The sequence below is a fragment of the Persicobacter sp. CCB-QB2 genome (assembly GCF_001274635.1).
GTDB lineage: Bacteria > Bacteroidota > Bacteroidia > Cytophagales > Cyclobacteriaceae > Persicobacter > Persicobacter diffluens.
Map to the genome: position 1 here is coordinate 2,018,503 of NZ_LBGV01000001.1, position 461,373 is coordinate 2,479,875.

Genomic DNA, 461,373 nt, shown 5'->3' on the forward strand with positions numbered 1-461,373 from the left:
CCATAGGCTCCCCAGAAAATTTTTGATCCGATTACGGTAATTCCCGCAGGATAATCGACGAATGGGGCATCAGCCTCGTCAGCAATATTGAACAACACCTCTTTATCACCGTTCACCAAAGCATCATATTTAAAAATGATACCATCTTCATGCCCCACCACAAATACTGTCTCATTTTCCAAATCCGCTGAAATACCATAAGGCTTAAAGTGATCTCCTCCGAAAGATTGCACTACGGGTGTTTCTGCATCCTCATCCAATACCACCATATGAATCATACCCGTTGCTCTGTCGGTATAGTAAAGCGTTGGCAGACGACCACCTAGTGGATCTTTAATGATGATCTGCTCCGTTTTGGTATCCTCACGACCATCTTCAGAAATCGCGGTAAGACTTACCGTATACGTACCGAAATCCTCGTACAAGAAGGTAGGATTTTCCTCAGAGGAAGTCCCATCTTCCACACCGAAATCCCATTGGTAAGTAGTAGCCGCCAAAGACTCATTTGTAAAAGTCACTGTTGCTGGCGCGAAGCCCTCATTGTCTACCGTATAGGAAAAATTTGCTACGACAGAAGCCAATGGCGGTGCGGGCTCATCGCCTCCACAAGATGCCAAGATCATCCCGATCAAGGCAAAGAAGCCAATATTTTTCAACTGGCGAAAAAGGTTAATCATTTTCATGTAATTTGATTAAAGGTTAAGGTTATAAGTTTTTGGATTTCCCAGAAGGTAGCGCTCTTAGCCACCTCTGGAAAAATCACTGTAATTCAATGGGGTAATTAGTAACCAGGATTTTGATCTACTTCAGAGATCAGTTCATTGGTTTGAATTTCAGCTAGTGGAATCGGGAAATAACGTTCGTTTGGTAGCATGCCGGAGATCAAATCAAAGCTCTCCGTCCGACAAATATCCACCCAACGGTGTCCCTCAAAGCACAACTCTTTCCTTTTCAGTTCCAGTATGGTCCTCACCGGACGACTGCCCAAATTGCGTACCTCCATACCTGAGCGCTCTTCTACTATATTCAATAAGGCTAGGATTTGGCTTTCTGCCGACATCCCATCTAGTGCCCATAAGGCTTCTGCCATGATGTAATACATTTCGGAAAGACGGAATACAACCACAGGATCAGCCCCACCGGAAACATCCGAATATTTGGCCACCCCTGAGGTGACTTGCTGACCATCCAAAGTTGGAATATCTCTGAAGATGAAATCCTTACGGGCATCACCAGAGGAATAGGCATTGAACAAAGACTTGGTGTAAGCCACTTCTCCTCTTCCCCCTACGCTTGTTGGAGATAAATAATAACCCATACGGTTACGATCCTGAATGCTATAGTTCAATGCGAATAGAATCTCATCGTTTTCCGGGCTTTCAAATACGGTGCTGTACGCTCCCATCAAATCAAAGCCTGCTGAAGCTTCCAAAGTGGCGGCTTTATCAAAAGCGCGCTGATACATTGCCCCGCGGATTGCCCATTTTGCGCTAAAAAAGTGGCATAATACAGAGAGGCACGCGCATCCAGCGCCATGATGCCGGACAAGTTCATGAACGATCGTCCCTCTACCGTGGCACTAAATTCTGCCACCATTTCCAGATCGGCCAAGATATTTTCATATACTTCGGCTTCCGAAGTACGGGCAATGTCCAGTCCCTCCAAGCCCTGTACGGGCTGATCACGATAAGGAATGGCACCGAAAAGTTGCACCAAATTCAAATGCGCCAAAGCACGCAAGCCATAGGCTTGTAATAAAAATTGTTCTCTTTGTTCTTCCGTCAAATTACCCAGGCTGTTGGCTTTTGCAATCACCGCATTCGCCTGATTAATCGCCGTATAACTTTGGGCCCAAATCCCTTCGGTTACCGCATTATCCGCCAAAATATTGCGGTTACTGATTTGCTGATAATCCAGAGAAGTACCGGTTCTTTCCGCATCACCGGAGGACAAGGCCCCGACAATGTATAAATCCCGACCATACAAACTGTTGGACTGAAAGGCGTCATACACCCCTAACATTGCAGATTGCAAACCTGCGGCATCCGTTATGGCCTGATCGGCCGTTACCGCATCCACGGGCTGTACATCCAGCAATCCATCACAGGCCGAAAGACCAGCGCTAAAGAATAGAAAAAGATAGATTATTTTAAAGGATTTCATAGCGATTCATTAAAGGGTTAAATTGACACCAGCCACAAATACTCTGGGATTAGGATAGGTGAAAAAGTCCGTTCCCAATCGCACATCGTCATCTCCGGCATAATTCACCTCCGGATCCAAACCGGAATAATTCGTCAATGTCCATAGGTTCTGTCCACTGACATAGAAGCGACATTTTCTCAAATGAAGCTTTTCCAATACCGGCTGTGGCAAGCTGTAACCCACCGTTAGGTTTTTCAATCGCAAGAAGCTCCCATCTTCCACAAATCTGCTCGATGTCCGGTTGTTATTGTTCGGGTCGTTCGCCGTCGCCCGTGGGATATCGGTAATATCTCCTGGCTGTTGCCATCGATCCAGAATGGTTGTCATCTGATTATCGGCTCCCTTCATGGATTCCAGATAAACGCGGGTACCATTATAAATATCATTCCCATAAGAAAATTGGAAAAATAACTGCACATCAAATCCCTTCCAGCGCAGTTGGTTATTCCAACCTCCGAAAAGCTCGGGATGAGGGTTTCCAATGACCGTACGATCCTCAGTGGTGATTTCTCCATCCTGATTCAAATCGGCAAAGACCATATCACCGGTGGAAGCATCCACGCCAAGGGCCTCAAAGCCATAAAAAACACTGATCGGACTGCCTTCCTGAATGCGGTTGGATCCGCGACCAATATTATCGATCGGCTGACCGTTGTACAGTTTCAAGACCTCATTTTTATTGGAGGCCAGGTTCAGACTCGTATTCCAATACACTGATTTGGATTGCGCTAGCACATCGTAAGACAACTGCAACTCCCAACCCTTATTCTGCATCGACCCAACATTGGACATCACAGAAGAATAACCACTGGACAAGGGCAATGGACGGGAAAGCAACATATCCTCCGTAGTCTTGATATAATAATCGAAACTACCACTCAAGCGATCGTTCCACCAGCCCATATCCAAACCGACATTGGTTTGAATTACGGTCTCCCATTGCAAACTTTCATTCGGCAATTGTGAAGGGCGAATACCCGGCTGTCCGAAATAGTCAGATCCTGAAGAGAACAAGGCTTGATAGCGGAAGTCGCCGATGGCGTCATTTCCGGTCAGTCCATAGCCCACTCTTAATTTTAAGTTGGAAAGGTTTTTACGCCCCTGAAGAAAGGACTCTTCAATCGCGCGCCATGCAAAAGAGGCTGCTGGGAATAAACCATATCGGTTATCATTTCCGAATTTCGAGGAACCATCGCGACGTACACTGGCGGTAAACAGATATCGATCCGCATAGCCATAATTCACTTTGGAGAAATAAGAGTTGATTCCTCTGTCCAAACCATAGCTGTCCGCTGCTACAATCTCCGAGGCCGAAGTAATGTATTCAAATTCCGGACGGGAAAAGTTCTGCCCTCTCAGGAAGTTGGTTCTTCTTTGATATTGCTCCGCACTCCAGCCTAGCAACACATCCAATCGGTGCACATCCGCCCACTGTTTGTTGTATCTCAGGGTGGCATTAACAGTCGCATTCAAGCTTTGGCTATTGGCATTAAACCCTAATCCATTATAGGTCGCTCCCTGACGAGTGGTCACCGGATCATAGCTATGCTCACGAAGTTGATAATAATCGAAACCTCCTTTAAGCTGGAAATTCAAATTAGAAATAATCTCATAATCCAGATAAACATTCCCCAATCCTCTGTAACTGTAGGCCTTATTCACGGCATTCTCCGCAATAGCAACCGGATTGGCGTAAGGACCATCTTCATTGAAGCTACCATCCTCATTGCGCACCGGATAAATGGCTGGCAATGATAAGGCATTGGGCAAGGGAGCGTTCAACGATTGGTCTCCTTCAATACGATCGGTATCCGAATAGGTGAATTGTAAACTACTTCCCACTTTCAACTTTTCGGAAAGCATATGATCTAGATTCAGGCGCAAGGACATTCTTTCATAAGCACTCCCCTTCACAATACCATCCTGTCTGAAATAACTTCCTGAAAGGAAATAACTCGTTCTTTCATTCCCGCCCTGAGCAGATAGATCATAATTGGCTTGTGGCGCTACTTGGAAAATCTCCGATTGCCAATCCGTATCGTGTTCGTAATTCGCAATGTATTCCGGCGAGTATTTCTCAAAACCCAACTGATCGTTTTTATATTCAAACCATTGTTCCTTATTCAATAAATCCAATTGCTTCCAGGCTTGCTGAATACCATAATAAGCATTGAAATTGATCACATCCTTACCATTCTTTCCTCTCTTGGTGGTGATCAAAACCACCCCATTCGCTGCACGAGCCCCATAGATCGCGGCTCCCGCTCCATCCTTCAGCATGGTGATGCTTTCAATATCGGAAGGGTTAAGATCAGACAGTGCGCTGATCGTCTGACCACTGAAGCTCACCTGACTACCATTTTCAGACGTTACCGGAATTCCATCAATCACATACAAAGGCTGGTTACCGGCATTCACAGAACCTACCCCACGCACACGCACAGACAAAGCACTACCGGGCGTACCCGAGTTTTGCGTCACCTGCACCCCGGCCGCCTGACCGGAAAGCGCCGCATCCAAAGACCCCACAGCAAGGTCCTCCAGCTTATCACTTTTTACCACCTGCGTAGAGGTCGTCAGCATCCGCTTACTTTCAGCGGAATAACCCATCACCACGACTTCATCCAACTCCTGAGAATCCGACACGAGCTGAACATCCACGCGACTTTGAGTTCCGACCACCACTTCCTGGGTTTTCATCCCCAAAAAAGTAAAAATCAATTTTGCCTTTGGATACTCGTCCAGTTCCAACTGGTAAGCACCCGCAACATCGGTAATCGTCCCATAAGAGGTCCCTTTGACTTTAATGGCCACTCCGGGCAGGGCATCCCCGTTGCCGGCATCGGTCACTTTGCCCTGAATGGTTTGCCCCAGGGCCGGCATTGTTAAACATGGGAGGAGAAGCAAGGTCCAAAGCAGGAAATGCGCCCTCCCGGAAATAAGTAGTAAATTGGTCATGTCAGGTTAAGGATTTTTGCTGATATAAATTTTTCCCTCTAGGTATTGTCCGTTTACTTGTCCATTGACAATATATAGACCATCAGGAACCACGGGCTGGCGAAAGAAATGATCGGAAGAATGCCAGGCTTTCACCAGCCGGCCATCCTCATCATACAATTGCCAATATTTTTCTCCTGCACCCAGCGGGTCAGTGATTTTTGGAATACTATTTAATGGTGTTGGCGCTTCAGGCAATTCAGGTCGCGCCGGGTCATCAGCTTCCGATAGGCTGCCCAAGGGATAAAGCTCCCCATAGCGCATGCTCGCCTTCATTTTTGCAAAGGAAATAATCTGACGGTTACTATTGGCATCCGGTAGATAGCCACCGTCCACGGCTTCTACGACCCATAAAGATTGTACTCCTTCAGGTACCTCTAATACTAGTTGATCATCCACTATTGTGGTCTTTATAAAAGCCCGGGCATCGAGTGAGATGACACGAGACAAGGAGTGGGTCCATAAGCCATATTGATAGGTCGCCATTTCATTCTCGGCAAAATCTCCTTCCTCTAGAAAAGCATCCATCAACATCACGCCGGGTAATAAGCCTAGTCCCTGCTCAAATTTCAGGTTTCCTCTATAAGCATGGTCATCGCGACTGCGGAGGTTATTACAAAAAACATCCCCAACAAATTTGACACTCGCCCCACCAGCCAGGATCGCCACTGAAGAAGTTTTTAACAGCGCCTGTAAATACGGACCATAATTTTCATCCTCCAACAATGCGGCTACCGCGGCATAATCATCCGTGGCTAAAACAATTTTGGTAATTTCAGGCAGCCACTGTCTGGTACCTTCCGGCCATTCATGATCAAGGACATGAACCGCTTCTTTTAAACTACCTTCTGAAAAGAAATTATTTTGAGCAATAACTAACGTTTTACCTTCAATATTATTTAAAAATACTATAGATTTTTGCTTAACATTGGCATCATCCAAATCTCCAACCAAGGCCATCTCTCTATTGATAAAAGACTGATCAACTGACACATAAACTTTTTCGAATTGCGTCATAACCTCCTTAGTTTTTAAATCAAACTTTTGATTTTGCACTAACGAAACTATATCAAAACTTGCTGCCTTTAGGGGACTATTTGCTTCTGCCGACAATGCCCCGGAAATGCCAGCAAAGGTCACGGCTCCGGTACCACTGACGGTCGCCACCCCTGTGGCATCTACCATCAGGGCAGTACGATCATCAACCCCCACCCCCACAACTCCACTCCCTTGCGCAACTGCATATACCCTAGAATGGACAGCATCCGAGGTAATCGTCCACGCTCGGCAAAATGTGTATCAGTAATAAATCCCGGTAGACAGGGCAATAGCTCCTTTTGAAAACGAAAATAACGCGCATCCAGGTTTTCCATGCCATCTACAGGTAGCAAACTTCCATTTTCAGCAGTGAAATCCCATTCGCCAAGAATGGCCATTCCTGCAGAGGTTCCCCAATAGCTGCCCCCTGTTCAAAGCGAATACGAAGCCAATCGGCAAAGCGGGAAGCCTGATAATATCGATAATACTTCCATTGATCCCCTCCTTTAAAAAAGAAGGCATCAAAGGAGGATAGCTGCTCAATAAGGGAGGCCTCATTGGCATTTGAGGCATCAATTTGAAAATGCCGGGCTTCCGCAGCGCCTAATGACACAAAATACTGCGACAGCCAGGAATCCTCTTCCGGGGCATAGCTAATAATCGCCACCTTCTTATTTTCTGCTTGCTGCACGAACCATTGATAAGGCGCATCGCTCCAGCCCCCATGCTGCTCACTTCCTCCACCCACCAACAACAAGGCACCCTGAGCATTAGCACTAGAAATCGAAAATAAAAAGATCAGCCCCCACCAAAAAGGAAGGAGTTTCATAAGTAGTAATAAAGGTTATAATAAATAAGACAAACTATTCCTGAATCCGGGCGGATTCAAATAAGAGGCGACTAATTGTCGAAAATAGGTTGCAAGCCCTGAAGAGAAAGCGACTTACAAAGAGGAATAGTGAATACTTTCATATTTATTTATAATTTCAACTTAACCGAATATAATGAAATTCTCACAAATGAGTCAAGTTTAAGATAAATTTTTAAGCAGTTTTTTGAAATTTTTAGGGCAAATACAAAAAGCTGCGTATTTTTATTACTAAAATTGAAAAATCCAAACGTCTATTTAATGAATAAATCCTCCAATAATTTTAAAGTACCCGATACTTTAGTCATCGTATTTTTTATTCTCCTGTTTTTCATAGGATTTACTCATATAATACCGGCAGGAGAATACCTTCGTACCGAAGTCAATGAACGTACGGTATTAGTGGCCAACTCCTATCAGGAAGTAACCGCCAATCCACAGCCGCTGGTCAGCGTATTTACCGCTCCATTAAAAGGCTTTAGTGCTGCCGCAGAAATTATTGCCTTTATTTTATTCGTCGGGGGAGCTTTCGGGATTATTAACGCCACGGGAGCCATTTCCGCCGGACTGGCACAAGTGGTAAGCATTTGCCACAAAAAGCCAATTTTTCAATGGATTCTCCTACCGGTAATCATCATTCTTTTTTCCCTGGCCGGGGCCACTTTTGGGATGAGCGAGGAAGTGCTGGTCTTTATCTTGATTACGCTGCCACTGGCCAAAGCTTTAAAGCTAGATCCTATACTGGGCGTCGCCATTCCTTTTGTGGGTGCCGGTGCAGGCTTTGCCGGAGCTATCCTCAACCCTTTTACCATCGGCATTGCACAAAGTATAGCAGAAATTCCACTTTTCTCAGGATGGGAATACCGCACTTTGGTATGGCTGATTTTTACAGGCATTACCGTTGCCTACTTAATGATTTACGCCTACCGCATCACCAAAAATCCCGACAAAAAACTACTGCATTTTGAAGAAAATGAACAGGAGGATAAAACATTGGAAAACCTGACACTTTCCAGAATGATTGTCCTGATCATTTTCGGATTAGGTATCTGCCTTTTAATTTGGGGAGTATCAGTTGAGGGTTGGTATATGGTAGAGATTGGAGGGCTTTTCTTAGGAATGGGCATCATCTCGGGTGTCATTGGTCGCTTATCTGCGGCAGACATCAACAAAGCCTTTGTTGGGGGAGCCAAAGAAATGATGACGGCTGCACTAGTCGTGGCCATGTGTAAAGGAATTTTAGTCATTGCTACGGATGGAAAAATCATCGACACCATATTGTATGCACTTTCTGATAGTGTGCAGGGCTTGCCGCGTTCGGTTTCGGTAATGGCCATGCTGGCCTTTCAAAGCAGCCTGAACTTCCTACTTCCTTCCGGCTCCGGACAGGCCGCATTAACGATGCCCATTCTTTCCCCACTAAGTGACTTACTGGACATCTCGCGACAAACCACCGTTTTGGCATTTCAATTCGGAGATGGGCTGACCAACCTGATTATCCCTACCAGCGGGGTTACCATGGGTGTTTTATCGATTGCAAAGGTACCTTATCAAATATGGCTTAAATGGATGCTTCCGCTGATGCTGGTGTTATTCTTTGCCGCAGGCGCCTTACTTTTGATCCCGCTTTACTTTCAGGTATGGTAAAGCCACAAAAAAACCGCTAATCACTTAGCGGTTTTTTTATTATTCTTTAATATTCAACGAAGCCTAATGATGGCCGCTTAGATTTAATAAATCAATTCCAGCAACTTGCCCTCAACTCATTTGAGGCCTATTTCCGATGATTCAATCGCCTCCATTTGGGCAAGCTTACTTACTCCTCCTTTCTCTGCCTGCTTGGAAATAAATCGAAATAGAAAACTATTCCTTCATTTTCTCCAGCTTGCAACTCAAGGAGGGTTAAAGCCTGAATCACCCGGCTTAACCCCCTTAAGGATTATGGAAATTCAACTCCTCGGTATTGATTCACCAAAACCGGTGAAATGGAGGCGGCAAAATTATTATTAATCGCGCCTATAATTCCATTAGCAGCAACCGCATATCCCCTGGGTGTCAAATGAATTCCATCGGTTGAAAAGGCTCCCCCGGTAATATAATCCCCTGTAATCGTCACCCCGTCCACATAATACCCGCCTATCACCTGATCCAATAATGGCTGAATATCATAATAAGCTAAATTGGGGTTGGCATCTGCAATGGACTTGATGGCAGCATTGAATGCCGTGGTAGCCGTTTTTACACTTTCAATTTCATTGGGATAATTGTCACTTCCGCCATTATCCAACACATATTGGGTGGGGATGGGCGCCAATAATGCACGCGTTCCGACCTCAGCTTCCGCTGCCGGCACCAAAACATTTAAATCTACCTGTCCTCCGGTAGCCAAGGAAACCTGACCGGCAATACGATCCAGTGTGGCGGCATCTGCACCCGCATTTCGTGCCCCCACATACTGTAAGGTCAGACCTGCCAGGGTGGCATCATCTCCGGTAATCAAACCTAAAACAATAATGAGTGGCGTAGGTACCGATCCCCCGGCCTCTACTGTAGCAATATCGGTTAACAGGGTCGTTACATTAGTCGAGTTCAAATACCCCATTCCATTTACCAAAATTTCATTTTGCACTTCCGCAAAAGTCAACAATGCCAAATCTTCGGCTGGTAAAAAAGCACGCACATCATTGGATGTGCCGGGGCCTAACTGAATCATAGGCAAATTGATTCCTTCCACGAAATTAGCACCATTAAAGCCGCCTAATAAGTATAATAAATTCGCCTGATCCGCCGTTGCCTGATCAAAGGTCACCAAAGGCGCGACAGCAGGAGATTCTAAAAGCGGTAATAAGGTCGCATTCACGGTGGTAAAATAAGCGCTGTTCAAAGCATTCGGCACAGAAATCAGCAATCCCTTCTGATCACCTGCGGTCATCACAGCAGTTAAAGCTGCATATGCACCGGAAAAAATTGACGTAGGCGTAATTTGATCCATCCAACCTGTTGAGGGGTCCGATGGACTTCCAACGCCCTCTACTCCACCGGAAGCCGCAAAGCCTAAAATATCATTATTACCCATCCACATAGTGAAAAAGGTATGATCGGAAGACGCCAGGACATCCTGATAGGATACCGGTGCGGATTCTCCCGGAAACATTCTGGTAAAGAAAGGATTAAAATCAGCATAATTAGGCACTGCCGCATCTACCACACGAATACCCGGAACGCCCATATTGCCAAAATTTGGGCCATTTGATAAATTTTGCAAGAAAGAGGGATCTGCTTCTTCCACCTCTAAAACCGGCAATCCACTGGCGTCCAAACCCGCAAACCTCAAATAGCCGGAACCATTTCCCTGAACCTCCGGCTGAGAGAATGCTCCTCCTCCCACTTCACGCAATTGGTTGGCGATCATTAAGGGGTAAGACTGTTTTTGCACCTCTTCATACAAACCACCATCGGCATATCCGGCCGTCAGAGAATTTCCTACCGCGACATATTTGGAAAAATCAGCTGTTCCAGCCGAAGGCGAAGGCACATCCTGAATCTCCCGACAGCCTAATAATAAGGCTGCTCCGGCCAATAATTTAATATAGTTATTCATTAATTTCATGAGTCAAAATATTAGGCATTAAAACAAATAGGTCACCGTAACACCACCGATCAAAGCGGTAGACTTATATGTTCCCGGCATAACTTCCTGTACCGGACCATTCACATCCGTCACATTACCATCGGCATCGAAGCCGGCAATGGTACCTGCATTGGCCGCATCAGCAAAGGACTGTCTTCTCTCCTGTCCATTTACCCAAAGAAAAGAGGCATCCACCCTTAAATGCTCGGTGGGCATCCAGCCAAAGCCAAAGGTTAGATTGGTGCGATCCGCTCCAGGCGTTTCCGGCGTCATATAACCATCCTGAACAGGCGTTTGGTCATAGTAAATCCCCGCTCGTAATGCCCAGGCAGGAGTCAATAAATACTCCGCCCCTAATTTAAATTGTAGCGCATTTTCATAATCACGAGGGGAAGAGGTTCTGAGCTCGCCGTTGATAGGATCTACAAAATCAAAAGTCAGAGACTGGTAAGCCGACCAACCCACAATATTACCCTCAAAGCCGATGGTCACTTTTTCATCCGGTGTTACCGTTACCCCCACTGAGGCCACTGAAGGCAAAGGTAAGGTGGCATCAAACTGAGTACCTCCCTCCGGGAATAGGCCCGTGACATAAATGGATGCTGGAATATTTTTAAAAGTCACATCGCCTCCTTTCACTGCTGCATCTACTTTCGATCGATAGCTAAAAGCCAGATTCACCATTTCTGAAGCCTGGAAGTAAAGCCCCACATTATAACCGAAGGCAATATCAGCGGAACCATCCAGCTCAATACCCGCATCAGGACCCACCTGAGGAATGCCTCTTTGAAGGTTAACGGAACCCGTGGAAATCACCAATCCGGCCCCTACAGAAAATCTGTCTGAAATACGGTAAGACACCGTGGGTTGAAAAAAGATGGCCTGCAAATCAATGGATTGCAATAACGAATTCCCTTTCCAGGCCGGATCCCACTCCACAGAAGAACCATATGGCGTATAAACCCCCAGGCCAAAGGCCCAATTACTATATTCCCCCTCACTATTTTTGGGCTGAAACGCCCCATAAACATGAAATGGCGTACCAAGAGGGGAATCCGTAGTAGTGGTATAACTGCTTCCGGGAGTTTCTGAATCCCAATAATTGATCTTTGAATTAATGATATTCACCCCAAGGGCAACACCACTTTGGTGCGCCATAGCTAAGGCGCCGGGATTCCAAAAAATGCTGGAGGGATCAGGTTGCAAGCCCACCCCAAGGTTACCCATCGCCGTGTTGCGGTTACCCTGCAAAAGCACCTGGTAACCCGCGGCCATAGTTTCCATGCCTATCATTACAAGCATGCCGAGTAGTAATACTCCTTTTTTCATAAGTAGGAAAAAGTTTGTTTTAGGTTAAATCAAACGAAGGCATTGTCGATCAGGAAATTTTCACACCCTATCTTACCGAAAAGGAAAGCGAAAAAACTATTAACAACTTCACTATTCATATACCAAAAAAGGAAACTCATAGTGCGGCAATAGTTTAACTTGAAAGAAACCCGTAGTACAAGGGGTATGTTTCCCATCGCCAATACATTGCGCTTATTATAATTTATGCATAATTTTTTTGGGAAAAAATTCAATATTAAAAAAAATATCCTCCTTTTGCGAAAATAGTTTCCAACCCCGAAGATAAAATCCTTACAAAGCGAAATCGCTCAAAACGGAAACCCAATAACCCATAGTGGTTTTCAAACTTGAAAAAAGACATAAAAAAACTCCTGGATTGGAGGAGTTTTTTTTATACTGACCGTTTTTATAGGATCATGCCCTTAGCCCGGCTTTTGCCTTAATAAGCCGGATTATTCCAGCTGAAACCAAATTATGCATGCTTAAATACTCGTTTAGCTGCTAGGCAGAAAGATGACGGAATTTTTCCAAATTCAAGTTTTTCCAAGAAAACGGATGAAAGAGGAGAAAGAAAGCCTGCCCTGATTTGAGCAATTATTAATCAAATAAAAAACTTTTTTTGCTTCGAGAATAAAACCTTTGTGTGGACTGATGAATTTGTCTGCGCTATATTCTGTTTAAAAACACCCATAGCCCAATGTGGATACGCGAGTTTTGTCGACAGACCACATTTACCGATGCATAATTTGACTTATTCCAGTCCAATTTCCCAAGGCAACTCATTTTTATAATGGATACTTCCCTTCCTGATGGTCAAAGGAGAGCTAAAATTATTGTGATATAACTGCCCGGTCCCTAAACCCTGCGGCATTTTCACCTGTAGGAAAGAAGTCAATTGGGTTATGGCATTCAGCCCGATATTCGATTCCAACGCTGAAGTCATCCACCAACCCTGGCTATACTTATTTGCCAAAGAAATCCAATCCAGTGAATCCTGAATCCCCCGACCAAAGTGGGCTTTAAGATGATAAATTGCGGCAAAATAGTCTTCATTAACAATTCCCGTTCCGAAGCCGCCATCACTCCTATCAGCTCCTCATCTAAGGCGATAGGCGTAATTTCCTGCGCACAAAGTCTGGCCATGGCCTCCCATTGCCCTGCTTTTACCGGCTGTTCAATGGAATGAATCTCTAGCCGTTTTAAATCCCGTAATACCTCAGCCGCTTCATCCTCCGCAAAAGCCCCATTGGCATCTACCCGCAACACCAGCTGATTGGCGGTAAACTGCTTACGCAATCGGTGCAGTAAGTTCATCTCCCGATCATAATCAATCGCCCCGATTTTCATCTTGATGCAGGAAAAACCGGCTTTCAGTTTTTCTTCCATCTGCCCGGCCATGAAATCCTCTTCTCCCATCCACACCAGACCGTTAATCGGAATCGATTCGGCTCCGCTAAAAAATGGCGTATCAAATATTTTCCGTATCCCGCCCTGAAATAAATCCCGAAAGGCAGTCTCCATGGCAAAACGAAAAGCGGGCAAATGATCCGGCACCTGCTCTTTGGCCCATTGACTGATGGCATCCAAACGGTCAGGCACTTCCTGAAGGCTTTGCCAGCTCTGCAATTTTTTTTCGATTTCTTCCTGAAAAGTCGGCACATCATCTATGCTTAGCCCTTTCAATGGCCCTGCTTCTCCCCAGGCCACCTTGCCTCCCGACTCCAGTTTGATCAGCCAGGTATCTTTGGTTTTTAAGACTCCACGGGAAGTTCCCGCATCAAATTTAAAAGCCAATTGATAAGGATACACCTTAAAGTGGACCGGATGTGAAAGCGCTGTTGACATTACGAAATAATATTGCTTTTGGGAAAACTAGAATAATTTGTATTTTTAGTATACGACGCAGCATTTGCCGCTCAAAAATAGTCAATAATCTCCGCTCCTCAAGGAACACAATCTACTAAAATTATGAACCCCCACCGCAAAGAAGAACACATCAGAGTATTAGTAGAAACCAACAAAGGGAGCAAAAACCAATACGTTTGGGAGGAGGAAAGCAAAAGCATTCGTTTTATACGCACCCTTTTCCATAACCTTCGTTACCCGGCTGAATATGGCCTGGTGTTGAATACGCTAGACGAAGACCACAAGGCCCTGGATGCCCTGGTGCTGATTGATGAGCCTACCTTTCCCGGCTGTATAATTCATGCCCGCCCCATTGGATTGTTCAAAATGTTTGAAGAGGAAGGGCCGGATCACAAACTCATTTGCATTCCCGTGGAAGATCCTCGCTGGAATAAAATATTCAACCTGCATCAGGTAGACGCCGGTTTAATGAAAGAGATTGAACTATTCCTGACCGCTTATGCCCGCTTTGAGGATCATAAGATGGATCTGGAAGGCTGGGAAGATCAAAATTCCGCCCTCGACATTGTTCGTGAAGCGCAAGCCCGATATTGGGAATTGCATTCCGAAACTGTTAACCCGGATTATTCCTGCTTAAATCCTCGATAAGCCGAAAGCCGGGAAAAATGAAGGAATTTTTCCCGTTTCGGGTTATTGCCAACGAAGTAACGGTATGAGGAGAAAGCAAGCTTGCCCCAATTTGGGTTATTAACAAATCAGCAACCCTAATCTTATTGAATGGGAAGTAAGTCCTTTAATCTGAATCACTTTATTTACTGGCGAATAATTCTGGTTAATTTTTAAGCTGCTCCACCATATGCCGGGCAGCCACATAGCCCCCACTCCAGGCATTTTGGAAATTATAACCACCGGTAATCCCGTCCACATCCAATACTTCTCCGGCTAAATATAAACCGGCCAGTTTTCGGGACTGCATACTTTTAAAATCCACTTCACTGCATTTTACGCCTCCGGCCGTAACAAATTCCTCTTTGAAGGTGGTTTTTCCCGCCACTTCAAATGGCATCGATACCATCGCATTAATCAGCTTATTGGCGCTTTTCTTTGGCAAATCCGCCCAGCGCATCTCTTCCGGAATCCCGGCCAGTTCCATCAGGTTACTCCACAGGCGCTGGGTCAATGGGCGTAGCGGACAATTCACTATCTTTTTCTTCGCCTGACTATTCCGGTTTTCACTCACCCAGTTCCGGACTGCATCTTCATTCCACTCCTGATCCCATTTCACCAATACCTGAAATTGATAATCCTTTTCCGCTAAATGCCGGGCCGCAAAAGCGGAAAGTTTTAATACCGCAGGTCCGCTTAAACCCCAATGGGTAATTAATAAAGGACCTGTATAGCTAAATTTAGTGCCGGCAATTTTCAACTCTGCGGAAGGCACGGAAGTACCGGCCAAAGTCAGCAATGGACTATTCGGAATATTGAAAGTAAATAAAGAAGGCAAGGGCTTTTCAAGCTCAAGTCCCAAGGCGGACAACCAATCATATGCAGCAGATTTCGGATGACCACCCATGGCCACCATCACCAAATCCGCCTCCCATAGCTTTCCTCCACTAGTGGTCACGGTCCATCCTTCGGGCTTTTGTGATAAATCTACGACCTGTTCTCCATGCATGACCTTCACCCCCAAACGCTGCGCTTCTTCCCGAAGACAATCAATAATCGTTTGAGAGCTATCTGAAGTAGGAAAAACACGCCCGTCATCCTCGGTTTTCAGGGGAATCCCTCTTTCCTCAAACCATTGGCGCAACTCCACAGGTCCAAAGGCTTTAAATAAATTCCGGAGCGGCTTTTCACCACGGGGATATTGCTTCACTAACTGCCCGACCTGATCCACTGAAGTGGTGACATTACATCGACCTCCACCGGAAACCTTTACCTTGGAAAGGGTTTTATTCGATTTTTCTAAAATCACCACCTCCACATCATTAGGTAATTGCTGCAAATTCGCTGCGGCAAAAAAGCCGGCGGCACCTCCTCCGATGATCACTATCCTACGCCCCATTAAGCTGTAACCTCTTGTTTATTTTTGAAAAACTGCTGAAAAATCATGCTTAGACATATGACCAAAGCACAACCAATCAAATTGAACCACAAATATCCGACATTCGTGAATTTATACAAAATTACCACACACACTTCTGCGATCAGCGCTGCCACAAACACCGCATCTCCCTGAACTTTTTTCAGGTAAAAGGCGGTCAGGAAAATTCCCAAAATAGTGCCGTAGAATAAAGATCCGATAATATTGACCGCCTGAATCAGGTTTTCAAACATAGACGCATAAGAGGCAAAAATCAGCGCAATAACACCCCACATAAAAGTAAACCAGCGCGAAGCTTTCAGATAATGTTCATCGTCTCCGTCCTTTTTAATGTTTCTTTTATAAATATCCACCAAAGTGGTGGAACCCAAAGCATTTAATTCAGAAGCAGTAGAAGACATGGCCGCCGAAAATATGGCCGCCAACAGCAAGCCAATGATCCCATGCGGCAAATAGCGCATCACAAAGGTAATGAAGACGTAATCGGTATCTCTGGTTTCCGCTTCCGGCACACTGGCCTTAATCACCTCCACCGCCTGCGCCCGAAGCTCCTGTTCCTTTTCATTCAGCTCATTAATGGTGGTCATTAACTCCGGGGAATGGTCCTGATTCGCCCATGATGCGATCACCTGTTTTTTGGTTTCAAAAACTGCTTCATGCTCTTTTTCTAGGGCCTGAAAATCTTCCCTGCCTTCCGTTTGATATACCAGATTTACGACGGAAGTATTAAAAAACAGCGGCGACTTTTCGAACTGAAAGAACACAAACACCAGCACCCCAATAAAAAGTATAATCAACTGCATGGGGATTTTCAAAATGCCATTCAGCAACAACCCCAAACGACTCTCCGTCATTGACTTACCGGAAAGATAACGCTGTACCTGCGATTGGTCGGTTCCGAAATATGATAAGAAAAGAAAAAAACCTCCCAATATTCCGGACCAGATATTATAACGATCACTTAGATCAAATTTCCAGGAAATAAGCTCCATCTTATCCAGACCCGAAGCCAGGGCGACCCCATCAGAAAGCGTGAAGTCTTTGGGAAACAGATATACAATTAAAACACCGGCTAATATCATTCCCCCCATCATGATGGTCATCTGATGTTGCTGGGTCTGGCTTACAGCTTTCGTTCCACCGGACACGGTATAAAAGATGACCAGTACCCCGATAATCAGATTCGTTTGGAACAAGGGCCAACCCAATAAGGTGGACAAAATAATAGAGGGTGCATAAATGGTAATCCCTGCCGCCAACCCCCTCTGAAAAAGGAAAAGAAAGGCTGCCAGTGAACGGGTTTTCAAATCAAACCGACCTTCCAGATACTCATAAGCGGTAAAAACATTCAGCTTATAAAAGATGGGGATGGCCGTAACACAGAGCACCACCATGGCTAAAGGCATTCCAATATAAAACTGCATAAAGCGCATGCCATCGGCATAAGCCTGCCCCGGAGTAGACAAAAAGGTAATGGCAGAAGCCTGCGTCGCCATAATAGAGATCCCGATCGTCCACCACTTCAGTTCTTTATTCCCTAGCAGAAATCCCTTGATATCCTTCGCATTCCGGGTTTTAAAAATCCCATAGCCAACAATGGAAAGCAGCGTTCCGATTAAGACAATCCAGTCTAACCAATTCATGAAAATACCTGTGTTAAAATGGTGAATATGATAACATAAAAACAAAAAATACCAATGGTCCACAGATACAAATTGGTCCAGGTTCCTGCTATTGGAGGTTTCTCCTCTCCGGCTTTATCCCAAAAATCCATAATTTATGAGCCTCGATTGATGATTAAATTTCAAATTAATACAAGGATTCGTAGGCACAAAAAAAAACGTCTCCAATTGTTAATTAGAAACGTTTTTCATTTATCAAATAAAATTATAAATCTTAATTTCTTTAGAAAGGCGCCGGCCCGTCACTTTCCGGAGGCACTCCCATATTTGTTGGCGGCTCTCCTAAGCCCTCATTGGCTTTAGACTGGATAATCATGCCATTACTTTCAGGATCGAAAGAAGCAGAGCCATCAGGAATGCGGGAGAAGTTCTGGAATCCGCCCAAATCCAAATCTTCAAACTTGGTGTACTTACCGATGAATCGCAAGGGAACGGTGTCCAGTGCACCATTACGGTGCTTGGCAATAATCACCTCACCAGTACCTGCTGTCGGGTTACCGGCCTCATCCTGTGTAATTCCATAATACTCCGGACGGTAAAGGAACATTACCATATCGGCATCCTGCTCAATCGCACCAGATTCACGCAAATCGGAAAGCTGTGGACGCTTATCACCACCACGGGTTTCCACCGCACGAGACAACTGCGAAAGCGCAATTACCGGCACATTCAACTCCTTGGCCAAACCTTTCAGGGCTCGGGAGATGGAGGAGATTTCCTGTTCACGGTTACCGCCTGCCACGGACTTGGAATCTCCGGACATCAGCTGCAAATAGTCAATGATGATGATTTGAATATCATGCTGTGCCTTCAGTCGACGACACTTCGCTCTCAATTCCAGTATGGAAAGTGCCGGGGTGTCATCAATAAAAATCGGCGCATTCGTCAGTCTGTTGGTTCTTTCGACCAATTGCTCCCACTCGAAGTCCTGCAACATCCCTTTCTTCAACTTCTCGGACTCCAGTTCCGCCTCCGCTGAAATCAAACGATTCACCAGCTGTACGTTGGACATCTCCAAAGAGAATATCGCCGCAGGTTTGTCAAAATCTACCGCAGCATTACGAAGCACTGTCAATACGAATGCCGTCTTACCCATCGCAGGACGTGCCGCAATAATCACCAAATCGGAAGGCTGCCATCCGGCCGTCACGCGGTCCAGCTGGGTCAGTCCGGAAGGAACTCCGGTCAAACCATCCTTCATGGTCTTTTTGGCTTCCAGCTCTGCAATGGCTTGTCCCATTACCGAACGCATATCCGATACGGACTTACGAATATTGGAGTTGGTCACCTCAAAAAGCGAGCGCTCCGTATCATCCAACAGCTCAAATACATCACGGGTATCATCATAAGCCTCCGTCTGGATTTTAGAGGCCACCTGAATCAGTTCTCTTTTAATAGCCTGCTCAGAAATAATGCGGGCATGAAACTCAACATTAGCAGCATTGGAAGTTTTGGAGGTCAGCTTGGAAAGGTACAAGGGTCCTCCGGCTTTTTCCAGATCACCATTCTTACGCAAACGGTTGGTCACCGTCATCAAATCCACCGGCTCGGCGTCATTGAACAAATCACGAATGGCCTTATAGACTAATTTGTGCCCTTCTTTATAAAAACTTTCCGGACGCAGGATATCAATCACATTGGTCAGCGCATCTTTCTCCAACATTAACGCACCCAAAACCACCTCCTCCAATTCATTGGCCTGCGGAGGGATTTTCCCCGTAGCCAAGGTAGTCGGCAGTTTTGTTTTTGTTGGCAGTTTGGCTACCCCCTCTTTTCCTGTAACTGGCAAGCGAAAAGCTCCTGCACCCAATTCTTTTTCCTCAGACATCATATATTCGTGAAATGGCGAATGCCGTCAAAATTTAAGTCGAATCACACTAAAATCCTATTATGGGAAATTTTAGCAGTGAAACAAGTTCGCAAATATACGCTAACCAAACAAGGAAGCAAGACTTCTAAACCCTCTTTTCTTCCCAAAGTTCAATCTCCTTCCCATTCTCCCTTTCCATCTTAAAAAATCATAATCGCATGGCATCGAATAAGGCCGGCAAACTTTGGGCGCCTTTAATAAATTTCTATTTTTGTTTTCTATTCTAAATGAAATCCATGACGAATCATAATTCCCTAAAGATACATTTAATTGCGGTTGGCGGCGCCATTATGCACAATTTAGCCATCGCTTTAAAACGTGCCGGACATCAGGTCAGCGGATCTGACGATGAAATATTCGACCCTGCCAAATCAGCTTTGGAAACCGAAGGCCTGCTGCCGGAGCACAATGGCTGGAATCCGGAAAACATTCATGCTGAGCTGGATGCCATCATATTGGGAATGCACGCCCGCGAGGACAACCCGGAACTTGCCAAAGCACAGGAGCTGGGGCTGAAGATTTACTCCTTTCCGGAATTTATCTTTGAACAATCCAAAAATAAACAGCGAGTGGTCATCGCTGGCAGCCATGGCAAAACGAGTATAACCGCCATGGTGATGCACGTATTGAACTTTCAGCAAAAGGAATTTGATTATCTGGTCGGATCTAAGGTAAAAGGCTTTGACCTATCGGTGCAGCTTTCGGACGCTCCGGTCATCATCATTGAAGGAGACGAATATTTGAACTCCACCCTGGATCGTGTCCCGAAATTCCTGAAATACCATCATCACATCGCTTTGATTTCCGGTATTGCTTGGGATCATTTTAACGTATTCCCTACTTATGAAGGCTATGTGCAATTGTTCCATGACCTGGCTGACCAAAGCCCCAAGGCCGGCTCCCTGATTTACAATGAAAAGGATCCGGAAGTGAAGAAAATCGGGCAGACCAAAAGAACGGATGTCAACAGCATTCCTTATAAGACACACGCTTATACGGTGGAAAACGGACAAACTTTCCTGAAAACCGATAATGGCAAAGTGGCGGTCAATATCATTGGCGAACACAATATGGAAAACCTGGCGGGTGCCAAAGCCATTTGTAAGCAATTGGGCATTACCGATACCCAGTTTTACGAAGCCATGGCTACTTTCGAAAGCGCCAACAAACGCCTGACGCCTTTGAAAACCACCCCGGAGGCCATGGTCTATCAGGACTTTGCCCATTCGCCCAGTAAAGTCATGGCCACTACCAAAGCGGTTGCCGAGCAATTCAAAGACCGAAACACTCAGGTGCTTTTAGAATTACACACCTTTAGTTCTCTAAATAAAGATTTCCTTCCCCAATATGCCGGAGCATTGGATAGTGCGAAACAGCCTATCATACTGGTGAATGAACAGGTACTTCAGCACAAAGGCTTACCTGCAATTTCGGAGGAAGAAATAAAGGCTGCCTTTAAAAAGGATGATATTCAATATGTGCGCAATGCCGAAGAACTTAAAGCCGCTTTCAATGGTTTGGCCAAGGAAGGCAACTTACTGATCATGACTTCCGGAAATTTGGCAGGAGTACCAATTATGGAACTTGCCGACGACTGGACCAAATAAACAACACCGCGCAATCTGCGCTCAACGATAACGCAATCATGAATTTAAAATTAAACAAGCCACTGGTATTTTTCGATTTAGAAACTACCGGTGTCAATATAACAGCTGACCGTATCGTGGAATATGCCTTTGTAAAGCAAAATCCTGATGGCAGCACGGAAAAATTAGTTTCCAGAATTAATCCTGAAATTCCGATTCCGGTTGAAACTTCCCTGATCCACGGCATTTACAGCAAGGATGTAAAGGACGCCCCTACCTTTAAAGAAGTATCCAAAGATTTGGCGCGCTTTCTGGAAGGTTGTGATTTGGGGGGATTCAATATTGTGCGCTTTGATGTGCCACTATTAATGGAAGAATTTAACCGCGTGGGGATTGATTTCGACATCACCAAAAGGAACCTGATTGATGCGCAGAAAATTTTCCATATGATGGAAAAACGTAATCTTTCTGCTGCTTTCAAATTTTATTGTGGCAAAACACTGGAAGATGCCCACTCTGCTGAGGCGGATACAATTGCCACTCTAGAGGTTTTTAAGGCGCAGGTAGAAAAGTACGAGGGAGAAGAGGCCTTTGACATGAAAGGAAACTTGTTGGGCACTATTCAAAATGACATGAAAGTGATTGACCGCATCAGCTCCAGTAATCAGGTGGACCTGGCCGGAAGAATGGTGTACTCGGAGGAGGGCGTTCCATTGATTAATTTTGGAAAGCACAAAGGCAAGCCGGTAGAAGAAGTTCTGAAACGTGAGCCCGCCTATTATGACTGGGTAATGCGTGGTGATTTCCCACAGGATACTAAAAGAAGACTAACGCAAATCAAGCTGAATATGCTAAAAAGATAAGCCTTTAATTTTCGCAGTCGAAATTAACAAAACGGCATTATAAGAAATAAAAAGGACGATTTCATGCATTTGAGATCGTTTTTTTTTCGCCCGAAATTTTCTGATTTTTTTCCTTCAATTTTGTTTCAAAGGACGAAAAAAGCTGTTTTATTAAAGCCATAATTAACGATTTCGATATGATTAAAGATGTACTCGGCATTGGCTTGAAGGAATACTGGGCAGGCAACCGAGATGCTAACTTTTTTATCCATAACCAATTTGGTGAGGCGGATGAAATGCCCATCACTTACTTCTTTGAAGGAGAAGACGAAATGTCTGATCTGGAATATGTGGCATTGGAAACTTGCAAAGGACGTGTACTGGACGTTGGGGCCGGAGCGGGTCGTTTTGCGGTGGAATTACAAAACCGTGACTGTGAAGTGGTCGCATTGGATACCTCTCCGGGGGCGGTGGATGTGATGAAAAAGCGTGGCGTCAAAAATGCCCAGGTGGCCAACATCTTCGAATATGAAGATGAAAAGTTTGACACCATTCTCCTGATGATGAATGGCATTGGATTAGCCCAAACCCTGGAACAAGTTTCCACCCTGTTAGAAAAGTTAAAAACTTTGCTGGATGACAGCGGAGAAATCCTTTTTGACAGCTCGGATGTGACTTACCTTTATGATGATCAGCCCAAACCTAAAGATCATTACTATGGGGAAATTGACTTCCGCTACCAATTCCAGAGCCTGAAGGGCGAATGGTTTAAATGGGTGTATGTGGACTTCGCCACCATGCAGGAAATTGCGGACAAGGCAGGTTTTTATTGTGATTTATTAATGACTGACGAACAGGATCAATATCTGGCAAGTTTGACTCTTAAACCAGACGCTTAAAAATGCTATGATCCCACTGAAGGCTTCCCCAAAGACCCTGTTTTTTTGCATGGGTAAAAACTGCAAAAAGAAAAATAAGGGGTTGCTCAAATGGGCCAAAAAGCACAATGCCTTTAAGGACTATCAGTGCATCAAAATGAGCTGTAGCAATAACTGCGGCAACAAGCCTGTTATGTTTGATGCCAAGGAGCACCTTTGGGTGGGAAAGGTCACCAAAGAGAATATTAAAATGACCCTCAAAAAAAATAAGGATGAGTAACTCATCCTTATTTTTTTGTCTTTAGCCTGCCTACAAAGCCAGGGCCTTGAAATTATAAGAAAGATAAGCCAGCAAGTCGCCAAAGGCTTCCACATGTTTTTTATCCTCCTCCGATACCGGCTTCCCCGTCATCTTGCAAAGTAAATAGCCATACAAACCATTGATGCAAACCTGCATGGGATTCGATACTTTACCTTCGGACTTCTGCAGATAAAACTGAATGGAAGGCCTTACGGCATTGAAAAGCTTTTGATACTCTGCATCCTCCACTAAAAGCTTCATATGTAAATCAAATACTTTATCCACTTCCGCCTGAGTAGAAGCCAAATGCCCGGACTGCTCCACGCCTTCAGCTTTCATCTGCCGGATCAAAGCTGAAAACCATTTTCGCTGCGCCTCCTTTTCTTCCTCCTCTACCGGAAAATGTTTCACCACATATTCCTCCATCTGCTCCATATCAAAATTAAAAGCCCGCACCAGGTCCTCCATTTGATACAGAAACAGGATATATTCAGAGATATTTTCCGATCTCCTTTTTGCTGCAATTTCCTTCATAGTCAAATTTTTCGAAAAATAAGGGATTTTCCCAAAAGCCAAAAAAATATCGGGCTTAGCCCGGATTATTCCTGCTGAAATCCTCCTTTAGCCATAAGGCAGGAAATAGGAAGGAATTGTTTCCTATTTTGCGTTTTTTCCAACCAAGCAAAAGAATAAGGAGAAAGCATGTTGGCCCAAATTTGAGGTATTAATAAATCAGCACATTTACCCTTATTAAACTTCAAATAAATCACTTAAACCGATCCGATAAATCTGGCAGCCAATAATTAGGCTTCGGTCACGAACCAAAAAAAAGCCCCTCTCAGGGCTTTCAAATTTTATATAATTAAACAAAATTTTTATTCGGCAGGAATACTGCTTAATACAAACTTGTCCAGCAGCTTTCTCACTTCCTGATAATTTTCCACAAAATAACTCGCCTCAGTGGCCGCACGTCCCACTTTAATGGTTTCCCCCTGATCTCCTACCGCCTCAAAAGTATCCTCATCGGTCCAGTCATCACCAATGGCCATCAGGAAATCATGCTCAAACTTGCGAATGAAGCGGCGAGCCGCTTTTCCTTTGTTCACCTCATTTGACTTCACTTCAATCACCATATCTCCTTCCAAGACCTGAAGACTCATTCCGTGGGTGATATAACGTAAGTGATTCACCAATTCTCGCGCTCTCAACTCGCCAAAACCCTGCTCGGCCTTGCGGTAGTGCCATGCCAGCGAATAATCTTTCTCCTCCACGAAGGAACCCGGCGTTCTGTTCACAAAAGTATCCATCACCAGGCCTACCTGCTCTTTCCAGGCGCCACTCAGGGCACTTGGCATTTTCCATTCTTGTCCCTGATAACGGTACCAAACACCATGTTCGGCAATTAAATCCACCGGCAGATGCCCCAACCATTTATTCAGGGTCTCGCGATCACGTCCACTAATGATGACCACATGCCCTTTGGAGGTTCCCAAATGAGAAAGTAAATTCAATAAATGCTCGTCAGGGTTCGCCTTTTGCGGATCGTGATGAAAACCTGAAAGCGTCCCATCGTAATCCAAAAACAACAATGGCTTCTCAGAGGACTGGTATTGAGCCACCAATTCGCCCTGCAGATTGGCCACCAAATGCCTGGCGCCGGAAGCTTTCTGTTCGGATTTTATCGCTTCCAGTTGCTCCAAAAACAGGCTTACCCAATGGTGAATATTATATCGCTTGATGGTTTGTTTCATCACGGCCATGTGAATCTTCTGCTCCTCCACTTCCATTTCCAAAGCTTCAAAGATCGCATCAGCCAGGCTGTGGATATCATTTGGATTGATAAGGATGGAATCCGACAGCTCTTTGGAGGCACCTGCCATTTCCGAAAGGATGAGCACCCCTTTATTATCCAATTTAGAAGCCACATATTCCTTGGCGACCAAATTCATTCCGTCCCGCATAGGCGTAACCAAGGCCACATCTGCCATCCGGTAAAAAGCAGACAAATCGTGGATATTAAAGGATCTGTAAAAATAATGAATCGGCTTCCAGTTCACCGTACCAATCTTTGCATTAATCCTCCCTACTGCCAGGTCAATCTCCTCTTTTAACTCTTTATAACGGGGCACGGTATCTCTTGAAGGCACCACAATCATAAACAAGGAAACCTCGCCGATATATTGGGGATACAGCTCAAAAAATTGTTCAAAAGCTTTCAGCCTGTTCGGAATTCCCTTCGAATAATCCAGTCGGTCGATGGAGATGATCATCTTCGTTTTGCCAATACTGGTCCGAAATTCCACTTCCTTGCTTAAGGTGTCCGGATGACTCGCCATGCCTTCATATTTATCGAAGTCTATCCCCATCGGGAAGGCGTCCACGGTCACGGTGCGGTTGCCCATCACCACCTGTGCCTGATTCACTTTCATCCCGGCCAGACGAGATACAGAGCTTAAGAAGTGACGCATATCGTCATAAGTATGAAAACCTACCAGGTCAGCCCCTAAAAGGCCCATCAATAATTCTCTGCGCCATGGAATAGCCCGGAATGTTTCGAAAGAAGGAAAAGGAATATGCTGAAAGAAGCCAATGCTGATTTCCGAAAGTTGTTCGCGGATCATCTGCGGCACCAATAACAGCTGATAATCATGTACCCAGATGGTGTCATCGGGTTTCGCTACACTTAATATAATATCACAAAACTTCTGATTAACGCGCTGATAAGCCTTCCAATGATCCTCATCAAAATTAGCATAGGAAGAAAAATAGTGAAAAATCGGCCAAAGAGTCTCATTACTAAAACCCTCGTAAAACTCATGCACCTCTTCCTCGGTCAGGAAAACAGGTAACATATTGCCGGATTTCAATTTATCACAAACTATTTCTTTTTCCTCCTGATTATCCACCGCTAAGCCCGGCCAGCCTATCCATAAATTATCGCCTTGTTTATAAACAGATCCGAGACCAGTAGCTAATCCCCCCTCACTGGTGGCAAATTGCAGCTCATTGGCCTCATCTCTTAATACTTTAATGGGTAATCTGTTGGAAACGATGATCGTTCTACTCATGATATCATGGGTTGTGGTGAAAGGAGCAGTCAGCTAAAGGTTTTTTAATGGTAGATAACAGTGCGCGGACCGGCTCCCATTTGTTGACGGTTTGGCCAACGTTATTTCGAAAAATAATCAATTTGTGGCTTTAATTCAATGGATAAATGGATCGCTCCAATTTATTTCAATTTTAATAAAATAGCAGGGATTAAAATTTTTGAAAAAATGGATTAATTTTTACTGCGCAATTTAAGGTTTTTACGATATCGCCCATTGAATGCTACCGTAAAGCCAAATTTGCCCAGACCTATTCTCTTTTTAATTATTGAGATTATTTTTATCAATAGTAAAGTAAAATCACACTATTATCTATCATTTTTTTAGTTTTCAGCTGAATTATCCCTCCTTGAATCGAACTATCCGGGCTAAAATCCTCAGATCACTTAAGACAGGAAAAATGAAGGACTATTCCACCATTTCGAGTTTTCTCCATTAACCCGAAATATTCATGCTTAAATCCTCGTTTAGCTGTAAGGCGGAAAAAATGAAGGAATAGTTTCCTATTTCGAGTTTTTTCCAACGAAACAGATGAATGAGGAGAAAGCAAGCTTGCCCAAATTTGGGCTATTATAAATAAAAGAAAACATATTATAATAAACTGAAATAAAGTCATTTATGCTTAGTTGATTAATTTAGCGGTGAATAATTCGGGTTAAAGCAGAGGAAGGAAGAGCAAGTAAGCTTACCCATGCTGAAGTTATTAAGAATCATAAAAAAGTGGGCGCTATAAATAATGTGCGATTGATGATGACCTCAACAATCCAAGGGCGCATAATTCGGCTTACACATTTTGGCTTTTATACACACTCACAAAAGAAAACCCATCCGATTTAAAAGCGGATGGGCTAAACTGCAACCAATAAGCCGAATGCTGCATCCGTAAATCCTCGGAAAGCAGCAAGGCGGGAAAATGAAGGAATAGTTCCTTATTCCGAATTTTTTCTAAGAAAGCAGAGGAATAAGGAGAAAGCAAGCCTGCCCCAATTTGGGCGACTAACAAGCACAGAAAAATAGCGGTAATTAAAAGTATGCGCTTGTTTAAAAGCAGATTGGGCCGATCCCATAAATTCAGCAGTGAATAAATCGAGCTAAAGTTGGCGCTGCATCATTCGGAAAAAACGAAAAAGCGCGTGTTCAAAACACGCGCTAAAGCGGATCATTTATTATTTCACCAAAACGGGCTTCGTTTTTTCAGAAATACCATTCTCATTAAAAGATTCAATAGAGAAATAATAATCGGTTCCATTATCCAAAGATGGAATCTTAAGGGAGTTTTCATTATAAACCATCCAGGATTGGTATAGCTTATCCGGTGCAATACCCCAGCGAATGTTATAGCCTTGCGCTCCTTTAACGGCATCCCAACTCATCTCTACCTCTCTTGGGTCTTTGCTTCTGTCCAATTGGAAATTACGTACCTTAGCCGGTAATTTTCCGCTACCTTTTCCAAATACCCGAAATTCGGACATCGCGAAATTTGGTGTAGGCACCGCAATATTGTTATACCTTACATAGCGTGCCTTAACAGGGGATTTCAGTTGCACATATTCATTGGGCACATCTTTCCAATTATTAGATTTATCTACAATGGTTTTCCATTCCTTACCATCCAATGAAGTCTCCACGGTGTAACGGTGATGCATATTTTCCGGTCTACCAAAAAGCATGGACTCATGATCATGGAAATTAATTTGTAGGGCATAAATATCCCCGGCCTGCTCAAGGTCAAGCTCCACATATTGCGCCGCATCATTCGCTTCCGCTACCCAATATGATTTAGAGTTCTCATCCGTCAGCGTTGAAACATACAATGCTCCATTTTCCTGGCGAGTTTGTAAAGTATCAATGATATAGTCACCATCAGTTGCGGTGGATTTATTGATCTCAATCAAAGAAGAGGCTACTTTGGCAGGCTTATTATAGGACAGCAACATCCAGCCGCTAAATTCCCCTGCCTTGGGGTGATCCGCCCCATAGCGTGGATAATCACCATACTCCGTATTGGAATACATGAGCCCGTCCTGATCGAAATAGGTAGGGAACATGCACAGGCGGCGTTCCCAGTGGGAATTAGAAGCTAAAGCCATAGAAGCAAAATGCCAATATTGATCATGTTTGTCCTTCATGGTGGTACCATGCCCAGAACCATTAATAAAGCCTCCAGGCTTCATACACATCGGGTTATTCGGAGCGTATTCCCAAGGGCCAAGCGGACTGTCTGCCATATAATAACCATCCGCATAAACGTTAAATTGCGTTCCCGGAGCAGCATATTGCAGGTAGTATTTACCGTTGTGCTTGGTCATGGCCGGGCCTTCAATATAGCCTTCTTTCAGGGTCGGGTGGAAATTATTCTCCCCGAAGCGTTCCCAACCATGGTTTTCCTCATCGAGATTATACAACTCATGGATTTCTTCTCCAGGCACAAAGCGCTTTTGCTTATCTAATTCGCGCGCACGAATGGGGTAAATATTGGAAGAACCCCAATAGATATAAGCGGATTCATCATCGTCAATGAAAAATTCCGGATCCTGCAGGTTATTCAGGATGGTAACACCGGCATCCCACTTTCCTTTTTTTGGGTCATCAGTGGATAGTAAAACCATGTTTCCGGAAGGGTTACCGGTCACATACAATAAGGAATCTTTATAATTGAAGGCCGTGGGCGCATTTGAGCCCTGAAAATACCAGTTCTCAGGCTTAATGAAGTCCCAACTTACCAAATCCTTGGAATGCCAGTAGCCCATAGATCGGGTAACGAACAAATAGTATTCTCCGCGGAATTCTACCGCCGCAGGATCTGCCCCGGAACGGTAAGAGATGTCGCGAACGGAATTGTAAATCATATAGGTGTAATCCACATTCAGGGGATTACAATACGTTTGATCCTGAGCTTGTACCTCCGTGAGACTGCTCATGCCTAGCAGTACAGAGACCGAGAGGCTCATTCTTTTTAACCAATTTTTCAAAATCTATGCAATTGTATATGATATAAACTATTTTTTATATTTAAATAACCAGTCCATAAGCCCGGGCTCCTGAAACATGGTATCATTCCAGGGGCCATGTCCAAGCCCCGGATAGGTATCCAATTTCACACTTATTCCGGCAGCCTTTAGCGCCTCATACATTCTTAATGAGTAACTGTAGTCCACCACATTGTCCGCATCTCCATGCATCAATCTAAAGGCCATATGAGGAAGCTTTTCAGCGATATCCACCGGATTACCTCCACCGGACATAAAATAACCTGCTGCAAAAGTGTCCGGCATTCGATAGGCCAGCTCAAAGGCTGTCATCGCTCCCATAGATATACCCCCCACATAGCAACGACTTTGAGCTATATAGCCGCTTCTTTTGGTGAAATCGGCCACAAAATCCATCAGCAATTGTAAGTCTTTGTTGGCGGCTTTTTGATATTGCCAGTACCACCGCGTTTTGGCATGGCCATATTGTTCTTCTGCTGTTCCGGGCATCATCTTGGAGTCCCAACGCGTGCCCAGGGGACACTGTGGAAATACCACTATGGCAGGATGCGCTTTCCGGAAAGCGGAATCAAGAAAAAATGCACCACCATTGTTGAGTTGGCTGGCATTATTATTTCCACGCTCCCCCATTCCATGAATCATCAATACCAGAGGATAGGATTTCTGAGGATTAAAATTATCAGGAAACAAGATGCGGTATTGCAGGCTATCTTTTCCCTGAACAAATACTTTTCGCTGATAATGATCCAGCGGTTTGGTCACCACAGCAGGATAACTTTTATAGTCGGTTGAAGGCTGAATAATTTGCGCCTTTACCGGATGGGGCTTTCCAATGGTGAGCCAATAGCATAATGAAAACACGAAATAAAAAGGTAAAATTGATTTCATAGTGTTACCGTTTGGGTGAGTAAAAAGGCAGGCTGTCTTTACCTCCAGAGGCAGTGCGCCGCATTAATAGGCTCGACAACAATAAGTTTTAGGTGGCATTGCGAATTGTTTAATAGTCCAAAATTGGAGGAACTTGTATTCTACTCATTCGGCTACTTCTTAGGCAAAAACTCAAATTCGAAAACGCTTTCATTTTTTCGCCTTTCAGTAAAATAAGAAATGAAGCATGCCTAATTCCGGTTAAAAAACAAGAGAAGGAGGCAACCGATGGAAAACGGATTGCTTCCTTACAGCAAAGCTATACCCCTGAAAATTTACAACTAATCATTCGTCTGATCAATTTATTTCACCTCAATCGGCTGTCCAAATCGGGTAAAACCTAGCTTGTTTAAGCCCTTTAGAATATCCTCATTTTGCATAAAGTGCTTCCATAATAAACCGCTACGGTGGTTTTCAATCATGACCACCTGTGGTCCCTGGTCAATGGCAATATAATTTTTTCTTACCCAATCCTCTTCCCGCTTTTTATAGGTAGGATTCACTGCATCATAGAAACCATAAATTCCGAAAGCATCTTTTCCTTCCTCGCGATACAGATATTTCAAAACCTCCATGGACTCTTCCGGCGTGTATGGCATGGACGATATGGCCGCCGTTGGGGCAATAGTGCCTTTATCAAACTGGAAGCCCGGTGCGGAAGCTCCATAGCCGGCAGGAACAAGGTCTGAGGCCGTTAGTCCCCATAATTTTTCCCCGTAGCCTTCCCAGCCATAAGGGTTGTCAAGACAGTAGGCCCGGTTGATCAGGGTATGGCGACGATTTTGCTCCCAATAATTCGCAAAACGATCCGCCAGTCCACGAGGATCCAGTCCAAGGTAAGAATAATGCGCAAAGAATAACGGCCCGCCCATCTGAATGGTATTTCCCAGCGGCAGGGTCATGCCATAATAATTTTTATAAGTCCCGAATTCCGGATTATCCCATGCTCCCCAGCCTTCCCAATAGGCTTCCGGGGCAATGGAATGCGTAGGAGAACTTTCTGCTAAAATATAGGTAATCAGGCACTCATTATAACCTTTAATTTTATGGTTCATTTTAAACTCATGCTCTTTGGACCAATGCCAGATCAACCCATTGGTGCCATTGGTATAAAAATCCCATTCCATCCCTTCCCAAAGGTCGGTGATGCGTGCTCGCAAAGCTTCCTCTTTAGGAGTAGCACCACCGAAATAGCTACGAGCGGTTAATAGCGCCTGCGCCATAAAGGCGGATTCTACTATATCCCCACCATTGTCATACTCGGAAAAAGCTTTCAGTTCTCCACTATCATAATACCAATGGGACCACATGCCATGAAAACGCTCGATCTCCGATAAAAATTGGGTAGCTTTCAAAAAGCGATCTACCGCCTGCTCCCGGCTTATCCAACCTCTTTCTGCCCCAACGATCACCGCCATCAAACCAAAACCACCGCCACCAAGGGTAATTGCTGCTTTGGGGTCATGGGAGCGTTCCAGCGCCAGCCCAGAATTCGGGGCGGCAAAGTCCCAGAAATAGTCGAAGGTATAGCGCTGTACCATGTCCATGAGCTCCTCATCGGAAAAATCTTTAATCTGCGCTTCGACGATCGCAGAGGCTTGCTGGGGTTTCCCTTTTTTGAGGGGCACTACTTTGTATTCCAGGCTTAAGTTTCGCCCCAGGTCTGTGACGAAATCCAGATAGCGCGCCTCCGAAGTGGTGGCACGCAAGTCGAAGGATTCGGATCCTTTGGGTCGCGCATATATTTGGTAATTTACCTCTGCCTCTGATTGGTCCCATCGGAGGTCCACATGGCTGTCATAACCCTGTACCTGAAGGTTAATTTTGTCTTTGGCGATAGCATTCAGTGCCAAAAAAAAGGCACAGATGCAGATCAATCCTGATTGTTTCAATAAATCCATCCTAACTATTTCAAATATTTTGGGGGAACTTGATATTGCTTTCTTAATGAATCCAACTGCAGATGGAGTTGTTTCTGAATCTCCTGATATCCTGACGCTCCGTAGACATTTTTCATTTCCGAAGGGTCCTCCTGCAAATCAAATAATTCAAAATTACCATCTCTATAAAAGTCAATGAGCTTATAGCGATCGGTTTTCACGCCATCATGAGCGCGTACACTGTGGAAACCGGGAAATTCATAAAAGTGATAATACAGGGCATTTCGCCATGGAATTTCCTCTCCTTTCATCAAAGGCAGAAAGGATTCTCCCTGCATATCGGCTGGAATTTCCATATCGAGCATCTCCAGGAAGGTAGGCGCAAAATCAATATTCTGCGTCAGCTTGCTTACTTTAGCTTTGGGTTGATCAAGAAAAGGGTCGCGGATCAGCAATGGCATCCGGAAAGATTCCTCATACATCCACCGTTTATCAAACCAGCCATGTTCTCCGAGGAAAAAGCCCTGATCTGAAGTGTAGACGATAATGGTATTGTCCAACAGGTCATGTTCCTGAAGGTAGTCATAGATTTCCCCCACGCTGTTGTCCACCGATTTCACGGTGGCGAGGTAATCTTGCAGATAGCGCTGTAGCTTCCACTCCGCTTTTTCTTTCTCTGTGCGAGCTGTGGTGTAATAATCGTTATTTCTATCGCGGTAAGCCTCGAGGAATTCCATTCTTTCCTTAGGAGTCATGCGGCCAAAGAATACCTGAGGCCAGCGGTCATAAAGGAGAGAATCGGAATTTACGCCCGTCACCATTTTCAGATCATGCCCTTCATAGGCGTCCCGATAGATATTCATTTCCTGCGTGGCTGCGGCTTTTCGTCCCTGATAATCATCAAAGAAATTATCCGGCACCGGGAATTTCGTATTCTCAAAAAGCTTATAATACTGAGGTTCCGGCACCCAATTACGATGTGGGGCTTTGTGGTGCATCATCAGAAAAAAGGGTTTTTGAGGATCACGCTCCTGCAACCACTCCTTAGTAAAGCGGGTGATTAAATTCGTGACATACCCTTTCTCCTGCTGAATAGTGTCTTTGGTAATGAAGTCAGGGTTGAAATATTCCCCCTGATCATTTAATATCTTATAATAGTCAAAACCCACCGGATCAGAGACTAAATGCCATTTCCCGATAACGGCGGTTTGGTACCCCTGCTGCTGTAGCAAATTGGGGATCGTTTGCTGATGGCCATTGAATTTAGTGCCATCGTTTTTCATCAGACCATTGATGTGGGAATGCTTACCCGTGAGGATATTGGCGCGACTAGGGCCACACAGCGAGTTAGCGCAATAATTTTGTTCGAAAAGGGTACCTTCTTCCGCCAGGCGGTCAATATTTGGGGTGGGGGCTAATTTCCCGATGGGATGTTGGTAGGCACTGATGGCCTGAACGGCGTGATCATCAGACATGATGAACAGAATATTGGGGCGTTGGGACTTTTGGGAGGGCCGGGAAGTCGGCGACTGGCAAGCCATCTGGGCCAGGATCAGTAGTGTGCTAAGGAGAAAAGGTCGTAAACTCATTTTTCGATAGGATAAATTTTTGACTGAATATTCCGATAGATCCCAAGGCAATCATTTCCCCAAAATCCTCAAGATGCAAAACAACTTTTCCGGCTCTACAGTTAGCCCGAATTATACATCTTCACGATTAACCAACTCGCAAAAGGGCTCTTTACTAATGCATTACAGCTATTTTTCGGTTAAATAATGGGCCAAATCCAGGGGAGCTTGCCTTTTTCGCATTTTTTTGCCCTCCCGACAAAACCCTGAAGAATAAAGAGAAAGCAAGCCTGCCCAATTTTGGGCTAATAAATAAATCAAAGTAAATAAATTGTAATGGACTGAAATTAAGTTACTTGTGATTAGTTATTAAATATGGCGGTGAATAATTCGGCTTAGGCAGCAGACAAAAGGATTCTTTTTCTTGTAGAAACTTGTAGAAAAAAGGTTGCCTGAAGCCTTAGGCCTCAGGCAACGATTATTTATTGAAAGCTGAAAGTAGCATATTGACTTTGGTCATCAGAACTTTTGGAAATCCAAAGTTCAAATTCTCCTGCCTCCACTATTTTCTCTTTATCTAATCCAATGAAAGCGATCATTTCCTCATCAATGGTGAATTTCACCTGACGACGCTCCCCTTTTTTCAGGGCAATTTTTTCAAAAGCTTTCAATTCTTTTACCGGACGGGTAACGGAAGCCACCTTATCATGAATGTAAAGCTGGACAATTTCCTCTCCATCCATATCACCGGTGTTGGTAATATCAATGCTGGCTTCTATGCTTCCACCTTTGGAAAAAGTAGACTCACTCAATTGCAAATTGCTATACTCAAAATTGGTATAAGACAATCCATGGCCAAAGGCATATAATGGCGTATTGGCTACATCAATATAATTGGAACGATAATCCGCCGGAGCCTGATCATTGAAAGGACGACCGGTATTCTTTTGATTATAGAAAATTGGCACCTGTCCTACATTGCGAGGGAAAGTCATTACCAATTTTGCGGAAGGATTATAATCTCCGGAGATAATATCCGCCACAGCGTTTCCAGCCATCAGACCAGGATACCAGGCTTCCACAATCGCATCAACATTTTCGGCTTCCCAGGATAAATCCAATGGACGACCATTGAATAACACCAAAACAATCGGCTTTCCGGTTTTCTTCAACGCTTTCAATAAGGCACGCTGGTTACCTGGCAAAGTGATATCTGAGCGACTTGCCGCCTCTCCTGACCAGTGGTAGTTTTCCCCCATGGCTACCAATACCACATCACTTTTCTCTGCTGCTTCCACAGCAGCTGCAAAACCTTCTTCACTTGGCTCGGCTACCGCTACTTTTTGTGTCACCGGATCAATTAACGGAAGATCTGTTCCTTTGGCATAGGTGAATTTCACCTTAGATTTCTTGTATTTCGCATCCAGGCCTTCTTTTACCGTAACGGATTTACTACGATCACCCTTGATGGCCCACTCGCCGTTTAAGCTTTCACGCTCATTGATAAAAGGACCGATCAAAGCTACTTTTTTCGCCTCCTCTTTTTTCAAAGGCAAAACATTGTTGTCATTTTTCAACAACACCATGGACTCTTGCGCTGCCTCCAATGCCAAATCCACGAATTTATCATTCATCAACACCTCTTGCTCGCGCATGGCATCACAATAACGGTAAGGATCGTCGAACAAGCCTAGCAAAAATTTCATCTCCAAAATACGCGCTACGGCTACATCAATTTGGCCTTCAGAAATTTTACCTTCTTCCACCAAAGCTTTTAAGTGCGCCACAAAAGCCTCACTGATCATATCCATATCAATACCTGCTTCCAAAGCCAACTGTGCACCATGCTTCAGGTCCTGAGCATAGCCGTGCGCAATCAACTCCAAAATGGCCGTATAATCCGTTACCACCAAGCCATTGAAATTCCAGGAATCACGCAAGATGTCTTTGTATAAATACTTATTGGCCGTGGCCGGAACACCGTTCAGATCATTGAAGGAAGTCATGAAAGAACCTACGCCTTCCTCAATAGCAGCCTGGAATGGAGGGAAATATGTTTCGTGCAATTGCTGTTCTGAGATATCGGTCGAGTTATAATCGCGACCGGCCTGAGCAGCTCCGTATCCGACAAAGTGTTTCGCCGTGGCAATCAGGGTATTATTCTGGCTCAGGTCACTCGGATTTTCAATCCCCTGAAAACCTTTTACTCTGGCGCGCGCAACTTCTGTGCCCAGGAAAACATCCTCTCCGGCACCTTCCATTACCCGTCCCCAACGAGGGTCAAAAGACATATCAATCATCGGGGCGAAGTTCCAGGCTACACCGGAAGCTGTCGCCTCCTCGGCAGCAGCACGTGCTGTGCGCTCCATAAGGTCCAGGTTCCAGGAACAAGCTTCCGCCAATGGAATAGGAAATGTGGTTTCCAACCCATGAATAACATCCGCAGCGAAAAGCATTGGAATCTTCAATCGGGAATACTTCATATTTTGCTCTTGCAACATGCGTACGTTCTCTGCTCCAAAAGCATTAAAAGTACTACCGATCATCCCTTTTTTCAGGTAAAGCCCGGACTGATTATCCGCTACTTCTCCGGTAGGAGCAAAGTTGGCAGAATACTGATTCATCTGCCCAATCTTTTCATCCAGGGTCATCATGGACAAAAGGGAATCCACTTTGAACTCTACCTGCTCATCCCCACTATAGCTTTTCCAACCGGGAATTTTATCCGTATCAGCAGCCTGAACAAAAGAGGCGCTCACCACTGCACCGATTAGGATAGCTGATTTTTTCCAATTTATAAATTTCATTAGACTCATCTTTTCGTTCCTATTTTTTTCAAATAATATTTTGGGGGACCTGCCCCCAAAAAACGATTAAATCGCAGGTTGTAATAAATTAGGGTTCAAGTCCTCCTGGCGCAAAGGCACAGGCAGATACTCGGACTCTCCTGCTACATAACCCGGCAAGACGCTAGCTGCCTGTCCGGTGCGCACCAAATCATTAAAACGATCTCCCCATTCTACTGACAGCTCAGCACGGCGCTCTTCCAAAATTTGATCCACTGTAGGGCTGGCAATAGGCGCCAAACCAACACGCTCCCGCACTAAATTCAATGGCGTGGCCGCATCTCCTCCCAGTCGGGCTTTCACCTCTGCGTTCATTAACAACACATCCACATAGCGTAAAACGCGCACATTGTTATTCGTACCATAATCCGGACGTCCCTCGGTCATCTGATCTTTCGGCGTATAAGCTTTGCCATTATAGTGGGCTTTGCCTTCCATATAATCCGGATCAAATTCCGCTATCTCATCCCCGGAAGGAGTGGTTGTTCCGGATTCCAAGACTGCCAGATTCCAACGTTCCTCATCTCTTTCTCCATTATTGTGCTGGTTCAGGAAATCAAGGTATTCAGGTTGTAAAAGCATGAATCCCCAACCGGTAATAGGCACCGGGTTATTTCTAGGTCCCTGATGCTGAAACCATGCACCAGCATAAATCTGCGGACCATCTCCGGCGTCCAAATCCGAGAATTGGAACTCATAGATGGATTCTGAAGAAAGCTTACCGTGAATTTTAAATAAGTCGTAATAATCTTCCTGAGCCACTAAAGCATAAGTGCCACTATTGATGATTTCATCCGTCAGGCTTTTTACCAACTCGAAATCTCCCTCATTCAGTGCCAGTTTTGCTTTCAGTGTCATGGCCGTATATTTATTTACCGCACCCTGTAGTTCATTTTGTTCCGGCAGAACATCAATAGCATAGTCAAGCAACTCATGAAGGTGTACGCGCACATTTTCAACCCTGGATTTATACAAATAGGCGTTGGTTACATTTTCCGGATCCACCAATGGAATTTCTCCCCATAACTGATGAAGGTAGAAATACGCCAATGCACGGTGAAACACGATCTCCCCACGATAAGATGCTGCACGTGCCACATCCGCCTCGTCCGTTAAATTTTCCAAAAAGCGGTCCAACAGCTCTTCGTTGAAATAAGTCGTGTTCACCACTTTGAAAAAGGCTTCCCAGGCAGCGTTCATCGCCCAGAAATTTTTAGCCGCCGCATAATTGAAGTTTTCAATATTGCTGTAATCCATCTGCTCTGCGGCAGAGCCTCCCCCCTTGGTTACTTCATCCCCGCGGACATTCAAAATAGGCCAAATTTCCCACTGCGTCATTCTGGTACGCGCTTCGGCATATACACCGGAAACCGGACCATACATTTGACTAGGATCAGTGAAATCGATATCATCTGAAGGCACCACCCCTTCCGGATTGATATCCAACCAGTTGCTACAGGAACTTAAGGATACTACAGCCAAAAGCACTGCGATGAATTTATATCTGATATTCATTTTCGTTACTATTTAAGCGTTAGAAAGTAAGAGATGCCCCTAAGGAGAATACTGCTGGTATGGGGTAAGTTTGCTCATCAACCCCACCCGGTACTTCCGGCGTGAATCCGTTGGTATTGAACCAGGTGTACGGACGGTCTACATTCAAATACACCGAAGCGCCGGTCATCTTTAAATTCTCCATCACCGAGGATGGCAAATTATACGTCAGGCGAATATTCTGCAGGCGGAAGAAAGAAGCATCTTCCAGATAGAAGCTGTTCAATCGGCCGTTATTCCAGGTATTAAACATTCCCTCAGCAGAAGGATAGGCGTTGGTGCTTCCTTCTCCTGTCCAAAGATTGTTCGCTAAATTAGCATCAATGTTATTACCGGCATGTTTGTTAATATCCGCACGCTTTCTGTTCAGTATCGTACCTCCGTGTGAGCCCATGAAGTTGGCTGACAGGCTGATATTTTTATAGGCTACATTGAAGTTAAAGCCATAGTAAAAGTCCGGATTTGGATCTCCCAAAATGGTACGATCACTTTCATCAATCACGCCATCTCCATTACGGTCTACATAGCGGAAGTCGCCAGGCTTTAGGTTGTTGGCCTGTGCAATCGGGCAGTCGTCAATCTCTTGTTGGTTCTGGTAAACACCCGCTACTTCCCAGCCATAGAAGCTGTATGCGGCCTCACCAGGCATCAACATTTGAGGGAACTCTTCTGTGCCGGCCTGAATATAAGGCGCCCCACCTAAACTCGTCACCATATTGTTAATCTTGGTAAAATTACCTCCAAGGCTGTAGGAGAAATCTCCAATCTGATCAGACCAATTCAGGGCCAATTCCAGACCGGTATTTTTCATATCTCCGGCATTTTGCAAAGTAGGTTCAAGACCATTGGACAATGGCGGCATTATGATCATGTCTAATGTCTGACGATTGAAATAATCGGCCTCAAAGTTCAAACGGTAATCAAATAATTTGGACTCGAAACCAATATTGAATTCACGGGTACGCTCCCAGCTAAGGTGAGAGTAAGTCCCTTGCTGAATCATCCCGGGCATGATCAGGCTTCCGCCAAAAAGACCGGACTGTCCCAATCCTCCATTCAAAATAGCAGCAAAACCTGTATTGGCAACCCCTTGCGCATTCCCCAAATCACCATAAGACGCTCTCAGTTTAAAATGATCCAGGGTGCTTTGGTTCCAGCTCTTGAAAAATTCTTCTTCAGACACTACCCAACCCAATCCCAGGGAAGGGAAAGTACCCCATTTTTCCTGGTACTTGGAACTGGCATCACGACGAATCATACCGGTCACCAAATAGCGATCATCATAGTTGTAAGATACCCGGGTAAATAAACCTAGCATTCTGTATCGCTCACCACCATCAAAACCCGTTAAGGTAGATTCATCTCCGGTATGGATATAATTGGGATCCTTTACCCCCTGAGCAGTAAGGCTTAAAAAGCGGGTGTTTTCTTCAATAGTGGAAGAACCAACCATTACTTTCAAATTATGATTCCCGAATGCTTCTTCATAGGTAGCGAAATTATCCCAAACCATATTATAGGTCCAGTATTGGTTTTTCGTTAGGGAATTAATAGGCTGCACGGTATTTCCTATTTGGTAATCCGGCGTAAAATTACTTCCTCTGGAATTGATATAATCCATGCTTAAGCTGGAGCGGAAAGTCAATTTATCCGTTTTGAAAGGACGGAATTCTGCGTAAAGGTTTGGTAATACTCTGAAATTTTGTGTTCTGTTATTACTATGATAGTAGGCCACTCCCAATGGGTTGGTATAATAAGTATCAAATCCCAAATTGTGTGGATTGGCAAACTTCTTTGGATAAGCTTCCGAATCCGGTAAACTATAATCATAGGCCGGATACATCGGGCTACCGATATAGGCCTGGAAGAAGGCACGATCATCATCTGTCATACGATCCTCAGTGGTCATGGTCATGTTCAAACCAAAATTGAAGGCCTCTGATACGGTATGCGAAAAGTTGGTCTTCAATGAAAAACGCTCATAGTTCCCCTGACCTTCATTCATAATACCGCCCTGGCTAAAATACCCCAGACTCACATTATAGGTGGACTTTTCCGTTCCTCCCATGATGGAGATATTGTGGTTTTGAATCGGTGCCGATTTGATCAGCTCGTCATACCAGTCCGTGGAGATGGCAGGATTTCCATCCACACTTCCATATCTTTCCATGGCCGCATCTATGGGCTTAATCAAATCCGAATTATTGGAAGATCTGATAAAATCAGCATACTGCGCCGAGTTGGCCATCTCTAAACGTTGAGTCACTTTTTGCACTCCATAGTAACCGTCATAAGACACGCGCATCTTTTCATTCTTCGCACCGGTTTTGGTGGTAATGATCACTACCCCGCCAGCAGCCCGCATACCGTAGATCGCAGAAGCAGAAGCATCTTTTAGAATACTCATCGTTTCAATATCATTCGGATTCAACCAGGCGATATCGAACAACTGCATACCGTCCACCACATAAAGTACATCACTTTGATTTAAGGAACCGATGCCTCGAATCTGCATTTGAGGAGACTCTCCCGGAGCACCGCTGGAAACAATATTTACCCCGGCTACTTTACCCTGAATAGCCTCAGTCGCTGAAGAAACCGACATGGAATTCAGGTCCTTATTGTCCACATTCGCAATGGGGGCCGTCAAATCCTTTGATTTGGAGGTACCGTAACCGATCACTACCACTTCCTCCAAATTCTCCACATCTTGCTGTAAGTCTACCTCAAAAAATGTTTGATTGCCGACCACAAACTCCTGTGGCTTCATTCCTATAAAAGAAAATACCAGGGTATTTTCCGCGGAGACCCCCGAAAGCGTAAAGGCGCCATCGAAGTCGGTCGAAACCCCATGCGTGGTTCCTTTGATAATCACACTCACGCCGGGAAGACCTTCTCCATCGTCTCCCTTGACGACACCTGATACCTCAAAAGCATCTTGCGCAAAAGCGGAGAAACTTCCAAGCATCATAAAAAACAAGAATAGTTTTTTGGTCATGATAAATTAAATGTAAATCGTTAAAATAATTTTCGAAGTCAGCAATAACTTAAGCGGGTGGCCTTTTTGATTCCCATGAGGTATGCTCAATCGAGCCGTTACAAAAAGACCTGGCATTGAAAAAAAAGGAGATGTAAATATTCCGATTAGCTCCCTGCCTCAAACAAAGATGTGCTAAAGCAGGCGGTAAATACGCAAATCGGCACATCATCAAAGGCACATCATTCGTTTTAAAAAGGATTACATTTGCTGATTTACAGAGAGTTACGCTATTGAAAAAATCATACCTAAAACCCCTTATTTTTTTGGGTGATGTAATCTTAAGTCATCAACAAAAAAGCCTCAATTTTGAATTATTTTAGTTTGAGGTCGAATTTATTTCCATTAGTGAAAATTTCTCAAATGACTTTGGGTGATTTTAGTAATTTCTTAATTAATGAAGCCAAAGCTTAACTTTTCCCTCTATAGCGTGAAATACTGATGAATATTACACAAATTTGCATGCTTAAAACATGTACTATGCGGGGATTTTTTATTTCACTCTTTTTCATCTCTTCACTAGCTTATGCTCAGGAAGTTGCCGGTAAATTCACGGGTACCATTTCCCCTGATCTCATCGTTTTTGAAAAGCAGGATTATCATGCTGAAAACCAAAACTGGGATATTCATCAGTCGGAAGAAGGTAATCTGTATGTTGCCAACACCCTGGGATTATTAAAATATGACGGCGAAGAATGGGCACTGATGAAGCTACCGCATATTGCCCGGAGTGTCTATTGTTCAGGAGACACCATATTTGTCGGGGGGAATAAAACCCTGGGCTATTTTCTTGAACATGATCTTGCCTCAGGATTTCATTCATTAGCTAATATAAATGCCGATATCTGGAAGATTTATCCCTTTGAAGGCAAAACCATTTTCCAGTCTTTCGATCGTTTTTATTTCATTGATGAGGCCGGGCATATTGGTTATGAAAAGATTAATGCGGGAAACACTACCTACTCCTATCCGCACAATGGAAAAATCTATTATCATGTTGCTCCAAAGGGTATTTATACCACCAATCTGGCCCGCGACATTGTTCGCCTCCCGCTTAATCAACCCGCACAATTAAAGCCTTATCAGATCATCTACATCGCCCCTTTAGAGGATGGCAGTCTGCTTTTAGGAAGTCTGAAAAATGGCTTATTCTTATTAAAGAATGGCCAACTTGCCCCACTTAACAGCGCGATGAATGACCTATTGAAAAATTATCAGCTCAATAAAGTGGTGCGCCTCGATCAAGAACAATGGGCTTTTGGAACCATGAATGGAGGGCTGATCATTGGCGACCTGGAAGGACATATCACCCAACATGTTCATACGGATAATGGCTTACCGAATAACCGGATCCATGCCCTGCATTTGAAAGATCAATTACTATGGATAGGCACGGATAATGGTATTGCCCTCATTGACATGGCCTCCCCTATTGCTTTTCTTTCTACTCCTAATGACCAACTCGGGAGTGTATACGATGCGCACATTTTTCAGTCAAAATGCTATATCGCGACCAACCAGGGTTTATTTGTCAGTCAAAAACAAGGGCAGCCCTATGCACAAAAGATTAGCAAAATTTCTGCCTCTGAGGGGCAGATTTGGGACATCTCGGAGCTGAAAAACCAAATATTTGTAGGGCATAATGAAGGCACTTATCAACTTCAGGGCGAAAGGCTGCAATTAATATCACCGGTAGCAGGCGGCTATCATATGGTCCAAAGCAAACGACATCCTGATTTGGTATATCAGTCTTCTTATTATGGGCTATCGGTATATCAATGGGAAAACAGCCAATTAAAATACCAAAAAACACTCAATGAAATTTCGACGCAGACGCAAGACCTGATGGAACTCCCGAACGGGGATTTATTGGCTACTGACATTAATGACAAATGCTATCAAATAAAATTGCAGGAGGATGGCATGGGAATCGCGACCATTCAGTCTTTAAACGCGGCGCATATATTTGAACCCACCAATCGCATTCGTCTCTTTCCCTTTGAAGGCAAGGCGCTTATAGCCACCGATCACCAGACCATGATTTTTGAAGAGGAAAAATGGGTACCGGCAGCACCTGCATTGCAGGGCATAAATTATCTTTCTCCGGCTATCGACTCCTATTATTTAGCGCGCAAGGGACAGGAATTGATGCTCTACGATGCAGCCAGCAAAAAGGAAGTCTTTCTCCCTCCGCATATTGCGCAAATGGGAAATAAGATGATTTACGGCTACGAACAAATCAAAGTATTTCCTAAGCGGATCTTTGCTATCGCGCAATCTGAGGGCCTCCTGTTCTTTGATCTTAATAAATTTGAAGCGCGTCCCAAGCCAAAAGGAAAAACCCACATCACCAAAATATCCTTTAATAACGACCGAAGTGGGAAACCCCTCAACGGCTTTGAGGCCAATAAAATTCCATACAAATTTAATTCTGTCACCTTCCATTACAGTGACTTAAACTTTCAGGGAAATTCTCACTATTCTTATTATTTGTCCGGTTATCATGACCAATGGCAATCTGCCACCTCCAATCACAAGCTGAGCTTCCATAATCTCCCTACGGGGAAATATGTACTTCACCTAAAGTCTGATGCCCATCCGGAGGAAGTGAAGTATCAATTCTCAATCCAGCCTCCTTTTTATTTTTCTGCGACTGCCTTTGGCCTATACTTTTTGCTCATATTCGGGATCTTTTACCTGTTATTCCTTTGGTTCAATACTTTGTATAAAAAACAAAAGCTAAAAAATCTTCGAAAAGAGCGATTTAAACTAAACGAGATCCGGGTATATAATCACGAAAAATTGATGGAAGTGGAAGCCCGACAATTAAGGACTGAAATAGAAGATAAGACCAATGAGCTTTCCAAATTACTGATCCAAAATAATAAGAAAAAGGAAATCATTGAGGAGATTAAGGAGGAGCTTATTCACATCCGGGAGCAGAAACGATATGTACAGAAGCAGGATATAGAAAGTCTGAATAAAATCATCGAGCGCAATTTTGATGAAAAAAAAGACTGGCAAATTTTCGAATCCGCCTTCACCGAGACCCATGCGCATTTTTTCAATAAATTACAGAAAAAACACCAGGGACTCACCAATGAGGATCTCAGATTGTGTGCTTATCTGAAAGTGAACCTTACCTCTAAAGAAATTTCCCCTATTTTCAATATCACCGTTCGCAGCGTGGACCTAAAAAGGTACCGATTGAAAAAGAAAATGGCTTTACCTAAAGAAGTAAACCTTAAGGATTACATTCAGCAATTTTAAAAAAACGGAAAGCATTAATTACCGCCAAAAGGCTACCTGGGAAACCGCATTCAGTTTACTTACCCTATCTTTCTGCAGAATACCCTACATTCCTATTCTGTCCACTTCGAACCAATAGTTTCCGTATTGCTTAGGCCGTATTATTCCTTCTTTATTCTCCTTTAGCTGCATGGCGGGTAAAATGAAGGAATAATTTCCTGTTTCGAGTTTTTCCCAACAAAACAGAGGAGTGAGGAGAAAGCAAACTCGCCCATATTTGGGTTATGATACATCAAAGAAAATAAACCATAACGAGCTAAAATAAAGCTACTTGCGACTAGTTAATGAATTTAGTGGGATATAATTCGAATTAAAACCACTACCCTTCACTCCGCCTGCTGATCATTATTTCGTTACAGCACTCCATCATATTACCACCAGGTCGTATTTAATACTTTTTTTATGTATATCTCAATAAATTCTAAAACACATAGTCGTATTTCATCCTGCCCAATGGATTAGAATTTATTAATTTTGTTGCGGCAAAAGAGAGCATTATGAATATTCAAAAGCGACTATTTTTTTCTGAAGAGGCCATTATGCTGGTCATCCTTCTGAATGCAATTACTATTTTTTTACAAGGCTTCCACCTGGAGTCCAACTTGCTCCATCGCCTTAGTGACCTGGACAACATCTTCACGCTCTATTTTATTGCAGAAGCGGTGTATAAAGTTAAATTACTGGGCAGCCGCCAGTATTTCCGAGATGGCTGGAATCGTTTCGATTTCCTCCTGATCCTACTGGCCACCCCTTCCCTGCTGTTCTGGTTCAGCTCCAACGACAATGCCGGCCTGGACTTCCTGCTCATCTTCCGGACAGCCAGAGCCCTGAAGTTTATCCGCTTTTTCCGGTTCATTCCCGGCATTCAGGTGCTGACCTCCGGTATCAAGCGGGCCTTAAAAGCCTCCGTGCTGGTGATCATGGCCTTCTTTATTTACAATTTTATTGTGGCAGTACTCTCTTGCTATATGTTTGCCGAACTTTCGCCCGAACACTTCGGCAACCCACTCAGCTCTCTCTACTCTGTCTTTAAGGTCTTCACCATTGAAGGCTGGTATGAAATTCCGGAAAGCATGATGGAAGCGGCAACCCCCTGGCAGGAAGTTGGCATCAAATCCTTCTTCGTCATCATTCTACTCACCGGTGGTATCTTTGGCCTTTCCCTGGTCAACTCCATTTTCGTGGATGCCATGGTGATGGACAATAATGATGAGCTCGAAAAGAAAATTGATTCCCTGAACCTGAAAGTGGATCAGCTAATGGAACAGCTAAAAGAAAAAGAATCAGTTTAACGGGAGCATTCGGGGCCAATTCGCTCCGCTCATCCGGGCTTTCGGCGGTCGCTTTTTTCGCCGGGCAGTTTGAATAAAAACCAGGGCCTGCCCAACGAAAAAGAGCTCCACAACCGGCTGCGCCTCCGCCTCTATCCCTTGGCCAGGCCTCCGGAAGTTTATCCCAGACACAAAAAAAGCGCAAACCCGACAGTCTGCGCTTCCCATATTTTGAATATAAGCATATTCTTTTTATGCTCCTCCACCGGTCATGGTGAAGTAAAGGTTAATCAAGGATAATATGGTGATGAACCACATCGTTGGCGACAATTTCAATGCTCTGCCATTAGCAATGGCGATAACGGTATAAGCGATAAAACCAAAGCTTAAACCTGTAGAGATCGAATAAGTCAAAGGCATCAGGATGATGGTCAAAAAAGCAGGAATGGCTTCATTGAAATCTTTGAAATCAATCTGATTGATGTTTTTAAACATAAACACCCCTACGATCACCAAAGCTGGTGCTGTCGCAAAAGCAGGCACCACACCAATTAATGGACCGAAGAACATCGCGATAAAGAACAAACCAGCCGTTACTACAGAGGCCAAACCGGTACGTGCACCAGAAGAAATACCTGCCGCAGACTCTACATAAGTTGTAGTGGTCGAAGTACCTAATAAGGAACCGATCACGGTTGCCAATGCATCCGCTTCCAGTACTTTTCCAATCACAGGAATGTTACCATCTTTCTCGACCATCTTGGCTTCGTAAGAACACGCCACAATCGTGCCGATGGAATCAAATAAATCCACGAACATAAAGGAGAAGATCGCCCCGATCATAGACAATTTCAAAGCCCCTAAAACATCTAATTTTAATGCAATCGGAGCGATAGATTTCGGCATAGCGATAATCGCATCCGGCACCTGAACATCACCGGTCAACATGCCCCCCAATGTACAGCATACAATTCCGATCAGAATAGATCCTTTCACACGACGCACTTCCAGAATTCCGATCAATACCAAACCGGCCAAACCCCAGGCTGTAGCCGTATTAAAAGTTCCCAAGCCTACTAAAGTAGCCGGATTATCCACAATCAATCCTACTACTTTGCCTGCCTCAGGCACAAATGGCCCCATATTCTGGAAACCAATAAAACAGATGAACAAACCGATACCGGCGCCCACTGCCAATCTTAATGAAACCGGAATGCTGGAAACAATTTTCTCGCGCACTCCGATCACCGTCAGGATCAGAAAAACAATACCGGAAATAAATACCACCCCGAGGGCTTCTTCCCAGCTGGCTCCCTGTCCTTTAACTAAAGTAAAAGTGAAGAAAGCGTTAAGCCCCATACCCGGAGCCATTGCAAACGGTACCTTTGCCCAAAAAGCAGCCAATAAAGTACCGATGATGGACGCCAAACACGTTACCGTGATCAAGGCGCCCTGATCCATTCCTGCAATCCCCAACAAATTAGGGTTTACAAAAATGATGTAGGCCATGGTAAGAAAAGTTGTGATCCCACCAAAGACTTCCTGCCGCACGTTAGTACCACGTGCCTGCAGATTGAAAAACTTCTCCATGATTATTTAATGTCGTTAATGCCCGGAAATCAACCGAACGTTAGGAATAAAGCCTATTATTTTTGCCAAAGCGGAAGGTGAATCAGGAAAATATCCTCCCATTCCCTAATGGGAATTTTAGTAATAATAATAGGCTATTTAAAGGTTGATTGATGCAATAAATTAAAAAGTGTATTTGACCGCTACAGTAGGATTGACCATCCACTTGTTCATGCCATTGAAAGCAGGATTGTATTCTGCAAAGTTCATGGACACCTCCACTTCACCTCCTACGGCAAAATTATCGGTTACATTGTACCAGATCTGTGGCTCTGCCAAGAACACGGCCTGCTTCCCGATATCCTCACCATCTCCAACAAAGTTACGATCTTCTGACCAAAGATCTAAGAAACCATTGAACATCACTTTTCCTTTGAACAATGGCCAGAACCAAACGGCGGTAAACTGTCCATCGGCCTTGGTATAAGCGCGTGGGTGGTACTTGTACATCACAGTAGCATGAAGGAACAAATCGCCAATCACAAATGGGTGCCCAACCCCAATAGCGCTGCACGCTTGATCGGAAATTGCCCTGAACCATCAGCAAAGGTAGCAAAACCATCGTCATACTCGACATGCAAGTTCAACTTGTTCTCATTCAAATAAAACTTGTGCGAAATTTCCCAATAAAACAAACCAGCACCACCATCTTTGGTGTTACGGTAATCCACATCGGCAAACATAAAGGATTCACCTTTTTCTGTGGCTTTAAAATACTCAAAAGTAGAAGTAAAAACCGGCGCACCATAGTTTTGTGCCTGATCACTATTCAATGGACGACTGCGATTGAAATCGTAGTGCAACTGTACATTCTGTGCTTTTACTTCCTGAACAAAGAAGATCGCCATAAGAGCGAAAAGAACCATAAATGGGGTAAAACGTTTCTTCATTTTAAGTTTACTTTTACTAAAAACGCAGCAAAAGTAAACTGTAAAATTGCCAAAAACTATCCCCTAGATCAGGAAAGTGAGAATAAAATTAAAAATTCATAACAAGACATGATATATGTCAATTACTCTCTAACGTTTACTTCATTTTATTTAATATTATCCCAAAATTCTTCACGCCCTGTTCCATCCTGTCCAATTCAAAACTAGCCAGGTCTTCTAATAACTGATCTCCGGTAGCCTGAAAAATATCCAGTTTATACTCTTTGGCCACTGCCTGAAGCAAACCTCCTAAAGTCTCCACATCATCAGACATCAGGTCTTCATCCACTCGCTGCCAAAGTGGTTTCACCTCCTGATGGATGACTTTAAAAAACTCCTGCTTTTGTTCCTCAGATAAATGAGACAATGAAAATAGGGCGCCATTTTGAGAGGATGCTGAAGTCTCTTCCTCTTCTAATTCCTCTAACTGATGAGGAAGGTATTGCGCCATTTCCTGCATTAGCACATCCGCACTAATCGGTTTACGCAACAAGCCGTCACAGCCAGCCTCAAAAACTTTATTCTGGTCTTCCTGCATCACAGAGGCCGTCAGCGCCACCACCGGAATGTGCCCCACATCAGGATCGCCCTTTATTATGCGGGTGGCTTCATAGCCATCCATCTTAGGCATTCGGATGTCCATCAATACCAGATCAGGATGGTGTTGGCGGGTCATCTCTACGGCCTCTAATCCATTTCGGGCCTCCAACAATTTAATGGCGGTATTCTTCAGGCTCTCCAAAATGAGTACCCGGTTAATATCAATATCGTCAACCACCAATACCTTAGAGCTTTCGAAAATAATGCCACGTCCCAGCTCTTCAGGGATTCGATGATTCATTTTTTGTTCATCACCTATCTTCACCTCCGGAAGAAAGATGGTAAAGGTGGAGCCCTCTCCTTCCTTTGAGCTCAGGCGCATTTCTCCCCCCATCATATTGACCAATCGGCGGGAAATAGAAAGCCCAAGGCCTGTTCCCCCGTATTTCCTGGTACTCTGCCCCTGTTGCTGTCGGAAAGCCTTAAAGACCAAATCCTGCTGATCTTCGGGAATACCTATACCCGTATCCTGAACTGCTATTTCCATTCCCACGGTTCCCTCGGATTTCCCTGTCACCCGGCTCACCAATAATTTCACAAAACCCTGATCGGTAAATTTCACCGCATTTCCAATCAGGTTGAAAATCACCTGCCGCAACCGTACCTCATCCATCATCAGACTTGGAGGTAAATCTCCATCCACATCAATCAAAAAGTCCAATTGCTTTTGAGCAATGCGCACCTCAAATATTTGCTGGATCTCTTTAAAAAAGCCAAAAGGATTAACGGACTCATACTCGATTTCCATACGGCCGGCTTCAATCTTCGAAAGGTCCAGAATATCATTGATCAGTGTCATCAGGCTTTTCGAGCCCGCTTTGATCGATTGCAGATAGCCCTTATGGCGACTATCGGTAATCTGCCCCTCCAATAGTTCCGTAAAGCCGATAACAGCATTCATCGGCGTACGAATTTCATGAGACATATTGGCCAGGAACTCTGACTTGGCTTTATTGGCCTGTTCGGCAGCATCCTTGGCCGCCTTCAGATCGTACTCCTTTTGCTTCAGTTCCGTAATGTCCGTCACTGTACCAATCACCTTTATGGCTTTGCCCTCACTATCCCGCTCATAATCCACTGCCCGCATCAGGATTGGTTTGTAGGTATCCCAGGCAGTACGCATGCGCATCTCTACATCCAAACGGGAGCGTTGCCCAAACATAAATTGCTTGACTCTGGATTTAAAAAATTCCACATCATCCGGATGTACCAAATCTACCACCTCCCGCTGAAAGTTCTTAAACTCCCCGGGGTGATAACCCAGCATATTAAATACGTTCTCAGAATAGAAGAATTGCTCTTCATTATAATTGAGCTCAAAAACCCCGTTGTCCACTGAATCCAGAATCCGTTCCATCCGCTCCTGCGTTAATCGGATATCGGTGACATCACGGGCTGATAGGGTAAGCCCCTCATATTGTCCGTCTTCAGAAAATACGGGCAGCAACCGAACACTGAAAAATAGCCGGGAGCCATCATGGAGCACGAACCAATCTTGTATTTCGGTCTTTTCATAATCTCCCTGACGAAATTGTGTAAGAATCCGCATATGCTTATCCTCCAGGGATGGGATAACATCTCGGATATATCGCCCTTCAATCTCAAAGTATTCTTTGCCTACGGCTGAGCGGAAAGCCTTATTGGTTCGGACGACACAGCCGTTTTCATCCAATAGCGCCATGATCTCATGCGCCGTGGAGATAATCTTCCGGTACTGTCTCAGCCTGATATCCACTAACTTCTTGGCGGTCACATCCTGAAAGGTTCCCAATAGCACCTTTCTTCCATTTTTGAGAATACCCCGCTCATTCCCTAAAATAAACCTTTCTTCTCCATTTTTGGTGAGAATCTTAAAGGTACGCTCCTCAAAGTCGTATTGCTCCCACTCTTCCTCTGAGTACTTCGTTGCCAAATCTTCGCCCTGCGCCTGAGCAAACATATGATCATTTTCAACAAAGAATTTGGCTAAGGAAGCGGCCTGATGATCAAATTCCTCCGGAAGAAAATCAAATACCTCATAAAAATTCGGCGTGACGCTCAATTGTCCGGAAGCAATATCCCATTCCCAGGCACTGGTATTATTAATTTTCAAGGACAAGCGCAGGGTCTGATCATTTTCTCTCAGCTTATTCAGGGCGACTTTGGTATCTGTATTATCCACCAACATCCCCTCAATTATGTCATCCTGCAAGGTGGCATTTAGCATGAGATATCGGATTTCCCCAGCGCGGGTAAAGATCTCCACCTGAAAATTCTTGACTTCGCCCTCTGCTTTCAGTTCCTGCTGGAAGTCTACAGATCGCTCGCCTTTCACCCAAATACAATAAAAGCAGGGCTGCTCGTCCATTAATTCCTCCGTGGTGGCATAACCACACAGGGTCGCCACCGCATCATTAAGGAATTGAAAATCCCCTTCTTCATTGAGGCGAAATACCCCCACTAATGCGTTATCTACCAGAGTACGATAGCGCTTTTCACTGGTTCGCAATTCCTGCTGGGCATGCTCGCGCATCTTCATTTCTTGCTCCAGGTGCTCTTTATTCTCCTGCAGCTCATCATTTTTCTCTTCTAAATCATGAAGGATATCCTGTAAAGCCTGCGTCCTTTCCTCCACCCGCTTTTCCAGCTGATTATTTAAGGTTGTGACTTGTTGATTCGACTGTTCCAGGCTTTCAAAAGCGGTAATCAATTCTTCCTCCGCCACCAGCTTCTCCTGAACGGCATGCGCCAGCACACCAAAAGACTCCATCATATCCCCGACCTCATCACTGCGTTTTTTACTCCCCAGATCTAATTTATGGGCATCCGGCTCTTTTCCTGAGGCCATGTCCCGCATCATTTTGGAGATGATGATCATGGGGCTCACCATTTGATTGATCATCACTACCAAGCCAACGATTAGAAACACCACTCCTATCAAACACCAAAACAATATCCGGGCTGTAATTCTTTTTGACAAACCCAAGACCCTTTCCTCGGGCATCAACAATACGAATGACCAGGGATTTTCTCCGTAGCCCATTTTGATAGGAGTATAAAACTGATAGGTCTTTTGGCCATCCATCTCTACCAATCGGTCTAATTCCCCGCCCTGATAAACCACCATGGGATCAATCAGGCGTTCCTCATAGGACTGCAGGCGGATGCCAATTTGAGTGGGATCCGAGTCCGCCACGATGGTTCCGTCATTGCCCACCAGCATGGCACGTCCGGTGACAAACTCTCCCATCTCCTCAATCCTTTCCTGCAACCGCCTGAGTTCTACATCAATCCCGATTACTCCCTCAAATTCTCCCAGTTCATCTTTGATGGGAATTACGGCAGAAACCAATAAGGTTTGTTTTCCGGATACTTCGAACCAATACGGATTCAATACCATGGGCATCCCCACCAGCTTAGGCTGAAGGTACCACAAAGAAGTATCCGGATCTTCATTGGGCAATTCCATAATGATAGAATCCCCGGCTTCATGAAAATAAGGACAGAAACGCCCATTCGCATCGGAGCCAAAACTTTCGGTATGACGGGCGTCTTTACCATCCACGGCATTAGGCTCCCATATGGTCCAGGCACCAAAGACGGTTTCATCATCCCTAACGGACTTCTCCAATATGGTATTCATCAGTCTTCGGGGACGATCGGAATTGTTCTGAATTTCTTCAAAAACCTCCTGCAACAAGTCCGCTTTATGCAATGATAAGCTGAGCATCTCTTCTATGTTGAATGCATAACGCTTTGAGATCTGCGTCGCCAAAAACATGGAGGACTCGGCGGTATATTTTCGGGTCATGCTATTGATCCCCCAGGTCAGGGCGCTGATTCCCAAGATGACGATGGTGACCACCAATAGAATGATTTTCTGTTTAATGCCCATGTGTAAAAAGCTCTGTCAAATTAGCACAATTGCTATTTTTTGAAAGATATCATTTATGGGCCATTACTCAAAATTATCCTAAAAGAAGCTGAATCCCCGGGCCCATTAAGGCATGCTAAGCCGGATTATTTATGCTAAATATTAATGGTAGACTCATTTTAACCCGAATTATTCACCGCCAGATTATGACACCCTATTTAATCGACTAACTATCAGTATGTTACATTCGTGTCGGCTGATTTTTTAATAGCCCCAATTTGGGCAAGTTTGCTTTCTCCTCATTCCTCTGTTTCGTTGGAAAAAACTCTAAATAGAAAACTATTCCTTCATTTTTCCCGCCTTACAGCTAAACGAGGATTGTAGCATGGATAATCCGGCTTAAAACTCAAGAAGACTCCTGTCAAACCCTTGACAAATAGCATTTAGGTCCGAAGTGGCCTCATTTGGAAATAAGTTGTCGGAATAAAATTTTGCGATTTAAATGAAATCTGTAATAGTCTGACAGGCTCCTGAAGCAGCCTAGCCATCAAAATACTCCGGATCAAACACAGATTGGTACCCTCCAATCTCTTGCACATAAGCCAGCAATCCATCAAAGAAAGTATCGGAGGATAGCGTAGCACTGTCTCCGATCATCCATAAATGTTTCCGTGCACGGGTCATGGCGACGTTCATCCGACGCTGATCCTGCAGGAATCCTATTTTATAATCCCCATTGGAACGCACCATGCTCATCAACAAAATATCCCGTTCCTGTCCCTGAAAAGCATCCACGGTATTTACACTGATCTGTCGGTACCAGGGGTGTTCTTTCCATTCCCCATCAATCTCGGCACGCAACCATTCCACCTGCGCTTTATAAGGCGCGATAATACCCACCGAAGGCAATTCCTCATGCGGCATTTCTGCTAAACGTTTGAGATAGTCCAGCAATACCCTTCCCTCTTGTGGGTTAAAACTACTCCGGCTATCCGCCTTTTGCTGCTCGAAATAAGCTGCCCCGGCCGTATCCACCCAAAGCATTGGAGCTAAACCCTCCCACTGATGGTGGCGCACCGTTGGGTGTGCTTTCAATCGGCCCTTGTAAAATTGCTGATTGGAATAACCCATGATCTGCTCATGCATGCGGTATTGAATGGTCAGCATCTCGTCAGCCTCATTACTATTAATGGCCTTTTCAAATAAGGTGGTGGCCAATCCCTCACGTGCCGCCTCCAAAGATTTAATGGTTGGAGGCAATTGGAAATGATCACCTGCCAACACCACCCTGCGGGCTTTCAGGATCGGAATCCAGCTCGCCGGTTCCAAAGACTGCCCAGCCTCATCGATGAAGACCGTCTTAAAAGTTTTATCACGGAGCAACTGATGTGATGCCCCCACGAGCGTACAGGTAATCACCTCGGCACGGGCCATCAGATCATCCGTTATATAATTCTCCAGCATACGGGCCTCATCGCCCAGTCTGCTGGCTTCCTGATACAATCTTGTTCTTTGCGCCCGTTCTTCCGGCCCAAAGTTCCGCTTATATTTCCCTGCCAGTCGCAAATATTCTTCCCGTTGCTTCTTGACTTGCTTCAAATCCCCATAGGCATGATGCTCGACAATCTGCATATCCAGAGTATGATGCATAGAGGCCTCAGTCACCCGGGCGGGATGCCCCAGGCGTAACACCTGATGCCCCATTTCGTCCAGCTTATTGGTCAGCAAATCCACGGCCGCATTGGAAGGTGCACAAACCAGTACCTGCTTTTCTTTCTTACAAACCTGTCGGATCGCATATACTAAAGTAGTGGTCTTTCCGGTGCCCGGAGGGCCATGCACTATCGCTACTTCTTCTGCCGTCATGATCTTATGCAGCGCGTTATTCTGCGAAGGATTCAGCTGTGGCAATTGCTCAGGGTAAGCCTCCCGAAAACTGGCCAACTTCGGACCAATGAGTACTTCCCGCAATTCCGCGGCACGTCCGCTGGCATTCTCCACTATCTTGAGAGCACGCTCCATTTCCCGATAGGTAGTCTCCTCAAACATCAGCTGCAAACCCAAATGCCCATCATGAATCCAGTCCGGCAGTTCATCCTCCTGCACCACGATGCGCGCCACATCTTCCCGCACATATTGAATCACCCCCTGCAACCAATACTTCCCGGCCTGCCCATTCACATTCACAAAAATGCCTGCCGATTTCCCCGAAGAAAATTGATGGTTCAGTTCCAAGCCTTTCGTACGCTCCACTTCAATGACCAAGCGTTCCCCTGTCCCATAAAAATGCTTGTTTAGCTGGATTGGATACCAGCACACACCATCCTTGCGCTTCTTATCAATAGAGGTCTCCATCACCTGCTGCTTAAACAGGCGCAGATCTTCCTCCTTTTCTTTTTTCAACAATTCAGCAGTGTAGCGTATGGCTTTCTTTGTAGCGTCGGACATTTTATAGGAATTAATTTTCGGCGGACAAGATCGCTAATTTGTCGGCAGCACCGCAAGCAATTACATGAAAAAGCCCAAGCTACGGACAAACTATTAGCGTAAAAAGTTTAGATTGCCGACTCACCATTCCATACTACATGAATTACCTCGCTCATTTGCAGCTGTCCCACCATCAACCCGCCCTGCTCACGGGCAACTTCATGGGAGATTTTGTCAAAGGAAAAAACTACATGCAATATCCTGAAGAGATCAAAAATGGGGTGCTCCTGCATCGCTTCATCGATCACTTCACGGACACCCATCCCCTTGTACTGGAAGCCAAGCAACTGATCCGCCACCGGCATGGCCACTGGTCGGGCGTGGTGATGGATATGTTCTTTGACCACTTCCTGGCGGCCCACTTCGAACAGTGGGAAGGGGAATCTTTGGAATCCTACACTCAAAAAGCATATGCCTATATCGCCGATCATAAGGAACATTTGCCCGAACGGGCCAGCCATATCTATTATTATATGAGCCGGGACAATTGGCTACTCACCTATGCCACTGAGGTTGGAATCGCTCAAGCGCTTGCCGGTATTAGCAGCCGGGTACGTCATGAAAACCAAATGAATCGCGCATATGAAGACCTGAAAGCACATGGTGAACAACTCCATGGCCTCTTTAATGAGTTCTATCAGGAGCTCACGCAGGCCAGCGATGAAAAAAGACTGGCACAGGCGGAAGGCTAATGCTGATTGGGGTGTTCTTTCCCCTTGGAGTCAGGCCCTTGCCCTGCAAACCGGGGTGGAATAGTCACTTTCTTGGGCGGGCGGATTTATTATTCTCTTCCGAATGTCTGAATTACCTAAAAAGGCGCTATTTATACCACTACTTCTCTGCAAGTAAATAAATCAGCGCAACATTTACCCCTATTGTAAATTCCCCCCTCCCTTGTATCTTTGTTATATAAGCGCTCATAAACCAATGGATCCACTGAAATTACCCTTAGGCATACAGACGTTCTCTAAACTTCGCGACAGTAAAACCAATTTCCTGTATGTGGACAAAACGGAAGAAATTCATAATCTAATCTCTTCAGAGGGTTATTTCTTTCTTTCACGTCCCAGAAGGTTTGGTAAATCGATGTTACTTTCTACTATTGACGCCATTTTTTCTGGTAAGCAGGAATTGTTCAAGGGGCTTTGGATTTATGACCAATGGGACTGGAGTAAGCAGTTTCCGGTGATCCGCTTTGACCTGAGCGGTATTAATAACTCCAGCAGAGCGGCCCTGGAACAAGAATTACTCTTAATTATCCGGGCCAATGCTGAACGATTTGGCTTTGATTTTCGGGACATAGAGCGCCCGACCCTAAACGCCACGCTACGTCATTTCCTCATCAGCCTCGAAAAGAAATTCAAAGCCAAGGCCGTTTTGCTGATTGATGAATATGATAAACCCATTCAGAACACTTTGGACAAGGAGGAGCTTCCCATAATCATGCGGGATGCTTTAAGAGATTTTTACAGTGCCATTAAAAGCAGCGATGATCACCTCCAATTCTCCCTGATGACGGGCATCACCAAATTTGGGAAAATGGGCTTATTCTCCGGAGCGAATAATTATACGGACATATCACTGAACCCAAAGTATGCCACCATTGTGGGATTTACCCATGAAGAATTACTCCAACAGTTCGGGAATTTGTTTGACGGAGCAGATATGGAAAAAGTCCGGGAATGGTACAATGGCTATAACTTCCTGGGGAACTCCGTTTACAATCCATTTGATATCTTACCGTTTCTGGATGGGGGACATAAATTCAAAAACTATTGGTGGCAGACCGGGCAGACCAATTTCCTGATCAACCTGTTACAGACTGGAAGTTATGATCTCCCTCAGGTAGGCAAAAGTCGGATTACCGAAGAGCAATTGGGTGCATTTGATGTAGAAAACATAAAGCTCGAAGTGCTACTTTTTCAGGCGGGCTACCTTACCATTGAGCGGGAAGTGAATGTTGGGGCCCGGATTGTCTATCAAATGCGCATTCCTAATATGGAAATTGCAGACTCCCTGAACAGTTTATTCTTTCGGGTGCTCAGCCAACTGGATGATGAGCACCTTCATAAAAGAATTACTGCTGCTGAAGCGCTCCTTTTTCAGGATATGGAGCTACTGGAAACCTCCCTTCGGACCATGTTCAGTTCCATTGCCCATCAAAATTATACGGGCAACCAATTGCAAAAGCAGGAAGGGTATTATGCCGCTGTGGCTTACACCTATTTCCGGTCCATTGGTTTTCGAATTAATGCAGAAGAGGCTTCTGCTCAGGGGCGGGCGGATTTAGTTATTGACACAGGTCAATCCATTTATGTGATTGAATTTAAGGTGGATGCCAAAAACCCGGGAGAGGCGCTGAGGCAAATTAAAGACCGTGGCTATCATGAACCCTATTTAGGCCAGGGCCTTTCGGTTTATCTGATTGGGATTCACTTTAATAGCGAGCAAAAAAATGTAGATGTTTTTGATTGGGAATTGATCAAATAAAATTTACCAATTCCCGCTATCCTATCACTAAAAAGAAATTTAGGCCTGCAACGCTAACATCACCTTCTTTAACCCGAATTATTCACCTTTAGATATTGAAAATCAGCCTAACCCACTCACCACCAGAACAGCATTAATGTTTTTCTGATTTTTAAAATAGTCCAAATTGGGGTAAACTTGGTTGCTTTTCATTCATCTGCCTCCTCAGGGCTTTTTCATAAAAAGCTAAATCGGCCATTCAACCATTATATTTAATAATCAATCGTTTCTTTTTCTTTTTTTCTTGATAAAAAACGAAACAAAAAAATCAAGGCTGTGATCAATTCTGGCGAGCCACCGAACCTGCTGCCGGAATCCATCAAGGCGTTACTTGATAATTGGAGCGAATAGAAAAAAATATTGTAGAAATAACGCTGTGATGACTTCTCTTCGACAGCAGAACCCATGGCTACCGCCAATTGATCAAGGCCGAACTGTTGATGTGGAAGATATTGTACTATAAAATCAATATTGTCAAAGATAGTAACCTTTCTAATAAACCAGCGCTCAAATCAAATCGATCTTCATAGGGAACGGAATCTTTCCAATAATTTGTAGTTTTGTGAAAAAGGCATGTCTGCCTCCTTATCAAGGACTCCAAACAAGAAAAATTCTTTCATATTTCCCGCCTGCCGGCTAAATGAAGATTTAAGTTTGAATAATCCGGCTTAAACTATGCCCCTAATCCTACCCACATTCAGGACGAATGCTTAAATTTGCGGGATTCAAAGTATGAAGGGGAACGCTACTCCCCCGCCTCATTAAATAATATGATTAAAGTATATCCTAAATCGGGTTTGCGCTGGACCCTTTCTCTGCTGGTTTTGGTCAGCTACAGTGCATTTTTATATAATTTCTACCACGTCGCCAACAGCCCGGAAGTTTCCTTGTTATGGTTGATATCAACGGCTTTTGCCTTTGCATTATCCATAGTCAGTACAGTGCGCTTCCTGATGGAAATGAAAAGCTATACCTTCATCAAAAAAGAATTTGAGGAAACCCGTTTGTTCGGATTACAAAAGACCGTATTTCCTTCCACGGAAATGAAGCTTTGGCTGGAATCCGATATTGAAGTGAAAGGCAAGCCGTTTAAAGAGTTAATCATTGCTTTTCCAAATAAGATGATCCGCCTGAATCCTCAAAAACACACGCATTATAAAGAGTTGCTGCTCTTTTTAGGCAAACATTTCAAGGGCTATAAAAAATAAAGCATGAAGATCAATTTACCTTTTTCCCGTAATCTCAGACACCAACTTCGGCAACTGGCTAAATGGATTGCTATCATTACGCCCTTGGCGATCGTGGTCGGTTCATTGAATGCTTTTTTCCTTTGGCTATTGGGGAAGGCTACGGATTTCAGAATCTCCACCTATGAGCAACATGCCTGGATCATTTACCTCTTGCCCCTGGCAGGAGTGGCCATTGTATGGGTTTACCGCAAATTTGGTAAAAACGCTGAAGGGGGTAACAACCTGATCATGGATGAAATTCACAAACCGGGAGGTGGCGTACCGGGCCGAATGAGTCCATTTGTTTTATTTTCCACCGTCATCACCCACCTTTTCGGCGGCTCTGCAGGCCGAGAGGGTACTGCTGTTCAAATTGGCGGAGCTACTGCACAGCAATTAGGAAATTTATTGAAGCTGGATGAAGATGATACCCGATTAATTTTGACTGCGGGGGTGGCTGCCGGTTTTGGCTCCATCTTCGGGACCCCATTTACAGGAGCCATTTTCGCTTTAGAGGTGCTGACTATCGGAAAGATCAAATTCAATGCAATTATTCCGGCATTATTCGCCTCGGTGATTGGTAATTTTATCACTACCGCCTGGGGGACACATCACAGTCATAACAAGCTGATCAATATTACGGATAAAATTTCGGTGCAGTTCAATGAAAACCTGCACTACCTGGACATCAGCCTGATCATTGGGAAAATCATCATTGCCGGAATGGCCTTTGGTCTGGCAGGCTACCTTTTTGGTGAGCTTACTCATAAAGTGAAAGATACCCTGAAGGCAAAAGTAAAAAACCCTTACCTGATTCCGGTGATCGGAGGAGTAGTGGTGATCATCGCCATTAACCTTTTAGGAAATTACGATTACATCGGGATTGGAGTGAAAGCTTATCGGGAAGGTGGTGTTGGGATCAATACGGCCTTTCAGGAAGGCGGAGCCGAATGGTATTCCTGGATCACCAAGCTGGTGCTGACAGCCATTACGCTGGGCTCAGGTTTTAAGGGTGGAGAGGTAACACCGTTATTCTTTGTTGGGGCTACCCTGGGCAATACTATGGCAGGATTGTTAGATGCACCGGTAGCCTTATTTGCCGCCTTAGGATTCATAGGCGTATTTGCCGCAGCGACCAACACCCCATTAGCCTGTACGATCATGGGCGTTGAGCTTTTCGGATCGGAATACTTATTGTACTTCGCCATTGCCTGTTATACCGCCTATTATTTCTCCGGACATACCGGCATTTATGCTTCTCAAAAAGTGGCTGTACCTAAACACATTGGCAGTAAAGAACATATTCAGGAAAATCTTGGTGAGTTGCGAAAGCAGGGAAAACATTTGAAACCCCCAAAGGAAGATCGAATGGATTAAGCCGGATTATTCATGCGAAAACCTCAAATAGCTATAAGGCGGAAAAATGAAGGAATTTTTCCTATTTCGAGTTTTTTCCAACGAAACAGAAGAATGAGGAGAAAGCAAGCTTACCCAAATTTGGGCTATTATAAATCAGAGAAAATAAATAATAATGAACTGGAAATAAACTTCTTGAGCTTAGTTCATTAATTAACGGTGAATATTTCGGCTTAACCGGCCAACACCTTTAGTTAGATAAATGCAAAAGCGCCTTCGGAAACCGAAGGCGCTTTTGTTTTTCATCAAATGTGCAGCATGCTAGACACTATGACCTCTGATACTAGATTATTTCAAAAAGATCCGCTTTCGACTTCCTGACTTTAGGCGCTCCTGCGGTTGGATCTTCCTCCGAACGATAACCAATAGTGGCAATCACGGAAGCATAAAGCCCCGTTCCTGCAAGCCTAAAATCTCATTGAATTTCTCCGGCTCAAAACCTTCCATCGGGCAGGCATCTATACGAAGTGCTGCACAAGCATTCAACAAATAGCCCAAAGCAATATAAGTTTGCCGGGCAGTCCAAACCCCTTGGGCTTCGGGAGAAAATTCTCCCAGCTTGCTTTTCATAAAATCACCATAAGCTTTCAGATCCTCCAACTTCATCCCTTGTGTATCCGCTTTGAGCCGCAGGTATTCATCAATATGCTCCGCCTTCACTGAACTGTAATTACAAAAAACAATCAATTGGCTGGCATCCACAATCTGCGATTGGTTCCAGGCTGCCGGTTGCAATTTAGCCCGAAGCTCCGCATCCTCAATCACCAAAATTTTATACAACTGCAATCCATAAGAACTGGCCGACAGCCGGACCGCTTCCAATATGGTATCCAGATCCTGCGAACTGATTTTTTTGGTGGCATCAAATTTTTTGGTGGCGTATCGCCAGTTGAGATTTTCGATTAATTCCATGAAGTGAGGGGGTTAAGTTTAAAAAAGCTTTCAGCTTTCTCTACGAATAGTATAATCTTTAGGACAAGGAAAATCCCTCAAATTAGACATTATCTTCTACAGTATAATAAATTGCTACATCGTTCGCCTTAATGCTACTAGAAATTGGTAATACCTTAAAGACTAATCACCAATCCAACCTTCAAAGCCTGATCATTGGAGCCATAGGACATCTGCTGGTAAGACAAGCGGTGCCAATATTCCACAAAGAAAACCTTAAATATATTATGTACTCCTACCCCTGCGGCCATATAGGGATGCCTACCCAAGCTGTTCAGTGGCTGCCCCTCCGTTAAAAAGACTTCATTATATTGGGCATTTGCCCGGGAGAGCGTACCATAAGCCATTTCAAAATCCATCATGATGCCTGCACCAGTCTGTTCATGCAGCCAGGCCAATCCCGGCACTTTGGACATGAGGGCGCCCCCGAAAAAATGCTGCACAAATAATTCCACATACTGATCGGAAGTAAACTCGAAGCTATTCATCAACTGATGACTTCCAAAAGCATAGACGGGTCCGCCAATCCCCTGATGCATCTTCAGGTACGGAAAAGGAACATTTCCCAGCACTTTACCGGCATTCAAGCGGTAGGAAGTCTGCCCCCACTTCGGGAATAGCAGAGCAAACTGATGATCCAGCTGTAAATACAGTTGCTGAAAAACCTGTTCCTGTTGCTGATCATGGACAAATCCTGCTTTTACCCCCAACTTCACTTCCGGAAAGGGCTGTCCGCCTTTTCTTAGCAAGCGATAATTCTTATTGTAAGCGCTTCGGTCTTTGAAAGACCACCGCATTTCCATTTTTGCTGACCGGCTAGCGAAATGGCCTGCCGTCATGGCTTCCTTTCCTAGAAATTGATTGGCATTTCTTAAATCCATCCATTCTCCACCCACAGTAATCGTCCAGTCTCTTCGAAAGCCCTGAGACAGGCTCACCTCCGATTTATTTTGATAAAAAGGCCTTTTTTCACTAAGCGCTCCAATTTGTGCTAAGTGGTAATCGGCTTCCAACATTTCACTTTCGAAGCCGATGCTGGATACCGGAATCAAATCGTACTGCGTATTGATGGACAAAATCTGTCGCTGCTGAGGGTTAATTAACCATTTTCCAGCGACCTGATATTTCCACTTTTCATCTTCAAGACCAAAACCTATTCCACTTTTCACCCAAATATGATCCTCCCATAGCCGGTCTGAAAGCCCGCTGACGGAAAGTCGGTAGCCTTCCAGATCATTCAATATCAGATAATTCATCGCATGACCAACATCCCATTTTGGCGTTTCCCAATACCCGCTGGCAGCTATGTTAATGGAACGATTAAAATGAGCTGCCCGCGATTTTTGATTCATTTCTTCCAAAAGCTGAATGGAATTTCCCTGGGGAACCTCAGCCAACGGTGGGTTACTTAAAATTTCTTCCACATTTTTTCTCATGGCCCCTTCCTGAATCTTATAATATGCCTTTACCTGTCCATAAAGCGGCACATCTTCCAGCCTTTGATGATATTGGGTAATGGCAGGCCAGTTTTCTCCCTTTCCATCCGGTTGCCAATATTGAGTAAGTGCAAAATCCGACCAAAAATTTTGGGACGCTCTTTTAGCCATTTTCATGTTTACCTTGACCAAGGTGCTATCACTGGTATTAAAGTACAAATCTCCCTCAAAGCCCTGCTGACTTTTAGATCTTGGCTCAAAATGAATCATCCAAACATGCTGTCCGTCTTCTTCGATAGGGTTATCCTTCAAATCCCAATCAAAATATGCCGCAAATCGAAGAGAAAAAGGAGAAGGGAAATTCTTGTCGATCACCACCAGCTGGTTACACATCAAATCGTGGATCAGTAAATCCGGATTCACCAATAACTGTCCGAATATTCCCCGTGCATCGAAGCCCAGCGCCATCTGCTTAACATTTTGATAATGATTTTCCGTCATCCGGCCTTCAGCATAAACCTTTTCCACCTCATATTCCGCCGAAACCACCGGAATGGCCGGCCTTCCATCGGCCCCAACGACCCCATAGCGATCCAAATCTTTCTGCATCCATTGCTTCTCCGGACTGGCCCACCAACTCACCTCTACCCGGCTCTGCCTGGAGCCTTCCTGAGCGTTTTCTTGCTGTTGGTAGCTGGCCTGATGTTTTCGGATAAATTCAAAAGCGGGGTTCTCTCCAGCTTCAATCACTACCTCGGATAATACCTTTTGATGCTCTTTCAGGTAAAAAACTTCCTGAGCCGCTGCTTCCTCCACAGGCATACATAGCGTTCCATAACCCACAAATTGAATTACCAGAGATTCGGAAAGGTATTGCTCATCATATAGTAATTCAAATTTCCCTTCCAAATCGGTTTGACACCCCACACCATAGGCATCCCTAATAGAAATTGTGGCAAATGGCAATGGCTCCCCGGTATCAAGATCCAGCAATAAGCCTTTCAATTTAAGCATGGATTTTTCCGCATGGCTAGGAAGCGGTGAAAACAATACTAAAAGTAACAGCAGTCGTAAAATTTGGGCACAGCAGACCCCGTTCACCATCGCATGATGGGGATCAGATTTATCCTTCTTCATCTATTTATTGATTACCTCAGTTGGAAAACAATCGGCAAAGATCTTTTCAACTATAGGATGCCTGAGGAATGGAATCCCCCTATTACAGGAAAGAAAATAATAGAAAAAAACAGGAAGGACTAAACTGAAGCTTTTCAAAAAGAAGGTTTTAGCTCCAAAAAAAATACAAAAAATGAATAAAAAATATCGAAACCGCACATCAAGAAACAGTACCCTAGCTTCTCCATGTAGTTTGGCATTTTGTATTTTGAAGCTAAATTCAGGTATCCGAACCATATTACCGCGCTTAAACCCCTTATCTAGGTTAGTAAAAAATTAACTTTGAGTGAAAACTTACTTAAAGAGATCTTGCGTAATTTTTATAAAACAATATTTTTTATCAACTTTTCATGAACATATTTGATCAGTCATGGAGCTTAACGAAATTCAGCAAAACATTTTAGCAGAGTATTATTTCACCGATCTCGCGGGAGCTGCTTTAATTCAGAGCATTGAAACTCACCCCAACAATTCAAAAGCGGTGATCATTAATTTAAATACGCCATGGCGTAACACCTCCAATATCGTCGTCAATTTCATTAACGAGAGCATGGTGGCGCAATTGCCAGAAGGGGATTGTAGATGTTCTTTGGCTAAATATAAAGCCCGAATGGATCATGAATTATTACTCAGTTTTGCGGAAATGCAAAACTTGAATTAGTGGCTCCTATCAAGTTTAAACCCCATCCATCTGAAATAAATTCAAATTTAGCGATTTCAACAATCGCTAAATATCCAAACAGTTATTTGCCCTATAAAAAATGGCAGTAACACATTCCTGGAAATTAATAGGTGCATGACCGGAAAAATCAAGTTGTTTAAAACCTGCCTCGTGCAAATGATCAATGCCCTTCTGGTATTCCTCCCGCTCCGCATTATCCCAAATTATTACACCCCGCGCCGAAAGCGATTTCAATGCTTTTTCAGCACATTTGTTTCTATTGCGTCCATCGACCACAATTATATCGAAGTCTTCCTCCTGCCCGGATAGATAATTGGGATATCCTTCTCTCACATCCTCACGCAAAGCACACTTTACGTTGGGTAACTGTTCCAATTTTGGGGAGATGAAATTAAAATAGCCTTTATCATGATCTACCGCCACCACTTCTTTGGCGCGAGCGGCAAACCAACGAGTAGAATTCCCCATCCCAAATTCAAAAACACGATGTTCTTTGGTGATTCGATTGGATAAAAAATGAATCATGGGGTAAGTGAACCATGGAATTGGATCCCCTTCACCGTTAATCGACTGCCCTAAAAAACGGCTTTCCGTCCAGCCTTTAGGCTTTAAATAAAAACGGTTTAAAAAATATATATTCAATGCAGCGGCGCTGAATCGATTAGTTCTAAGGATTTTCTTAATGATCGACATAAAAATAAAATTCAATCCTTAAAAATAGGCAAGCCACGGTTAATTCCATGGCTAAACCCTCAAATAAATATCTTTTTGGCCTATTTCTGCCATTCCTCTTCAATCACTTCCAGTATTACCCGGCAAGCCTCGCGAATTTCTTCCTCTGTAATGACTAAAGGTGGAGCCAATCGAAAAGCTGTTGGCGTGGACAAAAACCAATAGGTGATCATCCCTCGCTCAATACATTTGGTCACTACCCGGTTCACCAAATCAAAGCTTTCCATATCAATGGCGAACATCAATCCTTTCCGGCGAATTTCTTTTATAGCTGGATGCAACTTTAACAAGTCTTCGATTAATTGCCCCTTTGCCTCGGAGGCTTCGATCAGATTTTCTTCCTTCAAAACATTCACGACGGCATTTGCGGCCGCACAGCAAACGGGTTGTCCTCCGAAAGTAGTGATATGCCCGAGAATGGGATCATGGGAAAGTACTTTCATTTTTTCCTGAGAGGAAACGAAGCAACCCATTGCCATCCCACCGGCCATTCCCTTTGCCATGGTCAGCACATCCGGCACAACGCCAAAGTGTTCGAAGGCGAAAAACTTCCCTGTACGACCAAAGCCCGTCTGGATTTCATCAAAAATCAGGATGGCGCCCACTTCATCACACCTTTTCCGCAAAGCCTGCATATATGCGATGGAAGGAATCCGGACACCTGCATCTCCCTGAATAGGCTCTACAATTACACCGGCAGTTTTGGTGGTAATCTTTTGCAGGTCTTCTTCCACATTGAAGTCGATGAAACGTACCTCAGGTAGCATGGGACGAAAAGCGTTTTTCTTCACCTCGTTACCCGAAACACTTAAAGAGCCATGGGTATTTCCATGGTAGGAACGATTAAAACTCACCAATTCCGTACGCCCCGTATAGCGTTTGGCCAATTTCAGAGCTGCCTCATTGGCCTCCGTTCCGGAATTTACGAAATAGGTACAGTTCAGCTGCTCCGGCAAAACCGATAACAAGCTTTTAGTCAGCTCCACCTGCGGTTTTTGCACCATTTCCCCATAAACCATCACGAACAGATACTTATCAATCTGATCCTTAATGGCCTGAATTACTTTAGGATGGCGATGCCCCAGATTATTGACTGATATAGCCGATATCAGATCCATATAGGACTTGCCTTCGGTATCATACATATAAACACCTTCCGCTCTTTCAATCTCAATTCCTAGAGGATAAGGGGAAGTTTGAGCCTGATGCTCAAAGAAAATATCTCGATTACTTTTGTTCATAAAACCTTAGGAATAAACCCTTGAGAGGCAAATTTACCAAGAAAAGCGATATAAGTGATGCGCTTTTAAAAAAAGAAATAACAGAAAATGAAGGAGAAAGGGATGAAGGGCAGGGAATGATTGGCAAAGGGATAGAAGGCTTGCATGAGCTCATTTTTGAGTCCCACCATTGAAGAATGCTCATTGAAATATGGCAGGCAAGTACCGTCTGCGTCTTCAGATTAAAAATCAGACAAAAATAGCGAGGCTGATAGCCCGGGCCGGAGTGTAGCGCAGGCTTGCCCCAAAATAAAAAAAGGAACTCCTGAAACAGAAGCTCCTTATTTTCAATAATATTTTGAATTATTTATTCTCTTCGATAGTTGCACACTTCAACATATTGGTACGGTGAACGCCGTCCATTGGGAATGAAGAAACGTGAACCACTGAATCTCCAACTTCCAATACGCCTTCGTTCAACAATGTCTTTTCTTCATGCTCGTGCAATCCGCGAAGGGTGCTGAAAGTCTTAGGCAACAAGAATGGCTGAACACCCCAGATCAGGTTCAACTGCGTAGATACGGATTTATCGTTAGTAAAGATGAAGATCTTCGCCTTTGGTCTGTAACGAGAGATATTCGTTGCAGTGAAACCAGAAGTGGTGTTACCAATGATGGCTTTTGCGCCGATCGAGCTCGCCAAAATAGTACCGGTGTGTACCACCTCTTTGGCCATGAAATGAGGAGAATCCTTCGCTACTTCATGGTCACGATCGTACTCATACTGAGCAGAAAGTTCTACTGTACGGCAGATGTCCGCCATCGTCTTCACAGCATCCAATGGGAACTGACCTGCTGCAGACTCCTCTGAAAGCATCACGCCATCTGCGCCGTCCATTACTGCATTCGCCACATCATTGGTCTCTGCACGTGTAGCGATCGGGCTTTTGACCATAGACTCCAACATCTGGGTCGCCACTACTACCGGACGTGCCATTTGATGACACTTCTTGATGATAGACTTCTGTACCAATGGTACCTCAGCAGCATTGGTTTCAATCGCCAAATCACCACGAGCTACCATGATTGCATCAGAAGATTTGATGATTTTGTCGATATGCACCAAAGCTTCCGGACGCTCGATTTTTGAAATAATACGACAAGTACGGCCAGCTTCCTGAATCTTAGTACGCAAGAATTCTACATCAGAAGCATTACGAACGAAAGACAAGGCAATGATGTCTACATTCTGCTCCAAACCAAATTCAAGGTCAATCAAATCTTTGTGAGTCAAAGCCGGCTCAGAGATATTTGTATCTGGCAAGTTGATTCCCTTACGAGACTTCAACAAACCACCTACCAATACTTCAGTCAATACTTCTTTACCATCAATCGCTTTTACCAACAATTGGATACGACCATCGTCCATCAAAACTTTTTCACCGACTTTTACATCTTTAGAAAAATTCTGATAAACGGTGGATACCTTCTCGCTGGTACCTTCACACTCTTCAGTGGTGATAATCAAATCTTGTCCGGTCTCGATAGGCTGACCGTTATCCTTCATCATACCAACACGGATTTTTGGGCCTTGTAAATCCTGGAGGATGGAAATGTTGAAGTTGAATTCTTTGTTGATTTCACGAATGTGGTTGATCACTTTCAGGTGATCCTCATGAGTACCATGAGAAAAATTCAAACGCATTACATTTACCCCTGCTACGGCAAATTGTAATAACATTTCTTTAGTGTTACTGGAAGGACCTACGGTCGCAACGATCTTCGTACGCTTAGTCGAAATGGACATCTTAGTCTTGTTGTTTTATTCTAAATAATGCATTCAAAGGTAGGCATTCCCCTAGCCCCTAATATGACTTAAATCATATCCCATTCAGGGCAAATGAACAATTACATTATTTACAAAAACCGCAGCGTATAGTTAGCAAAAAGCTAAAATATTATGGAAACTTTCCGACACAATGGTAGAATATCAAATTTCCCATCTTGAATTAATATAAGCTTATTTACTTCTAATATGACGCATGCCACCTTACGCTATTTGACAAGGGCCTACCGATGAAATTATGAATATTAAGAGTATCCTGAGTACTTTAGAGTGCATGGCATTTTTTAACAAACGATTGAGGAAATAAACTTAAATGCAACAGAAAGATGTCACGCTAGACGGCTAACTGCCCCGGCACAGCTATTCTTTATTAAAAACATGATCCCGGTTTAGAAGTAAATTGGAAACTAAAACCCTAAAGCATGTTTCGCCAACCGGAAATTGTAACAAAACTTTGAAAATGGCCGAATTTTTCTGAACTATTCACCGCCAGATTCACCAACCTCAATCAACATCCTTACTTTCAGTTGATTTCAGATATTTTCTTTGGTTTTTAATTAGGCTGTCGAATATTTCGGACTGGTAGCTGGTTTCTTCCTGATGAATGGTTCTGGCGTGATCAGAACAGGGGTTGATTACCTCCCATTAAAGGGTTTTTGACAGCCCTAGATTTTAATCGCCCAAATTTAAGTAGGCATGCTTTCTCCTCATTCATTTGTTTCCATGCAAAAAACTCGAAATAGAGAGCCATTCCGTCATTTTTTCCACCTTGCAGCTAAATGAGGAGAAAGCAAGCATAATTCGGATTAATCCTTCCTTCTTTTTTAAAATACCGGATTATACAGAAACCTCAGCTTTGATATGCGGATGCGGATTATAATCGGTCAACTCGAAATCCTCGAATTTAAAATCAAAAAGATCTTTTACTTCAGGGTTAATTTTCATCTTCGGTAATGCTCGTGGCTCACGAGACAATTGCAATTCTGCCTGCTCCAAATGATTCAAATACAAATGTGTATCACCGAAGGTATGAACAAATTCTCCCAGCTCCAGCCCTGTAACTTGCGCCATCATCATGGTCAACAACGCATAAGAGGCGATATTAAAAGGAACACCTAAGAAGAAATCTGCTGAACGCTGGTACAACTGGCAAGACAATTTATTGTCTGCTACATAAAATTGAAACATGGTATGGCATGGTGGCAGTGCCATTTTCTCAATCTCCCCTACATTCCAGGCATTTACAATCATACGGCGGGAATCCGGGTTGTTTTTCAACTGATCAAGCACCTGCACAATCTGATCAACAGTTCGACCGTCAGCGGTGGGCCAAGAGCGCCATTGCGCTCCATATACCGGTCCCAAATTCCCGTTTTCATCCGCCCATTCATCCCAAATACGTACTTTATTTTCTTTCAAATAAGCAATATTGGTTTCCCCTTTCAGGAACCATAATAATTCATGAATGATCGAACGAAGATGCAGTTTCTTGGTCGTACATAAAGGAAAGCCCTCTGCCAAATTAAAGCGCATTTGTCTTCCAAAAACACTGATGGTTCCCGTTCCGGTACGGTCTTCTTTCTTCACCCCATTGTCCAAGATGTCCTGCATCAAATCCAGATATTGCTTCATGCCTGTTAATCAATTTAAAAGGAGTGCCAGACGCCTCCGTTTTGAATAAAAATTCTATAAATTCTAAGCAATTTAGCCAAAATGCCAATGGCAAACAATGCGAGAATTCAACTTAAGCCGGTTTATTTCATGTTAATATCTTTCCTTAGCAGCATGGCGGGACTAAGGAAAGATTAGTTTACTTTTTCGAATTATTCCCAGGGAAGCACCCAAATGAGAGAGAGGCAAGCTTAGCCAAATTTGAGCATTTAAAAATCAAAGAAAAATTCCGGTAATGAATTGATGATAAAAACTTTGGGTTGCACCAATAAATTTAGCTGTCAATCATTCGGCTTAAAAATCAAAAACACACTCCATACCTATAGCATCTATCCTTCTTGATTGCACTCCATAAATCCAGCGATATTTAAATCGGCTAAAGCCGGATCATTCATGCTTAAAACCTTGTTTAGCTGGGCGGGAAATATGAAGTAATTTTTCCTTTTTCGTATTGATCTAACGAGATAGTTTAATGAGGAGAATACAAGCTTACACAAATTTGAGCTATAAGAAGTTAGTCCATTCAGCCCTATTGCATTGACCCTGAATATTTTTCAACAAACCACTAAATCTACCAGAGAATAATTCTGCTTAAGTCATAAAATACAAAAAAGAGCAAGTTGAAAAGCACAACATCCGGCTTTAAACTCAAATTACTGGAAGCCATATTGGATTATTTCTCAACAATCGCGATGCAATGCTCTCAAAATAATCGGATAGCCCTTCTGCAATACCTGGATTCAAATGCTCGCCGCGAATTTTGGCTATAAAACACGTCCTAAGGCATCATTCATTTATCTCCCCAGACCTGAGTAATTTCCTTAGTTACCGATGCGGTCTTTGGCGTCGAAGGCTCATCAATACATCTGATGATTTGGGTTCTTTCGATTGGGCTTTGCCCAGTCGCGTTTCCGTTGCTTTCCGGGCTGACGTCTCAATACTTTTGGTAAACCATCTCTTCTGGAAGTTCCAAAAAAGTAAGACAGCACCAACTGATAATTGTATTGCTTCAGGGTATATTCTTCCTGGTTATCTAAATCCCGAAAGCCTGTTTGATAATAGAAACCCAATCGCCAGGGGCCATAATCACCTCCGGCACCAAAATTAAAACCCATGTCCCAGGGTTGAAAGCTCTCCAATGTTCCTCCCCATTGCAGGGCATTGCCTTGTTCGTCCTTGCCATGCAAGTGAAATTGTCCATAAAAGCCCAAATGAAGAAAAACGGAAGTTCGCTGGCTGGTCTCTACCCGAAAACCAAAATTAACCGGGACATTCAATACGCCCATCTTCATCGTCAGCCGATCATCTTTTTGATAATAATGAAATCCCTGCTGCTGATAATCCACGCTGGCATTCCAAATAAAATACCGCCAGAATTGCTGCTCATAGCCCAATCCCGCAATAAAGCCAAAATTAGGATCGGTAAAAGTCCGTAGATTATCGGCATCCACGGCATAGGCATTACCCACCACGGCGCCTGCTTTAAGCCCAATTCGCTGACCATTAGCCCGCTGCAGTAAAAACACACAGCTTACAGTAAGAAGAATTGATAGGTAGATAGGGGATTTAATTCTCAGCATAACATTCATTTATGACTACAAAAATGAAAAATTCATCTTAAAAATAATATGCTCAGACAGTCTTTTTTAACCCTATTTAGAATAAAAAAAAAGAGTAAAATTATATTTATTAACCAATAGTCGCCATTCTGATCAATGGGACACACCAAAACTTCATCTATAAGTGAAATAATGAAGTATTGTCATCATGATGACGCCACGACTGAGAGATTAAAACTATTATGAATCCGAAAAGCTGTAATCAATCATTAACAATAATTATCAACATCAAAAAACCACATCATGAAAACCTTTGCTATAGCACTTCTATTAATTTTGTCTCCGCTTTTCATTTTTGCCCAGGGAGGCCTGAAGGTGGGTGATTCGGCTCCTTCATTTTCAGCAACGGATCAAAATGGTAAACTCATCCGTTCGGAGGATGTACTGGCTAAGGGCGATATGGTTTTGGTTTTTTATCGCGGCACCTGGTGCCCGCATTGTCGTCGTCATATTTCCAATTTACAGAAGGACCTTTTACAAATCACCGAAAAAGGAGCCAATGTCGTAGTGGTAACGCCTGAACAACCGGAATTTATAGAAAAGATGGTTAAAAAATCTGGTGCTACATTTTCTATTTTACATGATACCTCCTATAAAATCATGTTGGATTATAAGGTGGCCTTTAAACTTGGGAGAGAAATTGTCCCTGCCTCTTTCAAGCAGATGCAAAAAAATGCGAGAAAGCATAACGGTAATCTTGAGGATATGCTGCCAGTTCCTGCTACTTATATTATTTCCCGTGACGGTAATATTCGTTATATTCATTATAATCCGGACTTTACAGAACGTGCCGGTGTTGAGGAGATTGCGGCCCAATTGGTAAATCTATAGTCTACTTTTATAGCCCGAATAAAGCATGCTTTAATCCTCATTTTACTTCATGAGGGAGAATGCGAAGGAATAATTTCGAGTTTCCCCCAAGGATGCAGCAGAATGAGGAGAAGGCAAGCGTGCCCAAATTCGGGCTATAATAAACCCAATAAAATAACCATAACCCATTGAATATAGGTCAATTGATTTTGACCAAAAAATCAAGCGGTGATTATTTCGATTAACAAACTGAAATCAGGATCATTAGATCGAACGACTGCATTTACCGGTGAATAATTCCGGTTAAAAAAAATACCAGTGTTTATTCACTGGTATAAAAATGCTATTACGCGCTCAGGCCACTGGCAAAGCTTTTCCAGCGAAGCATATGGTCAGAAAAAACTTTCCTCCATTTCCACTAATCTTTCAAAGCCCACGGAGGAAATTTTTGGTTCCATCCAAAATCCTACCAGACTATTCCCCACTCTTTTATATAATACCCGACCGGAGTAAGTAGTGGCCTCTTCATCATATTGAAAATCCACATAAAGAAATTGCCCCAACACTTTTCCATTACCCCATTGCAGGGCCGCTTCCAGTCCAATCTGCCACTGCGCTTTCACTTGCAAGCCTATCTTTTCAATGGCAATGATACCGGCATAAAAATTCTGAACAAAGTCCGGATTGTGCCCCTGAACTGCATAGGCTGCTTGTAAGGGCAAGGCATTGTCCTCTTCATCCTCTAATTCCGTTGGGATTAATCCGTAATGCTGCACATAGCATTCCTGCAAATAGGTAAATAATTTTGCAGCCTCCTCCTCTGTCCCCAAATCGGCAAATCGCTTTTTATCTTGACTGTAATACCTGATTGAATCCCAAATTGCTCTCAAGCCCATACTTTTCTTATTCCTCAAATTTCCCGCAAGTTAAGTAAAATTTAAGGGATATTATTATTTCGAAAAGCGCAATGGGGCTTCCGTAGCAAATCCTTTTTTTTCCATGGGTAGCTACGACAGCCTGAAGCCGGAGCATCCCTGCTTAAATCTTCCTTTAGCTTCCAGGCGTGAAAATAAAGGAATTTGCTATATCGAGTTTTTTACAAGCACGCGGATGAGCGAGGAGCAAGCAAGCTTCGCCAAATTCGGGCTATTACAAAAGCACAAAAACAACCAGACCCCCGGACAACCATATGGATGAACCACTCAGACCCAGCTAATAAATCCTGTGATGAATAATTCGGGTAAAAAAACCTAAAAAAAAAGAGCCGCCCGCAGCTGCCCTTTTCTTGTTTTATGTCTTGTAAAAATCCTGTTGCCTAATTACAAAAAGCAGTCAATTTTTCCTTAGCTTCCTCTGATCCCAAATTGGCAGCTCGTCGCCAAAGTTGACAAGCCCGCTCCTGGTTCTCCGCCAAATATTCAATCATCCCCAAAAGAAAGTGAGCTTCCGCATGGCCCTGATCTTTCAAAATCACACGCTCCAAATCCTCCCGGGCAGCATCCTCCTGCCCCATTTTTAAAGCAACCTGCGCACGATTGTACAAAATCCCGGCATTGTCAGCATTCATTTCCAAAGCAAAATTATAGTCTTTCAGGGCTTGCTCATAATTTTTCAATTCCACCAGGACAAATGCCCGATTGTTATACAAATCCTCCACATTGGGCTTGAGTTTGATCGCCTCATTATAATCCTCCAGGGCTTTAGTCCAGTTTTGCTGTTCGCGGTAAGCATTTCCCCTGTTATAAAAAGCTTTATATTCCTGTGGCGCTAGTGCAATGGCTTTGGAACAATCCTCTACCGTACGTCCGTATTGCTCCTCCATAAAAAAGGCCACCGCGCGCATATTATAAGCAATGGCGTTTTCGGGATCTTTTTCAATTATACGGTCCAGCCATTTTTTCGCTTCCCCCGTATTTTCTTCATTCAAATACTTTCTGGCTTCTCCCATCATTTCATCGGTGGAAGGACTGCAGGAAGCCAGAAAAATAATGGCAAACAGATAAGATAATCCGGATAAAAATTGTCGATTCATATTGTGGTTAATTTCTGCCTGAAGGGTTCATTCCCCAAAAAAGGAACCACCGACAGGCTTTAGGTTAAATGGTTTGTCGTTGATCTCCCTCATGTAAAGGGAAAGTGAATTTTACGCTACAAATCTAACAGAATCATGGAAAAAGCAGGAAAATAAAGCCGATTATCGTATTTTCGGCCTACCTTTTTACACAAGCATTCGAGATGAAAAAGATCATTTATATTGCCCGCCATGGTCAGACCGATTACAATAAAGCCGATTTGGTTCAGGGGAGAGCCATTGACGCTTCGCTGAATGCCTTCGGACAGGCACAAGGTGATGCCATGGCACAGGCTTTAATGGAAGTTCCTTTTGATAAAATTTATACTTCTTCCTTACAACGCACCTGGCAAACCGCCCGACTTTTGTTGGAAAAAGGCATTCCGACCGAAAAAAAGGCTGGCCTGGATGAATTACATTATGGCGTTTATGAAAACACACCGATCTACCAGGAAGGTGATAATGTCTGGACGGTCATGAATGCCTGGAAAGAAGGTGATTACGAAGCCAAAGCGGAAGGTGGCGAAAGTCCTTTGGATGTTCAAAAGCGTCAAAAAGAAGCATTGGATGAAATCCTGTCGCAACAGGGGGAAGAAACGGTTTTACTCGTGATGCACAGCCGCGCCATCCGGATTTTAATGTGCACACTAACCAATAAGCCCCTGACTGAAATGCACACTTTTGTACCTCAGAATACAGGCATCACCCGCTTTGAGTGGGATTCGGAAAATGGCGATTTCAAATTATTGGAATTTAACAATGCGGATCACCTGGCAACGGTGAAAGCATAATAATTTATATTGTTGACATCCAGTAATTTCCGGATATGACAAGATGTTTTCTTCTGATTTTTAAATAGCCCTAATTAGGGAAAGCCTGCTTTCTTCTCGCCCAAAGCTTCCTTGGCAAAACGCTAATAGAGGAAAATTAGAGCACTTTTCCCGCCTTACAGCTAAAGAAGGAAGCATGCATTATTCAAGAAATAAGTAAGCATCCTATGAATTAAAAAGCCCTGCAACTCCAAGCAAGTTACAGGGCTTTTTGCTAATATTTTTTTCGTTGCTGGCCAATACTTTTTAACCCGGATTATTCATGCTTAAATCCTCGTTTAGCTGTAAGGCGGAAAAAATGAAGGAATAGTTTCCTATTTCGAGTTTTTTCCAACGAAACAGATGAATGAGGAGAAAGCAAGCTTGCCCAAATTTGGGCTATTATAATTCAAAAAAATAAACCATAAAACCTTGAATTCGAACTACTTGCGCTTGGTTGATAAATTTAGCGGTGAATAATTCGGGTTAAATATTAGCCTCCAATGCCTCATTTACCCGCCGCATTTCCTCCTGAGTGGCCATCATCTCTTCCATATTTTGACGCATCTCTTCTTCCTGAGCCCTCAACTGCTCCGCCTGTAATTGGGTTTCCTCTAATAATTTTCGGGTTTTCTCATTTCGCATGACTGATATTAAAGTCGCCGCAATTGCATCACATATTCTCAAGACCAATTCTTGCTTATAGGTTGCCAACACTTCAAAGCCAGCCAATTCCATTACCCCTATAACTTCATCGTTTTGTTTCAGGGGAACAATAAAAATGTTATTCGGGCGGGCATCTCCTAAACCAGAGGTAATTTGAATATATTCCTGTGGTACCTCAGTCAGAAAAATGGGGGCTGCCTCCATAAAACATTGCCCAACCAATCCTTCCCCGGATACACCTCCATATCCATATACTTTTTTCGGTCATATGCATAACAGGCTGAAAGTTTCAAAACTTCCTCCCCCGCTTTTTCCCTCAAAACAAATAAGGCACCCTGATTTAATCCCAAATATTTAATTATTCTACTCAACACCCGGTCCGTCAAAGCAGAGACTTCTAAATTTTGATCCCGCAGCAAGTCAGCAAATTGGGCCATCCCCTGATTTATCCATTGACGAGTGGTCTCTTGCTTTTTGTTCGAAGCTAAAGCGTTTTTCATTGCCAGGAGCGCACCTCCCAGGCGATCATCCCCATTTAACGATTCTTCATCGCTATCCGACAAATCTCCCTGCGCAATCCGATCTGCAAATCGGGTCGCCGCCGTAGTACTGTGAACAAACTGCTGAAAACTTTCCGCTAACAATACAATCTCCTCTATTCTGGATTCCATCAACAACTCAACATCCTCCTGCCCGCCTTTCACATTTTCTACGTAGGTAATCAATTGCTGAAAAGACAAATTTATCCGACGGATAAAATAACTTAGCGTACCAAAGATAACCAGCAATCCCATGATGCATAAAAATACAATCGTAAAGAGCTCCTCCTTCAATTCTGCCATTACTTCATCCTCATGCACCTGTGCCACCACCAGCCAGTCATATCCCGGTAATTTTTTCACATAAAACCAGTGATTCTCCCCCTCATACTCGCTTTCCAATAGCCCCTCCTGACCTGAACCTATAAAATCTGAAAGCGCCTGATACTCCTCCTGTTCAAAAATATTCCCCCCAACCATCTTTTCGTGGTCATAAATTTTTAACGCACCATCATGCCCAAGCAGGAAATTAGAACCTGAAGCCCCCATTTGCTCCTCCTTTATCATTTGCTCCACCAACGGAATCCCAACCGCAAGACCAACCAATGCAATAATTTCCCCAGAATCTGGATCTTTGATTTTTTGGTTAATAAAACATGCATACTGACCCAAATGCTTCAGATAGGAAATATTTAAAGTGAAGTCATTTTGATGCTCCAGTGTGGAAAAAATCCAGGCATCTCTGGCATTGTCCCGATCAGCTTCTTTATAAAAACCATCCTCATTTAACACCTGGTTTGTCGCCAGGCAATAAAAATTGAGATAAATCAAATCTAACCCCACCTGGGTTCGATGAATGATTCTTTTTATCTGTTCGATATCCTCTTCCGGATGCTGCAACAAATACAATAAATTATCATTGGCCGACAACGTTTGACCCACAAATTGAGGTTTATCAAAATTTGCCGTTACCTTCTCCACCAAACCCTGCACCATCAGGGGCATCTTATCCTCCTTGAACATCTGCTCCATCCTATTGGCGCGCTGATAATATCCAAAAATTGACACCACTAAAACCAATGTTGTCAAAATAATCCCAAGAGGCAAAATCAGTGCTTTTTGAAATGAAATCCCCTTTTTTTGATTAGTAGTCATATTGAAAAGCTTGGTAAAAAAAGATCGCTAAGATATTAAAATCAGCGAGTATTCCCCACCACCATTCATGATAATCTCATTAAAAATCTACTTTTCTTAATGTTCACTCTCATCTATCCTAAAAAAAACATTCACTCTTAAATAAACTAATGGTAAAATCTTAGCTTAATAGTCTTTACGCACACGGTTTTACAACCCCAAAAAGCCCTTTCAATTAATACTGAATTAATCACCACCAGATTTTTATAATTAAACTAAAACCCTTAAAACCGGTGCGCATCGAGTGATTTCACTAATTTTTAACCCCAATTAGTCTGAGTATTCTTTCTCCTCGCTCATCTACTACCTTTTAGCAAACGCTAACTACGGAAATACCACTACACTTTTCCACACTAGCACTATCGAAGGGTTACAGCATGAACAATCCGAACTAATCATGCTTTCATCGACTAAAGCCGTACTGATTCCATTGAGACCATATGCCCCAGAACCTCTCCCAACTTCCCCTGCACTAAGCCAAATTATTCACAGACGAATTTTCAAACCGCCGCATCCGATTACCCTCCATTAATTTCAATTGTATTCCTTGATTTTTAACAACCAAAATTTGGGAGCGGCCTTTCCCCTCACTCATCTGCGAGCCTGAAAAAAACAATAAGAACAGAAATATCCCTACACTTTTCCCGCCTTGCAAATAAACGAGGATTTATGCATGAATACCCTAGGGGTAGCGCGCATAATTCGGACTAATAAAAAAAAGCCTGTTATCCATCCAGAACAACAGGCTTTTTCCATTTCAAGCTAGCTCTTTTTTAATACGCCCACTTCAAATAAACACTCCCCCAGGTAAATCCTCCTCCAAAAGCGGCCAATACAATATCATCCCCTTTCTTAAACTTCTCTTCCCACTCCCAAAGACATAGCGGAATCGTTCCGGCCGTGGTATTTCCATAGCGTTCAATATTCACGGTCACTTTATCCATTCCCACCCCTAATCGGTTGGCAATGGCTTCAATGATACGCTTATTGGCCTGGTGTGGAATAAAATAAGCCAGTTGATCGCCACTTAGATCGTTACGCTCCATGATCTCCACGGAAACGTTACTCATATTGGTCACTGCATGCTTATACACCTGACGACCATCCTGAAAGAAATAATGCTCCTGATTCGCAATCGTATCCATAGTGGCCGGATAGGCAGAACCTCCCGCTTTCATGCGGATCATATCCTTGCCAATACCATCACTCTTCAAAATAAAATCCTGAATACCCAAACCTTCTTCATTCGGCTCCAAAAGTACCGCTCCGGCACCATCCCCAAACAAAATACAGGTGTTGCGGTCTTTATAGTTCATCACAGAAGACATCTTGTCCGCCCCGATGACCAATACCTTTTTATACTGCCCCGTACTAATGAAGCCAGCCCCGGTGGACAATGCATATACAAACCCACTACAAGCAGCCTGCATATCAAAGGAAAAAGCATTTTTTATTCCCAACTCATGGCACACAATATTGGCCGTTGAGGGGAACAACATGTCGGGAGTCATCGTGGCCACCAAAACGGCATCCACCTCCTGCAAGTCCAGACCTGACTTCGCCACCAGATCCTTCACTGCCTCCACCGCCAAAACCGAAGTTCCCTTTCCTGCTCCCTTCAAAATCCGACGTTCCTTAATTCCGGTACGGCTGACAATCCATTCGTCGTTGGTTTCCACCATGGTTTCCAATTCCGCATTGGTTAAAACATAGTCCGGAACATATCCTCCGACCGCAGTAATTGCTGCTTTACGCATGGTTATCATATTAACTATATGGGTTTTTTCTGTTGTCCTCTACCATTTTAGTTTTCAAACATAAGAAAATCCACTCTAATGCACCAAAGAAACCTTCACGAAAAAAACAATTTGAAACTTCCTAAGTTTCCACTCCCATTTCCATAGGCAGTTTCCTTCAGTTGAGAAAAATTCAAAAATTAACTGCTTTTTGATTGATAGTCTGAGGATTTGACAACCCGCCACCCCATTCTCTTAATAGAAAGACAACGTTCAATATACCCTCCCCGCGCTTTTCAATTCATAAATGCGTAAAAAAATATTTCTTCTTACATTTTACTTTTATCCCAAATTCGTATTTCTTTTTGCTAAAATCCTTCTGCGACTCCCCCTATTCAAAAAAGGTTTCATCCCAAAGCAAAAAACGTGCAGTTCCCCCCTGAAAATGACCTCAAATATTAGATATTTCGTCAGGATTATGTTATTTTTGACAAGTTGTGAAGGCTTCAAAATTGCCCTTACAGCCTTGCGTCACTGCATTTTTTGGAAGCTTTTCAGCAATTTTTAGGAAATGAGCGAGACGCAATTTTTGTTTAACAGTGAAGCATTGATTATCAAGGAGTAAGACCACCAAAAAAAGACACATAAAGTCTCAAAACTTTCCTTTTTGGGTGGTTGAATCGGATTAATTTAAAATATGAGCGAACAAACCAACAAACCAGCAGACTATTCAGCCGGTAATATTCAGGTTTTGGAAGGCTTAGAGGCAGTAAGAAAACGCCCTGCCATGTATATCGGAGATGTTGGCATCAAAGGCTTGCATCACTTGATTTGGGAAGTGGTGGACAACTCTATTGACGAAGCCCTTGCAGGTTTCTGTGACACCATTACCGTTAGCATCCAAGAGAACAATTCCATCACCGTTTCTGATAATGGACGTGGTATTCCGGTAGGTATGCACCCTACTCAGAATAAGTCAGCATTGGAAGTGGTAATGACTGTACTACACGCCGGAGGTAAATTCGACAAGGATACCTACAAAGTATCCGGAGGTTTGCACGGTGTGGGGGTTTCTTGTGTGAACGCCCTGTCAAAAGATATGACAGTAACCGTTCACTCTAAAGACGGCAAAATCTACGAGCAATCTTACAAAAAAGGTACACCACAGGCACCCGTAGCTCCGGTAGGAGAAACCGACAAAACGGGAACTACCGTTTGGTTCATGCCCGATGATGAGATTTTCACCCACCACGAATATGTTTGGGATCGCGTAGCGAATCGCTTACGTGAATTAGCCTTTTTGAATGCCGGCATCACCATTGTTCTGGAAGATTTACGGGATGTGGATGAGCAAGGCAATCCTTTATCGGAGACTTTCTATTCCGAAGGAGGAATCAAGGAGTTCGTGGAGTATTTGGATGATTCCAAAGAGAAATTAATTGACGAAGCCGTTTATATCGAAGGAGAGAAAGCCAATATTCCGGTGCAGGTAGCGATGAGCTACAACACATCCTTCTCCGAGAACGTGGTTTCTTATGTAAACAACATCAACACCCACGAGGGCGGTACTCACGTTTCCGGTTTCCGTCGTGCGTTGACCCGTACTTTGAAAAACTATGCCGACAAATCCGGCTTGTTGGACAAAGTAAAGGTAGACATCAGCGGGGATGACTTCCGCGAAGGATTGACTGCTGTAATCTCGGTAAAAGTGGCAGAGCCACAGTTCGAGGGACAGACCAAAACCAAATTGGGTAACTCCGATGCGGTAGGTGCGGTAGATTCAGCGGTATCCGATATGTTGAACACTTATTTGGAAGAAAATCCAAGAAGCGCGAAGCAAATCGTACAGAAAGTAATTCTTGCAGCCCAGGCGCGCCACGCGGCACGTAAAGCACGTGAGATGGTACAGCGCAAGAACGTGATGAGCTCCACTTCCCTTCCGGGTAAGTTGGCCGACTGTTCTTCCAAAGATGCAGCCCTTTCCGAACTATACCTGGTGGAGGGTGACTCTGCAGGTGGATCAGCCAAGCAGGGGCGTGAGCGCGAATACCAGGCGATTTTGCCATTGCGCGGAAAGATTCTGAACGTAGAAAAAGCCCAGGAGCACAAGATTTACGACAACGAAGAGATCAAAAATATGATCACCGCCATGGGCGTTCGTTTTGGTAAAGATGGCGACGAGAAAGCTTTGGACATGGAGAAGTTGCGTTACCACAAGATCGTAATCATGACGGATGCCGATGTGGATGGTTCCCACATTCGTACGTTGATTTTGACCTTCTTCTTCCGCTATATGCGCGACTTGATTGACAATGGCTATGTGTACATCGCTCAACCACCACTTTACCAAGTAAAGAAAGGCGCGAAACAAAAGTACTGCTGGACAGAGGAAGATCGTTTACTGGCCATTCAGGAAATGGGCGGCGACGAGAATAAAGTTTCCGTACAGCGATACAAAGGTTTGGGAGAGATGAACCCGGAGCAGCTTTGGGAAACCACCATGAACCCGGAGACCCGTACCATGAAATTGGTAACGGTAGAATCTGCGGCAGAGGCGGATCACTTATTCTCCATGCTAATGGGAGATGAAGTACCACCAAGACGTGAGTTCATCGAGAAGCACGCCAAATACGCGAATATCGATATCTAATGAAGATCAGAAATAATAAAAACGCCTTTCGATATCCGGAAGGCGTTTTTTTATATCCTGTTTTTTTAAGCCGGATTATTCATGCTTTGATCATCATTTAGCTGTAAGGCTATAAAAATGAAGGAATTTTTCCTATTTCGAGTTTTTTCCAACGAAACAGATGAATGAGGAGAAAGCAAGCTTGCCCAAATTTGGGCTATTATAATTCAAAGAAAATAAGTTTTAAAAAACTGAAAATACGTCACTTACGATTGGTTAATAAATATAGCGGTGAATAATTCGGGTTAAGGGGGGCTGCTGCCGCTTAGACGTCAGCACCAGGCTGGCGCGGCTCACCTCATCGGCCTTTTGGGCCGCTGTGGTTTAAACAAACCCGCTTCATCCTTGCCCCAAGCGGGCGATTGCCCGCGTGCATACTCGAGACTCACCGGCAGAGGGATAGAGGCTCTGTGGAGCTCCTTTTTGCAGCCTTAAAGCGTAGCGGCTCGCAAAAAGAGCGACTGCCGAAAGCCCGACCGACGTCAGGAGGGCTGCCCCAAAAAAAAAGATAAAACTATAAATAGTCGTAACGCTTCTGGTCTTAGGCTCCCGTCTAAGACCCAAAATCACGGGAGCGTCCGCTCCCCTTATTACCACGCCATTTCATTACAGTAGCAAGCACTCTTGTGATAAATGGTCGTAGAAAATCATACGACCAGCGATGGAAGGAATTTAAAATATAGCCACCTGCTCAATATGATGCGGGCGCACTCTGAAAAACTCTTTATGCACACCGCTTCTGGTCTTAGGCTCCCGTCTAAGACCCAAAAACCCGGGAGCATCCGCTCCCCTTTTTACCACCCCATTTCATTACAGCAGCAAACACTTTTGTAATAAATGGCCGTAGAAAACCCCACGACCAGCGATGGAAGGAATTTAAAATATAACCACCCGCCCAATATGATGCGGAGGCATTTTGAAAAACCCGCTTCTGGCCTTAGGCGCCCGTCTAAGACCCAAAAACCCGGGAGCATCCGCTCCCCTTTTTACCACCCCATTTCATTACAGCAGCAAACACTTTTGTGATAAATGGTCGTAGAAAACCCGACGACCAGAGCTGAGCAATAGCCCGTATTTAAAATATAGCCACCTGCTCAATATGATGCGGGCGCACTCTGAAAAACTCTTTATGCACACTAAAAGCATTTTCGCCCTCCGCAGGTTTTTTACGCGTAAAGGAACCATCCTCGTGCATTTCGTAGGCATTCACATTGTCTTTCATATTGAAATGCAAAAGGTTAATAACCTGACGCTTCAACAAATCATCCGTAATCAAATAGAGAGATTCCAGACGGCGATCGAAAGATCGCACCATCACATCGGCCGAACCACTGTACAATAAAGGATCGCCTTCATTATGGAAATAATAGACACGACTATGCTCCAGAAAATCTCCCACAATGGACATCACTTCAATATTTTCAGAAAGTCCCACACGCTTCGGACGCAGACAGCAAATTCCCCGAACAATCATTTTGATCGGCACACCGGCCTGCGAAGCTTCATAGAGCGCCGTGATAATTTTCTTATCCTGTAGGGAATTCATCTTAAAACAAATACCGGAAGGCTTGCCTTCCCGTGCATTTTTCCCTTCCTGCTCAATCATCTCTATCAGCTGATTACGCATATTATTCGGCGCCGTAATCAGGGATTTAAAACGATGCGGATTCGAATGACCAGTGATCACATTGAAGAATTCCGCCACATCCTTGGCGTACTCCCGCTTAGTGGTTAGCATCCCCAGGTCCGTGTACAATTTAGACGTAGACTCATTGTAATTCCCACTGGACATATGCACGTAAGAGGTAATCCCCTCTTCTCCCTTGCGGACAATCAAACACAATTTGGTATGTGTTTTCAGATTGGAAATTCCATAGATCACAAAGCAACCGGCGGCCTGCAACTGCTTGGCCGCTTCAATATTGTTTTCCTCATCGAAACGAGCCTTCACCTCAAACAATACAGAAACGTGCTTGCCATTTTCTGCCGCCTTCAATAAAGCTTCCACTATTCGGGACTCCTTAGACAGGCGATAAATCGTCATTTTAATGGACAATACCTTCGGATCTCTGGCCGCCTGATCCAGCAATTCCAATAAAGGCTCCATATTATTATAGGGGTGATGCAATAGAATGTCCCGTTGCTTCAGGACTTCAAGCATATTCTGCTCTCCTTTTTCCGGCAAACTGATTGGCCTTACCGTACTGGGCTGCTTCGGCAATTTAGACCTCAGCGCCGGATGTCCCACAATTCGCCAAAAACGGGTATAGTCCACCAAACTTCCCCTATGCATGCGGAAGATATTGTCTTCATCAATCCCGAAACGTTCTTTCAGGATGAGTAACAAATTTGGATCTGGATTATATTCGGTTTCTACCCGCACAACTCGTCCGGTACGACGGGTTTTCAACTTCAGACGCAACTCTTCCAAAAAGTTGGCTTCAATATCATCGGATTCCTCCAATGTAAAGTCGCCATTACGTGTTATGCGGAAAAGCGTCATAGACTCGATTACCACATTGCGGTACAGCTTTTCCATATGGTAGCGGATCACCTCCTCTATCGGAATAAAAACCAACTGATCGCCGCGGTCAATCTCATAGAATTTGGGCAAATTACTGGGTATCTGCACAAAAGACAGGCGATTCTGCCCGCTGCCGTCTTCTACCTGCGTCCAAACCCCGAAAATCAGCAGTTTATTCATCAGCAAGGGGAAGGTGTGGTAATTATCGTGCGCCATCGGCGTAAGCATGGAGAAGATCGTCCGATCGAAATACTCTTCCACTTCTGCCCGCTCATTCACCGTCAGGTTGGTCAGATTACGCTCAATAATAAAGCCTTCGGCTTCAAATTGGGAGGCGAGCAATCCGTACAACTGCTGCTGATCCTCCACAAACATCTGGGTCTCAGCAAACAATCGTTTCTTGAATTGATATTCTCTTAACTGCGAGTAATCCGTACGTTCTTTGCCGTAATCCAGATAGTTATACAAAGAACCTACCCGAATCATGAAAAATTCATCGAGATTACTGTCTGTAATAGCCAAAAACTTCAACTTCTCCAGTAACGTCCGGTCTTTCTTCGCCTGATCCAATACCCGTTCATTGAACTTCAACCAACTCAGATCCCGACTAATTAGATCACTACTGTTAATCAATTCCGTAATTCGATCCGTTTCCGCTCCAGCCATAAAATTTTTTATTGGGTTTTTCTAATAAAAATTTTGTTAATAGAAACTTAAGGTAAGGAATAATCTTCACTTTTGGAAGCCTCAGCAAGGAATTAACAGAAGCTTGATGTGGACAAAACACGTCCTTCCATTTTATTGAAATTGTATAATTAAAAGACAGTAAAAATGAAATTCAGACCATCAAAATGATTAAAAAATAGTGGATTTATGTCGTTCAATTGATCAAAAAAGGCAATTTACCGGAATTCTCATGCTTAAATCCTCATTTTACTGGTAGTTGGGAAAATAAAGGGATTTTTCCTATTTCGTTTTTTTCCAAGGAAGCAGAGAAATGGGAAGAAAGCATGCTTGCTCAAATTTGGGCAATTAAAAATCACAGAAAAAAAACACATAAAGAATTGGAGACAAACCTCTTGAGTTGAACCAGTAAATTTAGTGGTGAATAATTCGGCTTTTGTTAAAAATTAACCAATGTAAGATCTTATTCATTCTTATAAACAAAAGATCTTCATTTAACCCCAAAAAAGAATAACAGGATAGCGAAACCATTGCCCTAACTTAAAAATTGTCTGGCTGAATAAAGTAAGAAAGTGAGGCGGGTCTTAAAATATTTAAAAAATATCCATCCGTCTGGCATTTTTTATACCTCCTCCCCGGAATAAAGTGGAAACCTCTGCCTGCGAATCCTGCTTTGGAAAAGAAAAATTCCTGCTATGCGTTACACCCTATTCCTCTTTTCCACCCTACTCCTGACCGCCTGCCTGAAGCATCCGGAAGTCCAACAAGACAAGGCCAACATTACACTTTTTACTATCATAATGGACAACAGCCGCCTCCAGCAAATTGCATATATTGATCATGCCTACCTCGAGCTGACCAATACCAGCAATGCTACTCCCCATATCTTTGATAGCCTGGAAGTAATTTTTTCTGAGGGACAGATTCATTGCGAAAGTTTCCTTTTAGCTGCCGGAATTTATCAAATCGAAAAATTCGAATTAAGGGATGCCAATGGAGATCCGTTATATTTTGCTCCGGCACAAGACCATCACTTTTGTGAACTGATCGATCATGCCTGCCTTCCCATCCCTTTTGAAGCTATCGAGGGGATTACCACTCCATTACACATAGGGGTGACCAACAATTATACGCCCTCGGAAAATGGCCCCGCCGATTACAGTCAGCTGGAAATTGCGATTTATGAAATCACCTCGGTATTTCTTACCGCCTTCCGTTACCATTGTGACTTGCAGGCAATCGAATATTTTCAGGGAGACCCCATTATTCGGGATCATACCGGAGCAGCCATCCCTTTCATTCGGATTAATGCTGATCCGGAACCCTATCAATACCTATTGTTCCCCAGAGATAGCCTTTATCAGTTTCAAGTAATGTGGCATGAGGAAGAGCGAAACCTAAGCATCACCCATGAGCAACTCATTGCCTTGGACAGACAATCCCTTAGTTTTCATTTTGATAGCCTGAATTGTGAAAATATGACCGACTCCATTCCGGACACAGGCACCGATCCGGAACCCACACCGGAAATCGGAAATGCCCTGACCATACCCGAGGTGCTGGCCAATGAAGGGCTCAACGATGTGGATGTCGTGGGTTATATCGTCGGTACGACTTCCTCGGGGCCCAACCTTAAACATGAAGGCCCCTATACCTCCGCCACCAATATTGCCCTGGCCGATCAGCCTGACATCACTGATGCGGCATTGATCGTTCCGGTACAATTACCCACCGGCGACATTCGGGATGCGTTGAACCTGGTGGATAATCCTGCCAATGAAGGGCGTAGAATTATCATCAAAGAGGCGGATTTACAATCGTATTTTTCAACCATTGGCGCGAAGAACCCGAAGGGGTTTGAATGGGTGGAATGATTTTGATGGGATATACCATGACCCGTAGGGACGCATCGCATACATCCCGGTGGGGACGCATCGCATGCGTCCCGGCGGGAATGGTATCGCATGCATCCCGGTGAGAAATGGTATTGCAGACGTCCCGGCGGGAAATGGTATCGCAGAGTAAACCTTCAGCCAACCACACTTGCAAAAAAATCAAAGCCATTGAGGGTTGGCGGCCAAATTTTCATTTAGCGGGAGGAGCTCTCTGATTTTAGAAATAGAATGGTTATTAATTCTTCGAAGCACATCCTCCAGCCATTTGGATGGATTTATTCCATTAGCTTTACAGGTGCCGAAGAAGGAATAATACATCGCAATATTTTGGGCAGCAGCATGTGAGCCCGCAAAAAGAAAGTTCTTTTTTCCGAGGGCTAAAGGTCTGATCAGGTTTTCAATCAGGTTATTGTCCGGATGTAATTGGGGATCTTGTGTAAAGGTGATCAATCGATCCCAGAGGTTAAGCATATAGTTAATCGCCTTTCCGATGAGCGATCTTGGAAGCGCATCTTTCTGTTCTTTAAGTGCCCAACTTTTGAGTTCCTCCAAAATCTTTATGCTATCAGATTTTCTCATTTTCAGGATTTGTTCCGGGGAAAACTGCTCCTCTTTAGCTTTGGCCTCCAGGGCATAAAGCCTCCCTATTAAATCCAGTGCAATTTGCGCTTTCTTCCTGTGGTTTTTGAGTGCGGCGTCAAACTTTCTCCGGACATGTGCCCAGCAAGCCAGCAAGTTGATATTCGGAATTTGACCAAACTGATCATAGGCGGCGTAACCATCGGTTTGCAGGAAATCAGGCAGCTTTTTTAATAAATCTTTTGGGATTTGCTTCCCTCTCCCTTTGGCATAATCAAAAATGACCAAACCGCTTTCGGGGACATGCCTGACCCACATATATCCCCGGTGAGAGGAACCAGGTTTTTCGCCATCAAGTACCTGAATGGGTGATTCATCCATTTGTAAGTATCCCGCCTCTAGGGCCATTTTCACGGCCTCTTCAAAAAGTGGTAGCATTAAACGGCTCACATTGTTGAACCAGTTAATCACGGTACTCGGTGCAAGGGATTCACCGGTTTCACGAGCTAAAATTTTAATCTGTCTGTCCCAAGGAAGGTGGTCGTCAAATTTGCCAATAAGCAAATAAGCAATTAATGACGCATCTGCACCACTCTTAGGCAAAACAATATCCGGAGGAAAATCAGCGATAACGATATCGCCGTTTGGCAGCTTGTATTTATAACGGATGATCTGTCTGACCACCATCCGTTCGGGATAAATCTTCCTATATTCGGAAACCTCTGTGCCTAAAAAATGAGCTCCCGGGATCTCCAGCTTACAATGTTCAACCTCACGCTCCAAATGGTCGCTAATCGGCTTTCTTACCGGTGGGATAGAACCTTCTTTTGGAGCTTTTCTGGCAGGCTTTTCGATATCAGAATCTTTGGGCGATTTTTTTCGTTTTTCGGACTTACCTGTCTTTAGTAATTTCAGGACGGCATCCAATTGTTGTTGCAGAGAATTAACCTGTTCTTTCAATGAAAGAATTTCATCATCCTTCTCTTTAATAACTGATTCAAAATGCTGCTCTGACATACCTAAAGATACGAAAAAACCGCCTTAAAACATAAATTAAGGCGGTTTTTGATGTCTATCAGGCATATCTTTTTCTCTGAATTCTTTGCTCCAAACTTATCCCACAGAGCATCATTTCCAAGGTGTGTTTCGGGATTGGAATGGATTTATCTCCAGCTTTATGACTCGGAATTTCAAACGTCCCTTTTTCCAACCTTTTATAGTAAATGGCAAACCCTCCAGCTTCCCATTGCAATAACTTGATTTTATTTCTCGCCTTATTAATGAAAATAAATATCTCTCCATTGGTGGGGTCTCTTTCCAGTTCATTTTCCACCAGGCCACTCAGGCCATCAAAACCTTTTCTCATATCTACAGCCTCCGCATAGAAATTGAGTTTATCGTTAGGACCTACGCTAAGCATGTGGAAAGAATTAATTCAATAACATGTGACGGTGCGGAGACCGGAATTTCTATAGCATTACCAGTCTTCAGCCTGAATACTATCACTGCTGAAGCATGGGCTGCTTCTTCTAAAATCATATCGGTTTTGATCTCTACAAAACGCGGTTCTGGTGTTTTTTCAACATCCTGCTCTTTCCTCCAGGCAGCTAACCACCCTCTGAAGGACCCTGAAGGGATCCCATTTTTCCTACAGTAATCTGCCTGACTCAATCCACTCATCTCCCACTTTTTGATATGAGCCTCTTTAACGGCCTTTGTTTTCCTCATTTTTTTTAGAGCAAAGGTATGTGATGGGGAGGTTGGAGGAAACAGTGGTTAGCTGAAGGCTTACATCGCAGACGTCCCGGCGGGAAATGGTATCGCATGTAACAATGCATGTGACCCGGAACGGCGCACGGCCTGAACTACGTGGGACTATGCATGACCAGGAATGACGCGTGATCCGTAGCGATATGCAACCCGTAACGGCGTGATCCGTAGCGACGCATGCGATGCGTCGCTACGGCAAAAAAAATGGCCGTCGGGATAATCCGGACGGCCATTTTTTTATGCTTTGACGGGGGGATTTTTGACAAAATCCTGATAAACCGCTGCGATGCCTTCGGGCAATTCGATTTTATGTTTAAAACCGGTGCCGTGTAATTTACTGACATCCATTAATTTTCTTGGGGTACCGTCCGGTTTGCTGGTATCAAATACCAACTCTCCTTCGAAGCCCACTGTCTCTTTGACCAATAAGGCCAAATCCTTAATGGAAATATCTTCTCCTGTTCCGATGTTGATCAATTCCGGTTCAGAATAATGATCCATCAGATACACACAAGCTTCTGCTAAATCATCCGCATGCAAGAATTCCCGCTTTGGAGAACCTGTTCCCCAAATCTCCACAGAGGCTTTTCCTTCTGCTTTGGCTTCGTGAAACTTACGAATCAAAGCCGGCAAAACGTGGGAATTCTGCAGATCATAGTTATCATTCGGGCCATAAAGGTTGGTCGGCATTACCGAAATGAAATCACAACCATATTGCGCGCGATAAGCCTCACACATTTTGATGCCCGCAATTTTGGCAATGGCATAGGGTTCGTTGGTAGGCTCTAAAGTTCCGGTCAACAAAGCATCTTCCCGCATCGGCTGTGCTGCAAATTTAGGATAGATACAAGAACTACCCAGGAACATCAACTTCTGCACGCCATTCACATAGGACTGATGAATCACATTGTTCTGAATCATCATATTGTCGTAAATGAATTCCGCACGGTAGGTATTATTGGCCACAATTCCCCCTACCTTCGCCGCTGCCAAAAACACGTAATCCGGCTTTTCTTCAGCGAAAAATTCGGCTACCGCCACACCATCGCGCAAATCCAATTCCGCGGAGGTACGGGTAATGATATGCTTAAAGCCTTTGGCCTGCAGGTTACGCACAATGGCAGAACCCACCATTCCGCGGTGACCCGCCACATAGATTTTTGCTTCCTTATTCATATTGGCTGTATACTTTATGACCGCCGTCCATCAAAAACTTATCACGCTTGAAAAGTTCCATATCGGAAGTCACCATGTCTTTTACCAGAGCCGGTAAATCATATTCCAACTCCCAACCTAATTTTTCCTTTGCTTTGGTCGGATCACCAATCAATAGTTCTACCTCCGTAGGGCGGAAATATTTAGGATCTACCTTCACCACTACCTGTCCGATTGGTAATTGGTACTCCCCATTACAAGCAACCACGGTTCCGATCTCGTCTACGCCTTCGCCGGTGAATTCTACTTCAACCCCTAACTCCGCAAAAGACATCTTTACAAAATCACGCACCGTAGTGGTAATACCCGTCGCAACTACAAAATCATCAGCCTGTTCCTGCTGCAACATCAACCACATGGCCTTGACATAATCCTTGGCATGCCCCCAGTCACGTTTGGCGTCCAGGTTGCCCAAATAAATGGTCTCTTCCAAGCCCAAAGCAATCTTACATGCACCACGCGTAATCTTACGGGTGACGAAAGTCTCCCCACGCAATGGAGATTCGTGGTTGAACAAGATGCCGTTACAAGCATACATATCATAAGCCTCACGGTAATTTACCGTAATCCAATAACCGTACATTTTAGCCACCGCATAGGGAGAGCGCGGGTAGAATGGCGTAGTTTCACGTTGTGGCACTTCCTGCACCAAACCGTAAAGCTCCGAAGTAGAAGCCTGATAGAATTTGGTTTTCTTTTCCAAACCCAACAAACGGATCGCCTCCAAAATTCGAACAGTGCCAATACCATCCGCATTGGCGGTGTATTCCGGTGTATCAAAAGAAACCTTCACATGGGACATGGCCCCCAAATTATAGATCTCATCCGGCTGCACCTCCTGAATGATACGGGTCAGGTTCATGGAATCCGTTAAATCTCCATAATGCAATTTGAAACGAACCTCCTTTTCATGTGGGTCCTGATACAAATGATCGATACGATCCGTATTGAATAAGGAACTACGACGTTTGATACCATGTACCTCATAGCCCTTTTCCAATAATAATTCCGCTAAATATGCTCCATCCTGACCGGTGATGCCGGTGATCAAAGCCTTTTTCATCTATAATCTAGTTTAAGGTTAATTTGCTTAAAAATATAATGCGAATTCAAATATCTCACTCCCTTCTTATTTATCAAACCATAGGTCAAAAAAATCATGTAATTTTACATGAAATTAATGCGTAAGTTTATTTTTTGGAGGGAGTTTTTTCTTAATAAAAGGTCTTAGGCGCCGCGGGGCCTATCGCAGTTAACTGTAAAGTATTCATTGCGAAGACCTAAGACCAGTATTGGAAAGGAACCGCGAATTACGCTAATTAGGGTCTGCTTAAAAAAGGTCTCTTTATTTCCCTTGAAATTTGGTTGACCAATTCCAGCTTCGATTATTGATGTAACTAATGCCCATAAATCATATTTATAAATATTAAAAAACAGGTCAAAAAAGATTCCTTTCATGAATCTTTCAAGGTTAGCAATAAAGAAGATGGCACCAATCCAAGAATTTGTGGTGTCTGATCTTCGTGCCTTAATATTATTCAATCCATACCCTCTTTTAGTTTGTCCAAATTTTCCTTCTACATGACTCCTCAATTTTTGATGGATAACCTTATTCTCTTCTCGCTCTTTAATTTTTTCAGGATCTTTAGGAGGAGCTCCAAGAGGTGAGCCGACGAAAGTTATATCATTTTGATCATAAACTTCTCTAGCATTTCGATTTCCATAAATTTTGTCTCCAACAATTCCATTTAGCTTAGTGTGAGGGTGCCGTAGTTTATGTGCTTCAATATGCTTTTTGACAATCTCCTCTTCCCCTTCATAGTATGCTTCAAAATCATGATGGTCAATATAAGAATAGCCTTGGTCAATGGATATTGATATTTTAGCTCCAAATTCAACATTCGCTCCGGACTTCCCTCTTATGATGGGGCGAATATGCGGTTGATATAAGTTTACAATACGGAAACCAACCGTATTTTTCTTCTCTTCAATCATTTCCATTTGTTGGCGATACACTTCTTGAATAACATACAATAGCTTCAAAAAACGCTTATTCAAAGGAATACCTACCTTAATTTGGTCTAATAGACGATGAATATGCCCTATATTTCGATGAAGATACTGTAGTTGTTTTCGATTTGCAGCCCTCCAAAAATCGGCACCTTTCTTCTTTTTTCTTGTCAACGCTAGAAATTCTTTTTGGGCTTTTTGTCGATAGCTTCTAGGTTTCTTAGAATCTGTTTTAACAAATTCCCATAATATATCGATGATTTTTTCTGATTCAATGCGAGCCTTATTGATCAAATCCAGGTCGGTCGGATAAGGAATTTCTTGCACCGCTACAGTAGCGTCAACTGATATCGAGTTTTCAATTTCAGGCTTATTAGAATTTGTATCACTTTCTACACCTTTTTCATCACGAAGTTCGCTTTGCTCATCAATACTAACGTCATGACTCTGGAGTAAGTGACTTAAATCATTAAAGTCTTTTATGGTCAAACGCTTTCTAATTGTCGGAAATAATGAAGAATCGAATACCTGATCATGTTGAAATTTATGCAATCCAACAAAGTATTGTAGATATGGACTTTCTTTGATTTGTTCAATTGTTTCTCTATCAGACAACTTATATTTGTGTTTGATAATCAAGGCTCCAATCACTAAACGCGCTGGTTTAGGTCTAGCTCCTTTGTCGAAGGACATGTTCCGTTCATAGATCCTTTTTAATTGACTCCAAGGAATTTCTTTGGCCATAATAATCCATCTGTTATTGGGATTAAGGCCACCCAAATACGGGTCCATAAAATCAGAAATCTCAAGTTGATCAGGGGAATGCTTAATCATGGTGCAAGCTAAAAAAGTATGAAAGGAGCCCTGGGGCTATTTAAAGGACAATTTACGAAATTTCCCCTTGCACTAAAAGAGATTTAATGTGATTTAATGAGTTGATTTTCAGTCGTTTTTAGATAATTCGCGCTATTTCAGCAGACCCTAATTAACACGAATTAATATGGGAGGTAGTCTGAGGAGCAACAAATTCCCCTGGTCTTCGTTTTACAGCGAGCCGTGCGAGCATCACTAAGACCTCGAACCGATTCTATTCCAAGAAGGTCTTAGTCGCCGCGGGGCCTATCGCAGTAAACCGTAAAGTTTGCATTGCGAAGACTAAGACCAGAGTCCTGCCTGTACCAATAAATTCCCCTGGTCTTAGTGTTACAGCGAGCCGTGCGAGCATCACTAAGACCTCTAAACCGATTTTATTCCAAGAAGGTCTTAGTCGCCGCGGAGCCTTTCGCAGTAAACCGTAGAGTATGCATTGCGAAGACTAAGACCAGTATTTGGACTAAGACCAATATTTTATTGAAACAACTGCTCAATCTGCTGCTTATCCAGTTTCTTGACAAATCCGGTTTCTACCGATACCACGTCATCAGCCACCGCGCTTTTGGTTTCCTGAATCTCCAAAATCTTCTCTTCAATGGAATCTTTACAAATGAAGCGATAGGCGAAAACGTTTTTATCCTGCCCTATGCGGTGAGTACGGTCTATGGCCTGCTGTTCTACCGCCGGATTCCACCAGGGGTCGATCAGGAATACATAGCTGGCTTCTGTTAAATTAAGTCCAAAGCCACCGGCTTTTAAGCTAATTAGAAAGGCCATACAATCCTCATCGGATTTGAAATCCTCCACCAGTTTTTGTCGGTCTTTACTTGCCCCGGTCAGCATTTGCGTTTTAATGCTTAAATCTGTCTTCAGGCGATCATTGACCATCTCCAGCATTTCCACAAAAAAGGAGAAAATCAATACTTTGTGCCCTTCATTGATGATTTCAGAAATTTGCTCCAGCAGCATCTCCATCTTCACGCTCTCTTTGCCATAGTCACCATCCGAAAGCAAGGCCGGAGAATTGCAAATCTGTCGCAATTTCAACAATCCCTGAACGATTTTGATGCCCGCCTTTGCCTTTCCTTCCGTCTCAATCGTCTCCAGGATATCCGTTCTCCATTTATCCTTATGATAATCATAAACCTTACGCTGCTCGGCACCCATTTCGCAATACACCACGGTTTCGGATTTTGCCGGTAAGTCAGTCGCTACATCTGCTTTTTTCCTTCTCAGCATAAATGGACCAACGATTTTCCGAAGATTTTCTGCCGCCTCCTGATCACGATCCACATCAATCTTTCGCGCATATTCATTACGAAAATGCTCCAGGCTCCCCAGCATACCTGGATTCAGGAAGTCCATTTGCGAATACAAGTCCAGCGTATTGTTTTCCACCGGCGTACCCGTCATCACCAGACGATGGCTGGACTTCAACAACTTCATGGCCTTGGCCGTCTGAGTGGTGGGATTCTTGATGGCCTGCGACTCATCCAGTATGACATAAAAAAATCGCTGACTTTTCAGAAATTCAATATCCTGCCGTACGGTGGCATAGGTGGCCAGCACCAATTGATATTGCTTCATTTCCTTTTGAAGCGGCTTACGATCCGCCACTGCATAATTCAATACCTTCATCTCTGGGCAGAATTTCTCCACCTCTTTCTGCCAGTTAAATATGAGGGAGCGCGGCACAATGATCAAACTGGTACTTTTTGCCTTGTGTACAGAGGCCAAAAGGGACAACACCTGCACCGTCTTTCCCAAACCCATATCATCTGCCAGGCAGCCTCCCCAGCCAATCTCATGCAAAAATCGCATCCAACGCAGCCCCTCTTTTTGATAAGGGCGCAAATCCGCTTTCAGGCCTTTAATCTTTCTGGGCAAGGCCGGCATTTTTTCAAAATTGCGCAGCTTCTCTATCTTTTGACGGTATTCATCAAAGAAATCACTATTCTCCACCTCCTCATACAACTGATCAATCAGCGTAGGCTGAAACTGACTGATCCGCACATTATCCTTGGAAATTTTCCCGGAGAGCAACAGCTTTTTATATTTCTCCAGCCACTCCTGTGGCAGCACCCCTTTTTCCCCATTGGAAAGCTTCACAAAATCTTCATTTTTCTGTAAAGCCTTGCGGATATCGGAGAGCTTCACCTTCTCCTCCCCAAAACTCACCTCCATCTTTAGGTCAAACCAGTCTTTGGATTGCCCGGCAGACATCCAGACCTTTGGGCGATGCATGGAATATTTAAAGCCTTTCAACTTCTCCTGCCCCAACACTTCAATACCCGCTTCCTGCCATTGGGCATGCGCATCCAGGAACCACATATTGCTCATGGCTTGCTCAAAAGACAAATAAAAAACATCTGCCTGTTGTTTTTCAAAATGTGGGTGTGTCGCCTGGATCTCTTCCCAAAAGAGTTTTTCTCCCTCCTCATCTCGCCTGACAAAAATCCCCTGCCCATCCTTTCTTCGCTTCACCGCCTCGTTCGAAAGCTCTCCACATTTATATTCTTTCAGCTGCCCGTCCACACTATACAGCACCGCCGGCTCAAATATCAAATGGTCCTCATACTCCAAAATATACAGGCGCTTGCCTGCCAATTTAAGCGTTTCCGCTTCCTGTGCTACAAAAACCTCCTCTTCCAAATGATTCTCCAGACGAAATTCCGCCTGAATTCGGGGTAATAGATCCTGCTTTAATTTTTCAAAAACCTCCGGATAACATTTTATCCCTTCAGGATTATGAAAACTTAATACCAAATCAAAAAGTCTTTTCTCCACTGGCACTAAGATGTCCCCGCATCGGGCAAAACCATAAGTAAAAAAAAGTAAATCCTTCCCAAAATAAGGAACACCCTCTACCACTACCACCGGATACAGCACAATAAACTCCCCTTCCTTTTCCAGGCGGAAAAACGAATCCTCTATATTCCCATAGCTTACGCTTTGCAGTTTTGTCTTCGCTATCTTTCCATAGCTAGGCGAACCGGAGGCCAAAAAAGCAGGATATTTAATTATTTCCTCCCAATGGGCCATAATCTCGGTTTTCGCAAAATTTAGCCTGGTACCCTCCTTCATCGGCATTTCCAACAACTCCTCCTTCAGTCGTAAACAGAAAGAGGATAACATTAATTCCGCCGGCCGGGTCAGTTCCTTAAAAAAATGGGGGGTGTATTGATCATCAAAAGTAAGGAATGGGGTCCCTAAGGTGCCGTTTTTTAAAACCTTGCCTGACAGACCAAATAATAAAGGAATCCGCCAGTCATCTCGGGAATAATTGGCCCAAACCATCGCAAATCCTCTCTCTCCTTGCTGTTCCAGGCTTTTTTTTGCCCTTAAATAATCTGTTGGCGCCTGCTGAATACGGTATCCTTGCTTCCAGGACTCCTGCTTATCCGTGGCATTGAGTAATAATCGCTGATCTTTGGGAATCAAAGCAAGCTCCCCATAGTGCATCTTGACCTCAAAGTCATCCTCATAGGTACGGCCGGCAGGATATTCCGCCCTATCCAGAATCTGTTCTATTTTTTCCTCATTTCGCAAATTTTCAATCTTCGCCCAGTCGAACATATGCTCAAAAATATCACCATAGTAATCATAACTTTCCAACACCGACTTCATGGCCACATAAATATGTTCACAACCATTAGGCGTCGCACCACAACTACATTTTACCGCCACTTTTCCCTCCCGCGGTAGTGCATTAAAATTCAACTGGTATTTACCGGCTGTTTTATGTTCCCGTAGGACAAACACGACTTTCTGATCATCAACCTCACTATTCAAACACAGAAAGCGCTCCTGAATCCCCTCATACCCAAAGTGGAGCCGGTATTCATAGTTGAATTGCCTTTGAGGCAAATCCAATGAAATATAGTACTGATCTGTTTCTTTATTATATTCAAACATTTTGCTATTTCATTTGCGAAACTACCAACACGAAATTTAAAACATTTTCATTTATTCACCGGCATTTTTGACGGAAAGTCCTGTGAAAAACAGAAAAGCAGCGAACTGGAAATAAAAACAAACTTTTCTGCTGAAGGAGAGGCGCTATTTTCTGTGAAATTGGACTTAGTCGCTACGGAGGCGAAAGGAACCGCGAATTACACTAATTAACACAAATTAATATTGGAAGTAGGCTGAAGAGTGAAAAGTGCCCTGGTCTTCGTGTTACGGCGAGCCGGGCGAGCATCACTAAGACCTCTTAACCGATTTTTTTCTTGATGAAAGGTCTTAGTCGCCGCGGGGCCTATCGCAATAAACCGTAAAGTTTGCATTGCGAAGACTAAGAACAGAATCCTGCCTATGCAAATAAATTTCTCTGGCCTTCGTGTTACAGCGAGCAGTGTGGGCATCACTAAGACCTCTAAACCGATTTTTTTTTAATGAAAGGTCTTAGTCGCCGCGGGGCCTATCGAAGTTAACCGGACCGTTTGCATTGCGAAGACTAAGACCAGTATCGCGCCTATGCCAATAAATTTCCCTGGTCTTAGTGTTACGGCGAGCCGTGCGAGCAGCACTAAGACCTCGAACCGATTTTTTTTCTTAATAAAAGGTCTTAGGCGCCGCGGGGCCTATTTCTGTAAACCGGATAATATGCATTGCGAAGACTAAGACCAGTATTGGGATAAAGACCAGTTTCGCGCCTATGCCAATAAACTTCCCTGGTCTTTGTGTTACAGCGAACCGTGCGAGCATCACTAAGACCCTAGCACCGATTTTATTCTTTACCAAAAAGGTCTTAATCGCCGCGGGGCCTATCGCAGTAAATCGAATTGTATGCATTGCGAAGACTAAGACTAGTATTGTGATTAAGACCGGTTTCGCGCCTTTGTCAATAAATTTCCCTGGGCTTCGTGTTACAGCGAGCCGTGCGAGCATCACTAAGACCCTAGCACCGATTTTATTCTTTACCAAAAAGGTCTTAATCGCCGCGGGGCCTATCGCAATAAACCGTAGAGTATGCATTGCGAAGACTAAGACCAGTATTGTGATTAAGACCAGTTTCGCGCCTATGCCAACAAATTTCCCTGGTCTTCGTGTTACAGCGAGCCGTGCGAGCATCACTAAGACCTCTTAACCGAGTTTTTTTCCTAAACGGTCTAGTCGCCGCGGGGCCTATCGCAGTAAACCGTAGAGTATGCATTGTGAAGACTAAGACCAGTTTCGTCCGGTAGTCTGAAGAGCAACAAATTTCCCTGGTCTTTGTGTTACAGCGAGCCGTGCGAGCATCACTAAGACCTCTTAACCGATTTTGTTTCTTGATAAAAGGGTCTTAGTCGCCGCGGGGCCTATCGAAGTTAACCGGACCGTTTGCATTGCGAAGACTAAGACCAGTATCGCGCCTATGCCAATAAATTTCCCTGGTCTTAGTGTTACGGCGAGCCGTGCGAGCAGCACTAAGACCTCGAACCGATTTTTTTTCTTAATAAAAGGTCTTAGTCGCCGCGGAGCCTATCGCAGTTAACCGTAGAGTATGCATTGCGAAGACTAAGACCAGAGTACTGCCTATGCCAATAAATTTCTCTGGTCTTCGTGTTACAGTGAGCAGTGCGAGCATCACTAAGACCCCTAAACCGATTTTTTTTTAATGAAAGGTCTTAGTCGCCGCGGGGCCTATCGCAGTTAACCATAGAGTATGCTTTGCGAAGACTAAGACCAGTATTGGGCAATAAACCGTAGAGTTTACATTGCGCAGACAAAGACCAGTATTGTGGTTAAGACCAGTATCGCGCCTATGCCAACAAATTTCTCTGGTCTTCGTGTTACTGTGAACCGGGCGAGCATCACTAAGACCCCTTAACCGATTTTGTTTCTTGATAAAAGGTCTTAGTCGCCGCGGGGCCTATTGCTGTAAACCGGATAATATGCATTGCGAAGACTAAGACCAGTATTGGGATAAAGACCAGCTTCGCGCCTATGCCAATAAATTTCCCTGGTCTTCGTGTTACGGCGAGCCGTGCAAGCATCACTAAGACCTCTAAACCGATTTTGTTTCTTGATAAAAGGTCTTAGTCGCCGCGGGGACTATCGAAGTTAACCGTAGAGTATGCATTGCGAAGACTAAGACCAGTATTGTGATAAAGACCAGTTTAGCGCCTATGCCAATAAATTTCCCTGGTCTTCGTGTTACAGCGAGCTGTGCAAGCATTACAAAGACCTCTAAACCGATTTTTTTCTTGTTAAAAGGTCTTAGTCGCCGCGGTGCCTATCGCAGTTAACCGTATAGTGTGAATTGCGAAGACTAAGACCAGAGTCCTGCCTATGCCATTAAATTTCCCTGGTCTTAGTGTTACGGCGAGCAGTGCGAGCATCACTAAGACCTCTAAACCGATTTTTTTTTGATGAAAGGTCTTAGTCGCCGCGGGGACTATCGCAGTAAACCGTATAGTGTGCATTGCGAAGACTAAGACCAGTATTGGCCAATAGCGTTACCCCCAAAAATATTCCCTCACCCACGAATTTATTCGTGGGATTCCAACAATCCTCCGCCCTAAAACCAAAGGCCCCAAAACCAAAAAAGGACTTAGCCATCGCAATACCTCAACTATTCATACAAACAGTCTGCATTGCGAGGACTAAGCCCTTTCAATTATCACATTTCCTAACCCATGAATTCATTCGTGGGTTTCACACAAAGCCCTTAGGCCTCAGCATTACAAAACCTAAGCCTCTACCTGCTCCTCTGCGGTCTGGCGACCAACAGAGACATAATAGAAACCATCCTGACGCATTTGCGCGACATCATAAAGGTTACGGCCATCGAAAACCGCAGGATTATTAAGAGCAGCTTTCATTCGATCCAAATCCGGCGTACGGAACAATTGCCACTCCGTCATGATCATTAAAGCATCCGCGCCTTCCAGCGCCTCATATTCGTTTTGAGCAAATGTAATACGGTCACCCAAAATGCCTTTCACATTCTCCATAGCTTCCGGATCATAAGCGACTACTTCAGCGCCAGCGGCTAGTAAAGCTTCAATATTGTACAAGGCAGGTGCCTCCCGAATATCATCAGTCTCAGGCTTGAAAGCCAATCCCCAAAGGGCAATCTTTTTTCCGTTCAACTCTCCATCAAAGTATTGGGAAACTTTAGAAATTAATTTAGTCTTTTGGCTTTGATTCACCTCCATTACCGCTTTCAAAATGCGGAAGTCATAATCCACTTCCTCCGCTGACATCGCCAATGCTGATACGTCTTTTGGAAAGCAAGAACCACCATAACCAATTCCCGCAAAAAGGAAACGATTACCAATACGTGTATCCGTGCCGATGCCCTTACGCACCAAATCCACATCAGCGCCTAAACGCTCACACATATTGGCGATCTCATTCATAAAGGTAATCTTAGTGGCCAGGAAAGAGTTAGCGGCATACTTGGTTAATTCCGCAGAACGCAAATCCATATGAATAATCGGATTACCCTGACGCACCAATGGGGCATACAACTGATCCATAATGCCCGCAGCTTTTTCGGAAGTAGAACCAATCACCACACGGTCCGGCTTCATAAAATCCTCTACCGCTACCCCTTCGCGCAAAAACTCCGGGTTGGAAACTACATCAAAATCCACCTTGGCATTGGCTGCGATGGCCGCCTGCACCTTCTCTCCCGTACCTACCGGTACAGTTGATTTATCCACGATTACTGCATAGTGATCCAACAAATGGCCCAGATCATCCGCCACTTTCAATACATATTTCAAATCCGCAGCACCATCCGCTCCCGGAGGGGTAGGCAAGGCTAAGAAAATTACTTCCGCCTCTTTAATGCCTTCTTCCAATGAAGTAGTGAACTTTAAACGCCCCTGCTCAATATTGCGATGAAAAAGATTCTCCAAACCAGGCTCATAGATCGGTACGATCCCGTCCTGCATTTGCTTTACTTTCTTTTCATCAATATCGACACAAGTAACGGATACGCCCGTCTCGGCAAAACAAGTTCCTGAAACTAAACCGACATAGCCGGTTCCTACTACTGCTATTTTCATAATGATTTATTCAATTCAACTTCGTGTAGAAATTGGCCGCAAATTACACGAATTATTTTAATTTTTTAATGGTTAAATGAAGTTCTCACCCATTTAGTAAAAACCTGATCCTTTGACCTGCAATTAAGCCGGCGTTTCTACTTTTGATTCAAAATACTCCAAAGTACGCTTCAAACCCTCTGATCTGCTTACCTGTGGGGTCCAGTCTAAAAGTGCTTTTGCTTTGCTGATATCAGGCTGACGCTGTTTCGGATCATCCTTTGGCAAATCTTTGCACACCAATTTGCTACCGGAATTGGTCAAGGCGACAATCTCTTCCGCAAACTGACGAATGGTGATTTCAGATGGATTCCCGATATTCACCGGATCATGAATATCCGACATGGTCAAACGGAAAATTCCTTCTACCAAATCATCCACATAGCAGAAAGAACGGGTCTGAGAACCATCTCCAAAAATGGTAATATCCTCCCCACGCAAAGCTTGAGACAGGAAGGCTGGCAATGCACGACCGTCATTTAGTCTCATTCGAGGGCCATAGGTATTGAAAATTCTCACCATACCCGTATTCACCCCATGGAAGGTATGATAAGCCATGGTCATCGCTTCCTGAAAACGCTTGGCCTCATCATAAACCCGCGAGGGCCGACCGGATTCACATTCCCCCAGTACTCTTCGGTTTGTGGATGAACCGTTGGATCTCCATAAACCTCAGAAGTGGAAGCAATGATAAAACGTGCGCCCTTGTCTTTCGCAAGCCCCAACAAATTATGAGTCCCCAAGGAACCTACCTTCAAAGTCTGAATGGGCATTTCCAAATAATCAATCGGGCTGGCAGGAGAAGCAAAGTGCAGGATATAATCCAAATCCCCCGGTACACTGACGAATTTAGTCACATCATGATGATAAAATTCAAAATGCTCATTCGGGAATAAATGGTGTGAATTTTCCTAAGAAACTGTGATGAAATTATCCATCCTGATCACATGGTAACCCTTCTTTAAGAATCAATCACATAAATGCCATCCTAAAAATTCTGCAGCACCGGTGATTAAAACTCGTTTCATTTATCCTAATTCTAATTACAATACTTTAAATTGCTTCCCATAAATCAAAAACGAAAATGCAGCAAGTCACCAAACTTTATCACGAAAATAAAAGCGCATTCAATTTCCTACTTAAGGGAAGTGCTCTATATTTATTATGGCAGCTTCTCTATTACGGTTTCCTCTCCCCTTATGGCAATTTAGATCCCTGGTTAACCGCCATGGTCGCGGATCACAGCACTGAAATCATCAATACTTATTTTGATTCCATGCCTTATATGTGCTTGACCGATGGTAGTAGCGGAAAAATTGTCTGCATAGATGATAAAGTTTTCATTGGCATCGCTCACTCCTGCAATGGGCAGGTGCTCTACCCCATATATTGTGGATTCTTGCTGTTAATTCCCGGTTCCTGGTGGAAGAAATTAGCCATGGTCATCATGGGCTCGCTCACCATTTATATGGCCAACATTTTACGAGTAATCGCTTTACTGCATATTCAACTCTATTACCCCCAGTATTTGGACATCAGCCATCACTATATCTTTACCTTCCTCGTTTATTCGATAATTTTTATGCTTTGGCTCCTTAGCCTTAAATGGCTAAAAATGAAATAAGCCTTCCTCTTGACCTTTTTTCACCGCTAGAATCAATAGCATTAAAAAGGGGCTTTTAAAAATATTAATGGACCCAATGGCTATGGATTGAAAAGTGACTGGTTCAATCCCATTTTGAGAAAAAAAATAGGCCAGCAACCCATTTAATATGATTAAGCTCCCAAGAATCAAATAACCAAAAACATATCTTTTTTCCTTTGTATAAAGCAGAATGATCAAACAACTCAATACCACTAAAAGTGGTTGAAAAACCAAATAATTAATAAATACCGGGCTATGCGTCAAATAAAGCCAAAAGCCATCTCCTCGTACCGGAAAATTATAATAAGCAATTCCAGAAAAGGGAATATAAAACTTTCCCGGAACCATATTAAAAAGATCAAAAACCCCTTCATTGGTCTTCCACGATAGTCCAAAATAGCAAAGCAATAAAACCCCCAAGCCTAAATAATGACTAAGTCCTTTTTTAAAACCAACCATCCCTAATAAAAATCCCTTCTATAGCCAATATTCCAGCGCATGCTCACTACAAATGCCATATCCGTATAACTTTCTGTCATAATCGGCATCAGTTTCCGCAGCCAAAGGCGTCCATCCAAAAACAGATTGTGTTTCAATTGGTAACTAGCCAAGACATCCAGCATAATTTGACGGGTGGTATTGCCCTGGCCTATGAAATTTCCGGTATCCCGTTCTCTAGTTTCATAGCTTTTCATAGGGTCACTTCCAAAATTGGTTTCATCTCCATCTTCCCCAATAAAATCCTGCCCATATAATGCATATTGCGCTTTGGAGGAAAATGATAGACGTGGAATAGGCTGGAACCTCAAAACTCCCAACAACTCATAAAAATTAGAACCCAAGGGATGGGCTAAGGACTGTCCAAAATGCGTCATCCCACTCCAGGCCGTTCGATGATTATAGGTATAAGGTCTCGCAAAATTAGTCTCCACCTGTAGGTCCAGATTATCCAAACCCACCACATTAAAATACTTAAAACCGGTTTGCCCAGCATATTTTTGCCCCCACCAACCATTCCGCTGTTTATACAATTCTAAATGAAATTCATCCAATACAAACTGGCCATACCATTGCAAGCCGGGCCAAAAATTCCACTTCCAGTCAAAACCTAATTGCATTTTCCCATCATAGGAACCTACTTCCAATTCTGCCCCTCTCAAAAAAATGATGGGATTCAAAAAATCCAAAGGCATTGGGAAAGCATGCCCTGCCGAATCAAGTCCACCATAAACCACGGTCTCAAACACCCCGATGTTAGCCTTTTTTCCAATATTCAGACCCAAGCGATGAAAAGCAAACCATTTGGAATAGGCTTTAGTATCTGATACATAATCATGAAATTGAGCGGGAAAAGCCATCATCTTCGCCCATATATTGGTGTATTGCAGCTTCCAGACTTGTGTATTTAATTCCGTGAATAAAAAATTATTGGCATGATCCGATAAAATCATGGAACGCTCACCCTCCCCTATCTTAATTTTATCATAACCCGCCCGAACATTTATTTCCGGCAATAAATTGAAAGTAAAATAGCCTTTGGAAGTAAAAAAATCATAACCATTTTCCTTGAAATTTTTAATCGTTCCTTCGCCAGGAAGACCACGATACTGCTCTGTCCGATCATGCACATAGCCCGGAAAAACCGCCTGCGTCGTTCCAATAAAAGAATAAAAACCTACTTTACCACCTATCTGCCCTCTAACCTCCAGTCCTCTCGTATTTTGAAATAAAGTCCTTTGAGTTGTACCGCTCTCCCCTACCAGCCCAGGCCGCTCATTTCCCCCGGCAAAGTAAAGCACCGGATTCAAATGAACATCAAAGCGCGGCTCATTCACCATTAAAAAGTCGGATTTTTTCTTATAAAAAGTATTCCAAATGGCCTTTTGACTATTGCCCCATAAAGAATCTTCCGCTACCGCCTCCCAGGAATCATTTAATAAATAAGCATAATTAAAATCATCCACATAAGAAAATTGATTTTGGTCCAGTCCCTGCAAAAAAGGAACTACCTGATCCCTCCGATAGGGTTTTACAGCCGAATGAAAGGTCGGACTGTTTCGCCCGGAAAGCACCTCAAAGCGATCGATCAAATGATAGACCTCCTCATTCAGGGGAATACTTGCCCGCTGTCCCAACGCCTCTAAAAGTGGCCCCACAAGTAACAGGATTAATAGGGAACCACGAATTGCACTAATTTTCAACAACTATTCTTTTTTTTAATGTTATGCAGCATTTTTTTGCCACAAATTTCACAAATTTTCATAAATGATATATGGCCTTAAGAGATAGTAAAAAACATAGTGTTCAATAATTGATATAGTAGCACCCTTAAAAAGTAATGGGCAGAAGGGATAACCACTTCAGTAACCCTTTCCGCAATAACACCCTAACCATATAAGAAAATCTCAAAAATTTGTGAAATTTGTGGCGATCAAATACCTAAGCCCGCTTTTTCATTTGCTCGTATCGCTCAATCACTTCCTCCGAGCGGTTTAGGAACATTCTGCCTTTGATGGGCATCTTCAACAAGTTCATCCCATAAAAGTAAAAAGCGAACAATACCCCAATGAATAAAAAGGACATCGGGATCGAAAGGGCTTCCACTACATAGGTAAACAGTAATACATAAGAAATATTAAAAGCGCAAATCAAAACCGTTGCTTTCCAATGCACCAGACCCTTATCCAAAAAGATATGATGAATATGATTGCGATCCGGAAAGAAAGGCGATTTCTTTTGAGATAGGCGAATGGAGAAAACCCTCAAGGTATCAAATAAAGGAATCGCAAAAAGCAAAATCCCCATAGAAGGAGCAGAATGAAAGGCATATTTCAGGGCTTCCGGCTGCTCATGCAAATGGATAAACTGAATATTTAAAACCGCCAATATAAAACCTAGCAATAAGGAGCCGGTATCTCCCATAAAAATCTTACGCTCCTTGGAAAAATTAAACCTTAAAAAGCCTAGGAGACCAGCGATCATCACCGTCGCCAAAAGGGCCATGGAATATAAACCATTCGCATAAAACCATACGCCCAAAAAGCTGGTCATCACAATGCCCATTCCCCAGCCAGGCCATCAATACCATCAATCAGGTTAATGGCATTAATCATGACCACAAATACGAAAACGCTTACTACTACAGAAAACCAATAAGGCAAAGCGTTAACCCCGAAGATTCCAAACATGGAGCCTATGCGAATATCTGCCAGTAAAATCACAATTAAAGCCGCCACTATCTGCGCCGCCAATTTCTTCATAGGGGCAATCACCAAAATATCATCCTTAATCCCTATAAAAAAGATGATCACCACGCCAGCAAAAATATATTGCATCCGGCTGGTCAAAAATTCCCCGCCCACCAACAAATAGCTTAACAATAAACTAATGAATAAGGCTACCCCGCCCAGCGTCGGCGTCACCCGCATATGCGAACTTCTGCCATTGGGTTCATCAAACAATCCCTTGGCTAAAGAAACATTTATAATCACAGGAATGGAAATAAAAGCAAAACTGAGGGCGGCAATAAAGGCCACTAGAGCTTGTAATTCAAAGGGGAACTGAATTTCAATATTCATAGGTAAAATGGTCTTTCACTGGCTACAAGCGCCAAGAATTGATGGGTGTAATGATCTCAAAATTGAGCACTTACATTGATAAATCCAAGCATAAAAATGATAAAGCCAATAAATGCCTGAAAATAAAAAAGATATAATGGCCTGACGGTAATCGAAGGCACTTTATGTGCAATTTCCTAATAAAACACCCAATTTTTTCAAAATAAGGTAATGTGCTTTATTAATTTAAATTAAATGAAAGTATAGTTGGAGGTCAAATGAAAGCTAAATTTCATGAATTTTATTTCTATACTTTAGATTGAATCTAAACTGGAGGAGTGTTTGTGAGGGAAATTTAGATGCGAGTTTTTTGCCGCAAATTTCACAAATTTTTTGGATTATTGTTGGACGAGGAAAAAGAAACCGCTAATTGCACTAATTAACACGAATTATTTTAAGCAAGTTGTACGCGAGATATTAGCCACGAATGACCCGAATTTTCTCGAATGATTTTTTAAAGAAGAAGCTCTTGAATAATATCTGTGGACCCATTTCATCAATCCAACCCAATCCCATCAATCCCACTTATCTGTGGACTCCCCTCATCACTCCAACTCAAAATCCCTTTAATTTGTGAAATTTGTGGCAAAAAGATCAAAAAAACTGCACCAGCTTACGCAAAGGCTTTGCATAACGCGTATAAAACTTCGGCTCCAATCCATTTACCTCCCAAGCCCTGGCATCCATTTGATTCGCCTTCCAGCGCGCCTGCCAGCTCACATTACTCGCACCGCCAACGCGCATCTTCACCATCACCTCCGGCAAATAGCTCATCGATATTTTATGCTTTACCATAAAGCGCAACATCAGTTCATAATCCGCAGCAGAACCAAAGTCCAGGCGATAGCCGCCCAGCTCCGCAAACAATTCTCGCTTACAGTAAAAAGTAGGATGCGGCGGCATCCAGCCCTTATAAAATTCCTGCACGTCATAGCCTTCCGACACCCAGTTGCGATGCACCTGATCTGTATCGGCCTGCTGCACATATTGCAGATCAGCATATAACCCATCCGTTCCGCGCTCTTGCAGCAAGGCCACCATATTCGAAATCACATTCGGTGAAGCAAAAAAATCATCCGCATGGATCAAGCCCACATAATCTCCCGACGCCATGCCAATGCCCTTATTGATGGCATCATACAGCCCCTTATCTGGTTCACTTACCCAGCGGTCTACCCTTGAGCAGGCTTTCACTAAATCCATTGTCCCATCCGAGGAACCACCATCCACTACGATGTATTCTATATTGTGATAATCCTGTGAAGCTACGGAATCAAGGGTACTTTGCAGGGTCTCCTCTGCATTAAAACAGATTGTAATAATAGAAATCTTCATTAAAGCTGAATCTGATATTCCTTTGCAATATATTGCTTAATGGCTGTGGTATCACCTCCACATTTTTGCTTAATTTCAAAAATTTGGGCATCCACCAAAGTCCTGTACCACCAGCCTTGAAAAAAATGCCACATAAAACCAGCCTTCCCATCTCTGAAGCCCATTTTGAAAAAATAGCGATAAATGAAATAGGCCAGAGCCCGCCCAAAAAGGGGCTGCCGCATGTATTTATATTTTTTACTCCGCTTAGAATCTGCCTGCCTATTTAATTCCAAATCCTGAGGCACTGTTTCTTTTGATATAAGACCATATTCCATATCCAGCAAATCAATTGCCTCTCTTATGGCATACCCATTATGTTTTCCAATCCACCAGGATAAATTATTCAAATTATGATCCACAAAATCATGCTCAAACTCCAAATCAGTTCCTGACTTTAAAACAATGTGTTCATCCATCCACCTCTGTTCACAAACTCCCTTTCCTTTACGAAATAGTCGACACAATTTAACGGGATAGACGCCCTGTTTTACCCAATCCCCCATAAATATATGTCTTCTTTTAAAGGTAATACCAGAAACCCTCGACTCTATATTGGGCAACCTGTCCTGAAGTTCAGCCACCAATTCAGGTAAAAGGTATTCATCTGCATCAAGTCTTAAAACCCATTCTCCAGTGATAGGCAAATTAGCTAAGCCCCAATTAAACTGCTTGGCATAGTTTTTCTCCCACTTATTTTGAAAAACCTGAGCGCCCATTTTTTGAGCCAGAGCCACCGTCTTATCAGAAGAAAAAGAATCCACAATAAAAACTTCCTTGACCCAACCTTTTACATTATTGATACATCTTTCAATATGCTTTTCCTCATTATAGGTGAGGATAATCACTGATATGTCTAGCACAACTACTGAATTATTCGTTTTTTAATAAAACGGGCCGGATTACCCCCAACCACTTCCCAGGAATTAACATCTTTATAAACAGCTGCCCGGGCGCCAACCACAGCCCCCTGTCCAATTTTCACCCCCATACCAATAAATGCATCTGCGCCGACCCATGCCTGGTCTTCTATCATTATCGGCGCTGTAATCAATGGATTATCAGCATTCATAATATCATGGGAGGCGGTACACAAATAAGTCTTTTGAGAAACAGTAGCATGAGGGCCAATAGTGACCAGCGCCACATTATAGCAATCCACCTCTGGGCAAGGCAGGAATATGGGCCCATTATCAGGTTCCAAGGTGCATAAATGTTAACCGATGAATAAATATTGGCCGTGCCGTGCACCTTCCCTCCAAATAAGCGTACCAGTAAGCGCTTCCAGGGCATTCCCACACTCCGGGGCAATGGTCGTGCGAAAAGGCCCCAAATGATTTGCCATAACAACCTTTTCATTTGATGCCAGCGCCCTAAATTATTGACATATTTGGATAAATCGACCTGCTGTTCCTCCATCTTAATCTAAATAAACAAAATCCGGTTTTTCCGTTTTCCCTAAAATCCATTCATAAAGCAAAGCCATTTTTTCGGCTACCGCCTCTATGGAATAATGGTCTTCCACCAATTTTCTTCCCCGCATTCCCATCTCTCTCAATTCAGAAGAGGGTAATTGGAGCGCTTGTTCCAGCGCCTTAACAAGTGGATCTACCCCAATATCAATCCACCAACCCGCATTTCGCGTACTTAATTCTTCCCATGGAGTGCCTTTTGTCGTTATCACAGGAACACCACATGCCAAAGCTTCTGCTACTACAATGCCGAAATTTTCGCTGTAGGTGGGAAGAACGAATAAATCAGCCTCATGATATTTTTTTTGTTTATCATGACCAAATAAGGGAGGCAATAAATACACTTCATTTTCTAGCCCCACTTCATTAATAAATGATCGAATATCAGCTATATATCTTGGACAACCATTTCCAACAATTTGTAGTCTCCAGCCCCTTTTAAACCCTGATTCAATGTTACGCCAAGCTTTAATTAGATTTTCCAAACCTTTCTTTTTATGTATTCGGGAAAGAAACAGTATAGTCTTTTCCCCTTTCGGCTTAGTTTGCATTGATGCGGGCGAATAAAGATTAAGGTTTATTCCATTTGAAATAACTGAGATTGGATTTTCAAACCCTAAACTTCTAATACTTCTCAATTCACTTTTGGCAGTACAATGAAAAACGCACTTCTTGCTCAATAGAAGCCTAAAAAAAAGCAAAAACACCTTTTTTTTCAACCTTCCTTCCTTAAGAGCCCATGGCTCTAACATTCCTCGTGGTGAAATCACAATATTTAGGTCTTTAAACAAACCGATCATCAAAATAATTAAAAATTGCCATTCCCAAACCCCTTGCAAATGAACAATTTTGAATTTATTCAAACTTCGAAAGAACACTAGAAATTTTGTGAGAGCAAAAAAATCGACTAAATTAATCTTAAAACGACTTGTTGCAAAATTATTCACTATTGGATCCTCAATATAAAAACAATTCAACTGACCTTTAAAATTAATATCCTTTTCTAACAAAGCAGAAATCTGGCCAGTTAAACTCCGCGACGGCCCACCAGATTTAACTTCTATGCTATTAATATAATAATCAACGTCCATGGTAAAAGACTCTGGTTAAAGTATAAATAAAGTAAAAAAACAACAATAAACTACATGTTGTAATCATATTCATAAGCCTTAGACTACTAAAATTAAAATTAAAGACTGAATATAAATACAAATAAAACCAAAAAGGAGAATAATTTGTATTACACATCAATTTATATAAAAAAACATTAAATCTTCCTAAACCAAAAAAAGCTAAAACAACCCCTAATAACAGAAAATTCGCATAACCAAACCCCATGTTTTCTATAGGGAAAGAAAATTCCCTTAAATGGTTTCTTGGGATTAAAGGCACATAGTTTTTCCCTCTAACAATAGTACTCACAAAATACATTCCTTCATCAATTGGAGGCCTTTCTTCAGATGGTATATTTCGCTGGAATAAATTGGATGGAATAGTTCCTAAGGAAGAAAACCTCCAAATATTATCCTTATCAAAATGATTTACAGTAAAAACATCTATGTAAGTATAAGATAAATTAGAAAAAAAATCGGAAACACCTAATTCATTAACAATACTAGTTCGTCCTGAAATAATATTATCAAACCCATTTTTTGACCTTAGCAAAGGAACAAAAAAAACATAAAAGAAAATTAGAGCAAAAAATGGGGAAAACCTCCAAAAATTCTTAAGTGAAAATTCAATTTTATTTACATAATAATAATAAGCAGAAAGAAGCATAACAACTAAATAAAGAGTATCCTTTCGGCCCCAGTTGACGAAAAAACAAATATTGTTAAACACACCCAACAAATTATAAGCAAATAACCAAAAAACGATTTCTTATCTTTCTGCAAAATTAGAAGAAATACAGTAGACATCCCCAGTAAAGGCCTCAACTTCAAACCATGTTGACCACTTTGCAAAGCTACTCTATCATGCAAATTAGTTAGAAGAACTTGAATTCCACCTAAACTTTTTACGAAAGAAACATATCCCGCCAACGCAATAAGAGAACAAATAAAAACACTTAAAAAAAGTGGCTTACGATCTATATTCAAACTTCTTGAATAATCTAAACTTGGCTTAAAACTCGAAGAACCATAATAAATCCCAGCTAAAAGTGAAATGAAAGCAACTGTTTGAACAAACGCATATTTTAAAAAAGCCCAATCTAAAGCAATATTAGCATAATTATTAAAATAACGTAAAACTCGTTCGTTGAAAAAGGATTCATCAAAAGCAGTAAAAAATATATATGGAACATTCCTAACTAGAAAAATAAAAGACATAATTTTACTTGGAAAAAAAACATCCACTTTTCTAAATAAACGCATCCCCCATATATACAAAAAAAGAAACCAAACGGCAACAATAAAAATAGACAGATCCATGGTCAATCCTTTCTACCTATAAAACGCGCAGGATTTCCACCTACAATTGTATTTTTAGGTACTGATTTTGTTACCACAGAACCTGCTGCAATTATTGACCCTTCGCCTATAAATTCAACATTCTCACACACAATAACAGAAGCTCCAATCCAAACATTCTGCCCAATAGCAAGACTCTTTTTTATCGGCCTTGAATTAGGATTGTAGCCATGTGAATGAGTAAAAATCTTAGTATTTCGAGAGATTACCACATTATTTCCAATTATTAGTCCCCCAGTATAATCAATCTCCGAACTTGAGCAAATTTTAACTTTATCACCTATTTTTGCCACCCCACTATCAAATCCCAACTCAGTAGAAAATACAACGCCTTTCTCCACAAGAAAATCACCCTCAAGAAAAATATTATTAGGCCTAGATATGGATACTCCCTGCCCAAACATAATTACCCCACCAGTATGATGTATGAAAATCTTCCAAAAAAAAGTCGCGCATTCCCGTAAAAACCTCCTATAAACTCTAACAACAAAGAATAAACATGTATACATATAAAAACAACTTCAAACTAAAATAACGACCTCACACTTGAATAAAATCCTTAATCATATTTCTTTTAGAATATATTGAGTATAATGAAATACAAATTGATATAATACTAAAGCTATATAAAGAAAAACCATAAAAAACAAATAAACAAACACCGAAAGTAAAAGAAATATTTGTAATAATAAACGGGAAAATCTTTACCCTCAAATAAGGCAAACCCAAAAACTCATCTAACTCTAATATTAAAAAAATCAACCCAACCAATTCGGAAAAACAAATAACCAGACCAACATTATAAAAGTCAACATCCAATAATAAAACTAAAAATAGTCCCGAAAAAATAAATACTGCTCTCAAAAAGGAATAGCGCAATAACAATTTAGACTCACTTATCCTCTTAAAGAACTGCAAAACTACATTATTGAAATTTAAAAAAAATACACCCAAAAAGGTCCATAAAAACAATTCCATACTAAAATCCAATTCACCACGCGTCCAGGTTAAAAACACCTGTTCAATATAGGGAAACAAAATCAAAAGCGTCGTAACAATCATCACACTTGATACTCCCCAATAAAAAGAAAAAAAATCCAGCAATCGTTCCTTACTATTAGAAACATATTGCTTTTGTAACTCAGGCAACAATGGTTCTGTAAACACAGTCGAACATTTTAAACAAAAATTGGACACGACCTTTGTGGTTGAAAAAATAGGGACAAAAAGTGGAGTAAACAAAAGACCAATAAAAGCTATTAAACCATTTTCATAAAATTTATCGAACAAAAAGCTTATAAGCAACCCAAAAGTTCGCTTAGTATACTGCACTCCACCAATAAACGATAATCTGGCATTTCTTAAAAAAGAGTGAAACAACCCCCAATGCATATAAGAAATGAAAAAAGTAAAAATAACCTGAAACAAAAACAAAAGTATAATAACTGCAGATAGTGATCTAAATAATACCAGACTTATAATTATCAATATCACTTCACCAAGATCGTTAAACACCTCATATTTTATTCGTAAGTGGATCTTACCTATAGGCTCAAGAAGCCTGAGAAAAAAGATAATAAATACCTGATTCAACAACCGCGCAAGTAACAATAGAATAAAAGCAAAGCCAAACAACCCTAAGCCTATAGACATGTCCTGAAAGAAAATTCCGATCATTGCCAGTAAAAAACCTAAGCTCACTTGTATAATTAACCCAACCACAATCCCTGAAAAACCATTACTTATATCTTGGTATTTTAACTCACCCTTATAAGTCATTAAATTCACTTCATTTGAACAGAAATTCAAGTTGCCTAAATTCAATGAACGTATAATAAATACATAAGAGTTTGCTATTAACCAAATTGAATATTGCTCGCCCCCAACGACATCTAAAAAAAAAGGAACAATAAGCAATTGTTTAATAATATTTACAAAAACATTACCCCCACTCCATAAAAAGGCTTGGTTACTGCTTGATTTAAATTTGAACCGGAAAATATTTTTTAACTTACTCGGCATAATATCCTTCTCCATATCGATAAGAATAACTGTACTGCGTATCAGAACTTTTCAAATCGACATCATTAAAGACAAGAAAAGTATTATCCAAGTATATGTCCATTTTTCTTTCTCGTATTCCTTTCAATATCTTTTTTGGGGTTTTATTTTGCCTAACTACTAAAACCTTTGTATCTACTAGTTCAACTAAAGACATAGCATCTGATACGACATGAATAGGAGCTGTATCAATGATAATCACCTCGTATTTATCCTTTAGTTCATGAATTAAAAGATTCATTTTTTCTGACATCAATAATTCAGAGGGATTTGGTGGAATAATTCCACTAGGAAGGACATCAAGCTCTTTATGAGGAGAAAATAAAACATCCTGAAAGCCAGCATACTGCGACGTCAAGTAATTACTTAAACCTTTACTATCCTTCTCAATATCAAAATATCTATGTAAGGTAGGTTTCCTCAAATCAGCACCAATCAAAAGTGTCTTTTTTCCTGCCAGCGCATTTGCCCACGAAAGATTAGAGGCAAGAAAAGTTTTCCCTTCTCCTGGCATAGCAGAGGACAATAATATTATGTGAGCACCTTTGTTTGATTTTAACATAAATAAAGATGCTCTCAATTGCCTAATACTCTCTGAAACAGCACTAACCGGATCATCCAAAATTGGTCTACTTGCCTTCCCTTTATAAACAGCTCCAATAACACTAATACCTGTTAATCTTTCCACATCCTCCTTTATTGTCACGTTTGTTTCAATAATAATGTTAAAATAATAAATTCCCACAAAAAGCAACAAAGCAACAAAACTCCCTATACCCAATACCATCTTTTTACTTGGGGATATTGCATTATTAGAAATCTTTGGCTTTACCATCACCTCATAATCCGAAGTAGCTCCGGCCCGCATAATGGCAATCTCCATTTTTTTCTGCATAAGCATGGTGGAAATGTCTTCATTCAGTTTATACATCCGGTCCATTTTGGACATCAGCTTGGCACTGGTATGCTGATCACCCAGCCCCGCTAATAATTTCTTACGTTCCTTATCTAATTCCCCACCCTGATAGGCGTATTCCCTCCTCATATTGGCTATATTCTCCAATATGCTCAATTCAATCCGCTCTACCTGCCGTGCCACTTTATTCACCAAAGGGTTCATCTCATTGGCCTTTACTTTAAAAGCCTTTTGCTCCAATTTTAGCTCCACATACTGCATAACCAATTCCTGCAGCAGGGGAATATCAAGTCCCAAAGCATTAGGCGCAAACACATCTTCAGCTCTTTTCTCAATCAGGTAAGCCTCCAGATAATCAATATAGCGGTTACGCATTTCCAGCTGCATGCGGCTGTACTCCACATCTTTCAAACTGGCCAAATAAGAAGTATCCCCTTGAAGATACTCCCAGTTCTCCAGGGCAAACTGATTGATGGCCTCATCGAAGCGATTCAGGGAATCACTCAGATTAAATAACTGCTGATCTACAAAGCTCAACACCTGATTCAGACTGGCATTTTTCTTTTCTATGGAGCTTTCTTCTATTACTTCAAAAAAAGTAGATAGGAAAATCATTTCCTTATAGGGTGTTTCCCCCTGAATAGAAACGCCCAATAGAGAGGACCCCTCTTCCACCCAATTAATGTTTAGGCGCTCTTTATAAACATCAGCCAAATAGTCCAAATCATTAATGACAAACTGAAGACCATTAGGCAAATCTTGCTTGCTCCCAAACTCCCCTTGTATAAAATTAACTTTAAAACTGAAGGCCCCTAAGGTTATTTCCTCTCCTTCCTGATATTGTTTTTTCTCCAATAAAGGAGCCCATTGATTTAAAGGGTCATCTAATTCTAAGCTAAAACTTTTATCCTCATTAAAGTCAATAGAAAATACAAGGCCGTAAGGACCATTCAATTCATCATTTTTATCGTTTAATACTACCTGATACAATTGTGCCGGATACAATTCTGAACGCTTTATTTTGCCTTCCGCAAAATAAGTCGTTTGAATATTCATCCGTTTAATCGTTTCCTTCAGATTATCCTCATGCGTAATAATGGCGATTTCCTTTCGAATGTCCACATCCTTCCATAACAGTTTATTTAACTCATTAGGTATGGGCAAAAAACTACTACTCCCCCCTTGCTGCTCCCAACGTTTGCTGACAATTTGGCTATTCACCACATAAATTTTGGAGGCATAGCGTAAATAAACGAAAGCACATAGCAAGCCGACAAAAACCAGCCCTGCTCCCACATACCAGTTGCGCTTTAGTTTGTTAATCAAGCGCAAAATATCCTGTAATTCCTGACTTTGTTCGGTCATCTTTCTATCGGGCTGAATAAATTAATGCAATAATAGAGACTAAAGAGCTGGTCAGCGCCACAAAGTTCATGGCATCGGGAATACCATATTTGCGGAAAGCTTTGGCGCCCAATGGGGGCACGATGATAACATCCCCTGGCTGAATATAATAATAAGGAGAAGAAAGAAAGCTTTCGTCCAATAGGTTTACATAGGCTACTTCTGAAGAACTGCCATCTTCCCGCACGACTTTGATCTTGCTCTTATCGGCAAATTCTGCAGGAGAGCCCGCCATGGCCAAGGCCTCAAAGAGATTCGTATTGTCTTTATAAGTATTGAATTGCCCTTCATTATTGACTTCTCCCAAAACAATAAAGCTGAAGTTCAATAGCTGCACCCTTACTTCCGGATTCTCAAAAAAGCCTCCCAACTTACTGTTCACTGCATTTTCCAACTCCACAAGCGTCATATCACGGACAGGAATAATACCCAAATTTGGTAATTCAATATTACCCTCCTTATCCACAACAAAACCTGTTGATTGAGGTTCCCCCACAGCAATCGGCTTCCCCTCATCTGAATACATGACCTTATCTGCAATTTGAGTTTGTTGAACTCGATTGTTTACAGCAATTTGGTTACCTCCAGCAGAATTGTTTACATTGGTCTTAGGAGACAAATATAAAAACTCCCCCATCTGCACGGCATATTGATTGATAAAATCAAACTCCGAATTAGTCAAAGATCCAATCTTAATACTGACCACATCTCCGGGTTTCAAGTGGTATTGATGCTCCTTGCGTTCAAACTCACTGTAGATTTCATCAAAAGTGATGTTTTTCTTTTTATTGTCGCCGGAAGGCTGCAAATAAACCGAATTCCTCCTGGTGACGCAGGAAGAAAAAAGTAAAGCACAAACCGCCATAAACAGGCTCGCCTGAAGTAATCTTTGCAACATGTATAGGGTTTTTAAATTTTGTAAGGTTGAATAAGCCTGGTAAATAATATTCGAAATCAAATCCGTCGGGCTACAGCTTCGCCCGCTCAGTCCCATCGCCGAAACCTACCCTGCTTTCCCTTAGGCCATTACCTGATAGAAGTAAAATTATAAGGGGAAAAATCCTATGCAATATTGCACAATGCTTTGGTTTGCACAAGCCCCCTCACTTTATTCGTGCTAAAGTGAAAAAGCCGATTTGTAATAAATGAAATTTATCGCATTAATTTTCAATGAGTTAAAGACCTTTATTACCTTATTGTTAATCAACAAATCCTACAAAATTATAAGATTGACTTTGGGTCCTAAAGGAGGGAATTAAAACAAAATGAGGGGCGAAGGCTGATAAAAATCAAGCTTGGATAGGCTTTTCGATAGGGTTTGCTTTTCTCTTTTAAAACTATTCCCTTAAAAAGTAGGATTGGCAAGAGACTGATCGTGCAAGACTATTGGAGTTAAAACGCAAAGGCTTTGTATGGGTAATAAAATTGAAAAGGTGGGGAATGGAGTTAAACGCGAGAATAAAACCACGAATTGCGCTAATTAACACTAATTTTTTTGAAGGCATTGAGCGGTGGTTGTAGCCACAAATTTCGCAAATTTTTGGGATTGGGTTGGGCGCGAGGGTTCTAAAAATGGGTGCTTACACTGGTCGTAGTGTTACAGCGAGCCGTGCGAGCTTACACTGGTCGTAGTGTTACAGCGAGCCGTGCGAGCATCACTACGACCCCATACAAGCCAAAAAGTTTATTGAATGAAAGTTGGCCAAAAGAAGGAAACCACGAATTGCGCGAATTAACGTAAATTTTATGAAAGCGTTAGGCATGGTTTTAACCATAAAATCCTCTCTCCTCCCACTACCCAAAATAATTTTCAATTCGCGTTAATTTGTGATATTGGTGGCTAAAAAAAGGGGCATTGTTATAGCGAGCCGTGTGCGTATCAATAGCCTATAAGCTCCCTCAAATTTGTAGCTCTCACCTGATTACAACCTGGCTTTAATTATCATACTCTTCCAGACAAATGGAATTCGACCGACCCCTTTAAAAGCGACCACTTCAAACCCTTGTTCCTCCAACAATTTGCTTAGCGTCTCTTTAGACCAAAACTTGATATGCCCTCCATCCCATAAAACTGTTAAATGTTTATCCCACTTGCCAAAAACAGCCATGATCAAATTTTTCCAATATCCATGATAGGGGGTACTAATAATAATTTCACCGCCACCGTTTTTCAATAGCACATTTTTACAAAAACTAATATACTTTCGAGGGGCATAAAGGTGTTCTACTACTTCGGTGGAAATAATCGTATCAAAATTTAAACTTTGGATTTGAAAAGGCACCTCATCCGATTCTAAATCCTGAATGAAAAAACGCCCTTCATTCATTTCATTAGCTATTCGTATTCCGCTTTCACTTGCATCTGTTCCAAAGACATCAAAACCCCGGTCTATTAGAAAATTGGCTATTGCACCATTACCACATCCCACGTCTAATATTTTCCGATTTTTCTTATTGTCTAACATCTCCTCAACTGGTGATACAAGGTATGAATGTGCATGACGAAAACCAGAAGTAGCATAACCGTAATCCCTATAATTCCCCATAGTCTTTTTATTTTAAAATAGAAACTCTATAAATAAAATACAATAAAAACCAAGGATACTTATCGCTCACAAGGCTAGGGTAGAGTTACTACGAGCCGTGCGAGCATCACTGCGCCCCCATACAAAGCCGCGGATTTTGCCCGTGAATTTTACTAAATGGAAGTTGGTCGCGAGTTAGAAACCACGAATTACGCGAATTAACACTAATTTTTTGCAAGGGTTGGGTGTTAGTTGTTGCCACAAATTTCGCAAATTTTTAGGATTATTTGAGCGGGAGTGCAATGATCAAAAGGGCATTGTGCTTAATAACCCCATTACAAGTGCTATTCCTAAAATTCCATTCGTGTTAAATTGGGAAATTTGTGGCAAAAAAACTACATCCTCACTGCTCGACCCTATACAATACCGCGGATTTTGCCCACGATTTCTATTAAACCAGGCATTCCGAATATGGAGTCCACCCTTGCGATAAATACAACAAAAAGAAAGAAAACATGCTCATTTCTAACATTTAGAAAAAAAAACGAAGTCCGAAAAATATATAAGAAATAAGGCTGTTTCCACCTGAAACAAGCTAATCTTCAAAATATAAAAAAATGGAAATCCCTAAAAACGCAATCGAAAAGGATGAAAATCCGATTTGGCTGGCCAAAAAAATGACGAACAAGCCAGTGGCAGGCTCGTTCTTGCTACAACCTTCGGGACCAATTTCTAACAAATGTAAAGTTAAATGCAAAATACCTTAACATTATTACCTGACATTGCCTCCCAGCTGGGAAAATTCCCATCGGTTGAGGCCTTTAGACTATTCTTAGCACAGGTCAGCTTTATGATCAAAGGGCTAAGACAAGACTTGTCCAATGATCAATTCAGCGAGATCGTGGATGAGAAAAAGTTAACCAAATTACAATCTGACATCCGCAAAAGGGAAGGTGAGATTTCTGCACTTCAGTACAGCCTGGACAACCCCGTGGATGAAGACAGTCTGATCGATGATCAGATAAAGATGCAGGGACTACAAGCCGCCCTGGCAAAATTGAAGCGAACATTATCAAAAGGGGTGGATAAGGACATCATGGAAGCCCACGAGATGGCGCAAACCATGAATGCCATCGCCGATTTGGTGGAACTCGGAACAGCATTATGCACCGAATTCACCAATGGTGCTTTAGGTGCCGGAACAGTCACTTTCGAAGATACTGACTATACCGCTTCCTAAGCTTATTTGTCCCGAAGGAGCAGGCAGGCCTATTAAAGGTCTGCCTTTTTAATAACCATTGATTTTTGCCACAAATTTATGGATTTTGGTTGGGCGCGAGAAGGAAACCACGAATTACGCCAATTAACACTAATTTTTTGAAAGGTTTGGGTGGTGGTTGCTGCCACAAATTTATGGGATTATTTGGGCGCAGGAGCGCTAAACTGGTCGTAATGTTACGGGAAGTTGCGCAAGCATCACTACGCCCGAGGCATTCTCAGGGAGAGAGAAATAAAAGCATGAATTATATAAACTCATCATCGTGAATTCCCAATCATAAATCAGGCTAATTCCCTCTATACTTCTAAAATACAACAAGTCAAAATCCTTTTAGTCCGAGATACTTGCGACAATATTAAAATGAAACAACTCTCCTATAGCGAAAGACACCATATTGAGCAGGCACTCCTTCAGCACCACCGGCCCGCTGCCATCGCCCGCCAGCTAGGCCGGTCACGAGCCACTATTTGCCGTGAAATTAAGCGAAACAGCAAAGACGGCATTTATCAGGCTAGATCCGCTACGGAGCAATCGGAAGTAAGGAGACATATGGCCTTACTATTACGGACAGGGAAATTCTTCATTAAAAACAAAAAGCATGGCACCCTCAAAGCCATAAAAGCCGTGCACGACCCGTTTTTGAAATTCATAAAGCTTTTACCCAAACTTCATTACCATCATCGGACTTTCTCTCTCCACCTCCACGGCGGAGCTCCTACCCCCTTTGTATTTCACCTACCATACTGGCGAAAAAGAAAATTTGGCTTTCATTATCGAATGGGCGGCAGTCGATTGGATTGGGGAAGAGCTTTCTTTGGCCGAAGAACCTCCCTTGTACAAAAAAAACGAATGCGGCGAAAGCGCTTTACGAAAGTGGCAATCCCTTGCATTCCGGCTGTTTTCAGCCTAATGGAATACCAGCCACATTTACCAAAAAAACAATTAAGCCCCATCTCCATTTTGGTAGAGGTTGGTAGTACCGGCATGCCCTTTCATGAAAATAATCGCGCTATTACGCCACTATTGGAGGATCGCCCTCTGGAAAATCCTGTAAATCTTACGAATTATCTTCAAAACCATCGCCGATCCTCCCAGCTATCCGGCCAATTGCAAAGCTGCTAACTTAAAAAGTGGTCTTGGGAGATTTGTTGCATTTCGGAGTGGAAAGCGTTTATTACCATAACTCTATTTTTTTGAAAGCGTTGGAAGATGATGGTTGCCACAAATTTCGCAAATTTTTGGGATTATTTGGCTGCGAGAGCAATACTCAAGGGAACTTACCCTGGTCGTAGTGTTACAGCGAGCCGTACGAGCATCACTACGACTACACTGGTCGTAGTGTTACAGCGAGCCGTGCGAGCATCACTACGAACCCATCCAAATCCGCAGAATGTAGCCTCGAAATTTACTAAATGGAAGTTGGTCGCGAGAAAGAAACCACGAATTGCGCGAATTAACACGATTTTTTTTAAAAGGGTTGGGTGATAGTTGTTGCCACAAATTGCGCAAATTTTTGGGATTAGGATGGATGCGAGCACAATGATCAAAAGGGTGTGGTTATTCCTAAAATTCCATTCGTATTAATTTGGGGAATTTGTGGCTAAAAAAATCTACAACCTCCCATCCACCAAATGCCTGGGCCAGGCGGCCTTCACATCAAATACGACCGATACAGCTTGTAAATATTCCTCCACGGGCCAATTCAGTAATTCAGTATGGTTGACCGCAAGAATAACTGCCGCGTACTGCTTGTTGACTTTTCCCAATAGATCGATATTGAAATTGCGCTTTACCTCCTGCGCATCCACTATAGGGTCAAAAACATCCACCTCTGCCCCAAAATCCTTGAGTTCCTGAATGAGATCCACCACTTTGGTATTCCGGATATCCGGGCAGTTTTCTTTAAATGAAATCCCCAAAACCAAGACCGGGGCATCTTTGATCGGAATGCCTTTTTTCACCATCAGTTTGATTACTTTTGAGGCCACAAAGCTACCCATTTGATCATTGATCCGGCGACCGGAGAGAATTACAGCAGGATGATGCCCCAATTCCTCCGCTTTCATGGCCAAATAATAAGGATCTACCGATATGCAATGGCCACCTACCAGGCCCGGGTAGAAAGGCAAAAAATTCCATTTTGTACGGGCAGCGGCCAACACTTCCTGCGTGTCCAACTCCATTTTATCAAAGATTACCGCCAGCTCATTCATGAAGGAAATATTAATGTCTCTTTGGCAATTCTCGATAATCTTGGCCGCTTCCGCCACTTTAATGGAAGAGGCTAAATGCGTTCCGGCAGAAATAATTTCCTGATAGAGGGCGTCAATTTTACGGGCAATTTCAGGAGTGGAGCCAGAAGTGACTTTCTTAATCTGTCCCAGCTTTTTATGGCCATCTCCCGGCACGATACGTTCCGGGGAATAGCCTACAAAAAAATCCCGATTGAAAGTTAAACCAGAAACTTCCACTAAAAGGGGTACACACTTTTCCTCCGTAGCCCCGGGATACACCGTAGATTCATAAATCACTACATCTCCCATGCTAAGCAGTTGCCCCACCATCCTGCTTGCCCCCAATAAAAAAGAAAAATCAGGTTGATGATGCTGATCCACCGGTGTCGGGACCGTAATAATATAGACATTACAATCCTTCAAAACAGAAAGTTCATGGCTCAATTGTAGGTCTTTGGCCTGCTGAATTTCTGCCTGAGGAACCATTTTTGTTTGATCCACTCCATTTTGAATATCCGATACTCGCTGAGCGTCAATATCGAAGCCAATGGTGGGATATTTTGCTGAAAAAGCCACCGCGAGTGGTAGGCCAACATAGCCTAAACCGATAACCCCTATTTTCAGGGGAGCTTCCAGGGAGTTAATATGATGATTGCTTTCCACAGGGTAAATTTATCAGGAATGTGATTGATTTGAGCTTTTTTGCCACAAAATTATGGAATTTGGTTGGGCGCGAGGAGGAAACCACGAATTGCGCGAATTAACACTAATTTTTTTGAAAGGGTTGGGTGTTGGTGGTAGCCACAAATTTCGCAAATTTTTGGGATTAAAATGGGCAAGAGAGCAATATACACTGGTCGTAGTGTTACAGCGAGCCGTGCGAGCATCACTACGACCCCATACAAAGCCACAAAATTTAGCCTCGAATTTTACTGAATGGAAGTTGGTCGCGAGATAGAAACCACGAATTGCGCGAATTAACACTAATTTTTTTGAAAGGGTTGAGCGGTGATTGTTGCCACAAATTGCGCAAATTTTTGGGATTATTTGGGTGCGAGAGCACTAAACTGGGCGTTGTGTCACAGTGAATTTATACTGGTTGTAGTGTTACAGCGAGCCGTGCGAGCATCACTACGACCCCACCCAAAGCCGCAGAATGTAGCTTCGAATTTTTACTGAGTGTAAGTTGGGCGCGAGATAGAAGCCACGAATTGCGCGAATTAACACGAATTATTTTAAAGGTTTGGGTGGTGGTGGCAGCCACAAATTTCGCAAATGTTTAGGATTATTTGGCTGCGAGAGTAATACTCAAGGGAATGTTTTTCTTTAAAGCCCCACTACGGCATTCCATTCCTAAAATTCTATTCTTGATAATTTGGGAAGTTTGCAGCTAAAAAATCAATATACTCAGTCATAACCAGCCTGTACCTTTTGAAAATAGGAGTGCAGGGCAAGAATAGCGTTATAGTATCTATTAAGGATTTCATCAATAGCCTCATGAAATAAAACAACATTATAGGTATGTGCCAAAAGATTTCTTTTACTAAGCATTTCCAACCATAACTCGCCATCATCAATAATCTCATACCTAAAAGCCTGTCGTATGACTTCCTTTGGGAACTTTGCTTCCACTTCCTGTTCCTCCAAATAATCCTTCATACACTTCCACGCTAACTCTAAAGTATATTCAAAACGTTGAATTAGTCCCTCTTTCGCCAGGTCATCTAATTCAGCAATCCGCCCTACAGCTTCCTGTAATTGATGAAAAGCTAAATCAAAATTTTGAAAACGTAATTGAAATCTATTATCTTCCATTTAATTAAATCATTCCTCTAAACCAGTTGCTTCGCAAAAATAACCTTTCCCTCTTGATCGATATGATTTCTTAAAGGAAGATGGGTGATTTTTTCATAATGTAGAATATCCATAAAATAGGGAATGAAGGTTTCCTCTTCAATAAAGGATCGCAATTGAAACAATAACCGTTCATCCACTTGCTTACCATAAATGGCCAAATCTATATCAGATCCTCTTTTATAATTCCCCAAAGCTCGAGATCCGAAAATGACGGCACGCTCAATTTGAGGAAAACGGCTCAAAGCCTCTATTAGCTGCCGCCAGGACTGCTCGCTAATACCAAAATCTTTCCCTTCCATAGCAGTTTTCTTATTTATTTAAATTAGAAAGAATGTGGGAAAGGCGCAAGCTTTCCTGTCTGTAGTTGGAATAATGTCACGAATGAATACTTTTTTTTGAAAGCGGTGAGCGTTGTTGGTGGCCACAAATTTCACGTATTTTTAGGATTAGGATGGGCAAGAGGGCACAAAACTAGGCGGTGTGTAACAGTAAATTTATACTGATTGTAGTGTTATATCGAATTTATACTGGTCGTAGTGTTACAGCGAGCCGCGCGAGCATCACTACGACCCCATACAAAGCCGAAGAATGTAGCCTCGAATTATTACTGAGTGTAAGTTGGTGGTGAGATAGAAACCGCGAATTGCGCGAATTAACACGAATTTTTTTGAAGGGTTGGGTAGTGGTGGTGGCCACAAATTGCACAAATTTTTGGGATTAGGTTGGACGTCGGCACAATTATCAAAAGGGTGCCGTGCTTAATTCTTACCCTGGTCGTAGTGTTACAGCGAGCCGTGCGAGCATCACTACGACCCCATCCAAAGACGCAGAATTTAGTCGCGAGATAGAAACCTCGAATTGCGCGAATTAACACTAATTTTTTTGAAGGGTTGGGTATTGATGGTGGCCACAAATTGCACAAATTTTTGGGATAAAGTTGGACGTGGGCACAATTATCAAAAGGGTGCGGTGCTTAATTCCCCCACTAAGATCTGTTTTTCCTTAAATTTCATTCGTGTTAATTTGTGAAATTTGTGGCTTAAAACCCATCACATCTTCTTCAAAGCGACTTGCTCCATATTCAACAACAGCCCCTGCCCCAGGTTTTCAATACGCAGCAATACACGCCGCCCACCCTGAATGGCGACAATCTCGGCAGTCAGATCACGGAAGGGGCCATATTGAATCAATACTTTTTCGCCCTCGGCAAAAGCCTCTTCGGTGGCCTGGATCTGTTCTTCCTGCCCGATCATATAGCGCATGATGTCAATCTCTTGTTGGGAGACACGCGCAGCATCACCCTGAAATTGCACAAACCAGGAAGCCCCTTTGGTATTCAAAGCCTTTAAATAAGCCTGATCATCCTCCAGCTTGACAAACACATAGGAGTTAAATAATGGCACTTCTACCCATTTTTTCCGGTCGCTCCATTGGCGTAAAACTTTATGGAGTGGGAGAAAAACCTCTAGCCCAACCTCTTCCAGTCGTTCTGCCACGACTTTTTCTTTTCGGGATTGGGTATAAAGGACATGCCAGCCTGCTTTCATCGGTTTTTTATTATTGTTGTGAAGCGCAATATAAAAAAAGGGAAGCATTTCCGCTTCCCTTTTTTCAAAAACCAAAACCCAGGCCCTATCTGATCATCACTTTTTGCTGCTCCCATTTTCCATTTTTCAGCAGACGCAGCATAAACACACCGGTACCCCAACTATTGGACCACTGCAGGGGAAAAACGCTTGCTCCTTCGTTGCCCAGCTTCCCCTGAGCTACTAGCTGCCCCTGCTGATTCATAATATGATAAACCACCGCCCGCCCGCCGGTATTCAGCAGCAATTGATCGCTTGCCGGATTAGGAAAGGCCAATACTTCCTTAGCGACTTGCCCATATTCCCAGACCAGTTCCACCCCATATTCATTGAAATCCTGATCCCAAAGGCGAGGCAAGAGCCCGGCTCCTAATAAATCCTGTCCTGCCTTAACATGTTCCATTACAAGCAACGGCACCTGAGGATCCAGGGCAAGCGGATGTTGAGGCAGGTAAACCATATTAAGGGCAGTTTCTTGCTCATTCAAATACCAGGGAGAGATATCCGCGCTAGTTAGTCCCAATTGATGCTGATTTCCATTAAGCTGCCATTGCAGGGCGGAAATTTCCTGATCGCCAAAATCCCCAAACAACCCCCAACCATTGGCTACTTTTTTCATAGTAAACTGTAAAAGCGGCGGCTCGGCTTCTCTATTCGCCGATTGTAGCCAATCCCCACTTACATCCCCCAATTGCACTGCCTGAAAACGCCATTCAACATCCTGGTTTAGTACTCCTTCCTCCTGCTGCAAGCCTTCAAATTGGGCGATGATGGGGAGTGGAGCAGTGGATTGCAAAATATGGGCACGCATCAACACCAAATCCTGCGTACTCAAATTCCCATCTCCGTTGATATCCGCTGCCCAGGCACCCGCAGTACTCAATGGATCTCCAGTCAATAAGGATCGCCTCGCCAATAGAATATCCAAAGTGGAAACATCCGTACCATAAGCCTCATTGGGTAATTCCATGACTGACCATTGGAACGGACTTCCTTTTGTGTTGCTATAAGTCCAACCACCACTAGCATCGGCCAGCTGTGATGCACCATTCCAAATAAAGGGGAAATGCGGCACCGGCGTTCCACTCTCCGCCTTTTCAAAGAATAAATTCGCCTGTACCATTTCCAGAACTTTCACATATCCTCCCAATACTTCCGGCTCCATAAGCTGGTAATCGGCATCAATAATTTCTGCCGGAAAAGATACTAGTGGAACCACCCTGCTGGAATCTCCTGCGGCCAATTGATTCAATCGAAAATTAAGGGTAAGCCAATGATCCCCTACCTGTACAGGGCTACCGCTATCCCAACTGATGCGAATCTCCCCATTCGCCACCGCATAATGATTTTCTGAAAGGGGAATATCTCCGGCCGTGATACTTTCCAAAGTCAAAGCATTGGGATCAAATTGAAAACCGGCCTGAAAGCCAAAAAACTCTCCTGAAGGGCCTGTTAAGGGCATGGAAAAGGTACTGTCCGGAGAGACTTGCTGAGAGCTTAGGGTAAGTTGATCATCTTGTGTTGGATCCTCCATCATAAACTCTAAACGATACCAATGTACCTCCTCTGGCTCAGACAAAAACACCTCCATAGCAAATGCCGCATCTCCTACCCCCACTGATATTGTTGCCCATTGCTTAAATCAGTAATCACAACACTTTGAAAAAACACCTCATCAGAGAAAGAAAATTGATGAAGCCCGATTGTATCATTTTTCAGCCCGATGGTCACCGGAGAAGCTTGTGTTTCAAACGGACGCGCATCTATTACCAAATATTTCCCATCTTCTAATACTGAGAAAACATTTAAATGATCATTTTCCAGTTTACTCCCGTCGTAGAAATCAAAACCTGATTGCGCTGTTGCTTGATTTCTAAAAATAACCTGATCCGAAATACCTCTTGAATCAGTAACGGTCAGTGTGGTAAAAACCGGCTGCCCTCCAATTGCTATTCCTGCATTGGAAAAAAATAGGAAAAGCGAGAAGAAGTGTAGTAAGCTGTTAAAGCTGAAACGAGCAAACAGTTTAGAGATGTAGATTTTCATAGGTTTGATGTTTTTTTTACATAACCTATCCTTTATTTCACTGTTTCATCATTTTTTATGGAATTAATACATTACCCTTTATAAAAAAAGGTGACCAAGCAGTCACCTTTTTTTATCCTTATTTTTTTTTCTTTCGTAGCTTATATGCCCCTAATGCGCCTGCCCCAAGAGCCAATAAACCTACCCCCCCATCAATGGGGGCTTGTGGAGGTGGAGTAGGATCAGGATCTATGCCAATTAACCCATCATTCATGGTTGAAACCCCAGACCTACTGGATTGAGCCGACCTTTGAAGCCCATTAGACCTCGTTGTATTTTGGGCATGCGCTAAACTCATCAGCCCAAACAACAATAAGATTGTACATAAAATATTTTTCATCCTAGTTCACTATTATTTTATGGGTATTGGAAACACCGTTCGCCTTTAAAGTCAAGAAGTAAATTCCTGGTTGACTTAACCACTTCCTCCCTGAAATCACAGTACCATTCAATGGAAAATTATCAATTATAGTACCTGAAATATTAAAAACCGCAACTTCTATTTGGGTAGGTTGTTTAACCCAATCAACATGAATCTTCTTTGAGGTTACTGGATTAGGAAATACTCGAACCTCCCTAAGCTGATCCAAATCGGTAATAATTTTTTTCCTTACAATTTGTAGTGAAAATCGATCTGAAGCATAAGAAGATGGTTCTTGCGACACCTCAAAATTCAAATTTAATTCCCCTCCTTCTGCGACTAAAGAGTCTTGAGTATAATGATCAAAAAGGATTAAATCAAAAGCATCTAAGCTTTCAATCTTATTATTCAACTTTATCTCATAGGAGCCAATCTTTTTGAAGTTTACCCAAATTGGCAACACCAGACTATCCAGTTCCTGATCCTCATCGAAACCTAGCATTACCATTTCAATAGAATCTCTCTGCAAAGCAATATTATGGGCTGCACCTTTTAGCTTATAGACCGAATAAAAATTCAACATATCCTCTTCTGTACCTCTCAAAAAAGCATTATCCTCATTCCCCTGATCATCCAGCAGACTAAAAGTCATCAAGCCTCCATTATTTTGAGTCCGATGAGGCTTCACATTGGCGGAATTGGTTTTAAAAGATTCCTGAAAGTTAAATGTGAAATTCTCAGTAGCCTGAATGAAAAAAGCTTGACCCAAGGAAAATTCAAATCCATCATTCTGTCCATTTCTTACAATCTGAGTATACCCACCGGTAGCCATATTTCGAACTTGCAACAGCTCTCCCTGAATTTTCCCAAAATGGGCATCCAACACCTCCGAGGAACTGATAGGCGCTGCATATGGATTTGCTATACAATTGAAGCCAACCCCCACACCATCTCCTTCCAAAGTTACTCCTTTAGTAACATTTCCCTGATTAACTCCTCCAGTGGAAGTCAATTTGGTATTGCCACTATTAATAAATTCATTATACACATAGATATTATAACCTTCGCCAGCACTTGTGGCAGAGGCCAATTCTGAAGCTGTAAGCGCCTCCCATTTATTAATAGACTCATTATATCTATGAACCCCACCAACTTCTACAATTTGCCCATTTTGTCCGGCCCAATCATTAAATGCCATGCCATTTACCGGTGCATTAAATTGTGCATAGCCCTGTTTATCGTAAGGAAAGTAAACCTCCACATTTACATTTCCAGAAATCTCTCCACCGGTAATCTCAGGAATAATCGCCTGAGAACTTGCACTGGCCAGTAAAGTAACATTATCATTGGTGTTTAAAACCCCACCAGCAATTTGAAGCTCTTTTGAAATCTGAAGTTCATCGGTAGGAGTTAAAGTACCAGTAGTTTTCTCTAAGCGAAAATAATCTATTACTTTACCATTAGTTGTTATGCTTTGCGTCTCCTTACCTGAAAAGGTCAAAGGGGCAGTTTGGCTGGTTTCAATATTTGAAAATGAAGAACCAATAGTCAGATTACCCGCTATTCTAGAACTGGCGGTCCAGGAAAGATTACCAGAAGTTAACTGAAGGTTCCCTGAAAATTCAATATTAGATGGAATTAACTTACCTGATGGTTTTTCCACAACCACATCTGGCACTGAATCTAATGCTGAAAATGTTTGATCACTTGCTCCATTAAAGTACAATGCAACATCTGAAAACCTGGCTCCGCTACCCAAATTCACATCTCCTTCCACTGTTAACTCATACTTAATGTCACTAGTCGTAACCTTATTATTGAATTCAACCAGCCCTGTTTCCAAAAAATGCGTAGTATTGTTCAAATTAACATCACTATTTGCAATGAAAGTGTCTGTCACTCCATAATTACCACTTAAATTGACCGCAGAGGAGGTATTTACCAAAACACTCCCGTAATTTAATACCGCTGGAATTACCGTCACACCTCCTGTAAATTCTACTATTGCACCACTTGGGTCGAAAACACCAGTATAGTTCAAATTATGATTCAACAGTTTCTTGCCTCCTGAAAGTGATAAGCTACTGTAGGTAATTTGAGGAATAGTTTGTTCTGAGGAGGAATTGAAGACTACCGTTCCAGTTGATATGATTGTACCACTAGCCACCCATTCACCTCCTACGTTCAATGTACCATCAACTGTTATAGCACCAGTGGTCGATTCAATATTTTCAAAAGAATATGCTGAAGCACCTGAAAAACCAACTCCACCATTAAATTTGACATCAGAAGTTGCCGTTAGAGAGTTCACAATGTAATCATCCTTCATTGTTTTCACACCAGAACCTGAAATTACTAAATCCCCATAAGATCCGCTAGGGACAGCAACGGCTCCTTGAAACTCTACTGAGGAGGCGGAGGAGGCATCAAATGTAGTTACAGATAAATTGCTGTTAATAATCTTCTTTCCCGACCCCGCTAAATTCAACGTTTTATAATTATTAGCAGGAATTATAAGTCCATCACTTTCACTTAAAAAATTAATTGTATAGTCACTCCCGAATGCAGCAATAGAATACGGAGAAAAGCCTATAGTACCATACAAATTAATAATAGAACCCTCAAGTGCAAAAACCCTTCCATTAATTATATCTTTCGCAAATACTTCACCTGTAACATCGGTAAAGCCATTTTTCAAATCAACGAGATCCTGAGATGTAGGCAATTGATTTTCACCTCTTTCATTTTCCCAATTCCCGATCGTACTCCAAAGATTATCCCCTGCAGCCCCAGTCCAAGTCACCGTCTGCCCCATCCCCACCAGCGGCAAGCAACAAAATAAAAATAACAGTAGCCTCTTCCCCATAATTATATCAGTCTAGTGTAAAAATACTATGGTATTTGTATCAAATTAAATAAAACATGACGTTATACAACATCATATAAATGACAAAAAATAAAGTAGATATTACGCTGATTTTCAGCAGGTTTATCGTTAAAAAACAACAACCGAAACGATTATTAAAGACATCATTGACTATCTTAAAATAACCTTACATACTAAAAAAAGCAAAAAACTTTAAATTTTATCTTTACAAAGAAAAAAGGAAACAAAATGAAAAACAACGAAAAGGCGCGAATATTCATTCGATAAAGTCAATATTTTATTAGAAAAATTGATAAAATTCTTACTGCTTGATTTGATTAAATCCTAACCATTTGAATGCTTTAATATTTGGCAAACGCTCCAAAACCGCAACATTCGGACTGACTAATACCTAGTTACATTTAAAAAAACACCAGAACCACCCTATTAAAGTACATCAATATTACATTGAATTCAGGATAAAATTAAGATGCGGTTCAGTTTAAGGGATTTCAAATATTATGCTTTAAAAAAGCCTAAAAGTAGTCGATCCTCTTCTTGATTGCTCCCACAAAAAAACTATTTTGCACTATTAATCCCATTTAAGATTTTATGCTCGAAAAATTCAAATCTCACTGCCAGCAGCAGGCGGCTCAAATCCCACAGGAACGCTTGTCTTTATTGGCCAGCCTGGCCGAAAACATGGTGGAAATGCAGGAAAATGGCAACCTTCACCTCCTTTGGATTGATACCCATAACAGTCGGCGTAGTATCTTTTGTCAGGTGTGGGCAAAGTGCTGGGCAATGCACCATGGGCTGAAAGGCTTCAAGATGTACAGTGGCGGCACGAAAGTAGAGGCCATTCATACCAATACCCTGGATGCGCTGAATAATGCGGGATTATTTGTCAACCGGCTGGATGCCCGGGAAAATGCGCACTATCAGCTGTATTATCAGGAGGGAGAAGCACCGGTGGCGGTTTTTTCAAAATTATTGGAGGATGCGCCGAACCCAAAAGATCATTTTTTAGGAATCTATACTTCCGCTACCGCAAAAGAAAGGGTACCGGCTATTTCCGGCGCGCGCCTGACTTTCAGCTTGCTTTATCCGGATCCGAAAAGTGCGGATGGAAGCCTGGAGGAAGAAGGGGTGTATGCGGAGCTGAATGAGCAGGTGGCGGTAGAGATGGGAGTGTTGTTTGGGATGGTGGCTGGGAAAGTTGGATTGACAGATGGAACCACTAATTTCACGAATTAACACTAATTATTTTTTTCGAAAGGTTTATGTGTAAAAGCGAGCTAAAGTGCAAGAGGCTAATATCCGGGGGAAAAAGTTTGACTGAAAAGGGAAACCACTAATTTCACCAATTTACACTAATTATTTTTTAGCTAGTGCTGGTAAAGGAGATAAAGCCAATCAGGAAAAATGGCACTCAGAAAAAGAGACTAAGGTCAAGGGACAATTTTGTTATTTACCCATTAAATACCTTTTATGCTGAAGGCTTCTAGCCCCAAAATTCAGTAATACCCCAAGTGGCGCTTTAGTGATCTTCAAGTAATTAATGATTTGTGCTTCATGACTTTGATCGATCGCTTTTACTGCCTTTAATTCTAACAATATCCTATCGTAGAGTATAAAGTCTGCCACATAATACTTCGTCATTTGTACGTCATGATAATAGAGTGGTAGGCTTACTTCACGACGAAAGGGTATTCTTTGTTTTTCAAATTCTAGCATCAGGGCTTCCTGATAAACTGCCTCCAAAAAACCATTCCCAAAATATTGATGGACTTTCATCGCTGCCCCAACAATCAGATAATATTCCTCTTTAAATTTCAATGCCATAGTGAAAAAAGAACACCCTTCAGAGATTGTTCATCAGCTCCCATTATTATATTCAGAAAAATAATAACTATTCACCTACCCACCAATTTAAACTAACTCAATAAAAGCCCTTTATCTCTCAATAGCACCCATCCACTAGAAGTATTAAAATTAGCGTTAATTGGTGAAATTAGTGGTTTCTAACTTTGTAGCAATCAACTTCCATATCATGACAACACTCCCTATCAACACCTTCTCAAACTACAACTATCCTAATTAGTGTTAATTCGTGAAATTAGTGGTTTCAAAAATTGAGGCAACAAAAAAAGGCAGTCCTCCCGAACTGCCTTTCCTTCTTTCAATCGATCGTTAAACCAATTTCATATCTTTCTTAATGGCTTCGATGCGCGCTTCCAGGGAAGCATAAGTCTCATCAAAAGCGGCTTTGGATGCAAGCGGCGTTTTCACTGAGAAGTAGAACTTGATCTTTGGCTCGGTTCCGGACGGACGAGCAGAGATCTTCGAACCATCTTCGGTGAAGAACTGCAATACATTGGATTTTGGTAAATCAATGGAGGTAGTTGTTCCGGCTACCAGGTCTTTTACGGTGGACTCCTGATAGTCGATCAGTTTCACCAATTTGGATCCGTTGATTTCCTGAGGAGGATTCTGACGGTAAGCCGCCATCATCGCCTGGATTTCTTCGGCGCCGGCTTTTCCTTTTTTAGTCAGGGAGATCAGATTCTCCAGGTACAAGCCATGCTCTTCGTAGATTTCCATCAAGAAATCGAATACCGTCAAGCCCTGATCTTTGATCCATGCGATTGCTTCTGCTACCATGGCACAAGCCTGAATCGCATCTTTATCGCGTACATAATCCCCGAACAGGTAACCGTAAGATTCTTCTCCACCGCCGATGAAAGTTTTCTGACCTTCCAGTTCTTTGATTTTCTCACCAATGAATTTAAATCCGGTCAATACGTTGAAGTATTCCACGCCTGCCGCTTTGGACATATCTTCCAAAAGGCCGGTGGTCACTACGGTTGAACAGGTAAATTCCTTACCGGTAATCTTACCCAATTCTTTCCAGCGACGTAACACATAAGCCAACAGCATCGCTCCGGTCTGGTTACCGTTCAACAATTGCCATTCGCCATGGTGATTCTTCACCGCTATCCCGACACGATCCGCATCCGGATCCGTACCCATCAATACTTCTGCATCCAGTTCCTTGGCTTTGGCCAAAGCCATGGACAAAGCTTCCGCCTCTTCCGGGTTAGGATAAACCACAGTCGGGAAGTTGCCATCAATCACCTTTTGCTCCTCTACCACATGGACATTTTCAAAGCCCATCTCTTCCAAAAGGCGTGGGGTCAAAGTATTACCAGTTCCGTGAATTCCGGTGAAGACAATCTTCATATCTTTCTGATTGGCAATCGCCTCTGGAGACAACAATCGGTCTTTGATCGCCGCCAGGAAGTCATTGTCTACCTCTTCCAAAATCGGAACGATCAAATCCTCATTCTTATCAAATTTCACATCGTCCACAGAAGCGATGCTGTTCACCTCATTCACAATGTTTTTATCATGCGGGGCAATCACCTGACAACCGTCATTCCAGTACGCCTTGAAACCATTGTACTCTTTTGGGTTGTGAGAGGCCGTGATCACTACCCCGGACTTACAACCTAAAGAGCGGATTGCGAAAGACAATTCCGGAGTAGGACGCAACTCGCTGAACAAATAACATTTGATGCCATTGGCCGAGAATACCGCCGCGGTGATCTCCGCGAAGAAACGGCTATTGTTCCGAGGGTCATGTGCTACAGCCACGCTGATTTCCTCCCCTGGGTAGGTCTTTAATAAATAATTGGACAGCCCCTGAGTGGCTTTCCCGATGGTGTATTGATTCATGCGGTTGGAGCCCACGCCCATGATGCCACGTAGTCCACCCGTTCCAAATTCAAGATCCTTGTAAAAGGCATCTACCAATTCTGTTTGGTCTTCTGCGGCCAACAATGCCTCAATGGCTGCTTTTGAATCCGCATCAATGTTCATCTGTAACCAGGACTGCGCCTTTTCAATGATTTGCTGTTCCATGATATTTACTATAGGATATAATGTATGGAAAAATATTATTGCCGTGGAAAAATTACTTCAGGCTCCTTTTCACTTGCCTTCCTGCCTGAAGTGGTTTAAAGTTCAAAACTAAGGCTTTGATTGAAAAATAAAATGACGCAGTTATATATTTAAGGATTTTTAAGTATTAGGAACCATTAATTACATGAATCACCAAAATTTGCCGCTTTAAAATCCATCTGAAAATTGTTGGAACCACTAATTACACGAATTTGCACTAATTTTTTAAAGGCTAACGACAAGTAAATCCCCTAAAGCGCCCAACACCAAACTATATTCACCAAAATTTAAAAAAATATTTAATTCGTGGATTCAAAACAATCCAAAGTTAATAGAACCACTTATTGCACGAACAACCACTAATTTCTCTAAAGCCCAACAACGACAAATAAAAAAAACAATAATTCGTGTGAATTAGTAAAATTCGTGGTTTCAAAAATCACCCAACCCCCAGCCGCTTCAACACCCGGTCTTTATGTGTCTTGCCGATCGGTAAATACTGATCCAGCACCTTCAGCTGATTACCTTCCAAGCCGGTGACAAACTGAAAATTCACAATATATGATTTATGGACACGCATAAAGTCTGCCGCAGGTAATTCGGACTCCAGCTTCGTAAGAGAAGCCAGGGCCATCACCTTTTTCTCGGGCGTATGATAACGTACATATTCGCGCATGCCTTCTACATAGGCAATGTCTTTGACTTTGATGCGATGGTAGCGATAATCCTCTTTTACCATCAAATAGGCCTCTTCCTCTGCATTGCTATTCGCTGCTTTTCTTCTGAGTTCAATTTGCTCCTTCGCTTTGGCCACCGCTTGCATAAAACGGGTAAGGGAAAAGGGTTTGAGTAAATAATCCACTGCCTTCACTTCATAACCTTTTATTGCATAATCAGAATAGGCCGTGGTAAAAATCACCAAAGGAGGATCTGCCAGGGTATTAAGCATTTCAAAACCGGTAAGGTCCGGCATTTGAATATCCAGCAGGAGCAAATCCACCTCCCGGGCCTTCAAAACCTCGATGGCGTCTAATGGGTTTGCGCAGCAGTCCACCAGCTCCAGCTCCGGCATTTTTTTCACATAATCGGTGAGCAAGGTTCTGGCCAATTGCTCATCATCTACGATCAGGCATTTTATTTTTTCCATTTCCATGACGTCAGGCTTTGTTATTTTTCAGTTGTAAACGCACGCGGAAGCGATCTTCCTGCTCCACAATTTCCAATTGGTGGCTTTGAGGGTACAACAATTCCAATCGACGAGCCACATTATGCAGCCCAATCCCACCGACTTGATCTTTGGTAAAATCTTTTTGCGGGATACTATTTTCAACTTCAAATGCCAGCCCGCTCTCTTTGGGAAGTAATTGAATTTTCACCCATCCATGCTGCCGGTCCTCTATCTTACTATGCTTAAAGGCATTTTCCACAAAAGGAATAAAAATCATGGGGGGCACCATCATTTCCTCGGGAAAAAGGCCAAAATCTACTTCTACATTCAGCGGCTCTTCAGATTTTAACTGCTGCAAGGCAATATAGTCCTCTAAATACTGGATTTCCTTACTAATCTCTACCCTTTCCTCTTTGCAGTCATACAATATATAACGCAGCATATCGGACAGTTTTAAAATCAATTCCGGTGCTTTATCCGATTTCAGATAAGCCAGGGTATAAATATTATTCAGGGCATTGAAGAGAAAATGCGGATTGATCTGTGATTTCAGGAAATTCAACTCACTTTGCAGTGTTTCCTCCCGAAGCTTTAAAGCCTCCCGGGCTTTTCCCATGGCAAATTTAGTCATCTCATAGGAGGTGGAAAGCAGAAGCACTAAGGCAAACTGAATGTATTGCCCAAAAAAAGCGAAGCGAAATATTTTGCGCATATGCGGGGGCGGCCCTCCCCGAAACAGGCGTTTTTCCCTACCCGAAAGCTCATCAATATATTGCATCATCAGGTTTTGGTCCAGCTTTTCATGAAGGTAGGAAATCAACAAAATCAAAATCACGGTGAGCACAAAGTAAGTGGCCCATTTGCCCTTGTGCATATAAGCGGGAATCAGCCAGATCACATTCAGGGCCGTCACCAAGCCCATGGCTATGATGACCATCATGGCCTTTTTATAGGAAAGTTCCCATGGTAATCTTTGAGAATAGAAGGAAACCAACATCAGACCGTAGCCCAATCCCAGCCCCAAATAAACGAGGATTTCCCACCATCTGAGTTTTTCATTATGCTTGATTGCTAAATTCATGCTTTAAAGATAAGCAGTGGAAGGAGATTGCCCTAAAAAATTCAATCAAAGGGGAGATTCACTCAATGAATGGAGGAAGTATATGGGTATTTGTTGATGCGGTTAATTTTTATAACCACTAATTGCACTAATTTACACGAATTAGATTTTTTGATTTGAGAATATCGAGAACTCCGTTGTCCTCCTCAAGGAGATCTAAAACTTCATCAGGGGAAAATCACATCCATCCTTGATGTATCAAAACAGCAACTACACCTTCAACAAAAAATTAGTGATAATTCTTGGTTCTACCTGCTTACTGTGTGGTTTTAGAAAGCACCAATTGCACTAATTTACACGAATTAGGTTTTTCGATTTAAGAATATCGGGCACTCCTTTGTCCTCAAGGAGATCTTAAACTTCATCATGGAAAAATCACATCCACCCTTGACACATCAAAACAGCAACTACACCTACAACAAATAATTAGTGATAATTCGTGAAATTAGTGGTTCAAATCAAAAAAAAGCCGAGTCAAAAACCCGGCTTTTCCATTGTATTATTTTTTCAAATCTTCAAAATCAAAATCTTCCAAGAATTTCGTAGTGAAGTGACCAGACTGGAAGGTCGGATCATCCATTAACTTCAGGTGGAAAGGAATAGTGGTTTTGATCCCTTCAATCACGAATTCCTGCAAAGCACGCTTCATTCGAATGATAGCGCGGTCACGTGTACGTGCCGTCACGATCAATTTGGCGATCATAGAATCGTAGTTTGGGGGAATGATGTATCCAGCGTAAACATGAGAATCCACACGTACCCCACGACCACCAGGGAAGTGAAGGTTGGTGATTTTTCCGGGTGACGGACGGAAGTCACGTCCCGGATCCTCGGCATTGATACGACACTCAATCGATACGCGCTCAGGATAACGGTCTCCCTCTTTCACAGATTCGCCCCAGGCCATTTTGATTTGATCTTTGATCAAATCAACGCCGGTCACTTCCTCTGTAATCGGGTGCTCCACCTGAATACGGGTATTCATCTCCATGAAGTAAAATGCACCATGCTTATCCACCAAAAATTCTACCGTACCTGCTCCTTCGTATTTTACCGCCTCTGCAGCTCGCACTGCAGCAGCTCCCATACGCTCACGCAAGTCCTGATCCAATGCTGGTGAAGGGGTTTCTTCTACCAACTTCTGGTGACGACGCTGAATGGAACAATCACGCTCTGAAAGGTGAATGGCTTTTCCGGAGCTGTCACCCAAAATCTGAATCTCTACGTGACGAGGCTCTTCAATGAACTTCTCCAAATAAAGACCATCGTTTCCAAATGCAGCAGCAGACTCACGGCGGGCATCATGCCAACCTTTTTCAAACTCTTCATCGGTATTGGCCAAACGCATACCACGTCCACCACCACCGGCAGTTGCTTTCAAAATAACCGGGTAACCCATCTCCTTCGCCAAGCCCAATCCTTGCTCCAAAGACTCCAACAAGCCTTCTGAACCCGGAATGGTAGGAACACCCGCTGCTTTCATGGTCGCCTTGGCAGTTGCCTTGTCGCCCATGCCCTGAATCATTTCAGGGGAAGCACCGATGAATTTAATTTCGTATTCCTTACAAATCTGGCTGAATTCCGCATTCTCCGAAAGGAATCCATAACCAGGGTGAATGGCATCCGCATTGGTAATTTCCGCAGCAGAAATGATATTTGGAATTTTCAGATAAGACTCATTCGATGGTGCCGGACCGATACAAACCGCCTCATCTGCAAATTTCACATGCAAACTATCCTTATCAGCAGTGGAATAAACCGCTACTGTTTTGATGCCCATTTCCCGACAGGTACGAATCACGCGCATGGCGATTTCCCCACGGTTGGCAATCAGAATTTTTTTAAACACGTTTCTGAAATTTTAGCTAATTAAAAATTATCCAACGAAGGCAAAACCTAAAAATTGATTTTAGTTTCTACGCCTAAAAATGAAAAAAGCCCAAACCGTAGTCCGGGCTTTTAAATTATTTCGTCGGATCTACCAGGAAGAGTGGTGTATCGAATTCTACCGGAGTAGCATCGTCAACCAAAATTTCCACAATGGTTCCGCTTACATCTGACTCAATCTCATTGAACAATTTCATCGCCTCAATGATACATACGGTCTGACCTGCCTGAATCTTATCTCCTACCTGTACAAAGGCCGGAGACTCAGGGTTAGCAGATTTGTAAAAAGTACCAATCATCGGTGCCTTAACGGTAACCAAATTGGCATTAGCTGCAGGCGCTGCTTCAGAAGCAGGAGCCGCAGCTGATGCTGGTGCAGCCGCAGGGGCCGGAGCAGCAACAGGAGCAGCCGCAGCTGCTACTTGAGGAGCGGCAGCAACAGTCTCTACTACTCGAGTAGGTTGTTCTGGCTCGCGTACTACAGAGATCTTAAATTCCTCTGTTTCAATGTTCACCTCGTTAAGTCCTGACTTAGAGATAAAGTCAATCAGGCTTTTAATCTCTGATGGTTTCATAGGGTATTATTCTTTAACACGTTCCACGTACGATCTCGTACGCGTATCGACTTTAATCTTATCACCTTGGTTGATAAACAATGGTACCTGAATTTCGGCACCTGTTTCCATGGTGGCTGGTTTCGTTGCATTAGTGGCGGTATCGCCTTTTACTCCAGGCTCCGTATAAGTCACCTCTAAAGTTACGTGGGCGGCAAGCTCACATAATAAGGCACGCTCTTCCTCGGCATGGAATAAAATTTCTACCATCTCCCCCTCTTTCATCAGATCGGCGTTTTCCACCATATCCACAGGTAGATTCACAGATTCCCAAGTGTTGGTATCCATGAAATTCAAACCGAAATCATCGGTGTAAGAATATTGATGTTGACGACGCTCTACGCGAACCGGCTCAATTTTGTGACCAGAGGAGAAAGTGTTGTCGATTACTTTTCCCGTCATCAGGTTTTTCAACTTGGTACGAACAAAAGCAGGACCTTTCCCGGGTTTAACGTGCTGGAAATCAATGATCACATACAATCCAGACTTAAACTTAATGCACAAACCGTTTCTAATATCAGCTGTAGTTGCCATTATCTATATCTTTATTATTTTGAGTAGTTTCTTTTCTAGAATGGAAACTCCTTAAAAATTGCCCACTTTTTTTACGGCGGTCAAAAGTAAGGACTATCCTTTATTTCAACAAAATAGAAGGGAATTATTTTGGGTCGTATGCCCATTTTAGGTAAACCGCCCCCCAGGTAAAGCCTCCACCAAAGGCGGCAAGGATCAGATTATCACCCTTCTTCAGTTTACTTTCAAAATCCCATAAACACAATGGGATAGTAGCGTTGGTGGTATTGCCGTATTTGGATATATTAATCATCACTTTCTCCTCGGGCAAACCAACACGGCGACGGGTGGCATCAATGATTCTCAAATTGGCCTGATGAGGCACCAAATAAGCGATTTCTTCCGGCGCCAATTCATTACGCTCCACAACCTGGGCTGCTACATCCGCCATTTTGGTCACCGCAAATTTAAATACCGTTGAACCTTCCTGGTGAATTACGTGCTCATTAGCATCGATAGTCGCATGACTTGGTGGACGACGGCTCCCTCCGGCCTTCATATGCAAATAAGGCTCTCCTACGCCATCGGACTGTAATTCGCTGTCGATGATACCGAATTCCTCTGTAGTAGGCTCCAACATCACCGCTGCCGCACCATCTCCAAACAAAACACAGGTGGTTCTATCTTTGAAATCAATTATGGAAGACATCTTATCAGCACCCACCACGACTACTTTTTTATATTTACCGGTTTCGATAAACTGAGAGCCGGTCACTATTCCATAAAGGAAGCCTGAACAAGCGGCATTCATATCATATCCGAAAGCGTTCGTTGCCCCAACGCCATGCGCAATGATATTGGCAGTAGCAGGGAAAAACATATCCGGTGTAACGGTACAACAAATCACCAAATCCACCTCTTCCGGCTTCGTTCCGGTTTTTTCCAGAAGTCCTTTCACCGCCTCAATACCCATCACAGAAGAACCCTGATCTTCTCCCTTCAGGAAGCGTCTTTCTTTAATTCCGGTTCGGCTGACGATCCACTCATCATTCGTGTCGACGTACTTCGCCCACTCATTATTATCCATTACAAAGTCCGGAACATATCCGTGAACTCCAGTAACTGCTGCTTTTAAGTTTTCCATGCCTGAAGGTAATTCCTAGCGCCTCTTGGCTAAATTTTGCTAATTGATCATTTTTAAAGGGCGGAAAGATACAAATAAATCTTCGCGGCTTTCACCAGCTAGATCATTTTTCGAATTTTCCCTCCCGGATTCGCAAGTCATAAGCAAAAAACAAAAACACCAAAGTATTCTGGCCTTCAGCAAAAAATTCGAAAAGAGTCTCTCTCCCTTTCGATCTTTGACTTGCTTAGTTGGCAAATATAGGGCAAAAATTGGCAATTCTTCAAATATTCCTTAACCTCCCATTAATTTGTGTAGATTAATTCCAAGCCGTAAAATTGCACTATTTCACTCTGAATCATCATGCTAAGCCAATACACCCTTTTTGAGTATAGAAAAAGCTTATAAAAAACAAAAGCCCCATCCAACAAAGGAACGGGGCTTCTTTAGTACTATCAACTATATTAGATAGCAGCTTCTGCTTTCTCCATGTAAACCTGACCTTTGTAGTAAAGTTTACCTTCGTGCCAGTATGCGCGGTGACGAACGTGCGTTTCGCCAGTAGTTGGGCATACAGACAAAGTTACAGGCTCTGCCTTATAGTGTGTTCTTCTTTTGTCTCTTCTAGTTTTGGAGATCTTTCGTTTAGGATGTGCCATTGCTCTAAATAATTATTAGGATTCACCAATTATTTTTTCTTCAAATTCTTTAATGCCTCCCAGCGTGGGTCAACAGGCTGGTCGTCATTAGTTGCAGAATCATCGGCCTCCTCCTCAGAATCCTCCTCTGCACCCGACTGGTACACCAGTTTGCCATCGTCCCGACGGTCAGGAAGTAGTTCCGCCAATAAATCTTCTTCTTCCTCTTCCTCACGGAATTTCGGATGAAGCCTTTTCATCGGCATCCCCAGGGTCAGAAACTCATAGATGTAGTAGGCCACGTTAATTCGCAGGGTATCTTTTGTGATTACTGCAAACTCCCCGTCGTACTCCACCTCTTCGTCTCCATATTTAAAATAAGCGGTGTTTTCCACCGATATTTCCTCTTCAAAAGGCTCCAGTGAACGATCACAGATCAATTCCACCTTGGCCTCTATGTCAAAATCCATACTAATATGGCGGGACTCCTTTTTTAAGGTAATCTTCGCCAAACCGCTCCCCTTTTCAATGATGCTATGTTCAAACTCATTGAAGAGCGAATCGTCAAAATCAAGCTCATAATCATAGGATTGTAAGCCTAACTGAAAGATTTCGATGTCAAATTTCTTAAGCGTATTCATCGCCTTTTCTCTAACAAGGACGCAAATTTAAAAATTAATTTTAAAAATCACGCCATCAATTCACGAATTATTTTCAACCTGCTTAAAAAAGCCTCTTGCCGGCCATAATTCTAAAATTTATTCTAAACTATCCGGAATTATTAATCCTTCTCCAGCTCGCTATCAATCTCATCCTGCGGCAGATCTTTTCTGCGCGACATCTTACGATCAAGATCTTCTACCGAAACTTTTGGTCGCCTCACCTGCTCTGCATTCTCCACTCTATTTTTACAGATATCTACTGCCATAAATAACGCTTCGAGGAAAGATTCCGGATCCGCCTTTCCCTTCCCTGCTATATCATAAGCCGTGCCATGATCCGGCGAAGTGCGCACTAATTTCAATCCGGCGGTATAATTTACCCCGGAATCAAAAGAAGCATACTTAAAAGGAATCAATCCCTGATCATGATACATGGCTAACACGCCATCAAACTTCTTATGACTGCCGGTACCAAAAAAGCCATCTGCCGGAAATGGACCATAAACCAAATTCCCATGCTTTTTGAAATCATTTAATACCGGACGAATCACCTCTTCTTCTTCAGACCCTAACAAGCCTTCCTCCCCGGCATGGGGATTCAAGCCCAAAACTGCCAATTTCGGCTTGGAGATTCCAAAGTCACGCTTCAGGCTCTGAATAAAGATATTCATCTTTCTACGAAGCAAATCCTGCGTCAGCGCCTGAGGCACTTTGGCGATCGGCATATGCCCGGTCACCGTACCCACACGCAAGCCCGCATTATTACAAAGGAGCATTAAAGATTCTCCCTCCCCTGATAGCTGCGTTAAGTATTCGGTATGGCCGGGAAAATCAAAATCCTCTGACTGAATATTGTGTTTATTGATCGGGGCGGTCACCAAGGCATCAATATGTCCGGCTTTTAAATCCTCTCCCGCTGCTTTCAAAGAAGCCCAGGAAAACTGCCCGCCTACCTCAGAAGATTTACCTGCGGTAATCTCCAAAGGATCATTCCACACCTGAATCAAGTTCACCTTTCCTTCCTGCAGGCTATTGATATTATCTGCCGGATGGAAGGAAAAACCGTCAATCTTAAATCTTTTACGATAAAATAATACCACCTTCGGGGAGGCATATATCACAGGAAGACAGTAGTTGAGAATACGACTATCCGCCAAAGCCTTTACAATAACTTCCGGCCCGATGCCATTAATATCTCCTATTGAAATACCCACTTTAGGCTTCATATCCGTAGCGGTGGACTCTTTCCTCATTGAATTGACGATTAAGATGAAAAAACCTTCGCCAGCACATGCCTGTCGGATATTAAAGCCGATGCATAGTGCATGGTACAGCGAATTTATCTATTTTTGAGCCTGCAATTTAAAGCTTTTTTTGAAAAATGAAGGATTTCCCACAGGAAAGCCTTAGCAAAGGAGGCATTATTTTTGTACAAACAGATGGCCGCTGATTGGCAAGATTTACCTGATAATCCTTTAAAAATCATATGAATAACGTCAGACCAAAAAAACATTTAGGACAGCACTTCCTGACCGACCTGAATATTGCCCAAAAAATTGCCGATGGCATGACTGGTTATAAGGACTACCAGGAAGTACTGGAAGTAGGGCCCGGCATGGGCGTGTTGACGGACTTTTTGGTAAAACGACAGGACATTAACACGCATCTGATCGATATTGACAAGGAATCCATTGCCTACCTGCACCAGAAGTATCCGGAGCTTGGAGATCACATCATTGATGGAGATTTCCTAAAAATGGATCTCTCCAAAAGATTTGAAGGCAAAGCTTTTGGACTTATCGGCAACTTCCCTTACAACATTTCGACGCAGATTTATTTTAAAGTGCTGGAAAACCGGGATATCATTCCGGAATGTGTAGGCATGATCCAAAAAGAGGTGGCGGAACGTATTGCTTCTAAACACGGGAATAAGGTATACGGCATTTTGAGTGTTTTAATCCAGGCATTTTATGAAGTAGAATACTTATTCACAGTTCCTCCGGGGGTTTTCAACCCGCCGCCAAAAGTAGATTCTGCCGTTATTCGATTAAGACGAAATGAGGTAAAAGCTCTGGATTGCGATGAAAAATTATTTTTCCGTGTAGTAAAACAAGGCTTTAATAATAGAAGAAAGACGCTTCGAAATTCTTTAAAACCGCTAAATTTAAGTGATGAGCTAAGAGCCTGGGAGATGCTGGACAAACGTGCAGAGCAGCTTACCGTTGCTGATTTTGTTTTACTCACTCAAAAAATTGAAGCAGATTGGAATTCGCAACCCCATTCGAAATAACCAAAGACTTTGTTCAGCGCCTGGAGCGGGCGGTGGAAGAGCAAGATGAGCGATTCATCATTGAGTCCCTTCGCGGAGTAGAGCCTGCCGATGTCTCCCTGGTCCTAGAAGAGCTGGACAGTGATGAATCCAAATACATCCTGATGCTACTGGATCAGGAACTGGCGGCAGAAATCCTGTCCAACCTGGATGAAGACGTACTGCTTCCTTTTGTGGCTGAATTCAGCGCTAAAGAACTGGCCGGCATTGTGCAGGAGATGGAGTCCGATGATGCCGTGGATTTGCTTTTGGAAATCTCCAATCAGATGCGGGACGAGGTGATTGCCCACATTAATGATGAGGAAGCCCAAAACAACATCATCGACCTTTTGCGCTATGATGAGGACACTGCGGGCGGATTGATGGCCAAAGAGTTAATCAAGGCCAACTATAAATGGAATGTAGTACAAACTATTGAGGCCATTCGTCAGCAGGCGGAGGATGTTGAAAAAATTTACTCCATCTATGTGGTGGATGATTTTGATCGGCTCCTAGGTCGCGTTTCCCTGAAAGAAATGCTCTTAGCGAAAGACCAGACAAAAGTTGGAGACATTTACGTTCCGGAGATCAACACCATCTCTACCGATAGCTCGCAGGAAGAAGTGGTCGAGGTGATGCAACACTACGATTTGGAAGCTCTTCCGGTGGTAAATGCCCGCGGCCGACTGGTAGGTAGAATTACTATTGATGATGTAATTGACGTCATTACCGAAGCAGCAGAAGACGAAAGAAACCTGATGTCCGGGGTCTCGGACAATGTAGAGGAAGATGACTCCATCTGGAAGCTTTCCCGCTCCCGACTGCCATGGTTGATCATTGGTATGGGAGGCGGAATGCTGGCGGCCAAGTTCATAGGAAATTTTGAAAATGACCTGGCGGTAATCCCTGCTTTGGCGGCATTTATCCCCCTAATTACCGCTACCGGGGAAATGTAGGACTACAATCCTCCACCTTGGTGGTACAGTCACTGGCCAATCCTCTGGCGATTCGCGAACCTTTAATTGTGAGACTACTGAAAGTGTTTGGAGTGGCCGCCATCAATGGACTGGTACTGAATGCCATCGTTTTTGGGATTAATATGGCCATGGGTTTGTCATGGAATTTATCCATGGTGGTGTGTATCGCACTTTATACAGTGGTGATGTTATCTTCAGTACTGGGCACCCTGACTCCAATGGTTTTGGAAAAGCTGGGTATTAACCCCGCCATGGCCTCGGGACCGTTTATCACCATTGCCAATGACCTCTTAGGCCTGACGGTCTACTTCACAGTCGCCCATTTATTATTGTTGTAATTAATTTTCTCCAAAAGGGAGAAGCCGAATATTTAAATGAAAATACTCATAATCGATCAATTGCACGAGTCCATTCATCCCTTGATGAAAGCGGCAGACCTGCATTATGATTACCGACCCGAAATAAAAAAAGAAGAGGTTTTGGAAATCCTCCCCCAATACGAAGGCATTATGGTGCGCAGTAAGATGCGCTTCGATCAGCCTGAACTGGACAGAGGCACCAAACTCCAATTCATTGCCAGATCCGGTGCTGGCATGGATAATATTGATGATGCCTACGCTACAAAAAAGGGCATTCACCTCATTAATGCACCGGAAGGCAACCGGGATGCCGTAGGGGAACATACGATCGGGATGCTTTTACTCCTGATGAACAAAATGCACACCGCTGACCTGGAAGTCAGAAAAGGCATTTGGGATCGGGAAGGTAACCGCGGCTGGGAATTAATGGGCAGAACGGTTGGCATCATTGGTTATGGTCATATGGGACAGGCGTTTGCCAAAAGGCTGGCTGGCTTTGGGGTAAAAATATTGGCTTATGACAAATACCGACTAGATTATTCGGATCAATACGCCCGGGAAGCAAGTCTGGAAGAAATTTTCAATGATACCGATGTACTGAGCTTCCACACCCCATTAACAGAAGAAACCCGGGCATGGTGTACTTTAGAATTTTTCAAAAGATTCCGAAAACCGATCCTCTTCCTCAATGCTGCCCGTGGAGAAATTGCTCCTTTCCATGATTTAAATGAAGCCATGGATCGAAAGTTAATTTTGGCAGCAGGATTGGATGTATTGGAGGTTGAAAAATTTGATAAACTGACCCCAAAACAAAAAGAAGAGCTCAAAAAACTTCAGGAACGGCCTAATGTGATTTTTACCCCACATGTGGGCGGGTGGACTTTTGAGTCTTACCAAAGGCTGAATGAAGTGATGATTCAAAAAATTCAGGCCTTTTTAGAGCGTACATAAAAGGTGAAATTCATAACGAAAATTAGGATTATTACAGTAGCAATACCCGACTATTTTGAGAGAATAGCATCACTATTGTTGAGAATTTAACCGAGATCGCACACGATAATTCGAATTTGAAGTCGGACGGTGCTTAAATTCTTTCTTAGCCTAAAATAAATACTTACCCGACATTTCGTCGGGTTTTGTGTTTTATAGCACATCGGGGACCTTATTGAATCACCAACCAAAGTAATGGTATTCGGTTGATCGCATAAAACGATGGCCATGCCCAAAGAAATCTACATTGACCCTTTCACTGACTTTGGCTTCAAAAAGCTTTTTGGAGAAGAGGAAAGCAAAGAACACCTCATTGATTTCCTTAACCAGATATTACCAAAAAAAGACCTGATCTCTCACCTGCAATACGGCCAAAACAAACATCTCCCCAAAACAGCGCTGGACAGAAAGGCCATTTTCGATTTGTATTGCACCAATCAGAGCGGGGAACATTTTATCATCGAACTACAGCGTGCTACCCAAATGCACATCATCGATCGAAGTATTCATTATAGTTCTTTTCTCATTCAGCAACAAGGCCGAAAAGGCAAAAACTGGAATTATCAACTGCAAAAAGTATATGTCATCAGCATACTGGACTTCCTTTTGGAGAAAAGACTGAAATTGGGAAATGACTTGATTCACCATGGGCAAATAATGGAAATTCACCAACATCAGCCATTATCCAATAAACTCAATTACATCTTTATCGAAGTCCCCAAATTCAACAAAGTACCTGCCGAATTAAAAAACCGCAAAGATCAATGGCTTTTCCTGCTCAAAAATCTGCCCAACCTCCAAAAAAGACCTAAAGCGTTACAGGAGAGAATATTTCAGCGCTTTTTCGATCGCGCGAAAATCGCTAAATTGCCACCGGAAGAAGCTGAAAAATACATCATTGCCAAAGGAAAAATGGGAGATTATAAGAATACGCTGGATTATCGGGAAGCGAAGGGGCGTAAGGAAGGGAAAATAGAGGGGAAGCTAGAAGGTAGAATTGAAGGGAAGTTGGAAGAAAAAGAAAACTTAGCATTAAAATTACACGGGAAAGGTTTCCCAGTAAAAGAAATCGCAGAAATGGTGGAGGTTAATCCGGCGGAAATTGAAAAGTGGCTGAAAAGCTCGAAAAAATAACCTCAGCCAATCCCGCCAAAATCAACTACATATACTCTTTTAGGTTTATGGTAAAAAATACCATGCCCAAAGAAATCTACATTGACCCCTTCACTGACTTTGGTTTCAAAAAGCTATTTGGAGAAGAGGAAAGCAAGGAACACCTCATTGATTTCCTCAACCAGATATTACCAAAGGAAGACCTGATCTCTCACCTACAATACGGCCAAAACGAACACCTCCCCAAAACAGCCCTGGACCGAAAGGCCATTTTCGATTTGTATTGCACTAATCAGAGCGGGGAACATTTTATCATCGAACTACAGCGAGCCACCCAAATGCACATCGTTGATCGAAGTATTTATTACAGTTCCTTTCTCATTCAGCAACAAGGTCGAAAAGGTAAAAACTGGAATTATCAATTACAAAAGGTATATGTTATCAGCATACTGGACTTCCTTTTGGAGGAAAGATTAGGACTGGGCAACGCCTTGATTCATCATGGGCAAATAATGGAAATTCACCAACATCAGCCATTATCTAATAAACTCAATTACATCTTTATCGAAGTCCCCAAATTCAACAAATCACCTGCCGAATTAAAAAACCGCAAGGATCAATGGCTTTTCCTGCTCAAAAACCTACCCAACCTCCAAAAAAGACCTAAAGCGTTACAAGAGAGAATTTTTCAGCGCTTTTTCGATCGCGCGAAAATCGCTAAATTGCCACCGGAAGAAGCTGAAAAATATATTATTGCCAAAGGAAAAATGGGAGATTACAAGAATACACTGGATTATCGGGAAGCGAAGGGAGTTGAGAAAGGTAAATTCGAAGAAAAGAAAAACTTAGCCCTAAAATTACACGGGAAAGGTTTCCCAATAAAAGAAATCGCAGAAATGGTGGAAGTTAATCCGGAGCAAATTGAAAAGTGGCTGAAAAGCTCGAAAAAATAACCTCAGCCAATCGTGCCAAAATCAACTGCATATGCTCTATCGGGTTTATGGTAAAAAAATACCATGCCCAAAGAAATCTACATTGACCCCTTCACTGACTTTGGTTTCAAAAAGCTTTTTGGAGAAGAGGAAAGCAAGGAACACCTCATTGATTTCCTCAATCAAATATTACCAAAAGAAGACTTAATCTCTCACCTGCAATACGGCCAAAACGAACACCTCCCCAAAACAGCACTGGACAGAAAGGCCATTTTCGATTTGTATTGTACCAATCAAGACGGGGAACATTTTATCATCGAACTACAGCGAGCCACCCAAATGCACATCGTTGATCGAAGTATTTATTACAGTTCCTTTCTCATTCAGCAACAAGGTCGAAAAGGTAAAAACTGGAATTATCAATTACAAAAGGTATATGTTATCAGCATACTGGACTTCCTTTTGGAGGAAAGATTAGGACTGGGCAACGCCTTGATTCATCATGGGCAAATAATGGAAATTCACCAACATCAGCCATTATCTAATAAACTCAATTACATCTTTATCGAAGTCCCCAAATTCAACAAATCACCTGCCGAATTAAAAAACCGCAAGGATCAATGGCTTTTCCTGCTCAAAAACCTACCCAACCTCCAAAAAAGACCTAAAGCGTTACAGGAGAGAATTTTTCAGCGCTTTTTCGATCGCGCAAAAATCGCTAAATTGCCACCGGAAGAAGCTGAAAAATATATCATTGCTAAAGGAAAAATGGGAGATTACAAGAATACACTGGATTATCGGGAAGCGAAGGGGCGAAAGGAAGGTAAACAAGAAGGGAAGTTGGAAGAAAAAGAAAATTTAGCCTTAAAATTACACGGGAAAGGTTTCCCATTAAATGAAATCGCAGAAATGGTGGAGGTTAATCCGGCGGAAATTGAAAAGTGGCTGAAAAGCTCGAAAAAATAACCTCAGCCAATCCCACCAAAATCAACTACATATACTCTTTTGGGTTAATGTTAAAAAATACCATGCCCAAAGAAATCTACATTGACCCCTTCACTGACTTTGGTTTCAAAAAGCTATTTGGAGAAGAGGAAAGCAAGGAACACCTCATTGATTTCCTTAACCAGATACTACCAAAAGAAGACCTGATCTCCCACCTACAATACGGCCAAAACGAACATCTCCCCAAAACAGCACTGGACAGAAAGGCCATTTTCGATTTGTATTGTACCAACCAGAGCGGGGAACATTTTATCATCGAATTACAGCGAGCCACCCAAATGCACATCATCGATCGAAGTATTTATTATAGTTCCTTTCTCATTCAGCAACAAGGCCGAAAAGGCAAAAACTGGAATTATCAACTGCAAAAGGTATATGTCATCAGCATACTGGACTTCCTTTTGGAGAAAAGACTGAAATTGGTTAATAAATTGATTCACCATGGGCAAATAATGGAAATTCACCAACATCAGCCATTATCTAATAAACTCAATTACATCTTTATCGAAGTCCCCAAATTCAACAAATCACCTGCCGAATTAAAAAACCGCAAGGATCAATGGCTTTTCCTGCTCAAAAACCTACCCAACCTCCAAAAAAGACCTAAAGCGTTACAGGAGAGAATTTTTCAGCGCTTTTTCGATCGCGCGAAAATCGCTAAATTGCCTCCGGAAGAAGCTGAAAAATACATCATTGCCAAAGGTAAAATGGGAGATTATAAGAATACACTGGATTACCGGGAAGCCAAGGGGCGTAAGGAAGGGAAACAAGAAGGTAGAATTGAAGGGAAGTTGGAAGAAAAAGAAAATTTAGCCCTAAAATTACACGCAAAAGGATTTCAGTTAAAAGAAATTGCTGAAATGGTGGAGGTTAATCCGGCGGAAATTGAAAAGTGGCTGAAAAGCTCGAAAAAATAACCTCAGCCAATCGCGCCAAAATCAACTGCATATGCTCTATCGGGTTTATGGTAAAAAAATACCATGCCCAAAGAAATCTACATTGACCCTTTCACTGACTTTGGCTTCAAAAAGCTTTTTGGAGAAGAGGAAAGCAAGGAACACCTCATTGATTTCCTTAACCAGATACTACCAAAAGAAGACCTGATCTCTCACCTGCAGTACGGACAAAACGAACATCTCCCAAAAACAGCCCTAGACCGAAAGGCCAATTTCGATTTGTATTGCACTAATCAGAGCGGGGAACATTTTATCATCGAATTACAGCGCGCCACCCAAATGCACATCGTTGATCGGAGTATTTATTACAGTTCCTTTCTCATTCAGCAACAAGGCCGAAAAGGCAAAAACTGGAATTATCAACTGCAAAAGGTATATGTCATCAGCATACTGGACTTCCTTTTAGAAGAAAGACTGAAACTGGGTAATAAATTGATTCACCATGGGCAAATAATGGAAATCCACCAACATCAGCCACTATCCAATAAACTCAATTACCTCTTTATCGAAGTCCCCAAATTCAACAAAGCACCTGCCGAATTAAAAAACCGCAAAGATCAATGGCTTTTCCTGCTCAAAAATCTGCCCAACCTCCAAAAAAGACCTAAAGCTTTACAGGAGAGAATATTTCAGCGCTTTTTCGATCGCGCGAAAATCGCTAAATTGCCACCGGAAGAAGCTGAAAAATACATCATTGCCAAAGGAAAAATGGGAGATTACAAGAATACACTGGATTATCGGGAAGCGAAGGGGCGAAAGGAAGGTAAACAAGAAGGGAAGTTGGAAGAAAAAGAAAATTTAGCCTTAAAATTACACGGGAAAGGTTTCCCATTAAAAGAAATCGCAGAAATGGTGGAGGTTGATCCGGCGGAAATTCAAAAGTGGCTGAAAAGCTCGAAAAAATAACCTCAGCCAATCCCACCAAAATCAACTACATATACTCTTTTGGGTTAATGGTAAAAAATACCATGCCCAAAGAAATCTACATTGACCCCTTCACTGACTTTGGCTTCAAAAAGCTTTTTGGAGAAGAGGAAAGCAAGGAACACCTCATTGATTTCCTCAATCAAATATTACCAAAAGAAGACCTGATCTCTCACCTGCAATACGGACAAAACGAACATCTCCCCAAAACAGCGCTGGACCGAAAGGCCATTTTCGATTTGTATTGCACTAATCAGAGCGGGGAACATTTTATCATCGAACTACAGCGTGCCACCCAGATGCACATCGTTGATCGAAGTATTTATTATAGTTCCTTTCTCATTCAGCAACAAGGCCGAAAAGGCAAAAACTGGAATTATCAACTGCAAAAGGTATATGTCATCAGCATACTGGACTTCCTTTTAGAAGAAAGACTGAAACTGGGTAATAAATTGATTCACCATGGGCAAATAATGGAAATCCACCAACATCAGCCACTATCCAATAAACTCAATTACCTCTTTATCGAAGTCCCCAAATTCAACAAAGCACCTTCCGAATTAAAAAACCGCAAAGATCAATGGCTTTTCCTGCTCAAAAATCTGCCCAACCTCCAATAAAGGCCTAAAGCGTTACAAGAGAGAATTTTTCAGCGCTTTTTCGATCGCGTAAAAATCGCTAAATTGCCACCGGAAGAAGCTGAAAAATACATCATTGCCAAAGGAAAAATGGGAGATTACAAGAATACACTAGATTATCGGGAAGCGAAGGGGCGAAAGGAAGGGAAAATGGAAGAAAAAGAAAACTTAGCCTTAAAATTACATGCGGAAAAATTTCCCCTCACGAAAATCGCGGAAATACTGGAGGTTAATCCGGAACAAATTGAAAAGTGGCTGAAAAGCTCGAAAAAATAACCTCAGCCAATCCCACCAAAATCAACTACATATACTCTTTTGGGTTAATGGTAAAAAATACCATGCCCAAAGAAATCTACATTGACCCTTTCACTGACTTTGGCTTCAAAAAGCTTTTTGGAGAAGAGGAAAGCAAGGAACACCTCATTGATTTCCTTAACCAGATACTACCAAAAGAAGACCTGATCTCCCACCTACAATACGGCCAAAACGAACATCTCCCCAAAACAGCACTGGACAGAAAGGCCATTTTCGATTTGTATTGTACCAACCAGAGCGGGGAACATTTTATCATCGAATTACAGCGTGCCACCCAGATGCACATCGTTGATCGAAGTATTTATTACAGTTCCTTTCTCATTCAGCAACAAGGCCGAAAAGGTAAAAACTGGAATTATCATCTACAAAAAGTGTATGTTATCAGCATACTGGACTTCCTTTTGGAGGAAAGACTGAAATTGGAAAATAACTTGATTCACCATGGGCAAATAATGGAAATCCACCAACACCAGCCATTATCCAATAAACTCAACTACATTTTTATCGAAGTCCCAAAATTCAACAAAGCACCTGCCGAATTAAAAAACCGCAAAGATCAATGGCTTTTCCTACTCAAAAACCTACCCAACCTACAAAAAAGACCTAAAGCGTTGCAGGAGAGAATTTTTCAGCGCTTTTTCGATCGCGCGAAAATCGCTAAATTGCCACCGGAAGAAGCTGAAAAATACATCATTGCCAAAGGAAAAATGGGAGATTACAAGAATACACTGGATTATCGGGAAGCGAAGGGGCGAAAGGAAGGAAAAATAGAGGGTAAGCTAGAAGGAAAATTGGAAGGAAGAATTGAAGGGAAGTTGGAAGAAAAAGAAAATTTAGCCCTAAAATTACACGAGAGAGGTTTCCCATTAAATGAAATCGCAGAAATGGTGGAGGTTAATCCGGCGGAAATTGAAAAGTGGCTGAAAAGCTCGAAAAAATAACCTCAGCCAATCCCACCAAAATCAACTACATATACTCTTTTAGGTTTATGGTAAAAAATACCATGCCCAAAGAAATCTACATTGACCCCTTCACTGACTTTGGCTTCAAAAAGCTTTTTGGAGAAGAGGAAAGCAAGGAACACCTCATCGACTTCCTCAACCAGATATTACCAAAGGAAGACCTGATCTCTCACCTACAATACGGCCAAAACGAACACCTCCCCAAAACAGCCCTGGACCGAAAGGCCATTTTCGATTTGTATTGCACTAATCAGAGCGGGGAACATTTTATCATCGAACTACAGCGAGCCACCCAAATGCACATCGTTGATCGAAGTATTTATTACAGTTCCTTTCTCATTCAGCAACAAGGTCGAAAAGGTAAAAACTGGAATTATCAATTACAAAAGGTATATGTTATCAGCATACTGGACTTCCTTTTGGAGGAAAGATTAGGACTGGGCAACGCCTTGATTCATCATGGGCAAATAATGGAAATCCACCAACAACAGCCATTATCCAATAAACTCAATTACCTCTTTATCGAAGTCCCCAAATTCAACAAAGCACCTGCCGAATTAAAAAACCGCAAAGATCAATGGCTTTTCCTGCTCAAAAATCTGCCCAACCTCCAAAAAAGGCCTAAAGCGTTACAAGAGAGAATTTTTCAGCGCTTTTTCGATCGCGTAAAAATCGCTAAATTGCCACCGGAAGAAGCTGAAAAATACATCATTGCCAAAGGAAAAATGGGAGATTACAAGAATACACTAGATTATCGGGAAGCGAAGGGGCGAAAGGAAGGGAAAATGGAAGAAAAAGAAAACTTAGCCTTAAAATTACATGCGGAAAAATTTCCCCTCACGAAAATCGCGGAAATACTGGAGGTTAATCCGGAACAAATTGAAAAGTGGCTGAAAAGCTCGAAAAAATAACCTCAGCCAATCCCACCAAAATCAACTACATATACTCTTTTGGGTTAATGGTAAAAAATACCATGCCCAAAGATATCTACATTGACCCCTTCACTGACTTTGGTTTCAAAAAGCTTTTTGGAGAAGAGGAAAGCAAGGAACACCTCATTGATTTACTTAACCAGATACTACCAAAAGAAGACCTGATCTCTCACCTGCAATACGGCCAAAACGAACATCTCCCCAAAACAGCCCTGGACCGAAAGGCCATTTTCGATTTGTATTGCACCAATCAGAGCGGGGAACATTTTATCATCGAACTACAGCGAGCCACCCAAATGCACATCGTTGATCGAAGTATTTATTACAGTTCCTTTCTCATTCAGCAACAAGGTCGAAAAGGTAAAAACTGGAATTATCAATTACAAAAGGTATATGTTATCAGCATACTGGACTTCCTTTTGGAGGAAAGATTAGGACTGGGCAACGCCTTGATTCATCATGGGCAAATAATGGAAATCCACCAACAACAGCCATTATCCAATAAACTCAATTACCTCTTTATCGAAGTCCCCAAATTCAACAAAGCACCTGCCGAATTAAAAAACCGAAAAGATCAATGGCTTTTCCTGCTTAAAAACCTACCCAACCTACAAAAAAGACCTAAAGCGTTACAGGAGAGAATATTTCAGCGCTTTTTCGATCGCGCGAAAATCGCTAAATTGCCACCGGAAGAAGCTGAAAAATATATCATTGCCAAAGGAAAAATGGGAGATTACAAGAATACACTGGATTATCGGGAAGCGAAGGGAATTGAGAAAGGAATTATTAAAGGAATCGAGAAAGGTAAATTAGAAGAAAAAGAAAACTTAGCCTTAAAATTACACGCAAAAGGATTTCAGTTAAAAGAAATCGCAGAAATGGTGGAGGTTGATCCAGAGCAAATTGAAAAGTGGCTGAAAAGCTCGAAAAAATAACCTCAGCCAATCCCACCAAAATCAACTACATATACTCTTTTGGGTTTATGGGAAAAAATACCATGCCCAAAGATATCTACATTGACCCCTTCACTGACTTTGGTTTCAAAAAGCTATTTGGAGAAGAGGAAAGCAAGGAACACCTCATCGACTTCCTCAACCAGATATTACCAAAGGAAGACCTGATCTCTCACCTACAATACGGCCAAAACGAACACCTCCCCAAAACAGCCCTCGACCGAAAGGCCATTTTCGATTTGTATTGCACTAATCAGAGCGGGGAACATTTTATCATCGAACTACAGCGAGCCACCCAAATGCACATCGTTGATCGAAGTATTTATTACAGTTCCTTTCTCATTCAGCAACAAGGTCGAAAAGGTAAAAACTGGAATTATCAATTACAAAAGGTATATGTTATCAGCATACTGGACTTCCTTTTGGAGGAAAGATTAGGACTGGGCAACGCCTTGATTCATCATGGGCAAATAATGGAAATCCACCAACAACAGCCATTATCCAATAAACTCAATTACCTCTTTATCGAAGTCCCCAAATTCAACAAAGCACCTGCCGAATTAAAAAACCGAAAAGATCAATGGCTTTTCCTGCTTAAAAACCTACCCAACCTACAAAAAAGACCTAAAGCGTTACAGGAGAGAATATTTCAGCGCTTTTTCGATCGCGCGAAAATCGCTAAATTGCCACCGGAAGAAGCTGAAAAATATATTATTGCCAAAGGAAAAATGGGAGATTACAAGAATACACTGGATTATCGGGAAGCTAAAGGAATAGAAAAAGGAATCGAGAAAGGTAAATTAGAAGAAAAAGAAAACTTAGCCCTAAAATTACATGCGGAAAAATTTCCCCTCACGAAAATCGCGAAAATACTGGAGGTTGATCAGGAGCAAATTGAACAATGGATTAAAGCTTCAAAAGATTAAACCATTGCTCAATACCTATTTCCTGCAAAATAGTTATACAATCCCAAGCTTCTCCATCAGGAAAGTGGCATTTTTATTCTTGGCCTGACCTGACCTAATTTTATAATCAAAACTTAATTCACCACCTGCAATTTGGCTTTCAAAACAAAAATGAACGATATCCTTCCTCCCATGAAAACGTTGACACAGGGCGGTATCATGAGTCGCTAAGACGGTCAAACCTGCATGATTACGTAATCGCTCAATTATTCTGGCTGCTCCTTCAAACTTATCGTCATTATTTGTTCCGCGCAGAATTTCATCCAATAAGATCAGAGCGGGTTTTTTCTCCGCTTGTTCTACCACGGATTTCAACTTTAATAATTCCGCATAAAAATAAGAGGTATTTTCATGCAGGGAATCATCATGCCGAAGACTACTCAATAATTGCCAACAAGGCATTTCAAATTTCGTCGCATTAACGACTGTCCCCAATTGCCCCAAAACCATATTCACCCCTAGAGCTCGCAAAAAAGTACTCTTTCCCGCCATATTAGATCCGGTGATCAGGACCAGACGATTTTCCTTATCAAGGGTCCAGTCATTTTTGACACAAACTTCTTCCGACAATAATGGATGCCCCAAAGCCTTAATCACCACCACATCATTTGAAATCTCCATAGGCTTAAAATGCGGATGTAAATATTGCCACCAAGCCAAACTGACCAGGGCATCGATTTCCCCCAGCAATTTCATCTGAGCATTAAAAGTAGCCTGATGCGTTTCCTCCCATTTCCTCAGCCTAACATACCACTGCAAATCCAGCACAAAAATGGAATTAAAAATAAAATAAGCCAGCGCGTTCATCCTTTGATTGGCGATACCGGAAATGCTTCTCAATTGATTTAGGGCCTTTTCTCCTGCTGAAAACCCTTCAATCTTCGAAGCCAGGATCGCATCGCCCTCCAAATGATGTAAAAGACGCATCATTCTGCTATACCGATAATATAAGCTGACTTTCTCCGACAGAAAATAAAAACAAGCCGATAAATCTTTAGAAAATAAGCCTGTAACAATCCAACTCCCTAAAAATACCAAACCGAAAATCTGGGACTGATCAAACAACAGATACTGTAAAACGCCTGCTACTCCCAAAACCGGCCATATAAAAGAGAAATATTTCCAGAAATTATTCAGCGGCTTTTCCGCCTTAGGTAAATCAACCTGAAGACTTCCGGCTGAATGTAAATCTTCCGCCATTCCCTCCAATAAAAACGCCTCCAGCCATTCCGGCTTTTGCGCCAAAGCGGAAATCTCTGACTGCCTTTGAAGAATCAACTCCTCTGACACCCCTTCCAAACTAAAACGCTTCAATAATGACTTTTGGCCAGCGGGAGTTACTGTTCTGTTCAACCGATGAAATAGGCTCCCCTCTCCCAGTAAATCTAAATCCAAAGAAAAACCAGCTTTCTCCCCTTCGGCTCCACTATTAAAAATTAGATTTTCCTTCCCGCTGAGCAATCCCAGTTCATTTTCAAAAAATCGTTGCCCGTTATCATGATAATTCAAATGCCGCTTTACTTCGGAAGTCCACCAAAGCAAACTCACAAAGACCAACACCTCAAAAATAACCAAATACAGCATAGGGTAAACCTGCTTACTATACAAAATAGTATACAAGGCATACACCACGGCGAGCACCATCGAAAGGCGCATTGCCCCTAAAACATAAAATTTCCGCTTCCATTCCTTCTTTTTTTGAAGGTGGAAAGCTTTTCTATTCGAAAATTTGGAGAAAAAATCCTGATTCATGATAATCTACTAAGCAAAAGGCACTTATTTCAGCACCCAAATCTCTACACTCAAAAAAGGTAAACTCTTCCCTGCAAAAGTATCAATACCACCGAAAGGAACCCGATTTAAAAGAATAAAAATTTTCAAAAAATCTCCGCCTATCCCTCAACCACTTAGCCACTGAGAGGCTGTAAACGCAATTTTTTTCTTTGCACAGGGTTTGACTTTTCAAAAAAAGACTGCACCTTTGCAATCCCTTACGGAAAGGAAGTCAACAAAAATGACAGCCACCAGAAAGGGAAAAATAATTTCAAACAATAGGTTTTGAATTAAAAAAAATATCATACCTTTGTGCGCCACAAGCATTTCTTGTTAAGATCATTCGGACAGCGAATAATTTCAAAAAGAAAATCTTAAAAGCACAAAATATCATTTGGGGAGATTCCAGAGCGGCCAAATGGGACGGACTGTAAATCCGTTGTCTTTCGACTTCGCAGGTTCGAATCCTGCTCTCCCCACCATCTGATGATGATAAGCGGGCGTAGCTCAGTTGGTAGAGCGACAGCCTTCCAAGCTGTAGGTCGCGGGTTCGAGCCTCGTCGCCCGCTCAATAATCCTGACAAAAGGTCGGATTTAAAATTTTATTGAATGATCATTAATGATCAAACCGGTTAAGGGGAGATTCCAGAGCGGCCAAATGGGACGGACTGTAAATCCGTTGTCTTTCGACTTCGCAGGTTCGAATCCTGCTCTCCCCACCATCGATGATGATAAGCGGGCGTAGCTCAGTTGGTAGAGCGACAGCCTTCCAAGCTGTAGGTCGCGGGTTCGAGCCTCGTCGCCCGCTCAATTTCTTCGAGAAAAACATCATCAGCCGAGGTAGCTCAGGGGTAGAGCGCTTCCTTGGTAAGGAAGAGGTCGGGAGTTCAATTCTCCTCCTTGGCTCAAGCAAAACAACCGGTTTTGAAACAATCTAATGATCAGATCTTATTGATCAAATTTTGGGGAGATTCCAGAGCGGCCAAATGGGACGGACTGTAAATCCGTTGTCTTTCGACTTCGCAGGTTCGAATCCTGCTCTCCCCACCATCTGATGATGATAAGCGGGCGTAGCTCAGTTGGTAGAGCGACAGCCTTCCAAGCTGTAGGTCGCGGGTTCGAGCCTCGTCGCCCGCTCATCTTTCTTCGGAAAAAACATCATCAGCCGAGGTAGCTCAGGGGTAGAGCGCTTCCTTGGTAAGGAAGAGGTCGGGAGTTCAATTCTCCTCCTTGGCTCAAGCAAAACGACAGGTTTTGTCTTTAAAATTATTGAATAGATCGTATTGATCACATCTCGGGGAGATTCCAGAGCGGCCAAATGGGACGGACTGTAAATCCGTTGTCTTTCGACTTCGCAGGTTCGAATCCTGCTCTCCCCACCATCTGATGATGACAAGCGGGCGTAGCTCAGTTGGTAGAGCGACAGCCTTCCAAGCTGTAGGTCGCGGGTTCGAGCCTCGTCGCCCGCTCAATTTCTTCGGAAAAAACATCATCAGCCGAGGTAGCTCAGGGGTAGAGCGCTTCCTTGGTAAGGAAGAGGTCGGGAGTTCAATTCTCCTCCTTGGCTCAAGTGAAACGATCGGTTTCAATCACAAAAATACTGTTTCGATAGTCTTTGACTATCTTCGGGGGAATTCCAGAGCGGCCAAATGGGACGGACTGTAAATCCGTTGTCTTTCGACTTCGCAGGTTCGAATCCTGCTTCCCCACCACTTATAATAATAAGCGGGCGTAGCTCAGTTGGTAGAGCGACAGCCTTCCAAGCTGTAGGTCGCGGGTTCGAGCCTCGTCGCCCGCTCTTATTTAAATAGTATTTGAAAAACATTTTGATTTTGTAGCTTAGCTACAACAGGGGAGATTCCAGAGCGGCCAAATGGGACGGACTGTAAATCCGTTGTCTTTCGACTTCGCAGGTTCGAATCCTGCTCTCCCCACTAAAGCACTTCAGTATTCTGAGGTGCTTTTTTTATGTCCAAATTTTCAGTAGTACAAAATCTGTCGCATATAAACACCCCGTTGTAAGTATTAAAAACTAAGCCAATTACGACATCAGACGCCACAATACAGGCTGTAAACAAGGTTTTAAAGAATTATTGAGCACTATTTAACAATTAAGCATACTCAATAACAGCCATTCTAACTTCAAACTCGAATTATTAACCCGGATTATTAATGCTTAGATCCTGGTTTAGCTGCAAGGCGGAAAAAATGACGGAATAGTATCGTGTCCCATTTAGCGTTTTTTACAAAGTAGCAGATGAATGAGGAGAAAGCAAGCTTGACCACATTTGGGCTATCAGAGACTCAACCTCAAACAACTGAAGAACAGCCTACTACGGAGAAACCTAAAACTAGCGGTGAATAATTCGGGTTAAAAATGATTTTGGTATCTCAAGATTGGCCGAGCATACCGTTACAAGAGGGTTTAAAAAAGTACCGCCAGAATATTTTAAGCCGGATTATTCACGCTTGAATCAGACTAAGCAAGACCTACTCCTCTGCTTTTGACAAATAGGGTTCCATATGGATGGTCGTCTCCACCGCTAACTCCTGGGTTAATGCCACTTCCATTTCAGTAACCAAGTCGTGTGCCTCTATCAGGGATAAATGTTTGGGAAGTCGAACATGCAGTGTCATTTCTCGGTGATGCACATAATCATGCACATGCATATGATGCGCATCCACATCCGTCTGCGCTACCCGGTTACAAATTTCTTTGGCTTTGTGCACCCATTCCGGATCCACATCCAAGCCCAGAAAATGATGGATATTTTCTTTTAATATTTTTATTGCAGAATAAAGAATAATAGCAGCAACACCGAGGGCCATCACCCCATCCAGCCATGGAAGGTATTTCCCCAGATAAATCCCTGCTAAAACCGCCAGAGAAGTCATCGCATCGGAACGATGATGCCAGCCATCTGCCCGCAAGGCCTGGGAATTGGTGTTTCGGGCTACCCAAAAGCTAATTTGTGCCATCAATTCCTTCAATAGAATCGAAACTATCGTAACGCCTACTGCCCAAACCGAATAGTCCGGTACCTCACGGTCAATCAGTACTTCTGCCCCCTGCAACAAAAGAGATAAGCCTACAGCCAATAGCATACCGCCTATGGTTAAAGATGCCAACAGCTCGGCCCGACCATGACCAAAGGGATGGTCGCCATCAGCCGGCTTGGCGGCAATTCGCACACATATCAATAAGATGACGGAACTCAGGGAATCTGAAAGGGTATGCCAGGCATCAGCAATTAAGGCGAGAGAGTCATCCTCGGCACCTACATAATATTTCACCAGAAAAAGCAGGACATTCACTCCAATTGAAAGTGTCCCTGCAGCCGTAAGCCATTTCTGATTAGAAGAAACAATCGTCATTCAGTAATTATTCTTTTGATGGAATGTAATTGATGGGTCAGTTGGTTTTCTTCCGCACAAAAAATACCATCCGGGCGGAACTGATCAATACGCACTTTACCGGAAGCATGAATAATCCGTTGCTCATCCAAAACAATTCCCACATGGGTCACTTTGCCTTTCACATTCTGAAAAAATGCCAGATCTCCTGCCCGGTGGCCTCCAAAAAGTACCTCCACCCCTTCTTTTACCTGCTCACTTGCATCCCTGGGCAATCCCAGGCCTCCGATACGATAAGCCAATTGCGTCAGGCCAGAGCAATCAATGCCCAACATATTTTTCCCTCCCCACTGGTATGGAGCGTCTAACAGGCGATGTGCCCATCCGGCCACCAAATCCGCGGACCATTTTTTATCGACCGGCTTAAACAGGGAAAATAACTGATCGGGAATTTCCTCCACCAAACTACCGGCCAATAACATCCCCTGCTCCAGCCGAATCATCGGTTCTATACAGATATAATTTTGTGCCGCGGCTTCCTCTACCGGAAAATGCTGACGGTAATCAATCCAGCCTTCGTAGCCATCCTCTAATGATTTCACCTGAATCCATTTCCCTTCCCTGGCCTCGCCCAAAACCTCGTACCTTTCGCCGTATAATAACTGACTAACCTGTTCATGAGCATCGCCGGCTGATCCTCGTAATGGAATCACGGCTAATTTACACTGTCCTAAATTCATCCTTGGGTCCTGTTTTATCTGTTTACTGAAGATAAAAAAAGGGTGATAAATCACCCCTTAAAATTTAATATTTCATTCTTTGCAAATCGCGCTTCACATCCTTGTCCTTAATAGTCGCCCGCTTGTCAAATAGCTTCTTTCCTCTGGCCAGGGCAATTTCTACTTTGGCCAGTCCTTTACCGGTAAGGAATAGTCGAATCGGAACAATGGTCAGCCCCTTTTCTTCCATCTTTTGCTCCAGCTTGCGTAGCTCACTCTTATTCAGCAATAATTTTCGCTCTCTGGTATCCTGATGGTTTTCAATATTTCCGTGGGAATAAGGAGCGATATGCATATGACGCACCCACAGCTCTTCCCGATGAAACACACAAAAGGCATCTCCTAGGGTCACCTTTCCCTCGCGGATGGATTTGATCTCCGATCCTTTTAATACAATACCTGCAGTAAGCTTCTCAATGAACTCGTATTCGAAGGAAGCTTTTTTATTGCGGATATTGATATTATTACTAAAACGTTCTTTCTTATTTTTTTGCTTTGCCATAAAAAATCATGGATTGGGGGAAAATCCCCTGTTAAATAGCCAAACGTGGATCCGGCGCCACCGTTTGCTCACAAAAATCTTTTGCCAGATATTTATAATGTGCCGCGATGGCAATCATGCCGGCATTATCCGTACAATATTGAAAATCCGGAAAATAAACCGTCCATTTTTGCTTTTCCGCTTCTGCGGCCAGGGTTTCTCGAAGCCCTTTATTGGCAGAAACTCCTCCGGCAATGGCGATATGTCTGATTTTCAATTCACGACTGGCACGCTTCAATTTTTGCATCAGCATTTTAATAAAAGTATACTGAATGCTGGCACAAATGTCCTTTAAATTGTGTGCTACAAAATCAGCATCCTTTCTTTTTTCCTTTTGCAAGAAATAAAGGATGGCAGTCTTAATTCCACTGAAGGAATAATTATAACCTTCCATTTCAGACAGGGGAAATTCGAATCGATGCGGATCTCCCTCCTGTGCATACCGGTCAATCAATGGTCCTCCTGGATAAGGAAGCCCCAACAGCTTGGCCGATTTATCAAAAGCCTCGCCAACAGCGTCGTCCAATGTCTTTCCGACCACTTCCATTTCCAAATGACTTTTCACGACCACCAACTGGGTATGGCCGCCACTCACCGTCAGGCATAAAAATGGAAAAGGTGGCTTCGGGTCATCAATATAATGCGCCAGAATATGCGCCTGCATATGGTTGACTTCGATCAACGGAATGTTCAGTGCTAAAGCCATGGATTTCGCATAAGCGGTACCGACTAACAAAGCACCCAAAAGTCCGGGCCCACGAGTAAAAGCTATGGCCGAAAGCTCCTTTTTTTCCACCTTTGCTTCTTTCAGCGCTTGTTCTACTACCGGAATAATATTTTGCTGATGCGCACGGGAGGCTAATTCCGGCACCACGCCTCCATATTCTTCATGCACTTTCTGGGTAGCCACTACATTATTCAAAACCACTCCATCCCGAACGACGGAAGCGGAGGTCTCATCACATGAGGATTCTATCGCTAAAATGGTAATATGCGCCATTTTTCCTTTCTCCATTTTCCCTTTTGGATTAATTGCGTTTCCTGCCAGGCAAGAACACTTTGCACCTGCATTATTTTGCAGTTTGCAAAGGTAATCAATGTATTGACTTTTTCATAACCCATAATTGCACAGATGCCGTTTTAAAAATATTGACATAGCCATAAAATCCTCATTTTTTACCTTATTTTTGTGGTTCCCACAAATAGTAAATGGAAGAACCAACGCAAGAAATTAATAAAACCGAAGCTACTCCTAAGCGGAACCGACGATTCCTGAGAATATCTCTCTGGATCGCCGCGGTCATGCTTTTTTCGTGGATTTTAATCGGTTCGCTATTGCGTCTTCCTTTTTTCCAAACATTACTGGCGGATTACTTCCTGGAAAAAGTCGGGGAGAAAATCCAAGCTGATATGGAAATTGGCAGGATTGAGTTTTCCTGGGTAGATGAGGCCATATTACATAATGTTTCGGTAAAAGATTCTTTGGGCCTTCCCGTAATCAATGTCAACCGACTTGACGCCCACTTTGCTTTTTGGAATTTATTATTGAAAGGAGATTTACAATTTGAGCATGCGCATCTGAAAGAAGCCGACGTTCAACTGATTGCCCACGGAGAAAAAGGATACGGTATTAACCAGTGGGTAGATGGCATCAAGGCCATAACGAAAAAAAAAGATCCCACTGATAGCTCACATGTGCATTTCAAAGTAGGCAGCATCACGGTGGAAAACTCCACTTTCCGCATGCAAAATGCGCATATTGACAGCGTTGACTTTGGCTTTGACAATCATAACTTTACGGTGAAAGAAATTTTTGGCGAGGTAGAAAATTTCCGTATTGATTCAGACACCATCTCGATGAAAGTACTCACCATGCAGGCGCATGAACAAACCAGCGACCTGCCTGTTTTGGACTTTCATTCTGATTTTATGATCTGCCGGAACGCCTTGCTTATGGACAAGACCAACCTCTATTTAGGAGAAAGCCGTTTACAGGGAGATCTGCATTTCTTTTATAATGGCTGGGAAGACTATAGTGACTTCATGGAAAAAGTACGGATTGACGCCAAGGTGTCACAGTCCTATCTTACTTCCCGGGATCTGGCTGCTATCCTTCCTTTTTTAAGAGGCTACCTGGACACCTACCGTTTTAAGGGGCACTGGCGGGGACCTATCAGCAATTTCGACATCCGGAATATGGATTTATCCTTTGGGGAAAACTCAGTTTTACGTGGACGAATCAGCTTTAGCGGGCTTCCGGAATTTTATGAATCCTTTATTGATGCCGACTTTAAAAACTCCCGCATCAATGTAAAAGATCTTTACCCTTATATCGGGAATAGTCCACAAAGAGAATTAAAAGAACTAGACAATTTAGAATTCAAGGGGCGATTCACCGGTTTCCCGCTTGACTTTGTAGCCAATGGAAAATTTGAAGCACCAGTGGGAACAATTATTTCCGATATTAACTTCAAAATTTTGGAGGGAGGCCTTCCCTACTACAAGGGACATCTGATTACAGAAAATTTTCACCTGGGAAAGGTGATGGATGCCCCGGAATATATTCAGACCCTGAGCATGGAAGGAGATATTGAAGGACAAGGACTTACCGTAACCACTGCCGACTTTAATCTTAATGCTGAAGCCAGTAAACTTGGAGTAAACGGTTATGACTACCACAATATTGAAACGAAGGGGAGGTTTTCAAAGGAAATATTTATTGGGCAGTTAAATGTAAACGACAGCAGCCTTCAAATGAAAGGTAATGCCGCCGTAAATCTGGGTCACAGAAATCCCTATTTGAAAGTAACGGCCGATGTCCCCTTTGCTGACCTGAACAGCATGAAGGTTACCGATAAAGTGTCTTCTCTTTCCGGAAGCTTAAACATTGATTTCAAGGGACTACATCCGGATGAGCTGGAAGGAACCGCACAAGCCAAAAATTTGGTCCTCAATTATGGTGAGGATACGGTGGCTTTCCAGCACATGAGGTTTACTTCCACTATTGAAAAGCGCCATAGGGTTTTAGATTTATATTCTGACTTTGGGCAATTTCGGGTGATCGGAGATTTTAGTCCCATAAAGTTAGTGAACGAAGTACCCATGATGCTTTCCGAATATCTCCTGGCATTAAAAAATGATCCGGAAGAGATAGCAGCTTATTATCAGCAAAAAGCACCGGTAGATTATCAAAATCCGTCCTATGCGCAATTTGATATTCGTTTCTTCGATTTCAATCCCATCATGAATATGTTCAGCCCCGACTTCTATATGACTACGGGCAGCAACATCAGCGGAAAACTACTCATGGGCTACTCTTACAATCTGGTGCTGGACACTTATATGGATTCCTTGCACTGGAATGGAAATTCTTTGTCAGGAGCTGCATTATCCCTAAAAACTTCAAAATATGCAAATGATCCGGATCCGCAGGCCATTGTGACCCTGACCGCTGACCGGCAGCGCTTTTTTAACCTGATGAATACCAATAATCTGGTCACGGAAATCAATTGGTTTGAAAAGCATATGGAGTATCTTTTTCAAGTAAAGCAAGACCCAAAACAAAACCATGCTGACCTGACGGGTACTATTGATTTCTCCACAAAATATACGAAAGTAAATATTCAGGCACCTTCGCTTTTCATGCTGGGAGATTATTGGAAACTCAATCCCCAAAACAAAATCACCCTGAAAGATGGCCGACTGCATTTTGAAAAAGTTACGCTAAGTTCAAGTCGACAACGCATTGCCCTGACCGGGGCCATATCTCATAACCCTAAGGAGGAATTTCGACTAATGGTGGAAGACTTTGAGTTAAATCACCTGGAGAACTTCATCGATACGGAGGTAAATGGTATCCTCAATGGGTATTTATCCATGCGAAATTATTACAATACTCCACTGATTCAAAATAGAATTTTCGTTGATAACTTCAGCTTCAATCATTTGCCACTTGGTCAAATGAAAGGTAATGCTACCTGGGATGCGCCCAATTCCAAGCTGGACATTTTCTTTGAGGGCGATCGGGCCAAAGAGAATATTCTTGCCTTAAATGGTGCCTATTACCCCTATCGGGAGCAGGACAACCTGGACCTGAAATTAGACATTAAGCAAGTACCGCTAGCCGTAGCAGAGCCTTTCCTCAAATCTTATGCCTCAAAATTGAAGGGAAACCTGAGCGGCGATATTTCCATAAAGGGAAAATTAAGCCATCCGGAAATGACGGGATTTATCGCGATCGATACGGCTTCGGTAAAAATCGACTATCTCCAGACTACCTACCAGACCAATGGGATCGTGGAGATAGAGCCTGAAAGATTCGTTTTAAAAAGCCTGACCGTTACCGATGGGGAAGGGAATTATGGAAACGTTAATGGTGCCATTGAACATGAGGGCCTTCAGGATTTTAACTTTGATATCCGGGCGGCTTTCAATAATATGATGGTGCTCAACACCACCTCTAAGGACAATGATCTCTACTATGGAAAGGCCTATGCTTCCGGAAATATGCACTTCTTTGGGCCTTTATCAAAGTTTAATATACAGGCCGAAATGGAAACGAGAAAAAATACGCGTTTTAATATTCCACTGGCCTCCACCTCCGATGAAATAGGTTCTCAGGATTATATTGAATTTATTCAAAAGAAAAATGAGTTCGAATTCCTGAAAGACATTTTCGAAAAAGAAGTGAAAAAAGTAAAAGTAGAAGGCGTCAACTATGACTTCAAATTTAAAGTGACTCCTGATGCTTTCGCCCAATTGATATTTGACTTACAAGCCGGTGACATCATTCAGGGCCGTGGAAACGGAGACTTAGAGTTGTTAATAAACCCCCAGGGAGATATGAGTGTATTTGGAGATGTGGTATTTACTGAAGGCTCCTATAATTTTACCCTTTCCAATATTATCAATAAGGAATTCATCATTGAACCCAATTCCAAAATCACCTGGAATGGAGACCCCTATTCTGCTGAATTAAACATTGATGCGGTTTATGATCAGCTCACCAATTTAACTGCCATTGTAGATACCGCCTATGCCGACAGCCCCGAAATAAGAAGGCGTTATCCGGCTAAGGTAATGCTTAACCTGAAAGGCCCCATGATGAGCCCGGAGCTGAATTTTGATATTGACATCGATAAATACCCCAGTACTTTTTCCTATGAAGGAAATGCACTGAGCCTCGACACCTATGTGACTGGATTTAAAAACCAAATTCATGTCAATGAGCAGGAAATGAAACGTCAGGTTTTTTCGCTTATTGTTTTAGGTTCCCTTGCACCGGCTAACTCCTTTAACACCTCGAATACGGTAGGAAGTAGTTTAAGTGAGTTTGTATCTAACCAATTAAGCTATTGGATCAATCAGGTGGATGATAAATTATCCATCGCGGTGGATCTGGGACAAATGGATGCTGATGCCGTAAACACCTTCCAGCTCCGCTTAGGTTACACCTTCCTTGATGGGCGATTACGCGTAAGCAGAGATGGTGGCTTTACCAATGAACAGTCCAAGGTTGATTTCGCCTCCATTGCGGGGGACTGGTCCGTAGAGTATCTATTGACTGAATCCGGAAAATACCGGGTAAAAATGTACAGTAGAAACAATTTCTCCAGCCTTGATGCAGGGCTTAACCAGGCCAATTCCACCACCACAGGAGTTTCATTGTTGCATACCGCTTCCTTTAACTCTTTTAAGGAAATGATTGGAGCTTTTAATCCATTCCGCTCCAAAAAAGAGGACGCTCACAAAGACAAGCGGATAAGACACCCTCAAATTGACCCGCTAAAACCTAAAGAGCTTAGCCCGGAAGACGATGATATCCCCACCAGTACCATTCGCCAAAAGGAGGCGGACGATTCGAAACAAAAGCAAGAACTTAAATAAAAAAGTAGCTTTTTCTACTATTTTATTTAATTTTCAATCCCATTCTTACATTTGTATTTAAATTTATTCTAACCGTTAGAAGGTTTTTTTAATCAAATTCAACCAATACATTAACCCACTTTAATCTATGAAAAAGCAGTTTTTTATACTATTTGCTTTAATCATAAGCACATTCTCTGCATGCGATTTAAAAGAAAAAGTTACATCTGCCACAGATGCTGTATCTGATGGAGGTATTGTAGAGGACACCGAAATGGACCTTTATTTAAATGACGCGGTGGCGGTTTCCGAAATTGAACTCGCCAAACAGGCCGACCCCACCCGCCAGGCCCAAGCCAGTAGTACTGAACCCTGTTATGTAGCGACTTATAATTTAGCCGAAAAAAAATTAACCATTGATTTCGGCGAGGGATGTACCTACAACGGCTTTGAGCGAACAGGTAAAATCATCCTGACCTTAAAAAGTGTAAGCTATCCAATTTTATTTCCGGTAACCAAAGGAGCTATTTGGGAAATGACTTTCGAAGACTATACAGTAGCCGGATATGCATTAGAAGGAAGCCGTTCTATTAAGAATATTACGGAAGATCCCCTGAATGAAGAAAAAACCTACGAAATCACCCTCAACAATCTTAAAATCACCAAAAACGGAAAGAGCACCCAAAGAAATGGCGTGATTTACGAGAGAACTACGATTTCCGCTTCGGAATTTACCGGTTCAGAAAAAGCTTATTGGGGAACAATCAATGGCATCACCTCAGATGACACCTCCTATACCCATACCACAGAAGAGCAAAATGCCATTATTTATAAAGTAGACTGCATAAGCCAGGGCTTTGTATTTCCTTCTTCGGGCATTAAAAAAATGGAGTGGAATGGAAATGCAAGAACCATTGACTTTGGATCCGGAGATTGTGACAATACCTTTACAGTAAGTCAGGGATTCGTATCCTTCACCGTAACCTTTGAGAACGGAGAGGTGAAAATATCCAAATAAGAAAACACAATGCATTGAAAAGGGGCCGATGGTCCCTTTTTTTGTTGCTTAGATTCTAAGTAGCATGGCCTTTCGGGAAGCAATTCCGCATCAAACTCCTCCTTCGCTAAACCGGATTATGAATGCTTAAACGCTGGTTTTGAAGCAAGACAGGAAAAAGAAAGAGTTATTCCTATTTCGAATTTTTCCCAGGGAAGCAGATGAAGGAGGAGTAAACAAGATTGCCCTAATTGGGGTTATAAAAAATCAACCAACCCAAACAAACACCCTGATAATAAGCGAACTAAGATTATTCACCGAATATAACCGTGAATAACTCAGGCTAAGCCGGATTTAAGCATATGTAATTTAGGCTATTCAATTTTATTTAGAATATATTGCTATTGGAGTTAATTTGGTGCGCCGGCACAACCTTCCCCACCTATTTTTAACCCTTTCACAAAATAAATCCTCGTCTAAACTCCCCAAACCTCCTTCCTAACAAAGGAAATGCTTACCTTTGCAGCATGTTAAAAATCGGAGCAACAAATACGCTTAAGATCTTACGACAAATTCCATTTGGACTCATTCTGGATTCTACTGAAGGAGACATTTTGTTACCAAATAAATTTGTAAAATCCGATATGGAAATCGGACAAGAAATTTCTGTATTTATCTACAGAGACTTTAAAGATCGTCTGACCGCCACCACACAAACGCCAAAGGCTGAGGTCGGGGAAATGACCTCCCTAATGTGTGTAGACACCACTAATTTTGGCGCTTTTTTAGACTGGGGACTGGATAAAGACCTATTGGTTCCTAAAAGTGAAATGGATGAGCCCATGGTCAAGGGCAGAAAATATGTCGTGAGAATTCTTCACGATCATAAATCTGACCGCATCATCGCTTCCTCCAAGATCAAAGTATTTTTTGATCGGGAAACTGCTGAACTCGAAAGGGGGCAAAAAGTAGAAATGATGATTTATCGTAAAACCCCACTAGGCTATACCGTTTTAGTTGATGGGAAATATGAAGGCATGCTTTTTGACAATCAGATATTCAAAATGGTTCGCCCTGGAGATACGGTAAATGGTTATATCAAAGGAGTAAGAGAAGACGGAAAGCTTGACCTCACCCTACAGGAGGAAGGATATCAGGCGGTGGTAAACTCCACGGATGATATTATCGAGAAACTGGAAGAAGCAGGTGGTTTTTTACCCTACCATGACAAATCCAATGCGGAGGAAATCAAGGAAATTTTTCAAATGTCAAAGCGGACCTTTAAGAAAGTAATTGGGGGATTGTATAAATCCGGCAAGATCGAAATTGACGAAGAAGGAATTCGACTCAAAGGTTAAATTTCACCCCAGAACGGTTTTCTTAACAAAAAGGGACCCTTGTATTGTTATGGTGAGTATCACCTGAAATGTAAAAAATTAGATTAAAGAGATATGATTTTACCAATTACGGCCTACGGGATGCCGGTATTGAAAAAGGTCGCTAAAGATATTGAAGAGGGAAGTATCGACCTTCAGGCTTTGGTAGACAATATGTTTGAGACCATGTATAAGGCTTCAGGCGTCGGGCTGGCGGGCCCTCAAGTAAACGAAAATCTCCGCATTTTTGTGATTGATGGCGACCCGATGTCAGAGGAAGATCCTAAATGTGCCGGTTTCAAAAAAGTATTCATCAATGCGGAAATCATTGAAGAGACCGGAGAAGAATGGGGCGTGGAAGAAGGCTGTTTAAGTATTCCCGGCATTCGCGAGATGGTTTATCGTCCGGAGAAAATTTTAATTCGCTACCGGGATGAAAACTGGGTAGAACATGAGGAGGAGTATGATGGATGGCGTGCACGCATCATTCAGCATGAATATGATCATATAGAAGGGATTCTTTTTACAGATCATTTATCTCCATTGAAAAAACGCCTATTAAAGAAAAAATTGACCAATATCTCCAAAGGAAACATTGGGATCGATTACAGAATGAAGTTCCTCAAATAATAAAATAATTCAATAACAATCCCGCTATTTTGAACAATAGCGGGATTTTTTTTAAGTAAGGGTTTAAACATGAGTCTTATCATCTTTTATCAAACAAAAAATTCCCTATTTCATAATTCATTCTAAAATTAATCGCCATTTTACATCAGATGAAGCAAGACTTAAGAGTAACCACCATCCAAACCGACCTATACTGGGAAGACTCTGCTGCTAATTTAGCCAAGCTGGAGGAGCTCTTATGGGAGGAAGAATTGGACACTGACCTCATCTTGCTACCTGAAATGTTCAACTCTGGCTTCACCATGAATCAAAAAATGGCGGAGGTGATGAATGGCAATACTTTTCGCTGGATGAAACAAATGGCCGCCCAGCTTAAAACCGTGCTGGCCGGAAGCTTAATGATCAAAGAAGGCGGCAGTTATTACAACCGCCTGATCTGGATGAAACCAGATGGCACTTATTCCTACTATGACAAGCGCCATTTATTCCGAATGGGTAAGGAGCATCTTGCTTTTCATGCCGGCGACGAACGCCTGGTGGTAAACCTAAAAGGTTGGGACATCTGCCCATTGGTCTGCTACGACTTGAGGTTCCCGGTTTGGTCCAGAAATGTGGTCAAAGAAAATGGTGACCTTACTTACGATTTGGCACTTTACATTGCTTCTTGGCCCAAAAGCAGAATGCACGTCTGGAATACCCTTTTAGCTGCTCGGGCAATGGAAAATCAGGCCTTTATTATCGGTGTGAATAGAATTGGCGAAGACGGCAATGACATCACCTACGAAGGAGGATCCAAATCTTTCAACCCTAAAGGCTTTTGTATTGATGATTTGGGTACAGCGGAAAAAATAAGCACGACTACGCTTAAATACGAAGACATCGTTAATCTTCGCACCAAATTCCCGGCTTATCTTGATCAGGATAAGTTTGAAATCCATTACGATTTAGAGGCGCTTACTTAAGCAGTAAATGCTATTCTCCCCATTCTTCCTTTTCCCGGGCGTAGAACATTTCATACTGATAGGGAATACTAGGACTTACCCATTGGTCTTCAAAATGTGGATAAGGTCTTCCTGAAAAATACAAATCATCCATCTCAAGGTAGGTATATTTATCCTCCTGATCGTCATTGATGAATTTAACCCACACCCATGGGTTGATCCATTGGTTTTTGGGGATATGATAATTGTGATGCAACCATAAAATCTGAAACTTCCCATAAACCGGTTGAAACAACGAGATTTTTTCTATTTGATAATTTACGACCTGCTCGACATTGGGCACAAAGGAGGTGTCTGTCATCACACGACTTACGATCTGATCGATTTCGTCTTCCAGCATTAATTTATCAGAGACCAGAATACTGGGGAGAATGATGGTGTCATGCTCCATGATTTCAATCAGCGTATATTGGTCATTGGGAACCTCCAAAGGAATCACCACTGCTCTTGGCTTAAAACCAACATTACTGAATCGAATGGTATCTAAGGGAAAAGCAAAAAAGGAAAATCTACCCACCTCGCCGGTATAATAACCCAAAGTGGCTCGGCCATGGGCCGAATGCACCGTAATATTGGTAGCACTTAATGGCTCCAGGCTTTCTGCATCTAAAATCACCCCCTTCAATAAGACCGGATCCTGAATGGGAATCTGCCCCTGGCATACCAAGGTGCAACAAATTAGGCTAAAAATAAAAAAAGCTCGTTTCATACTCTGTTTCCTCCAAGTATGTAACAAGCTGATGAACGTTTTGATATATCAATCTTTCCTATTGGTCTTAATTGATTTCTTTATTCTTTAATTACTGAATTTCGATGAATAGTACCCATCTTATATTCTCCCAGGTCAGTAATGTATACAAAAGCCAAATACTCCTGATCCATCCACTTTTTTTCAACCGGACCTTCATAAGTCTCTCGATACCCTACAATTAAGTAAGTCTTTTCTGGAACACATCCCGAAAGTGAATGGCTTGTCCTAATACTAAATGCGGATCCACCGGGGCTTGATCATTCTCAATGATAAAAGAAGGTGTTACCAATACAATAACCAGTAATATGACCCCGGCGATTAAAAACTTCTTCATATGGAAAGTTTCTTTGATTTACAATGCTTTAACTCAAGCATAACTCAAAACTAGGTACATGTATTCTAAAACACAAAACCCAGATCCACCCCGAAGCGAAAGGTTATGGGGAAATATTGATCAGTTATATCACTAAAATACTGCTCAAAGTCCGCTGATTCGTCATAATTGCGAGAAATGAATCGTGGCCCTACCCCAACACCCATGTACCAATCCAGTGAAAAACGCACGCCTGAACGATACTTATTTGCCGGACCGTTTGGTTCAAAGATAATCCGGTCTCCTACCAACAAGCTATATTGAAGCCGTTGCTCCAGCACCTGAAGCTCTAAAGTTTGCCCGGAAGGAATTCGCCCATTAGTGGTATGTGTGATTTCATGGTATTTAATCTCATGAGCGAAATATAGCATCCCGTACTTTTTCCTGGGCTGATAAAACTTTTGGCGAATACCAATGGCATAACCCAGTCCATTCACTACGCCTTCTTTTTCCTCATGCTGCCCGTAAAATGGGTCTCGCTCCAGGCTTACGGTGACCTGAATCCCCATTCGTTCCTGAATATAATACTCCAAACTAATCGGTAACTCTCCTACCAGCGTGTTTATAGGACTTGCTGAAAGAATAAATCCCCTAAACTCGTTCAATCGGGGTAGAAAATACCGGGAACCTTTTTTCTTATACCGATAATCCGGCTTTAGGCCTACGCGGGGCATAGGCGGCTCCTCCATGGAATCCTCCACCTTATCGAGGGTAACGGCGATCAATTCTCCTTCCTCTCCTTTGGGATGATAATAGCCCGCCACCGCCGCATCCTGATCATAAAGTACCCAAACGCCGGTTTTTAAACCATTTACCAGCATCCCACTCAATCTCAGGGCGCCATTTTGATAATATTCGTTATACCGGCCTTCCCCGTTTTTATAATGACAGGAGGCTTTCACCTTGCCCTCTTCATCATAATATTCCCATATCCCTTCAAACTGACCTCCGACCAACTGCCCTTTGGCAGTGATGTTTCCCTTCTTGTTTTTTCCCACAAACTGACCATGACCTCCACTATAAATGGCGGTTCCATAAAAAGCACCATCGGGTTGTCGAAAAGACCAGCTCCCCTCCCTTTCCCCATGAATAAAGGCACCATTACTTCTGACAATGCCATTATCGAAATATTCTTTCCATCCCCCACTCTTTTCCCCATTTTCATAATCTCCCTCTGCCGCCAAAAAGCCATTTGAATCATACTGCTGCCAGAGTCCTTCCTTTAAATCCCCATCATATTTTCCCTGCTCGGCCACCTTCCCATTTTGATGATATAATGTCCAAAAGCCAGTTCTTTTCCCCTGGAAATGCTGCCCTTCTCCTTTCAGACTCCCATTTTCATAAAAGTCCCTGAAACTACCATAAGCACGGCTAAAGTCTATTTCGGATTTCTTTTTGCCATTCTCATAAAAAAATTTCCACTGTCCCTGTCGTTTATTTTTCAAAAAACTGCCGCTTGCCTTTAATTCACCACTCTCATGAAAAAAAAGCCACTCTCCCTCTCGTTCGTCTCCTTTTAGTTCGCCCTGCATTTTGGGTTTGCCGGAAGGGTAAAAATACTGCCACAAACCGGCATTAACCCGGTTAATTATCTCTCCTTGCATTTTGATTTGCCCATTCTCATAATAGTACTTCCAAAACCCCACTGGTTCATTATTGAAATACTTCCCTTCGGCAGCTGGCATGCCATTTTTATAAAAAAACTGGTAGTTTCCCTCAATAATATTTTCATTCCCCTTTTTGAGTTCGTACCGCTCCATCACCTTTGATTCGGCCTCATCATAATAAGTAGTAATGACTTTTTGGGCACAGAGCGTACCGGGCATGATTAGCATTATGGCCATGCCCCAGAGAAAGCAAAAGATATGTCGGAATTCAGACATCAAAGCAGCAAAAATTATAGCACCGTCTTAAAATAAAAAAAATAAAAGTAATTTCAGGAAATACTGTAATATTCGAAAGGTAATCTATAACAAATACATTTTTTACATAAAAATAGTATAAAGTTATGAAAAAAACTGTGGTAATAGGCGCATCACCAAACCCCGGCAGATATAGCTATCTGGCCACCAGCATGTTGCGAGAAAGAGGAATAGAGACCTTTCCTCTTGGGATTAGAAAAGGAGAAATTAGTGGGATTGCCATTTTACCCTTACAACAGCCTCCCCTACTGGAAAACATTCACACCATTACCCTTTATCTCAATCCGAAGAATCAGGAAGATTATATTGATTTTATGCTTTCCCTGAAACCGGAGCGTGTCATTTTTAACCCGGGCACCGAAAATTATGCTTTTATGCAAAAGCTGGAAGAAAATGGAATAATGGCGCTGGAAGCTTGTACGCTCGTATTATTACAAACCAATCAATACTAGCGGCATGGAGCGGGTTTAAAAAGCGAGCATTTGAAGTATTGCAGAAGCGATATAGGATTATTTTGAGGAAATAGCATCGCTATTATGGAGAAATTAGCCAAAATCGCTTTCAATAATTCGAATTTGCAGCCGGATGGTGTGCTTTTAAACATGATCTTAATCCCGACTTCCCGCTCTTGACCTTAGCCAAACACCAACACCTGCGGCACAAAGCTGATAATAAAAATAACCATCGCTAACCAACCCAAAATTATCCGTTTTTTTCCCAGCGGCGCCGTATCGGTGGTAGGCGGATGATAGACGCCCAGAAATCGCCCTAAAACAAACATGAATACCAGCCAAACCGTGAAACCCTCAAAAGAGGGAAATAGCCATTTGGCGAAATACTGCATTGCGAAAATAATTACCGCATAAAACAGTCGCTCCTGCCGGTCATTCGTCATTTTATAAAAACACAAGTACAGAAAATAAAGGTATAGCGGACTGTAAATAATAATTTCCTGGGTGGAATCTCCGGGATTAATCAGCCCGATTCCTCCCAGAAACAATAAGCCCATAAACAAATATTTGGAAACAATACGATGCGCCTTATCCCCGATTAAACCATATAAAATATGTCCTCCATCCAGTTGCCCAATCGGTAAAAGATTGAGCGCCGTAAAAAAAAGCGCCAGGTAACCCGCAAACAATAAGGGATAATGAATCATTTCATGTGGATCCGGAATTTTAGTGGGATCAGCGACCAATACCTTTTCCATCAACATCATCAGTAAATTGCCCCCTACCCGAATAGGGGGATTGGCATTTTCATCGGCAGGGTCATAGGCATAAACATGTTGAGGATAATCTAATCCATATTGCTCGTATTCCGGATGAATCTGGTAAATAAATGTGGGGTCCGGAAGATGCGTATACCCATAAGTCAATACAAAAAGGCAAACGATAAAACCAGCCAGTGGCCCTGCAAGACCGATATCAAAATACTTTTTCCGGGAGTTGATTTTATCTTTAATCTGTATCAATGCACCAAAGGTGCCTAAACTCATCGTGAAAGAAAAAAACCATTGTGGAATGTAATAAGGCAAACTGGTATTCACCTTCAATTTACGTGCAACAAAATAATGCCCAAATTCATGAGCAGTTAAAATTCCCAGAAAAGGAATGGAATACCAAAAGCCCTGAAAAAATTCCTTTTTACTCAAAACCTCCTCCCCAAAAAACCAACTTTTGCCAAACATCCATTCTGCTCCGGCTAAAGTGGTGGTAATTAATGTAAGAATAAACAGGCCGAGATGAATTAGAATTTTTTTCTGCATGACAGACGATCAATAAGTAATGTTGTATTCTTTAAAAAACGAAAAATCTCCACTGTTGGGATTCATCTGCTCGACCTGAAAGCCCATTGACCTGGCGGTTGTACAGTTGGCTGGATTATCATCAATGAATAAAGTTTCCTCTGGCTTAATCCCCTCGGCTTGTATGACTGATTTAAATATGGCCGGATCTGGTTTTCTAAAGCCCATACGAGAGGAATAATAAACCCCATCCAGCAATTCAGGCAAACCACCAGGCACTCCATTCTCCCGGGCCAACTGCTGATTAAAACTCAGCACATGAAGTTCATTGGTATTACTAAGCAGTAGCAAACGGTGGTTTGGCTTTAATTTTTTCAGCATTTCAATGCGTTCCTGTGGAAAATCCAGCAAAACCTTATCCCAGGCCGCTGCTAAGGCCTGTGGCTGACCGACTACCCCTAACTCCTCTCCAAGTTTTGCCAAAAAGGTATCATTATCAATAGCGCCAATCTCATGCTGATTGAATAAGGTAGTTTCATAAATACGGGAGGACAACTCCTCCTCACTTTTTCCGGATAATTCACTAAAGGCGGCCACTGCTTTTTTTAAATCAATATTTAGCAACACTGCCCCCAGATCAAAAATAATTGTTCGAATGGTATTCATTGGGTCAAAATAATTTTCCGCAATAAAAAAAGCCTATTAAGAAAACACAAGAAAGGCCAAAAAAAATAAAATTCATAAATGTTAGGGGAGATAAGATTATAAATAACTAACCATCAATTGTCAATATTTACAGAAAAACGCAAAGGCTAACTTTTCTCATCCATTAGCTCAGCTACTAATGCTATCTTTGTGAAATTTTAATCAATCCTTTACCAATGAATCAAATAAACGGTCAACAAATTGTACTTGGCGTGCAATTTCTTTTTGTTGCTTTTGGAGCAACCGTTTTGGTACCCCTGCTAGTGGGAATTGATCCTGCTGTAGCGTTATTTACTGCCGGTACCGGAACCCTGCTTTTCCACCTGATTACTCAGAAGAAAGTCCCGGTATTTTTGGGCAGCAGCTTTGCATTTATTGCTCCCATTACCGCAAGTACCAAGCTGTACGGACTACCTGCTACTCTTTCAGGCTTAATTGCCGTAGGTATTCTTTATACCATTGTCTCCACCATTATTCGTTTCCGAGGCCTGAAACTCATTGAAAAACTTTTCCCTTCGGTAGTGGTGGGCCCTGTCATTATGGTCATTGGTTTATCTCTGGCCTCGGTTGGTGTGGATATGGCGAAACAGAACTGGCTTGTGGCCACAGTGGTTTTGATGGTAACTTTGTTGACTACCGTTTATGGAAAAGGCTTTTTCAAACTAATTCCCATTTTCACAGGATTGTTCGTCGGCTACCTCCTGTCGCTAAGTTTACATTTTCTTAATCCAACTCCATTTGTATTTGATTTACATGAACTCATCCCGGGACTTCAAGGACTTTTCCCCAACTTAAGCCCGATAAGTTTTCAAATTCCTCCCATCACTATTGATCTGGCTCAAATTTCCAACGCTAAATGGTTTGCCTTGCCAAAATTCACAACACCGGAATTCAACTGGAATGCCATCCTATTCATGCTACCAGTTGCTTTTGCGCCCATGATTGAACATATCGGAGATATGTATGCCGTGGGAGCGGTAGCAAAAAAGAACTTTGTAAAAGACCCCGGCTTGCATAAAACCCTTTTAGGTGATGGGGTAGCCACCGCATTAGCCGGATTCCTTGGGGGCCCGCCTAACACCACTTATTCAGAAGTTACCGGAGCGATCTCCTTAACAAAGGTTACCAATCCTGTCATTTTGAGAATTTCAGCCATCACTGCCATTGTTTTTTCATTAATCGGAAAAATCAGTGGATTCCTGAAGTCCATCCCCGCCCCTGTCTTGGGTGGAATTATGTTGTTACTGTTTGGAACCATTGCTTCAGTGGGGATCAATACGCTTACGGAATCTCATACTGATTTCAAAAAAACCAGAAATCAGGTCATTGTTTCCGTCATACTCACCATTGGGATTGGTGGAGCTGTACTAGAGTTCGGTGATTTTTCCCTATCCGGTATTGGGCTGGCCTCTATTGTGGGAGTTTTCCTTAATCTGGTATTACCGGATCACTCTCAACCACTTCCTCACAGTGAGGAAATGAATGATAAATAGCGGATTTAGAAATCTTTGATAAAGGGCAAGTCTTTAGGGGCTTGCCCTTTTTTATTGGAAACTTGTTAGTTAAGCTGAAGCCTTTTATCTTAAATAAGATTATTCATGCTAAAACCCTCGTATAGCAGCTCGGCGGGAAAATGACGGAATTGTTTCCTATTTCGAATTTTCCCCAAAGATATGGATGAATGTGAAAAAGCGGACCTACCCAAATTTGGGCTAATTGGAAATCGGAACAACCAATTTCAACAAACTAAAGTAGAGTCACTTACCACACTTACCTGAATCTGGTGGTGAATAATCCGGTTTAATTATCATTCCATCAAACAAAACCATGAACACTTATGTCTCAAAAAGTAGAAACCATCAAGCTTGACAAAAAAACATATGAGAAAGAACTGGAGCGCTTACAAATCGAATTAGTCAAACTCCAGAAATGGGTAAAAGAAAAAGGATTAAGAGTGGTGGTGATCTTTGAAGGGAGAGATGCCGCGGGGAAAGGAGGTGCGATCAAACGTATTCGAGAAAACCTGAGTCCACGCATTTGCAAAGTGGTGGCATTGGGAATTCCGACAGAAAGGGAAAAATCGCAATGGTATTTTCAACGATATGTCGCTCATTTACCTGCCGCTGGCGAAATCGTCCTATTTGACCGCAGCTGGTATAACCGTGCGGGCGTGGAATATGTGATGGGCTACTGCACGCAGACACAATACGAGGAATTCCTTAGAAGTTGTCCTTTGTTTGAAAGAATGCTCATTCGTTCAGGTACTATTCTTATCAAATACTGGTTTTCGGTAAGTGATGAAGAACAGGAAAAGCGTTTCGCTGAACGGATCAATACGCCAATGAAGCGATGGAAATTTAGTCCGATGGATATTAAATCACGGGAAAAATGGATGGAGTATTCCCAAGCCAAAGATCAGATGTTTGCCTATACCGATACCAAACAATCTCCCTGGTATGTAGTAGAGGCAGATCGCAAAAAAGCCGCCAGATTAAACTGCATTGCGCATTTGCTCTCTAAAATTGATTATGAGGAAATCCCTGATGAGAACATTGAACTGCCGGAAATAGACAGATCCAAAGGTTATATCCGCCCACCCAGAGAGGAACAAACCTACGTACCGGAATTATATGAATAAAAAAAATCCCCGCTGTGATCCGCGGGATTTTTAATTTATACTTTCTTAGCCGTAGTTGACGCTTTCTTTGTCGTCGTCTTTTTGGCGGTAGTGGTTTTCTTTGTGGTTGTCTTTTTTGCAGCAGTCTTCTTGGCCGGTGCTTTTTTGGCCGTAGTCTTCTTGGCGGTAGTGGTTTTAGCCGCAGCTTTTTTACCTTTTTCAGGGGTAGCCGCTTCCCACTCTAAGGCCTGTTCCCAGGTAATTTCAAGTGGTTTCTCTTTAAATTCCTTTGGAATCTTAACATTCTTTTTACCAAACTTGATGTAAGGACCCCAACGACCATTCAGCACCTGTACTTCAGTATCCTCATCAAAAGCTTTGATAAATTTCTCCCGGTCCGCCTTTCGCTTGGCTTCAATCAGCTCAATGGCAGTATCCAATTCTACCGAAAGGGGATCGTATTCTTTCCCTAAGGACACAAATTTACCATCATGACGAATATATGGACCAAAACGACCTATGGCCGCTACTACTTTTTTATCCTCATACATCCCCACATCACGAGGAAGTTTGAATAATTCCAATGCTTCTTCCAGGGTAATTTTTTCCAGATACTGCCCCTTTCTAAGACTGGCAAATTGAGGCTTCTCTGCCCCTTCTTCCTCTGAAGTTTCCCCTAACTGGACTAATGGCCCGAATCTACCCAATCGAGCGATCACCATTTTACCTGTTTTAGGGTCAATTCCTAATTCACGGGCGGAACTGATCTCCCGACGGTCAATTTGCTCAGCTTGTTCCACCTTCTGATGAAATCCGCCATAAAAGCCGCCAATCATCTCATCCCAATTTTGCTGGCCCTGAGCGATTTCATCAAATTCTTTCTCCACTTTTGCCGTGAAGGAGAAATCAACTACTGATGGAAAATACTCCACTAAGAAGTCATTCACCACCATCCCGATATCAGTGGGGTATAATTTATTCTTTTCAGCACCTGTAATTTCAACCTTATCAAAAGCCTTAAATTCAAATGCTGCATCCAATGTCAATTCGCGATAAGGACGCTCCACCCCGTCTCTTGGTTCTTTCACCACATAGTTTCGACGCTGCACCGTGGAAATAGTAGGCGCATAAGTGGAAGGACGACCAATGCCTTTTTCTTCCAGTTCCTTCACCAAAGAGGCTTCCGTAAATCTTGCCGGAGGACGTGTGAAGCCCTGACGCGCCACCATCTCATTCAGACGCAACACCTGGCCAATCGTCAATGGAGGCAACATATCCTTGGACTCTTCATTGTTCTCCTCGTCATCGGTAGACTCAATATAGACCTTAAGGAAACCTTCAAAAGTCACCACCTGACCGGTCGCATTCAACTCTTCCGGACGGCTGGAAATCCCGATTTTAGCGGTAGTTTTCTCAATTTCCGCCTGAGACATCTGAGAGGCAATAGCACGCTTCCAGATCAATTCATATAGCCGCTGCTCATCGCGCTCACCTGCTGACAATTTATGCAGCGCAAAATTCGTTGGGCGAATCGCTTCGTGAGCCTCCTGGGCAGAAGAATTTTTTGTAGTATATTTTCTGGTATTGGAATATTCCTCTCCATAAGCCGACACCACTTCTTTCGCTGCTGCCGCTAAAGCATCATCCGAAAGGTTTAGGGAGTCGGTACGCATATAGGTAATCTTACCGGCTTCATACAAGCGCTGTGCTACAGACATCGTTTTAGCAACCGAAAAACCCAATTTACGCGAGGCTTCCTGCTGTAAAGTGGAAGTGGTGAATGGAGGGGCCGGAGATTTTTTACTAGGCTTTTTCTCCAGATTATTAATCTTAAATTCAGCACCCTTACAATCATTTAGAAAAGCGTGCGCTTCGTCCTCGGTATTAAACCTACCCGGTAATTCCGCCTTTACTTCTTTTCCTCCTGGTAAATCGAAAACGGCTTTCACCTTAAAGAAAGAACTGACCTGATGGGCGTCAATCTCGCGCTCACGCTCCACGACCAGGCGAACCGCCACTGACTGTACTCGTCCGGCAGAAAGACCCGTCTTAATTTTTTTCCAAAGTACCGGTGACAGCTCAAAACCCACCAAGCGATCCAATACCCTTCTGGCCTGCTGCGCATTGACCAAATTCTCATCAATGGTTCTTGGATTGTTAATGGCTTTTACAATGGCATTCTTGGTGATCTCATGAAAAACGATCCGCTTCGTTCGAGCATCTTCCAGCTTTAAAGTCTCCTTTAAATGCCAGGAAATCGCCTCTCCCTCGCGGTCATCATCGGATGCGAGGTAAATAAGCTCCGCATCCTTAGCCAGTTTTTTCAAGTCCCGGATAACTTCCTTTTTATCCGGGCTTACTTCGTAGGTAGGTTTGAATCCATTATCAATATCAATGGCACCATTTCCTTTAGGCAAGTCTCTGACATGGCCAAAACTGGAAACCACCTTAAAATCCTCGCCCAAATAGCCTTCTATGGTTTTGGCCTTTGCCGGGGACTCCACTATCACCAAGTTCTTTTGCATCGTTGCTGCACGGGTTATATTAAAATGCCTGAATCAAGCGGCATCATAAACAAAAATAGAATATGCACTATTTATCGATTTAATTCAACTCAAAACGCCCTAATCTGGTTGTGCATATTTACAAACATAGCCTTAATTGATGGGGAAATTCAAATTTTTGAAAAAGAAAATTAATTTCGGACTTTTATCAGAAATCCTAAATCATCACCAAAATCCCTAAATTTGAAGTTTTGCTCCATAGTAAAATGATCGAAAAAAAGTGGTTTTCATCCTTTTAAAAACCTTTTTACAAAATAGGTCTATCTTCTAAAAAACAAAAAATTACATTTTTTGGCTTCCTCATTTAGACGGACTGTTTATTTAGCCCACATTTAACTTACTTTTGCTGGACAAAAGCCTTTATTGAGGCCTGAACGCTATATCGAAATTTGATAATTCCGGAAAATTAATGGTGCTATCCTTTGGAATTATCTCCTATCGCTGTAGCTATCCTTCAAATTTTCGTATCCAATTTCGGGTATTATTCGCGCTTCACCGGGATTATTCATGCTTAAATGCTCCTTTAGTTTCAAGGCGAAAAAAATGAAGGAATAGTTCCCTTTTCATTTTCCCCACGAAGCTGATGAATGTGGAGAAAGCAAGCATGTCCAAATTCGGGCTATTAATAAATCAATAAGTACAACTTAATTGAACTGAAAGAGAATCACTTAAATTAATCCGCTAAATTTAGCGGTGAGTAATTCAGGTTAACCACTCAATCCCTATTATTAAAATCTAAAAAAATTGATCTCAAAAAAATGAAGACTTTATTCCTTATCAGGCATGCAGAAGCAGTGGAAGGTGGATACCATGAACCCGACTTCGAGAGATTATTAACCCAGCACGGCGTATTTTCCGCCGTTAAAACCGCCGAACAGTTTAAACTTCAAAACTGGAATATTGATTTAATGCTCATTTCTCCCGCCCGAAGAACTGAAATGACGGCCAAGCTCATCAGTGAACAGCTTTCCTTACCTACCGAAAAGCTTTCCTACATTGAGGACCTGTACAATGGCACAGTAAGAACGTTAATGCGCGCTATTAACCAGGTCGATGCAACGGTCAATCACTTAGCCATTGTGGCTCACCATCCCGGAATCCCTTACCTGGCGGAAATGCTCACCGACCAAACCGTTGGCTATCTGCAACCAGCCGGGCTTATTAAAATAGATTTTGCGATTGAAAGCTGGGAAGAGGTCAGTCAGGGTCTGGGGACATTAAAAGCGGTCATTCAGGAAGAAAATTTTTAAAAATTTACAAACCTCACAAAATTGACTTTTATTGATATTTATTTCGATCATTCGAATACTTATTTACGCAAAATCGCCCTCTTGACCCTTATTCCTCTCCAAAATTACGGAGATTCAATTTGCGCAAAATATAACTATTATTATTTAAAACATGAACAATATGCTTTTTAGGTAATTTTAATCCCTTTTATAATTAAAAAATTCACATTATCCTTGAAGTGCAATACTTTTTACAAACAATTTTATGAGCACTTTAAGCAATTTTTTGGGACTTGATAAATTAAAGTCCGATCCGAAGGCATATGCCGCTGCCCTTTATTTATATGCAGTTGTTGGACTCACAGTAGTTTTCTTTTTAATTCATGCCTACTTTGGGCTATACCGGGTATTTCTTTACCTCAGCATCTTTCAGATATTGAATGTTTGGAGTCTGATCATGGTCTTAAAAGGCAAATCAACTGAGACAGCGATCAAACTACAAAGCTTTGGATTTATCATCAACCCCATATTCGTCACCCTGACACAAGGGGACCTTCTGAACTCAGGACTGGTGATTCTGTGGGGAATTTTATCCGTTTGTCAAATTGCCTTTTTTGTGGGTTGGGAAGCTTTTACCAAATGGGTAAGTGCTTATTTCGTCGCCTTCCTCACTTTACTGGCTTTTCAGGCAGCAGAAATCCCGACCATGCAGTGGTTTAATCCCATTTTTGGAAGTGAAGACATTCAGCAATTTATATTGAGAACAAAAGACCAAATATTACTTTGCTCCTGTACCATATTCGGTATGGCCTTATTGTTTACCATTATGATTGGTAGCACAAGAAGGCAATTGATCTGGGAATAAAAAAAGGCGTCTCATAGGACGCCTTTTTTTTCTTATTTATTTTCGGCTTAGGCCAAAGCTTCCTTTACACGCTCTGCCGCATCTTTCAAAATAATGGCTGAAGTTACCGATAGACCGGACTCCTCTATGATTTTGGCACCTTCTTCCGCATTGGTTCCCTGCAATCTCACGATAATTGGCACATTGATTTCTCCAATATTCTTGTACGCTTCCACCACACCGGAAGCCACACGGTCACAACGAACAATACCTCCAAAAATATTAATCAAAATCGCCTTTACATTAGGATCCTGAAGAATAATTCTGAAACCAGCCTCTACCGTTTGCGCATTTGCTCCACCTCCTACGTCCAGGAAGTTGGCGGGCTCACCACCGGATAATTTAATCATATCCATAGTCGCCATTGCCAAACCAGCACCATTCACCATACAACCCACGTTTCCATCAAGCTTCACATAGTTCAAGCCGGATTTTGAAGCCTCCACTTCCAATGGATCTTCTTCGGTCTCATCTCTTAAGGCAGGAAAATCCTTATGACGGTAAAGCGCATTATCATCCAGGTTAATCTTAGCATCCACAGCAATAATCTCATCATCTGAGGCTTTCAAAACGGGATTGATCTCTACCTGAGAGGCATCAATACCACGGTAAGCTGCATAAATCTGATTGATGAATTTCACCATATTTTTAAAAGCCTTTCCGGATAATCCCAACTCAAAGGCAATTTTTCTGGATTGGAAAGGCTGAAGACCAACCTTCGGGTCTACCCATTCCTTGATAATTTTCTCTGGTGTAGCCTCTGCCACTTCCTCGATATCCATCCCCCCTTCGGTGGAAGCCATGATCACATCACAACCTTTGGCACGATCTAGTAAAACAGAAAGATAAATCTCACTCAGCTCTCCCTCGCCCGGATAGTAAGAATCCTCACAAACGATCACCTTATTGACTTTTTTCCCTTCAGGACCCGTTTGTGGCGTCACCAGCTGCATACCGATAATATTATCGGACAACTGATACACTTCTTCCATATTCTTGGCAATTTTCACGCCGCCACCTTTTCCGCGACCTCCGGCATGAATTTGGGCTTTAATCACATATACTCCGGTATTGGTAAGTTCGGCTAACTGTTGAGCGGCTTCAACAGCTTTCTCAGGTGTTTCGGCCACAATTTGTGCCGGAATTTTAACACCATAGGATTTTAGCAATTCTTTTGCTTGATATTCGTGAATGTTCATCTTAATGTTCAGGTTATTGATTGTCTCTTTTACCGAAAGTAATTTTTTTGGAGAAAATTACCAAGGAATTGCACCCTAACAAAACAGGCTGCTTGATTAAAATTTTACTATGTTTGTGAATTGTTGCGGTAAATGTAGAGAGGACAATCTGGACTATGCTATTTTAACAGACCGCAAAAATCTAATTTTTGATTTCCCTTTCCAAAATTCAGTGAAGGGAAAAAACAACTTTGGCGATTTATGTTAAAAGCTGAGAACATTCACCGTTATTTTGGTCACCTGGAGGTTCTGAAAGGGGTAAACCTGGAGGTTAATAAAGGAGAGATTGTTTCCATTGTAGGCGCTTCAGGTGCTGGAAAAAGCACGCTGCTCCATATTTTGGGTACTTTGGACAAGGCAGAGAAAGGCCACATTTTCATTGATGGGGAATCCGTTTCCAAGCTTTCCAAAAATGATTTGGCCCGCTTCCGCAATCAAAAAATCGGATTCATTTTTCAGTTTCACAACCTTTTACCGGAATTCACTGCCATTGAAAATGTTTGCCTGCCAGCTTATTTAGCCGGAGTAGATAAAGAAACCGCAGAGCTAGAAGCGCAGCATTTGCTGGACAGATTAGGACTGGGACACCGCATGAATCACAAACCGGCGGAGCTTTCAGGTGGAGAACAACAAAGAGTTGCCGTGGCCAGAGCACTCATCAACAAACCGGCGATCATTTTTGCAGATGAACCCTCCGGAAATCTGGACTCCAAAGGGGCGCAAAATCTGCATACTTTATTCTTCGAATTGCGGGATGAGATGGGATTAACCTTCGTAATTGTCACGCACAATCCGGAATTAGCCGAAATGACCGACAGAAAATTAGAAATGCGGGATGGACAAATTATCGAAAGTTCTGTCACACCAGAATAATTTGTTACATTTACGCCTTGAATTAATAATAACACCATGATTTTAAAAGTAGGAGATCGATACGAATACGACTTCTCTATCAGCCAGGAAGAAGTAAATGAATTTGCCAAAATCACAGGAGATACTAACCCGGTACACGTGGATCCGGAGTTTGCGAAAACTTCTGAGTTTGGCCGTACGGTGATTCACGGAGTTTTTGGACTTTCCATTATTTCCCGTGTAATGGGTACGCAGTGGCCTGGTGAAGGCTCTCTATATCTGGGACAAAACATTGAGTTCAAAGGCCCTATGTACCCCGGAGATATGTACCGCATTGAATTGGAGGTAAAAAGAGTCATTGGCCGATTGCATATTGCGGTAGTAGAGACCAACATCCGTCATATTGAAACGGACCAGTTGGTTGTTAAAGGAGAAGCTAAAGCAATGAACAAAAAGACTTTCGTTTCTTAATTCATTGCTCAAAAAATAATTAAAAAGCCTGTGGGATTTCGCCTGCAGGCTTCTTTACTTTTTGACCTTTTTCCAAAATGCTTATTTTTGTCCATTATCAAAAAATTATAGCATTCATATGGCGGGACATAGTAAATGGGCCAATATCAAACACCGTAAAGGCGCTCAGGACAAAAAAAGAGGGAAATTATTCACCAAGCTGATCAAAGAAATTCATGTTGCCGTGAAAGAATCCGGTCCTGACCCCGACGGGAATCCCAGACTACGCCTCGCCGTGCAAAACGCCAAAGGGCAAAACGTCCCCAAGGACACCATCGAAAGGGCCGTTAAAAAAGCGGCCGGCGAAGGAGGCGAAACCTATATCACCCAAACCTTTGAAGGGACCGGCCCAAAGGGTGTTGCCATTTTTGTGGAATGCATGACCGATAACACCAACCGCACCGTGAAAGATGTGCGACATGCCATTTCCAAATACCAGGGAAAGCTGGGTACCAACGGCTCTACCGATTTTATTTTCGAACGTAAGGGCATTTTTGAAATTGAGATCCCGGAAGATTTTGAATTTGAAGCGGACGAACTAGAACTGGAACTTATTGACGGAGGAGCCGATGAAGTAGAGCTGGAAGGAAAGGAACTGCAAATTACTACCGCTATGGAAGACTTCGGGAACATGCAGAAAAAGCTGGAAGAAATCGGACTGGAAGCCAAAGCCGCTAACCTGATTCGTATCCCAAACAATTATGTGGAATTAGCGGACGACGAGTTTATACAGATGAGCAAAATGATCGATATGCTTGAAGACTTCGACGATGTGCAGCAAGTCTTCCACAATATGGAAATCAAAGAAGCACAAATTTCTCTTTTAGGAGATTAACAAATTAATCCAATTCTCAGACGGACGTAAGCTCCGCCTTATTTTTTGTCAGGATCCTAACATTTGAGGAATTTTACGGAAACTACCATCAAAATTTCTCCTTATCAAAAATTTAAAATCACCTCCTTTAGCTCCCCAAAATCGGCGATTTATATAAATTTTACACCCTTTTTATGTCAAACACTAAAACCTGATGCAGATCATAAAAATAAAAGGCTTGCTCCTGTTTAAAAACTGAATCGTCTTCCTACATTTGCACTGTAACATTGTTAACCATTCACGAAAAATATAATTAGTGATGTCTAAAATCAAGATTGGTATTAACGGTTTCGGCCGTATCGGTCGTTTGGCTTTCCGCGTAGCGATGGCTGACGAGAATGTAGAAGTAGTAGGTATCAACGACTTGTTGGATGTAGATTACATCAAATACATGTTGCAGTACGACTCTACTCACGGTCGTTATGCTGGTACTGTAGAAGTAGCTAACGGTAACTTGGTTGTTGACGGTCAGGAAATCCGTGTAACTGCTGAGCGTAACCCAGCTGACTTGAAGTGGGACGCAGTTGCTGCTGAGTACGTAATCGAGTCTACTGGTATCTTCTTGACTAAAGAAACTGCACAAGCTCACGTTGACGCTGGTGCTAAATACGTTGTAATGTCTGCTCCTTCTAAGGACGACACTCCAATGTTCGTTATGGGTGTTAACCACACTTCTTACGAAAAAGGTACTGTATTCGCTTCTAACGCTTCTTGTACTACTAACTGTTTGGCGCCAATCGCTAAGGTATTGAACGACAACTGGGGTATCAAGGACGGTTTGATGACTACTGTTCACGCGACTACTGCAACTCAAAAAACTGTTGACGGTCCTTCTATGAAAGACTGGAGAGGTGGACGTGGTGCTGGTCAGAACATCATCCCTTCATCTACTGGTGCAGCGAAAGCAGTAGGTAAAGTAATTCCAGAATTGAACGGTAAATTGACTGGTATGGCTTTCCGCGTACCAACTCCTACTGTTTCTGTAGTTGACTTGACTGTAAACTTGGAGAAGCCTGCTTCTTACGAGGAAATCAAAGCGGCTATGAAGTCTGCTTCTGAAGGCGCTATGGCAGGTGTATTGGGTTACACTGAGGATGCAGTTGTTTCTACTGACTTCCAAACTGACGCTCGTACTTCTATCTTCGACGCTGAAGCTGGTATCGCATTGACTGACAACTTCGTAAAAGTTGTTTCTTGGTACGATAACGAGTGGGGTTACTCTAACAAAGTAATCGAGTTGATCAAGCACATGAAATCTGTTAACGGATAATCCGTATTCAGATAGATCATTAAGCCAGCCTTTTCGGGCTGGCTTTTTTTTTCACCCCATTCCTATGAATCAAAAAGAAAAAGCACTTTACTTCCAGTCGCTGCATCAGCAGCAGGCCCCTCTTATTTTACCCAATGCTTGGCATGCGGGTAGCGCTGTTATTTTTCAAAAAGCCGGGTTCCAAGCCATTGGCACCACTTCGGCGGGAATGGCCTATACGCTGGGGTATCCGGATGGAGAAAAAATTCAGCTGGAAGACATTCTCAGCCTGACGGAACAAATTCAAAAACGAATCAGCCTTCCCCTATCAGTTGATATGGAAATGGGATACGGAAAGTGCCCGGAAAGCATTGCACAAAGCATCAAAAAGGTGATTGAGGCCGGAGCCGTGGGCATTAATATTGAGGATGGATTAGCCAGCGGACAATTGGCTGACCTGGAGTTCCAAACTGCGGTCATTGAAAGATTGTCTGCCCTGAAAAAAGAAATGGGCATCCCATTTGTCATTAATGCCAGAAGCTGTGTGCTTTGGCTAAAAATTGGGGAAACTGAAGAGAACATCAATATCGCTACTCAACGAGCCAAAGCATTTCAAAAAGCTGGTGCAGATTGCATTTTCCTTCCAGGCGCAACGGACTATGATACCGTCAAAAAGCTGAAAGATCAGATTGATGCTCCCCTGAACATCATCCTGAATCGACTGAGTCCTGATTTGAGGAAACTACAAAATTTAGGCGTAAACCGGGTCAGCATTGGTTCAGCTGGCGTAAGGTCAGTGCTTCAAAATATCTTATCCTTTTCTGAAGAAATCCTGAATAATAAAACCGAAGACTTATTGGCCAACCCATTGGATTACCATGCTACCAACAAGCTCTTCTCCATTGAAGAATAAAGGTTTTAAGCACTGAAAGCCTCTCAAAGCCCTTTTTTTAGCTTTTCTAACCGATTCGTTCCAAATTAGTTAAAGCTCTCAATTTTTAGCTGCTTTCAAAAAATATCATTTCTGTTGATTAAGCTACTGATTTTATAAACTTTTCTCCGCGGAATCGGATAAGTTTATATGACAAAAAGTACATTAATCCTACTTAGCCTACTCTTTGTATTTTTTCAGGCATTAGGCCAAAAGGCAGATCAACCCTCGGTCACCACCATGGAAGAAACCGGCCTATGGTTTGGGGCCTATTTAAAAATCCAATTTTCTCCAAAATTAGGATATTACGGAGAACATCATTGGCGGGTAAGAAACAGCCTGGACGATGTATGGTCCTTTTATGGCCGAAAAAGACAGATGTATAACCGCTTTGGGCTGAATATTTTCTTCAACGAATATTTTGAAGGAGTGATTGGCCCCACGCTGGTATTGAACTTCACTCCTGAGCCGGGTAATCCAGAATATGAAAAAGTAACTTATGAGCCCAGGATTTGGCACCAGTGGCTTCTGAAAATGCCGCAAATTGGCCGGTTCAAAATATATCATCAATTTCGTTTTGAACACCGGTGGAAACGTAAAAATGATGTCAATGCAGAATATAAATACACCAATCGGTACCGGTATAAACTGTTTGCTTATATTCCACTGAACACGAAAAAAATCAAACCCAAAACCCTCTTCTTCTCTCCCAGCGCCGAACTGTTTATGCATAGTGGAAAATCCATTGGGGCCAACCCTATGGAAGACTTCCGTACCTACAATGGCTTTGGCTATGTACTAAACCAAAACATCACTTTTTTTGTAGGACATATGTATACATTGGGCCAAAAAACGTCTGGCTATGAATATCGATCCAGCAATATTTTGAGATTTAACGTATTCATTGGTCTGGATACCCAAAAAGCGGATAATACTATTCCGAAAATTAACCTGGGATATTAATCATGGGAAAAAACAGTATTTCATCCATCATCATCGGGATGCTATTGGTGGCCTCCCTTTTAGGCAACCTCGTCCTGTGGGACGCCATCCGACATCAAAAACAAACCAAGGAATTTCCAGAGATGGATTATTTTCAAACAAAACGGATGGCCGACAGCCTGCTACATAGCGGACAATACGCGGAGGCATTGGTGCTTTACCAACAATTGGACAGCCTCAGACCAGCCCACCTCTCTGAACAGTTGGACAGTGTAATGATCTTCACCCTTCAGGAAAATGAACAATTAAAAAAAATAGAAAAAGACTTTCTAGCGCTCAACCGTGACAATGCCAACCTGAAAGCAGACAGTCTTAATCTGCAATACCAAAACTCCCAACAAGTTCGTCATTTAGTAGGTCAGATCGACAGTCTCAAAATCATGCACTCCATCCAACTGAATAATCTGGAAGAAGCCGAAAGAGAAATCAATCAACTCAAATTTCAGCAGCTAAATCGCGAAAAAGCCGTGAGCATCAAAAGTTTTACTAACCCAGACGGGATTGAGGTTAAATATATCGGACATACCATTAATGATAAAGCGGAGGGATTTGGCTACGCAGTATTTGACAAAAAGGGATTTTATGAGGGACATTGGCACAATAACCTAAGAGACGGGGACGGAAAATACTACTGGACCAACGGGGACATCTATGAAGGGCAGTACAGAAAGGGGCAGAGAAATGGCGAAGGCACCTACTTTTTCCACTCGGGCGAAAAATATGTGGGACAGTGGCAAAATGATTTGCGACATGGTGAAGGAAAAATCTTCAATAAAGACGGGAAAGAAACTGTTTCCGGAGTTTGGGAAAAAGATGAACTGATCAAAAATTAAACCGGCACTCAAGCCCTGTCCGATTTAAGCAATTCCCGACACCTCATTCAAGTTAAGTGATATCTGAATTAATGTATCCAATTTTTCTATTAATGGAAAAACTACTCTAAAAAGGGACATAAATACGCTTGTGGCATATTTTTTTATCGCTCAATCCATGGATTGACAGTATAGAATTTACGGCATTACACCCCTGTTTCTGCATGCCAAATTAAAGCCTCCCGATAAAAAACTCACACCAACTCTACAAATTCCCCTACACAAGTCTGTATTTAAAATTAAAAATTGTAATCCGGATTAAACCGAGTAGCCGTTAATTCCCAATCAGGCCCACAAAACGGTTTTTTGGCCTTAAAAATGAGGGAAAATCCTATCACCAACTTATAAGATCTTTCTCCAGCCTTTATAATCACCAATAGGCACCAATTGCATTATTATTGGAAGTCCGTTAAGGTACAATCCAAAACGAAATTGCATTTGAAGAATCAATACAACACTTTTGTGAGAAATATTTTCCTTTTACTCGTTATCCTATTACTCCCGCTTTCGGTCTCCGCACAAGAACAACCCAGCGGATCAGTCACCAATATGGAGGAAACCGGTATGTGGTTCGGTGCCTATTTAAAGGTCAGATTTTCGGAGCGATTTGGGTATTATGGAGAGCATCACTGGCGGGTTCGGAATGATATCGATGATGTCTGGTCTTTTTACGGGCGTCCGCGACAATTATATAACCGTGCAGGTTTAAATATTTTCTTTAACGATTACTTCGAGGCCGTTATCGGGCCAACATTGGTACTGAATTTCACCCAGAGCCCGGCAACGAAGAATTTGATAAAATCAGTTATGAGCCCAGAATCTGGCATCAATGGCTGTTAAAAATGCCCACGATGTACAATATGAAAATCTACCATCAGTTTCGTTTCGAACACCGATGGAAAAGAGACAATTCAGTTGGCTCTGAACATGATTATACCGACCGGTTCCGTTATAAAATTTTTGCCTACATCCCCCTGAACTCCAAAGAAATTAAAGAAAAGACCCTATTCTTCTCCCCTAGTGCGGAGATATTTATGCATAGCGGGGAATCCATCGTTGCCAACCCCATGGAAGATTTCCGTACCTACAATGGTTTTGGTTATGTTTTGAACAACAACATCACCTTTTTTGTCGGACACATGTACACCCTGGGGCAAAAAAGTAGTGGCTATGAATATAAGGCCAGTCATATTCTACGATTCAACGTCTTCATTGGCTTGGATACCCGAAAAATCAAAGATCTCTTACCAAGAATCAACCTAGGATATTAATATGAAAAAGCATCTCTTCACCTCCACCCTTTTATTATTACTGGTGATTTCAGCCAGTATCAATTTCACCTTCTTCTCGATGGAAAAGAAAGACGTTATTGTTGAAAATCCATGGGAAAAAGAAATTGCTTATTTAAAACTGATCAGCAAGGCTGACTCCCTTCTTCTTAGCCAAAAAGTAGCCCAGGCCAGTTTACTTTTCGAAAAAGCAGAAGCACTCCGTCCGGAAGGTTACCCTGTAGCAATGGACAGCAGTTGGTTTTCTGAAGAACGATGGAAAAACGAAGAACTGGAAGGGCTTTCAAAAAATTACCGAGTGCTTGGGGGGAAAGTAAATCAGTTAAGTGAGGAGCGCTTAAAAGAAAAACAAAAGGCCAATCACCTTGAACAGCAACTGGACAGCCTTCAACTACAGGCCATCGCAAGGCAAAATGTTTTGGAAGAGCTGGAACAGGAAAACCAACAGCTTAAGCTTAAATTACGGGAGTCCCAAACCTCCCAAAAGATGTTAACCTTTCAAACGGATGATGGAGCAGAAGTAAAATACATCGGGCATGCCGTGGACAATCAGGCGGAAGGACATGGATATGCGGTCTTCAACAAACAAGGGTTCTATGAAGGCCAATGGCTGAATAACCTAAGAAATGGAGAGGGGGAATACTACTGGATCAACGGTGACCACTATGTGGGCACCTACAAAAAAGGTAAAAGAAACGGACAGGGCACCTACCATTTTAAATCCGGGGAACAATACATTGGAGAATGGAAAGATGACCTTCGCCATGGCAAAGGAAAACTGGTGAATGCGAAGGGAAAAACCCTGATAGAAGGTGACTGGGAAGATGACGAACTCCTTCAAAAAAAATCAAAGTAAAAATTAAGGACTGCTTCGGCGGTCTTTTTTTTTCATGATTTGAATTATAATCCTAGCGCCCCTTGACACAAAGAGATAAAACCCTACCTCACAACTACTTGCAATGACGCAGCGATCTTGATAAATTTCTTTGCAAATAACTTGACAATTCATTTTTATTGCTTACACTTGCAAGCTTTTTAAACCATCTAAAACTGAGGGGCCTAAAGCACCCTGTACTAATTTCATGGCCGCGAAAGCAGATACAACACTATTTGGGGAGCATTCCCCACTTATCTGACAATGAATATCTGTTTTATTATGTATCCTTGGGACCGGATTAGTAACAACGATACAACACTGCGAATTATACATGAGGCCTATTCCAGAGGCCATAATGTTGGAGTAATGGTACCGAGCAACCTGACCGTTCGGGCCAATGAAGTTTTTGGCTTTGTTCGCCTGCTGCAAAGCATGGAGAAAGTACCAGCGGATCCTGTAAAATTCCGAGATAAGGTGCAGTTCAAAGAAAAAATGCTGCCCATCTCCGGATTTGACGCCATCTTTCTACGTGCCAACCCACCAGTGGACACCACCATGCTGAACTTTTTAGATGCGGTGAAAGATGATGTATTTTTCATCAATGATATTGACGGCATCCGAAAGGCGAACAATAAATTGTATACCGCCACCATGTTTGACGGACAGGCGGATATTATTCCCCGCACCTATGTATCCAAGAACAAGGACTACCTGCTTCGGATGATTCAGGAATCCAATAACGAAAAAATGATTTTGAAGCCTTTGGATGGTTTCGGGGGAAGTGGCGTAATCGTTTTGGAAAAGAAAGCGAGTCAATCCATGAATTCCCTGCTGGATTTCTACATCTCTGGCCAAAAAGGAATCAGAGATCACAAATACGTCATTATCCAGGAGTACATTGAAGAAGCAGACAAAGGAGATGTTCGTGTATTGATGCTCAATGGCAAACCTATTGGAGCCATGAAAAGAGTACCTGCTGAAAATGATGTTCGGTCAAACATCCACGCTGGAGGAAGAGAAGAAAAACATAGCCTGACCAAAGCAGAAAAAAGAATTTGTGATCTGGTAGGGCCTAAGTTGGTAGCCGATGGTCTCTATTTCGTAGGACTTGACATCATCAATGGAAAACTCATTGAAGTGAATGTATTAAGCCCCGGAGGGATTACCCGTATAAATCGTTTAAACAGAACTAAACTACAAACAAAAGTCATTGATTTTGTCGAGGATGTAATCAAAATCAAAGAATCTGCCCTTAACAGAAGAATGACACATCGCATGACCGTTCAAAATGCAAAAAATCAGTCTTGATGAAATTCTGGCCAATATTGAGCAGGGGATCTGCTTTGAGGCCAGCCATGATGATGACTTTTTCATCAAAATTCATGAATATGTTCCGGTGGTTTGCGCGGCCATTCACAATGGCCATCGCCTAAGGCCTGCTCTAGAAGAAAACTGCCTACTGACTGATAAGGAAAGGTTGTATGAGGAAGATCCGCATACGGCCACCTTTATTCAATCCATGCCCATTACCTTAATTGGAAATGACTCCCGCTACGAATATGACCTTAATCGTGGAGTGGAGAATTGTGTCTATGAATCTGCCTGGGGCAAAGAGGTTTGGAAAACCCCTTTAACGGAAGCAGAAAAAGCTTTATCGCTGGAAAAACATCAACGGTTTTATCAAGTGGTGAAAGCATTAATTTCGAAACTGGAAAAAATGTTTCAGGCCGTAATTGTCTATGACCTGCATTCCTATAATTACAAGCGCCATGACCAATCCTTTCTTTTCAATATTGGAATTGAAAACTTAGATATTCCGCGGTATAACAGACAGATTACCCACTGGAAAAACGCCCTGATGAGAATGAAATCTTCTCGGCTAATTCCGGATGTCTCTGTAAACCACATTTTCTATGGAAGGGGGGAATTGTTAAGGTTTGTCCGTGAACATTTTAATAACACTTTGGTGATGGCCACCGAGGTAAAGAAAATCTTCATGAATGAGGATACTGGTCAGCCCTACCCCAAAGTTATTCAGGCTTTGGCAAAAGGATTTAAGGAGGCCATTACCTTGAACTCACAGCAATTTATTAATGATAGAAGTAACTTAAATTTTAGTCATAAAGAGGATGTGCTCTCGAGTACACTTCCCAAAAATGTGATTCAGTTTGATCAAAAGTTATTCAAGCTTTTGAGCAAATTTGAATTATTGACTCCTATCAACCCCATTAATCTGGAGCAGGAAAAACGGAAATTTTTTAAAATGAATTTTTCCGAAAATCCATCTTTTAGATATAAGCCCTTAACTACCGATGCCCATGAGTTTAAGGCCAATATGTATAAACTTCCTATAGCGGAGATTGAGGACGTACATATTCGCCAGCTTTATTTGGATGTTATTCAGGCTTATTCAGATAAGATTGACATGCTCAATACCATTGGTACGGATCAGTTTTTCTTCAACTCACTCCGACACTTTGGTGCACCCAATGAAAAGGACATCGCGAATGCCCAGTTCTTATTATTTGGCAAAACACCAAACTTCGGTGAGGAAGAAATCTTTGATGCGGCCCAGGCTAAAGATTATTTCTATGAAGAGGGAGCTCAATATGGCTTTAACTTTAATATTGAACTAAAGGAAAATCAGGCGGCAGATGCTTACGTCCTAAGCCGAAGACGAAAATTACTCCTGAAAAAGTCTGCTCTTTTTAATAAAAACAGGCTCAACGCATTATTACACCACGAAATAGGCGTTCATGTGCTTACTGGAGTAAATGCGGAGGAACAACCTTTAAAACTATTTCAACTCGGCATGCCTGAATACACTGAAACGCAGGAAGGGCTGGCCATCCTGAGTGAATTGCAAAGTGGTTTTCTGGAAGTAAAACGACTTCGACAATTGGCCCTAAGAGTCATGGCGGTTAATTCCTTAATCCAGGGGAATGACTTCAAAACCACTTATGTGCAATTGTTGGAAAATTACAATCCGGACCCGAATCAATTGTATTACATCGTAGCCCGGGTATATCGCGGAGGAGGTTTTACCAAAGATTACCTTTATTTGAGTGGTTTCAAGCGGATTCTACAGTTACAATCAAAAGGTCGAGATTTGAATAATTTATTTATCGGGAAAACCGCCATTAAATACTTACCCATCCTCAATGAACTGGTAGACAGGGGAATGCTCAACAAAGTACAGCATTTACCAAAACCATACTTAAAACCCTCAGAAATTGATCCGGTATTGCAGTACCTCAGCCAATCTCTGATTTAACCCGAATTATTCACCGCTAGTTTTAGGATCTACCCGAAGAGACTGATTATCATTTAGTTGTCATTTGTCCTACCAAATTTCCGATAGCCCAAAATTGGGTAAGCTTGCTTTCTCCTCATTCATCTGCTTCGTTGGAAAAAACTCGAAATAGGAAACTATTCCTTCATTTTTTCCGCCTGGCAGCTAAACGAGGATTTAAGCAGGAATAATCCGGGTTAAAAAAGTCAAAACCGATGATTTGATTCATCGGTTTTTTTATGTCCGGTCTACTACTTCCTTTTTTCGATGGAAATAGTGAACTTGGCGCAAGTTTCAACATTTAATTTTTCATTCATGCGCACTTATCTGTTCTATGATCTGGAAACTTCCGGACTCCATCATGCTTTTGACCAAATCCTGCAATTTGCCGCCATCAGAACAGATGAAAACTTCCATGAGCTGGAGCGCCATGAATTCCGCGTACACATTCGCCCGGATGTCATCCCTTCCCCGGAGGCCTTGACGACCACCAAGATTGATCCGATGGAATTTCGAGGAGAGATGAATGAATTTGAAGCCGTACGACGGATTCACCAACTGGTGAACGTCCCCAATACCACCAGCATCGGATACAATTCCATCGGCTTTGATGATTTGATGATCCGGCATGCCTTCTTCCGCAATTTGCTCGACCCTTACACCCATGGTTATGCCAATGGTTGCAAGCGGGCAGATTTACTACCGATTGCCATCATCTTCCGTCAGTTTAATCCGGAGGGCATTAACTGGCCGCATAAGGAGGACGGAACGCCAAGCATGAAGCTAGAATTAATATCTAAAGCAAACGGACTGGCCGATGGTATGGCGCATGATGCCATGGTGGATGTAGAGGCGACACTTGCACTGGCCAAAAAACTGGCCGCCAACAAAACCATCTGGTCCTGGGCAATGGAGTATTTTGACAAAAACACCTTCAATGCCCGACTGGATAAATATGTGGAACACAAACCGCTGGGAGAGGTGGGCCAACTGACCTGGGGATTATTGATGCATAACCGCATTGGAGGGAATGCCGGTTATCAGGCACCCGTAATTTATATGGGGCATTCCAATATGAAGCAGCATCTCTTCCTGCAATTGGACCGTGCGGATTTGGCTGAGCTCAATGAAACAGAACGTAAAGAGGAATTAAGTGGCGTTTGGAGATGCAAATATGGTGAGCCTCCGTTCATTCTTCCCTTCGAGCGATTACAGAAAGATTTTATCACCGATGAACGTCGTGCACTGATGAAATCCAATGTGCAGTGGATCAAAGAAAATTGGACGGAGTGGCAGGCAATGTGTCAGTTCCAAATGGACTATCGTTATCCGCAGGTGGATGGCGTTGATACCGATGACTTGATCTATAATGGCTTTTGGAATGATAGCATCAAAAAACAGAATGTGGCCTTCCATCAGGCGCGTGACTGGCAGGAACGTTATGATATCTGCTCCACCATGAAGGATGAAACCACCCGCACTTTGGGCCGAAGAATTCTTTTTAGAAATGAGCAACAGCTTTCTCCGGAATTATCCATGGCACAAATGGAATTCTTTACCGAGCGCTGGACAGACCAGAAGATTCTGGACAAAACGGGTAAAGATCGTTTCACCCCTCATATGGCTTTACAACGCATTCAGGAACTGTATGATGATCAGGAAAATCCGCTTTCAGAAGAGGATCATAACATCCTGATGAGTTATGAAGAATGGCTGCATGAGCGTATGGCGAACTTTGAGTAGGGTTTGTTCATCCTTGAGGACCAGGTATTAATCCATTTAATTTATCATTTGCCTGGTCCCTGCCTGGTCTTAGGCTATGTCTAAGACCCAAATCTATTGGAGCGTCCGCTCCTTTTTGATCCAGGCATAAGTCATCTGCCTATACATTACCAATGCTAAAAACATCATCCGTCGAAATTAAATAATACATTTCCTACCAATATTGAGGTAGTCAAGCGATTGATATTACCATCTTAAAATCCGTTTGGTTTTAGCAGGAGCGGACGCTCCTATTATATAGGGTCGAAGCAAAATGCAACGACCAGTGTGTGGGCTCGCCCGAAATACGCACTCTCCCCTCCTCCCTACTGGTTTTAGGCGAAATCTGAAACAAAAAAACAGGAATATCCGCATAAGATCATAAGATCCTAACAAAACTTGGACTAGAGCGCCAACCACTTGCTGGTCTTAGGCTATGTCTAAGACCCAAAACTATTGGAGCGTCCGCTCCTTTTTTATTCAGCCATAATTCACCTGTCTGGGCATTCCCAATATCAAAAGGGACAATGCATAGGAATTCAACACAACATTTCCCCACCAATATGGAGGTAGTCAAGCGGATTGATATCACCGCCTTAAAAGCCAATGATTTGCAGGAGCGGACGCTCCAATAATATAGGGTCGTAACAAAATGCAACGACCAGTGTGTGGGCTCGCCCGAAATACGCACTCTCCCTCCTCCCTACTGGTTTTAGGCGAAATCTGAAACAAAAAAAACAGGAATGTCCGCATAAGATCCTAGCAAAACTAGGACTAGAGCGCCAACCACTTGCTGGTCTTAGGCTGTGTCTAAGACCCAAAACTATTGGAGCGTCCGCTCCTTTTTGATCCAGGTAAAATTCATCTGCCTATACAATGTCAATGGGACAATGCATGGGAATTCAACACAACATTTCCCCACCAATATTGAGGTAGTCTAGCGCATTGATATCACCGCCTTAAAAGCCAATGATTTGCAGGAGCGGACGCTCCTATTATATAGGGTCGTAGCAAAATGCAACGACCAGTGCGGTTTTAATCGACCTCCAAGCGCGAAAACCTCCACAAAAACAAAAAACCGCATCACTGCGGCTTTCCATTATAATTCCTTCATCAATTCAGCTATCCTTTTCAGGGCATCCACCTTTGGGCTGGGGTTCACTACCCCACTGTTAAATTTAAACCAGGCGCCTTCCCGGGATCCAGATACTTGGCCCCTTTTTTCGGCTTGCCCTGCACTACCGCTTCCCAATTGTAGTCCGGCAGATAAATATCCTTCAGCGTATGCTTCAGGTCATGCCATGGATACTCTTTAACCACCGGCGCCAGACCATTCTGCTCTTTCGTCACGGTAAAGGATCGTACGGAAAACTTCGCCTCTATATCCACTTTAAATGCGGGCTCTTCTCCGAGGTCCATATATTTAATCAAAAGTGGCTTGGAGCGTCCGGCCAATTCATAAACCGCCTGAATGGCTTCTTCCATGAAGTACAACCACAAGTCCATCTCTCCGGGATAACCCACCATCACATTGCCTTCCAAATCCATCATGGTTACCTCAATGATCGGATCTTCGGCATTGCGATTCGTTTTCTTTTTAATCCAGGACGTTTTAGCCAGCACCTCCTCAAATTCCTCCTCCCACAACACGGGCAAATTACCCTTCCAGCTGAAATTATCATCCGGCGCAAAGCCCTCATCAATGATTTCCGCCTCGGTCAGCTCCTCCCGAAAAAGATATTCGATTTTGTAACGGCTGAACAACTGATTCTGAAAATCAATCGCCAGTTCATACTGACAACAATACGGCGGTGGTACGTCGCCAGAGTAATATTTTATGGTTATTCCCCCAAGGGATCCTAAATCAATGTTTTCCATAGCGTAAAATTAATCAATTGCCGCGAAAGGTGAAATCAGGCTTGCACCAATCCGTTCTTTTTTCTTAACCCCCACAACAAAAGGAAGCTGATCAGCCCATTCAGAATTAATAACTCAAAACCAAAGCGGTAACCACCCAACCACTGCTCACTGTTGGCAGAGATGATATAACACAACAGGGGCGCAACCATCCCCACAATCGGAATTCCTTTCTCATAAATACCGGCCGTCGGCAGAAAAAAGGCATAACAAAATAAGCCCAGCAAAGGCCCGTAAGTATAGCCCGCCACCTTAAATACCGCCTGCACCACCGACTCATCCGAGATGGCAGCAAATCCCGTGATCACCAACCACATGGTAAAAGCCAAAGCAATATGCACCTTCGTTCGGAAAGTTTTGGATGCTTTGGGTTGATGAAACCAATCCACACAGACGGAAGTCGTCAGGGCGGTTAGGGAAGAATCTGCCGAAGAATAGGCCGCTGCGATAATGCCCAGCAAGAAAGTGATGCCCACAAAGAGTGGCATATGCTCCATGGCCAGTAAAGGAAAAAGCTGATCCGTACGATCCGGAAGCGCAATTCCTTTGGTTTCAGCAAACAGAAACAAGCAGGAACCCATAAAGAGAAAGAATGCACAGGCCAGCAGAAAGCTCACCGAAAACCAACGCATATTCGTTTGCGCCTCTTTCAGATTCCGGCACGTCAGATTCTTCTGCATCATATTCTGATCCAGCCCCGTCATCACAATCGTCATGAAAATACCGGCAATAAACTGCTTGGGAAAAAAGTTCGCGGCCTGCCAATCCCAGAAAAATATTTGGGTAAAACCTTCCCCGCTACCTGTGGCCCAAAGTTCCGGCAGACTCAAATTTAGATCCGAAGCAATAAACCAAACCGCCACCAGCACAGAGATCAACATGCAGGCCGTCTGCAAGGTATCCGTCCAGACGATCGTCTTAATGCCCGAACGGAAAGTATAAGCATAAATCATCAAAATCATAATCCCCACCGTTACAGGAAAAGGAATGCCGATCGGTTGGAAAAAGGCCATTTGCAGTACCATCACCGCCAGAAACATCCGGAAAGAAGCACCGATCATCTGCGAAACCACAAAAGCCACCGAGGCCGTTTTGTGCCCATACACCCCGAGGCGATCCCGCAGCAATTCATAAATACTCACCACATCATGCTTATAATACAGGGGCAACAGCACCTGCGAGATGATCCAGTAGCCCACAAAATTCCCCAGCACAAACTGCAGATAGGCAAAACCCCCGCCGCCCACCTGTCCGGGAACAGAAATAAAGGTGACCCCACTCAGGGAAGCGCCCACCATTCCAAAAGCCACCAAATACCAGGGCGATGAGCGGTCGGCGGAGAAAAATGCCTGGCTATCCGAAGACTTACCCGTAACCCAGGACAACAACATCAAAAAAAGAAAATAGGCCGCAATGACCCAAAAAACGATTGTAGTGCTCATACCGAAAAATTTCCCCTCAAAATACACATCCTGCGCACAAAGCCCAAGGAAATTTCCGCTACCAAATAAAACTAAGGCTAAGCAGGAATAATCCTGATGTTTTTTTGGAGCAGCCCTCCTGACGTCGGTCGGGCTTTCGGCAGTCGCTCTTTTTGACGAGCCCGCTGCGCTTTAGGCGGTCAAAAAGGAGCTCCAACAATGCCTCTATCCCTCTGCCGGCGCGCCTCGAGTACTACAGGAGCGAAGCTCCGCAGGGACAGGGATGAAGCGGGCTTGTTTAAACCACAGCGGCCCAAAAGGCCGATGGGGTGAGCCGCGCCAGCCCGGTGCCAGCGCTTGCGATGGCAGTCCCAAAAAAAAACTTAACACTCCGGCTTCGCAATCTGCTGCACCAATTGATATTTTTTCGTGGGGTATTGCTTCATCACCCGGAAAAAATACCACAGCCCCAATCCGACGACCAAATGCGCTGGAATAAGGAACCACAGGCTGAAGCGTACCGGAAAAAATAAAGCGGAGCCGAACATGATGCCAAAAACCAGGGTTTGGGACGCGCTCTTATTCAAATTTAAACCGCCCTTGAGCTTTCGTGCTTTGTCGATAGAACCCGCAAAAGCCAGGGCAGTGTAAAACAGCAGGCCACACACACTTACAAACAAAAAGGTCAGGGCTTCTGACCGAAAGAACAAAAGAATCACGGTGGTGCTTAAAATGAGATCTGCAATCACGGGCCACTTCATGATGCTCCATTGCAATTTCAAGATTTCTTTCAAACTGCCGTTGCGCACTTCCATATTCCAATACAGACCGGGCCAATAGCCCCAGAAATTTAAATAAAGGTAGGTATAGAAGAGCAAGGGGCTGGTAAACCACCAAAAAAGCGGGCCTTGCGGATCCAGGTTGACCACCTCCTTGCCCTTACTTTGGACGAACACACAGCCGATCAGATAAATGGTTTTAAAAATAATTGCTACGATGAAGGCCATTCGCACCTTCTTACCCAAATACAGCTTCATCACCTTATTCCCTCCGAAGGCTTCCGGCAAAGCCATGGCCTTAGCACCTTTCAAGAGGGGACTAATGATTCCACCAAAAAACAATAGTAAGCTCGCGCCGGACACCAAAAAGATGGAATCCCATCGCAACCATATGGCGACTATCGCTAACAGCATCAATAAGGACTGTAAAAGAAAAAGCCAACGTCCCTTGGCATTCGCCTTTTTCACCAGCATTTTGGCAAGTAGCAGGCGAAAACAACTGCCCATCATCAAGGCACTCAAAGCGGCATAAAACCAATAGGTCTGATCCTGCTCCAAAAACAAGCCCAGCAGGCTGACAAAAATCAACAGCAACAGATTCATCTGTCGAAAAAAGGTTTTAAAAACATCTAGAAAGTATTTTTTCCATGCTGCTACAGGGTGATAAGGCGAAAAGCTATCCCGGTAGGTAACATATTGCGGAAAAAATAAATTGAGCACCGGAAAAACTAAAAGGGCAGTCAGCAGGCCGGAGAACAAGCTGTTATAGGTTTCGAAATCTCCCTCACTCCAGGAGTGTTTCAGGAACCAGCCAAATCCGGGGCCATACAGTAAAGCAAAGATCAGAAACAAAAAGAAGAAGCCCAGCTCTTTGGCGTCGGTGAGTCTGCGCTCACCGGCTTTAAAATAGTTGCGGAGGTATAGTTGGATCATATTTCTCGCTGTGAATATTTTAAGGATCATACTTCAGGGTTACCCGTTACCCAAATCACCTTATAGCGGTACTTCGGATAATTGGCGGCGACATCTCGCAAGTAGAATACCAATCCCACCAAGGGCAGCAAGGGCAAAAAAGCCAACCACCAAGACCATTGAATGGCGTAGACACTGGCGCATATCGGAAAACAGGCCAAGCTCAACCTCATGGAGACCATCTTCTTTCCAGTCTTCATCTTTTCCAAATAAGGCATAGGCAAATGGAGGCTACCCGCTAATGAAAGCAATATGAACATCAATACCACCAGGCCATAGTACAGCAGGAAAGCTACGATCTTCTCCGGAAAACAAAATACCATAAAAACGGCCACTAGCACAAAATCAATCAACAATGGCCATCTCATGATATTTAACTGCACCCGCCAAAATTCCCTGATGCTACCACTCCGAAGCTCCACGGCCTGAAACAGACCACGCCAGTTCCCCCAAAAATTCAAGTAGAAATAAGTAAACAGCGGCATCGGAACCACAAACATCCACATCAGTACGCTATAAACTCCCGCACCCGAAGAATCGGGATTCCTCAATTGTACAACGGCCATGCCCAAAAAATAAATTCTTAAAAGGTAAGCCATCAGCAAAAGCCGTCGCATTTTTTTATTGGTATGCAACTTTAACAATGGCCCAAAACTCATCGTCCAGCGGCTCAGTATACTTTTGCGGTAATTATTTTCTACATAGCGGAATATCAACAAACCCAAACCTCCAATCGCGAAAGCAGGCGTCATCACCATCTGATTCGGAGCGGAGAATAAAATCCACTCAAAAGCCGCCACCAGTAACAATAGCAACACCATGGACGCATAAACCCAGGGACGATAAGTCACCGCCAGTGCCTGCGCCACCTGTAAGCGCAGTAAATTTCCCAAAACGATTGCCGTTCCGGACATTAGCCACCACTCGCTTTGGTATAAATCCAGACGAAGACCAAATATGCCCACGAACAAAAGGCAGAACATATTCCGCTGGCAAATCAGCAATTCGATGACATCGACCATAAAACGTTGCCACCGTTTCATCGGCAAATACACCGACCACTTGGTCACATAGGGCGTATAAGCGGGGAAAATCAACGCCAGTAAAGGCAACAGTAAAAGGCCATTGACGGTCGCATAAAATAAGCGGTCAAAGGCGGAAAACCGTTCGGCTGCCCAGGCTTCATTCATTAATGTACTGAAAAGAAAACCATAGCCTACCGCCAGAAGCAATTGCCCTAAAAAGCTCAGCAGATTCTTACCGGATTTAAGCCCACGGAGCCAGGTGATGAGGCTTTTCTGAAAATATAAGCTGATCATATCCAGCTCAAATTTGTGCTGGTCATTTCTGTTTCCAGCTTGGACAATAATGCTTCATCCAACTGCCCTTTAAAGTTGGCGGTAAATTCATCAAAGGTGCCGGAGAAAGTCATCTGCCCATTATCTAATAATCCGATATGACTGACCAGTTTCTCCAGATAGGAAAGATCATGGGAAGAGACCAGCACCGCACGTTGGCCCGTACCATATTTTTTGATGAAGCGAATCATCTTCTCAGCCGCCAAAATATCCAAACCGGAAAAAGGCTCATCCAGAATCAGAAGATCCGGAGTATTCAAAACAGCCGCACAAAAGGCGACTTTCTTGCGCATACCCGTGGAATAGGAAGAAATGGATTTCTTTAAGGGGTTTTCATCTTCAAAAAAATAGGCGATCAGATCATTGATCCGCTCCTTTTGGGTTGGACCATCCATACTGTAAATTTTGGCAACAAACTCCAGAAACTCCCGGGCAGTAAATTCTTCAATTAACCCCAAATCCTGCCCGACGACTCCCCAGCGTCTTTTGTCTGCCGCAACGAAAGCTCGGACATCCTTCCCAAAAACATTTACCTCGCCTTCCTGTCGCTGAATTAAATCTAAAATCAAATTGATCAGGGTGCTTTTTCCTGCACCATTCTTCCCCAACAACCCAAAGATCTGTCCCGCCCCTACTTCCAAATCTAATTGATCAAGCACCACCTGCTGACCAAATTGCTGACTTAAGCCCTTAACTGAAATCATAAATAGTATTTTTCGAATTTAAATATTGACTTAAACACTAAAGTAAGGAAGTAGAGGCAGTTTTACAGTAAGGCTTTTACCAATGGCGAAATGAAAACATAAATGGAAAATCAGGACTATGAAAGATGAAAATCGAAATTATTGGGCATAAAAAAACCTGACCAATAATTGATCAGGTTTTGTGTCGGGGTGGCAGGATTCGAACCTGCGACCTCCTGCTCCCAAAGCAGGCGCGATGACCGGGCTACGCTACACCCCGTGGTGTTTTTCCACCGTCCGAAGACTGTGGGCCCTACTGGATTCGAACCAGTGACCCCCTGCTTGTAAGGCAGGTGCTCTGAACCAACTGAGCTAAGAGCCCTAAGTTGAGACAAGGCATGCCTTGTCTTTACCTAAGTGCGGAGAGTGGGGGATTCGAACCCCCGGTACCGTTTCCAGTACGTCAGTTTAGCAAACTGGTGGTTTCAGCCACTCACCCAACTCTCCTGGAGCCTCCAGTCGGACTCGAACCAACGACCTACTGATTACAAGTCAGTTGCTCTACCAACTGAGCTATGGAGGCAATATGAAAATTTAATTTTCACAATCGACGTTTCGATTGTGGGCCCTACTGGATTCGAACCAGTGACCCCCTGCTTGTAAGGCAGGTGCTCTGAACCAACTGAGCTAAGAGCCCGAGTGCTCACTTCAAAATCTCTCTTGTGGTGAGTCGGTTGAGACAGGACAAGCCCTGTCTGTACTTTACGCAAAAGACAAGACATTTCTCATCCTAGCTGTCGGGGTGGCAGGATTCGAACCTGCGACCTCCTGCTCCCAAAGCAGGCGCGATGACCGGGCTACGCTACACCCGAAGGCCCTCGCTTTCGAAGGGAGTACAAAGGTAAAGCAAAATTTGATATCTGCAATACTGTACTCTAAATTTATTTTTTTGTCGGGGTGGCAGGATTCGAACCTGCGACCTCCTGCTCCCAAAGCAGGCGCGATGACCGGGCTACGCTACACCCCGAACGAAAGGGAAATTACTCCCTGAGCCTCCAGTCGGACTCGAACCAACGACCTACTGATTACAAGTCAGTTGCTCTACCAACTGAGCTATGGAGGCAATATGAAATCTAAATTTCACAACCGACGTTTCGGTTGTGGGCCCTGCTGGATTCGAACCAGCGACCCCCTGCTTGTAAGGCAGGTGCTCTGAACCAACTGAGCTAAGAGCCCGAATGCTCACTTCAAAATTTCTCTTGTGGTGAGTCGGCTGAGACAGGGCATGCCCTGTCTCAACAAACCGACAACAAACAAATTGCTGCGGTACTTGTCGGGGTGGCAGGATTCGAACCTGCGACCTCCTGCTCCCAAAGCAGGCGCGATGACCGGGCTACGCTACACCCCGTGGTGTGTTTCCACCGTCCGAAGACTGTGGGCCCTACTGGATTCGAACCAGTGACCCCCTGCTTGTAAGGCAGGTGCTCTGAACCAACTGAGCTAAGAGCCCGAATGCTCACTTCAAAATTTCTCTTGTGGTGAGTCGGTTAAGACAGGGCATACCCTGTATATACTTTTTGCACTGGACAAGACTTTCCTTGTCCAAGCTGTCGGGGTGGCAGGATTCGAACCTGCGACCTCCTGCTCCCAAAGCAGGCGCGATGACCGGGCTACGCTACACCCCGCGGTGTTTTTCCACTGTCCGAAGACTGTGGGCCCTACTGGATTCGAACCAGTGACCCCCTGCTTGTAAGGCAGGTGCTCTGAACCAACTGAGCTAAGAGCCCGAGTGCTCACTTCAAAGTTTCTCTTTTGGTGAGTCGGTTGAGACAGGGCATGCCCTGTCTATACTTTTTGCACTGGACAAGAATTTCCTTGTCCAAGCTGTCGGGGTGGCAGGATTCGAACCTGCGACCTCCTGCTCCCAAAGCAGGCGCGATGACCGGGCTACGCTACACCCCGTGCAGTTGAAAGAATTGATGGTATTTTAAATACTACGCGTCTCTCCCCTACTAAATAGAGCCTCCAGTCGGACTCGAACCAACGACCTACTGATTACAAGTCAGTTGCTCTACCAACTGAGCTATGGAGGCTAAAGATCGGATTTTGAATCTTCAATTATCAGACCAAAACAATGGCGACAATCAAATCCTAATCCTTTTAATCTGTGGGCCCTGCTGGATTCGAACCAGCGACCCCCTGCTTGTAAGGCAGGTGCTCTGAACCAACTGAGCTAAGAGCCCGGATGCTCACTTCAAAATTTCTTTTGTGGTGAGTTAATAAGACAGGACATATCCTGTCTATACCAGTGCGGAGAGTGGGGGATTCGAACCCCCGGTACCGTTTCCAGTACGTCAGTTTAGCAAACTGGTGGTTTCAGCCACTCACCCAACTCTCCTGGAGCCTCCAGTCGGACTCGAACCAACGACCTACTGATTACAAGTCAGTTGCTCTACCAACTGAGCTATGGAGGCTAAAGATTTTTGTGATGTAAATAAGGTTTGAGTAAAACTCTTCCCGAACAACATTAAGTTGTGGGCCCTACTGGATTCGAACCAGTGACCCCCTGCTTGTAAGGCAGGTGCTCTGAACCAACTGAGCTAAGAGCCCTTATTTTTATTATTGATCAAGCCATATCCGGCTAAATCAAAATAACATTCTCTTTAGTACAATTCCAAGATTTCAAATCTTTCTCACATTCAAATGGCGATTATTTTCTTTTGAGCGACAAAACTAATTTCTGATTTCGAAGCGGATAAGAATGTCCATTTCTGCGTCTCTGAGGGCGTTTCCCTCAAAAGCGATGCAAACATACGGGCTTTATTTTTATCCACCAAGCCTTCCCAAAAAAAATAAATGATGATAAATTTCCCGACAGCGTCACCAAACAGATAAATTCATGTTTTCCAACCTTCTAGTGAGTGGAAAGGATTTGTAAAAAATGTTAAAAATTTTCCTTCAAGCGGAATTAGCTTGATTCCATTTTCAAACATTGCTAATATTAGGCCTTAAAAATCGGAGGCAAGGGCCAACGGGGAGCAAGACGGAATTCCTATAGATATTGCTATCGGCGCTCCTTTTTTCTATTTTTCGCAGAAGAATTTTTCAAAATTATATGACCTGGTATAAATCACTCGGGCTTACGGAATCAATTTTCATCATTATTTTCGTATTGCTCCACTTATTATTTGTCTGGAGAAACATCCGAATCGCTAATAGGCTACGAGCCGGATTCAAATGGGTGTTTATTAAACTGGTGCTACGCTCCCTGTATTTTGGCTGTTTTATTTTAGCATTACTCGGCCCTTCCTTCGGACAAATCTCCCAGGAAATAAAATCTGTAGGAAAAGACATCATGATCTGTGTAGATCTTTCCCAATCCATGAATGCGACAGACATTCCCCCGTCTCGCCTGGAAAAAGTAAAGTTTGAACTAAAAAACCTGGTCAGCGCTTTCAATTCAGACCGGGTAGGTATTGTCATCTTTTCTTCTGAAGCTTTTATGCAATGTCCGCTCACTTATGATCAGGGTGCATTAAATCTTTTTATCGAGACCATGAATACCGGCTTGGTGCCACATTCCGGAACTGATTTTGGCCCTCCTTTGGAAATGGCACTTAGTAAAATATCCAGCGAAGAAGAATCTGCCAATACGCCTAAGTCAAAAGTAATCATTTTGATTAGTGATGGAGAGGACTTTGGAGAGAAAACCAATGAGGCACTAAGCCAAATTGTAGAAAACAACATTAAATTATTTACGGTTGGAGTAGGAACTGCTGATGGTGGAAAAATCCCCATGGGACGTAGCTTTAAAAGGGATAAGCAAGGTCGTCCGGTGGTAACCAAATTAGAAGCCACTGCACTTAAAAAGCTGGCATCTAAAACCGGGGGACGCTATTTTGAAGTAAATGATCAGCGTAATGATATTCCAAAACTTATCAATAACATCAGTCAAATAGAAGGAGAACTTCGTGACAGCCGCCGGGTGGATGTTTCCGCCAATAAGTTTTATTATTTTCTGGCATTAGGTTTACTCCTTATGGCCATTGATCTTTTGACCAGCATCCGAACCATCAAAATATGAGAACGCTTCTTATCTTATTATTTGCGGCCCTTAGTTTTGACGGCTTCAATCATATTGCCAAAACTAATGCCCTTAAAAAGAAAGCAGAGGAAGCCATGCTTTCCGGAGATTTTCAAACCGCCACTGCGCTTTATCATGAGCTTATTGACAGCTTAAAGGTGGCCGAGGATGAATCCGTTTTAAATTTATCCAATGCCTATTTTCATTTGCAGGACACCACCAATGCAGAAAAGTACTATAGTGCTGTAGTGGAAAGCCAAAACACCGAGATTCGCGCCAAAGCCAATCAGCAGATGGGGGTGATCCAGTATCAAAAGCAAGACTTTAACAAAGCCCTTGCCCATTTTAAGGAATCCTTAAAAGCAGACCCCAATAATGCAGAAGCACGCTATAATTATGAGCTGGTCAAAAAAGTAATTGAAAATAATAAGCAACAACAAGATCAAAACCAGGAACCGGATATTCCGCCACTAACCCCATTTGCAAAACAGCTTAAAGCAAAATCAGACCAGCTGATTGCGCAAAAAAATTACGCACAAGCCCTGCAATTAATGGAGGATGGCTTGCAGCAGGATCCTTCCGTTGCGAACTATAATGATTATATCCATCGAACCCGTGTGGTGGCAGAAATTAATGCGAAATAACATCATGAAGCAAAAGATCTTATATACACTTTTCAGTCTGTTATGCTTTGGCTTAATGAACACAGCACAGGCACAGATCAGTAATCCCCCGGAGTTTCACGAAGGAGCCCAGTTCTACATCAATAAACAGATCCCCCAGGCGGTCGCCGCCTTGGAACAAGGACTTCGAAAGGAGCCGGACAATCTGGCCATGCAGGAATTGCTGAAAAAAATCCGGGAGCAACAAGACCAGCAGGATCAACAAAATCAGCAGCAGAACCAGCAAAACGAAGAGAATCAGGACGAAAATCAGGAAGAAAACCAAGACCAGCAGAATCAGGAAGAAAATCAGCAGGAAGAAGAGAATTCTGAAAATCAGGAGCAAGAGCAGGAAGGCCAGGAAGAGCAAGAGGATCAACAGAATCAGGAGCAACAGGGAGAAGATGCTGAGCAGCAAGAGGGAGACTCGCAAGAGCAGGAACCTCAGGAGGGTGAACAGCAGCAGGACCAGGCCAATGAAGAGCAAGAAAACGAGGAAGACAGTCCTCCACCAAGCCCTTCGGCAGCAGAGCGCTTGCAGGAAATGAATATGTCTGAAGATAAGGCAAGAATGATACTGGATGCCATGCGAAATGCCGAAGTGCAGTATTTGCAACAGAATAAAAGAAAGGCCACTCAAAAGCCTGACAATAGTAAACCGGATTGGTAAAATTTAAAAAAGATCATCTTATGGGTGATCTTTTTTCGTTTTATTACCATCTCCTTATCGGATATTTAATATTTTTTTCCCTTATTCAAATACCATACTTAACTTCTGAAAAATAGTGATCCCTATTTGCCACTGTACAATGAGTTCAAACTTAATTTTATAGACGATGAAAAATTGGCAGAATCTATTTTTCGTACTAATCGCCGCTCTCACTTTCTCTGCCTGTAGCAGTGTTAATGTCTCCTATGACTATGATCGCGGAGCGGATTTCTCTTCTTACCAAACTTACAGTTTCATGATCAAAGACCCTGATCAGAAAATCAATGTAGGCCTGAATGAATTGATGATCAGACGTGTGATGTCCAATATTGGGGGAGAAATGTCCGCCAGAAGTTATGAGGAAGTAGAAAACAATCCCGATTTGTTGATTAATTTCTACCTCAAAACAAAAGACAAGAAAAACGTTTACTACGATCCATATTGGGGTGGTTGGTACGGTCCCTGGGGTCCCTATCGTGGTCCACAGGTGACGGAATATACCGAAGGTAACCTGGTCATTGACATTGTGGATGCTAAGAAAAAACAGTTAATCTGGCAAGGGGTAGCTACCGGATCTATTGACGGAAAAATGAAAAATCCGGATAAGACGATGCAGAAAATTGTGAATGAAGTATTTCTTCGTTACCCGCATAAAGCAAATGAGGCCTTCGGATATCAGGTGAAAAAATAAAACGTACAAGCAGGGGCCCGGCTCCTGCTTTTTTTATATCAAAAAATTATGGCAGGAACCAGCAAGAATCAACGCATAGCGCAAATCATCTCCATTTTAATCAAATATGGTTTTGAAGATTTTATCGCAAATTCCCGCCTTAAAGAATTGGTAGTCTCCACTCCCCTGCTGAACAAAACAGTTTCGGAGGAAACCTTAAAATACACCAGAGCGCAACGCATTCGTCTGGCATCGGAAGAACTGGGGCCCACTTTTGTGAAATTAGCCCAGATCATGGCCAACCGGCCGGACATGCTTCCGGCAGAATGGCTGGAAGAACTAGCCAAAACCCAAAAAGAATCCAGTCCGGTACCGAATTGGGATGTGGAAAAATTTATTTCCGAAGAGTTGGGAAGACCCTTCCAGGAAATTTTCCGATACGTAAATCATCAACCCATGGCCTGCGGCTCAATAGCTCAGGCTCACAGGGCTATTCATGTCGATGGAACGGAAATGGTACTGAAACTGCAGCGCCCTGACATTGCCACCATCATTGAAGCGGATCTGGAAATCCTGCATCTGATTGCCTCCCAGGCGGAATCCAATATAGAAAAATTCGCCACCTTTCAGCCCGTAAAACTGGTGGAGAGCTTTCAAAAGCACATGTTGGAAGAATTAAACTTCCGCAATGAGGTTCAAAATATCAAAGAATTTTATCATCAATATAAAGGATGGGATGGGCTCACCAGCCCGAGAACCTACGAGCATTGTAGTTCCGGAAAAATCATTGCTATGGAGATGATGAAGGGCCATAAAATCGATGAATGGCAGCCCGAAGATCCCTCCCTGAAGCAGCGAATGATTGACACCCTCATTGATGCTTTCTTTAGCCAAATCCTGGAATATGGATTTTTCCATGCCGATCCACACCCTGGAAACATTCTGGTGCAGGACAATGGAGAAATCTGCTTCATTGATTTTGGAAATATGGGAAGGCTCACCAGTTCCCAACGAGAACTACTCTCCCGTTTTTTCTTTCAATTTCTTCAAAAAGACTACCGTCAAATAGCTCGGACAGTCAAGGAAATTGCCATTTCCCATGAAATCACGGACATGAAAATCTTTGAATCAGAATGTGAAATGGTAATTCAGCGTTTTGATCGGTCCCTGGCCGATATTGAATTAAAGGAAATGGCCCAAACCTTCACCAGCCTGATTTATAAATACCGGATAGAATTACCACAATACCTTCACTCCGTATTTCGCGCTGTGCTGATCATGGAAGGACTGGGAAGTAACCTGGATCCTAACTTTGAAATCTTTGATAAGCTTCGCCGATTTGGGAAAAAAATTGTACTCAATCACCTTGACCCGAAAAAAATTGCCAAAGACAGCCTCAGCTCCCTATTCACTTTAGGCACTTTATTGAAGAATGTCCCCCATGATTTGCAAGACCTTATTGATACTGCTAAAGAGGGAAAGTTCAAAATAGACATCAAACACCATGGGCTAGAAGATTTCCGCCAAACCATTGACTCCGCCACCAATCGCATCTCCCTGGCTATCATCACCGCTGCGATTATCATCGGTTCTTCTGTAATCATCTTTGCACAAATCCCTCCACTAATTTATGACATCCCCATTCTGGGATTTATTGGCTTTTTCCTTAGCTCCATTTTGGGCTTTTATATGATATTGACTATCCTCCGTAACCAAAGACCAAAAAAATAAAGGCATTAGAGCACATTAAAAGCTAAAATTCGTAACGAAAATTTGAAATTCTATAGAAGCGGTACCCGATTATTAAGAGAAAATAGCAGTGCTATTGCTGAGAAATTATCCAATATCACCTCCAATAATTCGAATTTGCAGTCGGGAAGTGCGGTTTTAAACATGCGCTTATAATAGAAAACCAAGTGGATAATTTTTAAAAACACCCTTCTGCCGGTATTTGGCAAGAATCCACTCAGATTCAACAAACAATTCGGACGGGAATCGGTAATCTTTCTAAAGCAGACCTATGATTTTTGATAGATACCGAAAACTGGAATCCCTCTTTAACGAATCCCACTTTCCGCAATGGGCCCGAACCCCCGTTTCTGCCCAATATTTTCTGGCCGAAAAAGAAAAAAACATAGGCAATCTTTATCTCAGCACTCAGGTGGCCATGGCTTTTGAAGATAACCGGCAATTTCAGGTTCTGCTTCGAATGGCTTTCGGCTCCGAGGCCCATGATCAATTACTGGAAATGGAAGGTAGGTATTTCCCGTGGCTGGAAGATTTTATGAATGAACACCGCGAAATCAACCTTTTGCAGGAGGAAATGCATTATACCGACTTTCTTTGCAGAGAAACCCCTACCGGTTTCCCTGCCAATATGCTGAAAATCATTCATCAAAAGGCCCGTCTGCTTATCACCGTAAATGGCATGAAACGCTATTGTGAATGGCTTCAAAAAGGACATTTAGGATCTCATTGCTATTTCTTTCTGGGAGAGGCTTTTGAATGTTAACCCGAATTATCCACCGCTAGGTTCAGGGAGTTACTATAATATCTGCATAATCTGCGCATTTTGAATAGATTCATTTTTTTAAAATAGGTCAAATTTTGATGTACTCACTATGTCTTCCTTCATCCGATTAGTTGAAAAAAACGAAATAGGAGCCTAATCCTACCTTTTCTCCAACTGCAGCGAAACGAGGAGGTAAAAAGGTGTGATCTGGCTTAACGGCACCACCATCAGGCTATTATTCAGGTTTTTCCATTTGAAAAATACAGTTAAAAATTGTATTTTAAATAAACAACAAACCCAAAACCTGAAATGAGAGATGTATTTATCGTGTCGGTAGCCCGCAGCCCGATGGGAAGTTTTATGGGCAAACTTTCCGGCTTCTCCGCCACTGAACTTGGTGCTCATGCCGTAAAATCTGCTTTAGACAAACTGCCCCAAAATGCTTTCCAACCAGATGAAATATTCATGGGAAACGTGGTTGCTGCCAACCTGGGACAAGCCCCCGCCAAACAAGTCGCCGTCAAAGCAGGACTCGGATATGAAATCCCCTCCACTCTAATTAATAAAGTGTGCTCCTCCGGCCTTAAAGCGGTCACACTTGCGGCTCAAAGCATAATGAGTGGACAAAATGAGATAGTCGTAGCAGGAGGCATGGAAAGCATGTCTAACATTCCATTTTACCAGCCAAAAGCCAGAACCGGGAATAAATTCGGACACGTCCAATTAGTGGATGGGCTGGTGCAGGATGGGCTCTTTGAGCCCTATTATAAATTCCCCATGGGCAATTGTGCTGAAAATACGGCCAGAGAAATGAATATTACGCGCCAAATGCAGGATGATTATGCGGTGGAATCCTATACGCGAGCAAAAAACGCTACGGAGAATGGTAAATTTAAAGCTGAAATTGCGCCCATAACTATCCCGCAAAGAAAAGGAGAGCCCATCATTATGCATGAGGATGAGGAGTTCAGAAACGTGAAATTAGATAAAATCCCTCACCTAAAGCCCGTCTTTGATAAAGAGGGAACCGTTACCGCTGCCAATGCCTCCACCATCAATGACGGTGCTGCTGCTTTGGTACTAATGAGTGGCGAAAAAGTAGCAGAATTAGGTTTAAAGCCCTTAGCCAAAATCATCTCTTTTGCCGATGCTTCTCAAGATCCACTTTGGTTCACCACCGCACCCACTAAGGCAATACAAAAAGCATTGGAAAAAGCAGACAAGCAGATAGAAGACATCGATTTTTTCGAAATCAATGAAGCATTTTCTGCTGTAGCTATTGCCAATACGCAAAAACTAAAATTAGATTATAATAAGATTAATGTGTACGGAGGAGCTGTCGCATTAGGTCACCCACTAGGCTGTTCCGGTGCCCGGATATTAATCACACTATTAAGTGCATTAAGACAAGAGACTGGTAACCTTGGCGTTGCAGGAATTTGCAACGGAGGAGGCGGTGCTACAGCTATAATAATTGAAAGACAATAGACTCCGAGGAGTTTTATTTCTGCAAACTGAGGGCGTGGGAAACCACGCCTTCTTTTTTTTAGTATTTTATAACTTTTTTGAGATTCTCATTTTCAATCCCTAAATTACTCCCCCATATCATTGTTAACATAAAATTAGAAGATTTACTCACCAACCTGTATTGATTGTAAAATGTCACTAAAATCTATGCTTCTCTCCACCCTTCCGAAAGGCCTTTCGGAAGAGGATGAGTTCACCTACCTATTAACTAACATCATCTCTGTATTTCTAACCATGGTAGGTAGTCTCTTTGGAATAATTTCCTTTTTCGCTTTTCCTCAAGGAGTTATTTACCCAATAATTGGTTCGATATTTTTTGCTTCCCCTTTAATCCTGAATAAGTTTAAAAACATTAATATAAGTCGAATTGCATTAATTATTGGTTCAGGAATTGCCTTAGCTATGTATCATACTGCCCTAAGGAGTCCTGGGAGGGGTTAAATGTTGGGCTTTCCCTAGTGCAACTATCTTTTGCTTTAGTCGGTTTCTTGCTTTTTAAAAAAGAAGAAAAAGGATTATTTGTCATTGCCAATTTAATAGCAATCTCCAGCTTTGTATACCTAGTAACAGTGGAAGGAAAAAACACAAACGAGATTGACACCTCTTTATTTACTTCAGGGTTTATGCATTATGTTTCTGTATTTTCTGCATTAGTCATTTCATTCTTTATCATGTTGACTTTCCGTTTCATCAATACCCAAAATCAGGAAAAAACCTTGAAATTAATGGGTGATATCAAGAAACAGCAGGAGGAAATGACGATAAAAAACAATGAACTCAATAAATATATTGGAGAGATTGAGGTTAAACAATTAGAAGACAATCAACGACAATGGATTGCCGAAGGACAATCCAAAGTGGATTACCTTCTTAGGACCGAAGAAGATAAAGATGCCGTTTTTGATAAATTACTCAGCTTTCTCATAAAATATATGGAAGTAAATCAAGGTGCAGTATTCCTGGTTCAACAAGAAGAAAAAGAAAACCAATACCTTGAGATGGTTGGGTGTTATGCATATAATAGAAAAAAATTCGTCAACAAAAAAATAAACATTGGAGAAGGTCTTATCGGTCAATGTTATTTAGAACAAGAAAAAATATTTTTAACCGAAATCCCTGACAACTACATTAATATTACCTCTGGCTTAGGGGAATCAAACCCAACCAACCTAATTGTTGTACCATTTTTGTACAATGATGAGGTAGTTGCAATATTGGAATTAGCTTCATTTAAAGCCGTCCTTGATTATCAAATAACTTTCTTAGAAAACATGGGACAAAGTGTTGCTGCCTTTGTCATGAATCATAGAATAAATGTAAGAACTCAAAAACTTTTGGAAGAATCTCAAATGCATGCTGAAATGCTACGTGCTCAAGAAGAAGAAATGAGGCAAAACATGGAAGAATTAACAGCTACCCAAGAGGAGGCAGAAAGAAGAACTTTAGCCTTTCAACAAGAAATAAAGAATAAAGAGTTAGAAATTGAAGAATTAAGGTTAAAAATTAATTGCTAAACCTTCTTTATTTTATTAATAAAACAAAGGCCAACTTTAAATTAAAGTCGGCCTTTATTTTTAAGAACACAAAACCTCACTATTTTACCCCTAGAGGAAGCCATTCCAAATGATTAGGAAAACACTCAATTATGCACCCTTAAATCCTCATTTAGCCACAAGACTAATAAATACAGGAATAGATCCCTATTTCGAGTATTTCCCGATGAAGCAAATGAATGAATAAAGCAAGCTTTGTTCAATTTTGGCTATTAAAAATTCGATCAAATCGAACTGATAATTAAGCCACTAAAATGAAGTCCTGAATCTAGGGACGAATAATTGAAGTTATTGAATCTAGCGGTAAATAGTTCTGACTTACATAATAAAAGAAACACAAAATCATCATCTTATTTCCTACTGTAAACTCGGATATTGCAAACTGTTCCTGCTATCACAAAAAATAAAGACACCAAAATTGTCAATGGTGCCAACCACCCAAATTGCAATAAACCAACTTCTACATTTGGGCCTGGAATAAAATAAGGTGCATACAAAAGGAATGAACAAGAGATCAGTACTTGAACAAAATAAGAAAAGATAACAAACCGACGCTCCGAATTCAAATCAAAAAGAACGGTGGTCCAGGGATAAAAAGCCAAATTCAATAGGTTAACAGCGACAAAGGGAATAGTAGCGCCATCTGTAAAGTAGGCGGCAAACCAATTGGAATAAACAACAGGCATAATAGCTAGATAAAATCTCACAAATTTATGGGTAGCTCCTCCTTTTAAGAAGGACACAGACCCAAAAGTCAATGTACCAGCCAAGGGTATGAAATAAAGGCCTTCGAAGTAAATTAGCGAAATAAAAGTAAAAGTAACCCCAATTATTGAGGCTAAAATCAGACTATAGAATTCAATGTTTAGATATCTATTTTCATCTACAGAACAAGAAACACAATTCAAAAATGAGTTTTGAAATGGAAATTTTAATGCATTCATTTTAAAAAAAGATGGATAATAAAACTTAATAATAAACTACAATTCGTAGTTACTTTGAAAACTCCCAGAGTTCAACATTTGCACTTGAAAAATTATCATCAAAAGGCAAAAATTAAAGTTTTCCACATCATCGACCCATTTCACCCCTACGAATTATCCTAATGCGGCAAAAAACAACCCATAAAGAAAGAATCTAGGAAGGCAAATCAAATTATCCAATAATAAAAATACTATACCTAAAATAAATACATAAAAAAAACATAATCTTCTATTTTGAAATATATTATATTATAACTACTCCAAAAACTGTAATATTAATTCGAAAACAACCTTTGAATTGAAACACAAAAAAACCCACTCTACTCTTTCAAGTAAAAGCGGGTAACAAACAACAGAATATTCTTAATAAAAAGGTGTTAAAGGACTTTTAATTAAGCTGAGACTGTATCTTTTATCTGCGCAGCGATAAAATCACCTACTGCGGTAGTACTTTGCGGTGCGGCTTTGTTCACATCCTCTGTGGCAAATCCTTCATCCAAAGCGAAGTCAACGGCCTTGCGAACGTCTTCTGCGGCATCAAACAACTCCAAGTGGTCCAGCATCATCGCTACAGACAAAATGGTGGCCATTGGATTGGCGATGTTTTTACCGGCAGCCTGAGGATAAGAACCGTGAATCGGCTCAAAAAGGGAAGAGCCTGTTCCTACAGAAGCCGAAGGCAACATCCCCAAAGAACCGGAAATGATAGAGGCTTCATCCGAGATGATATCCCCGAACATATTCTCCGTCAATACCACATCAAATTGTTTCGGATTCAAAATCACCTGCATGGCGGCATTGTCCACAAACAGATAATCTACTTCTACAGAAGGATACTCCACGGACATTTCCTGTACTACTTTTCTCCACAGGCGGGAGGTTTCTAATACATTGGCTTTGTCCACCAAGGTTAGTTTATTGCGGCGCTGAGTGGCAGCTTTGAATGCCAGGTGTGCAATTCGCTCAATTTCAGAACGCTCGTAAACACAGTGGTCATAAGCTTTGTCTTCACCTTCTTTACCTTTGGCGCCAAAATAAATCCCTCCAGTCAGCTCGCGGTAAATCACGAAATCGGCTCCTTCCAAACGCTCCGGTTTAATCGGTGCTTGATCCAATAGTGCATTGAAAGTACGGATGGGACGGATGTTGGTAAACAAGCCCAAGGCTTTACGAATGGCCAACAAACCCTGCTCCGGACGCACCTTGGCATTCGGGTCGTTATCGAATTTTGGATCGCCTACCGCACCCAGCAAAACAGCATCCGCTTGCTGACAGGCGGTTACTGTATCCGCTGGTAGCGCTTCACCGGTGGCATCAATGGCAGCGGCGCCGATCAATCCTTCGGTGAATTCAAAATTTACTCCATACTTTTCCGACACGGCTTGAAGCACTTTTTGTGCCTGAGCTACAATCTCCGGACCGATTCCATCGCCCGGTAAAACAGTTATATTTTTAGTGACTTTAGACATCTTTATTTTGCTTGTTCGTATGCTTCAATTTCAGGGGTAATACTCAACAGGAAGTCGATATCATTCAAACCTTCCATCAGGCAATGCTTTTTGTAACCGTTGATCTCAAAAGATTCTGAAAGTGAAGTGCCCTCAATTTTAATGGTCTGCGCCCCCAAATCCACCGTTACCTCGGTTTTAGGATCTGCTTCAGCGCGGCTGAAAAGTTCCTCCAAAAATTCAGGAGATACCTCTACCGGCAACAAGCCATTGTTGGTACAGTTATTCTTAAAAATATCAGCAAAGGCTGAAGAAACTACCACGCGGAAACCGTAATCATAAACTGCCCAGGCAGCATGTTCACGAGAGGAACCGGAACCGAAATTTCTCCCGGCCACCAATACTTTACCGCTGTATTTGCCGGTATTGAAAATAAAATCTTCATTCACCGATCCGTCTTTCTGATATCTCCAGTCGCGGAATAAATTATCGCCAAACCCTTCACGGGAAGTAGCCTTCAGGAAACGTGCAGGGATAATCTGATCAGTGTCCACATTCTCATTGCGAAGTGGAATATAAGTTGAATTAACTATTTTTAGCTTTTCCATGATGTTCGTTCAATAAAAAATTATGCTTCCACTACCACCCCTGAAATGGCTGCCTTAGCAGCTGTAATTGGGGAAGCCAAAAGCGTACGGGAACCAGGACCCTGACGGCCTTCGAAATTTCGGTTAGAGGTAGAAACGCAATAGCTTCCTGCCGGAATTTTATCATCATTCATGGCCAGGCAAGCAGAACAACCCGGCTGACGAAGCTCAAATCCCGCCTCATTCAATACCTGCTTAATCCCCTCTTCAATGGCTTGCTCTTCCACTAGTTTGGAACCTGGAACAATCCATGCGGTCACGTGATCCGCCTTCTTATGGCCTTTTACCACCTCCGCAACGGCACGCAAATCTTCGATACGGCCATTAGTACAGGAACCGATGAACACATAATCGATCTTCTTACCTGCAATGGCATCTCCTTCTCGGAAATCCATATAATCCAAAGCCTTGGCAAGGGTGCGTTTCTCCGTATCATCCACCTCGTCTGCTGTTGGAATATGATCACTCAAGCCAATGCCCATTCCCGGATTAGTTCCAAAAGTAATCATGGCTGGAATTTCCTGCGCATCGTAATGGTATTCCTTATCAAAAACGGCTTCTTCCTCCGTAAACAACTGAGACCAATCAGCGACCGCTTTTTCAAAGTCAGCGCCCTTTGGCACTTGCTGACGACCTTCCAGATAATCGAAAGTGGTTTGGTCCGGAGCGATTAAGCCTCCACGCGCCCCCATTTCAATACTCATATTACAAACAGTCATACGCTCTTCCATGGTCATATTCCGGAAAGTAGAACCTGCGAACTCTACAAAATACCCCGTTCCACCGGAAGTCGTTAGTTTAGAAATCACATAAAGCACCACATCCTTAGCGGTAACGCCTGCTTTTAGCGCTCCATCCACATTGATGCGCATTTGCTTGGGCTTACGCTGCATCAAACACTGGGTGGTCAACACCATCTCTACTTCAGAAGTACCAATACCAAAGGCAATCGCGCCAAAAGCACCGTGGGTGGAAGTATGCGAATCACCACAAACGATGGTCATACCCGGCTGGGTAAATCCCATTTCCGGACCAATCACATGGACAATCCCCTGGTGTTTATGATTCAAACCAAAAGCTTCAATTCCATGATTGGCACAGTTCTCCTCTAGGGTTTTCACCTGCTTAGCGGAAAGCTCATCTTTGATCGGCAGATGCTGATCGATGGTCGGAACGTTGTGATCAGCCGTTGCGGTCACTAAATCCGGACGACGCACTTTCATTCCGCGCGCATCCAAACCGGCAAAGGCTTGTGGGGAAGTCACTTCATGAACGTAGTGACGATCGATATAAAAAACGCATGGGCCATTTTCAATTTCTTTAACCACATGCTTTTCCCAGATTTTATCAAATAAGGTCTTTTTCATCATTGCTGCATTGTTGAGTAGGATGGCTAGGCATCCGATAGTAGGGCAAAAAAGGAAAGGCGAATTGCAGCAATTGCTGCAATGCCTTTCGAACAACATAAACCCAAATGAATATTATTTAAGCGATAAGCAGGTGAAGGTCATTATCCTCAATCACCTTTTTCTCATCTGCCATTTTTAAGAATTTCTCATAGATAGAGTCCAACGCTCCGCCTTCTACTTTGTGGCCAATGCCCTCCAAACGGTAGCGTAATGCTGCACGACCTGAGCGAGCAGTCAGAATTATTTCGGAAGAATCCACCCCTACATCTTTAGGATCAATCACTTCATAGTTTTCACGGTGTTTCAACACCCCATCCTGATGGATGCCGGAGGAATGCGCAAAAGCATTTCTTCCCACAATCGCTTTATTAGGCTGTACCGGCATACGCATCATCGTCGAGACGAGCTTGCTGGTTTTGGCTAATTGGATGGATTGAATTTTTGTATAGAGATCCAAATATGGATGACTTTTCAAAATCATGGCGACTTCCTCCAGGGAGGTATTCCCTGCACGTTCGCCAATCCCATTCATGGTAACTTCCACCTGACGCGCACCATTCATTACCCCCGCAACTGAATTGGCTGTCGCCATTCCCAAATCATTATGACAATGCGTTGAAATAATCGCCTTATCGATATTGGGAACGTTATTTTTCAGGTAGGCGATCTTAGCCCCATACTCGTTTGGTAAACAATAACCGGTAGTATCCGGAATATTCACCACATCTGCACCGGCCTTGATCATAGCCTCCACCACACGTGCCAGGAACTCATTATCGGTACGTCCGGCATCTTCTGCATAAAATTCCACCTGCTCAGCAAAGTTCTTCGCATATTTTACTGCTTCCACTCCGCGTCGGATGATTTCTTCCGGATTCGAGTTGAATTTATATTTTATATGATAGTCTGAAGTCCCTATTCCGGTATGAATACGACCTCTGTGGGCATATCTTAATGATTGGGCAGCTACTTCAATGTCTTTTTTCACTGCTCGGGTTAGCGCACAAATTACGGGCTCCCTCACGGCTTTACACACTGCCTCCACCGCTTCGAAATCACCAGGAGAGGAAATGGGAAAGCCTGCCTCGATAATATCCACGCCGAGGCTTTCCAGGGCCTGCGCTACAATTACCTTTTCATCAGTATTTAGCTGGCATCCCGGCACCTGCTCACCATCTCTTAGGGTGGTATCGAAGATATATACTTTCTCTTTATCCATATTTGTGAATCGTTATTAGGATATATTCATTAGGGTTTTTAACAAAAAAATATTTTTTTAGACTTTTATCTGAAGCCATTCCGTGGGATATTCCCGTTCTATTATCTTATTATGGTTTCAAATGTATTGGAATAGGGCTTTGTAGGAAAAACATAAATTACAATCTTATACGAAGCCCAAAACGGACTTTAACAACACAAAAACCTTGACTAACAGCTTTCTACCCCTGTTTTTCAGGAATTACAGATACTATGGCTAAGCAGCAAACCGACCATCTTTTTCAACTGGTAAAATCCCTTTCAAAATCCGAAAAACGGAACTTCAAGCTCTATGTAAAAAGAAACAGCAGTTCCGAGGGAGCAAAATTTCTACAATTATTTGACCTGATAGATAAGCAGGAAGAATATGATGAGGTGCTTTTAATGAAAAAAGCCAAGGACATCAAAAAAGTGCAGTTATCTAATCTTAAAGCACACTTGTACAAACAGCTCCTTACCAGTCTCCGCCTGAATTATAAGAACAGTGATATTGCCATCAGCATTCGGGAACAAATTGACTACGCTAAGATTCTGTACAATCGGGGGCTTTATATGCAAAGTCTGAAAATTCTGGATAAGGTTAAATCTTTGGCTTATAAATACCATCAGATTCGCCAGATCAAAACCATTATTGAGTTTGAAAAGCGAATTGAAAGTCAGTTCATTACACGTAGTATTTCAACGCGGGCGGAAGACCTGACGCGGGAATCAGATAAGATCAATACCATTTCCCAAAGAATGTCTCTTTTTTCAAATTTGGCCATTCGATTATATGGGCTTTTCCTCAAAAAGGGACATACCTATGATGGTGCCTACCGGGAGGAGGCAGATCGGATGTACCAGGAAGGACTGCCAGAATATGTGGAAGAAGAGTTAACTTTTCACGAAAAACTTAACCTTTATCATGCCAAACAATGGTATTACTACCTGACTCAGGATTTCCGAAATGCTTATAAATATTGTTCTAAATGGGTGGGACTATTTGCAGATCAACCGGAAATGAAGTCCATTATTCCAGACATGTACATTAAGGGGCTTGACAACTTACTGAATGCCTGTTTTCTTTCGGCTTATTACAGCAAGTTCAATGAAATCTTTCAGGAATTAGAGGCAGTTCATGAAGAAGAGCCATTGATGAACATAGAGAATATTCGGATCCTGCAATTCACGACCCGCTCTACCCATTTGATTAATAAGCATTTTATGGATGGGCAGTATAAGGAAGGCATCAAAGAAGTGCCCGTGATAGAGGAAGGCCTTGCACGCTATAAACGAAACCTGGATAACCACATTGTCCTATCTCTTTATTATAAAATTGCCTGTCTTTATTTTGGGGATGGAGATTACCACACCACCATTAAATACCTCAACAGGATTGTTGATTTCAAAGACACAGAGCTCAGGGGAGATCTTCATGCTTTTGCGCGCCTGTTATTAGTGATCTGCTATTTTGAACTGGAGGAATACGATTATCTGGAATATTTACTTAAGTCCACTTACCGATTCCTAATGAAAGAAAGTGAATTATATGAAGTGCAGCGGGTGATCCTGAGGTTTATCCGAAGACTCCCTTATTTGGCACATGATCAGCTAATGGAGGAATTTAAAAAATACCGGACGATTTTACATCAACTTAGAGAAGATCCAAGGGAGCAGCGTCCTTTCCTTTATCTGGATCTTTTGGTCTGGCTGGATTCTAAAATTGAAAAACGCAGTATTTCTGAAATCGTCCAGGAAAGATGTGAAGTCACCCTCAAGGGGATGAAAATATAAGGGTGCTTTAAGCCGAATTATTCAGCCATTTGTTTTGCTGAAGTGATAACAAACGAAGCTTAACCCGAATTATTCACCGCTAAATTTATTAGATAAAAGTAAATAGCTTATTTGCAACTTATTACACCTTGTTTTCTTTGATTTTTAATAGCCTAAATTTGAGCAAGCTTGCTTTCTCCTCATTCATCTGTTTCGTTGGAAAAAACTCGAAACAGGAAAAATTCCTTCATTTTTTCAGCCCTACAGCTAAACGAGGATTTAAGCATGAATTCATCCGGCTTAAACCACAAAAAAACCGCTGAGGAAAACTTTTCTTCAGCGGTTTTTTTATTACTCCATGGAAGGTGGGGCAAACAGGTTTAAATCTTTAAACTCCATATCAAATTTATTGGCAATGGCCTCATTGGACAGGCAACCTTTATAGCTGTAAACCGCTTTCAGGAACCATTCCTCCATAAACATCATCTCCTCCACTCCTCCATGATCACCCGCTTTCAATATGATAGGGGTAAAAATATTGCTTAATGCGGTCGTCGCTGTGCGTCCCACCCTGGAAGGAATGTTAGGCACACAATAATGTATCACCTCAAATTTCCGAAATGTGGGAGATTCATGAGTGGTGGGGCGGGAAGTTTCGAAACAACCGCCCTGATCGATCGTAATGTCAACAATCACCGAATTGGGCTTCATGCTCCCCACCATTTCCTCGGTCACAAAATATCGATTCCTACCTTTTTCCGGACGAATAGCTCCAATCACCACATCCGCAGAACGCAGGGCGGTTCTCAAGGTTTCCGTATCAATAGTGCTGGTGGCAATATTATGCCCTAGTGCTGACTTCAGTCTACGAAGTTTATAAATCTGATTATCAAAAATCTGAACACGAGCGCCTAATGCAAAGGCCACCCGCGCTGCATATTCTGCAACCGTTCCTGCTCCTAATATCACAATATTAGTCGGCGCTACCCCGGTAATGCCACCGAGAATCACCCCCCGCCCATTGCGCACATTACTTAAATATTCTGAAGCGATAAAGAGGGCATTCATCCCGGCAATCTCCGACATGGCCCGGACCACAGGCATTCCTCCGGATTTATCCTCTAATAATTCAAAACCCAGAGCAGTCAGTCGCTTTTGTTTTATCTTTTTTAAATAGGCCGAAGACATCGTCCCCAAATGGATGGCAGAAATCAGGGTGGACTGCGGCTTCATCATGTCCAACTCCTCTATGGTTGCAGGCTCCACCTTCAGCACCACCGGGCACTCAAACACCTCCTCGGAGGAATAAGCCACCTTAGCCCCGGCATTTGCATACTCGTCATCAGAAAAGTTAGAAGATAAACCCGCCCCGGTTTCCACCACTATCTCATGCCCATTGGCCACTATCAGCCCGACAGAGTCAGGGGTAAGCGCGACCCGATTTTCCTGCATGGAGCGTTCCATCGGTAAACCGATTTGAAGTGATTGCTGCTTTTTAGAAATTTTCGCGGGTTTCTCCTGCGTCAGCAAGGATTCCTGCGCCAACTTCGAAAATCCAAAAGGAGTCTGTTTAGCCATTTTTGGTTAGTTTTATTAACCGATGTGATTCATCAACCGCTTCAATTTCCACCAATAAATGACGATCAGGAATCAAATTAGGGATCATGGATGACCATTCTATAAAACAAAAATCTCCGGAATAAAAATATTCCTCCGCACCCATTTCCTCCGCTTCCTCCTCCTCATCGATTCGATAAAAATCAAAGTGATAAACCGCCTGATCCGCCTTGGTTCTGTACTCATTCACCAGGGAATAAGTCGGACTAGTCGGATCATCCACCACTTCCAATGCTTTACATAGCGCAATGGTCAAGGTCGTTTTGCCTGCTCCCATCTCCCCATTCATTAACCAAACAGGGTAATCTCTCCCAAAGGCCAACATCTTTGCTGCTGCCTGCGGCAAATCCTCCAAGCGGTGAGTCTCGATGATCAATTGTTCTTTCAAAATGCAAAAAATTTTTGATACTGTCTTAAAACAACAAAGGAAAGTATCCTTTCTTCTATACAAATTTGATAGAAAAAAGCTTACTTCCCTTTAAATACGACTAAATTTTAGCAGCTGACCTTATTTCGGCACCATGGATACAAAAGGACAAATCATTTCCTCCATTGAAATTCCTCCATGCTGGAAGGTATCCTTATAATATTTCACATAGTAATTGTAATTATTCGGGTAAGCGAAGAAACTATCCTCCACCGCAAACACGTAGGCCGTTGATACATTTTGCTTTGGCAAATGCAGATCTTCAGGATTACGGCTTACCAATACATCTCCTTCATTAAAGCTCAGGTTCTTTCCGGCTTTATAGCGTAGATTGGTATTCGTATTACGGTCCCCGATAATTTTATAAGGCCGCTTCACACGCATCGTTCCGTGGTCAGTAGTCACCACCACATTTACATCTTTATTGGCTAATCGCTGAACAATGTCAAATAAAGGAGAATGCTCAAACCAGGATCTGGTCAAGGAACGATAAGCCGACTCATTAGGCGCCAATTCGCGGATCACCTCCATCTCTGTCCGGGCATGAGAAAGTAAATCCACAAAGTTGTAGACTATGACGTTCAGGTCATTATTCATCAGATTATGAATACTTTCCGCCAATTGCTTACCCTGGTTCAGCTGCTTAATTTTATGATAAGACCATTTATAGTCCAGACGCATTCGCTTCAGCTGCTCTTCCAGGAATTCGTGCTCGTGATTATTCTTCCCTTCATCAGATTCATCGCCTACCCAGAGATGAGGATAGCGCTTAGACATCTCCAAAGGCATCAGGCCGGAGAAAATGGCGTTTCTCGCATAGGCCGTAGTAGTCGGCAAAATGGAATAGAAAGTCTCTCTTTGATCAATTTTGAAATACTGACTGAATAATGGTTCCAAAATAGACCACTGATCCCATCGTAAATTATCAATCAACAGCATGAAAGTCGGCTTCCCGTTTTCCATCACCGGGAACACCTTTTGCTTCATCAGATTGTGCGCCAGCACCGGACGGTCAGATTCCGGATCGTTCAGCCAGTCCTCATAATTATCTATGACAAATCGTGCAAATTTATTATTGGCATCCGACTTTTGCATCTCCAATACCTCGGACATACTACTATCGTCAGAGCTCTCAATCTCCAGCTCCCAATAAGTCAACTTCTTATAAATCTCCGCCCATTCTTCATGGTTCATATCATCCATAAAAGCCATGGAGATATTTCGGAATTCCTGCTGATAATTTTGATTCGTTTTCTCCGAAACCAAACGTTTATTGTCCGTGATTTTCTTCACGGCCATCAAAATTTGATTCGGGTTCACCGGTTTAATCAGGTAATCGGCAATCTTGGAACCGATCGCCTGCTCCATCACATCTTCCTCCTCACTTTTGGTAATCATCACTACCGGGAGGTTCGGACGGATATTCTTAATTTGATGCAAAGTCTCCAAGCCGGTCATCCCCGGCATCATCTCATCCAAAAACACCACATCGAAATGTTCATTCCCCGCTTCCTCCAGCGCGTCTGCCCCACTGTTTACTGCCGTTACATCATAGCCCTTCTTCTCTAAAAATAAAATATGAGGCTTTAAAAATTCAATTTCATCATCTGCCCACAATATCTTGTACCTTTGCATAAATCAAGGATTATTGGTTTCTTTAATTATAATTAATAGGGATTTCAAAAGTAAAAATCTTCCCAATATCACTGCTATTTACGTTGGCAAAAATTTATAGTTTTTAGTCAATCCGATAGCAAAATAGTAAAAGCGCCCTTGAATAAGAAGAAAATCATCAACGACCCGGTGTATGGTTTCATCAACATCAAAGATGAGCTCATTTTCGACCTAATCGAACACCCTTATATTCAGCGACTTCGCAGAATACGCCAGTTGGGCCTTACAGACATGGTCTATCCCGGAGCTATGCATACCCGCTTCCATCATGCCATTGGCGCCATGCACCTGATGACCAGAGCACTAGAACAATTGCGAGACCGGGGTGTGGAGATTTCTGACAGTGAAATCCTTGCCGCTAAGGCCGCTATCCTGCTTCATGACCTGGGCCATGGCCCTTTTTCACATGCGCTGGAATTTACTTTGTTAAAAAACGTTAATCATGAAGATGTCTCGCTTTTTTTGATGGAAAAGATCAATAAATCCTGGAATGGCAGCCTGGATTTAGCCATCAAAATGTATAAAAAGGAATATGAACGCCCTTTTTTTGGACAGTTGATCAGCAGCCAACTGGACATGGACCGCCTGGATTATTTACAGCGGGACTCCTTCTTTACCGGAGTGCACGAAGGTACCATAGGTGCTCAGCGGATTATTAAAATGCTAGCAGTGGATCAGGATCAACTGGTGGTGGAAGAAAAGGGGATTTACTCCATTGAGAATTTCCTTAACGCCCGCCGACTCATGTACTGGCAGGTATATCTGCACAAGACCGCCCTGGCGGCAGAGCAAATGTTAATCAAGCTGATTCAGAGAGCGCAATATTTGGCCAGAAACGGAGAAAATGTTCCGGCCTCTGAGGCCCTGACATTTTTTCTAAAACAGCCCGTGGACAAAAATTTCGATCAGCTCGACCTGGCCGCTCAATATTTTGTAGAATTAGATGATTATGACATCATCGCGGCTATGAAAACCTGGGGGAATCATCCCGACCGCGTACTTTCCCTATTAAGCCATCAATTACTCAATCGCGAAATATTTAAAATTCAACTCAAAAATCAACAAATCCCAACCCCCTTGATTAAAGCTGGATTAAAAAAAGTTTGTGATTATTTTAAAATAAGTGAACAAGAAGCTTCTTTCCTGATGGCCCATGGCACCGTATCGAACTCCGCCTACTTAAACCATGGCGATCAGATACTTATATTACAAAAAGATGGGGAAATTGTGGATTTGGAATCTGCTTCAGACCTACCAAACATCACGGCAATGAGCAAAATTGTAAAAAAATACTATCTATGCTTATCCAAAAATGTATCTTTGTGATTGAATTTTGAAAAAGGACAGAGACTGAATGGAATTTACACTGAATCAGATTGCTGCAGTTTTGGGCGGCACCATTGAAGGTGACGGCGACAAAACTGTCAATACTATAGGAAAAATCGAAGAAGCCGGACCAGAAGCCATCTCGTTTTTATCCAATCCAAAGTACGAAAACTACTTATACACCTCCAATGCTGGTGGAGTAATAGTAAATGAAGACTTTGAACCTAAGCAGTCCTTTAGTACTACACTCATCCGGGTAAAAAATGCCTACTCTTCCTTTACTGCTCTTTTGGAGGAAGTCGATAAATTTCAAAGAAATGCTAAAACCGGCGTAGAGGAACCTTCTTTTATTGGCGAAGGCTCTACCATGGGAGAAAATGGTTATCGTGCGGCCTTTTCTTATGTTGGTCAAAATGTAAAAATGGGGACCAATGTAAAAATCTATCCGCATGCCGCCATTGGAGATAATGTAACAATTGGTGACAATACTGTTATTGATGCCGGCGCTAAAGTTTATAAAGACAGCGTAATCGGTAAAAATTGTTATATCCATGCCAATGCGGTAATCGGTTCTGATGGATTTGGCTTTGCCCCACAGGAGGATGGCACCTATAAAAGGATCCCGCAAATGGGAAATGTCATCCTGGAAGATAACGTGAGCGTCGGCGCTAATACGGTCGTAGATTGCGCTACCATGGGCTCCACCATCATCAAAGAAGGCGCAAAGCTTGACAACCTGATACAGGTAGCCCACAATGTTTCCATCGGTAAGAATTCTGTTATTGCAGCCCAAACGGGCATTTCCGGTTCTTCAAAAATTGGAGATGGCGCCACCATTGCTGGTCAGGTGGGCGTTGCCGGACACCTTCAATTGGCAGACAAAGTTTCCATCGGTGCGCAGGCCGGAATTTTAAAATCCGTAAAAGAAGAGGGTGCAGTACTCATGGGTTCTCCTGCATACAACCTTAAGGATTATCTTCGTTCTTACTCTGTATTCAAGAAATTACCTCAATTGGAAGCAGAGTTGAAAGAATTAAAAGAAAATACTTAACTTTGCCCTCCAATTATATTTATCAATGAACACTAAGCAACACACTATAAAAAAACCGGTTTCAGTTTCCGGTGTGGGATTGCATACGGGTCAAATGGCGACCATGACTTTTTTGCCGGCAGAAGCGGGCCACGGTTATAAATTTCAGCGCGTTGACTTAGAGGGCCAACCTATTGTCGAGGCAGATGTTGACTATGTCGTAGATACCTCTCGCGGAACAACCCTGCAAAAGGGAGAAGCCAGAGTAAATACTGTGGAGCACGTATTGGCGGCTTTAGTAGGTTTACAAATTGACAATGCCCTTATTCAGCTGGATGGTCCTGAACCACCAATTGCCGACGGTTCCTCTATTCTTTTTGTGGAAGCCTTAAAGGATTCCGGTCTTGAAGAACAGAATGCCCTTCGAAATTACTTCGAAATCCCTAAGAGCGTATATTATAGCGACAAATCAAAAGATATTGATATTGCCGCCATGCCAGCAGACGATTACCGTCTGACCGTAATGGTGGATTATAATTCCCAAATTCTGGGATCGCAGCACGCTTCCATCACCCATATTAAGCAATTTGAAAAAGAGATTGCCCCATGCCGGACTTTCGTATTCCTGCATGAATTGGAAATGTTGTATGAGCAAGGCCTGATTCGCGGCGGAGATGTTGACAATGCCGTCGTGATTGTGGACCGCGAATTACAGCCAGAGCAGATGGATCGCCTGCAAAAAATATTTAACAAGGAAGACATCGTGGTCAATCAGGGATTCCTGAACAATGTGGAGCTGCGCTATAAAAATGAGCCAGCCCGACATAAACTGCTCGATGTTATCGGTGATTTAGCACTGGCAGGCCGTCCTTTGAAAGGACAAATTATGGCTGCACGACCAGGGCATGCCGCCAATGTGGCCTTTGCCCGAAAGCTAAAAAAGATGATGCAGGAGACCCACAGCAATATCCCGCATTACGATCCAAAAATGCCCGCAGTTTGCGATATTAACAAAATATCCGAAATGCTACCGCACCGCTTTCCCTTTTTAATGGTGGACAAAATTTTCCATCTGGATAGCAAATATGTAGCGGGAATTAAGAATGTTAGTATTAATGAGCCTATATTTACAGGCCATTTCCCGGACAACCCAGTATTCCCTGGCGTGTTAATGATTGAAGCATTGGCACAAACCGGAGGGATTTTGGTACTAGGGAATTACGAAAACCCTGAAAATCACTGGACTTACTTCCTTGGCGTGGACAAGGTGAAGTTCCGTAAAATGGTAAAACCGGGGGACACCCTTATTTTACAATGTGAGCTTATCTCTCCTATAAAAAGGGGAATTGCTAAAATGAAAGGCGAGGCTTACGTTGGCAATGATTTGGTGTGTGAGGGCGAAATGACCGCTAGAATTGTACCTAAAGACTAATGAAAGGAGATATCAGTAAACTGGCAAATGTTCACCCGGAAGCCAAAATTGGTGAAGGCGTAACCATTGAAGCATTTGCTACCGTGCATAAAGACGTGGTAATTGGCGAAGGCACCTGGGTAGGTCCTAATGCCGTGATCATGGACGGTGCACGTATAGGAAAAAATTGTGAGATTCACTGTGGAGCGGCTATTTCAGGCACACCACAGGATCTTAAGTTTGCAGGAGAATATTCCACCACAGAGATTGGTGACCATACCGTCATTCGGGAATATGTAACGGTTCACCGTGGGACTGTAGACCGCCATAAAACCGTGGTAGGATCTCACTGTTTGCTAATGGCCTATGTACACATTGCCCATGATTGTATTGTGGGAGATCGCTGTATTTTGGGTAATGCAACACAGGTGGCAGGGCACGTCATCATTGAAGACTGGGCGATTCTTGGTGGAACTACTGCGGTGCATCAGTTCTGTAAGATTGGTGCTCACACCATGGTAGCCGGTGGTACCCGACTAGGGAAAGATGTTCCTCCATTCGCCATGACTACCCGTGAGGGTGGATATAGTGGTATTAATTCTGTTGGTTTGAGAAGAAGAAATTTTTCCTCCGAACAAATTAACATTATTCAGGAGACCTACCGCACGATTTTCAATCGCGGATACAATATTTCCAAAGCCACTTCCGTAGCGGAAAGTGAAATTCCAACTACAGAAGAGAGAAATCAAATTCTGGACTTCATCAGAAATTCAGAGCGTGGAATTATCAAATAATTGATCTGCGCTTCATTAATTTCAGCCACATTGAAATATGCTTTCAGTGTGGCTGTCATTTTTTATGCATGGAAGAGTTTAAAATCATAGCGAAACAAACTGCCAAACGCTACATCAACGAATGGGTTTTCCGCGGTTTAGACTATACTTTTGAAAGTGGAAACACCTACGCCATCACCGGCCCAAACGGCAGTGGAAAATCCACCCTAATGAAAGTGTTGGCGGGAACTACCCCCTCCACCAAAGGATCAGTAGAATACCTTGTGGGAGAAAAAACAATCCATGGAGATGATTTCTTCCAACACCTGACCTATGTCGCCCCCTATTTAGAACTACCGGAAGAATTAACACTGCGTGAATTTTTAGAATTCCACTTTCGCTTTAAGGAATTAAAAGATTATTTCTCCATTGATATTTTAATAAAATTCCTATCTTTACAAGCACATACCGATAAGCCCATCAAATTTTTTTCATCGGGAATGAAACAAAGGGTGCGTCTTGGCCTGGCTTTTGCGACCAAATGTCCTTTGGTATTTTTAGACGAGCCAACATCCAATCTGGATGAGTGGGGAATTAATTGGTACACTGAAAACTGTCAAAAATGGTTGCGGGATCAATGCGTCATCATTGGTTCTAATCAACCTTTTGAGTATACACATGCAAATTTTATTTTAAACATTAACTTGTTCAAAAAATGACAAAGCTGTTCAACCAAGTTGCAAAATTGTTTTTTATGTTCGCAGCCGTAGCTGTGATGACTTCTTGTGGTGGTGATGATCCGGAGCCAACTCCTCCATCACAACAAGAAACACAATCGAAATTATTAGAAGGTAAGTGGACTGCTGCCGAGACAATCTTAGGCGATGATACCGCTTTTGATGCACTAACATTAGAATTCGGAACTAACGAAGAATTCACTGGTGGTTCATTAAAAGAAGGTGGTATTGATGCGGAGATCGCAGGTGCTTTCGGTTCTGACTGGGCTTTTGAAGGTGCTTCTACTACTGCACTTTCTGTAGGAGGTACTGTTAATGCCATCACAATCAACAGCATTTCTGCGGAAGAATTGACCATCAACTTCACTAACTCTGCTTCTCCAGCAAAAGTGAAAGGTGTGGGTACTTACACCCTTCGAATGACAAAATAAAAAAACAATATAAAGCCTCAATTTCCACTGGAGGCTTTTTTTAAGCGACCTGTTTTGATAAAGCAGGTCGCTTTTTTTATATGGACATTTATCCTAACCCTCTTTAAAAATAAAATACCGCGCACTCCTCCCTGAGTTTTACGCCATCTCAAAAAAACATTGCCCGGCTTTAAGCCGGATTATAAATACTTAAATCCTCGTTTAGCTGTAAGGCGAAAAAAATGAAGGAATAGTTTCCTATTTCGAATTTTTTCCAACGAAGCAGATAAATGAGGAGAAAGCAAGCCTACCCAAATTTGGACTATCGGAAATTTGGCGGGACAAATAACAACTAAGTGATAGTCGGCCTCTTACAGTAGCCTCTAAATTAGCGGTGAATAATTCGGTTTAAATCCTCATTAGCTTCAAGGCGGTAAAATGAAAGAAGTTTTCCTATTGTAGGGTTTTTCAACCAAGCAAATGAATAGGAAGCAAGCAAGCTCACCCAATTTTGAGCGATAAAAAAATCAGCTTTACCAACCGTAACGAAATAACCATCAATCCTTTACAGCACCCCACTAAATTTACCTGTGCATAATTCGGGCTAAAAAATGAAAATAAGCAGTAATGGTTATGGGCTCCCCTTCGGAAAAACGGGTACAGTAAGATGACTACCCTTTTCAGCCAGACATAAAAAAACCGACCTTTCACAAGAAAAGCCGGCTCCTTATCGCAATTATTTTTTGTACTAGCGCATACGATCCATGGAGCGCACCAACTCTTCGTCCTTACGGATGAACTTGGAGGCCGCCATATTACAAACCACTGCAGCTATCACCAACCAAAAACCAATACCGTAAGCACCTTTAGCGCCAACGCTTTCCATCAATTCCATATTAATGAAGTAAAGTCCTCCACCCATGATGGCCAACATCATAAAGGCGTTGATATACCCTAGCTTCAATTGCTTCATCCGATCCTTAAATTGAAAAACAGAGATGGCTGAAATCGTGGCTGCGGCAATGGCCAGCATTCCCAATAATCCGTACGGAAGATTTTCTTTTACCATTTCAGCATCTACTATATGCTGATAACCGGTCAAAAATAATTCATGGGCATCTCCTCCCTCAGGCTGGTAAGACCACATTGGAAAAAAACAGGCGGCAATCAATAAAACCGATACCAGGAATAAAAAAACGGTCTGAATACGTTGTATCATAATGATTATTATTTTCTCAGCGACAAAATTACAAAAATCCCCTCAGGTGAAAAACAATCCGGCAAGAAGCTGAAACAAAAGCCACACAAAATACTATATTTTTTCAGGAGCAAACGCTTAAGGAAGAAACTCCCGGAGACTGGTGAAAATATTGCTGTCAAAAATATCAGGTAGGATTACCCTTATTCCTCTATCTATAGCCGCCTGGAGCGTGTTTAAAAGCACACCATCCGGCAGCAAATTCGAATTATTGGAAGCGATTTCAGATAATTGCTCAACAATAGCGATGCTATTCGATCAAAATAATACTGAATCGCTTCTGCCATACTTCAAATTTTCGCTGCGAATTTTGGCTTTTAAACATGCTCTTAGATTTGAGAATTATCAAAGGGATGCTTTATTTTGTTACAAAAAGAAGGAAAGCAATTGCGCTATTTTATTGAAATCGCCTATAAAGGCACGGCATACCATGGCTGGCAAAGCCAAAAGAATCAAAAAGTAAAAACGGTTCAGGGAGAGATTGAAGCTGCATTAAGCAAAATTTTGGGGCAGACCACAGCGATAGTTGGCAGTGGAAGAACCGATACCGGGGTGCACGCCATGCAGCAATTTGCGCATTTTGACCATGAGGGAGCGCTGGATACTGCATTATATCAGTATAAATTTAATGCGGTATTGCCCTTCGATATCGTAATCAAAAATTTATTCAAGGTCGGAGATGAGACACATGCCCGCTTTGACGCTACCAAACGAAGCTATCAATACCATATTCACCTGGAAAGAAGCCCATTTTTACAAGAATTAAGCTATTTTCACAAAGAAAAATTGGACATAGCTGCCATGAATCAGGCAGCGGACTTTCTTTTGGGACGACAGGATTTTCAGTGTTTCTCCAAGGTAAAGACTGATGTGAACAATTATTTCTGTGACATTTATATGGCGGAATGGGAATATGATTCAAAAACCGGCAAGTTGGTATTTCATATTTCGGCCAACCGTTTTCTAAGAAATATGGTACGCGCAGTGGTGGGAACTTTACTGGAAGTGGGCAGAGGAAAAATGCCGGCTGAAGGCGTCAAGGAAGTTATCCAAAGTAAAAATCGTTCCGTAGCGGGACGATCGGTTCCGGCAGACGGACTTTACCTCAGCGAAGTGCTTTATCCATTTATGGAGGGAGCATCCAATAAATAAGAACAAGACATTAACCTTTTTTTGACCAAACGTTTTAGTATAAGACGGCAAGCGAAAAACCATTGAAAGACGAAAATATTAGCGGAAAGGTATTTGACTCCATAGTCCTAAAGCGCCTTTTCAAATTTGTAAAACCTTACTGGAAACAGTTTCTTTTTTTAGTGCTCCTCACCATCGGAGTCGCTACACTAGGCCCATTGCGCCCCTACCTCATCCATATTGCCATAGATGAGCATGTGGCCAATGGCAATTTCCCGGGTTTACTGAACATGACCATCCTCCTGATTGGGCTATTGGTTTTGCAGGGAATCGTCACCTACCTGCACACTTATATCTCGGGTTGGCTGGGGCAGTACACCATTAAAGATATTCGGGATCAGCTTTACGATCATTTACTGAGTTTACAGTTGCGTTTTTTCGACAATACCCCCATCGGTCGACTGGTAACCCGTACCGTTTCCGATATTGAAACTCTCGCGGAGGTTTTCAGTCAGGGAGTCGCGGCCATCATCGGGGACGTTTTGCAGCTTTTTGTCATCACCGCTATCATGTTTTATACTGACTGGCGACTCACTTTGATCAGCCTTTCCACACTTCCCATTCTGCTTTTTTCCACTTATATATTCAAAGAAAAAATCAAAGTGGCTTTTACCGATGTCAGAAATGCAGTAGCTCAATTGAACTCCTTCGTACAGGAACACATAACGGGGATGTCTATTGTGCAAATCTTCAACAGTGAAGAAAGAGAATATGAGAAATTTGTGGAGATCAATAAGAAACACCGGCACGCCAATCTGAAATCAGTACTTTATTATTCCATCTATTTTCCGGTGGCGGAGATAATCTCTGCAGCCTCCATCGGATTGCTGGTTTGGTACGGAGCACAGGAAATTTTGGAAGACAGTCAGGTGACGCCCGGTATTCTCATTGCATTTATCATGTACATTCAAATGTTCTTTCGCCCCATTCGCATGATCGCCGATCGCTTCAATACTCTGCAGATGGGTGTAGTGTCGGCTTCCCGAATTTTCCATTTGTTGGATAGCAAAGAACAAATTGCTGATAATGGTGAGCTCATTACAGATGGCATCAAAGGCGACGTTTCCTTTGAACATGTAAGCTTTGCCTATGATGAAAAGAATTTTGTACTTAAAGACATTTCTTTCAAAGTAAAGAAAGGGCATACCCTGGCTTTAGTAGGAGCAACCGGTGCCGGGAAATCTTCTATCATCAATTTGCTGAATCGTTTTTATGACATTCAGAAAGGAAGCATTGAGATTGATAACATTCCGGTAAAAGACTATCAGCTTTCCTTTTTAAGAAGAAATATTGGAGTGGTATTGCAGGATGTCTTCCTTTTTTCAGATACCATTCGAGAGAATATTCGATTAGGAGATGAATCCATTACTGATGAGCAAATTGAGGATGCAGCCCGTCTGGTCGGTGCATTGGATTTTATTGAAAAACTTCCCGGCGGCTTTGATTATAATGTCATGGAACGCGGAGCGACACTTTCCGTTGGTCAGCGCCAGTTAATTTCTTTTGTAAGGGCCATCGTTTACCAACCCAGCATCATTGTTTTGGATGAAGCCACTTCGTCCGTGGATTCTGAAACAGAGGAAATGATTCAGACCGCCATTGAACGCTTAATGAAAGGCCGTACTGCCATTGTGATTGCTCACCGTCTGTCCACCATTCAAAATGCAGAAAAGATTTTAGTCTTAGACAAAGGCCATATCGTGGAAGAAGGCGACCATCAAAGTCTGTTGGACAAAAATGGTTATTATGCGCGTTTGCACCAAATGCAGTTTAAAAGCCTGAAAGGGCAGCAAGTATAAACAAGCGCGCAAAATTACCGCGCTCTTGCACCTCTGCCCTGCTTTTCCGTTAAAAAACGTGAAATAAGCGTACCACTTTTGGAAAGCGATTCAATTAGCCTTTACTTTATTATAAATCATTAGGCGGATAACCGGACGAGATATTGAAGCGAGCAGACTTATATTTTTTTTTCCTATTCACACTCTTACCACTGTTCTCTTTTGCCCAAAGCGACAGCCTGGAAGTAAAGCAAAAAATAGTGGTCAGAGAAAGGCGATGTTTCTTTTGACCATGTCAGCTTTGCCTACGATGAAAAGAATTTTGTCCTAAAAGATATTACTTTTGAAGTAAAAGAGGGACATACCCTTGCTTTGGTTGGGGCCACCGGAGCGGGAAAATCATCCATCATCAATTTACTTAATCGCTTTTATGACATTCAGAAAGGAAGCATAAAAATTGATGGGATTCCGGTAAAAGACTATCAGCTTTCCTTTTTAAGAAGAAATATTGGAGTGGTATTGCAGGATGTCTTCCTTTTTTCAGATACCATTCGGGAGAATATTCGATTAGGGGATGAATCCATTACTGATGAGCAAATTCAGGATGCAGCCCGTTTGGTAGGTGCATTGGATTTTATTGAAAAACTTCCAGGTGGCTTTGATTACAATGTCATGGAACGCGGAGCGACCCTTTCCGTTGGTCAGCGCCAGTTAATTTCTTTTGTAAGGGCCATCGTTTACCAACCCAGCATCATTGTTTTGGATGAAGCCACTTCGTCCGTGGATTCTGAAACAGAGGAAATGATTCAGACCGCCATTGAACGCTTAATGAAAGGCCGTACTGCCATTGTGATTGCTCACCGTCTGTCCACCATTCAAAATGCAGAAAAGATTTTAGTCTTAGACAAAGGCCATATCGTGGAAGAAGGCGACCATCAAAGTCTGTTGGACAAAAATGGTTATTATGCGCGTTTGCACCAAATGCAGTTTAAAAGCCTGAAAGGGCAGCAAGTATAAACAAGCGCGCAAAATTACCGCGCTCTTGCACCTCTGCCCTGCTTTTCCGTTAAAAAACGTGAAATAAGCGTACCACTTTTGGAAAGCGATTCAATTAGCCTTTACTTTATTATAAATCATTAGGCGGATAACCGGACGAGATATTGAAGCGAGCAGACTTATATTTTTTTTTCCTATTCACACTCTTACCACTGTTCTCTTTTGCCCAAAGCGACAGCCTGGAAGTAAAGCAAAAAATAGTGGTCAGAGGAATCATTCTGAATGACTCCACCCGGGCGCCGATTCCTTTTACCCAAATTGTCAGAAAGGGAAGTATCCGCGGTATTACCGCCAATGAAGATGGTGCTTTTGCCGTAAAAATTTATCCGGAAGACACCCTTATCTTTAGTGCCCTGGGCTTCGCCTATGGAGAATATTGCTTCAAAGACACCACCGACCTGACCTTGCCCAATGTTATACTGCTAAAGGAAACCGCTATACAATTAAAAAATGTGGACGTTTTTGCCATCGGAGAGGATCACCCCCTGCGTAAGAAAGAACTAAAACCTTATTACATCCCAGGTCTAGGACAAAATCCCGACGGCACCTATCCGGAACCTCGTGACCTCACGGGCTTTGAAAAAGCCATGGGCGCCATCGGTAGTCCGATTACTTCTATTTATAATGCCGTTTCACGCAGAGGAAAAGAAATTCGGAAGATGGAAAAAATACTGGCGGAAGAAGCGCAAATAAATTATTACGCTGCCATTTACCAAAAAAAGCTCAACAATCAGGTCGTGAGTAGTTTGCTCAATATTTCAGAAAGGGAAGCCGCTGCTTTTCTGGAATTTTATGAACCCGATTTTATGTTCGTGGTTTTTGCTGATCGCAATCAACTCACCCTGGATATTATGGAGTTTTGGGAGCGATATCAGTTAGTGAAAGATCTGGACTGAGGAGTTAGCTTAAAACGGTGGTTGAAGCTTTTTAACCACTAATTTTTTTAAAGGGTAAGGTGATAGTTGTTGTCACGATTTTATTGAAGGGAAGTTGGACGCAAGAAAGGAACCACTAATTTCACGAATTAACACTAATTTTTAGTATTGGATGTACTTGGTAAAAGATAATGGCTGATAGGGTATTTTCGTTTCAGAAATGGCCTGAGAGTTTTTTTTCCTTACTAAACCAGAAATATTATTCGAGAAAATTAGGGAAATTCGTGCTTGCTAAAAATCAAACCCTTGGGAATTGACAAGCGCATGGATTAACAATTACCCCGAAGCGTGTTTTTTAATCACTAATTTCACGATTTACACTAATTTTTAGTATTGGATGTAATTTGGAAGAGATAATGGCTGATAGTGTATTTTCGCTTCGGAAATGGTCTGAGAGGTGTTTATTCCTTACAAAAACCGGAAATATTATTCGTGATAATTAGGGAAATTCGTGGTTTCAAAATATCAATTCAGCGAACCTTCTCCCCTGCTAAAAAAAACTGGTCCAACAAAAATCGGATGATTTTGCGAAAATATATATTATATTCAAAATCACCTTTTATGAAGCCTTTACTATGAGCAGGAAAATAGCCATCATCGGCGGAGGAAATCTAGGATCCGCAATAGCCTTTGGTTTGATCGACCAATCCTTTATTCAGGCCGAAAGCCTTTTTGTTACCCGAAGGCAAATCGCCAAATTAGGAACACTGGCAGAACGCGGCGTAAACGTATTGTCTGATAATCTTTTTGCAGCTCAGCAGGCAGAATGGATTATCATTGCGGTAAAACCCCATTTAGCCACCAAAGTACTAGAGGAGATAAAATCCGCAATTAGCCCGGACAAAACCGTAATTTCCGTAGTGACAGGAGTATCCTTAGAGCAAATGAGAAAAGCTATTGGGGAAGGACCTGCGCTTTTCAGGGCCATGCCCAATACTGCCATTGCCATTCGGGAATCCATGACTTGTATTGCCGCAGCAGATGCTCCTGAGAGCACCCAAAAAGAGGTGGTGGAGCTTTTCAATCAGGTGGGGCAGGCCATTATCATTAATGAAGAACTAATGAATTCTGCCACAGTATTAGGCGCCTGCGGTATTGCCTATGCTTTGCGTTTTATCCGGGCCGCCTCCCAGGGGGGAATTGAAATCGGCTTTCCGGCTGAGGTAGCCCAGCTGATTGCCTCGCAAACGGTTAAGGGTGCCGCTTCCCTGTTAATAGAAAATAAAAAACATCCGGAATTTGAAATTGATAAGGTGACCACCCCGCAAGGCTGCACCATCGCAGGTCTTAATGAGATGGAACACCAGGGATTTTCTTCCGCTTTGATAAAAGGAATCATGACCTCCTATTTGAAAATTGATAAAATTCCAACGGAATAATTCCACAAAGCAATAGATAAGAAAAGCGGCGATCGCCGTTTTTTTTATATATTCGCATGGAAATCGGATTATTATGTACATTATTAAGGTAAAAGGAAAAGCGAAGATCCCGGATTATATTCAGCTCCGCGATGATAATTTTGTATTGGTGGCTTACTTCCGTGCTGATCGACCGCTAAAAAAACTCGAGAAATACGGATTGGAAGGAAAAGAAGAAGCCCTGAAAGCCATCATTGAAGCCCTTCCTTTTGGCAAATTACAACCATTGAACCTTTAATTTTTTCCCTATGTCAGCCTTCTCCGACTTACCCGTTGTAGCATTAGAAAATGCACGAATCAGTGTGGAAACCCGAACGGTCTTAACATCAGCCTCCTTTAATATTGGCAAGGGAGAATTCGTTTATTTGGTAGGACGTACCGGAAGCGGGAAATCTTCTCTGCTGCGTACCATCTATGCTGATTTGGAATTGGAAGAGGGCAAGGCTACGGTAGCAGGATTTACCATCAATGGAATAAAGAGGAAAGACGTGCCGATGTTAAGGAGAAAACTTGGCATCATCTTTCAGGACTTTCAGCTTTTCAAGGACCGTACGGTATCTGAAAATTTGGAATTTGTTTTGAAAGCTACCGGCTGGACAGATAGCGGAAAAATAAAAAGTCGTATCACTGATGTTTTGATGAAAGTAGGGCTGACCGGTCATCTCAGCAAAATGCCTCACCAGCTTTCCGGCGGAGAGCAGCAGCGTGTGGTAATTGCCAGAGCTTTATTAAATGAGCCGCAAATCTTAATTGCGGATGAGCCTACCGGAAATCTGGATCCGGAGGTTACGGAAGGGATTTACGAATTACTAGATAAAATCAACAGTCAGGGAACTGCAATCCTGATGGCTACCCACGATTATAGCCTGATTGACAAACACCCGCATCGTATTCTGAAAATTGAAAATGGGGCCATTCTGGATTCCGAAAAAGAGAAAATTCAACTGATCGCGATTTATTAGTAAAAATCAACGTCGGCTCATGGGTATGCTAAATTTAAGTTGAATTATTCACCGCTGAATATATCAAACTAACCCTAGTTACTCGGGAAAATTTATTTATGCGCATTTTCGTTGATTTTTAATAGCACACTTTTAGTTAGCTTGCTTTTCCCTCATTCATCTTCTTGCTTGGAAAAAACGCTAAACAAGAAACTAATCCTTCATTTTCCCCGCCTTTCTACTAAAGGAAGATGGAGGTATGGATCAATCGGGTTTAAATGCTTTTTTTGATTTAAAACCTGAATAACGATCGCCTACGAGCTTATGCAAAGAGATAAGGAAAGGAATTAACTACAAGTGATAGCTGTTACTCTATACCTTTAACCGAAAATCTTTTTTTGAAGAAATAAAAGGAAAGGATCTCCCTTTTGAATTAAGACCTTAGCCCCTAAATATAAAATAAGGAAAAACCCACTTCTCCCCGGCTATTCACCTCCACGGTGGGCATCGGTAGCTTGATCATCTCCAAGATCATTTGAATCTTTTTAAAAGGCCCCAGAGGTAGCTGCTCATAATCAAAATCAACACTAAGGAGTAAGGATGGTGTCGGCTGGTAGCCCTGCGCCAAATTCTCCTCCAGTCTGCCATACACCATTCCCTGAGCACGGTATCCTATGGCCAGCATCAAAAAAGACGGCACCCATGGTTTTCGTAACAATGCCCGTAAAGAATAACAAGACCAATACACCTGACCATTATAATCTTTCAACAACTGTTCTCCCAGATTATTCCCCAACAATTGCGGCCTATGCTGCGCCCAGTCCGATGGCCAAAAACTAAAACGCGGAAACCACTTGACCTTCCCCCATGCCTGAAGCTGTATAAAAGCCGCAAAGGCGCCCAACGCATTTGCCAACATATCATATACCGAAAAGCCATAGCCCGCTCCAAAGCCATCCATGAGCTCTATAGGGAATAATACCAAAGCCCCCGACAAAAAAGCAAATCGGTGACGTTTTTGATCCTCTGCAATATCGGCTTTCAAATAGGCATTCATCCAGCGCACCATTTGAAAACAAGTGAAAAAATGTCCCAGCTTGTCCATGCCCATCCATTCATCCAGATCATTAAAAAAATGAAATCCTTGCAAAGGCATGTGCTGATACCAGGCGATGGCCAGGCCGACCACTAGCAAAACATACCAAAACAGAAAATAAAATAAACGCTTTGGAAGTTTGGCCTTTTCACCCCCAGCTTTGAAAGGAAGGGAATCCATTAACATCCAAAGGATTAAACACAAAAGGGGCAACCACCAAAAAGCCGCGGATAGACTCATAAAAAATTTAAATTCAATAGGCCGCAAAATACAAAAAGGCTCCGAATAGGAAGCTTTTTGGACAACTCTTTATCATCAGTATGGGGCTTCCATACCGAATGAACTCGATTAAGGGATTGCTTTTTTTGTTAAATCAAATAGGAGGCAAATAGATAGGATAAGAAGTAAAAAAGCATGATCAAGAGTTCAGCCGGATTATTCACCGCCAGATTCAACCCACCGATTAAGAAGCTCTATTTCAGTTTATTAATATTGTTTTTACTGATTTTCCATTAGCCGAAATGTGAGTAGGCTTGCTTTCTCCCCATTCATCTGCTTACAGATATACTCAGAATAGGAATATTCCGTCATTTTTTCCGCCTTGCCGCTGAATAAGGATTTAAGGATGAATAATCCGACTTAAGCTAAAGCGGTCTTGTAGGTATCAATAGCGCGCTGCCGGGCAAATTTATGATCCACCATAGGTGCCACATAGCCCACGGTTCCATATTCGGGCACCCATTTTTTCACATACTCTAATTGAGGATCAAACTTCTTCAATTGACTTTCAGGATTGAAGACCCGAAAATAGGGCTGGGCATCCGTGCCGGTACCGGCAGCCCACTGCCAGCCTCCATTGTTAGAAGCCAATTCATAATCCAGGAGCTTTTCCGCAAAGTAAGCCTCTCCCCAACGCCAATCAATCAGTAAATGCTTGGTTAAAAAACTGGCGACCACCATCCGAACCCGATTATGCATATAACCGGTTGCATTCAGCTCTCGCATACCCGCATCTACCATGGGAAAACCTGTCTCCCCCTTACACCACAACTCAAAAGCCTTAGGGTCATTCCTCCAAGGCACCTGATCATATTGAGGCTTAAAGGCTTTATCCACCACATGAGGGAAGTTAAAAAGGATCATCATATAAAACTCCCGCCAAATCAGCTCTGATAAATAAACATCTGAAAAGGGTTTCGCCCTCAAGGCTAACTGCCGGATGCTGATCGTACCAAAACGCAAATGCACCCCTAACCTTGTCGTTCCCTCTATGGCCGGAAAGTCTCTTTTATCTCCATATTCGATCAGCCGGTGGTCTGCCACCTTCTTGTCAGGAATGGATAATCCCTCCCCTGAAAAACCCATTTCCTCCAATTTCGGCATTGGAAATTGGGCAGTTCCTTGAAAAAGCTGATCCAGCAGGGTCTCAGACGGATAATTAGTCGGAGGGTGTTGGCGAAACTGCTCAAGCCAAACTTTCTTATATGGCGTGAAAACTTTATATGGGGTACCATCCGGTTTCACCACTTCCAATTTTTCGAATATCACATGATCCTTGAAAGCATGGAAGGAAATCCCTTGGCTCGCAAAAAAATCCGCAAGCTCCCCATCTCTTTTGGTGGCATAAGGTTCGTAATCATCATTGGTATATACCGCTTTCACCTCATAATGGTCCAGCAGTTTTTCAAAAGCAGCCCTGGGAGCATCATAAAAAAACTCCATCAGATCGCCTTGGGGCAACTGCTTCTGCAAATGTTCAAGCTGTTCGTATATAAAAGTGATTCGAGGATCATCCTCCGGCAATTCATCCAGAATTTGCCGATCAAAAATAAAGACAGGAACCACCGATTCCCCAGCCTTCAATGCCTGAAAAAAACCATGATTATCGTGCAACCGAAGATCTCGTCTGAACCAAAAGATATTTACTTTCTCCAAAATACTTTTTTATTAGGCTTTACTTTTTGTTCCCGAATCAGTTTCAGGATTGAGATTTTTTATAATCTGCCAAAAATTTCTCTAAGCCAATATCGGTCAGAGGGTGTAAAAATAAAGCCTCCAATGCTTTCAGCGGAGCGGTGATCACATCCACTCCCATTTCAGCCGCCTCAATAATGTGCATAGGGTGACGAATTGAAGCCCCCAAAACTTCTGTAGCAAAACCATAATTGTCGTAAATCTCCACAATCTGCCCCAGTAATGCCATCCCATCAGCACTAATATCGTCCAAGCGCCCCGCAAATGGGGAAACATAGGTCGCGCCCGCCTTCGCTGCCACCAGCGCCTGACCAGCGGAAAATACCAAGGTGCAATTGGTCCTGACGCCCTGACTACTTAAATATTTTATGGCCTTAACTCCCTCCCTGATCATCGGGACCTTAACCACGATCTTGGCATCAATGGCTGCCAGTAGCTCCGCCTCTCTTAAAATACCTGCATAATCGGTAGAGATCACCTCCGCGCTCACATTATTATCAACCAGATTACATATCTCTTTATAGTGTTGATAAATCGCCTGATTCCCTTTAATACCTTCTTTGGCCATAAGAGAAGGGTTGGTCGTCACCCCGTCAAGTATACCCAGGGCGGCAGCTTCTTCAATTTCCTGCAAATTGGCGGTATCGATAAAAAATTTCATTTCGCTATTGTTTGATTGGTAATGATTTCCAAACAATTAAACAGAAGCCGAAAGAATTTACAATGAAAGTGGGAAAATTATCTAAAACCCGGAGGAATTTATGCCAGGGGAAAAATTGTATTTTTTGGACATAAAAAAACGATCCGACATAGCAACGCTCAACCATTTACCCTTGCTTCCTTCCGGACCTGGGGGAGTTCAACAGGAGCAGTTCTTGTCGAATCGCATGACAAAAGTAGGGCTTTTATCTGGCTATACAAGCGAAATTAGGCGTTTTTTGAAAAATTATTCCCGAACAACCACTCTCCTTTTGATTCCCAATAAGTTAGGCGGATAAATACTTTTTATAGAGGAGTCCGGCTCAGAAAAGATGGACAATAGAAAGATTGGGGCACAAAAAAAGCCCTTCTGATTGGAAGCGCCTGCGAGAGAAAAATAATAAAAGACAAGTCAGAATCGCACCGCTCAACCACTTACCCTTGCTGCCTTCCGGCCCTGGGGGAGTTCAGCAGGAGCTGGTCGTCCTGACTTGCGGATGCAAAGGTAGGGGAAATTCTTAGTGGCGCAAGAAAAAATGTGATAAATTTTTCAAAGGTCAGTCCTAGTCAAAAAAAAGGGCATAAAAAAAGCCCTTCTGATCGGAAGCGCCTGCGGGAAAAAGAAAATAAAAGACAAGCCAGAATCGCACCGCTCAACCACTTACCCTTGCTGCCTTCCGGCCCTGGGGGAGTTCAGCAGGAGCTGGTCGTCCTGACTTGCGGATGCAAATGTGTACGAAAAATTGGGATTTCACAAGTAATGCAGCAAAAAAAGCGATTAATTTTCAATTAACTTTGTTTTACTACATTTCTTAAACAAGGCTATTTGAACATTATTCTTGACTAATTCTCATTTTTACTTTACTTAAACCTAGTTACTTAAACCTTTTTTAAAATAAAATCGTAAATTAATCCACAAACCCATTATAACTTACCTTTGTTATTTTTTCACCAAAAACCTTTGATTCCGATTACTCCCTAAGCTTTTAGAGAAAATAAAATCTCTGGTTAATTCTTCACCATCCCCCATGAAAGAAATAATTGCAAAACTAAGTGGAGACGAGCAAGACATAGTTATGATCATCTCCCCGGAAGAAAAAAAGTTCAACTACATCTCTCCGGCCTTTCAAAAAATTACAGGCATAAAGGCCGCAACCATTATTAAAAACCCTTTCGCTTTTTTAAATCATATCCATCCCGATGATATGGAAATGCTTACCATATCTGATTTTTTCAAAAAAGATTTTGCAGGAAAACCCAAAGACTATCGCTTCATAAGTAAAAATGGTACCGTCCTGCACTTTCATTCTTATGGATATTGGGTAGATAAAAACAAGGAAAAAAAGCCTTATATCATTCGAATCATTAAAGAAGTTACTTCTACACGAAAAAATATGTGGAAGCAACAAACACATCAAAGGTATTTAGAAGGACTTTTGGACACCGCCCCCATTTGCCTGAATATTTATGACCTTCGGCAGAATAAATTACACCTACGACTGGGTAATTTGCTAAAAGAATTGGGCTATAGTAATTCTTTTCTGGAGGAACACTCTGCCTACCTGTGGACTAGTTTAATTCACCAGGAAGATCATCTTAAGATCAGGAAACACCTCACCCGAATATTACTCGCCAAAGATGACCAAACCTTCGGCATTGAATTCCGAATTAAATCCGCTGATGGAAAATATATTTGGATGAGCCGTCATGACAAAGTATTTGAAAGAGATCAAAATAATCGCCCCACCAAAAGCATTGGTACCATTCAAAACATTGAATTAATTAAACACTCTGAACTCAAACTGAAAGAGAAAATCCGACAGCTGGAATTAATCGCTCACTTGAATTCTCATCAGCTCAGAGCTCCGGTAGCTTCCATTCTGGGGCTTTCCAATATTTTACCCTACTACCAAAATAATTCAGAGGAAATTCAGGACATTATCCATAAAATGAAAATATGCGCAGAAGATTTGGATCAAATACTTTACAAGCTTAACAATATGACTAGCAGATCATTAGATAACAACTACGCATAAATCTTAAACCTCCACTTTATCAGGCCATTCCAAGATAATTTTATCATATACCTAATTTTGATATTTATATAAACTATTATCGTTGATAAATTGATTATTTAGTATAGATTGCGCAAAGAATAAGACAGCGTGTATTATGAAAAAAATTATCGTATTCGTTTTAAGCCTGATGATTAGCGCTTTCGCACAGGCAGAAACCCAGGGCGCTTCACAATCCACTAAGGCTCAGGGAAATCTTGAACTTGGTATGCGACTGAGTGTAGCTCCGGGAATCTCTGGCGTCTATCAATTGGGAGGACCTCAGTCAGTGGAAGGCTTACTGCAATTTAAAGGGGGCGCCACCATTGTCACCGGACTATATCGATACAATTTTGGTTTAATTTCTCCGGAGGTCCCGGGCTTAAGTTGGTATGCAGGAGCCGGTGCACATACCAAGATCATCAATGGGGCAACAGTCGGCATCGATGGCATCATTGGCCTTCAATATGATTTTGATGAAATCCCCTTGAACATCAGTATGGACTGGAAGCCGGCCTTTGATATTTTCGGCCCTGGTGGGGGAGATTTTCATGCCGATGACATTGCAATTTCAGTAAGATTCAAATTTTAAAAATTAATCTTTCCCCAAAAAGCGCCATCCACTCCGGATTGCGCTTTTTTTGTACCCCATTCTTCATTAGGGTTTTGTACTTTTTATGTAACTTCGAGAGCCAACAGACCACCTAATTGGTTAAAATAATGCAAAACGACATAAATGAATATGAATAAAGCTATTGAACCATCGGAATTGATCATCAATGAAAATGGTAGTATTTTCCATTTGAATCTCCTACCGGAAGACATTGCGGATACCATTTTATTGGTGGGAGATCCTGGCAGGGTGGATTTAATCGCCTCCTTTTTTGATAAAGTAGAGGTAGAGAAGAGAAATCGTGAATTTATCACCAAAACGGGTACTTATCAGGGAAAAAGAATCTCCGTTCTGGCTACGGGCATCGGCACCGACAATATTGATATTGTGATCAATGAATTGGATGCTTTGGTGAATATTGACCTGAATACCCGCATGGTCAAAGAAGAAAAAAGAAGCCTGAATTTCATCAGAATTGGTACCTCAGGAGCACTACAGGCGGACCTTCCTGTTCATTCTTACCTTTTATCCGAAAAGGGCATGGGCTTTGACGGTCTGTTAAATTTCTACGCCAACCGGGAAAAAGTTTCCGATAATGCGCTAGAGGCCGCATTCATGCAGCATACGCAATGGTCGCCAAAGCTTACGGCTCCTTATGTGGTCCCTGGTTCTGCCGATTTAATTGAAAAGCTGAAATCTGAGCACACCACCGCCGGCGTAACCATTTCCGCCCCCGGATTTTATGGACCTCAGGGCAGGATGCTCCGCTTAAAAACTCAGGACACCGGGCTAAACGAGAAAATCACCTCCTTTGCATTTGAAGGACAAAAAATCACCAATTACGAAATGGAATGTTCGGCTCTTTATGGGCTTTCCGCCATGCTAGGACATCATGCCGCCACCATTTGCCTGATCATTGCCAATAGGCTAAGAGGTGAATTTGGAGGAGATTATAAACCACACATGAAGCAGCTGGTCCAGTATGTATTGAACAAAGTCACAAACAATTAAGCTTCACATAGGGGTATCTTGAAAATCAATGAAGATACCCCATATGAAAAATATACTCATTGTCGGAGCAAGTAGCGGCATAGGACTTGCATCGGCCTCCCACCTCCTGGCAACAGGCCACCAAGTGATTGGCCTGAGCCGAAACACTCCGGAAATAAATCATCCGGACTTTTCCTTTTACCCATTGAATATCCTTGAGGAAGCCCCAAACTTCCCTGCTTTAGAAAAGTTGGATGGTATTGTTTATTGCCCCGGATCTATTCAGCTGAAGCCTTTTCAAAGCATCAAACCAGACTTGTTTATAGAAGACTGGCAACTCAACTTCCTGGGGGCCGTCAAAACATTACAACATTATTTTCCTCTTTTACGAAAATCAGCCGAGGCCGCTGTGGTATTATTCAGTACGGTGGCAGTACAAACGGGCATGAAGTATCACTCCTCCATTAGCGCCAGCAAAGGAAGCATCGAAGCGCTAGTTCGGTCTTTAGCCGCGGAATGGGCGCCTAAAATAAGGATCAACGCGATTGCTCCCAGCCTTGTCCAGACTCCGCTTGCGGGCCAATTACTTTCCAGTCCAGAAAAAATACAACAGGCGCAAAACCGCCACCCTCTTCAAAAAATTGGGAATAGTGAAGATATCGCACATATGGTTAGTTTCCTTATGGGACAACATGCCCAATGGGTTACCGGGCAAATCATTCAGATGGACGGAGGAATATCTGCCATTGGATAATCGGAAATTTCATAATTAATTATCGCCATCTTTTAAATTCACCTAATAAATCACCGAATTTTATGCTATAGACATATTTTTTTTCAGGATAACCATTGGAATTTTAATTAGGGTACCTTATGTTTGTCCCATTCGAAAAAGAAAATGAATAACGTAAGCGTACATATCATCCCCGTACGATATTATTATTATCGTTATTATCAGGCTTAAATCTTACAAGCCAGACCACTCCTCTATTATCTTTTTTTTCGAACTCCCTAATATAATTTCACATGATCATTTCCAGAGCCGAACGGCTAAATAGTGTCAAGGAATACTATTTTTCCGTCAAACTACAAGAGGTTCGCGAGCTTATGGCTCAAGGCAAACCTGTTATTAATATTGGCATTGGCAATCCTGACCAAAAGCCCTCTGAAGCAGCCATAGAGGCCTTGCAGACTGCCGCCCAAAAACCTGACGCTCATGGCTATCAACCTTACCGAGGGATTGAGCCTTTAAGAAAAGCGATGGCAAACTGGTATTATCGTGTATATGGGGTTCAATTGGATCAAGATCAGGAAATCCTACCGCTTTTAGGCTCCAAAGAAGGCATTACTCATATTTCTTTGGCTTTCTTAAATCCCGGAGATCAGGTTTTGGTACCAGAGTTGGGCTACCCCGCTTACCGTTCCGTTTCAGAAATGATTGGTGCCAAAGCGGTAAATTTCCCCATGAACGAAAGAAGCTGGGAACCGGATTTTGACGCCTTAGAAAAAATGGATCTTTCGGGCGTCAAAATGATGTGGGTAAACTACCCCAATATGCCTACCGGCAAGCAGGCCAGTGAGGAATTGTTTGAGAAATTGGTGAATTTCGGATTGAAGCATAAAATCTTAATATGCCATGATAATCCCTATTCCATGATTTTGCCACATTCCAATCCGATCAGCATTTTGGCAGTGGAAGGTGCAAAAGAGGTCGCCATAGAGCTAAACTCCATGAGCAAATCGCATAATATGGCAGGTTGGAGAATTGGCTGGATCAATGGTGGAGCTGATTATTTGAATGAAATCATTAAAATCAAAAGTAATGTAGATTCCGGCATGTTCAAACCGCTGCAGGAAGCGGCCGTAGCAGCTCTTGGAAATACAGATGAATGGCATCAAAAACAAAATGAAATTTATGCCAATCGTAAATTACTGATGGAAGAAGTGCTCAAGCAACTGGATTGTCATTGGGATCAAAACCAGACCGGCATGTTCATCTGGGCAAAAATTCCGGATCAGGTTAAAGAAGTGGAACAGTTAGTCGACCACTTATTGCATGAGCATTCCGTTTTCCTTTCTCCCGGCTTTATTTTTGGTGATAAAGGCAAGCGCTATATCCGTGTTTCACTGTGTACTCATGAAAATCAAATCAAAGAGGTTATCGAACGACTTAAGACCTTTGATATCAATAAATTAAATTAATTTTTAATCAATATATTTAGCGACTTCTAATCTATACTGAGGTCCCTTAAGACTATTTTTTGCTATGAAAATATGTGTTATAGGTTTAGGGCTATTGGGAGGATCCTTTGCCCTGAGCGTAAAAGATGCCCTGGATGAAGTGGAAATTCTGGGAGTTGACATCAATCCCGGGCATTCACAAAAAGCACTGGAGTTAGGAATTATTGATAAAGTGATGACGCTGGAGGAAGCCGTTCCGCAATCTTCAATTGCAGTATTGGCCACTCCCGTAAACATCATTGAAAAACAAATCCTTACCGTTTTAGATTTAATCTCCCCAACAGGAGTAGTGATTGATCTGGGATCTACCAAGGAAAACATCTGCCTGGCGGCCGATGATCATCCTCAAAGATTAAGATATGTTGCAACGCACCCGATTGCGGGTACGGAAAATTCCGGCCCGGAATCGGCCTTTAAGGGTTTATTCCGCAATAAATCGATGATCATTTGCGACCGGCAAAAGAGTGATCCTTTGGCTTATCACATGATTAAAAGCATCTTTAAAGACATGGGCATGCGGGTTTCCTATATGAACTCCATTGAGCACGATAAGCACATTGCCTATGTTTCACACCTGTCTCACATCAGTAGCTTTGCCCTTGGAGCAACAGTGCTGGATATGGAGAAAAATGAAAAAAACATCTTTGCCATGGCGGGTTCGGGTTTCTCGTCCACGGTGAGGTTGGCTAAAAGTTCTCCGGAAATGTGGGCCCCTATTTTCGAGCAGAATGCAGACAATATTTCCCTCGCACTAGGGTCATATATCGAGCACCTGCAAGATTTTAAACAAATCATTGACAACAAAGACATGATCGGCAGCACCAAGATCATGAAACGGGTCAATGATATCAGAAGGGTGTTAAAGGGGATCGATATTAAATCCTAAAATGAATTCATAGCAAAATAGGAAGGCAGTTCTCAAAAGGGACTGTCTTTTTTTGTGCTATATTTTCACAAAATAGCCCGAATTATTCACCGCTAAATTCACCAACTAAGTGCAAGCGACTTATTTTCAGTTCATAAAAATTTGTTTTCATTAATTTATTTAGCTCAAATTTGGGCAAACTAGCTCATCCCTCCTACCTCTTCTTCTTTGAAAAAAAACTCAAAACAGGAAAAATTCCTTCCTTTTTCCGGCCATTTCGCTAAGCGAAACCCTAGCCTGCCTCATCCGGAATAACATTCATCCTTTTCCCCCTACCTGCCAGCGTAGAAATTCGATAATCGAAAACAAAAAAAAGGCATCGGAATCCGGTGCCTTTTCTGATCTATATTTTATTTGGTTTTATAGCACATCGCCACCCATCCAAACTTCTTTCTTCATCGCCTTTCCGGACTGAATGATAAAGCGCGTTGGGTTTGGCACGATCACTAATCGGCAAAGACGATCCTCCATTTCTTCTACATCAACGATCACCCCTTCTTTTGCTCCTACATCAAATGCAGGCTTGCCATTATCATCCTCGCCCAAATTCAAATAACTATGTGCCAAATACGCAATTGGGGAAAGCACATCACTTTCCGGACAATATTGGTCATGAATATCCGTGATTACATCTTCTAGAAAATCACCATATTCTTCCAAAAAATCATCCTCTAAATCATGTAATTCTTCCTCAACGTCATCGTATTTTGCATCTGAATAATCCATGGCACTCAATTGATTTCTTTTCAGGGCCAGTGCTATCAGTGCGTCATTTAATTTTTCCTTGTCCATTATATCGTGAGTTAGCTAGTTTGCAATTTTATTAAGAGCAAGTATACAAAATCGTCTTGGCAAAAACAGCAATTCCATCAATTTTGCAGCGAGATCAGAAATTTTTTTGATCGCTAAAAACCTGCTGAAGGCATAAGGAAACCCTTTTCTTTTAGAAATTTCCCACTTTGGGAAGAGTTCACTACATTGGATCAAAAATTCAAACCCCTTAACCCAATGAAAGAAATAGAAGGTATCTGGCAACAGGATTTTCATATTCGCGCCTATCAATGCGATCCATACGGTTTCGCACGCCCGATTGTTCTTGCTGACATGCTACAAGATGCAGCGGGAAACCATGCCATTCACCGGGGTTTTGGTTTTCATGATATGCTGGCCAAAGGACAATTGTGGGTACTTAGCAGAATGGAGATCGAATTCCTTAAATTCCCTAAATGGAGAGAACATGTCCGGGTAAAGTCCTGGGTAAAAAATTACCAGCGATCCTTTTCACACCGGGACTTTGAAATATTTAATGACGATGGCGAATGTATCGTCAAGGCGACTACCCTTTGGGTAATCATTGACCATCAGACCAGACGCCCAGGCTTAATAGGAGATACTGCCGACCGAATGCCTGCTTTTCCCGAAAAACATGGCATTGAGCAATCCCCTCAGCGAGTCCCCAAAGTGGAAGTGGAGCAGCCTTTCCAATTTCACGTTCGGTATGGAGATATTGACCTGAACAATCATGTAAATAATACCCGATACTTGCAATGGGCCATTGATAATCTGGACAAAAGCATCTGGCAAAAGCATCAAATTAGTAAACTAACAGTAAATTATCTGGCCGAAACGAAACTGGAAAATCAGGTGAGTGTTCATTCGGTAGGTCAAAAGTCCGAGGGCAACTTCATTGCACACTCCACAATTATTAACAATAGTCTGGGAAAAAGCTGCTGTCAGGTAGAAACCTGCTGGAAGCCCTTTAAAAAGGAATTGGTATCCACTCTTTAAACAATAAGAGCGGATGGAAAAGCCAAAATTCGTAGGGAAAATTTGAAATATGGTAGAAGCGATACGCCATTATTTTCAGAAAATAGCAGCGCTAATGTTGCGAAATGGCTCAAAATCACTTCCAATAATTCGAATTAGCAGTCGGATGCTGCGGTTTTAAACTCGCGGTGAAACAGATGCTTTAAGAAATCTATTTTCGGAGCACCTGTTTTGGCGCATTTAGCCCCCTTTCATGTTGCCCTGAATTATTCATCACCAGATTCATCGAATATCCTCAAAATGCTTAATACGACTTTATTACGATAGATTTACTATTTTTTTATTCGCCCCAATTTGGCAAGGCTTGCTTTCTCCTCATTCATCTGCTTCCTTGGAAAAAACTTGAAATAAGGAACTATTTTTTCATTTTTCCCGCACTGGGACTAAACGAGGGTTTAAGCTTGGTTAATCCGACTTAGTTTTCCAAAAAGCGTACATTGGGCTTCCGGATTTTGAAATCATCCCAATTAATCAGTGTTTTGGTTGAAACATCAAAAGCAAATGCTGATATACCCTGGGGAGCATTAGGATAATAACCAAAACGAAACTGAAAAGTATTGAATACCAGCTCCTCATTTCTTATTCTTAATCCGGCCCCCGCGCCATTATAAAAACCCTGAGAAGGCACTACCACTTCCGGCGTTCGGATATGCGCAATATCAGCAAAGGCAAACATGGCCACTTTAAAACCAATAAACTGCCAAGGGGTAAAAACCACACTTTCGTATCTGCCTAAAATTTTACGATCACCATATACCCAGGGCACACTCAAGCCACGTACATCCCTTTCCCGATCAAGCTCCAGGTCAATCACTCCCTGATACCCAAACAACTGACTAAACTCTAGTTCAAAAAAATTACGCAATCTCATGGAGCCTAATTTCAATAAAGGGCTAATGTATTTCATTTGGGTGCTCACTGCATAATTATGTACTTTCTCATAATCCGTACACAGAGAGCCATATAAAAAAGCGTAAAAATACCCTTTCCGGGGACGATACCAGGCCTTTGACAATTCTGCACTATATATAATACCCTGCTGAAATTCAAACCACTGATAACCTACATTGCCACTGATCTTCCACCCTACCGGAACATCCTCTGTCTGCCCAAAGGCTCGAATTAAATTGGATTTGTAGAAAGCTTGTTGGTTTAAACTCAGGCCTGCCAACAATAATCTCCGATTCTCAAATAATCGATTAGAGTCCGGCGACACAAAAGGCCGTTCAGGAAACTTACTATCAAAATACCTCCCTGTCGTAAAAAGCCGGGGCGCCTGTAAGTCATTTTTATCGCCTAAAGGAAATGCCACAGAAGCCCAATAATCCTGCTCAATATTTCTAATAGGCCCTGGTATGGTATCTTGTCTGGAGATAAATTGATTTTTGATGGTATTTTGCTTCAAATCAACGCCCCCCGCCCATCGCAATTTAGCCGAAACAAACTCACGATCAACATAGGCTCTGTGACGAGTTTCCCTCGAATCATCTTTAAATTCTATTCCTGCATCCACGAAAGAAGCCCTGATATTGCGTAACTCATAGCCCACCTCTATCCCCAATTGGGTGGAATCCCGAAAATCATAAGATCCCTGTAATTTAAAAGTATGCGCCAGGCCCAAAAAGTTGCGGTCTTCCAATCCCAGCTTGCCTGATTGTGGGCTACTAATTTCCGCCAGGGGCCGAATAGAGAAGACATCCTTGGTGACGATCAGTACATTCACGGCAGTACTATCCAAAAGATCCGGCATCACCAGAACGCGGGCATCCTGAATATTGGAGGATGCACGAAGCAAACGTTCCGATTCCGCCAACAATTCGGCATCCAGCGGCTCCCCTTCCTTTTGCAAAATAAACCTTTTCAGGATGAAAGGACGAGTCTGAGTGGTCAGATTATTTCCCCAAAAGTTTTCATTCCTTTCCGAGTCCCAGGTGGAAGGTTCGTAAATATTGGTGCCAAAAATATCAATTTGCTTAAGAGTGATACTATTTACTCTATCTCCGGAATATTTCTGGTATTCATCCTGAATCTGCCCCTGGGTATAGCGCTCATTGTTTCCACCGGCATTATTGACGAACAGTAAGCTATATAAGCGCGCGCCCACCTTTGTTCGATCAGAAAAGGACTTCAATGAATCCAGCATCTTTCGTGTTCGGAGCGAGTCCTCTATATTGGTGGGACTAATCAATTGCTCCAGATGCTGATTAATCACTTCCGTGGATGTATCCTCTTCCACTTCTATGACATGGGGAAATTCCAAACTATCCAGCGATAAGTGAAACCACCTGCTTTGTTTTGTCTGGCCACAAACCTGCAAACCTCCCCAACAATTAAGGAAGATAGTTATGATCGTCACTATCCAGCAGGTATTTCGAGCCATAAAAAAAAGTTTTTATTCTTCGGGCAGCAATTTAAAAGACATCCGGTGAAAAGGACTAGGCCCATGTGCTTTTATTCCGGCACGATGCACTTTTGTCGGGTAGCCCGCATTTTTTTCCCAGGCATAATGCGGATAATCCTTAGCCAAATCCTCCATTAATTGATCACGATAGGTTTTGGCTAAAATAGAAGCGGCAGCAATGGACAGAAATTTACCATCTCCCTTCACAATACACTCATGCATAATGCCCATATAGGGAGAGAATTTATTCCCGTCGATTAATAGCAACTCCGGGCGCAGCTCCAACTGATCAATGGCCTTGTGCATCGCCAACATGGAGGCATTTAAAATATTTATTCGATCAATTTCCTGATGATCCACTTCGGCAATTGCCCAGGCCAAAGCATCCTCCTTGATCACTTTTTCAAGTGCTTCCCTTTTTTTAGCAGTTAACTGTTTCGAGTCATTCAGCAAGGGGTGACTGTAATTTTTAGGCAAAATAACGGCGGCAGCCACTACCGGCCCTGCCAAACACCCTCTTCCCACCTCATCGCATCCGGCTTCCACTAAGTCGGGCGTTCGCTGCGCTGCTAACACTTTAATCTCTTTCATTCCGCAAAAATAGAATTAATTTTTGCGATCCCTCAATTTTTCCTAAAGGAGCCACGGCTTTTTCATGAAAGCTGAGGAAAGAAAAATGGGAGGAAAAAGGAAGGAGAAATTAGAAATATTTGCCCAAGTTATTTATCTCCGGATTTAGCCATTCATTCTAAATGATCCCTTTTCAGTTCAATAAGGTAGTACTCACTGATTTATTAATAGCCCCAACTTGGCTAAACTTACTTTTTCCTCATTCTTCTGCTCCCTTGGAAAAAACTCGAAACAGAAAAAATCCTTTCATTTTTTCAGCCTTGCAGCTAAAAGAGGATTTATGCAGGAACAATTCAGGTTAGGCCTGATTTACAAATTGATATAATAAATAATAGGGATCAACGGTTTCAAGCTTAAACCACTTAATCAAAAAGATATGAAAAATAACCTCAGGACCTCTAAGGGTAACCCAAAGGTTCGATTTCATAAATATTTAGCTTAGCGCTAAGGATCACATAAAAAATATCGGTGAATTGTAGTTATTTATATGTCGATCTATCGTTATTAGTTCGAATAGTGAAAATATCATCCGCACCCAAAAATTTAATCCCCTCATGGAAAACCCCTGGATAAAATTAAACACCAAAACCGTTTATGAAACCCCATGGATCAAAATTGAACAGGACAAGGTCATTAACCCCTCCGGCAGAGAGGATTTTTATGGAAAAGTTCACTTTCAACAAACTGCTGTCGGAGCATTACCCATCGATGAGGATGGCAAAATTTGGCTGGTAGGGCAATTCCGCTATACGGTAGACCGCTACTCCTGGGAAATTCCTTTGGGCGGTGCTGAAGAAAATGAGGACTTACTGGAGGCGACCAAAAGAGAACTCCAGGAAGAAACCGGCTTCTCCGCTAATGACTGGAAGGGCTTTTTGCATTTGCACCCTTCCATTTCGTCCACGGATCAACAAGCCTATGTATTTATTGCGCGGGCTTACGGGCCGGAGCTACCAACCCCGATGAAACCGAAGTACTTCGTCAGAAAAAAGTCACCCTCAAAGAAGCTTTACAAATGATCGACCGGCAGGAAATCACGGAGGGCATTTCTGTGGCGGCACTGTTGAAATATGCGGTTCAGGAACTAGCCGGCTAAAACGGGAACTAACTGATCATGATACAAAAAGTAAATCATTGCTAAACTCACCAGCATATATAGCAGGGTGATTGGCACGCCTACTTTAATAAAATCAGAGAAAGTATAACCTCCCGGGCCAAATACCATCAGGTTGGTTTGATAACCTATGGGCGTTAAAAAAGCACCTGATGCGGCATAGGCCACCGTGAGAAACAGGGGTGTACCGTCTATTCCCATTTTCTGTGCCACTGCTAAAGCCAATGGGAATGCGATGGACACCGCCCCGACATTGGTTACGAAGCTGGTCAATAAGGTGGTGATAATAAACAGCCCCACCATAATGGAGAGCGGACCGAAAGGGGCTAATACCTCCAGCAGTCCACTTGCCAGCATTTGACCAGCCCCCGTTTTGACCATGGCATTTCCAAGCACCAGCGAGAAAGCCAAAATGGAAAACATGTCAATATCCACTGACTTTTTAATATCCGAGATCGTAACCAGAGAAGTGGCTGCCATCACTGCAAAAATAAGCATCAACGACAAAAACAACGAATATACCCCGGTGACGGCCAAACCAATCGCCATTAAGGCCGTCAGCACCAAAGACCAGGAGCGCTGCTTACTGGGCTTGGCAAACTCCTCTACCTGATTGACCACATGAAGGTCACTGAAAAAATTCACCCGATTTGAAAATCCTCTTCCGGCATACAACAATAGTAAATCTCCGGAAAGCAGGGTGATATCACCAATTTTCCCGCTTACTCTTTCTCCTTGTCGGTGAATGGCCACCACGGCAGCATCATACCGATTTCGAAAGCCGGAAGTCTTAACCGTTCTTCCAATGAGAGGAGAGGTCTTGGCCACCACGGCCTCAATGACTTGTACCGCCTCATTTTCCCTTTGGTATTTGTCTTTGGGCAACCTTAATCCTTCCATCGAAAGCACCAAATCATGAATAGAACTGGTGTCTCCCGCAAAGAATAAATGATCTCCTCCCTGCACTATTTCATCTGGCTGCACCGGAGAAATCACCTTATCCTCCCGAATAATCTCTACCAGATAAACGCCCTTCAAATTTCTTAATCCTGCTTCCACTATCGTTTTTCCGACCAATTTTGATTTGGAGGAAAGCTCTGTTTCGACTACAAATTCCCGAATATTCTCCTGAAATTTGGCTATTGCTCCCTGGCGATCCGGCAATAATTTATGCCCATACACTAAAAAAAACACAATCCCGACCGTCACCACAGCCAAGCCAATCCTTAATAAATCAAATGTAGCCAAACCCGGCAATGCCGCCTCATTCAAAAAACCTTGTAACACTAAAGTGGTAGAGGTACCAATCTGGGTCAGCATCCCGCCCAGTATAGTCGCAAATGAGAGCGGAATCAATAATTTAGAAGGGCTTACGCCATTTTTCCTCCCCCAATTGAATACATAGGGAGTCATTATCGCCACTACTGGGGTATTATTAATAAAGGAAGAAACCACTGCTACCTGCGCCATCATGCGGGCCAGAAATCCTTTATAGGTGGCATTTGCCGGGAACATTTTATCCAGCCACATCACCAGATTAAAGTTCTTCCGTATACCTGCCGTAATGAGAATCAATAACATCACCGAAATGATCGAACTATTGGAAAAGCCCGCCAAAAGATCATCTCCATTCAAAATACCGGTGAGGGCAAATACCAAACCGCCTAACAAAAAGCCGACGGAAGCCCTAAGTTTATCCAGGTAAATTAAAGTAAAGAGCAGGAAGGTAACGCCCAATACGAAATAAGGTTGAAGCGCTTCTGAAAGCATATTTATTTGAATATGGAAAAATTTCAAAGACTAGAAAAAGTCAACTGGCGGGAAGTTAGAAATAAAGATTCTTCCAAACAATGAGCAATGCTAGCATATTTCATCCGCTCAAAATATTAAAAAAAAATTACACTCACCACCACGCTATCTCTTTAGCCAAACAACCAAGTAAATCCCTGTTTTTCTTGCTATTTAACCCCCTAACCTCTACATTTGGAACGGTACTTGTTAAATTAGTACTGAAAAGATTTTAATATGAAAACTACAAAACGATATATGTTTAACATTCAGCAGGTCTACTGCTCACCCCTAATACGGTGAGAGAATGATTGTATATATATTAAATGTTTTGCGTTAATAAATATAGAAAAGTCCTTCTCTCCCTTGGAAAGAAGGACTTTTTTTTATCCCCCAACCCTAAAATTATCATCGTTATGGAAAAACAATTTTGGATTACGCTTTTTACAGACGAAGGAGATAACACTTTAAAGTCTATTACCGACACCTTTTTATCTCAGGGAATCAACATTCAGCAAATGTCGGCCAAGGAAAGTTTGATCCCTTCCCTAATGCAATATGATATCTTAGTCAACCTGAATCCCTCCGCTATTAAACCCTTACAAAAAGGGCTCAGCAAATTAAATACAGTACATAAAGCCCTAAGTTATGAGCCGAAAGAAAAAAGCTCCAGCAATATCCGTGAGAAAATCAAGGTAGCCCTGAAAGCAGTGGTTCGAAAAAAACAGATGATCCCCATGCTTTCTGCCAGCTAGGAATTTGTGTGTTCAATCACATCATTGCATCTTGCGCTCCTGATTTATGGAGAAATTAAATTTACCCAGCTTCCCTTTCAGAATTCGGGAAGATCAGGGGCGCAAGTATATTTTTGACCCCCTGCGCAAAAAAGAAATTGTGCTAACCCCGGAAGAGTGGGTGCGCCAGCATTTTATTCAGTATTTAATCAACAGCCTGGGCTATCCGCCAGCCTTATCGCGCTGGAAACAGGCCTTAAATATAATCGCATTCAAAAAAGATCCGACGGCTTAGTCTTTGACCGCAATGGTCAGCCTTTTATGCTCATTGAGTGCAAAGCACCCTCAGTCAAATTGGATCAAAAGGTAGTACAGCAGGCTGCCACCTATAACCAAACCCTTCGGGCGCCTTATATAGTCGTCACCAATGGCTTGTCCCACGGCTGTCTTCAATGTAATGCGGAAGGCATTAAATGGCTTGCCCAACTCCCCGACTTCCCACAATAAAAAACCTGATTCTCCCATTATTCCATCCGATAGAGGAGATGGGGATTCATAAAATGAGATTAATTTTATATATTTAACATTGCGAAATCGCAATTTCAATAACTCACTTAGAATGAGTGAGGTAGATAAGAAAATTACAAACCCTGCATTTATATGAAGTTTATTGTTTCTTCCTCTTCATTGTTGAAGCAATTGTCCAAAATTCACGGTGTGGTTACCACAAATCCGGTAGTCCCGATTTTGGAGAATTTTTTATTTGAAGTAGATGGCGCGGCAGGCAAATTGACCGTGACCGCCTCTGATCTACAATCTTCCATGATTACTGAAATTGAAGTAAATGCGGAAGAAAGTGGTAGCATTGCTATTCCGGCAAAAATCCTATTGGATACGCTGAAAAACCTGCCTGAGCAGCCTGTAACCATTGCGGTAGACGAAGAAACCTACAGTATTGAGATTATTTCTGAAAATGGTCACTACAAACTGTCCGGGGAAAATGCTACAGACTTCCCTAAAATTCCGGTAGTTGAAAACGGGCACAGCATAGAACTTAGTGGTGATGCTATGAGCCGTGCGATCAACAATACCATTTTCGCTGCAGGTACTGATGATTTACGTCCTGCCATGACGGGGGTGTTCGTCAATTTGGAGGAAGATGAAGCTACTTTTGTTGCCACGGATGGCCACCGTTTGGTGCGTTACCGCAAAAAAGAAGTGGAAGGGGCTTCGGGTGCTTCCATCATTATTCCACGCAAGGCCTTAAACTTATTGAAGTCTAACCTTCCGGCAGATGAGAGCCCGGTAGCCATTGAATTCAATGATACCAATGCCCACTTTGCTTTTGAAAACCTTCGATTAATTAGCCGTTTAATCGACGAGCGCTTTCCGGATTATGAAAATGTCATTCCATTGGACAACACCAATGAGATGACCATCAATAGAATGCAAATCCTAAGCACTTTAAAGCGCTTGGCAATTTACGCCAACAAGACCACCAATCAGGTGAGATTATCTTTAAAAGGCACAGAGTTAAGTGTACACGCAGAAGATTTAGATTTTTCTAATGAAGCGAATGAAACGCTTTCCTGCGAGCATGAAGGAGAAGATATCGATATTGGGTTCAACGCCAAGTTCTTGATTGAAATGCTGAATAATCTAAACTCCACTGAAGTAACCTTCCAGTTCTCCCAACCTAACAGAGCCGGATTGATTATCCCTTCTGATCAGGATGAAGATGAAGACTTGCTCATGTTAGTAATGCCAGTAATGCTAAATCAATACTATTAAAAACGAGCTTTAAAAAAAAACTATAAAGGTTGCTTCGGCAACCTTTTTTTTTGCCTCATGCAATAGCCTCTTTAACAAGACAATCTCCTAAAACCTTACATCCCTTTATGGATATAATTCACCATTTGCGTAATTAGGCTATACATTACCAATTCTCCCTCTTAGCTTTGTATTTATTATTTAAAAAATTATACCCCATATTTACGATTTAGTGAATGAGGCCAATAAATGCTTGTAATCAGGTCTGTCTGTTTCCCCCAAAAGAAAAGGCGAACCTATTCAGACTTTCATTACCATTTCAAACCAAATTCATCGATTGACTATGTTTCCACCTGCAGATAAATCTAATCTTGTAATTGCAAAAGCGGTTACTTTCTTTGAGGAGCAAATTAAAAAAGGAGATTCCATTTCCTTAGGCATGGTGGCAGACATTTGCCAAGTACCTGCGAGAACTATCCAGCACCACTTCAATAAAGTCTATGGGATGGGCCCCATTCAGTATTTTAATAAAATGCGAATGGATCACGTTAAAGATTTACTTGAAAAGGCGGATCCAAAGGAGACCAATATCACGGCATTAATTTATGATAATGGATTTTACCACATTAGCAGGTTTTCTAAAAAATTCAAAGAGCAATATGGCAAATCCCCTTCTGACATTTTAAAGGAAGATCATTTCGTAAAAGAATGAAAAATATCTTTCGGTAAATGGCTGTTTAGGAGCGTGTTTAAATGCCAAAATTTGCAGCGAGCATTTGATTATTGCAGAAGCGATAAAGGATTATTTTTAGAGAATAGCAATGCTATTTTGAGCAATTAACCTTTATCGCTTCCAATAATTCGAATTTGTAGCCGGATAGCGTGCTTTTAAACATGCGCTTAATACTGGCAAAGACTATTTTAAACAGCCCTATTTATTATTATTTCCGTCCTCGTTTCGCTTCTTTTTTGCGAAGCGATCTGAGGTAAACATGTTTTACGGCGGAGTCCTGATCGGAAACTCTTTCATCCAGCTCAAAATAATCAGATAAGAACTTAATCATATTCATCAGCTTGCTAAAGCCATAATTTCTAGCATCAAAATCAGGACGCTTTTTACTCAACAAACTACCGAATTCACCTAAATTGGCCCAGCCGCTGTCATCAGAAACATCATCAACGGAAGATTGCAATAACGAAATCAGGCGTTGATTAATCCGATTTAAACTCTCCTCCTTACTACCGCTGGCTTTATTTTCTTCTTTGGAGGAATCTTTTTTCAACACCTCCAAATACACAAATTTATTACAGGCCACAATAAAAGGCTTCGGTGTTTTCTGCTCTCCAACCCCCATTACCCACATGCCCGACTCCCTTAATCGAGTGGCTAATCGGGTAAAATCACTATCACTGGAAACAATGCAGAAACCATCCACCTTACCCGAATACAATATATCCATGGCATCAATGATCATAGCGGAATCCGTCGCATTTTTCCCTTGGGTATAACTGTATTGCTGCACCGGATTAATCGCATTCTCTAACAGTACCGATTTCCATCCCGATAAATTTGGTCGTGTCCAGTCTCCGTAAATCCTGCGGGTGGTAGGAAGGCCAAAGCGCGCAATTTCCTCCATCATTTCACTTACAAAAGCGGAACTTACATTATCTGCATCTATTAAAACCGCTAATGAACGGTCCGTATTTATTTTTTTCATTTTAAAAATATATATGACTCTCCGAAATGTGACTAATAATTTAGGAAAGTCCTGTTAAAAAAAATGGGGAATAAAAGATATTTCCGTCAGGGGCATGACGAAAAAACCATATTCACCAAGAAAACTTGATTATTACAGCAGAGAAAGAAGGTCTTTTTAGCAACATGTGCCACCAATATGGAAAACCCTGAAATACTCAAATCAAATTCCCTCTCGTGACTTATCGCTTTTAATCAAGCCTTAAAACTGGAAATAGATAAAGGGGTGAACCTCAGAGGAAGAAACCTGCCAAATGCACCAAATTACCACCGCCATCGTCAAGGCTCTGCCCCATAATGGAAAGCGATAAAAAATGCGATTTACGGTGGTTCCCACATTTTTTGGAGCCCAATGCGTCGCATAGCCCAGGAACATCAAAGCAAACACTTCCTTATAGCCCATTAACACCTGAGGAATTTGCCCGAAAGCAGTATCAGTCATGATCCTATTGATCAAAAGGCTGGCATCCTCAAAATTCGCCGCCCGAAAGAATATCCAGGCCAAGCATACAAAATGGAAAGTATAAACTTGTCCCAAGAAGCGCCATGCATCACTTTTGGGAAATTGGAAACGACCTTTTAGCAATCTCTCTATTCCCAAAATACCTCCATGAAGCGCCCCCCAAAGCACAAAATTCCATGAAGCACCATGCCATAATCCTCCAAGCAACATGGTAAGCATCAGGTTAACATAGGTTCTGACTTTCCCTTTTTGATTCCCTCCCAATGGAATATACAAATAATCCCTCAACCAGGAAGACAGGGAAATATGCCAACGGCGCCAAAACTCAGTAATGCTCCCTGAATTATAAGGGGTTTGAAAATTCACGGGGAGCCGGAAACCCATCAATAATGCAATACCAATGGCCATATCCGAATAGCCTGAAAAGTCACAATAAATCTGAATGGCATAGCCATAAACAGCCATTAAGTTTTCAAAACCTGAATAAAGCGCCGGAGCGTTAAATACCCGATCTACGAAATTAATGCTAATATAATCGGAAATAATCGCCTTTTTGATCAAGCCGCCAATAATCAGACTAAAAGCCAAAGACATGTCCTTTTTGGAAAGACTCAGCTTTTGGTGAATCTGAGGAATAAAGTCCGCCGCCCGAACAATTGGCCCCGCCACCAGCTGCGGAAAAAAGGTTACGAAAAAGGTAAAATCCCAAAAGGATTCCGCCGGCTTCATGCTTCTTCTATACAGATCAATAGAATAACTCATGGTCTGAAAAGTATAGAAGGAAATCCCAATTGGAAGAAATATATCCAGAGAACCAATTTCAGCTCCTGTTAAACCATTGATAGAATTTATGAAAAAATTGGTGTATTTAAAATAACCCAAAATCCCCAAATTACAGACCACACTGGCTAATAAATAGAGCTTTCGTTTCTTATCATCTTCCTCCTCATAAATCTTATTTCCCAAATAGTAATCCACTATGGAAGAAAAAATAAGAATAATGAAATAGAACCCACTGGATTTATAATAGAAGAACAAGGAAAACAAGGTCACATAAACCACCCGAAAGGTCTGTACTTTTTCCCACTTCAGATAAATGGCATAAAAAATTAAAAACAAGACAAAGAAAACCCCTGAATTGAAAAGCAAAGGAGCCTTTTTCTGGTATTGAAAAATATCAGAAAAAAACTTAGGATTTAGGGCCGCAAGACTTCCTGAGGAAAAACAGCCAGCAGTCATAACCTGAGCCTCCTGATCTATCCAATATCCGCTTAAAGCATTCTGATCCACCTGCTCCATTTTCCCTTCAAAGGGTATTTTGGCGGGCATCGTTTGTGGCGAATGTAAACCCTTAATCGGCAATTCTTCTCCAATACGCGATTTTTGATAGGCTCTCATCAAGGCTTCATAAAGCATTTCCCCCTGAAGGCGGTAGCCATCGGCTGAAAAATGCACATAGTCTCGGCTAAAGCCCTGCTTCTTCCAATTTGAAATTCCATTGGCTCCTCCCATCACTCGCCACCAATCCCAATAGGCAACTTGTTCCTTTTGCGCCACCTCAATAATGACATCTCGGACTTGCTCTACCCTTGGATTGAATTTCCGATTTCTGCCTCTCCCCGTATAGCTATCTGCCGGGGTGGTCAACAGAATAGGAGCGTTAGGATGCTTTTTTCTCACACGGTGAATAAAATCCAGCACATCACGCTCTACGTCCTTCAGGCTATAGGTAGGCGCAAAGCATTCATTGGTCCCCATGGAAAATATATAGAGGTCTGCCGGTAATTCACCCAATTGCTCAAAGAACAAATTGTATTTATTATAATCCAGATATTTAGCACCATTCGAACCGATGGCACTATACACGATACCGGACGCCTGACTATCTTCTACATAAAAGCCGGTTAAATTGGCGTATTTTTGAGCATCTCCTTTTTTAAAGCCTTGCACAATGGCGGCCTGTTGCGGCTGATCCCATTCAAAGACCTGCATACCCAATGGAAAGATTTGGCGATCAACAGCAGCCCACTGCATATCGTCCGCCTTGATCCGGTCTACTGCCGAAGGATGCTCGCCATTCTTCACCACCAACTTTTGCTTGGGGCGAATTAATGATTTACTTCCCAGATTATTCCAGGATTGTATTTTGGATACCGAAACGCCGTACTTCCGCCCAATACTATACAGACTTTCCCCTGAGCGAACGGTATGGTAAACTTTTTCCGGTGTGGGTATAAATTTCCTTTCGGTACTGGCACCGGGCTTAGGCTGCCCTACTTTTAAATCGTAAGTATGATTTCCCGGCTCATAAAACACCCACAGACGGTCAAAACCTGCAGCAGAATCCGCCAGATTCAGGTTAATCTGGTAATAATCTGAAGGCGTTTTGATCCCATGACCCGAAACCCCTGTCTCCTGCACAGGCTTGGATCTGGAATTTCGTTTAGAAGTCCAGGAAATATTAGATTTGAACCGAACCTGCTTTGGCCCATTGGTTTTAGCCAAATTATAAGGGAAGGTCAGCCCAATACCGCCATCGCCAAAGTCTTCCTGGAAAAGCTTCCGCATTTCCCCGGTAAAGAAATCAGCCTGAATATGGGAATCGCCAATATGGACAATATTTACTTTTTGTTGCTTTTTGCTTTCTAAAGCCTCCAATTGTTTAAAGAAAGCACGCAAATGACCGGCATTGCCAATGGTATCCGCCACTTCATTAACCAATGGTCGCTCTTCTCTTGCTCCCAATTCCTCCCCGGCCCAGACACTTAAACTCCCCACCAGCATCCAAAGCGTAAAAAATAAACCTCTGATCATGTATTTAACGAATCTTTTTTGCTTTTAAAATTTCTACCGGAGTTGATTTCCGTTGTGTCAATTGCTTTGGCGCAATCTGATTGCTCGCCCGATGACTCCCCCAGCCATCAATCAAAAAGTCAAAAAGCAAATGCCCCACTTTATTCGCGCCTCTAAAATTAAAGTGCGTATAATCTTTATTTGCCAATGGCTTCTCAGACTCTACCCAATCAATGATAGATCCTTCTCCTCCCATGGCCTGAAATAAATTAAAAAAGGTTGCATTGGCTCTGCTTGCAGCGCCCATTTGGGCCGTTATTACACCAGCAACCGCCGGGTCAGTCTTTAATTCGCCGTCAATCTTACGGGCTTTATCTGCCATGGAAATCACCAGGCAGGGCGCATCCATCTCCTCCTGTATATACCGAATCGTCTTATAAAGGTTAGCGCCATACCAGGCATAATTCAGACTACTGGTATCTGCCACATTCGTCCCGAATTGCATAATCACCAGATCATACTCCAAATAATCATTAAAAGAATTCAGCACCTCCGGATTCAAGTGACGCAGATGCGTTCCGCTACTTCCTCTTAAGGGGAGGTCATCCACAAAAACGCCCTTAGAGGACTCTACGCTCACCCCATATATGGGTAAGTTAGCATCTGTTTCAAATTTCATTTCAAGAGTTTTTACCGGAATAGAAGAAACCTGCAACTCATTGACCACCTTGTTTCCATTTAAGGACAAATTCACGGAATCCTTTTTGTCGAGGATGGCCGTCAATTTATACTCATCACTTTCAGACTTAGGCGTCCCGTAAAATAAGCGGACGCGTTGAAGGGAATCCAGTCTTTTTCTATGTACGCCTTCATACTTCACCCATTGTTCCTTGCCCGGAGCCTGGGCATAGGTGACATCACAGCTGATTCCAAAATCAAAGGGACTTTCGTGACGATTGAAAATATAATTATCCAATTTCCAGCCATCAGAAAACTGATGACGAATGGTGCCCCGGAATCCGGCCACCTGAGAGGTGAGCGGAACATAGCCTACTCCCTGTCCGCCAAATTTACTTTGAAATAGGGATCGAAGCGTGCTGACAATCAAGTCTCCCTCAATCATCGAATCTCCAAAAAAGGCAATCCGCACCCTGTCCTTTCTGCCTTTCCGTAATTCGTCCAGCGCTTTATAAAAAGAGTTTAAAGACTTGGATCGAAACTCTTCCTTTGGGAAAGGAAGGGACCGTTTGGGCTGTCGCGCTTTCAAGCCAGCTTCGCCTGAAGCTTGCATATCATCTTTGGAACTAGGGGATGGATTATTTTCTGAGGCTAAAACAGGGGCTTTTGGTGCTTGCCCTGAGGCTGGTTCTTCCTCTTTTACAAAAGAAGATCCTTCTTCATCACTAGCGGCAGCCTCTATGGCCTGAAGGATCTGGTCGGTAGAAACGTTTTTATTCGCCAATAAGGGGGGCTCCTCGCTAATCACCAAATCCGAAAAAAGCTTAAAATTCCGGTAGCCCTCTAAAAAAACCACTTGAGGCGCCACAAACTGATATCCTAACAAAATGAAGAACACCAGCAATAGCGTTATATATGTCTGTTTAAAATAATTCTGGTCTTTCACTACACAATAAACTAATGCATTATTCTTGTCCCTGGTTCACCACAAAAATCAATCCTAAGCAACAAGGCCGTCAGAGTTGAATACCATCTTCTAAACGATTAGTTTTAGAATTTGCTTGATTATCATCCCCACGCCTCTAAACCTGGAAATCAATGATAAAACAATCTATTAAGTGATTTGATTTTTTTTCTTCTTTGTGGAAAATCCCCGGACATAAAAAAAGCCTAACATTAAAATGAAGGCTAACAAAAGTAATATATTATCGTGTATTAAACTCTTTCTAAAACTCTATTTTTAGGGGAATAAGCGGAAGTTTGTTTTTTAAATCCCCAAAAGCCCCTTCGCTTATAATCAGGCAACATCGCATATTTACCGTCCCCCAAAAGGAAAATCCCTAAAAATCCCAATAAATAAAGAATAGCTTTTTCTTTGTGAGCAAAAGGGTCTTCAGCATGCACCCAAAATGCTGCCACCAACATGATGATCATCGGCGGGATACTAAAAATGCGACTTTTCACGCCAATAATAATCAATAAAGGACAGACCATTTCCGCAAAAATGGCAAGCAGAAGAGACAACATACTTCCAAGGCCCAAAAAATCAAAAAATTCCGCCTGTTTACCTTTCGCCATCCATAAATCCAATTTTGTAACCCCATGTACCATCATCATACTACCAAAGGCTATACGGAAAAAAAGTCGGGCGGAGAAAGAGTAAAATCTAGCGTTCATATTAATTTTTTTTCATCTTATTCAAAGATAGAATAAAAATCAAATTACAAAAAGAACATCGAAAGTCAGCATAGTACCATTTATCAATACTATTATCGACAAATGAAGTCTAAAATGTACCTCATAAAAAATCCAGACCCTTTAACTACCTATTGACCGAATTGCCCCCTAATGCGCCATGTAAGTTTTACTTCAAAAAACAAAAAAGCCGCTCTCCTTCGAAAGCGGCCCTCCTTTTTAATATTTGGAGCGATTAGTGTTTGAAATGACGAACACCAGTCATCAACATTGCCATGTCATGCTCGTCGCAGAACTCCACAGAATCCTTATCACGAACAGAACCACCTGGTTGAATTACCGCTTTAATTCCTTCTTTATGTGCAATCTCTACACAGTCATTGAATGGGAAGAATGCATCTGAAGCCAAAACAGCCTTGGATAGATCAAAATTGAAAGATTTTGCCTTCTCAATCGCCTGACGCAATGCATCCACTCTGGATGTCTGCCCAACACCTGTTGCGAACAATTGCCCTTCCGCGGCTAAAACAATCGCATTTGACTTGGTATGCTTACATACCTTAGAGGCAAACAATAAAGCGCTCTTTTCTTCCGCCGTTACATCACGCTTGGTAGAAAGGGTCAAATCGGCCTCGGCATCAGTTTTCAAATCACGATCCTGAACAATCGCACCGTTCAGACAGCTTTTGAACATTTTTGTAGTAGACAAGCCCTGCTTTTGAACCAAAAGGATACGATTCTTCTTTGACTTCAGCAATTCCAAAGCCTCTGCATCATATTCAGGAGCAATCAAAACCTCACAGAATAGCTTGTTGATTTCTTCTGCAGCAGCCAAATCTACCTTACCATTAGTACAAAGCACGCCACCAAAAGCAGAAATAGTATCAGCCTCAAAAGCTTTCAAATAAGCCTCTTTTACGGAAGAAGCAGTAGCGCATCCACAGGCATTGGTATGCTTCAAAATCGCGAAAGCAGTTTCCCCTTTGAATTCCTCTACCAAAGAAACGGCTGCATCAATGTCCACCAGATTATTGTAAGAAATTTCCTTACCATGCAACTGCTCAAACATCTCATCAAATTTCCCGAAGAACTCTCCTTTTTGATGTGGATTTTCCCCATAGCGCAAGGTGCGGCCACCATTTTCACTCACACGAAAAGCCGGAAGCGCTTCTTCCTGATTGAAATAACTGAAGATAGCCGAATCATAATGAGAGGAAACCCCAAAAGCATGTGCTGCAAAACGACGACGGTCTTCCAAAGTAGTCCCCCCTTCTTTTGCTGCCAACACTTGCTCCAACTCCCCGTACTGCTCACGAGAAGCAACAATAGTTACATCTTTAAAATTCTTTGCCGCTGCACGGATCAAAGAAATTCCACCGATATCGATTTTCTCAATAATTGCCTGAGCCTCTGCTCCGGAAGCGACCGTTTCTTCGAATGGGTAAAGGTCTACAATCACCAAATCAATCTCCGGAATATCGAACTCTGAAATTTGAGCCTGATCTGTTTCGTTATCACGACGATTCAGGATACCACCGAAAATTTTTGGGTGAAGCGTCTTCACACGGCCTCCTAAAATTGAAGGATAGCTTGTTAAATCCTCCACCGGAATCACTTCAGCGCCCTGCTCTTCAATAAATTTTTGAGTCCCACCAGTTGAGTAAATGGTTACTCCATTATCTTTCAATAATTTAATGATTGGCTCAAGGTTATCCTTGTAAAATACTGAAATCAGTGCTGATTTGATCTTTTTTACAGACATCGGAATTGGTATTTAGATATTTATAAAATATGGGAATTAATTTGATCATGTTCTCCAATGAAAACAATGGCAAGAGAACAAAAAAAGCCCCTGAAAATCAAGGGCTTTAGTTTATATTTTTTCCACCACCTGCTGAATCACAGCCGGGAAGTGCTTATATTCAAGTGCGTGAATTTTTTGCGCGACATCTTCTGCAGAATCTTCCGGGCTCACCTTTGTCGTAGCCTGAAAAATTACCTGCCCTTCATCATATTGCGCGTTCACATAGTGAATGGTGATGCCGGACTCGCACTCTCCCGCCTCCACTACGGCCTGGTGCACATTCATTCCATACATCCCTTTCCCCCCAAACTTCGGCAGCAAGGCAGGATGAATATTAATGATTCTATCCGGGAATGCTTCCACCAAATTTTCAGGAACCAGCCATAAAAAGCCCGCTAACACTATAAAGTCTATTTCATTATCCTGCAACACTTTTAATACCTCTCCGGATTTGAACTCCGGACGCGTAAAAACATGAGAAGGAATATTCAGATTTTTCGCCCGCGTCAAGCAGTAGGCCTCGGGCTTATTACACAACAAGAGACTCACCTCAATTTCTGAATGAGATTGAAAATGCTCAACTATTTTTTGCGCATTACTTCCACTACCGGAAGCAAAAATGGCAATCTTTTTCATAGGGAAAAGGGAATGGCCAGATGAAAGTTAAGGTAAAAAATGCCCAAACATGCATTTAAAGCGAAATTAGGGCGATTTTGAATCCTAAAAAGGAAGATTTGAGACGTCTCCCGATTTTGGAAGCACAAATTTGACCCTTTTTTCTAAAAAAGCCAAGAAAAATGAATCCGAATCTAAGCGCGAGTTTAAAAGCACACCAGCCGGCTGCAAGTTCCAATTATTGGAAGCGAATTTGAATGATTGCTCAACAATAGCGATGCAATTCTCTCAAAATAATCCTTTATCGCTTCTGCAATAATCAAATTTTCGCTGCGAATTTTGGGTTGTAAACACGCTCAAAACCCGAATTAATATCTGGAAAATCCGGATTAAAAGGGATAACCGATACCAATGTTCAATAGAACCTGACTTGCCGGATTCACTGCTAATCGGAAATCACTCCACCTCAAATCCGGTAGCACAAAATATTTTCCATCCGGTCGGGCCGGATCAAAAGCCCTTACCCCCACATCAAAACGAATCAACATGAAATCAAAGTCCAGGCGCAGACCAGCCCCTACGGTCACTCCAAGCTGCCCCAGAAAGCTTTCAAATTCAAATTTACCCGCAATATTCCGATCATTTTCAGGAGGCAACTCCGTTCCATCAACAGGCGGCCCATCTTCTATACCGCTTTCTCCTCCCTGATTAAAACCCAGCGTCCAGACGTTCCCCACATCCACAAACAAGGCGCCTTCAAAAAACCCAAATAGTTTCTGGCGGTATTCAAAATTTGTTTCAATGATCATTTCTCCGGGCTGGTCATAATTGGTTCCTGCCGGAGCCACGAAATATCCGGGTCCTAAACGCCTCGGTACCCACCCCCGGTTAGAACTAGAGCCCCCGGCAAAGAAATACCGCTCTGAAGGCAACTGTTTATTTTTCCCGTAGGCGATGGCCATCCCGTAATTTAACCGATAGGCAAAGCGAGCCGTTTTGCTATCATTCAGGGTAACATATTTCCTAAAATCAAAAGAATATTTAAAATATCGATAGGACTGTAAATTATTTCGTTCGTAAACTGACTGCAACAAATCGCCGATAATAGCGCCTCCACTTTCAGCGAAAACCTGCAAATAGGCTCCCCGATCAGGATTTTGTAAATCCCGATTAAAATTAAAAATCCCCCGAAAACTCATGGCCGTTACCACAGAGGGCAAATAGGAGTTAATCAGGTTATTTCCCTGCCGAGCCAATTCCTCCAAGTCCTTCCTGAACTGCTCAGAGAGTCGAGAATTGATATAAGCCCCTTCAAAAGGGGTAAAAATATACTGATGACCTTTTTTGGAACGCCAGATATAATCAAAAGTGGTATTTACATTAGACTTAAAATAATCCGGACGATCAATCGTACCATAACCCAAAGTCAGCTTTGTTTTAGGGTTCAATTGCCCGAGCTCCAGTCGCTTTTTCTCACTCAAAGGGAAAAGGAACTGAGGAAAGGTCAGGGATAAATTAGCCCGCCACTGCTGACTGACATCTATTCGGGATATCCCCTCCGAATTCAAAGTTTGCACCCCTTCCATGGCATATCCGCCGGAAAGTTCTAAAATTTCTAAACCTCTGAAGGTATTTCTATTTTTGACCCCCAAATTAAAAATAGGCCCCGGAATACCCTGGGTCACGTTAAGCCCCGCCTCGTAGCTGGTTTGATATTTTTCCAGTGGAGAAGTAAAAATATGCGCGACCATTTTCCCTCCCGTGGTATCGTAATTTACGTTCACAAAGCGGAACATGTCCAGGTTAGCCAATTGTCGTTGCGTTTGCAAGGTCTTAGTTTTAGAGTAAGGCTCCCCTGGTCGGATAAAAACCCGACGAGACAACACCTTCTCGGACATCTTATGATCCTCTGAACTGAAGACTATTCCACTCACCTCTTGTTCTGTTCGGGCTTTTTCTAAACCGGAAACAGAGGCATCAGTAGTAAAGGTGACGGAATCAAGGGTGAATAACTGATGAACATTCTCATCCGTGGGGTTACTAATGATCGTTTCCACCGAAAAAAATCCCGGATGATTCAAAGTATCTACTTTGAAACTCACATATTCTTTACTGAATTCATAATAACCCTCATCTTTCATGAGCGCATCAATGCGGTCTCTTTCCTTACTCAGTGTATTTTGAGAATACACCATCCCCTTCTTCAGCAAGCTGTTGGGCAAGTCCGCTAATAGAATATGATAGATATCTTCATCCGTTGTGGTCAGGGAAGCGGTATCCATTAAATGCGGATTGGATTCTTTCACGCGATAGGTCACCCGCGCCAATTTCTCGAAATACCCTACTTCATAGTTAACCGTAGATGAAAAATACCCCCGGGCACGATAAAGTGCCTCCATCGAAGCCGCTGAGGCCTCCACCTTGGCGCTATCGAAAATGGCCAATGGTTCTCCATTTCGCATCCAGAAGTTCCCTTCTTTTAATTTGGTCTCCTTCTTTTCTACCTTGGAGCGCTTCTTTTCCAACAGTTTGTTGTATTTTCGCGAATCAACCGGATACTGTTTTAACTTACGATCATACTTTGCTTCGACCGCCAAAAGTTCCTGCTGATATTTAGCGGAATCATATCGGCCTAAGCCATGTTGATACATGGAAACGTAATAGTTTACAGGCAAAAATAAGGTCCTGCTGTTGGGTTTCGCCTTGGTCCACTTTAACAGTTCCTCCTCTTTAATGGCACTATTGCCCTTCACCTGATGACGGTTTAAGACATATTGCCCATCCTTCAAAAAACGGGTAGTGGTGCAACCGGAAATCAACAAAGGAAGCAGGCTAATAGCGATGAGGTATATATAAAAATGCTTTCGCAAATGAATAACGAATTATATGATGTATAAGGAACTATCCAAAAGAGTTTCAAAATTGATCAAATCCCTTCAAATAAAAAAGTACAGGAAACAAGAACAGCTATTTTTTGTTGAGGGAGCGAAAAATACTTCAGAAATTCTTTCTAATGGATACGAGGTGCAGCTGGTAGTCGGCACAGCATCCTTTTTAAAAGGTATAAAGGATTTGCTTGAAAACCACCCACACTGTGAAATATTTGTCGCTGACGAACAACAACTATCCGCATTGGGCACTTTTGCCACTAACAATGCAGGTATTGCAGTTGCCCGGCAAAACATCAGTGCAAATATTACTTTAGCGCAAGATGAATTTGCACTGGTGCTGGATGACGTTCGCGATCCTGGCAACCTGGGTACGATTATCCGCATAGCAGACTGGTATGGCATCAAAAAAATCATTGCTTCCCCTAATACGGCGGACTTCTACAACCCCAAGGTTTTAAATGCGTCTATGGGTTCTTTTGCTCGGGTGGAGTTCCAGTACACTGACCTGGTACCCTATCTTCAACATCAAAGTCTGCCCGTATACGGCGCCCTTCTTGAAGGAGATAACATCTACCACGAAAACTTTGATCAGGGTGGCTTTATCATTATGGGAAATGAATCTGTCGGTATTTCTGAGGCCGTAAAACCTTTGATCAGCCATAAAATCCACATTCCAAGAGTGGGAGGAGCTGAGTCCCTAAACGTTGCTATCGCCACTGCCGTCATTTGCGACAACATCCGACGTCCCCGATGAGGAGGGCTTTTCCATAAAAAATAAGGAGCTCTTACTCGCTTCATCGGCCATTTGGTCAGCGGCATCCTTGCCCAGATATTGGTCGATGAAGTGATGGGCAACATACAGCACAGGCGTCAATACCACGGCCACAACAAATTTGTAAATGTAATTGATGATCCCCACCGCAATTACCAACTCCCAGGTCCAGTTTCCGAAAACAAAAAAGGCGATCCACAAAACCACAAAAGAGTCTACAAACTGAGACACCAGGGTGGAGCCGGTTGCCCGCAACCAAATTTTATCCGGGCCGGTAAATCGTCTCAACTTTTGAAATACATACACATCCAATAGCTGACCTATCAGAAAGGCCACCAGCGAACCGATAATAATCCCTAGGCCCTGTCGGAAAATGGTTTGAAAAGCATAATTAATATTGAAGGGATTCCCTTCAGCATCCTGCCCGTTGACTTCCAGCCAAAAACCCGCAGGAGGCAGATGGGTCACGCCGAAAATCACAAAAAATGCATAGGCGATCAGGCCTGCTGTTAAAAAACTAATTTTCCGCACCCCGGCCTTGCCATAGTATTCATTAATGACGTCTGTGGTAAGGAAGACAATTGGCCACAAAACAGCTCCGGCTGTCAAATTAAAATCCAATGCCAGGTCTCCAAAAAGCGGAATCTGAGCAGGCTGCAAACCCATCATGGCTTCGGCTGAGAATATTTTCACCCCGATTAACTCCGCCAAAATAGCATTGGTAATAAAAATTCCGCCAAGGAGAATAAACAGATTGGTTTTCTTTTTTGTAAGGGTGGTGGTCATATAGCAGTAGGTTGTAGATTGGAAAGGACTCCTTTATTGCGTTTTTTCAGAATCCAAAATAAACCTACAAAAGAGCATTGATAAAAACCAATCCGGGATTTTCTTTCACAAAATAGCGCAGAGCATTCCTTCCCCTTCGGTGGGTTTATAAAACCCTTATTCTCTCAGGTAAACTTTGGTCCCCTCTACCCCTAATAGGGTGTTTTTGAAAATAGTTTCCGCCTCTTTCAATAGGGGCTCTAATTCTTTATAGCGCACTGAAAAATGACCAATCACTAATTGCTTCACCCCTGCCTGCGCAGCCAGCAAAGCCGCCTCCTTAGTAGTGGAGTGAAAGGTATCCTTGGCCCTGTTTTTCAGGTCATCCATAAAGGTGGCCTCATGGTATAATAAATCGACTCCTTTGATTTGTTCCAGAAAAGACTGGGTATAGCGGGTATCGGAACAATAAGCATAACTATAGGAAGGTAAAGGATCATGGGTATACTCCAAATTACTGAGTATTCGATTTTTATATACCGTATCTTTCCCTTTCTTTAAATCTGCAATATTCTCCAGACTCAGATCATAGGGCATCCTGGATTTATTAATCCGGCGCTCCCTTCGTTTCTCCCTTATCAGAAAGCCGGTACAATGAATCCCATGTTCCAATGGAATACTCTCCACCTGCAGTTTATTATTTTCGAAAAGTATTTTCGGAGTATGGGGATCGGTAATATGAAAAACGATGCGAAAATTCAGAAAAGTCTGAGAAGCTTTTAACTGCACGGTAATCACTTCTGCTAACTCAGGAGGTCCATAGAGGTGCAATTCCCCTTTTTTCTTAAACAAATGCATGGTAGAGAGCAGACCAATTAATCCAAAATAATGGTCGCCGTGCATATGAGAAATAAAGATATGGGAGATTTTGGCCAGCTTAGCCCGGTATTTTAATAATTGTAATTGTGCTCCCTCCCCACAGTCTATCAAAAAATTATGATTATCTACTGTCACTAACTGACTCGAGTGAAATCGATTATGGGCGGGGGCTGCGGCATTTGAGCCCAAAACTAAAACGCGAAAAGCCAAAAGCAGAAGCAGTTAAAAGAAAAGGAAGCAATCTATTGCTTCCTTCTCTACGAATTATGAGAAATGATTACTTATTCGGAAGTGGAATTCAGATCGCGCTCTATTTCATTGAAAAAAACAGCATCAATTGCTTCCTGAACGGTAGGAAAAATTTCCAAAACACTATCAAGTTGAGAAATCTTAACCAATTTTTTCACATGATCATTAAGACAAGCCAATGCAAATACCCCACCTTCATCTTTAAAGAGTCGATTCCCCACTAACAGAGAGCTCAATCCTGAAGAATCCACATATTTAACATCACTGAGATCGAGAATAATATTCTGAACCCCTTCGGCATGTAATGTTATGACCTCTGTTTTTAAAACCGGAGAAAGACGCGAATCCAACTTCTCTTCATCCAAATGAATCAAAGAATATTTTTCCTCCTTACTTATAGAATATTTCATAATAACCGATTGCGTTAAAAAAAGGAAACTGAGTAATAAATATATAAAAAATCAGCCACCTTTATGTAAAAATTAATGCTTTATTCGGTCCTTAAAGCACTGAATTGATGTTGGTTTCCATTTGTTTTTCAACATTTTCCAGGTTAGTTTTTTCAAATTTCTCCCCGGTCACTTGTTCAAATAACTCAATATATCGATTCGAAATATTGGAAATCACCTCCTCAGTCATCTCAGGAACCTGCTGGCCTTCTTTTCCCTGAAAACCGTTTTCAATTAACCATTGACGTACAAACTCCTTAGAAAGTTGCTTTTGCTTCTCTCCTTTTTGCTGACGGTCCTCGTACCCTTCCGCATAAAAATAACGTGAAGAGTCCGGTGTATGAACTTCATCAATCAGGTAGATTTTTCCATTATGGCTTCCAAACTCATATTTAGTATCCACCAAAATCAAACCGCGTTCTTTGGCCATCTCAGTTCCTTTCGCAAATAATGCTAAGGAATATTTTTCCAGTTGCAGGTATTCGGCTTCGGAAACAATGCCCTGAGCTAAAATTTCTTCGCGAGAGATATCCTCATCATGTCCCTCATAAGCCTTAGTGGTTGGCGTGATGATTGGGTGTGGAAGTTTATCATTTTCCTTTAAGCCTTCGGGTAAAGCCACGCCACACAATTCACGCTTGCCTTCCCGGTACTCTCTCCAGGCATGTCCGGCTAAATAACCACGAACGACCATTTCCACCGGATAAGTCTTACAATGCAAGCCAAAGGAAACGCGTGGATCCGGGGTGGACTCCAACCAGTTAGGGACAATCTCCTGAGTAGCAGCCAAAAATTTTGCTGCAATTTGATTCAACACCTGCCCTTTGAACGGAATTGCCTCCGGTAGGATAACATCAAATGCGGAGATTCTATCAGAAGCCACTACGGCAATTTTTTCTCCGAAATAATAAACGTCACGAACTTTTCCTCTGTAAAAATCCGTTTGACCATCAAATTTGAAATTGGTTTCTTTTATTGCTGCTGCCATGACACAAAAATAATTAACCCTTCGGGAATGCGTTGAAAAATCAGGCTTTTTTTACAAATGAAAACACAATGTTGCCAATACCAGGATTAATCCAACCCTTTCTCGCTCACCAATTGGCCTTTTTCATAAGTTTCCACCTTCTTTAGGCTACCTCTGCGATTGTAGTACTTCCACTCTCCATACCGTACATCACCCCCGTACTGCCCTTCCCATTCTACTATTCCATTACGATGATAGGTAAAATACTTGCCATGTTTTTTCCCTCTGGAATAATTCGCCACGACGGTTAACTTTCCCGATGGAGAATATTCTTTGACAATGCCGGTCAAATTACCATGCGCATACTGTGCTTCTCGCTCCAGGTTGCCATTCGGATAATACAGGCGCACCATGCCATGAATACTTCCCTTATCATGCGGACGACTTTCTCTTAGCTGACCGTTTTGGGTATAGTAAAATTTCCAAACATCCACCGGCTGCTCATTATACCAGTGCTTTTCGGCCATTAAGGCTCCATTAATATCATATTCGCTCGATAATCGATCCTGCCCCTTATCCGACACGACAATCTTTTCCTGCAATTCCCCTGTTGGAAAATAGACCAGGTTTTCTCCGGAAAGTACGTTTTTACTATAATTAAATTTCTGCCAAAGCGCTCCATCCTCATAATAACTCAGGACTTCACCCTCCAGCCTTCCGTTTTTATATGCACCCGTGCGGCGCAACTGACCGGACCGGTAATAATCCTTAAAAACTCCTGATTTTTTTCCTTTTAAATGCTGATACTCCGTTTCCACCCCTCCTTCTTCATAAAAAGTACGATAGGAACCCGAAACATAACCGTTTACAAAAGTGGCCTCCGTTTCCGGCTTACCATTAGGGTAAAAGGTAATGGTCAGTCCATTGGGCTTACCATCTTTATAAGTCACCTCTTTTTTAGGCTTCCCATTATCGTAATAATCTGTCACTTTCCCTTCAGGCTTACCGCCACTCAATCCCGTCTGATTGCGAATACGCCCATCCGCATAATAAGAAGTTACCTGATCCGATAAAGTATCTCCGGCAAATTTAGCTTCCTGAATAAGGGTTCCCTGCTCATTATATACTTTTACAAAACCCTCTTTTAAACCATTCTCAAAAGGAATTTCGCGCATAATATTGCCATCCGGATAGAAATCCACGAACAGGCCTTCTCTTTTACCATCATTGAACTCCCCCTTAGAGGCCAGCTGCCCATTCGGATGAAAAGATTTAAAAGTGCCCTGAATTCTACTGCTATCCTGATGAATTATTTGATAACGTGCTTTAACCTGGGTAAAGGCAGAATCATGATAAAAAACCACCTCAGAGAGGCTATCCAGGGATTGTCCGTTTGCTCCAAATGCACCGCACAGAGAAATTGAATAAAAAAGTAACTTAAACTTCATGCTGTAAATTTAAGATAAGAGTTTATGGATACATCATCTTCCATGGCCAATTTTAGGATTGGAAAAGAGAATAATAAAAAAACCAGCCCGGAATTATTGTAATTAGCGCAAAAAAAGTCCTGCCTTCCATCGCCAAATAAGCCGGCATCCAACATGACATTTACCTAAAAATCAAAAATTCAGCTAGCAAACACCCTAATAATCCAATGTTATATAGACATAATTGATATTTAAATCAAATTACCTGATAACAATCATAAAACAACATAAAACGCATCAACCTTCAATCCATTCCCCTTCCCTACATTTGTATTGTTGTCAGTGGTCAACATCTTAGATGTTCGCATCATGTGACATTAAGTGGTTATTGTTTGTTTTATGGTTTTGTAATAAAGGAGTTGGGTTCTCCTTTATTGAGAATTTGTTTGATTGTTGATTGGATTCCCGGCTTTAATTAAGGCCGGGAGTTTTTCTTCTCAAACAATCACTTTAAAATGCATTAAATTCTGACTAGTTCAGATTTATATATTCAAATTGGTTTTTGACCAGTTTGTGGTTATTGTTTGTTTTAGGGTTTTGGAAAGGTGTAGAGGTACATCTTTCGGGTTTTAGTTTGATTGTTGATAAGCCTTTTGATGGAGACATCGAAAGGCTTTTTCTTTTTTCAGGAAATCATCAGCCTAAGATGTTTAAACACCGAATCAAAATAATCCTAAAAACCACAAACCCCACTTATAGTATCAGCCTTATTTTTACACAAAAAAACATCCGTTAAAATGGTAATCAACAATATTTTAAGTCGACACAGCTAAGAATCCACCTATTTTTATTCTTTTTTTAACATCCCTATTTTATTGAAATGGCACAAATATTGGATAGTTCAGTCGAACGAATATTTATCCAATGAAAAAACCATTATTTATCGCGCTTTTACTCCCTTTATTTTATTGTGGGATGGCATCAGCACAAGAAGCTGAGGTGCAGGAGGAAGAAATCATTTATTTCGAAGAAGAAGAAAAAGAAAGTAAAAATGCTTTGGCGAATGTATTTAAGCGCAGACATAATGGTTATATCTTAATGCAAAGTAGCTTCAATGTGAACAATGGCCCTGGCTTTGCCCAAGGCAGTAATTTTTCCATTAACCAGTTAAGGGTTCAATTAACAGGAGAAATTTTACCAGGATTGGAGTATGACGTCAGACAAAGACTCAACAGCAACAGTATAGCGGAGGAAATCGATAACACCTCCCTGGCTACTGACTGGGCATATTTAACTTATACTTTCAAAAATAATGTATTTATCACCTTTGGTAAGCAATGGGCTGCCTATGGTGGATATGAATTTGACGCCACCCCTACTGATATTTATGAATACTCTCAAATTCTGAACTGGAAAGAAGCATTCTTAACGGGTGTGAATGTAGGATACAGATGGCAGGCACAGGAGGTGAATTTCCAGCTTACCAACGCACATACTGAAAGCATTGAGAGTTTTTATGGAGAGTTACCTGAGGATTTCATAGCGGCCGAAAACCCAATGAATTATGCTTTCAACTGGAATGGTGATTTATTAAAAGGCTTATTCAGCACCAGGTGGTCATATGCTGTGACAAACGAAGGAAAAGAAGAGTACACCAAATATTTGGCTTTGGGTACGAAGTTCAATCAACCCAAATGGCAGATTACGGTTGATTACCATAACTCCAAAGAAGATATCGACAGAACGGGCTTTGCGACTTCCATCGTCAGAGACATGAATGATGGCGAATATGCCGCTTTGAGAGACACCCACTACAAGTCTACCCTGGCCAAAATTGACGTGCAGCCTTATAAAGGATGGAACCTTTTCTATCAATATTCACATGAAGATGTGTTTGCTCACGATACTTCATTAGGAGAAAATGCGGGTTGGTTAGAAACGGCAAACAGACACTATTTCGGAGCAGAATACCAGCCATTTGAGGAACAGCCATTGAAACTATTTTGCACCTATTGGTCCAATACGGAAAAATACAATGACTACTTTGAAACCAGCCAAATCAACAATAATCGGATGATGATTGGTTTCATTTACAAATGGCAGTTTTATTAAGCCGGATTTTGAATAGCTGAGCCGAAATTTTCATGTTTAACCCCTCGTTTAGCTGCAGGGTGGGAAAAATGAAGAAATAGTCCCTGTTTCGAGTTTTTTTTCAAAAAAAGCAGCTGAACGAGGATTTAGCTTGAATAATCCGGGTTAATTTTTCTCCCTAAAAAAATTCATAATTTTTTTGGGCTTCCGCTTTCTTCTAATCCAATTTTCCCCGCTTTTATTACATCTATTCAAAGGATCAGGATTTTTATTGCAAATATCCATTTCCAGCCAATTTAACGCCATTTGGTACATAGGAAATCGATATAAATCCCTTTACATTTGACCGGAAAAAAAACGCAAATTCCTGAAATACGCACTGAAATGGAATACAGAGTAGAACATGATCTGTTGGGTGACAAGAACGTACCTGCAGATGCTTATTATGGCATTCAAACCTTACGCGCGATTGAGAACTTTAACATCTCCGGCGTAAAAGCCAATATGTTCCCTTTATATATCAAGGCATTAGCAGCCGTAAAAATGGCGGCCGCAAAAGCCAATTATAATTTAGGTTTACTACCCAAAAACATCAAGGAAGGGATTGTAGCAGCCTGTGAGGAAATCATGGAAGGCCAGCACAATGAGCAATTCCCGATCGACCTGATTCAGGGGGAGCCGGAACCTCCACCAATATGAACATCAATGAGGTGGTGGCCAACCGTGCGCTGGAAATCATGGGACACCAAAAGGGGGAGTATCAGTATTGCCATCCGAACAACCATGTGAATATGGCGCAATCCACCAATGACGCCTTCCCTACTTCCATCAACATTGCCCTTTCCTGGATGAATGAGGAGTTGGTGAAAGAACTGAAATGCATGGTGGCTTCTTTCCGACAGAAAGGAGAGGAGTTTAAGCATATCATCAAAATGGGCCGCACCCAGCTTCAGGATGCTGTTCCGATGACGCTTGGTCAGGAATTTGAGGCTTTTGCTGCTACATTGGAGGAAGAGATCGACCGCCTGAATACCAATGCGAATCTATTCCATGAAATTAACATGGGCGCTACTGCTATTGGTACCGGTATTAATGCCGACCCGGAATATCCGGCAAAGGTCACCAAGCATTTGAGAGATATCACCGGACTTGCATTGGTAAAAGCCTCCAACTTTATTGAAGCCACACCAGATACCGGAGCTTTCGTAATTTACTCCGGAACCATTAAGCGTTTGGGGTAAAGCTATCGAAAATCTGTAATGATTTGAGATTACTTTCTTCCGGACCAAGAACCGGCCTAAATGAAATCAACCTTCCGCCGATGCAGCCTGGTTCCTCAATTATGCCGGGAAAAGTGAACCCGGTAATTCCGGAGGTAGTCAACCAAATCTGTTTCATTGTTTTTGGAAATGACCTGACCATCACCTTCGCCGCTGAGGCCGGCCAATTACAGTTGAATGTGATGGAGCCTGTGATTGTCAGAAGCCTTTTCGAAAACATTCAGATGTTGCGCAGGGGAATGAAGTCGTTGCGCGTTAACTGTGTAGATGACATCACCGCCAATGAAGACCACTGTAGAGATATGGTGCTGAATTCCATAGGTATTGTTACCGCACTGAACCCGATTTTGGGTTATGAAATTTCTTCGGCTTTAGCCAAAGAAGCTTTAGCTACCAATGGCAGCATTTACCAAATGGTATTGGACAAAGAACTTATTCCAAAAGACGAGTTAGACCGTATTCTTTCACCAGAGAATATGGTGACACCACATAAGCTTGACCGTATCGGTAAAGAAAATAACGACAAATAAAAAAATCCCCGCTGCAGCAATGTAGCGGGGATTTTTTATAAATGCCAAAATATATCTTACTCAGGTAACTGTACCGGAACCGGCATGCTTTTCTTAAAGATATAACGGGTAATAAAAAGCCCTTTTCCATCTCCTTTTCCGGCGTCAGATTCCACGCCTGAAGTCACAAAAGCCAATTCCCAACCCTCTTCCACCAAGGCATTGATCTTGGAAGAAATCACCATATCATTCGAGGCGATATTACTAAAATTGATCCCTGCAGCGGAATAAAAGTTCAACAGCTTGGTCTCCTCCAGTTCGGTTGTCTTCAATTCCTTACGGGAAGTTTCATTCTTCTCTCCCTTGGAGCGATCCGTAGTATAATTAGCATAATCTTTCTCTCCCTGCGCATCAATGATTCTGGAACGCCCAATCCCCATAGGCACGACTGACTCTACGGAGGTCACTACTTTGTATTGCGTTTGAGCAGATACCTCCAAAGAAAAAACGGACATCAATCCCACCATCAAAATAAAAACGAAATACTTCATCTTTTTACAGTTTTTAGTTCGATCTATATGTTGAAATAATAATGCCAAAATGATTTCCACACCTACTCCCCGGTACTGCAAAACAACCAACAAATACTGCAATATGCTGATGCAGGATATTTTCTACAAAAAACCTCAATCCAGCTGCCTCACCAACAGCTGAAAGACGGAACGGGATTTTTGCTCTGCAATAATTTCATGCGCAGCAGCATACTCCTCCACCAGTGGAATGGTATAGTTTCGTAGGGTAATCAGCTGCAAATCCTCCTGAAAAGTGATGATAAACTGATCCTCCAGGGCTTCCTTCACTTCCTGGATTTTCTCCAGACGGTTATCAAAACATACCGTAAGGCTCAAAGCCGTATTTTGCAGCATATTAAGCTTAATATTGAACCGATTCAACAGGTGGAATATAAGCGACAGGTTTTCCTCATTCAAAAAGGCCAAATCTCTCACCTTAAAGGTCATCATCACCTGATTATCCTTGAAAATAATATTGGGCAGTGGCGCTGTTTTCAGGCCACGATGAATCCGGGTTCCCTCATCTTCGGGATGCTCAAAGGATTTCACCAATAAGGGAATTTCTTTATCCGCCAATGGTTTTATCGTCTTGGGGTGAATCACCGAAGCCCCATAAAAGGTCATTTCCGCAGCTTCGTAATAGGAAATCTCCTCAAATTTCACCGTATTCGCCACCCGCTTGGGGTCTGCATTAAGGATTCCCGGCACATCTTTCCAAATCGTCGCCGATTCCGCATCCAGGGCATTGGCAAATATGGCGGCACTAAAATCCGATCCCTCTCTTGCCAAGGTGGTCGTTTCTCCGCTAATGGTGGATCCTATAAAGCCCTGCGTCAGGACCATCCCTTCTTCCAAAAGCATAGGAACATCCATTTTAATTCTTTGAGTGGTCATATCCCAGGAAATCCATGCCTCCCGAAACCGCTCATCAGTTTTAATTACCGAGCGTGCATCCAACCATTTACACGCAATCCCCCGAGTATTGATATAGTGAGCAATAATCGTGGAACTTAAAATTTCCCCAAAAGACACCACCGCATCATACATGGCATTAAAGTCTTCCCATGCTGTCTGTAAAATTTCCTCCAATTGGAAGTAAAGGGTGTCCACCACCGCAAAAACCTCATGTTCCGGATCCGCGAAAAGATTCGCCATCATCTCATCATGAAACATTTTTCGCTTTTCCCACTCGGTTTTCCAATCCCCTTTTTCCCAGGCAGCAGCCTGCACCAGCTCCAAAGCATTAGTGGTTTTTCCCATAGCCGAAACCACCACCAAAAGAGGCTCCTGATGGTAATTTTCAATGATATCAACCATATTCCGGACAGCTTTGGCATCCTTAATGGAAGCCCCTCCAAATTTGAAAACTTTCATGGCTAGACTTTTATAATAATTTTTAATATGTTCAAGGGAGTTTTTGCAGGTTAAAGACCACCTTAGGTGTACATACTTTAATGCAAAAAATTTGTTATATTATTAATACATCAATGCGTATAACGTCGCAAATTTAACAAGCTAAATCGAACGTCAAATATAAACTATCAGGAAATCAGGATTCAACACCTTTGCATTGTAATCAACCCCAAACGTAAATAATAACCATTCATCATTTAAAGCTAAACCAAATGGCATTTAAAAAACTAAACCTGCAAATAGGTGTTCCCCTCGATCGGTTTATTAAGAAAAAACAAGATGATTTCCCCTACGCTACCGGGGAACTCTCCCAATTGCTCCGTGACATTGCCCTGGCCGGAAAAATCGTGAATATGGCAATCGGCAAGTCCGGCTTACTGGGCATTGAAGGGGCCATGGGCAAAGAAAATGTGCAGGGAGAAGAGCAGCAGAAACTGGACATCATTGCCAATCAACGCTTTATTCGCGCACTCAAACATGGCGGTGAGGTTTCGGCCATCATCTCAGAAGAAGAAGCCGGTGTGATTGAGTTCAATAATCCGGACGGAAAATATGTAGTGGCCATTGACCCGCTGGATGGCTCCTCCAATATTGATGTCAATGTTTCTATCGGAACTATTTTCTCCATCTATCGCCGAATCTCCCCCCAGGGATCGGAGATTACCATGGATGATGTGCTGCAAAAAGGAGATAATCAGGTGGCGGCCGGCTATTTATTGTATGGCTCTTCCTCCATGCTGGTGTTTACCACAGGAGCAGGCGTATTCGGCTTTACTTATGAACCTTCTTTAGGGGAATATTTCCTATCCCACAATAACATTGAGACGCCTGAGGACGGCAGCTATTTTTCTGTAAATGAAGGCTCCTTCTTCAGCTTCGAGGAGGGTGTTCAGGAATACATCAATGAATGCAAGCATTCCGGTGTTTCGGCCAGATATATTGGCTCCTTAGTGGCCGATTTCCATCGAAATCTGCTGAAAGGAGGCATTTATATGTATCCGGCTACCTCCAAATATCCCAATGGAAAACTTCGCCTATGCTATGAGTGCAATGCTTTGGCATTCCTGATAGAACAGGCCGGAGGAAAAGCTACAGACGGTCATCAGCGAATTTTAGAAATTCAACCTACAGATCTGCACCAAAGGACGCCTTTGTTTATTGGCTCTCCCGTAATGGTTGAAACTGCCACGGAAAAACTCACCAAAATGGCTGACTAAAATACTCTACAAAAAAGCAAAAGCATCCATATTTTTGGGTGCTTTTGTTTTTCCTGCAACAAGGTAGAAAAAGCTTTTCCCTAAATTTCTATCCTAAAACGAAAAACACCATGAGTCATCATCACGGACATCACCACCATCATCATGCTTTGAACGGAAAAAATCTTTTCCTCACCATTCTGTTGAATATTGGGATCACTGTGGTGCAAATTGTGGTGGCCATCCTTACCGGAAGTCTTGCCCTGCTCACCGATGCGGCGCATAACTTCAGTGATGCCATGTCCATCGTGATCAGCTGGCTGGCCAACCTTTTCAGCAAGAAACAACCGGATCAGCATGCTACTTATGGTTATTACCGGGTAGAAATTTTATCAGCGCTGGTAAATGGGATCAGCCTGCTCATTATCGCAGGCGTACTGCTGTATGAAAGTTTAACCACCCTGATCAGTGGCAAAGAAAGCATAGAAGATCCGGAATGGATATTAGCTGCCGCAGCTTTTAGTGTGGTGGCCAATGGGCTGAGTCTGCTTTTATTGCATCATGATGCCAAAGGAAGTTTAAACATAAAGTCAGCTTATTTGCATTTATTAACTGACTTAATGACCTCTATTGCAGTCATCATCGGCGCGGGAGCTATGTGGGCATTTCAGTGGTACTGGGTAGATGCATTAATTGCCACCGCCATTTCCTTTTATCTGCTATATTCTTGTTACCCTCTACTCAAAAAATGTTACCAGATCATCATGCAGATGAGTCCGCAAAAGGTGGAGCCTTCCTATATCAATGAACTGGCCCGGACGGTAAAAGGGGTGATTAGCCTACATGATGTGCATATGTGGCAATTGAACGAAAATCAGAACATGATGGAAGCACATGTGGTGCTGGATGACAATTATGATCTTGTTACTACGAATGAGATTATTGACAAGCTCAAAAAAACCCTGGACAAAGAATTCCAACTGGCACACATTACCCTCCAACCTGAAGCGAAAGAATGCCCCGCAGGAAAATGCGCCATGCATTCTGAAGGGCATCATCACCATTCGAATTAAGCCGAATTATTCACCGCTAAATTCATCAACTAAGCGCAAGTGATTTACTTCCAATTTATTTTCTTTGACTTATAATAGCCTAATTTTGGGCAAGCTTGCTTTCTCCTCATTCATCTGTTTCGTTGGAATAAACTCGAAATAGGAAAAATTCCTTCATTTTTTCCGCCCTACCCCTAAACGAGGATTTAAGTATGAATAGTCCTGGTTAAGATTTTTAAGCAGAAAAGGGGGAAATCCGGTAACCCACTATCAGGAGTTTAGTGATAATGAACCAGAAAAAACCGTACAAAGTGGTGTGAGACGAGACCTTTATCCCTCCGGCCAATAATTGCATGGAAACCTCCCCCATTTCAGCGATATACTCCATCGCCTGATACAAACCAATGATTTGCCCTAACAAGCCGATCATTAAAGCTAAAAGCCCTAAATCATTGGTGATCGTTAAATAAAATTGCGCACGTTTCGGGTCCGTTCTTTTCCCTAAAGCAATGCCAAAAAACACCAGCATTGCCAAAGCTGCTATTGTCACCATACTCATAAAGAGCCATCCCCCTTCATAAAAGAATTGCATAAACCATTTCATAATGTTTTCTTTTTGTGGTTATTGATTACCCTTCGAAGGTGACAAATTCCGCAAGGAAAAATATCAAAGGTCGGTAAAGCACGAGTATTAGTAGATCAATAAAGGCTTTCTACTTTAAATTAAACTTAAACCAATCACTTTTAAAATAAAAAGTCATTCGTCGACAAAAACCGTTCATTCAACGGTTTTTGGTGATTAATCGCAAAATTTTACCGAAATTTTAAAAGTGAAGTTATTAAACAAGATATATCGCCCCTCCATTTGGGAGTTTGCTTATTGGTTTTTTGCACTGATCTTTATTGCCATTTTCCTTGGCCATTTTCACCATGAATACCAAAACACCTTCCTTTTCAGCCTGATGCTGATGCCGGTAATGGTGAGCTTCTCCTATTTTCTGGCTAATTTTCTGATCCGAGAACTTTGGCAAAAAGGACTCAGGCGTAAATTTTGGTTATACCTCTTTTATGGTCTGGTCACCGCCACCTGGTTCCAGCTAATGGCCATTATGGTGTTTTTCATTTCACTGGCAGAATTACAATACAAAAATATGAACCCCATGATGGATGACCTTTCCCTGCTATGGGTCATCCAGATCATGATTGCTACTGTTTTCACCGTTATTATTCAGTTAAAAAGAGAAAACCAACAACAGAAAGCAATCCAGCGGCTGGAATCAGATGCTTTTGAAATGAAAATGCGGCTGAAAGAACTGGAATTGAACGCCCTCAAAGAGCAAATTCACCCTCATTTCCTTTTTAACACCCTCAATAACCTGTACGGCCTGGCGCTGGAGAAATCCGAAAAATTACCCGAAGCCCTGCTTCGCCTGAGCCAGTTGCTGGATTTCCTGGTTTATCAATCACAAAAAGAGTATATCCCTCTCGGCACAGAGTTGCAGCTTATTCAGGATTATATCGCTCTGGAAACATTACGTTTTGAAGAAAGGCTGGAGTCCCGTATTGAAATATCCACCAAAGAAAGTCAATTTCGGATCAGTCCCTTTCTGCTTTTCCCCTTAGTGGAGAATGCTTTCAAACACGGCCTGAAACCGGCCTCCGGCTCCACATTCCTTTCCGTGAAAGCGTGGATGGAAAAGGACTCATTCCAGTTCGAAGTCATCAACAGTCTGCCCGAAAAACCACTGCAAACGAAAAATGGCGGACTGGGATTGATCAATTTAAAGCAGCGTTTGGAGCTTCATTATCCCAAAAATTATCAATTAAGCTATCGAAAAACAGCGGAACAATTTGAAGTAAGCTTGTCCATAAAAATCAAAGAAAATGAACAACAACCTGTATAAATGCCTGATTGTGGATGATGAACCCATTGCCCGCAGGATCATCAAAAATTATCTTGGAAAACAAGCGGACTTTGTCATTCAGGGAGAAGCTGGCAGTGCCATGGAAGCCTTTAAAGTACTGGCCAAAGCACCCGTGGATTTACTTTTTCTGGACATTCAGATGCCGGAAGTGAACGGTCTGGATTTTTTACGCACATTGGCCAATCCACCGAAAGTCATTCTGGTCACCGCCTTTCGGGAATACGCTTTTGAAGGATTTGAATTAGATGTGGTGGATTATTTGCTAAAACCCGTGCCAGAAAGCCGTTTTCTTCTGGCTCTGGATAAATTCCGTAAAATGAAACCGTTGCAAGCTTCCCAATTACAAGACTTTAAACAACATTACCTTTTTATCCGTGCTGACCGAAAGCACCATAAAATTGATTTTCAGGATATCCAATATCTGGAAAGTCAGGGAGATTATGTAGAGATTTTCGGGTCAGCACAGCATTGGAGAACGAAAGCCACGCTTGGAACATTGGCAGAACAATTACCGCCTCATTTTTTAAAGATCCACCGTTCTTTTATTGTCAATATGGAACAGCTGACCGCTTTCAACCGGGAACTGGTGGAAGTTGGCGGCAAGACCCTTCCGGTAAGTAAGCGATTCCGGGAGGAAGTTATTACTTTTTTTGAAGGGCAAAATTCATAAGCAAAACATCTTTTTTGAAGGAAATCTTCCTTTCAAACCATAAAAATATAGAGGCTGTCTCCTAATTCGAGACAGCCTCTTTTTATTGAAACAACCCTTAGCCTATGATGAAATCCTACATTATGGTTAAGGCTAGCATTATTCCGATCAAGCGCTCCCTAATTGAGGCTTCCGACTTGCCTGAAAAAAAACAGCGAATAACAGAGAAAGCACAAAAAAGAAAAGCCCCAATAAAGTAGGATGAGAAGAAACCCGAAGGCCAGCAGCCAAAGTCTGCATGGCCACAGCCCCATTCGCCTCAATAAAAATCATCGCCTGATAAAGTCCAATCACCTGCCCCAGCAAACCTACCGCTAAAGTAAATCTGCCGGTTTCCCGCATGAGTTTTTCAAAATACCGGGCTTTTTCCTCATTAGCCCGATTAATCAATAACAATATAAAAAAAGCGATTACCGCTAAACCACTCATCAAGACCAAGCTCATAAACTCCCAGCCTCCCATGATAAAAAATCGAACAAACCAATTCATAATTTTAAAAATATTTAGTGAACGGTTCAAAGATTAGGAAAACAACGGATGATAATATTATACATCGATAAACAAACCATTTTCATGGATCAATCATCCTTTTTCAGCTTTTAGCAAATTCATAAGCCATCAAAAAAAGGAAAACCTCCGGCTCTCCTTTTCTGTCTCTTTAGCTTCTTGGGTGAAACTCTGTAATGATCTGCTTCAGATAAGTCTGATCCAGATGCGTATAAATCTCGGTAGTGGTAACAGATTCATGGCCCAGCATTTCCTGTACGGCAATTAAATCGGCCCCGCCTTCTATCAGGTGCGTTGCAAAACTGTGTCGGAAAGTGTGCGGACTCACCGCCTTCTGCATACCCACCGCTACTGCCAATCTTTTGATAATGGTAAAAATCATTACCCGCGTCAGCTTAGCTCCTCTGCGGTTTAAGAAGACATACTCTTCATTTCCCTGCTTAACTTTAATAGACGGCCTTACTTCCTCTAAATAAAAATCAATATGCTTCAGCGCCGGCTTTCCTATCGGCACCAGGCGATCCTTATTCCCTTTACCATGAATGCGCAGGAAGCCAATGTCCCGATGAATATCGTTCATCTTCAGATTTATCAATTCACTCACCCGCAATCCCGAACTGTAAAGAGTCTCCAAAATAGCCAAATTCCGCGGACCTTCAGCTGTGCTCAAATCAATCGCATCCAATAGCTGATTGATTTCATGAATATTCAACACTTCGGGAGGGTTTCGCTTCAGCTTGATACTGTCAATTCTGGCCGAAGGGTCAATCTCGATCTCGTTTTCAAATCGCAGGTAGCGATAAAAAGCCTTGATACCGGATAGCATCCGCGCCTGCGTATAAGTAGCCATGCCCAGCTCTCCCAGATATTCCAAAAAATCGTGCAATTGAATTTCGGTAAGCTCCGCCGGATTTTCCTTCCAGCCCTTCATTTTGGCAAATTGCTCCAATTTATACATGTCACGGAGGTAAGCCTCCACCGTATTTTCGGACATCCGACGGTCCAATCGAAGGTAATTCTTAAATGCGTCGATATAATATTGCCAATTCATAATGCAAAAATAGTAAAACCATCAAAAATCACTGTCTTTTGGGCAATTTATGGGGCTTGATTATCTTTAGGTTTAAAAAATAAATTCAATCACCCTATGAAAATCCTTATACTCAACGGTCCAAACCTGAATTTACTCGGCGTACGCGAAAAAAGTATTTACGGCTCACAAAGCTTCGAAGACTATTTTAAGCAATTAAAAGCAGAATTTGAAGCAATTGAACTGGAATACTATCAATCCAACCACGAAGGTGCCCTGATTGACAAAATCCATGAGGTCGGATTTTCCTATGATGGAATCGTATTCAATGCCGGAGCATACACCCATACTTCAGTCGCCTTGGCGGACGCCATTTCAGCGGTGAATACCCCGGTAATCGAAGTCCATTTGTCTAATGTGCACAAAAGAGAAGCTTTCCGTCATAAAAGTTTCCTTTCTCCGGTATGCAAAGGCGTGATTGCCGGCTTCGGCATGGACAGCTACCGTTTGGGTATTCAACATTTTATTCAGACAAAATAAGCGCCAGTTTAAAAGCGCCCTATCCGACTTCAAATCCAAATTATTGGAGTTGATTTGGGATGATTTCGCAGCAATAGTATTGCTATTGGCACAAAATAATCCGGCCATCCTTGAAATTTTCGAGCCGAATTTTGAATTTTTAACCACGCCCCAGGCATGATATCATTTTACCCCGGCCCCAGCGCCGTCTATCCGGAAATTCCGCTTTACGTTCAGCAAGCTTATGATGAAGGCATCCTGAGCATGAATCACCGCAGTCCGGAGTTTATTGCCATCAGCAAAGAACTTCAAAAAGTGATAAAGGAAAAGCTGGAAATTCCACCAGACTATATGGTGATGTACTGTTCCTCCGCCACAGAATGCTGGGAGAACATCGCGCAGTCTTTTCGGTCAAAAAAGAGCCTGCACTTTTACAATGGGGCCTTTGGGGAAAAATGGGCCAACTACCAAAAATTATTGCTGGGGAATGAAAATGTCATAGAAGCGCCCTTTGGTATTGAAGAAGCTCCGGCTTTAGAAAAATTTACAAATGCGCAGGCCGATTTACTTTGCCTGACTCAATGCGAAACGAGTAATGCCACTCAGCTTCCTGAAGGAACACTGAAAAAAGTGCGCTCCCTATACCCTGAAGCTTTGGTCGCCATTGATGCGACCAGCGCCCTGGCGGGTGTCCAACTCCCTATAGCCTTGGGCGACATTTGGTATGCTTCGGTACAAAAGTGCTTTGGACTACCGGCCGGCATGGCGGTAATAATTTTATCTCCTAAAGCACAACAATTGGCGCTGGCGAATTTCGAGGCCACGCATTACAATCACCTGGGAAGTATGATTCGCCAAATGGAGGCATTTCAAACCCCTTATACGCCCAATGTCCTCAACATTTATCTTTTATTAAGGACACTGCAGGCTGCTCCACCCATTGGAATCACCAGTCAAAGAATCAGGGCGCAATGGCAAAACTGGAAGACCTTTCTGGCCCAAAAAGGATTGACGCTCTTAATTAAAAATGAGGCGGTACAATCCGAAACGGTGCTCGCTATTCAGGCAAGCCCCCAAAAAGTGACTGAAATAAAACAAAAAGCGAAGGCGCAGGGAATACTGCTGGGCAATGGCTATGGAAAATGGAAAGATGATTGCTTCCGAATTGCCAATTTCCCTGCCATTCCGCCTGAGCATATTCAGAAATTAATCACCTTTCTGGAGCAGCTATAAATCCAGAAAATCAAAATAATTATCCGGATGCACCACCTCAAAATAAGCTTCCGGATAAGCTTTTGCCCATTGCGGAGGCGTTTTAAATTTCTTGGGAGACCATTTGAAATCATAACCGAAAAGCTTCCCATCTCTTTCCTCTACCCAATCAATCTCCTGCTGATCATAGGTCTTCCAAAAATGATTATTCGAGCGCATTTTTTTATACTCCTGCACCTTCAGGCGCTCAGCAATCATATAGTTTTCCCATAATTGCCCAGCATCATTTCGGGCTTCCAGCGCATTGAAATTTGAAATCACCGCATTCAGAAGGCCGTTATCCAAAAAATACCAACGAGCGCTTTTGGTAATCTCCTTCTTCAAATTCCGGCTAAAGCCCTCCACCTTATGCAGGATAAAAACCTGAGCCAGCAACTCCAGATAACGCTCCACGGTGTTTTTACTGATCCCCAACTGCTTCCCTAATTCATGATAAGACACCTGCTCTCCAATCTGAAAAGCGATTAAGCGCAGCAGATTAAAGATTTTACCGGCGTTTTTAATATTTTCATAAACCAGAATATCATTGAGCAAATAAGCGCTTAACCGCTCATTTAAATATTCCTGCTTTTCCGCATCAGTTTTCATTCTGACTAATTCCGGATAATTCCCATACACCAGGCGTTCCCGCAATTTGTCCGGTGTTTCCAAAGGGTGCTCCACCTGCTGATATTCCTTTTCCGACAGAGGGTACAGAATAAATGAAAATTCCCGACTGGTTAACGGTTCTCCTGTTGGCGGGTTGATATCCAGAACTGAAGAAGCCGAAATAAGAATGCGAATATCCGCTATCTCCTCCAACATCAGTTTCAGCTTTAAACCGATCTCCGGAATTTTCTGAGCCTCATCAATTACCAAAAGCTTATTACGCCCCAAAACCTTTCTGTAATGCGCCGCTGACTGCTTAGCTAACAGATCATGAGTGTGTATATCCTCCCCATTCAGATAGAGATATGGACTTTTTAGCTCCCGAATCAGCTCTTTCACCAACACCGTCTTCCCTACTCTCCGGGCCCCACAAACCACTAACACTTTACCAGGCAACAACTTACGCTTTGCTACCTCCCGCAATTCTCGACGAATCAAATTCATTAAAACAGTCATTATTTTGACTAAATTTACAAAAAATAAGAAATATAACGAACTATAAATACCTTAATTAAGTGAATATAAAAATCATAAACTCCAACTTATCGTATAGCGAAGGTTAAGGCCTAACTCAAATTATGTACCTATAAATGCGGGAATTCCATCGAAATAGATGGGCCTTTCCATATAAAGCCAGATCGGCAATTGAGCACATTATATCCCATAATCAATCATTTCCTTTTTTCTTGTATTGACAAAAAATCAAGGCGGTGATCAATTCCGGCAAACTACCGGAATCCGGCAAGGCATTGACGACTGGAGCGAAAAGCAGAAAGTATGGTGGAAAGCCAGCTATAATGAATCTCTTCGCCCCCACGGCCACAGACCCTTTTGCCAATTGATCTGGAGCGGATTGTTGATGTGGAAAATTTCGTGTTATAAAGTCAATACTGTAATAGATTGTAGCCTTACAAATCCAAGGCGCTCAAATCAAATCGAACCTCATTTGGAACTGGATCTTTACTGCAATTTATAGTATCATGAAAAAGTCGCGCCCTCAACACTTACTATTGCCTTGTTTTGAGTAACATACTGATTTTAAAACAAGCCAAAATTGGGTAAAATCCCACTCTACTCATTCATCTACCGCCCCTAAAAAATGCTGAAAACAGGGCACTAGCCCTTCATCCCCTACCTTTTAGCTAAATCAGGGTAAACAAGCACAATTCCAGTGCATCCACCTTGCTAAAATGCATATTGAATGATTGAAAAAGAATTAATTTAGTCAACACATTAACTTAAATTAAATAAAATCATACATTTCAACAGCCATAATACCAAATCAAATTCGACACACAAAATTCACGAGCAGGGATAAGAGAATTATCAAAAAAAAAAGATATTTGCAGCTCGAAAACACTCAAGCTAAACCACTGAAAAAATTAAGTAGTCATGACCCTTTCCTTAAAAGACATCCTATCCGTAACGCTCATTTTATTCTCTATCATTGACATCATCGGATCCGTTCCCATCGTCATAGACCTGAGAAGAAAAATGGGCCATATTCAATCTGAGAAAGCTACGCTGGTGGCAGGAGGAATTATGATTCTGTTTCTGTTTTTCGGAGAGGCACTTTTAGGATTATTTGGAGTTGATGTAGCGTCCTTTGCCGTGGCAGGCGCCATTATTTTGCTATTAATGGGAATGGAAATGATTTTGGGTATTGAACTTTTCAAGTCAGAACCAACGGAATCCAACACCTCGGCCATTATTCCAATTGCATTCCCATTATTAGCGGGTGCCGGAACAATGACGACTATTATTTCACTGAAATCAACCTATGAAACGGCCAATATTTTGGTAGGCATTATTGTCAACCTCATCATTGTCTATATCGTCCTAAAATCCTGTGGATGGATACAGAAAAAAATTGGCCCGGGTGGATTATCCATTTTAAGAAAGGTATTTGGAATTATTTTGCTGGCCATTGCCATCAAGCTATTTAAAGAAAATTTAGGACTATGAGTCAAATAACAGTATATACCGACGGCGCATCAAGGGGAAATCCGGGGCCGGGAGGTTACGGAGTAGTTTTAATGTTTGGCCCACACCGAAAGGAGTTGAGTCAAGGATACAGCAAGACGACCAACAACCGCATGGAGCTACTGGCGGTTATCACCGCTTTGGAATCCATGAAAAGAAACGACCTGCCGATTCTGATTCACTCGGATTCCAAATACGTAATTGACTCCATAGAAAAAGGCTGGCTTTGGGGCTGGGTCAAAAAAGGCTTTAAAGGGAAAAAGAATGCCGACCTGTGGCAACGCTTTATTCCTGCATATAATAAGCAGCAGAATGTTAAATTCAAATGGGTGAAAGGGCATGCCGGAATTCCTGAAAACGAAAGATGTGATGAGCTCGCCACTTTAGCGGCAGACAATGGCCCTCACCTGACCGATCATGGCTTCGAAGCCGAGGCTAATTCCCTATTTTAAACACCGCTAACTTCATGGCATTTCATTTCAAACAATTTTCAATTGAGCAGGAACGCTGTGGCATGAAAGTCACCACGGACGCCTGTATTCTGGGAGCATTTGCTTTCGCCGATCGCCCCCTGAAGATATTGGACATCGGTGCAGGAACAGGCGTACTCAGTTTAATGCAGGCGCAAAAATACCCAAAGGCAAAAATCACGGCAGTTGAAGTAGATGAAAATGCCTTTTCGCAAGCTAAAGAAAACTTCCAGAATTCGCCTTTCAGTGATCGACTCACCATCACCAGAGACACCATCCAGCACTTTGCGGAAACTTCGGATACAAAATTCGACCTTATCATCGTAAATCCGCCCTTTTTTCCGGATCACCTGAAAAGTGCTGACGAAGCCAGAAGGAAGGCTTTCCATAATGATTTATTACCCTTTCATGAACTGGCGCAGGCCATCAGCAGGCTGCTCTCCCCTGACGGACTTTGCCACATCCTTCTACCCGCACTACAATGTGACTGGATTGAGCTGGATATGATCGTAGAAAAACTCTATATCCAAAAAAGCTTGGTCATCTACCCCAAACCTTATGCGACAAACCCAAGGCAAATCAATACTTTTGGAAAAAAGGCGGCGAACAATTACAAAAAAGACCGACTATATATAAAAAACGAAATGGATAATTACAGTGAGGAAATGACCAGCTTACTCCATCCCTATTATAGAAATATTTAAACAAAATATACCTGACTTTAAGAAACCAAAAACCAGAAATGAATTTAAGTTTCCAAAAAAGTCGTTAGAATTCTATTTTTTTGTATATTAAGCAGTCATAAAACTCAATTGAATTAGAATTCGCAAGGACTCATCCAGGAAACGATATCTGTAGGGTTTCTAACAAAGGAAGTACAGTTTTAGTACTTTACCAAGAAACCACCGTAGACCAACCCTAATCACAGGATGACGCTCCTTTGCATATTAGAACTATCATATGTTAATGGATAAGCAGGCGGCCAATAAGAAAAAAATTCAGGATACGGCTAAGCATTTATTTTTAACCCAAGGCTACACCAAGGTCACCATGGATGACATTGCGCTGAACCTGGGAATGAGTAAAAAAACGCTTTACAAGCACTTTAAAGGTAAATATGAATTGCTTGCAGTAATCATTGAGGATTTTAAATCTCGAATGGGAGATGGCGTCAACAAAATCCTTAATAATGCAGATTTGGAATATCCGGTAAAGCTGAAGCAAATGTTGAAATTCATTGCTGTAGAGCTAAGTGATATCAGCCCAATACTGATTGAAGACCTTCAGCGAAATGTTCCGGATTTATGGGAAGAAATCAACAATTATAAAAAAGAAGCTGCTTTTAATCGCTTTAGTCGATTAATTGATGAGGGAGTTAAGAATGGACATGTAAGCCCAAACATCAATCAGCCCCTGGTTGTAGCACTTTACGCCTCCGGCATTAGTAATTTAATTAATGCGGACTTCTACAGCAGTATGCCGGAAGAAATGGTTCAACTAATTCCTTCCTCGCCGTCGGAAATCTTTGACCATATGATCAACATTATTTACGAAGGCATCCTTACTGAAGAGACCAAAAAATCATTTCATATCGTTTAGAAACACCCTAGCGAACACATAAAAAAGGCCTGGACAACTCCAGGCCTTTTTCATTATTTAGACAACCATTTAGTCTTATTTTTCTGATGACTCTTACTCATCCCTTCCTTAGCCGTTAAAGAAAAAGCATGTGAGTTTTTGGCCCTGGGCGTCACCTGAATATTTTTTATCAAACCATCACGAGCAATTAAAATATCTGCTGGCTCCCCTACTTGAAGTCGACCTTCCGCTTTGGCAAAATCTCGATAATTCACCCGAACGCCATCAATAGCCAAAATCTCATCATGAACATTCAAACCATCGATCCAGGCGGCCTGATCTCTCAAAACAACACGCACCTTCGCCTTTCCTGCTTCCTCCTTCATAATAAGGCCTAATGAAGGCTGATTATTTTCTTTTGCTACAGCATCGCTTAAGCTCAAGCCCATGGCTTCAAAGTATGGGGCATAATCAATGTTGGTGGTACCATGGATGATTTCAACAAAAAACTGATCTAAGTTAGTCTTGGCATATTTCTCCAATACTTTCTGGACATCCGCCTCCGTATAACCTTTTCCATCTTTCTGATACGCCTTCCAAAGGGCTTTCATGGCGTCATCCAAATGGTATTTGCCTTTGGAGCCCGCCACTATCTTCATATCTAATAAAGCCGCCACCAATACTCCTTTGGAATAATAAGAAATCTGAGCGTTATAAGAATTCTCATTGGTTCTATACCCCTTTATCCAGGCATCAAAAGAAGCATCCGCTACGGGTTGAATTTTAGACCCGGGCTGATTTTCCACCCGAGACATCATGGACGTCAAAGATTTCAAATACTCTTTTTCAGAATAAATGCCGGCACGCAACAGCAACAACTCATCATAATAAGAAGTGAAGCCCTCTGCCACCCACAACAAAGAAGTGTAATTCTCCTGCTGATAATCAAACGGACCAAGTGCCTCCGGACGAATACGCTTCACATTCCAAAGGTGAAAATACTCATGTGCCACCAGAGAAAGGAATCTTTTATAACCTCGTTCATTGCCATATTGCCAACGTTCTGCCTGCAAAGTGGTGGATTTTTTATGCTCCAGACCTCCACCCGGATTTTCAATATTATGGACAATAAACAAATACTCCTCATTCGGATTATCTCCAAAAACCGCAGTGGCTGCTTCCACCACTTTTTTCATATCTTCTTTCAGCCGTGGAATATCATAATTGGACTGCCCAAACATAGCTACTCGGTGAGGAACACCTGCTGCCACAAACTCAAACTCCACCTGATTTCCAATTTCAATCGGGCTATCCGCCAACTCATCGTAGTCTTCGGCAACATACTCAAAAACCTGCCCTTGTTGCTTTAAGGCAGTAGACACCTTCGACCATCCCTTTGCTGGCTCAATTTTCAGGCTTATCGGCAGATCCTTTTCTCCCTCCACATACATAAAAATGGAAGTTCCATTGATATAACCATGATCCGCATCCAGGAAAGATGTTCTCACTGACAGCTCATAGGCATAAACTAAATAGGAAAAAACCAATTCCTTAACGCCTTTGGTCTCAATTTGCCAGGAGGATTTATCTCGTTTGGAAAAAGAAAGCGCCTTTTGATTACCGTCAAAAGCCTGTTCTCCCTCCACATGACCCGCAAATTCACGCACCAGATAACTACCGGGAGCCCAAACCGGCAATTGCAATACCGTTTGGTCCTGATCTATTCCGGTCACTTTTACCTCAACTTCAAAATAGTGTGTTTGAGGCTGGGACATTTTCAATTCATAAGTAATAGAAGAAGCCGCCATGGAGAACAAGGGCGTCAACATACATATCCCCAGCAAAAAAAGGGATGATTTTACAGATTTAAGCATTTAATAGGTATTTGATCTCCGGAAAAGCCAGCTCTTCTCAGAATTGATACTCCACCGGGACTTAGAGGTTAAAAATTAATCTAAAGTCAAAAATGAAGAATTAGATAAGAATTTTCAAGAAAAAAGTGACTGGTGGCGAAAACGATTGAATTTCGTCAAAAATAAAGCACTAATGGCAAAGGGAAAGCGATTGAGCGTCGCCGGCCGTGGGAAAAAGCGACCTGTTAAAGTCGAATATGCACTGAGAGGATCAGAAACCCACCAAGTGACTTACTATAAACTTCTTACAGAAGATTTTCGGATATATTTTAATTACTCCCAATTAGGGTTGGCCCGCTTTCTCCGCCTTCATCTGCTGCTGAAAAAAACTAGCAACAGGAAAGTTCTTTCATTTTTCACACCCCCGGCTATACGAGAATTTAAGCACGCATTATTTTAAACTCCTTTGTCGAGACAGCCAACAATGACGAAATAGTTAGCATAGGCAAAGCCCGATTACGACCCTGACCGAGGGAAAGAAGGCTCGCCAAAAAAGAAATTATTCTACAGGTAACCCTTTGATCATATTCCAAAGCGCCATTTTAGCCTCCCGATCCTGGTGCATCAGGCTCAAAGAATTGGTAGGACAGACGGTCAGCATTTTTCCTTTACGGGCTACATTCCATTGCAGACCTCTTAATTCCGGCACGTCTGCCTCTGTCAGGCCGAAAGTCAGGATGAATTTAGCCGGAATCTCTGCTCGCACCATCGCCAGATTAATCGCTTGCAACTGAGCAATATTCAGGATGGCCACCTCATTAATTGCGATATTCTTGGCGGAAAGAATGTTTGCCAAAAGCGTTTTATCTGCCTCCGGAAACTGATAATCGGGATAATTGACCATTACCAAAACAGGCGCATCGGTTTTGCCTTCTACAGGAAGACTTGGGCCAGGCAGCTCCTGAATCTCCTCTTCCTCCAACTCCAGCAGATTATTTGCCAGGGTTTCAATGGCCTCCTGATCATGTTCTTCCTCCAAAACATAAATCACCTCCTGCTTCATGAAATCAAGATCCATTAAATTTTGCTCTTCCATATTTTGCTTATTCTGACCAACCATGCTTGCCCTTTAGCGGGACGAAGCTAAAATTACTAAAAACTTCTTTCTCGACTTTAGAGGCGGAAACGCGCGTATAACGATGCATTTCCTGAGATTTGGAATTACCTACAGGAATCACCAATCGCCCCCCAATTTCCAATTGCTCCAACAATAATTGTGGTACTGCCGGCGCACCAGCCGTCACGATAATCCCTTTATAAGGCGCCTCTGCGGCCAAACCTTTCGACCCATCTCCCCAAAACAATTTCGGGCGATAGCCCATCTGCCCCAGCAAGTCCGCAGCGGATAAGTGCAAGGCCTTTACGTATTCGATGGAATAAATGTCTACCCCTAATGCGCACAATACCGCTGCCTGATAGCCTGAACCTGTACCAATCTCCAAAACCTTATCTCCGGGCTTGGTATGCAACAATTGCGTCATGAAAGCCACCGTATAAGGCTGGGAAATAGTCTGCCCGGAGCCAATAGGAAAGGCCTTATCCTCATAGGCATGACTTAAAAATGCATTTTCGAAAAAATAATGACGCGGGATCCTGCCCATTACCTCGAGCACCTTTTCGTCCTTTATCCCTTTTTGCTTTAAAGTAGCAATCAACTGGCGGCGCATGCCCTGATGTTTATAGCTGTCCTCCATCATACTGTAATTTTCCAAATTTTTTACTTAAAAGCACTCCTATTTCAAAGGAAATCCAAGCGGCGAACAATCCCACCAATGCCCCTCCGATAATATCTAGGGGATAATGCACCCCCACGTAAATTCTGGAGTAGGCTACCAGCGCCGCCCAAAGAAACATCCACTTGGTGCATGGATATAATTTGCCCAGCATTTTCCAAACGATCAGGGCTATGGCGAAGGAATTCGAGGAATGTGAAGAAACAAAGCCATAAGTACCTCCCCGCCCTCCAACGATATGCACCAACCCCTCCAGAAGTGGTTCGTGACTAGGCCGCAGGCGCGCCACCCAGGGCTTTAATAAACCACTGGCAATTTGATCCGCCAAAAGAATGGTTAATCCAATGACAATGACCCATATCCAGCTGTCTTGTCGGTATTTTTTGAACACTAAAAACACCAATAATAAATATAAGGGAATCCAGGTGAATCGGTTCGTAATAATGGCCATTAGCGGATCCATAAAATCCGCATGCCACCCATTGAACCATAAAAATACTTCCCGGTCAAAGGCAAAAATCTGCTCTACCATGTTTATCGCTTGTACTGCAACCAGTTTATTTCTTTTTTCAGTTGCTTCAGTGTATCGGCTTCTTTACTGCCTTCCTCCGGCTGAAAATCATACACCCAATCGGCCTGTGGGGGTAAACTCATCAGAATGCTCTCCGTCCTGCCATTGGTTTCCAGCCCAAATTTCGTCCCCCGATCCCAGACCAGGTTAAATTCCACATACCGACCACGGCGCAATCGCTGCCACTGAAGCTCCTGCTCCCCAAAAGGAGTATCCTTTCGGCGATCCAGCAAATTTAGATAAATCGGAGAAAAAAGCTGCCCCACACCCAAAACAAAATCAAACAATTGTGATTTATCCATATCTTCTGTAGCCACCAGCCGATCAAAGAATATCCCACCTACTCCTCTGGTTTCATTTCGGTGAGGAATAAAAAAATAATCATCCGCCCACTTTTTAAAATCCGGATAATAGCGAGTGGCAAATTGATCGCAGTGTAATTTTAACTGATGATGAAACCAGGCCGCGTCCTCAGGAAGAATATAATGAGGCGTCAGATCTATGCCACCTCCAAACCAATAGGTGCCATCAGCCAATTCGAAATAACGGATATTCATATGGATTATCGGCACCCAGGGGTTTTGCGGATGAAGCACAATGGAAACACCTGTTGCCATAAATGATTGAGGAGCTACTCCTAAATTTTTGGCCGCTCCTGCTGATAACGCCCCTTCGACTGCAGAGAAATTTACCCCGCCTTTTGCGATATGCTTGCCATTGGTCAACACCTTGCTAAGCCCTCCTCCTCCCTCTGGCCTTTCCCACTCATCGGAAGTAAATTTGGCCAAACCATCTGCAGCCTCCAGGGCCAGTACGATATCAGATTGTAAGCCTAAAAAAGCGGTTTTTATTACAGAGGAAGCGCTCATAAAAGTGAATGTTTTGTGGTTTTCATCAATTTAATCGAAAAACTATCATCGCCCTAACTTTTAAATCTGAGGGAGATTATGCTAATAACCAATATCCTATTTTAGCCATGAAAATGCTTGCAAGCATCTCCGATAAACAATTGGAAAAACTGTTGGCAGAACTGTTTTTCAGCCTGAAAATCGAGCAACCGAAACGTTATCGGGAAGAAATCTCCGTTTTTGAAGCCGGTTTTAGGCAATGGCAAAATTTACCTGACGACCGTTACTATACCTCCAAAAAAAGAAATACCGAACTGATCAAAAGCAACCTGGAGGCAAAAATACACGAGAGGCTAAAAGAATTTACCCTAAGGCATAATCTTTCTTATACTTTGCCCTCACCCCTACCAAAAGGCTACCCCTTGGTACAACTTTTAGCAAGCTTAAAGTCAAAAATAAAGGCCAAACAAAGCAATCACCAAATTCCCGAAGATTTACAATCGCTTATGGAACAACTTTATGATTTATTGGTAGCCATGGAGCTTTCCAAGCAGATTCGGGAAGAAACACAAGCCATGCGGGAGAATTTCAAGCTTCAGTTACTGGCTTTCTTTGAAAAAGAGCACCGCCACTTGAAAAAGCGGGCGGGTTAGTAGGAAAGTTGGCGAACAATTAAATAAATCACGCCCAGTAAAAACATGATGATGGATATCTTATTCACACCATGCATCATTTTTAAACTGAAGGATTTAGGACGATCCGGATCAGGCTTTCTAAAAAAATAGCCTAGCACTTCGGAGAACTCGAAATAAGCTTTCCAGCCTTTGCGTTTGGGTTGGTCATCAGTCATAGGAGGTATAGTTTTTCAGGTTTTGTTTGTTCATCATTTGACAGGAATATTTCCTGGTCAAAAAAAGAAAAAGCAGGGCATCCCAAAGATCCCCTGCTTTTTATCATTACGATTCCGCTTCGAACCAGTTATCGTCTTCCTTAATAATAGAGATCAATTCATCTACTGCATGCTCCGAGGGCACATTGCGTTTGACCACTTCCTGTCCACGGTACAGGGTGATTTTCCCAACACCTGAACCGACATAACCGTAATCCGCATCGGCCATCTCTCCCGGGCCATTCACAATACAGCCCATGATGCCGATCTTCACCCCTTTCAGGTGATCTGTTCTTTTACGAATCATGGCCGTGGTTTCCTGCAGGTCAAAAAGCGTACGTCCACAAGAAGGACAGGAAATGTATTCCGTCTTCGTCATACGGGTACGGGCAGCCTGCAAAATTCCAAAAGCTAGTTGGTTGTAAGTCGTCAGGCGTTGTAATTTCGCCGCCTTGTCTTCCTGCTTGAAAAGCGGAGAAAGCATGACCCCATCTCCCAATCCATCAATTAATAATCCACCTACATCCGTAGAAGCATGCACCTGCAAGTCTTCCTCCTCCATTTCCGGATAGGCATGACGAATTACCACTGGCGCTTCAATGCCGTCCTGAATCAATTGGAAAATTAATCTTCTCTGCTCCACCATGGCGTGTGTATTGGAGGTCTCCAGGATCAAAACCATCGGCTGTTTTTTCACAATAGCGGCAATTTCCTGATTCCAGTCCTTTAGAGCAATTCTGAGAAAATTTAGTTCGGCATGAAATTTCACCTCTCCCTGAACTTCTTCAAGCGTAAAAACAGGGTATTGATGTTCCTGATCCTGCTGCTTTTCCCAACAAGCGTAATCCAGTAATTCCTTCAATCCATTCGGAAGCATAAAACCAATCGGATTGGAGCCGGAATATACATAATCAGCACCAAGGTCTCCCATTTTCCATTTATCCAGCTCTGGAAGGTAATGATGGCTAATGGCTTTAAGGTCTTTAAACACCATTTCCGCCTTTACTTCAGAAAAGTCGGCAATAACACGTGGCACCTGATGATCTCCGAAGGCGCCCACCTCCTTTGTCACTCTCCTTTGATAAACATAGGGATTCACAGGGCTTTCAGATATGGACGGAATCGCCTCGTGACCTTCCCGGTCATTATATCGATCGATCAGCTTTTGAGCAACCGGCGCTTCTGCCTCCGGAGCTTCCGTCAAAGAAACCCGAACAGTATCTCCCAAGCCATCTTCCAACAGCGTTCCGATCCCTACAGCGGATTTAATCCGACCATCTTCTCCATCACCGGCTTCGGTAACACCCAAATGCAATGGGTACGGACGAAGTCCCTCCTCATCCAAACGTTGCACCAATAATCGGTAAGCCTGCACCATGATTCGGGTATTGGAAGCTTTCATGGATAAAACCACATCGTGGTAATCCATCTCATCACAAATGCGCAGGAATTCCAAAGCAGACTCCACCATTCCCTGGGGCGTATCACCATAACGGCTCATAATTCGATCAGACAGCGAACCATGGTTCGTTCCAATCCGCATGGCGGTACCATGGGCTTTACAAATTTCCACCAGAGGGGCAAATCGCGATTTGATCCGTTCTAGCTCCGCCTGATATTCTTCCTCAGTATAATCAATCTGCTCAAATCGCTTTTTATCTGCATAATTCCCGGGATTGATCCGCACCTTTTCCACTATCTTTGCGGCAACTTCTGCGGCATTAGGCGTAAAATGAATGTCGGCCACTAAAGGCACATCGTAACCACGCTTCAACAATTCCTCCTTGATCACAGCCAGATTTTCCGCCTCTTTCTTGGAGGGGGCTGTAATTCGGACATATTCACAACCCGCATCCACCATGCGGATGGTTTCTTCAACGACTGCCTGTGTATCCATGGTATCCACGGTGGTCATGGACTGCACCCGAATAGGGTAATCCCCTCCCATGGGTTTGCTACCAATGTTCACTACGGAGGCTTTGCGGCGTTTGTATGCTGTCAGGCTATTACAATATTGGCCTTCCAGTATATTTTTTTCAGACATTAAATCCATATGCTTTGGGAATGGCTCCCGGAAATTATCTCTAATATTTTAATCGGCTTCATCGCCGTAATATTCAATCATCTGTGAAGGGAAATCCTCCACAAAAAACAAAAATACCATTTTCCCTTCATCTTCAGCAAGCCTGAAGGTTAATTCCTTATGAACTTATCCCAAATCTCCCAACTGTGGCCGGATAATCACTTCTTCTAATACGGTGCAAGGTGACAGTTGATAGGCAGACCATACGGTATCTGCCACATCCTGGGCCTTCATAAATCTTTCCTCAGGAATATCCACCCCGTCCCAGGAAGCGGTGAAAGTGGCGCCGGGCATCACGGCAGTCACCTTTACCTGATGCTCCTTCATTTCTTCGCGCAACACCTTGGTCAAGCCCAATTGGGCAAATTTGGAGATAGCATAAGAACCTCCATTGGTATAGGCGGTAATACTGGCCGTCGAACAAATATTAAAGATATGCCCCTTTTTTCTTAGCTTCATTTCCGGAGCTATGGCCCGACATAAATGATAGGTGGAATACAAATTTGTCTCAATCATTTCTTCCAACACCCCTTCTTCCTCTTCATGAATAAAGCCCGGAATAAACCGACCGGTGTTGTTGACCAAAACCGCCACCCCCTGTGGCAGGCTGTTGATCAAATCCCCAAATTCCTTTACCTCTTCCTTTTTAGACATGTCTACCGGCGCCACATAAATTTTGATCTCCGGAAATTGACTCGTCAAATCAGCTCTCAGAGCCACTAAATCCTCCTGATTTCTACTGCAGGTGGCGATATCAAATCCTTCAGCGGCGAATTTTTCTACAATGGCTTTTCCAATTCCTTTGGTTCCGCCGGTAACTACTGCTAATGGGTTCATAATTTTTATTGTTTAAAGGAAATTCTTAGTTCGATCTTCACGTATAATCGTAAAGGTCTTGGAAAAATTAAAAGTATGCTTAAAAATTTGTCTTAAATTCATTCAATTATCAAAATTGATGCATCTTTGCACCCATACCACTGTATAATATTTCATGATTTCCAATATAGGTAAGTATTGTTTATTCATTAAATCCCTTTTTGTAAACAGGGAACGCTTCCGCATTTACGTAAAATTAATTTTTGAGGAGGCCGTCGAAATTGGTTATAACTCCATCGTGATCGTGGCATTGATTTCCACCTTCATTGGGGCTGTTACCGCCATCCAAACTGCTTACAATATGACCAATCCACTTATTCCTAATACGGTGATTGGCTTTATTGTGAGAGAGATGACCTTTCTTGAATTAGCCCCTACCATTACCGCCCTGGTTTTTGCCGGAAAGGTAGGATCCAGCATTGCAGGCCAGATTGGTACCATGCGGATCACGGAGCAAATTTCCGCATTAGAGGTGATGGGTATTAATTCTTCCAGTTATCTGGTCTTGCCGAAAATCATTGGCACCATGATCACCTATCCATTATTGGTCATTTTATCGATCACCCTTGGCCTTACCGGTGGATATCTGTCCACCACCATAACCGGAGCATTAACTCCGAATGAATACATTGAAGGATTAAGAATGGAATTTATCCCCTACAATGTCTTCTTTGCCCTGATCAAATCTATCGTATTTGCTTTTATCATTTCCAGTGTCTCGGCTTATGAAGGTTTTTATACCACGGGCGGTGCGCTGGAAGTAGGAAAGTCTTCTACAAAAGCCGTTACTAATAGCTGTCTGATCATCCTGATTGCAGACTTTTTCCTTGCCGAATTATTATTATAAGTTACCCAGCATGATTGAAGTTAAAAATCTACACAAATCCTTTATGGGAAAAACAGTCCTGAACAATATCAGTGGGGTATTCCAACAGGGCAGTGTAAATATGATCATTGGCGCTTCGGGTACAGGAAAAAGTGTACTTATGAAATCCATTGTCGGGCTTTATGAGCCGGATTCCGGAGAGGTGCTTTATAACGGAAGAGATTTCTACCGATGTGATCGTACCGTAAAAAAATCTATTCGTCAGGAAATTGGCATGTTGTTTCAGGGCTCCGCACTTTTTGATTCCAAGACGGTAGAGCAAAATGTTAAGTTTCCCCTTGACATGCTCAGCGATTATAACGAAAGTGAAAAACGCGACCGGGTGAATGACATCCTTAAGCGGGTGGGCCTGGAGAATGCTAATAAGAAAATGCCGTCTGAACTATCAGGTGGAATGCAAAAACGGGTGGGGATTGCTCGTGCCATCATCAATAATTCCCGCTATCTTTTCTGTGATGAGCCAAATTCAGGACTTGATCCGCAGACTTCCATTTTGATCGACAATTTGATCAAAGAAATTACAGTAGAGTTCAACACCACCACCATTGTGGTGAGTCATGATATGAACTCGGTAATGGAAATTGGAGATCATATTATGTTCCTGTACAAAGGAGACAAAGTTTGGGAAGGCACAAATACCGAAATCATGGATGCGGAGCCGGAATCCCTTCAGCATTTTATTTTGGCGAACAAATTGCTACGATCACTAAAGGAAACACGGAATTAAACATGAACAAAGAAATCAAAATCCCGGCCCATATTGAAGGCCTGATTTTCGATGTGGATGGCACATTGGCAGATACTATGCCTACTCATTATTTAGCCTGGGCTAAAATTGCGGAACAGAACGGTTTCGAATTTCCGGAAGCCTTATTTTACGAATGGGCAGGGAAGCCAACCACAGAAGTCACCGCGCTATTGAATGAGCGCTTTGGCTTGTCCATGGACATTGAAACTACTTCAGCGGCAAAAGAAGAAGCTTACCTGGAACTCGCCGATCAGGTGGCGGCCATTCCCCTTACAGTAGACATCGCCAAAGCTTACCATGGCAAACTACCGATGTCAGCAGGAACTGGTAACATTAAACATCTGACCGCACATTCGCTGAAAGCCATTGGTCTGGAAGATATCATAACCACCATCGTAACTATGGAGGACGTAAATCAACCCAAACCGGACCCGGAGACCTTTGCCAAATGCGCTGACCTAATGGGCGTTCCTTATGAAAAGTGCCTGGTATTTGAAGATGGTGAACACGGGATAACCGCAGCTAAAGCCCTTGGAATGGAAGTCATAGACGTAAGAGAATACCTGGAAACAGTCTGATCTCTTCAAACAGAAGATTTACTAGGTGTTCCCCTTTTGGAGAGCACCTTTTTTATTTTACCCGCATCAGGCTTACGTAAAAAGTGGTTCCCTTTCCTACTTCTGAATCGAACCATATCTTGCCCCCAGCGTGTTCAATCCCTCTTTTTGCGACTGCCAGCCCAATCCCGGAACCTGAAAATTTGGTACTGAAATTAGGGAGAAAAACCTTGGATTGAATATCCTCCGCTATCCCGATTCCATTATCCTTTATACTGACCTTAATTTGGTCTTCCTCTTCCTCCAGACCAATCTCTATCCGGGGCTCCACATCCGAAGAAACCGCCTGAAAGCCATTTATAATCAAATTAGATAAGGTACGATTAATCAGTTGATGATCTCCCTCCACCCAAATCGAACCATTCACTTCAGGGAAAATCAATACGCCCCTTTCCGGCTCACGATAAAGTTCAATCACCTTATTCAGTTCATCCGTAAAGTCAAAAGGCTCCTTTATCGGCATTGGCATCTTTGCAAACTCAGAAAAAGAAGTGGCAATTTCCGATAGCAAATCCACCTGCCCCAACAGCATATCAATCGTTTCGGAATTGCGTTGCATTTCCTCGGAATCACTATTGTTCATGACCATTTGCATGTACTGAAGTCGCAGCTTCATCGGCGTTAGGGGATTTTTAATCTCATGTGCCACCTGCTGCGCCATTTCCCGCCAGGCAGACTGTTTCTCAGCCTGCGCCATCTTAATTTTACTCTCCTCCAGCTTCTTCAGCATGCGGTTATATTCCTTTACCAAGGATCCAATTTCATCATCAGAACGCCACTTCAAGGGTTGATCCAAAGAAGATAGATTCGTGGAACGAATGCGCTGTGCCAATATCACCAAAGGATAAGTCAGCCAGCGGGAAGCGAAAAAGGCGATGGCCAGAAAAATAATAAAGATAAAGGTGAACAGATTAATAATATTATTAACCCCTTCATTGAGCAAGGGATCGGTAGTCGGGTTCACCGGAAAGAAGGGCACCCCTATTATTCCGATCAGCCGCCCACTGTTTTGTGATCTAAGGGACACATAAACCTGCTTATATTCATAATCACCAGCGTACTCATCAAGTACCACTTTCTGGTCCCCTTCATAAGAGAGCGCCCTTAATGCTTTTGGATTAATTCGGTTAGAAAGCAACTGACGCTGGAAAACCATCGGCTGATTCGAGGCGATCAGCTTTCCGTTCACATCATATAAAGCAATGTCGAGCGAGGAGATATTAGCTATCTTATCCACCTCATACACCACATCCGCCTTATCCAGCAGCCTGTCCTCATATGCCACCATTACCTCATTCATATTATTCACAATCCCCTCAGACTTTGTCGTATAAGAACTGATCACCGCCCGCCGAGAAGTGTTAATCATCATACTCAGTGTCGTCACCGAAAGCGCCAGCAATGGCACCAGGAAGGCTGAATTAAGGTAAATCTGAATCTTAGCCACAAAGTTCAGCTTTACATTTCGGGACAGGAGGTAAAATCCATAACTCACCACCACCATGGAGGCCAGCAGAATCATAATCAGAAAAATGTAGGCAAAATCAGTATACAAGTCATATAACCCATATACTTTATGGGAAACAATACGCACCCGGTTTTCCTTTTCCCGAATCCCAAAATGCCGGAAGCCATTTACCAAAAGCCCGTTTTTATAAAGCTGATGATTTCTCAATAGCTTCAAATCAAAAAACTTAGAGTAGTTAAATTCCCCTGATTGATATTGTAACTGATCGTAATAGTAGTCTGCAAAACTGAATAATGCCGGATTGTAATTTGTGCCCTGCTTTTTTTCATGCATCAGCAATAATGGGAAAACGCTGTTCTCATTCAGGTCCTGCTGCGTTAGCTCCACGATCACATGCCCCATCAGTTTATCCCCCTTATTCAAACTCACCACGGTAGCATAGGTCAGGTTAGATCCAAAAGACCCATCTTTTAAACGGAATACCGCGGGGTAATCCGTCTCAAAGTTTTTTTGATTATATATTGCCCGGGTTTTGGCAAAATTTTCCTTGCGATTACTGTTGATGACCTTCCCCTGTTGATCATAGAAATAGAAAACAGCATTGTACTTATCAAAATACTCCGACAAAAAGCGTTTCTGAAAAAACTGATCATCATACTTACGAAGGCGCTTTTTATTCTGAATTAATCGCCCCAAAAAAGCATCCATGGCCATTTCCTGACCGGCTCGCTGGAGCAAATACTCTCCTATGATGTCATTCTCCACATTCAGATTGTTAATAAAGCGCTCCCTTCCGGACTCGGTATTGTAGGTCTGATATTTCTGGATAGAGATCGTCCCCAACAGGGAAACCACGATGGTTCCCTGAAACAGAAAGAGCACAGTGGTGTATTTTATCTTTCCGGTTCCCTTGGACAAACCCAACCGTAATACAGAGGAGGCCATGACGATTTCCGTAAAGACAACGGCCAGACCGGTACCACTCATCATGTCATTATTGACCAAAGTAATCAACAATCCTATGAACCAAATGCCTAAATAGGGTATACTATTCCGCTCCGGAAATAGCTTTCGAAAAAGTTTGAGAATAACTGACTGGGCTAGCATGAAGGTGAAAGCCGAGAGGGCCACGCACAAATAGCTAAACACCATAAAATTATCCCACAGCAGGCTCACCCCAATCGCAAAACTAGATTGTGAGTGGTAATTGATGGATTCAAAAATATTGAAGACAAAAAAAGCAGACTCAAATGCAATGGCTGTAAGCAAAATCCCAATAGGAAAACGCTTACTATCCGGCTGTCGGAATAGCACCCGAACCAATTTGGAGCGATGGAAAAACAAGAAAATGTAAACCACCAATATACTCAGAAAGGTCAGGTTAAGGATCAAATCCCCCAAGGAGGGATTTAGCGTAGACGAGGCAAACACCTTAGGATTAAAAATCTTCATGGTGTCCATTCCAAAAAAATTCCGCGACCACAAAAGCGGTAATCGCCCGATGATCAGGCTGACAATTAAAAATACCAGTCCGCGGTCAAAATTTGACCGCCGGGCCATATGCACCGCGTTGATCCAACAAAACAAAATATACAGGAAAGCGGAGGCAAAGATGATCACCCAAATGGCCACATAAACCCCTCCCATTTCTCGTTTATAACCCTTTTCAAAATTAACGCTGAACAGGAATTTTTTATTCGGCGCAAAGATGCGATAATTAGAAAACTGAAAGCTTTCAGATAGATCCACCCGTTTATTGGTAAACACTTTCGCATTGAACGTTCTCCCTTTATAGGTGACGTGCGTTTTTTCCATCACCTTTAACGGTACCACCCCCACTATTTCATAGATCAACGACCCTTTTTCTATCGTCTTCCGGCTCAGGACCGATTCTCGTCTGGCTACCTCACGAAAAAAAAATTGGTAGTTACCGGCCACCTCAGGATAAGAAGGCACAAATGTTTGATCTGACCAGTAAATCAATTTACCATTCAGATAAATGACCACCGGATACTCCGGACTAAAATCTCCTACTTGTTCAGGATTGAAATAACCATCGGATTGTATTCGCTGCCGAAGATAAAGTAGGTCTTTATCTACCTGACTCAGCTGCCCTTCCAATTTCTTTTGGATCTGATTAGTATAGGCACGAGGATACTGAAACTGAGCAACAAAGCCTTTTTCAAGGAAAAATGCAATGATCACCCCAACAAGGGCCAGCAATAACCACCGGAGTCTGTAAAATTTAATTCGTTGCAAAAACCTCTAATTCTAATCCAAAAATATCCCCAAAATCGGGTATTAGCATGTAAAAATCAATCAAAAGAAATACCAAATTATTCCATAACCTAAGAAAATAACCCAATATTCCTATTTGATGACCGAAACCGAAATACCACCTGATAAGAAAAAAGGCTTTCCTTATTAGAAAGCCCTATTGATTAAGTGATATCTTTGGTGGCATCAGCCACAATCTGCTGATTTCTAAGAATGCGCTCCTTCTCCCTTTTGGAATTCCGGTACCATAGGTAGCCCACCGTTGAAATCACCAAATAAGGTAAAATAAACAGATATAGAATTCCGGTATTGAGGGAAGCCCCGATACCAATATCTCCATTGGAAACATTATTTTCTACCGTCGCCCGGCACATGGCGCATTGCGCACTGACCGCCATAGGCAGCAGGCTTAACAAAAGCACATTCAGGCTTCTGAAAAAAAGACAGATGATCCGATCTTTCATAGGCTTTTATTGATAATAAGGCAAAATCATAAAATAAACTATCACTCCGGTTACAGATACGACGAACCAGATAGGGAAAGAGAATTTCACAATTTTACGGTGCTTGACCAAATTATTGGACAGGGCATAGAAATAGGAAAGCAATACAAAGGGCAATACAATAATCGCCAGTCCTATATGTAATAAGAGCGTGACCAGGTAAATGTTTCTTACCACCCCAATTTCGGATAACTCACTCTCCTCTAGCACCCCGTTGTGGTTGGCATCTCCGAATAAAGTGGTTTCCACAGACCCGTGATAGACCACATAGGCCACCAAAAAAAGCGCTCCCAACACAAAAGAAGTCAGCATCAATTTTTTATGTGCTTCTACATTACCCTTTTTTATCTGCACCACAGCCAACACCAGGCAAACTGCTGTGGCAGAATTAATCACCGCATTGATATGAGGCACCATCTTTACCCATTCCCCATCCACACTCACTTTCCATGGACTGAAAAACAAAAGCGCCACTGCAATCGGGATGATTATGGATATTAATGCAATCCCGATCATAAATTTCTTTCCGTTGTCCTGATCTATTGCTGTATTCATTTTGTTCGCTATTTGGGTTGTAAATTTAGTCTTGTTGGGTGTACAGAATGCTAACCTCCTGTTTCAGCCGATCGATTTCTACCGGATCTTCATAATTAAAAAAGCCTCTTAAGTCACCTGAGGCATCTATTAACACCATTAAATGATCTGCCTGCTCCTTTTGCTCCAGTGCAAAAGAACATTTAAAAACCCGCCGCAATTGCTCCTCACTACCAGCAATAAGGCCGATGCCTTTATTGCTCACCGAGGCTTCCGTCATCATCCAGTAAGCAACCTTCGGATACTTCTTTAATGATTTTTGCAGGTAAGTGATTTTCGATTCCGCAGCCTCTGCTGAATGCGCCGGGGCGTAAGTCAAAATATTGACCTGTCCCTCAAAACTCCCCTGCATCAGGATATCATCTGCCCAACTAAGAGAGGCCACTTTTACCTCCCCACATTCACTGACCATCAGGCTATCCTTGGCATACCTGACCGGAATGTCATATTGGTTATCACCAAAAGCCTGCAAGAAAAGGTAAACGGCCACCGGGAAAATCAGAATAGCCACCAGCAGCAGGGATTGAAACAATTTTTTACGATTCATATAAAAAGAAAAATCAGACCGATGTCAGCCTGATTTTATTGTTTTTTAAGGAACATTCCTAGTTAAAATAGGAGAAGATTGCTGACCCTTCATTGAGCAAGGCGATAATTAACCAAATCACAAAAATACAGGGCAAACCCAGTGACCAGATCAAAACCTTATGCTCATGTTTGAGGTGCATAAATTCGGATACGATGTAAAAGGCCTTCACGAGCGTCATGCCGATAAAGATCGCATTTCGCAACATGCCGCCATCCATCGTGAAGGCTAACAAAAATTCCACTGCCGTGATGATCGCCAAAATACCGGCTACACGCCAGATCTTTTTGATCTTCTCCGGATCCACTGGTTTTACTTCTACCTTTGGAGTTGATGCTTCCATAATTAATATTTTTTTACGAGGGGGACGACCGTCGCGAGCCAATTATTTTCCGGATAAAAAAACTCCTCCGGCCTCCCTTATTCGTGTGAATTCTTTTTTATTAAACACTTTTAAGGATAAATCCTCCTTAGATCAGGTAAAAGAAGGTAAATACAAATACCCAAACCAAGTCCACAAAGTGCCAGTACAAGCCTACTTTCTCCACCATTTCATAATGGCCGCGCTTATCATAGGTTCCCACTACCACATTATAAAAAATGATAAAATTCAGGATCACCCCGGACAATACGTGGGTCCCATGGAAGCCAGTAATAAAGAAAAACAAGTCCGCAAAAGCCTGAGGCCCATATTGGTTTTCCGCCAGATTGGCGCCGGTCACGATGGATTTGATCCATTCTCCATCCACCAAACGCTCTACTGTCATCCCGATATCCGTTCCGTGAATAAAGTGAGACCACTCCCATGCCTGACAACCTAAGAAAGTAACTCCTCCCACGATCGTCCAAAGCATCCATTTCTGAACGCCCTCGCGATCCATACGGTGACCAGCCTCTACGGCCAGTACCATCGTTACCGAAGACAAAATCAAAATGAAGGTCATAATACCCACAAACACCAATGGCAAGTGTACTCCGTGAAGGAAAGGGACTGCGTCAAATACCAATTCAGGAATTGGCCAATAATCTACGGAAGGCAAAAATGCTTCAGTTGGATTGTGCGGATAAGCGGGATAGCGAAAACGCAACATTCCGTAAGCAATCAGCAAACCGGAAAATGAAAAAGTATCGGATAGTAGGAAAAACCACATCATCAGCTTGCCGTAGCTTGCCTTCATCGGTTCTTTTCCTCCCCCCCAAACTCCGGTAGCGCCAGGAATTAATGTTGAGGTTTGTGACATAGCGGTTATGTAATTTTTATTCGTTTGATATTGATTCAATTAGTTATAGTATGCCAGAAAAGCATACAAATAGATCCACAAGCCCCCCAGGAAATGCCAATAAGTGACACACATTTCCATTCTGTCCAACTTACGAGAATGAATTCTCAAGCGGAAAGAAGCGTACAGCATAATGGCCAAAAAGATCAGGGCAGACACTAAGTGCACCACATGCACTCCGGTGAACACATAGATAAAGGAACCGGCAGGATGCCCTACAAAGTTCACATTCATGGCTAACAGTGCGTCCCAGGCTTCTAGTTGTCCCCAAATAAACAGTCCACCTAAGAGACCTGTCACCACCATCGCAATTCTTAGTGCTGGTAAGTTATCTCGCTTGGCGAAATAATAAGCCAATTGAAGGCTGGCAGAAGAAGCGATGATAATGGCGGTATTTACAATAAAGATCGAAGGAAGACTGATGCCTAATGTTCCGGTCTCAGAGATCTTCACGATATAGGCGGAGGTCAACGCTCCGAAAAGCAATACCACAGAAACCAAAAACAACCAAAGTCCGAACTTTTGGGCGTTCATGGCGAGTGGGGTCTGAGGTTTTGGGGTCATATGAATGGCAGTGTCCATAGTATTATAATTTTTGTCGGTGAGGGATTACAGCAAATCAAAAAGGAAAGCCAGCTGAACGATTGGCAGGTAAAGGAAAGAGCCAAACATAATTTTCAGAGCAGATTTACGATCCTGATTTTTCATTAACTGTATCGTTTGTGCCAAGAATAGCACACCACACACCGTGGTAATCAATGCAGAATTAATTCCGGTCACCCCAAAACGGGCAGGCAAAAGTCCCAGGGGAATTAGAAAAAGGGTATAGGTTATAATCTGAAGACAAGTCTCCATATCCTTCTTTCCGTTGACCGGTAAAAGTTTAAAGCCTGCCTTTTTATAGTCTTCATCCGCCACCCAGGCAATGGCCCAGAAGTGAGGAAATTGCCAAAAGAACTGAATACCAAAAAGAATTAATCCTACGATGGTAATCTCTCCTGTGGCTGCAGTCCATCCCAGCAAGGGAGGCAATGCTCCGGGAATGGCACCCACAAATACCGCAATGGGCCCTACTCTTTTCAGCGGAGTATAGACAAAGGCATAAAGAATAAGCGAAACCACTGAAAGCACGACAGTGATCGTATTGGTATACACTACCAATAAAGCTAATCCGGTGGTTCCGACTATACCTGAGAAGAGCAGTGCTTCGAGATCCGAGAGACGACCCTGCGCCAACGGACGATCGGCTGTTCTCTTCATCAGGCGATCATATTCCTTTTCCTGAATCTGGTTGAGTGTGATTGATGCACCAGATACCAGGAATCCCCCAAAGACAACATCAGCAATTTCACCCAATCGATCTGTCCTCCTACCGCCATGGCGTAGCCAAAGGCAGAAGAAAAAGCCACCAATAATGACAATCGGGCTTTCAGCAGCGATGCAAAATCTTTCACAATCGCCCAACCCATAGAACGGGAAGAGATGGAATTGCTTGAAATCATTACTTTAGGGTTATGTGCATTGATAGGGTAAGGAAAATAAAGGAGGGAGACCCTCCCTAATTTATTTTTGTTTTACTTCCTCCATTTGCTCCTTTTCAAAAGGCAAATTGGAGTTTGGTGTTTCTGATAGTGGTACCGTCTGTGGAATGAAATCTTCAAATCCATCCTTATCCGCATTTGGCTTGGAGTAATCATATGGCCAACGGTATACTGCTGGAATAGCACCAGGCCAGTTCCCATGTCCGGGCTCAATAGGTGTTGTCCACTCTAGTGTGTTCGAATTCCATGGATTCTGTGGTGCTCTACGCCCTTTGTACATGGAGTAGAAGAAGTTGAACAAGAAGATTAACTGCGCCACAAAGGTGAAGATTGCTGCTGCAGACACAAAAGCATTCAAGTCCGAAAATCCGCTAAATGCCTGGAAGTTGGTAAAGGAGTAATAGTGTCTTGGGAATCCCGCAATACCGATGTAGTGCATTGGGAAGAACACCATGTACACCCCGATGAAGGTCAGCCAGAAGTGAACATAGCCCAAACGGGAGTCCATCATGCGACCAAACATTTTGGGGAACCAGTGGTAAACCCCAGCCATCAATCCGAAGAAAGAAGCAGAACCCATTACCAAGTGGAAGTGAGCCACTACAAAATAAGTATCATGCAACTGAATATCGATCGCAGAGTTCCCCAGGAAAATACCAGTCAAACCACCCGAGATAAACAAGGAAACCAAACCAATGGAGAACAATGTCGCCGGGGTAAAAACAATATTACCTCTCCACAGCGTCGCCAGATAGTTAAATACCTTCACGGCGGATGGCACCGCAATAATCAGGGTCAGTAGCGTAAAGATAGTCCCCAGGAAAGGATTCATTCCGGAGACGAACATATGGTGAGCCCAAACCACGAAGGATAAGATGGTAATTCCCAACATAGAACCAATCATCGCACGGTAACCAAAAATCGGCTTACGAGAGTTGGTAGAAATCACCTCTGAAGTAATCCCCAATGCTGGAAGCAATACAATATACACTTCAGGGTGGCCCAGGAACCAGAACAAATGCTGGTAAAGAATAGGAGATCCACCTACCTGCGGTAATGCCTCACCACCAATATAAATTTCTGATAAATAGAAAGCCGTACCAAATCCACGGTCAAAGATCAACAACAATGCTGCTGCCAACAATACCGGGAATGACAACACCCCGATGATGGCGGTTAAGAAGAAGGACCAAATTGTCAATGGCAAACGCGCCAAGGTCATACCAGCCGTTCTTAAGTTAATCACTGTGGTAATGTAGTTAATGCTTCCCAATAGGGAAGAAACAATGAACAGCGCCATCGCCACCAACCACATCGTCATCCCAGCTCCGGAACCGGATACCGCTTGTGGCAATGCAGATAGCGGAGGATAATTCCACCAACCTGCGGAAGCCGGACCTGTTTCAATAAACAAAGAAACCAGCATTACCACTCCTGATAAGAAAAAGAACCAGTAGGACAGCATATTCATAAAACCGGATGCCATATCTCGGGCACCGATTTGTAATGGAATCAAATAGTTTGAGAAAGTACCCGAAAGGCCGGCAGTCAATACAAAGAAAACCATAATGGTACCGTGCATCGTTACCAAAGCTAAGTAAAACTCCGGATCTAATTTACCCTGTGGGGTAATCCAGTTCCCTAAAATTGGGCGAATCCATTCCAGATCCATATCCGGAAAACCCAACTGCAGGCGGAAAATCATGGAAAGCGCTCCACCGATAATCGCCCAGAAAATCCCTGTTACCAAAAATTGCTTACCGATCATTTTATGGTCGGTAGAAAAGATATATTTGGTCCAAAAGTTATCGTGATGCTCGTGGTGGTCGTCATGTGCATGGTCTTCCACATGCGCCGCCGTTTGCGTATCTAATGTTGACATCTTAATGATTCTTTATGGTTTAAAGGGAATTTTCGTTTGCTTCCGCTTCAGTGTCCATGCCGGTTTTCACTAAAGCCAGTTCTTTAAGCTCTTCGGGAATGCGAGAAAGGTATTCCGGATTTTTAGACAACCAGGATTTCTGCTCTGCCTTCCACTTTTCGTAGTCTTCTTCCGAATCCACAACTACATTCATTTTCATGGCAAAGTGTCCACGTCCACAAATCTGATTACAAGCTAATTCGTAATTGAATTTCGGGTCGTTCAACTCCCTGCGCATCTCCTCCGTAGTTTTGGTGGCAGTGAAATGGAAACGGGTAGGCATTCCCGGCACTGCATCCATTTTCAAACGGAATTGAGGAATAAATACAGAGTGAATCACATCACGGGCGCGAATTTTAAATTCTACCGGGCGGTTCACCGGAATATGCAGCTCTCTTGGGATAAAATCATCAAAAGCGGTTTTGTCGCTGAAATCCATCCCAAACATATTATCAGCATCAATCAGGCGGTAATCATGCTTACCCAACTGACCATCAGCTCCTGGATATCTTACTTTCCAAGCAAACTGGTACCCTAAGATTTCAATCACCTCTGCATTTTCAGGTGCGGGACCCGTCACTTTGTGCCAGGTACTCAATCCTGAAATAATCAGTGCCGCTAACACAATAGCAGGAACAATCGTCCATAGCGCCTCTAGCTTACCATTATCCGGATAATAGAAGGCGGGCTTCTTTTCGTTGTGTTGATACTTAAAGGAAAAGCCGAAAAGTAATACTTGTGTGATGATAAACACCACGCCTGTCACTCCCATTGTAATCCAAAACAAATTGTCTGTTAAGGCTCCGTGCTCGGAAGCAATTGGGATAGTGTACTCATCAAAGTGTACATAAGAATAGTAGCCGGAAATTGATAAAGTCACCAATAAGAAGACTACCATCAGGGCAGCATTCCATTTATTGGCCGGCGTAATCCGTTTTTTGTCGGTACCTTTGACGACGCCTACCAGCACAAAGATTCTATGTACCAGCACTATGGCCACCAAAACAAATAGCGCCCCGACTAAAATCACAAGGTTCTGCATTGGAAGTGGTTGTTAATTATTTAGGGTTATTAGTTCTTTAGTTTGTTTATTCAACCGCCTGTGTAGACCTGCGGTTGAATAGCGAAAACAATGACTTTTATCATTAATTACTGCGATATTAATTAGATCTTCATTCCAAAGCAAAAAAAACGGGCGAAATATATTCAATTCATAATCTGTAAGAATTAGCCCTGAAATGAGCATTATGGTAGATTTGTTTGATGTTTTACAAATAAAAATCCAATCAGATCTTAACCCAATTAAGCTTACCCCCTTATTTTCCTATCATTATTACAATAACCGTCTCCCGCCTTAAAACATGATACGCATCATAGTTTCTACTTTATATACTATTCCTAACTCCTTGATGTTGTGTTGATTTCAAACAAAAAAAAGGCCTTCCTTAAGCGGAAAAGGCCTTATCAATTTTTCTTATAGGCGATAGAAATTAAAGCGCCAAATCTTCCTCAAATCCAAAGATCTCCTCCAGCTTCACTTCTTTCACCTTGCCATATTTAGACAACACTTTAGGGTCAAGATTTTCCTTTTTACCAATGACGGCAATATTATAAGTTTTGTCCTTAATCTTCTCTTCCTGAAATTTGATCACATCCTCCAGGGTCATGGTCTTCACTGCTTCGTATATCTCTTTACGCTGATCATAATCCAGGCCTTTGCGCAGGGCAGATTCATAAGCGCCCAACACTCCTGCCTTAATGATACGCTCCGATTCCAGACTCTTCAAAACAGCGACCTTCGCAGCCTCAAAGTTCTTATCCACTTTAGGAGGATTATTGATCAAATCAGTCATTCCTTCCATCGCATCCGACAATTTATCTGCCTGAGTACCGATATAAGCAAACATCAGATCTCGCTTACCTTCCTCATTTCGTGCACTATAAGCAGACCAAACAGAATATGCCAATGCCTTGGATTCCCTCATGGTGGTAAATACAATGGAGCTCATTCCACCACCAAAATATTCATTAAACAGTGTAACTGCTGCCGCTTCCTTAGGATCATAAATATCCAATGGGGCAATCATAATGACCTCGGACTGTCTCATATCATAATCCACCCAGAATACAGTCGGTTGATCTGCCGGCAATACTTTAAAGTCTTTTTCTTCTTCCAATGCCACCAAAGACTCGGGAACCTGATGATACTGGTTCAACACTTTGGTCAGGTCTTCTACCGAACGAGGGCCATAGTACTCCACTTTATGCTCCTTATCCAGCATATGATGGACTTTATCCACCAATACCGCAGGATCAAGCGCCTTTAATTGATTATTGGATAAGTTATGTCGATTCGGGGAATCAGGTCCGTAAGTCGCATATGCTCTCAAACCACCAAATAATAAGGCATTTTTATTCTTCTTCTGATTATCCCTTTGCTTCATTACGCCATCGACCAATTTTACCAGTGCCTCATCATCTGCTTTTGCATTTTTCAAGAGCTTTTCAAAAAGATCCAATGCCGGCTCAAAGTTATCATCCAGACCACTCAGGCTTACGTATACTTTGCGGTCTCCTGCATATACCGAATAATCACAGCCTAATTTGTAAAATTCCTTTTTCACTTCTTCTGCAGTCAAATCCTCTGTTCCCAAATAGGACAAATAATTCACCGCCTGGCTCATCATCGGATCATTATTACTTCCCCGATCAATCTGATAAGTTAAATTGAACAACTCATTCTCATCGTTTACTTTATACCATAAAGGAATATCCTGCTTGATAGCCGTAATCGTTAAATCTTTGGAAAAGTCTAAAAATACAGGCTGCAATGGGGCCGCCGGCGTCTCATTGATTCGGGTAAGAAATTCAGAGGCCTTTTCCCGGTTAAGTTCTACCTGAGTAATCTGTGGCTTTTCAACCTTCACCTTATTGGACTTCTCCCCTACTTCTTTATAGACTACCACATAATTGTCTTTGAAGTATTTGTTGGCGAAATCCATAACATCCTGCTTCGTATAAGCCTTCATTTGTGTATTATCATCAATGAAGTCTGCCCATGGAATATCGTTGGTAAAGGCCGTTACGAACATCCCTGCACGGGCGGAATTACTTTCCTGCTGAGAAATACTCATTTTACGGAAATCATTCACGATCGCCTCAATTAACCAATCCTCAAATTCTCCCTTTTTAATTTTCTCTACCTGAGCCAAAAGCAGATCCTTCACTTCCGCCAAAGTCTGACCTTCACGAGGCATACCACCCAATACCTGGGCGGAATAATCATTACCGCTATTGATATAGGAGTAAGGGTTTAATACTTTTTGACTTTGCTTCAAGTTCAGGTCAATCAAGCCTGCGGATGAATTAGACAAAATCATATCGCATAATTTAGCCAAAACCCGCTCTTCCGACATCTGGCCAGGCAATTTAAAACCGATGGTCACATTGGCTGCTTCAGGACCGGTCACCGTTTTCTCCTGAACAGAAGTTATTGGAGCTGACTCCTGCATTTTATAAGGCTCCAATGGTTTTTGCTCCCACTTTCCGAAGTATTGATCTATTTTCTTAATCGTGGCATCATAATTCAAATCACCACTTAAACAAATGGCCACATTATTCGGGATATAATATTTGGCAAAATACTCGCGGATCTTGGTGATGGAAGGATTCTTCAGGTGATCAATCGTTCCAATTACCGTTTGCGTACCATATTTATGATCAGGGAACATGGTAGAGGCCAAAGTCTCATATACCTGCCAGCCATCATTATCCAAAGAGCGATTTTTTTCTTCATAAACTGCTTCCAGCTCGGTATGGAACAGGCGATTCACAATCATGGAAAAACGCTCAGATTCCACATCCAGCCATTTGTCCAATTCATTCGTAGGGATGTCATTGACATATACCGTTCGGTCTTCTGTGGTATAAGCATTGGTTCCGGAAGCCCCTAAAGCCCCTAACATTTTATCATATTCGTTGGCAATCGCATATTTGGAAGCCTCCAGGGAAACCTCATCAATCTTCGCATAATAGGCTTTCCGTGCCGCCTCATCTTCCAGCGTGCGGTAATGCTCGAACATCGCTTCAATACTGTCCAACAACACCTTCTCCTTAGCCCAGTCAGCGGTTCCAAATTTAGAAGTACCCTTGAACATCATATGCTCCAGATAATGCGCCAGGCCGGTGGCATCTGCCGGATCATATTTACCTCCTGCTTTCACGGCGATATAAGTCTGAATTCTGGGCTTTGCCTGATATTGCGAAAGGTATACTTTCAGTCCGTTATCCAGGGTATAGATTCGGGCTTTCAAGGGATCATCCACGACATATTCATAAGTATAACCATTGGAATCAGTAGCACTTACTGTGGTAAAAGCAGCTTGTTCCTGATCGGCAGGCTTCGCGCAACTCATTACCACAACTGCCAATAACCCAAGCAAAAGGTTGATGTAGTTTTTCATAATTTACATTCTGTAGTTAAGAATCATTTGTAGTTTCAATTGGTATAATAACACTATTTCTTAAAAAATCATAACAATATAACTAATAGCATATCAATGGCTAAGAAGACCAAATCACCCCCATAACAATTGAATAATTCACAGTAAACGAATAATCCCAAAACAAGACCACTCATACCAAAAAGTATCCGTTCGTAAACGCCAAGCATTATTTCAAAGCCCATTCAAAGGGCTGGATTAAAAAATAAAAGCCTAAAAACACCGGCGCTCTGCCAAAACGAATTCCCCCAAGACAGAAAAAGCCCCGAACCAAATGGTCCGGGGCTTTCGAGTATGATGCTTCTTATTAATTAAATGTGATGATGCTTCGCTTCTTCCATCATCGGGTGATTCAAGGCTACTAATGGCGACTTCGCCAGGTTCGTCAAGAAGACCCAGATAAAGGCTACGCCGAAGATCAGGAAGAATCCAAGGTCGATGAAGGTCAGGCCACCGTTACCTTTCAGGATGCCTGGTGCTACCATCAGGTAGAAATCAATCCAGTGTCCGAAGATTACAGCAGGACAGGCAATTTTCAAGAAGATACCGTGACGCTTGGAATCGCGCGTCATTAAAAATAAGAATGGAAAGATAAAGTTGATCAAGATGTTGATGAAGAACAATGCTTTATAGGGTCCGGTCTGTAGACGCTCTACGAAGTAGATGGTCTCCTCCGGAATGTTCGCATAGTAAATCAACAAGAACTGCGAGAACCACAAGTAAGTCCAGAATACAGAGAAAGCGAAAACGTACTTACCCAAATCGTGGATGTGGTTCGCATTTACTTCTTTCAAATATCCATTCTCTTTCAACAAGACCACGGTCATACAGATGAATGCCAAACCGGTTACCCACCAGGAAGCAATCACATACCAACCGTAAAGCGTAGAGAACCAGTGTGGGTCAATCGACATCAACCAGTCCCAAGATGCAGTAACACCAGTTACCGCAAAAAGAATGATATAGATGGCAGACAACTTACGGCCCTTGAACCAGTACTGGTCTCCTCCATTTTCATCTTCCGCCAAAGCGTTTTTCTTCAATTGGAAGAACATTACCGTCCACAAAGCCACATAAGCCACCATGCGACCAATAAAGAATGGCACATTCAAGAATGATTTTTTTCCATCCAAAATGGCGTCATAGGTCGGCGTACCCTTCTCATAAAGGTAATCGTGCGTCCAGTGAAACAGGTCGTGATTGAATACGGTAAATAATACAATGATAATTCCACCACCAATTGGCAACCAGTTACCCATGGCCAATGGAATACGTTGTACAGGAGCAGACCAACCGGCCTGTGCTGCATATTGTACCGCAAAGAAAAGAATACCGGCAGCAGCAATTCCTAAAAAGAATACACCGTTATGCCATAAGCTGGTCCAAACGCGCTTGGTCCAGGAAAATTCTTCATGATGCCCGCCAGCGGCATGCGCATCTCCGTGTGCAGCCTCCGCATGGGCATCATGTCCAGCAGCTTGCTCTACTTTGGGAGCATGGTCGTCATGAGCCGCCTCGTGGTGGCCTCCGCCCATAACGCTAGAAGCGACACCAATGATCAAACAAACCAATCCAGCAATGGCGGCCATGATCAGGGGCTTCTTAACTGCAGCGCTAAAGTCAAATGTTTCAGTCATGATGTTAGCTATTTCTTACGTGGGACCCGAAAGCCCCACGATAGGTTCAAAAAATTATTGATTTTGCAGTTGTTGTACGTAAGCGACAATCTCCCAACGCTCCTTTTGGTTCAATTGAGATCCGTGCGCTCCCATACGTCCTTTTCCATGAGTAATCACATGGAAGATATGTCCTTCAGACACCTCCGCCACACGACCTTTAGAGTAGGACGGTACCCCTTTGAATACCACTCCTACTTTTCCGTCTCCCTGTCCGGTATCACCATGACACTGGATACAGAATTTCTCATACAAGGCCTTTCCATTGGCTACGACTGCTTCCGTTTTTTCAAATGGGCTTTTTACGACCTCCGCAGCATAAGCCAAGCTATCAGCCGGCAGGCGGTAAGGTAAAAATCCATTTTCATCACGTTTTACAGTTCCTGCTACAGGCTCACGCATGTTCATCTCATGCGGGTTGTTCACATTGGAGTTAAAAAACTCACCCAAACCGTCTTCACGGTTAGACAACCACGAACCTGCTTCTTTATCAGTAATCTGCTTTAGTGGCTCATAAGCTACGGAGTGATACATGTTAGGCGCATACTCCACCCCTTGGTTTTCGCCACCGGCTTTAGTACAACCGAACAATGCGGTTGCTGCCAAAGCACCTACGAATAATGTATTCCAATTAAACCGCATATTCTTCTTGTTCTTTTTCGTTAGTTAAACCGGAGTTCGGATTGTTCACTTCAGAAGCTCCTGCATCTCTAATGATGGCACGAAGGGTTTCTTCATCGAACTTATTTTTATCCAAATCCACAATCATCACGTGCTTGTCATCCGTCTGGCGAACATCATAAACCTCAGGCGTAGCGTAAGGCTTCAAGCCCACCATCACGAAGAAGGTTCCGACCATACCAAAGGCCGACAATAGCACGGTTAATTCGAAAGTTACCGGAATGAAATCAGGTACCGCAATAAAGTCCTTACCACCGATAATCATTGGCCAGTCGATACCCATCATATAGGTCATCATCAAAAGGGCCAACATCGTTCCGCACATTCCAAAAAGGAAAGCCGCTACTGGTAATTTCGAACGCTTATAACCAAGAGCATGCTCTAAACCATGCACCGGAAATGGGGTAAATACCTCATAGATATTCGCTCCCGCATCACGTACTTTCTTTACTCCTGAAAGTAGTACGTCCTCATCATCAAAGATGCCGATCAGATAATTATTAGGCTTACTCATGATTATTTCTTATCAGCGATTTCACCAGAAGAAGATTTCAATACAGACTTCACCTCTGCCATATTGATTACAGGGAAGAACTTCGCGAAAGCAAAGAACAAGGTAAAGAACAACCCGAATGTGAACAGGTAGAAACCTACATCATACATTGTTGGGTAGAACATGGCCCAGGAAGAAGGCAAGAAGTCACGGTGTAGAGAGGTTACGATAATTACGAAACGCTCGAACCACATCCCGATATTCACAATAATGGACAAGATGAATGTTAACACCAATGAACGACGAACTCTCTTAAACCAAAAAGCTTGAGGTGACAAAACGTTACATGCCATCATTGACCAATATGCCCACCAATAAGGACCAGTCATACGGTTAATAAATGCATATTGCTCGGCTTCAACCCCGGAATACCAAGCCACGAAGAACTCCGTGATATACGCACAACCTACAATAGAACCGGTTGTGATGATCACATAGTTCATGTATTCGATGTGCGTCAGGGTGATATAGTCCTCCAGTTTGTAAACCTTACGGGTCACCAACATCAAAGTCAATACCATGGCAAAACCAGAGAAGATCGCTCCTGCCACGAAGTAGGGCGGGAAGATCGTGGTGTGCCAACCCGGGATTACAGAGGTTGCAAAGTCAAAGGATACGATGGTGTGTACCGACAATACCAATGGCGTTGCTAAACCAGCCAAAATCAAGGATACCGCCTCATAGTGCATCCAGGCTTTTGCGGAACCACTCCAGCCCATGGATAACGCGCCATAAACGGCTTTAGAAATAGGATTCTTAGCACGGTCACGGATGGTTCCAAAGTCAGGAATCAAACCGATGTACCAGAATACCAATGATACAGAGAAATAGGTGGAGATCGCGAATACGTCCCACAACAGCGGAGAGTTGAAGTTTACCCACAACGATCCGAAAGTGTTCGGTAATGGCAATGCCCAGATGAAACCGATCCATACACGTCCCATGTGTACTAATGGGAACATGGCCGCACAGATTACGGCAAAGATGGTCATCGCTTCGGCTGCCCGGTTAATGGAGGTTCTCCACTTTTGACGGAACAACAACAATACGGCGGAAATCAAAGTACCGGCGTGACCGATACCCACCCACCATACGAAGTTGGTGATATCCCACGCCCAACCGACGGTTTTGTTCAGTCCCCACATACCAATACCGTCCCAAAGGGTACGCCATACGGCATATGCTCCGACTAGCAACAGCGCTATAGAGGCAGTAATGGCCAACATCCATGTTTTTGTTGGCGCCTGCTCCACGCGCGAGCAAACATCCTCAGTTACATCGTGGATGGTCTTTCCACCGGTAACTAAAGGCTCACGAACAGGTGATGTTACTTGCATATCTTCAGAATATTTTAAGCCTTAACTTCTTTACTATTTTTGTTACGGATCTTGGTCATGTAGTAAACGTTTGGTAAAACGTTGATCTCCTCAAGCACTGCATAAGCACGCTCTTCACCAACCTCTACCGTTTCTACCTTATCCGTACGATCTTTCTTCAGTTTCAACATTTGAGAGATCTGAGACTTTGGATCGTTAATATCACCAAAAACAATCGCTCCGGTAGAACATGAAGCCGCACAGGCAGTAGTCACCTCTCCATCTTCCAATGGACGACCTTCGCGTTTTGCTTCCAATTTACTACCCTGAATACGCTGAACACAGAAAGAACATTTTTCCATAACACCACGTGAACGCACCGTTACATCCGGGTTCAATACCATTTTCCCTAAGTCATTACTCATGGACAGGTTCATATCGAACTGCGTATTGTCATGGTACTTGAACCAGTTAAATCGACGAACTTTGTAAGGACAGTTGTTCGCACAATAACGGGTACCAATACAACGGTTGTAAGTCATCTGGTTCAAACCTTCTGAAGAGTGGGTCGTGGCCGCAACCGGACATACCGTTTCACAAGGGGCATTATTACAATGCTGACACATCATCGGCTGGAAAGTCACCTCCGGATTATCGGATGCTTCTTCCAGGCCTGAAAGGTCACCTGCATCGGCATCAGAAGAATAATAACGGTCGATACGCAACCAGTGCATTTCACGACGCATCAACACCTCTTCTTTACCTACAACAGGAACATTATTTTCTACATTACAAGAAACCACACAAGTACCACACCCATTACAGGCATTCATGTCGATGGCCATCATCCAGTGATGATTCTCATATTGGTGTCCATTCCACAGCGTCACGGCCTTAGGCTTCACTTTGCCCTCTGCCGTTACAATCTCCGGCTGAACACGACCTGCCGATGGATTCTTCTGATACTCCCCAAGGGTCGTTTCCTGAATCACATTGTGGCGGCCCATATAAGTTTGGTGCGTCTGCGTTTGCGCAATACGGTATTTACCTCTTCCCGCCTTGATGGAAACCCCACCCGCATAGAAGTTCGAGTAGTCACCTACCATCGCTACCAATGGGTTAGCATCCACACCTACGCCATCCGCTACGCGGCCGGCTGCGGTGCGTCCGTATCCCAAAGCCAAACCAACAGACCCTTTCGCCTGTCCTGGCTGTACCATCACCGGCACCTCCATGGTTTGATTACCGATGGTCAACTCTACCATTTGAGAATCTCCTTCAAACATCTCAATGCCCAATTCCTTGGCCATGGATTGAGATACCGTCAGGTAGTTATCCCAAGTCGCTTTGGTTACTGCATCAGGAAGTTCCTGCAACCATGGGTTGTTGGCCTGAACACCAGTACCGATACCAAATTTGGTATAAAGCGACAATTCTACATCTGCTGACTTGTAGTTCTTCGCAATACGCGCTGCACATACGTCAGGCTTACCTACGAATTCCACAGCAGTGGCTGCATTTTTACCTTTAGCAGGCTCAAATACACCATCATGCAAGCACTGATCCCAGAACATGCCGAAATCAATGAATTTCGACTGCTGCTCAAACTGATCGGCTTTCCAAGAATTCTGAAGGAAGGTATAATAATCTGTTTTGTTCTCCGTCCACGCCAAGAAAGATTCCGGCATCTGACGAGTAGCGAACAAAGGAGAAATCGTTGGCTGTGCCAAAGCAAAGTGACCGGTAGTAGGTTCCGCATCATTCCACTGCTCTAAGAAGTGGTGATCAGGAGCTACATAAGTCACTGCATCTGTAGTCTCATCCTTACGATCAGAAGTAGCGACGGTCAATTTCGCCTTCTTCAATCCAGCCTTGATCGCTGTTCCGTGAGGATTATCATATACCGGGTTACAGTTCAAGAAAAATACCCCGGCGTAGGCACCACTATTCAAACCTTTCACAAAACCATTAAAGGCTTTCTCATCACCCTGACGCGTCAGTACAGGCTGGTTAAGATTGATAGTTGTGGTGTAGTTCCCCAACATGTCGTTAATGGCGTTCACCATTACCTGAACATATGGATCATTCACTCCTGCTACTACCAAAGACTTCCCTTTTGCATTCCAAAGGTCTTTGGCCATGGAATCAAAATAAGAAACTTTAACTGCCGGTGCGTTCACGGTAGGACGACCTGCCTGCTTGGCAATGGCATTGTAAAGGTTAGCAATGGCTGCAGGAATTTGAGATGGTTTCAATGCCGCACGGTAATCCGCATTGGCACCTGTCATGCTCAGGTTAGCCTCTACCTGATAGTGGCGAGACATGGTTGGGTTTTCTTTCGTCACCTTACGCGTCTCTGCATATTGAGCAGCATTCGCGATAGGGTTCACCCAGTTATTTAAGAAATCAGCATCGAAGCTGACAATCACATCTGCTTTGGAGAAGTCATAAGTAGGAACAACTTTAGTTCCGAAGGCCCATTCATTAGCTTGCGCAATGGCTGAAACAGAAACAGGATCGTAAACAAATGTCTCTACATTTCCATATTTCTCAGCGAAAGCCGCCAATGCTTTATTCGTAGAAGGAGAAATCAAAGAGTGAGACACCAAAGCGATTTTACCGCCTTGAGCTGAAATCTCCTTCAATTTCGACATCACCTCTTTATCCAAGGTTGCCCAGTCTGTATTTTGACCACCCTTCTGAGGAGCAGTGAAACGCTGCTTATCGTAAAGGCTCAATACAGAGGATTCTACCTGAGCAGAAACACCACCTTGAGAGAAAGAAGATAGCTTATTACCTTCTAGTTTGATAGGACGCCCCTCTCTTGTTTTTACTACTACAGAAGCATAATCACCTCCTAGTAAAAAAGAAGAAGCATAATAGTTGGCTTTACCCGGATCTACATCAACAGGTTTATTCAAATAAGGGATCGCTTTTCTTACCGGTGCCTCACAAGCGGCCAATGCGGCTGCGGTCACGGAGAATCCCATCATTTTCAAGAAATCACGGCGAGAAGGCCCTTCGTTATCACCTGCACGTTTGGATTCGTTGATCGGAAGATATTCCGCGAATTCCTTATCTGCATGCTTCACGAATTCAGGATCATTCTTCAGCTCCTCGATTCCTTTCCAATATCTTTTGTTCGTTTTTTCCATTGTAAAAATAGTAGTTAGTAGTGACATCAATCTGAGGAAAAGAGGTGGCACCTGAGCACCACCGGTCAACTCAATGATTGATACTTCCTACTAGTAATGACATTTAGAACATTCTAATCCACCAATATCTTCAACGCGCATAGGCTCTTTACTATGCTCTGCGTGAAGCTCCACAAGCTTGTCGTAGTACGCATTACCCTTGCTGTTTACCTCTGTCGTTCTGTGACAATCGATACACCAGCCCATGGTCAATGGCGCTTCCTGACGAACCACCTCCATCGTTTCTACCTCACCGTGACATTGCTGACATTCCAAGCCACCAACTTTTACGTGCTGGGAGTGGTTGAAATAAGCCAAATCAGGTAAGTTGTGAACACGTACCCACTCGATTGGCTGATTATTTTCAACTGCCGCATAGATCTTCGCAATCTCGTCTGAATCTGTTTTAATCGCCGAGTGGCAATTCATACAGATATTGGCAGATGGGATATTGGCATTTTTAGATTTGGTCACGCCGGTGTGGCAGTAGTTACAGTCAATGTCATACTGACCAGCGTGAATTTCATGAGAAAAGGCGATGGGTTGTACAGGAGCATAGCCCTGCTGAACACCTACATGAAATAAAGAATCGATCACGGTTTTGGTAATGACCGCAACGAAAAGGATGGTCATGATGGCAATCATCGGCTTAGACTTGAACAAAGCAGCCAAACTAAAGCGTGCAGAAATGATCTCCTGATCTTCCACATCCAAATCTGACTTTTGCTCCAGGTATTTGGTCAATACCCGAACGATCATGGCCAATACGATCAGAATCAACACCAGGATCACCAGGTTGATCACCAAAGCATACATGACGAAATCAGAAACACCCTCTGAGGCACCTGCCTGGGTGGCGGATGCACCATCTGCAGCTGGTTCTTCTGCAGCGGCTACAGGCGTTTTTCCTGACTCCACTTTAATGTAAGCGAGAATGGAATTGATTTCCTCATTGGAGAAATCAAAAGAGGTCATCTCCGTTTTATTGTACTCTTCATAAAGCTTGACGGCGTATTCATCACCGCTTTGGATTACTTTCTGAGAGTTACGAATAAAAGATTGGATCCAGTCCAACGGTCGTCGCTCATGCACATCTTTCAGTGCCGGCCCCACAACCACCTCATGCACCGCGTGGCAAACGGTACAGTTGTCCTCAAACAAGGACTGACCTGCTGAGATGGTGGCCTCGTCCGTAGGAATACCGTCCCCACCGGAAGCGTCTTGCGCAATGGAGGAAGCCATCAGGCTTACCATCAGCATTAGCGTGAGCGCTAAACGAGAAAAAAAAGTTTTAAACAACATCATAGCGATTAATAAGAAGCATTGAGTTTTATGGTCGGAGTCAAAAAAACCCCGGTTAGTCAAATCTAACACGACCTTAATTCATTTCATAATAGGCTATTTTTATGGCCTTTTTGTCTATTTACTGACTGGGATCATAAATTACCCCCATAAAGTTGTATAACAGCCTTTTACAAGCTAATTAAGCGATCAAATCAGAGTTATTTAAAATGATTATAAATTATCATTTCTTAGTCCAGTCCTGTTAAGAACTATGATAAATATCACCTAACAAACTTAACTGATCTAGCTTTTAAAGATATTAAATTAGAATATCACAACACAAACTTTAATATGACCAAATAACGCAATTTGAACAATATCATTTCTATAAATGGAGGAGAAAGCACCGAACTAATCTGTTTTTATACTGACTCTAATCCTCAAGCCCATGTAGTAGCCAAAAACATGAGCTACATCAACCTCATTCACCCCACTGAGGCTTAGCTGATTGGACTTGCAGCTACAACAAATTGTAGAGATCTATCGGTTCGGGGGAAGCATCAATCTAGCGCCCAATCATATTTTAAGGAGATAAACAAACCCTATATTGACCGTCCAAAAATCTATAAAAAAACAACTGTTTTTTTGTTATAAATCACAAACAACTTCCTGCTTTGGCTAATATGTTCCCAATTTTTATTTAAATTCGATTGGCCTAGCTAAAATAATGACTGTTTTCCATGCTAAGGCAGAAATATATTTTGCCTAACCTTAAATAAGATGGAACACCACGGATAATGGCACCTAATTAGAAAATACTTTTTTTGATGGCTAAAATCCCGCCTAAGTTTCAGCATAGGCTGCACACAAAAGAACTTTAACACCTAAAAACCCCGTTATACTATGATTTTTGATTTGGAGATGATCAAGGGACTTTACGCTAAATTTCCAGAGCGTATTGAGGCGGCTAAAAAAGTAGTCGGCAAACCACTTACCCTTGCTGAAAAAATCCTTTACGCACACCTTTGGGACGGAAATGCAACTTCCTCTTATGAAAGAGGCGCTTCATATGTAGACTTTGCTCCGGATCGCATTGCTTGTCAGGATGCCACTGCACAAATGGCCCTTTTACAATTCATGCAAGCCGGAAAAAACAAAGTAGCGGTTCCCACTACCGTTCACTGTGATCACCTTATCCAGGCCAAAGTAGGCGCAGCAACTGATTTGGCTGCTGCGAAATCACAAAGCTCAGAGGTATTCGACTTTCTAGAGTCGGTATCAAACAAGTATGGCATTGGTTTTTGGAAACCAGGAGCAGGTATTATTCACCAGGTAGTGCTAGAGAATTACGCCTTCCCGGGTGGGATGATGATTGGAACCGACTCTCACACGGTGAATGCCGGTGGATTAGGTATGGTTGCCATTGGGGTTGGTGGCGCTGATGCGGTGGATGTTATGGCCGGAATGCCCTGGGAATTAAAATTCCCAAAATTAATCGGGGTTAAACTTACCGGAAAATTAAACGGCTGGACTGCTCCAAAAGACATTATATTAAAAGTAGCCGGAATTCTTACGGTAAAAGGTGGAACCGGTTGTATTGTGGAATATTTCGGCGAAGGCGCTAAATCACTATCCGCTACCGGAAAAGGCACCATCTGTAATATGGGGGCAGAGATTGGAGCGACGACCTCCACCTTTGGTTATGACGAATCCATGGAACGCTATTTACGCGCCACCGGAAGAGCCGAAGTTGCTGCGGCAGCTAATGACATTAAAGAATACCTGACTGCGGATGAAGAGGTTTACGCCAATCCGGAGCAATATTTTGATCAGGTTATTGAAATCGACCTGGATAAACTGGAACCACATTTAAACGGGCCCTTTACGCCAGACCGCGCTACTCCTATCTCTGAAATGGGGGCTGCCGCAGAAGCCAATAGCTGGCCGCTTGATGTGGAATGGGGACTAATCGGTTCCTGTACCAACTCTTCTTATGAGGATTTATCCAGAGCCTCCTCTATTGCCAAACAGGCGGTAGATAAAGGTTTAGTTACTAAAGCGGAATTTGGGATCAACCCGGGCTCTGAGCAGGTACGCTATACCGCTGAGCGTGATGGCTTGTTAAAAATCTTCGAAGATTTGGATGCTAAGATTTTCACCAATGCCTGTGGACCTTGTATTGGACAGTGGGCTCGTGCCGGAGCAGATAAAGAAGAAAAGAATTCTATCATTCACTCCTTCAACCGTAACTTCTCTAAGCGTGCTGATGGTAATCCGAATACGCATGCCTTCGTAGCGTCCCCAGAAATGGTAGCCGCCATTGCGATTTCCGGTCGATTGGATTTCAACCCTATCACGGATACTTTAGTGAATAATAAAGGAGAGGAAGTAAAACTTGATGCACCGGTTGGGGATGAACTTCCTGCAAAAGGCTTCGATGTGGAAGACAACGGATACCAGGCTCCTGCTGAAGATGGTTCGGATGTAAATGTGGTGGTTGCCGAAGACTCCAAACGCCTTCAACTACTGACTCCTTTTACTCCTTACGAAGGCAAGGAGATTGAAGGCATGAAATTATTGATCAAGGCCAAGGGCAAATGTACCACTGACCACATCTCAATGGCAGGACCATGGTTGCGTTACCGCGGCCATCTGGACAATATTTCAGACAATTGCCTGATTGGTGCGGTGAATGCTTTCAACGACCAAACCAATGAGGTTAAAAACCAACTAACCGGAGAATATGGTGCTGTTCCGGCTACGCAGCGTGCCTACAAAGCAGCGGGCATTCCTTCTATTGTAGTGGGTGATGAAAACTATGGGGAAGGATCCTCTCGTGAGCATGCGGCTATGGAGCCTCGCCACCTGGGTGTTCGCATTGTTTTGGTGAAGTCTTTTGCCCGAATTCACGAAACCAATCTCAAAAAGCAGGGAATGCTGGGATTCACCTTTGACAATCCGGCAGATTACGATAAAATTCAAGAGAATGACACTTTTGACACTATCGACCTGACCGCTTTCGCTCCCGGAAAACCTTTAACACTAAAGGTCACTCACGAAGACGGCTCCATCGATGAAATCGTATGTAACCATACTTATAATGAGAATCAAATTGAATGGTTTAAAGCAGGATCGGCTCTTAATCTGATTAAGACTCAGAATGGCTAAACCCTTCATAAATAACGCATAACATTGGCGCAATTGGCTATACCAATTGCGCCTTTTTTGTATTTACCCGCCTCTAAAAATGCAAAAAAACAACTTTTATTACATGAGAATATTGCAAATTAAACTTGATTTATCAACTAAATAAGCGATCGCATTCTACTCAGCAATACCTAATAAATATAAAAAACGCAAGTTACAGCCAATAACAGCACACCTGTGAGCGTACTTGAAAAAGAAAAATACAATCCATTAATTGACAATACATTACAGAGGTAATGTTTTGCAAAAAAGTAGACGATATAGTACTATTTCAAAAGTTCCCTATATTAGAAATACGACATCAACACTATTTATTTAAGATGAAATATTTTTATTTACTGGGATTAATTACCTTTTTTATAAATCCAGTACTACATGCCCAAAAATTTAATGTAAGTGATGTTTACGAGGTAAAGGAATTGTATACCATCCAAAAATATCGCAACAACCCGCCTTTTGGCTACGAGGAAAGTATTCTTTGCCCGGATAGCTTAAAATTTATAGCCGTCTTTGGGCACTTTGAAACCAAAGCTAGTATTAAACCAACCGCTATCCGCCTCATTACTGAACAAGGCGAAGCTACGCCGGTGGGCTGGTGTAACGATAAAGGAGATGCTGAATTAAGCCATTGGGGAATGAAAAAGAATCTCATAAAGGGCCAAAATCCCGTGTTCACCATTAGCTCAAATGATAAAGCGATCAAAATCCAGTTTAATGATCAAAGCTATGACCTGCCTGCTGCCAAGACTCAAATTAAGCGGGAATCAGCAACCTTAGACCTTCTGGTAAAAGGCGTATCCACTCAGGAATCTTTGGAAAATGGATATGCCCTTATTCCGGCTGGGGTCAAAAGCGGAAAAGGAATGGGCGTATTCAAAAAACGTTATAGCCCCCAAAGAGGAAAAATCATTTGCCTGGATCTCAATATCAAAACTGTTCCCGAGGGAGCAAATCTCAAAGAATTTGCTGTTTTCAGCGACAATGCCCACCAAAGCTTTGCCTTAGCCAGTGAAACCTGGGGGCGTATTTCCGACTTCGGAGGGGTGATTGCCGGTGACATTAAATTGTACTTTATCGTAGGAGAAGATTTCACTAATGGCGCCCTACACTATCGGGGTGACAAGGTGGTTGATTTTCTTTTGAACAATATTTAGATTTTCATCCCCAAAATCACCACCCTCACCGTATACAGCCTAAAAACAATTAAATCATCAAGTGTAAGCTTATAAGTAATTCCTTGATTACACTACCAAAAGCATCTTAGAATTGATCTAAGATGCTTTTTTTGTATCAATAAAATTTTTCACTGACAAATCTCCTATCAAAAGCCCAAAATTTCCGTTATTATAAATATAGAGACAATTGATTTACTTACCTTTCAACAGAGTGTAAGATGGAAATAGAATTTACCCACCATTTAGGCAACTTTATTATGGTCTTATTTTTAGGCCTTCCCGCCTTTGCCCTGGGCGCACTGGGACAGGCACTTTTCCTACATCATTTTGCTCCTGGCACACGCATTCTCCAAATTCTTTCCATTATTTTCAGTAGTCGAATTATTGCGCTACTGTTCACTTTCCTTCTATACAGTCTTCTTTTTAGCCAATTGGAAATGTTAATCGGCAAAGTGCTCATTCCCGCTTTGCTCGCTGAAATCCTGGTATCACCAGCTCTCTTATTATTGAAGGGATATGATATCGGAAAGTTATTTTCGAATAACCATCATTAACCCAAATTATTCACCGCTAAATACACTAAATAAGATTAAGTGATTCATAATCAAACAAATACAAGTCATTGTATTGGGTTTAAAATAGCCCAAATTCGGGCAAGCTTGCTTTCTCCTCATTCATCTGTTTCCTTGGAAAAAACTCGAAACAGGAAAAATTCCTTCATTTTTCCCGCCTTACAGCTAAACAAGAATTTAAGCATAATAATCCAGCTTATTTTTTTTCAACCCCATTAAACCCTGAATAGCTTTTGTGATCTAAGGTTTGAATTCAATAAAACTCCGGCCGGAAAATTAGAATCTTAAACCTACCGTACATTAATCATGAAAGTTATTGCTATTAAATTACTTGGCATCGTTCTTTTAAGCACATTTTTGTTCAGTTGCCAATCTAATGAAGACAGTCCGGTCTATTCCACTGACTTAAACTCCGCCTCCTTTCAGGATGAAGAAATGGCTGAAGCAATTTTCAATACGCTGGAAAACACTGCTGAAGAAGCACTCCTTACTGAAGACAACCTTAGAATTACTGGCTATGGGGCCGCTCTTGATTTAACCCTGGATGAAAAAAATAAAGTAGTCACCATTGATTATGGAGATGGATGGACCGATAGAAACGGAGATATTCGTAAAGGAAAAATCATTATTCAATATGAAGGAAATCGAAAAGAGCGTTATCGATCAAAAACCATCCGCCCGGAAAATTTCTCTATAAATGATTTCCAAATAGAAGGTATTCGAAGCAAAAGCTGGGATGGCATTAACAAAAAATTTACGATCAAGCTTACAGCTGGCCAGATCAGCAGTCCGGATGGTTGGAGCATTAGCAGAACTGCCCAGTGGGAAGTGCTGGAGTTTCAAAATGAAGAAGAGGGTTTTGAAAGACACCGTAGCGGGCAAGCCGAAGGCATCAACCGACTAGGGCACCGATATTTAATCCGCATAGAAGAGCCCCTCGTTTACAAATCACTTTGTACCGCTATTTCCTGGCGATTCCCGGTAGCGGGCATCAAACAAAAAACGAATTTCACCTCAGAAACCGCATCAGAAACACGCACTATTGACTATGGAGATGGCAGCTGTGACCGGGAGGCCACCATAACTCAGCCTGATGGGAGCCAGACCACTTTCAGTCAAAAGAAAAAAATTTACCAATAAGAGCGTTTTTAAAAGCACCCCATCCGGCGGCAAATCCGGATTATTGGAAGCGATATTGGCTAATTTCTAAAACAAAGTGCAGCTATTTCATCAAAATAATCCTTTATCGCTTCTGCAATAATCAAATTTTCACTGCGAATTTTGGCTTTTGAACACGCGCTAATCATTACCGGATGCTTGCCTTCGGGAGAGCATCCTATTACAGCACATCTAACACCAATCGCCAACCCCATGAGGGCTTTTCTCCTGCTTCAAAGCCCATTACACCTTCTACAGATATAAAACCTAAAATCTGTCTTAAGCCATAAGTCACTTCCATATAATGATTGAGCTGCGGGTTTTTCATATAATGAAAACCAATATTTTCCGAGATTAAGCTTTTATTTAGTAAAGGCAAACGCTTCAACAATAGTCGTTGAGAAGTATAATGAAAATGTCCCTCGACGAAATAATCGTCCGTACCATATTTGTAATAGGGCAATAACCTGAAGGCCTCATCCACATTGGAAATCATCAGCTCAAAATGACGGGTGTTGGAATAGTATAAATCCGCCAAAGACATTTTTGAGTTATTCAAAAAGGCGCCGGCCTTTACACCGTATTTAAAGGAATCTAAAAATCCCAAATCCACCTGCTGATTGACTCCCAGGGAAAGAAAGTCATAATCAATGTCCGTGGAAAATCCCTTTTTATAATGAAGTCCAATAGTGGGATACTTAGACCTCACATGCCTTTTCACGCCCTTTTTTGAATAATAATAACGGTGTCGGGGCGTGTAATCCAGTTGCACCTCTACAATATTCACCTGATGATCAAACATCTCCTCTTCTTCTCGTCCCACCACAAGTGGCTTATTATCGGTGATTTCCGTCCGACTTTTTTCAAAAAGGGTATTGGTGGTAGTATTCTGCAAAGCATGTCGGTTTTGAAATTCATAACCGATCTTCAACATCAAACCATTGACCAACTCATAATCATGATCTATTTTAAAATATTGCTTTTCATAGATTTTCAAATAATTCAAGCCAAAAAACAAAGTAGAAATATCATTCTCGAATTCAAACATGCCCCCTGAAGCATTAAAATCCTGCGTCCATTGCCCCACTGCTATTTGATATTTCCCAAAACGCTGAGGAGCATAATGATGTCGAAACAAAAGGTCTCCTAAAAAGGCTCCACGGGAAAAAGTAAAACCATAGTCGGCCTGAAGGTAAATCCGCGATCCATCCTCATAATTTTTTGTCCAGTCAATTCCGGAAAATAGTTTAATCCCATCCACGGTATTATAGTGGATCCCCTTTAATATACCGTGATAATTCAGCACACTGTTATTATCCGGATATCGATAATTTCCCCCCAGGATTATATCTTTAAGATGAAATTTCATCTGAGCGGCCTTAACAGAATCTTTGTAGGCTGGTGTACTGGTAATGGCTTCCACACTATCTTTCTCCGAAAAGCTCTCCAGTTCTGCGGAAGTCAAGGAGACCGGCCGAATGGTATTCCAATAATCATCTTTCTTTTTAGTAGCCAGAGAATCCACTTTTACGCCTGACTTTATTTCCAATGGCGGACGCTCTTCCTCTTTTTTAGCTTCCTTCTCCACCAAACGCTGTAATTTTCGCATCTCTCTATTGCTCAAATTATCCTGCGCCATCAGGTCCTGTATCTTGCTTTCATTTTTATTCAGTTGTGCTTCCTCAGAAGCAGAAGCAACTTCCTCCTGTTCCTCCACCAAGACCGGCTTTGGCAACACCTGTTGAATTTGTGCCTGAATATCCGCATCAGGAACAATTTCATAATCACTTAAAGCCGCCAGATAATTAAAAGACATCTTCACACCGACCACACTCAAGTCTCCCGAAAACTCCAGAGATTTGGGCATCCAGATTTGATCTGTTTCCGGTGCATAAAGCTGCTTCACCCGAATATCTCCAACACTCAGGGCCACCGTTAAATCCGTAGAATGAAGAAACCAGGCATCCTCCACAATAAAAATATGCCCCCGGTAATACTGTTGTCCTTTTTGCTTAGGGATGACCTTGATTTTATTCACCTGCATTCCCCTGTCCTCAAACAAACCCTCGTACTCAAATTTATAATAGCGGAAAGCCATTCGGGAAAGTGGCGATATAAAATCTGCAGTTTGGTCATCATACAAGCTTGCGGTCACAAATTCCATAGGGTCGACCTGATTATCAGCATCCGGAATACTGGTACGATAAGACAACACCTTTTGCTCATAGGTATTGGGCTGGATAAATTTCACCTCCGAAACGGATTCCATCACCAGCTGTTTGTTGATAAAACGCTCCACCTCCTCATCATCCATGGCCATCTTTAATAATTTCGGCACCTTCTTCACAATACCTGAACCCTTGGTATAGGCCTTCACTTCATAAGATTTCACCAGCCTTTTATAATATTGCGCCATGCCAATCGCCTTTCGCATTATATAATAAGCAGGATCCTCCGTATTAGCTCGAATATTTATACCTGTCAGGGTAATGACCTGCTCCTGCATTTTCACATCCAGCCGTTGATCTCCATTCAACACTACTCCTTTCATCTCCAGTGCATATCCCAAATATTGAAATTGGATGCGATGCTCACCTCCGGCTAGCCATAATTCATAATACCCCTCTCCGTTGGTATGGGTCCCGGCACGCTCGCCAATCACCCCAATGGTGACATTCGGTAATTTTTCTCCTTCAGGAGTTAAAACATAACCACTAATTTTGTAATCTTGAGCTAAAGAAGGAATGACCATGGCGAAGTAACACAAAACGCCCATGAATAATCGAAACGGCATAAGTAGATTTTGAAAAAGATGAAGAAAGCTGTTGCTACAGGCTGATGATTACTATTTTCGGGAGATTTCCACTTATATCCAATTTTATATTCTAAAAACATAAATCATTGAGCGTAAAAAAACTGACCGATCTAATTCAAAGCTATATTCCTAAAGCAGCCCTTCCGCTGATTGGTCAGCTATGGGAACAATTACCTTTTGGTTTGCACATCAAAAACAAAAGAGAAAGTAAACTGGGGGACTTCCGTAACCATCCTAAATATGGACCTACCATCACCATCAATCACAACCTGAGTCCTTCTCAGTTTTTATTAACGCTGGTGCATGAAATTGCCCACCATTACTGTTTTGAGCAATACAACCGAAAAGGGATTCAAATAAAACCCCACGGAGTAGAATGGAAGCAAACCTTCCAACAGCTCATGCAGCCCTTTTTAATCCCGGAGATTTATAGCGAACCCTTATTATCGGTTTTAAAAAATCATATGAAAAACCCTGCGGCCTCTTCCGGGCGCGACCCCGAATTATATAAATTACTTCGTGGACCGGTAAATGAGCAGGAGCGTATGGAAGAAGGTTTTTGGATACTTGAAAATATGGAAATTGGGGACTGCTTTGTTCACCGCAAAAAATGCTACCGAATTATCGATCGAAGAAATTCCAAAGTCATCGCCCGAAATATTCAAAATGCAAAAGTTTACAATTTCATTGCAGGCGCTGAGGTCTTCAAAATAGAAGACCAGGAATTATTAGAAAAAATTATAGCCAAGGATCAACAGTCATCAGCTCAAATAAAGGCACTCTCAACCGGCCCAAAGGTAGGGGAAATCCCCAATGGAACGGTCTTTTCTTACAACAAGGTCAAATTCCGAAAAATAAAAAACAACCGAACGCGTTGTATTGCGGAAGAAATACACACCGGAAAGCATTATTCCTTTCACATGGAAACCGTTCTGAAGTAAAGATCAGCCCAAACGTTTTCTCACCAATGCTTCCACTTGCCGCATCAGCTGCAATGGAGGCTTGGTCCTCCAATTGTCAATCATTAAATCTTGCCCGATTACGATAAATTCATCCAGGTTAAACTTTTCCCATTCTTCCGTGACATGGGCTCGAAAATTAAGCGCGGCAATCCAGCCTTCCTCCACCTCTTCAAACCACTCTTCATAATAGGCATCATCCGAACCGTGAAAATTCATCACAAATTCTCCTACCAGCAGGAACTTTCGAATCCCTGAGGATATAAAATGCTCCAAAATATTACGTTTCAACACCATGATATCATTATGCAGGGCATCATTCCACTCACCAATAAATTCCAATATCACAATCCCTTGTTCATAATTTGCGTATAAAACCTTTATGAACAATGTCTCCGATCCTATATTATCCCATGCAGGATCAATATAATAGCCATAGATAGTTTCAGAATATAAGTCATAATTATAAACCTTCTCATAAAAAGGCGAGTTCGGATCTTGAGAAGAGTTATAAAAAGCATGCCAACCGTTGTAAGGCTCTAAATCGTGCATTTTTTATATTAAATTTATTTTGTGAATAATAAGAACTTGAACTACCTTTTGCAAAATTGAGTCAATCGATTCACTAAATCTTAATTTCAATTAAATGTTTATGAAAAAGCTTTCGACCATTCTACTGGCAGTTTTCATGATGAGTGCCGGACTTGTGCAAACCAGCTGCTACGGCCCTTTTAAATTAACTACAAAACTGTGGAACTGGAACGGCCAGGTGGGAGATAAATTTATCAACGCACTGCTTTTCTTCGGATTAAACATCATTCCGGTTTATGGTGTAACCGTATTCCTGGATGCCATCATCTTTAACTCCATTGAATTCTGGGGTGGCAACAATCCTATTTCCATGGGACCGGGCGAGATCGAAGAACGTGTAGTGGAAGGGGAAAACAGTACTTATAAATTAACCGCTTCCCAAAACCGCTATGACATTGAAGTAATTGCCGGGGAACATAAAGGAGCCAAAGGGGCCTTTGTATTCTCGAAAAAAGACAAATCCTGGACTTGGGAAGAAAATGGCACCTCTGAAGTAATCATGCAAATGAGTGGAGACGAAAATAACCCAATGATCCAATTTCTGCCTGAAACAGCCCATGCCTTCTCCATGAATTTTACAGAAATGGAAGCCGCACAGAAAAGAGGTTTTAGAGGAACGGAGTTAGTTTCTAACCATTAATGGATTTGGTAGTTATAAAGACATAACCCCCTAGATGGGTAAATCCCAATTTGACAAAAGGTCAAAAAAATGGCAGTGATTTAATCGAAATCACTGCCTTTTTATTTAGTAATGATTTGAAGCAAATTTATCCGCATGATGCGCCACTGAGTTCAAAAAATCACTTTAAACTTAATTCTCATCATTTTGGAGTAGCCGACCGGTTTTCTAATCGCCCAAATTGTGGAAAACTTGCTTTCTCCTCATCCTTCTGCTTTCTGGAAAAAAGAAATAGGTCTAATCCCATTATTTCCGTATCCTGCAGCCGAACACGGCTTGGAGCACGCATCACTCGACTTAATGAATTGACTCAAAGCGCCTTCCCTAAGAACTTGGAATTAATAATCAGGATCAAATTACCACATAAACTCCAAAGGGATAATGGCCTTAGTGGAATCCCACATGATCAACCAATTGGCTTTCCCATCTTCCATATTCTCAAACTCCATCGTCAGTGGCTCATAAATCGACTCCAACTGCTCAGCGGATACACTCACTCTCAGCACATCATCCTCCTCCTTATATTCATAAGAACCCCACTGGCCTAAATCATTGTTAAAGATAATCGTCCAGTTGTCCTCATTGGGGATGGTAAACAAAGAATAAGTTCCCGCCTTCAATATTTTACCGGCTACCCGAACATCACCGGTCAGGGTCACTTCCGTGGCTTCATTGGCTCCTGTTCTCCATACCTTACCGTAAGGCACCAATGTCCCAAACAACTCCCGATCCCTCTTGTGTGGACGACCATAAGTAATCTTCACATAGGTATCGTGCTCTTTAAACGTTACTACCGCCAATGGACTTACCCTCGGTTTTAAAGCCTCCTGCGCTAAGCCATCTGTTGCCCACAAAGACAAAATCATTACCACCACGGCCAAAATGCTATTTTTCATCATTGATAGATTTGTTTTTAAAAAGGTCAGAATTAATTTGAGCAAAATTTTATTATTGAAAAATAAGAAGACCACTTCAGTACCGCAATTTTTCCGAAACAGAAAAACAGTATTTTTTATGAGCGGTACTCAAACAAACAAATTTTATGAGCAGGCCCAATTTCGATGACATCTATATGGAGCTGGCACTCAACATTGCCCGTCGATCCCATTGTATCAAAAAACATGTTGGCGCAGTACTGGCCAAAGACACCCGAATTATCTCAATTGGCTATAATGGCCCACCGGCAGGAACCCACAACTGCGATGAAGAGTTTCCTGGAACGGGTTGTTCCAGAGACTCCAAAGGAAGTTGTTCTTTGGCCATTCACGCGGAGCAAAATGCGATTCTTTATGCAGTAAAAAACAAGTCGGATGTAGAAGGTTCCACATTATATGTGACCCTTGCCCCCTGCCTGCCTTGTGCCAGAATTATTTATAGCGCCGGCATTAAAAAAGTGATTTATTATAAATCCTATGCAGAATATAAGGGCTTACCTTGTGATGAGGGTGTGGACTTCCTGAGAAAATTCGGCATTGATATCCACAAATATGAAGGAGCTCCTTTTTTAGAAAAAGAAAAACTGGATCCGCTAATTTAAGCCATTCTATTTACCTGCAGATTCAAAAAAAGCAAAGCGTTTATTATCAGTAAATATTAGGTGACTCGACTAATTGTTCAATTAGCTTGAATTCGGAAAAATTGATTTCTCCTCATTCACCTGCTTCGTTGGAAAAAATTCGCAACAGGAAAAATTCCTTCATTTCCCCGTCTTGCAGGTAAACAAGGATTTAAGGAGGCATCAAAAGGCATAGCCCGCAAAAAAAGAAACAAGGGATTCCCTCCCCTGTTTCTTCTTGCTCCTTTTTTCTAGATGATATTCACCTCCGGCTCAATCTCTACCCCAAATTTCTCCAGGACGGAGGCTTGTATTTTTTTGGCCAATTGATAAATAGCCTTCCCATTATTCCCTCCGAAATTCACCAAAACCAGGGCCTGCTTTTCATGAACGCCTATATTTCCTTCCCGGTAACCTTTCCATCCTGCCTGATCTATTAAAAAGCCCGCAGCAATTTTCACCTTTCCCTCTCCTGCAGGATAACCGCCCATTTGAGGATAATCCTGTTTAAGCCTTTCAAAAAGTGCTGTGGAGATCACCGGATTTTTAAAGAAACTCCCTCCATTCCCAATCTCCGCCGGATCCGGCAATTTTGATTGACGAATATGAATCACCGCCTCCGCAATCGCTTTCAAGGACAACTCCCTCACTCCCTGTTCTTCCAAAGTCTGCTGAATAGCCCCGTAAGTAGTATTAAAATTGGGCCTTTTATTCAATTTGAATGTCACATTCACAATAATGAACTTCCCCTTTGCCCACCGTTTAAAAATAGAATCACGATAGCCAAATTCACAATCCGCATGGCGAAAAGTTTTAAGCTCACCACTTTCCACTTCCACGGCCTCCAGGGACTCAAAAACATCTTTTAACTCCACACCATAAGCCCCAATATTCTGAATGGGTGCAGCACCTACAGAACCCGGAATCAGTGACATGTTCTCTACCCCGGCCCAATTTTGTTCAATACAATACAGCACGAAATCATGCCAAACCTCTCCGGCGCCCACTTTCACCCAAACATGCTCCTCATCCTCCTGTAACAGTTCCCGGCCCCTGATTTGATTTTGAACCACCAAACCTTCATACCTCTCCGTAAACAGCACATTACTTCCTCCGCCCAACATCATGGAAGGATGAGATTGATACACCTCTTCCTTGATTAACTGCTGAACTTCCGCCACTGAGGATACGGAAGTAAAAAAAGCCGTTTCTTCGGCCACTCCAAAAGTATTTAAACCCAAAAGGGAAAAGTTGGTCTTTATGGTCATATCAAAATCAATTATGGGCGCAATTTAGGGAACCCACCGAATATTTCCCACTTCATGAAATGTTCTTGCTGATCTATCTGACTCTCCCCTTTGCTCCAAATACACCACCAGGCAATTTTTGAATTAAACCCACAAGTTCCAAGTTCAATAAAGAGGAGGACAACAAAGGCAATTGATGTGAAAAATTCAACTTCAACTCATCAATCACAACCGGCGTCGTTTTTTCTGAAATAAAGGAAAAAACTTCTTTTTCTAACAATGTAAGATTATCCGGCATTTTAACGTGCTTTTCTTTTTGCTCCTCTTGGGTTTCCCAGGACATTAATTGAATCAAATCCTCCGCATCCGTCATCAGGTGGGCCTTATTCGATTTGATTAACTGATGACAACCTTCACTTTTACTCGCCTGATAGGGGCCGGTCAATGCCATTACCTCCCGGTCATACTGGTTGGCCAAATCAGCAGTAATTAAAGCGCCTCCGGAGCTCATCGCCTCAATGACCAACACCACATCCACCATTCCCGCAATAATGCGGTTTCGGGCCGGAAACAACATGGCTTCCGGTTGAATCCCCAAGGGACTTTCCGTCAACAAAGCCCCTTGCTGACGCACCATTTCTTTCGCCACAGCGCGGTGCTCCCTGGGATATATAATATTCATCCCTGAGGCCATTACCCCTATGGTCGGTAATTCATAGTCTAAAGCCAGCTGATGGGCGTAAATATCAATACCATAAGCCAATCCGGAAACAACTGTAGGGTGATAGGGGGCAATATCCTGAAAAAAATCATCCAGAAAGCTTTTGCCATAAGCGGTGGCTTTTCGGGTACCCACAATGGCCACGGTGTAGGTTGGATTTAAATCAGCCGGGCCATAAGCAAATAATACGGGTGGAGCATCAGGGATTTGCCTGAGTCGATGGGGATAGTTATCCTCGGATAGGATATAAATGTCAATACCTTTCTTGGTGGCTTGCTCCCATTCCTGATGAGCCAAAGATATAAAATAATGGGAATTGACTAAATGTTGGCAGATCGTAGGACCAATTCCTGCTACTTTTTGCAGGGCACTTTTTTCAGCAGCCCAAACCTGCGTGGCAGAACCAAAATGAGCAATTAGCGCTCGAAAAGTTTGTGATCCAACCCCGGGAACCATCCCTAGGGCCATGGCATCAATTTTTGCTGATGCGCTTTTACTACAATTGTGTTTTGAGGTCAATGAGGAAGGATTTTAAAGATCTTAGAGACTCTATTATCTCCAATTTATCCTTGACTTCCTTCGTATTGTTTTTCAACAGATCCTTCGCTCCTTGTAAGGTGTAGCCCTTCTCTTTCACCAAATGATAAATCAACTTCACATTTTCAATATCTTCTTTAGTGAACTGTCGGTTTCCATTTCGATTTTTCTTAGGTCGAATAATACCAAATTCTCCTTCCCAAAATCGGATCAAAGAAGTAGAAACCTGTAGCATCTCTGCGACCTCCCCAATGGTGTAGTATTTTTTTAATATTTCCTTCTCTTTATATGGCACTATTCAAAAAGCTAAATGGGTCGTTAAACTTTCGTTGTTCCTGCTAATTAACACATTATTTTTTCAGAAATAAAGAAAATACCCGCAAAGCCCAAAAACTATGCGGGTATTATTCTTTTGATTTTTATTAAAAATTGGCAAAACCTTATTTCGATTTTCACCAACAACTAAGTCAAAATAGCAGCATACAGGCCTTAAGACAACGATTGGTTTTCGATCGATGCCAGTCTTAACAATTCTTCATATTCAGCAGGAGTGATTCCCTGATACAAATAATTAATCGGATTCACGGGGCGATCATTTTTTCTTACTTCATAATGCACGTGGGGTGCGGTAGACGAACCGGTATTCCCAACATAACCAATCAAATCTCCTCTTTTCACCTTCTCCCCTCTTTTCACTGCAAAATCCTGCATGTGAGCATATAGCGTCTTATAACCATAACCATGATCTATGATCACGTGCTTTCCATATCCACTGAAATCTGTTTTCACCTTTACCACTTTCCCTCCGCCTGTAGCATAGATAGGCGTTCCCTTTGGTGCTGAGAAATCACAACCGGTATGTAAACGCTTAATTTTATGAATGGGGTGAATACGGTAGCCAAAGCCGGAAGCCAGCCTTTTTAAATCGGAATTACTCACGGGCTGAATAGCCGGAATGGACGCCCAAAGCTTTTCCTTATTTCTCGCTAAAGTCAAAATCTCATCGTAAGATTTTGTCTGTACATACAGGCGTTTCTTAAGCTCATCAATTTCCTTATAGGTATCAATAATCAATTCTTCCTTCTCCATCCCCTTATCCAGCAGATCGGCGTAACGGTAACTCCCTCCGATTCCGCCCTGGCGAATTTCATTCGGCAACGGCTCCGCTTCATAAATAACACGGTAGATATTCGCATCCCGTTCCTCTAAATAAGCCAGCATCTCGGTGGTATTGTTGATCTTTTCAGACAAAATATCATAATGATATTTCAGCTCCTTGTTCTCTTTTTTGAGCATGGCCTCTTTGGGCGAATCAAACCACACCCCAAACAAAATCATTAGGACAATGGCAAAAGCCAAACTCGCCGACACAAAGCCCATAAAATTCAGGAACTTGTCCCATTTGGTTAATTTTATCTGTTCGTATCGACACGTCTCCGTATCGTAATAGTATTTTATCTTGGCCATCCGTTGAGTATGATTTCTAAAAATCTGCTATTTTTGTCAAATAAAAATTAGGTCAGGGTAATTGTTCCCTTACCTTTGCAGATAATATCAAATTGACGAGGCAAGTTATGCAATTTTTGAGGTAAAACATAACTTTTCTTGTGCAGCAATTTAAAATTTAGTTAATCAATTACATGGATTCCAAGCAAATAAGACAGAAATTTTTGGAGTTTTTTGAAAGCAAACAACACCAAATTGTACCTTCTGCACCGATGGTAGTGAAAGACGATCCTACTTTGATGTTCACCAACGCAGGTATGAACCAGTTCAAGGATCTATTTTTAGGCAACAAAACCGCTGACTACAATCGAGCCGCCGATACCCAAAAGTGTATGAGGGTTTCTGGAAAGCATAATGATTTGGAAGAAGTGGGGATTGACACCTACCACCACACCATGTTTGAGATGCTGGGCAACTGGTCTTTTGGAAATTACTTCAAAAAAGACGCTATTGCCTGGGCATGGGAGTTATTAACGGACGTTTACCAATTGCCGAAAGACCGTCTTTATGTGACGATTTTCGAAGGCGACCAGGGAGAAGGACTGGAGAGAGATCAGGAAGCTTATGATTTCTGGAAAGCCCTGATTGCGGAAGAGCGCATTCTGAACGGAAACAAAAAAGACAATTTCTGGGAAATGGGCGAGCAGGGACCTTGTGGTCCATGTTCTGAAATTCATATTGACCTTCGTACAGAAGAAGAAATTGCAGCCGTTCCAGGCAAAACTTTGGTGAATGAAGACCACCCACAAGTGGTGGAAATCTGGAACCTGGTATTCATGCAATTCAACCGCATGGCGGATGGCAGCCTGATTAAATTACCTGCGCAACACGTGGATACCGGTATGGGATTCGAGCGTTTGTGCATGGCGCTTCAGGGAAAAACCTCCAACTACGACACCGACGTTTTCCAGCCAATGATCCAGTTCATTGCACAGAAAGCAGAAGTAGAATACGGTAAAGATGAGAAAATTGACATCGCATTGCGCGTAATTGTGGACCACATCCGTGCGGTTTCCTTCGCGATTGCCGATGGTCAGTTGCCTTCCAATAATAAAGCCGGATATGTGATCCGACGAATTTTGCGTCGTGCGGTTCGTTACGGTTATACCTTCCTGGGCTTCAAAATGCCATTCATGAATACCTTGGTGCCACTATTATGTGAGCAATTCGAGGGTGTTTTTGATGAATTAAAAGCACAGCAGGATTTCATCATCAAGGTGATCATGGAAGAGGAATCTGCTTTCCTACGCACTTTGGACACCGGTTTGAGAAAAATCGATACGATTCGTGAGGAGTTAAAAACCACCAACAATGATACTATTGATGGTAAAACGGTTTTCGAACTTTATGATACTTTCGGTTTCCCGGTAGACCTTACCGCTTTGATTGCTCGTGAAAACGGACTGCAAATCGACGAAAAAGGTTTTGAGCAGGAAATGCAAGTACAGAAAGATCGTTCCCGTAATGCAGCCAAAACCGAAACTTCGGACTGGACGATTGTCAACGAAGGCGAAGATGTACAATTCATTGGTTACGATCATTTGGAAGCTACTTCCAAAATTTTGCGTTACCGTGAAGTAAAAGATAAAAAGAAAAGCTTCTTCCAGGTAGTATTGGATACCACACCATTCTATGCGGAATCAGGAGGGCAGGCAGGTGACACCGGCTACATTGAAGCAGATGGAAAGAAATACAGCATCATCGATACCAAGAAAGAAAATGATCTTTCGATTCATTTGATGAAGGAATTGCCGGCCAATGTAGAGGCGGATTTCCATGCAGTAGTGAGCGCTAACAAGCGCAGACTTTCTATGAACAATCACTCCGCTACACACTTGTTGCATGCGGCCTTGAGGTCGGTATTAGGAGATCATGTTCAACAGAAGGGATCTTTTGTATCAGACAGCGTTTTGCGTTTTGACTTCTCTCATTTCTCCAAAATGACCGATGAGGAAATTGCTCAGGTGGAGCAGATTGTGAACCAAAAGATTCGCGAGAATATTCAATTGGATGAGAAACGCAACATCCCAATTGCTGAAGCGAAAAACCTGGGCGCAACCGCTCTATTCGGAGAGAAATACGGGGACTTCGTTCGTGTGATTACTTTTGACCCGAACTATTCGGTAGAACTATGTGGGGGTACGCACGTTCCGGCCACTGGTCAGATTGGTTTGTTCAAAATCACCACAGAGAGCTCAGTAGCGGCGGGTGTTCGTCGTATTGAGGCACTAACTGCTGATGGTGCCGAGGCTTATATCAATAAAGAAGCGGAAGAGTTAAAGGCGATCAAAGAAGCTTTGAAAAATCCTAAGGATGCGGTAAAAGCGATTGATGCCTTAATGAAAGAACGCGCTGCTTTGGCCAAGGAAATCGAAGGATTGCATTCGGAGAAAGCACAAGCACTTAAAGGTGATTTGAAAAATGCCGTGGTTGAAAAAGACGGCGTGAATGTCATCATCAAAAAAGTAAGCATTCCTGCGGCTGACCAATTGAAAAACCTTTGTTTCCAAATGAAAAACGAAACAGAGAACCTTTTCATGGTATTGGCAGCTGATGTTGCAGGCAAGCCACAGGTAGCTGTTGTGGTTTCTGAGAATCTGATCGAAGCTAAAGAGCTGCATGCCGGTAAATTGGTGAAAGAATTAGCCAAAGAAATCAAAGGTGGCGGAGGCGGACAGCCTTTCTTCGCAACCGCAGGAGGAAAAGATATCAACGGATTAGATGCAGTAGTAGCGAAAGCTTCAGAAATCATCTGATTTTAGTATAAATTTAGCAAAGATATAGCGCTTGAGTCGTGAGAATTGCAAAAAATTGGTAACTTCAATTTTTAGTTCGTAATTCACGACTCAAGCTTTTTTTATGCTATGACGATGCTAGATCCTGAAGTAAGCGCAAAATATGAGATAGTGGTAGGTTTGGAAATCCACTGCCAGCTTCTAACCAACACTAAAATATATGCCGCCGATGCCAATCGGTTTGGCGAAGCTCCCAATACCAATATTAGCCCGATCACACTTGGCCATCCGGGCACTTTACCCAAACTCAATAAGAAGGTGGTGGATTATGCCATCAAAATGGGACTGGCCTGTGGCTGCGAAATCAGCCGGGAAAACTCTTTTGAAAGAAAAAATTACTTCTACCCGGACCTGCCTAAGGGCTATCAGCTCACGCAGGATAAAGCACCGATATGTGTTGGTGGCGGACTGGAAGTGCTTCCTAAAGGAGCAGCCGAAAAAGTTTACGTTCCGCTCAACCGCATCCATTTTGAAGAGGATGCCGGTAAATCCATTCACTCCGAAACGGAAGATGTCACCCTGGTGGACCTGAACCGCGCGGGAACCCCATTGATTGAAATCGTCACCGAGCCCGCCATACATTCCGCGGCAGAGGCCGGGGCCTTCCTGACCGACGTTCGACAAATTGTACGCTATCTGGAAATTTGCGATGGCAATATGGAAGAAGGCTCCATGCGTTGTGATGCCAACATTTCCGTTCGCAAATATGGGGCTCCCCTGGGCAAAAAGACGGAAGTCAAAAATATGAACTCCATCCGGAATGTGCAGCGTGCCATTGACCATGAGGTAGAGCGACAGATCATCCTGATTGAAGCCGGAGAAGAAGTGATTTCGGAAACCAGGACTTTCGATGCCAACACCGGCACCACGGCGGCCATGCGAACCAAAGAAGAATTGAATGACTACCGCTATTTCCCGGATCCGGATTTATCCCCGCTCTTTGTATCGGAAGAATGGATTGAAGGCATCCGCACAGAAATGCCTCCACTTCCTGCCGATTTGGTGCAAAAATTCACACAGGAATATGGTTTACCCGCTTATGATGCCGGCGTCCTGACCGAAACCAAAGAAATGGCCTTATTCTTTGATGCGGTTTGTCAGCAAACCCAAAACAGAAAGGCGGCTTCCAACTGGATGATGGGACCGATCAAATCCTTTTTGAATGAGCAGGGAGGCGATATCAAGAACTTCAGCTTATCCGTCGATCAGTTTGTGGGTTTGATTGAACTTGTAGATGCCGGTAAGGTCAACTTCTCCATAGCCAGCAAAGAAATTTTCCCACGATTAGTTGCCGACAAAGCCGCCACCGCAGAAAGCATTGCCAAAGCACAAAACTTGTTGCAGGATTCTTCTGAAGACACCATCCGCCCGATTGCAGAAGCCGTATTAGCCGAAATGCCGGATAAAGTCACGGCTTTCAAAAAAGGCAAAAAAGGACTGATTGGTATGTTCATCGGTCAGGTAGTGAAGAAATCCGGTGGAAAAGCAGATCCCAAGAAAGCCGGGGCGATTCTGCAAGAGTTGTTGGCTTAAAACAAAATAAATAGTTCTTATGCGGAAATAGGAGATCAAACAAATTATTGAGTTCGCGGAATGGTTAAAAAAGTCAAAAGATCAAAAAGCAAGAATTACAATTCTGAGACGCATTAGGCAAATTGCATCAAGCGGTAATTTTGGCGATGACAAGCATTTAACTGGGCTTTTTCATAAAAAGTTAGATCGGCCTTTCGACCCATTATATTTAATAATTAATCGTTTCTTTTTCATTTTTTCTTGATAAAAAACGAAATAAAAAAAATCAAGGCTGTGATCAATGTCGGCGGGACAACGAACCTGCTGACAGAATCCATCAAGGCGACATTTGGAGAGGGCGGGAGATTGGTGAAATATTGCTAAAATGTCGCTGTGATGCCTTCTGGTCGCCAGCAGAACCTTTGTCTATCCGCCCATTGATCAAGGCCGGAGGGTTGATGTGGAAGATATTGTACTATAAAGTTAGGCTGTCGAAAATCCTTTAACGTGAGGAAATCAAATAGATCTTCATTGGGAACTGGATCTTTCTTATAATCTGCCCATTGGTAGTTTTATGAAAAAGCCGTGAAGCATTTAATGGGTGGTATTTCTTAACCCGAATTATTCACCGCTAAATTAAGTAATTTGACTTAACTGATTCATTATCAGTTCAATAGAATTATTTCTGCTGATTTTTTTATAGCCCAAAGTCGAGTAAGCCAGGGGACTTTCACCCCTGACTTCTCACAGAACCGTACGTGAACCTCTCAATTCATACGGCTCTTGTCATACAGAGCGCTACAAGAAACTATAGCCCAGAGGCCAGTGATAGAATAAGTTGGGATAATCCTTCGCTATTCTTTTGAGCAAATTGGTCGCTTTTCGACGGCTGCCCTTAAGACTTTTGAATTTATTCATTGCCCAACTCATCAATCGCTGATGCAGATAATAGAAAACTGGGGATAAACCTTTCAGTCGTACTTTCCCATAATAATTCACCCATCCTCGGATGGTATCATTTAGAGATTGTGCGATTTGCTGGATAGTCCCGCCTGTTTTGCGTCGAATGCGTAGTGCTCGGATTTGGTTAATCATTCGAAGTTTAGCTTTTCTGCTCACGGTACAGTCAAATTGCAGAAAATGCCCTCCTCGCTTCAATTTCTTTGACATCGGTCTGAAACTAAAGCTCAGAAAATCGAACTGAACGTTATTATAATTCAGCCCTCTGCCATCCTTCTTGCAGTAAACTATCTTTGTTTTCTCTGGATGTAACTTCAATCCACAGGCCTTGAATCGTTCACGAATTTCAGACAGTAGAAATTCTGCTTGCCGCTGTGAATGACAATGAATGATCATATCATCAGCATATCGCACCAACTTTACCGCTGGGTGGTGGATTTGCATCCATTTATCCATTGTGTAATGTAAATACAAATTTGCCAAAAGAGGACTGATTACCCCTCCTTGAGGAGTACCTTTTCCCTCTTTCAAAATGATACTACCATCATTCAATTGGATGGCTGTTTCCAACCACCGTTTGATGTAAAGCATCACCCATTTTTCCTGAACGTGCTTTTCCAATGCCCTGTATAGCAGGGCATGATCTACATCTTCAAAGAATGATTGTACATCCAAGTCTATCACCCACGCATTCCTGAGAACATGTTTTCTAACTTCTTGAATTGCTTGATGAGCACTCCGAGCAGGCCGATATCCATACGAACAATCCAAAAACTGCTGCTCCAGTCTTGGCTCTAAGTAATTCTTGACTACTTGTTGCGCAATCCTATCGCTAACTGCCGGAATTCCCAAGGGTCTGGTTTTACCATCTCCTTTGGGAATTTCCACTCGCCTTACATGCTGCGGAAAATAAGCGCCCGAAGCTAACCTATTCCAAAGCTTATAAAGTTGTTTGGACCTGTCCTGATCAAAGGCCTCCAAACTCACCGCATCTACACCAGCAGCCCCTTTATTTCGCTTTACTTGCTTGTACGCCTCCCACACCATCATTTTAGTAATGGGAATACTCTTTGTTTCTTCCTTAAAAATCATCCTCTGTTGGAGTTGTAATTAATGATTAAACAGTATGACTGAACCCCTTCGCTCCACTGCCATTACAGCTGCTTCTACACTACTACGAGTTCATCCGCCACCTGATCAAACATTGGTAATCGCCTTATAGATACTTTCTACTTGTGCTTTCCCTTTAGTATTTTGATCAGGCTTCCTGCGTTCCAAAAATACGCCTGAATAAAGTTCATGCCCCCTTTATGACGACTGCCATGTAGCCTGTAATCAGGTTGCTGCTACACTCATCCCTACAGCCCCAAAAATCCATAGGTTTTGACAGTAACTTAGCTTTTTCGCCACTTCATCGGTAGGTTCGCTTACGCTCATCTCCTTTATTCACACCTGACTGCTTTATACAGCCTTTTCTGCTAACGCTTCATCCATAGAAATTGCTTTCCATAAATCCTAGCAGTGGTTTGGTTTGTGCTCCTGAAAGCTCCAAACCGGATGGTCTGCATCCATCATATTTTCAGTTACGTTGCTTTTCGGCAACTCACAGCACACTTTGGGCAAGCTTGCTTTCTCCTCATTCATCTGCTTCGTTGGGAAAAACTCGAAATAGGAGACTATTCCTTCATTTTTCCCGCCTTGCAGCTAAAAGAGGATTGAAGCATGAATAAGCCGGGTTAATAAAGAATTTTTCTTGGGTCTGGCTGCAGCGTATATTATCGAATAGAAGGAAACCAGATCGTTCTTCTTATTAATGGAGGAAATAAATCCACTCAAGGAAAAAACATTCTGAAAGCACTATTTTTATCGGGAAAATACCACGATGGATACTAAGAATAGTTTGAATCAAGAAATATCCAATTTCGTTTTCCACGAATACCTGGAAAACGAAGGGGACGTCTTCGCATTTTTGAAGGAGTTAATTGCTGAAGGCACAGAGGAAGAATTGCTTAGTTCTATCAAAGAACCGACCCATAGCCCGATCGGAAAAGACATTTCGCTTTTCAAACAAAAAGCATTTGAGCGTCCGGAGGAAAATCTTCAAAAAATAAAGGAAATCCTAAAAGGTTAAAAACCGGACAGGAACGAAACTTAAAAGGGATCAACATTGCTGATGTTGATCCCTTTTTCTATTTTGGCCTTGTAAGCCGGTTCAGGCAATTGATTAAATGAATCACATCCATGAGAAAATCATTTTTTAGCATGCTAATCGCTGCAGGCCTTTTGAGCGCCTGTGGATCTGAAAACAAGGAAGTCGAGAGTGGCAACACGATTCATCTTAGAGGTAAAATTGAAGCGGAAAACCCTAAAGGGTCGGTAGTGCTTTTGCAAATTCAACCCGAAGGCAATCTTCGTGACACCCTGAAAATTGCCGCAGACGGCAGCTTTGATTATAGCCTGAAGGATTTTGACCCCGGTTTTTTTCGCCTGATGGTTTATGATCAATTGCCGGTAGTATTGGCGATCAACCAAAATGATTTGGAAATCAATGTCAATGCCGAAGGTTCTACCGTAACCGGTTCGCCGGAAGTAGAATTGCAGCAAAAGATCAATGAACTCATGAGTGGCGTTTCTGATTCTGTTGCCCGCTTACAGATGGATTATGCGGAAGCGGCCAATAGCGGAGATGAGGAGCGCATGAAAAAAGTAGATGCGGAATACACCGCTATGCAAACCAGTCTGAATGATTCCCTGAAGCAAATCATCATTGCCTCGCCGGCCAACCTGACTACTTTACAAATCCTGAGAGATGTCATCACCTACGAACAGGATCCTCAATTTGTAGAAGGTCAATTGGCCAGATTGCAAAAGGAAATGCCGGGCCTGAAAATCCTGGACCTCTTCGAACAAAAGCTGGAAGATATTAAAAAATTAGCCATGGGCGCGGTGGCTCCGGACATCAGCCTGCAAGATACTGAAGGCCAAACCGTCAAACTTTCTGACTTGCGCGGAAAAGTAGTTTTATTGGATTTCTGGGCTTCCTGGTGTGGGCCTTGCCGTAAAGAGTCTCCGCATTTGGTGCAAACTTATAAAGATTTTGAGTCCAAAGGATTTGAGCTTTACGGTGTATCTTTAGACCGTAATGCAGAAGCCTGGAAAAAAGCATTGGAAGAAGATCAACTTCCGGGCAAACAAGTGATCGGTGTAGTGAATAATGAAGCGGAAGTAGCGAAGACTTATAGCATCACCGCTATTCCTACTTCCTTCTTGTTGGACAAAGAAGGAAAGATTATTGCCAAGAATTTACGTGGCGATGAACTGGCAGAAAAACTGGCTGAGGTGCTGAATTAAAAAAATAACAATGCGTTAAAAAGGGCTTTCTCCGTTTTGGGAAAAGCCCTTTTTTTATACTTATACCAAAGCCTCATACAAAATCTCCACCGGATGCTTCGCAATTCTATTCGTCCCATCCTTGATCTGATGACGGCAACTTGTTCCGGTAGCAGCAATCAAGACCTCCTCCGGTTGTTGTCTAACCGTAGGAAACAAAACAAGTTCACCGATTTTCATGGACAGCTCGTAATGCTCTTTTTCATAACCAAACGAACCAGCCATTCCACAACATCCGGAAGGAATCGCCTCCACTGTATAGCCCGCAGGGAAAGACAAAATGCGCTTGGAGGGCACCAAACTGGAGACTGCCTTCTGCTGGCAATGTCCGTGCAGTTTTATTTTCTTAACTTCCTTTGTAAACAGATCCTTGTTGATCTTCCCGGCTTCCATCTCCCGATCCAAGAATTCATCAATCATTAATGCATTTTGCCCCAATTGTCTGGCCACTTCTTGCTGTGTTCCTCTGAGCAAGTCAGGATATTCATCCCGGAAAGTCAGAATTGCAGAGGGCTCCAGGCCTACCAACGGGGTTTTCTCATCAATCAGTTTGGAAAAGGTATTGACATTTTGCTCCGCCAGATTTTTTGCCTTTCTCAAAAATCCTTTGGATAGATAGGAACGTCCGGACGCCACATGCTTGGGCATCAACACTTCATAGCCCAATCGTTCTAACAGCTTAATGGCTGTCTGCCCGATAGGCGTATCATTATAGTTCGTAAACTCATCACAGAAGAAATAGACCTTCCCGTTCGGCGCGGGAGTCACCGGTTTTGGGCGTTTTTCAAACCAATTTCTTAGCGTAGTGGAATGTAATTTGGGAATGGATCGCTCTTTGGCAAAACCACTACCAGCTTTGAAAATGGATGAAGTCAGTGAATTAGACACCACAAAATTATATAGGCCGGGCACTAAGGACGCCAATTGATTGGCACTGTCTACATTAGCAATCAATTTGGAACGGAAAGGAGCGCCATTGGCATCGTAGTATTGCTGCAGAAACTCCGCCTTGATTTTTCCAATATCCACATTGGACGGACATTCCGATTTACAGCCTTTGCAGGAAAGGCATAGATCCAACACTTCTTTGATTTCTTCACTATCAAATCGGTTGGCCTTTGGATTATTATTCAAAACCTCCCGAAGAATATTGGCTCTTGCACGGGTGGAGTTTTTCTCCTCCCGGGTGGCCATATAGGAAGGGCACATCGTCCCACCTGACTTATAAGATTTGATACAAATGGCCGTACCATTACAGTTCTCCGCCGCCCGAACTACCCCATGCACATCCGAAAAATCTAGGATAGTCTCAATCTCCGGCGTTTCATGGCCCGGCTCAAAGCGCAGGCTGCTGTTCATCCTGGGCGTCTCCACAATTTTATTCGGGTTGAAAATACCTTTCGGGTCCCATAGTAGTTTTACCTGCTTCACCAACTCATAGTTTTGCTCCCCGATCATATAAGGAATAAACTCTCCCCGCAAACGCCCATCCCCGTGCTCTCCACTCAAAGAACCTTTATATTTCTTCACCAAAACGGCAATTTCCTGCGCTATTGTGCGGAACATCTCATTCCCTTCTTTGGTCTTGAGGTTCAAAATAGGACGTAAATGCAATTCCCCGGATCCGGCATGTGCATAATGCACACAGCTCAGCTCATACTTTTTCAGCACTTCGTTAAAATCGCGGATATAAGCCGGTAAATCGGCCACATCTACTGCGGTATCTTCAATCACCGGAGCGGGCTTCGTATCTCCCGGCATATTGGACAACAAACCCAGTCCGGCTTTTCGCAAAGCCCATACTTTTTTACAATCCTCTCCCTGAATCAATGGAAAATGATAGCCTAATCCTGCTTCCTCAAAATCTTTCAGCAAATCCTCATAGACCTGTTCTACTTCCGCTTGAGTATTTCGAGAAATGTCAACGGCTAAAATGGCTCCCGGATCTCCTTTCACAAAAAAGCGATAAGGGGAGTACATTTTACTATTGGCCGTACAATCCAAAATGAACTGATCCATCAGTTCGGAAGCCCAAAGGTCATGTTTCAGGGCAATCAAATTTCCCCGAAGTGACTCATCTACGGAGTCAAAATGGATGGCCACCAAAGCTTGCTCTGCCGGAGGCAAGGGTGCACATTGGAGGGTAATTTCATAAATCAAAGCCAGTGTCCCCTCAGAACCGGCAATCAGATCACAAAAATTGAACTTTTTTTCCGTATCCGTAAAAGGAGCGGTTTCCAATAATAAGTCAATGGCGTAACCCGTATTTCGACGCGGGATGGAAGGCTTGGGAAATTCCTTTCGAATTTCTTCCTGATGCTCCGGCACCGAAAGCATTTCCCTCACGCCCCGGTAAATGGTCGCTTCCAAACTGTCTCCTTCACATTTTTGCTCAAAATCTTTAAGGCTTAAAGCCTCAAAAGTCACATCCGATCCATCGGCTAATAATGCTTTGACTTGTACCAACTGGTCGCGGGCAGAACCATAAACAATGGAGTTGGAACCACAGGAATTATTCCCTACCATTCCGCCAATCATCGCACGGCTGGCGGTGGAAGTTTCAGGTCCGAAGAATAAACCTTGCGGTCGTAAATGCATATTCAGGACATCCCGAATAACACCGGGCTGGACGGTCACCTGCTTTTTCTCCGGATCAACGGAAAGGATCTGGTCAAAATTTTTGGAAACATCCACTACCAGGCCGGCACCCACTACCTGTCCGGCCAAGGAAGTTCCGGCAGTTCGGGGAATCAGCGGGATTTGATGTTCATCAGCAAAACGAACCAGGGTCAACAGATCTGCTTTTCCTTTAGGCAAAGCCACGCCAAGGGGCATTTCCCGATAGGCAGAAGCATCGGTTGCATAAAGTTTGCGCATTATCTCGTCATAATGTAAATCTCCCTGTAGTTTTTGAGCCAATTGTTCCAACAATTCCACTTGCTGCCTTTTCATAGTATGTCGGGGTAAAGTATTGATTTCTTAAAAAAATAGATCATCCGATTCGAAATTACCAATCAAATGAACCAAGCCTTGAAATTGCAATAAAATTCCACTCAAGACAAATCCTGCCTTTGATTTCCCTGCATTTTTACGCTTTCCAACAATTTAGGAATCCCCTTTTAAATTTCCATTGCTGTAGGACGATTTGATCTATGCTTATCCTTTTCCACACCAATTGAGATTGAAATTCCTCTAAAAAACCCATAGCCGCCTAAATTCAATGCAAAAAGTCCCCAAAAGGTGCCATATCCCCTTCAGAATATATAAATTGCCTGTTACTGACATTAAATTATTTTTCTCGGGTATGAAAAAGCAATTCCTCCTTTTCACTGGTCTGATATTAACGCTCTTTATGCTGGGTGGCTGCTCAGCGGCTAAGAAAGCCCGAACAAAGAAAATCAATACCGTCATTTCCACTGCCCGATCATACCGGGGTACGCCTTACCGTTGGGGCGGCACTACCCGCGCCGGCATGGACTGTTCAGGCCTGTTGATCAATTCCTTTGGCGCTGTAGGAATCGATATCCCAAGAACCTCTGCCGAACAGGCGAAGGAAGGGAAAAAAGTAAGCATGAATGAATTGAAAAAGGGTGATTTGGTCTTTTTTGCCACGGGCAAGAAAAAAAGAAAAATCACCCACGTGGGATTGGTGACAGAAGTCAAAGGCAAGGAACGTACGATGTTTATTCACTCTTCCAGCAGCCTGGGCGTGGTCGAAACCAACATTTACTCCGATTACTTTAAAAAACGCTTCCGATTCGGTCGCCGGATTATTTAAAAAAGACGAGTTTCTGCCTTACTTTATATAAAAGTAAGCAAAACCATGATTTTAAAGGGCTTTGCCCGAACTTCTCCCGAAAAATCATTTCAGCGTAAAACTAATGAGCAAGACATCATCCACCTGATCTTCCTGCCCTTTCCATTCCTCAAATGCCTGAATAAAGGGAGTGGCCTCTAAAAATTGAGGTTTTGTATTCAAAATGAGTTCCTCCAAACGTTTCTGTCCAAACTTCCGATTATCCGGCCCTCCAAATTGGTCAGTAAGCCCATCGGAAAACAGGAAAAATGAAGTGGCGGCAGCATACTGAAATTCACACTGTGAAAAAGGAATATCCTTTCGTAAAAAAACTTCTCCTATTGACCTCCGTGCCCCTTTATATTTATGCAGCACCCCATTTTCCAAAACCCAAAGGGGACGCTTGGCACCAGAAAACTTCACTTTTCTTTCCTTGGGATCAATGAAGCAGAGGGCCAGCTCCAAGCCTTCCTGCAGGAATGGATTATCATTTTTCATCAGGCGAGTAAACTCCTGATCCACGATTTCCATCACTTCCTTTGGCTCGCTTACAGCCTTCAATTTTATCGTCTCCCGAATCAATACATTGGCAATAGAAGACACCAAAGCACCTGGCACTCCATGTCCCGTACAATCTCCTGCCGCTAATATAAACTGTTGGTCACCATAAGGCATGACCAGATAAAAGTCTCCTCCTACTTTGGTTTTGGGTCGGAACAGTACGAAATACCGATCCACATAGCGCAACAATTCTTTCGCTTTTGGCAGACTGGCCCTTTGTAATCGCGCCCCATATTTAAGATCTCTTTCCATCTGCTGATTCTGCAGGCGGATGGCTTTTGCTTGCAATTCCAAATGCTCCGTTTGTTTTTTCAGCAACTCATTTTTCCTTAAAATGGCCGAAGTACGAAGCGCCACCTTTTCTTCTAATATGCTGTTTTCTCGCTTGAACCGATACGAGAACCACTTTCCTCCTGCAATAAACAATCCGCCGACCAGCATCACATAAATTAGATAAGCATACCATTGACGATAAACCGGTGGCTGAATAAGGAGACTCCTATTATTGGTAGGGCCAACCTCCCCAAAGATATTCATGGCCTCAATCTCAATTTCATATTCGCCCTCAAAAAGATTTTCAATGATCATTTGAGTTTTATATGACCAATCTGACCAGCTAGAGTGACCAGCAATGCGATAACGATATTTATGCGGCATAGTGTTATCCCCAACCACCCCATAATTTAACCTGATGGGCAGACTATCATAAGGCATCTGAAAACTATAATAATCCTCCCCCGAAAGCACTTCCGACCTTCCACTATTGAGGTATTCCATGTTCAAAAACTGAGGCTGGCGCTCCTGGAGGCTAATATTAAATATGGAAGTATGTAAACCAAATAGGCCAAAGCTTCCGCCCATCCAAAAATACCCCTGTTTCCCTTTGGGAACTCCGGAAGTCATTTTCCCAAATGAAAGTCCGGCCATGGACCAGTCACTTTTCAAAAATCGCTGCTGCTCCGAATCCCACTGACTCATCCAAAACTCTTCCTCCTCTCGGTCAAAACTGTTCAGGACTACTTTTCGGTCTCCCCGATCCACCGGATAAACCCGAATGGTTTTAGGGAAAGATTTCAGGTACTCAAACTCCTGCTTACGGTAATCATATTTCCAAAGCGCCTTGTCCCGAATGAATAAATCTTCTCCTACCATTTGGCTCAGAATTAAATCAAAACCCGCGGTTTGTTTTTGCCGGGAAAAAAAACGGCTATGAACTTTTAAAGAATCCGGAGCAATAAACTTTAGCTGCAAAAAACCCAGATCCGCATTCCGGTGCCCGACCCATAGCTGATACAGGAATTCCCCCTGATGAGCAGCCGGGATAATGCGGTTTGGAATTCCGGGCCAGCCACCTGAAAACCACCATCGCTGAGGGCCGGCATTGGACAATTCATAAATTTCAAAATTTTCCCTACGGGCAATCAGTAACCATTCCTTTTGCCACTTTCTAAAAATATGAAAGCTTAAAACCTCGGTACGATTGAGCAGAAAAGGCAGTAAACCCAATTCTTCAGACCAGTTAAAAAGCCCTTCCTCCGTCAGAATCAGCAAGCCCATTTGTTGGCTCCATTGAAACTGCAGCACCTCTCCCATTTTCCTATTCAGAATTTCAATTTTTGGAGCCATATTGTCTGCCCCCTCCAATATCCGTCCAAACTGTTCTTGTGTTCCGAAATACACTGTATCCGGAGAATAGCGGAACAAAGTAGTCACCATACCCTGAAATTGTCCCCCTTCCGGAAATACGAAAAAGGTCCTGCCATTATTCCGTACCTGAGAAACGCCCTTGGCATGGACCACCCAGGAAATCCCCTGTGGATCATTGTATAGGTCAGCAATTCGTCCGGAACTCAGCCCTTCTTTCCTTCCCAAGGCTCGTAGTAATTGCCCCTGTAAATTAAAATACAACAACCCACGCCTTTTGGAAAAAAAAATAATTTGATCTTTATTCAGTAGCGCTCCCCCTTCTAAGACCCCTAGCCTCCGACTTCCTTTCCACAATTGGCGCTCCCCGCTTTGTGGGAAATAATCCCAAATATGATCATTGGGTCCCATTTGTCCGGCAATAATCCAACGTTCTTCATTCACCGGGAAAATAGCGGCAATCCGTTTGTCCGAAAAAAATGCACCCCGCTTAAATAAGCGCTCCCGCCCCTTGAAGTAATAGTGAAAATGTCGGGCAGACCGTAAAATTAAATGATCCCCGAACAGAAAAACTCGTTTTATCTTTTTCTGAATGGCAATGGCTCGCCACTGCGGAGCGTCCAGGGCTCTAATCAATAAGTACTTTTCTGTATTGAAATAAACTTCACCCCGGTGGACTAAACACTGACGCACATCCTTAAAATCACGTAGGGAATCCGGTAATTCCTCCACTAAGGAGACTAATTGAAACCCCTTTTCAGGCTGATACCGCAATTTCCCGAGCGTCCCCATTCCACCGTAAAAAACTTCCCGATGCTCTACTGAGGCTCCTACCGATCGGATAGGTTGCGGTATCCCATTATTGATCAGCGTCCAAAAAGAACCATCATATCGCAAAACACCTTCCGCATTGGCAAAAAATAAATAGCCCTGATCGTTTTGGGCAATATCCCGATTCTCGGCAGAGCCGGAATAATCCGCTCCCGGGCCATATTCCTTCAAAATATCAAAATGCACCCTTTGTGCCATTGCCGGTGTGGCAATCCATAAAAGCAAGCATAGTAAGAAGGAAAATAGGTACATATAAAAAAAGCTCAGGTGCATACCCAAGCTTTACTGATCACCGAAGGTGATCTCCCCTTATTTGATTAATTCAATTGTAAAAAAGGACAAATTTTGAGAACGGGCAAGCAGTAAACATTATTTCTTTCAATATTTTTTGCTATTGAAAAAATGTATTAGTATTGCGCCCCAAAATTATTCCTGCCCCTTTCTTACCCTTTTGGGAATTATCGTTAAGGGAATTGGCCTGAATACACTGGTTTATCCTAACAATCAATATTACTTTTCCGGCGCCTATTTGTTCAATCCCCTTTTCATGCCAAGGGAAGGTTTGGACATAAAACTGAAATCCCCCAATTATTCACGACTAGGAGCCTGTCGGATTATAATCGACTTCACTAAAATCACAAAATATTATTATGGCCATAAATTGGACGTTCAGGGCTTTTTCACAAAAAGCTAGATCAGCCATTCAATACCTTATATTGAATAATTAATTGTTTCTTTTTCATTTTTTCTTGATAAAAAATGGAAAAGGATTTGTGGAGGTTGGGTTGGTGTTGAGGATTTTAACCACCAATTGCACGAATTTACTGGAATTATTTTTTTGGAGGAGTCTGCTATTGTGCTATTCTATTACAACGATCGGTGTTGCTTAATTTGTAACTGTGAGGCTGGGATGTTGGTGAGATTTTATTAGCCACAGATTTCACAAATTAACACGAATTAATTTTAAGGTGGATTGGGTGTTGGATGCATCCCATCTCCCTATTGTTACAGCGAGCATCTCGAGCATCACCAAGACCAACCACTAAATCGTATAGTCCTGTGGATTGGTCGTAATCGCCGCCGGACTTCCACACTAAACCGCTGAAAACCGTGTGCGCAGACCACGGCCAGTGTTTTATAATACCGAAACCCCAAATTATTCACTGCTACATTTATCACATTACCTTAAGCAGCTTAAGCTTGTCAGTATTGGTTTTACTCATTTTTTTAGCCCCAAATTTGGGCTATAAAAAAATCGACTGGACCGAATATAGTACACTAACCATAAGCGAGTTGAAGCAATTCACTAGATCTAGCAGCGAATAATTTGGCTTAAATTTGATTTCAGACAGAAAGGAAGGCAATTGGTGTGATAAAGGAAATTAAGGCGGATTAAGGAGCGAACGCTCATGCGATTTCCGATATTAGCGAACATCAAGACGAACGGTGAGACCATTAGTGAACCGGTTTGTTCATTCCCGTGGCATTCTGTTGATAATTCCACCTCAGCGATAGAAAAAGAAATATGCTTTTATTCAAAGCATAGCGAATGTTTGCAGGGGTAGGCGCAAATCCCTAACTTGCCCTTTATTCTCAAATATTGTAATTCAACGATTAACATATGCGCTTTCTTAAGCAATTCGCATTTCTTTTTGTAATGGCTTCGGGACTGCTATCCTGTTCCGAAAACCCCAGACCTGACGAAACCACGGAGCGTAACCGTGAGCAGGACACCAAAATGGGTCTTTTAATGGAAACCCTGTATGAGGACGATTTCACCCGTTTTGGGGAAGGCTTATATAAACATACCGAAGTGGCCAATGAAAGCGGTGGTACGGTAGCTTCCGGAGAACTGGTGGCGGTCTATTACGAACTATGGACCATAGAAGAAAATGAGGCCGGCCAGTATGAGGAAGGGCACCTGATTGAGAAACTGGTACAAACGGAAGTAGATGGACGAATGAAAAACATCAAAACTTCGGTAGTATTCTCTGAAGGCGAAAGAGAAATTGTGAAAGAAGAGGATGATCCCCTGATCTTTCAGGTGGGCTCCGGAAATACTTTCCCGCTGACCTTTAATTATATCGCAGACAATATGCGCGAAAATGAGGAGGTCAGTTTTTACCTGACCGGGCAATACGGTTATGGCACTTATTCTTACCATAAAATTGGTGTAACAAGATGGCAGCCATTAAAATTAAAAATTCGCGTAGCAGAGCTTTTTGATGAGGAAGGTTTCGAAAAATTTGAGGAAAACCGCATTCTGAGAGAAATTGATCGTGATCGTGCTTATTATGAAGAAAACTTTCTGGAATTCACCGAAGTAAGCATTACTGAAAACGGCACACACGTCTATACTCTGAACCGTGACACCATCAGGAATCAGGAAGATACCATTCAAAGAAAAGCAAAAGTGGATATTGATTATACCGGACGCTTGTTCCGCTTCGATTCACTGGTATTCGATACCTCCATTGAGGATACCGCCCGCACCTGGGATCTGTACTCTGCGGGAAGAACCTATGAGCCTTTCAATTTTGAGGTGGGAGTTGGTTCCGTAATTACGGGTTGGGATGAAGCCATGGTGGAATTATTCAAATATGAATTGGCGGTATTGTATATCCCTTCTACCTCTTCCTATGGGGGAACTGCACAAGGCGGACGACTGGTAATCCCTGAATTCCTTAGAGAGGATTTAGAAAATAATTCAAATATAACGATCGGAAATCTGATCAAACCCTGGGATCCATTAAAGTTCTCTATAGAAGTGGTGGAAGTCGATAATCCGGAGGAATAAATAACAAAACTCAAAGGGTGTTGCTTTCATGAGTAACACCTTTTTTTTGCATAAGGGAAAAGCCCTGATTTTAGTACCATTATAGTATGTCGTCTAAAAAAATTGTCATCATATGTGCCCCCGCATGAGCGAGGTCGTGGCACAGGAAGTAAGAGATTTAAATTTAAAGGTTGATAAAGTCGACCGGTTAAGCGTGGAATTGCAGGGAGACTTCCTGACGGCCATGAAGTTGAATCTGCACTTACGTTGCGCCAATCGCGTCCTTTTGGAAGCGGTAAGCTTTGAGGCCCACACCGCCAACGACCTTTACAAACATGTCCGTAAGTTTGAATGGGAAATGCACATTCCATTGAATGGCTATTTCACCATTGATTCTTTCGTGCACAATGATACCATTCGGGACAACCGCTTTGCGAATCAGAAGATGAAGGATGCCATTGCGGATCGCTTCATGCGCGAATATCAGAAACGCCCGGACTCCGGCCCGAACAGAGATAAAACCTGTTTGTACATGCATTGGGTGGAAAATAAATGTGCCCTTTACTTTGATACCACCGGGGAGACCATCGCCAAGCACGGCTATCGTGTGAATCCATGGAAAGCTCCGATGCTGGAATCTTTAGCAGCAGCAGCCATCAAAAACACCGGCTGGAATGGAGAGAGTCATTTCATTAATCCAATGTGCGGATCGGGAACTTTGGCCATTGAGGCGGCTTTAATCGCGGCCAATATTATCCCTGGAATGTTCCGGGAGAATTATGGTTTCATGCACCTGAGAGCCTTCCGAAAGGAAGATTTTGATCAGCTGATGCAAGAGGCCATTGCAGCGGAGAAAGACGTGCCATCTCATATGCGCATCATTGCCACTGACCATGATGCCCGGGCACTGAGAGCTGCTGAGCAAAATGCGGAAGAGGCCGGAGTAGACCATATGATCGAATTTGTGAAATGCGATTATTCCGAAACGGAGGTACCTTTTGGTCCGGGCATCGTGATCCTGAACCCGGAATATGGAGAACGCCTGGGGGAAGAAGAAGAACTATTACCGGTTTATCAAGGAATAGGCGACTTTTTCAAGCAAGAGTGCGCCGGTAAAAGAGGCTATGTTTTCACCGGTAATATTCCATTGGGAAAACGCGTTGGTCTGAAAGCTTCTCGCAGAATAGAAATGCAGAATGGACGGATTGACTGTCGATTGTTTGAATACAAGATTTACCAATCATAAATTAAAAGGAGCTTCGGCTCCTTTTTTTATTTCCAAAAAAAGCTCCTCCAAATGGAGAAGCTTCAAAACAGTCATAAGTGATATAGTCATGGGACCTCATCAATCAAAGATTACGGTCTTATTCTTAAATACGATCAGTTTATGCATAATGTGCTGACGAATAGCTCTTGACAACACAATTTTCTCCAAATCCTTCCCTTTGCGGATCAGATCTGCCACTTCGTCTTTATGGCTCACCTTGGCCACATCCTGCTCAATGATCGGCCCGGCATCCAAATCCTCGGTTACATAGTGGCTGGTAGCTCCAATAATTTTCACCCCTCTGTCATGTGCTGCATGGTAAGGCTTCGCTCCCACAAAAGCCGGGAGAAAAGAGTGGTGAATGTTGATAATACGATTGGGATACTGCCGGATAAATGCCGGTGGAATAATTTGCATATAGCGCGCCAATACCGCAAAATCGCATTTATATTCTTTCATCAATGCCATTTGCTGCGCCTCCACCTCTTTTTTATTCTCTTTGGTGACTGGCAAATAATGGTAAGGAATATCAAATTGTTTAGCGACACGTTCCAGATTTTCATGATTACTGATAATCATCGGGATCTCCACTTTCCACTCCCCGGATTGCCAACGCGACAAAATATCATAAAGACAATGGGACATTTTCGACACAAACAAAGCCATACGTGGCGCCTTTGAATCAAAATGAAGCTCAAAGGTCATGTCATATCGCTGAGCCACCAGGGTGTCAAAATAATCTTTTAATTTATCCTTAGGCACCAAAAATCCATCGATCTCAAATGAAACACGCATAAAAAAGCGGTCCATTGCCCCATCAACATGCTGATCAAGAGAGATCACATTCCCCTGGTTTTCGTCAATAAAGCGACTGACAGCAGCTACAATCCCTTGCTGATCGGGACAGTGCATTAAAATAATGGCATGTTCTTTCGATGTACTCATAATGATATTATCAAAAAAAATTAGAAACAGGTGTCAAATATACAATCAAAATAGGTTTACGCAACGAAAATAACACTAAAACAACGTATTCATGATAAAAATCATTTCAAAGCAGCGCTAATATAACAACCTTTTCTTCACTCCTATCCAATGCAACAAACCAAATCTGTGAAAACAGCCAGAGAAAATTTACCTCAAAAAAAACCTTCCATGATTAACTGGAAGGCTCTAAACTTACATCAAAGTCCAATAAATTTTAACTATCAATTAAACTATCAAAAAAATTACTACTTAAAATATAGGGAGTTCAAATGGAAACTAACTACCCTAAAAATCATAAAAACACATTACAACAACCTGTTCGATATATTAAATTTCAAACATCAGCCCATTCATTCAAAATAAAGTGAAGGTCATGAGACTTTCCTCATTCACCTTCACCTCAAAACCAAATAATGCTTGTAATCATCGAAAATGAGTGATTAAGATAAAATATCTTTGATCACCTTCTAATTTTCATATCAAAGATATCAATTCATTCCTGTATTTTAAACCTAAACACGCAAGTGAAGTGTTTTTAATAAAATTATAATCAAATACAGAAAAAAAAGAAACCGAAAAGTAAACTCACCAAAAAAATAACTTTACTCTTCCAAAATTGTAGTTTCGATTATCACCTCGGAATGCAATGTGCGGTGCACAGGGCATCGGTTTGCGATTTCCAGTAATCGTTGTTTTTGCTCGGCGGATAATGGCCCTTCAATTCTGATTTTTCGTTGAAACACATCAATTTTATTCGCCGAATCACCCTCCTTCACAGACTCCATATCAGCAAAGTGCTTTTTTTCATGAGACAACTCTACCAGAACCTCTTCCAATGGCCAACCTTTATGGTCGGCATACATTCGGAGCGTCATGGCGGTACAGGCCCCCAGCCCGGCGGTGACCAGCTCATAGGGGCCGGGCCCTAAATTTTGCCCCCCTGCCGATTGCGGTTCATCTGCCAGCAATTGGATATTGCCGGCCTTTATTTCTGTGGTATATTTATCTTGCCCGATACGCACCGCCACCGTAGCCTCGCTTTCCAGTTTTGGCGGAGCCAAAATAAAGCGATTAGACCAAGCTCCGATGACCTCCCCGACATAGCGAGCATCAGCCTCTTCTCCTAACAAATGGTCTGCCCCATCAAGCGAAATAAAGCTTTTAGGATGAAAAGCCGCAGCATACAAAGATTTGGCATTTTCAATCTCTACAATAGCGTCCTGCGGAGAATGCATAAATAAAAAATGTTTTTGGCGCATCTTTTTCAGACATTCTAATAAATTCTGCTGCTCCAAATCTTTCACAAATTGATGCGCCAACTGAAAGGGGCGCCCCCCGATATTGATTTCTGCAGTGCCCTCCTCTTCTAATTTTTTCAAACCATCGTCCCCGATTAATGCCGTAACATGAAAAGGATCTGCAGGGGCACCGATGGTCACCACCCCTTTTAATTCCGGAAGTTGTGCAGCAGCCATAATCACTGCTGCACCACCAAGAGAATGCCCAATCAAAAAGGCCGGTGCCCTGTGAGCTTCCTGCAGGTAGTCATAAGCCGCTAATAAATCTCCTACATTGGATGAAAAATTAGTGGCCGAAAACTCCCCCTCACTTTGGCCCAAACCCGCAAAGTCAAATCGAAATACCGCAATTCCTTTTTGTGTTAAAGCCAAGGCAATGTGCTTAACTGCCATCAGATTTTTACTACAGGTAAAGCAATGGGCAAAAATCGCATAGGCGGAAGGCTGTTGGCCAAGAGGAATATCCAATAAGGCGGAAAGTTGTTGACCCTCCGGATTGGTAAAAGAAATCTTTTCTGTTTTCATAATAGGTTTTGTTCTGGTCTTTGTGGATGCTAACGATATTTCAGCCTCGTCGTTTGACACGAAAAACAAAACCGTTTTGAAGAATAATCGCCCACCAGAAGGTATTTTTTGCCGGAACTTCCAGTTGATTGTATCCTTTTAGTGCTTGGCCAAAGCACTTGAAATGATCGGTTCATCTTCGCCCCAAAAAAGGAAATCCTATCTCTACTACTCCCTTTTTTTGTTATCACCCCAAAAACCGACATTTATCACCCATAAAAACTTATACTTCTTGTAAATTAAAGCCAATCAAAATTTTCAAAATGCGTCCTTCTCTACTTTTTCTTCTATTCACCTTATTTTTTCAATCGGTTTCATTTGCCCAAACCTACCCTATAAGGAATACTTCTTATGAGACCTTCATTTTTAAGCTCCAGCCGGATCAGGCCAGAGATTTTTATCGAGGTAAGAAAATCATCAGTAATCTAGCAGATTACGGGACCCCATATGCCATTATCCCCACTGATTCCCTGGAACATTACCAACCTTTGGAGCCCGGGAATTTTTTAAAAGTAAAAGCGCAAGGAAACCGACAAAGCTTTGAATTACGCTCACAGGCGGATTTTGAGATCTACATTATCGACAACAAAACGGACCTCGTCGTCTCCCTTATTGATGCACAGGGGAAAGTCATCACCAATGGAAAAGTACGGGTGGGTAATAAAAAATTACATTACCAGGCGGACCAGCAGGTTTATGTGGATAAAAAATCCAATAAAAAAGGCTTACTGGAAGTCACTGTAGGGGATCAGGTGCTGTTTTATGATTTAGACCGGGAGAGGAATAATAGCACCCTCAAACGCAATGGCAAAAAGGTGATTTACGGAACACCGGTCAAATACCTTTGGCTGCCTATCCGATATGTAGTGTTCCTGCCCATTGATGGGGTAAAATCAATCGCACACCATTACCCATATGGCACCATTAATTCCACGCACAACTTCTTCAAAAAATCAGCTTACGCCATGGAAAAGCTATTCACAGGAGAATCCGACTATTACCGAAAGGGCAATGGTACCAGCTATGTGCTATTTTCAAAACCCTTGTACAAACCCGCCGACACCCTGCAGTTCAAAGCCTATTTATACGATCATAAGCACAGACGCCTTCAAAGTCCGGTAAAGGTTTACCTGGAAGAATCTGGTTACTATTCCCGCAGGCATACTTCGAAAACCAGAATTCCCCTGGAGGTAAAAAGCTTTGAAGAGGGAGGGATTCTGTCGGGTCAACTTCCGCTATCTGATAGCCTGAATCTAAAACTTGACAAGAGTTACCGGATAACCTTTGAGCATGAAAAGCTCCAATTTAGCTCCGCCAACTTCCGATATGAGGATTATTTACTCAACGAACAACGAATGGAGCTGGAGGGACTGAAGACAGCTTACGCTAAAAATGACTCCATCTCTTTTAAAGTAAAAGGACTGGATCAAAATGACTTACCACTGAAAGGAGCTACCGTTTCCGTCCTTTTTAAATATGTAAATCAGGAAGATTTCTTTGAAGAAATGGTCTTTATTCCGGACACCCTTTTTTATCAAAAAAAACGACTACCGGCCAATGGAAAACTGAATATTAACCTCCCCACTGCTACCTTCCCCAAGGCCAATATGGACGTAAAAGTGCATATTAAATTGCTGACGGCGGACCAAAAAGCCATTAGCCAAAGTGAAAACATTTCATACCACTTCCATAAAAGGGACTTTGAATTTTCGATAGACAACAGTGCACTACAGGTCAAAATAATGGAAGATGGCAAGCCCTTAAAAAATGCGGCTTTCCAACTATGGGGGAAGATCCTTATGGGCATAGAGAGGAAATCGGCAATTTTACCGGACAGGCAGCAATCGAGATTAATCCTCTATACAAAGCCTATGTGGCCGAACATGACAAAATTTCACACCGAAAGTTTCTGGAAATTCATGAAAGTAGGTTCTCAGCTGCTGCGGTCAGGGAAAAAGACAGCATCCATTTCCATTTCAGCAATCCCCGGAATCTCCCCTATCAGTATTACGTCTACTCCCGGAATAAGCAGGTAAAGCTAAAATCTAAAACCCCTACAGACTTAAAAAGTAATAATCGAAAAGACTATTACCTTTCCGTTTCTTATTTGTGGGCAGGAGAGGTTCAGAATAAATTCTACCATATTCCTTTAAAGAAAAACAAGATTAAACTGGAAGTGGAACATCCTGCGATGATATTCCCGGGCCAGGAAGTGGAGATGGAAATTACCGCTTCTAATTGGGAAGGAGCGCCCGTTCCGGACCTGAATCTTACCGCCTTTGGACTGACTTCAAAATTTGATTATCAATTATCCAGTCCACCATTGGCAGCGGAAAAGACCAAAGCCAAAGATCATATCAATAGCTTTAGCGTTAAGCAGGTTCAGGGGAGAAGATCAGGCCCCCTGGAGCTTGAAAGATGGAGTGAAACGGAACAAATGGATTCCATGATGTATTATCGCTTTCATTATCCGGAAGCTGCAGGATTTCACCATGCTTTTGACCTCCCCAATCAACCGACCCAGTTCGCGCCATACATCATGGAGAATGGAGCATCACAGGAGGTACATGTGGTTTATTTGGATCGAATGCCGGTTTATTTTAGCTGGAATACCGTCAACGCGCCCTATTCTTTCAAAGCAACTCCGGGCTACCATCAGCTTAAATTAAGAACAGCCGAATGGCTGATTACCATGGATAGTGTTTACCTGGAAGACGGTAAGAAAACCATCCTTTCGATTGATCCCAATCAATACCACCCGAATGTGAGAAGCTACAAACAAAAAAGAAAGCAATCTCAAGGGGATCTAGACCGGTTAGGTAATACTCAATTTGTTTTTGAAAATCACTGGTCGGGGGAATACGCCTCCCTGCTGAACAGGGGACAGTATTTTCTTTTGAATGATGCCAAAAATCAAAGCTGGCGAAACAATGGTATTCAAATCGCCGGCCCGGTGATGGGCAATGTATATGTGGAACTCCCTGACAGCAACCGCTATAATTTCATACACGAGCCGGGCTTTGTATACGACCTGAAGCCGCCCCTTTTAAAAATGAGGGAAAAGAAGGGCTATGAACCGCCAAAGTATTTACACAAACGGACTTTCGAACCTTCCTGGAATGAGTTAGCCATTACGCAAGCGCTCATTGAGCAGCTAAAAAAGGGCCATACTTTTGATCAGGTCAGTAAGAGCAGCCTGCCGGATCCGCGAAACTTTCATCCCGATAAAAGCTGCAGACTAACCTTTGGTTTTCCCGGGGCACCAAAACACCAAAGCGTCTGATGACCATTTTGAAGATGCAGGAAGACCCTAATTTCATCTTGTCTCTCAGTGGTAATAGCCTACAGGCCAATCGCCTGCCCAAGGGTACTTTTGCCCTCTATATGATTTTTGAAGATGGCCAATACCTGAAAAGTAGGCCTATTGCCCTGAAGCGCAATGGGCAAAATCTCCTGCGATTAAAAGTCGAGGACATAAAACCGGCAGATGAACACAGCGAAGCCATTTACAAAATGCTCATGAACAGCCATGGCAAAAGTATAGAGGAAAAACAGGAAACCATTAAAAAAATCAATACTACTCAATTAGTGGAGGCTCAATTCACCATGGAGGGCGTCACGATCTCCGGAATAGTAACAGACGAAGTGGGAGAACCTATTCCTGGTGCAAATGTAATAATCAAAGGCTCCAACATCGGCACCGTTACCAATTTCAGTGGAGCATATTCCATTACTGTTCCGGCGAAGTATACGGAATTGGAATTCTCCTTCATTGGCTACAAATCCAAAACCCATTCTATATTCTCTATCCCCTCCTCGATAAGGCTAGCCTTGGATGAAAGGAAATTGGAGGAAGTGGTGGTCATTGGATATGGTTCTTCGAAAAAAAGCGTCGTGACCGGTGCCGTTTCGGTGATTGGACCGCAGCTACAAGGAAGAATTGCCGGAGTTCAAGTCAATGGTGCCTCTGGTGCCGACACCATCATTCGCATTAGAGGAGGCTCCTCCTCCGGTAGTAATAGCCCACTTTTTATCATTGACGGAAAAGTATACACCGGAACTGAGCTCCCGATCTCCAGTGATCAGATTGCCTCCCTTACCACTCTGAAAGACCCGGCCTCCACGGCGATTTATGGGAGCCGGGCAGCCCATGGCGTCATCATCATTGAAACCAAAGGAGGGGTAAATGCCATTCCCGGCCTTAAAACCGAAGACCTGGAAAGCCCGGCCCTGCCGACGGCTTTTTCAGATCCGGAAAGTGCCTTGCGTAGCAACTTCAACGATGTGGCCTTTTGGCAACCGGAATTAGTCACGGATCAAAATGGTAAAGCCACTTTCCGCCATACTTTCCCGGATGACCTCACCAAATGGAACATTCACGTCGTTGGGCTGGATGAAAAAATGCGTTCGGGAATGGCTTCTTCCAGCATAAAGTCCTTCAAGCCCTTAATGGGCCAGCTTCAAATACCGGAATTTTTAGTGGCAGAGGATCAGTTGAAAGCCATCGGACAGATTAATAGCCTCAATGGAGATACTTTCCAAATAAAACGTAGCTTCTCCATTAACGGTAAAACGCAATGGGAAAAATCCCAAAAAATGAGGGAGGATTTGATCGACAGTCTGGATATCAGCAGTAAAGCCGACACCCTAAAAATAAAATATTTGGTAGAAAAAGCTGGAGAAGCCTATTTTGATGGAGAGGAAAAGACACTTCGGGTAAAAAAGCTGGGCATGCAGGAAAGCTTTGGCCAATTTGCCTTTTTACAAGCTAACGAAAGTCAAACCTTCCATTTTGATGTTGAAAAAGGACCTGTTCAATATGCTGTATTTGCCAATGAGGCAGATTTACTCATTGATGCCCTGGAAAAGACGATGAGCTATCCCTTCAATTGTAATGAACAGATGGCCACAAAATTGATGGCTGCCCTGACCCTAATGAAGTGGGATAGCCTGCAATATGACTATAAAAAAGAAGTTAAAAATTACCTGCAAAAACTCACCAAAAATCAAAATTCCGACTACGGATGGGGGTGGTGGGGAAAAAGTCCCACCAGCAGCTGGGTGAATGAACATGTAATTGAGGCGCTCAGCATGGCGGAGGAAAATGGCTTCCGGGTAAAATGGACCAAAGAAAAAATGATCGATCAGCAATTGGACCTGGTATTGAGAAGGGCTTATCCAAAACCGGAAAATCTGATGGCGCTACATCGCCTCAAGCCTGACTTAAATCTGGATGCCCCTTTAGCTATTAGCAGTAATCATAAAAGGAAAAATATCTATCAACAACTTAAGCTGATGCAGGTGCAACAAAAGCTTGGCAAGGACGTGAGTTTGGATTCTTTGAAAGCCTACCAAAGCACAACACTTAATGGTGGAATTTACTATACTGATCATAGTTCAAGAGGTTTTTATGCTGGAAATTTAAAATGCAGTTTGCTGGCATTGGAGATTGAAAAAAATCAAGCTCAACCCAATCAGGAATTGATCGAAAAACTCCAACTATTTATTTGGGAAGAAAGCCAGAAAGAAGGCTGGCGCAACACCTATCTGACCATCCAAATGGTTCAGGCATTACTTGACCAAAAGCAAAAAAATACGACGAATGCCGCACTGAGCATCAGTTTGAATGAGGAAGCAAACATCCACAACTTCCCTGCTAGAGGCCAAATAAATAATGCTTCTGAAATAAAAGTGCAGAAGCAGGGCCGATTACCCCTAATGGTGAATTTCCACCAAGACCATTGGAACCCTGCACCAATAGCCAGCACCGGAGCCATTCAGCTTAACAGCCAATTTGACGCCCCCCTGATTGCTGGTCTAAGTACCAAGATGATAGTAACCGTTAGCATGGAAAAAGCCGCCGATTTCATATTATTAACAGTTCCTATCCCGGCGGGCTGCACCTACGAAAACAAAGCACAACCTTTGGGAGAAAGTCATCGGGAATATTATCACGATCAGGTTTTCATCAGTCTCGAACATTTAGAAAAGGGCGAGCATCATTTTGAAATCGACCTGTTACCAAGGTTTGTCGGTACCTATCACTTGCTCCCTGCCAAATTGGAGTTGATGTATCATCCTCAGATTTATGGCAATGATAAAATTAAAAAAGTTAAAATAATAGCAGATCCAAATATCACTACACTATAGATCGGCTGCTCCCTTCTTCTTACTCAAAGAAGGGAGCATATTGAAATTCCCTCTCCCTTTAAGCTAAACAGGTCACAAATCCTCCAATAATGCCAGAGAAAAAAATAAGCATTAAAACAAAATTAACCTTCACCTCAAATCAACACCAGCCTTAAGACACCTCACTACCAGCTATTTAAAAATCTATTAAAGTAAAAAACTACATCCAAACGTGAAAACAAAAAGGAAACTCCATAAATAAAAATCACAAACCCCGCACCCCAAAATACTCTCTAATAAATTATTGCAAAAAACCACCAAACCCCCACACCAATTACAGCCTCATCGCATTACAAACCTTAATAATTTTTTAAACCCAAACTTTTCCATTCAACCTAAAATATCCATTATTCACGCCCCCCATTACCCTCCCGCCCGCCCTTTCCCTTTAATAATTCACCCAATAAAAGATAATTGATCTTTAAATTCCATAAAGAGGCATCCCCTTATTTTCGTAGAAATATCAATCTACACTATAAAAAATGTTCAAATCAATTTTCGAAAACGGCTTGAAAGCATGCCCGGAGCACCTTCAAGACTATATCAAATCGCAAAATATAATAGTAATAATTGGCATCTTTACTTCCATTGGGTTTACTATTTTCAATTATATTGAAATGGGAGATGCCTATTTCCCCACTCTATTTGCCTGCATTTGTTTTTGCTCAGCCTTTGTCCTCACCAAAAACCAACAATACCTTATTTCTCGAATTATTGCCTTTTCGGGCTTATTTATCCCTACTTTCATTCTTGCCATTTATTTCCGAACAGATATGGGGATCAGAAGCTGGATGATGGGGTATATCCTGGCAGCTGCCATTTCAAGTTCCATATATTTTTCATTTAAAGAAAAATCCATCACCGCGACACTTTGGATATTGACCCTAATAGGTCTTTTGGTATCCCCCTATTCAGATGCTTTTGGTATCAAAAAACTAGAACTGGATATACTGAATAACACTTCCTTTATTCAGCTAAATATTGCCACCAGCCTGGGCTTTTTGCTTGTCGCCATTCGACTCTCAGATGGTATGAAAAACAAAACCCATTTAAAAAATCTGGAGCTTTTCGCCTCTATGGAGTCAAAAACGGAGGAGCTTGAAAAACAGCGGCTACATCTGGAGAACCAACAAAAGGAAAATGAACTTTATCGTTTAGAAGAGCAAAAGCGCCAATGGCAAACGGAAGGGATTAATATCTTCTCTTCCCTACTTCGGGAAGGCAATTTAGAAGATATAAAGGACCAGTTCATGAAGCAATTGGTGGATTATCTGGAACTGAACCAGGCCGCCGTTTTTATTGCCCAAACGCAGGGTGATAAAACCATCCTGAATATGGAAGCCTGCTATGCTTATGGACGAAATAAAAACATAACGGCGGTGGTAGCGCCAGGAGAAGGCTTGTTGGGCCAGTGCTTTTTAGAGAAAGACGAAATTTACCTTTTGGAGATTCCCGAAGGTTATACCAAAATTACCTCTGGACTGGGTGAAGCCACACCAAAATGCCTTTGCCTTGCACCATTAAAGGTGGGCGATAAGGTTTTAGGGGTGGTGGAAACAGCCAGCTTCAAAGCACTGGAAGATCATCAAAGAGCATTTTTCCTTAATCTATGTGAGATTTTAGCCAGTGCCATTGAACAGTCAAAATCAACCGCCGAAACCAAAAAGTTATTAGAAGCCTCTCAATTACAGGCTCAGAAGCTTTCCGCCCAGGAAGAGGAAATGAGACAAAACATTGAAGAATTATCCTCCACTCAGGAACAATTTGAACGAGAGCGGAAAATGCTGTTAGAAAAAATTGAGGAGCTGCAAAAGCAAAATAATATGGTGGTCGACCACCACCTAAAAGCATAATCCCTCCGCCGGGCCCTGCTCCTATTCAGAAGGCAGGGCTTTTTATTTCCTTTTTCTTACATCGCCTCTCAGTCCGACCAAAAACAAAGGAACCATCCCTTGCTTATCCTTTCAATGGCACAACTCCGATTCTTTGAAAGACAAACGATCGCCCACTTACTGGAGGCAGGGAAAAGTCCGGCTTATATCGCCAAAGTGATGGGAAGGCATCGTTCCACAATTTGTCGGGAGATCAAACGCAATCAAGTAGGAGAACAATATCAAGCCGAGGAGGCACAAAAAGAAAAGGAGTTCCGCCGTTATCTGGCATTAATACAGCGAAAAGGAAATTTTTTCAACCAGCAAAAGCGAAGTGGTATCCACTTCCGGCCGACCGTAATCCTCCATCCCATACTGCTGTTCCTTAGAAATCTGAAAATTCCGCAACACAACAATTTCAAATCCACAAACCTTAGCTTTTATACCGATACTCGCTTAAGATATCGGCCAGAAAAAGGAAAATTCAGTGGAAAAAATCACCCCTTCTTTTTCGCTAAAAGTCGGAATTATACCGTGCGTAATTTTCATTTTTGCCTTCCCTACTTTGCGCATCAAGTCGGAACGCTATACCGAAAATTTCAATCTTATTGGAGAAGGAATTTTGGGCAAACAACTTCTACATTTAAAAGCCTTAGAAGAAGGCGAAGAAAATATTCGTCATTCCAATTCAATTCCTTCAAAACGATTCCAGCAAGCATGAATTCGCTTGTTGATCAACCCACTTATGCCAACACTTTCCAATCAAACGATATCGCTGACTCTAAAACAGAAAATCCATCAAATTCTTCCAAGTGTCAAGCAGCACAGGGATCTCGATCTCCAAAAACCCGCATCGAAAAGCGTGTGATGGGCTAGAAACTATCATCCCAAAACTTTATGGAATTTTTTAAACCCACTAAAAATGATTGTTGCATTTGGGAGTAGGCTTGGGCAAATACATCGGTTTAATTTTTTTTGAGCTCAGCCCTCCTGATTATTTTCAGCGGTGTCGATTTGCTGAAGGGTTTCACGCTTCGAAGTATGCTAGGATCCCTTCGAAATAGAGGCATATCAAAGTTTCAGGTCGTTACATTCACTGGCAGTTGAGCGGTCTAATGCTTTACCAAATATTAATCTCAAGGAGTTAAATTCATTAAGCGTGGTAATAAGTCATACAAATACATCCGCACGCATCTTCGGATGTTTTATTTCTCTTCCTGCATCCTTAACCATTTTCTCACGGCATTCGGTTTCAACTTCACTAATCGCTGTCATTGCCACTGAACCTTAGTGAATTTATTCGTATTGAAGTTCGATTCAGTGCCCACTCAAGCCAGCGCCCAGTCATAAATTACACCAAACACAAAATATAGTATGCATTTAAACATATTACCAGTATCACAAAATTTATCAATAGAGCAATTTTCTACCTTTCAGAACTCCTATATTTTGAAACGACAAAACGATGGTCGGCACCCGTCCTAAGAGGAAAAATTATAATAAATTTATCCCTTAACGACTCCCAATCAAAAAGACGCGGTTTAACATTTTTATTTATCAGCTATATTACATTATTTCACTGATGAATAATAAGCAAAAATTAACATCACATACTTATTGGTCCAATGACCTGAAAAAAAGGTCAATAGGATAGATTTTATATTTTTTTAACGGACATCTGAATCTAGACTTTCAATTTGAAATAAACTTTGAACGATGCCCCTGTTTAAATTTTTAATATTTCAAAAAGGTGAATCCTCAAAGCGCCTTATGATATTTTAATCACACTCAACCTATTTAATCGAATGAAAAAAATTTTATTCTTGCTTTTATCTTTTGCGGCAGGACATACCTTATGTGCGCAGCGCAGCCTGCCGGATAGGAATGCCCGCATGGCAGAAGCACTGCAACAACAGACGATCTTAAGAAAGGAACAGGCTAAAGCCATGTTCGGTCATGATAGCATTGCGATTCAGCGAGAATTTTGGCGACTGGACAGTCTTTATCAGGAAGAGCTGAGGCATTGGGAGGCCATAAATAATCCATATTTCACTCAGGCCAAAGTAAAATCCAGCATGACGCTGGACAGTACCCTTTCCCGCGTTTTCGATGAGTCCACTAAAGAATGGATAGGCTTCGAACGTAGTTTGTATCGATATAATGATCAGGATTTACTTTCACAACTGGAAACAGACACCTTAATTTCGACAACCGAATCCGAGGCCCGTACCATGACTTCCTTTGAATATGACCAAGAAGGTAGAGTGCTTTCCCGACTTGTTAAAGAATATAATTCGGAAACCGGAATCTTTGACGAGCGGGCAAAAACGGAAGATGAATACCCGAATGAATATACAATTATCAGACGTTATTACACGTCAAATCCGGAAAACAGTCAACTATTTAAAACAGATCAGATTACCATTCGTGAAAAACCGGAGGAGCATTGGCGTTTTTTCGAATCGCTTTTGTTTAATTCCGCGGGAGATACTACAAATGGATTCCGGACAACAAATATTAACTCACCTTTCACTGATTATTCTGACAATTATCAATGGAGTGGTGGACAATGGTCCGCTATGAATAAACATCAAACCGAGTATGATGAAGATCGGAACCGATTAAATTTTACTATTTGGGAAAGTGAGGGCACTCAATTCACCTCCAGCCTACGGAGCAGCTATGAGTATGAGGAGGGGAAAAAGACGGCCTATTATCGCTCTAGCAGGGCACACGACGAGGACACATGGAAGCATAACCATTTCACTAATTATGCCTATAATCAAGGGGACACCTTAATGGTAGAGAATAATTTTGATAAAGAAGGAGAGGCCTGGGTGCAATATGCCAAGTCTTTTCGGATCCCATCAGAAACAGGAATAGATTTTAAACGCTATGACATTCGGAATGGAGAAATGTATTTAGCAGGAGGAACAGAAACCACCCTTGATGAACAGGAGCGACAGACAATTGTAATGAATTTCTACATGCAGGAAGGAGAAAAAGTACCCACTTATCGAAGCATATACCAATACACTGGATCTAGGGAACAGGAAAGCGAGGAAGTCTATCAAGTTTGGCGGGAAGATAGCCAACAATGGTTCAATCTCAGTAAAACCATCCAATCTAATGATGAGCAGGGCAGGAATCTACTTTATGAACGCTACGCTTGGAGCACAGACCTGAGTGATTGGGAAGGAAGTTTTAAGGCGGTGTCTGAATATAATGAAAACGGAAGGCTTGTATTGTATGAGAGTTATTCCTATATAAAAGAAAGCCAATCGTGGTTGTTAGAAGAAATAGCTGTGTGGGAAATCCAACAAGGAATTTACGGTTTCGAGAATTATCAATTTGATTATGATACTCAAAAACTGGTGGGAACTACTAAAAGCCTGACAGAAAGCGATGGAAATAAAGATTCCGGCTTTTTGGAAATGTACCGACATGCCAATTGGGAATGGGATGTAACAAAGGACGATTGGGAGTTGGTGTACGAAGAACGGGGAGAATATTATACAGGAACGCAATCCCTGAAATGGGTGGATTATTATGATCGCCAGTACCCGGAGTGGGCCAGACAATACAGAATAAAGTATTATTACCGTGATTTTGAGGAGGAAAATGATGATTACATATTGGCTACAGATGAGGCATTCGGTTTCCAGCTGATGCCCAATCCAGCCACTGATTATATCCGTATCTCGGGACCTGCTGAGGTTCAGGAATTGAAGATTATGAATGCCGCCGGCCAGCAGGTAAGAACTTACCATGGAGGAGAAAGTCATTATTTCATCGGGGATCTGTCTGCTGGTGTTTACCACATTTTATTGACTTCCGGGAGCAAACAAGCAGTATTCAAGCTTTTAAAACAATAATCCTTACAGGAGTAGCCATCTTGTTGGTGGCTACTCTTGTTTTATGCTTTCCCCACCATATTTCCTGTGCCCCAAGGGTAAAAGCACTACTACTAAGCGCTGGTCATTAATTTCAATCTTCCTCGTGATTTATAATCTTATCGATATTCTTCTCCCTCAATTCATCTCCCAAACCAATTAATCTCCCATGATGATTTTCACAAAGTAGCCAATCCTTATTTTTATTGATCACATAATATTCAAAGCCGAAGCATTCGCCGATAATTTCCCCAATAATGGACGGATTGCAGTCATAAATAGGATAATCCGCTTCCTGGTCATCTTCCACCATTAGCCAAACTTTTTCATTCTGGTCAGGAATAATTTCCTTCAATTTCTCAAATGGTTTTTCATATTTTTGAAAATCAAATGAAGCTTGCTTAAAATCCTCCCACCACCATCGCCGGTCTCCTGACTTAACAAAACTATTAAGGAGCTCATAGTACAATGTGCTACCCATATCAAAACTTAAAAGCGCTATTTGGTCAGCTGAGTACTCTAATGTCTCTATAGCGGTTGAAATTTCCTCTTTTACTACTCCCATTTTTACCTTATTCGTGAAATAAACGCCATTCCACCAACCTGCCAATCACTTAAAAAAAATCTACTACCCTCCCTAGCTCCCTACTCACTCACCTCCATCCTCGCGATCAAAGCCTTCAGACAAGTTTGTCTTTTTCTATTATCCACATTTTTCACGGCGAGTCCCATGGACTTTCTACTCCCCAAAAAGACCGCCAGTTTTTTCGCGCGGGTGAGTCCGGTATAAATCAGATTCCGGTAGAGCATTTTAAAATGCTGAGTGGCTACGGGCAAAATCACGGCATCAAACTCGGAGCCCTGGGACTTATGAATGGTGATGGCATATGCCAAATCCAGTTCCATGATGGCTTCCCGATTATATTCTACTATTCTTCCACCGTAATTGATTTTCATGGTAAAATCCACCGGATTGACGGTTGAAATTTTCCCGATATCCCCATTAAAAACTTCCAGATCATAATTGTTCCGCTTTTGAATCACCCGATCGCCCACCCGGAAAAATCGATCTCCGACCGTGATCTGCGGTTTATTTTCTGCGGCAGGATTGGCGGTTTGTTGGATCAGCATATTCAAATTACGCGTACCCAGAGAGCCTTTGGTCATCGGCGTGAGTACCTGAATCTCCCGGCCTTCTCCCAGCATCTGCGGAAGGGTTTGTGCGTACAAACGCACGACCATGTCCGAAGCTGAAAAACCATAATTCAACGTTGACCAGGGATGTACGCCTTTCAGAATTTTCTGCAATCCATCGGCATAGGAGGGGGAATTCAGCAATTGATAAACATCCACATGCATAAATTGCTGTGGGACATTGAAGGTGTATTTGGATATTCCCTCCCGGCGGATTTGCTCCAGCTCCGTCTCTTCCAGATTTTCCAGATAATAATCTTCTTCTGTTTTATCCACCCGTTGGTAATGCCCATCCGCTTCCTTCACCACGGCCGTCTGCCCGGATTCCAAAACAGACTTCATCGTCTTTTGAATCTTTTTGATGAACTGGGCCTGTGGTTGGGTGGCCTCCTCGGCATCAATGAACAAGCAATCCTCTGACTTCCAATAAGCCTTTTGCTGAATCGGGCTTTTCACCTTGGGAATTTGTCCGGCATTGATCTGGTGGGCATAGGTAATGATTTTAGATTCCTTTCCCTGTCGGAAAATCTGCGTAAGTGCAAATACCGGAATCCGGCCGCTGTCCATCATGTCTTTCAGCACATTTCCGGCCCCTACACTGGGCAACTGATCCGCATCCCCAATGAACAGGACCTGCGCGCCCATCGGAATGGCCTTCAATAAGGAAGCCGTCAGGCTGATATCCAGCATGGAACACTCATCGACGATGATAAAATCTCCCTCCAGCGGATCTTCTTCTCCTTTTTTGAATCCTCCTTGCACCGGATCAAAGACCAGCAATCGGTGAATGGTTTGTGCTTCCCGACCGATCACCTCCGCCATTCGCTGCGATGCGCGGCCGGTAGGTGCCGCCAAAAGCACTTTTCGCCCCATAGCCACGGCCAATTGTACGATGGCTTTGGTAGTCGTGGTTTTCCCACAACCCGGGCCTCCGGTCAATACACTCACCGACTGTCCTACTACGCCGGCAACGGAGTCAGTTTGCTCATCGCTCAATGGAAAAGGTTGTTTTTCATTGAACCTGTTCAACCAATTTTTCACCCGCTTTTGGTCCACCTTTATTTTGGTTTTGGTCAGACGCTCCAGCTCATTGACGACCGTCAGCTCATCGTAATATAAAGTCTTGGAATAATAAGCGATAACTTCTTCCCCCTCTTTGATAAGCCTGCGCGTGCGGAGCTCATTCTCCTGCTCCATGCTAAGCAAATTCTGCTGGATCAATTCCTCAGCGCCTTGCAACTTCAAAAGCGCTATACACTGCTCCAAAATTTGCCCCAGCAACAGATAACAATGTCCTTCCTCTCTACTGGCGGCCAACACATGTTTAATAGCAGCAGAAACCCGCTCGGGACTGTCTTCCGCAAAGCCCATACTCAGGGCGATTTTATCGGCAGAGAAAAACCCTATGCCATAAATATCGCGGGAAAGTCGGTAGGGGTTCGCCGAAACAATCTCAATGGCCTCGTGCTCATATTGCTTAAAAATCTTAACCGCATACAAAGTACTGATCCCATATTCCTGCAGGAACATCATCACATTCCGGATGGAACGGTGCTCCAGCCATGACTTACGAATCGTTTCCAATTTGTTTGAGGCGATACCCGGAACCTCCTGAAGCCGATCCATCTCCTCCTCAAAAATATCTAAGGTTTTCTCCCCAAAATGCTTCACAATCCGCTTGGCCGTTACTGGCCCTACGCCATAGATCAGGCCGGAACCCAAATACTTTTCTAAAGCAGAGGCAGAAGCAGGCTTCAGTTCCAGCATCTTCTCCGCCTTGAACTGCTGCCCGTATTTTGGATGCTCTGTATAAGTCCCTTCAAATAAAAAAGTCCCGCCGGCAAAAACCTTTCCCTGATGCACCGTGACCGTTAGTTGCTCATTTTTCCTATCCACGGGAATCACCCGAAGTACACTATATCCACTTTCCTCACTATGGAAAGTCACTCTTTCAACAGTTCCTTTTAGTTCTTCTTTGATGATGCCCGTTGGTGAATTCATGCCTTTGCTTTGGATTATCCCCTAAGTTAATAAGCTTTTCGGATTTCGCCTAAAATCAAAAATTCCCCAAATCTTTCAAAATTCGAAAACCTGATATCTCAACAGCAGTTTAAACCAATAACAGTCTAATACTTACTCCATGAATAAAAATTACAGTCGTCAGGATATCAAAAAAATGACCATCATCGCCATTCTAATTTTTGAAATAATTCTCATCGTGTGGTAAATGCACCCATTTGGGAAATCGTCCTTCAACATTGCCCCAATAAAAAAGGTGAACCTTTTCTGATTCACCTTTTTCAATATGTTTTTGCTGCTTGGTTAATTACAACGCTGATTACACTTTTCTTTAATCACCTCATAAGCCTTTACATCTCCTAGCTCTCCTGCCTTACTCAAGTCCAAACAACCGGATTCTGTTAGTCCTGCTTCAATTCTCAAAATCCCTCTCAAATAATATGCATCCAAATTCTTATCATTGATCTCGATGATTTTTGAGCAATCATTGATCGCATCTTCATAGGCATCCAACTGCAATTTAGCCTGACCACGGTGGTACAGGGCTTTTTCATGCGCCTGATCTACCTGCAAGGCAGAGGTATAATCATCAATTGCCCCATAGTAGTCCTGTAACATGAATTTCACCTTACCACGCTCAAAGTAAGCATCGGCAAACTTTGAATTCAGGTTCAAGGCTTCGTTAAAATCTTTCATGGCGCCATGGCGATCCTCAAAATGGGCTTTGATTCTCCCTCTCATATAATAAGCCTGATCTGCTTTTTCGTCTAATTCAATGGCTTTATTGAACTTAAACAGCGCTTCCACAAAATCCTTCATTTGGAAGTGATTGATGCCTTCTTCAATCAAACTGGAAGCCGTATTATCAATAGTGGCATGGCTGTGAAAACCGACCACTAAGAACATTAAAAGAAATGTTAGTCTTTTCATTAATTTAAATATAGGTTAATGCTGATTAATCAACTTTTAGAACTAAAAGTAATGATAATTCAAAAAATGTTGTGATCCAAACGAGATAAATTGTGAGGGATCTGTTCATGATCGCATAAAAAAAAGTGATGAAAGCAGCACCCTCATCACTTTATCGTTTCTTCTATTCCGGATCATATGCCAATACCGGCATCAACCATTTCTCTATTTCCTCTACGCTCATGTCCTTTCGCTGGGCGTAATCCTCCACCTGGTCTTTCCCTATTTTCCCAAGGGCAAAATATTTGGCTTCCGGATTTGCGAAATACCATCCACTTACCGAAGCGGCCGGGAACATGGCATAACTCTCAGTCAGGCTTATTCCGGTGTTTTTTTCTACCTCAAGTAAATCAAACAGTTTGCGCTTTTCCAGATGATCCGGGCAGGCCGGGTAGCCTGGTGCCGGACGAATGCCCTGATACTGCTCCTTAATTAATAAAGCATTATCCAGATGTTCTTCCGGCTGATAGCCCCAGAACTCTTTCCGGACACGCTCATGCATGCGTTCTGCCAGCGCTTCCGCCAGGCGGTCTGCCAGGGCCTTCACCATAATGGCAGAGTAATCATCCAGAGATGCCTCAAATTCTTTGGCCAATTCATCCGCCCCCCAGCCAGTGGTCACCGCAAATCCGCCCATATAATCCTCCTGCTTACTTTCCTTAGAAGCCACAAAATCAGCAAGACAGAAATTCGGTAATCCCGGCGCTTTTTTATTCTGCTGACGCAGGAAATTCAGGGTAGCCAGCTGTTCGGTGCGCTCCGTATTCGCATAAATTTCGACATCATCTCCCACCGCATTCGCAGGGAAGAAGCCGATCACCGCCTTAGCCTGCAATAATTTTTCAGAAATAATCCGATCCAACAAAGCATTCGCCTCTTCAAACAGCTTGCTTGCGGCTTCTCCAACAAGGCGATCCTCCAGAATGGCCGGATATTTCCCATGTAAATCCCAGGACTGGAAGAATGGCGTCCAGTCGATATACTCTTTTAGCTCTGCCAGGTCATAATCTTCAAACACCTTGATGCCTTCCACTTTCGGAGCAGGCAGATTGGATTGTGACCAGTCAATTTTTGTTGGATTATTTCGGGCATCCTGCAGGCTCAAATAATTCTTTCGCTTCTGTCGCTTGGCATGATCATCCCGTAAGCCTACATATTGCTCTTTATAATCGAGCGTGACCTTACGGGCAATATCGTTGTCCTCTGAGGTGAGGCGAGAAGCAATCGGAACGGATTTGGAGGCATCCAATACATGAATCACCCCACCGGAATAATTCGGATCAATTTTTACAGCCGTATGAATACGGGATGTGGTCGCTCCGCCAATCATCAGTGGAATGTTCATGCCGCGCTTCTCCATTTCTTTCGCCACATACACCATCTCATCCAGTGAAGGCGTAATCAAACCGGAAAGCCCGATCACATCCACCTGCTCTTTCTCAGCCGTATCCAAAATGGTTTCCATGGGCACCATCACACCAAGGTCGATGATCTCAAAATTGTTACAGGCCAATACCACGGAAACGATATTTTTCCCGATATCATGCACATCACCTTTCACCGTTGCCAGCAAAATTTTCCCGGCAGATCCATGTCCGGCCATTTCCGGATTCTTTCGCTTCTCTTCCTCAATAAATGGAATCAGGTGCGCAACGGCCTGCTTCATTACCCTTGCCGATTTCACCACCTGCGGCAGGAACATTTTTCCGGCTCCAAATAGCTCTCCGACAGTATTCATACCGTCCATTAATGGGCCCTCAATGACCTCAATCGGACGGCTATATTGTTGACGTGCTTCTTCCGTATCGGCTACCACAAATTCGGTAATCCCTTTCACCAAAGCATGCGCCAGGCGTTCTTTGACAGTGCCCTTTCTCCAGGCATCGTCCTTTTTCTTTTCTTTTTTATTTCCTTTTACCGTTTCGGCAAAATCCAACAACCTTTCGGTAGCATCCTCCCTGCGATCTAACAATACATCTTCCACATGCTCCAATAGCTCTTTGGGAATATCATCATAAACCTCGAGCATGGATGGATTCACAATCCCCATATCCATTCCTTCCCTGATGGCATGATATAGGAAAGCCGAGTGCATCGCCTCCCGAACCGTATTATTTCCCCGGAATGAGAAGGACACATTGGATACCCCGCCACTCACATGGGCACCCGGTAGATTTTCTCTCACCCAACGGGTGGCTTTGAAAAAGTCCACCGCATTCAAACGATGCTCGTCCATACCCGTTGCCACCGGAAAAATGTTCAAATCGAAAATGATATCCTGCGGAGGGAAGTTGACATCAGGGGCAGTCATGACCTCATAAGAACGCTTCACAATTTCCAGACGGCGCTCATAAGTGTCTGCTTGTCCGTCTTCATCAAAAGCCATCACAATCACCGCCGCACCGTAGCGCTTAATCTTTTTGGCCTGTGCTTTAAATTCTTCTTCTCCACCTTTGAGAGAAATGGAGTTCACCACACTTTTTCCCTGCGCACATTTCAGTCCTGCTTCAATGATTTCCCATTTGGAGGAATCAATCATGATCGGCACACGGGCAATTTCCGGTTCGGAAGCGATCAGGTTCATGAATTTCACCATGGCTTCCTTTCCGTCCAGCATGGCATCATCCATATTAATATCGATGATTTGCGCTCCGCCATTTACCTGTTCCAGGGCAATATCCAAAGCTTCATTGTACTGCTCTTCCTTGATCAGACGCAGGAATTTGCGGCTACCGGCTACATTAGTACGCTCTCCTACATTCACAAAATTCAGCTGCTCAGACACCTCCAAAGGCTCCAAACCACTCAGCTTTAAATTTGGAATATGGGTCCATTTATTTTTATAAACTCCTGCATAATCGGGATGTATACTCATTTTCTTTTTGCTTTCCTGTGGTTTAAATTGCTACCGAGTCCAAATTCCTTGGAGAATATTTTGATGCCGCCTCCGCGATTGCCTTAATATGATCCGGCGTGGTGCCGCAACATCCTCCCACAATATTGAGATAAGATTCCCGGAAGAAATCCTGAATCAAATCGGCCATCATCTCCGGAGACTGATCATACTGCCCGAACTCATTCGGCAATCCGGCATTCGGGTGAGCGCTCACATTAAAAGGAGATTTTTTGGACATGATATCCAGATAGGGCTTCATGTCTTTTGCTCCCAAGGCACAATTCAAACCAACCGACAGTAAAGGTATATGGCTAATGGAAATTAAAAAGGCCTCCGTGGTCTGCCCGCTAAGCGTTCTGCCGGAAGCATCGGTAATCGTTCCGGACACCATCACTGGCAGTTCCACCCCTTTTTCATCATAGGCTTCCTGTATGGCAAATAAGGCGGCCTTGGCATTCAGGGTATCAAAAACCGTTTCCACCAACATAATATCAGCTCCTCCTTCAATTAAAGCGATGGTCTGTGCTTTATAGGCTTGCACCAATTGATCATAAGTAATGGCGCGATAGCCCGGATCATTCACATCCGGAGACATGCTGGCCGTACGGTTGGTCGGGCCGATTGAACCGGCCACAAAACGAGGTTTATCCGGATTTTCCGCGGTAAATTCTGCACAGGCTTCTTTGGCCAGGCGGGCCGATTCAAAATTGATATCGTAAACAGCGTCCTCCATCTGATAATCCGCCTGGGCAATCCAGGTTCCGGAGAAGGTGTTGGTTTCCACGATATCGGCCCCTGCGGCCAGATACTCCCGATGGATATCCTTAATAATATCCGGGCGGGTAATGGACAACAGATCATTATTTCCTTTTAAAGGTAATGGATGATCCTTAAATCTCTCTCCTCGGAAATCTTCCTCTTCCAAAGTATGACGTTGAATCATCGTTCCCATTGCACCGTCCAAAATCAAAATACGGTCTTTTAACAGGTCTTTGATGGATTGCTTACTCATTATCTTTATTTAATTTTCATAGCCGGCCTAGGAAAAATATGGCCTGGACAATTTTTCCGAACAAATAAAACCATTGATGAGGGGAAATGATAATTTTCAAAGCTCAAAATGAAAGAAATAACATTTTTCTACTCAATCGCCCTAATAAAAGTTCAAAAGTGCAACAAGACCAAAATAATCTTTGGGAAAATCAGCCCTCTTTAAACTAGAATAATACCTGCTAAAATCCCTCTTTATCGACAAGGCAGGAAAACTAAGAGAGTTTTCCCTGTTTCGGGTTTTTCCAATGATGCTAATGAAGGAGGAATAGCAAGCTTGCTCCAATTGGGCTATTAAAAAGCCCGACAAAACACCACACCACCCTCAAAGCCAACGCCTTAAAAAATGAAAGCAAATCTAATAGCATCATTCGGATGAAAATTCGGCACCCCTACCGGAATGATTTTCATCATTATTAAAACCTTAACGATCGGATTGTTTGGATAGTGAATGGTACTTTTTTAATTTTTGGTTCATTCCATAATCAGGTCAAAATGAAATCCACCAAATCTAAACCATACAAATGTAATGCAGGTGCCACTTACCCTATTGGCGCAAGCATTACCAAAAAGGGCGTCAACTTCGTTGTATTCTCCAATGCGGAGCAAATAGAATTATTGCTGTTTGATAAAGAAGAAGATACGGAAGCTTCCACTTCTATTTTACTCGATAAGCAAATTAACAAAACCTTTTATTACTGGCACATTGAGGTGGAAGGGCTCAGGGCCGGACAGCTATATGCTTACCGTGCCCATGGAAATTACGCGCCCTGGGTAGGTAAAAGATATGAGGGCAAAAAGGTCTTGGTGGATCCCTATGCGAAGGCCGTCAGCGCCAAGCTATATGACCGAAAAAAAGCCTTTGGTCATGAAGACAATATTGCGCATGCGATCAAATCAGTAGTGATTGACGATAAAGATTATGATTGGGAGGGCGATCGTCATATCAACCGTAAGTACGAGACCTCGGTCATTTATGAAATGCATGTGAAAGGCTTTACCAAGCATTCCTCTTCGGGCTTATCTGAAGACATGCGGGGTACGTATCGTGGGGTGATTGAGAAAATTCCTCACCTGAAAGAACTGGGCATAACGGCTGTGGAACTCATGCCGATTCACTTTTTTGACTGGCAGGATATCCCGGAACCCCGAAGCAATTATTGGGGCTACAGCCCAATTAACTTCTTCAGCCCTCACCCTCAGTATGCCATGAGTGAGGATCCGGTAGAAATGGTGAAAGAATTCAAAGATATGGTCAAAGCATTCCATAAGGCGGGCATTGAAGTGATTCTGGATGTGGTATTTAACCATTCGGCAGAGTCCAGCGGAGAGGGTCCCAATATTTCCTTCCGTGGATTTGACAACCTTTCCTATTATATGCTTAACCCGCATGACCGCTCAAAAGAACTGGACTTTACCGGCTGTGGCAATACCCTGAATGCCAACCACTCCATCGTTCGGAGGATGATTCGGGATTCTCTGCGCTATTGGGTCACAGAAATGCACATTGACGGCTTCCGCTTTGATTTGGCCTCCGTACTTTCCAGAGATGAAAACGGGCATCCTATTCAAAACCCGCCGATTATTTGGGAAATCGAATCGGATCCGGTATTGGCCGGTACCAAAATTATTGCCGAAGCCTGGGATGCCGGCGGACTTTATCAGGTGGGCAGCTTCACCGGAGACCGCTGGGCGGAATGGAATGGCGTTTACCGCGATGATATTCGGAAATTTGTCCGTGGGGAAGCCAAGATGGTCAGTAACGTAGCCAGCAGAATTCTCGGCAGCCCGGATGTATATACCGAAGATGGACGGGAAGTCTGTCGTTCGATTCACTTCGTCACCTGTCATGACGGCTTCACATTGAATGATTTGGTCTCCTATAATGAGAAACATAATCGTGCAAATGGGGAATCCAACCGGGACGGAATGAATGAAAACTATTCCTGGAACTGCGGAGTAGAAGGCCCAACCACCAAAGAGGAGGTAGAAGCGCTACGGATTCGCCAGATCAAAAACCTGATGACCATTACCATGATCTCTCAGGGTACTCCTATGATCTTAATGGGAGATGAGGTGAGAAGAACCCAACAGGGAAATAACAATGCCTATTGCCAGGATAACGAAATAGGCTGGTTTGACTGGAACCTGAAGGAGGTCAATCAGGAGATTTATGACTTCACCCGTCACATAATTAAGTTTTCCCAAACCCTTTCCCTTTTCCGACAGGAATTTGTTTTACACGACCAGCCCACCATGGAGCAAGCCTACAACATCTGGCATGGCGTGAAAAGAAATGAACCGGATTGGGAGGATTATGTACGTACCCTCTCCTTCGAACTAGTGGATGAAGCCCATGGAGAGCGCCTGCATGTGATGATGAATTTCTTTTGGGAACCACTGACCTTTGAAGTACCCTTCCATAAAAAAGGAAAAGCCTGGTTCCGGGTGGTAGACACTGCTCTTGGCCTGGGGAAGGACATTATCGATCCGCGGGTGAATCAGGAAAAAATCAAGGCACTTACCTATGAATTATTGCCCCGATCCATTGTGATTTTGATGGAACGCAATGATTAGAGCGTGTTCATTAGCACACCTCCCGGCTGAAAATTTGAATTCCGCGCCGATTTACGAAGTAAACTAACTATATCTCAACGCACTGCGGACATTACTGATTTTTTACTGCCCCAATTTGGGCTATCATAATTCAAAGAAAATAAACTTTGAGGAATTGAAAATAAGTCGCTTACGGTTGATTGATAAATATAGCGGTGAATAATTCGGCTTAGCTTACTACCTTTTACAGTATGGATATTATGGTATAAAATCTTCCACATCAACCCTCCGGCCTTGATCAATAGGCGGATAGACAAAGGTTCTGCTGGCGAGCAGAGGGCATCACAGCGACATTTCTGCAATACTTTACCAGTCTCGCGGCCTCTACAAATGTCGCCTTGATGGATTCCGTCAGCAGGTTCTTTGTCCCGCCGACATTGATCACAGCCTTGATTTTTTTGTTTCGTTTTTTATCAAGAAAAAATGAAAAAGAAACGATTGATTATTCAATATAAGGCGCTGAATGGCTGATCTAGCTTTTTTATGAAAAAGCCCTGGTAAGCTTACTTTCCTCCGATTTATCTGCTTCCTTGGAAAAAAGTGAAATAGAGATCATAATTCCATCATTTTTCCCTCCTTGCCGATGAACGAAGATTTAGGTATGAATAATCCGGCTTATGCAGAAATCATTCAGATTAATCATGCGTCATCCGGCTTAATTCCCCCTCATAAAAAAGAAAAAGCGAGCCGATAACCGACTCGCTTTTTTTCTCTCTATGATTGCCTTTCAGCTGATTACATATTCTCTGGTTTCTCTACTTCAACCAACTCTACATCGAAAATCAAGATAGAGTTTGCTGCAATTTTATCACCCATTGCACGTGGACCATAAGCCATTGCAGAAGGGATGAACAAAGTCGCTTTAGAACCTGCAGGCAATAATGCGATACCTTCGTCCCAACCTTTGATCACCATTCCGCGACCCAAAGTAAATTCGAATGGACCGTAAGGACGACCTTCCATATACAAGTCTTGCTCTTTCGCTACTGACTCAATAGAAGTATCAAACCAAACCCCTTTCAAAGTACGACCTGCATAGTTCACACGAACTTTATCACCAGCAGCAGCCTGAGTACCATCACCTTTTTCAGTGATCACATAGTAAAGACCAGACTCAGTTTTCTCGGCCTCAATACCATTTTCTTTCAGGTATGCTTCAATTTCTTCCGCATCCTTAGCCACCAAAGCTTTCGCTTCTTCTTCTTCCTGCTTTTTCAAGTCAGCCATCAAACCTTCCTGGTACTGACGAACTTCCTCTTCTGATTTGAAGTGACCAATCACTTTCAGGTGATTATTGAAATGGCTGATATTCGCCAACTGAGGGTATCTTGCCTGGTAAGGCGTTGGAATTACCAATGAATCCGCCACTTCAACCACAGCTGAATCACCTTCACTCAATTTAGTAATTACCTGAACTACCGGGTTGTCACCCGCTTGTGCCAACATGATGCTGTCCATTTTGAAAATACCCGGCATTGGGCTTTTCTCTTGCCAAACAGAATCATTTGAATCACGCAATTCGCTTTCAATGGCGAAGAATTCCCCTTCAGAAATTTTCTTACCTTTTCCGTCTTCAAAAAGAGTGTACTTAGTACCAGACTCCAAGGTCACTACTTTACCACTATTACCTCCGCAAGAGGATAGCAACAATGCACCACCCATAAAAAGAAGCGCGAAAGGTTTCATAACTTTTTTCATCCTAAAAATTAACGTTTAATAACTATCTCAAATATAAACAATAATATCCGACCCGAAACAGACCGGAAAACAAATCACTGGCCCGAAGCCAAAAAGTTAATTTGCATTGAGTAATTCTTCCTTATAGGCAGGTAATAAATTGGTGAATTTCTCTACGGTTCCTTCAATATCCTCCAAATCACTAATTCCACCGGCAGCATTTTTATGCCCGCCTCCATTGAAATTCGCTTTGGCAAAAACACTGGCATCAAAAGTTCCTTTTGATCGGAACGACATTTTGATCCCGTCCTTACGCTGGATGATCATAGCGGCAAAAACAATCTCCCGCATGGACAAAGCATAATTCACGAAACCCTCTGTATCTCCGGTTTGCTCATTGAACTTCTTCAAATCCTCCGCCGTAATGGCGAAAAAAGCAGTTCGGTATTCCGGCAAAACCTGCAAGCGCTGGCTCAGGGCAAAACCCAGAAAGCGCAGGCGATCCAGTGAATTAGCATCGTAAATATATTTCCCGATTTTGGCCGTATCCGCCTTCAAATCGATCAAATCCGCCGTAATGGTATGGGTTTTCTTAGTGGTATTGGAATGCTTAAAGCCTCCGGTATCGGTCATGATGCCCGCATAAAGCTCTTCCGCCATATCCTGATCCACCAAATCGCGCCCGTCCAGCTCCACGATCAATTCATAGATCATTTCGCAGGTGGCTGCATAACGCGTGTCTGAAAAAGTGAAATCAGCAAAATCCGTAGGTTCCTGATGGTGATCCACCATGACCTTCTTAGCGGTACATTTTTCCACCAATTCTCCTAAGCCATTGATACGCTTAAGATCATTGAAATCCAAACAGTACACCACTTCTGCTTCCTTCACTAATTTTTCCGCTTCTGCTTCACCACCGTCCTCATAAACCAAAACCTCGTCCTGCCCTTTCATCCATTTCAAAAAAGCCGGATAATCCGTCGGTGATATCACTTTTACTTCATGCCCTTTTTTCAAAAGGAAATGGTACCACGCCAGACATGAGCCTAGAGCATCACCGTCCGGTTTAGCGTGTGGTATAATGACCCCTTTCTTTGGGCTACTCAAAAAAGATTTAAATCCTTCTAGATCTTGCATATAATTATAAAAGGCTCTGTTTAGCATGAGCCATTTTTTCCAAGGTGCAAATGTCCGCATTCTGAGTAAATATTCAAAAAGTAATTTTTTCAATATGCCTAATTCATTTAAAAAATCAGTACTGGAGCATGAAAAAATTGAACATAAGGGCTTTAATTTCCAGCCTAACCTAAAAACAATGGCAGTCTTTTTCTAAATTACCCCAAATTTAAACAAATACTAATCTAATATGAGCAAGAATCAGTGGGTATTCCTGTTAGCTTCCCTTTTTTGGGCAATAGGATGCAAGTCCCCTGCGCAGGAAAGTATGGGAACAATTGAAGGCAACATATACTGGAAAGAAGGTAATCATATGCCAATGATTGGAGCAGAGCCGAAAGCTCCCCAGGGTGTGGAAAGAACGCTGTATTTCTTCGAACCGGTTAAATCCTCAGAAATTGAAAGAAACGCGCTGGGGCTGTTCAATTTAACCGAAGCCAAAGCGGTAGCGACCATTAAGTCAGATAAAAACGGCCATTTCAAAGGCAGCCTGCCAGCAGGTCAATTTTCCGTTTTAGTAAAGGAAGAAGAGGGTTTTTTCGGAAATATTATGAATGGAGAAGGCGTAATCAATCCGGTATCTATTGAAGCTGGCGGTAGTCAGAAGATGGATATCCAGGTAGATTACAAAGCAACATACTAGCACTCTCCTTCTCAGCACAAAAAAACCGTGATGCCAGCTGCAACACGGTTTTTTTTATTCATGGATTAATCAATTTCCTCTCCTTTCAGGACTCTCCAGCCTTCCTCCTTATTTAATAATAAGTCTTTTGCTACTTTATGCAGCGTGGGATTATTAAATGAAAAAACAATCAGCGTCACACAAAACAGCCCAAAGAAAAAAGCATCAGCGGTAAGCAAAACACCGATTGCGGCCGCCCAATTACCCACGGAGAGCCACAGCAACTTTCTCTGAAAGCCTCCGTAAAGGATATTCAGCTTATCTCTTAAAACTTCCTCCTCTAATGCATTTTTCTTTACCGCACGATAAGCTTTATAGGCGAAAAAGATGGTGGTAAACACCAGCAAACCAAAAGCGCCTCGTACTATTGCCAGCACATTTTCAGAGAATTCCAAAAGTGGGGTAAAGGTATTATTCTGTTTCTGAAGATAGACATACACGAAGATCGCCAAAGGTACCGCCAGTAGCATATACAGCATCATATTGAGGCGATTGATGTATTCGCGGCTATTTTGATAATTGAGATTACTCTTATTAAGCATAGAATGTTTTAATAGGTATTTAAATACAAATATTGGGATATTTTGTCAAAATTACTGAATTTCCCTCCTTAGATTACAAATTTGGAGCCTTTCCCGACAAATGGCTGCAAAAAGAAAACCAAAATCAATTGTTCATGAAAATTCGTTTCGGTCTATACCCCCTGAGCACTTTCATCGTGTTCTTAACCATTTTCACCTTTGCGGCCTGTGACACCCGCAAGAAGAAAAAACAAAACAATGAATTAAACCAATTAACCCTGGAGGCCAGCACATTAAAAGCCTCAGCGGACTCCAGCTGGAAAAGCATGATCGCGGAGGATGATCAAAAAATCAGATACTTGAGCCGACTGCTGGAAGAAGTGGAGTACACCAAAGCTTTTGACCCGCAGGCCGTGCAGCAGCTAAAAGAGCAGATTGCACAGTTAAAAAAAGATCGCTATCAGCAGGAGGAAATCATTAATATTCATAAAGTAGACACCTACGATAGCCTGGAACAGGGCGTTATTTATGCCGTGATCAACTACAGCAAAGAAAATCCAAAATTCGATCATTACCCGGCGATGGCTGAATTAATTCAGGGCATACAGGATTTACATGATCAGGTATTGAGCCAGCGGATCAATTATGATAAAGCCGCTTTTGCTTATAATGAATTCCTGGAAGCCAATGAACCCCTGGAAGGGCAACCCTTCCCTACCTTTATTCAGGAATAAAATGCCATAAAAAAAAGCGGAACCCTTGAAAGTTCCGCTTTTTTTGTCCTGAAATTGATAAAGATTAGCTCGCCTTATGCTGAGGCTTGTCTCCTTCCTCATACATTTCATCAATTTCTTTTTTATACTTATCGTTGATCACCTTACGCTTAATTTTCATGGTAGGTGTCAGCTCCCCATTTTCTTGCGTGAACTGATTCGGCAATAATTTAAACTTCTTGATTTGCTCAAAACGCGCCAGATTCTTCTGAAGCATTTCCACACGCTCATTGAAAAACTCCGCCACTGCGCTGTCCTCAATCATTTCTCTCACGTTAGAAAACTCCAGATTACGCTTTTTCGCCCACTCTGCCAGGGTATCAAAAGCCGGAACAATCAGTGCCGTCACGTATTTCTTCTCATCCCCGATCACGGCGATTTGTTCAATGAACTGGTCTTTTCCGACCTGCGTTTCGATCATTTGCGGAGCAATATATTTACCACCTGAAGTCTTCATCAGGTCTTTTAATCTTTCTTCAAAGACCAAATTCCCGTGGGAATCAAATCGTCCGGCATCACCGGTATGTAGCCAGCCGTCTTTCAATACTTCTGCTGTAGCCTCCGGCTTGTTGTAATATCCCTTCATGACATTACCACCTTTGACCAGAATTTCATTCTTGGCTCCCATCCGGATTTCCACCTTAGGCATGGTCTTTCCGGCAGAACGTACATCGAAATGAGTATCTTCAAAACAAGTCACAGAGGCAGTAGTCTCCGTCATTCCGTAACCAATCTTCACAACTAAGCCTACTGAATGGAAAAATTCCACAATATTGTCTGATAGCTTTCCACCACCGCAGGGCATCATTCGAATATTACCCCCAAGATTCTCCCGAATTTTGGAAAGCACCAATTTATCGGCGATAGCATGCTGAATCTTCCAGTGTGGTGGTACAAATCGCTCTACTCTTCGGCGGTTCATCACCTTTTTCCCTACTCCCACTGCCCAGTTGAAAAGCTTTTGCTTGGCCTTTGGAGCCTCCTCTAGCTTGGAATAAATGGTACCGTAAATCTTTTCATATAAACGAGGCACCGAACAAAGCACTGATGGCTTCACTTCCTTCAGAGCATCTGCCACCGTAGCGGTATCGCGCAGATAGTAGTTGGTCATTCCTTTGTAAAAAACATAGTAGGTCCATGCTCTTTCAAAAACATGACTCAATGGCAGGAAACAAAGAGAAGTATCTTCTTCACTAACGGATATGCGGAGGTCATGAATTTCATTCGTAAAAGCAAAATTACTATGATCCAGCATTACCCCTTTAGGCTCTCCGGTAGTTCCGGAAGTATAGATAATGGTCGCCAGATCCTCCAACTTCGCTTTCGCCAAACGATCCTGTATCATCAAAGTGCGATTTTCCTCCGCTCCAAGTTTCAACAGATCAGAAAAATACATGACGTCTTTTTGCCCACTAATATCTACCGTAGGATCAAAAACAATAATTTGCTTTAAAGTCGGGTGGTTCCCCAATAAAGTAATGGCCTTATCGTACTGATCCTGCCCGCCCACAAATAGAATGCGAACCTGCGCATCATTTAATATGTATTCTACCTGACCGACGGTATTGGTAGCATAAATAGGAACAACAACTCCACGAAGAGACATGACCGCATAATCGGAAATGGTCCATTCCGGTGTATTTTGAGAAAATATCCCTACTTTTTCCTCTTCCTGCAAACCAAAACCCAACAGCGCACTCGCTACCAAATCGATGTTTTGGGCAAACTCCGACCAGCTGCTCGGCAACCATTCCTTCCCCTCATAGGGTTGGTAATAGTAAGCGATTCTTTCTTTATATTTGGCGGCTCGGTTTCGAAGCCCGACCGCTAAATGCTCATAATTCATATTATTAAAGCGATTGTATCAACTTTTACACTTCTTAGAAAAAGATAATAAAAACTACTTTTTTTGATTGAAAAGTAGAATTATTGACTCTAAAATACAAAAGTAAAGCAATTCAGTCGGAAATAATAGCATCTTCGCCCCTAGCTAGAAATTATTCTGCCTAACCCCGCATTTTATCTAATAAATTACTCAGAGTTTCCGCATCCTCCGGACTTAAATTTTCCATAAAATACGCCTTTTCCTTCAGTGCTTCACTCGCATCTTCCACCAGCTTCAGGCCTTTTTCAGTAATGCGTATCTCCACCTGCCGCCGGTTATCAGGACAAATCGCCCGCTCCAGGCAGTCCTTTGCGCGTAATTTCTCCACCAGCCTGCTGGTATTGGACATTCGGTCAATCATTCTTGAGGTTAAAACCTTTAGCGCAACGCTTTCCGGATATACCCCCGCAAAATTCGAAGGATGTTAAACTGTTGAATAGAAATATCAAATTGCTTCATGACCTGATTCTGCAAGCCGCTTAACCAGCCAGCGGAAAATAACAGGTTCACCACCACCTTTTCTCTGGGATTAGCAAATGCCTTTTGGTTGATTTCCTGCTCTATATTCATTTGTTTAGACATCAATTGTAAGTTCAATACTGGTAAATGTATCTAAAACTACGTAAACCTAAACGAAAAAGTGGCAAAATTTCACAGAATCCGATGGAAAAGCCAATAGCAGCCAAAGTCGCTTTTTCATCACAAGAAGCGCGTAAAAAAACAAAGGAATCGTAGGGAAAAGCCACTGCTCGAAGCCATGACAGAAATAAGGAAGCACGCTTTTAATCGTCCAAAAAAAAGCAAAAAGCCAAAAAAAATTACGCGAGCTGCTTTTTGATAAAAAAATCTCTTTTCATGATATTTCCAATTTACCAGCCAGAATCAAAATGTGTTTTGAGATAATCAAAATAGAAAGCCTGATACACTGTAACAATATTTAAAAAAAAAGAGAATAAATACTAAAAAACACTTATTAGCAACCTTCATCAAATTGATTTTTTTACACTTAATCCTTTCAAAAACAAACTCTTATCCCTACTTTAAAACTGCGAGCATACAGTAAAGGATGATTTTTATAATTATCGTACTATTTATCTCGCATTTCTTTAACCCCCTAATTCATTAGGACTATTATTAACTCACCAAAAATATGGCAGAAACTGTGACAGTAGTAGATCCAAAATCTGAAGCACTAGAGAAAGCATGTTCAAATGCTTTAACCAAACTAGAAAAATTGGACCTGGAACCTCATGCGGAACTTAGAGAGAAGTTGGCATGGGTAATCGGAAGCTACAACTACGATAAGAATCCGGAAGGATTAGTAGAATTTGGCGAAAAAACATTGAAAGCACTATTAGCTTACAAAAAAGAAAAACCTCGTCAGGTAGCTAAAAAATTGATTGACGACCTTGAAAAGGCACTTGCAGCCTTTTAATCCATTCCTTAAAGTATTAAAAAAGGACGCCCTTTGATTAGGACGTCCTTTTTTTTGATTCATCGTAGGGCATTATTGGTAACCGAATCACATGAACCAGAAAAGCTCCGAAGCTTTTACAGCTCCATGCAATCTACATTCTCAAACTCCTCGGCATTAAAAGTTTGCTGTCTTAGTCGATTACCCTCCTCATCATAATAAACCCACAGGTACAAATCAGCCTCCGCAATATACTTTTCTCCTTTATACAGTGGTTTCGCCGGAGTCCCGACATTTATCAGGCGATCCAGGGTAGGCTTTATTTTCACCCCCTTTTCCAGACTGAACAAACCTTCCTTGCCGTTCACCACCACAATCAGGTCGCCGCCTTTTTCCTGAGGATTCACTGGCAAATAACGCTCAATCTCATCAAAAACGACCTCCTTGTTCTCCACAGCCAAAATTTCCCACTGCTTTTCTTTTCTGGCCAGCACCAGGGAATCATTCCAGTTTTCAATCCGGTCATACTGAAAGTTAACCAGAGTTTTCCCTTTTTCATCCACCATCCCGAGCTTCCCGGCCTTATCGGCGATCAGCATCTGGTCATTGATCGGGTTAAGTTTAGTCGTAAACTGAGGACGGATATATAAGGCATTATAAGGGTTATAAATACCAAACTTTCCATTGAGCAATAAGCTAACATAACCATCATGGAAATCTGCAATACCCTGATAGAGCATTTTAAGCTCCTGCTTGCTTCCCCGGCTCATCAAGCCCTTTTTGCCATTGGCCTCCACTACAAACATGGAAGTATCCAGCGGTACAATCTCCTTAAAACTACCTTTTATCACCTCTTCTCCCTTACCATCCAGTAACACCTTCCAGTTTTTCCCTTCAATCAGAGCCAGATATTCCACGGCATCTTTACCAAAACCGGACTTGACAATTCTACACTTATAGTCCTTGTCCAGATTTTTATAATTTCCTGAAGAGAAATAAACCGTCGTGGAGTCTTCGGATTTCACATAAGCAAACTCTTTACCCAGGAATGCCACCGAATCATAATCAAATTGTGGCAGATGGTCTGCTTCCCAACCCTGAAAAGACCAGCCATCCTTTTCGGCGGCCCACCATTTATCATTGTATGCAATGGCATCAAAGGCGATCTCATATTTCATTTTACCCAAGGGGTCAAACATCAGATAATCTGAAGTTCTGCTAACCCAATTGGGGCCAGCGGAATTGATCACATGGTTGCCCAAAGGAATGATCTCTTCCATTTTATTATTAAAAAGGGACTCCTGATTCCCCACCATGGCAATGACATGATCCTGCCCCACCACTTCATAATCATCATAATTGAAGAAAAGAGGTACCGAAGAATTATCCGCACCCTTTACCAATTGCTGCTTGTTGGTGATGCCATATTTCTTGCCCTTTCGGAAAATATAAAAATCGCCTTCCTGCTCTATTTCATCGTATTCCGGCTTCAATGCCAAACGCCCCGTCGCAGAAACCACGCCCCAATATTTCTTCTTTCTTACCGCAAAGAAAGAAGGCGAGAGTCTTCTAATCTCCTCATACTGCGGCGCTGCCAGTACCTTGCCGGTTTTATGCACCAGCCCATGCAGCCCTTCATTGATGATTTCCATCACGCCATAGCCTAAATCATAAGCTTCGTTGATTTTCCCCTGGAAAACCAAATGGCCATCTCTTGCTAATAATTTTGGTTGTTGATCCTCTATGACTAACAACACATCCTCCGCTACAGGGTCACATTTATAATCTCTGGCCACCTGATCAAACCTATTGGGCATGGCCTCCTCCCCATTCTGATCAATGAAGAAAAATTCCCCATCCTCATAAAATGGCACCCAACTTCCTTCGGATATATTGGAAAAATGCTGCAGACTGTCAATCTTTGAAACATTAGCAAACCTTTCAAAAAAGTTATCCAGATTTCCCTGCTCTTTATACCAATAATATAGGTAACCCATCGCAATAGGTGCGGCAGCGCTCGTTTGACTATATTCCTGCAAAAACCATAATAATGGCTTTTCGGAATTATCCGAAGCGATAAAATCAAAAATCTGAATTTCTGCCTGTCCGCGGAAAGGAGAATCCGGATACTCCTCCAGAAAGCTCATAAAGCTCTTCAGCTTTCCATTCTTGGTTTTGGCCTCAAACAAAAGGGCATCGTATTTTTCCTGAGCAGCCTCATACTGATCTGCCTTCGGATAGCGCTGCATAAATTGAAAATAAGAAAGAAAGGTCCCTTTATCCACTGCCTGATCAAAAGCGATCTGATTTCGCTCAGAAATGGCTTGGGCATGTTGTGGGGCTTCAGGATACTGCGCAATAAAATAATTGTAGCGATCCAATGCCGCCATCTTTTGCGTCAGATCAAAGGCCAGAGAATCAATTCTTCTTTCTTGTTGATCCAGCACCGCCTGATTAACACTGGCTTTTTCCAAACGATCCAGCACCCGCTCATCATCTATATTGTGATATCCTTGCTGAGCCGCCAGTATTCTTTGGTGCGCCGAATCTATATTATATTTCTCATACTCGAGCTGTAAGTACAATTCACTGTAGGCCAGATTGACCGCTGGCGCCAAAGAATCCAATTGCATATCATCTTTTAACCAAGCTTCCGCCTTTGCATATTCCTTTTTCTCGATGGCTTTATAGACTTTCTTTACATTGTCGGCCATCACCCCCTGCCAAAAAATCATCAAAGCAGCAACCGCCGCCATTCTTTTATTCATATCCAGCTTAAAATCAATTCTATTGCAAACAAAGTTAGCAAAAGGCCTATCCTTTTCGGAAGGTACACGGCAATAATTTCATAAAAAATTAAAGGCTTGATCAAATTTCCAGGAATGAAGGCCATCAAATGTCTATCAATGCCACAAAAGATTTCAAAAAAATCAATAATTTTGATCCCCAGAACAACACAAACTTTTTTATGGGTCAAAAACGCATCAAGCTTGCAGCCATTGATATTGGATCTAATGCAGCAAGAATCCAGATCAGCGCCATTTTAGGAGCCCCAGATTCCCCCACTCTCAAAAAAATCGAATACATCCGATATCCACTTCGCCTGGGAAAAGACGTTTTCAACTATGGTGAAATAAGGGAGGAGCGTAAAAACAAATACCTCAAGCTCATGCAATGCTTTAAATTAATGGTGGAGCTGCATGAGGTGGATTATATGATGGCCTACGCCACTTCTGCTTCCCGTGAAGCCCATAACGGTCCTGAAATCATTGAGGCCATTGAAAAAGAAACCGGCATTTTAGTGGAAGTAATTGATGGAAAAAAAGAGGCCGAAATTACGGACTTAGCCCTTGCAGATTTCATTGATGACGAATCATTTATACACATAGACGTTGGAGGAGGTTCCACGGAATTAAATATTCACCGAAACGGGAAAAAACGGGCCTCCAAATCTTTCCAAATTGGCTCCGTTAGAGTCAAGGAAAAGGACGACCCAGTTTGGAAAGAAATCCGACATTGGATTTCTCACCATCTAAACCCCAAATATGGCCCTATTGCAGCTTTGGGAACAGGCGGTAACATCAATAAACTTTTTCAGCTGGCCACACCGGATGTCGCCTTTACCCTTGGCCGGGGAGATTTGAAAGCTACCCGTGACTATCTGAATGACATGTCGATTGAGGACCGTATTCACAAACTCAAGTTGAACGAGGATCGGGCGGATGTAATTGTTCCGGCGGCGGACATTTATTTGGGGGTAATGGCCATATGTGAATCTTCCAAAATTCTGGTTCCTCAAGTAGGGCTAAAAGATGGCATGATGATTCAACTGATGCAAAAAGCACTAAAAGCGTAAGGCATAAGGCAATAAGTGAAGGAAGAAGCAGGAAGAAAACACCTGCTTTTTTTTTATTATAAAAATTTCAATCATTACATCAGGCTGGAATATTGTCCCGAATTAATCTTAAGCCGAATTATTCAGCACTAAATTCATCAACTAAGCACAAGGGGCTTATTTTCAGTTTATAATAATTTGATTTCATTAATTTATATTAGCCCCAAGTCGAGTAAGCTTGCTTTCTCCTCATTCATCTGTTTCATTAGAATCCGGCTTAAACCCTCCTTAAGTGCATGACGGGAAATAAATGAATTTTCCTTATTTCAAGTTTCCCCCAAGGAAGCGGATTAAGTAAGAGGAAAGCAAGCGCCCCCCATTTGAACTTTAAAAAAACAGCAAAACTAACCACAACCCTTTGATTTTTTTGGCTTTTGCGACAAGCCAATAAATCAAGCGGTAAATAATTGGGGTTGAAATTCAATTAGGGTGGAATAGCCCCGGAGTTTGGCAGACTCTCCCCTACTCAAATGAAAAAGCTGACAGACTTCCAAAACTTAAACACCCCTGAAAAAACAACAACCTAATAACCTGCCAATCAATTACTTGGATTAGGAATCGAAATTTGAAACGAGAATTCGGGTGAAATTCCGTACCCTTTCCGTTACCACAAGAGTATGAATATTATAGACTACTTTCCTGTATATGTCCCCCAAAACACCCCTTAGTTTACCATTGAGCCTTTTATGGCAAAGCTTCCTTCGGTATCCACTCTTTTACCTGCCTATTATTTTGGTGTTTGGAGCTTTACTTCTCCCCATGGCCACTGGTGGAGAAATGGGCATCTTCCTGTGGGAACCTTTTTTTAAAGGTCAAATTAATGGTTGGAGTTTCATCTTTCTCGGCATTGGCTGGGGCTGCCTGATCACCGCCTGGCAAGTGAGTTTATTTGTACTTCTCAGCGATCGACTTCCCTCCATTTTTAATCAAAAAAGACCGCTCAGTCTGTTTTCGCTTAATAACGCCCTCCTCCCGGTACTGTTAATCGGTACGCATGTTATTATACTGTTTACTCACCTGAGGGCACTTCCATTATCCGCTTTAGTCAGCATCCTATTACTTCCCTGCTTTGCCATCCTGACCCAGGCAGTACTGTATGTGCTTGCTGAGAATCCTATAATCAATCCTATTAAACATCGTTCAATATCAAAGCCACTGTATTCAATAAAAAAGCAAAACTCTTCAAACACCAAGGAGCAAGGCCAAAAGAGGCATCCCCTTGCCGTCAGCTGGTATTTCAACCTGCGCCTCCAAAAGTCGTACCTGGATGAATCGGGTTGGGAAGAGCCATCCTTCAAAAGCCAAAAATTGTCGAACTATCAGCTCAACCTGCTCCTCTTAGCCCTATTCATATTGCTAATCATTCAGGCTAGCATTCAATTACCTCTGGACAGTAAATTCCATCTACCTGCTGCCACAGGCATGCTTTTTCTGATGGCCATGGCCATATTGCTTTTTGCCGCGATCACCTACTGGTTAGGCCGCAGGGCATCCTCGATATTGCTCCTACTGTTTACTGTATTGCTGTACAATCAACGCCCCCCTTCCCCTTTACATCACAATAACTACAGCATCACCACCGCTCAACAAAATGAAGAACGAATCCGCCTGATCAAATGGAGATCCAAATTTCAGAAAACGCCTCCTTATATTTTACTGATACAATGTGAGGGACAGGGGCAATCCAGTATTGTGTGGACTTTCAGTGCGCTGCAGGCTTTGGATCAAAATCGGCAGTACTCCATATTAAACCATACCTTTGCCATTAGCGGACAAGGCAGCGGCCTACTGGGCGCCGCTTACTACCGAGAACTATTTCACCGAAAACAGTCAGGATACAACCTTAACCTGAGCCAAAGGGCTTATCGGACCGATTTGGAAAGGGAGATTTTTAACCCGATAATGTTTAATTTCCTGCTTCAGAATGTCCCTTCTTTGAAATCATGGATGAGCCCAAATGCCAGGGCGGAAGATCAGGTCCTTGAAAAAAAGCTACATGAATATACCCGGGGAATGTTAAGCAAAAGCCCTAAAGCATATCGGCAGGATGAAAAAGCAGGTTTGCTGCCCACCTTATGGATAAGTGCTTCCTACCAAAAACAATCCACCCAAAGTATGCTGGCGAATTTACAGGAGGAGTTTTTGCTGGGAGCTGATGCCCTGCTCCAACGTAGATTTGGATCACATCTTCAGCTGGAACAGTTTTTACAATATCATGAAGAGTGGTTACTCAAGAATACAGCAGGCGTTATTCTGTTAACCATTAGCGATGTCCCGATCACCTTTTCCCAAAGCCGGCAACAATTTGATTTCCCTTTTTTCCATTGGCAAATTCATCGAAAAAGTGCAAACACAAACTTCTCTTCCCTTCCATTACTATCTTTCCAAACTTCTTTATCAGATCATCAGTCCATTGATGACAATCTTTCCTTAGAACGTAACCAAATCTTGCTGCAGGCAGTCAAAGAATTAATAAGGGATGATTAATTAGAGATTTTTTTATACTGAATATTCTGTTTACTCATCGCAAATTATTGCTATTTTGGTCGCATTAGTGCATTTATTTAATGTTTTGCATTTTTTGTGCTCGTCCAAGCTCACCATCAATCCATGATTATGCTATTTCCATACATGCTATTTGGCCTCGGTTTACTCGCCATCCCTATCCTGATACACCTGTTTAATTTCCGGAAGGCCAAAAAAGTATATTTTACCAATACCCGCTTCCTTTCACAGGCTAAAAAAGTCACCCATAGTCAAAATAAATTAAAGTATTTGCTGATCATGGCCTCCCGGATGCTGGCCCTGGCTGCTTTGGTGATCGCTTTTACCCAACCCATGCTTCCGGCCAAAGAGGAAATGCTCAATAGCCGGATGGTCTACATTTATCTGGACAATTCCATGAGCATGAGTAATAAGGTGGATGATAATACCACCGCTTTGGACATGGGCGTTGCCTATGTGGAGCGGATTTTGAAAATGTACCCTCAGGGAACAAAATTCCAGCTATTAACCAATGACTTCAGCCCCGAAGCAAGAGTCAATCGCTCGGCAGAACAACTGGATGAGAAATTAACGGAAGTCAGGCATTCGGCCATTGAAAGATCCTTCACGGAAATTTACCAACGCCAAAAAACAGAATGGAATGATGAAAAACCGGAGGCTGACTTTTACTGGGTGTCCGACTTTCAGGAATCCACTGCGGGAAATCTGGCGGCCCTGCAACTGGACTCCCTGATTCAATTAAAACTTGTACCGGTGACCAGCCCGGAGGTGGAAAATATTTTAATTGATTCGGTGTTTTTGAACACTCCCTATTACCTGCCCGAGCAAAAGAATCAGCTTACCATTAGCCTTAAACATGCAGGGCAGGAAAATTATAATGACCTTCCGGTTAAGATGCTCATCAATGATATTCAGTCCTCGGCCACCGTCATTGACCTACAGGCCGGAGAACAACAACTCGTCACCTTTGATATGCCGATGCAGGTGGCGCCGGCCAAAGTGAAGGTAATGATTGAGGAATTCCCCGTCTCTTTTGATAATGAGCGCTATCTGGTGCTGCAGCCATCTCCTCCGGTGGAAACCGTGGAAATTTATGAAAATCAGGCCTCCCAAGCCATTGAGCGTGTTTTCGGAAATGAGGACCTTTTCAAATTTGAAAGCATGAAAACCACCGCCCTGGATTATGCCAGACTGGAAAAATCTAATTTCATTGTGCTGAATGCCGTGGTCAACATCAGCCCTTCTTTAGAAAGCTTTTTACAACAATGGGTGGATAAAGGGGGCCACTTATTGATTATTCCTTCGGAAACAGCCGCAGCGAACACTTATAAACGATTAGCGCCATTCGTGACCGTTATCCCGGTGGATAAAATCAAAAAAATGCCTCTTCAAGCGGTAGACCTTAATGATCCGTTTTTTGAAAATGTCTTTGAAAGACAGCAGAAAAATTTCCGGATGTTCTCTGCTCAAACCGTAGTGGCCCCAATGAAAACTCCCGAGACCCATTTAAAATTCTCTACCGGAGATGCCTTTCTGGCGTCCCAGATTCAGGGTTCAGGAAAATTGACCGCCTTGGCCAGCCCAATCGATGCCGCTTATTCTGATTTTCATTTACAGGCGCTATTCGTTCCGGTGATGTATAAGCTGGCCAATGAGAGCCGACAAGGAAGTACTAAACTGTACTATTCCCTACGAGACGCCAATATTCAACTTAGGGGTTTGGAAAGCTACAATCAGGAGCTCCTAAGGCTAAAAAATGAAGAGCAGGAGGTGATTCCTGCACAGCAATGGATGGGCAACCGCCTGATCATGGAGCTTCCACGCTTTGCTTTGGGTACCGGTTTTTATGAGCTGGTCAATGAAAAGCAGCAAACGGTCAGCAGCCTGGCATTTAATTATCCACAGGAAGAATCTTTACTAAAATCTATTTCAGCGGAAGACCTTTCCACCTGGGCTCAAAATCAGGGAGTTGAGATCATTTCCGTAGAAAATGAACAGCAGCTGGAAGCAAGATTAGATGAAAATTATCGAGGAAAAGCGCTTTGGGTATACTTCATTGCCTTAGCTTTATTATTTTTGTTTTTTGAAAGCTTACTGATACGCTATTGGAAATAGCCCGATTTTTTGAAAACCTCATTCTTTCGAAAAAAACGGTACCTTTAGCCTTCAACAGCTGAAAAACATTTTTCGAAAAAAGAAAAACGAATACCAATGAGTATCCTCATTCAAAATGCCCGGATTATGGATGCCGGCTCCTCCTTTCATGGCCAGACGGCTAATGTTTTGGTAGATGATCAGGGAAAAATCGCCCAAATATCTCAGCAATCCCTTCAGGCTGATGAAACCATTGACGCTCAGGGGATGATCCTGACCATTGGTTGGTTTGACCTTCAGGCCAACTATTGTGACCCGGGACTAGAGCATAAAGAGGATTTGTATTCCGGTAGAGCGGTGGCACAAGCTTCCGGATTTACTGAGGTCGCATTGGTACCGGAAACCGAACCGGTTATTCAGACTAAAAATGATATCCGCTATATTCAGTCCGGCAACCGCACTGCATTGGTTCAATTACACGCCCTGGGTGCTTTAACCAAGGGATTGAAAGGAGAAGACTTCACCGAGATCAATGATTTGCATGAAGCGGGAGCTGTAGGTTTCTCTCAGGGGAACAAACCGCTCTACAATAGTGATATTCTTTTAAAGAGTCTGCAATACCTACAAAAGTTTGATGGTATTTTGATGAACCGCCCGGAAGATCGATGGATGTCGATGTTTGGCTTAATGCATGAAGGCGTGGAGAGCACTATTTTAGGCATGAAAGGGATTCCTTCCATGGCCGAAGAGCTGATGGTGATCCGTGATCTGAAATTATTAGAATATGCAGGTGGTAAAATCCACCTTTCCAACATATCCACCAAAGAGGCCGTAGCCAAAATTCGGGAAGCCAAAGCACAGGGCTTAAAGGTAAGCTGCGACATTGCTGCCCACCAGTTGTGTTTCACCGATGAAGATCTGCACACCTTTGATACCAACCTAAAGGTATTCCCTCCTTTCCGTTCCAAGGAACATCAGGAAGCCCTGATCGCAGGACTGAAAGACGGAACCATCGATGCGGTAGTTTCTGCTCACCAACCACAAGATCAGGAATGCAAGCAACTCGAATTTGATTTGGCGGATGCCGGCATCGCAGGACAGCAAACCTTATTGCACAGCCTGCTAAATTCCGGATTAGAAATGGAACTTTGGCTGGAAAAACTGACCATCGCCCCACGTGAATTATTACGAATGGAGGTGCCTAGCATTGCGGAAGGGGTGCAGGCGAACCTCACCCTTTTTGATCCGGAAAATAAATGGACTTTAGATGCCAGCACTAACCAATCAAAATCAGAAAATAACCCCTATTGGGGACAGGAACTGACCGGCCGTGTGAAGGCCACTTTCAATAACGGTCAGTACCATATTGAATATTAACATTTTTATTTCCCAAAATACCGGCTTTACCTGAGCCGGTATTTTTATTTTTATCAACAGACAATCAATGAACCAACCACTTATTCAAACCGGCCTTCGCTATGGAGCAGTCGGGGCCTTGGTATTTGCCACTTCTTATATTGCCCTGGCTTTTGTTTTTCAAAATCCCCCCATGGCGCTACCGGTACCATTGCATGCAATCATGCTTTTTGCTTTCATCTTTGGGGCAGCCTTTGAACTGCGAAGTCAGCAGGGAAAAAAGCTACACTTCTGGCAGGGAGGAGCAGTAGGCTTCATCACTTACTGCCTGATTGCAGTAGGCAGCTCACTAACCCTTTATTTGCTTTTTGAATATAACGATCAGGTCCTCCAAATGGAGAAAGAGGCCCGCTTGATGGTGGCCTCCACCAATATGGAACAGATCAATGATTATGCTGGGGTTGAAGGCTTTGCACAAGAAAAAATCGAGCAGATCAAAAGCTTTGGTGCCCTGAATCTGGCCATCAATAATTACCTTTGGACGAATCTTATTATTGGTTTATTTTTATCTATTTTTGTATCTTTCCTACTCAGAAAGAAATAAATCAATAAATTTTTAACTATGATGACTGTTGAAAATCAAGAAACTGCCCAGGTAAACCCAAAACTGAAGCAGGAGTTAGGGGTTCGGTATGGAATAATGCTTTCCATCTTCGGTATTATCCTTGGCGTAGTGAGCCAAAACATTTCCGGAATGATGCCTAAATTTGGCGTTGGAATTGCGGGCCTGATCATTACCATTGTATTCTTTGTAATGGGGGCAAAGGCCTATAAAAAAGCAAATGGAGGAATGGCTAAGTTTGGAGATGTCTTTGCGATTATGGCCATTATGGCGGTCATCAGCACGGTGATCTCAACCGTTTTCTCTTACATTTATGTCATGTTCATAGATCCGGGTAGTGTAGATCGTCAAATTCAGGATACCATCGGTATGTTGGAAGGATTTGGCACACCTGAGGCTGCCATTGATGAGGCCATCATTGAAATGGAAAAAATGAAAGACCCCGCTGGTTACGCTGTTACCTTATTAAAAGGAGCTGCCGGAGGAATAATCTTCTACTTCATCATTGGAGCTATCGTATCGGCTATTGTTAAAAAGGAAGAGAAACCGGTATAATCCATAAACATACTTTACAAAGCCCTGTTTTTTAAGATAAAACAGGGCTTTTTTTGTTTAAATAAAAAAATGCCCCTTCTCTAACCACCAAATAATTGACCATGAAGTACATGAAGACCTTATTTATCGCCTTTGCCTGCACCCTCTGCTTGTCCTCCTGCTATACCTACACCTCCATTGTGGGACAGGGTGCACAGGGAAATCAGGAAACCACGGAATGGAACCATTACCTCATTTACGGTCTTGCCCCTGTGGGAGTCTCAGATTCCAAAGCCATGTCGGGAGGAGCAGAGCATTACACCATCAAGACCCGGCAAACCTTTGTAAACGGGCTGATCGGCGGGATTACCTTTGGGATCTACACCCCAACGACCACTACTGTTACCAAATAATTTCATTGGGGGAGGATTCCCCCAACAAAGCTTTTCTGCTTTCTCCTCCATTGCCCTTCGCCCCCCAATTTGCCCTCCTTCTGTTGAACCAACACGCATCGCCAGACCAAAAGAGTAATAAGCACGTAATAACTGAATTTCAAATAGCCTAAATTTGGTTAGACTTGCTTTCTCCTCATTCATTTTCTCCTTGGGATAAACTCGAAATAATGGACTATTCATTCACTATCTCAATTCGCAGTTAAAGGAGGATTTAAGTCGAATTATACACCGTAGATTCAGGTAATTGCCTTAAGCAACTCCATTTTCAGCTCGTTAAAATTGGTTTAGCCAATTTCGTTAGACTTGCTTTCTCCTCAATCATCTGCTTCCTTGGAAAAAATTGAATTAGGAAACGAATCCTTCCTTTTTCCTGCATTGCCGCTAAAGGAGGCTTTTAGCCTTCACAATCCGGCTTAAAGCCTGCCTCATTCGGGCTACCTCCCGCCTACCACAGGCCCATGCAAGGACGTCAATTCGGCAGAGGGATAGAGGGATTGCGAAGCTCTTTTTTGCAGCCTAAAGGCGTAGCGGCTCGCAAAAAAAGCGACTCCCGAAAGCCCGACCGACGTCAGGAGGGCTGCCCCTAAAAAAAAGCTCCGATAAGCCTATGTTACCGGAGCGCTTACATTTTATTCCTTTTTTTATCCCAGCTTACGGATCAGCTCTTTAAATCTACTGAAGCCGTATTCGGTATCCAGCAGGTTCTTAATCCGAAGAATGGTCAGTCCATCATAGCCATTGGTTCGGGTCAGGGCGCGTTCCATTTGCGACCAGCCTTCCCCGGTGGAGAGTTCATAGGTGGTGGCATTCTCGCCGGCCAGATTAATTTTCAATTCTCCGGCAGCATCGGCCACCCAGGTTACCAGGTCTTCTGCTCGGGAGAAGCCTTCATGGTCTTTATTGAATTTCTCCAGACAGGTGAAGTGAACCACCAGACGATCCCGATCTTCCTTATCAATTAAGATGTTAAGCATCTCCAGGTACTCCCGCTGATTGCTACTGTTCATATGGGGATGTGCATTCACCAGGCCGGCGGTCACCTCAGAGACGCGAGGCATTTGTGGGTTGGAAATATTCCAGTGCACTCCGGCAATTTTGAAACCAAGTGGAGTTAAACCAAAGTGTTCCCCGGAAAAGACGTCCAGGGCCATCTTTAAAATTCTCCGACCGTGCAACAATAAAGAACTGTGGTACCAATTGATCAAATCACGACCGGCAACGGTCTTGAAGTACTGTTGTTCCTCAAAAAAAGCATCCGGATCTTTAGGCATTACAACCTCTTCAAAGCCCAGCAGCTTGGTATCCCAATGGGTATTCAGCTCCTGAATATTGCTATATTGTTTCTCCAGATAGCGGCGATAATCCTCCACCGCCAGACGACTGTAACACTGCAGGGTTCCGCGGTTAGGATAATCTCCCCAGTCATGGGAATTATAAGAAGGATAACGCAGCTCTCCTGCAGGCCCGCAGCTGATGTTGATCTCCGCGGTCATGTCTTCATAAGCCTTAAAGCGCTCGCGGAAAGCTGCCATGAAGTTCTGGTAATAGGGCATAACATATTCATCCGCCCACAGGGACACATACTCCACCGAAACAGCGCCGGACTCACTGACATACTGAATATCCGAAAGAGACAATTCCGGGTTCTTTTGCAACAACTCTCCCCACAACCAGACCGGCGTCCACTGGGTAAAGTCATCATTCACATTACCTCCTGCCTGATGGAAGGAGAGAATCGGCACCCAGTCCAGCCCATTAAGGCGAATAAGTTGCACCACTTTGTCATAATAACTCCAATCAAAATGGTGCGCTCCCTGCTGCTGTACCAATCCCCACCAAACGTCGATGGAAACAGCTTCCACTCCAGCATCCTTCATCAGACGAAGTTGTCGATCAAACTCCTGCCAGTTATCACGCTGGATCATGCGGCGATCATTGGCTGCAGATAAATGCAAGGGCCCCATCACCCGGAAAGACTTCCGCTTCACAGGAGAAAAAGCCTTTTGGCTTCTGGCCTGCTCCAGCATGCGATGCAGGCGACTGTTGGCCAGTTCGTTTTCAAAAATGCTGCGCAGGGAGATTACATTCAGCCCGTCATATTCGGCAGTACCAAACATGGCCTTCTCTAGCTGATTCCAGCCTACATTATCAAACAGCCCACCTTTGGTGCCGTTCTCGGCCACCACGCGCATTCCCAGACGATGAGTAGCCTCTGCCACCCAACGGCTAAGATCTTCCGCACGGGAGAATCCTTTATAATCTTTATTTTCTTTTTCTACGCATGTAATGTGCACCACCGTTTGATTCCTGAAACGCTCGGGCACTATACCTTCCAGTGTTCGGTAATATTCACGCTGATCACCAATATCCAGTGCTGCATGAGAAGCGATAATACCCGCGGTTACCTCGGCTACCCTTGGCATGCTGAGGTCACTAATCTTCCAATGCACTGCAGGCAGACGGAAACCGACCTTGGCTTTATTGAAGGGTTCATGACGGAAGACATCGAAAGTCATCTCCAGCATTTTTCTACCATGATTAATCAGCTCTCCATTATACCAGCTGCTAAAATCACGACCAAACTGGGTTTCAATATATTGCTTGCCCTCAAAAATATCATGCTCCGGGCAGGGCAACTTCACCGCAGCCCAATTCTCCCATTCTGTACCGTAGGCTTGATTTACGGCTTCCAAAGTGCCATAATTCTCCAATAACCAGGACTGCCAGCTTCGATAGGCCGGTTGAGAATAACATTGAAGAGTGCCGCGATTAGGGTAAGCACCCCAGTCGTGGAAGTTGAAGCTGGGGTAGCGCAGCTCCCCATTAGGTCCCATTCCGACCATGATTTTGGGAATATTGATCCCCAGTGGCCGAAAAGTTTCCCGGAAGCTTTTCATCACATTACGGTATAGGGGCAGGGCATAGTCATCCACCCAAAGCGACAACATTTCAAAGGAAGAATCTCCGGTTTCGGACACATACTTCAAATCACTAAGACGCTGCAAGCCCGGCTCACGGGTAAGCAAATACCCCCACACCCATTCCGGTATGGGCTGCATGTAGGCAAAGTTCTCCACATCTTCCGGATTGGCAGCCTGAAAGTGAAAGCTGAACTCCGGCACAAAGCCTATCCGGTTATCCTTCAGGATTTCGGCAATCTTCAGATAATAGGACCAGTTAAAGGCGATATCAGAATCGGGATCTCTTAAATCCACATTGGCTTCCGGCTCTACGGTGGCCCAGGAAATGGGCACAACGACCGCGTCTACTCCCATTTCTGCTAAAGATCTCGTCCATTGTTCGAAAAGACGCCAATCCTCCTGATTGAGAATAGCACTTTCCGCATATAATCTCACACTCAGTGGTGCGGTTACTTCAAAAGTTTTTCTTTTTGGGGTACTCATGGCTATAATTATTTTAGTACCTGGAATTGATTCCTCCCCTTCTATTACACAAAGCTTTCCTTCTTTCGATCATATCCACTATGAACCAATTTCGTTGGGAATTTAACGGAACAATAAGAGAAAAAGGAGCTAATACATCAAAATTTATAGCAATTATTTGCCCCCCTAAGCACATCTTTAACAAGCATTTAAACAACACTTAAAAGGCTCATAATTCTTCCCGCTTTATTTGAGGCGATTTTTGAAATTCAACAATTTCACAACAAGGGTTTTTCTCCTTTTTTGCACTATTATCCATACAGCTTCTGGCTTTCAGGAGAAGACAATTATTTAATAAAATAAGGCGCACAAAAATTTCGCATTTTATGTCTAACTTACCGGTCCAAAACTCATTGAACGAAATATGACACTTAAAGACCGCCCAAGCCTTAAAACTGATCGCAGTTATCAGAAGGCTATTTTCAAACTGGCGATCCTTATTGAACAGCTTCTGAGAAGAACACCGAGTGATCTGATTATTCAGGAGATGAACAGGCATGTTGAACTACTGAATCAATTGGATGATCAGGATAAAGGACTCTGCCGTAAGATTAACAAAAGCTACCGCCAATTGACCCGCCTGGCTAAGAAAGAAATGAAACTCTACACCGAGGACTATCACCAAAACCTGTACTCCGGCACCTGTTGCGGATTGATTGGTTTACCCTTGGGCTTTGTCGGATTGCTGTTAAGCGGTAAGCTTGCCTTTTTGTTGATCGCCCTTCCTGTAGGGATAGCGGTGGGATTTATTCGTGGACATTATGTAGACCGAAAGGTGCGTAGAGAGGGGCGATTAATTATGACAACAGCATAAGCCTTTGCACTGACTTTAAAGTACCGTTTTCTTTAAACCCACAGGCTTACCATCCTATTACAGATTCCTTTTTGCATTTTAACACCAAATTAAGTAGCTCACCTTAAGCCCCTTTTTTTCAATCAAATACAACAGTGAATACCTATTTGTAATAGCGCAAATTTGAGTAAGCTTACTTTCTCTTGATACATTTGCTTCATTTGATTGAAATTGAATTAGAATCTTATTCCCGCATATTCTGGCCCCGTAGCTTTAACAGGATTAATAATCGTATAATTCGACTAAGCAATTCCTACAAACCTATTAAAATAGTGGGCAAATTCCAGGCAGCATGTGCCAATACCAAAGATATCAAATTGCGTTCTTTCAGATAAAGCCAGGTCAGCAAACCTCCTAGAAAAACCATGGAGACCGCATAACCAAAAGAATGAGGTAAATGATAGGCACTAAAAATCACCCCCATGATCAGAATGATGTAATAATGCTTCATGCCTGTCTTTTCAAGCAATGGAACAGAAAGTGCACGCACCATTTCTTCCACCAGGGGACCTAAGAACAACAGGGTTAATGGATAGAAAATTGAGGTATAATCATTCACCGGAAAACAAAAATACTGAATTATGCCATTAAGCATGAAAAGAGCAAGCCCTGCAAAAAGAGTCCGTTTTCCCACTTGCCCCTGAGTGAAAAGCCTGAGGCTTCCATTAACCCATGAAAAAAGTCCCAGCAAGAGGGCTGAAACTCCAAAGGCTATACATAACTTCAAATCAAATGATGCTCCGGCTACTCCCTCACCCAAGGTGATGGCCAGTACCAACTGGCTCAAAAGGTGGAGCAGTATTACCACAAGCACTATCAGCAAGGGATTCCGCCGATAATAGCATATGGATTTCAATTTAATAGAAATGACCAAATAAGGTAAAGGCAGGAAAAGCCGAAAATCAGACTTACAATAAGGCTTCTAAAAAAATCATCATTAAAACTCATGCAAAAGAAAAGATGGTGACTGCATGAAGGTAACAAAATAAACTTTGGATACAAAGACCAGCTTCCACTCCTTATTCTTTAACATCCTCTAAAAACACCACAGAGGAAGTACCGATTTCATAAAAAGTCCCTTGATGGACATCTCCAAAATCCACGATTTCTTTCCTGAAAATGATAAAGTGTTATACTTATTCCTACTAACCGGGCGGCGGCAACCAATCATTTTTATTTGACTGGTTTAGGAATTAGGACTTCTTCCCGTTGTCGTTTTATTACATCTCATACCTGAGCCTTTTTCAAAAAATTCAAGACGGGGATTAAGCCAAATTATGGCTGCAGACGTCCTGGTTTAGCTGCAAGGCTAAAAAAAGGAAAAGCCATTTTTAGAGTTTTATCAGGAAACCAAATGAATATAGAGAAAGCAAGCTTCCAAAATATGAGCTATTAAAAAATCAGCCGGAATCAAATCATAATAAACCCTTTATAATGACTCACTAAATCTGGCGGTGAATAATTCGGGATAATTCTGGCTTATCGGTTATGGAAGCCCGAACCTGCTAAATTTCTATGTTTAAGTCAGAATGATAATATCCTCAGACCAAATCGAATATTTCAAAGGCAAAATTCATTAGCAAAAATTAAATAAAATAATAGGGCATATTTTTTTTTGAGGTATCCACATCACCATTTACAATAAAAAAAATTCAATATCAATTCTAAAAAATAAATATTCACCTTAAGCCAACCACCCCTAACACATTCTTTCAGAGGCCTTAATGAATTGTTTCAATAAATATTCATTTTAAATCGATCGATTAATAACTACCTATTGCATAAAATTTCCAAAATCAGCCAAAAGTCAAAAAAAACAGCCTTTTCCTAAAAAAACATACCTCTCCAATAATATAATTTTTTATCGGGTACTTTAGAATTATCTTGTTATGACTAAATTTTACCGCTATATGAAAACCACTGCATTAATTACGGGAGCCTCCACAGGTATCGGAAAAGCTATTGCCTACCATCACGCCCCCCTGGGGGATTTGGTTTTGGTCGCCAGAAGTATGGATAAATTATCCGCTATTAAAAAAGACCTTGAACACAAATTTGCCACAAAAGTCATCGTCATCTCAAAAGATTTAACCAAATCAAACGCCCCGGAAGAGGTCCATGAAGAAATTCATCGATTAGGGATTAAAATTGACTACCTCATTAATAATGCCGGATTAGGTGGTCAGGGCCTATTTCACCAGAGAAAACAAAGTGCTGATCAACAAATCATAGATTTAAATGTGGTTGCTCTGGTAAAACTTTGTAAACTTTTTATACCAGATTTTATAAACCAAAAGCAGGGGAAAATACTAAATGTTTCCTCTATTGCCAGCTTAAGCCCCGGGCCTTTGCAATCCATTTATTTCGCCTCCAAAGCCTTTATTACCTCTTTCAGTCAATCTATTGCAAATGAATTAAAAGACAGCGGTGTGACCGTTACCGTTGTACTTCCCGGACCTACCCATACGGAATTCTCTAATGCCGCGGGAATGAAAAGTGCTAAGCTTTTTGATAATGCTGTTTCTGCAGAATTAGTAGCCAAATCAAGTTATGAAGCCATGATGAAAGGAAAGGTCAAGGCGCTTAGCGGAGTAAGTCGACTTCATAAAATGATTATTGCCTTAATGCCCTTCCTACCAAATAAAGTCATAGGGGCCTATGTAATGCATCTTAATAAAATATAGTATCCCAAAACAACATTTAACACCTTTGTTATTACCTATATAGCATAGAGTTTTTGCGTAATATGTATTAATAACTAAAATAAATTTAAAATTAAAATAATTTTAGTTTGAAGCAAAACTACATTTTACGCAACACTCTGTTAAAATAATCTCTATTAGAAAATTAATATTTTGATTAAACTCAACCTTTAACCTCCTCTTAATCTAACCGTTGTTGAAATCTAATAATGATAACCTGAGAATCATTACATTTTTTCATATTATTACATCATCCTCCTATTTCAACAACTTAATTATGACTAAATTATTAAATATTGGAATAAATAATAACACTAGTAAACTAGATTCATTCCGCATTCAGGTATCCAATGGACTAGCTATTGCGCTGTTATGTATTTGCATCCCCTATGCATTAGTAAGTGCCATTTTTCTTAACAGCACAACAACCCTTTTACTCCTTAGTTTATCTACAATTTATATATTCACGATACTCCTTAATCACTTTGGCAAATATCTACTAGCTAAAATTTTAATTTCCATTTTCCCCATATTAGGCCTAGGCTTTATTCACCTCAACCTAGTCGATCCAGCGGCCGGACAATATTATAATTTCACACTGATTCAATTAAGTTATTTCATTGTTCCATGGCTACTTTTTGATCATAACAAAAAGAAGTGGATGTATTGGACAACCCTTTTTAATCTGCTTTCTTTTTGCGCATTCCTTTCCCTGGATGGCTGGAAAGCCCCTGACTTAACCATCCCTCCCATTATCCTGAACTTTGTCATCCCTTCCCTTATTGTAATTGCGCTTATTCAAATCATTCTTTTTAGCATGGCCTTCGCTCGTGGGTATAGCCTTCTGGAAACGGAAAGCATCGAACTCTTAGATGATCTCCGCAAGAACGAATGCCATCTGGAAAAAAGAGCAGAAGAACTGGAACTAGCCATGAGGAAAGCCGAAAAGGCTCAAAAGCTTAATCAGGAGCACCAGTGGGTAATAGAGGGCACCAGTAAGATAGAAAAGCTGCTGCGTTCAGACCTGGACGTAGAAAACCTTATAGATCAACTCATCCAAAATTTAGTCAAATATCTAAATGCGAATCAAGCCGCTTTATTTTTCACTACGCAATCAGATGAGGGAGAAACCCTATTAGAAATGAAAGGCTGTTATGCCTACGACCGAAAGAAATACCTTCATAAAAAAATAAACATTGGAGAAGGGCTCACCGGCCAATGCTATCTGGAAGCGGAGGAAATTTTCTTGACCGATATCCCAACGGATTACCCCAATATCACCTCTGGTCTAGGGGATGCGCCACCTCGTTGTTTGAGTATTATCCCCTTAAAATACAGCGATACAGTAGAAGGCATTTTAGAGATTGCCTCCTTCCAACCTTTCGGTGAAAAGGAAAGAAATTTCCTTAAACAAATTTCAAACATTATAGCCAATCATTATAAAAACCTCATGAACAATGAGCAAATGAAAGCATTGGCACAAGAGGCCCAAAAACAAGCAGAACTCCTGCGCCAACAAGAAGAAGAACTCCGACAAAATCTGGAAGAAATAGAAAGCATTAGAGAATTTCAAGAAGCTTCCAGCCATAATTAACCTCCAAATTTCAAGGAAATTTTATGACTAGCACTCTCGCAACTAACATCACTCCCCCTTTGGACCTCGTTCAGGTAAAATGGCCTTATAACAAATTTGAAAAAGTTGAGATTGTTAACAGCAATACTTTAGCGGCCTGGGTTGAAAATGAATATTTGGGGCCTCACGAACTAGCTCCGATGGGCTTAGGAGAAGCCGGCCGCCATAGTGCCATTCTAGGGGGCATGACATTGGCACACACCTTAAAAAAAAATAGTCAGGATTATTATTTGGCGATCAATGCCGAGGTAAGAAGATTACGTGGGGAAGTTCCGGCAACTGATTCGAGTAAATTTCGAATTGTCTCCACCTGTACTTTTTCAAAAGGAAAAAATGGAAAAGTATTCAACCGTATTTTTCTGGAAGATGGTGGCTTATTATACGAATCAGAAATCGAAATTACGATAATTCCGGAAACCATTTTTGGTCGATTATTTAAAGCTCATTTTTATGAAGAAAAATTAATATTACCCTATAGTCCTTACCAGCAAAGAAGACCTCTGGAGGCTATAAATATTGATCAAAACACCATTCAGGCTTCTTTTGGCGCAATAATCCCGAAGATTGCCTGGGACATTTTGATCACTTTCCGGCACTACCTGTTGCCTTAATCGGAGAACATTTCACCAATCTGGGACACCAACTTTATTTAAGCTTATACCCTGCTAAGAATGGAAATAAAGTACGTGCTCAAAAGGCCAGCATTTCGGCTAAAAGACTTTGTTTTCATGGCACTTCCATACGATATGCACTCGCAGTAGCGGAAGAACAAACGCAGGGTTCCTTTACCATCAAGGGCAAAGCATTAGTCGGTGAAGAAGAAGTAGCCACCTACCAAATTACATTTTAGTGATCTGAATTTGGTATTGAATAAAAAAATTTCGCGAGCATTTAAAGCACCACCATCCGACTAAAAATTCGAATTCTGGATTTTATTCATGCTCTCCGACCTCCAAGAGGCGAAAAAAAAGGGAAGGCTTAGTCGGTCTTCCTTTCCTATAAGTTCTTTTGAAGCTTACCGGAAAAATATCCGGTAAGCTGTTTTCTTTTTAACTCCATAGACCGAATCACTCACCCACAGATTCAGAAGACCTCCCAAAAACCTATTGTCAGTTCTTTTTAAGTGGTTTTGCTGATTTTATTCCCACCTAAATTGGAGTGAGTTTGCCTTCTCCTCATCCACCTGCTTTGTTGGAAAAACTCGAAATAGCGCTTCATTCCTTCATTTTCCCTCCATTACAGGTGAAGGAGGATTTAGCATGCAATTTTCGGTTTAAGAACGGCCTTTCCGCTTCCGGCTTTCGCCTTGTATGGCCCGGTACATTTTCCCCAAAGCCTTATCTTTCTTGCGGCGGTTCACCTTGTCCATCGCAAAATGCTCCTGTTCCCGCTGTAACTTTTGGTAACTTTCCCACCGGCGCCATTCCAGCCGACCGTCTTCCAACGCTTCCTGAACCGCGCATCCTGGCTCATGTTGATGACTACATCCCCGGAATTTACAGGAATCGGCCAGTTCCGCAATCTCCTCAAAGGTCATCTCCAAAGCTTCACCGCTCTGACTCAAACCAAACTCTCTCGTACCGGGTGTGTCAATCAAAAAAGCACCATTGACCAGCTGCACCAATTCACGATGGCTGGTGGTATGTCGCCCCTTTTGATTCGAATGGCTGATAGCAGAAGTTTCCATAATCTCCTGCCCTAATAACCGATTCACCAAACTGGATTTCCCAACACCGGAAGACCCCACCACTACGGCCGTCTGCCCGGCAGGCCATAAATCGAGGATGGGATTTAGATCTTCCTGAAATAAGGAATATTGCAAAACCCTGGCCTCTCCGGCAATCTGCTGCACTTCCTGTAGCTTTTGAGCTAACTCTTCCGGGGTACAGAGATCCGATTTGGTTAATAATATTGCCGGCTGTATTTCACAAGCCCTAATTTGCACCAAATAGCGCTCCAGCCGGTTCAGATTATAATTCTGGTCCATGGATTGTACGATAATCGCCAGATCCACATGAGCGGCCAAAACCTGCTCACTACCAAAGCCACCCACTTTTGCCCGACTCAATACAGCCCGTCGCTCATATCGCTCCATGATGTAGGCATGCGTATCATCCAAGGGCTGAATCGCCACCCAATCCCCGACTTGCGGAAGCTCGGAGGGATCATCTGCCAGGAACATCAGTTTACCCGCCAAATCTGCCTGAAACAATCCTGCAGATGAGGCCACCTCATATTTTTGGCGATGCGCACGGATAATGCGTGCCGGAATAAAATGTGGAAATATATTTTGATAAGCTTGGGGAAAGCCCCATTCTTTTAAGGTTTTAATCATTACTGTAATTATATTAGAAGCGTAATGCTACGCACTCTTAAAATATTGATAAAATGGATTAGATATAACTTGCCCTGGGAAAAGGTATTTTCCAAAAAAACGACGCGGGGAGCGTCTTACAGGGCAATATCTACCAGTAACGATTGTGGCATAGGATGCAAATATAGTAAAATTTCTTTTTGAGAAAAAACGCGGCAATCCTGACAAAATGATTTTTAGTAACTATCCGAAAGGACTAACATTTACCTCTTTATAATGAAAACCACCTTCACCTTACTTTTTTGTATGGCGATCTTGAATGTATTTGCTCAAGATCAGCTGGAATGGAAGCCCAATCAAAAATTACAATTAACTGATTTTAAATCTCCTCAAAGCAAAGTAGATCCTTCGATGAATAACCTGTTGTATTTGACTGGTGCACAAATGGAGTTCTCCTACCAAATGACCGTTGCGGAATTTACCTTTACAAAAAATTTCAACAACAGGGTAAAAACAGTCTTCAGGAAAAGCTCCTCTACCATTATTGCGAATGATAGCACCAATGCACAACATATGGTAGCTTTAGGTAATTATGAATTTGATCTGGTGGAGTTGTATAGCAGAAAACTGCGTAAAGCCTTGTATGAAAATAAAAATGCCTTCTCTGATGCCCGCTTTTTCCAGCCTATTCATGAAAAAATAAATGATGCCCTGAATCAAAAAAGAAATGAGGTAAGCACGGTTTCTGATCTGGGAAGAAAGGCTGATTATCTGCAGAAGGAACATGAGCTGGTTTTGAAAGAAATTGAAGAATTAGCAGACTTCGCCATTGATGCTAAACCCAAGAAAAAGAAGAAAAATAAAGCCCGAAAGTAAGCATTTCCTTTTACGGGTAATTAAAACTTGATTTCGGCCTTCCCCCGGAGAATTCATGCTTAAATGCTCTTTTGAGCTGCAGGGCGGCTAAAAGGAAAGTATAGTTTCCTATTTCGAGTTTTTTCCAACGCTACAGATGAAGGAGGAGAAAACAAGTTTCCGCAAATTGGGACTATAAAAACTACCCCCATAAGAGCCTGACGACAAACATCATAACTCAAATCAAAAAAATATAACAGTAAATAATTCGGATTCATTATAAAAAAAGACCGGCATCTCTACCGGTCTTTTTTTCTATCCTATTCCTTAAAAATGCGTCACTAAAGCGCACCCTTGGTGGATGGCAATTGATTTAAAGTCTGCGGATCGCGGGCCACGGCCATTTTAATTGCCTTCGCAAAACCTTTAAAGATAGCCTCTATCTTATGATGCTCATTATCTCCCTCTGCTTTAATGTTCAGATTCGTCAAGGAAGTATCTGAGAAAGACTTGAAGAAATGGAACACCATTTCTGTTGGCAAATCGCCTACTTTCTCCCTTTTGAATTCCGCCTCCCAGATCATCCACGGGCGCCCACCAAAATCAATGGCCACCTGCGCCAGGCAGTCATCCATAGGCAATAGAAATCCATAGCGATAAATTCCCATCTTATCTCCCAAAGCCTGACGGAAACATTCCCCAGGGCCAGCCCCGTATCTTCAATGGTGTGGTGTTCATCAATATGCAAATCACCCTTCACCTTTACGGTAAGGTCGCAATTACCATGACGCTTCACCTGATCCAGCATATGATCAAAGAACGGCAGACCGGTATCAATACTCCCCTGTCCACTGCCATCCAGATTCAGCTCTATGAAGATATCCGTCTCATTGGTCTTACGATGAACGCTGGCCTTCCGGTCCGGCAGGCGAAGAAAGCGGTAAATCTCATCCCAGTTGGTGGTAGTCAGCACCGCTCTTTCATCTTTGAATTCGTCCAGCAATAAGATCCCTTTCGCCCCTAAATTTTCCGCCAGCTGAATGTCTGACACCCGGTCTCCCAGCACAAAACTGTTCTCCAGATCATATTCCTCAGAAAAATACTTTTTCAGCAATCCGGTTCCCGGTTTGCGGGTATCAGCTCCCTCATGCTCAAAAGTGCGGTCAATGCAAACCTCGGCAAAGTGAATGTTCTCCGCCTCCAGCATCTCCATCATCTTATTATGGGCGGGCCAAAAGGTATCCTCAGGGAAAGAAAGCGTCCCCAGTCCATCCTGATTAGTCACCATTACCAGCTCATAATCCAGCTCCTCTGCTATCTTTCTGAGGTTTGACAATGCCTTGGGCAAAAAAGCCAGTTTTTCCAGAGAATCAACCTGTTCGTCTTCAATAGGCTCCACGATAATGGTGCCATCTCGGTCTATAAATAATACTTTCTTTTTCATAACGTTTACCTGCATCGGGAAGTGTCTCAGCTCCCCCATGTGCTTTTATACCTCGGCGATTTCTCCATTTTGATAGGCCTCCAGGGCTTCTACCAATAGTTTATTTTCTTCCGGTGTTCCTACGGTAATTCTCAGACAACCTTCACATAATCTGACCTTGGAACGGTCTCTGATCACAATGCTCTTTTGTAATAAAAACTGATAAAGCTCTTTGGGTGATTTCGTCCGAACCATCAGGAAGTTAGCATCCGAGGGATACACCTTTTCCACCAGTGGCATAGATTGAAAAACCGTCTCCAATTTTTGACGTTCCGCCAGGATTTCTTTCACGTACTGATCTTTTTCCGAGTAGCGAATCAATGCCTCCAAGGCCAACTCCTGTGTTGGCTCTGAAATATTGTAAGGTGGCTTTACCTTATTCAAAATATCCACCACTGCCTCTGCTGCATAGCCAACCCCCAGACGAATTCCTGCCAGACCGAAAGCTTTGCTAAAGGTTTGCAAGACCACCAAATTAGGGTATTGTTTCAGGTAGGGCAACATACTTGCCCCGGGCGCGAAATCAATATAGGCCTCATCCACCACGACTAATCCCTGGAAGTTCTCCAAAAGATTAATGATGGCTTCCTTTTGCAATAAATTCCCTGTAGGGTTGTTGGGAGAGCAAACAAAAATCAACTTGGTTCTTTCGTCCACCTGATCCTTCACCTCCGGAATATCAATAAAGAAATCCCGCGTCAAAGGCGTACGGCGAGCGGTGATATTGTTGATATCCGCACACACCTTATACATCCCATAAGTAGGCGGCATGATGATCACATTATCTTCTGCCGGTACGCAAAAAGTGCGGAAAAGAAGATCAATCACTTCATCGCTTCCATTCCCTAATAGGATATTGGAAGGATTTACCTCCTTTATCTGTGCCAGCTTGTTTTTGACCTTCGCCTGAAGCGGATCGGGATATCGATTATAGGAAGCTCCTCCCACAGAACCGTATGGATTCTCATTGGCATCCAAAAAAATCTTGGCATGACCACTGTACTCATCCCGGGCGGAAGAGTAAGGCGTCAGGTATTTTAAGTGCGGACGAACTAATTTCGATAAATTAAACATGGGCATTAGGATTTTAAGTGTTTTAGGCGAAGGGTGACTGCATTTTCGTGCCCATTAAGTTCCTCACTGGCCGCCATTTTTTCAATAGCAGGGCCAATGTTTTTTATACCATTTTCAGTTATTTTTTGGAAGGTGATCTGTTTCAGGTAGCTATCCAGAGATACGCCGGAATAATTTTTAGCATAACCATTCGTCGGAAGGGTGTGGTTGGTTCCCGAGGCATAATCTCCGGCAGACTCCGGCGTATAGGCCCCAATAAATACGGAGCCTGCGTTGATCACCTTTTCCGCCATAGCATCTTCATTTTGAGATTGCAGGATCAAATGCTCCGGCCCGTAAGTATTGATCAGCTCCAGCGCTTGCGTTTCCTCCTCCATCACGATGGCGAGACTATGTTTCAGCGCTTCTTTTGCAATTTCCGCCCTTGGCAAAGTCTCCAGTTGAAGGGTCACTTGCTCCTGCACGGCCTCTACCACTGCCATTTTGTTGGTAACTAATACGACCTGGGAATCAACTCCATGCTCGGCCTGAGATAATAAATCTGCGGCTACAAAAGCCGGATTGGCCGCCTCATCTGCATAAACCAGTACTTCCGAAGGGCCGGCCGGCATGTCAATGGTCACATTAGTGATTTGCCCGACCAACTGCTTGGCCGCCGTGACATACTGATTTCCGGGCCCGAAAATTTTATAAACCTGAGGCACGCTTTCCGTACCAAAAGCCATGGCAGCAATCGCCTGCGCCCCACCCGCCTTTATGACCTGATCAATGCCTAAAAGCTGTGCAGTAAAGAGAATCGCCGGATGCACCTTCCCTTCCTTATTGGGAGGTGTACATAAGACAATCTCCCCACAACCCGCAATTTTAGCAGGAATCCCGAGCATCAATACGGTAGAAAAAAGTGGCGCTGTGCCTCCCGGAATATACAAGCCCACCTTCTCAATGGCCACGGATTTCCGCCAGCAATTCACTCCGGGCATCGTTTCTACTGCCATCACCGGACGTGCCTGTGCCGCATGGAATTTCTCAATATTCGCAGCGGCCAGCTGAATGGCATCTTTCAGCTCTTCCTCCACCAAAGCTTCTGCTTCCACAAACTCCTCAGCGCTTACCGCTAAGCTGTCCAGCTCAACCTCATCAAACTGTAAACCAAAAGCTTTGAGGGCTTCATCACCCCTGTCCCGCACTTGCTCGAGCACGGGCTGCACGCGTCCGTATATTTCCGAAAGATCCAGGGTAGGGCGTTTTAACAACGCTTCCCACTGTTCTTTTTCCGGTTCCAGATAAATCTTCATACCCTTACTTGATCATTTTATCTATCGGAAGACTAATGATATCCTCCCCTCCCACACTTTTAATATCCTCAATAACGGACCAAAACTCATCTTCCTGAATGATGGCCTGCAGTGACACCCAACCCGGAGTAGACAGTGGCGTGACCGTGGGGCTTTTGGCACCGGGAAGGATCTCCTCAATATTCTTCAGCGCCTCCTCCGGGGCGTTCAACATGATATAACGGAAATTGCGTGCTTCCTGCACCGCCGCTATGCGGAATAATAATCGATCCAAAATAGCCCGCTTATCGGCATCCAGCCCTGGATTAGCGACCAAAACCGCCTCAGAGAAAAACACTTTTTCTACTTCTTTGAGCCCATTACTGATCAGGGTAGAGCCCGAGGATACGATATCAAAAATACCATCAGCCAGGCCAATGCCCGGGGCTATTTCCACAGAGCCAGAAATGGTGTGGATGTCAGTATCTACTCCTTGCTCCTCAAAAAATTGGCGAAGAATTACCGGATAGGAAGTCGCTACTTTCTTTCCCTGAAAATACTTTAAACCCTCATAATCAACCTCTTTAGGAATCGCCAGGGAAATTCGACATTTAGAAAAACCTAAACGTTTAATAAGGTCTACATTTTTCTTTTTTTCCGCGACCTCATTCTCTCCTACAATCCCAATATCCGCCACTCCGGAGGATACATAATCCGGAATATCATCATCTCTGAGAAATAAAAATTCGATCGGAAAATTAGTTGAAGTGGCTTTTAACTTGCGATCATTATTGGAAAATTTCACCCCGCACTCTTTCAACAAGCTTAAAGAAGATTCTGATAAACGGCCTTTTTTCTGAACGGCCAAACGCAATACAGTACTCATGTGATAATATGATTAAGGATATAAAATTTCTTATTCCATCATCTGCAAAAAATGCAGACCTGCGGGAAACAACCCGACTTTAACATTAAAAATTATGGATAAATTAGGATAAATCCGAAATACTATTGGATTATAACAAAACACCCGCTACAAAGCTGTTCTTTAAAAAAATATCCGGATTTGGTCGTTAGACTGAGGGCTACATCCTGGATGTGAAGGCACCTCAAAAATTATACACTCCTCAAAAAGAGGAATGATGATGATGGAAAGCATGATGAAAAGTGTGGGCACAGCGAACTGCAAGGCGGTCAATGCCCTGAACAGAAGAGGTCGATATGTTCGCTATGGTGTTCATCATTCTTTAGAAGATGCGACTAAGGTAGGAGCTGATTCTTTTAAATCCAATGGTTTTTTGAAAAAATGACAAAAAAACAGGCTAAAGGTTATCAAATTAAAACCTTTAGCCTGTCTTCATTTTCAATAAAATTTCGCGGAGCGCTGATTTCGCCCTTAGTCAAACCAATAGAATTAGATATGTGGCCTTTGGAAGAAAAGTAACTTCAGGAAAGTACCTCTCTTAAAATGGCCATGGACTGTATTTCCCCAAAACCATCAATATGCTCCCGATAAAAACGAAGTAAATGATCCAAAACGGTTCTTCGGATATAGTTATTCATGGGAATGTGCTGCCCAAAGGAATAGGAACGCAGTTTTTCCAGCATTTCTTTTTCCTGTTTAGCAATTTCCGGATCATCGGCCCACTGAATTACTTCCGCGATGATCTGGTCACCAGTGGACACCCCAAGCCCCAGAGGCTGACCAATTTTTAATAAAAACTGAAGATGAAAATTTTCATAATGTGCCTCCATCTGATCAAAAGCCTGCACACTTAAGAATAAATAATTAAACATCTGAGGATTGGCTTCTTCATGACGAAGCAGTTGGGCACAAACTTCTGTGATGAATAAAGCCACAGTAGACTTCATGACCTCAAAAGGAATGCTTTGCAGCGGATAAGCAATATTCACTTCCGATATTCGGTTTAAATCCGAGCCGGGACGCTCATAGACTACCAAATCCAGGAGCGTTAAAGGCTGAAAGAAAGCTATCTTATTATTTTTGGTCTTGGCTTTCCGCACACTGTTCACCACATAAGAGCGCATCCCGAAAGCCTCAGTATAGATCCGGACAATGATGGAGGTCTCCCGGTACTTGATATAGTTCAGCACCACTCCGCGGGTTTTATGCAAGTTACTCATACAGTCCTAATTAATCACGGCAACCTTACCTACGGCCGCATCGGTACCATCCTCCTGCGCCACCCAAACCAGGTAAATGCCGGGGCCTACAGGTGCTCCGGAGGCGGTGGAACCATTCCAGCTGGCAGTTCCGCCATTGGCCACGGTTTCAAATAGCAATCGGCCACTAAGGTCGGTAATTTTTACTGTCGCATCAGCCGAAAGTTGATTGATCGTCACCGGCCCGGAGAAAGAAGCCCTGACCGGGTTCGGGAATATTTTCACTTCCCCCTGGGGAGAAATACCCGCGGAGGCATCTGAGCGGAAGGAAACCATTCCTGCCTCCGTCAAAATAAACACTTCCCCACTCCGTGATTCATCCGCCAATTTTAAAATCTTGTTGGCAGGTAAAGGGCTATTGTCGCGGTTAAACTCCGAAATTAATTCGATATCAGAATTACTACTAAAATCCGTAATCGGTTTAGAATACAGAAATAAACCATCATCAGCACCCAACCATTTTCGGTTTCCACCATCCACCGCCACGGTATTCACCTGCTTGCCATTGAAAATAGGAAATCCGTTGGAAATCGGTCTTACAGCACTGATGCTACCATTGAAATAATCCGTATTAGGCAAAAAGAAAATACCCTCGGGCGTTGCCAGCCACAGATTTCCCATTACATCAAAATCCATATCCAATATATTGGCATCAGGAAGTGCGGAAACATTGCTGGTATTTAAGACTTTAGACTGCTGATTTTCAAAATCATAAACATAAATCCCGGAAGACCTTTCCGGATCCAGTCTACACATCAATACATTTTGGAAAGGATGGACCAATATTTCTGAAATCACTATGGATTCACTACTCAAAGATTTCCACTCCTCCTGAGGAGCTTTTACCCAAAGTGCCGGACTGGCATTATATTGTGCCAACCATAAATTACCGAAACGGTCATCGGTAAAAGCGGATAATCGGCTATTATTGGAGAGCCCGGGTACTTCTACCTGTTCGAAATTACCTTCCACATCCACTTTCCAGAGGCCATTTCCCATGGTGGCTAAATACCAGGCTTCCTCCGCCACCACCCAGGCGCCATCCACAATATCGTTTACCTCTACGCCCAAGGGCCTGCTATCAAAGTTTTGCCATCTTCCCTGATCAAAAACATCAAATGCACCAGCATTTCCGGCGGGCACACCATTGTTATAACCTCCCACAAAAGAGAGTATATTTTGGTGGTTCGACTTAATTTGAAAAGGTATAGGGGTCGAAATTCCCGATGGCGTAAGCACCTCTTCCTGACCACCTTGCTTACGCACCAATCCCTGCTCATGGTCCGCTATCCAAAGCAAATTTTCACTTCCGGCAATTTGCTGTGGAGCCAGCACTCCAGCCTCAATGGTTTTTAACTCCTGGTTTTCCCATTCGTAAATGGAAAGGCCATCGACCACCCGAAGTTTTTGCTGAAACTGAAGATCCGTGACACTCTGTGCACTTTGCCCAATAGTTAGCACCCCTTCAGCATAGGTGAAAAGATTATTTGCTTCTGCCCAAAATAGCTGATTCCCATCTGATGTCACGGCCTGCGTAGCAGCTTCCGGATGACTCCATTCCTGCGCATAGCGCCTCCAGCTATTGAAGTCCTGGATATTCGACTGACCGGTGAGGTCATTCCCCAACAAGCCACTGGCAGTAGCCAAAATCAAACTATCGCCTTTGAGTGTCCCATCAAATACCTCCAGAAACTCCCCTTCCGGGGACAGATCTCGCACAGAGGCGATAACATTTCCTCTGTCAACATCAAATAGAATGGCGCCATAAGGCAATATGGCTATGGTGGTATCTCCCCTGAAAATAAAATTTCGAATTTCCTTATTGACCGGACGAGGATCATCCTTAATGGCAGAAAATGTCTGAATAGATTCCGGGCTAATTACATCAATCCCGCCAGAAGCATAGCCAATCAACCATTGTTCGTGCCGGGCATCGTATGCAAGAGAAGTGAAGGTATTTTCGCTCAGTCCGTCGGCTGCCGTGACCGGGCTCAATTCCCCGGCGGTCTGATCGAAATAAAACAGGGAGTTGGCGGTCGCACAATAAACCTCATTTGGCCCTTCGGCCACTAAGGTGGCCTTTAAATAATTGAAGTGTGTCCGCCAGCTTCCGGTGGGTATATCCTGCGCCTGAGCGGCCCAGCCAAAAAATACGGCAAAGGTACTAGAGCGTATCCTCTTGCGCAGTCTTGATTTTCTTTTCATTCATTCCCTCGTTATAGCATTTTCGACAACGAGGCTCATATGCTTCTTTTTCCCCCAGAACTACCTGCTCTTCGTTGGCAGTCATGCGGAATGAATAGGAAGCCACCGAGCCACATTGCGCGCAGATGGCATTTACCTTGGTGACAAATTCGGCAGTGGCCATCAGCCCCGGCATTGGACCGAAAGGTTTTCCTTCGAAGTCCATGTCCAGTCCGGCTAAAATAACCCTTTTCCCTTGGTTTGCCAATTTGTTAGCCACCTCAACGAGCTCCATTCCAAAAAACTGAGCTTCATCAATGCCTACCACTTCGTAGTCCCCGGCATGGTCTAAAATTTCCAATGCCGCATGTAAAGGCTTACACACCACCGCATTAGCATTATGAGAAACTACTTCCTCCTCCGCATAGCGGGTATCAATACTAGGTTTAAATATGACCACTTTTTGTTTGGCAATTAATGCACGGTTAACCCTGCGAATTAATTCCTCGGTTTTTCCAGAGAACATGGATCCGCAAATTACCTCTACCCAGCCTGCCTGAGAAATGCCTCCAAAATGTGGCTCAATAAACATAGATGTTGAACGTTTAAAATGAATGTGATCTGAATATGATGACAAAGATAAGTCGAATATTCTCTCGAGGGAATATTGAAAATGCGGGAATTTCGGTTACGGCTCCCCCAGAAATTTTAGGCCTGGAAGATTTTTTTTTGATCGGTTGTCTTATTTCAAAGATGTTTGTACTTTATTTGACAGTCAAAACCATTATTTTTGTTTGCTAAACCCATCAAGCATTATATTATTGTGGGTAAGACCTTTTAGGGATCGAATTACATGGATAGAATAATCAACACGCGGGTCATTAAAGATTACGCTAAACAATATACTCTAGAATTTTCAGCTAACTTTTTCAGAAGCGCTCCGGTGGTAGAGGGGAAACATTTAAAAACCCTTTGCAATGTCGCGCAGATCAATTTTTTTCTGATTCAGATACTTTCTGAAAAATGGCACCTGGAGGCGCAAAAAATCAAAAGTCCTTATTTTGATTTTACTGCCCCGGCCGTTCAGGATGCTTTTAAGCGTTTTAAAAACATCCTTTCTCAGCATATTTCCATCGAACAGTATGATTTTGAACCCCTGATGGAGGAAGCCTGCTATCGCAGTTTGCTTTTAACCTATGCCCCGGAGAATTTTTACAAGGAAATGTGGGAGCAGTGGGAAACGGATGAGGTATTATTGATTCAGTTGAAGAACCAATTGAAATACTTAAAGATCAACAACCGCCCGTTTGAAAAAATGGTGCAGATCTGGGAAGCGGAGAGCAAAGACGGTCTTAAGCTGGAAGAGAGCAAACAACAGTTGGCCCAATTAATGGAAAATGCGCATTGGGATCTTCCCGACAATGAACAACTGATTGAAGAGTACTCTCGGGTATTCCCCTGGATCCGGATAAACTATTTGAAACCATCACCCTGACCCCTGTTGGTACGATGGAGGAGGAAAGCCTAAATGGCACCCTTCATGCGCAATTGGCCAACCATCACCAACAGGAAGCCATTACGCTTGCGGACAGGCTGAAGAGTAGTAACCAAAAATCGTTAAAGGATTCGATCTCGCTGAACCAGCGCTTTATGTTCACCAATGAGCTTTTCGGAGGCAGTAAGAAGATTTTCAATGAAACGCTTGATCATATTGAAGGCTATGAGACCAATGATGAGGCTGCCACTTATTTGATTAATAATTTTGCCAGACCTTATGCCTGGGATATGAATGCCAATGAGACCAAAGAGTTTTTGAATTTGGTGGCCAGTAAATTTCAGGGATAAAGATTGTATCAATGACCACCACATCAGTCCCCAACAGGACGCCCTTTTTTCAGCGCACTCCAATTCGGAATACGATTTTGGTGCTTTCCATAGCAATGTTATGCTTAAGAGCGTATTCCCTATTTGATTTTATTCAAGTAACCGGGGGAATTTTCTTCGACCATTTCACCTCTTACTGGATATATTTACTTCAGTGCTGTATATGTATCGGTTTTATATTAAGAGGAAAAATTGGCCTTGGATTAGCTTTTACCTGTAACATTGCATTATTAAGCCTTTATTTTTTACCCTATAATCTGACTATCTCTCAATTATTGATCCCTACGCATTTTCGAGTGTTGCTGGTAGGGGCATTTATTTGTTCTCCTTTAGGACAAAGGATATTTATTGACCCACCACTTCCCCGAAAACAAATGAGAAAGATGGCCTTGTTCATTCCTCTTGGGTTGACACTGGGGCTGATTCCCCATTTCTTTTTTTCCTGAATCGCCTGATGTAAAGCAGGGCTAAAGCCGAATAATTTTCATGCTTAAGCCGGATTAATTATGCTTCAATCCTCTTTTAGCTGCAAGGCGGGAAAAATCGGACTTTTACCGACCTCCAGACTAAAGCAGCTCCCCTCAATTTCAATCAAAAAAAACGCCACGCTTAAGCCGGAATATTCATACGTCAATTCTCGTATAGCTGGTAGGCGGATGAAATGAAGGAAAAGTTTCCTATTTCGAGTTTTTCCAACGAAACAGGTAAATGAGGAGAAAGCAAGCATACACAAATTTGAGCTAATAAAAAATCAGCAAAAACCAACCCTAACACCCTGATCGATGGGTCTTTGTGACATTCCGCCAAATCTATCGGTAAGAAAATTCGGCTTAAATGAAAAAAGCGGATCCTGATAACAAGACCCGCTTTCCAATTTATGCTTTGTTTGATGTTCTTACGCTTCTACTTCTTCTTGCAGGTATTGCTCCACGGCAACATAGGGCAAATCAAACGCCTCGGCTACCGCTTTGTAAACCACATCACCTTTCACCACATTCAAGCCCGGCTTCAATTGTGGATTTTCATTACATGCTTTCTTCCAGCCTTTATTCGCCAACTCAATCGCATAAGGCAAAGTAGCATTGGTTAATGCCAAAGTGGATGTATAAGGCACCGCTCCCGGCATGTTCGCCACACAATAATGTACTACATCATCAATGATAAAAGTAGGCTCGTTGTGAGTCGTTGGCTTACAGGTTTCAATACAACCACCCTGATCTACTGCCACGTCAACCAATACAGTCCCCGGACGCATTTCTTTCAGCATATCACGGGTAACCAAGTGTGGGGCTTTTGCTCCTGGAATCAATACAGCTCCAACAATCAGGTCAGCTGTCTTAATTTCCTGACGGATATTGTACTCGCTGGACATCATGGTTTTCACATTGGCCGCCATCACATCATCCAAATAACGCAGACGATCCAAAGAGATATCCATGATGGTCACGTCAGCACCCATACCTGCCGCCATCTTAGCCGCCTGGGTACCTACTACACCCCCGCCTAATACCAATACCTTGGCTGGTTTCACCCCGGGAACGCCACCTAAAAGAATACCTCTTCCCTGTTCTGGCTTCTCCAAATACTTCGCGCCTTCCTGAATAGACATTCTTCCGGCCACTTCCGACATCGGCACCAATAATGGGAGGGAACGCCCTTTTTCCACTGTTTCGTAAGCCAAACAAACCGCCTTGCTTTCAATCATTGCCTTGGTTAAGGGCTCATAGGAAGCAAAATGGAAGTAGGTGAACAACAACTGATCTTCTTTGATCAAGTCGTACTCATATTCAATTGGCTCTTTGACCTTAATGATCATTTCTGCGATGGCATAAACATCCTCAATGGTTGGAAGGATAGTTGCACCGGCACTTTGGAATTCCTCATCAGAGAAACCACTTCCCAATCCTGCGGTCGCCTGAACGTACACCTCGTGACCATGCTTTTTCATTTCCACCACACCTGATGGAGTTAATGCCACACGATTCTCGTTATTCTTAATTTCCTTTGGAACTCCGATAATCATAATTCAACGGGTTTAATGTATACTGGTATTAATCTTAGAAAAATTACATTTTAAACAAATGACATTTTCGTCCCTTGTTTCTAGGTGTTAATTTGTGACTTTTTATTTAATTTCCTACAAGTTGTCGGCTATTTTTTATTTATCATGCTTTTCCAATCCAATTCAAATCATTCCTTTAAATGAATCAATCGCGAATCTGAAGGTGATTTTGAAGAGAACAAACTAAAAAAAGTGAAAAAATTTTTATAAAGAAAATTAATATCCTACCAAACATTATTTGGCAAATTGCATTATTGTCGAAATTTCGATAAAATATTAAAAGTCAAAACAAAAAATCAAATCGCCGGAATTAAAATCTCCTTTAGGGCTTTCGGGGAAAAGAATGTATATTTAGAATAGGACAGGAAATATCCGGACTGTTAATTTTTATTTCTTCGGATATGTGAAAAGATTTTTGAGAACCTTAAAAACCAGTTTGACTGTGTCGAACCAAAATACAACAACTGTATCCCAATTGAACAAAAAAGATATTTTACAGGACTATCAAATTGTTGCTGAAAGCCGAGAAACAGCGCTAGTAGGTCGCAAAGAGGTATTCATGGGCAAGGCTAAATTTGGAATCTTTGGAGATGGCAAAGAAGTCCCACAGGTAGCCATGGCACGCGCCTTCCAAAAAGGAGACTGGCGATCAGGCTATTACCGTGATCAAACCTTTATGATGGCCATTGGTGAAATGTCCATTCAGGCCTTTTTCGCCCAGCTTTATGCCCATACTGATTTGGAGGCAGAGCCGGCTTCAGGGGGAAGAATGATGAATGGGCACTTTGGGACACGATGGATTGATAATAATGGCGACTGGAAATCACAGGCTGACACCTATAACGTAGCTTCTGATATTTCTCCCACTGCGGGGCAAATGCCTCGAATCATGGGCTTAAGCTACGCCTCAAAACTATATCGAAAAGAAACAAAATTACAGGGAGAAGCATTTTCAAAATTCTCCAATAATGGAAACGAGGTCGTATTCTCCACCATTGGAAACGCCTCCACTTCCGAGGGCATGTTCCTGGAAACCATTAATGCGGTAGGAGTCATGCAATTGCCGGTGGTGATGTCCGTTTGGGATGACCAATACGGTATCTCAGTAGGGCCGGAGCACCACACCGTTAAACAGAGTATTTCTAAAGCCTTGGAAGGATTCCAGCGTACGGAGGAGCATCCGGGGATTGAAATTTTTGAAGTGAATGGCTGGGATTATCCAGCACTGGTAGAAACCTATCAGGCCGCTGCAAAATTGGCTCGTGAAGAACATGTTCCATGTTTGGTACATGTGGTGGAAATCACCCAGCCGCAGGGGCACTCTACTTCCGGTTCTCACGAACGCTACAAATCCAAAGAGCGCCTGTCCTGGGAAGAGGAGTTTGATTGCGTAAAGAAAATGCGTGAGTGGATTTTAGCGGAAGGGCATGCCACTGAAGAAGAATTGGAAGCCATGGAACTGGCGGCTAAGAAAAAAGTGAAGGAAGAGAAAAATGCGGCCTTCAAAGCTTTCTTAGACAGCATGGTGGATGATCGCAATAAAATCATCAGCCTGATTGAAAATCTGGCGGCCAATGAAAATGAATCTGAGTCTATCAAAGCGGTTGCTGATGGCTTGAAAAATGCCTTCAACCCAATAAAACTAGACACTATAAAGGCGGCGAAAAAAGCGCTTCGCATTGTAAGAAGCAAGCCCTCTCCGGCGCGAATGGCCATTCAAAAATGGTTACAGGAAGCCGAAGAGAAGCACCGCCAAGAATACAATACATTACTTTACTGCGAGGATAGTTCCTCCGCATTGAAAGTGCCGGTCATCGCCCCAACCTATGGGGAAGATGCTGAAATGAAGGATGGTCGTGAGATCATCAATGGCTTTTTCTTTAAGGCCATGGAGAAAGATCCGCGGGTGTTTGCTTTCGGCGAGGATGTTGGAAAAATTGGGGATGTCAATCAAGGTATGGCCGGACTTCAGGATAAGTTTGGGGCACTACGCGTACATGACACCTCTATCCGCGAAATGACCATCATTGGAGAAGGAACAGGAGCTGCCATGCGTGGTCTTCGCCCTATTGCCGAGATTCAGTATCTGGATTATCTGGTTTATGCATTAAATACCCTGACGGATGATGTGGCTTGTCTACATCACCGTACTGCGGGAGGACAGAAGGCGCCTTTGATCGTGCGTACTCGCGGACACCGCCTGGAGGGCGTTTGGCACTCCGGATCTCCGATCAGCATGATTTTGGGAAGCTTGAGAGGGATGTACGTTCTTACCCCAAGAAACTTTGTGCAGGCTGCCGGTATGTACAATACCCTTTTACAGGCGGATGATCCTGCCTTGGTAATTGAATGCCTGAATGGCTACCGCCTGAAGGAAAAAATGCCGAGCAATTTGGGTGAATACACCGTACCACTTGGACAGCCTGAGATTCTGAGAAGCGGAACTGACGTAACGGTGGTCACTTACGGTTCTATGTGTCGCATCATTGCTGCAGCAGCGGAGGATTTAGCACAGGTAGGCATTTCAGTGGAAATTATCGACGCACAAACACTGGTTCCATTTGATTTGGAACATAAGATTGTGGAGTCTATCAAAAAAACCAATCGGGTAGTATTTGCCGATGAGGATGTTCAGGGAGGCGCGTCGGCTTATTTAATGCAAAAAGTACTGGACGAACAAAAAGCTTATCAGTATCTGGATTCACAACCGATCTGTATTGCTTCTCAGGATCACCGTCCGGCTTATGGCTCTGACGGCGATTATTTCTCCAAACCCAATCCGGAAACAATATTTGATGCCATCTACAAGATGATGCACGAATATGACCCGCAGCAATTCCCGGAAATTTACTAAGCATATATTATAAGGTTACCATATTTTAAACAGTCACTTTTCGATTCAGAAAGGTGGCTGTTTTTTTAAGCCGGATTTTTCATGCTTAAACCCTCGTTTAGCTGCCAGGCGGAAAAAATGAAGGTTTTTTTCCTATTTCGAGATTTTTCCAAGGAAGCAGATGAACAAGCACAAAGCAAGCATATCCAAATTTGAGCCATTAAATCCGGCAATTGCAATCATAACGGCTCGTATAAGAAACGTAAGTGATTTCGAAGCTCTTACCTGTCAAGTTGCACTGAGCCAAATTTGCGATTTGACACAAATTTTAAGACTCTAAACAATCCGTCAAATCGCAGATTTGGCGGAGTTGATTAAATGCACTAACTTTCCGTAAACCACTGAGCCAATTATGTTTTTCATACATTATTGTGTGCAGTAATTCTTTCATATTCCTTTCAATATCTCTCCAATCTCTGGATATTTTTGTCTTTTACTCCAGGTCATTAAAGTCCTTAAAGCATTTGCCATGACCCATTGTAGATTCTTGTCAGTCTCTTTTTGAAAAAGCTCTAATATTTTATCTGTGGCAATCTTTTTAGCTTCCTTTTCGGTCAAAGCTCTAATAATCCCTTCAATCGTTTTAGGGTGATAATCCAAATGTTTTACTAAAGTTTCATAAGCAATACTATAATCACCTGTAAAATCCCTTTCTAAAAATTGGTGAGGCGAATTATTTACTAAATCCCATACTGAATCAATTCCCAAGCCTAAGCTCTTTAATTCTTGAACAAGAGGTTCTTCATCTTTATTAAGTAGTTCCTCAAGCTCTTTTCTATTAGTCTTTTTTTCTCTAATCATCTTTTGATAGCTTTCCTCCGATGGTAATTTTTGCTGTAATTCTTGAGCTGTCAGGCTTTTTTTCTCATCAATTATAGTTTATTGCATTTAAGGTAAAATCATTTTTACGAATTTATTGGAGGACCAGCTTGTCCTATAATGTCTCCACCATTTTAATTTAATCAAAAAATCGAGTCACCGCCCAACTTATCACATCCTGATTGCAACAATATCCTGTTATCTTTCCGTATTCTTTGTAATCAGAAATATTGAATCCGTCCTCAATATCATTGTACCAAATTACCTTCTTTCCACAAATCGCAACAGCCCAAAATCCATCTCATAAATCTCCATACTGAAGTTCAGACCATTTTTCTAGGTCAATTTTAATCAATTACCAAAAATTCCAAAGTTCACCATTCAAATCAGATTCAGTTTAAAGAATCTCGTCGTATAGTTCTCTTAATTCTATTGGTTTCCATTCTTGCATTGCGGTTTGTTTTTATTACACACAACACACTGATACCAACCCACTTCCATTAACCATCCAACCCTGTCAGTGAATAATTCGGCTTAAAGCGTAAAAGCATTGGGTAAATTCGGATACTTTTCTCGCCATACCTTTGTAAAAACTGGTCTGGTCTTCCACATTTCTGTACCGATATATTTATTCAGAAAATAAGTCATCGTTTCCGAACCCATACCGGCATTAGCACAAACAGCAGTATAGGACTTCTCCTCCCCGGAAGCGGGTAGCATCACCACATGATTTGGAAAAGCCTGAATTTCGGAAAACAATTCCCAAAAGGGGTTCACCTTCCCTTCTTCAGAAGAATAAGTCTTGCCCATAAATGCGATCTCACTAAGCCTGTTCAAATTCAGCTCGCATACCGAATACTGTTGATTTAACAAAGCAGCAACCTCTGCACTGTTAAATGTATGATGCTTTATAAACCTACAAGGGGAACAGCCATTCGTAGTAATAAATAAATAGATGGGCTTGCCTTCTGTATGAAAAGCCTCCAAAGCATCTGCCAGTGAAAGCTAGCGCAACACTTCCCCGGAACCTCCTTTTTTTCTAAAAAGTCTTTTCGAAAATCTGGTTGCTGCGCCAGCAAGGTGAGAGGCAAACAGCAGACCACAACTGTAAAAAAATAACGCATAAATGAAGGAGATTAAATGACAAAAAGCCACTCCGCTATGGAATGGCTTTCCTCTCAGGGCTCACCTGTGAATTTCTTTTTTCCTAGTTGAAAAAATTAAGCAGAGGTTTTTGAGTTTTTACGCTCCTGAACTTCCACGCGAATCTCTTGCGCCAGGTTTTTCAACTCTTGCATACCTTTACGTACACGAGTACCAGCTGCCTGATTCTCTTTTTCATAGAATTTGTGGAAGTCAGCTTCCAACGAAAGAACTAGATCTTTGATTTCGTCAAATCTTTTCATTGTCTAAAAATAGGTTATCGTTGATAAATATATAAGGTTACACAGAAGCAATATAAGGAATTTAACCAAATATCCACAAAGTGAGGATATTAATTGAGGAAAAGCACAAAAAAAAAGATCGAAATTTGCCCAAAAATGAAGATTTTCTTCGTTTTTGAACCCATTTCGATCCTTTTATACCTATTTCACACCTTCAGGGTGTTTATTGTCTTAAATGCTATTAATCAGGCATTTGCTCAGCAACACCATCTTTATTGTATTCGCCAGCTTCTAATTTATCTTTAATTTCCGCAAATGCGTTGATCGTTTCCTCCACATCAGCTAAAGTATGCGCTGCTGTTGGGATTAAACGCAACATAATCTGCCCTTTAGGGATTACCGGGTAAATTACGATGGAACAGAAAATATTAAAACGCTCACGAATATCCTGAGTCAGGTTCGCTGCTTCCAGCATGGTACCGGATAGGAATACCGGCGTTACCGGAGTTTGCGTATGACCAATGTTGAATCCGCGCTCTTTCAAACCGGACTGCAAAGCATTCACTACTTCCCAAAGCTTATCTTTAGCCGGAGAGTTTTTCAACATCTCCAAACGCTTCAGGTTACCCACTACCAATGGCATTGGTAAGGACTTGGCGAAAATCTGCGAACGCAAGCTGTAACGCAAGTACTTCACGATCTTCTCATCACCCGCTACGAAAGCTCCGATAGAAGCCATAGACTTAGCAAAAGTAGAGAAGTAAAGATCAATACCGTCCTGACACTCCAACTGCTCACCAGTACCCGCACCTGTAGCACCCATAGTACCGAAACCGTGGGCATCATCCACAAACAAGCGGAAATCATATTTTTCCTTCAGCTTGATTACACCTGGTAGGTTACCCATCACACCTGACATACCGAAAACACCTTCCGTGATCACCAAAATACCACCACCGGTCTCTTTCGCCAAACGCTCAGCACGCTCCAACTGCTTCTCCAATGATTCCATATCATTGTGGGCATAAACGAAACGCTTACCAATATGCAAACGCAAACCATCCAAAATACAAGCATGGCTTTCTGCGTCATATACCACTACATCACGACGGTCCAAAACAGCATCGATGATCGATACTACCCCTTGGTAACCGAAGTTCAATAGGAAACAATCCTCTTTACCTACGAAATCCGCCAACTCACGCTCCAACTGCTCGTGCTTCACTGTATTACCGGACATGATACGCGCACCCATTGGGTAAGCCAATCCCCAGTCAGCAGCAGCTTGTGCATCCGCCTGACGGATCTCAGGATGGTTCGCCAATCCCAGGTAGTTGTTCAACGACCAGTTCAAAACCTGACGGCCCTGAAAAGTCATGCGTGGACCAATCTCCCCTTCCAATTTAGGGAACATATAGTAACCCTCGTCCACATCTGAATATTTACCCAGAGGTGTGTTCTTTGCATCACACTTAGCAAATAAATCCATAAAGAATATCTTTTAACAACAAAAAATGCTTTTCAAATCGAAGCACAAAGGTATAAAAAAAAGCTTCTCACCCAAAGATTAAGATGAGAAGCTCTAATCAAATTCATGATTATAATGAATTTATTTCCAATCTTTTAAAGAAATTTATTCGATACGTTCAATTTTTGCCCCCAGTGCTCGCAAACGGTCATCAATGTACTGATAGCCCCTGTCAATTTGCTCCACATTATCAATCACACTCGTTCCATTTGCCGAAAGTGCTGCAATTAATAAGGAAACCCCTGCACGGATATCCGGACTGGTCATACGGATACCTCTCAGCGGATATTTTCTATCCAAGCCGATCACCGTTGCGCGGTGAGGATCACAAAGAATGATCTGCGCGCCCATATCAATCAATTTATCGGTAAAGAACAAACGGGACTCAAACATCTTCTGGTGAATCAGGATCGTACCCTTCGCCTGCGTAGCCACTACTAAGAGGATCGACAATAAGTCCGGGGTAAAGCCAGGCCAGATGGCATCCGCCACGGTCAGGATAGAACCGTCAATGAAAGTCTCGATCTCATAATGCTCCTGCGCCGGGATGAACAAATCATCACCACGCTGCTCAATCTTAATACCCAGCTTACGGAAAGTATCCGGGATAAGTCCAAGCATATCAACACGTACATTTTTAATGGTAATCTCGGACTTGGTCATGGCCGCTAAACCAATGAAAGAACCAATCTCGATCATATCCGGCAACATCGTATGGGTAGTTCCTCCCAATACCTCCACCCCTTCGATGGTCAGCAGGTTGGAGCCTACACCCTGAATGTTCGCCCCCATGCGGTTCAGCATCTTACACAGCTGCTGCAAATAAGGCTCACATGCCGCATTGTAGATGGTCGTGGTTCCTTTGGCCAATACCGCCGCCATCACCAGATTGGCTGTACCGGTTACGGAAGCCTCGTCCAGCAAAATATATTGCCCCTCCAAACGCTCCGCGTCCACGAAATAGCGGTGCTTCTCTTCATTAAACACGAAATTGGCACCCAGTTTTTTCAAACCAATAAAGTGGGTATCCAATCGACGGCGACCGATCTTATCTCCTCCGGGCTGTGGCATCTGAGCTTTCCCAAAACGCGCCAACAAGGGACCAATCATCATGATGGAACCACGAAGGGAAGAAGCTTTCGTACGGAAAGTCTCGGTTTCCAAAAAGTTCAGATCAACATCTGAGGCCGTAAAGCGGAATGCTCCTGCTTCTTCTAACTGCTCCACCTTAACGCCAAAGTCGCGCAGCAATTCAATTTGCTTATTGACATCACGGATGTTGGGAATATTGTGAATCGTTACAGGCTCCGAGGTCAGTAATACCGCTGACAAAATTTGTAAGGCTTCATTCTTAGCACCCTGTGGCGTGATCTCCCCACCCAGCTTGTGCCCGCCTTCAATTTTAAATGCCGACATTATATGGTTTGGTTTTAGTTTCTAACAATAGTTAACGAAAAGAGTGGCAAAGTCCTATGAATTTTTAAATAGAAAAATTACTCAAAACTTGCCCGGCCGGCACTCCTGCAATAATCTGCTTGATTTTTACCAGCCACGAATAACAAAACTAATAAAAAAAGGAGACTGCCCAGCCTCCTTTAGTATTATTAATTTTTTCTTTTGCGATATCCTCCGCTTCGGTTTTGATTCCCTCGATTCTGCCCCTGACTACGGCCTTTGTTCGAGAATTTCCTTCCACGGTTATTGGAGTAGTTGCGATTTGGTCGCCCAGTAGGTCCGGAAGTTACCAATAGTTGATTTTCCAGGATATACTCCTCATCAAACTTCAATTTCCCACGAGACAAACGCTTAATATCCGCCAGGATAACCTTATCATCCACATTGTCGCGATTCCATTGCAAATAGAAGGTGCGCATTAGTCTTCCGATGGTCACTACCGCTCCTAGTCGCTCTTCTTCATCCTCAATTTCAGTAGCCTTGGCGATCATGTTCTCGATATTTCTACCGTAATGCATAAAAGACGGACGGCCACCCAAATAAGGCACCTGTGCCGGTTTTTTATGAATACTGGCTGGCTCCGGACGCTCAAAAGGCCCATCCACATCCAGTGCAAAATCCGTCATGATATACAGATCATCCCATAAACGCTGCGCATATTCCGGAGAATCCTTCATTTTGTTCGGCGTCAACTCCTTCATCAGGTGAATCAATGCATGCGCCGCCTTGGTTCTTTCTTGTCGGTCCTCAATCCCTACCACATGCGCGGCCAGCTCCTGAAGGTTGCGTCCATATTCGCGTTGTAAGATTTCTGCTTTAGTGGTGTTATATACAAACATATATTCAATTTTATAATTCCCGGCTAGTGGTATAACGCATGTGCCCGGATGATGACGTAAAAGAAATAATTTTTTTCTAAAAAAACAGCTTATCCCCCTTGGATTTTCCTTTTGGGGCTGCCCTCGCTACACTCGGTCGGGCTTTCGGGGCTCGTTCTTTTTGCCGGCACTGCAAAAAACATCCACGCCAGTGCCGGCAAAAAGGAACTCAGACAAGCCCCCTCTATCCCTCAGCCGGATCAGCGGCCGGAGAGTGATTACCTATATAAAAAGGTTTGCGGCTAACAGACTCCACACTGCCTGACCGTCCTTTCATTTATTCTACTATTCTAAGTTTGGCAAAGCTTAATAGCAATGTCTTCTCCCCCACATTATCAAAATTCACCTTGGCTTTAGGCGCTGCCCCCTGTCGGTCCAGCTGCACAATATTTCCAAAGCCAAATTTAGCATGCTCCACTTTCTGCCCCTCAGCCAAATCCGCCGGATTACTAGCGGTGAAATCCGCTGAAGCTTTATGTGCCGGAACCGGCTTACGGGAAGGCACTGGTCGCTGCACCAAATTCTTGGCATAAGATGCACCAGAAGCTCCTGTTCCCGCAGCAAAACCTCCACCAATACCGGACGGACGATCAAAGCTACCACCCGGAGCGGCATTTCCAAAACTTACCTGCTTAGATTTTTTCGCTACATTCAATAATCCGGGCTCCACCTCTTCCAAAAAGCGCGAAGGTTCGCAGTTGACCAATTTCCCAAAACGATAACGGGTCATGGCATAAGACATGGTCAGCTTTTGCTCCGCACGGGTGATGGCCACATAGAACAAGCGGCGTTCTTCTTCCAAATCTTCTCTGGACTCCATCATCATGGTGGAAGGGAATAATTCTTCCTCCAGTCCGGTCAGGAATACATGACGGAACTCCAGTCCCTTGGCCATGTGGATGGTCATCAGCGTAACCACATCCGGATCATCATCCTGCGCCTGATCCACCCCCGTCAGCAGGGAAACTTCCTGCAAGAAGGCATCCAGGGATTTATCTTCGTTTTCCTCATTATCCACATACTCCTTCACCGCATTCAGCAATTCCTGCACGTTTTCATAGCGGCTGACGCCCTCCACGGTTTTATCCGCAAACAACTCGCGCATCAGGCCGGAAGCTTTGGCAATTTTCTGAGCAGCCTCGTGGGCATCATATTTCTGAACATCCACCTGCATGGCCTTGATCATGGTCACATAACCATCCACGGCATTGGCTGCTCTGCCTGGCAAATACATGCGACATTGCTGCAGGGCGGTCCATAAGTCCACCGATTGCTCGGCAGCAAATACCCGTATTTTATCCACGGTCCCCGGGCCAATGCCCCGCTTTGGCAAATTAATCGAGCGGACGACCGCCTGCTCATCATTCGGGTTCAGGGCAATACGGAAGTAAGCCAACAAGTCCTTGATCTCCCGGCGCTGATAGAAAGAGAGTCCGCCAACAATTTTATATTTCAAATTTGCACGACGCAGGGCCTCCTCCAATGAACGCGATTGCGCATTGGTACGGTACAATACCGCGAAATCCTGATTGTGCCATTGGTTCTGCATCTTGGACTCGAAAATCCCCTGAGCAATCAGCCTGGCTTCCTCTCCATCTGAGGCGGCAGAAATCAGGTCGATTTTTTCCCCTTCGGCATTCGCGGTCCAGACATCCTTTTTGATTTGCCCCTGGTTTTTGGCAATTACGCCATTGGCAGCGTTCACAATCGTGCTGGTAGAACGGTAATTTTGCTCCAGCTTGATGGTACGGCAATCCGGAAAGTCCTTTTCAAAATTCAGAATGTTCTGAATATTCGCTCCACGGAAAGCATAAATGGACTGCGCATCATCCCCTACCACACAGATGTTCTGATGAACGGCTGCCAATTTTTTCACAATCAGATACTGTGAAACGTTGGTATCCTGAAACTCATCCACCAAGACATAGCGAAAACGATGCTGATATTTATGTAAAACATCCGGATGATCGCGAAACAACACATTGGTATTGAACAACAGATCATCAAAATCCATCGCTCCTGCCTTGAAACAGCGCACCACATAGCGCTTATAAATCTCTCCCAGCATCGGTCGCTTGGCGGCCTCATCATCGGCTTTGTACATCGGGTTATTGAGATACTCCTGCCAGCTCACCAGACTGTTCTTAGCATTGGAAATGCGACCATAAACTGCATTTGGCTTATACAGCTTGTCATCCAATTGCATTTCCTTCACGATCGTCTTGATCAATGATTTGGTGTCATCCGCATCATAAATCGTAAAGTTGGAGGGATAGCCTAGCTTATCACATTCAAATCGAAGAATTTTTGCAAAAACAGAGTGGAATGTTCCCATCCACAAATTACGCGCCTCATTGCCCACTTCTTTCTCTATGCGCTCGCGCATCTCCTTTGCAGCCTTATTAGTAAAAGTCAGGGACATGATGGAAAACGGATCAACACCATGGGCGCGCATCAGGTGAGCGATACGAAACGTCAGTACCCGCGTCTTCCCTGATCCTGCTCCGGCAATAATCATGGTTGCTCCCTCAGTGTTTACTACTCCTTCCCGCTGTGGGGGATTCAATTGATCCAAATAATTCATGCTGCTTTTGCGCTTTCTCTGATTAATGTGAACGGCAAGATACGAATAAATTCAGAATTCATTTTCATAAAACACCTGCCCCATCAGGGCTTTTTCGCAAATAGCCAGATCAGCCAATCAATACATTATTTTTAATCATCAATCGTTGATTTTTCATTTTTCCTCGATAAAAAACGAAACAAATAATCAAGGTTGTAAGCAATTCCAGCCCCCCACCGAACCCGCTACCGGAAGCCATCAAGGCGCTATTTGAGGATTGAAGTGAATAGTAAAAAAGGTTGTCAGAGCTATCTTCGGCAGCAAACCCCATAGCTTTTCGCCAATTGGTCAAAACCCGGAGGTTGAAATGGGAAGTATTGGAGCGTGTTTAAAAGCACACCATCCGGCTGCAAATTCGAATTATTGGAAGCGATTTTGGAAAATTTCGAAATAAGCAACTCCTGCTACATTTTCCCGCCTTGCGGCTAAACAGGGAAGCATTCATTATTTGGCTTAATAACCAAAGAGCACATCCGGCAGCACAAAAAACTCACGCTTATAGACTTATTATTTTATTTGCGCGATTTCTCATATTGTTATTTTTTTTTTGCTCTGCATTTTTTGCGCTGCTTTTTTCAAAGAAAGCCATTAGTTTAGAATAGAAGATCACCCTTACTATAGAAAATTTTTATGGACTTTTTATCCACACCTGACGCAGAGGGATTTTTTGGTTCCTACGGCGGGAGCTTCCTTCCTGCTCCTATTCAAAAAGAAATTGATAAAATTACGGAGATGTACCTCAAGCTCCGTGAAGATGCTTCCTTCTGGACGGAAATTAATAGCATCCGAAAACATTATCAGGGCCGACCCACCCCTCTTTACTACTGTAATCGTTTATCAAAAGCCTATCAGGCTCATATTTACTTAAAACGTGAAGACCTCAACCACACCGGTGCACATAAACTCAACCATTGCATGGCCGAAGCCCTATTGGCCAAAAAAATGGGTAAAAATAAATTGATAGCAGAAACCGGAGCAGGTCAGCATGGCGTGGCCTTGGCTACTGCCGCTGCCTACTTCGGACTTTCTTGTGAAATTCACATGGGAGAAGTGGACATTCAAAAAGAGAAACCCAATGTGGATCGAATGATTGTCTTAGGGGCTAAAGTTATTCCGGCTACCCATGGTTTGAAGACATTAAAGGAAGCAGTGGACAATGCCTTTGAGGCTTATCTTAAAGATCCTGAAAAAAGCATTTATTGCATTGGATCGGTGGTTGGTCCACACCCATTCCCCATGATGGTTCGGGATTTTCAGGCCATCGTTGGGCAGGAAGTTCACGACCAATACATGCAAATGCTGGGCAAATTACCCGACCACATTGTGGCTTGCGTAGGAGGAGGCAGCAACGCCATCGGCATGTTCAGTGCCTTTTTGGATGAGCGGGTAGAACTGCATGGGGTGGAACCTGCAGGCAAGGGGATACACTTAGATGGCCAACACGCCGCCACACTGACCAAAGGCAAGAGAGGCATGATTCATGGCTTTAAATGTTACAATCTGGAAGATGAAAAGGGGGAACCACTACCGGTACACTCGATCGCCAGTGGCCTGGACTATCCGGGAGTAGGGCCGGAGCATTGCATGTTAAAAGACAGCGGCCGGGTAGATTATGTTAGTGTCACTGATGAGGAATGTATCCAGGCCTTTTATGAGCTATCTCAGCTGGAAGGCATTATCCCGGCCCTTGAAAGTGCGCACGCATTGGCTTACGCCAAAACCCTGGGCACAATGGATGCAGGTGCCAACATCTTGGTTAACCTTTCTGGTCGTGGAGATAAAGATTTGGAATATGTCTTAAAAAATTTCCCTGCCCATGAGTATTATTTAGAAGAACAAGAATTAAACCCCATTTAAAAACCTCCATTTTTTACTCCATTGCATAGCGGGACGCCAATGGCCGTTGCTGTTGGCTCCCTTTATTCTTTACCCCCCCAACCAACTATTTTTCCATTGCTTCAAACAGGCATGGAAACGAAGTCCATTTTACAGGTAGGACAGCAGCCAACTACGCCCCCAAGTAGTTCGGAATAAGCTGTCCTACATTTTTATTACCTCATTAAACCGAATCATACACGCTTTAATCTTCGTAAAATGGCAAATCGATAGAAATAAAAGATTTGTCCCTTGTGTTGAATTTTCGCCGATGAAGCAGTTAAAAGAGGAGCAGGCAAACTGAGTCAAATGCGGACTTATTTAAGCGAAACAAAACACCCCCTCAAAACACTGTAATTAATCATTTAACTGATTTTACTGAATCTAACGGCTCACATTCGGGTTAAAATAGCATTTCATCTCCGCCTCCCGTGACCTCGAAAAAATGCAATTCTCTACTAGTCTGCACCGAATTTTCTTCATGAATATTGACATTGAAGCACCTGCCCATCCCTGCTGTAATGATGAAAAGCCCCGAGTACTGAAAAAATTTGCACTATATTTGCCCTTTGATCGTGCATCAAGCAGTTAGTAAAGAAATCATTTAGCAAAAAATATTATGATTGTAGTCGACAATCAAGTCATCAGTGACGACATTAAAGAGCGGAAATTCGTCTGCGATTTAAGTAAATGTAAAGGCGCGTGCTGCGTTGAGGGGGACCTTGGGGCTCCATTGGAAAAAGAGGAGCTGGCCATCATGGAGGATGTTTACGAAAAAGTAAAGCCCTATATGACAGAGGCCGGCATCAAAGCAGTGGAAGAGGAAGGCATCTATGTGGAAGATTGGGAGGGCGATTACTCCACCCCGATTATCAACGGTAAAGAATGTGCTTATGCCATTATCGAAGAAGATGGCACCCTGAAATGCGCCATTGAGCAAGCTTATCTGGATAAGAAAATTGATTATCACAAGCCAATCAGCTGTCATCTCTACCCAATTCGCATCACCAAATACGATCAGTACGATGCCCTGAATTACGATGAGTGGTCGATTTGTGCAGATGCCTGCAGCTTGGGAGAGAAATTACAAGTACCGGTCTATAAATTCCTAAAAGGTCCATTGGAAAGGAAATATGGCGAAAAATGGTACCGCAAGCTTTGTAAAATCATTGAACAGGAAGAAACTTAAAAATCTTCACCTGAAGCATTGAAGTAGAAACAAGAGAGGTCCTAAAGGGCCTCTTTTTTTGCTTAAACCGAATTATTCACCGATTTATTTATCACCAAGTAGTAAGTAGTTTATTTTCATTGATTTATAATAACCCAAATTTGGACAAGCTTAATCATGAATAATCCAGCTTAAAAATAGAAAATCCACTACTCGGACCAAGCCCGACCGAAGTAATAAATATTTCGCGCAAATCGATATTAATGGAATAATATTTTATTTTTCACAAAACAACACCCAAAACATAATATAAAATTGAAAATTTGGTGATGATTATCATTCCGGACTATTAGATAAAATAGTAGCTTCCTTTACAGCATTTTATTCAGCAATCAAAATTCACTTTTATGAATGAGGCCTTACAGGAAGCTGCCATGCTACTAGCGATTGGAATGATCACCGTATTTCTGATCCTCTTTTTAATTGTTGGTTTAGGGAATGTATTAATCCAAATCGTCAATCGATTCTTCCCTGAGGAAAAAACCAACGCCCTTCCCATTACCACCTCTAAAAGCCCGCCTGAATCCCCTCAAAAAATATCCACTGCTCAATTGGCGGCTATTACCGCTGCTGTAAATGTCATTACCCATGGAAAAGGACATATCACGAGCATCGACAAAGTCTCTTAATTTTTAATCAACAGTATTTTTTCAAATGTCTAAAGCCATCAAATTCAGCCTGGTTTACCGCGACATGTGGCAATCCAGTGGAAAATATGTTCCCCGAGTGGATCAATTAGTTAAAGTCGCTCCTCACATTGTGAAAATGGGCTGTTTTGCCCGGGTAGAAACCAATGGAGGGGGATTTGAGCAGGTGAACTTATTATTCGGTGAAAACCCCAATAAGGCCGTAAGAGCCTGGACAAAACCTTTTCAGGAAGCCGGAATCCAAACCCATATGCTGGAGCGCGCCCTAAATGGAATACGCATGAGTCCGGTTCCTGCAGATGTTCGCCGGTTGTTTTTCAAAGTCAAAAAAGCACAGGGCACTGATATTTCCCGCTCTTTCTGCGGCTTGAACGATGTACGAAATCTGGAAAATTCGATCAAATTCGCCAAAGCCGCAGGCATGATTGCTCAGGCCACCCTATCGGTCACCTACTCCCCAGTACATACGGTGGAATATTATGTGGATATGGCGAAAAAGCTGATTGCGATGGGGGCGGATGAAATCTGCGTGAAAGATATGGCAGGCATTGGCCGACCGGCATGGCTGGGGAAAATTGTGAAGGGCATAAAGGCTGCACATCCGGCAATCATTATCCAATACCACGCCCACTCAGGACCGGGCTTCGCCCCTGCGTCCATATTGGAAGTGGCCAGGGCCGGAGCGGAAATCATAGATGTAGGCATGGAGCCGCTTTCCTGGGGAACAGGTCATGTTGATTTACTCACTGCCCATGAAATGCTGAGAGATGCCGGATTTGAAGTTCCGGATATTAATATGGAAGCCTATATGCAGGTGCGGAAACTGACGCAGGAATTCATGGATGACTTCCTAGGCTATTACATCAACCCAAAGAACCGCTTCATGAATTCCCTGTTGATTGGCCCGGGACTGCCCGGGGGCATGATGGGCTCATTAATGGCAGACCTGGAAGATAACCTGAAGTCGGTAAATAAATTTAAAAATAAGAATGGCCTGAGACCACTCAGCCAGGATGAATTACTCATCAAACTTTTTGATGAAGTGCAATACGTTTGGCCGAAACTCGGCTACCCGCCGCTGGTAACACCATTTTCTCAATATGTGAAAAATGTGGCCATGTTCAATGTGATGGCCATGGAAAAAAACAAAGCACGCTGGAGCATGATCCCCGATAATGTATGGGACATGATCCTGGGCAAATCCGGCCAACTCCCCGGGCCTGTAGACCCGGAAATTATCCAGCTGGCCAAAGCCCAAAATAAAATATTTTTTACAGGCATTCCCCAGGATTCTTATCCGGACGCTTTGGACAATTTCCGCCAGGAAATGAAAGATCAGGGCTGGGATGTTGGACCGGATGAGGAAGAACTTTTCGAATTGGCCATGCATCCCGAGCAGTACCGTGCTTTTAAATCCGGCAAAGCCAAGGCCGATTTCGAAGCTGATTTGGCAAAACGAAAAATAGCGAAAAACAGCCCTCCAACTTCTGAGGGGAAGACCATCAATTCCACTGCGCCCAGCCCCAGCGAAATGAATGTGACGGTAAATGGAGAAGTATTCCACGTAAAGGTGGATTATGAAATCCATCCCGCTTCCGAAAAAGCATCTGCGAATCAAACAGCAGTACAACCCCCAATAGCTGCTAAAGCGGAAGAAGAAGCCAGAATGATTCTAGCCCCTATTGAGGGCAAGTTCTTCCTGACCAAATCCAATGCTGAAAGCCCTAAAAAGGTGGGCGATAATATACAGGAAGGAGACATCATTGGGTATGTGGAATCCATGAAGGTTTATAATGCCATCACGGCAGATGTTGGCGGGCAGATTACAGAAATTTGTCCGGGAGATGGAGAGAGTGTCGATGAAGATGACATCCTGATCAAAGTGCACTAATATTCATTGCGCCCCAAGATTGGGGCGCCATTTTTCTAGCTTATGGAAATCATTGAAAACTTATATGAAATGACTGCCCTGAGCAACCTTTTCCAAAGTCCGGGCACCCTTATCATGCTGGCATTGGGACTGTTTTTGCTATATCTGGGCATCTACAAGCAATACGAACCACTACTATTGGTTCCTATTGCCTTCGGCATGATCCTCGCCAATTCCTTAGGCGGAGGCATGGCCATCAGTACCGAGGAGGAGATCAAGCACCTCACCTTTCTGGAAATTGCCAGTCAGTATGGCATCATGAATTATCTATATTACGCCCTCATCAAAACCGGTTTACTGCCACCACTCATTTTTATGGGGGTTGGTGCACTCACGGATTTTGGCCCCATGCTCCGGAACTTGCGGCTGGCCATTTTCGGAGCCGCCGCACAGATGGGCATTTTCACGGTGCTGATCATGGCCATCCTGATGGGCTTCAGCCTGAAAGAAGCCGCCTCTTTGGGCATCATTGGTGGTGCCGACGGTCCCACTGCGATTTACACTACCATTAAGCTGGCTCCTCATTTATTAGGACCTATTGCCATTGCCGCTTATTCCTATATGGCTTTGGTGCCTGTTATCATCCCGCTGGTAGTGAAATACACCATGAATGAACAGGAGCTCAAAATTAATATGAAGGA

353 protein-coding genes, 33 tRNA genes, 3 other RNA genes and 6 pseudogenes (2 of these 395 cut by a window edge) are annotated in these 461,373 nt (G+C 42.8%); 169 read left to right on the forward strand and 226 right to left on the reverse strand.

The window, feature by feature from the left end; genetic code table 11:
* From NG22_RS08955 to NG22_RS08980, 7 genes are all read right to left on the reverse strand, one after another.
* Nucleotides 1-677: the 5' portion of a PKD domain-containing protein gene (locus NG22_RS08955; protein ID WP_172674356.1), read on the reverse strand. 517 nt of this gene lie to the left of the window's left edge; only the first 677 of its 1,194 coding nucleotides appear in the window; it begins with the start codon at nt 675-677; its stop codon lies beyond the left edge, outside the window.
* A 104-nt stretch (nt 678-781) separates the two neighbouring features.
* The gene (locus tag NG22_RS08960) at nt 782-1,432 is read right to left on the reverse strand and encodes a RagB/SusD family nutrient uptake outer membrane protein (RefSeq protein ID WP_172674357.1); all 651 of its coding nucleotides are present in this window, start codon (nt 1,430-1,432) and stop codon (nt 782-784) included.
* Entirely contained in the window at nt 1,405-2,163 is a 759-nt protein-coding gene (locus tag NG22_RS08965; RefSeq protein ID WP_053405440.1) for a RagB/SusD family nutrient uptake outer membrane protein, read from the reverse strand. The genes NG22_RS08960 and NG22_RS08965 overlap by 28 nt, the downstream gene beginning before the upstream one ends.
* A gap of 9 nt (nt 2,164-2,172) precedes the next feature.
* A complete protein-coding gene (locus tag NG22_RS08970; protein ID WP_082305035.1) occupies nt 2,173-5,163 on the reverse strand; it encodes a TonB-dependent receptor in 2,991 nt (996 codons plus the stop codon).
* Nucleotides 5,164-5,169: 6 nt separating this feature from the next.
* Nucleotides 5,170-6,420 carry a hypothetical protein gene (locus tag NG22_RS08975; RefSeq protein WP_053405442.1) on the reverse strand — a complete coding sequence of 417 codons (1,251 nt, stop codon included), beginning with the start codon at nt 6,418-6,420 and terminating at the stop codon, nt 5,170-5,172.
* The gene (locus tag NG22_RS17790) at nt 6,387-6,593 is read right to left on the reverse strand and encodes a hypothetical protein (protein WP_172674358.1); all 207 of its coding nucleotides are present in this window, start codon (nt 6,591-6,593) and stop codon (nt 6,387-6,389) included. Before NG22_RS17790 ends, NG22_RS08975 begins: the two co-directional genes overlap by 34 nt.
* A complete protein-coding gene (locus NG22_RS08980) occupies nt 6,581-7,069 on the reverse strand; it encodes a hypothetical protein (RefSeq protein WP_053405443.1) in 489 nt (162 codons plus the stop codon). The genes NG22_RS17790 and NG22_RS08980 overlap by 13 nt, the downstream gene beginning before the upstream one ends.
* A 300-nt stretch (nt 7,070-7,369) precedes the next feature.
* On the opposite strand from NG22_RS08980, the gene NG22_RS08985 reads away from it, so the two are divergent.
* Nucleotides 7,370-8,755 carry a YfcC family protein gene (locus NG22_RS08985; RefSeq protein ID WP_053405444.1) on the forward strand — a complete coding sequence of 462 codons (1,386 nt, stop codon included), beginning with the start codon at nt 7,370-7,372 and terminating at the stop codon, nt 8,753-8,755.
* Nucleotides 8,756-9,047: 292 nt separating this feature from the next.
* Here the strand turns inward: NG22_RS08985 and NG22_RS08990 are convergent, their stop codons facing one another.
* From NG22_RS08990 to NG22_RS09005, 4 genes are all read right to left on the reverse strand, one after another.
* Nucleotides 9,048-10,709, reverse strand: coding sequence for a hypothetical protein (locus tag NG22_RS08990; protein WP_216597613.1), 1,662 nt, complete (start codon nt 10,707-10,709; stop codon nt 9,048-9,050).
* Between the two features lie 27 nt (nt 10,710-10,736).
* Nucleotides 10,737-12,068, reverse strand: coding sequence for an OmpP1/FadL family transporter (locus NG22_RS08995; protein ID WP_053405446.1), 1,332 nt, complete (start codon nt 12,066-12,068; stop codon nt 10,737-10,739).
* A gap of 772 nt (nt 12,069-12,840) precedes the next feature.
* Nucleotides 12,841-13,032: a hypothetical protein gene (locus tag NG22_RS18315; protein WP_367379229.1), complete on the reverse strand. Its 192-nt coding sequence runs from the start codon at nt 13,030-13,032 to the stop codon at nt 12,841-12,843.
* Nucleotides 13,029-13,934: an enolase C-terminal domain-like protein gene (locus tag NG22_RS09005; protein WP_367379230.1), complete on the reverse strand. Its 906-nt coding sequence runs from the start codon at nt 13,932-13,934 to the stop codon at nt 13,029-13,031. The genes NG22_RS18315 and NG22_RS09005 overlap by 4 nt, the downstream gene beginning before the upstream one ends.
* A gap of 123 nt (nt 13,935-14,057) precedes the next feature.
* On the opposite strand from NG22_RS09005, the gene NG22_RS09010 reads away from it, so the two are divergent.
* Nucleotides 14,058-14,603, forward strand: a complete 546-nt coding sequence (locus NG22_RS09010; protein WP_053405448.1) for an inorganic diphosphatase — start codon at nt 14,058-14,060, stop codon at nt 14,601-14,603.
* Nucleotides 14,604-14,787: 184 nt separating this feature from the next.
* Here NG22_RS09010 and NG22_RS09015 read toward each other — a convergent pair whose 3' ends face one another.
* From NG22_RS09015 to dnaB, 3 genes are all read right to left on the reverse strand, one after another.
* On the reverse strand, nt 14,788-16,020 hold the full coding sequence (locus NG22_RS09015) for an NAD(P)/FAD-dependent oxidoreductase (protein WP_053405449.1): 1,233 nt from the start codon (nt 16,018-16,020) through the stop codon (nt 14,788-14,790).
* Nucleotides 16,020-17,702 carry a sodium:solute symporter gene (locus NG22_RS09020; protein WP_053405450.1) on the reverse strand — a complete coding sequence of 561 codons (1,683 nt, stop codon included), beginning with the start codon at nt 17,700-17,702 and terminating at the stop codon, nt 16,020-16,022. The genes NG22_RS09015 and NG22_RS09020 overlap by 1 nt, the downstream gene beginning before the upstream one ends.
* A 262-nt stretch (nt 17,703-17,964) precedes the next feature.
* Nucleotides 17,965-19,572 (reverse strand): replicative DNA helicase, encoded by a 1,608-nt coding sequence (gene dnaB / locus NG22_RS09025; RefSeq protein ID WP_253275665.1) that lies wholly within the window; start codon nt 19,570-19,572, stop codon nt 17,965-17,967.
* A gap of 275 nt (nt 19,573-19,847) precedes the next feature.
* Here dnaB and murC point away from each other — a divergent pair, with 275 nt between their 5' ends.
* The 4 genes from murC to NG22_RS09045 all read left to right on the forward strand — a co-directional run bounded on the left by murC (nt 19,848) and on the right by NG22_RS09045 (nt 23,197).
* Complete coding sequence (murC, locus tag NG22_RS09030; protein WP_053406913.1) at nt 19,848-21,218, forward strand: UDP-N-acetylmuramate--L-alanine ligase; 1,371 nt, start codon at nt 19,848-19,850, stop codon at nt 21,216-21,218.
* 38 nt (nt 21,219-21,256) lie between these two features.
* On the forward strand, nt 21,257-22,060 hold the full coding sequence (locus NG22_RS09035) for a 3'-5' exonuclease (RefSeq protein WP_053405451.1): 804 nt from the start codon (nt 21,257-21,259) through the stop codon (nt 22,058-22,060).
* Nucleotides 22,061-22,236: 176 nt separating this feature from the next.
* On the forward strand, nt 22,237-22,938 hold the full coding sequence (locus NG22_RS09040) for a bifunctional 2-polyprenyl-6-hydroxyphenol methylase/3-demethylubiquinol 3-O-methyltransferase UbiG (RefSeq protein ID WP_053405452.1): 702 nt from the start codon (nt 22,237-22,239) through the stop codon (nt 22,936-22,938).
* Nucleotides 22,939-22,945: 7 nt separating this feature from the next.
* Nucleotides 22,946-23,197: a hypothetical protein gene (locus NG22_RS09045; RefSeq protein WP_157600964.1), complete on the forward strand. Its 252-nt coding sequence runs from the start codon at nt 22,946-22,948 to the stop codon at nt 23,195-23,197.
* Between the two features lie 30 nt (nt 23,198-23,227).
* On the opposite strand, the gene NG22_RS09050 is transcribed toward NG22_RS09045, so the two are convergent.
* From NG22_RS09050 to NG22_RS09095, 9 genes are all read right to left on the reverse strand, one after another.
* A complete protein-coding gene (locus tag NG22_RS09050) occupies nt 23,228-23,752 on the reverse strand; it encodes a DUF4924 family protein (protein ID WP_072159239.1) in 525 nt (174 codons plus the stop codon).
* A gap of 341 nt (nt 23,753-24,093) precedes the next feature.
* Entirely contained in the window at nt 24,094-26,286 is a 2,193-nt protein-coding gene (locus NG22_RS09055; RefSeq protein WP_053405455.1) for a bifunctional alpha,alpha-trehalose-phosphate synthase (UDP-forming)/trehalose-phosphatase, read from the reverse strand.
* Between the two features lie 1,205 nt (nt 26,287-27,491).
* The gene (locus NG22_RS09065; RefSeq protein ID WP_053405457.1) at nt 27,492-29,276 is read right to left on the reverse strand and encodes a family 43 glycosylhydrolase; all 1,785 of its coding nucleotides are present in this window, start codon (nt 29,274-29,276) and stop codon (nt 27,492-27,494) included.
* A gap of 48 nt (nt 29,277-29,324) precedes the next feature.
* The gene (locus tag NG22_RS09070) at nt 29,325-30,203 is read right to left on the reverse strand and encodes a prolyl oligopeptidase family serine peptidase (RefSeq protein ID WP_053405458.1); all 879 of its coding nucleotides are present in this window, start codon (nt 30,201-30,203) and stop codon (nt 29,325-29,327) included.
* 341 nt (nt 30,204-30,544) lie between these two features.
* Complete coding sequence (locus NG22_RS09075) at nt 30,545-32,143, reverse strand: glucoamylase family protein (protein WP_082305037.1); 1,599 nt, start codon at nt 32,141-32,143, stop codon at nt 30,545-30,547.
* A gap of 5 nt (nt 32,144-32,148) precedes the next feature.
* A complete protein-coding gene (locus NG22_RS09080) occupies nt 32,149-33,711 on the reverse strand; it encodes a sulfatase (RefSeq protein ID WP_053405459.1) in 1,563 nt (520 codons plus the stop codon).
* A 461-nt stretch (nt 33,712-34,172) separates the two neighbouring features.
* On the reverse strand, nt 34,173-36,497 hold the full coding sequence (bglX, locus tag NG22_RS09085; RefSeq protein WP_053405460.1) for a beta-glucosidase BglX: 2,325 nt from the start codon (nt 36,495-36,497) through the stop codon (nt 34,173-34,175).
* Between the two features lie 66 nt (nt 36,498-36,563).
* Complete coding sequence (locus tag NG22_RS09090; protein WP_053405461.1) at nt 36,564-38,051, reverse strand: RagB/SusD family nutrient uptake outer membrane protein; 1,488 nt, start codon at nt 38,049-38,051, stop codon at nt 36,564-36,566.
* Nucleotides 38,052-38,070: 19 nt separating this feature from the next.
* Entirely contained in the window at nt 38,071-41,088 is a 3,018-nt protein-coding gene (locus NG22_RS09095; RefSeq protein WP_053405462.1) for a TonB-dependent receptor, read from the reverse strand.
* 519 nt (nt 41,089-41,607) lie between these two features.
* On the opposite strand from NG22_RS09095, the gene NG22_RS09100 reads away from it, so the two are divergent.
* The gene (locus NG22_RS09100) at nt 41,608-44,397 is read left to right on the forward strand and encodes a triple tyrosine motif-containing protein (RefSeq protein ID WP_053405463.1); all 2,790 of its coding nucleotides are present in this window, start codon (nt 41,608-41,610) and stop codon (nt 44,395-44,397) included.
* Between the two features lie 536 nt (nt 44,398-44,933).
* Nucleotides 44,934-45,728, forward strand: a complete 795-nt coding sequence (locus NG22_RS09105) for an ion transporter (protein WP_053405464.1) — start codon at nt 44,934-44,936, stop codon at nt 45,726-45,728.
* Nucleotides 45,729-45,959: 231 nt separating this feature from the next.
* Here the strand turns inward: NG22_RS09105 and NG22_RS09115 are convergent, their stop codons facing one another.
* The 5 genes from NG22_RS09115 to NG22_RS09135 all read right to left on the reverse strand — a co-directional run bounded on the left by NG22_RS09115 (nt 45,960) and on the right by NG22_RS09135 (nt 55,166).
* A complete protein-coding gene (locus tag NG22_RS09115; protein WP_053405466.1) occupies nt 45,960-47,297 on the reverse strand; it encodes an NCS2 family permease in 1,338 nt (445 codons plus the stop codon).
* Between the two features lie 162 nt (nt 47,298-47,459).
* Nucleotides 47,460-47,786, reverse strand: coding sequence for a DUF5020 family protein (locus NG22_RS09120; protein ID WP_053405467.1), 327 nt, complete (start codon nt 47,784-47,786; stop codon nt 47,460-47,462).
* Nucleotides 47,787-47,815: 29 nt separating this feature from the next.
* Nucleotides 47,816-48,226: a DUF5020 family protein gene (locus NG22_RS09125; protein WP_053405468.1), complete on the reverse strand. Its 411-nt coding sequence runs from the start codon at nt 48,224-48,226 to the stop codon at nt 47,816-47,818.
* A 136-nt stretch (nt 48,227-48,362) separates the two neighbouring features.
* Complete coding sequence (locus NG22_RS09130; protein ID WP_053405469.1) at nt 48,363-52,739, reverse strand: PAS domain S-box protein; 4,377 nt, start codon at nt 52,737-52,739, stop codon at nt 48,363-48,365.
* 519 nt (nt 52,740-53,258) lie between these two features.
* Nucleotides 53,259-55,166, reverse strand: coding sequence for an AAA domain-containing protein (locus tag NG22_RS09135; RefSeq protein ID WP_053405470.1), 1,908 nt, complete (start codon nt 55,164-55,166; stop codon nt 53,259-53,261).
* Between the two features lie 137 nt (nt 55,167-55,303).
* Between NG22_RS09135 and NG22_RS09140 the strand changes: the two genes are divergently transcribed.
* Together NG22_RS09140 and NG22_RS09145 are read left to right on the forward strand one after the other, a co-directional pair.
* Nucleotides 55,304-55,897 (forward strand): ACP phosphodiesterase, encoded by a 594-nt coding sequence (locus NG22_RS09140; protein WP_072159056.1) that lies wholly within the window; start codon nt 55,304-55,306, stop codon nt 55,895-55,897.
* Between the two features lie 235 nt (nt 55,898-56,132).
* Complete coding sequence (locus tag NG22_RS09145) at nt 56,133-57,695, forward strand: ATP-binding protein (protein ID WP_053405472.1); 1,563 nt, start codon at nt 56,133-56,135, stop codon at nt 57,693-57,695.
* Between the two features lie 251 nt (nt 57,696-57,946).
* Here NG22_RS09145 and NG22_RS17795 read toward each other — a convergent pair whose 3' ends face one another.
* Nucleotides 57,947-58,141: a hypothetical protein gene (locus NG22_RS17795; protein WP_157600966.1), complete on the reverse strand. Its 195-nt coding sequence runs from the start codon at nt 58,139-58,141 to the stop codon at nt 57,947-57,949.
* Between the two features lie 363 nt (nt 58,142-58,504).
* Here NG22_RS17795 and NG22_RS09150 point away from each other — a divergent pair, with 363 nt between their 5' ends.
* Together NG22_RS09150 and NG22_RS09155 are read left to right on the forward strand one after the other, a co-directional pair.
* On the forward strand, nt 58,505-58,942 hold the full coding sequence (locus tag NG22_RS09150) for a hypothetical protein (RefSeq protein ID WP_157600968.1): 438 nt from the start codon (nt 58,505-58,507) through the stop codon (nt 58,940-58,942).
* Between the two features lie 3 nt (nt 58,943-58,945).
* A complete protein-coding gene (locus tag NG22_RS09155; RefSeq protein WP_053405474.1) occupies nt 58,946-60,340 on the forward strand; it encodes a voltage-gated chloride channel family protein in 1,395 nt (464 codons plus the stop codon).
* Between the two features lie 414 nt (nt 60,341-60,754).
* Here the strand turns inward: NG22_RS09155 and NG22_RS09160 are convergent, their stop codons facing one another.
* Nucleotides 60,755-61,291: an NAD(P)H-dependent oxidoreductase gene (locus tag NG22_RS09160; protein ID WP_253275667.1), complete on the reverse strand. Its 537-nt coding sequence runs from the start codon at nt 61,289-61,291 to the stop codon at nt 60,755-60,757.
* A 155-nt stretch (nt 61,292-61,446) separates the two neighbouring features.
* Complete coding sequence (locus NG22_RS09165) at nt 61,447-63,903, reverse strand: DUF5686 family protein (RefSeq protein WP_053405475.1); 2,457 nt, start codon at nt 63,901-63,903, stop codon at nt 61,447-61,449.
* A gap of 409 nt (nt 63,904-64,312) precedes the next feature.
* Between NG22_RS09165 and NG22_RS09175 the strand changes: the two genes are divergently transcribed.
* On the forward strand, nt 64,313-64,603 hold the full coding sequence (locus tag NG22_RS09175; protein WP_053405477.1) for a hypothetical protein: 291 nt from the start codon (nt 64,313-64,315) through the stop codon (nt 64,601-64,603).
* Nucleotides 64,604-64,669: 66 nt separating this feature from the next.
* Here the strand turns inward: NG22_RS09175 and NG22_RS09180 are convergent, their stop codons facing one another.
* The 5 genes from NG22_RS09180 to NG22_RS09200 all read right to left on the reverse strand — a co-directional run bounded on the left by NG22_RS09180 (nt 64,670) and on the right by NG22_RS09200 (nt 71,672).
* Entirely contained in the window at nt 64,670-65,317 is a 648-nt protein-coding gene (locus NG22_RS09180; protein ID WP_053405478.1) for a class I SAM-dependent methyltransferase, read from the reverse strand.
* Nucleotides 65,318-65,397: 80 nt separating this feature from the next.
* Nucleotides 65,398-66,597 carry an aspartate aminotransferase family protein gene (locus NG22_RS09185; RefSeq protein ID WP_053405479.1) on the reverse strand — a complete coding sequence of 400 codons (1,200 nt, stop codon included), beginning with the start codon at nt 66,595-66,597 and terminating at the stop codon, nt 65,398-65,400.
* 342 nt (nt 66,598-66,939) lie between these two features.
* A complete protein-coding gene (gene pyk, locus NG22_RS09190) occupies nt 66,940-68,382 on the reverse strand; it encodes a pyruvate kinase (RefSeq protein ID WP_053405480.1) in 1,443 nt (480 codons plus the stop codon).
* An 876-nt stretch (nt 68,383-69,258) separates the two neighbouring features.
* The gene (locus NG22_RS09195) at nt 69,259-70,053 is read right to left on the reverse strand and encodes a thymidylate synthase (RefSeq protein ID WP_053405481.1); all 795 of its coding nucleotides are present in this window, start codon (nt 70,051-70,053) and stop codon (nt 69,259-69,261) included.
* 896 nt (nt 70,054-70,949) lie between these two features.
* The gene (locus NG22_RS09200) at nt 70,950-71,672 is read right to left on the reverse strand and encodes an outer membrane beta-barrel protein (protein WP_053405482.1); all 723 of its coding nucleotides are present in this window, start codon (nt 71,670-71,672) and stop codon (nt 70,950-70,952) included.
* 282 nt (nt 71,673-71,954) lie between these two features.
* Between NG22_RS09200 and NG22_RS09205 the strand changes: the two genes are divergently transcribed.
* Nucleotides 71,955-72,542 carry a peroxiredoxin-like family protein gene (locus NG22_RS09205; protein WP_053405483.1) on the forward strand — a complete coding sequence of 196 codons (588 nt, stop codon included), beginning with the start codon at nt 71,955-71,957 and terminating at the stop codon, nt 72,540-72,542.
* A 371-nt stretch (nt 72,543-72,913) separates the two neighbouring features.
* Here NG22_RS09205 and NG22_RS09210 read toward each other — a convergent pair whose 3' ends face one another.
* A complete protein-coding gene (locus NG22_RS09210) occupies nt 72,914-73,435 on the reverse strand; it encodes a hypothetical protein (protein WP_157600970.1) in 522 nt (173 codons plus the stop codon).
* A gap of 401 nt (nt 73,436-73,836) precedes the next feature.
* A complete protein-coding gene (locus tag NG22_RS09220; protein WP_053405486.1) occupies nt 73,837-74,553 on the reverse strand; it encodes a tetratricopeptide repeat protein in 717 nt (238 codons plus the stop codon).
* A 203-nt stretch (nt 74,554-74,756) separates the two neighbouring features.
* On the opposite strand from NG22_RS09220, the gene NG22_RS09225 reads away from it, so the two are divergent.
* A complete protein-coding gene (locus tag NG22_RS09225; RefSeq protein WP_053405487.1) occupies nt 74,757-75,383 on the forward strand; it encodes a histidine phosphatase family protein in 627 nt (208 codons plus the stop codon).
* A gap of 504 nt (nt 75,384-75,887) precedes the next feature.
* Here NG22_RS09225 and NG22_RS09230 read toward each other — a convergent pair.
* The 3 genes from NG22_RS09230 to NG22_RS09240 all read right to left on the reverse strand — a co-directional run bounded on the left by NG22_RS09230 (nt 75,888) and on the right by NG22_RS09240 (nt 79,563).
* Complete coding sequence (locus tag NG22_RS09230; protein WP_053405488.1) at nt 75,888-76,271, reverse strand: GAF domain-containing protein; 384 nt, start codon at nt 76,269-76,271, stop codon at nt 75,888-75,890.
* Nucleotides 76,247-77,761, reverse strand: coding sequence for a Cache 3/Cache 2 fusion domain-containing protein (locus NG22_RS09235; RefSeq protein WP_053405489.1), 1,515 nt, complete (start codon nt 77,759-77,761; stop codon nt 76,247-76,249). Before NG22_RS09235 ends, NG22_RS09230 begins: the two co-directional genes overlap by 25 nt.
* Before the next feature lie 812 nt (nt 77,762-78,573).
* Nucleotides 78,574-79,563 carry a beta-ketoacyl-ACP synthase III gene (locus NG22_RS09240; protein WP_053406915.1) on the reverse strand — a complete coding sequence of 330 codons (990 nt, stop codon included), beginning with the start codon at nt 79,561-79,563 and terminating at the stop codon, nt 78,574-78,576.
* A gap of 670 nt (nt 79,564-80,233) precedes the next feature.
* Between NG22_RS09240 and gyrB the strand changes: the two genes are divergently transcribed.
* On the forward strand, nt 80,234-82,186 hold the full coding sequence (gene gyrB, locus NG22_RS09250) for a DNA topoisomerase (ATP-hydrolyzing) subunit B (protein WP_053405491.1): 1,953 nt from the start codon (nt 80,234-80,236) through the stop codon (nt 82,184-82,186).
* 1,114 nt (nt 82,187-83,300) lie between these two features.
* On the opposite strand, the gene ppk1 is transcribed toward gyrB, so the two are convergent.
* A complete protein-coding gene (ppk1, locus tag NG22_RS09260) occupies nt 83,301-85,415 on the reverse strand; it encodes a polyphosphate kinase 1 (protein WP_053405493.1) in 2,115 nt (704 codons plus the stop codon).
* 713 nt (nt 85,416-86,128) lie between these two features.
* Between ppk1 and NG22_RS09270 the strand changes: the two genes are divergently transcribed.
* The gene (locus tag NG22_RS09270; protein ID WP_053405495.1) at nt 86,129-87,307 is read left to right on the forward strand and encodes a DUF6359 domain-containing protein; all 1,179 of its coding nucleotides are present in this window, start codon (nt 86,129-86,131) and stop codon (nt 87,305-87,307) included.
* A gap of 180 nt (nt 87,308-87,487) precedes the next feature.
* Here the strand turns inward: NG22_RS09270 and NG22_RS09275 are convergent, their stop codons facing one another.
* From NG22_RS09275 to NG22_RS09330, 10 genes and pseudogenes are all read right to left on the reverse strand, one after another.
* Nucleotides 87,488-88,924: an IS66 family transposase gene (locus NG22_RS09275; RefSeq protein WP_053405139.1), complete on the reverse strand. Its 1,437-nt coding sequence runs from the start codon at nt 88,922-88,924 to the stop codon at nt 87,488-87,490.
* Between the two features lie 58 nt (nt 88,925-88,982).
* A complete protein-coding gene (gene tnpB, locus NG22_RS09280; RefSeq protein WP_053405140.1) occupies nt 88,983-89,327 on the reverse strand; it encodes an IS66 family insertion sequence element accessory protein TnpB in 345 nt (114 codons plus the stop codon).
* Complete coding sequence (locus NG22_RS09285; RefSeq protein WP_053405141.1) at nt 89,315-89,635, reverse strand: hypothetical protein; 321 nt, start codon at nt 89,633-89,635, stop codon at nt 89,315-89,317. The genes tnpB and NG22_RS09285 overlap by 13 nt, the downstream gene beginning before the upstream one ends.
* Before the next feature lie 279 nt (nt 89,636-89,914).
* The gene (locus NG22_RS09290) at nt 89,915-90,853 is read right to left on the reverse strand and encodes a GDP-L-fucose synthase (protein WP_053405496.1); all 939 of its coding nucleotides are present in this window, start codon (nt 90,851-90,853) and stop codon (nt 89,915-89,917) included.
* Nucleotides 90,846-91,955 (reverse strand): GDP-mannose 4,6-dehydratase, encoded by a 1,110-nt coding sequence (gene gmd, locus NG22_RS09295; RefSeq protein WP_053405497.1) that lies wholly within the window; start codon nt 91,953-91,955, stop codon nt 90,846-90,848. Before gmd ends, NG22_RS09290 begins: the two co-directional genes overlap by 8 nt.
* Nucleotides 91,956-92,119: 164 nt before the next feature.
* Entirely contained in the window at nt 92,120-93,736 is a 1,617-nt protein-coding gene (locus NG22_RS09300) for an IS5 family transposase (RefSeq protein WP_053405498.1), read from the reverse strand.
* A gap of 513 nt (nt 93,737-94,249) precedes the next feature.
* Complete coding sequence (locus NG22_RS09305; protein ID WP_053405499.1) at nt 94,250-97,690, reverse strand: DEAD/DEAH box helicase; 3,441 nt, start codon at nt 97,688-97,690, stop codon at nt 94,250-94,252.
* 2,448 nt (nt 97,691-100,138) lie between these two features.
* Nucleotides 100,139-100,318: a hypothetical protein gene (locus tag NG22_RS17800; protein ID WP_157600972.1), complete on the reverse strand. Its 180-nt coding sequence runs from the start codon at nt 100,316-100,318 to the stop codon at nt 100,139-100,141.
* 131 nt (nt 100,319-100,449) lie between these two features.
* Entirely contained in the window at nt 100,450-101,775 is a 1,326-nt protein-coding gene (locus NG22_RS09325; protein ID WP_053405503.1) for a UDP-glucose/GDP-mannose dehydrogenase family protein, read from the reverse strand.
* Nucleotides 101,776-101,898: 123 nt separating this feature from the next.
* Nucleotides 101,899-102,752 (reverse strand): annotated as a pseudogene (locus tag NG22_RS09330) (GDP-mannose 4,6-dehydratase).
* A gap of 146 nt (nt 102,753-102,898) precedes the next feature.
* Here NG22_RS09330 and NG22_RS09335 point away from each other — a divergent pair.
* Nucleotides 102,899-103,438: an exosortase/archaeosortase family protein gene (locus NG22_RS09335; RefSeq protein WP_053405504.1), complete on the forward strand. Its 540-nt coding sequence runs from the start codon at nt 102,899-102,901 to the stop codon at nt 103,436-103,438.
* Nucleotides 103,439-103,920: 482 nt separating this feature from the next.
* On the opposite strand, the gene NG22_RS09345 is transcribed toward NG22_RS09335, so the two are convergent.
* From NG22_RS09345 to NG22_RS09410, 14 genes and pseudogenes are all read right to left on the reverse strand, one after another.
* Nucleotides 103,921-105,660: a hypothetical protein gene (locus NG22_RS09345; RefSeq protein ID WP_157600974.1), complete on the reverse strand. Its 1,740-nt coding sequence runs from the start codon at nt 105,658-105,660 to the stop codon at nt 103,921-103,923.
* A gap of 238 nt (nt 105,661-105,898) precedes the next feature.
* Nucleotides 105,899-107,037 (reverse strand): annotated as a pseudogene (locus NG22_RS18320) (glycosyltransferase family 4 protein).
* A 633-nt stretch (nt 107,038-107,670) separates the two neighbouring features.
* Nucleotides 107,671-108,411 carry a glycosyltransferase family 2 protein gene (locus NG22_RS09360; protein WP_053405509.1) on the reverse strand — a complete coding sequence of 247 codons (741 nt, stop codon included), beginning with the start codon at nt 108,409-108,411 and terminating at the stop codon, nt 107,671-107,673.
* Nucleotides 108,411-109,313 carry a glycosyltransferase family 2 protein gene (locus NG22_RS09365; RefSeq protein ID WP_053405510.1) on the reverse strand — a complete coding sequence of 301 codons (903 nt, stop codon included), beginning with the start codon at nt 109,311-109,313 and terminating at the stop codon, nt 108,411-108,413. Before NG22_RS09365 ends, NG22_RS09360 begins: the two co-directional genes overlap by 1 nt.
* Nucleotides 109,314-109,315: 2 nt before the next feature.
* A complete protein-coding gene (locus NG22_RS18025; protein WP_216597614.1) occupies nt 109,316-109,654 on the reverse strand; it encodes a hypothetical protein in 339 nt (112 codons plus the stop codon).
* Between the two features lie 12 nt (nt 109,655-109,666).
* Nucleotides 109,667-109,795: a hypothetical protein gene (locus NG22_RS18210; protein ID WP_301280966.1), complete on the reverse strand. Its 129-nt coding sequence runs from the start codon at nt 109,793-109,795 to the stop codon at nt 109,667-109,669.
* 75 nt (nt 109,796-109,870) lie between these two features.
* The gene (locus NG22_RS09375) at nt 109,871-111,013 is read right to left on the reverse strand and encodes a glycosyltransferase (protein ID WP_053405511.1); all 1,143 of its coding nucleotides are present in this window, start codon (nt 111,011-111,013) and stop codon (nt 109,871-109,873) included.
* Entirely contained in the window at nt 111,003-111,701 is a 699-nt protein-coding gene (locus NG22_RS09380) for a hypothetical protein (RefSeq protein ID WP_053405512.1), read from the reverse strand. Before NG22_RS09380 ends, NG22_RS09375 begins: the two co-directional genes overlap by 11 nt.
* A gap of 5 nt (nt 111,702-111,706) precedes the next feature.
* Nucleotides 111,707-112,354 (reverse strand): hypothetical protein, encoded by a 648-nt coding sequence (locus NG22_RS09385; protein ID WP_053405513.1) that lies wholly within the window; start codon nt 112,352-112,354, stop codon nt 111,707-111,709.
* 2 nt (nt 112,355-112,356) lie between these two features.
* The gene (locus NG22_RS09390) at nt 112,357-112,797 is read right to left on the reverse strand and encodes an acyltransferase (RefSeq protein ID WP_216597615.1); all 441 of its coding nucleotides are present in this window, start codon (nt 112,795-112,797) and stop codon (nt 112,357-112,359) included.
* 136 nt (nt 112,798-112,933) lie between these two features.
* Nucleotides 112,934-114,430: a hypothetical protein gene (locus tag NG22_RS09395; protein ID WP_053405515.1), complete on the reverse strand. Its 1,497-nt coding sequence runs from the start codon at nt 114,428-114,430 to the stop codon at nt 112,934-112,936.
* Entirely contained in the window at nt 114,405-116,735 is a 2,331-nt protein-coding gene (locus tag NG22_RS09400) for a tyrosine-protein kinase family protein (RefSeq protein WP_053405516.1), read from the reverse strand. The genes NG22_RS09395 and NG22_RS09400 overlap by 26 nt, the downstream gene beginning before the upstream one ends.
* A 4-nt stretch (nt 116,736-116,739) precedes the next feature.
* A complete protein-coding gene (locus NG22_RS09405; RefSeq protein ID WP_053405517.1) occupies nt 116,740-117,672 on the reverse strand; it encodes a polysaccharide biosynthesis/export family protein in 933 nt (310 codons plus the stop codon).
* A gap of 1,024 nt (nt 117,673-118,696) precedes the next feature.
* Entirely contained in the window at nt 118,697-119,320 is a 624-nt protein-coding gene (locus tag NG22_RS09410; protein WP_053405518.1) for a bifunctional 2-polyprenyl-6-hydroxyphenol methylase/3-demethylubiquinol 3-O-methyltransferase UbiG, read from the reverse strand.
* 730 nt (nt 119,321-120,050) lie between these two features.
* Between NG22_RS09410 and NG22_RS09415 the strand changes: the two genes are divergently transcribed.
* Together NG22_RS09415 and NG22_RS09420 are read left to right on the forward strand one after the other, a co-directional pair.
* Nucleotides 120,051-120,539, forward strand: coding sequence for a hypothetical protein (locus tag NG22_RS09415; protein WP_053405519.1), 489 nt, complete (start codon nt 120,051-120,053; stop codon nt 120,537-120,539).
* A 399-nt stretch (nt 120,540-120,938) separates the two neighbouring features.
* The gene (locus NG22_RS09420; protein ID WP_053405520.1) at nt 120,939-121,700 is read left to right on the forward strand and encodes a helix-turn-helix domain-containing protein; all 762 of its coding nucleotides are present in this window, start codon (nt 120,939-120,941) and stop codon (nt 121,698-121,700) included.
* 488 nt (nt 121,701-122,188) lie between these two features.
* On the opposite strand, the gene NG22_RS09430 is transcribed toward NG22_RS09420, so the two are convergent.
* The 8 genes from NG22_RS09430 to NG22_RS09470 all read right to left on the reverse strand — a co-directional run bounded on the left by NG22_RS09430 (nt 122,189) and on the right by NG22_RS09470 (nt 131,516).
* Nucleotides 122,189-123,475, reverse strand: a complete 1,287-nt coding sequence (locus NG22_RS09430) for a nucleotide sugar dehydrogenase (protein ID WP_253275668.1) — start codon at nt 123,473-123,475, stop codon at nt 122,189-122,191.
* Between the two features lie 744 nt (nt 123,476-124,219).
* Nucleotides 124,220-124,627: a nucleotidyltransferase substrate binding protein gene (locus NG22_RS09440; protein WP_053405523.1), complete on the reverse strand. Its 408-nt coding sequence runs from the start codon at nt 124,625-124,627 to the stop codon at nt 124,220-124,222.
* Between the two features lie 17 nt (nt 124,628-124,644).
* A complete protein-coding gene (locus tag NG22_RS09445; RefSeq protein ID WP_053405524.1) occupies nt 124,645-124,968 on the reverse strand; it encodes a nucleotidyltransferase family protein in 324 nt (107 codons plus the stop codon).
* 750 nt (nt 124,969-125,718) lie between these two features.
* Nucleotides 125,719-126,264, reverse strand: a complete 546-nt coding sequence (locus NG22_RS09450; protein ID WP_053405525.1) for a UpxY family transcription antiterminator — start codon at nt 126,262-126,264, stop codon at nt 125,719-125,721.
* Between the two features lie 37 nt (nt 126,265-126,301).
* On the reverse strand, nt 126,302-127,873 hold the full coding sequence (locus tag NG22_RS09455; RefSeq protein ID WP_157600976.1) for a T9SS type A sorting domain-containing protein: 1,572 nt from the start codon (nt 127,871-127,873) through the stop codon (nt 126,302-126,304).
* Nucleotides 127,864-128,301, reverse strand: coding sequence for a hypothetical protein (locus tag NG22_RS09460; RefSeq protein WP_053405527.1), 438 nt, complete (start codon nt 128,299-128,301; stop codon nt 127,864-127,866). The genes NG22_RS09455 and NG22_RS09460 overlap by 10 nt, the downstream gene beginning before the upstream one ends.
* Before the next feature lie 118 nt (nt 128,302-128,419).
* Complete coding sequence (locus NG22_RS18325) at nt 128,420-128,680, reverse strand: PID-CTERM protein-sorting domain-containing protein (RefSeq protein ID WP_367379231.1); 261 nt, start codon at nt 128,678-128,680, stop codon at nt 128,420-128,422.
* Nucleotide 128,681: 1 nt separating this feature from the next.
* The gene (locus NG22_RS09470) at nt 128,682-131,516 is read right to left on the reverse strand and encodes a T9SS type A sorting domain-containing protein (protein ID WP_053405529.1); all 2,835 of its coding nucleotides are present in this window, start codon (nt 131,514-131,516) and stop codon (nt 128,682-128,684) included.
* 663 nt (nt 131,517-132,179) lie between these two features.
* On the opposite strand from NG22_RS09470, the gene NG22_RS09475 reads away from it, so the two are divergent.
* Nucleotides 132,180-132,824 carry a hypothetical protein gene (locus tag NG22_RS09475; RefSeq protein ID WP_053405530.1) on the forward strand — a complete coding sequence of 215 codons (645 nt, stop codon included), beginning with the start codon at nt 132,180-132,182 and terminating at the stop codon, nt 132,822-132,824.
* A gap of 210 nt (nt 132,825-133,034) precedes the next feature.
* Here the strand turns inward: NG22_RS09475 and NG22_RS09480 are convergent, their stop codons facing one another.
* The 11 genes from NG22_RS09480 to pdxA form a co-directional block, all read right to left on the reverse strand.
* Nucleotides 133,035-133,412, reverse strand: coding sequence for a GxxExxY protein (locus NG22_RS09480; RefSeq protein WP_053405531.1), 378 nt, complete (start codon nt 133,410-133,412; stop codon nt 133,035-133,037).
* Between the two features lie 348 nt (nt 133,413-133,760).
* Entirely contained in the window at nt 133,761-135,491 is a 1,731-nt protein-coding gene (locus NG22_RS09485) for a phospho-sugar mutase (RefSeq protein WP_053405532.1), read from the reverse strand.
* Nucleotides 135,492-135,969: 478 nt separating this feature from the next.
* Nucleotides 135,970-136,683, reverse strand: coding sequence for a LytTR family DNA-binding domain-containing protein (locus NG22_RS09490; protein WP_253275669.1), 714 nt, complete (start codon nt 136,681-136,683; stop codon nt 135,970-135,972).
* Between the two features lie 4 nt (nt 136,684-136,687).
* The gene (locus NG22_RS09495) at nt 136,688-137,779 is read right to left on the reverse strand and encodes a sensor histidine kinase (RefSeq protein ID WP_053405533.1); all 1,092 of its coding nucleotides are present in this window, start codon (nt 137,777-137,779) and stop codon (nt 136,688-136,690) included.
* Between the two features lie 538 nt (nt 137,780-138,317).
* Nucleotides 138,318-139,667, reverse strand: coding sequence for an acetyl-CoA carboxylase biotin carboxylase subunit (accC, locus tag NG22_RS09500; RefSeq protein WP_053405534.1), 1,350 nt, complete (start codon nt 139,665-139,667; stop codon nt 138,318-138,320).
* A 115-nt stretch (nt 139,668-139,782) separates the two neighbouring features.
* The gene (accB, locus tag NG22_RS09505; RefSeq protein ID WP_053405535.1) at nt 139,783-140,280 is read right to left on the reverse strand and encodes an acetyl-CoA carboxylase biotin carboxyl carrier protein; all 498 of its coding nucleotides are present in this window, start codon (nt 140,278-140,280) and stop codon (nt 139,783-139,785) included.
* Between the two features lie 6 nt (nt 140,281-140,286).
* The gene (gene efp, locus NG22_RS09510) at nt 140,287-140,853 is read right to left on the reverse strand and encodes an elongation factor P (protein ID WP_053405536.1); all 567 of its coding nucleotides are present in this window, start codon (nt 140,851-140,853) and stop codon (nt 140,287-140,289) included.
* A gap of 124 nt (nt 140,854-140,977) precedes the next feature.
* Nucleotides 140,978-141,976, reverse strand: a complete 999-nt coding sequence (locus NG22_RS09515) for a beta-ketoacyl-ACP synthase III (protein ID WP_053405537.1) — start codon at nt 141,974-141,976, stop codon at nt 140,978-140,980.
* A 443-nt stretch (nt 141,977-142,419) separates the two neighbouring features.
* Entirely contained in the window at nt 142,420-142,614 is a 195-nt protein-coding gene (rpmF, locus tag NG22_RS17370; protein WP_071932182.1) for a 50S ribosomal protein L32, read from the reverse strand.
* Nucleotides 142,615-142,643: 29 nt separating this feature from the next.
* Entirely contained in the window at nt 142,644-143,234 is a 591-nt protein-coding gene (locus tag NG22_RS09520) for a DUF177 domain-containing protein (protein ID WP_053405538.1), read from the reverse strand.
* 140 nt (nt 143,235-143,374) lie between these two features.
* Nucleotides 143,375-144,508, reverse strand: a complete 1,134-nt coding sequence (gene pdxA / locus NG22_RS09525; protein WP_053405539.1) for a 4-hydroxythreonine-4-phosphate dehydrogenase PdxA — start codon at nt 144,506-144,508, stop codon at nt 143,375-143,377.
* 233 nt (nt 144,509-144,741) lie between these two features.
* On the opposite strand from pdxA, the gene rsmA reads away from it, so the two are divergent.
* The 15 genes from rsmA to NG22_RS09595 all read left to right on the forward strand — a co-directional run bounded on the left by rsmA (nt 144,742) and on the right by NG22_RS09595 (nt 157,545).
* Complete coding sequence (rsmA, locus tag NG22_RS09530; RefSeq protein WP_053405540.1) at nt 144,742-145,545, forward strand: 16S rRNA (adenine(1518)-N(6)/adenine(1519)-N(6))-dimethyltransferase RsmA; 804 nt, start codon at nt 144,742-144,744, stop codon at nt 145,543-145,545.
* Nucleotides 145,518-146,519 (forward strand): magnesium transporter, encoded by a 1,002-nt coding sequence (locus NG22_RS09535; RefSeq protein ID WP_367379232.1) that lies wholly within the window; start codon nt 145,518-145,520, stop codon nt 146,517-146,519. The genes rsmA and NG22_RS09535 overlap by 28 nt, the downstream gene beginning before the upstream one ends.
* 20 nt (nt 146,520-146,539) lie before the next feature.
* The gene (locus NG22_RS18330; protein ID WP_367379245.1) at nt 146,540-146,878 is read left to right on the forward strand and encodes a magnesium transporter; all 339 of its coding nucleotides are present in this window, start codon (nt 146,540-146,542) and stop codon (nt 146,876-146,878) included.
* Nucleotides 146,879-146,914: 36 nt separating this feature from the next.
* The gene (locus tag NG22_RS09540; RefSeq protein ID WP_053405541.1) at nt 146,915-147,850 is read left to right on the forward strand and encodes an NAD(P)-dependent oxidoreductase; all 936 of its coding nucleotides are present in this window, start codon (nt 146,915-146,917) and stop codon (nt 147,848-147,850) included.
* Between the two features lie 267 nt (nt 147,851-148,117).
* Nucleotides 148,118-149,023, forward strand: coding sequence for an Rpn family recombination-promoting nuclease/putative transposase (locus tag NG22_RS09545; RefSeq protein ID WP_172674360.1), 906 nt, complete (start codon nt 148,118-148,120; stop codon nt 149,021-149,023).
* A 62-nt stretch (nt 149,024-149,085) separates the two neighbouring features.
* On the forward strand, nt 149,086-149,955 hold the full coding sequence (locus NG22_RS09550) for an Rpn family recombination-promoting nuclease/putative transposase (protein ID WP_072159249.1): 870 nt from the start codon (nt 149,086-149,088) through the stop codon (nt 149,953-149,955).
* Nucleotides 149,956-150,018: 63 nt separating this feature from the next.
* Nucleotides 150,019-150,900 (forward strand): Rpn family recombination-promoting nuclease/putative transposase, encoded by an 882-nt coding sequence (locus NG22_RS09555; RefSeq protein ID WP_053405544.1) that lies wholly within the window; start codon nt 150,019-150,021, stop codon nt 150,898-150,900.
* 62 nt (nt 150,901-150,962) lie between these two features.
* Nucleotides 150,963-151,856 (forward strand): Rpn family recombination-promoting nuclease/putative transposase, encoded by an 894-nt coding sequence (locus tag NG22_RS09560; RefSeq protein WP_072159251.1) that lies wholly within the window; start codon nt 150,963-150,965, stop codon nt 151,854-151,856.
* Nucleotides 151,857-151,919: 63 nt separating this feature from the next.
* The gene (locus NG22_RS09565) at nt 151,920-152,801 is read left to right on the forward strand and encodes an Rpn family recombination-promoting nuclease/putative transposase (RefSeq protein ID WP_053405546.1); all 882 of its coding nucleotides are present in this window, start codon (nt 151,920-151,922) and stop codon (nt 152,799-152,801) included.
* A 62-nt stretch (nt 152,802-152,863) separates the two neighbouring features.
* Nucleotides 152,864-153,439: an Rpn family recombination-promoting nuclease/putative transposase gene (locus NG22_RS09570; RefSeq protein ID WP_172674361.1), complete on the forward strand. Its 576-nt coding sequence runs from the start codon at nt 152,864-152,866 to the stop codon at nt 153,437-153,439.
* Between the two features lie 63 nt (nt 153,440-153,502).
* Nucleotides 153,503-153,733 carry a helix-turn-helix domain-containing protein gene (locus NG22_RS17610; RefSeq protein ID WP_053405548.1) on the forward strand — a complete coding sequence of 77 codons (231 nt, stop codon included), beginning with the start codon at nt 153,503-153,505 and terminating at the stop codon, nt 153,731-153,733.
* A 62-nt stretch (nt 153,734-153,795) separates the two neighbouring features.
* The gene (locus NG22_RS09580) at nt 153,796-154,713 is read left to right on the forward strand and encodes an Rpn family recombination-promoting nuclease/putative transposase (RefSeq protein WP_172674362.1); all 918 of its coding nucleotides are present in this window, start codon (nt 153,796-153,798) and stop codon (nt 154,711-154,713) included.
* A gap of 62 nt (nt 154,714-154,775) precedes the next feature.
* Entirely contained in the window at nt 154,776-155,645 is an 870-nt protein-coding gene (locus NG22_RS09585) for an Rpn family recombination-promoting nuclease/putative transposase (protein ID WP_072159253.1), read from the forward strand.
* Nucleotides 155,646-155,707: 62 nt separating this feature from the next.
* Nucleotides 155,708-156,601, forward strand: coding sequence for an Rpn family recombination-promoting nuclease/putative transposase (locus NG22_RS09590; RefSeq protein WP_072159255.1), 894 nt, complete (start codon nt 155,708-155,710; stop codon nt 156,599-156,601).
* Nucleotides 156,602-156,663: 62 nt separating this feature from the next.
* On the forward strand, nt 156,664-157,545 hold the full coding sequence (locus tag NG22_RS09595) for an Rpn family recombination-promoting nuclease/putative transposase (protein WP_072159258.1): 882 nt from the start codon (nt 156,664-156,666) through the stop codon (nt 157,543-157,545).
* Nucleotides 157,546-157,578: 33 nt separating this feature from the next.
* On the opposite strand, the gene NG22_RS09600 is transcribed toward NG22_RS09595, so the two are convergent.
* Complete coding sequence (locus NG22_RS09600) at nt 157,579-159,336, reverse strand: hypothetical protein (RefSeq protein ID WP_053405553.1); 1,758 nt, start codon at nt 159,334-159,336, stop codon at nt 157,579-157,581.
* A 417-nt stretch (nt 159,337-159,753) separates the two neighbouring features.
* Here NG22_RS09600 and NG22_RS09605 point away from each other — a divergent pair.
* From NG22_RS09605 to NG22_RS09670, 14 genes are all read left to right on the forward strand, one after another.
* Nucleotides 159,754-159,839 (forward strand) — tRNA-Tyr (locus tag NG22_RS09605).
* A gap of 14 nt (nt 159,840-159,853) precedes the next feature.
* Nucleotides 159,854-159,926 (forward strand) — tRNA-Gly (locus tag NG22_RS09610).
* Between the two features lie 67 nt (nt 159,927-159,993).
* Nucleotides 159,994-160,079, forward strand: a tRNA-Tyr gene (locus NG22_RS09615).
* Nucleotides 160,080-160,092: 13 nt separating this feature from the next.
* A tRNA-Gly gene (locus tag NG22_RS09620) sits at nt 160,093-160,165 on the forward strand.
* A gap of 26 nt (nt 160,166-160,191) precedes the next feature.
* Nucleotides 160,192-160,263, forward strand: a tRNA-Thr gene (locus NG22_RS09625).
* Nucleotides 160,264-160,321: 58 nt separating this feature from the next.
* Nucleotides 160,322-160,407 (forward strand) — tRNA-Tyr (locus NG22_RS09630).
* Between the two features lie 14 nt (nt 160,408-160,421).
* Nucleotides 160,422-160,494 (forward strand) — tRNA-Gly (locus NG22_RS09635).
* A 27-nt stretch (nt 160,495-160,521) separates the two neighbouring features.
* Nucleotides 160,522-160,593, forward strand: a tRNA-Thr gene (locus NG22_RS09640).
* 60 nt (nt 160,594-160,653) lie between these two features.
* Nucleotides 160,654-160,739: transfer RNA gene (locus NG22_RS09645), tRNA-Tyr, on the forward strand.
* Between the two features lie 14 nt (nt 160,740-160,753).
* Nucleotides 160,754-160,826: transfer RNA gene (locus NG22_RS09650), tRNA-Gly, on the forward strand.
* A 26-nt stretch (nt 160,827-160,852) separates the two neighbouring features.
* Nucleotides 160,853-160,924: transfer RNA gene (locus NG22_RS09655), tRNA-Thr, on the forward strand.
* 60 nt (nt 160,925-160,984) lie between these two features.
* Nucleotides 160,985-161,069: transfer RNA gene (locus NG22_RS09660), tRNA-Tyr, on the forward strand.
* A gap of 13 nt (nt 161,070-161,082) precedes the next feature.
* Nucleotides 161,083-161,155, forward strand: a tRNA-Gly gene (locus NG22_RS09665).
* Between the two features lie 53 nt (nt 161,156-161,208).
* Nucleotides 161,209-161,291 (forward strand) — tRNA-Tyr (locus NG22_RS09670).
* Between the two features lie 556 nt (nt 161,292-161,847).
* On the opposite strand, the gene NG22_RS09675 is transcribed toward NG22_RS09670, so the two are convergent.
* From NG22_RS09675 to tsaD, 4 genes are all read right to left on the reverse strand, one after another.
* A complete protein-coding gene (locus NG22_RS09675) occupies nt 161,848-162,732 on the reverse strand; it encodes a cation diffusion facilitator family transporter (RefSeq protein ID WP_053405554.1) in 885 nt (294 codons plus the stop codon).
* Nucleotides 162,729-163,451: a C40 family peptidase gene (locus tag NG22_RS09680; protein WP_053405555.1), complete on the reverse strand. Its 723-nt coding sequence runs from the start codon at nt 163,449-163,451 to the stop codon at nt 162,729-162,731. Before NG22_RS09680 ends, NG22_RS09675 begins: the two co-directional genes overlap by 4 nt.
* Nucleotides 163,452-163,515: 64 nt before the next feature.
* Nucleotides 163,516-163,992 carry an SsrA-binding protein SmpB gene (gene smpB / locus NG22_RS09685; protein WP_053405556.1) on the reverse strand — a complete coding sequence of 159 codons (477 nt, stop codon included), beginning with the start codon at nt 163,990-163,992 and terminating at the stop codon, nt 163,516-163,518.
* Between the two features lie 31 nt (nt 163,993-164,023).
* Entirely contained in the window at nt 164,024-165,046 is a 1,023-nt protein-coding gene (gene tsaD / locus NG22_RS09690; RefSeq protein ID WP_253275670.1) for a tRNA (adenosine(37)-N6)-threonylcarbamoyltransferase complex transferase subunit TsaD, read from the reverse strand.
* Nucleotides 165,047-165,240: 194 nt separating this feature from the next.
* On the opposite strand from tsaD, the gene NG22_RS09695 reads away from it, so the two are divergent.
* The 5 genes from NG22_RS09695 (at nt 165,241) to NG22_RS09715 (ending at nt 173,861) form a co-directional block, all read left to right on the forward strand.
* Complete coding sequence (locus tag NG22_RS09695) at nt 165,241-169,917, forward strand: translocation/assembly module TamB (protein WP_053405558.1); 4,677 nt, start codon at nt 165,241-165,243, stop codon at nt 169,915-169,917.
* 127 nt (nt 169,918-170,044) lie between these two features.
* Complete coding sequence (locus NG22_RS09700) at nt 170,045-170,914, forward strand: hypothetical protein (RefSeq protein WP_053405559.1); 870 nt, start codon at nt 170,045-170,047, stop codon at nt 170,912-170,914.
* Nucleotides 170,915-171,420: 506 nt separating this feature from the next.
* Nucleotides 171,421-172,251 (forward strand): S1 RNA-binding domain-containing protein, encoded by an 831-nt coding sequence (locus tag NG22_RS09705; RefSeq protein ID WP_053405560.1) that lies wholly within the window; start codon nt 171,421-171,423, stop codon nt 172,249-172,251.
* Nucleotides 172,252-172,344: 93 nt separating this feature from the next.
* Nucleotides 172,345-172,899, forward strand: coding sequence for a peptide deformylase (def, locus tag NG22_RS09710; RefSeq protein WP_053405561.1), 555 nt, complete (start codon nt 172,345-172,347; stop codon nt 172,897-172,899).
* 149 nt (nt 172,900-173,048) lie between these two features.
* Nucleotides 173,049-173,861, forward strand: coding sequence for an amidohydrolase (locus tag NG22_RS09715; protein ID WP_053405562.1), 813 nt, complete (start codon nt 173,049-173,051; stop codon nt 173,859-173,861).
* A 10-nt stretch (nt 173,862-173,871) separates the two neighbouring features.
* Here NG22_RS09715 and NG22_RS09720 read toward each other — a convergent pair whose 3' ends face one another.
* The 3 genes from NG22_RS09720 to NG22_RS09725 all read right to left on the reverse strand — a co-directional run bounded on the left by NG22_RS09720 (nt 173,872) and on the right by NG22_RS09725 (nt 176,868).
* On the reverse strand, nt 173,872-174,609 hold the full coding sequence (locus tag NG22_RS09720) for a carboxypeptidase-like regulatory domain-containing protein (RefSeq protein ID WP_157600978.1): 738 nt from the start codon (nt 174,607-174,609) through the stop codon (nt 173,872-173,874).
* A gap of 220 nt (nt 174,610-174,829) precedes the next feature.
* On the reverse strand, nt 174,830-174,985 hold the full coding sequence (locus NG22_RS17805; protein ID WP_157600980.1) for a hypothetical protein: 156 nt from the start codon (nt 174,983-174,985) through the stop codon (nt 174,830-174,832).
* A gap of 65 nt (nt 174,986-175,050) precedes the next feature.
* Nucleotides 175,051-176,868 (reverse strand): toxin-antitoxin system YwqK family antitoxin, encoded by a 1,818-nt coding sequence (locus NG22_RS09725; protein WP_172674363.1) that lies wholly within the window; start codon nt 176,866-176,868, stop codon nt 175,051-175,053.
* A gap of 164 nt (nt 176,869-177,032) precedes the next feature.
* On the opposite strand from NG22_RS09725, the gene NG22_RS09730 reads away from it, so the two are divergent.
* On the forward strand, nt 177,033-177,398 hold the full coding sequence (locus NG22_RS09730) for a CoA-binding protein (RefSeq protein ID WP_053405565.1): 366 nt from the start codon (nt 177,033-177,035) through the stop codon (nt 177,396-177,398).
* Nucleotides 177,399-177,580: 182 nt separating this feature from the next.
* Here NG22_RS09730 and NG22_RS09735 read toward each other — a convergent pair whose 3' ends face one another.
* Both NG22_RS09735 and NG22_RS09740 read right to left on the reverse strand, forming a co-directional pair.
* On the reverse strand, nt 177,581-178,714 hold the full coding sequence (locus NG22_RS09735; protein ID WP_053405566.1) for a site-2 protease family protein: 1,134 nt from the start codon (nt 178,712-178,714) through the stop codon (nt 177,581-177,583).
* Between the two features lie 9 nt (nt 178,715-178,723).
* Nucleotides 178,724-179,359 (reverse strand): HAD family phosphatase, encoded by a 636-nt coding sequence (locus tag NG22_RS09740; RefSeq protein ID WP_053405567.1) that lies wholly within the window; start codon nt 179,357-179,359, stop codon nt 178,724-178,726.
* Nucleotides 179,360-179,574: 215 nt separating this feature from the next.
* On the opposite strand from NG22_RS09740, the gene NG22_RS09745 reads away from it, so the two are divergent.
* Both NG22_RS09745 and ppk2 read left to right on the forward strand, forming a co-directional pair.
* Complete coding sequence (locus NG22_RS09745; RefSeq protein ID WP_053405568.1) at nt 179,575-180,891, forward strand: uracil-xanthine permease family protein; 1,317 nt, start codon at nt 179,575-179,577, stop codon at nt 180,889-180,891.
* A 344-nt stretch (nt 180,892-181,235) separates the two neighbouring features.
* On the forward strand, nt 181,236-182,036 hold the full coding sequence (gene ppk2, locus NG22_RS09750; RefSeq protein ID WP_053405569.1) for a polyphosphate kinase 2: 801 nt from the start codon (nt 181,236-181,238) through the stop codon (nt 182,034-182,036).
* 35 nt (nt 182,037-182,071) lie between these two features.
* Here ppk2 and topA read toward each other — a convergent pair whose 3' ends face one another.
* The gene (gene topA, locus NG22_RS09755; protein ID WP_053405570.1) at nt 182,072-184,540 is read right to left on the reverse strand and encodes a type I DNA topoisomerase; all 2,469 of its coding nucleotides are present in this window, start codon (nt 184,538-184,540) and stop codon (nt 182,072-182,074) included.
* A 797-nt stretch (nt 184,541-185,337) separates the two neighbouring features.
* On the opposite strand from topA, the gene NG22_RS09760 reads away from it, so the two are divergent.
* Together NG22_RS09760 and NG22_RS09765 are read left to right on the forward strand one after the other, a co-directional pair.
* Complete coding sequence (locus NG22_RS09760; protein ID WP_053405571.1) at nt 185,338-185,829, forward strand: histidine phosphatase family protein; 492 nt, start codon at nt 185,338-185,340, stop codon at nt 185,827-185,829.
* Between the two features lie 244 nt (nt 185,830-186,073).
* The gene (locus NG22_RS09765) at nt 186,074-186,673 is read left to right on the forward strand and encodes a hypothetical protein (RefSeq protein ID WP_053405572.1); all 600 of its coding nucleotides are present in this window, start codon (nt 186,074-186,076) and stop codon (nt 186,671-186,673) included.
* A gap of 47 nt (nt 186,674-186,720) precedes the next feature.
* Here NG22_RS09765 and sucC read toward each other — a convergent pair whose 3' ends face one another.
* Entirely contained in the window at nt 186,721-187,911 is a 1,191-nt protein-coding gene (gene sucC / locus NG22_RS09770) for an ADP-forming succinate--CoA ligase subunit beta (RefSeq protein ID WP_053405573.1), read from the reverse strand.
* A gap of 240 nt (nt 187,912-188,151) precedes the next feature.
* Between sucC and NG22_RS09775 the strand changes: the two genes are divergently transcribed.
* The 13 genes from NG22_RS09775 to NG22_RS09835 all read left to right on the forward strand — a co-directional run bounded on the left by NG22_RS09775 (nt 188,152) and on the right by NG22_RS09835 (nt 201,441).
* Nucleotides 188,152-188,823 (forward strand): ABC transporter ATP-binding protein, encoded by a 672-nt coding sequence (locus tag NG22_RS09775; RefSeq protein ID WP_053405574.1) that lies wholly within the window; start codon nt 188,152-188,154, stop codon nt 188,821-188,823.
* Between the two features lie 36 nt (nt 188,824-188,859).
* Nucleotides 188,860-189,273: a MaoC family dehydratase gene (locus tag NG22_RS09780; protein WP_053405575.1), complete on the forward strand. Its 414-nt coding sequence runs from the start codon at nt 188,860-188,862 to the stop codon at nt 189,271-189,273.
* A gap of 118 nt (nt 189,274-189,391) precedes the next feature.
* The gene (locus tag NG22_RS09785) at nt 189,392-190,147 is read left to right on the forward strand and encodes a YebC/PmpR family DNA-binding transcriptional regulator (RefSeq protein ID WP_053405576.1); all 756 of its coding nucleotides are present in this window, start codon (nt 189,392-189,394) and stop codon (nt 190,145-190,147) included.
* A gap of 298 nt (nt 190,148-190,445) precedes the next feature.
* Complete coding sequence (gap, locus tag NG22_RS09790) at nt 190,446-191,456, forward strand: type I glyceraldehyde-3-phosphate dehydrogenase (RefSeq protein WP_053405577.1); 1,011 nt, start codon at nt 190,446-190,448, stop codon at nt 191,454-191,456.
* A 64-nt stretch (nt 191,457-191,520) separates the two neighbouring features.
* Nucleotides 191,521-192,348, forward strand: a complete 828-nt coding sequence (locus tag NG22_RS09795; RefSeq protein ID WP_053405578.1) for an isocitrate lyase/phosphoenolpyruvate mutase family protein — start codon at nt 191,521-191,523, stop codon at nt 192,346-192,348.
* Nucleotides 192,349-192,516: 168 nt separating this feature from the next.
* Entirely contained in the window at nt 192,517-193,329 is an 813-nt protein-coding gene (locus tag NG22_RS09800) for a DUF2490 domain-containing protein (protein WP_053405579.1), read from the forward strand.
* Between the two features lie 2 nt (nt 193,330-193,331).
* Nucleotides 193,332-194,201 (forward strand): MORN repeat-containing protein, encoded by an 870-nt coding sequence (locus tag NG22_RS09805; protein ID WP_053405580.1) that lies wholly within the window; start codon nt 193,332-193,334, stop codon nt 194,199-194,201.
* Between the two features lie 477 nt (nt 194,202-194,678).
* Entirely contained in the window at nt 194,679-195,080 is a 402-nt protein-coding gene (locus NG22_RS17615) for a hypothetical protein (RefSeq protein WP_157600984.1), read from the forward strand.
* Nucleotides 195,041-195,511 carry a DUF2490 domain-containing protein gene (locus NG22_RS17620; RefSeq protein ID WP_253275722.1) on the forward strand — a complete coding sequence of 157 codons (471 nt, stop codon included), beginning with the start codon at nt 195,041-195,043 and terminating at the stop codon, nt 195,509-195,511. The genes NG22_RS17615 and NG22_RS17620 overlap by 40 nt, the downstream gene beginning before the upstream one ends.
* Before the next feature lies 1 nt (nt 195,512).
* Entirely contained in the window at nt 195,513-196,385 is an 873-nt protein-coding gene (locus NG22_RS09820) for an MORN repeat-containing protein (RefSeq protein ID WP_053405583.1), read from the forward strand.
* Between the two features lie 282 nt (nt 196,386-196,667).
* Nucleotides 196,668-197,714 carry a glutathione synthase gene (gene gshB / locus NG22_RS09825; RefSeq protein ID WP_053405584.1) on the forward strand — a complete coding sequence of 349 codons (1,047 nt, stop codon included), beginning with the start codon at nt 196,668-196,670 and terminating at the stop codon, nt 197,712-197,714.
* Nucleotides 197,695-199,680, forward strand: coding sequence for a flavohemoglobin expression-modulating QEGLA motif protein (locus NG22_RS09830; RefSeq protein ID WP_053405585.1), 1,986 nt, complete (start codon nt 197,695-197,697; stop codon nt 199,678-199,680). Before gshB ends, NG22_RS09830 begins: the two co-directional genes overlap by 20 nt.
* 333 nt (nt 199,681-200,013) lie before the next feature.
* The gene (locus tag NG22_RS09835) at nt 200,014-201,441 is read left to right on the forward strand and encodes an exodeoxyribonuclease I (RefSeq protein ID WP_172674364.1); all 1,428 of its coding nucleotides are present in this window, start codon (nt 200,014-200,016) and stop codon (nt 201,439-201,441) included.
* 1,179 nt (nt 201,442-202,620) lie between these two features.
* On the opposite strand, the gene NG22_RS09840 is transcribed toward NG22_RS09835, so the two are convergent.
* From NG22_RS09840 to NG22_RS09955, 24 genes are all read right to left on the reverse strand, one after another.
* Nucleotides 202,621-203,337, reverse strand: a complete 717-nt coding sequence (locus NG22_RS09840) for a hypothetical protein (protein ID WP_053405587.1) — start codon at nt 203,335-203,337, stop codon at nt 202,621-202,623.
* A 35-nt stretch (nt 203,338-203,372) separates the two neighbouring features.
* Nucleotides 203,373-204,818, reverse strand: coding sequence for a sodium:solute symporter (locus tag NG22_RS09845; protein WP_053406918.1), 1,446 nt, complete (start codon nt 204,816-204,818; stop codon nt 203,373-203,375).
* 362 nt (nt 204,819-205,180) lie between these two features.
* Nucleotides 205,181-206,509, reverse strand: coding sequence for a hypothetical protein (locus tag NG22_RS09850; RefSeq protein ID WP_157600986.1), 1,329 nt, complete (start codon nt 206,507-206,509; stop codon nt 205,181-205,183).
* Nucleotides 206,510-206,535: 26 nt separating this feature from the next.
* On the reverse strand, nt 206,536-207,867 hold the full coding sequence (locus NG22_RS09855) for a hypothetical protein (RefSeq protein ID WP_053405589.1): 1,332 nt from the start codon (nt 207,865-207,867) through the stop codon (nt 206,536-206,538).
* Nucleotides 207,864-208,610: an ABC transporter ATP-binding protein gene (locus tag NG22_RS09860; RefSeq protein WP_053405590.1), complete on the reverse strand. Its 747-nt coding sequence runs from the start codon at nt 208,608-208,610 to the stop codon at nt 207,864-207,866. Before NG22_RS09860 ends, NG22_RS09855 begins: the two co-directional genes overlap by 4 nt.
* Before the next feature lie 184 nt (nt 208,611-208,794).
* A tRNA-Pro gene (locus NG22_RS09865) sits at nt 208,795-208,869 on the reverse strand.
* A 27-nt stretch (nt 208,870-208,896) separates the two neighbouring features.
* Nucleotides 208,897-208,971 (reverse strand) — tRNA-Val (locus NG22_RS09870).
* A 38-nt stretch (nt 208,972-209,009) separates the two neighbouring features.
* A tRNA-Ser gene (locus tag NG22_RS09875) sits at nt 209,010-209,096 on the reverse strand.
* Nucleotides 209,097-209,172 (reverse strand) — tRNA-Thr (locus tag NG22_RS09880).
* A 39-nt stretch (nt 209,173-209,211) separates the two neighbouring features.
* Nucleotides 209,212-209,286, reverse strand: a tRNA-Val gene (locus NG22_RS09885).
* Nucleotides 209,287-209,385: 99 nt separating this feature from the next.
* A tRNA-Pro gene (locus tag NG22_RS09890) sits at nt 209,386-209,461 on the reverse strand.
* Between the two features lie 80 nt (nt 209,462-209,541).
* Nucleotides 209,542-209,616, reverse strand: a tRNA-Pro gene (locus NG22_RS09895).
* Nucleotides 209,617-209,639: 23 nt separating this feature from the next.
* Nucleotides 209,640-209,712, reverse strand: a tRNA-Thr gene (locus NG22_RS09900).
* 38 nt (nt 209,713-209,750) lie between these two features.
* A tRNA-Val gene (locus tag NG22_RS09905) sits at nt 209,751-209,825 on the reverse strand.
* A gap of 97 nt (nt 209,826-209,922) precedes the next feature.
* Nucleotides 209,923-209,997: transfer RNA gene (locus NG22_RS09910), tRNA-Pro, on the reverse strand.
* A 27-nt stretch (nt 209,998-210,024) separates the two neighbouring features.
* Nucleotides 210,025-210,099 (reverse strand) — tRNA-Val (locus NG22_RS09915).
* Between the two features lie 100 nt (nt 210,100-210,199).
* A tRNA-Pro gene (locus NG22_RS09920) sits at nt 210,200-210,274 on the reverse strand.
* Nucleotides 210,275-210,301: 27 nt separating this feature from the next.
* Nucleotides 210,302-210,376: transfer RNA gene (locus NG22_RS09925), tRNA-Val, on the reverse strand.
* A 100-nt stretch (nt 210,377-210,476) separates the two neighbouring features.
* Nucleotides 210,477-210,551: transfer RNA gene (locus NG22_RS09930), tRNA-Pro, on the reverse strand.
* A 58-nt stretch (nt 210,552-210,609) separates the two neighbouring features.
* Nucleotides 210,610-210,682 (reverse strand) — tRNA-Thr (locus tag NG22_RS09935).
* Between the two features lie 75 nt (nt 210,683-210,757).
* Nucleotides 210,758-210,832 (reverse strand) — tRNA-Val (locus NG22_RS09940).
* A gap of 68 nt (nt 210,833-210,900) precedes the next feature.
* Nucleotides 210,901-210,987, reverse strand: a tRNA-Ser gene (locus NG22_RS09945).
* Nucleotides 210,988-211,063 (reverse strand) — tRNA-Thr (locus tag NG22_RS09950).
* A 61-nt stretch (nt 211,064-211,124) separates the two neighbouring features.
* Nucleotides 211,125-211,199: transfer RNA gene (locus NG22_RS09955), tRNA-Val, on the reverse strand.
* Nucleotides 211,200-211,704: 505 nt separating this feature from the next.
* On the opposite strand from NG22_RS09955, the gene NG22_RS09960 reads away from it, so the two are divergent.
* From NG22_RS09960 to NG22_RS10000, 8 genes are all read left to right on the forward strand, one after another.
* Nucleotides 211,705-212,673 (forward strand): VWA domain-containing protein, encoded by a 969-nt coding sequence (locus tag NG22_RS09960; protein ID WP_053405591.1) that lies wholly within the window; start codon nt 211,705-211,707, stop codon nt 212,671-212,673.
* Entirely contained in the window at nt 212,670-213,317 is a 648-nt protein-coding gene (locus NG22_RS09965; protein WP_053405592.1) for a M48 family metallopeptidase, read from the forward strand. The genes NG22_RS09960 and NG22_RS09965 overlap by 4 nt, the downstream gene beginning before the upstream one ends.
* A 4-nt stretch (nt 213,318-213,321) precedes the next feature.
* Nucleotides 213,322-214,005 carry a hypothetical protein gene (locus NG22_RS17810; RefSeq protein ID WP_157600988.1) on the forward strand — a complete coding sequence of 228 codons (684 nt, stop codon included), beginning with the start codon at nt 213,322-213,324 and terminating at the stop codon, nt 214,003-214,005.
* 166 nt (nt 214,006-214,171) lie between these two features.
* Nucleotides 214,172-214,735 carry a DUF4136 domain-containing protein gene (locus tag NG22_RS09975; protein WP_053405594.1) on the forward strand — a complete coding sequence of 188 codons (564 nt, stop codon included), beginning with the start codon at nt 214,172-214,174 and terminating at the stop codon, nt 214,733-214,735.
* Nucleotides 214,736-214,783: 48 nt separating this feature from the next.
* Nucleotides 214,784-216,445, forward strand: coding sequence for an AarF/ABC1/UbiB kinase family protein (locus NG22_RS09980; RefSeq protein WP_053405595.1), 1,662 nt, complete (start codon nt 214,784-214,786; stop codon nt 216,443-216,445).
* 289 nt (nt 216,446-216,734) lie between these two features.
* A complete protein-coding gene (locus tag NG22_RS09985) occupies nt 216,735-217,226 on the forward strand; it encodes a hypothetical protein (RefSeq protein WP_053405596.1) in 492 nt (163 codons plus the stop codon).
* A 309-nt stretch (nt 217,227-217,535) separates the two neighbouring features.
* Nucleotides 217,536-218,714: an acetyl-CoA C-acyltransferase gene (locus tag NG22_RS09990; protein ID WP_053405597.1), complete on the forward strand. Its 1,179-nt coding sequence runs from the start codon at nt 217,536-217,538 to the stop codon at nt 218,712-218,714.
* A 497-nt stretch (nt 218,715-219,211) separates the two neighbouring features.
* The gene (locus NG22_RS10000) at nt 219,212-220,267 is read left to right on the forward strand and encodes a GAF domain-containing protein (protein ID WP_157600990.1); all 1,056 of its coding nucleotides are present in this window, start codon (nt 219,212-219,214) and stop codon (nt 220,265-220,267) included.
* 389 nt (nt 220,268-220,656) lie between these two features.
* Here NG22_RS10000 and NG22_RS10005 read toward each other — a convergent pair whose 3' ends face one another.
* From NG22_RS10005 to NG22_RS10025, 5 genes are all read right to left on the reverse strand, one after another.
* Complete coding sequence (locus NG22_RS10005) at nt 220,657-221,250, reverse strand: hypothetical protein (protein WP_053405600.1); 594 nt, start codon at nt 221,248-221,250, stop codon at nt 220,657-220,659.
* Nucleotides 221,251-221,681: 431 nt separating this feature from the next.
* The gene (gene leuB, locus NG22_RS10010; RefSeq protein ID WP_053405601.1) at nt 221,682-222,758 is read right to left on the reverse strand and encodes a 3-isopropylmalate dehydrogenase; all 1,077 of its coding nucleotides are present in this window, start codon (nt 222,756-222,758) and stop codon (nt 221,682-221,684) included.
* A gap of 2 nt (nt 222,759-222,760) precedes the next feature.
* The gene (leuD, locus tag NG22_RS10015) at nt 222,761-223,345 is read right to left on the reverse strand and encodes a 3-isopropylmalate dehydratase small subunit (RefSeq protein ID WP_053405602.1); all 585 of its coding nucleotides are present in this window, start codon (nt 223,343-223,345) and stop codon (nt 222,761-222,763) included.
* A 20-nt stretch (nt 223,346-223,365) separates the two neighbouring features.
* Nucleotides 223,366-224,754 carry a 3-isopropylmalate dehydratase large subunit gene (gene leuC / locus NG22_RS10020; protein WP_053405603.1) on the reverse strand — a complete coding sequence of 463 codons (1,389 nt, stop codon included), beginning with the start codon at nt 224,752-224,754 and terminating at the stop codon, nt 223,366-223,368.
* 115 nt (nt 224,755-224,869) lie between these two features.
* Nucleotides 224,870-226,012: a 2-isopropylmalate synthase gene (locus NG22_RS10025; RefSeq protein ID WP_072159058.1), complete on the reverse strand. Its 1,143-nt coding sequence runs from the start codon at nt 226,010-226,012 to the stop codon at nt 224,870-224,872.
* 251 nt (nt 226,013-226,263) lie between these two features.
* Between NG22_RS10025 and NG22_RS10030 the strand changes: the two genes are divergently transcribed.
* The gene (locus tag NG22_RS10030; RefSeq protein WP_053405604.1) at nt 226,264-227,823 is read left to right on the forward strand and encodes a hypothetical protein; all 1,560 of its coding nucleotides are present in this window, start codon (nt 226,264-226,266) and stop codon (nt 227,821-227,823) included.
* Between the two features lie 330 nt (nt 227,824-228,153).
* On the opposite strand, the gene NG22_RS10035 is transcribed toward NG22_RS10030, so the two are convergent.
* From NG22_RS10035 to NG22_RS10045, 3 genes are all read right to left on the reverse strand, one after another.
* Nucleotides 228,154-229,380 (reverse strand): alanine dehydrogenase, encoded by a 1,227-nt coding sequence (locus tag NG22_RS10035; protein ID WP_053405605.1) that lies wholly within the window; start codon nt 229,378-229,380, stop codon nt 228,154-228,156.
* Complete coding sequence (tsaE, locus tag NG22_RS10040; protein ID WP_253275671.1) at nt 229,373-229,807, reverse strand: tRNA (adenosine(37)-N6)-threonylcarbamoyltransferase complex ATPase subunit type 1 TsaE; 435 nt, start codon at nt 229,805-229,807, stop codon at nt 229,373-229,375. The genes NG22_RS10035 and tsaE overlap by 8 nt, the downstream gene beginning before the upstream one ends.
* Before the next feature lie 120 nt (nt 229,808-229,927).
* A complete protein-coding gene (locus tag NG22_RS10045; protein ID WP_053405606.1) occupies nt 229,928-231,481 on the reverse strand; it encodes a response regulator in 1,554 nt (517 codons plus the stop codon).
* Between the two features lie 138 nt (nt 231,482-231,619).
* Here NG22_RS10045 and NG22_RS10050 point away from each other — a divergent pair, with 138 nt between their 5' ends.
* The 6 genes from NG22_RS10050 to NG22_RS10075 all read left to right on the forward strand — a co-directional run bounded on the left by NG22_RS10050 (nt 231,620) and on the right by NG22_RS10075 (nt 237,228).
* Nucleotides 231,620-232,846, forward strand: a complete 1,227-nt coding sequence (locus tag NG22_RS10050) for an HD domain-containing protein (protein WP_053405607.1) — start codon at nt 231,620-231,622, stop codon at nt 232,844-232,846.
* A gap of 28 nt (nt 232,847-232,874) precedes the next feature.
* Nucleotides 232,875-233,897, forward strand: a complete 1,023-nt coding sequence (lpxD, locus tag NG22_RS10055) for a UDP-3-O-(3-hydroxymyristoyl)glucosamine N-acyltransferase (RefSeq protein WP_053405608.1) — start codon at nt 232,875-232,877, stop codon at nt 233,895-233,897.
* A 25-nt stretch (nt 233,898-233,922) separates the two neighbouring features.
* Nucleotides 233,923-235,308: a bifunctional UDP-3-O-[3-hydroxymyristoyl] N-acetylglucosamine deacetylase/3-hydroxyacyl-ACP dehydratase gene (locus NG22_RS10060; protein WP_053405609.1), complete on the forward strand. Its 1,386-nt coding sequence runs from the start codon at nt 233,923-233,925 to the stop codon at nt 235,306-235,308.
* Complete coding sequence (gene lpxA, locus NG22_RS10065) at nt 235,308-236,081, forward strand: acyl-ACP--UDP-N-acetylglucosamine O-acyltransferase (protein WP_053405610.1); 774 nt, start codon at nt 235,308-235,310, stop codon at nt 236,079-236,081. The genes NG22_RS10060 and lpxA overlap by 1 nt, the downstream gene beginning before the upstream one ends.
* Nucleotides 236,082-236,149: 68 nt before the next feature.
* Nucleotides 236,150-236,779 carry an ABC transporter ATP-binding protein gene (locus tag NG22_RS10070; protein WP_053405611.1) on the forward strand — a complete coding sequence of 210 codons (630 nt, stop codon included), beginning with the start codon at nt 236,150-236,152 and terminating at the stop codon, nt 236,777-236,779.
* Between the two features lie 35 nt (nt 236,780-236,814).
* Complete coding sequence (locus NG22_RS10075; protein WP_157600992.1) at nt 236,815-237,228, forward strand: hypothetical protein; 414 nt, start codon at nt 236,815-236,817, stop codon at nt 237,226-237,228.
* Nucleotides 237,229-237,955: 727 nt separating this feature from the next.
* On the opposite strand, the gene NG22_RS10080 is transcribed toward NG22_RS10075, so the two are convergent.
* Nucleotides 237,956-238,426, reverse strand: coding sequence for a DUF4293 domain-containing protein (locus tag NG22_RS10080; protein WP_053405613.1), 471 nt, complete (start codon nt 238,424-238,426; stop codon nt 237,956-237,958).
* A 402-nt stretch (nt 238,427-238,828) separates the two neighbouring features.
* Between NG22_RS10080 and truA the strand changes: the two genes are divergently transcribed.
* The 7 genes and pseudogenes from truA (at nt 238,829) to NG22_RS10120 (ending at nt 245,805) form a co-directional block, all read left to right on the forward strand.
* Complete coding sequence (gene truA / locus NG22_RS10085) at nt 238,829-239,617, forward strand: tRNA pseudouridine(38-40) synthase TruA (protein ID WP_253275672.1); 789 nt, start codon at nt 238,829-238,831, stop codon at nt 239,615-239,617.
* A 62-nt stretch (nt 239,618-239,679) separates the two neighbouring features.
* A complete protein-coding gene (locus NG22_RS10090; RefSeq protein ID WP_053405614.1) occupies nt 239,680-241,455 on the forward strand; it encodes an ABC transporter ATP-binding protein in 1,776 nt (591 codons plus the stop codon).
* A 249-nt stretch (nt 241,456-241,704) separates the two neighbouring features.
* Nucleotides 241,705-242,451: pseudogene (locus NG22_RS10095) on the forward strand (ABC transporter ATP-binding protein); the annotation flags it as partial.
* Nucleotides 242,452-242,594: 143 nt separating this feature from the next.
* Nucleotides 242,595-243,386 (forward strand): carboxypeptidase-like regulatory domain-containing protein, encoded by a 792-nt coding sequence (locus tag NG22_RS10100; RefSeq protein ID WP_053405615.1) that lies wholly within the window; start codon nt 242,595-242,597, stop codon nt 243,384-243,386.
* Nucleotides 243,387-244,000: 614 nt separating this feature from the next.
* Nucleotides 244,001-244,804, forward strand: coding sequence for a pyrroline-5-carboxylate reductase (gene proC, locus NG22_RS10110; RefSeq protein ID WP_053405617.1), 804 nt, complete (start codon nt 244,001-244,003; stop codon nt 244,802-244,804).
* Nucleotides 244,805-244,877: 73 nt separating this feature from the next.
* Nucleotides 244,878-245,081 carry a hypothetical protein gene (locus NG22_RS10115; RefSeq protein WP_053405618.1) on the forward strand — a complete coding sequence of 68 codons (204 nt, stop codon included), beginning with the start codon at nt 244,878-244,880 and terminating at the stop codon, nt 245,079-245,081.
* Nucleotides 245,082-245,091: 10 nt separating this feature from the next.
* Complete coding sequence (locus NG22_RS10120; protein ID WP_053405619.1) at nt 245,092-245,805, forward strand: cell division ATP-binding protein FtsE; 714 nt, start codon at nt 245,092-245,094, stop codon at nt 245,803-245,805.
* Nucleotides 245,806-246,232: 427 nt separating this feature from the next.
* Here the strand turns inward: NG22_RS10120 and NG22_RS10125 are convergent, their stop codons facing one another.
* The 6 genes from NG22_RS10125 to ffs (NG22_RS17390) form a co-directional block, all read right to left on the reverse strand.
* A complete protein-coding gene (locus NG22_RS10125) occupies nt 246,233-247,120 on the reverse strand; it encodes a DUF2279 domain-containing protein (RefSeq protein WP_082305046.1) in 888 nt (295 codons plus the stop codon).
* Nucleotides 247,121-247,519: 399 nt separating this feature from the next.
* Nucleotides 247,520-248,815, reverse strand: coding sequence for a deoxyribodipyrimidine photo-lyase (locus NG22_RS10130; protein WP_053405621.1), 1,296 nt, complete (start codon nt 248,813-248,815; stop codon nt 247,520-247,522).
* Nucleotides 248,816-248,858: 43 nt separating this feature from the next.
* Nucleotides 248,859-249,515, reverse strand: a complete 657-nt coding sequence (gene fsa / locus NG22_RS10135) for a fructose-6-phosphate aldolase (RefSeq protein WP_053405622.1) — start codon at nt 249,513-249,515, stop codon at nt 248,859-248,861.
* A gap of 132 nt (nt 249,516-249,647) precedes the next feature.
* Nucleotides 249,648-249,744: signal recognition particle sRNA small type (gene ffs, locus NG22_RS17380), an RNA gene on the reverse strand.
* A 210-nt stretch (nt 249,745-249,954) separates the two neighbouring features.
* An RNA gene (ffs, locus tag NG22_RS17385) (signal recognition particle sRNA small type) lies at nt 249,955-250,051 on the reverse strand.
* 129 nt (nt 250,052-250,180) lie between these two features.
* Nucleotides 250,181-250,277, reverse strand: an RNA gene (gene ffs / locus NG22_RS17390) — signal recognition particle sRNA small type.
* A gap of 304 nt (nt 250,278-250,581) precedes the next feature.
* Between ffs (NG22_RS17390) and NG22_RS10145 the strand changes: the two genes are divergently transcribed.
* The 6 genes from NG22_RS10145 to NG22_RS10170 all read left to right on the forward strand — a co-directional run bounded on the left by NG22_RS10145 (nt 250,582) and on the right by NG22_RS10170 (nt 256,337).
* Nucleotides 250,582-251,589: a PAS domain-containing protein gene (locus tag NG22_RS10145; protein ID WP_053405624.1), complete on the forward strand. Its 1,008-nt coding sequence runs from the start codon at nt 250,582-250,584 to the stop codon at nt 251,587-251,589.
* A gap of 136 nt (nt 251,590-251,725) precedes the next feature.
* Nucleotides 251,726-252,199 carry a hypothetical protein gene (locus tag NG22_RS10150; RefSeq protein ID WP_053405625.1) on the forward strand — a complete coding sequence of 158 codons (474 nt, stop codon included), beginning with the start codon at nt 251,726-251,728 and terminating at the stop codon, nt 252,197-252,199.
* 144 nt (nt 252,200-252,343) lie between these two features.
* A complete protein-coding gene (locus tag NG22_RS10155; protein WP_082305047.1) occupies nt 252,344-253,231 on the forward strand; it encodes a nucleoside phosphorylase in 888 nt (295 codons plus the stop codon).
* Between the two features lie 43 nt (nt 253,232-253,274).
* Nucleotides 253,275-253,964, forward strand: a complete 690-nt coding sequence (locus NG22_RS10160) for an SDR family NAD(P)-dependent oxidoreductase (RefSeq protein WP_053406922.1) — start codon at nt 253,275-253,277, stop codon at nt 253,962-253,964.
* 272 nt (nt 253,965-254,236) lie between these two features.
* A complete protein-coding gene (locus NG22_RS10165; RefSeq protein WP_053405626.1) occupies nt 254,237-255,412 on the forward strand; it encodes a pyridoxal phosphate-dependent aminotransferase in 1,176 nt (391 codons plus the stop codon).
* Between the two features lie 64 nt (nt 255,413-255,476).
* Nucleotides 255,477-256,337, forward strand: coding sequence for a prephenate dehydrogenase (locus NG22_RS10170; protein WP_053405627.1), 861 nt, complete (start codon nt 255,477-255,479; stop codon nt 256,335-256,337).
* Between the two features lie 399 nt (nt 256,338-256,736).
* On the opposite strand, the gene NG22_RS10175 is transcribed toward NG22_RS10170, so the two are convergent.
* The gene (locus NG22_RS10175) at nt 256,737-257,168 is read right to left on the reverse strand and encodes a hypothetical protein (protein ID WP_053405628.1); all 432 of its coding nucleotides are present in this window, start codon (nt 257,166-257,168) and stop codon (nt 256,737-256,739) included.
* Between the two features lie 216 nt (nt 257,169-257,384).
* Here NG22_RS10175 and NG22_RS10185 point away from each other — a divergent pair, with 216 nt between their 5' ends.
* Nucleotides 257,385-258,164 carry an acyl-[acyl-carrier-protein] thioesterase gene (locus NG22_RS10185; RefSeq protein ID WP_157600994.1) on the forward strand — a complete coding sequence of 260 codons (780 nt, stop codon included), beginning with the start codon at nt 257,385-257,387 and terminating at the stop codon, nt 258,162-258,164.
* A 454-nt stretch (nt 258,165-258,618) separates the two neighbouring features.
* Here the strand turns inward: NG22_RS10185 and NG22_RS10190 are convergent, their stop codons facing one another.
* Both NG22_RS10190 and NG22_RS10195 read right to left on the reverse strand, forming a co-directional pair.
* On the reverse strand, nt 258,619-260,583 hold the full coding sequence (locus tag NG22_RS10190; RefSeq protein WP_053405631.1) for a hypothetical protein: 1,965 nt from the start codon (nt 260,581-260,583) through the stop codon (nt 258,619-258,621).
* A gap of 12 nt (nt 260,584-260,595) precedes the next feature.
* Nucleotides 260,596-261,195 carry a ribonuclease HII gene (locus NG22_RS10195; protein ID WP_053405632.1) on the reverse strand — a complete coding sequence of 200 codons (600 nt, stop codon included), beginning with the start codon at nt 261,193-261,195 and terminating at the stop codon, nt 260,596-260,598.
* A 593-nt stretch (nt 261,196-261,788) separates the two neighbouring features.
* Between NG22_RS10195 and NG22_RS10205 the strand changes: the two genes are divergently transcribed.
* On the forward strand, nt 261,789-262,253 hold the full coding sequence (locus NG22_RS10205; RefSeq protein ID WP_253275673.1) for an NUDIX domain-containing protein: 465 nt from the start codon (nt 261,789-261,791) through the stop codon (nt 262,251-262,253).
* Between the two features lie 65 nt (nt 262,254-262,318).
* Here NG22_RS10205 and NG22_RS10210 read toward each other — a convergent pair whose 3' ends face one another.
* The gene (locus tag NG22_RS10210; protein WP_053405634.1) at nt 262,319-264,118 is read right to left on the reverse strand and encodes an SLC13 family permease; all 1,800 of its coding nucleotides are present in this window, start codon (nt 264,116-264,118) and stop codon (nt 262,319-262,321) included.
* Nucleotides 264,119-264,552: 434 nt separating this feature from the next.
* On the opposite strand from NG22_RS10210, the gene NG22_RS10215 reads away from it, so the two are divergent.
* The 4 genes from NG22_RS10215 to NG22_RS10230 all read left to right on the forward strand — a co-directional run bounded on the left by NG22_RS10215 (nt 264,553) and on the right by NG22_RS10230 (nt 267,352).
* Entirely contained in the window at nt 264,553-264,891 is a 339-nt protein-coding gene (locus tag NG22_RS10215) for a hypothetical protein (RefSeq protein WP_053405635.1), read from the forward strand.
* A gap of 156 nt (nt 264,892-265,047) precedes the next feature.
* The gene (locus tag NG22_RS10220; protein ID WP_253275674.1) at nt 265,048-265,377 is read left to right on the forward strand and encodes a type I restriction enzyme HsdR N-terminal domain-containing protein; all 330 of its coding nucleotides are present in this window, start codon (nt 265,048-265,050) and stop codon (nt 265,375-265,377) included.
* 153 nt (nt 265,378-265,530) lie between these two features.
* Nucleotides 265,531-266,661, forward strand: coding sequence for a DNA polymerase III subunit beta (dnaN, locus tag NG22_RS10225; protein ID WP_053405636.1), 1,131 nt, complete (start codon nt 265,531-265,533; stop codon nt 266,659-266,661).
* Nucleotides 266,662-266,983: 322 nt separating this feature from the next.
* Nucleotides 266,984-267,352, forward strand: coding sequence for a helix-turn-helix transcriptional regulator (locus NG22_RS10230; RefSeq protein WP_053405637.1), 369 nt, complete (start codon nt 266,984-266,986; stop codon nt 267,350-267,352).
* Between the two features lie 229 nt (nt 267,353-267,581).
* On the opposite strand, the gene NG22_RS10235 is transcribed toward NG22_RS10230, so the two are convergent.
* From NG22_RS10235 to NG22_RS10265, 7 genes are all read right to left on the reverse strand, one after another.
* Nucleotides 267,582-268,358, reverse strand: coding sequence for an NYN domain-containing protein (locus NG22_RS10235; protein ID WP_053405638.1), 777 nt, complete (start codon nt 268,356-268,358; stop codon nt 267,582-267,584).
* 240 nt (nt 268,359-268,598) lie between these two features.
* Nucleotides 268,599-271,673, reverse strand: coding sequence for an MBOAT family O-acyltransferase (locus tag NG22_RS17630; RefSeq protein ID WP_082305048.1), 3,075 nt, complete (start codon nt 271,671-271,673; stop codon nt 268,599-268,601).
* 4 nt (nt 271,674-271,677) lie between these two features.
* Nucleotides 271,678-273,228, reverse strand: a complete 1,551-nt coding sequence (locus NG22_RS10245; protein WP_157600996.1) for a hypothetical protein — start codon at nt 273,226-273,228, stop codon at nt 271,678-271,680.
* 317 nt (nt 273,229-273,545) lie between these two features.
* A complete protein-coding gene (locus NG22_RS10250) occupies nt 273,546-274,007 on the reverse strand; it encodes a DoxX family protein (protein ID WP_072159059.1) in 462 nt (153 codons plus the stop codon).
* A 253-nt stretch (nt 274,008-274,260) separates the two neighbouring features.
* Nucleotides 274,261-275,787: a bifunctional phosphoribosylaminoimidazolecarboxamide formyltransferase/IMP cyclohydrolase gene (gene purH / locus NG22_RS10255; RefSeq protein WP_053405640.1), complete on the reverse strand. Its 1,527-nt coding sequence runs from the start codon at nt 275,785-275,787 to the stop codon at nt 274,261-274,263.
* Nucleotides 275,788-275,898: 111 nt separating this feature from the next.
* The gene (gene purN / locus NG22_RS10260) at nt 275,899-276,465 is read right to left on the reverse strand and encodes a phosphoribosylglycinamide formyltransferase (protein ID WP_053405641.1); all 567 of its coding nucleotides are present in this window, start codon (nt 276,463-276,465) and stop codon (nt 275,899-275,901) included.
* 368 nt (nt 276,466-276,833) lie between these two features.
* Nucleotides 276,834-279,314 (reverse strand): BamA/TamA family outer membrane protein, encoded by a 2,481-nt coding sequence (locus tag NG22_RS10265; protein ID WP_157600997.1) that lies wholly within the window; start codon nt 279,312-279,314, stop codon nt 276,834-276,836.
* A 16-nt stretch (nt 279,315-279,330) separates the two neighbouring features.
* Here NG22_RS10265 and NG22_RS10270 point away from each other — a divergent pair, with 16 nt between their 5' ends.
* Complete coding sequence (locus tag NG22_RS10270; protein ID WP_253275675.1) at nt 279,331-280,089, forward strand: RNA methyltransferase; 759 nt, start codon at nt 279,331-279,333, stop codon at nt 280,087-280,089.
* On the opposite strand, the gene NG22_RS10275 is transcribed toward NG22_RS10270, so the two are convergent.
* The 5 genes from NG22_RS10275 to NG22_RS10295 form a co-directional block, all read right to left on the reverse strand.
* Nucleotides 280,033-280,893: a queuosine precursor transporter gene (locus NG22_RS10275; protein ID WP_082305049.1), complete on the reverse strand. Its 861-nt coding sequence runs from the start codon at nt 280,891-280,893 to the stop codon at nt 280,033-280,035. The genes NG22_RS10270 and NG22_RS10275 overlap by 57 nt on opposite strands.
* A gap of 156 nt (nt 280,894-281,049) precedes the next feature.
* Entirely contained in the window at nt 281,050-281,961 is a 912-nt protein-coding gene (locus NG22_RS10280) for a ribonuclease Z (protein ID WP_053405644.1), read from the reverse strand.
* A 71-nt stretch (nt 281,962-282,032) separates the two neighbouring features.
* Nucleotides 282,033-282,410, reverse strand: coding sequence for an STAS domain-containing protein (locus NG22_RS10285; protein WP_053405645.1), 378 nt, complete (start codon nt 282,408-282,410; stop codon nt 282,033-282,035).
* A 91-nt stretch (nt 282,411-282,501) separates the two neighbouring features.
* A complete protein-coding gene (locus NG22_RS10290) occupies nt 282,502-283,437 on the reverse strand; it encodes a phosphoribosylaminoimidazolesuccinocarboxamide synthase (RefSeq protein WP_053405646.1) in 936 nt (311 codons plus the stop codon).
* Between the two features lie 86 nt (nt 283,438-283,523).
* Nucleotides 283,524-284,864 carry a toxin-antitoxin system YwqK family antitoxin gene (locus tag NG22_RS10295; protein WP_053405647.1) on the reverse strand — a complete coding sequence of 447 codons (1,341 nt, stop codon included), beginning with the start codon at nt 284,862-284,864 and terminating at the stop codon, nt 283,524-283,526.
* 903 nt (nt 284,865-285,767) lie between these two features.
* Here NG22_RS10295 and NG22_RS10305 point away from each other — a divergent pair.
* Entirely contained in the window at nt 285,768-286,955 is a 1,188-nt protein-coding gene (locus tag NG22_RS10305; protein WP_082305050.1) for a porin, read from the forward strand.
* A gap of 363 nt (nt 286,956-287,318) precedes the next feature.
* Nucleotides 287,319-288,744: pseudogene (gene aspA / locus NG22_RS18130) on the forward strand (aspartate ammonia-lyase).
* Nucleotides 288,745-288,800: 56 nt separating this feature from the next.
* Here aspA and NG22_RS10315 read toward each other — a convergent pair.
* Both NG22_RS10315 and NG22_RS10320 read right to left on the reverse strand, forming a co-directional pair.
* Nucleotides 288,801-289,274 carry a hypothetical protein gene (locus NG22_RS10315; protein WP_053406924.1) on the reverse strand — a complete coding sequence of 158 codons (474 nt, stop codon included), beginning with the start codon at nt 289,272-289,274 and terminating at the stop codon, nt 288,801-288,803.
* A gap of 135 nt (nt 289,275-289,409) precedes the next feature.
* Nucleotides 289,410-290,669 carry an aspartate kinase gene (locus tag NG22_RS10320; RefSeq protein WP_053405650.1) on the reverse strand — a complete coding sequence of 420 codons (1,260 nt, stop codon included), beginning with the start codon at nt 290,667-290,669 and terminating at the stop codon, nt 289,410-289,412.
* A gap of 251 nt (nt 290,670-290,920) precedes the next feature.
* Here NG22_RS10320 and fbp point away from each other — a divergent pair, with 251 nt between their 5' ends.
* Nucleotides 290,921-291,925, forward strand: coding sequence for a class 1 fructose-bisphosphatase (gene fbp / locus NG22_RS10325; protein WP_053405651.1), 1,005 nt, complete (start codon nt 290,921-290,923; stop codon nt 291,923-291,925).
* A gap of 110 nt (nt 291,926-292,035) precedes the next feature.
* Nucleotides 292,036-292,977 (forward strand): cation diffusion facilitator family transporter, encoded by a 942-nt coding sequence (locus NG22_RS10330; RefSeq protein ID WP_072159260.1) that lies wholly within the window; start codon nt 292,036-292,038, stop codon nt 292,975-292,977.
* 214 nt (nt 292,978-293,191) lie between these two features.
* Here the strand turns inward: NG22_RS10330 and NG22_RS10335 are convergent, their stop codons facing one another.
* On the reverse strand, nt 293,192-293,560 hold the full coding sequence (locus tag NG22_RS10335; protein ID WP_082305051.1) for a MotA/TolQ/ExbB proton channel family protein: 369 nt from the start codon (nt 293,558-293,560) through the stop codon (nt 293,192-293,194).
* A 226-nt stretch (nt 293,561-293,786) separates the two neighbouring features.
* On the opposite strand from NG22_RS10335, the gene NG22_RS10340 reads away from it, so the two are divergent.
* Both NG22_RS10340 and NG22_RS10345 read left to right on the forward strand, forming a co-directional pair.
* Nucleotides 293,787-294,860, forward strand: a complete 1,074-nt coding sequence (locus tag NG22_RS10340; RefSeq protein WP_053405654.1) for a sensor histidine kinase — start codon at nt 293,787-293,789, stop codon at nt 294,858-294,860.
* A complete protein-coding gene (locus NG22_RS10345; RefSeq protein WP_053405655.1) occupies nt 294,841-295,551 on the forward strand; it encodes a LytTR family DNA-binding domain-containing protein in 711 nt (236 codons plus the stop codon). The genes NG22_RS10340 and NG22_RS10345 overlap by 20 nt, the downstream gene beginning before the upstream one ends.
* A gap of 147 nt (nt 295,552-295,698) precedes the next feature.
* On the opposite strand, the gene NG22_RS10350 is transcribed toward NG22_RS10345, so the two are convergent.
* A complete protein-coding gene (locus NG22_RS10350) occupies nt 295,699-296,079 on the reverse strand; it encodes a MotA/TolQ/ExbB proton channel family protein (protein ID WP_053405656.1) in 381 nt (126 codons plus the stop codon).
* Between the two features lie 169 nt (nt 296,080-296,248).
* On the reverse strand, nt 296,249-297,148 hold the full coding sequence (xerD, locus tag NG22_RS10355; RefSeq protein ID WP_053405657.1) for a site-specific tyrosine recombinase XerD: 900 nt from the start codon (nt 297,146-297,148) through the stop codon (nt 296,249-296,251).
* 96 nt (nt 297,149-297,244) lie between these two features.
* On the opposite strand from xerD, the gene aroQ reads away from it, so the two are divergent.
* Nucleotides 297,245-297,667, forward strand: a complete 423-nt coding sequence (aroQ, locus tag NG22_RS10360; RefSeq protein ID WP_053405658.1) for a type II 3-dehydroquinate dehydratase — start codon at nt 297,245-297,247, stop codon at nt 297,665-297,667.
* A 156-nt stretch (nt 297,668-297,823) separates the two neighbouring features.
* The gene (locus tag NG22_RS10365) at nt 297,824-298,879 is read left to right on the forward strand and encodes an aminotransferase class V-fold PLP-dependent enzyme (protein ID WP_053405659.1); all 1,056 of its coding nucleotides are present in this window, start codon (nt 297,824-297,826) and stop codon (nt 298,877-298,879) included.
* Here the strand turns inward: NG22_RS10365 and NG22_RS10370 are convergent.
* On the reverse strand, nt 298,874-300,022 hold the full coding sequence (locus tag NG22_RS10370; protein ID WP_253275677.1) for an ATP-binding protein: 1,149 nt from the start codon (nt 300,020-300,022) through the stop codon (nt 298,874-298,876). The two genes, NG22_RS10365 and NG22_RS10370, sit on opposite strands and share 6 nt — an antisense overlap.
* A 936-nt stretch (nt 300,023-300,958) precedes the next feature.
* Here NG22_RS10370 and NG22_RS10375 point away from each other — a divergent pair.
* The 4 genes from NG22_RS10375 to NG22_RS10390 all read left to right on the forward strand — a co-directional run bounded on the left by NG22_RS10375 (nt 300,959) and on the right by NG22_RS10390 (nt 303,618).
* Complete coding sequence (locus NG22_RS10375) at nt 300,959-301,531, forward strand: MarC family protein (RefSeq protein ID WP_053405661.1); 573 nt, start codon at nt 300,959-300,961, stop codon at nt 301,529-301,531.
* Nucleotides 301,528-302,001, forward strand: a complete 474-nt coding sequence (gene rnhA / locus NG22_RS10380; RefSeq protein WP_053405662.1) for a ribonuclease HI — start codon at nt 301,528-301,530, stop codon at nt 301,999-302,001. The genes NG22_RS10375 and rnhA overlap by 4 nt, the downstream gene beginning before the upstream one ends.
* Before the next feature lie 14 nt (nt 302,002-302,015).
* Complete coding sequence (locus NG22_RS10385; protein ID WP_053405663.1) at nt 302,016-302,723, forward strand: tRNA1(Val) (adenine(37)-N6)-methyltransferase; 708 nt, start codon at nt 302,016-302,018, stop codon at nt 302,721-302,723.
* Nucleotides 302,724-302,979: 256 nt separating this feature from the next.
* Nucleotides 302,980-303,618: a TetR/AcrR family transcriptional regulator gene (locus NG22_RS10390; RefSeq protein ID WP_082305052.1), complete on the forward strand. Its 639-nt coding sequence runs from the start codon at nt 302,980-302,982 to the stop codon at nt 303,616-303,618.
* A 53-nt stretch (nt 303,619-303,671) separates the two neighbouring features.
* On the opposite strand, the gene NG22_RS10395 is transcribed toward NG22_RS10390, so the two are convergent.
* The 5 genes from NG22_RS10395 to hemF all read right to left on the reverse strand — a co-directional run bounded on the left by NG22_RS10395 (nt 303,672) and on the right by hemF (nt 308,683).
* Entirely contained in the window at nt 303,672-305,471 is a 1,800-nt protein-coding gene (locus NG22_RS10395; RefSeq protein ID WP_082305053.1) for a M61 family metallopeptidase, read from the reverse strand.
* A gap of 538 nt (nt 305,472-306,009) precedes the next feature.
* Nucleotides 306,010-306,546 carry a hypothetical protein gene (locus NG22_RS10405; RefSeq protein WP_157600999.1) on the reverse strand — a complete coding sequence of 179 codons (537 nt, stop codon included), beginning with the start codon at nt 306,544-306,546 and terminating at the stop codon, nt 306,010-306,012.
* Nucleotides 306,547-306,553: 7 nt separating this feature from the next.
* Entirely contained in the window at nt 306,554-307,204 is a 651-nt protein-coding gene (locus NG22_RS10410) for a protein-L-isoaspartate(D-aspartate) O-methyltransferase (RefSeq protein WP_053406925.1), read from the reverse strand.
* Nucleotides 307,188-307,775 (reverse strand): phosphatase PAP2 family protein, encoded by a 588-nt coding sequence (locus NG22_RS10415; RefSeq protein WP_053405668.1) that lies wholly within the window; start codon nt 307,773-307,775, stop codon nt 307,188-307,190. Before NG22_RS10415 ends, NG22_RS10410 begins: the two co-directional genes overlap by 17 nt.
* Before the next feature lie 2 nt (nt 307,776-307,777).
* A complete protein-coding gene (gene hemF / locus NG22_RS10420) occupies nt 307,778-308,683 on the reverse strand; it encodes an oxygen-dependent coproporphyrinogen oxidase (RefSeq protein ID WP_053405669.1) in 906 nt (301 codons plus the stop codon).
* Between the two features lie 107 nt (nt 308,684-308,790).
* Here hemF and NG22_RS10425 point away from each other — a divergent pair, with 107 nt between their 5' ends.
* Entirely contained in the window at nt 308,791-309,315 is a 525-nt protein-coding gene (locus NG22_RS10425) for a hypothetical protein (protein WP_157601001.1), read from the forward strand.
* Here NG22_RS10425 and NG22_RS10430 read toward each other — a convergent pair.
* The 3 genes from NG22_RS10430 to NG22_RS10440 all read right to left on the reverse strand — a co-directional run bounded on the left by NG22_RS10430 (nt 309,312) and on the right by NG22_RS10440 (nt 312,471).
* The gene (locus tag NG22_RS10430; RefSeq protein WP_053405671.1) at nt 309,312-309,512 is read right to left on the reverse strand and encodes a DUF6728 family protein; all 201 of its coding nucleotides are present in this window, start codon (nt 309,510-309,512) and stop codon (nt 309,312-309,314) included. The genes NG22_RS10425 and NG22_RS10430 overlap by 4 nt on opposite strands.
* A 106-nt stretch (nt 309,513-309,618) precedes the next feature.
* Entirely contained in the window at nt 309,619-311,595 is a 1,977-nt protein-coding gene (gene ispG, locus NG22_RS10435; protein WP_053406926.1) for a (E)-4-hydroxy-3-methylbut-2-enyl-diphosphate synthase, read from the reverse strand.
* A gap of 165 nt (nt 311,596-311,760) precedes the next feature.
* On the reverse strand, nt 311,761-312,471 hold the full coding sequence (locus NG22_RS10440) for an SDR family oxidoreductase (RefSeq protein ID WP_053405672.1): 711 nt from the start codon (nt 312,469-312,471) through the stop codon (nt 311,761-311,763).
* A gap of 157 nt (nt 312,472-312,628) precedes the next feature.
* Here NG22_RS10440 and NG22_RS10445 point away from each other — a divergent pair, with 157 nt between their 5' ends.
* The 3 genes from NG22_RS10445 to NG22_RS10455 are packed head-to-tail and all read left to right on the forward strand — an operon-like array spanning nt 312,629 to nt 314,722.
* Nucleotides 312,629-313,357: an ABC transporter permease gene (locus NG22_RS10445; protein WP_053406927.1), complete on the forward strand. Its 729-nt coding sequence runs from the start codon at nt 312,629-312,631 to the stop codon at nt 313,355-313,357.
* Between the two features lie 10 nt (nt 313,358-313,367).
* Nucleotides 313,368-314,123, forward strand: a complete 756-nt coding sequence (locus NG22_RS10450; protein WP_053405673.1) for an ABC transporter ATP-binding protein — start codon at nt 313,368-313,370, stop codon at nt 314,121-314,123.
* A gap of 2 nt (nt 314,124-314,125) precedes the next feature.
* Nucleotides 314,126-314,722: an HAD family phosphatase gene (locus NG22_RS10455; protein ID WP_053405674.1), complete on the forward strand. Its 597-nt coding sequence runs from the start codon at nt 314,126-314,128 to the stop codon at nt 314,720-314,722.
* 52 nt (nt 314,723-314,774) lie between these two features.
* Here NG22_RS10455 and NG22_RS10460 read toward each other — a convergent pair whose 3' ends face one another.
* The 18 genes from NG22_RS10460 to NG22_RS10545 form a co-directional block, all read right to left on the reverse strand.
* On the reverse strand, nt 314,775-318,488 hold the full coding sequence (locus tag NG22_RS10460; RefSeq protein WP_157601003.1) for a HAMP domain-containing sensor histidine kinase: 3,714 nt from the start codon (nt 318,486-318,488) through the stop codon (nt 314,775-314,777).
* Between the two features lie 182 nt (nt 318,489-318,670).
* Nucleotides 318,671-318,970, reverse strand: a complete 300-nt coding sequence (locus tag NG22_RS10465) for a hypothetical protein (RefSeq protein WP_053405676.1) — start codon at nt 318,968-318,970, stop codon at nt 318,671-318,673.
* A gap of 6 nt (nt 318,971-318,976) precedes the next feature.
* Nucleotides 318,977-319,564, reverse strand: a complete 588-nt coding sequence (locus NG22_RS10470) for a DUF420 domain-containing protein (protein ID WP_053405677.1) — start codon at nt 319,562-319,564, stop codon at nt 318,977-318,979.
* A gap of 25 nt (nt 319,565-319,589) precedes the next feature.
* Nucleotides 319,590-320,150 carry a hypothetical protein gene (locus NG22_RS10475; protein ID WP_053405678.1) on the reverse strand — a complete coding sequence of 187 codons (561 nt, stop codon included), beginning with the start codon at nt 320,148-320,150 and terminating at the stop codon, nt 319,590-319,592.
* A gap of 58 nt (nt 320,151-320,208) precedes the next feature.
* Nucleotides 320,209-320,532, reverse strand: a complete 324-nt coding sequence (locus tag NG22_RS10480; RefSeq protein ID WP_053405679.1) for a cytochrome C oxidase subunit IV family protein — start codon at nt 320,530-320,532, stop codon at nt 320,209-320,211.
* A 127-nt stretch (nt 320,533-320,659) separates the two neighbouring features.
* Nucleotides 320,660-321,430 (reverse strand): cytochrome c oxidase subunit 3, encoded by a 771-nt coding sequence (locus NG22_RS10485; protein ID WP_053406928.1) that lies wholly within the window; start codon nt 321,428-321,430, stop codon nt 320,660-320,662.
* A 39-nt stretch (nt 321,431-321,469) separates the two neighbouring features.
* Nucleotides 321,470-322,051 carry a cytochrome c oxidase subunit 3 gene (locus tag NG22_RS10490; protein WP_053405680.1) on the reverse strand — a complete coding sequence of 194 codons (582 nt, stop codon included), beginning with the start codon at nt 322,049-322,051 and terminating at the stop codon, nt 321,470-321,472.
* A gap of 27 nt (nt 322,052-322,078) precedes the next feature.
* Nucleotides 322,079-322,825 (reverse strand): heme o synthase, encoded by a 747-nt coding sequence (cyoE, locus tag NG22_RS10495; protein WP_367379233.1) that lies wholly within the window; start codon nt 322,823-322,825, stop codon nt 322,079-322,081.
* Nucleotides 322,729-322,971, reverse strand: coding sequence for a hypothetical protein (locus NG22_RS18335; protein ID WP_367379234.1), 243 nt, complete (start codon nt 322,969-322,971; stop codon nt 322,729-322,731). Before NG22_RS18335 ends, cyoE begins: the two co-directional genes overlap by 97 nt.
* A gap of 61 nt (nt 322,972-323,032) precedes the next feature.
* Nucleotides 323,033-324,892: a cbb3-type cytochrome c oxidase subunit I gene (locus tag NG22_RS10500; protein ID WP_053405681.1), complete on the reverse strand. Its 1,860-nt coding sequence runs from the start codon at nt 324,890-324,892 to the stop codon at nt 323,033-323,035.
* A gap of 19 nt (nt 324,893-324,911) precedes the next feature.
* Entirely contained in the window at nt 324,912-325,973 is a 1,062-nt protein-coding gene (locus NG22_RS10505; RefSeq protein WP_053405682.1) for a cytochrome c oxidase subunit II, read from the reverse strand.
* Between the two features lie 448 nt (nt 325,974-326,421).
* Nucleotides 326,422-329,394 (reverse strand): pitrilysin family protein, encoded by a 2,973-nt coding sequence (locus NG22_RS10515; protein ID WP_053405684.1) that lies wholly within the window; start codon nt 329,392-329,394, stop codon nt 326,422-326,424.
* Between the two features lie 350 nt (nt 329,395-329,744).
* On the reverse strand, nt 329,745-331,070 hold the full coding sequence (locus tag NG22_RS10520; RefSeq protein WP_053405685.1) for a hypothetical protein: 1,326 nt from the start codon (nt 331,068-331,070) through the stop codon (nt 329,745-329,747).
* A gap of 54 nt (nt 331,071-331,124) precedes the next feature.
* Nucleotides 331,125-331,751, reverse strand: coding sequence for a cytochrome c (locus NG22_RS10525; protein ID WP_053405686.1), 627 nt, complete (start codon nt 331,749-331,751; stop codon nt 331,125-331,127).
* Nucleotides 331,741-332,304: a DUF3341 domain-containing protein gene (locus NG22_RS10530; RefSeq protein WP_053405687.1), complete on the reverse strand. Its 564-nt coding sequence runs from the start codon at nt 332,302-332,304 to the stop codon at nt 331,741-331,743. Before NG22_RS10530 ends, NG22_RS10525 begins: the two co-directional genes overlap by 11 nt.
* 2 nt (nt 332,305-332,306) lie before the next feature.
* Nucleotides 332,307-333,680 (reverse strand): NrfD/PsrC family molybdoenzyme membrane anchor subunit, encoded by a 1,374-nt coding sequence (gene nrfD, locus NG22_RS10535; RefSeq protein WP_053405688.1) that lies wholly within the window; start codon nt 333,678-333,680, stop codon nt 332,307-332,309.
* 14 nt (nt 333,681-333,694) lie between these two features.
* On the reverse strand, nt 333,695-336,814 hold the full coding sequence (locus tag NG22_RS10540) for a TAT-variant-translocated molybdopterin oxidoreductase (RefSeq protein ID WP_053405689.1): 3,120 nt from the start codon (nt 336,812-336,814) through the stop codon (nt 333,695-333,697).
* Between the two features lie 90 nt (nt 336,815-336,904).
* Nucleotides 336,905-338,158 carry a cytochrome c3 family protein gene (locus tag NG22_RS10545; RefSeq protein WP_367379235.1) on the reverse strand — a complete coding sequence of 418 codons (1,254 nt, stop codon included), beginning with the start codon at nt 338,156-338,158 and terminating at the stop codon, nt 336,905-336,907.
* An 882-nt stretch (nt 338,159-339,040) separates the two neighbouring features.
* On the opposite strand from NG22_RS10545, the gene NG22_RS10550 reads away from it, so the two are divergent.
* The 4 genes from NG22_RS10550 to NG22_RS10565 all read left to right on the forward strand — a co-directional run bounded on the left by NG22_RS10550 (nt 339,041) and on the right by NG22_RS10565 (nt 344,231).
* Nucleotides 339,041-341,305, forward strand: a complete 2,265-nt coding sequence (locus tag NG22_RS10550; RefSeq protein WP_053405690.1) for an aconitate hydratase — start codon at nt 339,041-339,043, stop codon at nt 341,303-341,305.
* Nucleotides 341,306-341,664: 359 nt separating this feature from the next.
* The gene (locus NG22_RS10555) at nt 341,665-342,498 is read left to right on the forward strand and encodes a hypothetical protein (protein ID WP_053405691.1); all 834 of its coding nucleotides are present in this window, start codon (nt 341,665-341,667) and stop codon (nt 342,496-342,498) included.
* A 239-nt stretch (nt 342,499-342,737) separates the two neighbouring features.
* A complete protein-coding gene (locus tag NG22_RS10560) occupies nt 342,738-343,073 on the forward strand; it encodes a hypothetical protein (protein ID WP_053405692.1) in 336 nt (111 codons plus the stop codon).
* Nucleotides 343,074-343,397: 324 nt separating this feature from the next.
* The gene (locus NG22_RS10565) at nt 343,398-344,231 is read left to right on the forward strand and encodes a hypothetical protein (RefSeq protein ID WP_053405693.1); all 834 of its coding nucleotides are present in this window, start codon (nt 343,398-343,400) and stop codon (nt 344,229-344,231) included.
* A 199-nt stretch (nt 344,232-344,430) separates the two neighbouring features.
* Here NG22_RS10565 and NG22_RS10570 read toward each other — a convergent pair whose 3' ends face one another.
* Nucleotides 344,431-347,043: a DUF5686 family protein gene (locus NG22_RS10570; RefSeq protein WP_082305055.1), complete on the reverse strand. Its 2,613-nt coding sequence runs from the start codon at nt 347,041-347,043 to the stop codon at nt 344,431-344,433.
* Between the two features lie 107 nt (nt 347,044-347,150).
* Between NG22_RS10570 and NG22_RS10575 the strand changes: the two genes are divergently transcribed.
* Nucleotides 347,151-348,005, forward strand: a complete 855-nt coding sequence (locus tag NG22_RS10575; protein WP_053405695.1) for a SprT-like domain-containing protein — start codon at nt 347,151-347,153, stop codon at nt 348,003-348,005.
* A gap of 3 nt (nt 348,006-348,008) precedes the next feature.
* On the opposite strand, the gene NG22_RS10580 is transcribed toward NG22_RS10575, so the two are convergent.
* Nucleotides 348,009-348,575, reverse strand: a complete 567-nt coding sequence (locus NG22_RS10580) for a hypothetical protein (protein ID WP_053405696.1) — start codon at nt 348,573-348,575, stop codon at nt 348,009-348,011.
* A gap of 100 nt (nt 348,576-348,675) precedes the next feature.
* Between NG22_RS10580 and NG22_RS10585 the strand changes: the two genes are divergently transcribed.
* Entirely contained in the window at nt 348,676-349,254 is a 579-nt protein-coding gene (locus NG22_RS10585; RefSeq protein ID WP_172674365.1) for a DUF3332 domain-containing protein, read from the forward strand.
* Nucleotides 349,255-349,649: 395 nt separating this feature from the next.
* Here NG22_RS10585 and NG22_RS10590 read toward each other — a convergent pair whose 3' ends face one another.
* On the reverse strand, nt 349,650-350,192 hold the full coding sequence (locus NG22_RS10590; protein ID WP_053405698.1) for a DUF2911 domain-containing protein: 543 nt from the start codon (nt 350,190-350,192) through the stop codon (nt 349,650-349,652).
* A gap of 143 nt (nt 350,193-350,335) precedes the next feature.
* Between NG22_RS10590 and NG22_RS10595 the strand changes: the two genes are divergently transcribed.
* Entirely contained in the window at nt 350,336-350,830 is a 495-nt protein-coding gene (locus NG22_RS10595) for a dCMP deaminase family protein (protein WP_053405699.1), read from the forward strand.
* Nucleotides 350,831-351,099: 269 nt separating this feature from the next.
* On the opposite strand, the gene murB is transcribed toward NG22_RS10595, so the two are convergent.
* The 4 genes from murB to NG22_RS10615 form a co-directional block, all read right to left on the reverse strand.
* The gene (gene murB, locus NG22_RS10600) at nt 351,100-352,116 is read right to left on the reverse strand and encodes a UDP-N-acetylmuramate dehydrogenase (protein ID WP_053405700.1); all 1,017 of its coding nucleotides are present in this window, start codon (nt 352,114-352,116) and stop codon (nt 351,100-351,102) included.
* A gap of 73 nt (nt 352,117-352,189) precedes the next feature.
* On the reverse strand, nt 352,190-353,284 hold the full coding sequence (gene dprA / locus NG22_RS10605) for a DNA-processing protein DprA (protein WP_053405701.1): 1,095 nt from the start codon (nt 353,282-353,284) through the stop codon (nt 352,190-352,192).
* Between the two features lie 28 nt (nt 353,285-353,312).
* The gene (locus tag NG22_RS10610; protein WP_053405702.1) at nt 353,313-353,648 is read right to left on the reverse strand and encodes a MerR family transcriptional regulator; all 336 of its coding nucleotides are present in this window, start codon (nt 353,646-353,648) and stop codon (nt 353,313-353,315) included.
* A gap of 194 nt (nt 353,649-353,842) precedes the next feature.
* On the reverse strand, nt 353,843-354,820 hold the full coding sequence (locus NG22_RS10615; RefSeq protein WP_053405703.1) for a M23 family metallopeptidase: 978 nt from the start codon (nt 354,818-354,820) through the stop codon (nt 353,843-353,845).
* 173 nt (nt 354,821-354,993) lie between these two features.
* Here NG22_RS10615 and alaS point away from each other — a divergent pair, with 173 nt between their 5' ends.
* Nucleotides 354,994-357,615 (forward strand): alanine--tRNA ligase, encoded by a 2,622-nt coding sequence (gene alaS / locus NG22_RS10620; RefSeq protein ID WP_053405704.1) that lies wholly within the window; start codon nt 354,994-354,996, stop codon nt 357,613-357,615.
* A gap of 114 nt (nt 357,616-357,729) precedes the next feature.
* Nucleotides 357,730-359,187, forward strand: a complete 1,458-nt coding sequence (gene gatB, locus NG22_RS10625) for an Asp-tRNA(Asn)/Glu-tRNA(Gln) amidotransferase subunit GatB (protein WP_053405705.1) — start codon at nt 357,730-357,732, stop codon at nt 359,185-359,187.
* 777 nt (nt 359,188-359,964) lie between these two features.
* Here gatB and ltrA read toward each other — a convergent pair.
* Nucleotides 359,965-361,218 carry a group II intron reverse transcriptase/maturase gene (gene ltrA, locus NG22_RS10630; protein WP_053405706.1) on the reverse strand — a complete coding sequence of 418 codons (1,254 nt, stop codon included), beginning with the start codon at nt 361,216-361,218 and terminating at the stop codon, nt 359,965-359,967.
* A gap of 790 nt (nt 361,219-362,008) precedes the next feature.
* On the opposite strand from ltrA, the gene NG22_RS10635 reads away from it, so the two are divergent.
* Both NG22_RS10635 and NG22_RS10640 read left to right on the forward strand, forming a co-directional pair.
* Nucleotides 362,009-362,257: a hypothetical protein gene (locus tag NG22_RS10635; protein WP_053405707.1), complete on the forward strand. Its 249-nt coding sequence runs from the start codon at nt 362,009-362,011 to the stop codon at nt 362,255-362,257.
* A gap of 131 nt (nt 362,258-362,388) precedes the next feature.
* Complete coding sequence (locus NG22_RS10640; protein WP_053405708.1) at nt 362,389-363,477, forward strand: TlpA disulfide reductase family protein; 1,089 nt, start codon at nt 362,389-362,391, stop codon at nt 363,475-363,477.
* A 60-nt stretch (nt 363,478-363,537) separates the two neighbouring features.
* Here the strand turns inward: NG22_RS10640 and NG22_RS10645 are convergent, their stop codons facing one another.
* The gene (locus NG22_RS10645) at nt 363,538-366,468 is read right to left on the reverse strand and encodes an FAD-binding and (Fe-S)-binding domain-containing protein (RefSeq protein ID WP_053405709.1); all 2,931 of its coding nucleotides are present in this window, start codon (nt 366,466-366,468) and stop codon (nt 363,538-363,540) included.
* A 352-nt stretch (nt 366,469-366,820) separates the two neighbouring features.
* Here NG22_RS10645 and NG22_RS10650 point away from each other — a divergent pair, with 352 nt between their 5' ends.
* Nucleotides 366,821-367,294: a C40 family peptidase gene (locus NG22_RS10650; RefSeq protein ID WP_053405710.1), complete on the forward strand. Its 474-nt coding sequence runs from the start codon at nt 366,821-366,823 to the stop codon at nt 367,292-367,294.
* Nucleotides 367,295-367,378: 84 nt separating this feature from the next.
* Here the strand turns inward: NG22_RS10650 and NG22_RS10655 are convergent, their stop codons facing one another.
* Nucleotides 367,379-370,600 carry a SpoIIE family protein phosphatase gene (locus NG22_RS10655; protein ID WP_053405711.1) on the reverse strand — a complete coding sequence of 1,074 codons (3,222 nt, stop codon included), beginning with the start codon at nt 370,598-370,600 and terminating at the stop codon, nt 367,379-367,381.
* A gap of 1,369 nt (nt 370,601-371,969) precedes the next feature.
* Between NG22_RS10655 and NG22_RS10665 the strand changes: the two genes are divergently transcribed.
* Entirely contained in the window at nt 371,970-373,145 is a 1,176-nt protein-coding gene (locus tag NG22_RS10665) for an FKBP-type peptidyl-prolyl cis-trans isomerase (protein WP_082305058.1), read from the forward strand.
* A 124-nt stretch (nt 373,146-373,269) separates the two neighbouring features.
* On the forward strand, nt 373,270-374,370 hold the full coding sequence (locus tag NG22_RS10670; RefSeq protein WP_072159061.1) for a class I SAM-dependent RNA methyltransferase: 1,101 nt from the start codon (nt 373,270-373,272) through the stop codon (nt 374,368-374,370).
* Nucleotides 374,371-374,469: 99 nt separating this feature from the next.
* On the opposite strand, the gene purU is transcribed toward NG22_RS10670, so the two are convergent.
* Together purU and NG22_RS10685 are read right to left on the reverse strand one after the other, a co-directional pair.
* Nucleotides 374,470-375,336, reverse strand: a complete 867-nt coding sequence (gene purU / locus NG22_RS10675; RefSeq protein ID WP_216597617.1) for a formyltetrahydrofolate deformylase — start codon at nt 375,334-375,336, stop codon at nt 374,470-374,472.
* Nucleotides 375,337-375,980: 644 nt separating this feature from the next.
* Nucleotides 375,981-377,201, reverse strand: coding sequence for a bifunctional alpha/beta hydrolase/OsmC family protein (locus NG22_RS10685; protein WP_053405716.1), 1,221 nt, complete (start codon nt 377,199-377,201; stop codon nt 375,981-375,983).
* Between the two features lie 302 nt (nt 377,202-377,503).
* Here NG22_RS10685 and NG22_RS10690 point away from each other — a divergent pair, with 302 nt between their 5' ends.
* From NG22_RS10690 to NG22_RS10715, 6 genes are all read left to right on the forward strand, one after another.
* Complete coding sequence (locus NG22_RS10690; RefSeq protein ID WP_053405717.1) at nt 377,504-379,276, forward strand: hypothetical protein; 1,773 nt, start codon at nt 377,504-377,506, stop codon at nt 379,274-379,276.
* Between the two features lie 71 nt (nt 379,277-379,347).
* Nucleotides 379,348-380,523, forward strand: coding sequence for a hypothetical protein (locus NG22_RS10695; RefSeq protein ID WP_053405718.1), 1,176 nt, complete (start codon nt 379,348-379,350; stop codon nt 380,521-380,523).
* Entirely contained in the window at nt 380,523-383,390 is a 2,868-nt protein-coding gene (locus NG22_RS10700; protein WP_053405719.1) for a carboxypeptidase-like regulatory domain-containing protein, read from the forward strand. The genes NG22_RS10695 and NG22_RS10700 overlap by 1 nt, the downstream gene beginning before the upstream one ends.
* A gap of 521 nt (nt 383,391-383,911) precedes the next feature.
* Nucleotides 383,912-385,282 carry a GAF domain-containing protein gene (locus NG22_RS10705; protein ID WP_053405720.1) on the forward strand — a complete coding sequence of 457 codons (1,371 nt, stop codon included), beginning with the start codon at nt 383,912-383,914 and terminating at the stop codon, nt 385,280-385,282.
* Nucleotides 385,283-385,396: 114 nt separating this feature from the next.
* The gene (locus NG22_RS17815) at nt 385,397-386,176 is read left to right on the forward strand and encodes a helix-turn-helix domain-containing protein (protein WP_053405721.1); all 780 of its coding nucleotides are present in this window, start codon (nt 385,397-385,399) and stop codon (nt 386,174-386,176) included.
* 929 nt (nt 386,177-387,105) lie between these two features.
* Entirely contained in the window at nt 387,106-389,175 is a 2,070-nt protein-coding gene (locus NG22_RS10715) for a T9SS type A sorting domain-containing protein (RefSeq protein ID WP_053405722.1), read from the forward strand.
* Between the two features lie 112 nt (nt 389,176-389,287).
* On the opposite strand, the gene NG22_RS10720 is transcribed toward NG22_RS10715, so the two are convergent.
* The 4 genes and pseudogenes from NG22_RS10720 to metH form a co-directional block, all read right to left on the reverse strand.
* A complete protein-coding gene (locus NG22_RS10720; RefSeq protein ID WP_157601007.1) occupies nt 389,288-389,758 on the reverse strand; it encodes a DUF6756 family protein in 471 nt (156 codons plus the stop codon).
* Between the two features lie 80 nt (nt 389,759-389,838).
* A complete protein-coding gene (locus NG22_RS10725; RefSeq protein ID WP_053405724.1) occupies nt 389,839-392,388 on the reverse strand; it encodes an AAA family ATPase in 2,550 nt (849 codons plus the stop codon).
* 321 nt (nt 392,389-392,709) lie between these two features.
* Nucleotides 392,710-393,336 carry a tetratricopeptide repeat protein gene (locus NG22_RS10730; protein WP_053405725.1) on the reverse strand — a complete coding sequence of 209 codons (627 nt, stop codon included), beginning with the start codon at nt 393,334-393,336 and terminating at the stop codon, nt 392,710-392,712.
* A gap of 163 nt (nt 393,337-393,499) precedes the next feature.
* Nucleotides 393,500-397,283: pseudogene (metH, locus tag NG22_RS10735) on the reverse strand (methionine synthase).
* A 533-nt stretch (nt 397,284-397,816) separates the two neighbouring features.
* Between metH and glgX the strand changes: the two are divergent.
* Entirely contained in the window at nt 397,817-399,898 is a 2,082-nt protein-coding gene (gene glgX / locus NG22_RS10745) for a glycogen debranching protein GlgX (protein WP_053405728.1), read from the forward strand.
* A 774-nt stretch (nt 399,899-400,672) separates the two neighbouring features.
* Here glgX and NG22_RS10750 read toward each other — a convergent pair.
* Both NG22_RS10750 and NG22_RS10755 read right to left on the reverse strand, forming a co-directional pair.
* Complete coding sequence (locus NG22_RS10750; protein ID WP_172674366.1) at nt 400,673-401,623, reverse strand: FKBP-type peptidyl-prolyl cis-trans isomerase; 951 nt, start codon at nt 401,621-401,623, stop codon at nt 400,673-400,675.
* A gap of 108 nt (nt 401,624-401,731) precedes the next feature.
* Nucleotides 401,732-402,751, reverse strand: a complete 1,020-nt coding sequence (locus NG22_RS10755) for a bifunctional oligoribonuclease/PAP phosphatase NrnA (RefSeq protein ID WP_053406931.1) — start codon at nt 402,749-402,751, stop codon at nt 401,732-401,734.
* A 229-nt stretch (nt 402,752-402,980) separates the two neighbouring features.
* On the opposite strand from NG22_RS10755, the gene NG22_RS10760 reads away from it, so the two are divergent.
* Nucleotides 402,981-403,433: a hypothetical protein gene (locus tag NG22_RS10760; RefSeq protein ID WP_053405730.1), complete on the forward strand. Its 453-nt coding sequence runs from the start codon at nt 402,981-402,983 to the stop codon at nt 403,431-403,433.
* A gap of 65 nt (nt 403,434-403,498) precedes the next feature.
* Here NG22_RS10760 and NG22_RS10765 read toward each other — a convergent pair whose 3' ends face one another.
* Nucleotides 403,499-404,014, reverse strand: coding sequence for a hypothetical protein (locus NG22_RS10765; protein WP_053405731.1), 516 nt, complete (start codon nt 404,012-404,014; stop codon nt 403,499-403,501).
* Nucleotides 404,015-404,148: 134 nt separating this feature from the next.
* Between NG22_RS10765 and NG22_RS10770 the strand changes: the two genes are divergently transcribed.
* Nucleotides 404,149-404,727, forward strand: a complete 579-nt coding sequence (locus tag NG22_RS10770; protein WP_157601009.1) for a hypothetical protein — start codon at nt 404,149-404,151, stop codon at nt 404,725-404,727.
* Between the two features lie 64 nt (nt 404,728-404,791).
* On the opposite strand, the gene NG22_RS10775 is transcribed toward NG22_RS10770, so the two are convergent.
* The 3 genes from NG22_RS10775 to NG22_RS18035 all read right to left on the reverse strand — a co-directional run bounded on the left by NG22_RS10775 (nt 404,792) and on the right by NG22_RS18035 (nt 407,233).
* Entirely contained in the window at nt 404,792-406,612 is a 1,821-nt protein-coding gene (locus NG22_RS10775) for a long-chain fatty acid--CoA ligase (protein ID WP_053405733.1), read from the reverse strand.
* 160 nt (nt 406,613-406,772) lie between these two features.
* The gene (locus NG22_RS18030) at nt 406,773-407,012 is read right to left on the reverse strand and encodes a MarR family winged helix-turn-helix transcriptional regulator (RefSeq protein WP_216597618.1); all 240 of its coding nucleotides are present in this window, start codon (nt 407,010-407,012) and stop codon (nt 406,773-406,775) included.
* Nucleotides 407,013-407,029: 17 nt separating this feature from the next.
* On the reverse strand, nt 407,030-407,233 hold the full coding sequence (locus NG22_RS18035; protein ID WP_216597619.1) for a hypothetical protein: 204 nt from the start codon (nt 407,231-407,233) through the stop codon (nt 407,030-407,032).
* Nucleotides 407,234-407,801: 568 nt separating this feature from the next.
* Here NG22_RS18035 and NG22_RS10785 point away from each other — a divergent pair.
* A complete protein-coding gene (locus NG22_RS10785) occupies nt 407,802-408,086 on the forward strand; it encodes a hypothetical protein (RefSeq protein WP_053405734.1) in 285 nt (94 codons plus the stop codon).
* Between the two features lie 116 nt (nt 408,087-408,202).
* Here the strand turns inward: NG22_RS10785 and NG22_RS10790 are convergent, their stop codons facing one another.
* Entirely contained in the window at nt 408,203-410,833 is a 2,631-nt protein-coding gene (locus NG22_RS10790; RefSeq protein ID WP_053405735.1) for a WG repeat-containing protein, read from the reverse strand.
* Between the two features lie 200 nt (nt 410,834-411,033).
* Here NG22_RS10790 and NG22_RS10795 point away from each other — a divergent pair, with 200 nt between their 5' ends.
* From NG22_RS10795 to NG22_RS10825, 7 genes are all read left to right on the forward strand, one after another.
* Nucleotides 411,034-411,921 (forward strand): Ppx/GppA phosphatase family protein, encoded by an 888-nt coding sequence (locus tag NG22_RS10795; RefSeq protein WP_253275678.1) that lies wholly within the window; start codon nt 411,034-411,036, stop codon nt 411,919-411,921.
* 684 nt (nt 411,922-412,605) lie between these two features.
* On the forward strand, nt 412,606-414,447 hold the full coding sequence (locus NG22_RS10800) for a hypothetical protein (protein ID WP_157601011.1): 1,842 nt from the start codon (nt 412,606-412,608) through the stop codon (nt 414,445-414,447).
* Between the two features lie 129 nt (nt 414,448-414,576).
* Nucleotides 414,577-416,580, forward strand: coding sequence for a BatA domain-containing protein (locus tag NG22_RS10805; RefSeq protein WP_172674367.1), 2,004 nt, complete (start codon nt 414,577-414,579; stop codon nt 416,578-416,580).
* Nucleotides 416,581-416,676: 96 nt separating this feature from the next.
* Nucleotides 416,677-417,936, forward strand: a complete 1,260-nt coding sequence (locus tag NG22_RS10810; protein ID WP_053405738.1) for a dihydroorotase family protein — start codon at nt 416,677-416,679, stop codon at nt 417,934-417,936.
* A gap of 67 nt (nt 417,937-418,003) precedes the next feature.
* Nucleotides 418,004-418,519 (forward strand): DUF4199 domain-containing protein, encoded by a 516-nt coding sequence (locus tag NG22_RS10815; RefSeq protein WP_053405739.1) that lies wholly within the window; start codon nt 418,004-418,006, stop codon nt 418,517-418,519.
* An 18-nt stretch (nt 418,520-418,537) separates the two neighbouring features.
* Nucleotides 418,538-419,092 (forward strand): DUF4199 domain-containing protein, encoded by a 555-nt coding sequence (locus NG22_RS10820; protein WP_053405740.1) that lies wholly within the window; start codon nt 418,538-418,540, stop codon nt 419,090-419,092.
* Between the two features lie 101 nt (nt 419,093-419,193).
* On the forward strand, nt 419,194-419,484 hold the full coding sequence (locus NG22_RS10825) for a Bor family protein (RefSeq protein WP_053405741.1): 291 nt from the start codon (nt 419,194-419,196) through the stop codon (nt 419,482-419,484).
* Nucleotides 419,485-420,167: 683 nt separating this feature from the next.
* Here the strand turns inward: NG22_RS10825 and NG22_RS10830 are convergent.
* Nucleotides 420,168-422,930: a family 14 glycosylhydrolase gene (locus NG22_RS10830; protein WP_053405742.1), complete on the reverse strand. Its 2,763-nt coding sequence runs from the start codon at nt 422,928-422,930 to the stop codon at nt 420,168-420,170.
* A gap of 403 nt (nt 422,931-423,333) precedes the next feature.
* Between NG22_RS10830 and NG22_RS10835 the strand changes: the two genes are divergently transcribed.
* Complete coding sequence (locus NG22_RS10835; RefSeq protein ID WP_053405743.1) at nt 423,334-423,783, forward strand: hypothetical protein; 450 nt, start codon at nt 423,334-423,336, stop codon at nt 423,781-423,783.
* Nucleotides 423,784-424,075: 292 nt separating this feature from the next.
* On the opposite strand, the gene NG22_RS10840 is transcribed toward NG22_RS10835, so the two are convergent.
* A complete protein-coding gene (locus NG22_RS10840) occupies nt 424,076-424,636 on the reverse strand; it encodes a CPBP family intramembrane glutamic endopeptidase (protein ID WP_157601013.1) in 561 nt (186 codons plus the stop codon).
* A 1,075-nt stretch (nt 424,637-425,711) separates the two neighbouring features.
* Between NG22_RS10840 and NG22_RS10845 the strand changes: the two genes are divergently transcribed.
* The 3 genes from NG22_RS10845 (at nt 425,712) to NG22_RS10855 (ending at nt 428,768) form a co-directional block, all read left to right on the forward strand.
* On the forward strand, nt 425,712-426,506 hold the full coding sequence (locus tag NG22_RS10845; RefSeq protein ID WP_216597620.1) for an SDR family oxidoreductase: 795 nt from the start codon (nt 425,712-425,714) through the stop codon (nt 426,504-426,506).
* Nucleotides 426,507-427,185: 679 nt separating this feature from the next.
* The gene (locus NG22_RS10850) at nt 427,186-428,118 is read left to right on the forward strand and encodes a GAF domain-containing protein (protein ID WP_053405745.1); all 933 of its coding nucleotides are present in this window, start codon (nt 427,186-427,188) and stop codon (nt 428,116-428,118) included.
* 23 nt (nt 428,119-428,141) lie between these two features.
* On the forward strand, nt 428,142-428,768 hold the full coding sequence (locus NG22_RS10855) for a hypothetical protein (protein ID WP_053405746.1): 627 nt from the start codon (nt 428,142-428,144) through the stop codon (nt 428,766-428,768).
* Between the two features lie 662 nt (nt 428,769-429,430).
* On the opposite strand, the gene rsgA is transcribed toward NG22_RS10855, so the two are convergent.
* Complete coding sequence (gene rsgA, locus NG22_RS10860; protein ID WP_053405747.1) at nt 429,431-430,492, reverse strand: ribosome small subunit-dependent GTPase A; 1,062 nt, start codon at nt 430,490-430,492, stop codon at nt 429,431-429,433.
* A gap of 255 nt (nt 430,493-430,747) precedes the next feature.
* Here rsgA and NG22_RS10865 point away from each other — a divergent pair, with 255 nt between their 5' ends.
* The gene (locus tag NG22_RS10865) at nt 430,748-431,347 is read left to right on the forward strand and encodes a hypothetical protein (RefSeq protein WP_053405748.1); all 600 of its coding nucleotides are present in this window, start codon (nt 430,748-430,750) and stop codon (nt 431,345-431,347) included.
* A 320-nt stretch (nt 431,348-431,667) separates the two neighbouring features.
* Here NG22_RS10865 and hisB read toward each other — a convergent pair.
* From hisB to hisG, 4 genes and pseudogenes are all read right to left on the reverse strand, one after another.
* Nucleotides 431,668-432,770, reverse strand: a pseudogene (gene hisB / locus NG22_RS10870) (bifunctional histidinol-phosphatase/imidazoleglycerol-phosphate dehydratase HisB).
* A 45-nt stretch (nt 432,771-432,815) separates the two neighbouring features.
* Nucleotides 432,816-433,883 (reverse strand): histidinol-phosphate transaminase, encoded by a 1,068-nt coding sequence (gene hisC / locus NG22_RS10875; RefSeq protein ID WP_053406934.1) that lies wholly within the window; start codon nt 433,881-433,883, stop codon nt 432,816-432,818.
* 5 nt (nt 433,884-433,888) lie between these two features.
* Nucleotides 433,889-435,178, reverse strand: a complete 1,290-nt coding sequence (gene hisD / locus NG22_RS10880) for a histidinol dehydrogenase (protein ID WP_053405749.1) — start codon at nt 435,176-435,178, stop codon at nt 433,889-433,891.
* A gap of 4 nt (nt 435,179-435,182) precedes the next feature.
* Nucleotides 435,183-436,043, reverse strand: a complete 861-nt coding sequence (hisG, locus tag NG22_RS10885) for an ATP phosphoribosyltransferase (protein ID WP_053405750.1) — start codon at nt 436,041-436,043, stop codon at nt 435,183-435,185.
* Between the two features lie 253 nt (nt 436,044-436,296).
* Here hisG and NG22_RS17820 point away from each other — a divergent pair, with 253 nt between their 5' ends.
* Nucleotides 436,297-436,467 (forward strand): hypothetical protein, encoded by a 171-nt coding sequence (locus tag NG22_RS17820; protein ID WP_157601015.1) that lies wholly within the window; start codon nt 436,297-436,299, stop codon nt 436,465-436,467.
* Between the two features lie 136 nt (nt 436,468-436,603).
* Here NG22_RS17820 and recO read toward each other — a convergent pair whose 3' ends face one another.
* Genes recO through NG22_RS10900 form a run of 3 tightly spaced genes read right to left on the reverse strand, consistent with a single transcriptional unit; the run spans nt 436,604 to nt 440,117 of the window.
* On the reverse strand, nt 436,604-437,302 hold the full coding sequence (gene recO, locus NG22_RS10890) for a DNA repair protein RecO (protein ID WP_053405751.1): 699 nt from the start codon (nt 437,300-437,302) through the stop codon (nt 436,604-436,606).
* Between the two features lie 6 nt (nt 437,303-437,308).
* Nucleotides 437,309-439,546 carry a T9SS type A sorting domain-containing protein gene (locus NG22_RS10895; RefSeq protein ID WP_053405752.1) on the reverse strand — a complete coding sequence of 746 codons (2,238 nt, stop codon included), beginning with the start codon at nt 439,544-439,546 and terminating at the stop codon, nt 437,309-437,311.
* Nucleotides 439,506-440,117: a thymidine kinase gene (locus NG22_RS10900; protein ID WP_053405753.1), complete on the reverse strand. Its 612-nt coding sequence runs from the start codon at nt 440,115-440,117 to the stop codon at nt 439,506-439,508. Before NG22_RS10900 ends, NG22_RS10895 begins: the two co-directional genes overlap by 41 nt.
* 261 nt (nt 440,118-440,378) lie before the next feature.
* Between NG22_RS10900 and NG22_RS10905 the strand changes: the two genes are divergently transcribed.
* Nucleotides 440,379-441,020: a hypothetical protein gene (locus tag NG22_RS10905; RefSeq protein ID WP_053405754.1), complete on the forward strand. Its 642-nt coding sequence runs from the start codon at nt 440,379-440,381 to the stop codon at nt 441,018-441,020.
* Between the two features lie 14 nt (nt 441,021-441,034).
* Nucleotides 441,035-441,370 (forward strand): hypothetical protein, encoded by a 336-nt coding sequence (locus tag NG22_RS10910; protein ID WP_053405755.1) that lies wholly within the window; start codon nt 441,035-441,037, stop codon nt 441,368-441,370.
* Nucleotides 441,371-442,304: 934 nt separating this feature from the next.
* Here NG22_RS10910 and ald read toward each other — a convergent pair.
* Complete coding sequence (gene ald / locus NG22_RS10925) at nt 442,305-443,432, reverse strand: alanine dehydrogenase (protein ID WP_053405758.1); 1,128 nt, start codon at nt 443,430-443,432, stop codon at nt 442,305-442,307.
* A gap of 514 nt (nt 443,433-443,946) precedes the next feature.
* Between ald and NG22_RS10930 the strand changes: the two genes are divergently transcribed.
* Nucleotides 443,947-446,325 carry a thiamine pyrophosphate-dependent enzyme gene (locus NG22_RS10930; protein ID WP_253275679.1) on the forward strand — a complete coding sequence of 793 codons (2,379 nt, stop codon included), beginning with the start codon at nt 443,947-443,949 and terminating at the stop codon, nt 446,323-446,325.
* 426 nt (nt 446,326-446,751) lie between these two features.
* Here the strand turns inward: NG22_RS10930 and NG22_RS10935 are convergent, their stop codons facing one another.
* From NG22_RS10935 to NG22_RS18040, 8 genes are all read right to left on the reverse strand, one after another.
* Nucleotides 446,752-447,165 carry a hypothetical protein gene (locus NG22_RS10935; protein ID WP_053405759.1) on the reverse strand — a complete coding sequence of 138 codons (414 nt, stop codon included), beginning with the start codon at nt 447,163-447,165 and terminating at the stop codon, nt 446,752-446,754.
* 552 nt (nt 447,166-447,717) lie between these two features.
* Entirely contained in the window at nt 447,718-448,170 is a 453-nt protein-coding gene (locus tag NG22_RS17410; RefSeq protein ID WP_072159063.1) for a DUF255 domain-containing protein, read from the reverse strand.
* 233 nt (nt 448,171-448,403) lie between these two features.
* The gene (locus NG22_RS10950) at nt 448,404-448,589 is read right to left on the reverse strand and encodes a hypothetical protein (protein ID WP_053405762.1); all 186 of its coding nucleotides are present in this window, start codon (nt 448,587-448,589) and stop codon (nt 448,404-448,406) included.
* A 220-nt stretch (nt 448,590-448,809) separates the two neighbouring features.
* The gene (locus NG22_RS10955) at nt 448,810-450,057 is read right to left on the reverse strand and encodes an aminotransferase class I/II-fold pyridoxal phosphate-dependent enzyme (RefSeq protein WP_053405763.1); all 1,248 of its coding nucleotides are present in this window, start codon (nt 450,055-450,057) and stop codon (nt 448,810-448,812) included.
* Nucleotides 450,058-450,201: 144 nt separating this feature from the next.
* On the reverse strand, nt 450,202-451,512 hold the full coding sequence (gene murA, locus NG22_RS10960) for a UDP-N-acetylglucosamine 1-carboxyvinyltransferase (RefSeq protein WP_053405764.1): 1,311 nt from the start codon (nt 451,510-451,512) through the stop codon (nt 450,202-450,204).
* A gap of 188 nt (nt 451,513-451,700) precedes the next feature.
* On the reverse strand, nt 451,701-452,390 hold the full coding sequence (locus NG22_RS10965) for a DUF4290 domain-containing protein (protein ID WP_053405765.1): 690 nt from the start codon (nt 452,388-452,390) through the stop codon (nt 451,701-451,703).
* 316 nt (nt 452,391-452,706) lie between these two features.
* Nucleotides 452,707-455,013 (reverse strand): ATP-dependent helicase, encoded by a 2,307-nt coding sequence (locus NG22_RS10970; protein ID WP_053405766.1) that lies wholly within the window; start codon nt 455,011-455,013, stop codon nt 452,707-452,709.
* 109 nt (nt 455,014-455,122) lie between these two features.
* Complete coding sequence (locus NG22_RS18040) at nt 455,123-455,323, reverse strand: hypothetical protein (protein WP_053405767.1); 201 nt, start codon at nt 455,321-455,323, stop codon at nt 455,123-455,125.
* Between the two features lie 359 nt (nt 455,324-455,682).
* On the opposite strand from NG22_RS18040, the gene trpB reads away from it, so the two are divergent.
* The 5 genes from trpB to NG22_RS11000 all read left to right on the forward strand — a co-directional run.
* The gene (gene trpB / locus NG22_RS10980; RefSeq protein ID WP_053405768.1) at nt 455,683-456,909 is read left to right on the forward strand and encodes a tryptophan synthase subunit beta; all 1,227 of its coding nucleotides are present in this window, start codon (nt 455,683-455,685) and stop codon (nt 456,907-456,909) included.
* A gap of 637 nt (nt 456,910-457,546) precedes the next feature.
* Nucleotides 457,547-458,116, forward strand: coding sequence for a DUF3109 family protein (locus NG22_RS10985; protein ID WP_053405769.1), 570 nt, complete (start codon nt 457,547-457,549; stop codon nt 458,114-458,116).
* A 386-nt stretch (nt 458,117-458,502) separates the two neighbouring features.
* Nucleotides 458,503-458,784, forward strand: a complete 282-nt coding sequence (locus NG22_RS10990) for an OadG family protein (protein WP_053405770.1) — start codon at nt 458,503-458,505, stop codon at nt 458,782-458,784.
* A 25-nt stretch (nt 458,785-458,809) separates the two neighbouring features.
* Nucleotides 458,810-460,693 carry a biotin/lipoyl-containing protein gene (locus NG22_RS10995; RefSeq protein ID WP_053405771.1) on the forward strand — a complete coding sequence of 628 codons (1,884 nt, stop codon included), beginning with the start codon at nt 458,810-458,812 and terminating at the stop codon, nt 460,691-460,693.
* Nucleotides 460,694-460,735: 42 nt separating this feature from the next.
* Nucleotides 460,736-461,373 carry the 5' portion of a sodium ion-translocating decarboxylase subunit beta gene (locus tag NG22_RS11000; RefSeq protein ID WP_053405772.1) on the forward strand. The gene runs 559 nt beyond the window's last position, so the window shows 638 of its 1,197 coding nt (coding positions 1-638); its start codon is at nt 460,736-460,738; its stop codon lies off the right edge, out of view.

What these genes read in the sequence shown, in the direction of transcription:
- NG22_RS08965 (WP_053405440.1), bottom strand. Translation starts at nt 2,163, where the DNA reads ATGAAATCCTTTAAAATAATCTATCTTTTTCTATTCTTTAGCGCTGGT.
- NG22_RS08970 (WP_082305035.1), bottom strand. Translation starts at nt 5,163, where the DNA reads ATGACCAATTTACTACTTATTTCCGGGAGGGCGCATTTCCTGCTTTGG.
- NG22_RS08980 (WP_053405443.1), bottom strand. Translation starts at nt 7,069, where the DNA reads ATGAAACTCCTTCCTTTTTGGTGGGGGCTGATCTTTTTATTTTCGATT.
- NG22_RS08985 (WP_053405444.1), top strand. Translation starts at nt 7,370, where the DNA reads ATGAATAAATCCTCCAATAATTTTAAAGTACCCGATACTTTAGTCATC.
- NG22_RS08990 (WP_216597613.1), bottom strand. Translation starts at nt 10,709, where the DNA reads ATGAATAACTATATTAAATTATTGGCCGGAGCAGCCTTATTATTAGGC.
- NG22_RS08995 (WP_053405446.1), bottom strand. Translation starts at nt 12,068, where the DNA reads ATGAAAAAAGGAGTATTACTACTCGGCATGCTTGTAATGATAGGCATG.
- NG22_RS18315 (WP_367379229.1), bottom strand. Translation starts at nt 13,032, where the DNA reads ATGACTTCAGCGTTGGAATCGAATATCGGGCTGAATGCCATAACCCAA.
- NG22_RS09005 (WP_367379230.1), bottom strand. Translation starts at nt 13,934, where the DNA reads ATGTCAACAGCGCTTTCACATCCGGTCCACTTTAAGGTGTATCCTTAT.
- NG22_RS09010 (WP_053405448.1), top strand. Translation starts at nt 14,058, where the DNA reads ATGAACCCCCACCGCAAAGAAGAACACATCAGAGTATTAGTAGAAACC.
- NG22_RS09015 (WP_053405449.1), bottom strand. Translation starts at nt 16,020, where the DNA reads ATGGGGCGTAGGATAGTGATCATCGGAGGAGGTGCCGCCGGCTTTTTT.
- NG22_RS09020 (WP_053405450.1), bottom strand. Translation starts at nt 17,702, where the DNA reads ATGAATTGGTTAGACTGGATTGTCTTAATCGGAACGCTGCTTTCCATT.
- dnaB (WP_253275665.1), bottom strand. Translation starts at nt 19,572, where the DNA reads ATGATGTCTGAGGAAAAAGAATTGGGTGCAGGAGCTTTTCGCTTGCCA.
- murC (WP_053406913.1), top strand. Translation starts at nt 19,848, where the DNA reads ATGACGAATCATAATTCCCTAAAGATACATTTAATTGCGGTTGGCGGC.
- NG22_RS09035 (WP_053405451.1), top strand. Translation starts at nt 21,257, where the DNA reads ATGAATTTAAAATTAAACAAGCCACTGGTATTTTTCGATTTAGAAACT.
- NG22_RS09040 (WP_053405452.1), top strand. Translation starts at nt 22,237, where the DNA reads ATGATTAAAGATGTACTCGGCATTGGCTTGAAGGAATACTGGGCAGGC.
- NG22_RS09045 (WP_157600964.1), top strand. Translation starts at nt 22,946, where the DNA reads ATGATCCCACTGAAGGCTTCCCCAAAGACCCTGTTTTTTTGCATGGGT.
- NG22_RS09050 (WP_072159239.1), bottom strand. Translation starts at nt 23,752, where the DNA reads ATGAAGGAAATTGCAGCAAAAAGGAGATCGGAAAATATCTCTGAATAT.
- NG22_RS09055 (WP_053405455.1), bottom strand. Translation starts at nt 26,286, where the DNA reads ATGAGTAGAACGATCATCGTTTCCAACAGATTACCCATTAAAGTATTA.
- NG22_RS09065 (WP_053405457.1), bottom strand. Translation starts at nt 29,276, where the DNA reads ATGAGCCTCTCGGTCTCTGTACTGCTAGGCATGAGCAGTCTCACGGAG.
- NG22_RS09070 (WP_053405458.1), bottom strand. Translation starts at nt 30,203, where the DNA reads ATGAAATCAATTTTACCTTTTTATTTCGTGTTTTCATTATGCTATTGG.
- NG22_RS09075 (WP_082305037.1), bottom strand. Translation starts at nt 32,143, where the DNA reads ATGGATTTATTGAAACAATCAGGATTGATCTGCATCTGTGCCTTTTTT.
- NG22_RS09080 (WP_053405459.1), bottom strand. Translation starts at nt 33,711, where the DNA reads ATGAGTTTACGACCTTTTCTCCTTAGCACACTACTGATCCTGGCCCAG.
- bglX (WP_053405460.1), bottom strand. Translation starts at nt 36,497, where the DNA reads ATGAAATTTATAAATTGGAAAAAATCAGCTATCCTAATCGGTGCAGTG.
- NG22_RS09090 (WP_053405461.1), bottom strand. Translation starts at nt 38,051, where the DNA reads ATGAATATCAGATATAAATTCATCGCAGTGCTTTTGGCTGTAGTATCC.
- NG22_RS09095 (WP_053405462.1), bottom strand. Translation starts at nt 41,088, where the DNA reads ATGACCAAAAAACTATTCTTGTTTTTTATGATGCTTGGAAGTTTCTCC.
- NG22_RS09100 (WP_053405463.1), top strand. Translation starts at nt 41,608, where the DNA reads ATGCGGGGATTTTTTATTTCACTCTTTTTCATCTCTTCACTAGCTTAT.
- NG22_RS09105 (WP_053405464.1), top strand. Translation starts at nt 44,934, where the DNA reads ATGAATATTCAAAAGCGACTATTTTTTTCTGAAGAGGCCATTATGCTG.
- NG22_RS09115 (WP_053405466.1), bottom strand. Translation starts at nt 47,297, where the DNA reads ATGGAGAAGTTTTTCAATCTGCAGGCACGTGGTACTAACGTGCGGCAG.
- NG22_RS09120 (WP_053405467.1), bottom strand. Translation starts at nt 47,786, where the DNA reads ATGTACAAGTACCACCCACGCGCTTATACCAAGGCCGATGGACAGTTT.
- NG22_RS09125 (WP_053405468.1), bottom strand. Translation starts at nt 48,226, where the DNA reads ATGAAGAAACGTTTTACCCCATTTATGGTTCTTTTCGCTCTTATGGCG.
- NG22_RS09130 (WP_053405469.1), bottom strand. Translation starts at nt 52,739, where the DNA reads ATGGGCATTAAACAGAAAATCATTCTATTGGTGGTCACCATCGTCATC.
- NG22_RS09135 (WP_053405470.1), bottom strand. Translation starts at nt 55,166, where the DNA reads ATGTCCGACGCTACAAAGAAAGCCATACGCTACACTGCTGAATTGTTG.
- NG22_RS09140 (WP_072159056.1), top strand. Translation starts at nt 55,304, where the DNA reads ATGAATTACCTCGCTCATTTGCAGCTGTCCCACCATCAACCCGCCCTG.
- NG22_RS09145 (WP_053405472.1), top strand. Translation starts at nt 56,133, where the DNA reads ATGGATCCACTGAAATTACCCTTAGGCATACAGACGTTCTCTAAACTT.
- NG22_RS17795 (WP_157600966.1), bottom strand. Translation starts at nt 58,141, where the DNA reads ATGGGTTCTGCTGTCGAAGAGAAGTCATCACAGCGTTATTTCTACAAT.
- NG22_RS09150 (WP_157600968.1), top strand. Translation starts at nt 58,505, where the DNA reads ATGATTAAAGTATATCCTAAATCGGGTTTGCGCTGGACCCTTTCTCTG.
- NG22_RS09155 (WP_053405474.1), top strand. Translation starts at nt 58,946, where the DNA reads ATGAAGATCAATTTACCTTTTTCCCGTAATCTCAGACACCAACTTCGG.
- NG22_RS09160 (WP_253275667.1), bottom strand. Translation starts at nt 61,291, where the DNA reads ATGGAATTAATCGAAAATCTCAACTGGCGATACGCCACCAAAAAATTT.
- NG22_RS09165 (WP_053405475.1), bottom strand. Translation starts at nt 63,903, where the DNA reads ATGAAGAAGGATAAATCTGATCCCCATCATGCGATGGTGAACGGGGTC.
- NG22_RS09175 (WP_053405477.1), top strand. Translation starts at nt 64,313, where the DNA reads ATGGAGCTTAACGAAATTCAGCAAAACATTTTAGCAGAGTATTATTTC.
- NG22_RS09180 (WP_053405478.1), bottom strand. Translation starts at nt 65,317, where the DNA reads ATGTCGATCATTAAGAAAATCCTTAGAACTAATCGATTCAGCGCCGCT.
- NG22_RS09185 (WP_053405479.1), bottom strand. Translation starts at nt 66,597, where the DNA reads ATGAACAAAAGTAATCGAGATATTTTCTTTGAGCATCAGGCTCAAACT.
- pyk (WP_053405480.1), bottom strand. Translation starts at nt 68,382, where the DNA reads ATGTCCATTTCGACTAAGCGTACGAAGATCGTTGCGACCGTAGGTCCT.
- NG22_RS09195 (WP_053405481.1), bottom strand. Translation starts at nt 70,053, where the DNA reads ATGAAGCAATATCTGGATTTGATGCAGGACATCTTGGACAATGGGGTG.
- NG22_RS09200 (WP_053405482.1), bottom strand. Translation starts at nt 71,672, where the DNA reads ATGCTGAGAATTAAATCCCCTATCTACCTATCAATTCTTCTTACTGTA.
- NG22_RS09205 (WP_053405483.1), top strand. Translation starts at nt 71,955, where the DNA reads ATGAAAACCTTTGCTATAGCACTTCTATTAATTTTGTCTCCGCTTTTC.
- NG22_RS09220 (WP_053405486.1), bottom strand. Translation starts at nt 74,553, where the DNA reads ATGAATCGACAATTTTTATCCGGATTATCTTATCTGTTTGCCATTATT.
- NG22_RS09225 (WP_053405487.1), top strand. Translation starts at nt 74,757, where the DNA reads ATGAAAAAGATCATTTATATTGCCCGCCATGGTCAGACCGATTACAAT.
- NG22_RS09230 (WP_053405488.1), bottom strand. Translation starts at nt 76,271, where the DNA reads ATGGAGGCAGCCCCCATTTTTCTGACTGAGGTACCACAGGAATATATT.
- NG22_RS09235 (WP_053405489.1), bottom strand. Translation starts at nt 77,761, where the DNA reads ATGACTACTAATCAAAAAAAGGGGATTTCATTTCAAAAAGCACTGATT.
- gyrB (WP_053405491.1), top strand. Translation starts at nt 80,234, where the DNA reads ATGAGCGAACAAACCAACAAACCAGCAGACTATTCAGCCGGTAATATT.
- ppk1 (WP_053405493.1), bottom strand. Translation starts at nt 85,415, where the DNA reads ATGGCTGGAGCGGAAACGGATCGAATTACGGAATTGATTAACAGTAGT.
- NG22_RS09270 (WP_053405495.1), top strand. Translation starts at nt 86,129, where the DNA reads ATGCGTTACACCCTATTCCTCTTTTCCACCCTACTCCTGACCGCCTGC.
- NG22_RS09275 (WP_053405139.1), bottom strand. Translation starts at nt 88,924, where the DNA reads ATGTCAGAGCAGCATTTTGAATCAGTTATTAAAGAGAAGGATGATGAA.
- tnpB (WP_053405140.1), bottom strand. Translation starts at nt 89,327, where the DNA reads ATGCTTAGCGTAGGTCCTAACGATAAACTCAATTTCTATGCGGAGGCT.
- NG22_RS09285 (WP_053405141.1), bottom strand. Translation starts at nt 89,635, where the DNA reads ATGAGGAAAACAAAGGCCGTTAAAGAGGCTCATATCAAAAAGTGGGAG.
- NG22_RS09290 (WP_053405496.1), bottom strand. Translation starts at nt 90,853, where the DNA reads ATGAATAAGGAAGCAAAAATCTATGTGGCGGGTCACCGCGGAATGGTG.
- gmd (WP_053405497.1), bottom strand. Translation starts at nt 91,955, where the DNA reads ATGAAAAAGGCTTTGATCACCGGCATCACCGGTCAGGATGGAGCATAT.
- NG22_RS09300 (WP_053405498.1), bottom strand. Translation starts at nt 93,736, where the DNA reads ATGATTAAGCATTCCCCTGATCAACTTGAGATTTCTGATTTTATGGAC.
- NG22_RS09305 (WP_053405499.1), bottom strand. Translation starts at nt 97,690, where the DNA reads ATGTTTGAATATAATAAAGAAACAGATCAGTACTATATTTCATTGGAT.
- NG22_RS17800 (WP_157600972.1), bottom strand. Translation starts at nt 100,318, where the DNA reads ATGGCTAAGTCCTTTTTTGGTTTTGGGGCCTTTGGTTTTAGGGCGGAG.
- NG22_RS09325 (WP_053405503.1), bottom strand. Translation starts at nt 101,775, where the DNA reads ATGAAAATAGCAGTAGTAGGAACCGGCTATGTCGGTTTAGTTTCAGGA.
- NG22_RS09335 (WP_053405504.1), top strand. Translation starts at nt 102,899, where the DNA reads ATGCAGCAAGTCACCAAACTTTATCACGAAAATAAAAGCGCATTCAAT.
- NG22_RS09360 (WP_053405509.1), bottom strand. Translation starts at nt 108,411, where the DNA reads ATGAAGATTTCTATTATTACAATCTGTTTTAATGCAGAGGAGACCCTG.
- NG22_RS18210 (WP_301280966.1), bottom strand. Translation starts at nt 109,795, where the DNA reads ATGGCAAATCATTTGGGGCCTTTTCGCACGACCATTGCCCCGGAGTGT.
- NG22_RS09375 (WP_053405511.1), bottom strand. Translation starts at nt 111,013, where the DNA reads ATGGACGTTGATTATTATATTAATAGCATAGAAGTTAAATCTGGTGGG.
- NG22_RS09380 (WP_053405512.1), bottom strand. Translation starts at nt 111,701, where the DNA reads ATGCTTCTTTCTGCTTATTATTATTATGTAAATAAAATTGAATTTTCA.
- NG22_RS09385 (WP_053405513.1), bottom strand. Translation starts at nt 112,354, where the DNA reads ATGGATCTGTCTATTTTTATTGTTGCCGTTTGGTTTCTTTTTTTGTAT.
- NG22_RS09390 (WP_216597615.1), bottom strand. Translation starts at nt 112,797, where the DNA reads ATGTTTGGGCAGGGAGTATCCATATCTAGGCCTAATAATATTTTTCTT.
- NG22_RS09395 (WP_053405515.1), bottom strand. Translation starts at nt 114,430, where the DNA reads ATGGAGAAGGATATTATGCCGAGTAAGTTAAAAAATATTTTCCGGTTC.
- NG22_RS09400 (WP_053405516.1), bottom strand. Translation starts at nt 116,735, where the DNA reads ATGACCGAACAAAGTCAGGAATTACAGGATATTTTGCGCTTGATTAAC.
- NG22_RS09405 (WP_053405517.1), bottom strand. Translation starts at nt 117,672, where the DNA reads ATGTTGCAAAGATTACTTCAGGCGAGCCTGTTTATGGCGGTTTGTGCT.
- NG22_RS09410 (WP_053405518.1), bottom strand. Translation starts at nt 119,320, where the DNA reads ATGGGGAATTATAGGGATTACGGTTATGCTACTTCTGGTTTTCGTCAT.
- NG22_RS09415 (WP_053405519.1), top strand. Translation starts at nt 120,051, where the DNA reads ATGCAAAATACCTTAACATTATTACCTGACATTGCCTCCCAGCTGGGA.
- NG22_RS09420 (WP_053405520.1), top strand. Translation starts at nt 120,939, where the DNA reads ATGAAACAACTCTCCTATAGCGAAAGACACCATATTGAGCAGGCACTC.
- NG22_RS09440 (WP_053405523.1), bottom strand. Translation starts at nt 124,627, where the DNA reads ATGGAAGATAATAGATTTCAATTACGTTTTCAAAATTTTGATTTAGCT.
- NG22_RS09445 (WP_053405524.1), bottom strand. Translation starts at nt 124,968, where the DNA reads ATGGAAGGGAAAGATTTTGGTATTAGCGAGCAGTCCTGGCGGCAGCTA.
- NG22_RS09450 (WP_053405525.1), bottom strand. Translation starts at nt 126,264, where the DNA reads ATGCTTCCCTTTTTTTATATTGCGCTTCACAACAATAATAAAAAACCG.
- NG22_RS09460 (WP_053405527.1), bottom strand. Translation starts at nt 128,301, where the DNA reads ATGAAAATCTACATCTCTAAACTGTTTGCTCGTTTCAGCTTTAACAGC.
- NG22_RS18325 (WP_367379231.1), bottom strand. Translation starts at nt 128,680, where the DNA reads ATGAAAAATATTTTATGTACAATCTTATTGTTGTTTGGGCTGATGAGT.
- NG22_RS09470 (WP_053405529.1), bottom strand. Translation starts at nt 131,516, where the DNA reads ATGGGGCAGACGGTGACTTGGACTGGGGCTGCAGGGGATAATCTTTGG.
- NG22_RS09475 (WP_053405530.1), top strand. Translation starts at nt 132,180, where the DNA reads ATGCTCGAAAAATTCAAATCTCACTGCCAGCAGCAGGCGGCTCAAATC.
- NG22_RS09480 (WP_053405531.1), bottom strand. Translation starts at nt 133,412, where the DNA reads ATGGCATTGAAATTTAAAGAGGAATATTATCTGATTGTTGGGGCAGCG.
- NG22_RS09485 (WP_053405532.1), bottom strand. Translation starts at nt 135,491, where the DNA reads ATGGAACAGCAAATCATTGAAAAGGCGCAGTCCTGGTTACAGATGAAC.
- NG22_RS09490 (WP_253275669.1), bottom strand. Translation starts at nt 136,683, where the DNA reads ATGGAAATGGAAAAAATAAAATGCCTGATCGTAGATGATGAGCAATTG.
- NG22_RS09495 (WP_053405533.1), bottom strand. Translation starts at nt 137,779, where the DNA reads ATGAATTTAGCAATCAAGCATAATGAAAAACTCAGATGGTGGGAAATC.
- accB (WP_053405535.1), bottom strand. Translation starts at nt 140,280, where the DNA reads ATGAAACCATCAGAGATTAAAAGCCTGATTGACTTTATCTCTAAGTCA.
- efp (WP_053405536.1), bottom strand. Translation starts at nt 140,853, where the DNA reads ATGGCAACTACAGCTGATATTAGAAACGGTTTGTGCATTAAGTTTAAG.
- NG22_RS09515 (WP_053405537.1), bottom strand. Translation starts at nt 141,976, where the DNA reads ATGGAAAACTTAAAAGCAGCAGTTACTGGAGTTCACGGATATGTTCCG.
- rpmF (WP_071932182.1), bottom strand. Translation starts at nt 142,614, where the DNA reads ATGGCACATCCTAAACGAAAGATCTCCAAAACTAGAAGAGACAAAAGA.
- NG22_RS09520 (WP_053405538.1), bottom strand. Translation starts at nt 143,234, where the DNA reads ATGAATACGCTTAAGAAATTTGACATCGAAATCTTTCAGTTAGGCTTA.
- pdxA (WP_053405539.1), bottom strand. Translation starts at nt 144,508, where the DNA reads ATGAGGAAAGAGTCCACCGCTACGGATATGAAGCCTAAAGTGGGTATT.
- rsmA (WP_053405540.1), top strand. Translation starts at nt 144,742, where the DNA reads ATGAATAACGTCAGACCAAAAAAACATTTAGGACAGCACTTCCTGACC.
- NG22_RS09540 (WP_053405541.1), top strand. Translation starts at nt 146,915, where the DNA reads ATGAAAATACTCATAATCGATCAATTGCACGAGTCCATTCATCCCTTG.
- NG22_RS09545 (WP_172674360.1), top strand. Translation starts at nt 148,118, where the DNA reads ATGCCCAAAGAAATCTACATTGACCCTTTCACTGACTTTGGCTTCAAA.
- NG22_RS09550 (WP_072159249.1), top strand. Translation starts at nt 149,086, where the DNA reads ATGCCCAAAGAAATCTACATTGACCCCTTCACTGACTTTGGTTTCAAA.
- NG22_RS09555 (WP_053405544.1), top strand. Translation starts at nt 150,019, where the DNA reads ATGCCCAAAGAAATCTACATTGACCCCTTCACTGACTTTGGTTTCAAA.
- NG22_RS09560 (WP_072159251.1), top strand. Translation starts at nt 150,963, where the DNA reads ATGCCCAAAGAAATCTACATTGACCCCTTCACTGACTTTGGTTTCAAA.
- NG22_RS09565 (WP_053405546.1), top strand. Translation starts at nt 151,920, where the DNA reads ATGCCCAAAGAAATCTACATTGACCCTTTCACTGACTTTGGCTTCAAA.
- NG22_RS09570 (WP_172674361.1), top strand. Translation starts at nt 152,864, where the DNA reads ATGCCCAAAGAAATCTACATTGACCCCTTCACTGACTTTGGCTTCAAA.
- NG22_RS09580 (WP_172674362.1), top strand. Translation starts at nt 153,796, where the DNA reads ATGCCCAAAGAAATCTACATTGACCCTTTCACTGACTTTGGCTTCAAA.
- NG22_RS09585 (WP_072159253.1), top strand. Translation starts at nt 154,776, where the DNA reads ATGCCCAAAGAAATCTACATTGACCCCTTCACTGACTTTGGCTTCAAA.
- NG22_RS09590 (WP_072159255.1), top strand. Translation starts at nt 155,708, where the DNA reads ATGCCCAAAGATATCTACATTGACCCCTTCACTGACTTTGGTTTCAAA.
- NG22_RS09595 (WP_072159258.1), top strand. Translation starts at nt 156,664, where the DNA reads ATGCCCAAAGATATCTACATTGACCCCTTCACTGACTTTGGTTTCAAA.
- NG22_RS09600 (WP_053405553.1), bottom strand. Translation starts at nt 159,336, where the DNA reads ATGAATCAGGATTTTTTCTCCAAATTTTCGAATAGAAAAGCTTTCCAC.
- NG22_RS09675 (WP_053405554.1), bottom strand. Translation starts at nt 162,732, where the DNA reads ATGACGATTGTTTCTTCTAATCAGAAATGGCTTACGGCTGCAGGGACA.
- NG22_RS09680 (WP_053405555.1), bottom strand. Translation starts at nt 163,451, where the DNA reads ATGAATTTAGGACAGTGTAAATTAGCCGTGATTCCATTACGAGGATCA.
- smpB (WP_053405556.1), bottom strand. Translation starts at nt 163,992, where the DNA reads ATGGCAAAGCAAAAAAATAAGAAAGAACGTTTTAGTAATAATATCAAT.
- tsaD (WP_253275670.1), bottom strand. Translation starts at nt 165,046, where the DNA reads ATGGAGAAAGGAAAAATGGCGCATATTACCATTTTAGCGATAGAATCC.
- NG22_RS09695 (WP_053405558.1), top strand. Translation starts at nt 165,241, where the DNA reads ATGGAAGAACCAACGCAAGAAATTAATAAAACCGAAGCTACTCCTAAG.
- NG22_RS09700 (WP_053405559.1), top strand. Translation starts at nt 170,045, where the DNA reads ATGAAAAAGCAGTTTTTTATACTATTTGCTTTAATCATAAGCACATTC.
- NG22_RS09705 (WP_053405560.1), top strand. Translation starts at nt 171,421, where the DNA reads ATGTTAAAAATCGGAGCAACAAATACGCTTAAGATCTTACGACAAATT.
- def (WP_053405561.1), top strand. Translation starts at nt 172,345, where the DNA reads ATGATTTTACCAATTACGGCCTACGGGATGCCGGTATTGAAAAAGGTC.
- NG22_RS09715 (WP_053405562.1), top strand. Translation starts at nt 173,049, where the DNA reads ATGAAGCAAGACTTAAGAGTAACCACCATCCAAACCGACCTATACTGG.
- NG22_RS09720 (WP_157600978.1), bottom strand. Translation starts at nt 174,609, where the DNA reads ATGAAACGAGCTTTTTTTATTTTTAGCCTAATTTGTTGCACCTTGGTA.
- NG22_RS17805 (WP_157600980.1), bottom strand. Translation starts at nt 174,985, where the DNA reads ATGAAGAAGTTTTTAATCGCCGGGGTCATATTACTGGTTATTGTATTG.
- NG22_RS09725 (WP_172674363.1), bottom strand. Translation starts at nt 176,868, where the DNA reads ATGGCCATAATGCTAATCATGCCCGGTACGCTCTGTGCCCAAAAAGTC.
- NG22_RS09730 (WP_053405565.1), top strand. Translation starts at nt 177,033, where the DNA reads ATGAAAAAAACTGTGGTAATAGGCGCATCACCAAACCCCGGCAGATAT.
- NG22_RS09735 (WP_053405566.1), bottom strand. Translation starts at nt 178,714, where the DNA reads ATGCAGAAAAAAATTCTAATTCATCTCGGCCTGTTTATTCTTACATTA.
- NG22_RS09740 (WP_053405567.1), bottom strand. Translation starts at nt 179,359, where the DNA reads ATGAATACCATTCGAACAATTATTTTTGATCTGGGGGCAGTGTTGCTA.
- NG22_RS09745 (WP_053405568.1), top strand. Translation starts at nt 179,575, where the DNA reads ATGAATCAAATAAACGGTCAACAAATTGTACTTGGCGTGCAATTTCTT.
- ppk2 (WP_053405569.1), top strand. Translation starts at nt 181,236, where the DNA reads ATGTCTCAAAAAGTAGAAACCATCAAGCTTGACAAAAAAACATATGAG.
- topA (WP_053405570.1), bottom strand. Translation starts at nt 184,540, where the DNA reads ATGCAAAAGAACTTGGTGATAGTGGAGTCCCCGGCAAAGGCCAAAACC.
- NG22_RS09760 (WP_053405571.1), top strand. Translation starts at nt 185,338, where the DNA reads ATGAAGACTTTATTCCTTATCAGGCATGCAGAAGCAGTGGAAGGTGGA.
- NG22_RS09765 (WP_053405572.1), top strand. Translation starts at nt 186,074, where the DNA reads ATGAGCACTTTAAGCAATTTTTTGGGACTTGATAAATTAAAGTCCGAT.
- sucC (WP_053405573.1), bottom strand. Translation starts at nt 187,911, where the DNA reads ATGAACATTCACGAATATCAAGCAAAAGAATTGCTAAAATCCTATGGT.
- NG22_RS09775 (WP_053405574.1), top strand. Translation starts at nt 188,152, where the DNA reads ATGTTAAAAGCTGAGAACATTCACCGTTATTTTGGTCACCTGGAGGTT.
- NG22_RS09780 (WP_053405575.1), top strand. Translation starts at nt 188,860, where the DNA reads ATGATTTTAAAAGTAGGAGATCGATACGAATACGACTTCTCTATCAGC.
- NG22_RS09785 (WP_053405576.1), top strand. Translation starts at nt 189,392, where the DNA reads ATGGCGGGACATAGTAAATGGGCCAATATCAAACACCGTAAAGGCGCT.
- gap (WP_053405577.1), top strand. Translation starts at nt 190,446, where the DNA reads ATGTCTAAAATCAAGATTGGTATTAACGGTTTCGGCCGTATCGGTCGT.
- NG22_RS09795 (WP_053405578.1), top strand. Translation starts at nt 191,521, where the DNA reads ATGAATCAAAAAGAAAAAGCACTTTACTTCCAGTCGCTGCATCAGCAG.
- NG22_RS09800 (WP_053405579.1), top strand. Translation starts at nt 192,517, where the DNA reads ATGACAAAAAGTACATTAATCCTACTTAGCCTACTCTTTGTATTTTTT.
- NG22_RS09805 (WP_053405580.1), top strand. Translation starts at nt 193,332, where the DNA reads ATGGGAAAAAACAGTATTTCATCCATCATCATCGGGATGCTATTGGTG.
- NG22_RS09820 (WP_053405583.1), top strand. Translation starts at nt 195,513, where the DNA reads ATGAAAAAGCATCTCTTCACCTCCACCCTTTTATTATTACTGGTGATT.
- gshB (WP_053405584.1), top strand. Translation starts at nt 196,668, where the DNA reads ATGAATATCTGTTTTATTATGTATCCTTGGGACCGGATTAGTAACAAC.
- NG22_RS09830 (WP_053405585.1), top strand. Translation starts at nt 197,695, where the DNA reads ATGCAAAAAATCAGTCTTGATGAAATTCTGGCCAATATTGAGCAGGGG.
- NG22_RS09835 (WP_172674364.1), top strand. Translation starts at nt 200,014, where the DNA reads ATGCGCACTTATCTGTTCTATGATCTGGAAACTTCCGGACTCCATCAT.
- NG22_RS09840 (WP_053405587.1), bottom strand. Translation starts at nt 203,337, where the DNA reads ATGGAAAACATTGATTTAGGATCCCTTGGGGGAATAACCATAAAATAT.
- NG22_RS09845 (WP_053406918.1), bottom strand. Translation starts at nt 204,818, where the DNA reads ATGAGCACTACAATCGTTTTTTGGGTCATTGCGGCCTATTTTCTTTTT.
- NG22_RS09850 (WP_157600986.1), bottom strand. Translation starts at nt 206,509, where the DNA reads ATGATCCAACTATACCTCCGCAACTATTTTAAAGCCGGTGAGCGCAGA.
- NG22_RS09855 (WP_053405589.1), bottom strand. Translation starts at nt 207,867, where the DNA reads ATGATCAGCTTATATTTTCAGAAAAGCCTCATCACCTGGCTCCGTGGG.
- NG22_RS09860 (WP_053405590.1), bottom strand. Translation starts at nt 208,610, where the DNA reads ATGATTTCAGTTAAGGGCTTAAGTCAGCAATTTGGTCAGCAGGTGGTG.
- NG22_RS09960 (WP_053405591.1), top strand. Translation starts at nt 211,705, where the DNA reads ATGACCTGGTATAAATCACTCGGGCTTACGGAATCAATTTTCATCATT.
- NG22_RS09965 (WP_053405592.1), top strand. Translation starts at nt 212,670, where the DNA reads ATGAGAACGCTTCTTATCTTATTATTTGCGGCCCTTAGTTTTGACGGC.
- NG22_RS17810 (WP_157600988.1), top strand. Translation starts at nt 213,322, where the DNA reads ATGAAGCAAAAGATCTTATATACACTTTTCAGTCTGTTATGCTTTGGC.
- NG22_RS09975 (WP_053405594.1), top strand. Translation starts at nt 214,172, where the DNA reads ATGAAAAATTGGCAGAATCTATTTTTCGTACTAATCGCCGCTCTCACT.
- NG22_RS09980 (WP_053405595.1), top strand. Translation starts at nt 214,784, where the DNA reads ATGGCAGGAACCAGCAAGAATCAACGCATAGCGCAAATCATCTCCATT.
- NG22_RS09985 (WP_053405596.1), top strand. Translation starts at nt 216,735, where the DNA reads ATGATTTTTGATAGATACCGAAAACTGGAATCCCTCTTTAACGAATCC.
- NG22_RS09990 (WP_053405597.1), top strand. Translation starts at nt 217,536, where the DNA reads ATGAGAGATGTATTTATCGTGTCGGTAGCCCGCAGCCCGATGGGAAGT.
- NG22_RS10005 (WP_053405600.1), bottom strand. Translation starts at nt 221,250, where the DNA reads ATGAATGCATTAAAATTTCCATTTCAAAACTCATTTTTGAATTGTGTT.
- leuB (WP_053405601.1), bottom strand. Translation starts at nt 222,758, where the DNA reads ATGTCTAAAGTCACTAAAAATATAACTGTTTTACCGGGCGATGGAATC.
- leuD (WP_053405602.1), bottom strand. Translation starts at nt 223,345, where the DNA reads ATGGAAAAGCTAAAAATAGTTAATTCAACTTATATTCCACTTCGCAAT.
- leuC (WP_053405603.1), bottom strand. Translation starts at nt 224,754, where the DNA reads ATGATGAAAAAGACCTTATTTGATAAAATCTGGGAAAAGCATGTGGTT.
- NG22_RS10025 (WP_072159058.1), bottom strand. Translation starts at nt 226,012, where the DNA reads ATGGATAAAGAGAAAGTATATATCTTCGATACCACCCTAAGAGATGGT.
- NG22_RS10030 (WP_053405604.1), top strand. Translation starts at nt 226,264, where the DNA reads ATGGCTAAGCAGCAAACCGACCATCTTTTTCAACTGGTAAAATCCCTT.
- NG22_RS10035 (WP_053405605.1), bottom strand. Translation starts at nt 229,380, where the DNA reads ATGGCTAAACAGACTCCTTTTGGATTTTCGAAGTTGGCGCAGGAATCC.
- NG22_RS10045 (WP_053405606.1), bottom strand. Translation starts at nt 231,481, where the DNA reads ATGCAAAGGTACAAGATATTGTGGGCAGATGATGAAATTGAATTTTTA.
- lpxD (WP_053405608.1), top strand. Translation starts at nt 232,875, where the DNA reads ATGGAATTTACACTGAATCAGATTGCTGCAGTTTTGGGCGGCACCATT.
- NG22_RS10060 (WP_053405609.1), top strand. Translation starts at nt 233,923, where the DNA reads ATGAACACTAAGCAACACACTATAAAAAAACCGGTTTCAGTTTCCGGT.
- lpxA (WP_053405610.1), top strand. Translation starts at nt 235,308, where the DNA reads ATGAAAGGAGATATCAGTAAACTGGCAAATGTTCACCCGGAAGCCAAA.
- NG22_RS10070 (WP_053405611.1), top strand. Translation starts at nt 236,150, where the DNA reads ATGGAAGAGTTTAAAATCATAGCGAAACAAACTGCCAAACGCTACATC.
- NG22_RS10075 (WP_157600992.1), top strand. Translation starts at nt 236,815, where the DNA reads ATGTTCGCAGCCGTAGCTGTGATGACTTCTTGTGGTGGTGATGATCCG.
- NG22_RS10080 (WP_053405613.1), bottom strand. Translation starts at nt 238,426, where the DNA reads ATGATACAACGTATTCAGACCGTTTTTTTATTCCTGGTATCGGTTTTA.
- proC (WP_053405617.1), top strand. Translation starts at nt 244,001, where the DNA reads ATGAGCAGGAAAATAGCCATCATCGGCGGAGGAAATCTAGGATCCGCA.
- NG22_RS10115 (WP_053405618.1), top strand. Translation starts at nt 244,878, where the DNA reads ATGTACATTATTAAGGTAAAAGGAAAAGCGAAGATCCCGGATTATATT.
- NG22_RS10120 (WP_053405619.1), top strand. Translation starts at nt 245,092, where the DNA reads ATGTCAGCCTTCTCCGACTTACCCGTTGTAGCATTAGAAAATGCACGA.
- NG22_RS10125 (WP_082305046.1), bottom strand. Translation starts at nt 247,120, where the DNA reads ATGAGTCTATCCGCGGCTTTTTGGTGGTTGCCCCTTTTGTGTTTAATC.
- fsa (WP_053405622.1), bottom strand. Translation starts at nt 249,515, where the DNA reads ATGAAATTTTTTATCGATACCGCCAATTTGCAGGAAATTGAAGAAGCT.
- NG22_RS10145 (WP_053405624.1), top strand. Translation starts at nt 250,582, where the DNA reads ATGAAAGAAATAATTGCAAAACTAAGTGGAGACGAGCAAGACATAGTT.
- NG22_RS10150 (WP_053405625.1), top strand. Translation starts at nt 251,726, where the DNA reads ATGAAAAAAATTATCGTATTCGTTTTAAGCCTGATGATTAGCGCTTTC.
- NG22_RS10155 (WP_082305047.1), top strand. Translation starts at nt 252,344, where the DNA reads ATGAATATGAATAAAGCTATTGAACCATCGGAATTGATCATCAATGAA.
- NG22_RS10160 (WP_053406922.1), top strand. Translation starts at nt 253,275, where the DNA reads ATGAAAAATATACTCATTGTCGGAGCAAGTAGCGGCATAGGACTTGCA.
- NG22_RS10165 (WP_053405626.1), top strand. Translation starts at nt 254,237, where the DNA reads ATGATCATTTCCAGAGCCGAACGGCTAAATAGTGTCAAGGAATACTAT.
- NG22_RS10170 (WP_053405627.1), top strand. Translation starts at nt 255,477, where the DNA reads ATGAAAATATGTGTTATAGGTTTAGGGCTATTGGGAGGATCCTTTGCC.
- NG22_RS10175 (WP_053405628.1), bottom strand. Translation starts at nt 257,168, where the DNA reads ATGGACAAGGAAAAATTAAATGACGCACTGATAGCACTGGCCCTGAAA.
- NG22_RS10185 (WP_157600994.1), top strand. Translation starts at nt 257,385, where the DNA reads ATGAAAGAAATAGAAGGTATCTGGCAACAGGATTTTCATATTCGCGCC.
- NG22_RS10190 (WP_053405631.1), bottom strand. Translation starts at nt 260,583, where the DNA reads ATGGCTCGAAATACCTGCTGGATAGTGACGATCATAACTATCTTCCTT.
- NG22_RS10195 (WP_053405632.1), bottom strand. Translation starts at nt 261,195, where the DNA reads ATGAAAGAGATTAAAGTGTTAGCAGCGCAGCGAACGCCCGACTTAGTG.
- NG22_RS10205 (WP_253275673.1), top strand. Translation starts at nt 261,789, where the DNA reads ATGGAAAACCCCTGGATAAAATTAAACACCAAAACCGTTTATGAAACC.
- NG22_RS10210 (WP_053405634.1), bottom strand. Translation starts at nt 264,118, where the DNA reads ATGCTTTCAGAAGCGCTTCAACCTTATTTCGTATTGGGCGTTACCTTC.
- NG22_RS10215 (WP_053405635.1), top strand. Translation starts at nt 264,553, where the DNA reads ATGGAAAAACAATTTTGGATTACGCTTTTTACAGACGAAGGAGATAAC.
- dnaN (WP_053405636.1), top strand. Translation starts at nt 265,531, where the DNA reads ATGAAGTTTATTGTTTCTTCCTCTTCATTGTTGAAGCAATTGTCCAAA.
- NG22_RS10230 (WP_053405637.1), top strand. Translation starts at nt 266,984, where the DNA reads ATGTTTCCACCTGCAGATAAATCTAATCTTGTAATTGCAAAAGCGGTT.
- NG22_RS10235 (WP_053405638.1), bottom strand. Translation starts at nt 268,358, where the DNA reads ATGAAAAAAATAAATACGGACCGTTCATTAGCGGTTTTAATAGATGCA.
- NG22_RS17630 (WP_082305048.1), bottom strand. Translation starts at nt 271,673, where the DNA reads ATGATCAGAGGTTTATTTTTTACGCTTTGGATGCTGGTGGGGAGTTTA.
- NG22_RS10250 (WP_072159059.1), bottom strand. Translation starts at nt 274,007, where the DNA reads ATGAACGCTAGATTTTACTCTTTCTCCGCCCGACTTTTTTTCCGTATA.
- purH (WP_053405640.1), bottom strand. Translation starts at nt 275,787, where the DNA reads ATGTCTGTAAAAAAGATCAAATCAGCACTGATTTCAGTATTTTACAAG.
- purN (WP_053405641.1), bottom strand. Translation starts at nt 276,465, where the DNA reads ATGAAAAAGATTGCCATTTTTGCTTCCGGTAGTGGAAGTAATGCGCAA.
- NG22_RS10270 (WP_253275675.1), top strand. Translation starts at nt 279,331, where the DNA reads ATGATGTATAAGGAACTATCCAAAAGAGTTTCAAAATTGATCAAATCC.
- NG22_RS10275 (WP_082305049.1), bottom strand. Translation starts at nt 280,893, where the DNA reads ATGACCACCACCCTTACAAAAAAGAAAACCAATCTGTTTATTCTCCTT.
- NG22_RS10285 (WP_053405645.1), bottom strand. Translation starts at nt 282,410, where the DNA reads ATGAAATATTCTATAAGTAAGGAGGAAAAATATTCTTTGATTCATTTG.
- NG22_RS10290 (WP_053405646.1), bottom strand. Translation starts at nt 283,437, where the DNA reads ATGGCAGCAGCAATAAAAGAAACCAATTTCAAATTTGATGGTCAAACG.
- NG22_RS10295 (WP_053405647.1), bottom strand. Translation starts at nt 284,864, where the DNA reads ATGAAGTTTAAGTTACTTTTTTATTCAATTTCTCTGTGCGGTGCATTT.
- NG22_RS10305 (WP_082305050.1), top strand. Translation starts at nt 285,768, where the DNA reads ATGAAAAAACCATTATTTATCGCGCTTTTACTCCCTTTATTTTATTGT.
- NG22_RS10315 (WP_053406924.1), bottom strand. Translation starts at nt 289,274, where the DNA reads ATGAAGTATTTCGTTTTTATTTTGATGGTGGGATTGATGTCCGTTTTT.
- NG22_RS10320 (WP_053405650.1), bottom strand. Translation starts at nt 290,669, where the DNA reads ATGAAAGTTTTCAAATTTGGAGGGGCTTCCATTAAGGATGCCAAAGCT.
- fbp (WP_053405651.1), top strand. Translation starts at nt 290,921, where the DNA reads ATGGCATTTAAAAAACTAAACCTGCAAATAGGTGTTCCCCTCGATCGG.
- NG22_RS10330 (WP_072159260.1), top strand. Translation starts at nt 292,036, where the DNA reads ATGAGTCATCATCACGGACATCACCACCATCATCATGCTTTGAACGGA.
- NG22_RS10335 (WP_082305051.1), bottom strand. Translation starts at nt 293,560, where the DNA reads ATGAAATGGTTTATGCAATTCTTTTATGAAGGGGGATGGCTCTTTATG.
- NG22_RS10345 (WP_053405655.1), top strand. Translation starts at nt 294,841, where the DNA reads ATGAACAACAACCTGTATAAATGCCTGATTGTGGATGATGAACCCATT.
- NG22_RS10350 (WP_053405656.1), bottom strand. Translation starts at nt 296,079, where the DNA reads ATGAATTGGTTTGTTCGATTTTTTATCATGGGAGGCTGGGAGTTTATG.
- xerD (WP_053405657.1), bottom strand. Translation starts at nt 297,148, where the DNA reads ATGAATTGGCAATATTATATCGACGCATTTAAGAATTACCTTCGATTG.
- aroQ (WP_053405658.1), top strand. Translation starts at nt 297,245, where the DNA reads ATGAAAATCCTTATACTCAACGGTCCAAACCTGAATTTACTCGGCGTA.
- NG22_RS10365 (WP_053405659.1), top strand. Translation starts at nt 297,824, where the DNA reads ATGATATCATTTTACCCCGGCCCCAGCGCCGTCTATCCGGAAATTCCG.
- NG22_RS10370 (WP_253275677.1), bottom strand. Translation starts at nt 300,022, where the DNA reads ATGACTGTTTTAATGAATTTGATTCGTCGAGAATTGCGGGAGGTAGCA.
- NG22_RS10375 (WP_053405661.1), top strand. Translation starts at nt 300,959, where the DNA reads ATGACCCTTTCCTTAAAAGACATCCTATCCGTAACGCTCATTTTATTC.
- rnhA (WP_053405662.1), top strand. Translation starts at nt 301,528, where the DNA reads ATGAGTCAAATAACAGTATATACCGACGGCGCATCAAGGGGAAATCCG.
- NG22_RS10385 (WP_053405663.1), top strand. Translation starts at nt 302,016, where the DNA reads ATGGCATTTCATTTCAAACAATTTTCAATTGAGCAGGAACGCTGTGGC.
- NG22_RS10390 (WP_082305052.1), top strand. Translation starts at nt 302,980, where the DNA reads ATGTTAATGGATAAGCAGGCGGCCAATAAGAAAAAAATTCAGGATACG.
- NG22_RS10395 (WP_082305053.1), bottom strand. Translation starts at nt 305,471, where the DNA reads ATGCTTAAATCTGTAAAATCATCCCTTTTTTTGCTGGGGATATGTATG.
- NG22_RS10405 (WP_157600999.1), bottom strand. Translation starts at nt 306,546, where the DNA reads ATGGAAGAGCAAAATTTAATGGATCTTGATTTCATGAAGCAGGAGGTG.
- NG22_RS10410 (WP_053406925.1), bottom strand. Translation starts at nt 307,204, where the DNA reads ATGGAGGACAGCTATAAACATCAGGGCATGCGCCGCCAGTTGATTGCT.
- NG22_RS10415 (WP_053405668.1), bottom strand. Translation starts at nt 307,775, where the DNA reads ATGGTAGAGCAGATTTTTGCCTTTGACCGGGAAGTATTTTTATGGTTC.
- hemF (WP_053405669.1), bottom strand. Translation starts at nt 308,683, where the DNA reads ATGAGCGCTTCCTCTGTAATAAAAACCGCTTTTTTAGGCTTACAATCT.
- NG22_RS10425 (WP_157601001.1), top strand. Translation starts at nt 308,791, where the DNA reads ATGAAAATGCTTGCAAGCATCTCCGATAAACAATTGGAAAAACTGTTG.
- NG22_RS10430 (WP_053405671.1), bottom strand. Translation starts at nt 309,512, where the DNA reads ATGACTGATGACCAACCCAAACGCAAAGGCTGGAAAGCTTATTTCGAG.
- ispG (WP_053406926.1), bottom strand. Translation starts at nt 311,595, where the DNA reads ATGTCTGAAAAAAATATACTGGAAGGCCAATATTGTAATAGCCTGACA.
- NG22_RS10440 (WP_053405672.1), bottom strand. Translation starts at nt 312,471, where the DNA reads ATGAACCCATTAGCAGTAGTTACCGGCGGAACCAAAGGAATTGGAAAA.
- NG22_RS10450 (WP_053405673.1), top strand. Translation starts at nt 313,368, where the DNA reads ATGATTGAAGTTAAAAATCTACACAAATCCTTTATGGGAAAAACAGTC.
- NG22_RS10455 (WP_053405674.1), top strand. Translation starts at nt 314,126, where the DNA reads ATGAACAAAGAAATCAAAATCCCGGCCCATATTGAAGGCCTGATTTTC.
- NG22_RS10465 (WP_053405676.1), bottom strand. Translation starts at nt 318,970, where the DNA reads ATGAAAGATCGGATCATCTGTCTTTTTTTCAGAAGCCTGAATGTGCTT.
- NG22_RS10470 (WP_053405677.1), bottom strand. Translation starts at nt 319,564, where the DNA reads ATGAATACAGCAATAGATCAGGACAACGGAAAGAAATTTATGATCGGG.
- NG22_RS10475 (WP_053405678.1), bottom strand. Translation starts at nt 320,150, where the DNA reads ATGAATCGTAAAAAATTGTTTCAATCCCTGCTGCTGGTGGCTATTCTG.
- NG22_RS10480 (WP_053405679.1), bottom strand. Translation starts at nt 320,532, where the DNA reads ATGGAAGCATCAACTCCAAAGGTAGAAGTAAAACCAGTGGATCCGGAG.
- NG22_RS10485 (WP_053406928.1), bottom strand. Translation starts at nt 321,430, where the DNA reads ATGTCACAAACCTCAACATTAATTCCTGGCGCTACCGGAGTTTGGGGG.
- NG22_RS10490 (WP_053405680.1), bottom strand. Translation starts at nt 322,051, where the DNA reads ATGGACACTGCCATTCATATGACCCCAAAACCTCAGACCCCACTCGCC.
- NG22_RS18335 (WP_367379234.1), bottom strand. Translation starts at nt 322,971, where the DNA reads ATGATTTCAAGCAATTCCATCTCTTCCCGTTCTATGGGTTGGGCGATT.
- NG22_RS10500 (WP_053405681.1), bottom strand. Translation starts at nt 324,892, where the DNA reads ATGTCAACATTAGATACGCAAACGGCGGCGCATGTGGAAGACCATGCA.
- NG22_RS10505 (WP_053405682.1), bottom strand. Translation starts at nt 325,973, where the DNA reads ATGCAGAACCTTGTGATTTTAGTCGGGGCGCTATTTGTTTTGGTGGCC.
- NG22_RS10515 (WP_053405684.1), bottom strand. Translation starts at nt 329,394, where the DNA reads ATGAAAAACTACATCAACCTTTTGCTTGGGTTATTGGCAGTTGTGGTA.
- NG22_RS10520 (WP_053405685.1), bottom strand. Translation starts at nt 331,070, where the DNA reads ATGACTGAAACATTTGACTTTAGCGCTGCAGTTAAGAAGCCCCTGATC.
- NG22_RS10525 (WP_053405686.1), bottom strand. Translation starts at nt 331,751, where the DNA reads ATGCGGTTTAATTGGAATACATTATTCGTAGGTGCTTTGGCAGCAACC.
- NG22_RS10530 (WP_053405687.1), bottom strand. Translation starts at nt 332,304, where the DNA reads ATGAGTAAGCCTAATAATTATCTGATCGGCATCTTTGATGATGAGGAC.
- nrfD (WP_053405688.1), bottom strand. Translation starts at nt 333,680, where the DNA reads ATGCAAGTAACATCACCTGTTCGTGAGCCTTTAGTTACCGGTGGAAAG.
- NG22_RS10540 (WP_053405689.1), bottom strand. Translation starts at nt 336,814, where the DNA reads ATGGAAAAAACGAACAAAAGATATTGGAAAGGAATCGAGGAGCTGAAG.
- NG22_RS10545 (WP_367379235.1), bottom strand. Translation starts at nt 338,158, where the DNA reads ATGATGTTGTTTAAAACTTTTTTTTCTCGTTTAGCGCTCACGCTAATG.
- NG22_RS10550 (WP_053405690.1), top strand. Translation starts at nt 339,041, where the DNA reads ATGATTTTTGATTTGGAGATGATCAAGGGACTTTACGCTAAATTTCCA.
- NG22_RS10555 (WP_053405691.1), top strand. Translation starts at nt 341,665, where the DNA reads ATGAAATATTTTTATTTACTGGGATTAATTACCTTTTTTATAAATCCA.
- NG22_RS10560 (WP_053405692.1), top strand. Translation starts at nt 342,738, where the DNA reads ATGGAAATAGAATTTACCCACCATTTAGGCAACTTTATTATGGTCTTA.
- NG22_RS10565 (WP_053405693.1), top strand. Translation starts at nt 343,398, where the DNA reads ATGAAAGTTATTGCTATTAAATTACTTGGCATCGTTCTTTTAAGCACA.
- NG22_RS10570 (WP_082305055.1), bottom strand. Translation starts at nt 347,043, where the DNA reads ATGCCGTTTCGATTATTCATGGGCGTTTTGTGTTACTTCGCCATGGTC.
- NG22_RS10580 (WP_053405696.1), bottom strand. Translation starts at nt 348,575, where the DNA reads ATGCACGATTTAGAGCCTTACAACGGTTGGCATGCTTTTTATAACTCT.
- NG22_RS10585 (WP_172674365.1), top strand. Translation starts at nt 348,676, where the DNA reads ATGAAAAAGCTTTCGACCATTCTACTGGCAGTTTTCATGATGAGTGCC.
- NG22_RS10590 (WP_053405698.1), bottom strand. Translation starts at nt 350,192, where the DNA reads ATGATGAAAAATAGCATTTTGGCCGTGGTGGTAATGATTTTGTCTTTG.
- NG22_RS10595 (WP_053405699.1), top strand. Translation starts at nt 350,336, where the DNA reads ATGAGCAGGCCCAATTTCGATGACATCTATATGGAGCTGGCACTCAAC.
- murB (WP_053405700.1), bottom strand. Translation starts at nt 352,116, where the DNA reads ATGACCATAAAGACCAACTTTTCCCTTTTGGGTTTAAATACTTTTGGA.
- dprA (WP_053405701.1), bottom strand. Translation starts at nt 353,284, where the DNA reads ATGGCCCTAGGGATGGTTCCCGGGGTTGGATCACAAACTTTTCGAGCG.
- NG22_RS10615 (WP_053405703.1), bottom strand. Translation starts at nt 354,820, where the DNA reads ATGGCCAAGATAAAATACTATTACGATACGGAGACGTGTCGATACGAA.
- alaS (WP_053405704.1), top strand. Translation starts at nt 354,994, where the DNA reads ATGGATTCCAAGCAAATAAGACAGAAATTTTTGGAGTTTTTTGAAAGC.
- gatB (WP_053405705.1), top strand. Translation starts at nt 357,730, where the DNA reads ATGCTAGATCCTGAAGTAAGCGCAAAATATGAGATAGTGGTAGGTTTG.
- ltrA (WP_053405706.1), bottom strand. Translation starts at nt 361,218, where the DNA reads ATGATTTTTAAGGAAGAAACAAAGAGTATTCCCATTACTAAAATGATG.
- NG22_RS10635 (WP_053405707.1), top strand. Translation starts at nt 362,009, where the DNA reads ATGGATACTAAGAATAGTTTGAATCAAGAAATATCCAATTTCGTTTTC.
- NG22_RS10640 (WP_053405708.1), top strand. Translation starts at nt 362,389, where the DNA reads ATGCTAATCGCTGCAGGCCTTTTGAGCGCCTGTGGATCTGAAAACAAG.
- NG22_RS10645 (WP_053405709.1), bottom strand. Translation starts at nt 366,468, where the DNA reads ATGAAAAGGCAGCAAGTGGAATTGTTGGAACAATTGGCTCAAAAACTA.
- NG22_RS10650 (WP_053405710.1), top strand. Translation starts at nt 366,821, where the DNA reads ATGAAAAAGCAATTCCTCCTTTTCACTGGTCTGATATTAACGCTCTTT.
- NG22_RS10655 (WP_053405711.1), bottom strand. Translation starts at nt 370,600, where the DNA reads ATGTACCTATTTTCCTTCTTACTATGCTTGCTTTTATGGATTGCCACA.
- NG22_RS10665 (WP_082305058.1), top strand. Translation starts at nt 371,970, where the DNA reads ATGCGCTTTCTTAAGCAATTCGCATTTCTTTTTGTAATGGCTTCGGGA.
- NG22_RS10670 (WP_072159061.1), top strand. Translation starts at nt 373,270, where the DNA reads ATGAGCGAGGTCGTGGCACAGGAAGTAAGAGATTTAAATTTAAAGGTT.
- purU (WP_216597617.1), bottom strand. Translation starts at nt 375,336, where the DNA reads ATGAGTACATCGAAAGAACATGCCATTATTTTAATGCACTGTCCCGAT.
- NG22_RS10685 (WP_053405716.1), bottom strand. Translation starts at nt 377,201, where the DNA reads ATGAAAACAGAAAAGATTTCTTTTACCAATCCGGAGGGTCAACAACTT.
- NG22_RS10690 (WP_053405717.1), top strand. Translation starts at nt 377,504, where the DNA reads ATGCGTCCTTCTCTACTTTTTCTTCTATTCACCTTATTTTTTCAATCG.
- NG22_RS10700 (WP_053405719.1), top strand. Translation starts at nt 380,523, where the DNA reads ATGACCATTTTGAAGATGCAGGAAGACCCTAATTTCATCTTGTCTCTC.
- NG22_RS10705 (WP_053405720.1), top strand. Translation starts at nt 383,912, where the DNA reads ATGTTCAAATCAATTTTCGAAAACGGCTTGAAAGCATGCCCGGAGCAC.
- NG22_RS17815 (WP_053405721.1), top strand. Translation starts at nt 385,397, where the DNA reads ATGGCACAACTCCGATTCTTTGAAAGACAAACGATCGCCCACTTACTG.
- NG22_RS10715 (WP_053405722.1), top strand. Translation starts at nt 387,106, where the DNA reads ATGAAAAAAATTTTATTCTTGCTTTTATCTTTTGCGGCAGGACATACC.
- NG22_RS10720 (WP_157601007.1), bottom strand. Translation starts at nt 389,758, where the DNA reads ATGGGAGTAGTAAAAGAGGAAATTTCAACCGCTATAGAGACATTAGAG.
- NG22_RS10725 (WP_053405724.1), bottom strand. Translation starts at nt 392,388, where the DNA reads ATGAATTCACCAACGGGCATCATCAAAGAAGAACTAAAAGGAACTGTT.
- NG22_RS10730 (WP_053405725.1), bottom strand. Translation starts at nt 393,336, where the DNA reads ATGAAAAGACTAACATTTCTTTTAATGTTCTTAGTGGTCGGTTTTCAC.
- glgX (WP_053405728.1), top strand. Translation starts at nt 397,817, where the DNA reads ATGAAATCCACCAAATCTAAACCATACAAATGTAATGCAGGTGCCACT.
- NG22_RS10750 (WP_172674366.1), bottom strand. Translation starts at nt 401,623, where the DNA reads ATGAAACCTTTCGCGCTTCTTTTTATGGGTGGTGCATTGTTGCTATCC.
- NG22_RS10755 (WP_053406931.1), bottom strand. Translation starts at nt 402,751, where the DNA reads ATGCAAGATCTAGAAGGATTTAAATCTTTTTTGAGTAGCCCAAAGAAA.
- NG22_RS10760 (WP_053405730.1), top strand. Translation starts at nt 402,981, where the DNA reads ATGAGCAAGAATCAGTGGGTATTCCTGTTAGCTTCCCTTTTTTGGGCA.
- NG22_RS10765 (WP_053405731.1), bottom strand. Translation starts at nt 404,014, where the DNA reads ATGCTTAATAAGAGTAATCTCAATTATCAAAATAGCCGCGAATACATC.
- NG22_RS10770 (WP_157601009.1), top strand. Translation starts at nt 404,149, where the DNA reads ATGAAAATTCGTTTCGGTCTATACCCCCTGAGCACTTTCATCGTGTTC.
- NG22_RS10775 (WP_053405733.1), bottom strand. Translation starts at nt 406,612, where the DNA reads ATGAATTATGAGCATTTAGCGGTCGGGCTTCGAAACCGAGCCGCCAAA.
- NG22_RS18030 (WP_216597618.1), bottom strand. Translation starts at nt 407,012, where the DNA reads ATGATTGACCGAATGTCCAATACCAGCAGGCTGGTGGAGAAATTACGC.
- NG22_RS18035 (WP_216597619.1), bottom strand. Translation starts at nt 407,233, where the DNA reads ATGTCTAAACAAATGAATATAGAGCAGGAAATCAACCAAAAGGCATTT.
- NG22_RS10785 (WP_053405734.1), top strand. Translation starts at nt 407,802, where the DNA reads ATGGCAGAAACTGTGACAGTAGTAGATCCAAAATCTGAAGCACTAGAG.
- NG22_RS10790 (WP_053405735.1), bottom strand. Translation starts at nt 410,833, where the DNA reads ATGAATAAAAGAATGGCGGCGGTTGCTGCTTTGATGATTTTTTGGCAG.
- NG22_RS10795 (WP_253275678.1), top strand. Translation starts at nt 411,034, where the DNA reads ATGGGTCAAAAACGCATCAAGCTTGCAGCCATTGATATTGGATCTAAT.
- NG22_RS10800 (WP_157601011.1), top strand. Translation starts at nt 412,606, where the DNA reads ATGTCCCCCAAAACACCCCTTAGTTTACCATTGAGCCTTTTATGGCAA.
- NG22_RS10805 (WP_172674367.1), top strand. Translation starts at nt 414,577, where the DNA reads ATGCTATTTCCATACATGCTATTTGGCCTCGGTTTACTCGCCATCCCT.
- NG22_RS10810 (WP_053405738.1), top strand. Translation starts at nt 416,677, where the DNA reads ATGAGTATCCTCATTCAAAATGCCCGGATTATGGATGCCGGCTCCTCC.
- NG22_RS10815 (WP_053405739.1), top strand. Translation starts at nt 418,004, where the DNA reads ATGAACCAACCACTTATTCAAACCGGCCTTCGCTATGGAGCAGTCGGG.
- NG22_RS10820 (WP_053405740.1), top strand. Translation starts at nt 418,538, where the DNA reads ATGATGACTGTTGAAAATCAAGAAACTGCCCAGGTAAACCCAAAACTG.
- NG22_RS10825 (WP_053405741.1), top strand. Translation starts at nt 419,194, where the DNA reads ATGAAGTACATGAAGACCTTATTTATCGCCTTTGCCTGCACCCTCTGC.
- NG22_RS10830 (WP_053405742.1), bottom strand. Translation starts at nt 422,930, where the DNA reads ATGAGTACCCCAAAAAGAAAAACTTTTGAAGTAACCGCACCACTGAGT.
- NG22_RS10835 (WP_053405743.1), top strand. Translation starts at nt 423,334, where the DNA reads ATGACACTTAAAGACCGCCCAAGCCTTAAAACTGATCGCAGTTATCAG.
- NG22_RS10845 (WP_216597620.1), top strand. Translation starts at nt 425,712, where the DNA reads ATGACTAAATTTTACCGCTATATGAAAACCACTGCATTAATTACGGGA.
- NG22_RS10850 (WP_053405745.1), top strand. Translation starts at nt 427,186, where the DNA reads ATGTATTGGACAACCCTTTTTAATCTGCTTTCTTTTTGCGCATTCCTT.
- NG22_RS10855 (WP_053405746.1), top strand. Translation starts at nt 428,142, where the DNA reads ATGACTAGCACTCTCGCAACTAACATCACTCCCCCTTTGGACCTCGTT.
- rsgA (WP_053405747.1), bottom strand. Translation starts at nt 430,492, where the DNA reads ATGATTAAAACCTTAAAAGAATGGGGCTTTCCCCAAGCTTATCAAAAT.
- NG22_RS10865 (WP_053405748.1), top strand. Translation starts at nt 430,748, where the DNA reads ATGAAAACCACCTTCACCTTACTTTTTTGTATGGCGATCTTGAATGTA.
- hisC (WP_053406934.1), bottom strand. Translation starts at nt 433,883, where the DNA reads ATGTTTAATTTATCGAAATTAGTTCGTCCGCACTTAAAATACCTGACG.
- hisD (WP_053405749.1), bottom strand. Translation starts at nt 435,178, where the DNA reads ATGAAGATTTATCTGGAACCGGAAAAAGAACAGTGGGAAGCGTTGTTA.
- hisG (WP_053405750.1), bottom strand. Translation starts at nt 436,043, where the DNA reads ATGAGTACTGTATTGCGTTTGGCCGTTCAGAAAAAAGGCCGTTTATCA.
- NG22_RS17820 (WP_157601015.1), top strand. Translation starts at nt 436,297, where the DNA reads ATGATGATGATGGAAAGCATGATGAAAAGTGTGGGCACAGCGAACTGC.
- recO (WP_053405751.1), bottom strand. Translation starts at nt 437,302, where the DNA reads ATGAGTAACTTGCATAAAACCCGCGGAGTGGTGCTGAACTATATCAAG.
- NG22_RS10895 (WP_053405752.1), bottom strand. Translation starts at nt 439,546, where the DNA reads ATGAAAAGAAAATCAAGACTGCGCAAGAGGATACGCTCTAGTACCTTT.
- NG22_RS10900 (WP_053405753.1), bottom strand. Translation starts at nt 440,117, where the DNA reads ATGTTTATTGAGCCACATTTTGGAGGCATTTCTCAGGCAGGCTGGGTA.
- NG22_RS10905 (WP_053405754.1), top strand. Translation starts at nt 440,379, where the DNA reads ATGGATAGAATAATCAACACGCGGGTCATTAAAGATTACGCTAAACAA.
- NG22_RS10910 (WP_053405755.1), top strand. Translation starts at nt 441,035, where the DNA reads ATGGAGGAGGAAAGCCTAAATGGCACCCTTCATGCGCAATTGGCCAAC.
- ald (WP_053405758.1), bottom strand. Translation starts at nt 443,432, where the DNA reads ATGATTATCGGAGTTCCAAAGGAAATTAAGAATAACGAGAATCGTGTG.
- NG22_RS10935 (WP_053405759.1), bottom strand. Translation starts at nt 447,165, where the DNA reads ATGATTAGAGAAAAAAAGACTAATAGAAAAGAGCTTGAGGAACTACTT.
- NG22_RS10950 (WP_053405762.1), bottom strand. Translation starts at nt 448,589, where the DNA reads ATGAAAAGATTTGACGAAATCAAAGATCTAGTTCTTTCGTTGGAAGCT.
- NG22_RS10955 (WP_053405763.1), bottom strand. Translation starts at nt 450,057, where the DNA reads ATGGATTTATTTGCTAAGTGTGATGCAAAGAACACACCTCTGGGTAAA.
- murA (WP_053405764.1), bottom strand. Translation starts at nt 451,512, where the DNA reads ATGTCGGCATTTAAAATTGAAGGCGGGCACAAGCTGGGTGGGGAGATC.
- NG22_RS10965 (WP_053405765.1), bottom strand. Translation starts at nt 452,390, where the DNA reads ATGTTTGTATATAACACCACTAAAGCAGAAATCTTACAACGCGAATAT.
- NG22_RS10970 (WP_053405766.1), bottom strand. Translation starts at nt 455,013, where the DNA reads ATGAATTATTTGGATCAATTGAATCCCCCACAGCGGGAAGGAGTAGTA.
- NG22_RS18040 (WP_053405767.1), bottom strand. Translation starts at nt 455,323, where the DNA reads ATGGGGTTTGCTGCCGAAGATAGCTCTGACAACCTTTTTTACTATTCA.
- trpB (WP_053405768.1), top strand. Translation starts at nt 455,683, where the DNA reads ATGGACTTTTTATCCACACCTGACGCAGAGGGATTTTTTGGTTCCTAC.
- NG22_RS10985 (WP_053405769.1), top strand. Translation starts at nt 457,547, where the DNA reads ATGATTGTAGTCGACAATCAAGTCATCAGTGACGACATTAAAGAGCGG.
- NG22_RS10990 (WP_053405770.1), top strand. Translation starts at nt 458,503, where the DNA reads ATGAATGAGGCCTTACAGGAAGCTGCCATGCTACTAGCGATTGGAATG.
- NG22_RS10995 (WP_053405771.1), top strand. Translation starts at nt 458,810, where the DNA reads ATGTCTAAAGCCATCAAATTCAGCCTGGTTTACCGCGACATGTGGCAA.